The organism is Mesorhizobium sp. ISC11 (assembly GCF_037162595.1).
Classification (GTDB): domain Bacteria; phylum Pseudomonadota; class Alphaproteobacteria; order Rhizobiales; family Rhizobiaceae; genus Mesorhizobium; species Mesorhizobium ciceri.
Genome location: NZ_JAVSPW010000001.1, coordinates 3,546,879 through 4,008,251 on the forward strand (window position 1 = coordinate 3,546,879; position 461,373 = coordinate 4,008,251).

The window sequence follows — 461,373 nt, forward strand, 5'->3', positions numbered from 1 at the left end:
TGCCGGTGGCCTGACCGGCAATCTGGCCGATCAGGACGTTCTCGGCGCCGAGAGCCTCGACGGCCACGACCCGTACGGCAATCTTCTGCCAGTCCGGCTTGTCGGGGCTTTCGTGGAAATCCTCGGCCCGCACGCCCAGAATGACGCGGCGCCCGGCACGCTCGCCATAAGCGTTGCGGTGGCGGGCGGGGACGGCAAGCACGGCACCACTGTCGGTCAGGACGGAGAGCCCTTCGCCAGGTGCGGCCTGAAGCGTGGCCGGAATGAGGTTCATCGGCGGCGTCGCCAGGAAGCGTGCGACGAAGGTGTTGACCGGGTCGGCATAGACTTCAAGCGGCCGGCCGGCCTGGATCAGGCGACCATCGCGCATGATGCATATGCGATCGCCCATGGTCATCGCCTCGACCTGGTCGTGGGTGACATGGATGATGGTGCGGCCGAGGCGCCGGTGCAGCTTCACGAGTTCGAGCCGCATCTCGGCACGCAGTTGCGCATCGAGATTGGACAGCGGTTCGTCAAGCAGGAAGGCCGCCGGTTCGCGAACGATCGCCCGGCCGAGCGCGACACGCTGCCGCTGGCCACCCGAAAGCGCTGCCGGCTTGCGGCCGAGAAGATTCTGCAGACCGAGCAGGTTAGCGGCGTCTGCAATCTTGGCATCGATGACCGCCGCGTCGGTGCCGCGCATCTTCAGCCCGAAGGCCATATTCTGCCGCACCGACATATGCGGATAGAGCGCGTAGCTCTGGAACACCACGGCGACGTTTCGGTCGCGCGGGGCGACATTGGCGACGCTCTTGCCACCGATGCGGAGATCGCCGGAGGAGATACTCTCCAGACCGGCAATCATCCGCAGCGTCGTCGACTTGCCGCATCCCGACGGACCGAGAAAGATCACGAATTCACCATCGGGAATGGTGAGATCGACCTCATGCACCCCGTAATTGCCATTGCCGTAGAGCTTGGAAACGCGATCGAGCTCGATAGACGCCATAGACTTTCCTCATGAACCCGTCTGACCCGGCTGACGCCGAAGGCCGAAGTCGAGCGAACGGTCATCTTAGAGAACAAAATATAACATTAAAAGCCTAACTTCTGATCATATGTGTTCACTTTTTTGGATAGGCGCGTGCCCGCATCAGTATCCGGCTACAGCCGCCGAAAGGCCGTCAGGTCATGTAGACGCCGCCGGTCACGTTGACGCCCTGGCCGGTCATGAAGCGGGCTTGATCCGAGCAGAGGAACACGACGACGTCGGCGACATCCTCCGGCAGCTCGAGCCGGCCGAGCGGCGTCTGCGCGATATAGTCGGCGACCACCCGTTCGGGCGTGACTTGCCGCAGATGCGCCTCCCACTCGACTTCGCGCGATTGCATGCCGGTCTTGACGAACCCCGGACAGACGGCATTAACGCGTATCCCCTTGGGCGCGAGCTCGCGGGCAAAGGCCTGCGTCCAGCCGAGCACGGCGAACTTGGATGCCGAATAATGCGCCAGGAGCGGCGCACCGACCTTCGCGGCAAGCGAGGCGGTGTTGACGATGCAGCCCGTGCCCTGCTTGACAAAATGCCGTCCAGCGATCTGATTTGCCAGGAATACACCGCGGGCATTGACCGAAAAGTTGAAGTCCCACTCCTCGTCGGTCAGATCGAGCGCGTGCTGCATGGTGGACACGCCGGCATTGGCGATCAGGATGTCGCAGCCGCCAAGCGCTTCCAGTACGATGGAGAAGGCCGCCTCGACGGAATCGCGGCGGCGGACATCGACCGTGACGGCGGCGGCACCGCCACCAATTTCCTCAGCCGCCTGACGTGCCGCCTTGGGATCCAGATCGCCGATCGCCACGGCGACGCCCTGCCGCGTCAGGGCGGTCGCGATCGCCCGGCCGATCCCCGCGCCACCGCCCGTCACGAAGGCTCGCTTGCCCGCGAGTTCGGCAAGCACGGGAGGCGTGACGGAGACAGCCGGCATGGTCGTATTCTCTCTGCTTGATGGCGGAACGCATTTTGTTGATATCGAGATGCATACCAATAAAATCGAACACTGCAAACATATTTTTGTTTGAAAATGTTTGATCATGCGGTAGTGTGAAGATCAGCAGACCGCTTCGTCGGCGGCTTACCCACCGGATACATCGATGGCAGACGACACCACCCTTCCTGAGACATCGCCGCATGGCGCACCGCGCGACGCCGATCGTCAGCGCCTTCTCGCGCACGACCGGCAGGCACGCATCCTGGCTTTGCTGCGCCGGACGGGGTCGCTCACCGTCGCCGCGGCAGCGGCCGAACTTGCCGTTTCCGACATGACGATCCGCCGCGATCTCGTCGAACTGGAACGCGAGGGTAGGCTGGTCCGAATCCATGGCGGCGCGATCGAGGCCGACAACCCGCCGCTGGTCGCCATGGACAGCGAAGAGCCGAGTTTCGATTCGCGCTTGCGCCAGCGCCGCGACCCGAAGGCCGCGATTGCCGCGGCCGCGGCCGCGCTGGTTTCGGGATACCGCACGATCGCATTGGATGTCGGCACCACCACCTATCTGATGGCCGAGCACCTCAGGGACCTTCCGCACGCCAAGGTGTTCACCAACAGCCTCAGGATCGCGGCGGCGCTGAATGGCGGTGTGCCCGAAGTCTATGTTGCCGGCGGCCGCGTACGGGCCGACGAGATGTCGACCGGCGGGCCTGCGGCCATCGCCCAGTTCGAGGCGCTGTGGTTCGATGTCGCCGTGATCGGCGTCTCCGGTATCACAGCGGACGGCCTCTTCGATTATTCCTTCGATGATACCGATATGAAGCGCGCCTATCTGAGGCGGTCAGGCACCAAGATCGTGTTGTGCGATTCCGCCAAATTCCTGCGCATGTCGCTGGTGCGGATAGCGCCACTGTCGGACATCGACATCCTCATCACCGATGCCGAGCCGCCGGCCAAGATCGCCGCGGCGCTCGCCGCGGCCAAGGTCGACCTGCGCATCGCGCCGCCACTGACGCGCGACTGAGGCGCGCCATTTTCACTTTATCCCCAAGGAGAAGACTCGATGGTATTTGAATTTTTCGGCGACAAGAAGAAGGCTGTCATCTCGATGGCACATATCGGTGCCCTGCCGGGAACGCCCCTCTATGATGCCGATGGCGGCCTCGACAAGCTGATCGATGGCGTACTCTCCGACATCCGCAAGCTGCAGAACGGCGGCGTCGATGCCATCATGTTCGGCAACGAGAACGACCGCCCCTATGTCTTCAAGGCGCCGCCCGAGGGCATTGCCGCCATGACTGCCATCGTCCAGGCGGTGAAGCCCGAGCTGAAAGTGCCGTTTGGCGTCAACTATCTCTGGGATCCGACTGCCAGCGTCGCGATCGGAGCTGCCACCGGAGCCCGTTTCGTGCGCGAGATCTTCACCGGCCTGTTCGCTTCCGATATGGGCTTGTGGGAGCCCGATTGCGCCGCCGCCTCGCGCCTGCGGCACAACCTTGGTCGCGACGACATGAAGCTTCTCTTCAACATCAATGCCGAGTTCGCACACTCGCTCGACCAGCGCCCGATTGAATTGCGTGCCAAGAGCGCGGTGTTCTCGTCGATGGCAGACGCGATCCTCGTCTCCGGTCCGATCACCGGCCAGCCGGCCGACCAGTCCCACCTGCGCAGCGTCTGCGAGACGATCAAGGACGTGCCGGTCTTCGCCAACACCGGCGTGAACATCGACAATGTCCGCGACGTCCTTTCGCTGGCAAGCGGCGTCGTGATCGGGACCCATTTCAAGATCGGTGGCAATACCTGGAACGCCGTCGACGGCGATCGGGTCAAGCGCTTCATGGATGTTGTCGCCACTTTGCGCTGAGGACGGCTTCCACGGCGATGCCGGCCATCGCGCCGGCTCGCGGTGATCATATCGATCGTTGCAGGCCGGCGTCCGGAATGATCGACTGGTATCGAGCAGTGAGACACAACGAGGCAGACAGGTTTCGCCCGCCTGCCCTTCCCAGCATTTCAATGGATTCGACATGGCGTTCGTTCTCGGTCTCGATATCGGCACCACCTCGACGATCGGCATCCTGATCCGGCTTCCCGATCAGGTGCTGGGCCTCGCCTCGCGCCCCGTCACGCTGCATTCCGAGCATGCGGGCTGGGCCGAGGAAGATCCCGCGCAATGGTGGACCAATGTCCGCGACATCGTGCAGGAGTTGCTCAGGACCAGCGGCATCAAGGCCGAGGAAATCGTGGCGGTCGGCACCACCGGCATGCTGCCGGCGGTCGTTCTTCTGAACGAGAAGGGCGAAGTGCTGCGGCCGAGCATCCAGCAGAGCGACGGCCGCTGTGGCGCCGAAGTGGCCGAACTGCGGACCGAATGCGATGAGACGGCTTTCATCGCCAAGGCCGGCAACGGCATCAACCAACAGCTCGTCACCGCAAAGCTGCGCTGGATTGAGCGTCACGAGCCGGAGGTGTTCAGCCGCATCGCCACCGTTTTCGGCTCCTACGATTATATCAACTGGCGCCTCACCGGCGAACGTGCGGTCGAGCAGAACTGGGCGCTGGAGGCCGGCTTCGTCGACGTTTCGACGCACCGGATCGACGACGATCTGGTGGCGCTCGCGCACATACCGCGCTCGGCCGTGCCACGAAAGATCGCCTCGCATGAGATCCTCGGTTCCGTCTCGGCGAAGGCCGCCGATGAGACCGGCCTGATGGCGGGGACACCGGTCGTCGGCGGTGCAGCCGACATGATCGCCTCCGCGCTTGGCGCCGGCGTCGCCAAGCCGGGCGATGTCCTCCTGAAATTCGGCGGCTCGGTCGATATCCTGATCGCTACCGATCAGATCAAGCCCGATCCGCGCATGTATCTCGATTATCATCTGGTGCCGGGCCTGTTCATGCCCAATGGCTGCATGTCGACAGGCGGCTCCGCCCTCAACTGGTTCGTACGCAATTTCGCCGGCGGCGAGATGGCCGCGGCACAGGCCGAGGGTATTTCCGTACACCAGCGGCTCGATGCACTGGCGGCAGAGCGTCCCGCCGGTGCCGAGGGCCTCATCATCCTGCCCTATTTCCTTGGCGAGAAGACGCCGATCCATGATCCAGCGGCCCGCGGCGTGATCGACGGCCTGACGCTTTCGCACGATACCGGCCATGTCTGGCGCGCTTTGCTCGAGGCCTATGCCTTTGCCATCGCGCATCATGTCGAGGTGCTCAACGACATGGGCCATCGGACCGAGCGCTATCTCGCCTCCGACGGCGGCTCAAGCAGCAAGGTCTGGATGCAGATTGTCGCGGATGTCTTGCAAAAGCCGGTCCAACGCCTGACCGGGCACCCCGGCTCTTGCATCGGCGCTGCCTGGACGGCGGCGATCGGCACCGGCCTGACCGACGACTGGTCGGGCGTTTCCGGTTTCGTCAGCTTCGCCGACCGGCTCGATCCCGACCCGCGCAAGGCCGACATCTACCGCGACGGTTATCGCCGCTATCGCGATCTCTATACACGCCTATCGGCTCCTGGCGCGACCAAAGCGGGATCGCCATCGTGATGTATCGCGCCGTCGCCTGGGACATCGACGGAACGCTGATCGACAGCGAGCCGTTGCATCATCAATCTCTCCTCGCCGGCTGCCGCAACTGGAACGTCGATCTTGACGACCTGCCCGACCAAGCCTTTCGCGGCATCCATATGGGCGACGTCTGGACAATGCTGCGTCCGCGCCTCCCAGTCGGGCTTGACCAGGCGGAGTGGCTCGCCGCCATCAATGTCCACTACGTCGCCAACCGGGCGGACGCCATCCCGATCCCCGAGGCGGTCGAGACGATCCGGACCCTGGCTGACCGCGGCGTCCCGCAGGTCTGCGTGTCAAATTCCGGCCGGCAAGTCGTCAATGCCAATCTCGATGCGCTCGGCGTGCTCGACCATATGAGGCTCACAATCAGCCTCGACGACGTTTCGGTCGGCAAACCCGACCCAACGCCCTATCGCGAGGCCTGCCGGCAGCTCGCCATAGCTCCGGGATCCGTCGTCGCTGTGGAAGACAGCCGCACCGGCACCAAGGCCGCACGGGCCGCCGGTCTGTTCGTGGTTGGCTATCTCCCCAGCGGCGGCCCGCTCAGCGACATCGATCTCAGTGCCAACCGTCTGTCGTCGATCCTGGACCTGTTTCCCGGCTGAGGGTTTTCGCGTCGCCGCGTCCGGGTGCGCGCTTGGGCAAGCCGGAGGATCGGGCGTCCGCCGGCTGGTCCCAAGCGAATGCCTTGGCAGGAACTGACGAACGTTGGACCGGGTTCCGCTCGTTCCGCATTCGCCTTGCGTCTCGCCGAGCGAGCGGTCCATGCCGCTCGGTCTGCGCAAGTGACGGGATATTTGTTGTTAAAAGCTGCATATCCCGTTTCTCGCGTGGGTCCAGAGAAAATTTTCTCGCATCTCCATGATGCCTCTCAACTATTTGTTTTCCAGCATTTTTTCAATCCGGCATGATTGGCTCGCGCCGACCAATGCCAGAATTCCTCTTGCGCCGAAGCTGAATTTTAGGCATTCAGGATCAAGTTTGTATCTTTAGCATGCAAACCTAATTATCGGAGGATCTGAATGCGGCGTCTTGGTATCCATTCATTTGTCTGGACAAACGGCCTGACCCAGGAGGGCCTGGAAACGGCGCTCGCCAAGTCGGCGGAGCATGGTTACCGGCTGATCGAGTTCGCTTATCTGCGGCCCGAGAAATTCGACCTCGACCGCCTGGCGAAGCAAGCCAAGGAACTGGACATCGAGATCGTGGTCACGATGGGCCTGTCGGCGGATGCGGACGTCTCGAGCGAGGACAAGGCCGTGGTCACCAAGGGAAAGGCGCTCTTGTCCGACGCGGTCAAGGCGGTCCGCGACATCGGCGGCATCCGATTGGGCGGCATTCTCTATTCGATGCACGGCAAGTATGACGGGCTGCCCACGCGAACCGGCTGGATGAACAGCGCCGACGCTATCGCCGCGACCGCCGAGGTGGCCAGGGATAGCGGCGTGCAGATCGTTCTGGAAGTGGTGAACCGCTTCGAGTCCAACCTCTTGAACACGACCGCGCAAGGCCTGAAGTTCATCAAGGACACCGGCCGCGACGACGTCTTCCTGCATCTCGACACGTTCCACATGAACATAGAAGAGGCGAGCCAGGCCGAAGCGATCCGTCTGGCTGGGGACAAGCTCGGTTATTTCCACTTCAACGAGAACTACCGCGGCTATCTCGGCACCGGTACGATCGATTTCGCGAGCATCTTTTCCGCGCTGGTGGACATTGGCTTCCACAATCGCGACGTCACCTTCGAGAGCTTCTCCAGCGCCATCGTCGATGAAGCCCTGTCGCGTGTGTGCGGCATCTGGCGCGACACCTGGACCGACAACAATCCGCTCGCCGCGCATGCCAAGGCTTTCATCGAAAGCCGTTGGGAAGAAGCCGTGCGCCGGGCCGAGATCAACAAGGCTGCCTGAAGACGAAAGGGCTGCGGGCCGACAAGCGCCCGCGCCATCTCATCCCGAGGAGGACGGGAAGATGACGCAGAACGAAGCTATCACCAACGAGAACGGCGCCACCGCGCCGCTTCTCCTCGGCGCCGAAAATGTCGCGAAGAGCTTTGCAGGCGTTCCCGCCCTGGTCGACGGGCGGATTCGGTTGCGCGCCGGCACGGTCAATGCCTTGTGCGGTGGCAACGGTGCCGGCAAGTCCACCTTCCTCGGCGTGTTGATGGGGATGCTGCGGCGCGACGCCGGATCCGTCACGGTGAGAGGCCGGGAGGTGAATTTCTCCTCCCCCGCCGAGGCGCTCGATGCGGGTATCGCCATCATCACCCAGGAGCTTAGCCCCTTCCTGGACATGACCGTCGCCGAGAACCTCTATCTCGGCCGGGAACAGCGGCGCGGCCGCTTCTTCGTCGACGACAAGTGCATGCTAAGCGACGCGGAGGCGATCCTGGCGCGGTTGAAATTCAACATCCCCGCTGGTGCGCGGCTGCGCGATCTTTCGATCGCGCAGGCCCAACTCGTCGAGATCACCAAGGCAATCAGCCGCCGCAGCGACATCCTGATCATGGACGAGCCTACCTCGGCCATTGGCGAGCGCGAGGCGCAGATGCTGTTCGACGCGATCCGCACTCTGACCGCGGAGGGCGTAGGCATCATTTATGTCTCGCACCGCCTGACCGAGATCTTCGAGATCGCCGACGATTATACGGTCTTCCGCGACGGCCGTTTCGTAGGCGGCGGATCGATTTCCGAAATCGACCGCAAGGGCCTGATCCGGTCGATCGTCGGCCGCGACCTGTTGGACCATCATCGCGAACCGAAGGATACCGGCCCGCAGAAACCCCTGCTCGAAGCCCGCGGCTTTGCATCGAAGGGAAAGTTCGCCGACATCGACATGACCGTTCATGCGGGAGAGATCGTCGGCATATACGGGCTTCTCGGCTCCGGTCGCAGCGAGTTCGTGAATGCGCTCTACGGAAACGAGCCGCGGGATTCCGGCCAGGTGCTGATCGAGGGCAAGCCCATCGATCTCAAGACGCCCGCCGATTCCATCGGCGCCGGCATTTCGCTGGTCACGGAGGACCGCAAGCAGACGGGCCTGTCACTGACCGCGTCGGTCGCCCACAACATCACCGTGGCCAACCTGCCGCATTATGCGCGCAAGGGCTTCATGAACGGATCGGCGGAAGCCAGGAGCGTGGTCGAGCACATCAAGCGCTTCTCCATCAAGACGGCGTCGCCGGACCTGCCCGTCCAATCCCTGAGCGGCGGCAACCAGCAGAAGGTTGTCCTTGCGCGCTGTGTCGATACCAACCCCAGGATCCTGATCTGCGACGAGCCGACACGCGGCGTCGACGAAGGCGCCAAGCGCGAGATCTACGCCTTCCTCGGCAATTTCGTGAAGGCGGGAAACGCCGTGCTGATGATCTCGTCCGAGGTGCCCGAAATCCTCGCCAATGCGGATCGCATCGTTGTTTTTCGCCGGGGCCGCATCGCAGGCGAGGTCGCCGGACCCGAGGCCACCCAGGAAACCCTCGTTCATCTGGCTTCCTAGCCAGACGATCCATTTCGTGGAGAAGAATCCAATGGTATCCGCCAGTCAAAGCATGAGCGGCATGAGCCTGGGAAAGTTCATCGCCCGTTATGGCATCGTCATCTCGTTTATCCTGCTGTTCGTCATGTTGTCGCTGGCGTCGCCGAACTTCCTGTCCACCAACAATCTGCTGAACGTTCTGCGGCAGGTCTCCATGAACGGTGTGCTGGCTGTCGGCATGACCTTCGTGATCCTGACGGCCGGCATCGATCTCTCCATCGGTTCGCTCCTGGCGCTGGCCGGCGCCGTGGCGGCCAGCCTGGTCACCGGCGCGGATGCGTTCAATCCGCTCCTAGCAGTCGCGGCCGGCGTCGCCGTGGGCGCGCTTTGCGGCGCCGTCAATGGCGGGCTGATCGCCTACTTCAAGGTGCCGGCCTTCGTCGCCACGCTCGGAATGCTGAGCGTGGCGCGCGGCGCGACGCTGCTTTACAGCGGCGGCCGCCCGATTCCCAATCTCAGCCTCGAATTCCGCTGGCTCGGCCAGGGTCTCGTGCTCGGCATACCGGTACCGGTGATCATTTTCGCCGTCGTCTTCGCTGTCGCGGCGATCGTCCTGCGCTACTCCATTTACGGAAGACGGGTCTATGCGGTGGGCGGAAACCCGCGCAGTGCAAAGACGAGCGGCATCAACACCACCGGCATCATCTTTTCGGTTTACGTCATCATGGGCGCGCTGGCCGGTCTCGCGGGTGTCATGCTGACGGCCCGCACCACGTCCGCCCTGCCACAGGCGGGCATCGGCTACGAACTCGATGCCATCGCGGCGGTGGTCATCGGCGGAACAAGCCTCACCGGAGGTATCGGCCGCATCGGCTATACGCTGGTGGGCGTGCTGATCATCGGCATGATCAGCAACGGTCTCGATCTGATGGGGGTGTCCTCATACTACCAGCAGATCATCAAGGGTTCGATCATCGTCCTCGCGGTGCTGATCGACCGCTCCCGAGCCGGGAGAGAGTAACAGGCGCAAGCGGCGCGGCCGCACGCAACATGGAGGAAATGCACATGAAAACGACAAGACGCTTCCTGATGGGAGCAGCGGCCGGCCTTGCCCTTGCAGGCATGGTGTTCGGGGGGAGTTCGGCCGACGCCAAGACGTTGAAGATCGCGGCGATCGTCCAGAGCCTCAACACCGAGTACAATGTTCTGTGGGCCGATGCCGCCAAGGCGCACCCCGCGCTTGCGGACGGTACCGCCACGCTGACAGTTCTCGACGGTCGCCAGGACGTGCTGACGCAGTCGAACTTGTTCGACACAGCCATCACCGAAAAATATGACGCGATCATCTTCATCCCGGTCGACATCGACGCCGGCAATGAACCGATCGAGCGCGCGAAGGCAGCCGGCATCCCGGTGTTCGGCTCCAACACGATGGTTTCCAACACCGCACTCTACGACGCCTACATCAATTCCAACGATGTCGAGGCCGGCGAAATGCTGGCCAAGGCGGTGATCGACAAGGCCGGCCCACAGGCCAAGGTCGTGATCCTGGAAGGGATGCTGGGCCAGTCGGCCCAGGTACAGCGGCTTGAAGGGATCCAGAAGGTGCTGAAGGAAAATCCCGGAGTGACCATCCTGGAGCAGAACACCGCCAACTGGTCACGCGCCGAGGCCATCACGCTGATGGAGAATTTCCTGACCTCGCATGGCGATGCGATCCAGGGCGTCCTGGCCGAAAACGACGAGATGGCCGTCGGCGCCATCGAGGGCATCCGCAACCACGGCCTGGATCCCAAGACGGTTCCGGTCGCCGGCGTGGACGGCATCAAGGACGCGCTTGAAGCCGTCAAGCGTGGCGAACAGTCGATGTCCATCCTCCAGGATGCCAACGGACAGGCGCAAGGGGCGATCGACCTCGCGCTGCACAAGATCGTCGGCGACAGCTACAAGCCGCGCGCGGCTGTCTGGGACGTAAACGGCGGCAAGCTCGCCTGGAACGACGGCAAGGACCAGCATTACTACGTGCCGTGGCTGGCGGTGACCTCCGAGAATGTCGACAAGGTGCTTGTCGGCAATTGACGCTCCAACAGGAGGATGCCGCTCGCTCGCGGCATTCTCCTTCGCGTCCGGCGCAGCGGGAATTGCTTGCTTCCGACATCAGGCGGTTCATTCTTTTGAGGACTTTGCGTTGCCGGAGGAAAAACAAGCTCGGGTGAAGTATAGGCTGGGAACGAACATGCGGAGTCCGCCATGAACCATGTAACCTTCGCCAGCAGCTCGCCTCGCAGGATCCGCCAGAGCAATTCGGTAGCGACGCTGAACGCGCTCCACCGCTTCGGCCCTTTGAGCCGGGCCGATCTCGCCAGGCATATGGGGGTCAACCGCTCGTCCGCCGGCAATATCGTCCTGGAGTTGGTCGAGGCCGGACTCGTTCGCGAAGTAGCGGAGAACGATATCGCGAATCCGGCGGGCCAGCCCAGGGCCGGAAGACCGGGTATCCTCGTGGAAATCGTGCCTGAAGCCGTTTTCTTCGCCGGCATAGAGATCGGTGTCGAACATATGACATGCATCGAGATCGATCTCGCGGGCAAGATCGTTCGCAGCGCCATGACGCGCTTCGAAGGACACGACAGCGATCCGGAGGCCGCGGTCCACATGGCGATCGAACAGGTGTTTCTCGAGATGCGGAAGGATAGCCTGGCGCGATGTCAGGGCATCGGCATCGCGGTGCCCGGACAAATGAACCAGGACGGTTTCATCCACGTCGCACCGATCCTGGGGTGGCGCAATGTCGATCTCACAGGCCTTGCCCGCAGCCTTCTTCCGGCCGAGATTCCGGTATCCGCGGAAAATGACGGCAACGCATTCGGCATCGGCATCACATACAGCCAGCCGGAAGCGGCGAGCGGCGTCACCTTCTTCATGGTCATCGAGAACGGCGTCGGTGGCGGAATTGTGATCGACGGCAAGTTGTTCCGCGGCGGCAATGGCCTGGCCGGAGAAGTCGGCCACCTCAAGACACGGAACCCGACATACCGGAATCTGGAGCAGGCCTTCGGGCGCGACCGCATCCTGTCATCCTATCGCCAGTACAGGCCGGACGCCGACTTGGACTTGTTCCTGCGTGACGTCCGCGATCGTGTTCCTCAAGCGGTGCAGCTCGCCGAAGAATGGGCTGTCTTGTTCGCATTTGCAGTCGTGCAGATCTCGCGGCTGATCGACCCGAACCGCATCGTGCTGGGCGGGTCCGTCGCGGAATTGTATCCATTGGTCGCCGCACGGGTCGACGCGCATATCCGCGAGCTCCAGGCCGCGACCTTTCCTATCCCCGAGATCGTTTTCAACGAGAGCGCCATCTATGGAGCTGCCTTCGGAGCCGCTTGCATGATGCATCAACGCTTCATGTCGCTCGACAACCAGATGCTCAACAAGGACGCGGTTTCCGGTCCAGACGCCTCGGCGTCGTGAAACCGCAAACGACACCACACCCAGGATTGGACGCTTGATGAACGACCTCCCCCAAACGCTTGCACCGGACTCGCTCGGGCCAACCGTGACGATTGGAGAAATCCTGGTAGAGATCGTCGCGAGGCAGACAGGCACCGGCTTCCGGGAACCGATCGACCTCATTGGTCCCTTTCCGAGCGGCGCGCCCGCCATCTTCATCGATCAATGCGCGCGTATGGGCGGAGCGGCGGCAATGGTGGGCGTGGTGGGCGACGACGATTTCGGCGCGGTCAATATGGAGCGCCTGAAGCGAGACGGCGTAGACACTTCCGCCATCGCTGTTTCCGCGGATTATCCGACGGGCAGCGCCTTTGTCCGCTACCGCACGGACGGAAGCCGCGATTTCGTCTACAACATCGCCAAATCCGCCGCCGCTCGACTGGAATGGACCCCGCAGGTCGAGGCGCTGATCGCGCGTTGCGGGCATATCCACGTCATGGGAACGGTGTTCGCAAGCCCCGCGGCCTGGGCGATCACCGAACGCGCGATCCCGCTGATCAAGGCACGCGGCGGCACCCTGTCGCTCGATCCGAACCTGCGCAAAGAATTACTGGCGCACGGCCAGACCGAGGAGAAATTCGCGAGCCTGGTGGACAAAGCGGACCTGCTGCTGCCGTCGGGCAATGAATTGTTCCTGGCCGCCGGCATGGATGGCGAGGAACGCGCAATCGAGGCGCTGTTCAAACGAGGGGTCAAGGAGATCGCCGTGAAGCGTGGCGAACATGGCGCGTCAGCCCATCAAAGCACGGGCGCCAGTGCCGATTGTCCCGGCCTCATCGTCGAGGAAACGGACCCCACCGGCGCCGGCGACTGTTTCGGCGGAGCCTATGTCGCATGCCGGCGGTTGGGGATGCCGCTGCGGACTTCGCTCGAATTCGCCAATGCGGCAGGGGCGCGCAACGTCACACGCCTCGGTCCCATGGAGGGAGCCGGCACGCGGGCCGAACTGGAAGATTTCATGGCAAGAACGGCGAGAAGAAGCTGATGCGTGTGGCGATCGAAGATGTGCCGGCCCTGCACAGGGAAGGCAAGAAAATCGGGGTGACCTCGGTGTGTTCGGCACACCCGTTGGTGCTCAAAGCTGCACTGCGCCACGGCCGGGAAACCGGCACCACCGTCCTGATCGAAGCGACGTGCAACCAGGTCAATCATCTGGGCGGTTATACGGGCATGACGCCGTCCGATTTCGCGGCGATGGTGAAAGCGCTCGCGGCAGTCGAGCAGTGCCCGACAGAGCTGATCGTGCTTGGCGGGGATCATCTCGGTCCCAATCCCTGGAAAGACCGGCCCGCCGAGGAGGCGATGGCGCAGGCCGGGACAATGATCGATGCTTATGTCCGCGCCGGCTTCCGCAAGATCCACCTCGATGCGTCGATGGGCTGCGCGGGTGAACCGGCGGCGCTAGACGACCATACGGTGGCCGAGCGCGCAGCCAGAATGGCGGGCGTCGCGGAACAGGCGGCCGCGCAGAGCGGCGGGGCAAGCCCGGTCTACATCATCGGGACGGAGGTGCCGCCTCCCGGTGGCGCCGATCACGCTTTGGATGCGATCACCCCGACCAGTCCGGAGGCGGCTCGCCAGACACATGCCATTCACGCCAAAGCATTCCAGGCCGCCGGGCTTGAAAGCGCGTTTTCCCGCGTCATCGGGCTTGTCGTGCAGCCGGGCGTGGAGTTCGGCAACCAGAATGTGATTTTTTACGATCGGACCAAGGCCAGCGATCTGGCAGCAACTCTGAACACATTGCCGTCGCTCATTTTCGAAGCCCATTCGACGGACTATCAGGGCGAGAGGCCGCTGCGTGAACTCGTCGAGGATGGCTTCGCCATCCTCAAGGTCGGCCCCGAGCTGACCTTCAAACTGCGCGAGGCGCTGTACGCGCTCGACCTGATCGCTTCCGATCTGGTGCCTTTCTATGGCCAGCGGCCGCTTTATCAGGCCATGGAAGAGCTGATGCAAGCCGTGCCCAAGAACTGGGCAAGCCACTATCATGGCAGCGATGCCGACAGACGGACGCTGCGCCACTACTCCTATTCCGATCGCATCCGATATTATTGGGCGACCCCGCAAGCCCGTGCCGCCTGCGACCGGCTCTTCGACGCGTTGAAGGGCCGCAAGGTGCCGGTGATGCTGTTTCTCCAGCACCTGCCTTCGGCGCTCGCTTGGGCCGCCCGCGGCTGCGACGTCGAGGAGATCGCGATCGATCACGTCCAGCGAAGCATCGAGATCTACGCCCGGGCATGCGGCACCTGAGCCCTCGTCCGGTTCTTCAAGCCCAGAGCGGATGGGCTGGCGGGCCGCAGAAATACTTACAGCGATGGTCCCAATCGGATCGGGCTGCCGTCGCTGAAACGGGATTGACGGAACCTGTGGAGATTGTGCCTGGGCTCGTTGCCCTGGATCAAATCGGACAGAATGCGGCCCATTCCGGGTCCTATGCCGAAGCCGTGGCCACTCATCCCGGTCGCGACAACGAGGCCTGGTATCGCAGCGGCGCGATCGACGATGGGCACGACATCAGGCATCGCATCGATCATGCCCGCCCAGCTCGCCTTGAGCGGTACGGTCGTGAACTGAGGGAAAAGCTCCCTGAACCCGCCGTCGATGGCGCGGAGCGCCGACGTCTCGGGAGCTGGATTGAGGACGCGCATCCGTTCGAAAGGGCTTTCTTCATCCGCGTTCCATCTGCGCGGGGTCGACCAGCCGTCCGGGTAGCCTCGCGGCGCGGCCGGCAGGTAGCGTGTGCCGAACGGATTGGCCATCAGGGCGCTGACATATTTGCCTGCATGGCGAAATGCGTCCGGCCCTATGTAGAGTTGGCTGCTGCCTCCCGATGCGAGCGTGTACCCGCCATCCTGCCTGCGCCGGAAAGCGATGCGTTCGTCCGCGGCGGCACCGGCGTGGATTTCCGCCATCGGCGCTGTCGCAGCGACGGTCGCCCTGACGCTGAGCTGCGGAATCGAGATGCCGTGGGCGCGCAGGAACAGCGACGTCCACGCGCCGCTGGCGACGAGGACGCTCGAGGCCGCGATGAGCCCTTTCTCGGTCCAGACGCCACTGATGCGTCCCGCGGAGATGTCGAGCATACGTGCCGCGCAATTCTCGATGATCGTCGCGCCTTCGCGGGCCGCCAGGCGAGCAAGCGCGGGCACGGCGACCCAAGGTTCTGCCCGCATGTCCGATGGAGTGATCATTGCGCCTTTGAACAGTCGCGACATGGCCGGGATCAGGCTTGCCAGCTCACCCTGGTCGAGGAGACGCGTGTCGACGCCATGAGCCTGGGCGATCTTCAGGAATTTCGCGAAACCGGCCATCTCCTTGTCTGTTCGCGCAAGATAGGTAACGCCCGTCTGCTTCAGTCCTATGTCCTCGCCACATTCCTGTGCCAGTTGCCGCCAGAGGCGCTGCGCTTCGATGACGATCGGCAGTTCGTCGGCATCGCGGCCCTGCTGCCGGATCCAGCCCCAGTTGCGCGAGGATTGCTCGGCGGCGATGCGTCCCTTTTCCAGCAGCGTCACCGAGACGTTCCGGCGCGCCAGGAACAGTGCCGTGGTCACGCCAATGACCCCGCCGCCGATGATCACGACGTCCGAGGTCCTCGGCAGGGGCTGCTGGAACTGGATCGGGGTGGCTTCGGTGAAGGGGAAGATTGTCAAAGAGCACTAACCTTTGGTATTCCGCAGCGGCGTCCGGTCTACGCACTTGATATCAGGGCAGCGATATCTGGCCGCCGTGAGATGTCGATACCACGCGAGGAGATTGATCGTCAGCTGCTGCTTGCCGGGAACGACGAGGCCAGATCGCGGCGCCGGCAAATCCACGCTTCTGAAATCAATTTCCCGGGCTCATGGCGCCGACCGGGGGCACGCTTGTCTTCAACAGCGAGTCGATCGCCGGCCAGGCGCCGGAAAAGCTATGCCGGAAGGGCCTGGCACTGGTGCCGGAAGGCCGCAGTATCTTCCGGACACTGACGGTGCGGAAGAACCTGCTGCTCGGCGGCATGATCCGCAAGGACAAGGCCGAAGCGGCCGCCGATCTGGGAACGGGTTCTGGAAATCTTTCCGATCCTCAGGACCCGCTACCGCGGCGTTGCCGGCCACCTTTCCGGCGGCGAGCAGCAGCAGCTTGCTATCGCCCGCGCCATCCTGCAGCGCCCGTCGCTGATGATGATCGATGAACCGTCGCTTGGCCTTGCGCCGCTGGTGATCGACCAGGTCTACGAAAGCCTCCGCCAGCTTAACGCCAGCGGGCTGACCCTGCTCGTCGTCGAACGGTCCACCGCTCGCATTCTCGACCTCGCTTCCCGCGTCTACGTGCCGCGCAACGGCCATAACGCGCTGGAGGGTTCGGCAAGCGAGCTTGCCGACGGACATGCGCTGGAAAAGGCCTATTTCGGCTATGGCGATCGTCAGACGGCGCACGCATAATCGGGCAGGCAAGGGCTACAACAATGATTTTCGACTACTGCGTCATCGGCGGCGGCATCGTCGGCCTGGCGACGGCCATGCGGCTGCTGGAAACATATCCCGGCTGCAGCCTGATCCTGTTGGAAAAAGAGGAGGCTCTCGGCAAGCACCAGACCGGCCACAACAGTGGTGTCATCCATGCCGGCATCTACTATCCGCCAGGCAGCCTGAAGGCCGAGCTCTGCCGCAAGGGCGCGGATGCCACCAAGGCCTTCTGCCAGGAGAACGGCATCCGCTTCGATGTCTGCGGCAAACTGCTCGTCGCCACCTCCGCACTCGAAGTGCAGCGCATGGAGGCGCTCCACGAACGCTCGAAGCAGAACACGATCGAAGTCCGGCGCGTCAGCGAGGGTGAATTGAAGGAGCGGGAACCGAACATCCGCGGTCTCGGCGCGCTTTTCGTGGCCTCGACCGGCATCGTCAGCTATGCCGATGTCTGCCAAGCCATGGGGCGGCGCATCAGGGCGCTTGGCGGCGAGATCCGCCTGTCGACGCGCGTCACCGGCATTCGCGAAGTCATCGATTCCGTCGATATCGCGTCGGCCGGCGAAAACTGGCAGGCGAAAAAACTGGTGGTCTGCGGCGGTCTCCAATCGGACCGGCTGGCCGTGCTCGCCGGGCTTTCAATCGAGCATCGCATCGTTCCCTTCCGCGGCGAATACTATCGCCTTCCCGCATCGAAGAACGACATCGTCCGCCATCTGATCTATCCCGTCCCGGATCCAGCCCTGCCCTTCCTTGGCGTGCACCTGACGCGGATGATCGACGGCAGCGTCACGGTCGGGCCGAATGCCGTTATCGGTTTTGCCCGCGAAGGCTATCCACGGCTTTCGTTCAATGTTTCGGACATGGCCGACTACGCGCTGTTTCCCGGCTTCTGGAAAACCGTGTTCGCCAACCGCGGATCTGCGGTAACGGAACTCCGCAACTCGCTCTGGAAGCCAGGCTATCTGGAGGAGTGCCGGAAATACTGTCCGAGCCTCGAGCTCGCCGACCTGCTCCCGCACGAAGCAGGCATCCGCGCGCAAGCCGTGCGCAAGGACGGTGCCCTCATCCATGATTTCCTGTTCGCACAAACGGACCGCATGCTGCACGTCTGCAACGCGCCTTCCCCCGCCGCCACCTCGGCGATCCCGATTGCAGAGATGATTCGAGATCGCCTCATACAGGGCTGCTGAAAATGAGGCGGTACGCACTGGAGCCCAACTGAACGCTGGAGTATCTGTCTTGGCCAAGAAGGGAATTAGGGCACCGGCCGCGGCCAACGCAGCTTTTGCGTCGGAACCAGATCGGCGCACCACCAGGCCAGCAATGCCGCTCCCGGCGAGAGGGTAGCAACTTGGCCTGCGGTTTCCGCAAGCAAAGGTTCCGTGTGGACGACGGCTTTTTTGGCTGCGCAAAGATCTCAGGCGAAACGACGGCTGACGTCATTGGCAGGGTTCGCTCCGGGCTAACCGCCATTTTGTTGACCGTCATAGCTGGACGGCCTCCCTATGGCACCAGAATGGTACACGTCCATAGGACGCACCGACACCCAAGCCAGCCTAGCTAACCAGAAGCCTTTAAGTCTTTGATGTCGCTATTTATGGTACCGTTGGCTGGGATCGAACCAGCGACCTCCGGATCCACAATCCGGCGCTCTAACCATCTGAGCTACAACGGCACGTTGCCTGAGCGGATCGAAACAGAAACTCATCCGCCGCTCTGTCGTTCGGCGATGCGTCCTTACGGGCTTATGGATTCTAATTCAAGGCTTTTGGAAAGCAAAGGTCACTTCCCAACATCGGCGCGGCATTCGCCCAGCAAGAAGGCGCAGGCAAGGACCAGGCGACGGACAAAGAAAAAGGCCGGCGGGAGGAGGTGCCGGCCTTTCCCTGTTACGAGCCAGCGGGAGGAGGTGCTGGCTGGTCACCCCGGGGAGCAGAGGGAGGAGGTTCCACTCACCGGGTATTCCTTGATGGCTGCCATCATACACCTGATCGTTTTTAAGAAAATGCGACCTTTTGTTGCATCTTCAGATCATGCGCAAATGTTAGGCAACCTTGATTTCCTTCATCGCCTTCTCGAAGGCGGTCTTGATCGGCTTGGAGACGTCCTCGGCGGCCTTGGAGGCAACGGCCTGGAAGTCCTTGGCCTGCTCGACGGTCGATTCGACGCGCTTGCGCAGGAAGGCGGTCTGCAGCTCGACGACTTCCGACAGCGACTTGGCGCCGATCAGGGCTTCGAGGTGGGAAAAACCGGCCTCGGCATTGGCACGCAAAGCGGAGATGGTCTTGAGCGACAGGTCGTTGGAAACGGTCTTGGCGGTCTCGTAGGTCGACTCCAGAGCCTTCTGGGTCTCCTCGGCGCCGGTCTTCAGCTTGGCATAAGCCTCTTTCGACTGCTCAACGCCCTTTTCGGCGAAAGCGCGAATCTGGTCAGTCGCCTTGGAAGCGTCGAAGCTCGGGAATTCAACGTTTTCGATCGTCTCGGCGGTCTTGGTCCTGGACATTTTCCATCCTTTTCAGCGGCAGCGGCTTTGACAGAAAGCCGTCTCGTTCATGTATGATGGCAATATAAAGGCAAATTTTGTGCATTGCAATATCTTTGTTGCAGTGCACCATAAATTTCTTTTGGGCCGTTAACCAAGAGCCCAGATTCCAGCCTTTGCACGTTCTGGCTTGTGGACCTTCGCGCCTCCGGCTTTTATTAACAAAGCGTTAACTGCAAAATCGCCGCTCCGTGAGGTCCGCCAAGCGCATGCCGTCCGAATATTCCTTCCTCGATGTCGCCGTGCTCGACGCGGTCCGCCAGCGCTTTGCCGCAGGCGACGCGATCGCGATCCTGTCGGCGGATCTGGAGCAGGTGATCTGGGCCAATGGGCCAGGAGCCGCGATGTTCGGTTATCCCGACATCGAGGCGATCATAGGCGCCTCGGCGCAGTTGCCCGTGATCGCCAGGCGCCAGATCATGGCGACCAGTGGATTTCCCGAGATTGGCAGCGACCGCGCCATCATGGTGCGGCTGGCGACCGGCATGACCAGCCGCGCCGTCGGCTTCCTGGCCAGTGCGGTGACCATGCCGGACGCCGAGAAGGCGATCATGCTGGCAGTGCCGGCGGCTCAGACAGGGTCACGCAGTGCCGGCGAAATCGCCGCGCGCGCCATTAGCGGCTTCACCGAGGACGGTCATTTCATCGCCTTTGTCGATGCCAGGGGCAACGTCGAGGCGGCCTCGGAAGGATTTTCGGCACTGGGCATCCGGCCGGAGACGCTGGCAGCACTGGTTGCCGACGTCGCAGCCGAGAGCGACCGCATCGTCAAGCGCCTTGTCCCGGGCGGCACGGCCTCCTACCCGGCAGGTCTGGCAAGATTGACCGAGGAGCGGCATCTGCTGGTGGTGATCGACGAGGACCAGCTCGACGACACAGCCCCTGCGGGCGAACACCTCACGCAAACCATTGCCGAGGCGGCACCAGCTGGCGATGCGGCTTCGCAGCCGGAACAGGGTCGCGAGACACCGACCGAGGAACCAGGCGCCGCACTGCCGACCGAGGACGTCGCCGCATCGCAGCCGCATGCGATCACCGACGCGATCGGGCAGGCGCCGACGGCTGCCAATAGCGATCAGGCGGCAGCAGAGCCCACACCGGCGCAACACGACCATTGGTACTTCAACGCCGGCGAGGACGGAGGGGAACAGGCGCCGCGACCAGCTGCGTCCGGACCTGAAGCGCCTCAAGAACCGGCGGCCCTGGAAGTCCAGTCCACCTCCGCGGCCACGCCGACGACCGTCTCGGCGATAGACCGCGCAGCGGCGCCGGTGCGCTTCGTCTGGCGCACCGATGCCGAAGGCAAGTTCAGCGCGCTGTCGCCGGAATTCGCCGACATCGTCGGCAAGCCGGCGGCCGACGTGATTGGCCGACGCTTCAGGGATGTCGCCGCCACATTCGGCCTCGACCCCTCGGGCGAGATATCGGGGCTCCTCGAACGGCGCGATACCTGGTCCGGACGCTCGGTGCTGTGGCCGGTCGTCGGCACCGATCTGAAGATACCCGTCGACCTGGCGGCGCTGCCTGTCTATGGCCGCAGCCGCGCCTTCGAGGGTTTCCGCGGCTTCGGCGTCGCCCGCGCCAGCGACGCGGTCGTCGATCCGGAGGCCATCGGCATGGCGCTGGTGCCCAATGGCCGGGCGCCGGCAACGCCGGAACCGCAAGTCATCCAACCCGCGCTCGAACAGCCGAAGGCTGAGGAGCCCAGGGCCGAGGACGCTCAGGCATCGGATCCGTTCAAGGGCGAGGTGCCGGCGCTGACCATCGTGCCGAAACAGGAGCGGCGCTTTGCCGACAAGGTGATCCGGCTCGCCGAACATCGGCAGCCAGCCAACGACAAGGGCCTCTCGACCCTGGAACGCAGCGCCTTCCGCGAAATCGGCGAGCGGCTGAAGAAGGAGAGTGCTCCGGTCGAGCCACCAGAGACTGAGACTGCTGAGGCGTCGGCAGCGGAGACCGAGGCTCCGGTCAAGGCGTCCGACGACCCGATGCGCACCGGCGGCACCCCTGCGTCAGGGCCAGAGAACGAACCGGTCGAGCCATCCGAGACCGATGTCGATGCCGAAGACGAGCAGGATCTGGCACGGCTTGACGGTCACCCGGACGAAGCGGCTCGTGAAGCCCCCCCTGGGATGAATGTGACGGGCTCGTTGCTGGACTATGCCGGCCAAGATGACGAACGTGGCCCCGGGGCGGCGGAACCAGAGAACACCGCTGCGGTTTCGCCCGGCGAAGAGCCTGAAGCCACTGACGCGACACATGACGTCCTCGATGACGACAGCATGACGTCAGCAGATTTTCGCGATGCCGAAGACAGCGAGGATTGGGCGCAGCCCGACGAGGAAGCCGCATCGCCTGACGAGCAGGCGGTTGCCGAGCAAGCCGTCAATGCAGGCGACGCTGCGGAAATACGCGTCGAGCGCCCTCGCCTGCAGGTTCCGCCGCTCAAGGCCGAAGGGTTCGTGCCTTCGGCGTTTTCCGCGGGAGATGAACACAAGGCCCCGGACACGTCGCTGCTCGGTAAGCTGCCCGTGCCGCTGCTCATCCATTCCGGAGACCAGTTGCACTATGCGAACGAGGAATTCCTCAGCCTGACCGGCTACGAGGCGCTCGACGATCTGGCGGATGCCGGCGGCCTCGGCGCGTTGTTTGCCGACCCCTATGCCGACGACGGCGTTTCCGACGGCACCGATCGCGCGCTGCGGCTGAAGACGCGTGATGGACAGGAATTCCCGATCGAGGCCATTTTGCGCTCTGTCCCCTGGCGCGACGGCAAGGCGCTGATGCTGGTCGTGCGACGCTCCGGCGAGGATGATGCGCCGGCGAGCCTGCATGTGGTTGGCGACGAGCAGACGCAGCCGGATATTTCCGAGCTCAAGGCGCGCATCGCCGAGATGCGCACCATTATCGACACCGCCACCGACGGCGTCGTGCTGATCGGCCGTGACGGCACCATCCGATCGATCAGCCGGCCGGCCGAAGCACTGTTCGGCTTCGACAGCGACGATGTGACCGGCAAGCCGTTCGCCTCGCTGTTTGCCATCGAAAGCCAGCGCGCGGCACGCGACTATCTCAACGGACTGTCCGAGCCCGGCGTGGCGAGTGTCATGAACGACGGCCGCGAGGTTATCGGGCGCGAATCGCAAGGCCGCTTCATTCCGCTGTTCATGACCATCGGCCGGCTGCCCAACGACAGCGGCTTCTGCGCCGTCGTTCGCGATATCACGCAGTGGAAGCGGGCCGAAGAGGACTTGACGCAGGCACGTGCGGTGGCCGAGCGCGCGTCCTCGCAGAAGACCGATTTCCTCGCCCGCATCAGCCACGAGATCCGCACCCCGCTCAACGCCATCATCGGCTTTTCCGAACTGATGGTCGACGAGAAGTTCGGACCTGTCGCCAACGACCGCTACCGCGACTATCTGCGCGACATCAACCGCTCGGGCAATCATGTGCTCGACCTGGTCAACGACCTGCTCGATATCTCCAAGATCGAGGCCGGCCAGCAGGAGATGGCCTATGAGGCGGTGTCGCTCAACGACACGCTGGCCGAGACGGTGGCGATGATGCAGCCGCAGGCCAATCGCGAACGGGTCATCATCCGCTCCAGCTTCGCTTCGCGGCTGCCGGAAGTGGTGGCGGACCTGCGCAGCGTGCGCCAGATCGCGCTCAACATCCTGTCGAATGCCATCCGCTACACCCAGGCCGGCGGCCAGGTGATCGTCTCGACCGCCTATGAGACGTCGGGCGACGTCGTCATGCGGGTGCGCGACACCGGCATCGGCATGAGCCATGCCGAGATCGAGCAGGCGCTGAAGCCGTTCAAGCAGATCAACGCGCTGAAGCGCGGACGCGGCGACGGCACCGGGCTTGGACTGCCTTTGACCAAAGCGATGGTGGAAGCCAACCGTGCCCGGTTCACCATCAATTCGACACCGGGCGAAGGCACCTTGGTCGAGGTGGCTTTTCCATCGACCCGTGTCCTTGCGGAATAGATCAGCCCTCCACGCTTCGATCCCGATAAAAAGAAAAAGGCGCCCAAAGGCGCCTTAAGAGATGGGATTGCTGTCACAACGGGGGCTTGAGCGAATTCGGATCCTCGGGGCTGAGGAACGGGATTTCTCCCTCAAGTTACCTGCGACTATCGACGCCGGACCTTAACAACTCCTTACCGGGGCGCCGGAAAATTTACGAATGTGTACCACTCATGAAATCTAGGTAAATTCTAGCGAGATATTTCGTTAACCATGCCGGAACGTCTTTTTTCATGCATGTCGTTGTCTCAAAACCGGGCCACTTTTGAGCGACATGCATTAGCAGCTACTCGGCCAATTGCGGCAGGTTCTTGAACAGCTCAAGCGCCTCTGGATTGGCGAGCGCCTCCTTGTTCTTGATGGCGCGGCCATGCACCACGTCGCGCACCGCAAGCTCGGTGATCTTGCCCGATTTGGTGCGAGGGATGTCGGTGACGGCGACGATCCTTGCCGGCACGTGACGCGGGCTCGCGCCGCTACGGATTTTTGCCCGTATGCGTTTTTCCAGATCCTCGTCGAGCTGCACGCCGGCGGCCAGGCGCACGAACAGGATGACGCGCACGTCGTTGTCGAAGTCCTGTCCGATGCACAATGCTTCCAGGATCTCAGGCATCTGCTCGACCTGATTGTAGATCTCCGCCGTGCCGATCCTCACCCCGCCCGGGTTGAGCGTGGCGTCGGAGCGGCCATGGATGATGAGGCCGCCATGCTCGGTCCATTCGGCGAAATCGCCATGACACCAGACATTGTCGAAGCGCTCGAAATAGGCCGCCCGATACTTCTTGCCATCGGGGTCGTTCCAGAAGCCGATCGGCATCGCCGGAAAGGCTTTTGCGCAGACCAACTCGCCCTTCTCCTGTCGGACCGGCCTGCCGTCGTCGTCCCAGACATCGACGGCCAGGCCGAGGCCGGGTCCCTGGATCTCGCCGGTCCAGACCGGCTGCGTCGGCACGCCGAGCACGAAGCAGGAGACGATGTCGGTGCCGCCGGAGACCGAGGCCAGATGTACGTCCTTCTTGATGCCGTCATAAACAAAGCGGAAATCTTCCGGCGACAGCGGCGAGCCGGTGGAGGAGATTGCCCGCACAGTGGACAGATCATGCGTGCGGATCGGCTTGAGGCCGGCCTTGCGCACGGAATCGATGAACTTGGCCGAGGTGCCGAGGAAAGTCATCTTCTCGGCATCGGCGAAATCGAACAGCACATTGCCGTCGGGGTAGAAGGGCGAACCGTCATAGAGCAGCAGCGTCGCACCCGAAGCGAGCCCCGACACCAGCCAGTTCCACATCATCCAGCCGCAGGTGGTGAAGTAGAAAAAGCGGTCGCCGTCGGTGAGACCGGCATGCAGCCGGTGTTCCTTGACATGCTGGATCAGCGTGCCGCCGGCCGAATGGACGATGCATTTGGGAATGCCGGTCGTTCCCGACGAAAACAGGATGTAAAGCGGATGCGAAAACGGCAGCGGCTCGAAGGCGACGGGCTTGTCGGCGAAGGGCGACAGCGCCTCTTCCAGCGCCACCGCCTTGTCGATGGTCCCGGCAACATCGCTCGATGTGCCGAGATAGTCGACGACCAGGATCTTGTGGACAGTGCCGAGCTTGGCCGCGACCGCGGCGATCTTGTCGGCGACTTCGATCGCCTTGCCATTGTACCAATAGCCATCCGGCGCGATGAAGACGACGGGCTCGATCTGGCCGAACCTGTCGAGCACGCCCTGCTCGCCGAAATCGGGAGAGCAGGACGACCAGACGGCGCCGATCGAGGCGGCGGCCAGCATGGCGGCGACGGTCTCCGGCATGTTGGGCATCATGGCGGCAATGCGGTCGCCCTTCTTCACCTTGAGCGACAGGAAAAGCTGCTGCAGCCGCGAGGTCAGCGCGTGCAACTCGTTCCAGGACAGCCGGCGCTCGACCTTGTCTTCGCCGCGAAACACGATTGCGTCGCCTGAGCCGGTCTTCTTCAGCAGATTCCCGGCGAAATTCAGTGTCGCTTCGGGAAAGAAAGAAGCGCCGGGCATCTTGTCACCGTCGACGAGCAGCTTATCGCCCTTGTCGCCGACGATGCCGCAGAAATCCCAGACCAGGCTCCAGAACCCTTCACGGTCCTCGACCGACCAGGCGTGAAGCTGCGAATACGAGGAAAACGCTACGCCGGCTTTCACTCCGGCGGCCTTGGTGAAGGCGGTCAAGGGTGCTGCGTCAATCTGGTCTTGCGTCGGTGTCCAGAGCGGTTGTTCGGCAGCCATGATCGTTCCTCCACGGTCGCCATCGCTTATGCATATCGCGGCGCAGCAGAGCAAGATTTTGTTCGGCTGATGCGACCAGATGTGCGCAAATGCCATCGCCGGGCCATAAAGACTTGAAATGCCTCAGCCCTAAGTCGTAGTGACAACTTGAAGTCGTAGTGACGGCCGGAAGTCCTGGTGACGACCGGGGCCGTGGTGACGACCGGGGTTACACCCGTCGGGCGATTGTCGGAATGGAAGCATACGGGGCCATATGCCATCATCTATGATCCGGCGCGGAATATGGGCGATCGGCGCTGCCGTGATCGTCGTCGCGCTGGTCGTTGCCGCCCTGCCGCTGATTGCCTCCACCCGTATCGTGCGCGACCGCATCGCCTGGGAAATGAGTGCGTGGAGCGGCTTCCGTGTCGCCATCGACGGTTCGCCGCGTATCGAGGTCTGGCCGACATTCCGCGCCATCCTGACCGATGTGACGCTGTCACAATGGACCGACACCGAGGCGCCGCCGGTGGTCGAGGCAGAACGGGTCGAGGTCGACCTTTCCGCCATGGCGGCCTTGCGCGGCGACGTGGTGTTTTCGACGGCGCGGCTGGTGCGGCCGACGATCCGGGTCCAGCGCACGCCTGCCGGCCTTTTCCTGCCCGCTGTCCCGACCGGCGGGCGCATCACGCGCTCCATCGACACGGCGCGCGGCCTGGTCAACGCCGACCCCGCCAAACCGGACCTCGACAAGCTGCCTACCGACACCTTCGGCACGGTCGAGTTTCGCGACGGCCGCATGGTAGCCTCCATCGGCGGCAAGGACGTCGAGATCCTGAGCAGTTTGAACGGTCAGGCAAATTGGGCGGCGATGAACAGCAATGCGACGCTGTCGGCAACCGGCATCTGGCGGGGCGAAAGCGTCGCGCTGGACGTCGCCTCGGCCAAACCGCTTGTGCTGTTTGCCGGCGGCACGGCGCCGCTGACACTGTCCTTCAAGGCGGCGCCCGCCACCTTCTCGTTCGACGGCACGGCCAGCATGTCTGAAAATACCTATTTCGACGGTCAAGCGAAGTTCTCGGCACCCTCGCTGCGGCGTGTCCTGGAATGGTCGCAGGCCGGCATCGCTCCGGGTGCGGCGATCGGCTCGGTCAGCATTTCGAGCAAGATCACCGCGACCGGCGGGCGCGTCAAGTTCGACAACACGGCGATTGCACTCGACAACAATCCGGGGATGGGTGCGCTGGACCTCTCGCTTGGTGAAGCACAACCTGTGATCTCCGGCACGCTCGCCTTCGACACGCTCGACCTCAGATCGTTTCTGTCGGCCTTCACCCCGCTGGTGCCGACCGGAGGAGCGGGGCCTGGCGAAATCGACACAAGTTTCGCCGACAAGATCAATCTCGATCTCAGGCTGTCGGCGGCGCACGCCACGGCGGGGCCGATCCAGCTCGCCGACGTCGCCGCCACCGCACAGGTCAAGGATGGTCTGTCCGTCTTCGACATCTCCGATGCCTCGGCCTTCGGCGGCAACATCCAGACCAGCCTTCGCTTCGATCGCAAGCCGGAAGGCTCGCAGGTCGAAATCCGCCTTCTGGCGTCCGACATCGACGGCGGTGCTTTCGGCACGGCGGCGGGGATGACGCGGCTGGTGCCGGTCGGCACGGGCACCGTCTCGGTGATCCTCAAGGGGCCGGGCAGAACCTGGGATTCCATCTTCGACAATGCCGACGGCTCGGTCTCGGCGACCTTCGGGCCGGGTGCGTTGAGCAAGCTCAACCTGCCGGCCTTCCTCAAACATACCGAACAGGGCGGCTTCTTCGCGCTCGACGATGTCTCCGACGGAACATTGCCGATCGACGGTGCCGAGATCAAGGCCACCATTTCGAAGGGCGTGGCGCGAATCGACAAGGCCGAGGCCAATTCAGCGAAGTACAAGATCTGGCTGTCCGGCATCGCGTCCTACGCCGGGCGCGGACTGGCCTTGTCCGGCGGCGTCATTCAGCCTGACCAGGCGGCAACGCAGGCCAACGGCCAGCAAGGCCCCAACCAGTCGTCGTTCTTCGTCGGCGGAACCTGGAGCACGCCGTTCATTTCCCCGATCAGCCGCGGCGTTTCCGGGGAATAAGCGGTCGCCTTTTCGTCTTCAGCCGCGTTGCGCGGCCTGCTCGTCGAGCTGGCGCTGCACCTCACGCCGCTTGTTGGCAAGCGAGGCGATGATGACGCCGATCGCCACGACGGCGATCAGGATGGTGCAGGCGGCGTTGATTTCCGGCGTCACGCCGAGGCGAACCTGGCTGTAGATCTTCATCGGCAGCGTCGTCGCGCCCGGCCCGGAGGTGAAGCTGGCGATGACCAGATCGTCGAGCGAAAGGGTGAAAGCCAGCATCCAGCCGGAGACGATCGCCGGCATGATGACCGGCAATGTGATCTGGAAGAAGGTCTTCACCGGCGTTGCGCCAAGATCCATCGCGGCTTCTTCCAGCGAGCGGTCGAAAGTCATGAGCCGCGACTGCACGACCACGGCGACGAAGCACATGGTCAGCGTGATGTGGGCGAGCGTCACGGTGAGGAAGCCGCGGTCGAGCCCGACGGCGACGAAGAGCAGCAGCAGCGACAGGCCGGTGATGACTTCCGGCATGACCAGCGGCGCAAAGACCATGCCGGAAAACAGCACCCTGCCCTTGAAGCGCGTGTAGCGGGTCAAGGTGAGTGCCGCCAGGGTGCCCAGCACCGTCGCAACCGTGGCCGAGATCAGGCCAACACGCGCCGTCACCCAGGTCGCGTCCATGAGACCCTGGTTGTGGAATAGCGAGACGTACCATTTGGTCGAGAAACCGCCCCAGACCGTGACCAGTTTCGATTCGTTGAACGAGAAGACGATGAGCAGCACGATCGGCAGGTAGAGAAAGGCAAAGCCAAGCACGATCGAGGTGATGTTGAAGCGGCTCCAGGTGGCGTTCATGAGGTCACCTGTCCATTTCCTGAGCGCGCGCCTGAGCCCGCTGGAAGAGCATGATCGGCACGATCAGCAGCAACAGCAGGATGACGGCCACGGCCGACGATACCGGCCAGTCGCGATTGGCGAAGAACTCGTTCCACAACGTCTTGCCGATCATCAGCGTCTGCGATCCGCCGAGCAGATCGGGAATGACGAATTCGCCGACGGCCGGAATGAACACCAGCAGACAACCGGCGATGACGCCGGGCAGCGACAGCGGAAAGGTGATTTTCCAGAACGCACTGGTCGGCGGGCAACCGAGGTCCTTGGCCGCCTCGATCAGCGAATAGTCCATCTTCTCGAGCGCGGAATAGAGCGGCAGCACCATGAACGGCAGGTAGGAATAGACGATGCCGATGAAGATCGCCGTATAGGTGTTGAGGATGATCAGCGGCTGGTGGATGATGCCGGTGGCGAGCAGCAGCTGATTGAGCAGCCCTTCGGGCTTGAGAATGCCGATCCAGGCGTAGACGCGGATCAGGAACGAGGTCCAGAACGGCAGGATGACCAGCATCAGCAAGGTCGGGCGGATCGTCGCCGGCGCGCGCGCCATGCCGTAGGCGATGGGGTAGCCGACGAGCAATGTCAGGACCGTCGAGACCGCGGCGATGATGACGCTGGTCACATAGGCGTTGAAGTAGAGCGCGTCCTGCGTCAGCCAGGTGTAGTTGTCGAGGCTGAGCTGTTTCAGCTGAGCCAGGAACCCGGAAATGCCGCCGCTGAAATCGAGCGCCGGCGTATAGGGCGGGATGGCGATCGCCGTCTGCGACAGCGAAATCTTGAAGACGATGACGAACGGAATGAGGAAGAAGAACAGCAGCCAGACATACGGGATGATGATGACCAGTCGGCCAACGAAGGCAGCACCCAGCCTGGCAAGGATGGATTTGCCGGCATTGGATGCCGGCGAGGCTGATGAGGTGGTGACGGCGGCGCTCGACATGGTCGCCCCCTACCGCGTCAGCACGACGCCGGCGTCGGGCCGGAAGGAAACCCAGGCGCGGTCGTTCCAGCTCAACGGATCCTCGGTGATGCGGGCCGCGTTCATGGTGCTGGCGCGCACCACCTGGCCGTCGTCCAGCCTGACATGATAGACGGTCATGTCGCCGAGATAGGCGATATCGTAGACCTCGCCCTCGATGGCGTTGACGGCCTCGGCCGGCTTCTTCGACGACACCTTGATCTTTTCGGGCCTGATGGCGAAGGTGACGGCCGTCCCGGCCCCGGCGGTGCCGGCATTGTCGGTGCGGATGGTGATGCCGTTGCCGGCGTCTATGCTGGCGCTGCCCGCCTCGCCACGCGCGATCTTGCCCTCGAACATATTCACGTTGCCGACGAAGCCAGCGACGAAACGCGATCCCGGCGCCTCGTAAACTTCGGCCGGCGTTGCCACCTGCATCACCTCGCCCTTGTCGATGATGGCGATGCGATCGGCCATGGTCATCGCCTCTTCCTGGTCGTGGGTGACGACGACGAAGGTCAGGCCGAGATTCTGCTGCAGGTCCATCAGTTCGAACTGCGTCTCTTCGCGCAGCTTCTTGTCCAACGCGCCGAGCGGCTCGTCGAGCAGCAGCACCTTCGGCCGCTTGGCGACCGAGCGGGCGAGCGCGACGCGCTGGCGCTGGCCGCCGGACAGTTGATGCGGCTTGCGCTTGGCGAACTGCTCAAGCTTGACCAGCTTCAGCATCTCGGCAACGCGCGATGCGATTTCGGGCTTCGGCATGCCGTCCTGCTTGAGGCCGAAGGCGATGTTGTTCTCGACCGTCATATGCGGGAACAGCGCATAGGACTGGAACATCATGTTGACAGGCCGCCGGTAGGGCGGGATGCCGCGCAGATCCTGGCCATCGAGCAGAATGCGGCCGGCTGTCGGCTCCTCGAAGCCGGCGAGCATTCTGAGCAGCGTCGACTTTCCGCAACCGGAAGCACCGAGCAGCGCGAAGAACTCGCGCTCGAAGATGGTCAGAGACAGATTGTTGACGGCGGTGAAGTCACCGAACTTCTTGGTGACGTTGTCGAACTGGATGTACGGCTTGGCGTTCGGGTCGTTCCACGGTGCAAAATCCCTGCGGATGCTGCCAAGCGATTTCATGTCCCACTCCGTCCTGATTTTCTTGCTTCTTGCCCCAGGTAAAAACGGTCCCGGCAGGTGACTGCCGGGACCGTGTCGGATTGCTTACTGGCCGGTGACGATCTTGGTCCAGGTGCGCGTGATGACGCGCTGTGTCTTGGGATCGTATGGCGAGACGGTGTAGAGCTTCTTTATGGTCTCGGCATCAGGATAAACCGAGGGATCCTCCAACAGTGCCTTGTCGACGAATTGCTGCGAAGCCTTGTTGCCGTTTGCGTAGAGCACGTAGTTCGACGACTTGGCGATAACTTCCGGCTTCATCATGTAGTTGATGAACTCGAGCGCCTCCGCGACATGCGGCGCGTCGGCAGGGATCGCCATCTGGTCGAACCACATCTGCGCACCCTCCTTCGGCACGGAATAGCCGATCTCGACGCCCTGCTTGGCCTCGACCGCGCGATTGCGGGCCTGGAACACGTCACCCGACCAGCCGACGGCCAGGCAGATATCGCCGTTGGCGAGCGCGTTGATGTATTCGGAGGAATGGAACTTCCTGATATAAGGTCGGACCTTGAGCAAGGTCTCCTCGGCCTTGGCGATATCGTCGGGCGATGTGCTGTTCGGGTCGAGGCCGAGATATTTCAGTGCAGCCGGAATGATGTCGGCCGGCGAGTCCAGCACGTAGACGCCGCAGTCCTTCAGTTTGGCCAGGCTGTCGGGGTTGAAGAAGACATCCCAGCTGTCGATCTTGTCGGTGCCGAGTGCCGCCTGCACCTTCTTGATGTTGTAGCCGATGCCAACCGTGCCCCACATGTAGTTGACCGAGTATTCATTGCCGGGGTCGTACTTGGCCGTGCGTTCCGAAACCGTATCCCACATGTTGGAAATGTTGGGCAGCTTCGACTTGTCGAGCTTCTGGAACACGCCGGCCTGGATCTGGCGCGCAAGGAAATTGCCGCTGGGCACGACGACGTCATAGCCGCTGCCGCCGGCAAGCAGCTTGGTCTCAAGGATTTCGTTGGAATCGAAGGTATCATAGACGACCTTGATGCCGGTTTCCTTGGTGAAATCGTCGATGATCGAACTGTCGATGTAGTCCGACCAGTTGAAGACGTTGACGACACGATCTTCGGCGTGACCGCCGACGGTGAAAAATGTCAGGAATGCCGACGTTGCCGAAAGCCAGAGCGCTTTGCGGATCATGCTATTCTCCTTTGATGAGTGTTCCTTCACCGGCTCGTCGCGACATCAGCGCGACCGGCATTTTCTTCAGACTATTGAGCTTTCCAAGGGGCGACAAGCGCGAACTGCCGAGACCATGCAGGCGGTTCGATGAGATGGTTGGATGCCCCTGAGGCGGCCTGGGAGGCGTGCCAATACCGTCAGAGGCTTTCGCCATGGCGCGGGCAGAGATACGACGATATGGTCCGGTCCCGATCGGACCGGCTGGGAGACTTGGCAAGATACGCCTGTCTTGTTGTTGCCGTATTCCCAGCCTGCCCGTGCCGCAGCGACGTTGTCAATGGCAAAGCTGCAGGCCGCTTCAATTAGGTGACGGCACCCCGGTGACCCCTGCGCGTTCGGGCCTTGCCTGGCGCTTGAATTCGAGCCCGATATGGACGAGCAGCGCCGTGACCACAACCGCGCCGCCGATGATGGTGCGCCCCGACGGCACCTCGGAATGAATGAGCCAGACCCATATCGGGCCGAGGATCGGCTCGAACGTGCCGAGCAGCGCCGCGATGGCCGCCGGGATCAGTCGCGCGCCGGTGGCGAAGAAGGCCAGGCCGAGGCCGAGATTGACCACGCCGAAGGCAAACAGAAAGCCCATGTCACTGACAGATACGGTGAGGGTCGATGCCTGCGAGACGGCAAAGCCGGCCGCGAGCATGGTGCCGAGGCACGTCGCCGGCGTCATGCGCACGCCGGAGAACCGCCGGGTGATGACGGTGGCGACTGAAAACATGACCGCGATCAACAGCGCCAGCCCATCGCCTATGGGCGAGACGGCGCCATCGAGCGATTCCGACACCATGATGGCGACGCCGGTGATGACGGCGGCGATTGCCACCCAGGTCGCGACACCAACCCTTTCGCGAAACAATGCCCAGGCAAACAGCGCCGCCAGCAACGGCACGCCTGCCTGCATCAAAAGGATGTTAGCGACGGTGGTGTAGGCGAGCGCCACGACGAAGGCGGTCGATGCCGTGGCAAAGCAGATCCCGACGGCAAGGCCGGGCAACCCCATGTCACGGAACAGCTTCAGCATGCCACGCCAGCCGTCACGCCAAACCATGAAGCAGACCAGGAAGGCGGCTGCCCACACGGATCGCCAGAAAATGACCGTCCAGCTGTCACCGACAGTGATGAAGCGGGCGATGGCGCCGCCGAAACTCCACATCAGCGCCGACAGGAAGACCAAAAGCATGCCGACGCGCTCCTCGCGCGGCGAGACGGCTGGCGATGCGACGATCGGCGATGCGGTATCGATCATGGCTGCCACTGTCGGGCTCTTGTGGACGGGACGATGCGCAAGGGACGACAAAAAGATGCTCTGTTCGCGTAACGCAAAGGCGCAGGCCGGAACTGAGCCAGCGGCCGCCGACAATTGTGGCACCTTGCTCCATTTCAGAAGAACACGGCGTCACTGAAAATCGAAAGCACTCAGGCCCGTCACCATCTCGTCGAGGCCGAGCGGGCGCGTCACCGGCGGTTCTGCCCGTGCCAGGCAGCCGACGCGTTCGCAAAGCCGGCAAGCAGGCCCGACCGGCGTCGCCGCGACGGTGCCGGCCTTTGCGGTGATTGCCGCACCGGGCAATGCCGCGCCATAGACGATATCGTCACGAAAGCCGATGTCGCAACCGAGCAGCAGCGCGGTGCGGCGCGGGCGTTCCGAGAATGCGCCTTGCGGCCCTTCCAGCGTGCGGGCGATGCACAGGAACTCGGCGCCGTCGGGCATTTCCACTGCCTCGACGAAGACCTGGCCGGGCTGGGTGAAGGCGACATGCACGGGCAGCTTGGGACAGCCGCCGCCAAAGCGGCTTTGAGGAAAGCCCTGGCTGCCGGCCTTGCGGAAGCGGTTGCCGGCATTGTCGACCTCCAGCATGAAAAACGGCACGCCCGAGGCACCCTGCCGCTGCAGCATGGTCAGCCGGTTGGCCGCCTGTTCGAAGGAGACCCCGAAGCGCGAACGCAGAACATCGATGTCATAGCGGGCGCGCACGGCAGCCGCGTGAAAGGCCTGATAGGGCATCATCAGCGCATGCGCCGCATAACGGCCAAGTTCGAAGCGGGCCAGGCGGCGCGCCTCGTCGGTGCTCAGCTTGAGCGCCTGGATCTCGCCGGCGACCGCGACCGTCATGCGGATCAGGCAGGCCTCCATCGCGACTTCGCGCAACTGGTCGAACGGCGACAGGCGTTCGGACAGGAACAGGCGCTGCGAATGACGATCGTAACGGCGGCGCCAGTTCGGCATGGTCGCGACCGGCAGCACCTTGACCACGATGCCATATTCGCGCTTCAGCCAGGCCTTCAGCGCGCCGAACAGATCGTCGCCGGGATCGAGCACCGAGGTGAACGCCGCGGCCTCCTCCTCGAGGGCAACGAAATGGTTCGGCCGGCGCTCGAAAATCTCGTGCACCTCGTCGATCGGCAGGCGGGCGCCGGAAAGCGCCGTCGCCCGACCTTCGCGCGCCAAAAGCTCGTTGAGGTCGGACAGGCGCTCGGCCTGCTCGCGATAGGCGCGGAACAGCTTTATCACCGCCGCGGACGCATTGGGCGCCGCCTCGGCAAGCTCGATCAGTTCCTGATCACCCGGCAACTCGCCGACCAGCAGGGGATCGGTGAACACTTCCTTCAAGGCAGCGACAGATCCCCTCGCCTCGCCCTGCAGCTCGTGTGGATCGACCTTGTAGACGGAGGCCAGCCTGAGGATCAGCTGCACCGTCAGCGGCCGCTGGTTGCGCTCGATCAGATTGAGGTAGGACGGCGAAATGCCGAGACCCTCGGCCATCGCCGTCTGGGTCAGGCCCTTGGCGTTGCGAATGCGGCGGATGCGCGGCCCGGCGAAGATCTTCTGGTCAGCCACGGACTGTCCTTTACAGCAATTTACACGAATTCCTGGGCACGGGCCTTTTACAATAATGACAAATTACAACGCACTTCTGTCAAACGCAACACAGGTTTTCTCTTATATCCTCTCAGTTTACCTGATTTTTGTGGCTGATGTCGCGCAGAAATGTAAATCCAGTCATACCCAACTACCCCCAAATGATTGACGCCTTGACACAGATCAGCAATTCCTCGGAGTGACCAATGACTGATTTTTACAACCTCGTCCCATCGGCGCCGGAAGGTCGCTTCGACGGTATCGAACGACCCTACTCGGCGGCGGATGTGAAGCGTCTGCGCGGTTCGGTGCAGATCCGCCAGAGCCTTGCCGAAATGGGCGCCAATCGGCTGTGGAAGCTCATCCACGAGGAGGACTTCGTCAACGCGCTCGGCGCCATGTCCGGCAATCAGGCGATGCAGCAGGTGCGCGCCGGGCTGAAGGCGATCTACCTGTCGGGCTGGCAGGTTGCCGCCGACGCCAACACGGCTGGCGCGATGTATCCGGATCAGTCGCTCTACCCGGCCAATGCGGCGCCTGAACTGGTCAAGCGCATCAACCGGACGCTGCAGCGCGCCGACCAGATCGAGACCTCCGAAGGCAATGGGCTTTCGGTCGAAACCTGGTTCGCGCCGATCGTTGCCGACGCCGAAGCTGGCTTCGGCGGGCCGCTCAACGCCTTCGAAATCATGAAGGCCTTCATCGAGGCGGGCGCCGCCGGCGTCCACTATGAGGACCAGTTGGCGTCGGAAAAGAAATGCGGCCATCTCGGCGGCAAGGTGCTGATCCCGACTGCGGCGCACATCCGCAACCTCAACGCCGCGCGCCTGGCGGCGGACGTGATGGGCACGCCGACCCTGGTCGTCGCGCGCACCGATGCGGAAGCCGCCAAGCTGCTCACCTCCGACATCGACGAGCGCGACCAGCCTTTCGTCGACTACGACGCCGGGCGCACGGTTGAAGGTTTCTATCATGTCAGGAACGGCATCGAGCCCTGCATTGCCCGCGCCATCGCCTATGCGCCTTACGCGGATCTGATCTGGTGCGAGACCTCGAAACCCGACCTGGCGCAGGCCAGGAAATTCGCCGACGGCGTGCGCAAGCATCATCCCGACAAGCTGCTCGCCTACAATTGCTCGCCGTCGTTCAACTGGAAGAAGAACCTCGACGACGCGACGATTGCCAAGTTCCAGAAGGAGCTCGGCGCCATGGGCTACAAGTTCCAGTTCATCACGCTCGCCGGCTTCCACCAGCTCAACTACGGCATGTTCGAACTGGCGCGCGGCTACAAGGCGCGGCAGATGGCGGCCTATTCCGAGTTGCAGGAAGCGGAGTTCGCGGCCGAGGCCGATGGCTACACCGCGACCAAGCATCAGCGCGAGGTCGGCACCGGCTATTTCGACGCCGTGTCGATGGCGATCACCGGCGGCCAGTCGTCGACCACCGCCATGCATGAATCGACGGAGCACGCGCAGTTCAAACCGGCCGCCGAATAGCGAACAGAAAAACTCAGAGGAAACGCCCGACAGGGCTTGGGACACAAGGAGAAAACCAATGGCATCGATAAGCCGCGTCAAGGAACGCGCCGAGGAACAGTCGACAACGATGAGCGTCGACCAGCAGGCGACGATCCGCATGCTGGCCAACGACCTGCACCGCCTCAACCAGTCGGTTATGAAGGCGGTCGAGGCGGGCGTCTCGGTGGAACTCGTGCGCTCGGCACGACATCACGGCGGCCACGGCAACTGGGGCGATCTGCTGATCCCGGTGATCGTCACGCAGCAGAGCCACGGCTGACTGAAATCCATGCAACCGACCCTTCACCTGCGCAGCCCCTGCGCAGGTGAATTTTCTTTTTATGAAATGCGCGTGTGGACAGTCGAGTACAGTAGCGTTGCTTGAAATTCACTGTCCCGGCGATGATTTCGGGCACTTTTATTTCAACTTGACATAGGCTGCGATCTCACGCCAATTGCGCTCCGGATTCAACTCTGCATTGAAATAGGGGCGAGCTTCTTGGCTGACTTGTGTGCCCGGTGAATCGCGAAGGCGAGACTCCAAGACATCCGAATCTGGTGACCCGCGGCTCAACCACCGAGGCGATCCGTGATCCGTCGCAGGTGCTTGTCGTCGGCAGGTCGCCAATCAATCGCGTGGTGATTTCAAAGATCGTCGAGCGATCCGGGCTCAAGCCGATTTCGGAATCTCCCGACACGGCGGCAAGGATCTTGCGGTCGCTCATTCCCGGCGCGGTTGTCCTTGACGGCGGCGCCGACAACAAGGACTGCGACAATCTGATGTCCAGCATCGACGCGTTGCGCCGCGCCTCGGGCAAATCGCTGCCACCGGTAATCCTGCTGTCAACCAAGAATGGCACCACGGAAAGCCTGGGCCTGTCTGGTGTCATCGACGTGGTGATCGCCAAGCCGATCACGCCCGAACGGTTGCAACCGGTGATCGATCGCCTGATCGGCCGCTGAGGCAATTGCGGGAAAGTGTGTAGCGGTTTTTCCGTCCGGAATCGAAACCAGGTAAGGCCGGGCGACCACGGATCGCCCGGCGATCAGGGATCGATGATGCTTTCGATCAGTCCGGGCAGTTGTCCGAGATCGGATATCTGGCGGAACCTCGATTCGGTTACCGGCGCTTCGACATGCTCCAGCACCCAGGTCAGTTCATGCGGCACATGAACACCCCACCCGCCGGCCTCGATGGCCGGCACCACATCCGACTTCAGCGAGTTGCCGACCATCATGCTTTTCGCCGGACCATCGCCGTGGCGCTTGAAGAGCCTGCTATAGGTGGCAGCATTCTTGTCGCTGACGATCTCGACCGCGTCGAACAGATCGCCAAGGCCTGAGCCAGCCAGCTTGCGCTCCTGGTCGAAGAGGTCGCCCTTGGTGATCAGCACGAGGCGGAATGCGCCGGCAAGCTTTTCGACCGTCTCGCGGGCGTGCGGCAAGGCCTCGATCGGATGGCTCAGCATCTCGCGGCCGGCATCGAGAATCTCCGCTATGACCGAGCCCGGCACGCGGCCTTGCGTGACCTCGATCGCCGTCTCGATCATCGACAGGGTAAATCCCTTGATGCCGAAGCCATAGACAGCGAGGTTGCGCCTTTCTGCCTCCAGCAATCGTGCCGAGATGTGCTCCGCTTCGCCATGGTCGACGAGCATGGCGGCAAAGCGCTTTTCCGTCAGCCGGAAGAACTGCTCGTTCTGCCACAACGTGTCGTCGGCGTCGAAGCCGATCGTCGTCAGTTTGTCATTGCGCCGCATTGAACGCCTCGATTGGAATTGGGACGGCCGAAACTAAGCCGATTGGCGTGTTTTTCAACCGCACCGGGCAATGCCCGACGCGGCTCCCCTTCCCTTCCATAGGAGGGCACGGCTATACTCCACAATCCGCAACCCAATCTGGTGAATGATGCCGCCTGCAAAAAAGGAAGTCCGTCCGTCGAGCCGCGGAGGACGCGCCCGCACGCCTGCCTTCGTGAAAAACCAACGAGGCGTCAAGAACTGGAAGGAAGTCAGCGCCTGGCTGGAATGGCGCGGCATCGAGGACATCGAGTGCATCACGCCCGATCAGGCAGGCGTCGCGCGTGGCAAGATGATGCCATCGAAGAAATTCACCTCCAACACCTCGCTGGCGCTGCCGTCGGCAGTCTTCATGACGACGATATCCGGCGGCTACCCCGAGGATGGCAACGGCTTCCACTACCCCGAAGACGACGGCGACCTCAAACTGATGCCCGACCTGTCGACGCTGACGGTGGTGCCCTGGGAAGAAGACCCGACGGCAGCGGTCATCTGCGACCTCGTCCACCAGGACGGACGCTCGGTCGAGTTCACGCCGCGCAACGTGTTGAAGCGTGTGGTGGCCGCCTATGACAAGCTCGGCCTGAAGCCTGTGGTGGCGCCCGAGATCGAGTTCTACCTGGTGCGCAAGAATCCCGACCCGGACTATCCGCTGACCCCGCCGGTTGGCCGGTCGGGACGCGCGATCGGCGGCGGCGCCGGCTATTCGATCGCCGGCGTCAACGAATTCGACGAACTGATCGACGACATCTACCATTTCTCCGAAAGCCAGGGCCTGGAGATCGATACGCTGATCCACGAGGAAGGTGCCGGCCAGTTGGAGATCAATCTGCGCCATGGCGACCCGATCGAACTGGCCGACCAGGTGTTCATGTTCAAGCGCACCATTCGCGAGGCGGCGCTGAAGCACGAGATCTACGCCACCTTCATGGCCAAGCCGATCCAGGGGCAACCCGGCTCCGCCATGCACATCCATCAGTCGATCATCGACAAGAAGACCGGACAGAACATCTTTTCGGCCGCTGACGGCTCGGAAACCGACGATTTTTTCCACTTTATCGGCGGCATGCAGAAGCATGTGCCGAACGCGCTGGTGATGTTCGCGCCCTATGTCAATTCCTACCGCCGGCTGACACAGGCGGCGTCGGCGCCGGTCAACAACAAATGGGGCTATGACAACCGCACCACGGCGTTTCGCGTGCCACGCTCGGATCCGGCGGCACGGCGCGTCGAAAACCGCATCCCGTCCTCCGATGCCAATCCCTATCTGGCGCTGGCGGCATCGCTTGCCTGCGGGCTGATCGGCATCACCAACAAGATCAAGGCCGAGCCCCCGGTCCTGACAACGGCCAATGCCGACGAGATCGACCTGCCGCGCGGCCTGCTCGAAGCCGTCGACCTGTTCGAGGGCGACGAGGAACTCTGCGCGCATCTGGGCAAGTCGTTCGCCGCGACCTATGCGGCGATCAAGCGCGCGGAATTCGAGACCTTCATGGAAGTGATCAGTCCGTGGGAGCGGGAGTATTTGTTGCTGAATGTGTAGGGGAGTAGGGCAGTAGGGCAGTAGGGCAAGGATGACGGCCAAGATTGAATCGTACAGGGATTTAATTGTCTGGCAGCAAGCTATGGATCTGGCGGTATCGATCTACGAAACAACCAGAGCTTGGCCAAGGGATGAGCTCTACGGCCTGACGACTCAGGTACGCCGTGCAGCCACCTCGGTTCCGCCAACATTGCCGAAGGTTACGGGCGAGAAAGCCGAGCTTCCTATCACCAATTTCTCAGGATCGCCCAGGGATCACTCAAGGAACTGGAGACCCATCTGCTGATCGCGCAACGCGTCGGAATCGCCTCGCACGAGACGAGCGAATCATTGATGGCCCGCAGTGAGAGCGTCGGAACGCTCTTGCGGCTTCTGATCCGAAAACTGTCACCGGAATAGTCCCCACCTACTGCCCTACTGCCCTACTGCCCTACTGCCCTACTGCCCTACTGCCCTACTGCCCTACTGCCCTACTGCCCTACTGCCCTACTGCCCTACTGCCCTACTCCCCTACTCCCCTACTCCCCTACTCCCTGCGAGCATCATGCCCTACCAATCCCCGATCTCCCCCGGCCGTTCCTGGTATGAGGACACGGCCGGCCCGCGGCCTGAATACCCGGCGCTGGATGGCGACCGGACATGCGACGTCGTTGTCATCGGCGGCGGCTTTACCGGCCTGTCGGCGGCAGCGCATCTGGCCAAGGCGGGCGCCGATGTCGTTTTGATCGAGGCGTATCGCTTCGGTGATGGCGCCTCCGGGCGCAATGGCGGTCAACTTGGCACCGGCCAGCGCGCCTGGGCCGAAGACCTGGAGGCCGAGTACGGCTTGTCCCGCGCCAAGGCGCTGTTTGATCTTGCCGAAGAGGCGAAGGCGCATCTCCTCGAATTCACTGCCGCCAACCAGATCGATATCGACTATATGCCGGGCCAGCTCTCGGTGGCGCACAAGCCGCGCTATGTCGATGACTACAAGGCGCATGCCGAGATCATGGCGAGCCGTTTTTCCTACCCGCATATCTCGTTCATGGATGCCAGGGAGACGGCGGAGCGGCTGGGCTCGACCGCCTATTTCGGCGGCACGCGCGACACCGGCACAGGGCACATCCATCCGATGAAGCTGGTGATCGGCACGGCGCGGGTGGCAGCGCTTGCAGGCGCGCAGCTGTTCGAGGGGACTCAATCAACCGGCATCATGTCCAGTGGCGGCAAGGTCAAGGTTTCGACACCGAGAGGCACGGTGACGGCGCAGAAATGCCTGATCGCGGTCAACGCCTATGGCGGCACGCTCGAGCCGGTGAGTGCCGCGCACATCATGCCGATCGGTTCGTTCATCGGCGCGACGGTGCCTCTGGATACGCACTCGGACGTGCTGCCGGGCGGCGAGGCGGTCGACGATTCCCGCTTCGTCGTGCGCTATTTCCGCAGGTCGAAGGACGGACGGCTGCTGTTTGGCGGACGCGAGGTCTATGGCGTCAACGATCCCCGGGATATCCACATCCACATCCGCCGCCAGATCGCGGAACTCTATCCGGCGCTCGGGGATGTCGAGATCACGCATGGCTGGGGCGGCTATGTCGGCATTACCGTGCCGAGAAAGCCGTTCGTGCGCGAAGTGATGCCCAATGTGATCTCGGCCGGCGGCTATTCCGGCCACGGCGTCATGCTGTCGAACTACTTCGGTAAACTCTATGCCGAAACCGTTGCCCGCAACCGCGACCGGCTGAAGCTGATCGAAGATCTGAAAATCCCGCCTTTCCCTGGCGGCCGGCGTTTCCGCACGCCGCTGCTGTTCCTGGCGCTCAACTGGTTTGCGCTGCGCGACAGGATCTAGCCGGCCGGCCTGATGTAATATTGTAATATTTGTTGTAACATTTGTTGCCCGTGCGACGCATTGCGCAATTTCCCGCAAAGGCGCAGAATCCTCTATGTTGGCGTACTGATGCCACAATCGCAGGCGAAAGCTGCCGGTTCTGGGCGATTGTTCGGGGATTGTTGCGGGCCTGCCCGCGTTGTTTTTGGGACCGATGCGGATCAGACGCCGGACTTCCGGCACCGATCGAAAGAACGTCGGCCCGCTTATGGAGGTGGCAAGAGTGAGAGAGCCCTTCAGTTTCGGTACGCCGGAACGTCGGCGCTTTGCCATGCAGTTCGGATACGACATGCGGCCGTCCTTCTGGCAGGAAGTCCGTTCGAACTCGCATCTGGTGATCGCCGCGATCGGCACCGCCGCACTGCTTGGGGTCGCCGCCGTGGCGCTGTGGCTGGCGCTGCCGGCCAGCGACAGGCAAGCGGCAGCGAGCCCCGAACAGACCATTCCAACGGTTCCGGTGAAGACGACGAAAATAACCCCGGTTGGGGCCGCGGTCGCTGCGGCAGCCGTGCCGCAGGCGCGCAAGTCCGACGCAATTCCAACAACTGTGGCGGCCGCGCAAGACAACATTCCCGCACTCGCCGCCAATGACCCGCGCTGGACCGGTTCCCAGCTGAAGGCCGCATCCGCGTCCGATTCGACTGCTCCCAGCCAGGTGGCGGACAAGGCACCCGACAAGCAAACGGCGGCATTCGCGCAGCCGGCAGCCGATACCGATGCCGCCACCGAACTTGCCAAGGTAGCCGCGCCCGGCGCAACCGCGGGCAACCATCCCGACGGGCACAAACCGCCGCCATTCCCGAGGTGCAACCGCAAGTGCCGGCTCAAGAGCCAGCGGCAGAAGGTGATGACAGCCAGGCCAAGGCGAAGCCAAGGAAAGCCGCAGCCGCCGGAACAGGACGCATCCTGAGGGCCGTGACCATGCGAAGCGGCCCGAAGAAAAATGCCGCCGCCATCGGTACGGTGCCAGCCAAAACCTCGGTGCAGGTGATGAGCTGCAAGAAATGGTGCCAGATCACCTACAACGGCAAGACCGGCTGGATCTACAACAGCTACATCAAGACCGGCGCCTGACGCCCGCCGCTCAACGACAGGTCCGTCTCCCTTTCCGATGCATGCCGTCGCTCCAAGATCGCTGTGCGCTTTTGGACGACATGCACCAGGCGTTCAGATGCAGCGGCCGCCGTCGACCTCCAGCGCCGCGCCGGTGATGAAGGCGGCTTCGTCCGAGGCCAGCCAGAGTGCGGCGTTGGCGATGTCGAGCGGCGTCGAGAGCCGGCCGAGCGGGATCGATGCGCGGAACTTCTCGCGGATTTCGGGTGTGTCGGCGCCCATGAATTTCTCCAGCATGCCGGTCTCGCCGGCAACCGGGCAGAGGCAGTTGACGCGGATGTTCTTCGGCGCCAGTTCCACCGCCATCGATTTGGTGGCGGTGATCGCCCAGCCTTTCGACGCATTGTACCAGGTGAGGCCGGGGCGCGGCCGCAGACCCGCGGTGGAGGCCGTGGTCAGGATGACGCCGCCGCCCTGCCGCTCCATGATCGGCACCACGGCGAGTGCCGCGTGATAGATCGCCTTCATGTTGACGGCGGTTATCAGGTCGAAGGTCTCCTCGTCGACATTGAGCATGTCGCCGTTGCGATGGGTGTAGCCGGCATTGTTGACCATGATGTCGATGCGGCCGAACGCGCTTTTGGCGGCATAGATCATCTCGTCGAATTCGGAGCGCAGCGAGACATCGGTCTGGGTCCAGATCGCCGCTTCGCCGATCTCGCCGGCGACGCGCTCAGCGCCCCTGGCGTTGAGATCGGCGACAACGACCCTGGCACCCTCCTGCGCAAAGCGCCTGGCGATGCCCTCGCCAAAACCGGACGCAGCACCGGTGATGACGGCAACCTTGTTTTCCAGACGCATGTTTTTCCCGCTCATGATTGATGACGATCAACCGGCGCGCCGATAGCGCACATCCGCGCGAACCCGTGGCTTCTGGCCGGATTGCTCGAAAGATGTGCGGCCATCGCCGATTTCTCCTTTGGCTTTCGCGTCGATCCCGCTCTATGCTGCAACTGCGAAGGCTTCCGGTGCCGCGCCTGTCGACAAGCCTCCGGGTCATCGGACTGTCAAGGGGCAAGCGCATACACCCAGATGTGACACCATGGCACTGGAAAATTTAAATCGATTAGATTATATCAGCCGCGTCACAGCGACCGGCGTCAGAGCGGACAGACCATGACCAGCCAGATCATCCCCGTCGATCCTTTCGACTTCATCATTTTCGGCGGCACCGGCGATCTGTCGGAGCGCAAGCTTCTGCCGTCGCTCTATTATCGCCAGCGCGACCATCAGTTTTCGGAGCCGACACGCATCATCGGCACCTCGCGCTCGAAGATGAGCGACGAAGAATTCCAGGCCTTCGCCAAGCAGGCGATCTCGGACCACGTCAAACCGGCCGACATCGACGCCAAGGAACTGAAGACTTTCCTGGCGCGGCTGTCCTACGTCTCCGCCGATGCGACGAGCGGCGCCGGATTCGACAAGCTCAAGAAGGCGATCGGCGACAGCGACCGCATCCGCGCCTTCTACCTGGCGGTGGCGCCGGCGCTGTTCGGCGACATCTCGCACAAGCTGAAAGAGCACAATCTGATCACGCCGAACTCGCGCATCGTGCTGGAAAAGCCGATCGGCCGCGATCTTGATTCGGCACGCAAGCTCAACGACCTGGTCGGCGACGACTTCCACGAAAGCCAGATCTTCCGCATCGACCATTATCTCGGCAAGGAGACGGTGCAGAACCTGATGGCGCTGCGCTTTGCCAACGCGCTCTACGAACCGTTGTGGAATTCAGCCCATATCGACCATGTCCAGATCACCGTGGCCGAGACCGTCGGCCTGGAGGACCGCGTCACCTATTACGACAAGGCCGGCGCGCTGCGCGACATGGTGCAGAACCATATGCTGCAGCTCTTGTGCCTCGTCGCCATGGAAGCGCCGTCGTCGATGGATGCCGACGCCGTTCGCGACGAAAAGCTGAAGGTGCTGCGGGCACTGAAGCGCATCAACGGCAACGAAGCGCCGAAGCACACCGTGCGCGGGCAGTATCGCGCCGGGGCTTCGGCCGGCGGACCGGTGAAAGGCTATGTCGAGGAACTCGGCAAGGACAGCAACACCGAGACCTTCGTCGCCATCAAGGCCGAGATCGGCAATTGGCGCTGGTCGGGCGTTCCGTTCTATCTGCGTACCGGCAAACGGCTGGCGACGCGGGTTTCGGAAATCGTCATCGAATTCAAGCCGATCCCGCATTCGATCTTCGGCGACAGCGCCGGACCGATCTTCGCCAACCAGCTTGTCATCCGGCTGCAGCCGGACGAAGGCGTCAAGCAGTTCATCATGATCAAGGATCCGGGCCCGGGCGGCATGCGGCTGCGCCAGATTTCGCTCGACATGAGTTTCGCACAGTCCTTCGACGGCCGCGCACCGGACGCCTATGAGCGGCTGATCATGGACGTCATCCGTGGCAACCAGACCCTGTTCATGCGCCGTGACGAAGTCGAGGCGGCGTGGAAATGGATCGACCCGATCCAAAATGCCTGGGAAAGTGCCAGGCAGGAGGCGCAGGGCTACACGGCGGGTACTTGGGGCCCATCGGCCTCGATAGCGCTGATCGAACGTGACGGGCGGACATGGCACGAGAGCAATTGAACAGCGCCGCCTACAGCTGGAACGGCTTCAGCGGGCGCCAGGAACTGGCGGCAGCCCTGGCCGGCCATGTTGCAGGCAGACTGACCAAGGCGATCGCCGAGCGCGGCACGGGGTTACTCGCCGTCTCCGGCGGCACCACGCCGGCAAAATTCTTCGCCGCCCTTTCAGCGATACCCATCGCCTGGGACAAGGTGATCGTGACGCTGGTCGACGAGCGTTTCGTGCCGGCCTCCTCGCCACGCTCCAATGCCGGGCTGGTGGCCGCCAATCTGTTGCAGAACGCGGCCAAGGCGGCTCGTTTCGTGCCGCTCTATCACGAAGCCACCAGCATCGAGGATGCGGCCTCGTCCGACGATGCAGCGCTCCGATCCTTGCCCTGGCCGCTCGATGTCGTCGTGCTCGGCATGGGGCCGGACGGCCACACCGCCTCGTTCTTTCCCGATGCCGCCGACCTGGCAACGCTGCTCGACCCGTCTTCCGACAGGATCGTGCTGCCGGTTCATGCGGCAAGTGCGGGCGAGCCGCGGCTGACCCTGTCGCTGGCCCGCATCGTCGAAGCCGGCTTCATCGCGCTGCACATCGAGGGTGAGGACAAGCGTATCGCCTTCGACGGCGCGGTGGCGCCCGGGCCGCGAAAGCCAATCCGCGCCGTGCTCGACGCAGCGCAAAAGCCCGTAGAGGTTTTCTGGGCACCCTGATTCTCGATTTACACCGGGCCCGGCAAACGGCGGGAGGATGTTTCCGGGACCTCGCCTGAAAGGACCGATACCATGACCGCCAGACGCGACATCGAAGCCATCACCGAACGCATCCGTCAGCGCTCTAAGCCCGGCCGCGAGCGTTATCTCAGCCGCATCGCCGAGGCGTCGAACCGCGCCGCCAACCGGGCCGTTTTGTCGTGCGGCAATCTCGCTCACGGCTTTGCGGTGTGCAGCCCTTCGGAAAAGCTCGCGCTGGGCGCCGACAAGGTGCCGAACCTCGGCATCATCACCTCCTATAACGACATGCTGTCGGCGCATCAGCCGTTCGAGAGCTTCCCCGCGCTGATCAAGGATGCAGCCCGCGAAGCCGGCGGCATCGCCCAGGTGGCAGGCGGCGTGCCGGCGATGTGCGACGGCGTCACCCAGGGCCAGCCCGGCATGGAGCTGTCGCTGTTTTCGCGCGATGTCATCGCCATGGCCGCCGCGATCGGCCTGTCGCACAACATGTTCGACGCCGCCGTCTATCTCGGCGTCTGTGACAAGATCGTGCCGGGGCTGGTGATCGCCGCCCTCACCTTCGGCCATCTGCCGGCGGTGTTCATTCCGGCCGGACCGATGACATCAGGCCTGCCCAATGACGAAAAGGCCAAGGTCCGCCAGCTCTACGCCGAGGGCAAGGCCGGACGCGCCGAACTGCTGGAGGCCGAGTCCAAATCTTACCATGGACCGGGCACCTGCACCTTCTACGGCACGGCGAATTCCAACCAGATGCTGATGGAGATCATGGGCCTGCACACGCCGGGCGCGTCCTTCGTCAATCCAGGCACGCCCCTGCGCGAGGCTTTGACCCGCGAGGCGACCAAGCGGGCGCTGGCGATCACCGCGCTTGGCAACGCCTATACGCCCGTCGGGCGGATGATCGACGAGCGCTCGATCGTCAACGGCGTCGTCGGCCTGCATGCCACCGGCGGCTCGACCAATCACACCATCCACCTGATCGCCATGGCGGCGGCGGCCGGCATCGCCATAACATGGCAGGATATTTCCGACCTGTCGGAAGCGGTGCCGCTGCTGGCGCGGGTCTATCCGAACGGCCTCGCCGACGTGAACCATTTCCACGCCGCCGGCGGGCTCGGCTTCCTGATCCGCGAACTGCTCGACGAAGGCATCCTGCATGAGGATGTGCAGACGGTGTGGGGCGAAGGCCTGCGGCCCTATGCGGTCGAGGCAAAGCTCGGCTCCGACGGAGGCGTGGTGCGCGAGGCCTCGCCGCGGACAAGCGGCGACGAAAAGGTGCTGGCGCCTTTCAACAAGGCGTTCCAGGCGACCGGCGGCCTGAAGGTGCTGTCAGGCAATCTCGGCCACGCCGTCATCAAGACTTCCGCGGTGAAACCGGAGCGGCGTATCATCGAGGCGCCGGCCAGGGTCTTCGACAGCCAGCAAGGGCTGAACGATGCGTTCAAGGCAGGCACGCTGACCGGCGATTTCATCGCCGTCATCCGCTTCCAGGGGCCGAAGGCCAACGGCATGCCGGAACTGCACAAGCTGACCACCGTGCTCGGCATCCTGCAGGATCGCGGCCAGCGCGTGGCGCTGGTCACCGACGGGCGCATGTCGGGCGCCTCCGGCAAGGTGCCGGCGGCGATCCATGTCACACCGGAAGCGGTCGAGGAGGGTCCTATCGCCAGGATCCACGAAGGCGACATCATCCGGCTCGACGCCGATGCCGGCACGCTGGAAGTGCTGGTGCCGGCCGGCGATTTCGCGCTGCGCCGGACGGCGGATGCCGACCTCATCGGCAACGAGTTCGGTTTCGGCCGCGAGCTGTTTGCCGGCTTCCGGCAACTGGTCGGCCGCGCCGATCATGGCGCCAGCGCCTTCGGCACGGCCTGACGGCAGTTCTGCGCAATCCATGAAAAGGGGCGGCACTTGGCCGCCCTCTTGCGGTTGTGCATACGATTTTATTGCACGGTTAGCTCAGCTCGCTCGCCGGCCTTGACCGTCACGTTGCCTTCTTTCGAACTGTTGTCGGATTTCTCCGAGACGACGGCATAGTCGCCCGCCGGGATCGCTGCCTGGTACTTCTGGTCGAATGCATAGCCAAGCGACTTGCGGTTGCCGTTGATGTCCTTCTTGGCCTCGAAAATCTCGATCTTCGAGGCTCCCGGCGCGGTGATCGCCAGCACGCCGGCATTCATTGCGATTTTCAGATCCTGAAATTCGCCGACCTTGACGGTGAACGGCTGCTCGACAACGGCGAGATCAACCGTCGCAATCAAGACATAGTCATCGGCCGGCAGATCGAATTTGCTGTCGGGTCCGTAGGCATAGGTCACCTCGTCCCTGGTTCCATCGATCTTCTTCTTTGCCTTGAGCACCTTGAAGCCGATGCCTGAACCGTCCGCCTTGTCGCCGCCGGCAGCATAATAAGCATTGGCAACGACATGGCCGACACCGACAATCATGTCCTTTTCCACGGTCTTGCCGGCAGCCAGCGGAATCGTTTCGGTAGCCACCCCCTGGCCGATCGTGACCGTCACTTTCTCGTCGCCGGCCGGCAACACGGCTTTCGTGGTCCCATAGAAGGTGGCGGGCATGTCAGCACCCGGATAATCGATGACGATAGCCGCGCCATCGACGACATCTGCCCCCTCGCTCGGTCGCGGATGGATGATGAGCGTGCCGGCATTCAAGTTGAAGAGAGGCGCGTAGACTTGGCCCGCCTCGATCCTGACTTTCTGCTCGGTCTTGGCCTGTCCGTCGCTGGCCACGACGATATAGTCGCCCGGTTCCAGATTGGCCTTGTAGGCGCCGTATTCGGTACTGACGTAGTCGCCGCGCGTGCCGTCGGGTTTCGCCTTGTAGATCTCCCAGGCGTTGCCGTCAGTGACGGGATCGCCGCCCTCGGCAAGCACCGCTATCGGCAGGAAATTGAAGTCCGGTTTGGCCGGCTCGGGCGCGGGTGCCGGCGCAGGTGCCGGGGCCGGTTCAGGAGCAGGTGCCGGCGCCGCCACGGTCTCGGCAAGCGCCTCCTGCAGCGCCTTCTCGTCGGAGGCCTGGATGTATTTGCCGCCGGTGTTGTCGGCGAGGCAGGCGATCTGCTTGCCCTCGTCGGCGGTCAGGCCGAAGCCGACGACATCGGCGGTGAAGTCGACGCCGGATGCCTCGAGCTCCTTGCCAAGCGCGCAGGGGTCGCCGCCGCATGTTTCGAGCCCGTCGGTGATGAGCACGACGGTCGCCTTGTCCTCGGTGTATTTCAGCGCCTCGGCCGCCTGTTTGACCGCCGCCGTCAGCGGCGTCTTGCCGAGGAATTTCAGGCTGTCGGCGGCGGCCGAAATGGCGCTGCCCGAACCTGCCTGCGGCGGCACGATCAGCTGGATGTCGTCGCAGCTGCCCTTTTCACGGTGGCCATAGGCCATGAAGCCGATCTCGTCGTCGGCGGGGACCGATTGAAGCACGGTTCGAAGCGACTCGCGGGCGATTTCGAGCTTGGGCTTGCCGTCGATCTGCGCCCACATCGAGCCGGAGGCATCGAGAATGATGATGACCTTGTTTGCGGCGAAGCCGAACGTCGTCATCGACAAAAGGAGGATCGCCGCAGCGACGCCCCGTGCAAGTCCCGCCATCGAAATCTCCTAAATCCGCCCCTGATCCGGGCGGCAAGCTATTTGACGCGGCGCCGGGACACAAGTCCGGGCGCCCGGTGCGCAGGGCTGCGGACCCAGCTTAACAAAAGTCCTGACGGCGGCCAGTTCGGCGGGGTCGGCAGCCTTTTCCCCGGCAATAGGAATTTTTTCTTGACACCATGACCTCAGCTAAGGTACATATTTGGCTATGGTGCTGATTTGCGCCGGTGACCCGCCGCAATAGGCGGGTTTTTCGTTTGATGCACCCGTCAACCTACGCGGGGCGAAGGCTCCGAAAGAACCCATTAACCCGAATTCATAGCCCTGGCCCGATGCGCGGGGCCGAATGCCGAACTCTCAACGAAAACGAAAACCAGCTTAGTAAGTCGTGCGGCGTTCTTCCGAAGGCGGCCTGCCGAATTGCAGCCGATAGCTCTGGGCGAAGTAGGAATGCGAGGTGAAGCCCGTCGCGATCGCCACGTCGAGGATCGGCATGTTGGTCTGGCGCAGCAGTTCGCGCGCCCGCTCCAGCCGCAGCCGCATGTAATAGCGGCCGGGCGTGACGCTGAGATGGCGCAGGAACAGGCGCTCGACCTGGCGCACCGAAAGGCCGGCGGATTTGGCCAGCTGTACCGCCGAAAGCGGCTCGTCGAGGTGGTCGGCCATCAGTTCGACGATGCGCCTGAGCTTCTCCGACTTGCCGGTCAGGTCGCGTTCGGGTCCGACGCGCTGACGGTCGCCGGCCGAGCGGATGCGTTCGTGCTGGAACTGGTTGGCGACGCCATTGGCGAGGTTCGAGCCGAAATCGCCGCGCACGATCTCCAGCATCAGGTCGATCGAAGTGGTGCCGCCGGCACAGGTGTAGCGCTTGCGATCGATCTCGAAGACGTTGCCAGTGCAGTTGATGTCGGGGAATCGCTCGACGAAGCCGGCACGGTTTTCCCAATGGATGGTGCAGCGATAGCCTTCGAGCTGGCCGGCCTCGGCCAGCAGGTAGGACCCGACCGACAGGGCACCCAGCGCATTGCCGCGCCGGCCCCAGCTTCGCAAAGCCGCCAGCACCTTGCTCTTGCCGGGGAATTCGGTCGTCAGCCCGACCGAGACGAAAAGGATATCGACCGGCGGCAGGTCGGCAACGGCGTAGTCGATCTTGAGCGGCAGGCCATTGGAAGCCATCACCGGATCGCCATCGGCCGACACCGTGGTCCAACCGTAGAAGTCGCGGCCAAGCAACCGGTTCGCCGACCGGAACGTATCGATCGCGGCAGCCAGCGAGAACATGGAGAACTTGTCTACCAGCAGGAATGCGAACTGCCGGCCGCCTTGAACGGGGTCAGTCATGACCGGCCGTTCTGAGGGAACACTGGGGTTCGGCAAAGCTGCAGCTTTCTGGCGGGTCAGAAGGACGGCCGTTTCAATCCGGCCGCAAGGTAGGCGGAGGCTAACGTATTGGCCATCAGCATGGCAATGGTCATGGGGCCGACACCGCCGGGCACCGGTGTGATGGCGCTGGCGGCCCTGGCCGCTTCGGCATAGGCGACATCGCCGACGAGGCGGGACTTGCCCTCGCCCTTTTCCGGCGCCGGGATGCGGTTGATGCCGACATCGATGACGGTGGCGCCTGGCTTCACCCAATCACCCCTGATCATCTCCGGCCTGCCGACGGCCGCGACAAGGATATCGGCGGTGCGGGCCAAGGCCGGCAGATCCCTGGTGCGGCTGTGGGCGATGGTGACGGTGCAGTTGGCGGCAAGCAGCAGGTTGGCCATCGGCTTGCCGACGATGTTGGAGCGGCCGACGACGACGGCGTTGAGGCCGGACAGGTCCTTGCCGCGCACCCGCTCGATCAGAAGCATCGAGCCGGCCGGCGTGCAAGGCACGAACGCTGTTTCGAGTTCACCGGTGCCGAGCTTGCCGACATTGATGAAGTGGAAGCCGTCGACATCCTTTTCCGGCGCGATGGTCTGGATGATCTTGCCGGCGTCAATGTGGGCCGGCAGAGGAAGCTGCACGAGGATGCCATTGATGGCCGGATCGGCGTTGAGGTCGCCGATGATCTTCAGCAATGCCTCTTCGGAGGTTTCGGCCGGCAGCGTATGCTGGACGGAATGAAAGCCGCATTCCTTGGCGGTGCGCGACTTGGACGCGACATAGACCTGACTGGCCGGATCCTCGCCGACGATGACCACGGCAAGACCGGGCTTGGCCTTGCCCTTGGCGACAAGTTCAGCCGTCAGGGTCTTGACCGTCCCCACAACGTCCCCGGCAACGCTCTTGCCATCAATCACTTCAGCCATGGACCACCCTCAACACCAGAATGCCCAAGCGCGTCGCTTCCGGAAGCGACGCGCTTTTCGATCTTTCACAGCGTGGCATCTTCACGAAAAATCCAACATGCAATCCCGCCAAAGCGCCGTCCCATGCCGTTTACGCGAAACCGGCATGTTTTTGTACGGCACCGCGCAGATTTTTGTGGCTCAGAAGTAGCGGCGGCGCGTGCGGCTCTCGGTCAGTTCGCGAACCGCTTCGCGGAATTCGCGCAGGCTGGCGCGGATTTCCTCGATTGGCGCTTGCTGCTCGGCATCCTCCACGGCCTGCGACGGCTCCGCCGAGCGCTGATGAGGCTGAGGCGCCTGCTGCTGCGCGACGGGCGGCTGTGGATAGGACTCGGAAGCGGGCTGAGCCGGATCGGGCTGCTGCCCGGCATTGGCGGCCGGCATCGATTGCGGATAGGGATAGCCCGGCTGCTGCGCGTAGCCCAATGGCTGCGCGTAGGGATAGAGCTGCGGCCCGGAATATGGCCGCTGCGTCATCATGGGAGGCGGCAGTGGCGGCTGCGCCGTCTGCTGCGGATGGCCGCCGGGCTGGAAAGGTGGTGCCGGGTATGCTGTCGCGACCGCCTGCCGGGGCTCGAAGGCCGGCGCCGGCCGGGGATAGGCGCGGTATTGCGGATCCTGCGTTGGCTCCCCGTTTTCGGCAGAGGCCCATTCGACGGTATCGAACGGCTCCTCCCGGGATGGCCTGCGGGAGACGGACTTCTGCAGCCTCGACAGCAAGGCACCGATCCGGCCGGGACTTTCTGCCGGCGAGGCCTCGGCTTGCTGGACAGGCGGTGGCACGGCCGGCGGTGGTGATGCAGGCGGGGGTGTCGATGGCTGCGGCGCTGGTGGTAATGGCGGCGCCGGCGGCGGCGCTGCCCGATATGCCTTGTCTTCGTAAGGCGTCCGGCGTTCGTCCGTGCCATGGTCGCGACGCGAGCGCGAATTGGCGGTGTCACGCAGGCTCTCATAGGCGCCACGCATGGCTCCGAGGCCAATGCCGGAGGCGAAACCTAGCAACAGGCCGGCAAGCGCGACCACGACCCGCGACGGCCCGTTCGGCTCGAGCGGCGCGAAGGCCTTCGAGATCACATTGATGTTGGCTGTGTTGATGTCCTTCTGCTCGCCGGTCTCCTTGGCGCGCAGCAGGTACTGTTCGTAGACGGAACGCTTGGCGGTCGCCTCGCGCTCCAGTTCGCGCATCGACACGAGGTCGCTGTTGACGTCGCCGCTGCGGACCTTCAGCTGCGCCAGGCGAGAGGCAAGATCCTGTTCGAGTTGGACGGCGCGCTTGAGGTCGACCTGCAGCGACGAGCCGATGCGGCGCAGCTCCGAGGCGATGCGGTCGCGTGCGCCGGCAATCTGGGCATTGATCGCCTGGAGTTCGGGGTGACGCGGGCCGAGCCGGATGGCGGCGCGGTCAGCTTCCTGCTTGAGCGAAGCATATTGCGAACGCAGATCGCTCATCGTGTTGGAGTTGATCTCCTCCGGCAAGGTGCCGGTGAGAACCGAATTGACGTCGACCGAACGCGCCGAGGCCGCCCGGGCGTTGAGTTCTAGGGTCCGGGCGCGCGCGACCGACAGCTGCTCGTTGAGTTTCAGCATCTCATCGTCGCTGATGAGATGGCCCTGCGCGTCAACGAGATCGTGCGTGGCCCTGAAATCCTCGACCTTGCGCTCGGCTGCCTCGACGCCCTTGCGCAACTCGTCGAGCCTGGCCGTCAGTTCGTCGGTGGCGCGGCCTGCGGTGTCCGACTGTATCTGGCCGAAAGTCTGCAGGAAGACATCCGTCATCGTGTTGGCGATGAGGGCCGATTTCTCGCCATTCTGCGTGGTGGCGCTGACGGTGATGACGAAGGTCTTGCCGCCGCGCTCGACCGAAAGGCTCTCAGCCAGGTTGCCGACAGCAAGCGCGCGGCGACGGCTGTCGTCGACACCCCCCGGCCCATCATTGCGGGACAGGATGGAGCGAATGAGCGACATGACGCTGAGGCCGCCGCCGCCTTGCCCATTGAATTCCGGGTCGTTGACCAGATTGAGCTTGTCGACGACCTTGTTGAGAACAGTGCCTGATGTCAGCACCCGAACCTGGTTCTCGACGATGGCCAGCGTGGCGTCGGAAGCGACGACCGACTGGGTGAGATCGCGGTCGGTGAGCTTCAGGTCGCGCGGGTCGACGATCAGTTCGGTGGTGGCCTCATATTTCTTCGGCGTCGACAGCGCAATGGTGATGCCGAGCGCGGCGCCCAGCAGTGTCGTCGTCACGATCAGCAGCTTCGACTTGCCGACACCGCGCACCACCTGCATCGGATCGATCAGCGGCTTCCACTGCTGGCTGTCGGTGCCGTCGTTTCGGGATAACGACGCGTCGCCTGCAGCGTAAGGTTCCGATGTATGATCGGCGCGACGTGCGCCAGCGGTTTCGGCGGCACCGGGCTGTGTCCGTGGCGTGGTTTGCGCGCGGTACGATGTTGAAGCTTGCTCATGATCCCCGTCGGTTGCGACCGGATCCCCCGACAGTTTCGGGTTGCGCGCCTCGCGCTGCGAGCGGGCGAGGCGATGACGCGTGGCGGCATCCTCGCGCCATGACGGGTCTGCCCGGTCGCCGATCGAGACCAGCGACGCGTCGGGTTCGTCGCCACGCACAGCCTGGCCCAGCGCCAGCAATGAGCGCTCGCGCTTCCAGTCTTCGCGGTTTTCCCTGTCGACCATCGTCTGGAACTTTACCCTTGGCGACCTGCGAACGGAGATTGGCCATTCGTTAAGCCACGCTAAACAGGCATGGAAAACAAAAGGTTAATTTTCCCGCGCCGAAGCGTCGGTTTCTCGTTTCGGTTGCATCTATTTTCGACACAAGCCCAGCCGCCAGAACGGCACGTTAAGTTTTCCGGCCTAGGCTCTCCTTGAGACATGACGCAGGCCAGTGACATACCGCAAAGGCGGCCCCTCGCCCGGATCGGCAGCTTTTTGGCCGAACGACGGGGGCTGCTTCGCGACTATTTCTCAGCGATCAGCGGTGCCGGTGGGCGACTGGTGTTTTCGCTGGCCTATTTCATCGCGCTGGCCAACACGCTGTCGATATCCGAATTCGGCATGTTCGCCACGGCGTCGGCGGCCGGCGTCATGCTGTCGCGCATCCTCGCTTTCGGGTTCATCTCGGCGCTTTACCGCACCGCCACCATCCGTCCCAATCTGATCGGCACCTTTTCCGCCGGCTTCCTGCTGCTCGGCGTGCTGTCGCTGCCGCTGCTGGCCGCGGCCTCGTTCGGCGTCTATCTGCTTTTCTTTGCCGACACCGTGCCGCTGTCGGTGTTTGCGGCAATCGTCTTTGCCGAAGCGCTGTTGTGGCGGCCGGTCGAGGTGGCGCTGATCGTCAACAACGGCCTGGGCAAGTTCGGCCGCGCCGCGCTGCTGGCCATCCTGGCGACCGCGCTGCGGGCGCTCGGCGCGGTGCTGTTCATGTTCTCAGCGCAACACAGCGTCTGGATATGGTCCTGGTTCTATATCGGCGCCAATGCCGCCTCGCTGCTGATTGCCTTCGGCTTCTTCTACCCGCGCCAGAGGCTGCGGCTGCGCGTCGAGCTTTATCTCAGGCGATTGGCCGATTCCATCTATGTGGCCGGCGCCGAAGTGCTGTTCTACCTGCAGATGGAGTTCGACAAGCTGCTCGTGCTGGCGATCGGCGGCCCGCATCTGGCCGGCATCTACGCCATCATCATGCGGCTGGTCGACCTGACGGCGATTCCGATCCGCACCTTCTCGATGATGCTGGTGCAGCGTATGATGCGCGCGCCGGAACTGCTGTCACGGCTGGCGGTCAGGAGCGGCATCGAAGGCGGCGTTTTCGCGGTGTCGACGCTGGCGCTCTTGACGCTCGGCATCGTGCTGCATTTCTTCCCCAATGCGCTCGGCAAGAATGTCGCCGAGGCCGCCCCGCTGGTGGTGCTGGCAATCTGCGTGCCGGGATTGCGCAATCTGGTCGAATACCAGGCCGAGCTTTTGTTCGCACGCGGCCAAACGCTGGTGCGGGCGCTCAATCTCGGCCTGCTCGCCGGATTGAAGGCGCTGTTGCTGACTTATGTGCTGACGACCATCCTCGACACGCCGAAGCTGGTGCTGTCGCTCAATGTCGTGTTCCTGCTTTTGTATCTCGCCTCGACGCTGCTCACCTATTCGGCGATGCGCAAGCCGGCAAAGCCCGTCTAGGGCTTTCTCATTTGTGCATGACTTCTGGACAAACGGAAATCGTTTGTCCGAGAAAACCGGTTTCCGCTTTTCGGGATGATCTAATCCAACCCAATCAGACGGCGGATGCGGCCGATATCGGTGCCGATGAAGGATTGCATGCCGATCGCCACCTGCTCCGGCGCCATGGCGGCAACGAAGCGGCGGAACTCGTCATCCGAAAGCGCTTCGCCGGTCCAGTGCACGCGGCAGAACTCTTCGGAACCGTGGAAGTGGCCGGCTCCGTCCAGCAGATCGTCGACATAGCGGCCGTAGATCATGCATTCGGAGAATTTGCGCGCCGAGCCGACGACCTCGACCCAGTTGCGACCATGGACCCTTTCGATCGCACCGCACATCGCCAGCACGGTGTCGCGCCGCCAGGCGATCAGCGTCGAGATGTAGTCATGGTTCGACGTCCGGGACGGGTCGATGCCGAGTGCTGAGCCGGCGTTGCGCGACCAGATGCGATGCTCCTCATGACCTTCGTCCGCCAGCACACCGTCGCGGCGGAACAGGCGCACCTTGCCGTCGCGCCAGAAGGCGCTGCAGTCGAAAGGTTTCAGGAACGCAACATCGGAATCGCAGAAGATGAGCACGTCTTGAGATGCATGCGCCGAGATGGCGATGCGGCGCAACTGCTGCACATGCCAGCCGCGCAGCGGCTGGGTCTTCAGGCTGAGCCAGACGCGCCGGCGAAACAGGCTGAACGGGTCGTCGAAGGCGTGCAGCCAGCGCGGCAGCAATTCACGCTCGTCGACGACCGTGCGGCGGCCGGTTTCCAATTGGCGAAACAGACCGACATCGCGATGCTCGACCAGGATGTAATGGTGCGCCGCGCCGGAAACGTGGCGATCAAGTGTCTCGCACAGCAGGCGACAGCGCTCGAAATCGGGGGCATAGCTTGCCGTCACGATGGCCGCCGTCGGCTGCCGAAGCGGGCTTGGCTCGACAGCGGCACCTGGCACGAACCTGCTGTTCATTTGGTATCTCCCGCGGCTTCGGGCGCAAGCGAGAATTTCTGCCTGACGACGCGCAGCAGGAACAGCGGGTTGCCGACCACATAGCGGCGCCACAGGCGGCCCGGCTCGACAGCCAACCGGAACAGCCATTCGAGCCGCAGCCGGCGCATCCACAAGGGCGCGCGGGGCACCGCGCCGCTCAGGAAATCAAGCAACGCGCCGACGGCGATCGGCAGCGTGCAATGGCGCGCGTCGATATGGCGTTCGATCCACAATTCCTGGCGCGGCACGCCCATGGCCACGAGCAGCACGTCGGGCCGAAGCGCGGCAATCCGGTCGACGATTTCCCGCTCCTGCGAAGGGGGGAAATAGCCGTCATGGATCACCACGAACCGGTGCTGCACGGCCAGTGCCGCCAGCTTGACCGACGCCGCTTCTGCGTTGACGCGCGTCGCGCCGAGCAGCCCGACGGTCAGCGGCGTCGTCGAGGCCTGCAGGAAGGCCGGGACGAAATCGGTACCATTGAGATTGTCGGGAAACGGCGCCCCGTAGAGGAGCCTCGCCGCCAGATCGATGCCGATGCCGTCGGGCAGGATGAGGAAATCATCGAGTGCTTCGGCGAACACCGGGTCGGTATAGGCGATGTTGGCATTGTGGGCGTTGAGGAAACTGACCTTGGTGAAGCGCCGCTCGGCAATCAGCCGGTTCAGCAGGGCGATGGCATCGTTCCAGCGGACCGCAACCACCGGGATGCCAAGGATCGTCTTCAGCGTGTCGAGCCCGAACGCGGCGCGGGCGGAATGCATGTTCATGCAAACGCCTCCTGCCTGAGAGGGGCGAGCTTTTCGAGGCCGAGCCGGATGGCAGCGTCGAGCGCCTTGACCTGCGAGCCCCGGAACGCGCTGCCGTCAACGTCGCGGATGTCGGCCGCCGCAGCCTCGAGCGCCCTGGCGAAGGCAACGGGATCGTCGGTGACGACGCAATTGGAAGGACGGTGGTCGATGCCGCGCAGCGAACGGCTGGTGGCGACCGAAGGCAGGCCGAGTTCGAAGGTTTCGATTGTCTTCAACTGGACACCGCTGCCGGCGGTGCTGATCAGCGGGATGACGGCAGCACCGCGCACGAAAGCCTGCGCGTCGGGCACGCGGCCGACAAATTCGACACCCGGATGCTTCGACGCGACGCCCGAAGGCATGTGGCCCGCAATGCGGATGCGGAAATCGGGCCGCAGATGCGGCACGACCTTGCCCAGGAACCAGTCGAGGCCGATGCGGTTCGGCTGCCAGGTCCAGGTGCCGATCAGTGCGGCGTCGCAGTCGATGCGGCGCGGGCTTTTCAGGGTTGGCGCCTGGGCACCGGTCACCAGCGGCAGCACCGCCGAGCGGTTGTCGGAGGCGACACCGAGCGCGGCGCGGTCTTCCTCGGCCAGGGTGAAGACGAAGCGCGCCCGGCGGCAGAGACGCTCTTCCATGGTCTTGAGCAGCCTCGCCTCGCGGCGAAACAGCAGGCGCTGGAAGAGGCTGCCGGCGGCAGCGGCATTCTCCCGCGCCGAAAGATGCTCGACATTGTGGGCAACGAAGATCGAAGGCCGCTCAGCGAACAGCTTTTCGAAGGCGCCAGCGAACTGCACGGAATTCAAGACATAGCCGTCAAACGGTCCGGCACGCTCGATGGCAGCGAGAACATCGCTGTCGGACACGGCGCGCAGCTTGACCGACGCGAAGGTGAGGCCCGAAAGCAGCGCCTTGCCGACCCAGGCCAGCTTTTGCCGCGCGGAGGCATTTTCCGTGCGCACGTCGATCGCACCCAGCACCACGGTGTTTTCGGGGTCGGCCGCGGGCTTCCCCGGCCAGGTAAAGCCGATGACGGTGACGCGCGCGCCAGCGCGCCGCAAGGCAGCGATGATCGCAGCGTTGGCGATCTCGTAGCCCGAGGCGAGAGCGCCGTCGGGCACGATCGATGTGGCGAACAGCAGATGCATCTTACCTATCCAGTGGTGTAGCCGGTAGCAAAGTGCGGTGAACCCTTGATTAAGCCTGCACATTCGACGGCCGAAAGCCGCTGCCTGGCGGGCTTCTCCGTGCAAGGTGATTAACGAAACCTTATCAACCGTGGTGCTACCAGAGCCCAACTCACCATGTGGCTGGACACGGATGATCCCTTTGCCATCGGACGGTTCGGTATCGGTCGCGGGACGCACGCCGCGGCTTGACGTCGAGGCCGTCGAAGCCGTCGTCACCTTGCCGACCTTCAAGCGTCCCGAGCAGGTGCTGGAAACGCTGGCGTCGCTGCGCGCGCAGCAAACCGGCAGACGCTTTGCCGTGATCGTCATGGAGAACGAAGCCGAGGCGCGGGCCGGCGCCAAGGCGGCGCTGCCGCTGTTCGAGCGGGGCGAAATGCCGGGCCTGGTGATCATCGCGCATGAGCGCGGCAATTGCAGCGCCTACAATGCCGGCTGGCAGACAGCCATCCTGCAATTCCCGAACTTCAGGCATCTGCTGGTCATCGACGACGACGAGATCGCCGATCCGCAGTGGCTGGAACGGATGTGCCTGGCTGCCGAAACGCTCGGCGCCGACATTGTCGGCGGCCCGCAGGTGCCCGTGTTTGCCGACCCCGCCCATGCGCGATGGGCAGAGCATCCGGTGTTCGCGCCGCCTTACCGGGAAACCGGACGCGTGCCGGCGCTCTATTCGTCGGGCAATCTTCTGGTCGGGCGCAACGTGCTGATCGCCATGGGTCCGCCCTTTCTCGATCTCAGATTCAATTTCATGGGCGGCGGCGATTCCGACTTTCTCAGCCGGTCGGTGCAAAAGGGCTTTGTGCTGGGCTGGTGCGCCGAGGCCAAGGTGCTGGAAACCGTTCCGGCGCGGCGTATCGAAGCCGACTGGATCCGTGCCCGCAGCCTGCGCAACGGCGTCATCTCGACACTGGTCGAAAAGAAGAAGCGCGCCGGCACGCCAATGGCCGGCGCCAAAGTGTTGCTGAAGAGCCTGGCACTGCTTGCCGCCTCGCCGTTTCGCGGCATGATCCGGCTGGCGCGGACCCGATCGCCGGCGATCGCCATCTACCCCGTCCATGTGGCGCTGGGCCGCGTGCTGGCCGAATTCGGATATGCCAATGAGCAGTACCGCCAGCCTGAGAAAAACTGAGCGCGCGCCGCTCAGCGACGCGTTCACGCGCGAAGGCGTGGCCACCGCCATTGCCGCGCTGCTGTTCACCGTCATCATGGTGTCGTTCCGGCCGTTCCAGCCGGGCGGCGCCGAACTCACCGGTCAAGGCGGCGACATCGTCAACCAGCTTGGCTTCGGTTCGCTCGGCGCCATGTCGATCTTCTCGCTGATGGCCTTTGCCGATCCGCGCGTGGTGCGCTCGCTGCTGAGCCCATCCTGGGTGTTGATGCTGGGCTTCTTTTTCCTCTCGGTGATCCTGTCGACCGATCCGCCTTCGGCGATGCGCGCCGCCTCCTTCACCCTGATCGGCATTCTGACGATGGCAACGATCCTGGTGCTGCCGCGCGACGCCGAAGCCTTCTCGAAGGTGATCATCTTCACCGCCGTCGTGGTCATGGGCCTTTCCTATCTCGGCCTCATCGTCTTTCCGCACGAGGCGATGCACACAGCCGACTCGCAGGAGCCCGAACATGCCGGACTGTGGCGCGGCGTGTTCACCCACAAGAACATTGCCGGGCCGGTCATGGCCTGCCTCAGCTTCGCAGGCCTCTATCTCTACCGGCGCGGGCAGCGCTACTGGGGCGCCGGGATCTTCTTCGCGGCGATGATCTTCATGCTGCACACCGGCTCCAAGACGACAGCCGGCCTGGTGCCGTTCTCGATCCTGATCGTCATGTTCCCGAGCCTGATAGGCATGCGGCTCGGCACGCCGATCCTGTTTGCGCTGGCCATCATCGCCACGGCGGTCGGCACGCTGGGCATCGTCTTCCTGCCGCCTGTGAAACATCTGGCGGCGATCTATTTCCCCGGCATGACCTATACAGGCCGCACGACGCTGTGGGAATTCGCCGGCAGCATGCTGGCGAAGAAGCCATGGACCGGCTACGGCTATGAGAGCTTCTGGGGCACGCCGCTCTTGCTCAACCAGGACCAGCCATTCGACCGGCCCTGGGACATCAGGACCATCGTGCACGGCCATGACGGCTATCTCGACATCGCCGTGCTGATGGGCATTCCGGCACTGTGCGTGGCGGTCTACACCTTCCTCATCGCGCCGCTGCGCGACTACATGCGCATTCCGTTGCGCAGGGAAAACATCTTTCTCGGCGACTTCTTCATGATGGTGGTGCTGTTCACGGCGCTTAACGCTTTCCTCGAAAGCTTCTTCTTCCATCGCGGCGACCCGGTCTGGCTGTTCTTCGTGTTCGGCGTGCTCGGCCTCAGGCAAGTGTCGCTGCGGCCAATCGCGGTGCGCGATCCCGATCGTGGCTCGCGATCCTGATGGGGCTTCCCCAGGGAAGCGCCAGCGTCTATGTGAAGGCCTTCCTCTGGAGGGCTTTCGATGACGATCAGGCTTGTTCTCGCCGGCTGCGGCAATATGGGCTACGCCATGCTCTCGGGCTGGCTGAAATCCGGCAAGCTCGCGCCGTCGGCGGTTTTCGTGGTCGAGCCCAATGCCGATCTGCGCAATCGCGCGGCAGCGCTGGGCTGCGCTACATCAGCCGATGCGGGTAGCATTCCGGCCGATGCCGTGCCCGATCTCGTGGTCATCGCGGTGAAGCCGCAGGTGATCCGCGACGTCACGGCCGCCTACAAGCGCTTCGGCGACGGCCGCACCACCTTCGTCAGCATCGCCGCCGGCACGCCTGCCGCCACCTTCGAGGAAATTCTCGGCAACCGCGCGCCGATCGTGCGCTGCATGCCCAACACGCCCGCGGCGATCGGCAAGGGCATGATGGTGGTGTTCTCCAACAAGCTCGTGTCCGATGACACCAAGCGTTTCGTCGCCGACCTTTTGTCGGCGAGCGGCGAAGTGGCCACCATCGACGATGAGGGCCTGATGGATGCGGTGACCGCCGTGTCCGGATCGGGGCCGGCCTATATCTTCCATTTCATCGAAGCGCTGACGGTTGCCGCCGAGAAGGCCGGTCTGCCGACGGCGACCGCCAAGCTGCTCGCCATGCAGACCGTCTATGGCGCCGCCTCGCTCGCCGCCGAAAGCGGCGAGGAACCGGGCGTGCTGCGCCAGCAGGTCACCAGCCCCAACGGCACGACGGCCGCGGCGCTGGCCGTTCTGATGGGCGAGGACCGGCTGACCAATCTGCTGACGCAAGCGGTGGAGGCTGCGCGGCTGCGGTCGGTCGAACTGGGGAGATAAATCCTCAGCTTGTCCCGTACAGCATCTCATCCTGCAGCCGGCGCAAGGCGAACAGCCTCGTCGTCTGGTCGGGCGACGCATTATCGGCCGTCAGCAATTCGCCTTTCGTGACCGGTTTCAGCACCTTGCCGCCCTCGAGCAGGCCGACCGGCACGGCGCGCTGGGCGCGGGCTTCGCCGACGGTCATCGTCCAGGAGCGGTAACAAGTCTCGCCGATCGCATCGAAGGTCTCGCCGGGGGCAAGGTCGCGCTTGGCAACGGCGCAGACTTCGGCCACGGGCCGCGGCAACGGCACCATGTCGGGCTTGCCGAAAAGCACGATGCGGGCTGCGGTCAGCGGCACTTCCAGCGATGTCAGATGATAAGGCCGAAACAGGCTGTAATAGGGGCCGTGCCCGATATGTAGATCGTCCATGCGCTCGATGATGCGCGGATGCGTCGCCTCGACGATGACGAAGACGCCGGGCGCGACGCCCTTGCCGACCGTGTAGTCGACGACGCCTTTCTTCGTGAGCAGACCGCCATCCTCGCGCGGGATGAGCACCTTGGCGAGGTCGTCGCGATCGGCCTTGGGGCCGTGCATGCCGGGGACGTCCGGCACCAGCCCGGTGGCGTTGGCGATGGCGCACATCTCGACCATGGTCTTGGAGCCGTCGACGAACTCGACCAGCATGCGCGGGTTCATGTTGCGGCGGATCGCTTCGGCGCGATAGTCGTCCGGCACGGCATCGTGGTTGAGCGGGTTGTTCTTGCCCTTGCCGGCCGACACGATGGTCAGCCCGAGCGCCGACGCAAACTCGATCAGTTCCATGCAGCTCGACGGCTCGTCGCCCGCACCCACCGAATAGACGACGCCAAGCCGGTCGGCCTGCTGCTTGAGATAGCAGCCGATGGTGACGTCGGCCTCGACGTTCATCATCACCAGATGCTTGCCGTGCTCCATCGCCATGAGGTCGAAATCGGCGGCGACGCCCGGCTTGCCGGTGGCGTCGATGACGACGTCGATCAGCGGATTGGTGACCAGCATCTCGTTGGATGTGACGGCGATTTTTCCCGCCTCGATTGCCGCGGTGACTTTCGAGGCGGTGTCGGCTTCGACCGCCATGGCTTCGTCGCCATAGGCGATACGGATAGCGTCGCGCGCGGTGTGCGGGCGGCGCGTCGAGACGGCGCAGACCGAAATGCCCGGCATCAGCATGCCCTGCGTGACCAGATCGGTGCCCATTTCGCCCGAACCGATGACACCGATGCGCACCGGGCGGTTCTCGGCGGCACGCTTGGCGAGATCACGGGCAAGCCCGGTCAGGGCGACGTTGGTCATGCAGGAATGTCCACAGCTTCGTGATTTGGGGTCGGATAGCAGGGAATGGGTTCTATTTGCCAACGAAACCCGGTCGCGACCGGCAATTTCCCACGAAATCGTCTCGGAAGGCACGTCCGCCGGGGCTCGATTCGCCGAAGCCCAACCAATTGACATTGCAGCGGACAACCCCAATAAAACATTCGTTTGTCAACAAAGGCAAATGTTCACCGACGCGACAGTCGGGAAGCATTCGCCTCTGGGCAAATTGGGGAGTGTCTTTGCGCCACGGCGTCAAAGGCTGGATGGAGCATCATTGCGAGGCGTCGAGCGAAGGCTCGCGGCTCCAGGGGAGGAAAAATGGATACTGTTCTCGCGGGCCTAAAAGGGGCCATCGATACGCTTGGCCCGACGATCCTGCTGCCAATTGTCATTTTCGTCATCGCCGTGGTTCTGGGCGCCAAGGTCAGCAAGGCTTTTCGCGCCGCCGTCACCATCGGCGTCGCCTTCATCGGCATCAATCTGGTGCTTGGTCTCATGTTCACGTCGATTGGCGACGTCGCCAAGGCCATCGTCACAAACACCGGCATTCATCGCGACATCATCGATGTCGGCTGGCCCTCCGCGGCCGCGATCGCCTTCGGCTCATCGGTCGGCCTTTGGGTCATTCCGGTCGGCATCCTCGTCAACATCGTGCTGTTGCTGACACGCATGACGCGCACGCTCAATGTCGACGTCTGGAACTTCTGGCACTTCGCCTTTGTCGGCTCGCTGGTGGTCGCCGCAACCGACAATCTGGCCTATGGCATCGCGGTCGCAGCACTTGTCGCAGCACTCTCGCTGCTGTTCGCTGACTGGTCGGCGCGCGCGGTACAGCAGTTCTACGGGGTACCCGGCATTTCCGTGCCGCATCTCGCCTCGGCGCAGATCCTGCCGATCGCCATTGTGCTCAACTGGATCATGGACCGCATTCCCGGGATCAACCGCATCAACATCAACACCGATACGATCGAGCGCAGGTTCGGCGTGTTCGGCGAACCTGTCGTGATGGGCCTCATTATCGGCCTCGTGCTTGGTGCGATCGCCTTCTACAATGCGGGTGATCTCAGCGTGGTGCTGGCCAAGGTTCTGGGCACCGGCATGACGCTGGCCGCGGTCATGCTGCTGCTGCCGCGCATGGTCAAGATCCTGATGGAAGGCCTGCTGCCGGTTTCCGACGCAGCCCAGGCATTCGTGCGCAAGCGCACGGGCGATCGCGAGCTTCTTGTTGGCCTCGATTCCGCGATCCTGATCGGCCATCCGGCCGCGATCTCGTCGTCGCTGATCCTGGTGCCGATCGCGATCATCCTGTCCATCATCCTGCCGGGCAACCGCGTCATCCTGTTCGCCGACCTTGCAGTCATTCCCTTCATCGTCGCCATGACCGCGCCGCTGGTCAAAGGCAACGTGTTCCGCATGGTGGTGATCGGCACGGTGACGCTGGCCATCGGCTTCTACGTCGCCAACGCGCTGGCGCCGCTGTTCACAAGTGCTGCCGTCGCATCGGGCTTCAAGCTGCCGGCGGATGCGCTGCAGATCACCTCGGTGGTCGACGGCTTCCTGTGGGTGCCTTACGTGGTCATCGAGGCGATCCAGGGGCTTGGACTTGTCGGCATCATCGTGATCGCGGTGGTCATCGCGGCATTGTTTGTCCTCTACCGCCGCAATCCGCTCGGCTGGGAGCGGGCCGCGGGCGCCGAGGACGAGCCGGCCGAAGAGACGGCCTGAACCTGATAGGGTCCACCCTTCAAACCGATCGTGCGCCCTCCTCGGGCGCCCGATTTCATCGACGGAGCCCGATCGTGCGCCCTCCTCGGGGCGCACGATTTCATCGACGGAGCAAAGAATGTCCGACGGCCTCATGCAGCTTCTGGATCCCGACGCGATTGTGCTCGGATCCGATGCCTCGACCAATGAGGAGATCATCCGCATCCTGGCGGGCCGGCTGGAGAGACTTGGATATGTCAAAAGCTCCTATGCCGACGCGGTCGTGCGCCGCGAATTGACCATCCCGACCGGACTGCCGCTGGAACGCTCCGACAATGTCGCGGTGCCGCACACCGATCCGGAACATGTGCTGAAGCCTGGCATCGCGATGGGCACATTGAAGCAACCGGTGATCTTCGCCAACATGGAGGATCCCGACGAGATGCTGCCGGTCGGCTTCGTCTTCCTGCTTGCCATCAACGACAAGGACAAGCAGATTGAGGCGCTGCAGGCCGTCATGGCCACCATCCAGAACCCGCAAGCCTTGGATGATTTGAGGTCGGCCAGAACCCTCGAAGACGTGCGAGCCGTACTCGGCTGATAACCAAGGAGAAGCAGAGATGTCCAGACAGAAAACCATTCTCTTCGCCTGCGGCACGGGCATCGCCACCTCGACCGCGGTCAACGTCGCCGTCACCGAGGAAATGAAGAAACGCGGCCTCACCTTCAATGCCCAGCAGGCAAAGGCCACCGAAGTGCCCGGACTGGCCGACAATGTCGACTTCATCGTCGCAACCACCCCGATCTCCGCTTCGGTGACCAAGCCGGTCATCAAGGGCCTCGCCTTCCTCACCGGCATCGGCAAGGACAAAGTGCTCGACGAGATCGAGGCTCAATTGCGCAAGTGACGGTCCAGACGCCACGCGCAGGCTGACGCGGCTTCACACCACCCTGACGTAGCTCGTCATTCCCGATTTCTGGTGCTCGATGATGTGGCAGTGCAGCAGCCAGTCGCCGGGATTATCGGCGACGAAACCGAGCTGAACCTTCTCGTTGGGCTGGATGAGATAGGTGTCGGAAATCACGGGCTGAACCTGGCGCGTCGAGGACGACAGCACCTTGAAGCTCATGCCGTGCAGATGCATCGGATGGGATTGCGGCGTCAGGTTCTCCATGTCGATGACGTAGCTTTGGCCAAGCTTCAGTTCGGCCAGAGGCGCGGTCGGATCCTTGGTGTCGCCGGGCCACGGCACTTTGTTGATGGCCCAGAAACTGTAGCCCAGCGAGCCGCAGATGCCATCGCTCGGGACGTTTTCCGCCGTGGCGCTGAGCGCCAGGGAAATATGCCTGGCACTGGCGAGATCCACTTCCGCCACCGGATTGAGCTCCAGTGGAGCAACATCGCGAATGTCCCGTTTGAGGGAGTTTCCTGTCGCGCGCAGGGTTGCCAGGATTTTTGGCTTGGTGCCTCTGACGTCCCTCAAGCTGACGATCGCGCCTTCCTCGTCGGGCATGCGTATGGCCAGCTCCATGCGCTGGCCGGGTCCAAGCAGCAAGGCATCGGGGGAAAAACGCTCAGGCACCGGATTGCCGTCGAGCGCCATGACACTCGCCTCCGCACCGTCGACGCGAAAAGCGTAGATGCGCGTCACGTCGGTGATGGCGACCCTGAGCCGCACCAGCCCTCCGGCCGGCGTGTCATATTGCGGCTGGTCGAGCCAGTTTGCGGTGCGCACCGTGCCGTAAGTGCCGGTTCTCGCGGCATCGCGCGGCCGGAACTGGTCGATGAACTGACCGTCGTCCCCGAGGCGCCAGTCGCGCAAATTGAGGACGATTTCGGCATCGAATTTCGGGTCGTTGGGATTCTCGACCACGATCACGCCGGTCAGGCCATGGCCCATCTGCTCCAGCGTGTTGCAATGCGGGTGGTACCAGAAGGTGCCGGCATCGGGCGGCGTGAAGGCGTAGTCGAAATGATCGCCGGTGTAGACGTAGGGCTGGACCAGGAACGGCACGCCGTCCATCTTGTTTGGAACGCGAATACCGTGCCAGTGGATCGTCGTCGGATCGTCGATCGCGTTGACAAGGCGTGCAGCGAAGGGCTGGCCTTTTTTCATTCTGAGCACGGGCGGCATTCCGGCGTTGCCATAGGTCAGCACATCCCTGGTCTGGCCGATATCCATCAGCTTCGCCTGGATCTTTGCCGTCTGCAAAACCACCGGCTCAGGCGTGGCAGCGGCCCAGCCACCAAACCGGCCCATGGCCGAAAGCCCGACCCCGCCTGCGCCGGCAATCGCTGCCGTTTTCAAAAGCCGGCGTCGGGTGAGTACGGTCATTTGACGCTCCAGCTGCAAAGACGGCTGCCCTGGGTTTATCGCAGCCTTGGATCGTAAGCGAGCATCCTGTGCCTAAGCCGACTCCGCCACCGGCCTTAAGCAAAAGACGCTGGCGTGGACGGACAATCGACCACAATAAGCATCGCTGGCGGAGCGGCGCGCGACTATTTCGGCCGCGCCCCATAGGCGGCAAGGAATGCTTCGACCGAAGCATCGGCGTGCCGCTCGAGGTCCGCCTTCGAACGCGGGTTGCTTCCGGTGAACATGGCTTCGTTCATTGGGATCCAGAGAAGCATTCCGAAGAGATGGCTGGCCGCCAGACGGGGATCGCTGGTCTGCAACAGGCCTCGACTGGTAAGCTTTTGAAAGCATGATGCCACCGAGGCAAGCATGCGTTCAAAACCTTTTTCATACCAGCTCCGGCCAAGCTGCGGCATCCGATCCGCGTTGGCGATAATCAGACGCCGCAGCTTCAGCAGCTCTTCGTCCATCAGCGTCGTTGTCATGCGTCGGGCAAGCTGCTGTAGCCCACCCTCCATGAATTTCGCCTCGGAAAGCAGCATCGTCACGGACTCGACGACATCGTTGGTCTGGCTGGCGGTGGACTCGACGACTTCGCCGAAAAGCGTCTCCTTGTCCGTGAAATGCTTGTAGACAGTCTGCTTGGATGCGCCTGCTTTGGTGGCGATCTCTTCCATGCTGGTTCCATCATAGCCCTTGGCGATGAAGGCGGCCGTAGCCGCTTCAATGATTTCACGATCCTTGCGAGCCGACCTGGTCTCACCATCAATTTTCATAGCGCCTCTCAACCAGTACTAGACGGTACCGTTCCTGCATGGTAGCCATGGTCACAGTACTAGACTGGCTAGTACCCATCAACGGCAGCAAGGCTTAGACCGATGACCAAAATGATCTTCCTCAATCTACCGGTACGCGATCTGCAGGCGGCGACCAAGTTCTATCTCGCGATCGGGGGCACGCTGAACCCGCAGTTCTCGAGCGACCAGTCCAGCTCGATCATGTTCTCAGACTCGATCGGGGTCATGTTGCTGACGCACCAGCATTACAGCCAGTTCACAGCGCGGCAGATCGGCGACCCCAAGCGGGACAGCCAGATGTTGATCGCACTCACCGTCGACAGCAAGGACGAGGTCAATGTCGTAATCGAGAAGGGCGTGGCGGCAGGCGGTCGCGCCGATCCCAACCCGGCGCAGGATCTTGGTTTCATGTTCAACCGCCACATCGAAGATCCGGACGGCAACGTCTGGGAGCTGCTGTGGATGAACCCGTCGGCCATGCAATAGCCCACAGGAATCGAAGCGGGCCAGGATGACACTGGAGAAGCGATCGGCATTCGCCTGTCGCTTCCGTCAGGCGCGCCGGCATCGGCTATTCAGCCGCCTCGGCATAGTGTGCCGGCACGTAGTTGAGGATGGGGCCAAGCCAGCGCTCGACCTCGGTCAACGGCATCGCCTTGCGGCGCGCATAATCCTCGACCTGGTCGCGTTCGACCTTGGCGACGCCGAAATAATAGCTTTCGGGATGCGCCAGATAGATCCCCGAGACGGATGAACCCGGCCACATCGCATAGCTTTCGGTCAGTCTCACGCCGGCATTGCCTTCGCCGTCGAGCAGCCGGAACAAAGTCGCCTTCTCCGTATGGTCTGGCTGAGCCGGATAGCCGGGCGCCGGTCGGATGCCGCGATAGGGTTCGCCGATCAGCTCGTCCGGCGCCAACGATTCGTCTGGCACGTAGCCCCAGAATTCCTTGCGCACCTTCTCATGCATGCGCTCGGCAAAGGCTTCGGCGAAGCGGTCGGCCAGCGCCTTGACCATGATCGAGGAATAGTCGTCATTCGCCCGCTCGAACCGTTCGGCGATAGCCACCTCCTCGATGCCGGCGGTGACGATGAAGCCGCCGATGTAATCGGCTTTGCCGCACTCCGCCGGCGCGACGAAATCCGACAGGGCAACATTGGCCTTGCCGTCGCGCTTGGTCAGTTGCTGGCGCAAGGTGAAGAACGTCGCCAGTTCCTGCGACCGCTTCTCGTCCGTAAACAGCCTGATGTCGTCGCCGACGGCGTTGGCCGGCCAGAAGCCGATGACGCCGCGCGGCGCGAACCATTTTTCGGCGATGATCTTGTTCAGCATCGCCTGCGCATCCTCGAACAGCTGGCGCGCGGCGGCGCCTTGCGCCTCGTCTTCGAGTATTTTGGGATAGCGGCCCTTCAGCTCCCAGGTCTGGAAGAACGGCGTCCAATCGATGTAGCGGGCGAGCTCGGTCAGGTCCCAGTTCTCGAACACCTTGACGCCTGTGAAGGACGGCTTCGGCGGCTCATATTCGGACCAGTCTATCCGATGCGCATTGGCCCTCGCCTTGGCCAGCGGCAAACGCTGCTTGTCGGCTTCCGAGCGGGCATGCGCATCGGCGACCTTCTTGTATTCGGCGCGCACCGTATCGACAAAGCCGCCCTTGCTCTCGTTGGACAGCAAGGATGAGACCACGCCGACCGCGCGGCTGGCGTCGGTGACATAGACCGTCTGCCCCTTGCTGTAGCGCGGGTGGATCTTCACCGCCGTGTGCACGCGGCTGGTCGTCGCGCCGCCGATCAGCAGCGGAATGTCGAAGCCTTCATGCTCCATCTCGGCGGCCATGTGCGCCATCTCGTCCAGCGACGGCGTAATCAGGCCGGACAGGCCGATGATATCGACATTTTGCTCGCGCGCCGTCTGCAGGATCCTGGCCGCCGGCACCATGACGCCGAGATCGATGATCTCGTAATTGTTGCAGGCGAGAACCACGCCGACGATGTTCTTGCCGATGTCATGGACATCGCCCTTGACCGTCGCCATCAGGATTTTTCCGGCCGTTTTGCGTTCGCCATTGTCGATGCCGTTGGCGGCGTTTGCCAGCTTCTCGGCTTCCATGTGCGGCAGCAGTCCAGCCACCGCCTGTTTCATGACCCGCGCCGACTTCACCACTTGCGGCAGGAACATCTTTCCCGCGCCGAACAGATCGCCGACGACGTTCATGCCGGCCATCAGCGGGCCTTCGATGACATGCAGCGGCCGCTCGGCGGCAAGCCGCGCTTCCTCGGTGTCGGCGTCGATGAATTCGGTGATGCCGTTGACCAGCGCATGGCTGATCCGCTGTTCGACAGTCCATTCGCGCCAGGCGAGATCGCGCTCCTGCGCTTCCTTGCCGGCCGTGCCCTTGAAGCGTTCGGCGATCTCCAGCATGCGTTCGGTGGCGGTGCCGCCGGCCTTCGGCGCGCGGTTGAGCACGACATCCTCGCAGGCCTCGCGCAGATCAGGCTCGATCGTGTCGTAGACGGCGAGCTGGCCGGCATTGACGATGCCCATGTCCATGCCGCGCTGGATGGCATGGTAAAGGAATACGGCATGCATGGCCTCGCGCACCGGCTCGTTGCCACGGAACGAGAAAGACAGGTTCGACACGCCGCCGGAAATGTGGACATGCGGCAGCGTCGCGGTGATCTCGCCGGCCGCCTCGATGAAGTCGACGCCGTAATTGTCGTGCTCCTCGATGCCGGTGGCGATGGCGAACACGTTGGGATCGAAGACGATGTCCTCGGGCGGGAAGCCGGCCTGCTCGGTCAGGAGCTTGTAGGCGCGGGTGCAGATCTCGACCTTGCGCGCCTTGGTGTCGGCCTGGCCGTCCTCGTCGAAGGCCATAACGACGACGGCGGCGCCATAGGCGCGGACCAGCCTGGCATGATGCAGGAAGGCTTCTTCGCCCTCCTTCATCGAGATGGAGTTGACCAGCGGCTTGCCCTGCACGCATTTCAAGCCGGCTTCGATGATCTCCCATTTCGAACTGTCGACCATGACAGGAACGCGGGCGATGTCCGGCTCGGCGGCGATCAGGTTGAGGTATTCGACCATGGCCTTCTTCGAATCGATCAGACCCTCGTCCATGTTGATGTCGATGATCTGCGCGCCGTTGGCGACCTGGTCGCGGGCGACGTCGAGCGCGGCGACATAGTCGCCCGCCGTGATCAGTTTCCGGAACTTGGCCGAGCCGGTGACATTGGTTCGCTCGCCGACATTGACGAAGGGGATCTCGTCGGTGAGCGTGAATGGCTCCAGCCCGGACAGGCGCATCCTGGGCTCAATGTCCGGAATGGCGCGCGGCGGATACTTCCCCACCGCCTCGGCGATGGCGCGGATGTGCTCCGGCGTCGAGCCGCAGCAGCCGCCGACGACATTGACCAGTCCCTCACGCGCGAAATCCTCGATCTGGGCGGCCATGAAGTCCGGGCTTTCGTCATACCGGCCGAATTCGTTGGGCAGGCCGGCATTCGGATAAGCGCAGACAAAGGTGTCGGCGACACCGGATATTTCGGCCAGATGCGCTCGCATGGCGTTGGCGCCGAGCGCGCAGTTGAGGCCGATGGTGAAGGGGCTGGCGTGCCGCACCGAATGCCAGAAGGCCGTCGGCGTCTGGCCCGACAGCGTGCGGCCGGAGAGGTCCGTGATGGTGCCCGATATCATCACGGGCAGGCGCACGCCCTTCTCGATGAAGATCTCTTCCGCCGCGAAGATCGCCGCCTTGGCGTTCAGCGTGTCGAAGATGGTCTCGATCAGGATGATGTCGGCGCCGCCATCGATCAACCCGCGCAGCTGCTCGCCATAGGCGAGGCGCAAATCGTCGAAGGTCACGGCGCGATAGCCAGGATTGTTGACGTCGGGCGACATCGAGGCGGTGCGGTTGGTCGGCCCGAGCGCTCCGGCGACAAACCTTCGCTTGCCGTCCTGCTGCTCGGCCCGAACAGCGGCGCGCCTGACCAGCCGCGCGCCATCGCGGTTCAGCGCATAGACGGCATGTTCCATGCCGTAGTCGGCCTGGGCGATCGAGGTCGAGGAGAAAGTATTGGTCTCCAGGATGTCGGCGCCTGCGATGGCGTACTGGTAATGGATCTCCTCGATCGCCCCGGGCTGGGTCAGGATCAAAAGGTCGTTGTTGCCCTGCTGATGGCAGGCGCAGCCGGCGAAAGCCTCGCCGCGGAATTGGTCCTCGTTAAACCCGAGGCCCTGGATCTGCGTGCCCATGGCGCCGTCGAGGATGAGAATGCGCTCGCGTGCCGCCGCTGTCAGCGCGGCAAGCACTTCCGAGCCGTCCGGTTTTGCCGCGACGGGGCCGAACAATGCGTCCAGCGAGGCAGAATTCTGCGACATTTTTTATCCCTTTGGCGACAGGCCTTTTCATGTCACATAAGGATATCTTTATGTCAATATACGACAGATGCGCGTGATTGTCACCCACCCAACGCGAAGGCGGGTCCGTGGCGCCGGTTTTCCGACGGACCTACGCTCTGTCGACGCTCGCCAGGAAGCGGGCGAGGACCGGATTGAAGCGATCCGGCGAATCCCAGAACGGCGCGTGGCCGGATTTGTCGAGCAGATGGGCCTTGCCTTCCCATAGATTGGAGAATTTCACAGCCGAGATGAAATCGGTGTTGACGAAAGGCTCGTCGATGCCGTTCAGAACGGCGATCTGCGGCGTCTTGCCGGCGACGATCTCGCGCTGGTTCCGGCCGGTGCCGGCCGCGAACTTTTCGAACATCAGGCGCCGCGCCCGTCCATCGGTGCGCGCCACCGTGTCGATGAGAAACGGCTCGAACGGCTCGCCGCAAGTGCTGCGCGCATAGGCCTCCACGTCGGCGCCGGTGAAGGTCTCCTGCCCGGCGAGATGCATATGCGGGCTCGGCTTGAATCCGCTGCCGACCTCCTCGGGCGAGACAGGCGGCGTGCCGGTAATCATCAAGCCAAGCAGGCCGGGAAAGCGGTCGATCATCTCAAGCCCGATATGGCCGCCGAGCGACCAGCCGAAGACGATGGCCTTGTCGATGCCGAGCAGCCCGAGCACTTCGGTCATGGCATCGGCATAACCTTCCATGCTGTAGGAACGCTCTGGATCGATCGCATCGCCGGACGCTCCATGGCCGGGCAGGTCGGGAGCGATGAGGTGATATCGCTCGCCCAACGGGCCGTCCAACTGGTTGCGGAAAACGGCACTGGAAGATGAATTGCCGTGGATCAGCATGACAGCGGTTCCCTGGCCGCTGGTCTCACGCACCGCGATCTTGCCGTGGCTGGTTTCAAGGGTCTTCTGCGAGATCGTCATTGTTCGCTCCGTCGGGAATTGCCCTGTTTTAATGCAGTTGCGCAGCAAAGCGCCATGGCTTCCATACCTTTGCGGGAACCTTGTTCCCGGCCAGGTTGCGTTGAAAAATCCTTTTCAAATAAGAACAATTATGCGTAGATTGTCAATTATCCAACTCCCGATGAACGGGAGGAAAACAGGGAACAGCACGATGAAGCCCAAATCCGCCGCAAGTCGAATCCGCCATATGCTGATGAGCACGACGTTGATCGGCATGTTTGCCGCATCAGCCGCCCCCGCCTTTGCCGACGTCGTCAAGATCGGCCTGCTTGCGCCGCTCACCGGCCCTGCCGCGGCGGACGGCCAGGAATTCCAGCGCGGCGTGCAGATGGCCATCGACGAAGCGAACGCAGCCGGCGGCGTTGCCGGAGATACGTTCGAACTGGTGGTCGGCGACGTCAAGGATCAGTCCGCCGGCAACGTCACCAGCGCCGTCGAACGCCTGCTTGGCGATCCGGGCGTGCACTTCATGCTGACCGGCTATGCCAGCCTGACCAATTTCGAGATCGACAACATGGCCGAGGCGGAAATGCCCTACATGCTGGCGGCCACCTCGCAGCAGACCAGGGACATCATCGCGCCGAGCCCCGACAAATACATGTGCTGCTGGTCACTGACGCCTTCCTTCGACGCCTACAACACCGACGTCACCCTGTTCGTCGAGAAGCTCGCGGCCGACGGCAAGATCACCCTGCCGACCAAGAAGGTCGCCATCATCTCGTCCGACAATGCCTATTCGAAGACCATCTCCGAAGGCATGAAGAAGACGTTCAAGGAGAAGGGCTGGACCATCACCGTCGACGAGATCGTACCCTTCGGCGAAGTGACCGACTGGCGTTCGATCCTCGCCAAGGTGCGCGAGAACGTTCCCGATGTCGTCATCAACACCGACTATCTGCCGGGCAATTCGGCGTCGTTCCTCAACCAGTTCCTCGAGCAGCCGACCAAGAGCCTCGTCTTCCTGCAATACGCGCCGAGCGTTCCGGAATTCGTCGAGCTGACCGGCAAGAAATCGGATGGCGTCATCTACAACCTGCTCGGCGGCGCGCTGACGACGCCGAAGAACCCGCGCGCCGATGAGGTGGCAGCCAAGTTCAAGGCAAAATACGGCGTCGAGAGCGGCACCTACGGCGTCGGCCTCTACGAAATGACCAATGTCTATTTCGACGCGGTCAAGAAGGTCGGCGGCGCATCCGACCATGCGGCGATCATGAAGGCGCTGTCGGAGACCGACAAGCAGGTCGCGGAAGGGCGGCTGAAATTCGATCCCGCCACCCACCTTGCCACGCAGGGCGACGACTATATTCCGATCACCTTCTTCCAGATCTGGGATGGCCAGCGCACGCTGATCTCGCCTGAGAAATATGCCACCGGCGCCTTCAAGCTCCAGCCCTGGATGAAGTAGGGAATGGCCCTGCTTGAACTGGACGACGTGTCGAAGGCCTTCGGTTCGCTGAAGGCCGTCGATGGCGTGTCGTTCAAGGTCGAGGCCGGCGAGATCTTCGGTATCGCCGGCCCGAACGGCAGCGGCAAGAGCACGCTGTTCAACATCATCACCGGCATCCCGTTCGGGCCCGACCGGGGCCAGATCCGCTTTGACGGCATTGCCATAAACGGCAAATCGGGACACGCCATCGCGCGCCTCGGCCTTGCCCGGACCTTTCAGCGCGAGACCAGCTTCGACGGGCTGACCGTGTTCGAGAACGCGCTGATCGGCGCCAGCTACGGCAAGCAGGAAAAGACAGCGGCCACGGCCCGCAATGCCGCCGCCGAGGCGCTGGAGTTCGTCGGCCTGGGATCCCAGTCGTTCGGCCGGCTTGCCGGCGAATTGTCCGTGTTCGAGCGCAAATGCCTGATGCTTGCCACGGCGATCGCCATGCAGCCGCGCATGCTCTTGCTCGACGAGCCGGCATCGAGCCTGACCAAACCCGAGATCGAGACGTCGATCGGCCTGATCCGCCGCACCGCCGAACGCGGCATCACCATCCTGTTGATCGAGCACGTGCTGACTTTCCTGATGAGCCTTTCGCAGCATCTGCTGGTGCTCAACAATGGCCGCGTCCTGGCCGCCGGCGATCCGGCAGGCGTGATCGCCGATCCGCACGTCATCGAGGCCTATCTCGGCACGAGGAGGTCGGCGGCGTGAATCCCATTCTCAGCGTCGAAGGCGTCACCGCCGGCTATGGCCGCGTCACCGTGCTGCACGATATCTCGCTGGAGGCCGGCCGTTTCGGCAATGTCGGCCTGTTCGGCCCCAACGGCCATGGCAAGACGACGCTGCTGCGTGCGATCTCCGGGCTTCTGCAGCCGAAGAGCGGCCGCATCCTGTTCGACGGGCAAGACATTGTCGGCCACAGCGCACGCGCCATCGTCGGCGCCGGCCTGATCCATGTGCCGCAAGGCAACCGGCTGTTTCCCGATCTCTCGATCGCCGACTGCATGGCGCTCGGCGCCTATTCGCCGCGGGCCCGGCCGCATGAGGCGGAAAACCGCGAAAAGGTGGTCAAGCTGTTCCCGAAACTGGCGGAACGCTGGCGCCAGCGCGTGCGCACGCTGTCGGGCGGCGAGCGCCAGATGGTGTCGATCGGCACGGCGCTGATGAGCCATCCGCGCCTGCTGATCCTCGACGAGCCGACGCTGGGGCTGGCGCCCAAGATCAAGGACGAGCTCTGCGCCTCCGTCATGGACATTTCGCGCGGCGGCGTACCGCTCATCGTCGTCGAGCAGGACATCGAATTCCTGCTGGAACTGACGCAGCAACTCTACCTCGTCAACCATGGCGCCGTTGCGACCGAGATCAAGCCGGGCGAAAGCCTCGACCACGGCGAGATCATGTCGATGTATTTTGGCCATTAGGAAAATCCGAAGATGAGCGCATTGGCGGAAATCCTGTTCGGCGGCCTGTTCCAGGGCTCGCTCTACGCCATGATGGCGGTCGGGCTGGCTCTGGTCTGGACGACGATCGGCGTGTTCAATTTCAGCCATGGCGTGTTCATGATGCTGGGCGCCTACATCGCCTGGCAGCTGGTCGAACTCGGCCTGCCGGCGGCGGTCGCCTTTCCCATCGCCGTCGTCGTCATGGCCGGCGTCGGCTGGATCCTGCAGGCGAGTGTCGTGCGGCCGCTGATCGGCCGACCCAACATCGTGCTGGTCGTCGTCATCACCACGCTGGCAGCCGGGTCGCTGATCGAGAACGGCGCGCTGACCATCTGGGGACCGCGCTCGAAGCAGATCCCGGCGCTGATCACCGGCAACACCACCGTCGGCGGCGTCGGCGTCTCCCTGCACCAGATCGCCATCATCGTCATCACGCCGCTGATCCTGGCCGCACTTTGGATGTTCCTCAACCGCACGCGGCTCGGGCTGGCGCTGCGCGCCATGGCGCAGAACGAAGATGCCAGCCATCTGGTCGGGCTGAACGTCACCGCGCTCTATGGGCTGGCCTTCGCCATTGCCGCGTCGCTTGCAGGCCTCGCCGGCATCTTCATGGGCGGCTATCGTTTCATGTCGCCGGTGATGGGCAGCGACCCGCTGCTCAAGGCGCTGATCGTCGTCGTCTTCGGCGGCATATCGAGCATCTCGGGACCGATCTTCGCCGCCTATCTGATCGGCTTCTTCGAGGCCGCCTGCAGCTATTATTTCGGCCTGTACTGGACGCCGGCGCTGCTGTTCGGCGTGCTGATCCTGACCCTGATGATGCGCCCCGAGGGCATCTTTGCCAGCCGCTCCCGAGGCCTAGCATGACCGACACGACATCGCCGATCACCCTTAGCCACACAGCGGCGGCAACCCCGATCGCTCCCGGCCGTACGCCGTGGAAGCGGGAGGCCATCGGCTTCGTGCTCGGCTTCGCCTTTCTGGCACTGCTGCCGCTGATCTTCGGCGACACCTATGCCCGCCACATCCTGATCATGGCCTTCATCTATGCGATCGTCGCCTCGAACTGGGACCTCAGCCTCGGCTATGGCGGCGTCTTCAATTTCGGCCATCTGGCGCTGTTCGGCATCGGCGTCTATGCCTACAGCCTGCTCACCAAGCTGGCCGAATTCGACCCGTGGATCGCGCTGTTTGCCAGCGGTGTCATCGCCACCCTGGCGGCGATCCTGGTGACCATCCCGATCCTGCGGCTGAAGGGCATCTACATCATCCTGGTCACTTTCGGCTTCGCGCAGCTGGTGATGCAGGTAATCATCAGCCAGTCCGCCATCACCGGCGGCACGCAAGGGTTGGTGCGCATTCCCGGGCTATACGTGTTCGACCACAACATGGTCCGTGACGGCAAATCAGCCTATTTCTACATCGCGCTGGCGCTGCTGGTGGCGAGTACCCTGTTCCTGCGCGTGTTCGTGCGCTCGCGCACCGGGGCCAGCATCGTCGCCTTGCGCGACAATGAGGAATACGCCATCAGCCGCGGCGTCTCGATCGTGCGCCAGCGCATGCTGACGCTTGCCGCGAGCGCCTTCTTCACCGGCATCGCCGGCGCCTTCTACGCCGCCTACCAGCGCAATGCCTCGATCGACGTCTTCGGCATGAGCCTTGCGACCATCATCCTGTCGATGGTGCTGCTTGGCGGCACCAGCACTATTTACGGCGCCATCATCGCCTCTTTCGTGCTGACGATCTTCGCCGAATGGATGGCCGATTTCGGCGCGTGGCGGCCGATGATCACGGCGGTGCTGATCATCGGCGTGATGCTGGCCTACCCGAGCGGCCTGGTCGGCATGATCAAGGCTTCATGGGGCGCCGTCGCCGGACGCCTGAAGCGCCCGGCCTGACCGTTTCGGACTGGCGGCTCCGCCTCAGCGGATGCCGCACCAGTCGATGACCGAAGCGGCGATCACCTTGGCGGTCTCGACCACCGATTCGACTTCGACATACTCGTCGGAACCGTGAAAGCCGTCGCCTGACGGGCCGAAAATGACACCGTCGACGCCGGCGCCGGCATAGTGCGCGGCATCGCACACGGCGACGAAGCCACGCGCCTGCGGCGCCTTGCCGACCATGGCCTTGCGCTTCATCAGCGATCTCACCAGCGGATGGTCGACCGGCGTGTTCATCGGCGGAAAATGCAGCCCGCCGAGCTCCCATTGGATCGCAGGCGGGTTGTCGCGCAGCCACGCATCGGTCTGCGCGAAATGGTGGACGAACGCCTCGAAATCGCGGCGGTAGTCGGCCGAATTCTCGTCGGGCAGGAATTTCATGTCGAGATCGAGCACCGCGACATCGGGAATGATGGCCGGGTTGGTCATCACGGTCGGCAGGCCGTGCTCGCCAAGGCCGGTGCCGCCATGCATGACGCCGATGTTGATGGTGTTCATGCCGAGCGGCAGCAGCGGATGGGATTTTGCTCGCGTCCGGTCCAGCTCATACTGGCGCACGGCGGCAATGAAGCGGGCGGCGATCTCGATCGCATTGACGCCCGGCTCCAGCCGGTCCTTGTCGTGGCGCTGCGGATAGATCTCGTTGTAGCGCAGCGCCGAATGGGCGTTGCGGCCACGGATCGTCACCCGCGCCCATTCCAGCCCGCCTTCGACCGGCAGGACATCGCCCCAGGTCGGTTCGGCGACCAGCACCGCCTTGGCGAGCTTGCCCTTCTTCACCGCGTCCATGGCGCCGAAGCCGCCGGCTTCCTCATCGACGACCGAGTGGATGGCGAGCCGGCCCTGCAGCGTGATGCCCGCCTTGCGGATCGCGCGCGCGGCGGCGATGCAAGCGGCGACGCCGCCCTTCATGTCGACGGCACCGCGGCCATAGAGCCGGCCATTGGTGATTTCGCCGCCGAACGGATCGACCGACCAGTCCTTCATCGCGCCGACCGGCACGACGTCGATATGGCCGCACAGGATCAGGCTGCGGCTCTCGTCTCCCGCCCATTCGCCGACCAGATTGGGCCGCCCGGGCAAGGCATCCCATTGCTCTGTCCTGAACCCGTCCTGCTTGAGGATCGGTTCGAGCAGCGCCTGGACATCCGCCTCGCGGTTGATCGCCGGATTGGGCTCGAATTTGGGGTTGACCGAAGGGATGCGGACCATGTCGCGGGTCAGGCCGATCAACCAGTCGCGATCGGTCTCGATCTCAGCCTGCACGGCGTCGATGATGGTCTGGTTGTCGGGCATTGTCGCTTCCTTTTCTGCGTCGCGGCGCTTTGCATCGCTGCACTGGGCGCAACGACACTATTTCCTTGTGGCTTTGGATTTGGCGGCGTCGTCGGCCGATGACGATAGGACGGTATCGAGCGTGACCGCGTTGGCGCTGCGGATCTTCTCGATGTCCTCGATGCGCTTGCGCACCCCGGCGCCATGGCCCTCCAGCGCGTGGGCAAAGACGGTTTCCATCTGGGCAACGGCCGTCGCCAGCGTGTCGAACGGCGAGTTGGCGTCGATCGCCGCGACCATGGTCAGGTCCGCGATGTCAGATATCGGCGACAGCCAGACATCGGTGAACAGCAGGATGGAGACGCCGCGCTCCTTGGCCTGCTGGGCAAAGCTCACCACGTCCGACTGGTAGCGCCGGTAATCGAACACGACGAGGAGGTCGCGCTTGCCAAGGTCGATCAACAGGTCGAAATCGGCGGGACTCAACGAACCGATGTCGCGCACGCCGGAGCGGAACTGCAGGAGATAGCCGGCCAGCATGGAGGCGATATGCCGGCTGAACCGGCCGCCCAGCAGCACGACCTGGCCCTTGCTCTCGAGCAGCATGTTGACGGCGCGCGTGTAGGCCTGCACCGGCACAGCCGTGCGCGTACGCTCCAGGCTGTCGGAAACCGAATGGAAATAGGCAAGTGCGGTGCCTTCGCTGGAGCCGCCCGGACGCTTGGCCTCCATCATCAAAAGCGGCGAATGCAGCCTGGATTCGACTTCGGTGAGCAGGCGTGCCTGGAAATCGGCAAAGCCGACATAGCCAAGCTTGGTCATCAGCCGCGTCACGCTCGGGTCGCTGACGCCGGCGCGCCGTGCCAGCCGGGTTGCGGTGCCCAGCCCCGACATCGGGTAATCGGCGAGCAGGACCTGGACGATCTTCTCTTCCGCGGAGGTGAACGCCACGGTCATGTTGGCCAGTTCTTCGCGGATCGACATGGTCATCGCCTATCGCTGACGGAAGATGATTATCTTACAATTTTGTGAAATGGTGTCAAATCTGGAAAAAGTTTTACAGGATTGAATCTAGCCGCGTAGATCGCCCGCATCCGCCAGAATCCAATCCTTGCTCACTGCCATATGCACTTTCGATCTCGCTTGAGTATCTTGGCGGCGAGCCTGGTTCTCACGGACCCCGTTCCGGGGCCGGTTGTTACGGACGTGAAGTGAGGGTCATAACCTCAATCCAAAACCCCATCAAAGCGTCATTGGTGAACTGGTGCCCGCCGAACACGGATCGCGACGAAGCTGAACTGGCATTCGAACTTTTTCGCCAGTTGATGCATCTTAAGCCCATGGGCTACGAAACTCATATCGTGCCGAGTGATGCCGAACTGGCCCTTGCCGCTCGGGGCGGCGATTGTGGTTGCCTCGGCCTGCTGCTGGAACGTCATCGCGCACGGCTCTATGCGATAGCGCTGAACATGCTCGGCTATGGGTCGGACGCCGAAGATGCTGTGCATGAGACTTTCCTGATCGCGCTGAGGCGCATCGGCGAACTCAAGGATCCGCAAGCCGTCGGTGGCTGGCTTCGCACTGTGTTGCACCGCTGTTGCCTGCAACAATTGCGTCGAAGACGACGCGAGATCTTGACCGCCGACATTCCAGACCGCCCAGACGAACGCGCAAGCATTGAGGAGCGGCTGGAGAAAGTCGCGCTTCGCGAATGGGTTTGGGACGCCCTACGCAAGCTTCCCGAGCCGCTGCAGGCTACCGCCATGTTGCGCTATTTCGGAAGCTATCAGTCTTACGAGGAACTGGCCGCCATTCTGGGTGTCCCGATTGGGACGGTTCGCAGTCGTTTGTCGCAAGCCAAACGCAAGCTTGCCGAGATGCTGCTGGAAACGGCGGGTCTTGCCGACACAGAGGCTCGCTCGCAGTCTCGCGAGCGCCAGCGATTCTACTCCGAAATTTTCAATGGGCTCAACCAGCATGGCGAGCGTGACCGCTTCCTTGGGCACTTTGCAGAGGACCTGCATCTTGTCCGCGGGACGAGCAAACCAGTGCTGGGTCGCTCATTCCTTGCCTGGGAAGTCGACGCCGACACGGAAGCCGGCGTCCGCCTGGAACCGCAGCGCATTCTCAGCGCCAGCCAGGTCACTGTGATCGAGGGACTATTCGTCAATCCGCCGGAAGACCCTTTCCACTGCCCGCCGGGTGTCGTCCTGGTGATCTTTCAGCGAGACGGCAAGGCCCGACGCTTGCATCTTCATCTTTCGCCGCGTCCGCCTAGAATCGAGGACGACTGATCGAACTTTTTCTCCCGTCCGTGACTCCTTACAGCACGCGGGCATCATCTGGCCCGGACGCGAATGGTTCCAAAGAGGAGAGAGATCATGTTCGCCTTCGCAGTTTCCCATGTTGCTTCCATCGCACACCACGGCGAGCTCGGGCCCGGCCGCTCGCGCCGCCTCCTTCACACGGCGTTCGCATCGACTGTCGTCTGCGCCACATTGTTGTCATCAGGCTTAGGCTGGGCCGGTCAGGCTGAGGTCGACGCCACCTATAAGGACGTCGAGCGGACGCTCGGCTCGGTGCCGACCTTTCTCCATCAGGTTTCAAAAGCAGCGCTGCCGGGCGCCTGGGCAGAGGTGAAGGCTCTGCAGTTCTCCAGCGAAACCGCCCTGCCGCCGAAGGTCAAGGCTCTGATCTCGCTCGCCGTCTCCGCACAAATTCCCTGCCAGTATTGCATCTGGGAAGACACCGAGAGCGCAAAACAGGCGGGCGCAACGGAGGACGAGATCGAAGAGGCCGTCGCTATCGCCGCTCTGTCACGGCACTGGAGCACAATCTTCAACGGCATGCAGGTCGACTTTGAGACCTTCAAGAAGGATCTCGGCGGCGACGCTCAGGCTGCCGCGCCTGCCAAGTAGCGCGAGCCTTGTCGGCACATTGTCGGGATTGGGGCCAGGCCGCGGCAACCGTCGTCGGCATCCGCGGACCGGAATAGGGAGTGGAATTCTCATTTTACAGGGAGGTAAAGATGCCAGTAGTCTTCGGAGAAACCGTCAGCACAGTCAAAGATATCGTGTCCGTGCTAAAGAAACACGGTGACGCGGTGCGTGGCACCTATCGTGCCCGCTACCGCTTCGACCCGCAATCAGGCGATCCTTACACAACACCGCTACTGGAGCGACCGGCGAGCCTCAAGGACAATTCGCCGACCGCCGTCTTTCCCTGGGAGCAGATCTTTGCCGCGGCGGCTGTGTGCGCCGGCTCGGATTATCCGATGCTGGCAGCGCATGCGGGAGTCGATCTTCGTTCGGTCGATTTCATCGCGGAAGGCGTGTTCGACCCGCGTGGCGAGTTCGACGGACTTGATGGGCTCACGGCGCCCGTGGACGCCCGGCATTGCTACGTGTCCCTGCACCTCAGCGCAACCGTGTGTTCTTCGGCGCCCCGCGCCGATCTGGAGAAAATTCATGAGCGCGCGATCTCGCACAACATGGTGCTTGGCGCCCTTAGAGGAATTCCCATGACCAGCGAATTGGTGATTCACCAGGCGTGATCCTTGTCGCAGAACGCGCCCGCTGGGCGGTCTGTGGCTCAGTCCCGCCGGTTGCGGCCGGCGGGGCCCAATATGCCTCGTGCACGTTTGCGCCGCCACCACGATCCTGGCAATTTCGCGGGGCGATCTGCTCGAAAGGCAACGGATGGCGGCCGACAGCAACGAGCCGACTGCCCGCTGCAGTAGCGCGCTGCTCGCCAAGTGTTATAGCGCGGAAGGGTTCGGCATTGCGAATCCCGTGACCGCCCCGGCCATCGATATGGCGCAACACATTTCGACACTGGATCGAACGGTGCTTTCGCCCTCTATTTGAAACTGGCGATGGGCAGGAATTTCACCGCGGAGCCGGTGAAGCGGCGGTGATCGGACGTCCGTCCCCGCGGTTGGAATCCATCGAGATAGACATGCTCCGGCGCCGTGCGGATGAAATTGGCGGCAATCATGGGCGCCCCTGTTGATGCGGCCCCACCGGCAACAGCGCGATCTGCCTCGGAATCGGGGCGCCGCTGGACACGGTCGGCCTTGGGGTTCGCCCTGACGCGATCTTCTGGCTTTGACGCAGGCACCGCGATCCGCTCGCCGGCCAGCCCGTCGTCGGGGTGATGCATGGCCAGCAAGACACCGATGGCATCGCCAGATTTGGCTGCTTCCAACTGGCGCGTCGGGCTTGACTGGCTTTCCGGCCGCCATGTCGGCAATGGGACGTTGAGCGCCATCATGTCCGGCGCGACGCTCGTGGCAGCGGCATCGGCATTCGCGGCGTCCGGCTTGGCAACGGCCAGCTCGGCCTGCGCCGTGGACGCGCCGGCGATTGCCAACGGTGCGGTTTCCGGGGTGGGAACGGGTGCCGTGAACTCGGCGCGCGGTGCGAAGGCCGGCAGCGGCACTGAGCCCGGCGCCATCGCCATGACGATCGCTTCAGGCGTCTTCCCCTTCTGCCCGGCAAGCGGTTCTTCGCCTGGATCGCTGGCAGCAATCTGGATGTCCGCCCGCTGGGCATCCTGCGGCGGCACGATAGCGATACCCTGTCCGGCCGGTCTGGGTTCGACGGACCTCGCCGGTTTGCGTGGCGCCGGCACCGCTTCCGCGACATCGTCGGACTCGTCTGCGCCGCCCCCGCCCAAGAGCGTCGCCAGCAGGCCACGCGGCCTGCGTTGGCCGCCGTCGACGCTTGCCAGCTCGATGTTGGGGGTGCCGGCGCCCTTGCGCGATTTATAGGCGGCAAACGCCTGCTCATAGCCGGGCAGCGGTTTGCCGTCGCTCGGCACATGCAGTGTGTTGCCGTTCGGAAATACCCTGGCGAGTTCCTGGCGGCTGATGCCCGGCCAATGCCGCACATTGCCGACATCCATGTGTATGAAAGGCGAACCGGAGGTGGGATAATAACCCACGCCGCCGCCCTGCATTTTGAGGCCGATGTCGCGCAGCTTCTTCAGCGGCACATCCGGCAGGAAGAAATCCATCGCGCGGCCAACCATGTGTTGGCTCTCCCGGGCCACACCCTTCGAGCGGCTGCGCAGCATGGCGTTCGTCGCCGGCGAACGATAGGCGCTGACCACATGGATATAGGCTGTCGAGCCGCTGGCGCGATAGGCCTGCCAGACAAGATCGAGCAGGCGCGGATCCATCTTCGTCGGTTCGTTGCGACGCCAGTCGCGCAGCATGAGATTGATCTTCTTCAATCCCGCCGGATCATAGCGCCCATTGCGCTTGAAGACGATTTCAGCCTTCTCGCCCGTATGGAGATGTTGAATCCTCAAAGCACGCGTCTCCGCGAACGCGCCGGTAGCGCACAGGCAAAGGAACGCTGCGATGATGGCAGGCAGGGTCCAAAGACGGGAAGCACCGGGGGCGTTTTGCACGTTTTCGCTCACGTTCATGCCTTGCACGTTCTTTTGTTTCGGGCGATTTAGATTTCCGCCCAGATCAGGAGCCTTTCGGCCCTCTTCCTGACAAGCATGGATCTGACCGGCGAAGACGGGCATCCATGCCACAATACGTCATGTCGATGAATAGCATCTTGGTTAATGAATCGTGTCTTGCCGGAATGCGCTTCGGCTGGATTTGCCTGTGGCAGCCATTTTCTGAAGCAATGAACCGCTGATCGGGTCTGCCGGCACGAGGGCCGCGCCATCCCATGGACCCGCCTCGCCCTCGCAAATGCAGAGGACGATCGTGCGGCAACAGGGATGTTGGAAACTGGTGCTGCGAGAGAGGATTGAACTCTCGACCTCTCCCTTACCAAGGGAGTGCTCTACCACTGAGCTACCGCAGCCGCTGATGGCGGGGCTTCTGCCATATCGAACCGGCAAGCGCAAGGCCAAGTGCAACGCTTCTGTGAAAGGCTTTGCCGGATGGCTTTTAATGACATGGCAGTGCCACAATGTTGGCTATCCCTGAACAGCAAGCTGGTGGGTCGCCGGCGGGATGGGGCGATGGACGACAAGACAATTCCAGTGAAAAAGGATGGTCCACCGAAAAGCAGCGCAACAATCCGCAAGGATCGGCTCGCCGAGCAATTGCGCGCCAATCTGCAGAAGCGCAAGGCGCAGTCGCGCTCGCGGCGGACCGGCGAGGCCGACCTGCGCCCGGACGGGCTCGCTGCATCGAAGAAAATACAAAAAGATTAACTCAAATAGGTCACTCTTGGCCTGGGGTGGGCGAAATCCTATTTCTTGAACCAGATTGGCCAATGGTCTAGACGGGCCGCTACTCAAACGATTGAACCGGCCCTTTTTTGGCCGAGAGGGACGTTCTTCCATGGATCGCATCAGAATTGTCGGGGGCAACAAGCTCTCCGGAAGCATTCCGATCTCGGGCGCGAAAAACGCGGCGCTGCCTTTGATGATCGCCTCGCTTTTGACCGACGACACGCTGACGCTGGAAAACGTGCCGCATCTGGCCGATGTCGAGCAGCTGATCCGCATCCTGGGCAATCACGGCGTCGATTATTCGGTCAATGGCCGCCGCGAGAAGCAGAATGAGGGCTATTCGCGCACCATCAACTTCTCCGCCCGCAACATCGTCGACACCACAGCGCCCTACGAGCTGGTGTCGAAGATGCGCGCCTCGTTCTGGGTGATCGGCCCGCTGCTGGCCCGCATGGGCGAAGCAAAAGTGTCGCTGCCGGGCGGTTGCGCCATCGGCACGCGGCCGGTCGATCTGTTCCTCGAGGGCCTCCAGGCGCTGGGCGCTGATATCGACGTCGACACCGGCTATGTCATCGCCAAGACCCGGAATGGCCGCCTTATCGGCAACCGCTATATCTTCCCGAAGGTCTCGGTCGGCGCCACCCATGTGCTGATGATGGCCGCGGCACTCGCCAAGGGCGAGACGGTGCTGGAAAATGCCGCCTGCGAGCCCGAGATCGTCAACCTGGCCGAGTGCCTCAACGCCATGGGCGCGAAGATTTCCGGCGCCGGCACGCCAACCATTGCCATCGACGGCGTCGAATCGCTCTCCGGTGCGCGCGTGCGCGTCATTCCCGACCGCATCGAGACCGGCACCTATGCGATGGCCGTCGCCATGACCGGCGGCGACGTCGTGCTCGAAGGCGCGCGTGCGGACCTGCTGCAGACCGCACTGGACGTGATCGCCCAGACGGGTGCGGAGATCACGCCGACCAATTCCGGCATCCGGGTGAGGCGCAACGGCGCCGGCATTTCGCCGGTCGACGTGACGACAGCACCCTTCCCGGCCTTCCCGACCGATTTGCAGGCGCAGTTCATGGGCCTGATGACCATGGCCAAGGGTAAGTCGCGCATCACCGAGACGATCTTCGAGAACCGCTTCATGCATGTGCAGGAACTGGCGCGGCTCGGCGCTCACATCACGCTTTCGGGCCAGACGGCGATCGTCGACGGCGTGCCGAAGCTGAAGGGCGCGCCGGTCATGGCGACCGATCTTCGCGCCTCTGTCTCGCTGGTCATCGCCGGCCTGGCGGCGGAAGGCGAGACCACGGTCAACCGCGTCTACCACCTCGATCGCGGCTTCGAGCGGCTGGAAGAAAAGCTGTCCAACTGCGGTGCGGTGATCGAACGGATTTCGGCGTAGCCCGCGACCTCGGCTCCTCTCTAGCAACGCAGGAGATTGGCGAAATCCTTCGCGGCAGCGTCCTTCTCCCCGTCACTATCCGGGGAGAAGTGCCCGGCAGGGCGATGAGGGGCAGCGCAGAGCTGCAGCTGCTGGTGCGGTTGCACCGATCGCCAAGACCGCCTAACAGAAGGCTGAACAATCAACCTTCAGGTGCGAAATCCGTATGACCGCCCTTAAGCTTATCGCGCTCGACGACCAGGATCTGAGCATCGTTTCGGCTCATGTCCAGGATGCCGTGCTGAAAGTCAGCGACCTCGAATTCCTCCCCGCGGCCAAGCGTTTCCTGCTGACCATGAACCGTTTCGTCTGGGAGGCAAAATCCGGCCTGTTTCGCCAGCATAATGAGCGACGGCAGGCCGTGCTGCATTTCGACCGCGTGCTCGGGGCCAAGACCAGCGGTATTGACCGCGACAAGCCTGCCGAAGTCCTGTCGCTGCTGGCGATCAGCTTCATCGAGATCAGCAAGCCGGCCGGCATCGTCGAGCTGATCTTCTCGGGCGGCGGTGCGATCATGCTCGATGTCGAGTGCATCGAGGCCCGTCTTGCCGACATCGGCGGCGCGTGGGAAGCCACCTCGCGCCCCATCCACAAGGCCTGAGCGTCCGATGGCCATCACGCTTCGTCAGTCCGATGCCGATTTCGAGCAACGTTTCGCCGCCTTCCTCACGACCAAGCGGGAGGTCTCCGCCGATGTCGATGCCGCGGTGCGCGACATCATCGCGCGCGTGCGCGCCGAGGGCGACGCGGCACTGATCGACTATACGCGGAAATTCGATCGCGCCGATTTGACCGGCCTCGGCATTGCCGTGTCTAAGGAAGACATCGCAACCGCCTACGAAACGGCCGACCCAAAGACGATCGAGGCGCTGGAGTTCGCGCGCGACCGCATCCGCTCGCATCATGAACGGCAGCGGCCGAAGGACGATCGCTATACGGATGCCGCCGGCGTCGAGCTCGGCTGGCGTTGGACGGCGATCGAGGCCGTCGGGCTCTATGTGCCGGGCGGTACGGCGAGCTATCCGAGCTCGGTGCTGATGAACGCCGTGCCGGCCAGAGTGGCCGGCGTCGAGCGCATCGTCATGGTCGTGCCTGCGCCGGGCGGCATCATCAATCCGCTGGTGCTGGTGGCAGCGGACATATCAGGCGTGTCCGAAATCTACCGCGTCGGCGGCGCGCAGGCGATCGCCGCCCTCGCCTATGGCACCGAGACAATCCGGCCGGTCGCCAAGATCGTCGGCCCGGGCAATGCCTATGTCGCGGCAGCCAAGCGCCAGGTTTTCGGCACTGTCGGCATCGACATGATCGCCGGGCCGTCGGAAGTGCTTGTCGTGGCCGACGGCAGCAACGATCCGAACTGGATCGCTGCCGACCTGCTGGCCCAGGCAGAACACGACGCTTCGGCGCAGTCGATCCTGGTCACCGACGATCCGGCTTTCGGCATCGCGGTCGAACAGGCGGTCGAGCGCCAGTTGCAGAGCCTGCCACGCGCTGAAACGGCAGCGGCGAGCTGGCGCGATTTTGGTGCCGTGATCCAGGTGTCGGCCATCGACGCCGCGCTGCCGCTGGTCGATCGCATCGCCGCCGAACATGTCGAACTGGCCATCGACGACGCCGAGGGCTTCCTATCGCGGATGCGCAATGCCGGTGCGGTCTTTCTCGGCCGCCACACGCCGGAAGCCATCGGCGACTATGTCGGCGGCTCCAACCATGTGCTGCCGACGGCGCGCTCGGCGCGTTTCTCGTCCGGCCTGTCCGTACTCGATTTCGTCAAGCGCACGTCGATCCTCAAGCTTGGACCGGAGCAGTTGCGTATCTTGGCGCCGGCGGCGATTGCGCTGGCCAAGGCGGAGGGTCTTGACGCGCATGGACGCTCCGTCGCCATACGGTTGAACATGTAGGCGGCGATGTCTGGCCCCGATCAAACCCGCGCCAGGCTGATCGATGTCGAACTCGATGAATCGATCGGCCGGTCAACGCCGGATGTCGAGCATGAACGCGCGGTGGCGATCTTCGACCTGATCGAGGAGAACAGTTTCCAGCCCGTCAATGACAGCGGCGACGGCCCTTACCGGCTGAAACTGTCGCTGGCCGAGCAGCGCCTGGTGTTTGCCGTTGCGCGCGAGGATGGCACCGCCGTCGTCACCCATATCCTGTCGCTGACGCCGCTCCGGCGCATCGTCAAGGATTACTACATGATCTGCGAAAGCTACTACGACGCCATCCGTTCCTCGACGCCGAGCCATATCGAGGCGATCGACATGGGCCGCCGCGGCCTGCACAATGAAGGTTCGCAGACGTTGATGGACCGGCTGTCCGGCAAGATCGACATCGACTTCGACACGGCGCGCCGGCTGTTCACGCTGGTCTGCGTGCTGCACTGGCGGGGCTAGCCCTGTCGCCCGGCGCCCTGCCCCGTTCGATCCTGTTCCTGTGCGGCATGAATGCCGTGCGCTCGCCAATGGCGGAGCAGCTGGCGCGCCGGATGCTGCCCGCCACCGTCTTTGTCGCTTCGGCCGGCGTTCGCGCCGGCGAGCGCGATCCGTTCGTCGATGCGGTGCTGGCCGAAGAAGATCTCACGCTGGGCGAGCGCCACCCAAGGACGATGGACGATCTCGAGGACGACTATTTCGACCTCATCGTCACGCTGGCACCCGAAGCGCACCACGCCGCACTCGAACTCACCCGCTCGCTCGCCGTCGAGGTCGAATATTGGCCGACGCCGGACCCGACCGACGCCGGTGGCACGCGCGAACAGATCATGGCAGCGTACCGGGACGTCCGCGAGCGGCTGAAGGTGCGCATAGGCCGACGTTTCTTGCTTCCAGAGGCAAAAAACGCGACGGATTAAGCGTGTTCACAAGCGGACGATTATCATATAGGTTCCGCCGAAATTCCGGCCAGGGTGCTGGAACTACCATCCAAGCAAAGGTATCGAATGCCGAAGGAAGAAGTCCTCGAGTTTCCGGGTGTCGTGACGGAATTGTTGCCGAACGCGATGTTCCGGGTAAAGCTCGAAAACGAACACGAAATCATCGCCCATACGGCCGGCCGCATGCGCAAAAACCGCATCCGCGTGCTGACCGGCGACAAGGTTCTGGTCGAGATGACGCCATACGACCTGACCAAGGGCCGCATCACCTATCGTTTCAAGTAAGCAAAGCCCGACTGGTCCGCGATGAGCATTTTGCAGAAGCTGGTGCTTGCCTCGGGTTCGCCGCGCCGAATCGAGCTCTTGCAGCAGGCCGGGATCGAGCCGGACCGCGTGCTGCCGGCCGATATCGACGAAACGCCGCTGCGTGCCGAGCATCCGCGCTCGCTGGCCAAGCGGCTGTCGAAGGAAAAGGCCGAAAAGGCGTTTGCGTCACTGAAGACCGAAGCCGACTATGCGCCGGGTTTCGTGCTGGCCGCCGACACGGTGGTTGCCGTCGGGCGGCGCATCCTGCCCAAGGCAGAAACCCTCGACGACGCCGCCAACTGTCTCGGGCTGTTGTCGGGCCGTTCGCATCGGGTCTATTCCGGCATCTGCCTTATCACCCCGGGTGGCAAGCTGCGCCAGCGCCTGGTCGAGACGCGGGTGCGTTTCAAGCGGCTGCCGCGCGAAGAGATCGACGCCTATATCGCCTCGGGCGAATGGCGCGGCAAGGCGGGCGGCTACGCCGTCCAGGGCCTCGCCGGCGCCTTCGTCGTCAAGCTGGTCGGCTCCTACACCAACATCGTCGGGCTGCCGCTCTATGAGACCATCGCGCTGCTGAGCGGCGAAGGCTTCAAGGTGCATGGCGGCTGGCTGGCGGGAACCCGGCTGTGAATTCCGATCCCAAAGTAACGCCCTTGCGCCCAAAGCGCCCCTGCCCCGAATGCGGCAAGCCCTCGGCGCGCGACAGCTTTCCGTTCTGCTCGACGCGCTGCAAGGACATCGACCTCAATCGCTGGCTGAAGGGCGCCTATGTCATCAAGGCCCGCGATGACGAGGAAGAGACGGATCCCGACGCTCCGAAATGAGGTCGTCAGGCGTTCTCGGTCTTGCGCGCCACCCGCGCCCAGCCCGGCAGCCAGTCGCCGTGAGCGGCCAGGAGATCGTCGACCAGTGACCAGATCTGGTCGAGATCGAGCTCGGCTGATGTGTGCGGATCCATCATCGCCGCGTGGTAGATGTGCTCGCGGTTTTCCGTCATCAGCGCCCGCACCGTCAATTCCTGCACGTTGATGTTGGTGCGCATCAGCGCGGTCAATTGCGGCGGCAGCTCGCCGATATAGGTCGGCTGAATGCCGGAGGCATCGACCAGGCACGGCACCTCGGCGGCGCAATCGCGGGGCAGCGAGGTGATGCAGCCATTGTTGCGGACATTGCCGTAGATCACCGACGGCTCGCCGGTCCAGACCGAATTCATGATCGAGGAGGCATATTCCCGGGACTGCTCGACCTCGATGCGATCGGCCGAGCGATAGGCCTCAGCCTGCCCCTTCCAGCGCTCGATCTGTTCGATGCAGCGCTTGGGATATTCATCCAGCGGGATACCGTATTTCTCGATCAGGTCGGGGCGGCCCTCCTTGATGAAATAGGGCGTGTATTCGGCGAAATGTTCCGAGCTCTCGGTGACGAAATAGCCGAGCCTGGTCAGCATCTCGTAGCGCACCTTGTTGGGACAGCGCGGGTTCCAGCCGGGCTTGGGCGCGCGGCCTTCGCGATAGGCGCGCACGAGATCTGGGTAGAGGTCGCGGTAGGAACCGTCCGGCTGGCGATGCTCGAACTTCAGATAGAACGCCATGTGGTTGATGCCGGCCGAGCGATAGCGGATCTCTTCGTAGGGAAGGTCGAGGTCTTCAGCCAGTTCCATTGCCGTGCCCTGCACCGAATGGCAGAGGCCGACCTGCCTGATCGCAGGGTATTTCTCTGCTATCGCCCAGGTGTTGATCGCCATCGGGTTGACATATTGCAGCATGATCGCCTGCGGGCAGACGGCGAGCATGTCTTCGCACACCTTCCACAGATGCGGCACGGTCCTTAAGCCCCGCATGATGCCGCCGACGCCGAGCGTGTCGGCGATCGTCTGGCGCAGGCCGTATTTCTTCGGCACCTCGAAGTCAGTGACGGTGCAGGGCTCGTAGCCGCCGATCTGGAAGGCGACGACGACGAAATCCGCGCCGGCCAGCGCCTTGCGCTGATCCGAATGGGTCTCGGTCTTCGCCTTGACGCCAAGCGTCGCGATCAGCTTGTTGACGACGATGGCGCTCTCTTCCAGCCGCTGCGGATTGATGTCCATCAGCGCGATCGTTGCGCCGGACAGCGACGGGCGCTGCAGCACGTCGCCGACAATGTTCTTCATGAACACCGTCGAGCCGGCGCCGATGAACGTGATCTTGGGATTTCTTGCCATGCTAACCTCCGGCATATGTTCAGGCCACATCGAAAGCGGCCCTGACGAGCCGTTCGGTATAAGCGGTCTTGGGATTGGACAGGATGTCGTCGACGGGGCCCTGCTCGACGATCTTGCCGTTCTGCATGACAATCACGCGATGGCACAGCGCACGCACCACCTTGAGGTCGTGCGAGATGAAGAGGTAGCTGAGGCCGCGCTCGTCCTGCAGCTTGCGCAGGAGGTCGATGATCTGCGCCTGGACGGAGAGGTCCAGCGCCGATGTCGGCTCGTCGAGCAGGATGAATTCTGGTTCGAGCGCTATGGCGCGGGCGATCGCGATCCGTTGTCGCTGGCCGCCGGAGAATTCGTGCGGAAACCGCGACAGAATATCGCCCGGCATGCCGGCGCTGACCAGCGCGTCGCGCACCCGTTCGACCCGCTCGCGCCGCGTCGCCCCTATGCTGTTGACGATCAGCCCTTCCTCGATGATCTGGCCGATCGTCATGCGCGGGTTGAGCGAGGAGAACGGATCCTGGAAGACGATCTGCATGCGCGAGCGCAACGGCCGCATCTCGGCCCGCGACAGGCCGTGGATCGGCTTGCCGTCGAAACGGATCTCGCCGCGCTTGGCGTCGATCAACCGGAGCAGGGCCTGGCCGAAGGTGGTCTTGCCGGAGCCGGACTCGCCGACCAGCCCCAGCGTCTCATGACGACAGAGTTTCAGGCTGAGATCGTCGACGGCGACCAATTCGCGCCAGTCGGGTTTCAGAAAGGTGCCGTGGCGCAGCATGAATGAGACGCGCACGCCGCTGGCCTCGAGAATGGTGCCACAGCCCTCCGGCAGCGGCTTCGGCTGCCCGTGCGGCTCTGAAGCCAGCAGCCGCCTCGTATAGGGATGCCGCGGATCGGCGAACAGCCGTTCGGTGACGTTGTGCTCGCACATTTCGCCATGCTGCATGACATAGACGTAGTCGGAGAACTGGCGCACCACGGTGAGGTCGTGGGTGATCAGGATCACCGCCATGCGCAGCTCTTTCTGCAGGCTGCGGATCAGGTTCAGGATCTGCGCCTGGACGGTGACATCGAGCGCCGTGGTCGGCTCATCGGCGATCAGCACGTCGGGATTGTTGGCCAGCGCCATGGCGATCATCACCCGCTGGCGTTGCCCGCCCGAGAGCTGATGCGGGTATTGTCTGAGCCGCGCGGCAGGATCGGGAATCTGCACGTGCTGCAGAAGTTCGAGCGCTCGCGCCCAAGCCTGTTTGCGGCTGACCTTACGATGCACCCGGATCGCCTCGACGATCTGGCTGCCGACCGTATAGATCGGGTTGAGCGAACTCATCGGCTCCTGGAAGATCATCGAGATGCGGTTGCCGCGCAGCTTGCGCCGGGCGCTCTCGGGAAATTTCAGGATGTTTTGCCCGTCATAACAGACGCTCGAGCCGGGCGACACCGTGGCGCGCCGCGACAGCAGGCCCATGACGGTGCGCGCCGTCACCGACTTGCCCGAACCGGATTCGCCGACGATGGCGATCGTCTCGCCGCGATAGAGCTGGAACGAGATGTCCTTGACCGCTTCGACGACGCCATGCTCCACCTTGAAGGCCACGGCGACGTTGCGGGCATCGATGATCGGCTGGTCCTGGCGTCCGTCATGGTCGTGACGGACGATCGGTGCGAAGGATTCGGCGAGCGCGACGGTCATCTCAGCACCTCAATAAGGGTCGACGGCGTCGCGCAGGCCGTCGCCCAGCGCGTTGAAGGCAAAGACGGTGACCAGCACAAAACCGACCGGCGACAGGATCCAGGGATAGGTGCCGATGACGGAATAGGTCGCGGTGTCCTGCAGCATCAGGCCCCACGAGATCAGCGGCGGCTTGACGGCGAAGCCGAGGAAACCGAGGAAGGATTCGAGCAGCACCACGGTCGGGATCGCCAGCGTCACGGCGACGATCACATGGCTCATCACATTGGGGAAGATGTGCTGCATGATGATGCGCCGGTCGGTGGCGCCGACCGCCATGGCGGCGCGCACATACTCGATCCGCGCCAGCGCCAGCGTCTTGCCGCGCACTTCGCGCGACATCTGCGCCCAGCCCAAGGCCGACATGACGATGATGACGAAAGCGAGGAAGACGTTGGTGGGAGCGGTGACCGGGATCAGTGTCGTCAGCGCCAGATAGAGCGGCAGTTGCGGGAAGGCGAGCACCAGTTCGACGAAGCGCTGCATCCAGACATCGAACCTGCCGCCGAAATAGCCGGAAACCATGCCGACGGTGGTGCCGATGACGGTGATGATGAAGACGACCGTCAGGGCGATCATCAGCGAGACGCGCGAGCCGTGGATGGCGCGCGACAGCACGTCACGGCCGAACTTGTCGGTGCCTAGGAAATGCACCGGCTGGCCGTCCAGCGAGCCGAACAGATGCCGGTCCGCCGGCAGCAGCCCAAACAGCTTGTAGGGCGCGCCATGCACGAAGAAACCGAGCAGCCTAGGATGATCATAGTCGGGGCCGACGACGGGCTGGAAAGTGACCGGATCGAGGTCCGCCGAATCGGCCAGCGCATAAACCCTCGGCCGTGCGGTGAAACCGCCGTCTCTGTCATGGAAGCTTGGCACCTGCGGCGGAGCGAAGCCGACATCCGTGACCTTCGGGTCCATTGGCGCGATGAATTCGGCGAATACGGCCATCACCAGCAGCAGCACGACGAGCCAGAGCCCGGCCATGCCGGTCCAGGAGCGCTTCAGCCGGCGCCAGACAAGCGCCATGTAGCTTTCGTTGCCATGCGCCGGTTTGGCGACGATGGGCCCTTCGGCAGGCAGCGGTGGAGGGGATGGATCGCGCGCCAGCATCTCAACGCTCCCCGAACTGGCGCACGCGCGGATCGAGCAGCACGAGCAGCATGTCGGCGATGATGTTGCCGACGATGAGCGTCGCCGACAGGACCATCATGAAGGTGGCGGTGACATAGACGTCGCCGACAGCCATGGAGCCGACGATCGCCGGGCCGACGGTCGGCAGTGCGAAGATGATCGCCGTCTCGATCTCGCCGGTCAGCATATAGGGCAGCACCACGCCCTGATACATGATGAGCGGATGCAGCGCGTTGGGCACGGCGTGGCGCATGACGACGGCAGCACCCGTCAGCCCCTTGGCCCTTGCCGTCTCGACATATTGCGCGTTCAGCGTATCGAGCAGATTGCCGCGCATGACGCGCATATTGTAGGCGAGGCCGCCGAAAGTGGCGATCGCCACCACCGGCCAGACATGTTTGACGAGGTCGACGAATTTGGCCCACGACCACGGCGCACCACCATATTGCGGCGAGAAGAATGAGCCGATCTCAGACACGTTGAACTGGAAGACCAGGAGATAGACGATGATCAGCGCCATCAGGAAGCGCGGCACCGTCATGCCGAGGAAGGAGATGGCCGACAGTGTCGAGTCGATCCAGGTGTATTGCCTTGTCGCCGCCCATATGCCGAATGTGATGCCCAGCACCGAGGCCAGCAGATGGCAGACCAGCGCCAGAAGGAGCGTGCGCGGCAGGCGCTCTCCGACCACATCGGCGACCGGTTTGTTGTAGTACAGGCTGTAGCCGAAATCGCCTCGAGTGACGATGCCGACGATCCAGTTGAGATACTGCACGGGCAGCGGCTTATCGAGGCCATGCTCGATGCGATAGGCCTTTGCCTGCGCGTCGGCCTCGGCAAAGGAAGCTCCACCCTGGTTGATCGCCTGCGAGCGGATGTAGTCGGCATAGTCGCCCGGCGGCGCCTGGATGATGGCAAAGGTGGCCAGGCTCAAAATGGCGAGGACCGGGATTGCCGACGCTATGCGCGTGAGCAGGAATCGCAGCATGGACGGTTCATTTCCTTGTCTCGCCGATCGCGCCCTTGGTTGCGTCCGGAGGTTGGTTTGTCCGGCCGCGCCAGCGGCGCGGCCGGAGGTCTCTCAGTCAGGGAGGTAAACCTAATTCATCAGCCCCTTCTCTCCGGGTTTGCCGGGCAGCTCATCGGGGAACAATTCATATTTCGCCTGCTTGTCTGCGGCGACAAATACCCGTTCGCGGATGATCGAATCCTCGGCCCAGTTGAACATGAAGATCGGCGTGCCCTGCGGAATGTTCGAGAAGCGCTTGTTGACGATCAGCGCGCCGGGATATTCCGTCAGGCCGACATTGTAGACGTGCTCCGTCGAGATCTTCTGGAATTGTTTCATCAAGCTGGCGCGCTGGTCATTGTCCTGCGTGGAGACGAACTTGTTGACGATGTCGACGAGGTCCTTTTCGAACGGCATCACATCGACCTCGCCATTTTCCGGCGCACGATGGTCCCAGCTGGTGCGCGGGCCGACAGGGGCAAGCTGCACGGTGTTCTGCACCACCGAGGTCAGTTCCTGTTCGTTGCGCCGGACCAGCCAATCGAAGCGGCCGGAGTATTGCGAAGCGTCCCGCTGGGTGCCGTTGAGGCCGTTGAGCACGACCCGCAGCCCGAGCTTTTCCATCTGGGCGACGACGCCTTCGGCAAGGCTTTTGTCGGTCGTGTAGTCGTTGTTGACCAGCATCACGATCTCGACATTCTTGCCGCCGGCGGTGCCGGAAGGGAAATTCACGAAGCCGTCGCCGTCCGTATCCTTGAGGCCGGCCTTGGCGAGTTCAGCCTTGGCGCCATCGAGGTCGAAGGGGTAGTAGACCGTCGAATTGCGGTCGTAGAAGCTGGTTCCTGACGACAAGCCGCCGGGATAGATGGCGGTGAACGGCCCCTTGACCAGCGAGTCGCCGAGCGCCTTGCGGTCGAGCGCCATGGTGACGGCCTTGCGGAAATCCTCGTTGCGGTTCAGCTCGCGGATCGCCTGGCCGCGTTCGTCCGGATTGCCCCAGCCATTGGCGGAAAAATTAAAGCGCAGATTGTAGCCGATGAGCCGCGGGCCGAAAGCAAGACGGGCAGGCGCGTTCGCCTCCGCCGCACGCTTCAGCGAGGCGACGAAGTTTTCCGGCTGCTCCAGATTGGAAAAATCAGCCGCGCCGGCCACCGCCTGGACGTCGCGATCGGCCCAGGTCGACAGCTTGTAGTGCAGTTCGTTGAGATAGGGCAGTTGATTGCCCTTTTCGTCGACCTTCCAGTAATAGGGATTGCGGCGCATGACGATGATGTCGTCCGGCCGGTATTCGACCGGGACCCAGCCGCCCATCACCGGCATGTTCATGAATTCCGGCGGGAAGGCATTCTTGAACTGATCGTAGGTGTTCTTCGAATATTTCGGATGCTGCGGCTTCAGGATGTGCGCGGGACCAGGACAGAAGGTGCCGTAGGCCATGGCATACAGGTACTGCTTCGGGAAGGCGTCCTTGAAGGTCCATTCGACGGTGTAGTCGTCGATCTTCTTCAACGTCGTGCCGACGCCGAAGGCTTCCGGCGTGGCGCCGTTCAGCGGCGAGACGTTGGGATCGACGACCTCGTCGTCCCAGTAGAACATGACGTCGTCGGCATTGAACGGCACGCCGTCCGACCACTTCGCGCCTTCGATGAGGTGCATGGTCAGCTTGTGGCCATCGCTCGACCAATCCCAGCTCCTGGCCAGGTTCGGCAGCGGCTCGGTGTCCTTGGCCTCGACCTGGAACAGCGGGGCGGTGCGCGTCAGGCATTCGGAGAGGCCGATGTCGATGCCGCCCCAGCCTTGCGTCTGACCGGCGCCGTAGTTCCAGCCTTCCGGCCGCCCTCCGATGACGTGGCGCATCGTATCGCCATAGACGCCGATGCCGTCTTGCATATTGCCCGTCTTGAAGACCAGCGGCTCCTTTGGCAGCCTGTCTTTCACCGGCGGAAGCTTGCCGGTCTTGACGTATTTCTCGGTGACCCAGTCGGGCTCGTGATATTCGGGAAGCGCCTTGAACTCCAGAATGGAGTCGCGCGCGACATAATTGATCTTGCCTTCGGCGGGAAACGGTGTCGGCGCCGGCGGAACCGTCGGCTCGGAAGCGTAAGCACTGAGTGCCGAGACCGAGACGCTCAGCGCCAGTCCGGCAGCAAGGCCGATATTGCGTAAATTCCTCACTGTCTCTCTCCCTCTTGTTTGTCCGGAGCGTTTGCACCCGCTCCGCCTCTCCTCGAATTCAAACGGCTTCGTGGCAGTGGATCCGCCTCCCATGGATCCACCATCACCGCATGAATTTTCAGCCGGCCCGTTTCAGCCGGCCCGTTTCAGCCGGCTTGCTTCAGCGCGGCTTTTTCGGCGCGCAATTCCTCGATCGAGCGAACGCTGCGCCGTGCGGCGCCCGCCCACTCGCGGGTCTTCACCTTGGATGTCGACAGCCGCTCCCTGGCGGCCGGAACCGCATGGGCGTATTGCGGCAGCCAGGCTGCCTGGGCGACGACCATTTCGTCGACCATCTGCCAAACCTCCTCCGGCGTCGAAACCGCGCCGACCAACGGGTCATGCAGCACGGCGAGCTTCAGAAGATCGATGTCGCCCGATATCGCGGCATGCACCGACATGCGCTGGACGTTGATCGAAGCGATGCAGGTGGCGGCGCAAGCCTCCGGCAACGTGATGCCGGCGGCCATGTTGATGCCGAAACGGTCGACGAAGCCCGGCGACTCGATGATGGCATCCTGCGGCAGGTTGGTGATCACGCCATTGTTCTTGACGTTGAAGTGGCCGCGATAGACGCGGTTGGTCTCCAGCGCCTCCAATATGTGGCTGGCATGCTCGTTGGAGCGTTTCTCGCGGTCGATCGGCTTGGACGCCGCTTCGAGGAACTGCGGATATTCCGTCTCGAACCAGTTGCGGGTTTCGGTGGAGTAGCGGAGATAGCCGCCGGTCTCGCCGTGAATCCAGTCGGACATATCGATCCAGCGCGTGATCTCGTCGGGACGTTTGCGGTACCAGGGCAGATATTCGGAAAGATGACCGTTGCTTTCGGTCGAATAGACGCCGAAGCGCTTCAGGACGTCGATGCGCAGCTTCTCCTGCCTGGAATAGACCGGATGCGCCTCGAAAGCGGCCACCAGTTCATCCTTGTTAATGGGGCGGCCGTTGAGGCGCAGATCGATGAACCAGGTCTGGTGGTTGATGCCGGAACAGACATAGTCGAGCTCCTGCGTGGACTTCGCGCCAAGCACCTCGGCGATCTGCTCGGCGCCGTGCTGGACGCCGTGACAGAGCCCGACAGTGTCGACCTTGCCGTATTCGATCGCCGCCCAGGTGTTCATCGCCATCGGGTTGGCGTAGTTCAGGAATTTGACGTTCGTCTCGGCGACCTCGCGTATATCCTTGCAGAAATCCAGGATCACCGGAATGTTGCGCTGGCCATAGAGAATGCCGCCGGCACAGATCGTATCGCCGACGCACTGGTCGATGCCGTATTTCAAGGGAATGCGGATATCGTCGGCGTAGGCTTCGAGGCCGCCGACCCGCACGCAGCTGATGACGTAGCGAGCGCCTTCGAGCGCCTTGCGGCGGTCGGTGGTCGCCGTCACCCTGGTCGGCAACCTGTTCGCCTCGACGATCCTGTCGAGGATCGCCTTGATCATCTGAAGATTGTGCTCGCTGACGTCGGTCAGCGCGAATTCGATGTCCTTGAATTCGGGCACGCAGAGGATGTCGGTGAACAATTTCTTGGTGAAGCCGACGCTGCCGGCACCGATGATAGCGATTTTGAAACTCATCAGCCGCACCTCATTCCATTTCGAATTGCAGGCAAGGAATGACAATGGGAGGCTGTAGCCACATGCCGCGACATGTATGCAGGACAAGCCGGAATCCGGCTCGCCAACCTCCCTGTCCGCTCCTTGACTGCGGATCTCTCTCGCTTTTCGATGGGGATTATGCGCTTATTCGCGAGCGCGACCAGAGAAGGATTATGCTTTCAGGGGTAATTTTGTGCTGCATGATTTGATAGAACACGGACAGTCCATGCGCACGATCTCGCTGCCGCGCGGCCGCCAGCGCCTGCACGCCATGCCGACGAGCACGGGCTACGAAGTGCGCGAGGACGAAATCTACGACTGGGACGGCCGCAAGCGCGGTCAGACACCGTTCACCGTGCTCCAGCACACGATCAGCGGGACTGGCCGGCTGCGCTACGAAAACCGCAACTACCGCTTGCAGAAGAACGACACATTGCTGGTGCTGGTGCCGCACAACCACCGCTACTGGCTGGCTGGAGATGAGCGCTGGGAATATTTCTGGATTTCGATGAACGGCGAGGAAGCGCTGCGCATCCACAAGTCGATCCTCAGCGTCTCGGGTCCTGTATTTCGGCTGCAGCCGGCGACAATCGATCATCTTGCCGATTGCAGCCTGCGCCTGATCAAAGGCGCCGCTTCGCCGGGTGCTGCTTCCGCGATAGCCTACGAGGCTGCGATGGCGCTCTATGACGATGTCTTCGGTTCCCATGCCTTCGCCGAAAAACTAAGCGCCATGCAGCCGGTCATCGATCACATCAACGCCAATCTCGACAAGCCGCTGCCGGTGGCGGACCTGGTCCAGATCAGCGGCCTCAGCCGAGCCCATTTCTCACGCTGTTTCGCCGAGAGCGAAGGCCTGCCTCCGGCCGAGTTCGTGCTGCAGCAGCGCCTGCAACGCGCGGCGAAGCTGCTGACCAAAGCGGATTTTTTGCCGGTGAAGGAAGTCGCCATCCTGTGCGGCTTCGAGGAAGCGAACTATTTTTCAAAGGTCTTCCGCCGCTGCTACGGCATCACACCGAGCCAGTTCCGCACCACAGGCATGTACGCGAATTTGCGGACTCCGGCCAGGCGCGGCGTCAGGGCGTTCGATGACGAGACCTGACGCCGCCACGGTTAAACAGGCAGCCAACTAGGCAGCGCGCAGGCTGCCGCCGTCCAGCCATTCGAGATCGGCTTGCGAAAGCGTGATGTCGAGAGCGCGCAGGCTGTCGTCCAGTTCATCCAGCGTGCGTGGCCCGATCAGCGGGATGGAGGGGAAGGGCTGAGCGAGCACATAGGCCAGCGCAATATGGATCGGGCTCTTGCCCAGTCTCGCGGCAAGTTCGATCGCCCGGTCGCGGCGGCCGAAATTCCGCTCGGAGTACCAGACCCGCACCAGCTCCTCATTGTCTTGCTTGTCGCGACCCGCCCGATCGGTGAAGAAGCCGCGCCCCTGGCTCGACCAGGCGAAATTCGGCATCTGCCTGGATGTCAGCCAGGCCTTCCAGACATCCGTGGAGGACGTGACGCAGCCAGCCCAGATCGGCTCCAGCATTTCGGCCAGCGAGAAATTGTTGGACAGCGCACCGGGCTTTTGCTTGCCGGTGCGTTCGGCGTAGGCAATTGCCTCATCCATGCGTTCCATCGTCCAGTTCGAACCGCCGAACGGGCCGCGGATGCGGCCGGCCTTGACCTCGCGATCCATCGCATCGACGAATTCGCCGACCGGCACATCCGGATTGTCGCGGTGCATGAAGTAGACATCGACATGATCGGTCTGCAGGCGTTCGAGCGTCTGGTCGAGCTGCTTGCCGATCACATCAGGATAGCACAGCGGCGAGTGCGCGCCCTTGGCGATGACCACCGATTGCGCGCGCACGCCACGGTTTTTCAACCATTCGCCAAGCAGCTTCTCGGTATAGCCGCCGCCATAGACATAGCCGGTATCGAAGAGATTGCCGCCGGCCTCGAAAAAGGCATCGAGCAGGATCGAACCTGAGGAAAACGTACGGAAATCCTCGAAGCCGAGCGTCACCACCGATGCCGGTTTCGACAGGCCAGGAATGGTGCGCTTGGCGACCGCCGTGCCGCCGGACCGTAGCGGCCGGCCGGAGATGGTGTTGGTGCGCTGCTCGGCCTTCTCGATCCCGTATTCGAGGCCGGCTGCCGTCCGCCATTTGTCCAGCACACGCAAGGTGCCGAGGCTTTCCGCCCACGCCATGCCCGGCCAGGCGAATTCTTGGCCGCCGGCGCGGATCGCCTCGCCGGCTGCGTCGACCTCGAAGGAATAGACATGGCGCTTCTCGTCGACGCTGATGGTCTGGCGCGTACCATCGGAGGCGATGACGTCTATCCGGCCGAGACCGACATCGCGGTTGCCGCCGGCGAACCAGAAGTCCGGCACTTCGATGCGGCCCCTTGTGCCCAGGATGCGCAGCACATTGTCCTGGTTGAGCGAGATGCTGCAGGAGACTTCGGCGACAATGCCGCCGGGGAAATGCAGCAGCGCGGAGGCCCATTCGTCGACGCCGGACTGGCCCAGATGGGCGGTGCCGACCACCTTGTCTGGCTCGCTGAAGGGCTTTCCGACGGCCGCACCGGCAATCAGCCGGACCATCGAGACGGGATAGCCGCCGACATCGAGAATACCGCCGCCGGCGAGATCGTTGGCATAGAGCCGGTGCTGCGGCATGAAGCCCGGCATGGCGAAACCGAAGCTCGACTTGATCATCCTGATCTCGCCGATGACGCCGGACCTGATCAGCTCCACCAGCTTCTTGGTCTGCGGGTGCAACCGGTACATGAAGGCTTCGCCGAGGAATGTGCCGGCCTTGCGCGCGGCATGCATCATGGCGTCGGCCTCGAAGGCGGTCAGCGCCAGCGGCTTTTCGCACAGCACATGCTTTCCGGCCTCGGCCGCCTTGATCGCCCATTGCGCATGGCCTGGATGCGGTATCGAAATGTAGACGGCGTCGATGTCGGGGTCGGCGAGCAGCGCGTCGTAGCCGTCGAGGATACGGGCACCGGGAAAACTCTCGGCAAGCCCCGGCTTGGCGGGATTGCGTGCGCCGATGGCGACCAGCTTGCCGGTGTCCGAAGCGGCCACGCCACCGGCAAAGGACTGGGCGATGCTGCCCGGGCCGAGAATGCCCCAGCGAATGGGCGTGGTTGCGGTCATTGTCATTCTCCTTGAAGGCTGGGAAGGGCTGGCGGTCAGCGCAGCCGCAGTCCTTTTTCGTCGAACAGGTAGGATTTGCGGATGGAAACGGTGATCTCGGACGTATCGGGGACCTTTGCCGCGTCGCGCTGGATCACCACGTCGTCACCGTTGGCCGTTCTGGCATAGAGGAAACTTGTGCCGCCCAGGTGCTCGATCACGTCGATGGCAACCACAAGGTCGGCGTCGCCCTCTCCGGCATTGCCGAAATGTTCGGGCCGCACACCGACAATGACCTTGCTGCCGATTTTTGGGCTGCCTGTTTCGGGCGCAGTGCCAGTCAACGGTTGCGTGATGCGGGTCTTCTCCTGGCCCGCCAGTTCGACCACGACGCCACGTACATCGTGCCCGACAACCCGGCCTTTGATGAAATTCATCTTCGGCGAGCCGACAAAGCCGGCGACGAACTGATTGTCGGGGTTGTCGTAGAGATCGAGTGGCCGGCCGATCTGCTCGATATGGCCGGCGCGCATCACGACGATCCTGTCGGCGAGCGTCATCGCCTCGGTCTGGTCGTGGGTGACATAGATCATTGTCGTGCCCAGTTCCTTGTGAAGCCGGGAGGTCTCGACGCGCATCTGGACGCGCAATTCGGCGTCGAGATTGGAGAGCGGCTCATCGAACAGGAACACCTGCGGTTCGCGCACGATGGCGCGGCCGATGGCGACGCGCTGGCGCTGGCCGCCTGAGAGTTTTTTCGGGCGTCTGTCCATCAATTCGCTGATGCGCAGGATCTCGGCCGCCCGCTTCACCCGCCGTTCGGTGTCGGCTTTTGGATTGCCGGTCATGCGCAGGCCGAAAGAGAGGTTCTGTTCGACGCTCATATGCGGATACAGCGCGTAGGACTGGAACACCATGGCGATGCCGCGGTCGGCCGCCTCGACATCATTGACCACCTTGCCGCCGATGGCGATCTCGCCGCCGCTGATGTCCTCGAGCCCGGCGATCATCCTGAGCAGCGTCGATTTTCCGCAGCCGGAGGGGCCGACGAAGACGACGAACTCGCCGTCCTTGATGTCCATGCTGGCGCCATGGACGACCTCGAAGACGCCGAAGCGCTTGACGACATTGGTGAGCGTGACCGTTGCCATGCTGCCCCTTACTTGACCGCGCCGGCGGCAATGCCGGCGATGAAATGGCGCTGCAGCAGCACGAAGACGACCAGCATCGGCACCGTCAGCATTACAGCGCCCGCCATGATGCCGCCCCATGACACCTTGGTGAGGCCGATCAGCGTGCCGAGCGCCACCGGCGCCGTCATCGAACCAGGCTGGCTGTTGATCAAAAGCGGCCACAGATAATTGTTCCAGGAGGCGAGGAACAGGATGATGGCGAGTGCGGCCAGCATCGGCCGCGCCAAAGGCAGCGCGACAAAGAGGAAGATGCGCCACTCCTTCACGCCCTCGACGCGCGCCGCATCGAAGAGGTCGTCCGGCATCATCGAAAAACTCTGCCGCATGAACAGCACGCCGAGCGAATTGAACAGCGGCGGAACGATCAGCGCCACCCAGGTGTTGGCGAGCTTGAAGTCGCGCGCCACCATGATGAACTGCGGGATCAGCACGACCGCATAGGGCAGCGTTATGGTGCCCAGTATGATGGCGACAACCGCGCCCTTGCCGAAGAACTGGTATCGGGCCAGCGCCCAGCCGGCCATCGACGTCAGCAGCACCGACAGGATGGTGTAGGTCACCGCCACCGAGACCGAAATGCCGATGGCGCCGACGAAGTTCGTGTCACGCTGCAGATTGTTGAAATTGTCGATGAAATTGCCGTGCGGCAAAAGCTCGATGCCGGGGCTGAAGATGCCGTTGTCGGGCATGGTCGAGAACACCACCATCATCCACAGCGGAAACAGCCAGATCAGCGCCAGCGGCGTCAGGAACAGATGCAGAGCGATGCTGCGTCCCAGCCTGGCGGAGGAGCGCGAACTCATTTCGGTTCCCTCGTCAGCCACAGCTGCGCCAGCGTGATGGCGATCGCCAGCCCGGCCATGGTGTAGGCGACGGCCGAGGCGTAGCCGAAGTTGAGCGACCGAAAGCCCTGGCGGTAAAGCAGCAGGCCAAGCGTCTCCGTGCCGCCGCCCGGCCCACCGCGCTCGGTGATCAGGAACGGCTCGGTGAACAGCTGCATGGTGCCGATGATCGACAGCACGAGACAGAACACGATGACCGGCTTCAGCAGCGGCAGGGTGATGTAGAAGAACTGCTTGAGCTTGCTGACGCGGTCGAGCGTCGCCGCCTCGTAGACGTCTTCGGGAATGGACTGCATGCCGGCGAGCAGGATGATGGCGTTGTAACCGGCCCAGCGCCAGGTCACCGCGATCATGATCAGCGCCATCGCCGGCGTGACGTTGGAGAACCAGTCGATCTTGGGCAGGCCGACGCTGTTCAGGAGCTTGTTGATGATGCCGAAATCGAGGTTGAACATCAGCCGGAACACCGCCGAATAGGCAACCTCGCCGACCACGACCGGGGCGAAGAAGGCGAAGCGGTGGAGGCCACGCGCCTTCAAGAGCGGCGAGTTCAAAAGCACCGCCATGACGAGCGCCAGCGAGATCATCACTGGCACCTGGATGACCAGGATGAGCAGCGTGTTCTTCAGGGCGTTGAAGAAGGCCGGATCGCCGATCAACCGGCCCCAGTTGAAGCTCGGAGCGAACCGCCACGGCACGGTGCGCGTCGCCTGGAAGGAGATCATGAAGGAGCTGATGATCGGCCACACCCAGAAGATCGCGAAGATCAGCAGATAGGGCGTGAGGAAGCGATAGGCCGTGGCGTTACGATTGCGCATCTTGCTCCTCCTTCTACCGCTTGTTGTTTCACGCCGTCGCCTGGGTCTTCCCTTCTCCCCTTGTGGGAGAAGGTGTCGCCGAAGGCGACGGATGAGGGGGTGTTCCAGGGAACGCCAACGTCTCACTCCGCTGGAGCACCCGTCATCCGTCTCGGCGCTATCGCGCCGATCCACCTTCTCCCACAAGGGGAGAAGGAGAAGCGGCAATCAAGATTTGACGGGCAGTCCGGTCGCCGCCGCGATCTGGCTTGCGGCATCGTCGAGCGCCGCCTTGGCGTCAGGATAGCCGCCGGCCAGATACTTGGTCTGCACGGCGCGGACGATGATTTCGGCGTCGCTCTGGAACTGCGTGCCGCGGCTCGGAACAACCTTCGGCAAGGTGCCGAGAATGTCCTTCCATACCGCCTGGCCGCCCCAGTAAGACAGGCCTTGCGCGACATAGGGATCGTCGAGCGCCGAGACCAGGGACGGTACCAGGCCGAACTCCTTCAGCATCGTGATCTGGCCTTCATTGGTTCCGAGCGTGTATTTCAGATAGGCGTAGGCAGCCTCCTTGTTCTTGGAAGCCGAGGTGATGGCCAGCGAGGACCCGCCGAGATTGGCGGCGCGCGGCCCGTCGGCGGTGAGGCTCGGCATCAGATAGACGCCCCATTTGCCGTTTTCGCCGGCAGATTCGGTGCGAATGGTGCCCTCATACCAGCCGCCATAGATCTGGGTGGCGACGGTGCCGGCGGTGTTGTTGGTGATCTTGGTGCCCCAGTCGGCCGACGAGATGATGCCGGCGTCCTTCATCTCCTTGACCTTGGTCATGGCATCGACGCATTTGGGCTGGTTGACCGTGATCGATTGTCCGTCCTCGGAGAAATAGGCGCAGCCCTGTTCGTTGGAGATCATGCGGAAGAATTCCGAGTCGCCGTTGAAATCGGCATTGGTCATCGAGACGCCAGGATTGGCGGACTGGATTTTCTTGCCGGCGGCGATGAAATCGTCCCAGGTCTTGATCGAAGCCGGATCGACGCCGGCCTTTTCGTAGAAGTCGCGGCGATAAAAGGCGGCCACCGGGCCGGAATCCCACGGCATCGCGTAGGCCTTGTCGCCCACTTCCAGCTCGGTGCGCTTGAAATCAGGGAATTTTTTCTGGTCGTCGGCTGTGTAACCGAGCGTATGCAGGTCGACGAAGCAGTCGGGGAACTGGCTCCAGTAATTCTCGGCCTCGCCGTTCTCGATGGTGACGACATCAGGCAGCCCGACGCCGCCGGCGGCGCAGCCGGCGATCGACTTGTCGTAAGTCGGCTGGTTGCCGAGATCCTGGACCGTGACCTTGACGTCGGGAAATTGCTTGTTGAAGCCGGCAATGGTCGCTTTCAGCGATGAAGCCGCGACATTCCAGCTCCAGATGGTGATTTCGCCGGATTGCGCGAAGGCCGGGGCTGAGCCCAGGGCAAGCGCGAGCGCGGCGCAGGTCATTGTGATGCGCATTGAAATCCTCCCATTTCATTTGCTCTCTCACTGTGAGCGTGGCTAGACTATGCACCGGGCAAGGCCTGTCGCCGTCAAAGGGAATATGAAATTGGCGGAAAGTAAGATGCCTGAACGGCCGTTCTACCAGCCTGGGGCCAGCAGCGTGGAAGGCCTGCCGCTGCTCCTGCAGATGTTTCACACCAATCCGTTGGTGATGCTCAAGCCGCATTGGCACGCCCAAGTCGAGGTTAATTTCATCGTGCGCGGCAGCGTGCATTACCGCATGAACGACCACGAGATTTCGCTTTCGGCCGGCGAGATGTGCCTGTTCTGGGGTGGCCTGCCGCACCAGATGGACGATTTGTCCGACGACGCCATCTATGCCGGAGCGCATCTGCCGCTGGTGCATTTCTTCCGGCTGCACCTGCCCACGGATATAAGGCATCGGCTGATGACGGGCGCAACACTGGTGACATCAGCCACCGACCAGTCCGACAACCATAATTTCGAGCGCTGGAACCGCTACGCCCGGTCCGGCGACCAGGCCAAGGCCGAACATGCCGTCAACGAATTGCTGCTGCGGCTGGAGCGAGTGCGGTTCGAGCCCTATCGGCTGGTATCCGCAACTCCGACCGACCAGGAAACAGGCAGCCCCTTTGACCAGCAATCGTCGCGGAATGTCGGACGCATGTGCGATTTCATCGCCGAAAACTTCCTCTATGACATCGATTGCGTGAACATCGCCGCGGCCGCCGACATCCATCCCAAATACGCCATGAGCCTGTTCAAGAAATCCACCGGCATGACGCTCAATGAATATGTGAACCTGTTGCGGCTGAGCTATGCGCAGGCGCTTTTGATGCATCAGGACGCCAATGTGCTGCGCGTCGCCATGGATTCGGGTTTCGGCTCGCTCAGCGCCTTCAACAAGTCGTTCCGCAAGCTCGCCGGCATGTCGCCTTCCGATTTTCGCCGCGGCGTGACCGGCGCCAGATAGGCGATGGCGACTTGCGGGCGCCCAGTGCCGCGAGCATTGCTGCGCCTCGACCGCCGGCTAAAAGACATGTCACGGCGTTTCAGCCTGCAATAACGACGCCGACCAGGGTGAAGAAGGCCAGATAGTGCCATGCCGTGCGCGATTCCGGCCCGCAAGCGGCATGGAAACCCGGGGCGCCGCACGGCATCGCTTTTCCTGCCTGAAATCGCCACCTAGGCGCTGGACAGGCCGAATTCCCGTGCTATAACCCACGCGCTTTCAAGGGGCGCCCACGGCGCCTCGATGAATTCCGGCCTGCGAGTTTTCGTTTGCCGGAACAGGCCCAGATAGCTCAGTTGGTAGAGCAGCGGACTGAAAATCCGCGTGTCGGTGGTTCGAATCCGCCTCTGGGCACCATTTCACTTTCCCATCGCTTCTCACGACGTCTCACCAATCAATACAAATCAATGACTTAGCCTAGTTTGGCGGTTTATGATGACCCACCGCGTACCGTTGCAACGCATCGGTTTGTGGGTAACGATTTCGGCGTTACCCATTACCCGGGAGGTCCGTTACCCATGTCTCTCTCTGACTTCGCCTGCAAGAACGCTAGGCCCAAAGACAAGCCGTATCGTCTTGCGGATGGCGATGGGCTTTATCTCCTCGTCCGCACCAACGGCTCCAGACTCTGGCAACTGCGGTACCGCCACCTGGAGAAGGAAAATATACTCTCCTTTGGAAAATACCCGCTGGTGTCACTTCTCGACGCGAGAGGAAAGCGCGACGACGCCAAGAGGCTGTTGATCGCCGGCATCAACCCCTCCGCCAAACGCAAAGAGGAGAAGACTGCCGCCATCACGGAAGCGCGCTCCACCTTCGCCTTAATCGCCGAGGAGTATGTCACGCGGATGGAGGAACGGGACGCTGCGGCGGCTACCATCACCAAAACCAAATGGCTGCTGGAAGATCTGGCCGGCCCACTCGCCAAGCGCCCCATTAACGAGATCACTCCCGCCGAAATTTTCCAACTCCTCCAGAAGATCGAAAAGAGTGGTCGAAGAGAGACAGCGCGGCGTTTACGCGGCGTGATAGGCAGCGTCTTCCGCTTGGCCATTGTCACCTTACGGGCAGAAGCCGACCCAACCCTACACCTCCGGGGCGCTCTCCAGCCGCCGAAAGTCAACGGTCGTGCCGCTATCACCGATGAAAAGAAGTTCGGCAAGCTCCTGATGACGGTCGGCGAATACGACGGCTGGCCAACCATCAAAGCCGCCCTCCAGTTTCTTGCCCTCACCTGTGTCCGCCCCGGCGAAGTACGGGGCGCTACGCGCGACGAGTTCGACCGAAAGAAGGCCGTCTGGCATATTCCGGCCGAGCGCATGAAGATGCGTGCTCCGCACGACGTACCACTGTCCAAACAGGCGCTTTCGGTCTTGGAAGAGGTCTGGCAGCTCTCGGAGGACGGCGGCCTGGTCTTTCCTTCGATCCGCTCCACAAAACGGCCGCTTTCCGAGAACGCCATGAACGCCGCGCTACGACGTATGGGCTACGGAAAGGACGAAGTGACCGCCCATGGTTTCCGGGTGACCGCCAGCACCATCCTCAACGCCCGCGACTACGATCCAGACGTGATTGAAACTGTCCTGGCGCACCAGGACAAGAACGCCATCCGGCGGACCTACAACCGAGCGACCTATTGGGAGCAGCGGGTCACGCTAATGCAGGAATGGGGAGATCTGCTAGACGCGCTAAAGGCGAACCATTAGTCTTAAACGCGTTCCACGATCAGATCGCTGTTTTCCGTGTTGGCGTTGACCGCGCCGATATAGATACTTGAGCCGTTCACCCGTGCGCCTCCAAGGCCGCGACGAGCTTGGTTGCTTCTTTCCGATGTCGTGCCACATCCGCGCGGGTAGCGGCCCGGTTTAACCGGTAGGCCGGCAGATCGCCAGCAATCGCCTTCAGGTCGCTAAGAACGGATGCGATGTGCGGCCATGGAAAATCCGTCGGGTCGCCAATGTCCCGGTCGGCGCCAACAATCATTTCCAGTTTTGCCACGATACCCACGAGAGACTGAGCCGCGATGTTGGGAATCGCATCCTGAAATCGGAGCGCCTCGGTCATCGCAAACACCTCGGCCTCGCGAACCACCGCATATTCCGATCCCTCCTCCGACGCGGCCACCGAAGTTCGACGCGTTTTCGGTTCTCCATCGGTCAATACCGGAATTCCGGGATTTACCATCATTCGCGTCTCCAACCGCTGCTGCACCCGACACAGGACCAGCGACACGTGGCGAGCGCGGTGCCAGTCGGTCCACAGGCTCAAAGCAGGATCATTTGCATTCTGAATGGCAGTCGCCCGAGCGATGGGCTCAGAGAACGTGGGTGTGGTCTTTGGCAGCATCGAACACCTCCTAACCAATTCCGGCACGGTCATTCGACCGATCCGAAAATACATACTATAGTTGATAAACTTAAAGTATGTAAACGGCGAATGTGGCGCATGGATATGCGTCAACTGGTCGGAAGGAACTTTGCCCGACTTCGGAGGGAGAAAGGCCTGACGCAGGAGCAGGTGGAAGCCCGGTCGGGCTACAGCCAGCAATACCTAAGCAGTCTGGAACGTGGTCGACGCAATCCTACTGTTATTACCCTTCTCGAACTCTCCCAGGCGCTGGGTGTCAGCCATGTCGAATTAGTAAAGCCGGATGAAGACAGCTAGCGCAGTGTAGCGTGCCGACCATAAATCGCCTGCGCGCCTGGCCGCTCGCGAGCGCGCGCCTAAGATCTAATCCCAGTGCTACACAATGGGACTCACGTTTCATGTTCTTTTGGCATGACCCACGGCGCAGATGCGGGTTTCTGGAAGCACCCCGCTGAATTCCCAATTCGCATCTATTACAGTGGTTGGTTTGGAAAGAGCTACATCGAGGAGATGAAGCTACGAATCATCGACACCGACACTTTCCCCGGTTTCATGTGGGGATAAGTAAAAGCCGCCACCGTGAGGCAGGGCCAAACATTCCAGATCGGAAGAATTAGAGCCCTCGCTCGCCCGTGATGGTGTCGTCGCCGTTGTCGAACTCGCGCTCATAGTCGCCTTCGCGATCATCCGCTGGCTCATTAGGGCCGCAGCCTCGCCCATGACCGGTCCAGCCGAGATCAGGCTCGCCTTCCGGGCGGTTCCCTGTCTTCTGCTCGACCCTGCCGGCGAGGCGCTGGTCGAAATGCTCCGTCGAGCCAAGCTCCGGCTCGTCATCCTCGCGCCCGTCGTGCGGCTCGTTCAACACGTCGCCCCCCATGTTCGTTTTTCGGCCTCGCGCTCGTCGCGGCTTGGAGCAGTGGCGCATCAATCCCGAGGTATTTGCGGCTTGGCCGCTGGCTCCGATGGCTCCATCTATCAGATATCAGATATCAGATATATGCATTTTTCCATTGCCATTATGCATTATTCCATCTATGAATGCACTTGAAAGCAGAGGGCATGCAAAAACGTGGAACATCTCGCTGTCGTTCAATCATTATGTCGGGTGGGCCTCGAGGCTGGCGACGAAAAATTCCGCAAGCAGGTCGAGCGGCTGCGCGATCGCCTGCGCAAGGCGGGCGATATGGAGGCAACGGAGGCCATCGATGGCCTTCTCGCCTCCCAACAGCGTGCTGCGACGCTTCAGCCGAGTCGGGTTGAGCTCTCCCGAAGCCTGGCCGGCGAGCGCTTGATCGGTACGATTAACCCACCCTTTGATAAGGAGAGTGGCGCGCCGCTCGCGCAGATTGTCCTTGAGCCCGGCGGGGCGACGCTACCGCCAGTTCTTACTGATGAGCTTGAGGGCGCTCTCGACTCCATGTTGCGGGAATGGGCCGATGACGGGAAGCTCCGCTCGATCGGTATCGCGCCCACGCATAGCTGTTTGATCTTCGGTGCACCGGGTACCGGCAAGACCGTAACCGCGATGCATATCGCGGCCCGGCTGGGCCTTCCTGTCGTCCTTGCAAGACTCGATGGCATCATGAGCTCGTTCCTGGGCACCACTGCCCGCAACATCGGAACGCTCTTCGAGTTCGCAAATCGCTACCGTTGCGTTCTTCTCCTCGACGAATTCGATGCACTGGCGAAGCTTCGTGACGACCCGCAGGAGGTCGGCGAGATCAAGCGCGTCGTGAATACGTTGCTACAATCACTCGACGTACGTGCCCTCCTCGGGCTTACAGTTGCCATCACCAACCATCCCCGTTTGCTAGACCCCGCCATTTGGCGCCGCTTTGAGGTGAAGATTGAGATGCCGTTGCCGCCAGCGACCGCACGCGAGCGGCTATTTGCGGAGTTCCTCGCACCAGTCACCGTGCAAGACAGCGCGCTCCATCTGCTCGCATGGGCATCGGACGGTGCTAGCGGGTCGGAGGTGCGCTCGATGACCCATGCCCTGAAGCGATATCTGGTGTTAGAGAAGCCGGACATCGCGCATGTGCATGTCGAAGCCAGCGAGGTCCTGGCGGCGCTTCGGCGCTACCATGTCACAAGCGCAAACCTCGAGGACAGGACGCGGCTCGCTGCCCTACGCGAGGACCCGAGAACGATCGCTCGAACCTTACTCTACAGCGCGGAAAGTTCCTTCACCCAGGGATCGGTCGCACAGCTACTTGGCAAGGATCAGGCGACCATAAGCAGATGGATGAAGGAGGAGCCGGCGTAGCCGGCTGTGCAATATGGCAAACAACCCGGTCCAGATTGTCGTTAACGACAGCGATTATGTGGTCGCGCCGGAAGCGGGGAAGGGCGGCCCACCCCATGACTTCTTTGCCGGCAGGGACGAAGAGTTCGCCAAGCACAAGGCGAAATTGGCTGGCAACATCCAGCGGCTTGCTGCGCAGCTTGCTGCTAAGCCAACCGGGGGAGTGGGTTATGTGAGGGTCAAGCTTCGTGATGGGGCGGTGGCGAAGACCCACCGTCCAGTTCGTGCCCTACTGACCCCGGATCTTTTCCCCTGCGTGGGTGCATCAGGGGTTGGCGAGCTCTACTACTTCGCGGAAGCGAGCCAACTGGCCCAGCTCGCGAACAAGGTCTCCCAGGCTGAGCCTAATACCCGTTGGGTCCAGAATGCGCAGGGCAAGCCTGAGGCCCGACCATCCCCTGTCCGCTCCGATGTCGGCGCGATCGAAGATATCGCGGTCCCGGATCCAAGCGACAAGCGTCGGTTCGATGCCCAGACCGCTGTAGGCTGGCTAGCGGATCCGCGTACAGGTGGCTTCTACCTGATCGAGCTTTTCGAAAATCCCCACAATGCCCAGAAGCGCCTGCGCCGCCCCCCTTCCGAAGCGAGCCTGTCGAAGAGCTTAGAGGATCTGCTTCGCGACCTTGGCAAAGGCATTATCGCGTGGGAGCTTCCCGAGGCTGGTGGGGAGACGCCGATTGCCCTCAAGATTACGGACAGGCCCGAGCCGGCTCTGCTGATGAGTAGCAGTGGTAGTGGTGGTAGTAGCCTGCCTGACACCGCGACCACTCAGATCGACCAGAGCCCATCTCGCCACGAGGCGGCCCTGCAGCGGCTGGCCCAGCATCCTTCGGTCCGCCGCATCTCGCTTCCGCTTCGTATTGAACTTTCCAATGTGCCGTCAATCGCTTCGAGCGTGGTGGCGGCGCTGCCACTCCGCTCCGCGAGCTCCCGCTATCCTCGAGTCGGCGTTGTCGACTCCGGGCTAGGCCCAGCACTTGCACATTGGACCATTGGTCGACACGACTTTCTTGCAACCGATGAAGTCGATGGCGAGCATGGCTCGTTCGTCGGTGGACTCATTGTAGGCGCCTCCAGCTTCAACCCGAATCTTCCCAATCTCGAACCGGATGGTTGCGAACTAGTTGACTTAGCTCTGTTTCCAAAGGGCGACTTTCTGGCCACCTACGCCAATGGATTCGCCGACTTTCTCCATGAAATGGATCAAGCAATCGGCGAGGCGTCTCAGCTTGGCGTTCGAATATTTAATCTCAGCATCAATGCCGTGACGGCAGTCGAGCCCGATCACTACAGCTACTATGCAGCTCGGCTCGACCAAATCGCCGCAAAGCACGATGTAATCATTGTTAATTCGGCCGGCAACCTTGCTCTCGGGGCGCTTCGTGCCGCTTGGCCGAAGCGGGCCAGTGACGCTATTAAGTATTTCGCAGCCCGGGTCGATTCCGACACCATCTTTGTTCCCACCGAAAGTTGCCGTGCCATTTCGGTTGGCGCCATCAACCCGCCGGGCTGCGCAGTGCATCATGGCGGACTACCGACAACCTATACGAGGCGAGGCCCCGGGCTAAAGGTCGGCTGCAAGCCGGATGTCGCACATTTTGGAGGAAATGACGGTAGCGCCCCTGGCGCCAACCATCGCCTGACATCAATCACGCCGGATGGCGGGCTGATCACGAGTTGCGGTACAAGCTTCGCCGCACCGCTGATCGCTAAATCACTTGCCTCACTCGAAAATGCAATCGAGAGCCGCCTGCCGACGCATACGCTTCGCGCGCTTTTGATTCACAGCTGCGCGACGCCGGAGCCGCTCAGAGCGCGCGGTCTCTCTACGCTTGCGCGGCAATTTGTCGGCTTCGGCGTTCCTGCACCGACGATAGAGATGCTGGTAACTGACGAAAGCTCTATTACTCTCGTCTTTCACAGCCGAATCCCCAATGACGTGAAGCGGCCAAAGGTACTGCGCTTTGCGTTCGATTGGCCTCAGGCGCTGGTCGATCCGTCGACCAGTGCGTGCCGTGGCGAAGCGACGGCAACCTTAGTCTACGAGCCGCCGCTCGACACCGCGTACGGTGCGGAGTTTGTGCGCGTTAACCTCGACGCCAAGCTCCAGCAACGCCAGCTCAGTGATCGCAAGGATGGGCTCCCGAGTTATCGCGATCGGTTCGAGCAAGCCTTTCTTCCCAAGACTGCAAATCAGCCTGCTTCCGAGAGAGAGTTAATCAACCAGGGCCTCAAGTGGTGGCCGACCAAACGCTATCAATCTCGCATTCCTGAATTGGGGAATGAGAGCTCACAGTGGCGCATCGAAGTCTCGGCAGTGAAGCGGGCAGAGGCAGTGTTTCCAAAAGACGGCGTACCCTTCAGCCTGGTTGTCACCATTCGCGATCCCGACGGGCATCAACCGGTCTTCCAGCAACTACTGCGTGCTTTGCAGGCTGGAAGGGTACAACTTGAAGAATTGCGGACTCATCAGCGTGTTCGCGGACGCGCCTAAATCTCTACTCCGGTGATTGCCCCAGCGTAGGCGAGCCGCCTCTTGCGTGAATTCTCTCGCCCCTTGCGGGGCGAACTCCGCGCGCTTTTGCTCCGCGGCCTCTTCCACGGCCGACAGGTTCGGCATGATCCTGTCAGGGCTCGCCAGCAGCGGAGCACCAGGCGCAAGTGCTCGGCGCCAATGCGCGCGGCCGATGCGCTTCAGGGTCTTTGGCGCGAAGCAGACGCGCCCGCGGCCGGCCATGGCGCCGTGCAGCGCCGGCTTCAGGATCTTGATGCCACACTGCTCGGCCAGGGGAACGGAGCGGTTCGATCGAGCATACCGCCGGTGTATCGCAGCTTGGTTTCAAAATTCATTCTCAGCAACCTTGCGTGCGATTTTGGAGTTGCGCATAAAGCTTTCGCCGAATGCGAGGCTTCATATCATCTGATGGGAAATACTGACAATACAGCTCAGCGGGGCGTCAACGCCGTAGAAGAAATCTTTCTGTCAATGGGGTGGTACTTCCGACGGCAGCTGGAAAGCGACATCGGGGTCGACGCGCACGTCGAGCCGGCAGTCGATGGGGAAGCCACGGGCCAGCTCATCGGTCTGCAGATCAAGTCAGGCAAATCATACTTTGACCGGAAGAGAGGCAATAACTACGTGTACCACGGGAGCGCCCGGCACCTCGCCTACTGGGAACGACTATCGATTCCGCTTTTGCTGATCCTCCACAATCCGGAAACGGGCGACACCCTTTGGACAAAGGTCGAGAGACACGCGGCAACCATTGCTCCTAACGGGTCCTGGACGATCGAGATCTCCCATTACGCGGATCTGACGACTACTTCGGCGCAGAATATCCTAGAGAACCTACCGAAATCGGACCCAGAGAACACCAGGCGTCAGCGAATGGCCCTGGACCTCGACCTGATCCGCCGAGTGGTTGATGGTGACGAGGACGCCTATCTGACGATCGACGAATGGGTCAACAAGACCTTAAGCATCAGAGGCGCCGCCGTCTCGTTTGGCGACCCCGACGCCGCTCCGGAATTTGAAGTGCCCTTCTATGCGGCGGGCATGTCGATAGCCGAATTCATGGACTTGGCGTTTCCGTGGGCCAATGTTGACTATGCTCAGCCGATCGAAAACACCTCAGGCGAGGTCGACGAACACGTGTTCCAAATCACCGTAAATGACCTGGGCAAGGCTTTCCTGCTTTTGGAGGATTTCTATCGGGATGGGCCAGAGCCACGCGAGGAACTTGAACCGCCACCGGAAGAAAGAGAGCCTTGGTATCCTTACGACGGCGACTAGAGACGCCGCTTCTCCTTCGTCACGGCATGATTGGTGAACAGCAGGTTCCGATCGTTCGCGGCCGGCTCCGCGGCTCGTACAATAGATGACCTTCAGCAGATCGTGATGCACGCAAAACTGATCAGGTCCAAACCGTCGGACGAGTTCGCCTGCGGCCGGAGGTTCCGGGTGCTCAACATCGTCGACGACGTGACGCGCGAATGCCTGGCCGCCATCCCGGACACCTCAATCTCTGGCCGTCGGGTTGCCCGTGAACTGACGGAACTATCACCCACCGCGGCAAGCCGGGCATGATCGTCTCCGACCACGGCACCGAGTTTACCTCGAACGCCATCCTCGCCTGGTCGAAGAATTGCAGGATCGAATGGCACTACATCGCGCCGGGCAAGCCGATGCAAAACGGTTAAGTCGAGCGTTTCAACGGCCGGATGCGCGACGAGCTGTTGAACGAGAGCCTGTTCTTCGGTCTCGACCACGCCCGAAGCGCCATCGCCGAATGAAACACCGCCAGGCCACATTCCTCGCTCGGCTACCAGACCCCGGCAGCCTATGCCGAGGTCATCACCGCAACCGGCTCCGACGGTGTGCTGATGGAAGGCTCCGCGCCTCCGTCGGTTGCTCAACCCGCGCCACAAGGCGTAACAAAAACGGTCGAGGCTCTAATCGCAGCTGGATGACAGTTCAGTGGCAGATCAAGATCCCCCAGTTCTGCTGAGCGGCCGACTTGAGGCGCGTTTCAGATAGGCAGCTTTGCGGCCGGAGGGCGTTGGCTAATTCTCGACGCTCTTAGTTCCTGAGGCCACAGCCACGTTGTCGAATGATTGGGTGACGTTTTTGTATAGCGAGCACGACATTTCCTTGCTGCGGAAATTGAACCCCATACACGAATTTTCATTAGCGCATTGCAATATGCAGTCCGGATACCTGAGTTGTCCTGTCCAATACGGGGCGCCAGAAATCTCGGTGTTCTTTGCGAATACAAGGTTGGAGTAGTGGAGATTGTTCTCAACAACCTTCTTCGCAGCCATCAGCGAATCTTCGCTCTTTACAAGAATGGATGCGTCACCCTTCATGAAACACGCTTGGTATTTGGTATTATACGTCACTGCCAAACACGTAAAATCGCGATCGCAGGCGCTCTGGCATTGTTCGGCAGTGACGCCTCGGATAGGCATGTTGGGTAGGTCGTTTCCAATCGCGTCCCATCCCGATACGACGACAAAGCCGGTGTCAGGATCGGTCGCTGTCGTCATTACCGGGGGCTGCGGGGAAACGCCGCCCACTTGTCGACGAGGATCGGTGGCAAAATCCGCGGCCGCAAAAGTACGACCATCGAGCCACGCACAATTCGTTGCCAGCTGAATTGCCGTAGCATCTGTTAAGCCAACCTGCGCCAAGGTCTCGCCTGCAGATATGGGTGAGACAGGCTGTGTTTCTGGACCCAGTCTGTTTGCCAGTTGAACGTTTACGTCGACGCCATTGACCATCCGATGCGAGTAGCACCACGCAGTGTCCCAGGAGCTATCCTTCTCGTCCTTGAAGTGATGGCCTGATATCAACTCCCATCTGTCTCCCTGGAAGTCGATCGTCTTCGTGGCAAACTTTGTGAAGTCCACGGTGACGACGTCAGGGTCCTTTGGCGGCATTGGCGGTGTCGGCACTTGCGTGGGCCGTGGAGTAGGCACTGGGATGGAAGGCTTATCTGCTCTGGTGTCTGAGGGCTTAGCAGGCACTTCTACCCGCTGAATGTTCGGCTCTGGGATTGTGGGGCCCTTCTGCCAAAGTCCAAGCTTCAAGCCCAAGCCGATCCCAATGGCTGCTACGGCAATCGCACCTCCGGTCGCAATCCGACGCAATGCAGCCGCTTTGGAGATTTTCTCCTGAGCTGCGGCCTCGGCCTGCAGCGTCGGTATGGCAGACCGCTTTACGACGAGGCCAACCGCCTGCTCGAGAAGGGCGGTGTTATGCCGGACGAGCATTGCCCTGCCCCTTCATAGATAACCTCACCAGATCGGCAACATCTGGCGGCAGTTCCTTATTCAGAGCCGTTCGAAGCACCTCCGGATCATCGGTGAACAACGGAACATAGAGTATCTCCTTGACGACCTTTTCAATCTCCACGGGGACCTCGACGCGCTTCTCGACTTCCTTCTCGACGACCTTCTCGACCGGCACCTCGATCGTGCGAATACGGCGCCACCGCCAACTCAAGAGCATGCGGCGAATGAGCGACGACAGCCTGCTATGGGACTGAACTTCGCCGCGAGCGGCTATTCGTTGAAGAGCGAGCGCCACCATCGCTGTGATCGGCCCGGCCAGCGCCGCGATCAAGGCAAGCGAACTAAACCAAATGACTGAGATCACGCCTGCCTGTTCCGGGGTCACCTGCTCTGGCTTTGCACCGTACCATCTTGCCGCGATGCGCCTGACCTGGTCGGTGCGCGCCATTGGAATCCGCTCCTTCTCGAGGGCCGCGAGTTCCTTGGCTATTTGATCCTGCCTAACCTGATTCTGCGCGGCCACGGTCGCCTTGTTGGCTTCAGCGCCTTGGGCGTCGGCTAGCCTTTTGCCGGCCTCGTCAAGTCGTTTCTGCCAACTAGCGGCGTCTGCATCGCGTATCTGCTCGAGATTCGATCGCCGATCTGTAAGCTTTTGCCGCTGGGCGGCAGTCATCGGCGGACTGCTTGCGCGTTGTCGATCAAAATCCGATCGAAGTGACGCTATTTCCTGATCCAGCGGATCTATTTGAGCGTCGAACTTGGCGCCGATTTTGGACCTCGGATTTGCCAGCTTGGCGACCTCATCCTCCAACTTCCGAGCTGAGTCGCTGTCGCCTGAGTCTCGCGCCATCTTTATTCGCTGTACGAAGCTGTCGCGCTGTCGCTCAAATTGGGTGACGGCGTCTCTTATCTCGGCATCGCGCTGCTCAACCAGAGAAGATCGAACCGTGTTCTTTTCTTCGATCTGATCTCGAACACGAGATGCCTCTGGAGTAAGAGCTGTTGCTCCCTGCAGTTCAGCGTCAACCTCTGCAATTTGTGTCTGGAAGCCAGCCCGGGACTTTTCGGCAAGGGCGGTCATCTCCTCAAATTCGGCGCGAGCCTGGTCAACCTGATCGGCTTTCCTGCCGAGTTCATCTACCGATGCAAGTTTTGAAGCCTCCTGTTCTAGCGCGTCAATCTTGTTCACCAAATCTTCGTAGCGAAGCTGACGAAGGGCGCCTGCACGCTCCATTCCCATAAAAACGGTTTCGAACGTGATACCTGCGAGGATTAATAGGAAGATAAGCACTATGGGCTTCCAAAGCCAAGACACGCTGAACAGCAGAGTTGCAATTGGGATTTTGGTCAGTTCCGCAATCGCGACCATCAGAAATGGTGCACTTGCAAGTGTTAGATCCATCGCAGTGACGGACTCGCTCGCCGCGAAAGCTTGGTAGCCAAGAGCCACGCCAGTCATAAGACCGATAGTCGCCGCTGCGAGTTCAAGCGCCCAGGCCCCCCTATAAGTCCACTGCCCATAGGTCGCGAGCTTCTGGCTCATCGTTGTTTGCATATTACGCCCCCGATCCGGCAAACCCACACGCACGGATCTGATGGCATTACACCGAAAAGTAACTATGTCCGCAACTGTTCTGAGTCGGTAACCGGCAAATATCCCGGGTCGTAGTTAAGACCGAGGTGAGCACAAGCCGGTCTCTAAAATTCGGCATCCTCCTCAGCGCCGGCGTCGGGTTGCATCGTTGAAGCGCACAAAATACATAGGACGCAACAGCAATCAGGACGAAGCGAACCAATGCCGGGCACCGCAGACCAGAACGCCATTGAGCTTATCGAACTCACCGCCGATATTGTTTCGGCCTTCGTGAGCAACAATTCGGTGCCTGTCTCAAACTTGGCGGATCTGATCTCGTCGGTTCACGTGTCCCTTTCCTCAGTCGGCAAAGACACGCCACCGCCAGACGAGCCGCTTACGCCAGCGGTCAATCCGAAGCGGTCGGTGACAGCTGATTTCATCATCTGCCTGGATGATGGCAAGAAGTTCAAATCGCTGAAGCGCCACCTGGCCCAGCTCGGCATGACGCCTGATCAATATCGTGCAAAATGGAACTTGCCGGGCGACTACCCAATGGTAGCGCCGAACTATGCCGCACAACGTTCGGCGTTGGCGAAGTCGATTGGGCTCGGGCGGAAAGCAGCGCCGCCGAAAAAAGCTCCGGCTAAGCGGAAGGCCAAACAGTCGGCCAATCCATAGCGGGCCGAGGTATGTGTGTGTGTGCTTCCGCGATAAAACCATAACGACGCGTTGACGCATCGGTCATTTAGGATTGGCGGCGGATCTGATTGTCCGCTTGGCCGGCGCTGGGACCAATAGCTCCCACCCCTCGGCGCCGGCCTTCTCTAAGCATCCCGATCTCGATGTCTCGACGGGGTTTCCGATCAACGGCCGCTACACACCGGCCCAGCGACTGGGCACATTAGTTTCGCGTTCGGCGACAGGGAGCGTCGTAACGACGGTCTACACAGTGATTTGGCACGGCAAGCAAGGCGTGGTTGAAAAGGCGCCGTTCGATGCCGAGAAAGACGCCAGGGAGCATGCCCAAGCGACGTTCGCTGCTCGACAGCAGGATGATGAGGTCGTGACAGTAGAAATTCGCAAACACGATGGCACGGTCGTCTTTAGCCAAGCGGACGGCAGTCCTAGTGGTGTCGACGGCGGCCGCTGACAAGTGCTCACTTCTGTTACAGGAGCCAGGGCACCGGCAGGCCGGCTGAACAATTGGATCTCGACATGTGTGCGACAGCCGGTTGAATCTTCAAATGACCCTTTATCCGGGAAGGCGGCTTGCGCGCCTACTGCAGTTGCGCGATGCTTCAGTGCGGCCCAATGGGGGATAAGAAAGTGCTTCTGCGCCTGGTATTCTTCGTTGCGCCAATATTCATAGGCGGTCTAGGCTCAATAGTGACAGCCTATGCGGACGTTTGGGCTGTTGCCGAATTCCGAGATCCGGCCAATGCAGAACTCCTGTCGGCGGCGACCGTCACAAACGCCCAAGGCTATTCAATTTGGATATTCCGAAACAATGACAGCAAGGTTCGCTGGATATTGTCTCTGCCGCGCAACTCTCTTGACAGGATCCGGACTCTAGGTCGAGTTGCCGCCTATCGAATAGACGACAACGATGCCATTGACGTCGAAGTGGAAGCTGAGAAGCAAAGTGTGACAGGGCTTGAGCAACCCACGATTCTTGGTGGCAGATCGATTCGAGAAATTCTTTGGCACGGCCAAGACCCTTCGCCAACACGTGGAGTCCTTCGGAATATGCTCGATGGCCAAGTTTTAGCGATCCGGTTCTTCTTTGACACCGGAAATTTTGCGGACGTAACATTCGATCTTGGCGGTGCGGGGAGCGCGATTGGACCTGCGCTGAAAATTGAAACCATGGCCGATCCGAATGTACTTGCGAACGCCCGAGATCGGGATGACGCTGTGTTAATTTCAGCGAATATGTGTCAGTCGAGCCCTAACGTGTCCGCATGCTTAGGCGTGATGACCAATTGTATGGGGTCCAACCCCAATGAACTAAAGGGGGATCAGATGCGGAGCTGCATGGCCGCACATGGTTATCCACTTGAAGGGGCCGCCCCGGCTGCAAACGCAGACATTACGAAATCAAATTCGAAGACCCTGACTGCCAATTGTACCGCTATCGGCTCTCTTGCGCGTACAATAATGGATAAGCGCCAAAGTGGAACCGACATGTCGACATTGATGTCTGTCGTTGAGGACATCAAAGAAGGAGATCCTATAAAGGAACTTGGCAAACAGATCGTGATACAAGCCTATGCGATGCCGTTTTTCAACGGCGAGGAGTTGAAACAACGGACCATCTCTGAGTTCGCGAACGACTTTCAGGTCAAATGTTACCAGTCAGGTTCGCGGTAATCTAAGACCCGGTTGGCGCCGCTCTACATAGCCGCCCTCGGCTTGTTGAAAGCGCGCACCCCTCTGGCGGAGAAGGGCGCGGCCGATCGGAGACCGATCTTCGGCAGGACGATGGAGAACATCCCGCCACATGCTTCAACTTTAGAGACCCGAACTGCGGCCAGAGCGTTGACCAGCGCGACTTGCGTCAGGTGTTTTGGCATGAAGCATGAAGAGCCGGGGCACGAGCAGCTTGAGCCAGAGACACAAGCAACGATCATCGAGTTCCCAAGCCGGAAATGAAAAGCCCGCTGGCCGGTGCCAACGGGCTGATTGTTGCATAGTTTGGTCTTCAGGTGGCGACGGACGCCGACGGGCCAGCAACGACCTTGGAGAGCCGATCCTTCTTGGTCAGAACCGGCTTTTCGTATGTCTTCTTCATGAATGCTCCTCGCTTTTCCCTCGCCGGCAAACTGCGTTGCGTCAGCGTTGCGTGTCAACCTCCGACGCCGGCGAACACCAGTTCGGCCGACAGCCAAAAGCCGGCCGCCATGAACAGGCCAACCACAATCGCGAATATCACAAGCCGCATGCGACGGGGCTGCTTGCCTGCAGCTTCGTAGCACGTCTGAGACGAGGAAGTCCGTCACTGGGCGCGATCGAACAATTCGTGGTCTCGTCAGCGGATTCGACAAGAAAGCACAAACAGTGCATCATTATTCCAGGTGTCGGGGGGATACCTTCATGCATTGTCGATCGTATTTTTCCGCTTTGTCAGCAATTCTTATTTCCAGCTGTTCTGCCGACTATTTGAACCACTATGATAGCGTGACGCTTGCGGCTGGCGACGCGAACCGGTCAAACATGCTTTTGCAGACGGTCGACCCTTTCAACCCAAACAGCCAAAATACACACATTGAAGGTGACGGGGCGCGCGCCGTTGCAGCTTTCAATGCGTACCGCGGCGTGCCCGCCGGTGGCGGCAAAGACTTGGATTGCGCAGGCGGCAAGGGGAACAATCCGGTCGTTAAAGGGCCAGTCGCGGTCGGGGCGTCTGACCCGAATGGCCTAGATCGCAACCACAATGGCATCGGCTGCGAGTGAACAACATTGGACAAGTCACGGTACGACAAACAGTCTGATCAATGGCGCAAGCGGCGAGGCGCGCGGCGGCGACGTGCGCGTCTGCTGGCGAGCATTCCGAAGCGGCTTGTCTTCGTGACGGTGGCGGCGATGGCCGCGTACGTCGCGCAGTTCGTCATGCAGCACAGTGAAGGCGCCTCCGGCCCGAGCGTATCGCACTGGATTGGACGATCGCCGGAGCCAATCGCCGGCGTCGCCTCAATCATCGACGGCGACACGATCGAGATCCACGGACAGCGCATCCGCTTCAACGGCATCGACGCTCCCGAGTCCGCGCAGCAGTGCGACGATGCCAAGGGCTTTCGATATCAGTGCGGCGCAAAGGCCGCGGCGACACTCGACGGGTTCCTAGCCGCCTCGAGGCCGGTCACATGCACCTTCGTCGCCTGGGATCGCTACGGCCGCTTTGTCGGCGACTGCCGGCGCGCCGACGGCACCAGCGTTGCCGCGTGGATGGTCGAGTACGGGCAAGCGCTCGATTGGCCCCGCTACAGCCACGGCACTTACGCCGGGCAGCAGGCTAAGGCCGAGGCGGCGAAGGTCGGTCTGTGGGCTGGGACATTTCAGGCCCCCTGGGAATGGCGCGCGGGGCAAGCGGACGGCGCGAAGCCGACTGCCAGCAAACCGTCAGGGATTATCGGCCGTCGCCTGGTCGCGCAGAGCAGCTATTCGTGTGAGCCGCGGCGAACGTGCAAGCAGATCGGGTCATGCGAGGAAGCCAACTGGTATCTGCAGAACTGCCCGTGGGGCGGGAAGCTCGATCGCGACAAGGACGGCATTCCATGTGAATCGCAGTGTTAAAGGTGGGCCTCATGAGGATCGATGCGGTTAGTGTTCTGACAAGGACTACGTGCGGCCTATTGGGATTGTTCGCCGCGATGGTGGCTGGATGCAGTTCGGTCGATTACCAGAAACTTGTTACAGGCCAGCTATCGGGCAGTCTGTTCGTCATGTGGGTCGGAGAGGGCAACAATTCGGGCGACGGAAATTTTCTGTTCGTGCCCGACCCGCGGGATCCATTGATCTTTCACCGGTCAGATAAGGGCTCTCCGGGGAGCACTATTCAGCCGGGTCTCATGTACACTGACGGCGGATCGATCCCGAAAATCGCACAAGTCTTCAAGGGGCTATCGCCTTGGGGCTACGCGCCCGCCTATATGGTCCATGATTGGGTCTTTATCGCTCACCACTGCATAGTAGACGGCAGCACGGAGTACCGGTTTGACCAAGTTCGCGGAGTCGAATTCGACGATTCAGCCGCGATTCTTGGCGAAGCCATAAAAGCACTGATCAAGGCCCGACAAGTGGCTCCCGACGATGTGGCGCCAGGCGCCATAACAGCTGCCGTAGCAAGCGTGGTTGCTAAGAACCTCTGGGATGAGAAAGGAGCATGTCAGTCGCTCCAGGTCAGCGCGAAGGACGTCGCTGCTGCGGAGGCAGCCATACCGGGGTCAACCACCAAAGCCCGGAACTTGAGGGCCTTCCGGGTTCCAGAGACCACCGTGACTGCAGTTCCCCCTTCAAAGCCGGCGAAGATTGTAGCTCGCGTGACATTTTGAGACCTTCTCGACAAGTGTTGGCCCCTGCTTTTGATGACGGTCCTATCGACGTCGCTCCGCTTTGGCCAATTCGCGGGTCGAGTGGCTAGCAGCGCGCCGCATTGTCGTACGCCAGCACACTTTTCATTGAATTCCGCAAGCCGAAAACCCGTGTTGACGGGAGACGCCGGGCGCCCGCGGCGTATGCGTCAGCCGTAGCAGACGAAGGCGCCCCAGTAGCGCATGTCCGCAAATCCAATTTGGTTGACGCTGCGGGCGAGACCGTCACGCAGACGCTGTTCTGAATCGTCGATGTCGGGCTCTAGAGTTGTGAGCCACGCCAGAAGTTCACCGTTTCGTGCATCTCGAAGCCATAGTTGTGCCTGACGAAGGGCGTCGCGCGGCTCGTGGCCCTGCTTTACCAGCCAATAAAACCGTCGCGAGAACAGCGATGCCGCTATGTCGTTTACGTTCCATAGCGAGCCGATAGCGCACCGCGCGCCAGCGCTCACAAAAGCGGCGGCGACGTTGGTGAACTCATCTGCGAGGTCGTCGCCATGAACTGCTGTCTGGCAGGCCGACAACGTGACCAGCGAAAGCCTTGAGCAATCAGTTCCCAATATGTCGGAGACTTTGAGCGCCTCATCCTCCGTAAGGAGAAGCCGGGAGGCCATAGGTTCGTCCGCTTCCGAGATGCCATGGCTCGCGAAATGGGCTGTTGTGGATTCTGACAAAGCATCAACGACTGCAGCGAGAGACAAATTTTCGTGCTTAAGATCCCGACCTTGAGGCATCCAATAACGCAACTGGCGCGCTTCGGCGGAGGCGTGCCGCAGCGGGCGATCAGGTACTGCAGTCGACGCGTCAACTATTAGCACATTGGTCAAGTCTGGCGGCTGGCCCCCCCTCCACAGGTACCGAGTCGGCAACACGACGACACTCGCTTGATCCAACACTCTCTGTTCCTGATATCCGACCGCTGCCCAAGGAATTTGGCCGAGCGGACCGGCTGGAACCACTAGTAGACGCTTTGGCAATGCTACAGGGAACGCGCTGGACAGGAGGGCAGCGGCGGCCTCAAGTGTTTCTGTCTTGGACGGGGTAGCCAGAGCAGGGAGTGGAAAATCTATCTCTGGCAACAACAGCCCACTGACACCTAAAGGCGTAGCCACCAACGCATAGGCGCCATAGCGGGTATGTACAGGATATAACACGGCGTCAAATGTGTCCCACAGGACATCACTTTCACAGTCTCTCCGATCATCACCAAGTAGCAGCGCCGCCTGAGATTCATCTATAAGGCGAACAGCCGCATCAGCCTGACCCAAATGAACATAAGCCAAGCCTGCGAGAGCAGCGACACTCTGCTCACGCCGCAGGACCATCGATCTTTCTCGTGTCCCCTGGGCTGCTGCGAGTCGTCGCGACCGCTGTCCTGTTAGGATTGCGAAGGCGTCGATGACGGCACTCCAGTCGCGCCCAACATGAAGATGCATAAGGTTATTGGCGGCAATGCGGCCGGCCTCGTCGCCTGAATGCCTCGACGCGATCTCTTGGATAAGGGCGATCCACTCAACGCGAGCCTCCTCCGAAATGCCGCGCTCGATATGGAACGTGGCTAAGTTAAGGGCCACATTCGGGATAAGCCTCCGGACGCCATTAGCATTGTCCGGCAGCATTCGTGCCAGGCCAGCTGCCGCATCCATCAACCTAGGCTCAGGGTTGATGAGCCATCGTTCAACCAGAGAACCAATTGCGCCTCCCACCGTCGACTCTCGTTGGATGGAGTCGCGTGGCAGACGATCGATTGCACGTTGAAACAGCGCAGCAGCGCGCGCTGCGTCCTCGGAATCGAAGGCTGATCGGCCGTGGAGAGCACGTTCCTGATAGACGTTGGCCGCCGTGACCTCCTGACGCCATCGCTCTGGCTGCTGTTCGTTGCTTGACGTCAGCCCAAGCTCGGCGAATTCAATCGCGCGGTCGATATCGTCCGGCGATCGTGTCGCCGTGAAACGATCATGGTATGCATGTGCCGCGGCGAAGAGGATTTTGTTACCAACATTGGCGCGATCTTCTGCGGCGATTTCAATTGCTTCAATAGCGCGGTCGAGGTTCGCGATAGCTCCCCCGCGCTGATAAGCAAGCAGGTGCCAGTTCGCCATCGACCATTTGAGAAAGACCTTCTCATCGTCGTCCGAGCAGGCCAATCCTGCTTCCAACGTGGCATAGGCCTCGTCAAATTCGGCTTGCGTAGGTGCGCGCGACGTTGGGTCCATCAAAGCAAGTGCAAGCGAATTCAGCACTGTACCACGCTTTTGATCGGTCGTCGCCGCCTCGCGCAACAGCGCGACGGCTGCGTCAAAATCCGCCTCGGAGCCATCGTGCTCGTTGCGTTCGAGCAGAAGGAGAGCGTGTGCCAGCTGTAAACTTGCCCTCTGGAAACCACGCCCAGGCGCAATAACGTCCAGTTGGGCGAGAGCTTCTGCACCGAATTGGATGGCCTTCCCAAAAGAAGGTCGGTGCCCTTCCATCTTCCACCGATCGGAGAATAACCTGATCATTGCAACATAAGCTGGCCACATCTCCGTCCCGCGAAGGCGAGATTTGCGGAGGCGATCGAAGATGCGTTGTGCCTTCGGTAGCTTGCTGAAGTCAGCGCCGATCGGCGCTACAGTGGAATAGCCTTGCAGGATACCAATAAGGACATCCCTGCCCCCGGCAGTCTTTGGTACGGCAAGCGCGATGTGTAAGTATTCGAGCGCCTTTCGCATGGCGATCGGATCCCCGCTAAGGATAAGGCGCTGCGCGCCGCTGAGGTATATAGCGGCGGCCTGAGGATGCTTCGGTCCGAGAAGTGCAAGCGCTCTGTCCGTCATGGCGATGGCTTGAGCTCGGTCCTCAGTCGTTCCATGATCGAGCGCGCTAGCGATGTTTAGTATCGCCCCTGCCCGCCCGCCGGGGTCTGTCTGTTCATCCGCAATTTGGCGCCACATGGTCGCTACTCGTTGGACCTCCTCGGGCTGAGTTCGCAACATCATCAGCGCATATTCCGCTACGATCCGGAGATCTTTATTGCCTGCTTTCATAGTCCCACTAGGCGTCCCCGTTCGTTTCATTGGTATGCCGCTGGCTGTGCCGGCCAGAGTGGAATACCGGCAGAAAAATCTCTCGCAAAGCGGTCCGAGGTGTCGGCAGATGTGCGCGCAGATCGATAATTCGATGAACAGTCTTCGATCTCGCAATCGATGGCAAACTGCGAAGCTACGAGTTGGTGGCGAGATGGACCGGTGGACGGCCTTGCCTTCCTACATCGGCCGCGGTCCGGTCTGCTCTTGAAGAAGGGGGTGGCACTATTTCTCGGCCGCATCTTCGACAAGCAGTTGTTTTCGTGCCCGTGCCAGATTCTCGAACGCTCTCGTATACGCGAAAGCATTGCGGAGTCGGATTGGATCGAGATCCAGGTAATACAGAAGGTTGAATTCGAAAAGGAGTCGTAGAATTTCTGAGTAGTAAATTAACCTTTGCCCATACTTCTCTAAATTTATTTTCAAGTCCGTTGGCAACGCGTGGCTAAACTCGTTTCTCAGGTCTATAATACCACGTCGATCTTTGGAAAATCCCGGAAGGGCTTGGGGTATGACATTTGTGACCCTATCGCCATAATCCTTTAATCGGCCGCTTAGGCCCAGTTCGTTGTGATGAGGTGCTCGATCTTTGAGGAATCTGCGCGCCTCCAGGCTGAGGTCGGTGGGTAGTGCGGTAATCATGGCGGCAACACCGCGTTCGAACTCCCCTTGATCGATACCCGGCCGATTGTCCAAGGTTCTATGAAGTCCCTCGAGGGCCTGAACCAGGAAAAGGAATCTCGTTTCGACGTTCGGGGTTTCCGAGGCGGCATGGAACAGGGTCATAGGCCTCTCGACCTTTTTAGATAAGTCCAACCAGCGGGACACGACGGTCAGCGGGTTTAAAGCGAGTCCGTCAAGCAGGATCGTTCGTCGAAATGAATGTTTCGCCTCAGTTCTTTTGTACCAACTCTGGCTAAGTAGAAGTTCTCCCGCTTTGCGGGGCATATTAGGTGGCCGTCCTCGCTTCGGCTTCGGCGGTGCGGGATCGGACCATAGCGACACCTCAGGAGGACCGCTAAAAGCTCCATCGCCAACGCAGGCGAAAAATTCCAAAGCCGCGGTTATTCGTAAGATCTCGTCAAAAGAGACCGCATAGGCGAAATGAACTTCCAAGTACGGCCGCTCGGCAATCAGGAATGTTCCATCGAAAGCTTGCTTCCCCGGCACATTCATCAAACTGGAAATGGCAAGCTTATGCTGTCCCCAACTCGCCTCGATGGCTTTGCGAGGTTCGGCAACTATCTTTGCCCGTCTCCTGCTCCGCACGAAATCGACGTTGACTCCTCGCGGATTTGCGATCGCAGTAAACGCGGGCGAGCGAAACTGCATTTGGCGGAAGGCCGGCGCTACCGGATCATCGCAAAAGCCATCCAGCAATATTGCGTTACCTACGATGTGGCTCTGCTCGTATCTGCTTCCATCGAGGCTGGTCTCGAATGCGTGAAGAACCGTGCAGCGCCGTGTGCCTTCAATCACGCCCTTGAGTGCGGGGTACCTTCGTCTAACTTGGCGCGGTAAACGCTGCTCCGACCCGGTCCAAGTCAGGGTGCGGACGAAGATACCGTCTCGAGGATGATAGTTCAGCTCGGCAGCAGCCATATCTTGATCGCTATCGCCTTCCAAGGCGAAGGCGCCCATCCAGCGCTGTGCATCGTTTTGGTCAGTCATTGCATCCTGCCAATCGAGATTTGCTTGTACGCAATTGCTTGTCCCATGCCGATATGACCTGCGCCGAGCTGAGCACACCGCCGCAGCTGAGTCGATCTCTGGATCGGCTCTGCGCCTTGTCGGCTTTCGGCGTAAATCCGAAAACTAGACGCCACCATTGAACGCTGAGCGACCCAGCGATCCAGACAGAAGATATTATCGGATCCTCCCGACTCAATGCACCGTCCAAGGGAGGCGAGTGAGCCTAGGCTACTACCTTCCCCAAAGCCCTACCAGCGTTGTGCCATATGTCATATCGCTTGCTTCAGCATTCTAGCTTTCACCAGCGGAACGCAGTGTGTTCGGCCTACGATGGTCCAGACTCCGTTTCCCCTTTGTGTGTTGCCGCGTACGCCTCGAACGCGTGCCTCCCCTTTGCGGCCCATAGCTCGCGGGTGTGTTCACCCTGATCGCTTTTGAGCTTGGCGGCGATCCAAAGCAGAGCGCCGTATATCGTGGCGCGATCCTCTTTGGTGAGCTCAACAATGCCTGCCTTGACGATAAGGCCACCGAGTTCGATCAGATGTCGGGTGCGCTGGCGTCTCTCGACCTGCCATGTGCGCATGTCATGCCGAGCCTGTGCCGCTTGCCGGCGATTGTGGGCTGCCCGGTTGCGCTGGAGCGCTGCGAGGGTTGCGCTGAGATGCCGGAGCTGTTCGCCGGGACCGGCTCTCGAAAAACGTCACCCCACGCTTGGCCCATGCCTCACGCTTTGCCGGGTCTTTCGTCTCGGCGATTGCGACCAGTGCTCCGGCCAGTTCGTCGGTGCTGAGCTGATCGGCGCCGGTGGCAATCACCAGCTCGCCAAGTTGCTGCACCTTTCGCGTTTTGAGCTCTCGCGCTTTGTCTTCCAGCGCCTTCAGTTCGGCGTCGAAGTCTCGTGGTTTACGCATAACTGTCTCCATCAATTGTCGATGCGGCAATGATAGGGGAGCGTCCGCCGGAAGGCTTCAGGGTTGCCGAGACTGCCCGGGACGGGCTGGTCCATCCCGAGATTTTTTCGAGGGAGGTGGCGCTTATACGTCGTGCCGACGTGCGCTTTGCCGTGCAAATGATTTGGTCGCGATGGCGATCTATCATCTTCACGTCAAGGTCATTGGCCGCAAGGCAGGGAGCAGTGCTGTGGCGTCGGCCGCCTACCGCTCGGCTTCGCGGCTGCGCGACGAGCGCATCGAACGCAGCCACGATTTCTCCGCCAAGCGCGGTGTCGTCCATTCCGAGGTGATGCTGCCTGCGAATGCACTGGAGGCCTGGAGCGACCGCGAACGGCTGTGGAACGATGTCGAGGCGTTCGAGGTGCGCAAGGATGCCCAGCTTGCCCGTGAGGTCGAGTTCGCCCTGCCGCGTGAACTCAGCCAGGCGCAAGGCATCGAACTGGCGCGCGACTTTGTACAAGTCGAGTTTGTCAGCAAGGGCATGGTGGCCGATCTCAATGTGCATTGGGACAGGGCAGAGGATGGCAGTCCCAAACCGCATGCTCATGTCATGCTGACCATGCGGTCCGTGGACGAGAACGGTTTTGGTGCCAAGGTTCGCGACTGGAATGCTACCCAGCTGGTCGAGCGTTGGCGCGAGCGGTGGGCGGAGCTGGCCAATGAGCGTCTGGCCGAACTCGACATCGACGCGCGCATCGATCATCGCAGTCTGGAAGCGCAGGGCATTTCCCTGGAGCCGCAAACGCAGATTGGGGCGCCAGCCCAGCGCATCGAGGGCAGCGGCCTTGCTGCTGGCGGCATTGAAGCAGATCGCGCCGAATTGCATCGCGAGATCGCGCGCAACAATGGTGCGCGCATCATTGCCGACCCATCCGTGGCGCTCGATGCCATCACCCATCAGCAATCGACCTTCACCCGAAAGGACATCGCGAAGTTTGCGCATCGCCACAGCGACGGAATGGAGCAGTTCAACGGGGTCGTTGCAGCCATCAGCAACGCACCAGATCTGGTCGAACTCGGCAAGGACAGGCGCGGCGAAGACCGTTTCACCACCCGGCAGATGATCGAGACCGAACAGCGCCTCCACCGCGCGGCGGAGCGTATCGATTTGGACGAGGGCCACGCGGTGAGTGACGCACATCGCGAGGCAGCGCTGGTGCGGGCCGCGCAACGCGGGCTTATCCTGTCAGGCGAGCAGGCCGATGCGCTTGCGCATATCACCGATGGTCGCGGTCTTGGTGTCGTTGTCGGCTTTGCCGGAACCGGAAAAAGCGCCATGCTGGGCGTTGCGCGCCAAGCATGGGCAGCGGCGGGCTATGAGGTTCGAGGCGCCGCACTCTCCGGCATTGCGGCGGAAAATTTCGAGAGCGGATCAGGCATCTCGTCACGCACCATCGCCAGCATGGAGCATAGCTGGGGACAGGGCAGGGATCTGCTCACCACGCGCCATGTCCTGGTGATCGATGAGGCCGGCATGGTCGGCACGCGCCAGTTGGAGCGCGTGCTTTCCCATGCGGCGGACGTTGGCGCAAAGATCGTCCTCGTCGGCGATCCGCAGCAGTTGCAGGCGATCGAAGCCGGCGCTGCATTCCGCTCGATTCACGAGCGACACGGCGGCGTCGAAATTGGTCAGGTGCGCCGGCAGCGCGAGGACTGGCAGCGCGATGCTACGCGCGATCTGGCAGCCGGCAGAATAGGTGCTGCGATCGGCGCCTATGACGCGCAAGGCATGGTTCATCAGGCTGCAACGCGCGACGAAGCGCGAGATGCACTCGTCGAGCGCTGGGATCGCGACAGGCAGGCGCATCCAGAGGCAAGCCGGATCATCCTCACCCACACCAACGACGAGGTGCGCTCGCTGAACCAGGCAGCGCGCGAGCGCATGCGCGCTGCCGGCGAACTCGGCGACGAGGTTCAGGTGAATGTGGAACGCGATGCGAGGGCCTTCGCCAGCGGCGACCGAGTCATGTTTTTGCGCAACGAGCGCGGGCTCGGCGTCAAGAACGGCACGCTCGGCATCGTGGAGGAAGTCGGCACACAGAGCATGACCGTGCGCACCGATGACCACAGGTCGGTTCGCTTCGATCTGAAAGACTACGCGCACATCGACCACGGTTATGCCGCGACCATTCACAAGGCGCAGGGCATGACCGTCGACCGCACCCATGTGCTTGCTACGCCGGGCATGGATGCACATGGCAGCTACGTCGCCCTGTCGCGGCATCGAGACAGGATGGACCTGCATTACGGCAGCGACGACTTTGCCACACGCGACCGGCTGGACCGAACGCTGTCACGCGACCGGGCTAAAGACATGGCGTCGGATTACGAGCAGGTCGACCCGGCGCAACACTATGCCGAGCGGCGCGGCATCACGTTCCGCGAGCGCGTGGTCGAAATCGTGCGTCGGATTGTTCCGGAGAAGCTGCGCGACAGGATCGGCGGACTGCTGGACGGGTTGCGCTCGCCCGGAGACGGCGAGCTGAGCCAGGACAGTGGGCGAAGACCGGGAAGTGAAGATGTTGGGGTGCGGATCCGAGATCCAGGCCCGACGCCGGAAGGAGATCCTCCTGCCAGGGCAATGCCGCGCGACACAAATCTGCGGGGGAACCCCGAAACAGAAATGCGCCGAGCCCGCACCCAGGCGCTTGTGCGTCACGCGCGCGCACTCGACGCGATCCTCAGCACTGGAAACTCGGATGGCCAGGGCAGTCCGGAGCAGATGCAGGAACTGAAGGATGCCCGTAGCGCTTTCGAGAAGGTGCGGCCGCATGGCTGGCGCGATGCCGAAGCGGCCTATGTGAAAAATCCCGAGCTGGTTCGTGAAGCGGGCGCCGGCCGCGTCAGCCGCATCGTGCTTGCTCTCCAGCTTGAAACGGAAATCCGCACCGGGATGGACATCGATCCCGGCCGCCGCGCCGACCGTTTCGTGGAACGTTGGGAGAAGCTCCATCGGACAAGCCAGGACCAATACCAGGCCGGCGACTTGTCTGGCTACAAATCAACGCGTTCGGCGATGTCCGAGATGGCCAACAGCCTCGAACGCGATCCGCAGCTTGAATCCCTGCTGGCAAACCGCAAACGCGAGCTTGGCATCAACGTGGATTCGGGTCGTCGCTTGGGCGCGGAACTGGCCTTCAGTCATGGCATCGGGCTCGGCCGAGGCAAAGGCATCGGAATCTGACCATCCGATTTGCCGCCGTTTACGCGCCACGTCGCGGTGGGGCGGGAATACGTCTTGCCTGACCGATGCAGCCTGTTTCGTGTGACCCATCGGATATCAGAGGCACTCAGGAGGGGACAGGCGAGCCATGCCCGAACTCGATCGCATTATTCGCAGGAGAACTGTCCTTGCCCGGACCGGCCTGTCCCGCTCAACCATGTATCGCAAGATCGCCGAAGGCACGTTTCCGGCTCAGATCAAGATCAGTGTCAACGGTGCGGGCTGGCGCGAATCCGATATTAATCGGTGGGTGGAGGATCCGGTATCTTGGAGGCCGAGGCGAGAAGGTGATTAAACCCGATAAATCCGATCGCGAGAGCTGGTGAGATGATACCATATCGCATCATGCCATGCTTTTTCTGTGGATAATGGAACCGAACCATCGGTATGATTTTGGATTGGGTAATTTTGAGGGTATCAGTCAATACCCTCACTGAGGATTTCCGATTAAATTCAAATACATAGCTGGCACTTCGATTCCGCCTCTGGCACCATCCCCTCCTGGTCCGTTCTGGGCACCCCCGTCGCGTCGCCGCCTGCATCGCCAAGTGGAATCACTTTGCGCACATTAGCCCGCCGGCGGATTTAATTTGCTTGGCCACCCCTCAACCCTAGGGCAAACTGCCCGTTGGGGCTGCAGGAGGTGAAATGAGAGCACGCGCAGCAACGCTTGGGGATCTGGAGGATGTCTTTCGGGGGCTGTCCAAACGGATGTCGGACGAATACGTCGCGGCCGGCAAGGACAGCAAGATCGCCTACGACAACCTTATGATGAATTTGAAGGAGGGCCGCGCGCACGCGCTTGTCGAGGGTGACAAGGCCGTGGCGATCATCGCCTGGCATGAGAACAGCGACGCCGCCGACACGCTGTTCGCCGCACGGGAGGACTTCTTCCGGGCCACGACCGTCCGTTTCTGCAAGCGGCATATCAGGCATATCCAGGCGCTCGCCGGCAACCTCGCCATCCATTCGCGCAGTTGGCTCCAGGGGCCGGATGTCGCAAGATGGTTCGGCGTCATCGGCTATGTCGAGCGCGGCCGGGAGAACGGCGCCACTTTGTTCGAGCTGCCGCCGGCTCGCATCGGCTAGGAAACCCTGGACTGGTCAAGATCCCTTGCCGCAAACACCGCCACCCTCTCGCGATCGCCCGCACAGGTTCGTCGATGCGGGTCACCGTCTTCGGCTCCAGGAGCCCTTGCTCGGCGGCCTTCTGAACTGCCTTAGCAAGCGGCTTGCGCCGGGCGCCGATTGGCGGGATGTTATGGGAGGGCAACCGGGGGCAAACCGGCACGCCGAGACAGATATGGCTGCTGGAAATGTCACGAGCTTGCTTCGCCTTTCTTGCCTTTGTTGCCCTGGTGAGGCCGGTAGGGGCAGGCGAGTGGACGTCTCATCTGCTTGACCGCCCAAGCCTGGCAACCGCCTATTTTCGCCAAGCCGATCTTGTGACTGCATACGCGACCGCAATGGCGCGCTTCCGTCTGCAGCTCGCAGGGCGTGCCGGCGAAAACAACCTTGCGGTCCCTTTCGAACCACTGCTTTTGCGGGCGGAATTCCGTGCGCGGACATGGCGCTCGGCGGACGGCAGCCTGTTGCAAGGCTTCGCCGGCAAGGGCGGCTTCCGGCTGACTATCGGCAACTGCCTGGCGCGCATCTGCGCTGCCAGCGAATGCAGCGATGCCGGTTGGCCGGTTTACGCCTGCAGCGACGGAGGCAAGCGCAAGATGTCCGTCACGGATTTTGTGACGGCAAACTTCGGCGGCGTCTCCTACCGCCGATTGAGCGCCTCCCCTTCACAGGAATGACAGCGCCGACCGTCTTGCTGCAGCGTTCAGCAAAGGGCGGTGTCCCTCCTCACCGCAAACGCCGCCTGCACCGCGCGATTGACGGTGACCGGCAGGATCGACATGTGGTTCTCGCCGGCATGCAGTTCGAAACTGGCGCGCACGCCCGGGAGAGCGTCAAGACGCTGCGCCATTGCCCGCGCGAATGCGTCGGTGCGTGTCACCTTTTTCTGCTTCAGGCGCTTTTCCTCGTCCTCGGCGCCAATCTGGAACGGCGCCAGCTTCTCGGTCTCGTACTCGCCGGCCGACAGGATCATGGTCGCCGCCAAACCATCGGGAATGGCGGCCTCGAAGGCTTCGAGAAAGCGGTCGATGGCACGCTCTTCCCAATAGATGGCGGGGCTCGCCGCGATCCAGGTCTGAAAGGAAGAAGGCCGCGTGAACAGGGCGTAGAGCGCAAACAGGCCACCGAAAGAATGGCCGTAAAGCGCCTGGCGGCTGGCATCGACCGTGACCCGGCTGGCGACCCACGGCTTCAGCTCATCCTCCATGAAAGCAAGGAATTTCCCTGCCCCACCGGTCCGGACTTCGGGCGTGCCTTCGTGGAAGGGCGGGTAGGTCTTGCCTGGCGGCGGGCCGAGATCCCATGAGCGGCGCAGCGGATCATAGGCACCGTCGACGGGATAGCCGATGGCGACGATGACGCCCCAGCCGACATTGGTGCCCGTGGGATAGAAGGCCTGCGCGCGCATGGCGTCGACCGCCGTGCCGATGACGGCGTTGCCGTCGGTCATGTAGAGGACCGGCCAGCCGGCCTCGGGCACCGGCCCGGACGGCACATGCAGGAATATCCGCCAGGGGGCGCCGCCCTGCACCGGAACGAGATCGTGGACCGTCGTGTTGGCGATCAGGGCTGGCGTCGCGTTGGACATGGATATCTTGGACATGGATATCTCCAGGGGCAAAACGGTCAGCGGCGGCGCAGCAGCCACATCAGCACCGGGCCGCCGATCAACGTGGCGACGAGACCGGCCGGGATCTGGCGCGGGAAGATGGCGATCCGGCCCACCCAGTCGGCGGCGACCATGATCAGCGCGCCGGCGAGCACCGCGCCAATGGCCTGTGGCAGCGCACGGGAAAGGCCAAGGCGACGAGCAAGATGCGGCGCCATAAGGCCGATGAAGGTCAGCGGACCGACGATCAGCGTCGAAGCCGCGGTGAGTGCCGCGACGGCCAGCAGCACGAGAAACCGCGCCCTCTTCAGGTTGATGCCAAGGCCCTGAACGGCGGCGGAGCCGAGCGGCAGGATGTCGAGCCAGCGCATGAAGAAAGGCGCGAGCGCGAAGAGGCAGACCGCGATACCACCGGTCAGCAGGGCGTCACCGACATCGACGCCATAGGTCGAACCGGTCAGCCAGTTGAGCAGCAGCATGGCGCGAGGATCGCCGGTCGCGGTGAGCACCAGGATCAGCGCGTCGAACAAGGCCGTCAGGGCAACGCCGGCAAGCAGCAGCCGCTCCGGCGCATAGGCGGCACGACGGCCGATCGCCAGCGTCACCAGCAAAGCGGCGAAGGCGCCGATCGTTGCCGCCGCCGTCTGAACCGGGCGCCCGGCATTGACGAGCGCAAACAGCGCCACCATCATGCCAAGGGCGGCACCGGCACTGATGCCCAGCACTTCGGGGCTGGCCATCGGATTGCCGGTCAGCCGCTGCATCATCAGCCCGGCAAGCGCCAGCATCGCCCCGGCACTCAGCGCGGCAAGCACGCGGGGCCACCGCCACGACAGCAAAGGCTGCAGCTCGTCGCCGAAGGCGAAGGTCCAGCCATGCGGACCCGGTCCATAGAGCAGGGCCAGCCCGAGCAGCAGAAGCAGAGCCAGGCCGAGTGCCATCAGAACAAGGCCGGGCCGGCTTGCGCGCGGCAGGCGCACGGCCATCAAGGTCGGGGCTTCCGAGCCAAGCGCAAGGCGCGGCAGCAGCCAGAGCAGCAGCGGCGCACCGAGAAGTGCTGTGATCGCTCCGGTCGGCAGCAGGTCGCCTTGCGGCCCGGTGGCGATCTGCACGCCTTGATCGGCGGCCCACAGCAACGCGCCGCCGATCAGCGGCGCCATCACCAGCTGTTGGCCAAGCCGCCGGCCACCGCCGATGCGCGCGAGCGTCGCCGCGGCCAGGCCGACGAAGCCGATGACGCCGACAGCGGCAACGACAAAGGCGATCAGCGCGACGGCGGCCGCCAGTCCGGCGAAGCGATAGGCGCCGAGCGGCACGCCAAGGCTGCGCGCGCCTTCATCGTCGAGGCCAAGCAGGGTCAGGGGCCGCACCATAAATAAGATCGCCAGCGCCGCTGCGCCGATGCGTGGCAAAAGCCACAGCGTCGTCGACCAATCCTGCTGGCCGAGCGAACCGGCGCCCCAAATGAACAGGCTGGCCAGCCATTCATGCCGCAGCACGATGAGAGCGGCACCGATGGCGCCGGCATAGAGGCTGACCACAAGCCCCGCCAGCACCACCGAAAGCGGCGACAGGCCCTTGTGCCAGGACAGAGCGATGACGGCGGCAAGGGCCATAAATGCGCCGGCCAGCGCCACCCATTCGCGGCCGAAGGCAAGCAGGGACGGTGACAGAAGCGTCGCCAGTGCCAGCGCCAGATAGGCACCGGCCGAGACGCCGACGGTTTCAGGCGAGGCGAGCGGGTTGCGCAGAACCTGCTGCAGGACAGTTCCGGCAAGCCCGAGCGCCGCACCGCACAAAAGGCTGATCGCAAGCCGGGGCAGGAAGGCATAGTGGACGAGCACCTGCCGCATGTCAGCGATGTCGGGGGCGGCGAGCGATTGGAGCCAGAGCGCCGATGGCAGTTGCACGGTGAGGTTCGAGACGGTTGCCGCTGCCGCAGCCGCGAGCAGCACCGCGCAAAGCAGGATCGCGCCTACCGGCTGAGTACCAGGAGAACTCCTTGGCAAGGCGCGGCCTGACGCCGCAAGCTTTCCTTCTTGAGTAACGGCAGCGGCATCCTCAGCCATGGGCGGCCTCCGCGGTCATCGCCGATGCCAGGACCCGAGCAAAACGGCTCGCGGATGGAAGCGCGCCAAACATCAGGACGGCAGGAAGGCGCATGATCGAGCGGTTGCGCACGAAGGGCATGGCATTCCAGACTGGACTTTCGGTCAGCGTGCCGCCGGCGCCCTCAGGCAAGGGTTCGAGATAGGCGAGGCGCGCATCGCTGGATGTCGCCAGCCCATCGATGCCGACGGTCGAAAACCCCCAATAGTTGGTCTCGGCCGTCCAGGCGTTGCTGAGCCCGATGCGGTCGAACACCTCCTGAAACAGGCTCTTTGCGCCGTAGACGCGCACATTGCGGGGGTCCAGGAAGCTGACGACATAGATCGGCCGTGCCGAAAGCGGCGCCAGCTGCTGGCGAACCTCCAAAAGATACGCGTCTGTCGCCGCGATCAGCGCCTCGCCTTCGCTTTCCTTGCCGACAAGCCCGGCGAGCTGGCGCGTCGCCTCGAGCGCGCGCCGATAGGGCTGCCCGGCCTCGGTATAGAGCCCGATCGTCGTCACTGGAGCCACCCGTTCGAGCAGCGGCTTGATGCCGTCGAGATACGGCATGGACAGGATGATGTCGGGCCTGAGCTGCTGCAGGAATTCGAGATTGGGCTCGAGCAACGTGCCGAGATCGGCAATGTCGGGCGGCAGCCGCGGCTCGACCACCCATTTCTCCCAGACCTCCCGATCGGCAATGGCGACCGGGCTGACACCGAGCATGAGCAAGGTCTCGGTCAACCCGTCATCCAGGCAGACGATGCGCAACGGACGGGCTTCAGCCGTGGAGGACCCCATGCCAGCGAAAGGCAGCGTAAAAAGCCCGAGCGCCTGGCGCCGGGTCATTCGGCTGCGCAAATGATCGGGCGCGGCTCTCGACTGGGGCTCTTGGTCTCTCTGCAATGCGGCCGGCCCTGCTTTTCGGGGGTTGGTCTCCAGTGACCACTGCCCGGTGACTATGAAACATGATTATACTAGTCAACATTTAAGATGCCTGCCCAGTCAACTTTCACGCAACCGCATGCCAAGCGCAGACGCCCACTGGCCGCAAGGCGATTCGCCCGTACAACAACCCTGTGCGACGTCACCGTCCGAATCACGGTTTGCGAAGCCCAATCCGTGCCCCGCATCATTTTTCCTCCACGAATGCATTCCATGATAGAGGGAGCTACGGTCGCCTCTGGGCAGCCGTTTCCTGGATTGCCTGAGAGACCAAAGACGGCCAAGAACCAAAAGCCGGCAGCAAGCCGCCACCTGAAGACGTCAAGGACCGGTCGAACGCATCAAGGCAGCGTGATCGGGTTGCACTCGGCAAGGCTTGATGATTTGTTGCCGCTATACGGAGAACGAATGATGCGAGAGCCTGCCGGTCAAGACGAATACGGGTCGACGAACCCTTTCGATCCGGACGACCTGCCAACCTTGAACGCAATCGGCCCGAGCATGGGAAGCGGCAATGATTTCGAGAGATATGCCGTTGCCGTGATCATCGTGTTCGGTGCGCTGATCATCGGCGGGCTGATGGCCGCATCGATGGTCTTCGGGCACCGCAACGGCTTCCTCTTCGCGCTTGGCGGCGCCACATCCGCCTGGATCTCCGGAAATGCGCTGCTGCTCGACCGGCCGCGCATCTATGCGCTGTTCGTCGGCATTGCCGCCTTGATGCTGGTTGCGTCCACCCTCACGCTGGTCTTGTGACGGTCAAGTCGGTGTGAGCCGATCCACTTGAGCAGCGGGCGATCAACCCGAATCGCCACGCTGCTCCAAGCTTTTTCCTCCGAGCTGTCAGTATCCGAGCGCCTCGCCAGAGGCCGCGCGGCTGTCGATGGCGCCGTTGTAGCGCGCGCCGCCGCCTTTCTCGATTTCCGCCAGGCTCTTGCCGCCGACCAGGATGCCGGCGGCCTGACCCCAGGTCTGGTCGGCGAGATCGAGGTGATATCCCATGCCGGCCAGCAGCTTTTCTGTGTCCGGCGACAGGCCGAACGGCTCGACATACACCTTGTCGGGCAGCCATTGATGGTGGATGCGCGGCGCGTCGATCGCCTGCTGGATGTTCATGCCGTGGTCGATGACATTGACGATCGCTTCCAGCGTGATGGTGATGATGCGGGAGCCGCCGGGGCTGCCGATGACCATGAACGGCTTGCCGTCCTTGGCGACCACGGTCGGGCTCATCGACGACAGCGGCGTCTTCTTCGGCTGGATGGCGTTGGCCTCGCCCTGGACCAGGCCATAGAGGTTGGGCACGCCGGGTTTCTGGGTGAAATCGTCCATTTCGTTGTTGAGCAGGATGCCGGTGCCGTCGGCGACGACGCCGGCTCCAAAGGAACCGTTCAACGTGTAGGTGACCGCGACCGCATTGCCCGCATCGTCGATGATCGAATAATGCGTCGTCTCCTTGCTCTCGCCAAAGCCCTTCGGCATCAAATCCTGCGACACGCCGGCCCGGAACGGGTCGATCTTGTCGCGGATATCCTTGGCATAGGCCTTATCAAGCAATTTCGAGACCGGGTTATCGACGAAATCAGGATCGCCAAGCGCTGAATTGCGGTCGACATAGGCGTAGCGCATCGCCTCGACCATGACGTGGACCGTCTCGGCGGAACCTGCGCCGAGATAGGACAGCGGATAGCCCTCCAGCACGTTGAGGATTTCGCAGATGATGATGCCGCCGGAGCTGGGCGGCGGCGAGGAGGTGATCTCGTAGCCGCGATAGGTACAGGTCACGGGCTTGAGCTCACGCACCGCATATTGCTCGAAATCCGGCTTGGCGAGAATGCCGCCCTTGGCGCCGCTCGCCTTGATGATGGCGTCAGCGATGGCGCCTTTATAGAAGGCATCCGTACCCTTTTCGGAAATGGCGGCGAGCGAGGCGGCGAGGTCGGGCTGGACCAGCCGCTCGCCGATGCCATAGGGCTTGCCGTCGGGTTTCAGGAATATGGCGGCGGCCGCGGGGTCCTTCGCCAGCCTGTCGGCACTGCCGGCAAACGAGGCAGCGTCGCCCTGGTTGAGGATGAACCCGTCCTTGGCGTAGCCGATTGCCGGCGCCATCAGATCCTGGCGGGACAATTTGCCGTATTTTTCACGGGCCATCTCGAAGCCAGCCACAGAGCCCGGTACGCCGACGGCGAGATAGCCGTCGAGGCTGGCGCCCTTCACCGGGTTGCCGTCCTTGTCGAGATACATGGTTTTTGTCGCCGCCAGCGGCGCCCGCTCGCGGAAATCGAGAAAGGTCGATTTGCCGTCCTTGAAGCGGATGGTCATGAAGCCGCCGCCGCCGATATTGCCGGCATTGGGGTAGACGACGGCGAGCGCATAGCCGACGGCAACCGCCGCGTCGACAGCATTGCCGCCCTTCTTCAACACCTCGATGCCGACTTCGGACGCCAGATGCTGGGCCGTCACCACCATGCCGTGCTCGCCCTTGGCCGGCGCCGGCGAGGCGGCGAAGACACTCGTCAACGGCGCCAGGACAAAGGTGATGGAAAGACTGGCGGCGATCAGTGTCCGACGGTTGAGAGGCATGGCGGTTCTCCGGGCGGGGGGATGCCTAGAAGACCGTGTTGGACGGATCGAGTCCACTAACAATTAAGGGAGCACGAGAAAGAGCCCCCTCACCCGGATTGCCAACCGAATTGCGAAGGGCAATTCGGGGCAATCCGACCTCTCCCCGAGGGAGAGGAGGTGTCAGCGCTGACGCCAGTCTCTTCTCCCTGCGGGGGTGAGGCGTGGTCCGCGCAGCGGGCGAAAAGCCAACTACTTGGCTTTTCGAACAACGAACGCCCGGAGAGCGGTGGCCGCAAAGCGGCCGGATGAGGGGGCCGGCTCGGCCTCAGACAATGCCGCCCGAACCGCCAGCGACTGCAGGGCGTTCCGCTGCAACCTTGGCGCGGTAACCCGCCGCTCGATAGGCGGCGACCGGGTCGATGGCGCCGCCGGTCTTCAGCCGCGCCATGGCGAGGATCGGCTCGACATCGGTGCGGTAGGCCGCTTTCAGCGTCTGCGTCGCCATCAGCGCGTCATTGCTATCCTGAAAACCTTCCAACGCCTTGCGATCGACCAGCAGCGCCTGCGCATAGGCGCGCTGCACCTCGACTGCCGACAGCATCAGGCTTTCGATCGGATCGGTGACGTTGTGGCTCTGGTCGAGCATGTGGGCCGGGTCGAACCCCTCGGCGCCGGAAAGTTCGGCGTCGACCAGTTCGTTGAAGACGAGAAACAGCCGGTAAGGATCGATCGAACCGGCGTCGAGATCGTCGTCGCCATATTTCGAATCGTTGAAGTGGAAGCCGCCGAGTTTTTTGAACTGGATCAGCCGCGACACGATCATCTCGATGTTGACGTTTGGGGCATGGTGGCCGAGGTCGACGAGACAGAACGCCTTGTCGCCCAGCTCCTGCGCGATCATGTAGTTGGTGCCCCAGTCCTGCACGACGGTGGAATAGAAGGCCGGCTCGTACATCTTGTGCTCGCTGAACAGCTTCCAGTCGGCGGGCAGTCCGGCGTAGACCTCTTTCATGGCGTCGAGATAGCGCTCGAATGCCTTGGCGAAATTGACCTGGCCGGGAAAGTTCGAACCGTCGCCGATCCACACCGTCAGCGCCTTGGAGCCGAGCGTCTTGCCGATCTCGATGCATTCGAGATTGTGCTCGACCGCTTGCCGGCGCGTGCCGGCGTCGGCATGCGACAGCGAGCCGAATTTGTAGGAGAGCTTCTGGTCCTTGGCGTCGGAAAAGGTGTTGGAGTTCATGGCGTCGAAGCCGAGGCCAAAGCGCGAGGCCGCTTGCTTCAGCCGGTTCGGATCGGCCTTGTCCCACGGAATGTGCAGGGAAACGGTCGGCGTCGCCTGCGTCAATTGCTGGATGACGGCGCAATCCTCGATCTTGTCGAAGATGTCGCGTGGCTCGCCGGCACCGGGAAAGCGGGCAAAACGCGTGCCGCCGGTGCCGACGCCCCAGGACGGGATCGCCACCGCGAATTTCTCGACCTTGTCTCTGACAGCGTCGATGGCGATGCCGCGACGGTCGAGCCGCTCGCCGAGCGAGGCATAGTCGCGCTCGAGGTTGGCCTTGCGCGCGGCGTTGTCCTTGTCGACGAGGCCGGCGGAGATGATGTGTTCCATCGTCCCCTCCGCTCAGCGCGTGAACGACTGGGCGTTGCCCGCGTCGACATTGATGATGTTGCCGGTCGACTTGGCCGACATGTCGGACGCCAGGAAATAGATCGCCTCTGCGATGTCTTCCGGGAAGACCGAGCGCTTCAGCATCGAACGCGAGCGATAGTGCTCCTCCAGATCGTCGGTCGACATCTTGTAGGCGGCGGCGCGCTGTTCCTTCCACTCGCCGGTCCAGATCTTCGAGCCGCGCAGCACCGCGTCCGGGTTGACGACATTGACCCTGATCTGCGCCTCCGCGCCCTCCAGCGCCAGGCAGCGGGCGAGATGGATCTCGGCAGCCTTGGCGGTGCAATAGGCGGCGGCGTTCGGCGATGCGGCAAGGCCGTTCTTGGAGGCGACGAAGACGACGTTGCCGCCAATCTTCTGCGCGCGGAACAGCCGGAACGCTTCCCGCGAGACCAGGAAATAACCGGTCGACAGGATGTCCATGTTCTTGTTCCACAGCGCCAGCGTCGTCTCCTCGATCGGCGCCGAGGAGGCCAGCCCTGCATTCGATACCAGAATGTCGATGCCGCCGAACTCGACCGCTGTCTCGGCAAAGCCCGAAATGACCTGCTCCTCCGAGGTGACATTGATCAGCACCGGCCGCACGAAGTCCCTGCCGTAGACTTTCGCCAGTTCGTCATTGGCGCTGGCCAGTGCTGTCTCGTCGATGTCGGCCAGCACCACGCAGGCGCCTTCGCGCAGCAGGCGGTTGGCCGTGGCGCGGCCGATGCCGCCGGCGCCACCCGTGACCAGGGCGATCTGGCCGGCAAGCGACTTCGGCTTCGGCATACGCTGCAGCTTCAGGTCTTCGAGCAGCCAGTACTCGATGTCGAAGGCTTCCGGTGCAGGCAGGCCGACATAAGACGACACGGTGGAGGCGCCGCGCATGACGTTGATGGCGTTGACATAGAATTCGCCCGAGATGCGCGCCGTCGCCTTGTCGCCGGCGAAGGTGAACATGCCGACGCCGGGCATCAGGTAGACGACGGCATTGGGATCGCGGATGGCGGGCGAGTCCGGATGCTTGCAGCTGTCGTAATAGGCCTGGTAGCCAACGCGATATTCGGCGATGTCGTCGGCAAGACGCGCGATGACGGCATCGACATCGGGCTTTGCCGGATCGAATTCGATGACCAGCGGGCGGATCTTGGTGCGCAGGAAATGGTCGGGGCATGAGGTGCCGAGTGCCGCCAGCGGGCGCAGATCCCTGGAGTTGACGAATTCGAGCACAGCAGTGGAATCGTCGAAATGGCCTGTTTTGTGGCTCCTTTCCGAGATCAGGCCGCGAATCCTCGGCATCAGTTTGGCCGCGATGGCACGGCGCTCAGTGGCGTCGAGCGACTTGACCGCTTCACCGCCGAAGATAGCGACACCCTCGGAGCGGCGCTCGAACCATTCGATCGCCTGGTTGATCACCGAGATCGTCGTCTCGTAGCATTCCCTGGGGGTGTCGCCCCAGGTGAACAGGCCGTGGCTTTCCAGGATGACGCCCTTGGCGGCCGGGTGTTCGAGGCAGAATTTCTCCAGCCACAGGCCAAGTTCGAAGCCAGGGCGCTTCCACGGCAGCCAGCCGATGGCCTCGCCGAAGATTTCTTTGGTCAGCGCCTTCGAATCCTTCGCCGCGGCAATGGCGATGATGGCATCGGGATGCATGTGGTCGACAAAGGGCTTCGGCACGTAGGCATGCAGCGGCGTGTCGATAGAGGCCGCGCGCGGATTGAGGTTGAAGGTGCAGTGCGGCAGGAAGCCGACCATCTCGTCTTCGTGCTCGACGCCGCGATAGAGGCCTTTGAGCGCGCGCAGCTTGTCCATGTAGAGCGTGGCAAAGCCGTCCAGCTTGATCGAGGCGCTGTCGCCGCCCGATCCCTTGACCCACAGCACTTCGACATCCTCGCCGGTGAGCGGGTCTTTCTGCCAGATCTTCGACGACGTGTTGCCGCCGCCATAGTTGGTGACCCGCTTGTCGGAACCAAGTGTGTTCGAACGGTAGACCAGAAGTTCCGGCCCGCTCATGGCGTGAGCCTTGGCCTCGTCCCACAGATTGGCGAGGCGCGCGCCGGTGCGCTTGTCGAGCATAAGAAATCCTCCCGAAGGCACGCAGAAGGCGCGGCCATTTGGCCCCGAATTTCCACGGAAGCGGTCGGCTTGTCAATCACAAACGATCAATATCGATCATATTGCACTGCACAATGAAATTATATGATCGGAAATGATTGACACTGCGCGTTTTGGGTGCCTAGATGCCCGGGCAGGGAGGAACCATGCACGAAAAAGAGCGCCACAGGATCATTCTGTCCGCCGTCCAGGAAAAGCCTGTGGTGACGGTGCAGGAGATGGTCGACCTGACGGAGTCCTCCGAGGCGACGATCCGGCGCGATATCGCGGCTCTCCACGTCCAGAAGCGCCTGCGCCGCGTGCGCGGCGGCGCCGAGGCAATCTCGCCGCCGCAGTTCATCGGGCTGGCCGGCCGGCCCTTTTCCGTCAACGAAACCATCAACGCCTCGCAGAAGCGGGCGATTGCGCGTGAAGCGGTCGAGCTGTGCAACGACGGCGAACCGATCATCATCAATGGCGGCACCACCACCTTCCAGATGGTGCATTTCCTGACCGGCCGCCGCATGCCGATCTTCACCAATTCGTTCCCCATCGCCGAGCATTTGCTCAAGCATTCCAAGAATACGGTGATGCTGTCGGGCGGCACCATTTATCGCGAGCAGAACATCATCCTGTCGCCCTTCGACAACGACGTGACGCGCAATTTCTATGCGCGCCGCATGTTCATGGGTGCGCAGGGTCTGGGGCCGCTCGGCCTGATGGAGGGCGATCCGCTCTTGATCCAGGCGGAGCAGAAACTGATCGACCAGGCCGACGAGTTGGTGGTGCTGGTCGATTCCTCGAAATTCCGCAAACGCTCCAGCCTCATCCTGTGCGGCCTGTCGCGCATCGCCACCGTCATCACCGATGACGGCATCGACGATCGTGAAGCCAAGATGCTGGAGACCGCCGGCGTGACGCTGATCGTCGCCCGCACATCCGCAACCAACAAGGAAGAATCTTCACTGCAGGCCTGAGGCCAACTCGCGCTCGCAGCGGCGATGGAATGCAACGCTCAAGGGAGGAAATTCGATGAGCTTCTTGAAGAAATTGATGGTGACGGCTGCATTCTCAGCCGCCATGTTCGTGAATGCCGCCTATGCCGAAAACGTCAAGATCGCGCTGGTGGTGAAGTCGCTCGGCAACGGCTTCTTCGATGCCGCCAACAAGGGCGCCGAAGAGGCGGCCAAGGAACTCGGCGATGTCGACATCATCTACACCGGCCCGACCAAGGCGACCGCCGAAGCGCAGATCGAAGTGGTCAATTCGCTGATCGCGCAGAAGGTCAACGCCATCGCCATTTCGGCCAATGACGCCGACGCTCTGGTGCCGGTGCTGAAGAAGGCCATGGAACGCGGCATCACCGTCATCTCGTGGGATTCGGGCGTCGCCAAGGAAGGTCGCCAGCTTCACCTCAACCCGTCCGACACCGGCCTGATCGGCGAGACCATCATCAAGCTCGCCGCCGACCACCTGCCGGAAGGCGGCGAGGTCGCCATCCTGTCGGCCTCCTCGACCGCGACCAACCAGAACGCCTGGATCGACGCGGCCAAGAAGATCCTGCCGGAGAAGTTCCCCAAGATCAAACTCGTCGCCACCGTCTACGGCGATGACGATTCGGCCAAGAGCACCGACGAAGCCAAGGGCCTGTTGAAGTCCTATCCGAACCTGAAGGCGATCATCGCGCCGACCACCGTCGGCGTCGTTGCCGCCGCCCAGGTCGTCACCGACGAGAACCTGATCGGCAAGGTCAATGTCACCGGTCTCGCACTGCCGTCCGAGTTCAAGAAATTCATCGACAACGGTTCCAGCCAGGCGGTTGCGCTGTGGAACCCGATCGACCTCGGCTACTCGGCCGTCTACCTCGCCCATGATCTGGCGGTGAAGAAGGAAGAGGCAAAGCCCGGCGCCACGCTGTCGATCGGCCGCGTCGGCAAGGTCACGCTCGACGACACCAACTCGGCTGCAATGGCTCCGCCCTTCCAGTTCGACAAGTCGAACATCGAAAAGTTCTCCAAGATCTATTGATCTGGAGTTCTCTAGAGCTGACGCGGCGGGGCTCACGTCCCGCCGCGGCTTTAAACGAACCTTGTTTCAGGGCTTGATACGACTATGGACACGACAGCCCAACACGGCGCGGTGAAGGAGCGGCCTCCGGCCCCGGCTCCACGCCTGACGCTGTCCGGCATCTCCAAGAGCTTTCCCGGCGTGCGCGCGTTGCACAATGTCAGCCTGTCGCTCTATCCGGGCCAGGTGACAGCGCTGATCGGCGAGAACGGCGCCGGCAAGTCGACGCTGGTCAAGATCATGACCGGCATCTACCAGCCCGACGGGGGCACGATCAGCATAGACGGCCAGGCCGTCACCCTGCCCAGCGCGCATGCCGCCTTCGGCCATGGCGTCACCGCCATCCACCAGGAAACCGTGCTGTTCGACGATCTGAGCGTGGCCGAAAACATCTTTCTCGGCCACGCGCCACGCACGCGTTTCGGCACCATCGACTGGCGCACGATGCGCAAGAACGCGCGCGAAGTGCTGGACACCATGCATGCCGGCCATATCGACGCCGACGCGCGGCTGAAGGACCTCGGCATCGCCAACAAGCATCTGGTCGCGGTTGCGCGTGCCATGTCGATCGACGCGCAGATCGTCATCATGGACGAGCCGACCGCCGCGCTTTCCATGAAGGAGATCGAGGAGCTCTTTTTGCTGATCGAATTCCTCAAGAGCGATGGCAAGGCGATCCTGTTCATCAGCCACAAGTTCGACGAGATCTACCGTATCGCCGACCGCTACACGGTGTTCCGCGATGGCGAGATGGTCGGCGAAGGCCTGATCAAGGATGCCGGCCAGAGCCAAATCGTGCGCCTGATGGTCGGCCGCGCGGTCGATCACATCTTCCCGCAGCGCAAGGCCGAGATCGGCGCACCGGTGCTCTCCGTTTCCGGCCTGTCGCATCCGACCGAATTCAACGATATCGGCTTCGAACTGCACAAGGGCGAGATCCTCGGCTTTTACGGCCTTGTCGGCGCCGGCCGCAGCGAGGTGATGCAGGCGATATCGGGCATCACCCGCACCTCAGCCGGCACGATCACGCTGGAAGGCAAGACGATCGCGCCGAAATCGGCTGCGGATTCGATCGATGCCGGCATCGTCTACGTACCGGAAGAACGCGGCAAGCAAGGCGTGGTGATCGGCCTGCCGATCTTCCAGAACGTCTCGCTGCCTTCGCTCAAGCGCACGTCGAAATCCGGCCTGCTGCGGCTGTCGGAGGAGTTCGATCTGGCCCGCTCCTACACCGAGCGACTCGACCTCAGAGCCTCTTCGCTCAGCCAGGATGTCGGCACACTGTCGGGCGGCAACCAGCAGAAGATCGTCATCGCCAAATGGCTGGCGACGTCGCCCAAGGTGATCATCCTGGACGAGCCGACCAAGGGCATCGACATCGGCTCGAAGGCCGCCGTGCACGGCTTCATGGCCGAGTTGGTGGCGCAAGGCCTGTCGGTGATCATGGTGTCGTCCGAGCTGCCCGAAATCCTCGGCATGTCCGACCGTGTCGTGGTCATGCGCGAGGGGCTTGTCGCGGCGGTCTACGACAACAAGGGGCTGGACGCCGAGACGCTGGTTCGGACGGCAGCGGGGATCGCGGCATGAAGGCTTTCCTCAAATACCGCGAAATCTGGCTGGCTGCTGCCATCATCGTCTTGATCGGGCTGATCTCGACACGTTTTCCGGCCTTCGCCGATTCGGCCAATCTGCGCCAGGTGTTCAACGACACCTCGATCCTGATGATCCTGGCGCTTGGCCAGATGGTGGTCATCCTGACCCGGTCGATCGACCTGTCGATGGCGTCCAACCTCTGCTTCACCGGCATGGTGGTGGCGATGCTGAACGCCGCGCATCCGGCGATCCCGATCCCGCTGCTGATCGTCATTGCGCTGGTCGTCGGCCTGGTGCTCGGCGCCATCAACGGCCTTTTGGTCTGGCGGCTGAACATTCCCTCGATCGTGGTGACTTTGGGCACACTGACCATCTATCGCGGCGCCACCTTCGTCCTGTCCGGCGGTGCCTGGGTCAATGCCGACAAGATGAGCCCGGAGTTCATCGGCTTCCAGCGCGCGGCCTTCCTCGGCATTCCGGTGCTGTCGTGGATCGCCATCCTGGTCATTGCGCTGTTCTTCGTTGTGATGACACGCACCGCGCTCGGCCGCTCGATCTACGCGATCGGCGTCAACCCGACGGCGTCCGTCTATGCCGGCATCGATGTCGGCCGGACGAAATTCATCGTCTTCTGCATCTCCGGCATGATTGGCGGCCTGTCAGGCTATCTCTGGATCTCGCGCTACGTGATCGCCTCGGTCGAGGTCGCCAATGGCTATGAGCTCAACATCATCGCCGCCTGCGTCATCGGCGGCATCTCGATCGCCGGCGGCATCGGCTCGGTCGGCGGCGCGGTATTAGGCGCACTGTTCCTCGGCATCATCTCCAATGCGCTGCCGGTCATCAACATCTCGCCTTTCTGGCAGATGGCGATTTCGGGCAGCGCAATCATTCTGGCCGTCGTGCTCAATGCGCGCGGCGAGCGCCAGCAAGGCCGCATCATCCTCAGAAAGGTGGAGGCGTGACCGACATCCCTGCCCCGCGCCACCTTCCCGACCGGCTCGACAAGCCGCTGCGTTCGGCGATCTTTTCCTGGGAAGCGCTGCTGGTCGTGGTGGCCGTCGCCATCTTCGCCATCAACAGCTTCGCCTCGCCCTATTTCCTCGACCCGTACTCGCTGTCCGATCTGACCTTCAATTTCACCGAGAAGGGCCTGATCGCCTTCGCCATGGCGCTGCTGATCATCTCGGGCGAGATCGATCTGTCGGTGGCCGCCATCATTGCGCTGGCGTCGACCATGATGGGCATGGCGGTGCAGGCCGGCGCCGGCACGCCAGTGCTGGTGGCAATCGGCATCGTTGTCGGGCTCGGCTGCGGCGCCTTCAACGGTCTGCTGGTGACAAGGCTCGGCCTGCCCTCGATCGTCGTCACCATCGGCACGATGAGCCTGTTTCGCGGCATCGCCTTCATCATCCTCGGCGACCAGGCCTACAAAGGCTATCCCTCAAGCTTCGCCTTCTTCGGCCAGGGCTATGTCTGGTGGGTGGTGTCGTTCGAGCTGGTGCTGTTCCTGATCGCGGCTGTCGTCTACTGGTTCCTCTTGCACCGCACGAGTTTCGGCCGACGCGTCTTCGCCATCGGCAACAATCCGGTCGCTGCGCAATTTTCCGGCGTGCGCGTCGGCCGCACCAAGTTCATCCTGTTTTGCCTGACCGGGCTGATGTCGGGCATCGCCTCGGTGCTGATCACCTCGCGCCTCGGTTCGACGCGGCCCTCGATCGCGCAGGGTTATGAACTCGAAGTCATCACCATGGTGGTGCTCGGCGGCGTCAGTATCCTCGGTGGCGCCGGCAGCATTCTGGGCGTCGTGCTCGCCGCCTTCATCATGGGGCTGGTGACCTTCGGGCTCGGCCTGCTCAATGTGCCGGGCATCGTCATGTCGATCTTCATCGGCCTGCTGCTGATCATCGTCATCGCCTTGCCGATCGTCTGGCGGCGGCTGCGCGGAGGGCGTTGATGGCCGAGAAATACGCGTTCAAGATGAAGCTGAAGCCCGGCATGAAGGCAGAGTACAATAAGCGCCATGACGAGATCTGGCCGTCGCTGGTCGCGCTGCTGAAGCAGGCCGGCGTCTCCGATTATTCCATCCATCTCGACGAGGAGACCAATATCCTGTTCGGTGTGCTGTGGCGGCAAGACGACCACCGCATGGACGAATTGCCCGGGCATTCGGTGATGCAGCGCTGGTGGGCCCACATGGCCGACATCATGGAGACCAGGCCGGACAACGAGCCGGTGGCCGTGAAGCTGGAAACAATGTTCCACATGGCATGAGTGCGATGCGCCACATCGCCGTCATCGACATCGGCAAGACCAACGCCAAGGTGGCGCTGGTCGACCTCGCGACGTTGAGCGAGGTGGCGCTGCGCCGCACGTCCAATGCGCCGGTGCGACAGGCTCCCTACCCGCACCACGATGTCGAGGCCTTGTGGGCATTCATCCTCGAAAGCCTTGCCGGCCTCGACCGCGAACAGCGTATCGACGCCATTTCGATCACCACCCACGGCGCGACGGGCGTGCTGGTCGACGCGGCGGGTGAACTGGTGCTGCCGGTGCTCGACTATGAGTTCGACGGCCCCGACGGGATGGCCGAGGATTACGACGCGATCCGCCCGCCTTTTGCCGAGACCGGCACGCCGCGCCTGCCGCTCGGCCTCAATCTCGGAGCACAATTCTTCTGGCAGCAGAAGAGCTTCCCGGCGGAATTCGCCAGGGCCGCGGCGCTGCTGATGTACCCGCAATACTGGGCCTTGCGCCTGACCGGCATCGCCGCCAACGAGGTCACCTCGCTCGGCTGCCACACCGACCTGTGGAACCCGTGGACGGCGGATTTTTCATCCCTGGTCGACAGGCTGGAGTGGCGGAGCCTGATGGCGCCGGTGCGGCCGGCCAGCGATCGCCTCGGCCCGATCCTGCCCACCGTTGCTGTGCGAACCGGACTGGATCCGCACACGCCGGTGTTCTGCGGCCTGCATGATTCCAACGCCTCGCTGCTGCCGCATCTTCTCTCCGACAAGCCGCCTTTCTCCGTCGTCTCGACCGGCACCTGGGTGGTATCGATGGCGGTCGGCGGCAAACAGATTGCGCTGGATGCCGCGCGCGACACGCTGGTCAATGTCAACGCGCTCGGTGATCCCGTTCCCTCGGCGCGCTTCATGGGCGGCCGCGAGTTTTCGGTACTGACAAAGGACCAGCCGGAGCAGTGGACCGAGGATGATGTCGGCGCCGTTCTGGCGCGAAAGATGCTGCTGCTGCCGTCGACCCAGCAAGGCTCGGGGCCGTTCCCGCACCATGCCGCGGCATGGCTCGATGCCGACGGCATCAACAAAGGCCAGCGCTTTGCCGCCATCTCATTCTATCTGGCCCTGATGACGGCGACCTGCCTCGACTTGATCGGTGCCGACGGCCCGACCACGGTCGAAGGCCCCTTTGCCCGCAACCGGCTCTTTGTCGGCATGCTGGCGGCAGCCACGGCGCGCGCCGTGGTTGCGTCGGAGGCCGCCACCGGCACCAGCATCGGCGCGGCGCTGCTGGCATGCGATCGGCCGGCGACGCACGGCAAGGGCGAAAGAATAGAACGGCCTATAGACCCAGCATGGGTCGACTATGTCAGCGCATGGCGGGCGGCAGTGGAAGTGCAGGGCTGATCAGAGAATCCGTTTGCCGAAGGCAGACATGACGAAATTGACCGCATCGGTGCCGATCCGCGGCTCCAGATCCGCGGTCAGGCCCGACACATCCATCGACAGCAGCCCGCCGGAGAGCGCGATCGCCTCCATCGCCTGATGCGTCTCGCGCACGGTCAGCCCACCGGAGCCCGCCGCCCAGCCGGCGAATTCGGTCACTGTAGGCGAGTAGCTGACATGAAAGCCTTGCGTGCCTGATGTGGCGATACGGATCGCTTCATGCATCAGGTCGCGCATGCCCATGGCGTCGATATCGGTCATGGTGAAGGCCGACACGCGTGAGTCCTTCAGCACGCGCGCTTCGGCCGGATCGGCGTGGCGCAGGCCGATGATGACGACATTTTCGGGAGACAGTTGCGGCTGCAGGGCGCCCGCCTTGTGGTCGAGGCCAAGCGAGCGCGCCAGGACCGAGCCTTCCGGCAGGTCGATGCCGTCCTCGTCCTCAGGCATCAAGGCGGCGATGGAATCGATCCAGATCAGGCCGAAGGAATGCGTGGCGCGCGCCGTTGCGGTCAGAGCCTTATGCGCGACGCGACGGTCGGTGCCGGCGGCCAGCCGGATCAGCCCCGATGGCGGCCGCTCGACATCGGCGAGTTCCACCACGTCGAAATTCATCGCTTCCAGCCGCGCACCGGTGCCTTCCCGGGCCAGGATGCCGGCGGCTCCAGGTTCGGCCGTGATCTGCACCATCTTGCGGCCGGAAAAATCCTCGACGTCGTGCATCGGGGCCTTCTCGACATATTCCGAGGTCATTGCCAAAAGCATGGCGCCATAGCTCATGCGGAAGGCGACGCGGTCGCCGACGGCCAGCGGCGGGTCGGCATCGGCGACATCCAAAAGCAGATGGTCGCTGGAGGCGCCCAGCACCCGGATCCCCCTGGCGATCGGCGTCAGCCCCTCGACCAGCACGTCCTCGCGGCCGATATTGGCGATGGCGCGCAGCCTGTCGCCCTCGTCGGGGAAGACCGGCTGGTTGCCGAAGGCGTCGTAGCCCGATTGGCCGATCGGCCGTGACGGCTTGAGCTTGACCTCGATGATGTCGCTGGTCAGCCGGCAGGCATCGGGCTCGAGCTCGGCCCATGGCACATCGCGGAAGGTTTCGACGCCACCTTGCAGGATCGCCTCGCCGACGCGCAGATTGTTGATGCCGGCCGGAAGTCTGCCTTCGAGCAGCAGCGGCAGCGACGACGAGGCGCCGCCGGAAATCACGTCGAGGCTTTTGCCGGACAGGCGCTCGGTCTTGTAGGCATGGGCGACGAGCTGCCCAAGGTTTTCCGGCGTCGGCATGATGGCGCCGAAGCAGCCGAGATTGGTGCCGATGCCGGCGATGCGCACGCCCTTGAACTGCAGGATCTGCTCAACCGTGGGGATCAGATCGTTCGGCCAGATGCCTTCGCGGAGATCGCCGAGATCGATCATCAGCATGATGTCGTGGACGCGGCCCATGCGCTCGGCGATGCGCGAAATTTCGCGGATGGTGGCGAGTTCCGATTGCAGGCTGATGTCGACGGTGCGCACCACCTCCTCGACCCGCGCCATCGGCGGGCTGCGCAGCAGCATGATCGGTGCGTTGATGCCGCTGTCGCGCAGCCGGCGGATGTTCTCGAAACGCGATTCGGCGATGCCGGCGACGCCGCCGCGCAGCATGGCGCGTGCCACTTGCGGCATGCCGCAAGTGCCCTTGGTGACGCCGAACACTTTTATGCCCGAGAGCGCGCAGCGCTCGACGATGGTGCGCGCGTTGCGCTCGATGCGGCCAAGGTCGATGGCGACTTGCGGTCCCGACATCACTAGCCCCCGTAGACCAGCCCCTGCGGGTCGATCTCCGGCCTGCGGCCGGAAACGAGGTCGGCAAGGAATTTCCCCGAGCCGCAGGCCATGGTCCAGCCGACGTGGCCGTGGCCGGTGTCGAGATAGAGATTCTTGTAGCGCGCCTGGCCGATGACCGGCACCGAGTTCGGCATCATCGGGCGCAGGCCCGCCCAGAACACAGCCTTCTTCTCGTCGAAGGCACCCGGGAAAAGATCCTTGCCGGTGCTGATGATCGTCTTGAAATCGGCGGGCTTGAAAGTGCGGTCGAAGCCGGTGAATTCGGCCGTCGAGGACATCCGCAAGCGGTTGCCCAGCCTTGAATAGCCGATCAGCCGGTCCTCGTCGGCGCCGCCCATGGTCGGTCCCTTGCTTTCGTCCTCCAGGGGAATCGTCGCGGTATAGCCTTTTACCGGATAGACAGGCAGGTCTATGCCGTAACGGCGCCCGAGCAGGCCGCTTTCCGGCCCCATCGAGATGACAACCGCATCGCCGGCGACCGGGCCGGCCGAAGTCATCACCGCGCGCACCCGGTCGCCCTCGATGTCGAGGCCTTCGACTGTCGTGCCGAACAGGAATTTGACGCCGAGCTTCTCGGCCGCATAGGCGGCCAGCCTGTCGACAAACTGCTTGGAATCTCCGGTCTGGTCGGTTGGCGAATAGACGCCGCCGGCAATCTTGTCCTTGACGCCGGCAAGGCCCGGTTCCAGCTCGACCAGCCGGTCGCGGCCGACGATTTCGATCGGCAGGCCGTGCTTGGCAAGATAACGGTAATTGTCGGTGCCGGTGTCGAGGCTCTTTTGCGAGCGGAAGAAATAGAGAATGCCCTTTTTGCGCTCGTCGTAATGGATGCCGGTCGCTTCCGAAAGCGCATTGATGCAGTCGCGCGAATAGAGCGCGAGCCTGAGCTTGATGTCGGTGTTGGCGCGCAGGCGCGCCACCGTGCACTGGCGCAGGAAACGCAGGCTCCAGGCGAGGAAATAGGGATCAAGGCGCAGCCTGACCTTGATGCCGAGATCATGGTTGTAGAGCCCGCGCAGGAAGGTCTTCAAAGCCGCCGGCGAGGCCCAGGCGGTGGCGTCACCCGGTGACACCAGGCCGGCATTGGACTGGCTGGTGCCTTGTGCCGCCGCCGGATGGCGCTCGATCACCGTCACCTCATGGCCGTCGCTGGCCAGATAATAGGCGGCCGCCGTACCGACGACACCGGCCCCGAGCACCGTTATTTTCATGCCATTCCCCCAAGATCTCCTCGCGGCGCCGCGCCTCCGCGCCTTGCCGCGAACGCCTTCAATAGCGCTTCGCTGCCCGCCTTGCGAGCCCTTGGGAGAACCCGGCTCAGCCGCGCGCGGAGTTCTTGCCGGTCAGGATGCGCTCCCAGGCGAGCGCGTCGGCGACGATCTGGTCGAGATCGTCGCGTTGCGGGGTCCAGCCGAGCTCGGCGCGGGCGAGATCCGAATTGGCAACCACCGCCGCGGCGTCGCCAGGGCGGCGATCACCCATCTTCACCTCGAAATCATGGCCAAAGGCGCGGCGCACGCTTTCGATGACCTCCAGCACCGAATAGCCATGGCTGTAGCCGCAATTGGCGACGAGGCTCTGTCCCCCGGCGCGCAGCCGCTGCAAAGCCAGGCGATGCGCCGCCGCCAGGTCGCTGACATGGATGTAGTCGCGCATGCAGGTGCCGTCCGGCGTCGGATAATCGGTGCCGAACACCTGCATGAACGGCCGCTTGCCAAGTGCCGTCTCGCAGGCGACCTTGATCAGATGGGTTGCGCCCGGCGTCGACTGGCCGGTGCGGCCCTTCGGGTCGGCGCCGGCGACGTTGAAGTAGCGCAGCGCCGTATAGCGCAGGCCATGCGCGATCGATGCGTCGCGCAGCATCCACTCACTCATCAGCTTGGACAGGCCATAGGGCGATTCCGGCGCCAGGCGGGCGTCCTCGCGCACCGGCTCCAGCCCGGCGCCGCCATAGACGGCGGCGGTCGAGGAAAAGATGAAATTGGGCACGCCTTCGCGCACCGCGGTTTCGATCAGTGTGCGCGTCTTCGAGGTGTTGTTCTCATAATAGCTGAGCGGGTCGGCGACCGATTCCGGAACCACGATCGAGCCGGCGAAATGAATGATCGCGTCGACCTTGTTCTCCCTGATGACCGCGCCGACCAATTCCTTGTCGGCGACATCGCCGACGACCAGCTTGGCCTCCGGCGCCACCGCCCATTCGAAACCGGTGGAAAGACGGTCGAGAACGACCACGCTTTCGCCGGCATCCAGCAGCTCCCAGACCATATGGCTGCCGATGTAACCGGCGCCGCCTGTCACCAAAACTGTCATCCGCGTCCTCGCTTATCCAAGATTTATCGGAAACTGTCTCAACCCCGCTCTACTGGAAAGCCCGCCGCATGGCCATTGGAACCCCTGGTAACCGGCATTGCCGGCCAGTGGCATTGTCCTGAAACAAAGTTCATCCACATCAAGGGAATAGGCCACGATCCGCGGTCGTTAGGAACAGGTCCGGGGCGTGGCATTTTGACCAAAAAGGCCAGGTGGACGACCAACAGGCCAATGATTATGATCCCGCGCAAAAATTGGGAAGTCGACATGAACTATCAGCGGTTCTTCGAGGAAGCGATCGACCAGCTCCATGCCGAGCGTCGCTACCGCGTTTTCGCCGACCTCGAGCGGATCGCGGGCAAGTTCCCGCGCGCCATCTGGCGTTCCAATGGCCGCGCCGAGGAAATCACCGTCTGGTGCTCCAACGACTATCTCGGCATGGGCCAGCATCCCGACGTCATCGCCGCGTTCCAGAATACCGCTGGCAAGATGGGTTCGGGCGCCGGCGGCACCCGCAACATTTCCGGCACCTCGAACCCGCTGGTAGAGCTCGAGGTGGAGCTTGCCGACCTGCACGACAAGGAAGCGGCACTGGTCTTCACCTCCGGTTTCGTCTCCAACGAAGCCTCGATCTCGACCATCGCGAAGCTTTTGCCCAACTGCCTGATCATCTCGGACGAATTGAACCACGCCTCGATGATCGAAGGCGTGCGGCGTTCCGGCGCCGAAAAGAAGATCTTCCGCCACAATGACGTGGCGCATCTGGAAAGCCTTTTGCAGGCGGCGGGGCGCGAACGCGCCAAGCTGATCGTCTTCGAAAGCGTCTATTCGATGGATGGGGACATCGCGCCGATCAAAGAGATCGTCGAACTCGCCGAGCGCTACAACGCCATGACCTATATCGACGAGGTCCATGCCGTCGGTATGTACGGGCCGCGCGGCGGCGGCATCACCGAGCGCGAAGGCCTGGCCGACCGCATCGACATCATCGAAGGCACGCTGGCCAAGGCATTCGGCACGCTGGGCGGCTACATCACCGGCACCAGCGCTGTGATCGACGCCGTGCGCTCCTATGCGCCGGGCTTCATCTTCACCACGGCACTGCCGCCGGCGATCGCTGCCGCCGCGACCGCGTCGATCCGCCATCTCAAGCGCTCGCAGGCCGAGCGTGACGCCCAGCAGCAGCAGGCCGCGAGAACCAAACACATCCTGTCGGCCGCCGGCCTGCCGGTGATGGATTCGCCGACGCACATCGTGCCGCTGCTGGTCGGCGATCCCGAGGCCTGCAAGATGGCCAGCGACCGCCTGCTCGGCGTGCACGGCATCTACATCCAGCCGATCAACTACCCGACCGTGCCGCGCGGCACCGAGCGGCTGCGCATCACGCCAACGCCGTTCCATTCCGATGCGCTGATCGCCGAATTGCAGGATGCGCTGGTCGAGACCTGGGATGCGCTCGGCATCCCCTATGGTTCGGCAGGTCGGCCTTCGGTGGCCAAGAGCGACCGCATCATTCCCCTGCTGGTGCCCAAGTCAGGCGGCTGATGCCGTTTGGAACTCTACTCCGGCCGCCATCTGGCTCGCCGGAGCGATTTCAATTCGGGCTTCGTCAGCGGCTCAGGCGTTCTTCATCCACTTCGCCAGCCGGTGCGCCGCTTCCTCGATCTGGTCGAGACGGCGGTGGAAGCACAGCCGCAAAAACGCCTCGCCGCCGGGGCCGAAAGCGGTGCCTGGCGCCAGGCCGACATTGGCCTTGTCAACGATGTCGAAGGCAGCAGTGCGTGAATCGGTGATGCCATCGACTGTGAAAAACAGATAGAACGCGCCCTGCGGCACCGTAAACCCAGCGCGGCCGGTGGCGCCGAGGATGCCGCAGACAAGGTCGCGCGCCTTGCGCGCCCGCTCCACCTGTTCGGCGACGAAGGCGTCGCCCTCGTCAAGGGCGGCGACCGCACCGCGCTGCATGAACTGGGCGACGCCGGAGCTCGAATACTGGATCAGGTTCTCGAACACCTGCTGCAAGCTCGGATGCGTCTTGATCCAGCCGACGCGCCAGCCGGTCATCGCCCAATTCTTGGAAAAGGAGTTGACGTACAGGATACGGTCTTCCGCCGACGCTATGTCCAGGAAGGACGGCGCGCGGCCGTGGCCGTAGTGAAACAGTGAATAGATCTCGTCGGCGATGATCCAGAGGTTCTTCGCGCGCGCCAGAGCGAGGATCGCCTGCAAGGTCTCGTGATCGGCGGTCCAGCCGGTCGGATTCGACGGCGTGTTGATGAACAGCGCCTTTGTGCGCGGCGTGATCGAAGCGGCGATCTTCTCGACGTCGCAGGACCAGCCATTGCCGGAATGATCGAGCGTGACCGCGACTGGAACGGCTCCCGCTATCCCTGCTGCGGCATCGAAATTCGGCCAGGCCGGCGACAGGTAGACCACCTCGTCGCCGGCGCCGGCGAGCGCGTCGAGCGCCAGCTGGATGGCATGCATGCCGGAGCCGGTGACGATGAATTCTTCCTCCGGAAAATTCTTGCCGAAATGCCTGGCATAGTAGCGGGAGAGTGCCTGCCTGAGATCGGGGATGCCCCGTTGCCAGGTGTAGAATGTCTCGCCGCCGGCCAGCGCCTTCGACGCGGCATCGGTGATGAAGGCTGGCGTCGGCAGGTCGCCCTCGCCGGCCCAGAGCGGAATCATGCCTTCGCGCAGGCGGCCGTAGTTGACGACGGCGACAATGCCACTTTCGGGTGCCGCACGGGCCTCGGTGCGCAAGCTGTCGATCAGGGTCATGGGCGGATCCGTTTTTGGTCTGCGGTTTTCGTCAGCGGTCCTTACCAGATGCGAAAACAGAAAACCCCGGCCGCCAACGACCGGGGTTTTGGTCCAGCAAATGCTGCCCGTGGTCAGCGCCTGGCGAGCAGATCGCGAATTTCGGTGAGCAGCGCGACGTCGGCGGGCGGCGGAGCGGCCGGTGCAGCGGGCTTCTCGCGCTCAAGCCGCTTGCGCATGTTGTTCACCGCCTTGACCATCAGGAAAATGATGAAAGCGAGGATGAGGAAGTTCAACGCGACAGTGATGAAGCTGCCGTAGGCAAAGACCGCGCCTTGCTTCTTGGCGTCGGCCAGCGAGGTGGCGTTGACGGCCGAGGAGAGGCCAAGGAAATAATTGTTGAAGTCCAAGCCGCCGAAAATCGCGCCGACGATCGGCATGATGATATCGTTAACAAGGGAATCGACGATCTTGCCGAAGGCCGCGCCGATGATGACGCCGACCGCAAGGTCCATCACATTGCCCTTGGAAATAAATTCCTGGAATTCTTTCAGCATTCGACCCTCCTTGTCGTGACTGGCCGAGCTGCCGTTTCCGTCCTTGCGGCATCGACCTGAGGCAACATAACAAAAACCTCCTGACGCAACATGGGTAAAAGGGAGAAAACAACCGCTTCTCCTTACCTTACGGCACTTTGGGCGGCAGCTCTGCCGAATTTGACGCGTTGCGTACAAGGGCGTGAAATTTCATATCCCCGCGATGCAAATCGACACAGATGCCGCCGAATCACTGCAAAACGACCACGCTGGACCAGATTGCCGCCGAGCACGGCATGGGCCCCTGGTTGTTGACGCGAGCGATCAATCGCTCTTTGCAAGGTTTCCCGCATTGACGGCACGGCAAAGCCAGCATTGAATTTCTGGAAATTATAGGCGTTTTCGCCTATAATGTTCTCATGAACATGCTCGAAACCATCAGCATTGATGTTTATCCGTGGGCGGCTCCAACAAAGGAGCAGCGCGCTTGGTTTGACGCGCTTTCGCCCGACGAGAAGCGGAAAGCGATTCAGGCGGCGATCAACGAAGGTTTTGAGAGCCCGGTCAGCGAAAAGTCGATCGACGACATTATTCGGGAAGCGCGTGCCGAACTCCCGCATGCGCCATAGGATAACGCATCGCGCCGAACGCGATCTGAAAGACATTTACCGACACACCTTCGAAAACTTCGGCCACACTCAGGCCGAAAAGTAACTGCGCGAACTCGACGCGGTGTTTGAGTTGCTCGGCGACTATCCGAGTATGGGCCGGCTCTATGAAGGCAGGACCCATCAGTTCGTCCACGGCAAGCACATCATCCTCTATCGCATGGGTTTGGAGGAGGTCGTCATTGGCCGTATTTTCCACGGCGCTCAGCGGCGATCTTCACCATAACGACACCGACGCGCCGCCCTGATAGCCGTCCTGCACAGCTCTGCAATGGACTCGGACGCCAAGCTGTGGTTGCGTCCGGGCAAGCCGGATAGAAAGACGGCAGAGGAGGAAAGTCCAAGCGTGCAGGGCTTGTTCATCGTCATCATCGCGGTCGCCTATGTGACGCTGCTGTTTGCCATCGCCAGCCTCGGCGACCGCCGCTCGGCCATCTCCGAGCCGAGCCGGGGGCGGCCTTTCATCTATGCGCTCAGCCTCGCGATCTACTGCACATCCTGGACTTTCTTCGGCTCGGTCGGTCTCTCTTCCGAACGCGGCCTCGAATTCCTCGGCATCTATACGGGCCCGGTGCTCGTCTTCGTCTTCGGCTTCCCGCTGCTCAACCGTATCGTGCGGCTGGCCAAGACCGAGAAGATCACCTCGATCGCGGATTTCCTCGGCGCACGCTACGGCAAGAGTTTCACCGTCGCGGCGATCGCCACGCTGATCGCCACCATCGGCGCGGTGCCCTATATCGCGCTGCAGTTGAAGGCGATATCCGGTTCGGTCAGCCTGATGGTCGAGCACTATACGGGATCGCCGCCTTCGTTCGATCCCTTCGTCAGCGACATCTCGCTGGTCGTCGCCATGCTGTTGGCGCTGTTCGCGGTGCTGTTTGGAACCCGTCACGCCGACGCCACCGAACACCAGGACGGGCTGGTGCTGGCGGTGGCGGTCGAAACCGTCGTCAAGCTCGCCGCCTTCCTGGCGATCGGCCTGATGGTCACCTTCCTGATCTTCGGCGGCCCGGGCGACATGTTCGACAAGCTCGCCGAGAACGCGCAGGTCCGGCAGGCGATGAGCTACAACACCTCGCTCGCCACCTGGCTGGTGCTGACGTGCCTCAGCGGCTTTGCCATCATCATGCTGCCGCGGCAGTTCTACGTCACCATCGTCGAAAACCGCGGCGAGGCCGAACTGCGCACCGCGACATGGGTGTTCCCGCTCTACCTCGTGGCGATCAACCTGTTCGTGCTGCCGATCGCCTTCGCCGGCCTGTCGCTGGTCGGCACCGGAACCAGCAGCGATCTCTATGTGCTGTCGCTGCCCCTGTTCAGCGGCCATGATGTGCTGGCGATGGCGGCTTTCATCGGCGGCCTGTCGGCGGCGACGGCGATGGTGATCGTCGAAAGCGTGGCGCTGTCGATCATGATCTCCAACGATCTCGTCATTCCGCTGTTCGTGCGCCGCCTGCTCAAGACCTCGACCTCCGAGACCGAGGATTGGTCGACGCTGATCCTCAATGTGCGGCGCGGGGCGATCTTCATCCTGTTGTTCATCGCCTTCCTCTACTACCGCGAGAGCACCAACAGCGCGCGCCTGTCGTCGATCGGCCTGATGTCGTTCGCGGCCATCGCCCAGTTCGCCCCCGCCCTGATCGGCGGGCTGATCTGGCGCGGCGCCAACGGCCGGGGTGCGGCACTCGGCATGGTCGCCGGCATCCTCGTCTGGGGCTACACACTGCTCCTGCCGTCGCTTGCCGCGGCCGATACCGGCATCATCGTGCACGGGCTGTTCGGCTTCGAGGCGCTGCGGCCGCAGGCCCTGTTCGGCACCGTCGCCGAACCGCTGAACCACGGCGTGTTATGGAGCCTGTCGATCAATGCGGTGTTTTTCGTGCTTGGCTCGCTGTCGCGCGCGTCGGTGCCGCTGGAACGCATCCAGGCGTCGATCTTCGTGCCGCGCGATGCCGGCCCGATGCCCAGCCTGCGCCGTTTCCGCACCGCCATCACCGTCAACGACCTGAAGGACACGATCGGGCGCTATCTCGGCGTCGAGCGCACCGAGCGCTCTTTCCAGTCGTTCGAAAAGACCAACGGAACCTCGCTGCACGGCAACGAACAGGCGAGCATGGACGTCATCCGCTTTTCCGAGCAGCTGCTGGCCAGCGCCGTCGGCTCCTCCTCGGCACGGCTGATCCTGTCGCTGCTGTTTCGGCGCCACGACCGCGAATCCCGAGATGCCTTCCGCTTGCTCGACGACGCCACCGAGGCGCTGCAGCACAACCGCGACCTCTTGCAGATCGCGCTCGACCAGATGGAACAGGGCATCACCGTCTTCGATCGCGATTTCCGCCTGATCTGCTGGAACCGACAGTACCGGGCGCTGTTCGACCTGCCCGACGAGATGGGCCAGGTCGGCGTCTCGCTCGACCGCATCCTGCGCCATCTCGCCGAGCGCGGCGACATTCCCGCCGATCAGCGTGTGGCCATGCTCAACCGGCTGACCAGCTTCGTCAGCCCGTGGCAGATGGAGCTGAAAACCTCGGGCCGCATCCTGGAACTGCGTTCCAACCCGATGCCGGACGGCGGCATCGTCGCCACCTATGCCGACATTTCCGGGCGCGTCGAGCAGGATTTGGCACTGAAGCGCGCCAATGAATCGCTGGAGCAGCGCGTCAAGACGCGCACCATCGAGCTGACCCGGGTCAATGAGGAACTGGCGCAGGCACAGATGCTGGCCGAGGAGGCCAATCTCGGCAAGACGCGCTTCCTCGCCGCCGCCGGCCACGACATCCTGCAGCCGCTGAACGCCGCCCGGCTCTATTGCTCCTCGCTGATCGAGAAGGCCGGCAAGGGACCTGCCGGCAAGGCGGCCGTGAACATCGAATCCTCGCTGGAATCGGTCGAGACGATTCTCGGCGCCGTGCTCGACATCTCCCGCCTCGATGCCGGCGCGATGAAGCCGGACGACACCGCCTTCAACCTCGACGGATTGCTGCGCCAGATCGGCAACGACTTCCGCCCGCTCGCCGCCGAAAAGAAGCTCGAGCTGACCATCATGCCGTCATCGTTGACGGTGACGACGGACCGCAATTTGCTGCGCCGCCTGATCCAGAATCTCGTCTCCAACGCCATCAAATACACGCGCCGCGGCCGCGTGCTGGTTGGCGTCAGGCGGCGCGGCGATTTGGCCGAGATCCAGGTGATCGACACCGGCATCGGCATCGCCGGCGACAAGCTGAACACCGTCTTTCGCGAGTTCACCCGGCTCGACGAGGGCGCGCGCGAGGCCGAGGGCCTCGGTCTCGGCCTCTCCATCGTCGACCGCATCGCCCGGGTGTTGCGCCTGGAGATCCGCATCTTTTCCAGTCCGGGCAAGGGCACGCGATTTTCCGTTATCCTGCCCGTCGCGGCCGTGCAGGCACGACGCGAGATCGAAGCCAGGGCTCCCGCCCGCGCGACGGCCTCGCTGGCCGGTCTGCACGTGCTGTGCATCGACAACGACGCCCGCATCCTCGAAGGCATGCGGCTCCTGCTCGAAGGCTGGGGTTGCAACGTCGACACCGCGTCCGGTTCAAAGGATCTGGAGACCGCGAAGATACACCGCCCGGACATCGTCCTTGCCGACTACCATCTCGACGGCGAAACCGGTCTCGAACTCGTCGTCAGGCTGCGTGCGATCCATGGCGACACCCTGCCGGCCGTGCTGGTCACCGCCGACCGCTCCAACGAGGTGCGCACGGCCGCCGGCGGGCTCGAGATTGCGGTGATCAACAAACCGCTCAAACCAGCGGTACTGCGCTCGATGATGGCCAGGGTCAGGCCGCTGGCGCCGGCGGCGGAATAGGGGTCTAACCCGCCGGCTGCAGCGGGTCGCTGCCGATCTTGGACAGCAGGATCACCGCCTGGGTGCGGCTGTCGACGCCGAGCTTCTGCAGGATGGCGGAGACATGCGCCTTGATGGTGGCCTCGGAGACGCCGAGTTCATAGGCGATCTGCTTGTTGAGCAGGCCCTCGGCCAGCATGCCGAGCACCCGGGTCTGCTGCGGCGTCAACGCCTGCAGCCGCTTGATCAGGTCGGATATTTCAGGGTCGCGCTCGGTGCCGAGATCGACGCCGACGGGTGCTGCAATATCGCCGGCAAGCACCGATTGCACGGCGCTGCGGATCTCTTCCATGCTGGCCGATTTGGAGATGAAGCCGGAAGCGCCGAGGTCGAGCGCCCGCCTGATGGTCGCCGGATCGTCATGCGCCGACACCACGACCAGCGGCACCGCCGGATGAATGCCACGCAGCGAGATCAGGCCGGAGAGGCCGCTGGCGCCCGGCATCGACAGGTCGAGCAGCACCAGATCGACGTCCTCGTTGGCAACGACCAGCGCCTTGGCGCTCTCGAAATCGCCGGCTTCATGGATGGCGGCGACATTGCCGATGCCGGCGAGCGCTTCGCGCAGCGCACCGCGAAACAGCGGGTGATCGTCGGCGATGACGAAAGAATAGCCTGCCGGCAAATGTCCCTCCCCGAATCCCCGATGATTTTTGGCTTTTCGGGTTCAACTGGACGATTATGAGCGGCTGCGCGCTGTTTTCAAGCGGCAAAGCCAGTGCGCCGCCTCCCGTGGTTGAAACGCTCAGGTCTTCTGCGAATTGGGCTGGGCGCCGTTGTCCTTGTCCATATCCCTGACGATGCCCATGAAGCCGCGCAGGAAGCGCTCCATGTAGCCCATCGTCTTGTTGAAATCCTCTTCGCTCGGCAGTTTCGATTCGAGGCGGGCGGAGAGCGAATTCTCGAGCTTGGTGACGCGCTCGTCCATCGCCTTCATCGAGGTCTGCAAGCGGTCGACCTCGTCCTGGAAAGCGGCGCGTTCGTCGGCCGCCATCTTGCAGACGAGCTGGCCGGAGCGTTCGTCGCAGATCGACATGGCGCCGGTCTGGGTGTCCATGCGGATATAGCCGGTGGCCGACTTTTCCAGCCGGTAGCGGTCGGTTTCTTCCGAATAAGCTGAAGCCGCGACCAGCGAAACGAGCGCGGCGGGGATCAAGATGTGCTGCAGACGCATGTTGTCCTCCATGGCAAAGGCCTCAGATATCGCATGTTTGCGCCGGAAATGGGGAAGACCCTTGGCGTGGCCTTTCCCGAATGGCTGGTTCGGAATCTTTTGAAGCAATTCCCAAGGGAAAGCGCTATGCGCTTTTCCCGGGAAAACCGTTTCACACTTTTCCTGGAACTGCTCTATAGCGCAACCATGTCTCAGATTATCTACAAGATAACCCCGCAGGCGCTTTGGCGCGAGGCCGAAACGCATGGCCGCTTCACCGGCGCGCCGATTGATGTCGCAGACGGCTTCATCCACTTCTCCACGGCGGCGCAGGTCAAGGAAACGGCGGCAAAGCACTTTGCCGGCCAGACCGACCTTCTGCTGGTCGCCATCGACGGCGCCAGCCTGGGTGCTGCGCTGAGATACGAGGTCTCGCGCGGCGGTGCGCTGTTTCCGCATCTTTATGGTCCGCTCGGCCTCAAGGCTGTGCTGTGGGTCCGGCCACTGCCGCTTGGCTCCGATGGTGTGCACCAGTTCCCGGCACTGGAGGGGCAATGAGCGTGCTCGACCGGCTCGGCCAGAAGCTGCTGTTCGCCTTCGATCCGGAAACCGCGCATGGCCTGTCGATCGCGGCCTTGCGATGCGGCGTTCCGGTTGGTGCACCAGCGATCCGCGACCACAGGCTGACGGTCAGCATCTGCAGCCTCGATTTCCCCAATCCGCTCGGCATGGCGGCCGGCTATGACAAGAACGCCGAAGTGCCCGACGCGCTGCTTGGCCTGGGCTTCGGCTTTGCCGAGGTCGGCACGATCACGCCGCTGGCGCAGGCCGGCAATCCGAAGCCGCGCATTTTCCGGCTGACGGCCGACGATGCGGTGATCAACCGATTGGGCTTCAACAATGAAGGCCATGCGGCGGCCGAAAAGCGCCTTGCCGCGCGCAAGGGGCGTGGCGGCATCGTCGGCGTCAACATCGGCGCCAACAAGGACAGCAGCGACCGCATCGGCGACTATGAGCGCGGCGTCGCCCGGTTTGCGCAATACGCCAGCTATCTGACCGTCAACATCTCCTCGCCCAACACGCCGGGCCTGCGCAACATGCAGGCGCGTGAGCAGCTTGGCGAGCTCTTGTCGCGGGTCATGGCCGCGCGCGCCGCGGCAAGCGCCCAGCCGCCGGTGTTCCTGAAGATCGCGCCGGATCTGGTCGAGGCAGAGCTGGAGGACATCGCCGCCGAAGTCACGGAAAAGCGGGTGGACGGCGTCATCGTCTCCAACACCACCATCTCCCGGCCGCCACTGCGCAGCGGCGACACCGCACGCGAGAGCGGGGGGCTCTCCGGCAAGCCGCTGTTCGAGCGTTCGACCATCGTGCTGGCGAAGATGCGCAAACTGCTCGGGCCGGAGCTTGCCATCCTCGGCGTCGGCGGCGTCGATTCCGCCGATACGGCGCTGGACAAGATCCGTGCGGGTGCCGATCTGGTGCAGCTCTACACCGGCATGATCTATGCCGGGCCCTCGCTGCCAGGCCGTATTCTTTCCGGAATGGCCCGTTTCGTCGAAAAAGAACGGCTGAAGTCGATTTGCGAGTTGCGCGACAGCCGCCTCGACTTCTGGGCGTCCAGGCAACTCTGAACTGCTCTCAGGAGCGCAGGTCGCGGCTGACGGCCCGCTCGCAGATGGTGCAACGAACTCGGGTCGACGGGTTCCTTCGGAGCTTTCGCCGAGCGTTGGCTGACGGCGCATCAAACAAAAAACCCGCCAGTGCGGCGGGTCATTGGCGCAAATCAGCACCATGGGCAAAAATCTACCATAGCTGAGATCACCGAGTCAAGAAAAAATTCCTATCGCGAGAGCTGGCGTTCGGTGTCCTGAACGGCGCAGGGCCTTCCGGGGGCACGTCTAAAACGCCGTCCGTACCCTGAGCCGCAGGATCGTCAGCAGGCTGAAGCCTCGCACCAGCAGGAAGACGTGCAGCGCCGCCCACAGTCCATTGTTGCCGAAGGCCGGCGCAAGGGTCAGCAGCGCGGCCGCGAAAACCAGGAACGACAGCAGCATCATGTTGCGCATGTCGCGAGACCAGGTCGCGCCGATGAAGACGCCATCCATCTGGAACGCCAGCACACCGCTCAGCGCCGTGAATGCCGCCCATGGCAGGTAGATGTCGGCCACCGAACGGACGTCCTCCGATGTCGTCACGAGGGCGACCAGATTGGCGCCACCAGACAGCATGACCAGCGTCGCGGCTCCCGCCAGCCCGAAACCCCAGAACAGCGTCAGCCGCACGGCCTGGCGGAACGGTGCGGCGGCACGTGCGCCGACGGCACGGCCCGCCAGCTGTTCGGCGGCGGTGGCAAAGCCATCGAGGAAATAGCCGGCGACGAGGAAGAAATTCATCAGCACGGCGTTGGCGGCCAGCGTCACCGTGCCGAACTGCGCGCCCTGGCGGGTGAACAATGCAAAGGCGGCGAGCAGCGAGAACGAACGGATCATGATGTCGCGGTTGAGCGACAGCATGCGCAGGAAGGCGGTCATGTCGAGCAGGCGATGGCGCGGCAAGGGCGGGGCCGCGCGAAACCGGCGGATCACGACGGCCAGGCCGAGCAGCATGGCCAGGAACTCGCCGCTGACGGTCGCCCAGGCAACGCCGGCGACGCCCCAGCCAAGTTCCAGCCCAAGCAGGAAGCACAGCGCGATGTTGATGCCGTTCAGCACCAATTGCAGCACCAGTCCAAGCCCGCCCTCGCCGCGCCCCAGCACGTAGCCGAGGATGGCGTAGTTGATCAGCGAAAAGGGGGCTGCAAGCAGCCTGATCCTGATGTAGACGCCCATCGCCTCGCTGACGCGCGGTTCGGCGCCCATGAATTTTTGCCCGGCGATGGCGACCAGCGGCGCAAGGGCAGCGAGCACGATGCCGGCGATAACCGCGATCAGCACGGCTCGCCAGAACACCGCCTGTTCCTCCAGGGCATCGCCACGCCCAAATGCCTGTGCGACAAGGCCGGTGGTGCCCGAGCGCAGGAAATTGAAAGAGGTGAAGACGACGTCGAAGATCAGTGCGCCGGCAGCCAGGCCGCCGAGCAAGGCGGCATCGCCGAACTGGCCGACGACAGCCGTGTCGACCAGGCCGAGCATCGGCGTCGTCAGATAGGCTAGCGTCATCGGCACCGCGATGGCGAGCACGGAGCGGTTGGTGACGACAAATGATCCGGAGTGAATCGGCGATCCCGAGAGGATCGGGGATCCGGCGTCGGCTGGGGTTGCACCTTTGTCCAAGGATTGCTGCCTTGCTGATTGCGGCTTGATGGAACCGTCGATGTGCCCCATTTTCCGGCCACCGCGCAATCACCTATCCCTTGACGGCCAACCGAAATCCCGGTCTGGCGTGAGCCAGCCGGATACGAGTTCATGCCTCTGCAGATCGTCCATCATCCCGACTACGACGCCGGCTTCGCCGTCAACCATCGCTTTCCGATGAGCAAATATCCCCTGCTGATGGAGGCGCTGCGGACACGCGGCCTCGCCGGCCCCGAGGCGCTCAGCACCGCCGAACCGGCGCCGGCTTCATGGCTGGAGCTTGCCCATGCGGCGGACTATGTCGACCAGGTCGTCAACTGCTGCGTGCCCGAAAAGATCGAACGCGAGATCGGTTTTCCAATCGGCCCCCGCGTCTCGCTGCGCACGCAGCTTGCCACCGGCGGCACGGTGCTGGCGGCGCGGCTGGCCTTGCGCCACGGTATCGCCTGCAACACCGCCGGCGGCAGCCACCATGCGCGGCGCGCGCAAGGCGCGGGCTTCTGCACCTTCAACGATGTCGCCGTCGCCGCGTTGGTGCTGCTGGCCGAAGGCGCGGCACGAAACATCCTGGTCGTCGATCTCGACGTGCACCAGGGCGACGGCACGGCGGATATTCTCGCCGATGACCCGCGCGTGTTCACCTTTTCCATGCATGGCGACCGCAACTACCCAGTGCGCAAGATCGCCTCCGACCTCGATGTCGCGCTGCCCGACGGCACGGGTGACGCTGCCTATCTCGAGAGGCTCGCCGCCATCCTGCCGGAGCTGTCCGCACAGGCGCATTGGGACATCGTGTTCTACAATGCCGGCGTCGACGTCCATGCAGATGACCGGCTTGGCAGGCTGTCGCTGTCGGATGACGGCCTGCGCGCCCGTGACGACATGGTCATCAGCCATTTTCGCGCGCAGGGCGTTCCGGTCTGCGGCGTCATCGGCGGTGGCTATTCCACCGATGTGCCCGCTCTTGCCGCGCGCCACGCCATCCTGTTCGAGGTCGCCGCGGGCCACGCCCGATAGTACGATCTTGTCCAAAAACCGGTGCCAAGGTTCGCTGACGCGGACCTGCGGTTCGGGATCATGCTCTACTTCCGGTAATTGGCGAGCCTGAGCAGGATGAAGGCCGGCACGACGATAGCCGCGCCCAGCAGGATATAGCCGAGGAAACGGTCGATGGCATGAAAGCCGAGATTCCACAGGTCCATGAAGAACTTCCGGATGCCGTAGAGCACATCCATCGGCGACCAGCCGAAGGCATTCATGACCAGGCCGACGAGGAAAGACACCACCAGCAGTTTCAGGATCACCTTGAGCGGCGAGTCGCCAAGAAAGCGCGTCAGTGCGGACAAGGCTCGTCTCCCGATTGAGGCACCCAGGCTCGAGGGCGTCGGCCAGACATACGCACTTGGCTTGTCCGCTTCAAGCCGGGAGTTTTGCGGGATGCCAACGGCCTGCACCGCGCGATTGCATGGCAGGCTTGTGCTGCCAAACGGACTAAACCCGCGCCAGACTGTTAAATTTGCGTAAACAACATCGCTTTAATTTATTGAAAACAAAGCGAAAAACCTTCATTTTTCGATTTCCCGCAATGTGCGTGCAATTTTCGCCTGCGAGACGGTCGGCGTCTTTCAGGCGATTGGCCGCGCGGGCGATCTGACCCCCTACCACAACTGGCGAAAGCCAGTCCCAGGACCGCGCAACCATCCCTGAAAGATACCAAATCGGAGCCCGACCGCCTCAACGGTCGAGTTCTTCGGGAAACCTGCGCATCGATTGCCGGATGCGCGCGTGTGTTGGAGTAATGCAGTGTTCTCTCAAGCAAAGATCATCCTGACGGCAAGTGCCCTTGCCATGTACCTCCTGGGGCCGGCGATGGCCGCCGACCTTTCGTCCGCCTACACCCCCGCGTTCCAGTGGAGCGGCGCCTATGTCGGCGTGCATGGCGGCACGGCGTTCACCGGGATGCCGAACCCGTTTGCCGGCAGGAATGGTCTCAGCGGCGGCGTTCAGGCCGGCTACAACCAGCAGATGGGTCCAGCGGTTCTCGGTGCCGAGATCGAGGGCTCCTATCTGGGCGGCGCCGAGCACGACGTCCGGGGCGGCAAGATCAAGGAAAAATGGCGCGGTGCCGCCAAGGCCAAGGCCGGCTTGAGCTTCGACCAGACGCTGCTGTTTGGAACCGGCGGCGTCGCCATGACCAAATTCGACAAGGGCGACAAGGTGAACGATATCGACGGATGGAAACTCGGCTATCTGGTCGGCGGCGGCATCGAGCAGGGTTTTGCCGGCGGCCTCTCGGCCAAGGTCGAATATGACTATGTGCGCACCCCAGGCGTCGAAACGACGTCCGCCCTGGGCAAATCCAAGGCGACGATCGGCAGCCATGAACTGAAGGCCGGCATCAACTACCGGTTCTAAGCAGGCCATGGGTTCCGTCGAACCTGTTTTGTATTTTGCTTGAACGACCTTGCGCGGCGCCCGGATGCAACGGGGCCGCGCAATTGCTTTGCCTCCATCCGCACCGTCATCGACGCGTGTCGGCAGACCGCATTTGTGTGCCAGGTCATGCGTAATGCCGATGCAATCTTCACGTCCTAAAGCGCGTCGCATCGAAACGGATCATGCGGCCCGCTTCAGGTTTTGTTTTGTGCATGTCGTTGTCCCAAAACCGGGACCACTTTTGGGCGACATGCATTCGGTGCCGCGGATGACCTTGATGACGGGAATCGGATATGTCCAAACGCAGCGCAAACCATCTGGTGTGGATCTCCAAGGCGTTCTTCGTCGCCATCGTGCTGGCGCTGACGGGATGCGCCTCCGACATCATGAAGAACTACATCGGGCAACCGGTCGAATCGGTCATTCTGGACTACGGGCCGCCGACCGCCGTCGTTGATGTCGGCCGGGGCGAGCGGGCCTATCAATGGCGGAAAATATCCACCAATGCGGTTTCCGGAAGCTCCAGCGGCGAAGTTCGCCACACAAAACACGGAACCGTCTACGAAGAAACCGAAACGCCTGGCTATATCGAGCGCCAGGAATGCTTCTATACGTTCTATGCCCGCGCCTCGGGCGGCCGATGGTTCATCACCAATTTTCGTCAACCGAAGCTGGAATGCGAATGAATTGCCACAGCGTGCCGGCTGCCTGTGACGGAGAGTGCGCATGCGCATCCTGCTGATCGAGGACGAGCCGGAAATGGCCTCGGTGCTGAAGACCGCGCTCGAGCGCCAGGACATCATCGTCGACCATGCCGCGACACTGGCGGATGCCGAAGCGGTGGCGCGGCTCGGCCACCATGACGCGGTGGTGCTGGACCGCCGGCTGCCGGATGGCGATGGCCTCAGCCTGATCCCGCGCCTGCGGGCCTTGCATCTGGACGTGCCGGTGATCGCGTTGACGGCGCTCAGCGGGCTCGACGATCGCGTGGCGGGGCTCGACGCCGGCGCCGACGACTACATGGTCAAACCGTTCGCCACGGTGGAACTGGTCGCCAGGCTCAATGCCTTGCACCGGCGTTCGTTCACCACGCGTGCCAATCAGGTGATGGTCGGCCGCCTCACCTATGACTTCCGCCATCGCGAGGCGCTTGTCGAGGACCAGGCGCTGGAACTGCCGCGGCGCGAGCGGCTGGTGCTCGAAACGCTCATCCGCAGGCCGGGGCGGACGATCATGCGCGGGGCGCTGGAAGAAGCCGTCTATGCTCTCGACGACGAGATCGGCTCCAATGCATTGGATGCGCACATTTCGCGGCTGCGTCGCAAGCTCGACGACGTCGCTGCCGGCATCGAGATCAGGGCGATCCGCAACCTCGGTTATCTCTTGCGGGCCGCCTCGTGAAGAAGCCGCGCACGCGATCGCTGCAATGGGTGCTGGTGCGGCGGATGATCCTGTTGCAGGCTGCGACGCTTCTTGTCTTCATCGTGCTGTGCGCGGCCGCGCTGTGGATCGCCGATCCACGGCTTCTTGTCGACAACGAGGCTGCCGTCGCCGCCCTCAAGGATGCCGTCGATCGTGACGGCAACGGCAAATTGATCGTCCATGAGACCGATGGGTTGCGTTCGTTTCGTGAGGGTTTCCCAAATGTCTGGTACATCATCCGCGACAACAACGGCCAGAGCATCCGCTTCGGCAGCATACCCGACGTCTACACCAGGAATTTTGGCGATCTGCTGGGCCAGGCCGATCACGCCACCATCGGATTTTCCGAAGATGATTTGAGGCCGGAGGCCTACCTCGAAAAAGTTTCGACCAAGGCTGGCACGGTTCAGATCATTGCCGCGACGCGATCGTCGCGGGAAGAGACCGACGGCCTCGAAGTCACCATTTCGGCCACCATCGACGTCGCCAAGAACCCGGACGGCAGCAGGAACTGGGAGAAGGCGCTTCCCGCTCTCGCGGCCATCATCGTTATCCTGCTGCTGCCGATCGTCCTCGTCATGGGAGCCACGACCCTGGTGACGACGCCAGCCGTCGTGCGCCGGTCGTTTGCCGGCCTCGTCGACACCGTCCAGCAGGCCGCGCGCATCGACATCGGCACCCGTGCGATGCAACTGCCGGTCAAGAATGTGCCGCAGGAGATCGCGCCGCTGGTGCATGCCTTCAACCAGACGCTGGCGCGCCTCGCCCAGGGCTATGACCGGCACAACCGCTTCCTCACCGACGCGGCGCATGAACTGCGCACGCCGATCGCCATCCTGCGCACGCGCGCCGAATTGCTGAAGCAGGAACCGCAAAGCGCGCGCCTGCTGCATGACATCGAGCGCCTGTCGCATCTTGCGCAACAGCTGCTCGACCACCAGCTGCTCGACCGCCCGGCGGACCAGCGCCAGATCATAGACCTCTGCGATCTTGTCAGCCGGGTCGCCGCCGACTTCGCCCCGCTCGCCATCGAAGCAGGCTACGATCTTGCCTTCGAGCCGCCAGCCAACAAGGTCCATGTCGAGATCAACGTGCTGCAGATCGAGCGGGCGCTGGCAAATCTCGTGCGCAATGCCATCGATCATGGCGGCGGTTCCGGCACGATCACCATAGCGATCGATGAAAACGGCGGCGTCGAAATCCGTGACGAAGGCCCAGGCATTCCAGCCGATGAGCACGAGAACGTTTTCGAGCCCTTCTACCGACTGCGGCCGCAATCGCGCGGCGCGGGCCTGGGATTGAACCTTGCCCGGCAGATCGCACTGCTGCACGATGGCTCCATCCGGATATTGGCCGGCTCCTGGCAAGGCGCCCGCATCCGCATGGAGTTGCCGGTTCGGGCGGTGGCCGCGTGCGGCAGAAATGATGGCCGGCCCACGGTTGCGGCCGATCCCGCTGGCTTATCTGTTTTCTAACCAATTGCCGCTATTCCCAATCGGATAGCGGGAGCAAGGCTTTGGTGGAGACGGAGAGAAACACCGCGCGACGCGGCGTCATGCTGTCGGTGGTCATCCCATGCTACAATGAGCTGGATGGCGTGGCCGAACTGCATCGGCGGGTAACGGCCGCATGCCTTGGGCAAGGCCCTTCCTACGAGATCGTCCTTGTCGTCGATGGCGCGACCGACGGTACGCGCGAGGCCATTCTGCAGCTGGCTGAAAAGGACGACCATATCGTCGCCATCGACCTTGCCCGCAATTACGGCCACCAGATCGCGTTGAGCGCCGGGCTCGAATTCTGTCGCGGCCAGCGCATTCTCATTCTCGATGCCGACCTGCAGGATCCGCCTGAACTGCTCGGCGCGATGATGACGAAGATGAACGAAGGCTTCGATGTGGTCTACGGCCAGAGGCTGACGCGCGATGGCGAAAGCTGGTTCAAGCTCGCCTCCGCATCCATGTTCTATCGCTTGCTGCGCCGGATGGTCGACGTCGACATAGCCCCGAATACCGGTGATTTCCGACTGATGAACCGGCGCGCGCTCGACCATCTGAACGCGATGCCAGAACGTTACAGGTTCATTCGCGGCATGGTGAGCTGGATCGGGCTGAGACAGATGGCTTTCCCCTATGAGCGGCACCGCCGCTTTGCCGGCACCACCCACTATCCGCTGAAGAAAATGCTTCTTCTGGCGGTCGACGCCATGACCAGCTTCTCCATCGTGCCCTTGCGGTTCGCCTCGCTGCTCGGAATGATGTTCGGGCTTCTGGGGCTGGTCGTGCTCGGCTACACGCTGCTCGAATGGTCGGTCGGAAACGTGTTGCCCGGCTGGACCAGCCTCGCCGCGATCGTGCTGATCCTCGGCAGCGTCCAGCTTATGGTGCTTGGAATCTTCGGCGAGTATCTCGGGCGCATGTACATGGAGACAAAGCGGCGGCCGCTCTACTTCGTCAACGAGATCGTTTCGCGCAGCCAGGCGGTGGAGGACGGCGAATTGCCGGTCCATCGCCTGCAGGAGATGGCAAAGAGGGCCGCACGTGCTTGAGGCGGAATTCGACCAGTTTGCGCGGGAATATCAGGAGCAGCATGCCGCAAGCATAAGGCTGAGCGGCGAAAACCCGGATTTCTTCGCCAGGTACAAGATCGACGACGTCGCCGCGACGCTGCGGCGGGCCGGTGTCAAACCGCGACGAATACTGGATTTCGGCGCCGGCGTCGGCAATTCGCTCGGCCATATGCGCAACGCGTTTCCCGACGCGGAGATCACCTTGCTCGATCCTTCGCGGGAATCGCTCGACATCGCCAGCAAGCGCTTTCCCGGCCAGGCCGCCTTCACGCATTTCGACGGCAAGACAATTCCCTTTGCCGACGGCAGCTTCGACCTGGCCTTCGCGGCCTGCGTCTTCCACCATATCCCCGAGAACCTGCAGATCGGACTGTTCGCCGAGATCGGCAGGGTGCTGGCCTATGGCGGCAGCTTCTTCGTCTTCGAACACAATCCTTGGAACCCGCTGACCACGCACGCGGTGAGGAACTGTGCCTTCGACGAAAACGCGGTTTTGATAAATTCGCGCGAGATGCGCGGGCGCATGGCCGAGGCGGGCCTTGCCAATACGAGGATCGTCTACCGGATTTTCTTTCCTCGGATGCTTGCGAGACTGAGGCCGTTCGAGCGCTTCCTCACCAAGGTACCTGTCGGAGCCCAATATTTTGCGCATGTGGTCAAGCCTGCCGTTTGACTTCCCGAGGATGCTGCGATTTGGCGCCGTCGGTCTGTTGAACACGGCGCTGGGATACGCGGTCATTCTGGCCGGGCTTGCGCTGGGTCTGGGCGACATCCTTGCCAACGCCACGGGCTATGCCGCCGGCCTTGTCCTCGGCTTCTTCCTCAACCGCCAATGGACCTTCAGCAGAGCCGATGGCTTCAAGCCCGGGACCGCGCTGCGCTATGGGGGTGTCTTTCTGGTCGCCTACAGCATCAATCTGGCCGTCGTAATCGCCGCCCGTTCAGCAGGCATCGTCGAAAACCCGCTGGTCCACCTCGCGGGAATCTGCGTCTATTCGGTTGTTTTCTATCTTGGCTCGGCTCGCTTCGTGTTTGTGGGGCGTGGGGACGACAGCACCGACCGCACAGTTCGGGTGGCCGACAAGCCTCGGCGGCAGCCCGCCAATCCAACACCTTGAACACCCAACTGTCACCGGAACCGATTAGAGGCGGCGCAGCATGAACGACGCTCAGGCCAGTGCGGCGGCCGCGACATACAACGAGCGGAGCAGGCTGATCTTCTGCCTGCTCGCGGCCTTGGCGATGGCGGGTGCGTTGGGTGCCCAGGCAGGCGCCACCCTGCAGGATCCCGACAGCTGGTGGCAAGTGAAGGTCGGTCTGGATTTCCTGACTAACCGGACATTTCCGGCCGTCGATCCCTATTCCTACACGTTTGCAGGCCAGCCCTGGATTGCCAAGGAATGGCTGGGGCAGGTCCTGCTGGCTCTTGCCTACCGGGCGGGCGGCTGGAACGGGGTCGTCACCGCGATCATCGCCTCGATCTCCCTGACGGTTTTCCTGATGGGGTGGTTTCTCAGCGCATGGCTGAAACCGATCCTGGCGATTACACTGGCGTTCGCGGCGGTGTTCCTGATCAACCCGATCTTCACGGCGCGTCCGCATGTCTTCACCTTCCCGATCATCGTCATCTGGACAGCGGTCCTCTTCGGTGCGGCAAGGGAAGAACGGGCGCCGCCCTGGTGGCTGCTTGTGCTGGTCGTATTATGGGCGAACCTGCACGCCACCTTCACCTTGAGCTTCGTCATCGCGGCTTTCGCCGGTCTCGATCTGCTGGCGCGCACGGGCCTGTCGAAACCGTCCCTGCTGGCGAAGTGGATCGCGTTCGGCCTGCTTTGCCCGCTGGTGAGCCTGATCCACCCCTACGGCGTCCAGGCCATCCTCGCGACGCTCGCCGTGGCCTACGGCAATGAGGCGGTGTCGCTGATCATGGAATGGAAACCGTTCAGTCAGCCGGACAGTCCTGTCCAGGAAGCGGCGATGCTGCTCGGACTTTTCGGGCTTCTGGTGTCCCGGTTGCGAATTGGCTGGGCCAAGGCGTTGTTCGTCGTCTTCACCTTGCATGTCTATCTCGCCCATGTGCGCTTCATGTATCTGTTCTTCCTGCTGATTCCGCTGGTGATGGCGGCCGAGGTCGCACAGCAATATCCCTCGCTTTCAGCCACCGCATGGCTGGCCGAAAAGCGCGACGGGCTGGAGAGATTCTTCGCCAGGCGGTTCTACGCCATCTGCGGCACGGCAGCCGTTCTGCTGATCGGCGGGGTCGCCGTGCTCGGCAGCGCCTATCAGGTCGCGCCGAGCCCGAAGACATCGGCCAGCGGGGCGCTGGCCTTCGCCCAAAGCCATCATCTGTCCGGCAATGTGTTGAATTCCTACAATTTCGGCGGCACGCTGATTTTCCATGGGTTCAAGACCTATATCGACGGACGGACGGACCAGCTGTTCCTGGGCGGCTTCACAAAGAGCGACAACGACACCGGACGCGGAGACGGCAAGCCGCTCCTCGAAGCCCGCCTGAAGAAATACGCAATAGATTGGGCGCTGCTGTCGGCCGACGACAGCCGGATTCCCTTCTTCGACCAGTTGGGCTGGAAACGGGCCTACTCGGACGATTACGCGGTAATCTATCTGCCCAGCGCCTGATCCTGTGCGTTCCTGGCGGATTTCGCGACAGCCAATATATGCCTTGACACCCATGTTGCAGCGCAGCAAATTGCTGCCTGAGGGTAAGCCTGTGAGACCGACGAGCCGGGATTTTCAGCATGACCGAAGGCATCGCCGCATGAGCGTGTCGGGTGCGGCCGCACGGATCATGGTGGTCGCGCGCGAGCCGGCCGGATGAACTACCGGCGCGACATCGACGGCCTGCGGGCCGTTGCGGTGCTGCCCGTCGTGCTCTTCCATTTCGGCGTGTCCGCCATTCCTGGCGGCTTCACCGGTGTCGACATCTTCTTAGTCATATCGGGCTATCTGATCAGCGGCAGCCTGCTCGATGATCTTGAGCGGGGCCAGTTCTCGATCGGCCGCTTCTACTGGCGCCGCGCCCGGCGCATCCTGCCGGCGCTGACCTTCGTCATCCTGCTCGCGCAGCATTGCCGCCTGGTTCATCCTTCTGCCTTCGGATCTCCACGAATTCAGCCTTAGCGTGATCGCCGCCGCGACCTTCTGGTCGAATATCTATTTCTGGAGAACGACGAACTATTTCTCCATTGACGCAGAACTGCGGCCGCTCCTGCACACATGGTCGCTTTCGGTGGAAGAGCAGTATTATATCTTCGCGCCGATCCTGCTTTATCTGATCCACCGATACGTCTCGAAGCGCTGGCTGACGGTACTTCTGCCGATGGCCGTCGGCAGCTTTGCCCTGGCAGTCATAGCAACCTCGCTGGCACCGACGGCAGGCTTCTATCTCTTGCCGACGCGCATATGGGAGCTGGCGCTGGGCGCCATGCTGATGTTGCGGAAGCCTCCGGTCCCAGCCGGTCGGCTGGCGGTGGAACTGATCGGCCTCGCCGGCTTTGCCCTGATTGCGTTTGGCTTTGTGATGATTTCGGACAGCGATCCGTTTCCCGGCTACAATGCCCTATTCCCCTGCATCGGAACAGCACTGCTGATCTATGCTGGCCAGGATAACGCCGACAGGCCGGCACCTGTCGCCACTCGCGTGCTTCGGTTGGCGCCGCTGGTCTGGGTCGGCCTCATTTCCTATTCGCTTTACCTCGTCCACTGGCCAATCAACTCGTTCGTCCATTATCTCTCGCTGAAGACCGTCGGTGTGCCAACGATTGTCGCGATGACGGTGGCCAGTTTCGCCCTGGCGGCATTCTCCTGGAAATATATCGAGCAGCCCTTCCGCCAGAAACGAGCCTATACCGCACCGCTGCCTATCTTCGCTTTTTCGGCGACGGCCATCGCGCTGCTGTGCGCCGGTGGTTTGGCCGGTGCACTGGGCAACGGTTTCCCGCAACGGTTCCCGGACTTCTCGACCGAACGTATCCGGGTCGGCGACTGGCGCAACGGCATCTGCTTCAACGAAAACGGGACCCGCATCGAAGACTGGAATCTCGCCGACTGCACCCGTACAATGGGCTTTGCCACCGATGTGCTGCTGTGGGGCGATTCTTTCGCTGCCCATTATGTATCGGGACTTGAGCCCAACGCCCAGAAAATCCAGGCCAATGTCATCCAATACACCTATGCCGGCTGTCCGCCCGACCTGACCTATTTTTCCTATGCTCGGCCCGCCTGCACCCGCTTCAACGAACGGGCCTTGTCGATCATTCGCGACGCAAACATCCAGGCGGTGATCCTGAGCGGCCGATGGACCGACTACCAGGCCAGGGGCTTCGACGGCCTGCAGAAGACGATCGACCGGCTTCGCGAGATGGGGGTCAAGGTCTATACCGTCGGCCAGTCTCCGGAATTCATCGCCGACGTCCAGAAGATCGCTTTCTTGGTGAAGCGGGAGCATGCCGCAACCACATCCTGGCCTATGGCTATGGATCCGGGCATCAACGCACGGGTTCTGCCGTTCACCAAAGGGGCTGATTTCATAGATCCGCTGACGTATCTGTGCGACTCGGCCGGTTGTTCATACGCCGACGCCAAGACCAATGAATTTCTCTACTTCGACTATGGCCACTTCTCTTCCGCCGGCGCGACGCTGGCCATCTCGAAATACTGGCCAAGTTTCGCCACCAGCGATAAGATCGCGAAGGCAAACCGGCAATTCACGGCCGCAGGCGCGCCGTGATCCGCAGCACGACGGCGTCGTGCCGAAACGGACCGCTTTGCGATTGCCCGAAGGCCAACCCTCATGCTAACGAGGGCGCACGCGGGTATGATGTAATGGTAGCTTGTCAGCTTCCCAAGCTGAACGCGCGGGTTCGATTCCCGCTACCCGCTCCAGTCTAAGGCGTCAGAACCATTTCAGCGCCTGCCTGTTCGTCGAACACAACCGAGCAGCCTCTCGCCAGCGCCACCGTTGCGAGGGCGTTTGCCGCCGCGTCATCCGATGAAACGAAATCGCCGGTCAACACCCGCAATTCTTCCACGCCTTCAGCCATGGACACGAAATTGCCGACCGATCGATCGTGCTTGCAGGCCTCGATCACGCAAAGCAGGTCGATGATTTCGAAGCTGCGCATGTTCAGCCTCCAGAAGAAATCGTCCCTTGCAAGATCATGAACGCATCGGCGGGAAATAATGTTCCCAGTGCGCTTTCGCTGGCCTCGGCCTGGCGGCGCTTTCGCCGGAGAAGCTTACCTGATCCAGCCATCATCCCACTTCCCTCAGAATGAAGTCGTGCAGCATCTTGGCGGCCGGCGACAGCGCGCGATTCCTCACCGTGATCAGGCTGTAGGGCCTGACCTCGATGTCGAATTCGGTCTGGACGACGTCGATGGCGCCGGCCAGCCCGTCAGGGTTCTGGATGAATTTCGCCACCTGGACAGAGACCGGTGCGATGGCATCGGATTGCGCGACCATGACCAGGGTCAGGAGCAGCGAACTGGTGTTCAGGATACGGTCCGGCAAAGCGATGTTGCGGTTGAGGAAGTTGCTCTCCATCGCCTGGCGCAAGGGCGAGCCGCCAGACTGAAAGACCCAGTCATAGGCGGCGGTGTCTTCCAGCCGCACCACGCTGCCCCTGGTGAGCGGGTGGCCACGGCGCACGATCAGGCAGGCTTTCTCGACGCCGATGACGCGCGACTCGAACAGCCGCGGATTGAGGTCGTCCGGGATGCGCGCGATGATGAAGTCATGGCGCGTGGCGATCAGCTCGCGTGCCAGCACATTGGAGGTCTCGACCTGCATGGTGATCTCGATGCGCGGATAGATGCGGCGGATTTCACGAATTGCCGGCACCGCCAGCTCGATTGCCGGCGCGGTCACGGCACCCAGGAAAACCGAACCACCCTTGCCCGCCTTGAGCTCGGAAATCTCGCGGTCGACCTCGCGCATCTCCAGCAGGATCGAGCGCGCGCGCCTGGCCAAAGCCTTGCCGTATGGCGTCAAGGTGATGCCGCGCGGCAGCCTCTCGCACAGCTTGACCTCCAGCACCGCCTCCATCTCCGCGATCATGCGCGAGGCCGCCGGCTGCGAAATGTTCAGAACCTGGGCTGCCGCGCTGACCCGGCCATGGTCGTCGAGCGCGACGATCATGCGCATGTGACGCAGACTGAGACCGCTGCGCAGCAGGGTTTCGCCATCGCCCGGTGCTTCTCTGTAACCATCTGAAGCTGTTGTCGGATTCGCTGGCCGCGCCATCGCTTTCCCTGCCTTCTGCTCGTGTACGACCGACATCGGGGTCAGCCCGTCACGTCGCAATACATATACCAACCATGATATAGCAACCATCAAAGATCGCATTTGACAGTTATGGCAAAGACCCACACCCTCCGCGCGTTCCAAGACGTGACGGTCGCCGACGAGAAAAATCGTATCGATTGAATCAGCGTCTCGGGGCCATGGGAGGATACCGGAGATCGATATGACGGCAGCGGTGCCTTGGCGCTTCTGCACGATTGCGCGGCCCGCGACCCCCGGGGTGCCGCGTCCATCAAACAGGGAGAGTTAAAGTGAAAATCATCAAGACACTGGCCGCCGTCGCGGCCCTTGGCATCGCTGCCATGACCTACTCGGCGCACGCAGCCGACAAGGGTCTCGTCGGCGTGCTGATGCCGACCAAGACCTCGCAGCGCTGGATCAATGACGGCGATGCCGTCAAGTCCCAGCTCGAGGCTCTCGGCTACACCGTCGACCTGCAATACGCGCAGGACGACATCCCCAACCAGCTCAGCCAGCTGGAAAACGAAATCACCAAAGGCCCGAAGGCGCTGATCATCGCTTCGATCGACGGCACCACCCTGTCGGATGCTCTGCAGAAGGCCGCTGACGCGGGCGTCGTCGTCGTCGCCTATGACCGCCTGATCAAGAAGACCGCCAATGTCGACTACTACACCACCTTCGACAATTTCGGCGTCGGCGTGATCCAGGCGAATTCGCTGGTCAAGGGCCTCAAGGAACGCTTCCCGAACACCAAGCCGTGGAACGTCGAACTGTTCGGCGGCTCGCCCGACGACAACAACGCCTTCTTCTTCTACAATGGCGCCATCTCCGTCCTGCAGCCGCTGATCGACGACGGCTCGATCAAGATCAAGTCCGGCCAGACCGGCATGGACAAGGTCGGCACGCTGCGTTGGCTCGCCGCCACCGCCCAGGCACGCATGGACAATCTGCTGTCGGCCAACTATTCGGATGGCAGCCGCGTCGATGGCGTTCTTTCGCCCTATGACGGCCTGTCGCGCGGCATCACCGCCTCGCTGCGCGCCGTCGGCTACGGCACCGAGGCTCAGCCTTGGCCAATCGTGACCGGTCAGGACGCCGAGACCGCTTCGGTCAAGCTGATCATCTCGGGCGAGCAGTACTCGACCGTGTTCAAGGACACCCGCGAACTGGCCAAGGCCACCGTCGAGCTCGTCGACAAGGTGCTCTCGGGCGGCAAGCCGGACGGACTCGATGAAAAGACCTACAACAACGACGTCAAGGTCGTTCCCTCGATCCTGTTGACGCCGCATGAAGTCGACAAGTCGAACTACCAGGCGCTGGTCGTCGACTCCGGCTACATCAAGGCCGACGAACTGAAGTAATCCCGGTTACAAAGTCAGGGGGTCCTGCGCAACGCAGGGCCCCTTTTCGTTCACCAGCGAGCCCGGTATTGTCACCGACCTCGCCGGCAATGTTTGCCGAGCTCTCAAGGAGCGGTAGTCCCCATGGCCCCGACGATTTTGGAGATGCGCGACATCACCAAGACGTTTCCCGGCGTGAAGGCGCTGTCGAACGTCAATCTCAGCGTCGAGGAAGGCGAGATCCACGCCGTGGTCGGCGAAAACGGCGCCGGCAAGTCGACGCTGATGAAGGTGCTGTCGGGCGTCTATCCCTCCGGCACCTATGACGGCCAGATCATCTTCCAAGGCCAGGAATGCCAGTTCAAGGGCATCCAGGACAGCGAACACAAGGGTATCGTCATCATCCACCAGGAGCTAGCGCTGGTGCCGATGCTGTCGATCGCCGAAAACATCTTCCTCGGCAACGAGCACGCGAAATTCGGCGTCATCGACTGGGATGCCAACGAGGCGCGCACCGCCGCCCTGTTGAAGAAGGTGGGCCTCAAGGAGGACCCCAAGACACTGATCACCAATATCGGCGTCGGCAAGCAGCAATTGGTCGAAATCGCCAAGGCGCTGAGCAAGGACGTCAAGCTTTTGATCCTCGATGAGCCGACAGCGTCGCTCAGCGAGAAGGACAGCCAGGCGCTGCTCGACCTGCTGCTCGAATTCAAGCGGCAAGGCATGACCTCGATCCTGATCTCGCACAAGCTCAACGAGATCAACCGGGTCGCCGACAAGGTCACCGTCATCCGTGACGGACGCACCATCGAGACGCTGGCCAAGAAAGATATCTCGGAAGACCGCATCATCACCTCGATGGTCGGCCGTTCGCTCGACGACCGCTATCCGCCGCGTGAGCCCAAGATCGGCGAGATCGTGTTCGAGGTGAAGAACTGGTCGGTCTATCATCCGCTCCATGCCGAGCGGCAGGTGATCAAGGGCATCGACATCAATGTGCGCAAGGGCGAGGTGGTCGGCATTGCCGGGCTGATGGGCGCCGGGCGCACCGAATTCGCCATGAGCCTGTTCGGCCGCTCCTACGGCCGCCGCATCACAGGCGAGGTGCTGCTCAAGGGCAAGCCGATCGATGTGTCCTCGGTAAGCAAGGCGGTCCAACACGGCATCGCCTACGTCACCGAGGATCGCAAGACCTACGGGCTCAACCTCATCGACCATATCAAGCACAACATCACGCTGGCCAATCTCGGCGGCGTGGCCCGCCACAGCGTGATCGACGACATGCGCGAGCTCGCCGTCGCCAACGACTATCGCAAGAAGACCAATATCCGTGCGTCCAGCGTCTATCAGATGACCGGCAATCTTTCCGGCGGCAACCAGCAGAAGGTGGTGCTGTCGAAATGGCTGTTTGCCGACCCTGACGTGCTGATCCTGGACGAGCCGACACGCGGCATCGATGTCGGCGCCAAGTATGAAATCTACACGATCATCGCGCGCCTTGCCTCGGAGGGTAAGGCGATCGTGGTCATCTCGTCGGAAATGCCGGAATTGCTCGGCATTACCGACCGCATCTACGTCATGAACGAAGGGCGCATGGTGGGCGAAATGCCGGCGGCGGAAGCAAGCCAGGAAAAAATAATGCGCGCCATCGTCCGGGGAGAAGGAAAAGCAGCATGAGCACCGAAACCGCCCCCGCCCCGCAGGGCAATGTCGCCGAGGAACAGCGCCCGCGCATCGCCGTCTCGGCGCTGGCGACGAACCTGCGCGAATACGGTCTGATTATCGCGCTGATCGTCATCATGCTGTTCTTCCAGTTCACCACGTCGGGAACGCTGTTCAAACCGGTGAACCTGAGCAATCTGGTGCAGCAGAACTCCTTCATTATCGTGATGGCGCTGGGCATGCTGCTGGTGATCGTATCGGGCTATATCGACCTCAGCGTCGGGTCGGTCGCCGGCTTCATCGGCGCGCTGGCGGCAAACATGATGGTCATCTGGCAGCTGGGACCGCTCAGCAATCCGCTGGTGGTTTCGATCGTCTGCCTGGTTGCGGGTGGCTTGATCGGCGCCGCGCAAGGCTATTGGATCGCCTATCACCGGATACCGAGCTTCATTGTGACGCTGGCCGGCATGCTGATCTTCCGCGGCATCTGCCAGGCGCTGCTCGGCGGCGGCTCTTCGGTCGGCCCGCTTCCGGACGACTTCAAAATGCTCAGCTCCGGCTTCATCCCTGATGTGATCGGCCCGCTGACGCTCGTCCCGCCGGTGGTGAACGCGGCCGGCAAGACCATCCTGGGCAGCGGCGTGACCCTGCACATGACGACAGTCGTGCTCGGCCTGATCGCCGTGCTGGCCTATGCCTATTTCGGGGTGAGGACGCGTCGCAAGCGCGAACGCCATGGCTATGAGGCCGAGCCCTTTGCCCTGTTCGTCGTCAAGACGCTGGTCGCCAGCGCCCTGGCGCTGTTCCTGGTCTATGAGTTCGCCAGCTACAGAGGCCTGCCGGTCGTGCTGCTCGTCATGGGCGTGCTGATCTCGCTGTTCGTCTTCGTCACCAAGCGCATGACCATCGGCCGCCGTATCTACGCCATGGGCGGCAATGCCAAGGCCGCGCAGCTGTCAGGCATCAACACCGAGCGGCTGACGCTCATGGTGTTCATCAATATGGGCGTGCTGTCGGCGCTCGGCGGCCTGATCATCGCGGCGCGACTGGGACAGGCGGTGCCGGCCGCGGGCCTCGGCAGCGAGCTCGACGTCATCGCCGCCGTCTTCATCGGCGGCGCCTCGGCGATGGGCGGCGTCGGTCAGGTCATCGGCGCGGTGGTCGGCGGCTTCATCATGGGCGTGATGAACAACGGCATGTCGATCATGGGCGTCAATGTCGACTGGCAGCAGGTGGTCAAAGGCCTGGTGCTGCTCGGCGCCGTGATCTTCGACGTCTACAACAAGAACAAGGCTTGAACGGACTTAAGAGCAATTCCAGGAAAAGTGTGAAACGGTTTTCCGCCCGGAATTGCGCCAAGACAATGAGTTAGAGCGGTTCGCCGTTTCCGTGAAACGGTGAACTGCTCTGGTCGAGGAAAGCAGGAGGCATACGATCGCGACGCTGCCGGCAACCCGCCGGTAACAGAAGTCCCTGAGGGACCAGGCCCGCGAGCGCAATCCGAACTGAGAATTTAAACCGTGGCATGGACGAGGTCCCGGCCGCGCTGAGCAAGGTTTGCCGTTTTGGCAGCCCTGCCAAGGCAAATGAGAGAGGATTCATCATGCTGATCTCCCAGATCCTTGACGACGCCGAGACCATCCGCGTCGTCGCCCGCAATGGCGGCAAGACCCGGATCATCAATGGCGCCCGCAGCGTCTATTCGCTGGCGATGGAGGCCGCCCGCACCGGCGTCGGCCTCGTCGCGCTGATCGAACGCAAGGGGCTTGGCGAGACGGTCGATCTCGAGGCCGCTTACAAGAAGGGGCGGCTGCTGTCGCCGATCAATCACCCCGATCCGGCGCATCTGCACCTGACCGGCACCGGGCTGACGCATCTCGGCTCCGCCGCGACGCGCGATTCCATGCACAAGAAGCTGAGCGCCGACGGCGAGGAGCAGCTCACCGATTCCATGAAGATGTTTCGCATGGGGCTGGAGGGCGGCAAGCCGGCGAAAGGCCAGATCGGCGTGCAGCCGGAATGGTTCTACAAAGGCAACGGCACGATGGCGGTGGCGCCAGGCGCCGCACTCCTGTCACCGGCCTTTGCCAAGGACGCCGGCGAAGAGCCCGAAGTCGCCGGCATCTATGTCATCGGCGACGACGGCGCACCTTTCCGCGTCGGCTTCACGCTGTCGAACGAGTTTTCCGACCACGTCACCGAGCGCGTGAACTATCTGTTCCTCGCGCATTCCAAGCTGCGCAACGCCTCGTTCGGGCCGGAGATCCTGATCGGCGACCTGCCGTCCGACATCCGCGGCACCTCGCGCATCGTGCGCGACAGCGAGGTGCTGTGGGAGAAGCCGTTCCTGTCCGGCGAAGCGAACATGTCGCACACCATCGCCAACCTCGAACATCATCATTTCAAATACGCGGCCTTCCGCCAGCCGGGTGACGTGCATGTGCACATGTTCGGCACGGCGACACTGTCCTTCGCCGACGGCATCACGACCGAGGCCGGCGATGTCTTCGAGATCGAGGCCGGGGATTTCGGCCTGCCGCTGCGCAACCCGCTTGAGATCGAGCAGCCGGTGAAGGTGGCTGTGAAGGCGCTTTGAGAGCGCGCCTTTCCTTCTCCCCAAGTGGGAGGTGGATCGGCGCGTTAGCGCCGAGACGGATGAGGGGTGTTCCAGCGGAGTGAAACGTTGGCGTTCCCTGGAACACCCCTCATCCGTCGCCTCCGGCGACACCTTCTCCCACAAGGGGAGAAGGAAAAAGGCGCCTCTGCCTCAATAGATATCGAAGTCGAAATACTTGGCCTGGATCTTCTTGTAGGTGCCGTCGGCGACGATCGCGTCGATGGCCGCGTTGAGCTTGTCGCGCAGGGCCGTGTCGTCTAGGCGCACGGCGATGCCGGCCTGGGTCTCGGTACCCTTGACGTCGCCGACCAGCTTGCAGCAGCCGTCGCTTGCCTTCTTCAGCCAGTCCATCAGCACGAACTTGTCCGAGATCACGGCGTCAAGACGACCGTTGGTCAGGTCGGTGATCGCCTCTTCCTGGGTGGGATAGAGTTTGGCCTCCGCGCCCGCCTTGCCATATTCATTCTGGGCATAGTCGGCTTGCGTGGTCGAAGCCTGGGCACCGACCGTCTTGCCGGCAAGGGCCGCCGGTTCGGTCGAGGTGAGATCGGTGTCCTTCGGCGCCACCAGAGCCAGCGGTGTCGTATAATATTTGTTGGTGAAGGCGACCTGCTTCTTGCGCTCTTCGGTGATGCTCATCGAGGCGATGATGGCGTCGAACTTCTTGGCCTGCAAAGCGGGAATGATGCCGTCCCAGTCCTGGGTAACGATCTCGCATTCGACCTTCATCTGCGCGCACAGCGCATTGGCGATGTCGATGTCGAAGCCTTCCACCTTGCCGTCAGCGGTGATGGTGTTGAACGGCGGATAGGCGCCCTCGGTGCCGATCTTGATTTTCTCCGCCGCCTGCACCGACGGAGAGCCGGCCAGCATTGCCAGCATGGCAGCGCCCGCCGCCGATATGACCCATTTCGAAAATCGCATTTTCTTGGTTCCCCTTGAACGCCGCCAGCTTGACGGGCGGCAAGGCAGCCAAGCATGCCGAACCGGCACAGGCAAGTATTTTGCCTTGGGGCAATGAGTGTCAGCGCGCGGCGCGGAAATGCTTGGACAGCTTCAGGCCCTGCGCCTGGTAGTTGGAGCCGAGATCGGTGCCGTAGAGTGCCTGCGGCCGCTTCAGCATATGCTCGTAGACCAGCCGGCCGACGATCTGGCCGTGGTCGAGGATGAACGGCACTTCATGGCTGCGCACTTCCAGCACCGCCCGGCTGCCGGTGCCGCCGGACGCGGAATGGCCGAAGCCCGGATCGAAGAAGCCGGCATAATGGACGCGGAATTCGCCGACCAGCGGATCGAAGGGCGTCATCTCGGCGGCGTAGAGCGGCGGCACATGCACCGCCTCCTGGCTGACGAGGATGTAGAATTCATCGGGGTCGAGCACCAGTTCGCCGGCGCCGCTCTTGTGGATCGGTTCCCAGAAGTCGACGACTTCCTGGGCCGCGCGCTTGTCGACATCGACGAGGCCGGTGTGATGCTTGCCGCGATAGCCGACCAAGCCGCTTTGATCGCCGTTGAGGTCGATCGACAGCGCGATGCCGCCGCCGGAAATGTTCGGCGGCTCGGTGGCGACCAGCATCTGCGTGCGATGCAGGTCGTGCAACTCGGCTTCGGAGAGCAGCGCATTGCCGGTGCGGAAACGGATCTGCGACAGGCGCGACCCGGTGCGGACGACGATCGGGAAGGTGCGCGGGCTGACTTCCAGAAAGAGCGGGCCATGATAGCCGGCGGCGATCTTGTCGAACTCGTGGCCGCGATCGGTCATGACGCGGGTGAAGATGTCGAGCCGCCCGGTCGAACTCTTCGGATTGGCCGAGGCTGAAATGTCCGCCGGCAGCGCCAGGCTTTCAAGCAGGGGCACGATGTAGACGCAGCCGGTCTCCAGCACCGCGCCCTCGACCAGATTGATCTCGTGCAGTTGCAGCCGGTCGAGCTTTTCCGAGACCTTGTGATTGGGGCCGGGCAGGAAGGAGGCGCGCACCCGCCAGGCCTTGTCGCCGAGCCTGAGATCGAGGCTGGCCGGCTGGATCTGGTCGGTGTCGAGCGCACGCGCCGACTTCAGCGCGCCGGACTGGAACAGCGCCGATATGTCCTGGTCGGGAAGAATGCCTGTCTGCCGCAAGGCTCCACTCCTGCTTGGTACAAACCTCTTAATGAAGCCGGCAATTGACGCAAGCGCGGTGCGGGTCTAAAGGGTCGTTATCCCGTGGTGATTTGGCCGGTCGGCTTGCAGCCACGTTAAACAAGTCGCTAAAGGACCGTCGGGCCGCAAGGCCGTATGGACCGGTTGCGACTTTCGCGGCCGGTTTTTTTGTGTCTGGAAGAAAAGCGATGAGCACCAAGAAGCGCAACTGGAAGCCTCAGACGGCACTCGTGCACAGCGGAACGCTGCGTTCCGGTTTCGGCGAAACGTCAGAAGCGATCTATCTCACCCAAGGCTATGTCTACGAAACGGCGCAAGCCGCCGAAGCCCGTTTCAAGGGCGAAGAGCCGGGTTTCATCTATTCGCGCTACGCCAATCCGACCGTCGACATGTTCGAGAAGCGCATGTGCGCGCTGGAAGGTGCGGAAGACGCGCGCGCCACCGCGTCGGGCATGGCCGCGGTGACGGCCGCCCTTCTGTGCAGCGCCAAGGCCGGCGACCATATCGTGGCGGCGCGTGCGCTGTTCGGCTCCTGCCGCTGGGTGGTCGAGACGCTGGCGCCGAGATACGGCATCGAGGCGACGCTGGTCGACGGCACCGACATCGCCAACTGGGAAAAGGCGGTCAAGCCGAACACCAAGCTGTTCTTCCTGGAAAGCCCGACCAATCCGACGCTGGAAGTGGTCGATATCGCCGCTGTCGCTTCGCTTGCCAATTCGATCGGCGCCAGGCTGATCGTCGACAATGTCTTCGCCACGCCCCTGCAGCAGAAGCCCTTGCAGCTCGGCGCCCATATCGTCGTCTATTCGGCGACCAAGCACATAGACGGCCAGGGGCGCTGTCTCGGCGGCGTCATCCTGTCGGACAAGAAGTGGATCGACGAGAACCTGCACGACTATTTCCGCCATACCGGCCCAAGCCTTTCGCCTTTCAACGCCTGGACGCTGCTGAAGGGCCTGGAAACGCTGCCGCTGCGCGTACGCCAGCAGACGGAAAGTGCCGGCCGGATCGCCGATTTTCTGGCCGAACGGCCGGAAATCGCGCGCGTCATCTATCCCGGCCGCGCCGACCATCCGCAGGCCGACATCGTCAAGAAGCAGATGTCGGGCGGCTCGACGCTGATCTGCCTGGACGTCAAGGGCGGCAAGCAGGCGGCCTTCGCCTTGCAGAACGCGCTCGACATCGTCCTGATCTCCAACAATCTCGGTGACGCCAAGAGCCTGATCACCCACCCGGCGACGACGACGCACAAAAATCTCAGCGACGAGGCGCGCGCCGAGCTCGGCATCGGGCCGGGCACGCTCAGGCTGTCGGTTGGCCTGGAGGATACCGACGATCTGCTCGAGGACATCGCGCAGGCGCTGAAGGCCAGGTAGGAGGCCTTCAGGCGCTGGACGGCGTCTCTTCCAGCTCGGCCGTCTTGGTGCCGATGGTCATCGCATTGCCGCGCCAGTCGACGGCGCCGCCGAGCCAGCCGCGCCCCCACATCGCCGGCAGGATCAGGTCGCGCGCCATGATCGCGGCGACCATGCGTGGCGACAGGTACCAGCCCTTGGACCAGGCCAGGGCGCACTCCGGAAGATAGAAGGCCGCCAGCACGGCAAGGGCGATTGCCCAGAGGCTGAAGCCGGCGCTTGCCGCTGCAATCAGCGCAAGCACCAGCGGCACCACGGCGCCGGTCAGGATTTCGGGTGCGAAGAACAGCGGGAAAGTGACGCGGCGCAGGCGCGCCCAACGGGCCTGACGCGACCAGATGTCGTCAAACGAGCGCCGGCCAAGCGGCTGCTCGAAGGGGGCGGCGACGAGATTGACGCGCAGGCCGAGACTGTTCACCAGCTTGGTCGCAGCGGCATCCTCGGCGATCTCGGCGGCCAGCGCGCGGATGCCGCCATTGGCATCGAGCATCGGCTTGTTCCAGAGCATGCTCTTGCCCTGGGCAAAGCCGAGGCCGAGCGCCTCGCCGGCATATTGCCAGCGCGCCTGCAGCGTGTTGAGGAAAGCGCATTCGACCTCGGCCCAGAAGCCGGCCGGCCGCGAACCGATCGGCGTCGAGCAGACAAGGCCGGTGCCGGGCCGCCAGGCAGCCATCAGGTGCTGGATGTAGTCCCTCGGCATCAGCACGTTGGAATCGGCCAGGACGACCCAGTCGTGCCGCGCCGCTTCCCAGCCCTTGACGCAATTGTTGAGTTTCGGATTGGCGCTGATGCGGTCGTCGCCGACAAGCAGCCGGGCCGGCACTTTCGGAAACCGGACGATCGTCCTGTTTATCAATTTGACCACCGGATCGTCGGCATGGGCGACGCAGAAAATCAGCTCATAGCGCGGCCAGTCGAGCGAGAAGGCGCGCTCCAGCGTCTCCTGCGTGAACGGCTCGACGCCGCGCGACGGCACGACGATCGACACCGGCCGCGGCTTGCCGGCCGGCGGCGCAATGGTGCGACGCCGTCTCAGACGCGACGCGGCGAGCACGATGCTGGCGAGATTCGAGAGGATGAGGACGGTCGAAAGCGTGGCGGCTATGAGAGTGAGTTGCATCGAGATCCGGTCACTCCAGGAAAACCGGTCCGCAAGATGGCCGGTTTCAACAGTTCAGCAGAGCGCCCGAGTCGCGCGTCACCAGTCCGCGCACACCACCATTGTCATATGTCACTTAAATGACATTCTTTGTCGGCACCTGCCCGCGAGGCCGGCCAGAGGAGGCTTCGATCGGTTGACCTAACCGCACGGAGCGCCGAAAGTTCCGCTGGAACCGTTTTTTGGAGCCGCTTATGTATAGCGCCGTCACGCGCAACATCGAAGTGCAGGTCAGGCCGTTCTATCTGGAGGACCGTTCGGATCCCTCTGAGAACCGCTATGTCTGGGGCTATCAGATAACGATCGACAATCAGTCGGACGATTTCGTGCAGCTTCTGTCGCGCTATTGGCACATCACCGACGGCACCGGCCGGGTCGAGGAAGTGCGCGGCCCCGGCGTGGTCGGCGACCAGCCCGAACTCAATCCCGGCGACAGCTACCAGTACACATCCGGTTGCCCGCTCTCGACACCGTCCGGCATCATGGTCGGGCATTACACGATGCGCAACAAGCGGGGCGAGACGTTCGACATCGCCATTCCGGCGTTTTCGCTGGACTTGCCGGGGACGCGGCGGACGGTGAATTGATTTCGCCTCACCGGCCGCGGAGCGACCGGTGAGGCGTGGTTTCTACTCTACTGGGCCGCGAATTCCGCCGGGTCGAAATCATATTGCTTCGAACAGAATTCGCAGGCGACGTGGATGCCGCCGTCTTCGGTGCTGTCCTTGATCTCCTGGGCGGAAAAACCCTCGAGGATGCCGCGGATCTTGTCCCTGGAGCACGAGCACTGGTCGGCGACCGGAACGCCGCCGAAGACGCGCACGCCATGCTCGTGGAACAGCCTGTAGAGCAGCCGCTCGGCGCCGATCGTCGGGTCGATCAGTTCGGTCGGCTCGATGGTGCCGAGCAGAGCCAGCAACTCCTGCCAGGAATTGTCGACCGGATCGTGGATCTCCTCACGCGGATCGCCATCGCCGCCCGGCAGGTCCGGGACGCGCATGCGCTCGGGCGACTGCGGCAGGAACTGCGCCAGGATACCGCCGGCGCGCCATTGCTCGCGGGCGCCGCCGGGACCGGGCGTCAAAAGCTTGGCCACCGACAGCCTGATATCCGTCGGGATCTGCTCCGACTGACGGAAATAGGTGCGTGCCGCGTCTTCCAGGGTCTCGCCATCGAGCTGGACGATACCCTGATAGCGTTGCGTATGGGCGCCCTGGTCGATGGTCAGCGCCAGCACGCCACTGCCGAGCAGCGTCTGCTGGGAGGTTTCGCCCGCCGCGACCAGCGCTTCCAGCCGGTCGGCATCGAAACGCGCATAGGCGCGCAGCGCCGAGGGCGTGGAAAAATCCGCAACCAGCATGTCGACGGGTCCGTCGGTGCGGGTCTGCAGGATGAACTTGCCCTCGAACTTCAGCGAAGTGCCGAGCAGCACGGTCAGCACACAGGCCTCCGCCAGCAGGCGGGCGACCGGCTCGGGATAATCGTGGCGGCTGAGGATGGCGTCCAGCATCGGCCCGAGTTGGACCGTGCGGCCGCGCACGTCGAGAGGGCCGACCTCGAACGGCACGACGTGATCGTCGCCGGCATAGCCGAATTCGCCGAGTTTGGGGTAATGTTCAGTCACTTGATAGGTTTCCAACATGACAAAGCTCCAGGGCGCGGCGATGCCGCCCTCCGGGGCGCATGCGTCGAAACGCGCTTGATTTGCGTGATGCGGCGCAAATAGGCATCACACGCCCGCAGATCAAGCTCCCAGGGATCAAGCGCCCAGACACTTCAAGCGCCTAGACACCAGGCAAGCACGGCCTTCTGGGCATGGAGCCGGTTCTCGGCTTCGTCGAAGACCACCGAATGCGGTCCGTCGATAACCTCGTCTGTCACTTCCTCGCCGCGATGCGCCGGCAGGCAATGCATGAACAGCGCGTCCGGCTTGGCTCTCGCCATCAGCTTGGCATTGACCTGGTAGGGCGAGAACACATTGTGGCCGCGGGCGCGATGCTCCTGGCCCATCGACACCCAGCAATCGGTGACGATGCAGTCGGCCTGGTCGACGGCTTCCTCGGGCGAGCGGGTGAAGTGCAGCTTGCCGCCATGCGCCTGCGACCAATCGATATGCTTCTGCGCCGGCTCGCTGCCTTCGGGAACGGCGACGTTGAGGTTGAAGCGGAACCGGGCCGAGGCCTCGAGCAGGGAATGCAGCACATTGTTGCCGTCGCCGGTCCAGGCGATGGTCTTGCCGGCTACCGGACCGCGATGTTCCTCGAAGGTCATGATATCGGCCATCAGCTGGCAGGGATGGGTATCGTCGGTCAGTCCGTTGATCACCGGCACGGTGGCGTTCTCGGTCAATTCCAGCAGCCGCTCATGCGAGGTGGTGCGGATCATGATCGCATCGACATAGCGCGACAGCACCTTGGCGGTGTCGGCGATGGTCTCGGAACGGCCGAGCTGCATCTCGGTGCCGGTCAGCATGATGGTCTCGCCGCCGAGCTGCCGCATGCCGACGTCGAAGGAGACGCGCGTGCGCGTCGACGGCTTGTCGAAGATCATCGCCAGCACCTTGCCTTCGAGCGGTTTGGTGCGCTCGCCGGCCTTGAGCCGCGCCTTTCGCACCACCGCGTCGTCCAGCATCAAGCGCAGGTCGCCTTCGGAAACGGTGGAAAGATCGGTGAAATGGCGAACTGACATCAGCAATGATTCCGGGATTACTTCGCCGCGGCGGAAGCGATCGCCTCCGCCAGGCCCTTGGCGCCGGCGCGGATGCGGTTGAGCGCGTCATGGATCTCGGCGTCGGTGACGGTGAGCGGCGGCAACAGGCGAATGACGTTGTCGCCGGCCGGAACCGTCAACAGGTGCTGGTCGCGCAAGGCCATGTTCACCTTGGTGTTGGGCATGGCGCATTTGAGGCCGAGCATCAGCCCGGCACCCCTGATGTCCTCGATGATTTCGGGAAACTCGTCGGCGACCGACGCCAGACCCTGCTTCATCAGCAGCGCCTTGCGCTGGACATCTTCGAGGAAGCCGTCTTCCAGCACGACATCGAGCACGGCGTTGCCGACCGCCATGGCAAGCGGGTTGCCGCCGAACGTGGTGCCATGCACGCCGGCGGTCATGCCGACCGCCGCTTCATCCGTGGCAAGGCAGGCGCCCATCGGGAAGCCGCCGCCGATACCCTTGGCAATCGCCATGATGTCGGGCGTTACACCCGACCATTCATGTGCGAACAGCTTGCCGGTGCGGCCGATGCCGCACTGGACCTCGTCGTAGATCAACAGCAGGCCGTGCTGCTCGCACAATTGCCTGAGCCGCTTCAGCGACTGCGTCGGCACCGGGCGGATACCGCCCTCGCCCTGCACCGGCTCGATCAGGATCGCGGCCGTCTCCGGCGTGATCGCCTTTTCGGCGGCGTCAATGTCGTCGAAGCCGACCTGGTCGAAACCCTCGACCTTGGGGCCGAAGCCCTCGAGATACTTGTACTGGCCGCCAGCCGCGATGGTCGCCAGCGTGCGGCCGTGGAAGGCGCCTTCGAAGGTGATGATGCGGAAGCGCTCGGGATGGCCTTTGACGAAATGGTAGCGCCGCGCCGTCTTGATCGCGCATTCCAGCGCCTCGGCGCCGGAATTGGTGAAGAACACCTTGTCGGCGAAGGTGGCGTCGGCCAGCCGTTCGCCAAGCCGGCTCTGCCCGGGGATCTCGTAGAGGTTGGAGACATGCCACAGCTTGGCTGCCTGCTCGGTGAGTGCGGCGACCAGGTGCGGATGGCTGTGGCCCAGCGAATTGACGGCGATGCCGCCGGCGAAATCGAGATATCGCTCGCCCTTGTCGGTAATCAGCCATGTGCCTTCCCCGTGGTCGAAGGCCAGGGGTGCGCGAGCAAAGGTCTCGTAAAGCGCCGAACCGCTCATTATATGCGTCTCCGGTACCGGAAAATCAAAAAAGCCGCCAAAGCGGCGGCCTGTGCGGCTTATCCTGTTTTTCGGCCATGAAGTCAACGAAAACGTCGCGTAGTGGCGCGCGGCAAGCCCCCCAACGGGACGCCGGCTCATAAGCGACCGGGCAAGTTGGGGAAAACCGAAAAAACCGATTCGTGTTGCACTTGGGACTCTTGTCACCGAGTCAGCGCATAGAGTAGTTGTAGTCGAGAAATAGCTAGATTTCGTGCGGCGGACCTAATCACCAGATATATGTGGTGTCTGCCCTGGCAAATGTTGCCGGGTCGGGAGAAGGATTCCGATTGCCGCACGCTTAGAGGAGCGCGGTCTCATGAACTGGACTGACGAGCGGGTAGAACTCTTGAGAAAACTGTGGTCGGAGGGTCTGAGCGCAAGCCAGATTGCTGCGCAGCTTGGAGGGGTCAGCCGCAATGCGGTCATCGGGAAGGTGCATCGGCTGAAACTGTCGGGCCGCGGTCGCTCGACCGCCACGCCGGCACGCCAGAAGAAGGCAGCGCAAGGATCGACCGTCCAGAAATCGGTATCACGCGCCGCAACCACGGCACGCCATGTCACGACATCGGTCGGCGCGACCGCTTTGCAGACGCAGTTCGACGCCGAACCCGTGGCACGCCATTACATCCGCCCGGTCGAAAATGTCGTGCTGCCGATCTCGCGGCATCTGCAGCTGGTCGAACTGACCGAGCGGACCTGCAAATGGCCGAACGGCGATCCGCTTTCAGAGGACTTCCATTTCTGCGGCAACGATGCCGCCGAAACCGGTCCCTACTGCAAGTACCACGCCCGCGTGGCATTCCAGCCGGCATCGGAGCGGCGGCGGAGCAGGTAGATAAGGGAGTAGGGGAGTAAGGGAGTAAGGCAGTAGGGCAGTATGTGCGCGGAAAGTCGCGCTCACGAAATGCCACCCTACTGCCCTACTGCCCTACTGCCCTACTGCCCTACTGCCCTACTGCCCTACTGCCCTACTGCCCTACTGCCCTACTTCACAACCAGCCATTCTTCCTGAACCGCCAATACAGAAACGCGCAGATCAGCGCGATCGTGGCCAGAACCACCGGATAGCCGTATTCCATCTTCAGTTCCGGCATGTCGCTGAAGTTCATGCCGTAAATGCCGGCGAGCGCCGTCGGCACCGCCAGGATTGCGGCCCAGGAGGCGAGCTTCTTGGTGTTGGCCGTTTCCTGACTCTGGCCGACCAGCAAGCTCGCCTCGAAAGCGAATGCCAGCACCTCGCGCAGGCTGTCGATCTTCTCCTGAACGGTGCGGATGTGATCGGTGACGTCGCGGAACAGCGGATGCATGGCGGTGTGGATCTGCGGCAGCTCGGCGCTGGTCAGCCTTCGGCAGACTTCGACCAGCGGAAGCGCGGCATTGCGCAGGCGCAGGAGATCGCGGCGCAGCATATAGAGCCGCTCTATGTCGGGAGCGGTCATCGGCTTCAGCAGAACCTTGTCCTCGATCGCCTCGACCTCGTCCTCGATCTGCTCGAGCACCGGCATGTAATTGTCGACGATGAAATCGAGAATGGCATAGAGGACGAAATCCTCGCCCTTGGCCAGCGAGTGCGGGCAGCTTTCCCAGTGCTGACGAACGGCGGCATAGGACGTCGAGGGACCGTGCCTGACGCTGACGATGTAGCCTGAGCCGACGAACAAATGGGTCTCGCCGAAGGTGACCCGGCCCTCGATCAGCTGCGCGGTGCGGGCGACGATGAACAAGGCGTCGCCATATTGCTCGATCTTCGGCCGCTGGTGCGGGTGCTCGGCATCCTCGATCGCCAGCTCATGCAGGTGAAACTGCGCCTGGACGCGCAGCAACAGGTTACGGTCGGGCTCCAACAGGCCGATCCAGACGACATGACCGGATTTTTTTGCCCATTCGCCGGCTTCCTCGATGGGAATGTCGGCGATGCGGCGCCCCGCCGTGTAAACGCCGCAAGCGATAATGCCGGATATCGGCGCAGGCGCCGGGGTCAGGTTCCGAACATTTTCCATCACGACCTCCCGGAGCAAATCCACGGACGAGGATAGAGGCAAGGCCCGGAAAGCTTATCGTAAATCGGGTGAGGGTTCGAGAGGCGGCGTTCACTTCACCGGCTGCGTCTCGGAAAGGCTGATTTTGTCGGTCTTGTCGCCCTTGGGCCGCTCAGCCGGCAACTGATCGCCGGTGACGATGTAATAGATGGTCTCGGCTATGTTGGTGGCGTGATCACCGATACGCTCGATGTTCTTGGCGCAAAACAGCAGATGCGTGCAGGGGGTGATGTTACGCGGGTCTTCCATCATGTAGGTCAGCAATTCGCGAAACAGCGATGTGTACATGGCGTCGATCTGGTCGTCACGATCGCGCACGAAGCCGATCTTCTCCACCGAACGGGACGCGTAGACGTCGAGCACTTCCTTGAGCTGGGTCAACGCCAGGTTGGACAGAGCCTCGAGGCCGCGGAACAGGCTGGTCGGCTGGCGTCCGTCGGTGACGGCGACCACCCGCTTGGCAACGTTCTTGGCGAGATCGCCAACCCGTTCGAGGTCGGCGGAGATGCGGATGGTCCCGACGATCTCGCGCAAATCCGCCGCCATCGGCTGACGCTTGGCAATGATGATGATCGCCTTGTCGTCGATTTCGCGCTGGCCCTCGTCCAGTACGGTATCGTCGCGGATGACCTTCTGGGCAAGGCCCGGGTCGGCATTGACGAGAGCGGTGACCGCCTGTTCGACCATGCGCTCGGCATGGCCACCCATCGCGGCGATGCGCTTCGACAGATATTTCAACTCCTCGTCATAAGCGCTGACGATGTGCACGGACTGCATGGCAAATGCCTTCCCACGGGGTGTTTTGATTTTGAGTCGTTTCCTCGAATCCCCGCTGATACGCTAGCCGGATGACAGAAAAAAGAAACAGTGCCCTTGAATTAGGGCGATATCAGTGCGCCGGCAAATGAACCGAGAATGCCGCGCCGTTGCCGACTTCGGACTTGATCGAAAGCCGGGCGTTGTGGCGCGTCAGTATATGCTTGACGATCGACAGGCCGAGGCCGGTGCCTTTCTGGGTCCGGCTGGTCTCGACATCGACGCGATAGAAGCGCTCGGTAATGCGCGGAATGTGCTCCTCGGGAATGCCAGGGCCAAAGTCCCTGATCGTCACGTCGATGCCCGGCTCTGATCCGGCATCGCTATGCGCTATGGATACAACCACGCGCCCACCCGACTGCCCGTATTTGCAGGCGTTTTCCAGGAGGTTCTCGAAAACCTGGAAAAGCTCATCGCGATCGCCAGGCACATGAAGCGGTCCATCGGCGTAGCGCCGCTCGATGGCAACGGCGTTTTCGCTGGCCAGCGGTCCGAGCGAGTCGATGACGCTGTCGACGGTCTGGCGCAGGTCCACCTCGGTTCCCGGCTTCAGATAGGGTTTCATCTCGAGCCGCGACAGCGACAACAAATCGTCGATCAGACGCGCCATGCGGCCGGTCTGGCTCTGCATGATCTGCAGAAACTGGTCGCGCGCCGCCGCGTCGTTGCGGGCTGGCCCGCGCAGCGTTTCGATAAAGCCGGCGATGGAGGCAAGTGGGGTGCGCAGTTCGTGGCTGGCATTGGCGATGAAGTCGGCGCGCATGCGGTCGATCCTGCGTGCTTCGCTCTGGTCCTTGAACACCAGCACATAGAGATCGGTGGCATGACCGACCGAGGACACGCTCACCCGGTAAGCCCGTTCGACCGGCAGCTTCTCCGTATAGTCGACGATATCGGAGGCGACATCGCCCGATAGCACGCCATCCAGCAGAGCCTGCATTTCCGGCGCCCGGAATTTCAGCGACAGCGACATGCCTGGCGCGATGCCGCCGAAAGCGGCGAAGGCGGCGGCGTTGGCATGGACGATGGTGGCAGCCCGGTCGAAGATGATCAGCGGATCGGCGACGGCGGCGGCCAGATATTCACCCGAGAGCCTCTGCAGGCCGGTGGCCTCGATGGCGGCTCCGCTGCCAGTGGATTGGCGCGCGCCGGCGGCCGGCAGTATTGCCGCTGCAAACAGCAACAGCAGCGCCGCAAGGACGACATAGGCTGAAATCCCGGCCAAGGCATAAACGGCGACGACCGCGACGACGCCGGCCGCAAGCAGCCAGCGGCTGTTCCACAGCCGTGCGGCCATGGTTTGCGTGATGCCTCTCTGCTCTGTGTCCAGGTCAGCCATCTGCCCGCGGGCCCGCACCCCATGCCTTCGCACCCGGTCCACGGTGGCGGAAAAACTTCCACTAGACCGTTCCGGAGGCTCCCCATAGCATGAGTCCGGAAGCTGGAAAGGGTTCGTCTCGATGAAAAAAGCCAAGGAAAGTCCCGCCGCACCAACTTCGGGGCCGCTGAAGATCAGGATCGGCGGCAAGGAGCGGGAGTTCGACATCGAAAGCCCCGTGCTTCCCGACTGGGTCGAGGACAACAAGCTGACTGCCGGCGGCTATCCCTACGACAAGAAGATGAAAAGTGATGAGTATGACGAGACGCTCGAGAAGCTGCAGATCGAGCTGGTCAAGGCGCAGGCCTGGCTGCAGTCGACCGGCAAACGGGTGATGGCGCTGTTCGAGGGCCGCGACGCTGCCGGCAAGGGCGGCACGATCTTCGTGGTGCGCCAGTACCTCAATCCGCGCACGGCACGCAACGTGGCGCTGACCAAGCCGACCCCGACCGAACTGGGGCAATGGTACTACCAGCGCTATGTCGACCATTTCCCGACTTCAGGCGAATTCGTCACCTTCGACCGCTCCTGGTACAATCGCGCCGGCGTCGAGCCGGTGATGGGTTTCTGCACGCCGCAGCAGCACGAGCAGTTTCTCGACGAGACGCCGCATTTCGAGCGGATGATCTCCAACGAGGGGATCCACTTCTTCAAATTCTGGCTGAACATCGGCCGGGAAACGCAGCTTGAGCGCTTCCACGACCGCCGCTACAGCCCGCTGAAGAGCTGGAAGTTTTCGCCCATCGACGTTGCGGGCATCACCAAGTGGGACGACTACACCAAGGTGCGCGACACAATGTTCGAGCGCACCCACAAGGAATTCGCGCCGTGGATCATCGTACGGGCCAATGACAAACGGCGCGCGCGGCTGGCGGTCATGCGGCGCATCCTGTCGTCTCTGCCCTATGAGGGGCGCGATCTCGAAATCATCGGCAAGGAAGACAAGAAGATCATCGGCGAAGGGCCGTCATTCCTGGGAAAACAGGATTGACGCTTTTTTGCGTCGCGCGGCAAGGAACCGCGCGACGCAATCACGATGCTTAAGCCGCCAGCCTGGCGATACGCTGCAATCGCCGCAGCGTCGTATCATCCTGCAGCGCCTGCTGGAAAAGCGAGATCTCCTGATCGATGCGGTCGCAGAGGGCCTCGGTGTTCCCCTTCAGCAGGCCGCGCGTCTGCAGCAGGGCGGCGACCGGCTTCTTGACGAGCTGTCTTGCCCGACCAAGGGCCGCCTCCTCGACGGTGCCTCCCGGCACGATCTCCGCGACCAGGCCGAGCGCCCTGGCATCTTCGGCGCGAAGCGTGTCGCCGAGGCAGAAGAAGCGGAAGGCACCGGCGTAGCCGAGCTTCTGCGGCGCCAGGATGCTGGTCGCCGCATCCGGCACCAGGCCGAAATCGACGAACGGCACCCTGAACGTGCTCTCATCGGACGCGATCACCATGTCGCAATGGAACAGGATGGTGCAGCCGACACCGACGGCATCGCCATCGACGCAGGCAAGGATGGGCTTTGGAAACGTCGCCAGCGTGCGGAACAGGTCGGTGACGGCGGCGATCAGTTTCTGGTGCTTGGTGGCGTCGAGGAATTCGGAGAAGTCGCCGCCCAGACAGAAACAGCCTGCCAGGCCGCGCAAGACGACGACGCGAACCTCCTCATTGTCGGCTGCTTCATGGAAGGTCCTTGCCAGGCTTTCATAGGCCCTCCTGTCCAGCACCGGCCGGCCGTCACTCGACGACACGGTGACCACCAGCGTGTGGTTGCGAAGTTCAGGTTGCGGATGTGTGCTCATGACTGTCTCCGATCTCATGACGCACGCCTTTGCCCGAGCATGTCGGGATATCCCCTGGCCAGCACGGGAGCAAAATGATTGCGGCGCGACCGCACCACATCGAGTGTGTGCTCGTTGAAGGTCAGCAAGGTGGCGACCACCTGCTGGTTGCCATAGGTGCGCTGATAGCCAAGCGGGGTCGCCAGGAAATGCAGTTGCAAGGCGCGCAGCACCCACATCGGCTCGAACTCGATGATCACCTTGTCGACGCCGCGCTTCAGCCCCCACTCGACGAAACCGGCAATCAGTTCGGTGCCGACGGTCGAAACGCCGCGACGACCATCGCGAAAACCGGGAGCCACCGCATAGCGGGTCAATTCCCAGATGTTTGGACCCGACGGCGGCGTTCCTTCGGAAAGATCGGTCAAGACCTCGGTCAGCAGATGTGGCCGCGTCGTCGGCAACATCCTCTGATAACCCGCCACTTCACCGCCCCTGATGACGATCTGATGGACCGCCTCGTCGTGATCGAACTGGTCGAGTTCGAGCCCGTCGGGGCGCCTGAGGTCATCCCACCCCATCTCCTCGACGAATATCTTGTAGCGCAAACGATGGACGGCCTCCCAAAGGTCGGGACGTTCCATCAATTCCTGGGTTGTAAGGGAAAAAAGCATTCCGCCGTCTCCTGCGTTCAGAGGAAGATACGGCCGTGCTTTGATGAGAAAATTGCGTGATCGCGTAGGCAAGGATTTCAGGTCGGCACGGCCGACCTAACTAATGTAGCCGCGCCGTATCGCTTCCGCGACGGCCTGCACCCTGTTGACGGCACCTAGTTTGCTTTTGGCGTTAAGAAGATGTTTCTCCGAGGTGTGTTCGGAAATGCCGAGGATTTGCGAAATCTCCCATTCGGACTTGCCGACGGCGGCCCATTGCAGGCATTCGCGCTCGCGCGGCGTCAGCACGATATGATCGATGGTCTTGTTCGCCATGGTGTGGAGTTGCATGGCGCGGCCAACCGCGTAGGTCGAGACCAGCGACACCTGGCCGAATTCGGCGGCGGACAATTCCACGGCCTCGCCGCCCAGCGACACCATGACGATCTGGCCGTCGAGCGTGATCAGCGGAAAGGCCAACCCATCGCGCAGTTTGAAGGCGCCGGCATCGCCCATCACCTCGCCGCTGCTCTTGTCTATGCGGATGCCTTGGGACGCCTCGTGCCACTGGAAGGGCGCCTGCAACTGTTTCATATGGCTGACGACCGGGTCATGATCGACATAGTTGCGCGCGACATAGCGCTCCAGCCACTCGCCAGGCCAATCGCAGAGAAGCACATGCTGCTTTTGCTGGCCGGCCGGCGTGCCTGGCTGCGGGACGGTTCCCGCCATCAGTGCGGTGAGACCGAAATCCGATGTTATGCCCAGCAGCCTTTCGCAGACCGCCGCCGCCGTTGCGGCGTGCTGCAGTTGGTCTATGTATTCCAGCGTGCGATCGAACTGACCCATCGCAACATCAACCCCATGTTGCCTTGTGCATTGCGGCCAATGATGCGTGCATGATTTACACTTCGCCACCGACCACGGATTGCAAATCGCATACTTATTTTGTGGCTCCCTCTCACCGAGGCGACCGAAGCTGATTTGCAAACCGGCTAAATCATATCCTGAAATCGGCGGGTTGAAATCAAAAACCATTGTGCCTGTACCATTTTCGTACCAAAACCGGTGCGAGCACGACTGTGGCGGAGTTTTATCTTGGCGTTCCGATGGAGGTCCTTCGCCTTTGCGATGCTGATCGGGTTGCTGTCGTTCGCCGACGGTGCGCGCGCCGCGGCGCCTCAGGTTCCGGTGCTGTGGGATGCCAAGGAGCGGCTGCCCAAGCCAGACCTTTCGAAGCTGCCCCGGCTGAGGTTCCTCACCACCACGGACTTCCCGCCTTTCAACTTCCTCGACGGTGCGGGAAAGCTGTCCGGCTTCCACATCGATCTGGCACGCGCCATCTGCGCCGAGCTTGGCATTGTCGAAAAATGCCAGATCCAGGCCCTGCCCTGGGCCGAGCTGGAAGGCGCACTGCAGAAAGGCGAAGGCGAGGCGATCATCGCCGGCATCGCCGCAACACCGGAATCGCGCGCGACCTACGCCTTCTCACGCTCCTATCTGCAGTTTCCGGCGCGCTTCATCATGCCGAAGGGCAAGGCGCTGACCGAGCCCGTCTTTGACAAATTGCACGGCAAGCGTGTCGGCGTGATATCAGGCTCGGCGCATGAGCGCATGCTGCGCGACTATTTCAACACGGTCCAGGTCGTCCCTTTCGACAGGCCGGAAGAACTGTATGCCGATCTCAAGGCCGGCAAGGTCGACGCCGCCTTCGGCGACGGCATGCGCCTGGCTTTCTGGCTGGGTGGCTCGGACGCGGCGGGCTGCTGCCGCTTTGCCGGCGGGCCCTATCTGGCGCCCGAATATCTGGGCACGGGCATGGCCATCGCCACCAAAGCGGACAATCCGGCGCTGGCCGCAGCGATCGACTACGCGCTGCAGGAAATTTCAATGAAAGGCACGTTCGCCGAATTTTATCTGCGCTATTTCCCCGTCAGTTTTTTCTAAAGCCAAGGACTTTCAGGTCAGGGTACGCAGCCGCGCCTTGGCCGCGCGGCCGATGGCAGCAACCGTCAGCGTGTCGAGATCGAGCTGACGCCGGATCAGCTGCAGCACCCGCACCTCTTCCATGCGCATTTCGAGGTCGACGGCGGCAACCTCGAAGGCGGCGGCATAGGCGGTGTCGCGCAGCCGCTCGGGCAAGACCTCGGCGACTTCGGCCAGCACGCCCTCCAGCCCATCCTTTTCGTGCAGGCGCTTCTGGCAGTCCTGGGCGACGCCGACCAGCCTGTCGTGGTTGAAGTCCTCGAACACCGGCCAGGAGCGGACGACCTCGCCGATCCGTGCCAGTTCAACATCGGTCATGTCGCGGTCGGAGGCCGAGGTGATGACCATCAGATAGATCAGGGCTTCATGAGGTGTCGGCAATTTTTTCTCCTTGAACCGGGCCTCGAAGTTAGGAACGCCCGTTCTGCACCGCAAGGAAAAAGCGCCGCACGCGTTGACGCTCCGGCGCTGCACGCCTAGAGACCGGTTGAAAAACCCTTGCTGCGGCCCGCCTTCGGGCCGGCAGATGATTTGGAAAACTGTGACATGGCGGGATCAAACATCATCGATCTCAACCCCGAGCTGCTGGCGGCCGCGACCGAAAGCAAGGCGTGGCCGTTCGAGGAAGCCAAAAAGATCATCGAGCGCTACAAAGGCGCCGACTTTCCGCAAACGGTCCTGTTCGAGACCGGCTACGGGCCGTCCGGCCTGCCGCATATCGGCACATTCGGCGAGGTGGCGCGCACCTCGATGGTGCGCCATGCCTTCCGTGTCCTGACGCAGGACAAGGTCGCGACCAAGCTGCTGTGCTTTTCCGACGATATGGACGGCATGCGCAAGATACCCGACAGCGTGCCGGACCGCGCCGCACTCGAGCCGCATCTGCACAAGCCGCTGTCGTCGGTCCCCAACCCCTTCGGCGGCGACTATGCGAGCTTCGCCGACCACAACAATGCGATGCTCTGCCGCTTCCTCGACACGTTCGGCTTCGACTACGAGTTCGCCAGCGCGACCCAATACTACAAGGCCGGCCGTTTCGACGCGATGCTCAAGCGCGCCGCCGAGCGCTATGAGCAGATCATGGCGGTGATGCTACCGACGCTCGGGCCCGAGCGGCAGGCGACCTACAGCCCGTTCCTGCCGATCTCGCCGAAGAGCGGCCGCGTGCTTTACGTGCCCATGAAGCATGTCGACGCCAAAGCCGGCACCATCACCTTCGACGACGAGGGCACCGAGACCACGCTTTCGATCACCGGCGGCCGCGTGAAGCTGCAGTGGAAGCCGGATTTCGGCATGCGCTGGGCAGCGCTTGGCGTCGATTTCGAAATGTTCGGCAAGGACCACCAGACCAATGCGGTGGTCTACGACCGTATCTGCAACATTCTGGGCGGACGGGCGCCGGAGCATTTCGTCTACGAACTGTTCCTCGACGAGAACGGCCAGAAGATCTCGAAGTCGAAGGGCAACGGGCTGACCATCGACGAGTGGCTGACCTATGCGCCGACCGAAAGCCTCGGGCTCTACATGTACCAACGGCCGCGGCAGGCCAAGAAGCTGTATTTCGACGTTATCCCGCGGGCCGTGGATGAATACTACACGTTCCTCGCCGCCTATCCCCGCCAGGACTGGAAGGAGCGGCTGGGCAACCCGGTCTGGCATATGCATGACGGCAACCCGCCCGCGATCGACATGCCGGTGCCGTTTTCTCTGCTGCTCAATCTGGTCAGCGCTTCCAACGCGCAGAACAAGGATGTGCTGTGGGGGTTCATTTCACGTCATACGCAAGGCGTGACGCCGGCGACGCATCCAGAGCTCGACCGGCTGGTCGGCCATGCGATCCGCTATTTCGACGATTTCGTGAAGCCGACGAAAACCTTCCGGCCCGCCGACGAGGTCGAGCGCGAAGCGCTGGCAGCCCTCGACGAAGCACTTGGCGCGCTGCCCGCCGACGCCAGCGGCGAAGCGATCCAGAACGCCTCGCTCAACGTCGCACGCAGGATCGAGCGCTATCAGGATCATTCCAAGCAGAGCCCGGAAGGCGGCCCCGGCGTATCGGGCGCCTTCTTCCAGATGATCTACCAGGTGCTGATCGGCCAGGAGCGCGGCCCGCGCTTCGGCTCGTTCGCAGCACTCTATGGCGTTGCCGAGACGCGTGCGCTCATTGAGCGGGCGCTGGCTGGTCAGCTGGCTTGAGCACGCCGTCGACCTCTTCCAGGATCGAACCCGGCGCCTGAGGTGCCGGGCTTGGCGCGGCCGGCATCGCCGGCATGCCCGACAGATCGGGCGCCGATCCGAAAATGCCCTTCTTGCCCGTGCGCGCCTTGTCGCCGGCCTCGACATAGGGGCCGCCCTTGGCGGCGCGCGCCCAGCCATTTTCGACCAGCCACTGACCGACATCCTGCTTGCCGATCCGGCACTCGGCTGCGATCCGGTCGCGGCCGCCCTGCGGCGGCACCGTGCAGACCACCGCGCGGCCGCGCAGGAAGGCGCGGAACGCTGTCCTCGCCCGGACACCGCACGGCCAGGACTTGCCGTCCTCGCTGCAAATCTCGTCCTGCCTGACGATGTCGATGCCGGAAACCGCGACCGAGTAGCCCTTCGCCTCGATCAAGCCGGCGGCCGGCGCAACCGGCTGGAACAGCTTTGTGCCGTTCCAGTCGTCAGGCATTTTCGGCTTGGGCGGCACGGCCAGCGCGAGTTTGCTCAGCGGCTCGCGCGGCTCGATCCGTTCAAGCCCGTCGGCGGGCAGTTCCGGCGGCGCGACGATTTCGGGATCGATCGCCCTCGAATGCGTCGCCGGCTTCGGCGGCTGCGGAACTGCGATGGCCGATGTGGCTGGCTCCTCGGGCAGCGTCCCGGCAGCCTGCTGCGCCATCGCATCGGCGCCCGGATCAAGCTGGTCCACCGTAATGACGCTTTCGCTACCTTTCAGAGTGTGACCGCCAGTGACGATGATGGCTGCCATCACAGGGACCATCAGAACCGCCAGCGCATGATGGAGAAGCCGCACCAGCTTGACCTATTGGCTTGCCCAGACAATCCGCGCCACCCATTCGACATCGCGCATGGGAATATCGCGGTCGGGATGATCGGGATTGAGCGAGACCAGCGCAATCGACCTGACGGTCTGGCGCTCGAGCACCTTGGCCATCACTTCGCCTGATGTGGTCTTGACGACGACGCGATCGCCCTTGCGGGTAACGGCGCCCGGTTCGACGATGAGGACGTCGCCATTGCGGTAGAGCGGCAGCATGGAATCGCCCTGCACCTGCAAAGCATAGGAACTCTCGGTCGATTGCGTCGGCAGTTCGATCAGATCCCAGCCCTGCCCGGCTGGAAAGCCGGCATCGTCGAAGAAGCCGCCGGCGCCGGCCTGGGCAAAGCCGAGCAGCGGCACGGAGCTTCGGCGGGCGACCGAAGCCGCATGGCTGGCCCCGGCCCGACCTTCAATCAAACCGGTGAATTCGTCGAGGGAAGCGCCCGTTGCCTCCATGATCTTTGCCAGTGATTCGGTCGAGGGCCAGCGCGGCCGGCCATCCGACGACAGGCGCTTCGACTTGTTGAAGGCGGTGGAATCGAGCCCCGCACGCTTGGCCAGCCCCGAGGCCGAAAGCGAATAGCGCTCGGCAAGAGCATCAATGGCAGCCCAGACACGGTCATGCGAGAGCATGTGTCGCTCTCCTTTGAACAGGAAAAAATACCTTCCCTGTTCTAACCCCGGACCGCCATCTTGTCCACAGTGCAAGGCTTACTCACGCCGCTTTCCTGGTCTCGCCTTTCGCATAGGGATCGAAGCGCTGATAGAAGCTCTCACCCTTCTCGGCCATGTCGAGCAGCAGCTTGGGCGCCTTGAACTCGGCGCCGTATTTCTTCTGCAGGTTTCTGGCGATCTTGACGAACGCCTTGGCGCCGATGCCGTCGATGTAGGACAGCGCACCGCCGGTATAGGGAGCGAAGCCGAAAGCGAGGATCGAGCCGACATCGGCCTCGCGCGGGTCGGTGACGATGCCTTCTTCCATCACCCGTGCCGCTTCCAGCGCGATGGTGACCAGAAGCCGCTGCTGCAGCTCCTCATAATCGACCTTCTCGGGCGCAAGCTGCGGATAGAGCTCCTTGAGGCCCGGCCACAGCTTCTTCTTGGCGGGCTTGGCCGGATAATCGTAAAAACCCTTGCCGTTCTTGCGGCCGAAGCGGCCGTGATCGTCGACCATGGTGTTGATCAGCGCCATCTGCTTGGGATCGACCGCCTTGTCGCCCAAATCCCTGATGGTCTGCTTCATGATCTTCTGGGCAAGGTCGATGGCCGTTTCGTCGGTCAGCGCCAGGGGGCCGACCGGCATGCCGGCTGCCTTCGCCGCGTTCTCGATCATCGGCGCGGGCACACCTTCGATCAGCATCTTGTAGGCTTCCGACATGTAGCGCAGCACGCAGCGGTTGACGTAGAAGCCGCGGGTGTCGTTGACGACGATCGGCGTCTTCTTGATGGCGCGAACGAAGTCGATCGCGGTGGCCAGCGCCTTGTCGCCGGTCTTCTTGCCCAAAATGATCTCGACCAGCATCATCTTGTCGACCGGCGAGAAGAAATGGATGCCGATGAAATTCTTCGGCCGCGCCGAATTCTTGGCCAGCGACGAGATCGGGATGGTGGAGGTGTTCGACGCGAAGATCGCCGATGGCTTCAACACGGCTTCCGCCTGTTCGGTGGCGCTCTTCTTGACGCCCGAATCCTCGAACACCGCCTCGACCACCAGATCGCAGCCGGCAAGGTCGGCGTAGTCCGCCGTCGGCGTGATCAGCGACAGCAGTTTGTCCTTGTCCTCCGGCTTGGCGCGGCCCTTCTTGACCTGATCCGAGACCAGGCTGTCGGAATGCGCCTTGCCCTTGGCGGCCGACTCCAGATCACGGTCGAGCAGCACCACCGGGATGCCGGCCTTGGCGGTGACATAGGCGATGCCGGCGCCCATGAAGCCGGCGCCGAGAATGCCGATCTTCTTGAACTTGGTTTCGGGCACGCCGGCCGGGCGGCGGGCGCCCTTGTTCAGTTCCTGCAGCGACACAAACAACGAGCGGATCATCGCCGCCGCTTCCCTGGTCTGCATGATCTCGGTGAAATAGCGCTGCTCGATGCGCAAGGCGGTGTCGAATGGCACCAGCAGGCCTTCATAGACGCATTTGAGGATCGCGGCGGCGGCCGGATAGTTGCCATAGGTCTCGCGACGCAGGATGGCGATCGCCGGCGGCCACAGATTGAAACCGGCCGGCGAATAGATCTGGCCGCCTGGCAGCTTGAAACCTTTCTCGTCCCATGGCGCCACCGGCTTCAGGCCATTCCTGATCATCGCCTTGGCGGTCTCGACCAACCTGGCCGGCTCGGCGATCTCATGGATCAGGCCCATCGACTTGGCCTTCTGCGGCGACAGCGTCTGGCCGGAGGTCAGCATCTGCAACGCCTGCTGCTGATCGGTCAGCCGCGGCACGCGCTGGGTGCCGCCGGCGCCCGGGAAGATGCCGATCTTCACCTCGGGAAGCGCCATCTTCACCTTGTCGCTGTCGGCGGCGACACGGCCGTGGCAGGCGAGCGACAATTCGAAGGCGCCGCCCATGCAGGTGCCGTTGATCGCCGACACCCACGGCTTTCCGCAAGTTTCCAGCTTGCGGAACAGGCCGGTCATCATGCCGGCATTGTCGAACAGCGCCTTGGTCGCCTTTTCGGCGTCCTTGCCCTTTTCCGCGGCGAAGGTCGTCAGCATCTTCTGCAGCAAAGAGATATCGGCACCGCCGGAGAAGGTATCCTTGCCGGAGGTGATCACGGCGCCCTTGATGGCGGCGTCACCAGCCACCTTGTCGACAATGGCGTTCAATTCCCGCATCGCCTCTTCGGTGAAGACGTTCATCGAACGGCCGGGCATGTCCCAGGTGACCAGCGCAATGCCGTCGGCGTCGGTGTCGAGGGTGAAATTGGTGTAGCTCATCGTTTCTCTCCCCGTCAGACGCGTTCGATGATGGTTGCGGTGCCCATGCCGGCGCCGATGCACAGCGTCACCAGAGCGGTGTTGAGATCGCGCCGCTCGAGTTCGTCCAGCACCGTGCCGAAGATCATCGCGCCGGTGGCGCCGAGCGGATGACCCATGGCGATGGCACCGCCATTGACGTTGATCTTGTCATGCGGAATGTCGAAAGCCTGCATGTAGCGCAGCACCACCGAAGCGAAGGCTTCGTTGAGTTCGAACAGGTCGATGTCCGAGAGCTTCATCTTGGCGCGCTTCAACAGCTTCTCGGTGACGTCGACCGGACCGGTCAGCATCAGCACAGGCTCGGAGCCGATGTTGGCGAAGGTGCGGATACGCGCGCGGGGCTTCAGCCCCATCGCCTTGCCGGCCTTCTTCGAACCGAGCAGCACGGCCGCCGCACCATCGACGATGCCGGACGAATTGCCGGCATGATGGACATGGTTGACCTCTTCCACTTCGGGATGCTTCTGCACCGCGACCGCATCGAAGCCGCCCATTTCGCCGGGCATGACGAAGGACGGGTTGAGCGAGGCCAGCGACTGCATGTCGGTCGACGGGCGCATATGCTCGTCATGGTCGAGGATGGTCAGGCCGTTCTGGTCCTTGATCGGGATGACGGATTTCTTGAAGCGGCCATCCGCCCAGGATTTGGCGGCGCGCTTCTGGCTCTCGACCGCATAGGCGTCGACGTCGTCTCTGCTGAAGCCGTATTTGGTGGCGATCAGGTCGGCCGAGATGCCTTGCGGCACGAACCAGCCGGGCAGGCCGACCGAAGGATCCATGAACCAGGCACCGCCCGAGGCGCCCATGCCGACGCGCGACATCGATTCAACACCGCCGGCAATGACGATCTCGTCCGCTCCCTGCGCGATCTTGGCGGCACCGAAATTGATGGCGTCGAGCCCGGAAGCGCAGAAGCGTGAGATCTGCATGCCGGGCGCCTTGGTGTCGTAGCCGGCCTCGAAGGCGGCGGCGCGCGGAATGACCGAACCCGCCTCGCCGACCGGATCGACGCAGCCGAAGATGATGTCGTCGACGTTTGCAGTGTCCAGCCCATTGCGGTCGCGCAGCGCTTCGAGCGTCTTGGCGGCAAGCCGCACCGCCGGCACCTCGTGCAGCGATCCGTCTTTCTTGCCCTTGCCGCGCGGTGTGCGCACGGCGTCATAGACATAAGCTTCAGCCATTTGCTTGCTCCTTGGGTTTGCCTGATGTCGCCTTCAGAGAGAGCGTCCGATCAGCAATTTCATGATCTCGTTGGTGCCGCCGTAGATGCGCTGGACGCGGGCGTCGCGGAACATGCGGGCGATCGGGTATTCATTCATGTAGCCATAGCCGCCATGCAGTTGAAGGCATTCGTCGACGACTTTTCCCTGCAGGTCGCTGAGCCAGTACTTGGCCATCGACGCTGTCACGGGATCGAGGCCGCCCGCGATGTGGCGGGTGACGCAATCATTGTAGAAGACGCGGCCGATGGTGGCCTCGGTCTTGAGTTCGGCCAGCTTGAACTGGGTGTTCTGGAAATCGATGATCGCCTTGCCGAACGCCTTGCGCTCCTTGACGTAGTCGATGGTCAGCGCCAGCGCCCGCTCGATCATGGCGATGGCGCCCGTGCCGATCTGCAGCCGCTCCTGCGGCAGTTGCTGCATCAACTGGACGAAGCCCTGACCTTCCTCGTGGCCGAGCAGGTTGGAGGTCGGCACGCGCATGTCGTTGAAGAACAGCTCCGACGTGTCGTTGGCCTTGAGCCCGATCTTGTCGAGGTTACGGCCGCGCTGGAAACCTTCCACCTCGTCGGTCTCGACGACGATCAGCGAGGTTCCCTTGGCCCCCTTCTCCGGATCGGTCTTGGTAACGACGATGATGAAGTTCGCAAGCTGGCCGTTGGTGATGAAGGTCTTGGAACCATTGATCTTGTATTGGTTGCCATCCTTCTGCGCCCGCGTCTTGACGCCCTGCAGATCGGAGCCGGCGCCGGGCTCGGTCATGGCGATGGCCCCGATCAGCTCGCCGGTCGCCAGCTTCGGCAGCCATTTCTTTTTCTGCTCCTCGGAGCCGTAGTGGAGGATGTAAGGGGCGACGATCGAATTGTGCAGGCCGATGCCGAACCCGTCGACGCCGACATGGCCGATGGCCTCGATGATGGCGCTCTCATGCGCGAAGGTGCCGCCGGAGCCGCCATATTCCTCCGGCATAGAAGCGCAGAGCAGGCCGGCGGAACCTGCCTTCAGCCAGCTTTCGCGATCGACCATCTCGTTCTTCTCGAACTCGTCGTAGCGCGGCGCGATCTCCTCCGACATGAAACGATGCGCCATGTCGTAGAGCATGCCGACTTCGTCCGCCGCCCAGGCGGGCTTCGGCAAAGAGAGCACTTCGGCGGGATTTGTCGCCACGATTTCCTCCGCGTATCGACAGACAGAAAGGCCAGTGAGGTCGAGCTTAGAACGCTTCCGCCGGCAGTGCCATCAATGTGTCGGCGCCGCTCGAAATGCGGGCGAGATGAGCCGATGTCTCCGGCATGATCCGCTCCATGAAGAAGCGCCCCGTCACGACCTTGTTGTCGTAGAAAGATTGCGCGCCATTGGCGTCCGTCTTACCAAGTGCCACCTTGGCCATCTGCGCCCACATATAGCCCAGAGCGACCAGGCCGAAGAGATGCATGTAGTCGGTCGAGGCGGCACCCGCATTGTCGGGCTTGGCCATGCCGTTCTGCACCAGCCACATGGTCGCCGCCTGCAAATCGTTGAGACCTTTCTTCAACGCCTTGGTGAACGGCGCCATCTTCTCGTTAGCGCGGTTCTCCTCGCAGAATTCGCCAACCTCCTTGAAGAAGGCCTGCACGGCGCGGCCGCCATGCAAACCAAGCTTGCGGCCGACGAGGTCGAGCGCCTGGATGCCATTGGCGCCCTCATAGATCATGGCGATGCGGGCATCGCGCACGAACTGGCTCATGCCGTACTCTTCGATATAACCGTGACCGCCGAACACCTGCTGCGCCATGACGGCGTGGTCGAACCCTTTGTCGGTGAGCACGCCCTTGACCACCGGCGTCATCAGGCCGGTGTAGTCGTCGGCGGCCTGGCGATCCTTGTCATCGCCGGAGCGGTGGGCGATGTCGGACTTGATCGCCGTCCACAGCGCCAGCGCGCGGCCGGCCTCGTTGAAGGCTTTCATGGTCATCAGGCTGCGGCGGATGTCGGGATGGACGATGATTGGATCGGCCTTCTTGTCCGGCGCCTTCGGCCCAGACAATGAGCGGCCCTGCAAACGGTCCTTGGCGTAGCCGACAGCGTTCTGATAGGCGATCTCCGACAGCGACAACCCCTGCAGGCCGACACCGAGGCGCGCCTCGTTCATCATCGTGAACATCGCCTTCAGGCCGCCATTGGGCTCGCCGAGCAGCGTGCCCTCAGCCTCGTCATAGTTCATGACGCAGGTCGAATTGCCGTGGATGCCCATCTTCTCCTCGATCGAGCCGCAGGAGACGGTGTTCCTGTTGCCCGGATTGCCCGACGGGTCGAGCTTGAGCTTCGGCACGATGAACAACGAGATGCCCTTGACGCCTTCCGGCGCACCCTCGATGCGGGCCAGCACCAGATGGACGATGTTGTCCGACATGTCGTGTTCGCCGGCCGAGATGAAGATCTTCTGGCCTGAAATCTTATAGGTGCCATCGCCGTTCGGCACCGCTTTGGTCCGCAACAGGCCGAGATCCGTGCCGCAATGCGGCTCGGTCAGGTTCATGGTGCCGGTCCAGGCACCCTCGATCATCCTCGGCAACCATGTCGCCTTCTGCTCGTCGGTGCCGTGGGTGATGATTGCCGCGATCGCGCCTTGCGTCAGGCCCGGATACATCATCAAGGACATATTGGCCGAGACCATATATTCGGCGACGGCGGTGTGCACGGCATAGGGCAGGCCCTGGCCGCCGAACTCGACGGGTGCGGCCAATCCCATCCAGCCGCCCTCGCGGTACTGGTCGAAGGCCTCCCTGAAGCCTTTCGGCGTGGTCACCGAGCCATCGTCGTGACGCACACAGCCTTCCATGTCGCCGACACGGTTCAGCGGATGCATGACGTTTTCGGCGAGCTTGGCGCCTTCGGCGAGGATCGCCTCGAGCACATCGGGCGTGGCGTCGGCAAATCCGGGAAGGTTCGAATAACGCTGATAACCCAGAACCTCGTTGAGCACGAACAGCGTATCCTGGACCGGAGCCCTGTATGTCGGCATGCTTTTTCTCCACCCTGCAAACCCGGTCCGAATGCCCCGAAGACAAGCCAGGGCGGCATGCGGACCCATATTGGGAGCGGGATAGCAAAAATTGACGTTTGCGTAAACGTCAATTTTCTCGATGCGACAAGATTCCCCGCCCCCTGGAGCAATGAGCGTAGCGGCGCGACGTTGCGCAAGCCAGCGCCGAAAGGCCATAAGAGTGGGCCAGGACAACGAAAAGCCGCGTGGCAGGCCATGCGGCTAGACAGAACTCGGACAATCAGCAGACGACTTGGTGTCTGGCGCAATTCCTGACGGAATTGCTTCAGCTGGCGGCGCTCGCCTGCGGCGCCGAACGCTCGCTCAGCATCTGGCGCACCGCCGACATCGAGCCGCTGAGCTCGTTGATGGCGTCGTCGATCAGCGCCCGTTGCTTCTGCAGGCGGGCAAGCTGCTTTTCCGACTTGTCCAGCGCAAGCTTGAGCTGCTTGGTGTTTGAACCGGTGGGATCGTAGAGATCCATCATCTGCTTGACGTCGCGCAGCGAGAATCCGACCTTGCGGCCAAGCAGGATCAGCTTGAGGCGGGCCTTGTCGCGGCGCGTGTAGAGACGGGTCGAACCGTCGCGCTGCGGGTTGAGCAGGCCCTTGTCTTCGTAGAAACGCAGCGTGCGCAGCGTCACTCCATATTTCTTCGCCATCTCGCCGATGCGGACGAGGTCCTCGCCGGCTTCGGCAGACATATTGGTATTGGCCGCGGTCTCGCCGGCCGAGATAAGCTTCATGGTCACTGGCTTTCCCCGTCTGGTGGCGTCGCGGTCCTGGACCGTGCGTCGCCTGACTGGAAGCGGGGGCCTGCTTCCAGTCGTGGTTTCAACAAACAAATCGCAAACATGCGCTCAATGCGCCTTTTACGTTTACGTCAATTCTATACCGATTGCCGCAGGATGACGCAAGGGCGTTCTGCGCCCCGCCCTTTATGCCGCACCGTCAGGCCGGCAGCCAACATCCTTTCGATTTCTTAAGTTTGGTTAACGCGTTGTTTACCACGTTGGGGGAAATGTGGGCGCGTCGGCTACCCGTGTTTATCCTGTATCGAATTTTTCACGGTTTTTCGGAGCGCGGGCGAGAGCCCGGGAAGCTCGTCTTCCGCCGCGGCATCGCCGCCGGTCGCCTTCGTTCCGATAGGGACCTGGGGGAACTGGCCGCGAGCCAGCCATTCTGAAAGACGGACGCACCGATGAACAGCAAGCGGTCCTATCTCGATACACTCAATGCCGGCAGGCAGCGCAGGCCGCAGACCACGCTCGATCAGTTGAACCAGTCGCTGGAGACACTGGAGCAGCGGCTGGAGCGGACGCGCGAGGATCCGATGGCACGTCCCGAACTCCGCCAACCCGATCCCCGCCAATATGGTGCCGATGCGCGCTACCCCGCCGCCCGGCCCTCTGGCCAGCAGCGCTGGTATGAGGACCCGCAGCCCGCGTCGCGTCCGAAGAGCCCGATGCAGGGAGCCGCCGCTTTCGAGCAGAATTACCAGGCCATTGCCCGCGATATCGATCGCGTGCGCGGCCAGGAGGATGGCGTTGCCATGGTCGGCAAGATCGCCGGCGAATTGCGCGGCATGCGCGAGGAATTGCGCCACCAGATGACCGCAGGCCTGCAGCGGGAATTCGAAGCGCTGCGCAAGGACATCGAGCGGGCCTTCCAGTCAGGCGCAAGGCCCGGTGCTTCGGCCAAGGGCAGTGCTGAACTCGGCCTTGAGTTCGAGCGTCTTTCGGGCGCCATCCAGACCCTGGCCGAGAAGAGCGACGACAGAAGCGTCAACATGCTGCGGCTCGAGCTCGAACAGGTCAAAGCCGCACTCGAAACGCTGGCACGCGAAGAGAGCGTGCAGAAGGTCGACCGCCGCTGGGACGATTTCGATCGCCGCTGGACGGCGTTCGAAGACCGCGTCGACGCCGACCAGCGCAAGCGCTCGGACGACCCGGGCCTGTCTGCTCTCACCGCCCGGCTCGAGCAGATCAGCAATGCCGTCAACAATTTGCCGGAATCGTTGTCGCTGCGCTCGCTGGAGGAGAAGGTGCGCACGCTTGCCGGCGCTGTCGACCATTTCGCCAGCCAGCAAGACAATCGCGGCAGCGACACGCTTGGCATGATCGACGAGCGGCTGGACGAGATTTCCCGCGCCATCGTGGCATCGACGGTCGCCGCGCAAGCCAATTCATTCGACCACGAGGCTTTCGAGCGCATAGAGAGACGGATCGACTCGCTTGCCGGCCAGATCCAGGAAGTGGCGCAGGATCGTCCCGGCAACGCGGTCATGGAACGGTTGAGCACGCTGTCGGGCCGGGTCGACGAACTCGCCGGCCGCGCCAATCTGCCGGAGCAGGCGATGGAGCGCCTGGCCAAGCAGATCGCATTCATCGCCGACAAGATCGACCAGGCACCCGCCATGCCTGACGCCGACTACATCTTCCATGGGCTGGAGCAACGCTTCGACGTGCTGTCGAGCATGATGGAACGCCGCCAGGGTGACGCCATCGAACAGGGCAACATGCTGTTCCGCGATCTCGAGCGCAGGCTGGACGAGGTTCAGCGCATGCCGCAGGTCGACAGCGTCGGCATCATGGAAGCCATCGATGCCCGCTTTACGGCGCTCGCCAAGCGCCTTGAAACGCGTGTGCCCGATCCCGCGGGCGAAGCGGCGATCCGCGGACTGGAGAGCCGGCTCGAAGACATTTCAAGCCGGCTGGACGCGTCGGCCGCACAGGTCGCCGGCATCGATCCGGCGCTGATCCGCAGCCTGGAAGCACAGGTTGCCGGCCTGTCGGCTCATCTTTCCAAGCCCAGCACCCCGCTGCCGGAATTCGAGGACATCAGCCCGCGTCTCAACGAAATTGAAAAGTCGCTCGCAGGAACCCGCGATTCCATTCTCGGCGCGGCGCGCGAAGCGGCCGAGAACGCAGTGCAATCGCTGGCCGGTTCGAGCGCCAATGCGACCGCGGTTTCCGGCCTCGCCCAGGATTTGAAGACGCTTGAAACACTGACGCGGCGCTCCGACGAACGCAATTCGAGAACGTTCGAGGCCATCCACGATACGTTGCTCAAGATCGTCGACCGGCTGGGTTCGCTCGAACCCGGCGAGCCGGTCGAGGCGATGAGCGAATTGCTGGATGCGGCACCGGCCGAGCCGAGCAACTGGCGCGGCGTGCGCCGACCCAAAATGGCCGTCGACGCGCCGTCGATGGATATCGATCAGCCCCTGCCATTGACTGGGGACATGGCAGATCTCGATGGCCGTGCCGCCGCCATCCTGCGCAATGAGCCGGGTGCACGCGGCGACCTGGGTATGCGTAGCGACCTGGGTATTGGCATTGGCACGCGCACGCCGGCCGAGGCTGCCGCGGCGGCGGCCATGGCCGCGCTCGGTTCGGACACGATCGCCGAGAAAGGCGGACAGGCCGGCGGCCGCAAATCGTTGTTCGGCGGGCTGGCCCGCGCCTTCAAGGGCAAGAAGGAGGCGGATATCCCGCCACTGGCCGGCTCAGCGCCGAGTGCCCCAATACCGAGCGTCGATCTCGACGAGCCGCTCGATCCGAAAATGGCCAACCGGCCGCTGGAGCCCGGCTCCGGCGCACCTGACCTCAATGCCATCATGAAGCGCGTGCGTGACGAGCGCGGCCAGCCGGCCAAGCCCAGCGACACCGATGCCGCGAAATCGGATTTCATCGCCGCTGCCCGGCGCGCGGCGCAGGCCGCGGCCGCCGAGGCCGATGCGCTGAAGCGCCAGTCGACGGTGACCGGACCGGTGAAGGCACTGCGGATCGGCGACCTGCTCAAGGCACGGCGCAAGCCGATCCTGATGGGGACAACCGCGATCCTGCTGGCGCTGGGCGCCCTGCAACTGGGCAAGGCCTTCTTCGCCGATCCCGCCCAGGTGGCAAGCAACGACGTTGCGCCGATCGTCGCCTCGCAGCCGGTACAAACCGCCTCGCTCGATGCCGCGAGCCAGCCAAAGACGGACGCGCAGCCCGCGGCAGTGGAAAGCATGCCTGACCGCACCGTCAGACAGGCCGAGCCATCCGCACCGGCAACCAAGGACGACATGGCCGCGCAAAGCATGATTGCCGCGCCGCCAGGCGCCGAGCCGTCGACGGGTGCCGCGCCGATCGCAGAACCGGTTCCCGCCCCCGTCGCCTTGGCTACATCGGCCGATGCGAACCCAGCGGCGTCCGAAACGACGACAGCTTCGGTTGCGCCGGCCTCGACCGTTCCGGTCGCCGCCGAACCTGCCGATACCGATACCGCCACCGGCATCCAGCCTGTGGCGACAGAGCCGACCACCGCCAAGGACACCACGGGCGCGGTTCCGCCGGTGGACGCTTCGCCGGCGACGACGGCAAAATTCGACATTCCTGCTGACGCCGGCCCGGCCGCCTTGCGTGATGCCGCTGCCAGCGGCGACGCCAAGGCGCTGTTCGAAATCGGCTCGCGCTATGCCGAGTCGCGCGGCGTCAAGGAAGACATGGCGGCAGCGGCCAAATGGTACGAGAAATCGGCGGAACTCGGCTTCGCGCCGGCCGAATACCGTATCGGAAATTTCTACGAAAAGGGCATCGGCGTCGCGCGCGACATCAAGAAGGCGAAGACCTGGTACCAGCTTTCCGCGGCACAGGGCAACGCCAGCGGCATGCACAATCTGGCCGTGCTGTTTGCCATGGCGGCTGACGGCGTGACCGACAATGAATCGGCCGCGCACTGGTTCCAGGCGGCGGCCGACGTCGGCGTCAAGGACAGCCAGTTCAATCTCGGCATCCTCGCCGCCAAGGGCGTCGGCATGAAGCAGAACCTCGAGGAGTCCTACAAATGGTTCGCGCTCGTCGCCAAGACCGGCGACAAGGATGCGGCGGCCAAGCGTGACGAGATCGCCAATGCGCTGCGGCCCGAGCAGCTCGAGCGCGCCCGCGCCGCGACCGAGCTGTGGAAGGCGAAGCCGCTGGATGCGGCAGCCAACTCGGCCGACATTCCCGAGTCCTGGCAGGACGGCGCGCCGCAGACGACCGCCAGCATCGACATGAAGAAGGCCGTCCAGAACATCCAGCGCATTCTCAACAAGAACGGCTACGACGCCGGCGGCGCCGACGGCAAGATGGGCCAGAAAACGAAGACCGCGATCATGGCTTTCCAGACCGACAACAAGATGGCGGCGACCGGCGAAGTCGACGAAAACCTGGTGAAGGCACTGCTGGCGCGCAAATAACGGCAGAGGCGTCGCTTCCACGACGCCCTTGCCACACATTCGCCTGTTAACTGATTGAGATGTTTTTTGTTTCGGCGGCGTAGCGCGGTTTGACTTCGCAGCACCTCCGGCGCAAGAACGAATTGGCTTGTCGGTCCAAGATGCCCGCAACGGTTGCATTCGCCGACAGGCAGAACTGATCGAGACTGACGGGTGGGCATCTATCTCCCGATCGCGGAAATTTCCGTCAATATCTTCGTCCTGCTGGCCATGGGCGCGGCGGTGGGTTTCCTGTCGGGCATGTTCGGCGTCGGCGGCGGCTTCCTCATCACGCCGCTGTTGATCTTCTACAACATCCCCCCGGCGATCGCTGTCGCCACCGGCGCCAACCAGGTCATCGCCTCCTCCGTCTCGGGCGTCCTTTCGCACATGAAGCGAGGGACGCTCGACCTCAAGCTCGGCGGGGTGTTGCTGGCCGGCGGCATTGTCGGTTCCACCGGCGGCATCTACGTCTTCGCCTTCCTGCGCAGGCTCGGCCAGCTCGACCTGTTCATCTCGCTGCTCTACGTCGTGCTGCTCGGCACCGTCGGCGGGCTGATGCTGGTCGAAAGCGTCAATGCGCTGCGCGCGACGCGCAGCGGTGCGGCGCCGGTGCTGAAGAAATCCGGCCAGCACAACTGGATCCACCGCTTGCCGCTGAAGATGCGCTTCAGGGCGTCAAAACTGTTCGTCAGCGTCATCCCCGTCCTTGGGCTTGGCGCCGGCATCGGCTTCCTGTCGTCGATCATGGGTGTCGGCGGCGGCTTCATCATGGTGCCGGCACTGATCTATCTGCTGAAAGTGCCGACCAATGTCGTCATCGGCACCTCGCTGTTCCAGATCATCTTCACCTCCGCCTACACGACGCTGGTCCACGCCACCACCAACCAGACAGTCGATGTCGTGCTGGCCTTCCTGTTGATGGCGGGCGGCGTCGCCGGCGCGCAGTACGGTGCCAAGGCCGGCCAGAGGCTGCGCGGCGAGCAGCTCAGGGCCTTGCTGGCACTGCTGGTGCTGGCGGTGGCGATACGATTGGCGATCGATCTTTTCGTCACCCCGCCCAACCTCTATTCGCTGTCTGCCGCGGGCCTCAACTGATGAAGGCTCGCAGCACATTCGCAACCGCCATTGTCCTGTCGCTGCTTGCGGCCGCCGTGCCGGCGAAGGCACAGATCCCGCTGACCGAAGGCATCCAGATCGGTCTCTCCACCGACAACGTCTCGATCACCGCCGGTTTTTCCGGGGCCGATCTGACCATCTTCGGTTCGCTGGAAAACCCGGATCCACTCGTCGCGCGCCAGGGCCGCTACGACGTCATCGTCGTGCTCGAAGGTCCGCCCAAACCGGTGGTGGTGCGCCGCAAGGACAGGGTGCTCGGCGTCTGGGTCAATCTGGACTCTGAGACCTTCGAAAACGTGCCGGTCTCCTATTCGGTGGCGACGACGCGGCCGCTGCAGGACATCACCGAACCCAACAGCTACAAGCAGCTGTCGCTCGGCGCCTCCAACCTCTATATGCAGCCCGCCGATGCCGGCGACAGCCCGGCGACGATCGAGGAGTTCACGGCAGCACTGCGGGAGCGCAAGTCGGCGACCGGCCTCTACAGCGAGAATATCGGCGGCGTGCAATTCCTGTCGCAGAACCTTTTCCGCGCCACAGTGAGGCTGGCGCCAAATGTGCCGGTTGGAACCCACAAAGCCCGCGCGTTCCTGTTCAAGAGCGGTCTGTTCATCAAGGAAAGCTCGGCCCAGCTCGAAATCCGCAAATCCGGTTTCGAGCAGTCGATCTTCCGTGTCGCGCACAATTATTCCTTCCTCTACGGTGTCTTCGCGATATCGCTGGCCATGCTGACCGGCTGGCTCGGAAGGCTGATCTTCCGGCGAGATTAGGATTTTCCCCGAAAAGTGGTTTCCCTTTGCCGAGGCATGCGGTAGACCGCGCTCCCCAGCCAAATGGCAGACACAAACAATTCGGTTCGGCAGAGCAGCCCGTCCCCGGACAGCGCGCGATTTCTCATGGCGCCTGTCGGCTCGCCGACGACAAATGCAGGAACTTGTCATGCGACCAGCCTTCGGCGGCATCGACTTCGGCACTTCGAACTCCACCGTGGGCGTGGTCCGCAACGGGCAGCCGCGCCTCGTCGCGCTGGAGAACGGCCAGGTCACGCTGCCCAGTGCCGTGTTCTTCAACTTCGAGGACAACCGCACCTGCTTTGGCCGCCAGGCCATCGCCAATTACACCGACAGCATCGAAGGCCGGCTGATGCGTTCGCTGAAGAGCGTGCTCGGCAGTTCGCTGGCCCATGAAAAGACCCGCATCAAATCGCGGTCGATCGGCTTCATGGAGATCGTCGGCATGTTCCTTGGCCATCTCAAGAAGAGGCTGGAAGCCGATGCCGGCGATACGGTCGAGACCGTCGTTCTTGGCCGGCCGGTGCAATTCGTCGATGACGATGCCGAGGCCGACGCGAAGGCGCAAAGCGAACTCGAGAACGCCGCGCGTGCCCAGGGCTTCAAGCACATCGCTTTCCAGTTCGAGCCGATCGCGGCGGCGCTCGACTACGAGCAGAAGGTGACACGCGAGGAACTGGCGCTGATCATCGATATGGGCGGCGGCACGTCGGACTTCTCGATCGTGCGGGTCTCGCCGCAGCGCTCCCGTTCGCCGGACCGCAAGGACGACATCCTGGCCAGCCGGGGCGTCCATATCGGCGGTACGGATTTCGACCGGCTGCTGAGCATCGCCCATGTCATGCCGCAGCTCGGCTATTTGACGCCGACCAAGGACGGCAAGCGCAACCTGCCGGCAAGCTATTTCATCGACCTCGCCACATGGCAGCGCATCAACCTGGTCTACACCGCCAAGGCGATGACGCATCTGCGCCAGATCCGCTACGAGGCCGAGCGCGCCGACCTGGTCGACCGTTTCATCCACGTCGTCGAACACCGCTACGGACACGCGCTGGCCGCACGTGTCGAGAAGGCCAAGATAGAGCTGACCGACAGGTCATCCGCAGAGGTCGCTGTGAAGCTGCCGGGTGCGGAGTTCACCGCCGAAATCACGCGCAGCGGGCTCGACGCGACGATTGACAGGGACATCGAGCGGGTCACCGCAACGGTCGGGCAGACTATCAGGGACGCTGAGGTGAAGCCGTCCGACATCACCGCGGTGTTCCTGACCGGCGGATCGACCGCGATCCCGCTGGCCAAACGAGAGATCCTGTCGCTGGTGCCGCAGGCATCCGTCATCGAAGGCGACATGTTCGGCTCGGTCGGACTTGGCCTGGCGCTGGATGCGCAACGCAAGTTCGGCTGACCGGGTCCATTGATATTCAGGTGATGCCGGCCTGCAAATGGCCGTCTTCTGCGCTTCCGGTACTCGCGTACCCGAACGTACGCTCCGTTCCGGTTCTCGGAACCAACCATTTTCGACTCGGCCTGACCTGAATCTCAGCGAACCCTCACCGTCGGTCCGACGTACCCAGATGCGCCTTGAGCGCCATCTGGGCCAGGCTTGCCTGGCGATCGCGATGGGTGATCATGGCGAAGTCGCGTTTCGGCAGTTCGAGCGGCACCGATCTCAGACCGCCTTCGGCCACGGCGCGAGCCGCGACAAGCTCGGAGATGATGGTGGCGCCGGCCCCCGCCTCGACCGCCTGGCGAATAGCTTCATTGCTCGGCAGCACCAGGAATATCTGGAGGTCGGCGAGCGAAATCCCTTCGTGGCGTGCCAGATCCTCCAGCACCTCGCGCGTACCCGAACCACCCTCGCGGATGATCCAGCGCAGGCCCTTGATGTCAGGGCGGCCGGGCGCGACTTCGGGGATCTCCGGATGCGCGCTGGCAACCACCAGCATCAGCCTGTCGACGTCGACCTTGGTGCGGCGCAGGATATCGGACTCGGTGCGGCCTTCGACCAGGCCCAGATCCGCCGCGCCATCGAGGACATTGGCCTCGACCTGCCTGGTGTTGCCGATGGAGACGCTCAGCCTGACGGCCGGATAGGCTTCGTGGAAGGAAGCCAGCCGGCGCGGCAGCCAGTAGCTGGCGATGGTCTGGCTGGCGGCGATCGAGAGGCTGCCGGTGACGGTCTGCGAGACATGCTCCAGCACATTGCGGGCAGCGGCGGCCCGTTCGAGCACGGCCTTGGCCTCGGGCAGGAACCGATGGCCGGTCTGGGCAAGCTCGATGTTGCGGCCGACGCGGTTGAACAGGTGGACGCCGTGCTGTTCTTCAAGCGCCCGGATGGCCGCCGATGCCGCCGACTGCGAAATGCCCAGCAGTTCCGCCGCCTTGGTCATATGGCCGCGCTCGGCGACGGCGACGAAAATCCGCAACTGGTCCAGGGTCATGTCCGTATTAAGAACCAATATCGATCGAATTTACAAGAACAACTGATTAGACAGATCGATAGCTTTATTCTAAGTTTTCCGGCGAAGTTAGAAAAAATTCGCCGAAAGATCGCAGAGAGCAGAATGATCGGGCGTTTCAGATCCCTGCTTGCGCATTGGATCCGCGGCATAAGGCGGCGGCTTGCCGGTCATCGCTACCACCCGGAAGAGCATTACATGCGCGGCCCCGGACCGAAGACGCGGGCCAAATCCATGCGCCGTACAGGCGCCACCGGATCATGATGCAGGGACCGCCGCGCGGCGCGAATTCGGCACCATCGCAACGCCCGCTTGCCGACACGCGAGCGCCCGACGAAGGCGACGGCGTCGACACCTCGCCTGCCGTTTCCGACAGCATCGCCAAGACGACCTGCTACATGTGCGCCTGCCGCTGCGGAATCGATGTACACATCAAGGATGGCAAGGTCCGCTACATCAACGGCAACAAGGACCACCCGGTCAATCGCGGCGTGATCTGCGGCAAGGGCAGCTCCGGCATCATGCAGCATTACAGCCCGGCAAGGCTGAAGAAGCCATTGCTGCGCGCCGGCCCGCGCGGCTCCGGCGAGTTCCGCGAGATCGAGTGGGAGGAGGCGTTTTCTATCGCTACGGAACGGCTGTCGAACATCCGCCGGACCGACCCCAGGAAACTCGCCTTCTTCACCGGCCGCGACCAGTCGCAGTCGCTGACCGGCTGGTGGGCGAGCCAGTTCGGTACGCCGAACTTCGCCGCCCATGGCGGCTTCTGTTCGGTCAACATGGCGGCCGGCGGCCTCTATACGATCGGCGGTTCGTTCTGGGAGTTCGGCGAGCCCGACTGGGACAACACCCGGTATTTCATGCTGTTCGGTGTCGCCGAGGATCACGATTCCAACCCGATCAAGATCGGTCTCGGCAAGCTCAAGGCGCGCGGCGCCAAGGTCGTCTCGATCAATCCGTGCCGCACCGGCTACAATGCCATTGCCGATGACTGGATCGGCATCCGACCCGGAACAGACGGCCTGTTCGTGTTCGCCCTCATCCACGAATTGCTCAAGGCGGGTCGCGTCGATCTCGAGTATCTGCTGCGCTACACCAATGCCCATGTTCTCGTCGTGCAGGAGCCAGGTGCTGCCGATGACGGGCTGTTCGTGCGCGACGCCGACGGAAATCCGCTGGCTTGGAACAGAGTGGCCAAAACACCGGTCAGTGCCGCCGATGCCGGTGCGAAACCGGCGCTGACCGGCAGCTTCACGATCGGCGGGCGCCGCTGCGTCCCGGTGTTCCAGTTGATCGCCGACAGCTACCTCGATGAGAGTTACGCACCGGACTCGGTCGCCGAGCGCTGCGGCATTGCCGCCGACACGATCCGCAGGATCGCCGCCGAACTCGCCCATGTCGCCTTCGAACAGACGATCGAATTGCCGATCGCCTGGACCGACTGGGCCGGGCGCCGCCACGAGACGATCAAGGGGCGGCCTGTCTCGATGCACGCCATGCGCGGCATCTCTGCCCATTCGAACGGTTTTCACACCTGCCGCGCCATCCATCTCCTTCAGGTGCTGTTGGGCACGGTGGATGTCCCCGGCGGCTTCCGCTTCAAGCCGCCCTACCCTCGATCCGCGCCGCCCGGACCGAAGCCGGCGGGCAAGACCGTCAAGCCGATGACGCCGCTCGACGGCATGCCGCTCGGCTTCGTCTGCGGGCCGGACGATTTGCTGGTCGACGAGGCCGGCACGCCGCTTCGCATCGACAAGGCCTATTCGTGGGACGCGCCGCTGGCCGCGCACGGCCTGATGCACACCGTCATCCGCAACGCCTGGGCAGGCGATCCCTACAAGATCGACACGCTGATGATGTACATGTCGAACATGGCGTGGAATTCCTCGATGAACACCGTCGAGACCATGGCGATGCTGACCGACAGCGACGAAGCGGGCAACTACAAGATCCCTTTCATCATCTATTCCGACGCCTATTATTCCGAGACCGTGCCGTTCGCCGATCTGGTGCTGCCGGACACGACCTATCTTGAGCGCCACGACTGCATCAGCCTGCTCGACCGGCCGATCAGTCATGCCGACGGACCGGGCGACGCCATCCGCCATCCCGTCATCGAGCCCGACCGCGACGTCCGGCCGTTCCAGTCGGTGCTGATCGAACTCGGCGCCCGGCTCGGCCTGCCTGGTTTCGTCGATGAGGACGGCTCGCCCAGATACCGCGACTATGCCGACTACATCGTCAACCATGAGCGCACGCCCGGCATCGGCCCGCTCGCCGGCTGGCGCGGCAAGGATGGGACCTCGACCGGCAGGGGTGAGGCCAACCCGGACCAGTTGCAGCGCTACATCGACAATGGCGGCTTCTGGCATCATGATTTCGCGGACGACCAGCGCTATTACAAGATGGCCAACCGCTCCTATCTCGACTTCGCGGTGCAGATGGGTTTTATCCCGAAAGCCGAACCGATCGTTTTCCAGCTCTACTCGGAGCCTATGCAGCGCTTCAGGCTCGCCGCGCGTGGCCATGGCCGTGTGGTGCCGCCGAAAGGCGATCGCCAGCGCACCGAGACCTACATGGACCCGCTGCCGTTCTGGCACATGCCCTTCGAGGAAGCGGTCGTCGACCTCGAAAAATATCCGCTGCATGCGCTGACGCAGCGGCCGATGCACATGTACCACTCCTGGGGTTCGCAGAATGCGTGGCTGCGGCAGATCACCAGCCAGAACCGGCTGTTCGTGCATCACCGGACGGCAGCCGGTCTCGGCCTTGTCGATGACGACTGGGTGTGGATCGAAAGCATCAACGGCAGAGTGAAGGGGCAGATCAAGCTGATCGACGGGGTGAACGAAAGCACGGTCTGGACCTGGAACGCCATCGGCAAAAGGCGCGGCAGCTGGGGGCTGAAGGACGACGCGGCCGAGAGCAATCGCGGCTTCCTGCTCAACCATATCATCGGCGACCAGACCTCGGCTGACGCGCAGGGCAAACGCTATTCGAATTCCGATCCGGTGACGGGCCAGGCTGCGTGGTTCGACCTGCGCGTGCGCATCGTCAAATGCGCAGCCGAAGAAGCCGGGTTCACCGAGCCGCAGTTCCAGCGTTTCCTGCAGCCGCCGCATTTCGAACCCTCGCCCGACAGACTGACTTTCGGCGCCGAATTCCGCAGGGCGAGAGAGGCGACCAAATGACCTGTCTGCCAAGTCAAAGCGACAAGAAACTCGGCCTTGTGATCGACCTCGATACCTGCGTCGGCTGCCAGGCCTGTGTCACCGCCTGCAAGGAATGGAACACCGGCGGCCACATGGCGCCGCTGACCGACATCGATCCCTATGGCGGCCATGTCGACGGCGTCTGGTTCAACCGCGTGCACAGCTATGAGCACACCACCGAGATGGGCGGACGGACGGTGAACTTCCCGCGCTCCTGCCTGCATTGCGAGACGCCGGCCTGCGTCACCGTCTGCCCGACTGGCGCCTCCTACAAGCGGGCTTCGGACGGCATCGTGCTGATCGACGAGGACAAGTGCATCGGCTGCAAATTGTGCAGTTGGGCCTGTCCTTATGGAGCACGCGAATTCGACACCGATGTCGGGGTGATGAAGAAATGCACGCTGTGTGTCGACCGCATCTACAATGACAATCTGGCCGAAGAAGACCGCGTGCCGGCCTGCGTCGCCGCCTGCCCGACCAGCGCCCGGCATTTCGGTGATCTCGGCGATCCCCTGTCGGCGGTCTCGCAACTGGTGGCCGAGCGTGGCGGCGTCGACCTGATGCCGGAGCTCGGCTATCGCCCGACCAACAAATATTTGCCGCCACGCGCCCACACCGCGCGCGCCGCATCGGTGGCCGCGCCGGCATTGGAACCGGTGCGGGCCGACGGCGGTTTCCTCGGCTGGGTCGACCGCATGCTTTCGAACTGACCCATGCATCCAGCCTTCTCCGTCGTCTTCTTCACCACTGCCACCGGCGCGGGCTACGGCCTGCTCGCGCTGCTGGGCACGCTCGGAGGCTTCCAGATCATCCCACCCGATTTCTGGCTGGGCTTCATCGGCATGGGGCTGGCGCTCGGCCTGATCGTAGCCGGCCTGTTGTCCTCGACGGGTCATCTCGGCCGCCCCGAACGCGCCTGGCGGGCGTTCTCACAATGGCGCAGTTCATGGCTGTCGCGCGAAGGTGTTGCCTCGGTCATCACCTTCATTCCGGCGGGACTGTTCGGCATCGGTTGGATATTCTTCGGCAAGACCGATGGCTGGGTCGGCATCGCCGGATCTCTGGCCACCATCGGCGCAATCATCACCGTCTGCACCACCGGCATGATTTATGCGTCGCTGAAGCCGATCGCCCAATGGCATAGCCGCTTCACCCTGCCCGGCTATCTCATCTTCTCGGCAATGACCGGCAGCGTGCTGCTGAACGCGCTGCTGCAGGGCTTTGCGCTTGGTTCGAAGGTGCAGCTGGCGGCTTGCCTGCTGCTGACCTTGACCGGCTGGGGCTGGAAGCTGGCGACCTGGCGCTACAATGACCGGCTGGAGATCCCGACCACCGCCAACACCGCGACCGGGCTGGCGGGAGGTACGGTGCGGTCGCTGGAATGGCCGCATACCGAAGAGAATTACCTGCTCAAGGAAATGGGTTTCCGCATCGCGCGCAAGCATGGCGCGCGGCTGCGCCAGATCACGCAGCTTCTGGCCTTCGCGTTGCCCTTGGGGCTGCTCGCCATTGTGTTCGCCCTGCCCTGGCCGCTGGCAGCGTTGCTGTCGGTACTCGCTGCTGCAATCCAGTTCGCCGGCATGCTGGTCGAGCGCTGGCTGTTTTTTGCAGAGGCGAAGCACACGGTTACGCTTTATTACGGCAGGTAGGGCTGTTTAGCCCGGCCGCAGCATCGAGCCGGAAATGGCAAAGATGCGTTGGGCGCCCAGCATATAGGCCATCAGGGTGTCCAGCCGGAACAGCCCGGCATAGGCGCGGTCGAGAACGTTGAGCGAACCGGTATAGGCGCCGAAGGCCGGCATGATCATGCGGCCGCCGTCGCCGGCAAAGCAGCGGCGCCGCACCGAGCGGCCCTGCTGGACGATGCGGGCGCAGGGATGCAGATGGCCCGCTATTTCGCCTTCGACACGCTGCTTCGACGGCTCATGCCGGAACAGCAGCGAGCCGATGGCAAGTTCACGCACCGTCTCGCCAGGCAGGTCGGCTGGCGCTTCCGGGTCATGATTGCCGGCGACCCAGAACCATTGCCGGCCTGATATCAACGCCTCCAGCCGCTCGCGGAAGCTTGCATGCATGCGCTGGGCGCCACCGCCATCGTGAAAGCTGTCGCCCAGGCTGATGACGATCGACGGCTGGTAGTCAGCGATGACGGCCTGAAGCCGCAGCAAGGTCGCGCCGGTGTCGTAGGGCGGAATCAGCGTGCCGCGGCGTGCCAGCGACGAGCCCTTTTCCAGATGCAGGTCGGACACGGCCAGAAGCCGCAGATCCGGAAAATAAAGCACGCCGCGCGGGTCGCAGACGGCGCATTCGCCTGATATGCCGACAAGGTCGGCCTCGGCGATCAGCGATGTGCGCGCCAGCGAAAAATTCATTCCTCGACCATCTCCGGCCCCATGGCCTCTGCGACCAGCGTCGCCGCATCCATCAGCAATGTCTCATCGGCTTCGCCGTTCACCGGCATCTTGCCGATCTCGAGCATGATCGGCACGGCGAGCGGCGATATCTGTTCGAGAGCCTTATGCACGATTCGACCCTGGATGCGCGAGAGCATGTCGGCAAGTCTGCTGACATCGAGCAGGCCGGTCGCCGCATCGGCGCGTGTGGCCTGCAGCAGGATGTGGTCCGGTTCATGGCTGCGCAGCACATCATAGATCAGGTCGGTCGAGACCGTGACCTGGCGGCCGCTCTTCTCCTGGCCAGGGTGGCGTTTCTCGATCAATCCGGAAATCAGCGCGCAGTTGCGGAAGGTGCGCTTGAGAAGCCAGCTGTCGGCCAGCCAGGCTTCGAGGTCGTCGCCCAGCATGTCCTGGTCGAAAAGTGCGCTCAGCGAAGGCTTCCTGGCTTTGAACATCGCGCCCATGTCGCCCAGTGACCATATAGCCAGCGCATAATCGGTGGCGACGAAGCCGAGCGGCCTGGCTCCTGCCCTGTCGAGGCGGCGGGTGAGCAGCATGCCGAGCGTCTGGTGCGCCAGCCTGCCCTCGAACGGGTAAGCCACCAGATAGTGGCGATTGCCGCGTGGAAAGGTCTCGATCAGCAGGTCGTCGCGCTTGGGCAGCACCGATTTGTCGGCCTGGAAGCGCAGCCAGTCGGCGACCTGCTCGGGCAGCTTTTTCCATCGCTGCGGGTCATCGAGCATGATGCGGACCTGTTCGGCGAGATAGGTCGAAAGCGGAAACTTGCCGCCTCCATAATAGGGCACCTTGGCATCGCTGCCCGGCGCGTTCGACACGAAGCATTCATTCTCGCGGATGCCCTCGAAGCGCAGCACCTTGCCGGCGAACATGAACGTGTCGCCATGCGTCAACGTTTCGAGGAAGGCCTCTTCGATCTTGCCGAGGACCCGGCCGCCACGCGAAGCCGTGCCTTTGCTGCCGGCCTGCACATATCGAACATTCAGCGCCGGCACCTCGATGATGGTGCCGACATTCAGCCTGTATTGCTGGGCGACGCGCGGATTGGACACCCGCCACAACCCATCCTTGTTCAAACGGATGCGGGCGTAGCGTTCGTAATTCTTGAGCGCATAGCCGCCGGTGGCAACGAAATCGATGACGCGGTCGAATGTCGGCCGGTCGAGGCTGACATAGGGTGCTGCCGTTCGCACCTCCTCGTACAGGTCATCGGCACGGAACGGCGCGCCGCAGGCGCAGCCGAGCACATGCTGGGCCAGCACATCGAGCCCGCCATTGATCAACGGAGGCGTGTCCTGCGCGCCTAGATAGTTGGCGTCGAGGGCGGCCCGGCATTCCAGCACCTCAAAGCGGTTGGCGGGGATGAGGATCGCCTTGGACGGCTCGTCCATGCGGTGGTTGGCACGGCCGATGCGCTGTGCCAGCCGGCTCGCCCCCTTTGGCGCGCCGACATGCACGACCAGATCGACATCGCCCCAGTCGATGCCGAGATCGAGCGTCGAGGTGGCGACGATGGCGCGCAGCGCGTTTTCGCCCATCGCCTTCTCGACGCGCCGGCGCTGGGCGACGTCGAGCGAGCCGTGATGCAGCGCGATCGGCAGGGTGTCCTCGTTGACCCGCCACAATTCCTGGAAAAGCAGCTCCGCCTGGCTGCGCGTGTTGACGAACAGCAGGGTCGTCTTGTGGTGCTTGATTTCGCGATAGATTTCCGGCGTGGCGTAGCGCGCAGAATGTCCTGCCCATGGCACGCGCTCTTCGGAGTCGAGGATGGAAATCTCCGGTTTCGCACCCCCGGTGACGACGATCAGTTCGGCCATGTCATGGCCTGTCGAACCATTGGGTGGATTCTGGCTGACCAGCCAGCGCCGCAACTCGTCCGGTTCGGCCACCGTCGCCGATAGCCCGATGGTTTGCAGACCAGGGACAAAGCTGCGCAACCGTGCCAGGCCGAGCGCCAGCAGATGCCCGCGTTTCGATGTCACCAGCGAATGCAGCTCGTCGAGCACGACGTAGCGCAGATCTTCGAAGAAGCGTCTGGCATCGCCGGCCGCGATCAGCAGCGCCAGTTGTTCGGGTGTGGTCAGCAGGATATCGGGCGGCACCAGTTTCTGGCGCTGGCGCTTGTGCGCCGGCGTGTCGCCGGTGCGCGTCTCGATGGTGACGGGCAGCCCGATCTCTTCCACCGGCTTGCCGAGATTGCGCTCGATATCGACGGCAAGCGCCTTCAACGGCGAGATGTAGAGCGTGTGGATACCGCGCTGCGCCTGGCCCGGCTTTCTCTTTGGCCGATTGGCCAGTTCGGTCAGCGAAGGCAGGAAGCCGGCCAGCGTCTTGCCGGCGCCGGTCGGCGCGATCAGCAGGACCGACTGACCGGCCTGGGCCTTCGCCAGAAGTTCGATCTGATGGGCGCGCGGCGACCAGCCTTTCTCGCCAAACCATCTGAGGAATGGTTCGGGCAGGGCCACGGCGGCATTCTGTTCGGCAAGGCGCGGCTCAACTGTCACCCGCCAGAGGTAGCGCGACGGCGCGCGAACGCCAAGGAAAATCGGAACAAAAGGTGATCGTGACCCCCTTCCCTTCTCCCCTTGTGGGAGAAGGTGGATCGGCGCGGAGCGCCGAGACGGATGAGGGGTGTTCCAGCGGAGTGAGACGTTGGCGTTCCCTGGAACACCCCTCATCCGTCGCCTTCGGCGACACCTTCTCCCACAAGGGGAGAAGGAAGAAACAGCACTACGGCCTCCTGAACCCTGTCGGGCCACCATAGAGATAACCGATGCGGTCAACCGCATCCTTCAGGCCTTCGCGCGACACCAGCATGGTGTGGCCGTTGGCGTGGATCATCGTGTCGGCATCGGTCATGACGGCGACATGGCCCTTCCAGAACACCAGATCGCCGCGTCGCAAGCCGGAGAAATCAGGTCCCGGTTCCAGCGTCTCGCCAAGTGTCACCGCCTGCATGTCGGAATCGCGCAGCACGTCTCTGCCGGCCATACGCATCGCCAGTTGCACCAGCCCCGAACAGTCGATGCCGAAACCGGAAGTACCGCCCCAGAGATAGGGTGTTCCTAGAAACGCCTCGGCAACCGCGACATAGTCGGACACAGCTTCACTGAGCGGCCGCAGGTGACCTGCGATCAGCGCCTCGCCGGACGGCAGGACCGCATAGTGCGTACCGCGCGCCTCGGCCGCCTCCGTCACTGTCACCGTCGATCCCATCGACAATTGTCCGGCGATCGGAAAGCGCAGATCCGGCCCGGGGTAGAGGAAGGTGCGCGGCACGCAGACGATGTGCGTCGGCGTATGGTCCCGTTTGCCCAGCATCGTGTCAGCGACGTAGCCGACATAGCCGTCGCGTTCGGCCTGGACCCAGGCCCAGCCTTCAGCGACATCGAAGACCAGGACATCGTCGCCGAACAGCGCTTGCGTGTTGACGCCGGCATCCGGCCGCGGCGCCTTGCGCATATCGGCCACTGACGCGATGACCCGCGCCGGCCGGCCGGCGACGAAGCGGTCAGCGGCGACCTCACCCTTCAGCCGTGCATCGGCAAGGTCGGAGCGAAAAGCGTGAAGGCGGGCATCCCTGGCAGTCAAATCGAGCACTCTGTTGAAAAGGTCGCTCACATAGGCAGTTCGAGCGCCTTGGCGATGATACCATCGCCGAAGCGCTCGACAAAGAGCGCGCCCTCGACCGTGCGCCTGATCAGAACATTGCGCTTGTCGAGCTCGTCGCGATGGCGCGAGACGAGTTTCAAAGCGCCCATCGTGTCAAGGGCGCGGGTGATCACCGGCTTGGTCACATTGAGCCGGGCGGCGAGCCCGCGCACGGTGTGCGGCGGCGGATCGAGATAGATGGTGAACAGGATCGCCGTCTGGCGCATGGTCAGATCGGGCGCGTCGTCGCGCACCTGCGACAGCATCACCTGCTGCCACAGTCGCAAGGCCTGGCTCGGGCGCATCGCAATCGACATCGCGCCAGCATGACGGCAAATTGTTTCGGTTCCGTTTCAGTCAAAGCGATTGCCGTCTTTCGCCTGCGACTGTCAGCCATAGCGTTTCGCGATGATCCGCTCCAGCGCGCGGATGCCCTGTGCCTCGCCGCCGGCGGGGCCATGCGGACGGTCAGCCGGGTTCCAGGCGAAGATGTCGAAATGCGCCCAGCCCGCGGTTTTTTCGACAAAGCGCTTCAGGAACAACGCCGCTGTGATCGAGCCGGCGAAACCGTCCGTGGTGACATTGTTGATGTCGGCGATCTTCGACGACAGTTTTGCATCGTAGGGCCGCCACAGCGGCATGCGCCACAGCGGATCCTCCGTCGCGACGGAAGCCTCCGCCAGATCGGATGCCAGCGTTTCGTCGCCGGTGTAGAACGGTGGCAGATCGGGGCCGAGCGCGACACGGGCAGCCCCGGTCAGCGTCGCCATGTCGACCAGAAGCTGCGGCTCCTCCTCGTCGGCCAGCGCCAGCGCGTCGGCCAGCACCAGCCGTCCCTCGGCATCCGTGTTGCCGATCTCGACAGTGATGCCCTTGCGGCTCACCAGCACGTCGCCAGGCCGGAAGGCGTTGCCGGCAATCGAATTTTCCACCGCGGGAATGAGCACGCGCAGCCGCACATTCAGCCCGGCAGCCATGATCATCGAGGCGAGGCCAAGGACATTGGCGGCACCGCCCATGTCCTTCTTCATCAGCAACATGCCGGACGATGGCTTGATGTCGAGGCCGCCCGTGTCGAAGCAGACGCCCTTGCCGACCAGCGTCACCTTCGGTGCGTCTTGCTGCCCCCATCGCATGTCGAGCAAGCGCGGTGCGCTGGTCGACGCACGGCCGACCGCATGGATCATCGGGAAGTTCCGGTCGAGGAGATCGTCACCCTTGATCACCGAGACTTCGGCCTTGTGCCTGGCGGCCAGGGTCCGCACCGCCTGCTCCAAATCTTCCGGACCCATATCGCTGGTCGGCGTGTTGACCAGATCGCGTGTCAGGAAGACGCCATCGACAATGCGGCGAACGCGCCCGGCATCGACGTCGGCCGGCAGGCCGAAGCGCAGCGCCCTGCCTGGCTTCTTGCCGTAGCGGGTGAAGACATAACCGCCGAGCAGCAGCGCGATCGCCGCGAGTTCGGCCTCGGCTGGCGCCAAGGCGAAATGCCAGTCGCCTTCCGGCAAGGCTTTCGACAATGCGCCGAGGGCAAGCGCGCCTTCGCCATCGCCGATACCGAACAAGGCGCCGCCGAGCGCCCCGTTTTCGCCGGGCACGACCAGTGTCCTGCCTGCCTCGCCGGAAAAGCCGTTGACCCTGGCCCAGGCGATGGCGGCCGGCGCAAGACCGGCCGCGTCCAGACCGTCCCTGGCGACCAGATGGACCGGCAACGCGCCCGGCAATGTCTTCCCGACGAGTTCGACAGGCATGCGATGTTCTCCGTGTGAGTCGCCGTTCTTAACCGTCCGTTAGGGTTAACAGAATATTTCTGCGAGAGGGAAGACGGCCACGCAATGGCCGCGCATGAATGGAGGCTTAGGGTGCCATGCCGACCAACCGCAGGATCAATATCAGGGGAAAACGGCTCATCACCATGGCTCTTGTGCTGGCGCTGACGGCGGGCGTCGCCGGTTGCGGAACCGACAAGCTCTCCACCGGCTCTATCGCACGCACCAGCGGCAAACCGCTTGAAAGCATGTCGGCCGGCGAACTGCACAATGCCACCGGCGCACTTGGCCAATCCTACGCGAAGAACCCCAACGACAAGCGGATAGCGACGAACTATGCGGCGGCGTTGCAGATGGATGGCGACGCCGACCAGTCGCTGGCCGTGATGCGCAAACTCGCCATCGCTTTGCCCAAGGATCGTGACGTGCTTGCCTCCTATGGCAAGGCGCTGGCCGCCAATGGCCAGTTCGAGGCGGCGCTCGACGCCGTGCGCCGCGCTCAGACACCGGAATATCCCGACTGGAGGCTGGTGTCGGCGGAAGCGGCCATTCTCGACCAGACCGGCCAGAAGGACGATGCGCGCCAGCTTTACCGCAAGGCGCTCGACCTCAAGCCGAACGAGCCTTCCGTGCTCTCCAATCTTGGCATGTCGTATGTGCTGGAAGGTGATCTGCGCACCGCCGAAACCTATATGCGCTCGGCCGCGCAACAGCCGAATGCGGACAGCCGGGTCCGCCAGAACCTGGCGCTGGTCGTCGGCCTGCAAGGCCGGTTCGACGAGGCCGAGAAGATCGCCTCACAGGAACTGTCGCCCGAACAGGCGCAGGCAAATGTCGCCTATCTCAGGCAGATGCTGGCCCAACAGAACGCCTGGAGCCAGCTCAAGGACCAGGACAAGCCGAAATCCGCAACCAACTGAGACCACAATCCGATGCCCCAACGAAGAGGCCGCGCTGCATGCAGCGCGGCCTCTTCGTTTGAAGTGTACTGCAGGAATTTGCCTTGCCGCTACTGGGCGTTTGTTGCCGGCGCCGCATGATCGCCGAAGATACCGCGTTGGCTGACCTGAATGCCGGCGGGACCCAGGATGATGGCGAAAAGCACCGGCAGGAAAAACAGGATCATCGGCACGGTAAGTTTTGGCGGCAGGGCGGCCGCCTTCTTCTCGGCCGCATTCATGCGCATGTCGCGGCTTTCGGCGGCAAGCACGCGCAGTGCATGCGCCACCGGCGTGCCGTAACGCTCGGCCTGGACGAGCGCCTGCGACACCGACTTGACCGAATCCAGGCCGGTGCGGCTTGCCAGGTTCTCGTAGGCCTGCTTGCGCTCCGGCAGATAGGAAAGTTCGGCATTGGTGAGGATGAACTCTTCCGCCAGCGCCACCGATTGCGCGCCGATCTCGTCGGCGACCTTGCGCAATGCTGCTTCCACCGACATGCCCGATTCGACGCAGATCAGCATCAGATCGAGCCCATCCGGCCATGCCATCTGGATCGACTGCTTGCGCTTGGTGGCGCGGTTGTTGACGTAGATGACCGGCGCGTAGAAGCCGCCGTAAGCAACGAGGATGCAGACGAACAGCCTGATGACCAATGGCTTGTCGGGCAGTCCTCCGAGCACGAAAATGTAGATTGCGGCCAGCGCGAAACCGACAAAAGGAAGCACGAGACGAAAGAAAAGAAACCGCGTCAGCGGATTCTGTCCACGAAAACCGGCCACCTTGAGTTTCTGCAAGGTGCCTTCATCGGCGAGCGCGCGTCTCAGATCCAGCCGGTCGACGATGTTGCGCATGCCGATCGACTGTTCCTCACGCAAGCCCTTGCGACGGCGGTCGGCCTCGACCGCAAGCCGGGCGCGCTGTTGCGCACGCAGTTCGTCGCGCTCCAGCGCAACGGATTTCATGCGTGACTTGAGCTGGTTTCCGCCAAACGCCGGCAGCAAGGTGAAGACGGTCGCAAACACCGCTATCGCGACCAGCATCGCGATCAGGAAGCTCGGATCCGTCAGGGTCTTGATGACTTGCTCGGTCATGCCAGCATCCTAGACTTCGAAGTTCATCATCTTGCGCATCACCAGGATGCCGATCGACATCCAGACCGCAGAGCAACCAAGGATCAGGTTTCCGACGCTGGTGTTGAACAGCGGCATCAGGTAGGCCGGGCTCGACAGGTAGACGAGAAAGGCGACGATGAAGGGCAGCGCACCGATGATCGCGGCGGATGCCTTCGCTTCCATCGACAGCGCCGCGACCTTGGCTTTCATCTTCTTGCGATCGCGAAGCACGCGCGAAAGATTGCCCAGCGCCTCGGAGAGATTGCCGCCGGCTTGCGATTGAATCTGGATAACGATGCCGAAGAAGCTTGCCTCGGTGCAAGGCATGGTTTCGGGCATGCGCAAGGTCGCGTCGGGGATAGAGAGGCCCATCTGCTGTGAATCGACGATGCGGCGAAACTCGGTCTTTACGGGTTCGGGCGATTCGTTGGCGATCAGGCGCACGGCATCGTTCAGCGGCAGGCCCGATTTGACCGCGCGCACGATGATGTCGAGCGCGTTTGGAAATTCGTTGAGGAATGCCTTGACCCGGCGGGCGCGGCGAAACGTGACGAACCAGCGCGGCAGGCCCAGCCCCCCGGCCAGCAGCACGCCCGGCAAGGCGATCAGCGGGGCTCCGGCCACGAAAGCGGCCATCGTCAAAACGATGCCGCATATTGCGGAATATATATAGAAACGCTCGATGGTGGTCTTGAGGCCGGCCTGACGAAGCTGGGCTTTCAGCGGCGGCTTCTTGACGCGGCTGTCCTTGGTTTTCTGCTTGGCGTCGAGTTCGTTGAGAGAATCCTGAACCGATTTGCGCCGCTTGGCGGCTTCCGCCACGCGGTCGCGCGAGGCCTTGACGACGGAGCGATCCGTCTCGGCGGTCCTGATTGTTTCGAGCCGCTTGCCGACCTGTTTCTCGTTGCTGATCCGGGTGAACAGAAATGCATAAGCGACGGCGCCGGCGCTGAAGCCGGCGAGCACGACAAACGCCAGTACTGTGCCGTCAATTCCAAACATTGGCCCGAACCCTTACACCCCAGCAGACGTCAGTCAGCGCGTTTCTCCATCGCCTCGAGCGCAATGGCGAGACGCTGCTCCTCGCCGTAATAGCGTGCACGCTCCCAGAAATGCGGACGGCCGATGCCGGTCGATACGTGCTCACCCAACAGCCGGCCGTTGGCGTCCTCGCCCTTGATGTTGTAGAGGACGATGTCCTGCGTGATGATAACGTCGCCTTCCATCCCGATCACCTCGGTGATGTGGGTGATGCGGCGCGATCCGTCGCGCAGGCGCGCTGCCTGGATGATCACGTCGATGGAACCGACGACGATTTCGCGCACTGTCTTTTGCGGCAGCGAATAACCGCCCATGGCAATCATGGATTCGATGCGGTTCAGGCATTCGCGCGGGCTGTTCGAGTGGATCGTGCCCATCGAGCCGTCATGGCCGGTGTTCATCGCCTGCAGAAGATCGAACACTTCGGGTCCGCGCACTTCGCCGACGATGATGCGCTCGGGCCGCATGCGCAGGCAGTTCTTGACCAGGTCGCGCATCGTCACCTCACCCTCGCCCTCCAGATTGGGCGGGCGGGTTTCGAGGCGCACCACATGCGGCTGTTGCAATTGCAGCTCGGCCGAGTCTTCGCAGGTGATGACGCGCTCCTCGCGGTCGATATAGTTGGTCAGGCAATTGAGCAGCGTGGTCTTGCCCGAACCGGTACCGCCCGAGATCACGATGTTGCAGCGAACACGGCTGATGATCTTGAGAACTTCGGCGCCCTGCGGCGAGATGGCGCCGAACTTGACCAGTTGGTCGAGCGTCAGCTTGTCCTTCTTGAATTTGCGGATGGTGAGCGTGGCGCCGTCGATGGAGAGCGGCGGCGCGATGACGTTGACGCGCGAGCCATCGGGGAGGCGCGCGTCGCAGATCGGGCTGGATTCGTCGACGCGGCGGCCAACCTGGCTGACGATGCGCTGGCAGATGTTGAGGAGCTGCTGGTTGTCACGAAAGCGGATGCCGGTCTGTTCGACCTTGCCGTTGACCTCGATGTAGACGTTCCTGGAGCCGTTGACCATGATGTCGGCGATGTCGTCGCGGGCGAGCAGCGGCTCGAGCGGCCCATAGCCGAGCACGTCGTTGCAGATGTCCTCGAGCAGCTCTTCCTGCTCGGCGATCGTCATTGCGAAGTTCTTGATCGCGATGATGTCGTTGACGATATCGCGGATTTCCTCGCGCGCACTTTCAGGATCAAGCTTGGAAAGCTGCGACAGATCTATGGTGTCGATGAGTGCGGAGAAGACCTGGCTCTTGGTATCGTAATAGGTTTCGCTTTTTTCGCGCTGTGCCCGCTTCGGCTCAGGCGCCAATGGCGGTGCCTCGACCGCACGGCGCGCCGGCGGCGCGACAGGCGCGCTTGGCGCCGAGGGCCGTGTCAGAACCGCCGTGTCCACGGAACCTGCAGCCGGCGGCGCAACAGGCGCCGGTGCTGGCTGGCGAAATTCCGGCGTGAACCGGTTGCCGTCGTCGCTGCCTCTTTTACCAAACATGATCGACTACCGATTCCACTGCTGAAGCGTCACTTCTTGTTGCGCGAGAGCTTGCCGAGCAGGCTGCCGAGCCCGGCCTTCTTCCTGATCTTGATTTCGCTGCGCCCGGTCAGCACATGCGCCATTTCGTTGATCATTGCGACGATCGGATTCTTGGCATCCATTTCGCCAAGCATGCGTCCGTTGTTGGCAGCATTGCCGAACAGCAAGGGATCAAAAGCAATGACCGACATTGGCGACAGACCGAGCGGCTCGGCGAAATCGGCCGGCGAAATCTCCGGGCGTTTCGGGACGCCGGCCTGGTTGATGATCAGCTTGGGCGGCGGATCATTGGGACGAAGCCGCTTGAGCATGTCGATGAGGTTCTTGGTGTTGCGCAGATTGGCAAGTTCCGGTGTCGCGGTGATGACGATCTCGTCGGCCTTGACCAAGGTGTTCTTGGTCCAGCCCGTCCAGGCATGGGGGACGTCGAGCACCAGAAGCGGCACGCTGCGCTGGGCGGTGTCGATGAGCTGAACGAAGGCCTCTGGATCGAAATCATAGACCCGTTCGAGCGTCGAAGGCGCCGCCAGCAGCGACAGATGCTCGGCGCACTGGGTCAGCAGCCGGTCGAGATAGACTTCATCGATGCGTTCCGGTGAAAACACCGCCTCGGCAATGCCTTGCGCCGGATCCTGGTCGAAATTGATGTTGGCGGTGCCGAAAGCCAGATCGAGATCAGCGACGACCACTTCGGATTTGAACAGGGAGGACATCGCCCAAGCCACATTGTGGGCGATCGTCGAGGAGCCGACACCGCCCTTGGCGCCGACGAAGGCGATCGAGCGGCCGAGCGGCTCGGCTTCCGGATCGATGAAAATCGACGACACCACGCTGACGATGTCGGCCATCGAGACCGGAGCGATCACATATTCGGAAATGCCGTTGCGGATGAGTTCCCGGTAGAGGCCGACATCATTGTAGTGGCCGATCACCACCACCTTCGACGTCGGATCGCAATATTCCGAAAGCTGGGCGAGTTGTTCCAGCAATTGCTTGGGCTCGCTGCGCGATTCCAGCAGGATCAGATTGGGCGTCGGCGCCGATTGGTAGAATTCGATGGCAGTGGGAACACCGCCCATATGGACCTTGAGATGCGCCTTCGTCATGCGACGGTCCTCGCCGGCGCGCTCGACCGGGTTGGCAACACCCTCGGTCTCGCAGAATGCCTGGATCGAGATGCGCGGGATCGGCCGCAACGCCTGCATCGCGGCGATGTCCTGCTGCGAGGTATCGCTGCCGTCCACAGGAGTGTCATAGGCCAGATTGTTCATGTCCATGTGCTCCGGAACTGCGCTTTAGTAGCTAACTTCGCCTTCTGCTTGCCAATCAAAGAACGGTTGATTTCGGTACCCGTCGATGACTTTTCCACGCTGCTCGGCGTCGATAGGCGCCTGCTTGCGTGGTCCAAGCAGATCGGCCGGATTGGCCATCTGGGCAGCAAGATTGTTCTGATAGGAGCAGCCGAAATCGGCATAGTGCTTGTTTTCCGATGTCTCCACGAGATCTTCGGGCCAGCGCCCGCATTTATCGGTCTGGGCTTTCACCGAGATATAGGCAACGCGAATGGGGGCCGAGGCTTCGGCGGAAGCGGACTGATAGGAGGTCATGACGATCCGGTTGCGCTTGATGCCGCTGGCAACCGCCAGCCGGGCGAAATCACGCCCGGCAGCGGCCGCCGCGACCTCGTTGGCCGAGCCTGCCGGGATTGCAATCGTCAGCGTCGGGGCGGCGCTCCTGTCGTAGCCGTCGAGGAAGCCCGAAAGCGTGTCACGCTGGGAGCCCGTCATGCCACGGTCACCGGCGCCCACCGGCAGATCTATCTTCTGGTTCTTCTCGGCGATCACGATCGGATGGTTGGTGCGATAATCGTCCGGGATGGAGCCGACCGTGATGCTGTCGCGCTGGGCGCAGCCGGCCAGCAGTGCCGCCATCGCAATCGCCAGAACCGGAACGGACCGCCGGCAGACCCGCGAGCGGCCAAAGCGCATCGTTGCGGCGATGGTGCTTGCCTTCAATGCTGACTGAGACATGTCCGCTTCTCCGCTCACTTGTAGATGAAGCCGACGACGCCGTGGTAGCGGCCGTTGGGCTTGTCGGTCTGCATGGTGCCGTAGACACGATTGACGCGGCCAAGGAACATGGCGGCGCCATCGCTGGCGGCGTTGAAATTGTCGTCCGGCTTGGCAAGGTCGTTGCGTGCCACCGGCTTCACCAGATAGGGGGTTATGATGACGACGAGCTCGGTCTCGTTGCGGACGAAATCCCTGCTGCGGAAGAGCGCGCCAAGCACTGGAATCTTTGTCAGTCCGGGCAGTCCGTTGACGGCTTGCCTGACATCGTCGCGAACCAGGCCGGCGATCATCATGGAGCCGCCCGAGGGCAGTTCAACGGTCGTATCGGCAAGACGCTTACGCAGCGAAAGGGCGTTCATGCCGGAACTCGTCACGCCTTCGGACAACGACACGGATCCCTCGGTTGTCGGCTCGGAAACCGAGGTTCGGACTTTCAGGCTTATGCGGCCGGGAGACAACACCACCGGCTGGAATTCCAGGCCGATGCCGTACTCGATCTTTTCGACACTGTAGGTCTTCAACCCAGTCCGGTTGTCGTCGGATACCTTCTGGTCGACATTTGTGACCATGTTGTATTCACCACCGACCTTGAAGGTCGCCTTCTCGCCGGATACGGCGGTCAAGGTCGGCTCCGCCAAAGTCTTCATGACTCCGGACTGCTCCATGGCGTTGACATAGGCCTGCAGCCCCGACGCGCCGACCTGGAGGCCCGAGTTCGATAGCTGCTTGCCGAGACCCATGAAATTGTCGCTGACCGCGCCGTAGCTAATGCCGTTGCTGCCCCCGCTGCCGACCATGTTGACGCCGAGCTGCTTCATCACCGAGCGGCTGACTTCGGCGACCGTGACCTTCAGCGTGACCTGGTCGTCGCCAATGATCTGCAAAAGGTTGACGATCTTGCTGGTGCGGCGCTCCTGGTCCGGATTGTTGATGTCGACACCGCTCTGGGCCGAACCGCCGGCAGCGGTCTGCGAATATTGTCCGGTCGTCGCTTCACCACCGGAAACGAAGATCGTCGCCAGGTCGACCGCGCGTTTTGCGTCCAGCGGCGTGTCGACCGTTCCGGTCAGGACGACGTTGTCGTTCAGCAGTTCCACCTTGATGGCCGACGTCGGCAGGAAGCGCCTGATATAATCCTCAAGGCCGGCAACGTCGCGCTCGACGGCCAGGTCCAGACTGACGATCTGCTCGCCATTGGGGCCGAAGACAAAGATGTTCGTCTCGCCGACCGCCTTGCCGAACAGATAGATGCGCCTTGCGGTGCGGGTCACCGCATCGGCAACCGCCGGGTTGGCGACGAGAATGTCATAGGCATCGCTCGGCAGGTCGATGACCACCGACTTGTTGAGGCCGAGCTTGACGCGCTGGGTGGCCGTCGATGCCGTGACCTGCGCGTTCTTTGCCTCGACGACGCTGCCTTGCACATTCGTTCCGACGAGCAGCAGGCCGAATGCCGCGGCTACGATTGCCGGCAGTTTGCCACCTAGCTTCATTTCCTTGCTCCCACTTCGGAAACTTCGCCCGACTTGATCAGCCTCACCGTTCCCCTGCGGCCATTGCCGGAAACGAGATAGTCGGCCTCACCCACATTCTTTTCCTGCGTGTCCGCGACCGCCCGCAGCGCCAAGGTCAGGCGATCCGCCATCTGCTGGGCGACGGTGATAATCTCCGCCTGCTTGGGCGTCAGTTCCAGCGTGGCGGTCTGGCCCACCCTGGTCTTCTTGCCTTCCTCGTCCTCCTGAATGGTCTGGTCGATGGCCAGGACGCGGATGTTCTTGAGGATGGTTTCGGTGTTGAAGCCGGCGGCACCGCTGGCGGCATCGGCCCTGCGGGTCATGATGACGTCGACGAAATCGTTGGGAAGAATGAAGCCGCCGGCCGACGTGTCGGCCGAGATGGCCGTGGCGACCGCCCGCATGCCGGAAGGCAGGATCGACGACATGAAGCTCTGCCCCTCCCCGATCAGCTTGGAACGCCGCAGCGGCTCTCCGGCATACATCGCCACACGGGCAATGGAACCCTTCAGCTTGTCCAGCGCCTCGGGCTCGGCGGTGCGGGTGATGAAATTCGCGTTGACGCCGTCGGCGGGCCAGGATTGCCAGGCGATGTTGTTTTGGATCGGGCTGCCCATCGGAACGTCGCCTGAAAGCACAAGCACATCCTGGAGTGCCACTGCCGGGGCCTGGGGAGCGGAATCGACGACGACCTGGGGCGGCGGTGCCACCATGTTCTTCGCGACATAGCCAGCGCCACCCGCCGCGGCCACCGCCACGCTCAGAATTATCAATCGCGATGCTGGCATCTGTCCGAACCCTTGCCCTGGCAAACCACGTAGCCAAGCCGGACTTTGCAGCGGCAATCGTCAAAACAAGGTTAATGTAATGCTTACGATCGTGATTAATTTAACGTTTACATAAATTAGCCGGACTATAGCCGGACCGGCCAAAACAGCCGGGCCGACCCCGTTGAGAACGGGGTCTCGGCAATGCTGACAGACAATAAAATAATATCGTGGTCAGGCCGCCAGCCTGGCCAGCGCCCATATCATCAAAGGCGAGTCCGGATAGGTCAGCAACCCGCCAAGGCCGAGCGCGACGCCATAGGGAACGCCTTTTGCCTCGTCGGCGAAATGGCGCAGAAACGGATTTTGGCCGGTAACGGCCGCAAGCATCGACTTCCGGTAGAGGATGATCGCGAGCGTCAGCAGGCCGCCGATGATTGTCGAGGCGACAAGATACTCCACGAGATTGACATTGAGGCCCATCCACATCGCGGTTGCGGCCAGAAGCTTGGCGTCGCCGCCGCCCATGCCGCCTATTGCAAACAGGCCGAACGTCACGGCCAGGACCAGGGCGCCGGCGGCGAAATGTCCGCCATAGGCCGCCCAGTCCATGCCTGTAAGGGGCGCGACCAGCGCGAAAACGACGACGAGCAGCACCGGCACGCGGTTGGCGATCGTCATCGACAGCATGTCGGAGATCGCGGCAAACAGCATGCAGAACGGAAAGACGACGAAGATCAGGGCTTCAAGCATCGGCGCCATGCCTATTGTCCGATTTCACGGGCTCAATCTAAGTATGTTCGATTAACGATTGATGAGGCCAAGAACGAAAAGACGACCTATATTGGCAGCGGCATAGAAAAAGGGCCGCCACGCGGCGGCCCTTTTCCAGAAATGTAATGCAAGTGCTCGGCGATAAGCCGATCAGCTGCCGCTCGGCGTGCCGTTCAGGGTGCTGCCAATGTTGGTGAACTTGGCATTCAGCGCATTGCCGAGCGTGCCGGCGCCAGTGATGATGGCGAGCGCGATGAGAGCGGCGATCAGACCATATTCGATAGCGGTCGCGCCGGATTCGTCCTTCACAAAACGTGCGATGAGATTAGACATTCGAGAGCTCCTACTCCACGTGTTACAGCACTTCCGTCAACTTCTGTGATGGTTGATCGGATGCTGCCAATCTAGGGAGAAGCTCTTTCGATCGGCTTAAGAAACAGCCTTACCGATTCCTTTCCCGGTTCGAACATATTGCGTGGTTAACTTCGGGCTAAAGTACCGCCGCGCCTTCCAGTCCCAGGTTTGGCAGGCTTGCGCCCCGACTGGACCGCGCCTCGCGGGGCGCCCTTATCGGCCATTGCAGGATTGGCAACATCGCAGGCTTAACCGTTGGTTCACCAATCTCGTTCATGTTCCGTTGATCAGTCCGCCTGCGTGGAGCGCCTCAATGGCCCAGCCGAGATCGTCAATCCTGATTGCCGCGCTTCTTGCCGTCTCGAGCTTCGTCGCGCCCGCCATGGCCGGCGCCGGCATCGAGGTCACGATGAACCAGGCCAAGATCGTCAAACTGTCGCGTCCCGCAGACACCATCGTGGTCGGCAACCCGGCAATCGCCGACGCTTCCGTGCAGGACGCTTCGACGATCGTGCTCACCGGCAAAGGTTTCGGCGTCACCAATCTGGTCGTGCTCGATACCGACGGCAGTCCCATCGTCGATGAGCAGGTAACCGTCGTGCGGCAGGCCGCTTCGTCGGTGCGCATCTATCGGCGTGCCGAAATCCAGACGATGTCCTGCACGCCCTATTGCGAAAGCTCCTACAAGAGCGAAGCGGAGAAGTCTTCCGAGGCGGAGATGAGCGTCAGCCGATAGGTGGCGTGACCGGCTGCCGGTGCGGTTATTGGCCGGTTAAGAGGCCTGCGCCGACTTTAACGATCATCCAAACCGGACCTCAATCGGTTTGCGTTAATGGTCCTTCCGAGACCGCATAGAGATCGGCAGGATCGGACATGAGCAAGGGATACGGCCGCGCAGGCGACCACAAAGTGAGATGCCCAAGGTTTTTCGCCCGCTTTCTTCGTGACCGGCGCGGCGCCACGGCAATCGAATTCGCGATCCTTTCAGTCCCCTTCGCGCTGCTTGTCTTCGCCATTCTGGAAAGCTGCATCTCGTTTGCCGCGCAGGAAGTGATGGCCAACATCACCGACGATGTCGCGCGCAAGCTTCGCACCGGCCAGTTGAGGGCGGTTGACGTCGCCGGAACCAACTTGCGGGACATGATCTGCACAAAACTGCAGATCATCGTTTCCCAGGATTGTCCCAATCAACTGCTGGTGGATCTTCGCCAATATACATCGTTCGCCGATGCGGCCACGGCCGGCTTCAAGATCCAGAACGGCGATGTCGTATTGACGAAAGGCACCGCAACCCAGTCGTTTTCAGTGACAGCGGGTGCGGCGGAGTCGAGGAACATGCTGCGGGTCTTTTACAAATGGCCGATCATGACCGACCTGCTGGCCAAATCGATGGGCGGCAACAAGACGCTGCACTTCGCATCGGTGACCTGGCAGAACGAACCGTTCGACAACTGAGCGGAATGCACGAGCAGTATAAGAAAAGGGCAATGGGCATGATGCGTGCGGGGGCACATCTTATGATTACGGGAGTTTGGCGGAAAACAAGTCTGTTCTGGTCCGATCGTCGTGGCATCGCGGCGGTCGAATTCGCGTTGATCATGCCAATTCTGCTGATCATGTATTTCCTCACAATGGAAGCGTCGCAAGCCATCGAGACCAGCAAGAAGGTCAGCCGTATCGGCAGCATGGTGGCCGATCTCGTCACCCAGCAGACAAGCGTCCTCAAGGCAGATGTCGACGCCATCATGCAGATCGGCAGCGTCACCCTTCAGCCCTACAACCGCTCAAATCCGACCATCACCGTCACGGCAATCCAGGTCTCGGCCGATGCGACGAGGGGACTGGTGGTGTGGTCACGCAAATTGGTAGCCGGCGTCGCCAGCCCTGGCGCCGCCGCCACCACCGAGACAACGATCCCGGCGTCGCTCAGAGTCGCCAACACTTTTCTCATCCGCGTCGAAAGCAACCTCGGCTATACGCCGGTCATCGCGTGGAGCGCGAGCAGTCAACAGAAGCTTGGGCTGACCTCGGCTTTCAGCAACATAACCATGGGCGAAACCTATTTTCTGCGCCCCCGCAGAAGCGTGACGATCCCTTGCAGCGACTGTTGAACAGAGGCAGCCAGGCGTGCGCAGGCCGCTCCAGCTACTGCTGCGGCCCACGGTCCGAAACGAAGCGCACGATAGCAGCGGCCATCTCGTAGTCCTTTGGCGCCACACGAGCGAAGCCGCCGGAATGTTTCGATTCCAGGAGATCGTAGATATCGGGCGTCGTCGACTTGAGGTTGGTGAGGAACACGGCAAGCCGGCGCTTGGCTTCGGGGTCGAGATCGCTGCGGACCGCATGCGGGCCGTATCTCAACAGGCCCGACGTCCATACGATCCGAAGCGCCGTCACCGAGAGCCCTGCCGCCTCCAACCTGGCCTGCGTGCCCGACGGTTCTCGCGGGCCGTCGGCAGCGGCCGTCACCCAGCCGAACAGGCCATCGGCCTTGCCGTCGACCAGCATCGTCTCGGCCGCCGCGGCCGAATCGGCATGGACCAGAAACGGTGCATCTTCCGCGATCTTGCGGCCTTCCGCCGGCAACGCCGCCAATGGCAAGAGAGAACCGCCGACGCTGTCAGGAGGCGCCATGGCGATACGATGGCTGTCCATCGCCGCAAGGTCGGGCAGCTTGCCGTCCCGCGTCAGCAGAACCGAGCGGATGCCGATCGCGCCGTCTGAATCGACCGGAGCCACAAGCGGTTCGATACATAAGCAGCGCTGCGAGGCCGTCGCATATGCGGTGGCCGAATAGATCGCATATTCGATGCGGGCATTGGCCTGCGCCTCGATCAGCGCGGCATAGTTGCGGGCAACGACAAACTCGACCTTCATGCCCAAGGCCTTGGTGTAGGCGTCGGTCAACAGTGCCAGCCCCGGAACGGAGTTGCCGGCGCCTGGCTCGGCAACGATGCCGATGCGAAACGTGCCGATATCGTCGCGCCAGTCGGCATGCGCCGGATTTGACCAGAGCGCGACCTGCGCCAGCATGAGAGCGGCATAAGTCTTCAGCGCAACCCTCATGACAGGAACCACGGTCTGTTGTCCTCGATTCATGCCCATGCCCGGAGCATTTGTGCATGTCGCAGCCCAAAACCGCTGCGCACCGTTGGGCGACATGCATCTCTGTTTGTGCATGTCGTTATCCCAAAACCGCTGCGCACTTTTGGGCGACATGCACCAGACTATCACGCCAAGCCGTTGCCGTTTGGTTTCCGAATTGCCAATGAAGTCGCGGAACCCTATGTCTGGTCGGTCAAACTGGCAACAACTCGATGGCACGCGCTTTCCTCTTCGTTCTGGACTCCTTCGGCATCGGTGGAGCGGCCGACGCCGACCGCTACGGCGACGCCGGCGCCAACACATTCGCGCACATCGCAGAAGCCTGTGCAGAGGGCCGCGCGGATCGCGAAGGGCTTCGCAGTGGACCGCTGTTTGTCCCCCAGATGGCCTCGCTCGGGCTTGGCAAGGCTGCCGAAACCGCAACGGGGCTGGGCTTTGCCAGCAGCGGGACGGATCTGCTCCCAACTGCCTTTCACGGCGCCGCACAGGAGGTTTCGAGCGGCAAGGACACGCCGTCGGGCCATTGGGAGATCGCCGGCCTGCCGGTGCGCCTCGACTGGGGCTATTTCTCGGATACGGTTCCCGCCTTTCCGGCCGAACTGACCGAGGCGATGATCCGCGAAGGCAAGGTGCCGGGCATTCTCGGCAATTGCCATGCGCCGGGCACCGAAATCATCGAGCGCTTCGGCGAGGAACACATCCGGACCGGCAAGCCGATCTGCTACACGTCGGTCGACTCGGTCCTGCAAATCGCAGCGCATGAAGTCCATTTCGGCCTCGATCGGCTTTATGAATTCTGCCAGGTGGTGCGCAGGCTGGTTGACCCGCTCAGGATCGGACGGGTGATCGCGCGGCCGTTCGTCGGCGAAACCACCGCCACTTTCGAGCGGACATACAACCGTCATGACTACGCCGTGCCCCCGCCGGAACCGACCCTGCTCGACCGGCTGACGGCGCGTGGCAGCCGTGTCATCGCCGTCGGCAAGATCGGCGACATCTTCGCCCATCGCGGAATTTCGCAAGTGCGCAAGGCGGCAGGCAACATGGCGATGTTCGACGAAGCGCTGGGTGCGATGGATGATGCCGGCGACGGTGACCTCGTCTTCGCCAATTTCGTCGACTTCGACACCGAATTCGGTCACCGCCGCGATGTCGCGGGCTATGCTGCAGCGCTCGAGGCCTTCGACCTGCGGCTGCCGGAGGCATTTGCGAGGCTGCGGCAGGGCGATCTTCTCATCCTGACGGCCGACCACGGCAACGACCCTACCTGGGCCGGGACCGATCACACGCGCGAGCGGGTTCCGGTGATCGGCACTGGACCGGGTCTCAAGGGCGGCGACATCGGACTGAGAACGACATTCGCCGACATCGGCGAAACCGTGGCCGAGCATCTCGGGCTGGCGCCCGGACGCTACGGCACTTCTTTCTATGCGGCGATCGGCGGTCATGCCTGAGTTACCGGAGGTCGAAACCGTCCGGCGCGGACTTCAGCCGGTTCTGGAAGGCGCCACCATCGCCCGCGTCGAGGCACGCCGACCGGATCTGCGCTTTCCATTTCCCGAGAAATTCGCGCAGCGACTGGCCGGCAAGACGATCACGGCACTCGGCCGCCGGGCCAAGTATCTGACGATGGACCTGGAAGGCGGCCCCGCGCTGATCTGCCATCTCGGCATGTCGGGCTCATTCCGCATCGAGACGGCCGATGGCAGCGACATGCCCGGCATCTTCCGGCACGACCGCTCGAAGAGCTCCAATCACGACCACGTCGTCTTCCATGTCGTGTCTCCGGCCGGTACCCGATCGCGCGTGATCTTCAATGATCCGCGCCGCTTCGGCTTCATGTTGTTTGCGGAAGGACTGCCGGACGTTCATCCGATGCTGGCTGGACTTGGCGTCGAGCCTACGGGCAACACATTGGACGGTGCGCTGCTTTCCTCATTGATGAAGGGGCGGAGATCACCGCTGAAGGCAGCGCTTCTCGACCAGAGGCTGATCGCCGGGCTCGGCAATATCTATGTGTCGGAGGCGTTGTGGCGTGCGGGCCTGTCGCCGCTGCGCGAGGCGGGCACGATCGCCAGGCCCGGAAAGAAAGCCCAGGCCCAAAGCGAACACCTCGCGCAAGCCATTCGTTCGGTGATATCGGATGCGATCGCAGCCGGCGGTTCCTCACTGCGGGACTATATGCAGACCGATGGGTCGCTGGGCTATTTCCAACACGCCTTCGCCGTCTACGACCGCGAAGGCGAGGCCTGCTCCAAGCCCAGTTGCGGCGGCCACATCGAGCGTATCGTGCAGAGCGGCCGATCGACCTTTTATTGCCGGACATGTCAGCGATGAGTCAGAGCAATTCCAGCAAAAGCGAGGGCGGTTTTCCGTCCGAAATTGCGTCAAGACAAGGAGATGGAGCGGTTCTGCGTTTCCGTGAAACGATGAACCGCTCTAGACGAGCGTAAGCAAGGAGAAGCAGCCATGACCTATGAGACGATCATCACCGAGACGCACGGCAAGGTCGGGCTGATCACGCTGAACAGGCCGCAGGCGCTCAACGCGCTGAACTCCCAGATCCTGACCGAGGTGGTGGCAGCCGTGAACGGGTTCAGCGCCGATCCCGGTATCGGCGCCATGGTCATCACCGGTTCCGAAAAGGCTTTCGCGGCGGGCGCCGATATCAAGGAGATGCAGTCCATCTCCTATGCGGACGCCTACGCCCAAGACTTCTTCGTCGGCTGGGAGGAACTGACGCGGGCGCGAAAGCCTATTATCGCGGCGGTGGCGGGCTATGCACTCGGCGGCGGTTGCGAGCTGGCGATGATGTGCGATTTCATCATCGCCGCCGACACGGCCAAGTTCGGCCAGCCCGAGATCACGCTCGGCGTCATTCCAGGCATGGGCGGGTCACAAAGGCTGACCCGCTTTGTCGGCAAGTCGAAGGCGATGGACATGTGCCTGACCGGGCGGATGATGGATGCCGCCGAGGCCGAGCGTTCTGGCCTGGTGTCGCGGGTCGTGCCTGCCGGCGAACTTGTCGAGGAGGCGCTGAAGGCCGCGGCCAAGATCGCCGCTTTCTCGCTGCCATCGGTGATGATGGCAAAGGAAGCTGTCAACCGCGCCTTCGAGACGACGCTTGCCGAGGGATTGCGGTTCGAGCGCCGGCTGTTTCACTCGCTGTTTGCACTGGACGATCAGAAGGAAGGCATGGCGGCCTTTGCCGAGAAGCGGAAGCCGAATTTCACCAACCGCTGACGCCAATCCCTTGGCTTCGAAGAAGATGGCTGTTGGCCGCCAAAAAGAAGGTCAGGCAGCGTTGACGCGCCGGAAAAGCTGAACTATAAGCCGCACCAACCGAGGCGGCCCCGTGGCAGCCCGTTTGTTTTTTGCGCCCTGCGGCATCCCGCATGCGCCGACCAGATCAGAAGAGAGGCATCATGGCCAATACATCCTCGGCCAAAAAGGCAACGCGCAAGATCGTCCGCCGCGCAGCGATCAACAAGAACCGTCGCTCGCGCGTCCGCACCTATATCCGCCAGGTCGAAGAGGCGCTTGCCTCCGGTGACAAGGCTGCCGCACAGGCTGCCTTCAAGATCGCGGAACCGGAATTGATGCGCGCCGCAACCAAGGGCGTGATTCACAAGAACACGGCGTCCCGCAAGGTGTCGCGACTGGCTCAGCGGGTCAAGGTACTGTCGGCCTGACATTACTTGCCTAGACTGACGTTCTTCGAACCCGGCCGTTTGTGCCGGGTTTTTTCGTTTGCCGGCAAGCACTTAAAAAGAATGTCCGGAAACGGCGTCTTATGCGGATTTCACAATAGGGAATAGTTTGCCGGCATATGCATGCCTGCTGTTGATCGGCGCGCTTGAAAAGCGCCGGCCTAATGATTCTTGGCTGTCAAAAATAGCTTATATTTTTCAAACGCTTACAGATGGTGATCCACAGCTTGTCCACACCGGACTGGCCCGATCGGGGAGAAGTCGCTGTCAAGCGAATTATTTCAGAATATTTCTGTCAGCGCCCGGTTTTTCATATTCGCCGGAAAAGGGTTTGAATCACAATGGCTTTGTTAAAATGTGCCGTCGCGGCATGCCACTCGAACCCGCCTCCACTAACCAGATTCCTTAAAAATCCGTTAGACGTGGCCTTGCCCTATCCACAGCGATTTCGGTAGTGTCGATCTATCGAAAGGGACGGGCTCTGGCTCTTAACCCAAGCCTGAATCGGCCAGCTTAAATTGGCGGGATTTGCAACGCGGATCAAGTCCGCGGACGGCTTTGGTTTGTCTTTTTCGATACGGTAGGGGACTGGCGTAACTAGACATGGCAGGTAGACGGCGCGCCGGCGCTCTTTTCGCCGGACGGTGTTGTATTGCCCTGACATACCCAACGCGGACTGGCTTCCATGGGCCGGCACCGGTTCCCACGGATAATGGGCGACGTTCACCTGCCGGCGGCGGCAGCGGACATCGCAGCAAAGACTTAGGTCGCCGGAACCGGATGCAGGAGGCGCATCCCCGGCGGAAAACAGGTACGGAAGGACAAGGAAAAGATCATGCAGAGCGGCATCGAAAGGGAACTTACGGGCGACCTCCCATTTCCTGGAACTTTGATCGGAGCAAACGACATGGCGGTGTCCAGCGACGCGGAACAGAAATTCGACCGGGTCAAGACCCAGTTGAAGGCGCGCCTGGGAACCGAAGTCTATTCGAGCTGGTTTGGCCGCATGAAAGTCGCCGAGGCTTCCAAGGGCATTGTCCGCATCTCGGTGCCTACCGCCTTCCTGCGCTCATGGATCAACGGCCACTATCTCGACCTCATCTCCGAACTGTGGAAGCAGGAGGATCCCGATCTTCTCAAGATCGACATCGTCGTGCGCACGGCAACCCGTCAGGGACGCGCCCAGGCCGAGCCAGAGGTAACGCCGGCACGCAGCAAGGTGACACGGCAGACGCAGACGGCGCTTGCCGCAGGCACAGTCAGCCCCAGCCGGGTGGAGCGCGCATCGACTCCGCGTCCGGGCACACCCGTCGAGAGCGAATTCCGCCACAACGTTCTGGGGTCACCGCTCGATCCACGCTACACGTTCGGCTCTTTCATCGAGGGGCCGTCGAACCGGGTGGCCTTCGCCGCAGCCAAGGCAGTGGCGGAATCGCAATCGAGCGCGGTGCGCTTCAATCCGCTCTTCCTTCACGCAACCGTCGGGCTCGGCAAGACCCATTTGCTACAGGCCATCGCCGCGGAATCGCTGAAGCAGAACCCCAAGTCGCGCGTCGTCTATCTCACGGCCGAGTATTTCATGTGGCGCTTTGCCACCGCGATCCGCGACAACAACGCTCTGACGCTCAAGGAGCAGCTGCGCGACATCGACCTGCTCATCATCGACGACATGCAGTTCCTGCAGGGCAAGTCGATCCAGCATGAATTCTGCCACCTGATCAACATGCTGCTCGACAGCGCCAAGCAGGTCGTCGTCGCTGCCGACCGGCCACCATCGGAACTGGAATCGCTCGAACCGCGGGTCCGTTCGCGCCTCAATGGCGGTGTCGCGCTTGAAATGTCGGCGCCCGATTTCGCCATGCGCCTCGGCATGCTCAAATTGCGCCTTGCCACGGCCAGGAGCGACGACGCATCCCTCGACATTTCGGAGGAGATCCTCAATCACGTCGCCCGCACCGTGACCGGCAGCGGACGCGAGCTGGAAGGCGCCTTCAATCAGCTTTTGTTCCGTCAATCCTTCGAGCCGCAGATCACCATCGACCGGATCGACGAAATCCTCGGCCACATCTATCGCACAGGTGAGCCGAAGCGTGTCCGTATCGAGGACATCCAGCGCATCGTGGCGCGTCACTACAATGTGTCGAAGACCGAATTGCTGTCCAACCGGCGCACGCGCACCATCGTCAAGCCGCGGCAGGTCGCCATGTACCTGTCGAAGGTGATGACGCCGCGCTCGCTACCCGAGATCGGACGGCGTTTCGGTGGCCGCGATCACACCACGGTGCTGCATGCCGTGCGCAAGATCGAGGACCTTTCCGGCAACGACAACACGCTGGCGCAGGAACTTGAGCTTCTGAGGCGGCTGATCAACGATCAGGCCTGACCCTCCGGGAGGGCTGAACCGAAACAACGCCGGAATTCAATGGCTTGCCAGTGCGGCGCCGGGCCTGCATCGGGCTCGTGGCATCGCCTGGAAGCGATCTGGATTTCGGTTTTTCGACACTGGCTCGCGGACTTCGGGCGCGTTATCCCCAGAAAGCCCGCGTAGCCGGCCTGAACCGGCGGCGCGGGCTTGCGTTTGCTGGTTTTTTCCTGTCAGTTTACGCAGATTCTGAGCCTATTCAGACCTTTCGCGGGACGCCGCTCACTGGTGACCCGTCATTCATTCAAGCGAGCCTGTTTCGTCATGCGTGTTATCCTGGAACGGTCAAATCTCCTGAAGTCGCTCAACCACGTCCACCGTGTGGTCGAGCGGCGAAACACCATACCGATCCTGTCCAACGTGCTGCTCGGCGCCGAAGGCGCCAGCCTCGAAATGAAGGCGACCGATCTCGACCTCGAGGTGACCGAAGCGACGCCCGCCAAGGTGGAGCGCGGCGGGGCGACGACGGTCCCGGCACATCTGCTCTACGACATCGTGCGCAAGCTCGCCGACGGCGCCGAGGTGATGCTGAAGACGGACGAGGACGGCAACGCCATGACGGTGACGTCCGGCCGCTCGAGCTTCCGCCTTCAGTGCCTGCCGCAATCCGACTTCCCGGAGCTTTCGGCCGGATCCTTCTCGCATATCTTCCGTCTCGACTCGGTTGCCCTGAAAGGCCTGATCGAGAAGACCCAGTTCGCCATCTCCACCGAGGAGACACGCTATTACCTGAACGGCATCTACCTGCACACGCATGAGGTCGGCGGCAAGCTGAAGCTGCGCTCGGTGGCGACCGACGGCCACCGCCTGGCGCGCGCCGAGATCGACGCGCCGGCGGGTTCCGAGGGCATGCCGGGCATCATCATTCCGCGCAAGACGGTGAGCGAGCTGCAGAAGCTTGTCGACGATCCGGATGTTGCGGTGACCACCGAACTGTCGGACACCAAGATCCGCTTCACCATCGGCAGCGTGGTTTTGACCTCGAAGCTGATCGACGGCACCTTCCCCGATTATCAGCGGGTCATTCCGACAGGCAACGACAAGAAGCTGATCATCGACCGCCAGAGCTTTGCCGCCGCCGTCGATCGTGTTTCGACCATCTCTTCCGAACGCGGTCGCGCGGTGAAGCTGTCGATCAGCGAGGGTCAGGTGACGCTTGCGGTCAACAATCCGGATTCAGGCAGCGCCACCGAAGAACTGTCCGCTGACTATTCATCCGATCCGATCGAGATCGGCTTCAACGCCAAGTACCTGCTCGACGTTGCCGCGCAGCTGACCGGCACGGAGGCCAAGTTCATGCTGGCGGATGCCGGTTCGCCGACGCTGATCCACGACATGGCCGACGAGACCGCACTCTATGTGCTGATGCCGATGCGCGTGTAGCGGCGCGGTGTCAGCACTTCGGTCCTGTTGTGGACCGGCGGCAAGCGCGATATTTACGGCGACTTCTATAGGCGGATAGCGGTTGCCGGCACAGAACCATATAAGTAAGCTAACACTTACTAATTTCCGCAACTATGCGGCGCTGACGATCGATCTGGCGCCAGGTGCTGTGGTTTTTTCCGGCGACAACGGCGCCGGCAAGACCAATCTCCTCGAAGCGATCTCCTTTTTGACACCGGGACGTGGCTTGCGCCGCGCGCCCTACGCCGATGTCGCGCGCGAGGGCGGCGACGGCGGCTTTGCGCTGCATGCCCGGCTCGACGGACCTGATGGCCAGGTCGAGATCGGAACAGGCATTTCCGGCGGTGACACCGCCGGCGAAGGCGGCAGGCGGGTACGCATCAACGGAGCTTCGGCGCGTTCGGCCGAGGACATGCTGGAATGGCTGCGCGTGGTTTGGCTGACGCCAGCCATGGACGCGTTATTCACCGGACCGGCCGCGGATCGCCGGCGCTTCCTCGACCGGCTGGTGCTGGCGATCGACCCCGGCCACGGGCAACGTGCGATCGACTACGAGAAGGCGATGCGCGGTCGTAACCGACTGCTTACCGAAAGCTCTCGGGACGACCGCTGGTTCGACGCTATCGAGACGCAGATGGCCGAAACCGGTGTGGCGATTGCCGCGGCGCGCGCCGAGATGGTGCGCCTGCTGGCCGCCATGATCGACAGGCTGCCCGACACGGGACCGTTTCCGCAAGCCGATATCGGCCTTTCAGGCGAGCTGGAAGCCGAGATTGCCGTGGCGCCGGCGGTCGATGTGGAGGAACGCTTCCGTCGGACGCTTGCCGAGGGCCGCGAGCGCGATCGCGCCGCCGGACGTACGCTCGACGGCCCGCACCGTTCGGACTTGGTGGTTCGGCACCGCCCCAAGGCGATGCCGGCCGAGCTCTGCTCGACCGGCGAGCAGAAGGCGCTGCTGGTCGGCATCGTGCTGTCGCACGCGAGGCTGACCGGCGAAATGTCGGGCATGACGCCGATCCTGCTGCTCGACGAGATCGCTGCGCATCTCGACAGCGGGCGGCGCGCGGCGCTGTTTTCCATCCTGGAGGAACTGAACTGCCAGGCATTCATGACAGGAACCGATGCTGCGCTGTTTTCCAGTCTCCAGGGCCGTGCGCAATTCCTGACCGTCGACCACGGGACGGTTGGGCCAACCGAAGACCCCTGACAAGGTTTTTCCGTGCCTGTATGATCAGGCAATGACCACTGCCGCCCTGACCGCAGACGAGATCGAACGCTATGCCCGCCACATCGTGCTGCCGGAAATCGGCGGCGCCGGACAGCAGAGGCTGAAGCAGGCCCGGGTGCTGGTCATCGGCGCCGGCGGGCTGGGCGCCCCGGTGCTTGAATATCTTGCCGCCGCCGGCGTCGGCACGCTCGGCGTGGTCGATGACGACACCGTTTCGCTCTCCAACCTGCAGCGTCAGGTCATTCACGGCACCGACACTGTCGGCCTGCTGAAAACCGACAGCGCCAAGGCGGCAATCGCCCGCATCAATCCCAATACCACAGTCGAACCGCATACATTCCGGCTGACCACGGACAATGCGCCTGCCCTCGTCGCCCGCTATGACATCGTCGTCGACGGTTCCGATAATTTCGAAACGCGCTACGCCGTGGCCGATGCCTGCGCGAGCGCTGGGAAACCGCTGGTGCATGCCGCCGTCGGACGCTTCGACGGCTCGGTCACGGTGCTGAAGCCATTCGAAGACGGCAAGGACGGCAAGCCCAACCCAGGCTATCGTGACCTGTTTCCCGAAGCGCCACCGCCGGGCCTGGTGCCGTCCTGCGCCGAAGTCGGCGTGCTTGGCGCGCTGACCGGCGTCATCGGCACGCTGCAGGCCATGGAGGCGGTCAAGCTGATCACCGGCGTGGGCGAACCGCTGGTCGGCCGGCTGCTGCTTTATGATGGGCTGGCGGCGCGCTTCGACACCATCCGTTACAAGAGAAGCTGAATTCTTGGGCCGGATCGAAGCAGTCTCCATCAGGCGGATCCCGACCGATTTCGACCGTTGGGACGATGTGCTCGCATTGATCATGCCTGCCTTCGCCTCGATGGACGACGTCATCGACCCGCCCTCCTCGGCCCACCTTTTGACCGCAGACACTCTGCGGGACAAGGCAGGGCGGGAGACCGGCTTCGTGGCGCTCAAGGGCGATCGGATCGTCGGCTGCGTCTTTGCCCTTGAAAAGGTGGCAGAGTTCTATGTCGGCAAGCTCGCCGTGGCGCCGGACTGCCAGGGACAAGGCATTGGACGGCAGCTGATGCAGGCGGTCGAAGACCTTGCCCGCAGCCGCGGCAAGGCCGCCATCGAGCTTCAGACGCGGATCGAGTTGACCGCAAACCATGCGGCCTTTGCTCGCCTCGGCTTTCGCGAAACTGAACGGACGGCGCATGACGGCTATGCCAGGCCGACTTCGGTCACCATGCGCAAAGCCCTCCCGTAAGTCTTATCTTACGGTTTGTGGGCCACGGATATTGCACCGCGACAGCATCAGGTCCTGAGCGGCAGCACGCGGTCTGGTGGGCGGTGGCCGTCAACGAAGGCGCGGATGTTGATGATGACCTTTTCACCCATGTCGATACGGCCCTCGAGCGTCGCCGAGCCCATATGCGGCAAAAGCACGACCTTGTTCTTGGCCGCGAGCTTCAGCAGCTTGCCGTTCAAGGCTGGCTCGTGCTCGTAGACATCGAGGCCGGCGCCGGCGATCTTGCCGTCCTGGATCAGCTTGACCAGTGCTTCCTCGTCGATGATGTCGCCGCGCGCGGTGTTGACGACATAGGCGGTGGGCTGCAGTAGCGCCAGCCGCCGCGCCGAAAGCAGATGGAAGGTTGCCGGCGTCGAGGGACAGTTGACCGAGATGATATCCATGCGGGCCAGCATCTGGTCGAGACTTTCCCAATAGGTCGCCTCCAGCCCGTCTTCCACGGCCGGCAGCACGCGGTGGCGGTTGTGATAGTGGATCGACAGACCGAAGGCCTTGGCCCGCCTGGCTACGGCCGTGCCGATCCGCCCCATGCCGACAATGCCAAGCCGCTTGCCCCAGATGCGCCGGCCCAGCATCCAGGTCGGCGACCAGCCGGCCCATTTCTTGTCGCCGGTGAGCACATTGGCGCCTTCCGCGAGCCGCCGCGGCACCGCCAGCATCAGCGCCATCGTCATGTCGGCGGTGTCTTCGGTCAGGACATTCGGCGTGTTGGTGACGGTGATGCCCCTCTTGGCCGCAGCCGCGACATCGATCTTATCGACGCCGTTGCCAAAATTGGCGATCAGCTTGAGGTTGTCGCCTGCCTGAGCGATCAGCGCCGCGTCGATATTGTCGGTAATGGTCGGCACCAGAACGTCGGCTTCCTTGACCGCCGCGACCAGTTCCGGCTGCGTCATCGGCCGGTCCTCGACATTCAGCCTTGCGTCGAACAGTTCGCGCATGCGGGTCTCGACCGGGTCGGGCAGCTTGCGCGTGATGACGACGAGAGGCCTTTTTTTGCCTGCCATTGTTTCCCTCTCGAGTATTTGCCGCAATTCCGAACGCAAAACCGCTTCACAGGTTTGCTGGAATTGCTCTAACCCGATCTCGTTGAGACCTCTTTAACCAAGACCGGCGAAACTGAAAGCCGGTCGCGGTGCCGATTACCCATGTAACAAGCGGTGCCGCCGAAGACAAAGAAAAAGGGGCGCCGAGGCAAGCGCCGAAAGGAATGAAAGTGTCTGGTTTCGCGTCGCTTCGCCTGGCCCTCAGTGCAGCATTTCTCGGCGCTCTGCTTTATTCTCCGCTTACGGCGGCACAGAGTGCGGCTGCACCTGCCCAGAGCGTCGTCACGCTCGGGCCGAGCGGCCTGCCGCTGCCGCGATTCGTCAGCCTGAAATCCGGCCGCGTCAACTCGCGCGTCGGCCCCGGCGCCAACTACTCGGTCGATTGGATGTACATGAAGGCCGGCCTGCCGATGGAGATCATCCAGGAATTCGACACATGGCGCCGCGTGCGCGATGCCGATGGTTCGGAAGGCTGGATCAACCAGTCGCTGCTTTCCGGCCGACGCACGGCAATCGTCGCACCATGGCAGCGTGGCAAGGGCACCCGGATCAATCTTCTCAACAGCCCCGACAAGGACGCAAGGGTGGTCGCGATGATCGAACCTGGCGTCATGGGTTCGATCAAATCCTGCGACGGCCAGTGGTGCGAAATGACGTTCGACGGCCACACCGGCTGGCTTGCCCAGTCGGTCGTCTGGGGCGCCTATCCCGGCGAACGGGTCAAGGACTGATTCTCTTTCGCGGTCCTGGCTTTATGCCCGATACGGCCGAGATGGGTGTCCTGGAAGCCGGTCGGCAGCTTCAGACCGTAGCCCAGCGCACGGTCGATGGCGATGTGGGCGATCCATATCAGCGCAACCGCCATCGCGGCCGTATTGCCCCACATGTGCCCGCCGAGCAGCAGCAGCACGGGCACGATCAGGATGTGCAAGGCGTTGTAGGCAAGGGCACCGACGCGCGGACCGGCCAGATAGCCCGACATCGATAGGTCAGGCGCCAAGATAAGCAATCCGAAGAGCCACCAGGAGATGCCGGTCGAACCGTAGAAAATGACGGCAGCCAGTGCCACGATCGTCCATTCGAGCCGGATTACGAGATCGAGGGGTTTCATCCCTGGCCGATAATTCTGGCTTGGCAGATGATTCCGGCCTCGCCAGTCATTCGCGGCGTTTGGGGCGCAGCCTCACGACGATGTCGACATTGGCGATCTCCATCCCTTCCGGAGGCTCCGGCAGGTTCGCAACCGTCACCGGACCGCTGTCGATGTCGAATATACGGTTTTCGCCTTCGATGTAGAAATGGTGGTGGTCGGAGGTGTTGGTGTCGAAATAGGTTTTCGCGCCTTCGACGGCGAGGATGCGCAAAAGTCCCGCCTGGGTAAACTGGTGAAGGGCATTGTAGACGGTGGCCAGCGACACCGGCACGCCGGCGGCAACCGCCTCCTCGTGCAGTTCCTCGGCCGACAGATGCCGGTCGCCCTTGGCGAAAAGCAGATCGGCCAGCGCAATGCGCTGACGCGTCGGCCTCAGCCCGGCTTCACGGACCCGCTTGTCCACAGCGACATTTTCCTTCCGGCCGTCCAGGTCCATCTTCTCGTCGAACCCCACAGTTCCGCCCCAAGACACGCCCAGAATGGCAAAAATGAACGTCTGCCGAAACCGGACCTCTCAGGACATATATTCTGTCGTCCGAATGCGATCAATAGCGCGCATTGACCCAGGCAGACGAGCAGGCTAAGCGCAAACGCCGGTTTCCGGCCTGAAACAGATTGTGTTAGGAAACCAACGACAAGGGCACCCGATGGCCCGGAACGATATGGGATGAGATTGATGGCGGGTAAATCCAGCTACGAGTACGACGAATTGCTGGCCTGCGCCCGCGGCGAACTGTTCGGACCGGGCAACGCCCAGCTTCCCTATCCGCCAATGCTGATGTTCGACCGCATCACCGAGATCAGCGAGACCGGCGGCGCCTTCGAGAAGGGTTTTATCCGCGCGGAGTTCGACATCAAGCCGGACCTGTGGTTCTTTGCCTGCCATTTCATCGGCAATCCGATCATGCCGGGGTGCCTCGGCCTCGACGCCATGTGGCAATTGACGGGCTTCTATCTTGGCTGGCTTGGCGAACCCGGGAAGGGAATGGCGCTGTCGACCGGCGAAGTGAAATTCAAGGGCATGGTCACGCCTTCGGTGAAGAAGGTCGAATATGGCATCGACTTCAAGCGCGTGATGCGGGGCCGGCTGGTGCTCGGCATCGCCGATGGCTGGCTGAAGGCGGATGGCGAACCCATATACGCGGCAACGGATTTGAAAGTCGGTCTGTCCAAGCAGTCGGCGGTCGGCTGACCGGCACCCCTGGCCGGCCCCCTTTGGCCAGCATCCCTGGAAGGAGTTGCGAATGAGACGTGTCGTAGTCACAGGCCTCGGCATCGTGTCGTCGATCGGCAACAATGCCAACGAGGTGCAAGCCTCGCTGCATGACGCCAGATCAGGCATCAGCTTCTCGGATTCCTTCGCCGAACACGGCTTCCGCTGCCAGGTCTGGGGAGCGCCGACGCTCGATCCATCGGCGATGATCGATCGCCGTGCGATGCGCTTCCTGAGCCAGGGTGCTGCATGGAACCACGTCGCCATGGACCAGGCGATCGCGGATGCGGGCCTCGGCGAGAGCGACATCACCAATGAGCGCACCGGCATCGTCATGGGATCGGGCGGACCATCCACCCGCACCATCGTCGAAGCTGCCGAAACGACGCTGAAGAACGGCAGTCCCAAGCGCATCGGTCCGTTCGCGGTGCCGAAGGCAATGTCGTCGACCGCATCGGCGACGCTTGCCACATGGTTCAAGATCCACGGCGTCAACTACTCGATCTCGTCGGCCTGTTCGACCTCGGCGCATTGCATCGGCAATGGCTATGAATTGATCCAATGGGGCAAGCAGGACATCGTCTTCGCCGGCGGCCACGAGGATCTCGACTGGACGATGTCGGACCTGTTCGACGCCATGGGCGCCATGTCGTCGAAATTCAACGACAAGGCATCGACCGCCTCCCGTGCGTATGACGTCAATCGCGACGGCTTCGTCATTGCCGGCGGCGCCGGTGTGCTGGTGCTGGAAGAGCTTGAGCATGCCAAGGCGCGCGGCGCCAAGATCTATGCCGAGATCGTCGGCTATGGCGCGACGTCGGATGGCTACGACATGGTTGCTCCTTCAGGCGAAGGCGCGGTCCGCTGCATGCGCCAGGCGCTGGCCACGGTTTCCACGCCGGTCGACTACATCAACACCCATGGCACCTCGACGCCGGTGGGAGATTCCAAGGAAATGGGCGCCATCCGCGAGGTGTTCGGCCCAGAGATGCCGTATATCACCTCGACGAAGTCGCTGACCGGCCATTCGCTGGGCGCGGCCGGCGTGCAGGAATCCATCTACTCGATCCTGATGATGCAGGGCGGTTTCATCGGCGAAAGCGCCCATATCGAGACCCTCGACCCCGAATTCGAGGGCATGCCCATCGTGCGAAAGCGCATCGACGACGCCAGGATCGACACTGTTTTGTCCAATTCGTTCGGCTTCGGTGGCACCAACGCCACGCTCGTTTTCCAGCGCTATTCCGCATAAGGATTTGCCGGCCATGGACGGATTGATGAAGGGCAAGCGCGGGCTTGTCATGGGTGTCGCCAACGATCATTCGATCGCCTGGGGCATCGCCCGGAAATTGTCCGAACACGGGGCGGAACTCGCCTTCACCTATCAGGGCGATGCCTTCGGACGCCGGGTCAAGCCGCTGGCCGGCAAGCTCGGCGCCTCGCTGGTCGTGCCGTGCGACGTCGAGGACAGCGCTTCGGTCGCCGCCACGTTCGAGACCCTGGGCAACGAATGGGGCGGGCTGGATTTCATCGTCCACGCCATCGGCTTTTCCGACAAGAACGAGTTGAAAGGCCTCTACGCCGACACCAGCCGGGACAATTTCGTCCGCACCATGGTGATCTCCTGCTACTCCTTCACCGAGGTCGCCCGCCATGCGGCCACCTTGATGAAGGACGGCGGATCGATGATCACGCTGACCTATGCGGGCTCCGTCCGCGTCATGCCGAACTACAATGTCATGGGCGTCGCCAAGGCCGGACTGGAGGCCAGCGTGCGCTACCTCGCCAACGATTACGGTCCGCGCGGCATCAGGGTAAACGGCATATCGGCTGGGCCCGTGCGCACGCTCGCCGGCGCCGGCATTTCGGACGCCCGCCACATGTTCTCCTACCAGCAGCGAAACTCGCCACTGCGCCGCACGGTGACCATCGACGAGGTCGGTGGTTCGGCGCTTTATCTGTTGTCGGATCTGTCTTCCGGGGTTACCGGCGAAATCCACTATGTCGATTCCGGCTATCACATCGTTTCCATGCCGACGCTCGACGAATTGAAGCAGACCGACGGCGGGCGAGACTAACGCCTGTCGGCCAAAGGTGCGCGACGGTTTTGAAATGGCGGACATCTGAAAACACGAAGCTTAAAGCGTGCGGCTAAACCCCGTTTCAGCGCCAGTCGCATTGATCCGCTCAAGAAATACTTTCGGTCCAATAAAATTGGATTCATTCGCGGAAACTCATTTTAAGGAGATATCCGCTAGAAAGCCCCGTACTCAGGGGAACTTTCAATGCTCGCCGTCAGCAACCCGAAGCGAACACCGGTGTTCCGACTGCTCACCATAGCGAGTTCGGGTCTCGGCAGTTTCGTCCTCGGGCTCTGGGGTCTGAAGCTCGGTCTCGGCGATGGCTTTGCCGGCATCTCCGCCGACATGATGGTCTCGGTGATGGCCGCTCTTTGCGCACTGGCGGCGTCGGTCGCCGCGATGTCCTTCTTCGCCGGCGTCGATGAATCGGCGGATTTCGTCTTCACGGAAACCCATTTCGACAAGCTGACCGGCCTGGTGGCACGTCCGGCGATGGTCGGCAAGATTGCCGAGGCGGCATGCGCGACCAGCCGGACCGGCGAGCCGATGTTCCTCATCGATATCGACATCGACCGGTTCAAGCAGATCAATGACGCCATCGGCTACAGCCAGGGCGACGAGCTGATCCGCGCCTTCACCAAGCGCTTGAAGATGTGCGTGCCGCCGCGCGCGCTGATCGGACGCATCGGCGCCGGTGAATTCGCGATCCTGCTCCCCGACAACCAAGTCGCAGGGTCCTTGGAAAGCACCATAGAGAGGCTCATCGACGAGATGATGGAGCCCTATGATCTCGGTACGCACCTGCAATCGGTCAGCCTGTCGGTCGGCATCGTGGCGATGCCAAAGGACGGTGTCGATCCCGTCCTCATCCTGCGCCGCTCCAATCTGGCGCTGCAGAACGCGCGCGCCAGCGGCGTCGGCAACTGGTCCGTCTTCCATGCCGAAATGGGCAGGGTCGCCGACCATCGCCAGTGGATCGAATCCGAACTGCATACAGCCTTCGAGCGCGGTGACTTCGACCTTCATTACCAGCCGCAGCTCGATCTCCCGACCGGCCGCATCGTCGGCTACGAAGCGCTGATCCGCTGGCGGCATCCGGAACGCGGCATGATCCCGCCGATGGAGTTCATTCCGATCGCCGAGGAAACCGGCATGATCGGCCCGATCGGCGAATGGGTGCTGCGCAAAGCCTGCAGCGACGCCCGGCATCTGCCCGACGACTGCTTCGTCGCCGTCAACATCTCGCCCGTCCAGTTCATGACCAAGGACTTCGTCGGCATCGTGCGCGACACCATGACGAGCACCGGCATCAAGCCGTCACGGCTGGAACTGGAAGTGACCGAGACGGCGATGATGCAGGATCGCGACCGCGCCGCCGCCATCCTGAAGGAGCTTGCGGATATCGGCATTTCGGTCGCCGTCGATGATTTCGGCACCGGCTATTCCAATTTGAGCTACCTGATCGATTTCTCATTCGGCAAGCTGAAGATCGACCGGTCCTTCGTCAGCCGCCTCGACACAGATTCCAGCTCCGGCGCGGTCGTCTCGACCATCGTCGGGCTTTCGCGCGCGCTCGGCGTCAGCATCATTGCCGAAGGCGTCGAGACCGAAAGCCAGGCGACACTGCTCAGGGCAGCCGGCTGCGAGGTGGTGCAAGGCTACCTGTATGGCAGGCCCGCCCCCCTCAAGATCAGGGTCGGCGACGTGCATATCACCGATGAGGTCCGGCGCGTTGCCAATCTGCATTGAGTGCGACGCGATATCTGTTTTTGAGCATGATCTTTTCCGAAACCGGTATCCACTTTCGGGATCATGCTTCAACGACGAGCGGAAAGCACCTTGAACATGCCGTCACGAGCGAGTTCGGCCTGGCTCGAAAAGACAGCCGCCAAGATCGGTTCGTAGGGAAGCTGACGGTTGGCGACCATGAACAGCCGCCCACCCGGCTTCAAGGCCTTGGCCGCCGCTCGGATCATGCCGGCGCCGATCTCCGGCTCGGCCGCCCGGCTGCGGTGAAAGGGCGGGTTCATGGCAATCGCGTCGTAGCGCTTCTCGACTGGTTCCTTCAGCAGATCGATCCAGAAGAAATTCCTGGCGGTCGGCTGGCTGACCGCTGCCAGATTGAGCTTCGCGGCTTCAAGCGCGGCGAAATCGGCCTCATAGAGGTCGAGCGCCTGAACGCCGGGGGAGCGGGCGGCGATCTCGGCCGCCACATAGCCCCAGCCGGCGCAGAGATCGGCAATGCTGCCACGCAGGTCATTGGGCAGGTTCTCGACCAGCAATTTCGATCCGGTATCGATCCGGTCGAACGAGAACATGCCGGGCGCGGTGTGGAACCGGCCTTCAACCAGCAGAGCGGGGTTGGCAGCGCGCAATTCTTCCGCGGCGGCCAGATCGGCGGGACGTCGCAGCCAGAAGGCAATGCCGTGATATTTGGGCAAATGGCCTTCAAGCGGCACAAGCTCGTCAACGCGCTTGCGCAGGCTGGCAATGCCATCGTCCTTGCCGCCGGCAATGACGACCAGGCCGCCCGGCGCCACGCACTCAAGCGCCTGCGCGATGCGCACTTCGTTCAAGCCGCGATGCCGGCCGGCAAGCACAAGTGCCATATCGAAGCCATCGCCTTCCACTTGCGCGGTGACGACGAAGCCAGACGCCTGCAGCACGCTAAAATGCGGCCGGAAGCCCTGTACGAGGTGAAGCGTCGCCTCAAAGCCTTCAGGCAGGCGAAAACCCGGCTCAGCGCCGAAAAACAGGGCGCGCGTGCCCTTTCCCGGCAAAGCAACAGCCTCCGCCTCGAAGGGATGGAAAAGCGTCTTCAACGGCTCGGCGGACATTGTTCGATCTCGACTTGTCTAAGCGCTTTGAAACCCAGGCTGAAAATGAAAACGGGCGCGACATAAGCCGCGCCCGTTTCGATTCATGATCTCAGACCAATCAGGCGGCGTTTTCTTCGCCTTCGGTCTTCTTGTCGCGGGCGAGTTCCTTGCCGGTGGCCTGGTCGACGACCTTCATCGACAGGCGGACCTTGCCGCGCTCGTCGAAGCCCATCAGCTTGACCCAGACCTTGTCGCCTTCCTTGACCACGTCCGAGGTCTTGGCGACCCGGTCGTTGGCAAGCTGCGAGATGTGGACGAGGCCGTCACGCGGGCCGAAGAAGTTGACGAAAGCGCCGAAGTCCGCGGTCTTGACGACCGTACCTTCGTAGATCTCGCCGACTTCCGGCTCGGCGACGATGGTGTGGATCCACTTCTTCGCCGCCTCGATCTCCTTGGCATTGGACGAAGCGATCTTGACCGTGCCGTCGTCCTCGATGTTGATCTTGGCGCCGGTCTTTTCGACGATCTCGCGGATCACCTTGCCGCCCGAGCCGATCACGTCACGGATCTTGTCGGTCGGGATGTGCATCACTTCGATGCGCGGTGCGAACTCACCCAGTTCCGAACGCGCGCCGGTCAGAGCATGCGCCATCTCGCCGAGGATGTGCTGGCGGCCATCCTTGGCCTGGTCCAGCGCGATCTTCATGATCTCCTCGGTGATGCCTTCGATCTTGATATCCATCTGCAGCGAGGTGATGCCGTTGGCGGTGCCGGCGACCTTGAAGTCCATGTCGCCGAGGTGATCCTCGTCACCGAGGATGTCGGATAGAACGGCGAAACGCTCGCCTTCCTTGATCAGGCCCATGGCGATACCGGCGACGGGCTTGGCCAGCGGCACGCCGGCATCCATCAGCGCCAGCGAGGTGCCGCAGACGGTGGCCATCGACGACGAACCGTTGGACTCGGTGATCTCCGAGACGACACGCAGCGTGTAGGGGAACTGGTCGGCGCTCGGCAGCATCGGGCGAATGGCGCGCCAGGCGAGCTTGCCATGGCCGATTTCGCGGCGACCCGGCGAACCCATGCGGCCGGTCTCGCCGACGGAATAGGGAGGGAAGTTGTAGTGAAGGAGGAACTTCTCCTTGTACATGCCGGTCAGCGAATCGACATACTGCTCATCCTCGCCGGTGCCGAGCGTGGCAACGACCAGCGCCTGGGTCTCGCCGCGGGTGAACAGCGCCGAACCGTGGGTGCGCGGCAGGACGCCGACTTCGGAGACGATCTTGCGGACCGTCTTGAGGTCACGGCCATCGATGCGCGAACCGGTGTCGAGGATGTTCCAGCGCACGACCTTGGCCTGGAGTTCCTTGAATACCGAACCGATCTGCTCGGAAGTGTACTTGGCATCTTCGCCTTCGGCCGGGGCAAACGCTGCCTTGACCTTCGCCTTGACGGCGTCGACGGCGGCGTAACGCTTCTGCTTGTCGACGTTCTTGTAGGCGTTGCTGAGTTCGTCGCCGACGATCTTCAGCATCTCGGCTTCAAGCGCGGAATAGTCCGGCGCGGTGAAGTCGCGCGGCTCCTTGGCGGCGACTTCGGCCAGCTTGATGATGGCGTCGATGACCGGCTGGAAGCCCTTGTGGCCGAACATGACGGCGCCGAGCATCAGCTCTTCGCCCAATTCCTTGGCTTCGGACTCAACCATCAGCACAGCGTCGGCGGTGCCGGCGACAACGAGGTCGAGCTTGGATTCCTGCATCTCGTCGACATGCGGGTTCAGAACGTATTCGCCGTTGATGTAGCCGACGCGGGCGCCGCCGACCGGGCCCATGAAGGGGACGCCGGAGAGCGTCAGGGCGGCCGAAGTGGCAACGATCGACAGGATGTCGGGATCGTTCTCGAGATCATGCTGGACGACGGTGACGACGATCTGGGTGTCGTTCTTGTAGCCGGAGGCGAAGAGCGGGCGGATCGGGCGGTCGATGAGGCGGGAAACCAGCGTTTCCTTCTCGCTCGGACGGCCTTCACGCTTGAAATAGCCACCCGGGATCTTGCCGGCGGCGTAGGTCTTTTCCTGGTAGTTGACGGTCAGCGGGAAGAAATCGAGGCCGGGCTTCGGCTCCTTCATCGAAACGACGGTGGCGAGGACCTTGGTCTCGCCGTAGGTGGCGAGCACCGCGCCATCAGCCTGGCGCGCGATCTTGCCGGTTTCGAGGATGAGCGGACGACCGCCCCATTCGATTTCCACTTTGTGGTGATTGAACATCTCTTGTCCTTAATATGAGGAAAGGGCCGCGCCGTTTCACGGTGCGCGGAGATGCCCTTTCCCTGGCTTCCTTTCTCGGGCAGCCACGGGCAAGACAACGGGAGGCTCGGGTGATTTCGGCGCGGTGCGCGCGCGAGCGTCCTGCAATCCTGCCCCATGACCGTCCATGGGCGGTTTCGAGTGCCCTCTGCACGATCGAAACCGGGTCTGGCCAGTCGATACGACTGGCAGAATGCGCGACCGGCGGGCTCTCCTTCGAAAGCCCGCCGGTCAATTCGTCAACGACGCAGACCGAGCTTCTCGATCAGCGTCTGGTAGCGCGCGTCGTCCTTGCGCTTGAGATAATCAAGCAGGCTGCGGCGCTGGGAGACGAGAGCAAGCAGACCACGGCGGGAATGGTTATCCTTCTTGTGGTCCTTGAAATGGTCGGTCAGGTTCTTGATGCGCTCGGAAAGGATGGCCACCTGGACTTCCGGAGACCCGGTATCGCCCTTGGCGGTTGCGAATTCACCCATCAATTCCTGTTTGCGCTCGGCAGTAATCGACATCGTGTTTTTCCTTATCTGTTTGAGGAAACGGGTCGCCCTCAGCCGGGATGTCGTCCAGCAGGGGCCGGTGCAAGCAAAGCGTCATAGCGCTAAGCTGCGGCGCATATAGTGCAATTCCCCGGAAAACACCAGCCCAATTCACAAGCCGGCTTTTCAGGCCAAAATGGCAGGTTTATCCCTGTCAAAGCCATTTCTTCCATTTGAAGAAGGCGATCAGCCCGAACGCGACAAGCGCCATGAACAGCAGCGACAAGGGATAGCCGTAGTAGGCCTTCAGTTCCGGCATGTTCCAGGGCGAAGACTCCGGATCGAAATTCATGCCCCAGATGCCGACCAGGAAGGTGAGCGGCATGAAGATGACCGAGACGATGGTGAGATAGCTGATAACGTCGTTGGTGCGCGCCTGGCTCAGCGACAGGTGCATCTCGATCAGGCCGGTCAGCATATCGCGCTGGGTCTCGACCAGCTCGATCAGCCTGAGCGCATGGTCGAGCGTGTCGTTGAGGAAGATCTTGGTCTCGGCCTTCACATAGGGCACATCGTTGCGGATCAGCGTCGCCAGCGCATCGCGCATCGGCCACAGCACGCCTTTCAGCACGTTGGCGTCACGCCGCAATTCATGCAGCTGCCGCATCTGGTGCTTGTGCGGCGAATGCAGCATCTGGTCCTCGATGCTGTCGACCATGTCGCCGGCGGCCTCGATCGGCGGAAAATAGCTGTCGACGATGGCATCGATCAGCGCATAGGCAAGGTAGTCGGCGCCGCGGGCGCGCAGCCGGTTGGGCGCCGAACTTTCGATGCGCTTGCGCACCGGATCGAATGGATCGCCTTCCCGCTCCTGGAAGGTAACGACGAAGTTGCTGCCGAAGAAGACGGCGATCTGCTCATAGCGGTGCGAGGTGACATCGTCGATCATCCTGACGACGACAAAGGCATGGTCCTCGAAGAAGTCGACCTTGGGCCGCTGGCCGGTGTTGACGACGTCCTCCAGCGCCAGCGGATGCAGGCTGAAAATGCGGCCGATCTCCTCGATCAGCGGGATGTTGGCGAGGCCGGTGCAGTCGAGCCAGAGGACCGGCCATTTGTCGCAATGGGTATTGAGGTCGTCGATGCTGGCATTTTCGATAGTCTTGAATTTTTCGGGCGAGATCAGCGTCAGACGCAGTTCCGAGCGACGCGCCGACGGGTCGGCGATCAGCGTGCCGGGCGACGCACCGACCGGCGGCCGCCGCGTTTTCACCGGTGCCCGCGTCTTCACGGTCTCAGTCTTTGCCATATTCCCCTCGTGCGAGTCCTCGCCTCGACATTAGACGACAGGAAATCAACCGGCAAAGACCCGCTTGGGCTTGAACATGCCTTGCTCAATGGCACCGATGGCGACCAGCTTGCCGCGCGCCGTGGCGCAGGCTTCTTCGGCTTCCACCGGTGCGTCGCGGCCGCGGATGATGACCGGGTTGCCGAGGCGGATCTTGGTTGCCGCGTCATCGCTGATGGCGATCTGCGGCAGGCAATCGAGGGCAGCCGATGTGTCGACCAGAAGCGCATCGATGGCGTCGAAGTCGATTGGCGCTTCCACCTTGTCGGCAGCCTCTGCCGTGTCAGCGGCTTCTGTCGTGTCCGAGCTGTCGACCTCCTCCACACCGAAACGGGCGGCTTCCAGTTCGGCGATGGTGACGAAGTCTTCCGAGGTGAACGGCTCGACCTCGACCCGGCGCAATTCGGAGATGTGACCGAAGCAGCCGATGTCGCGGCCCATGTCGCGGGCCAGCGAGCGCACATAGGTGCCCTTGCCGCACTCGACCTCGAAAACAGTATGGTCGGCGCCATGCTCGACAACGTCCAGACGTCCGATCTCGATCTCGCGCGCGGGTATGTCGACCGTCGCGCCGTCGCGGGCCAGATCATAGGCGCGCTCGCCTGCGATCTTGATGGCCGAGAATTGCGGCGGCGTCTGCATGATGACGCCGGTGTATTTCGGCAGCAGGGCGAGCAGTTGGGCTTCCGACGGACGCAGGTCGGATTCTTTCGTCACCGGACCTTCGAGGTCATCGGTCGAACGCTCCTGTCCCCAGGCAACGGTGAAGCGATAGATTTTGGCGCCGTCCTGCACGTAAGGCACGGTCTTGGTAGCCTCGCCAAGCGCGATCGGCAGCATGCCGGATGCCAGCGGGTCGAGCGTGCCTGCATGGCCGGCCTTTTCCGCCTGGAACAGCCATTTGATCTTGGAGACGGCTTCGGTCGAGCCCATGCCGACCGGCTTGTCCAGGATCAGCCAGCCCGAGATCGGCCGGCCCTTCTTCTTGCCGCGACGCGCCACTATTCGGTGTCCTTGTTGTCGTCTTTGTCCTGGTCTGCGTTTTCCTGGTCCTCAGGACCCAGATCGCGCGCCACTTCCGGCGATTTCAAGAGGTCGTTGATCCTGGCAAAATTGTCGAAGGAGGTGTCGAGCTTGAAGCGGAACTCCGGCATGAACTTCATCTGCCGCAGCGCGCCGGAGACACGGCCACGGACGAATTTCGCATGCTTGTTCAGCGCCTCGACCACCGCATCGGTATCCTTGGCGCCGAGCGGCGAGACGAAAGCGGTAGCGACCTTCAAATCGGGCGACATGCGCACTTCCGAGACCGACACCACGGTGTTCTCGATCAGCGGATCGATGATCTCGCCGCGCTGCAGGGTTTCGGATAGCGCATGGCGCACCTGTTCGGCGACGCGCAGCATGCGCTGGGATGGGCTGGATGCGGTTGGACGGGGCATTTTTCTCAATCCTGAAAGCGTGAGGCGCGGGATGGAACCGTGCCGCATGTCTCATATGGGCATTCTCAATAGACTTGGGGCGGCGGCCTTTCGACCACCGCCCGGTATGGAAAAGTCACTCGAACTCAGAGTGTCCGGGTCACCATCTCGACGCGGAAGCACTCGATGACGTCGCCGACGCGCATGTCCTCGTAGTTCTGGAAGGCCATGCCGCACTCCTGGCCGCCGGGGACTTCCGAAACTTCGTCCTTAAAGCGCTTCAGCGTCTTCAGCGTGCCTTCGTGGATGACGACGTTGTCGCGGATCAGGCGCACGCCCGCACCACGCTCGACCTTGCCTTCGGTGACACGGCAGCCGGCGATCTTGCCGACCTTGGTGATGTCGAAGATTTCGAGGATCTGCGCATTGCCGATGAAAGTCTCGCGACGCTCCGGCGACAACAGGCCCGACAGAGCCGCCTTCACGTCATCCACAAGGTTGTAGATGATCGAGTAGTAGCGGATCTCGATGCCAGCCGCCGCAGCAGCGGCACGTGCCTGGACGTTGGCGCGGACGTTGAAGCCGATGATCGCGGCACCCGAAGTCTCGGCCAGCGACACGTCGCTTTCGGTGATGGCGCCGGCACCGGCATGGACGATGCGTGCACGAACCTCGTCGGTGCCGAGCTTATCGAGTGCGGCATTGATCGCCTCGATCGAGCCCTGCACGTCGCCCTTGATGACCAACGGGAATTCCTTCAGCCCGCTTGTCTGCAATTGCGACATCATCTGCTCGAGCGAACCGCGCTGGCCGGCATGCTTGGCAACCGCCTTCTCGCGCGCCAGACGCTGGCGGTATTCGGTGATCTCGCGGGCACGGGCCTCGTTGTTGACCACGGCGAAGCGATCGCCGGCCTGCGGGGTGCCCTGCAAGCCAAGCACTTCCACCGGCATCGCCGGCGGCGCTTCCTTGATCTGCACGCCACGATCGTTGACCAGCGCACGCACCCGGCCCCATTCATTGCCGGCAACGAGGATGTCGCCCGGCATCAGCGTGCCGGTCTGCACCAGCACGGTGGCAACGGGACCACGGCCCTTGTCGAGCTGGGCCTCGATGACGACGCCTTCGGCGGTACGGTCCGGATTGGCTTTCAGGTCCAGAATTTCGGCCTGCAGCAGGATCGCCTCAAGCAGTTTGTCGAGATTGGTGCCCTTGGTCGCCGATACTTCGACGTCCAGAACTTCACCGCCCATGGATTCGACGAAAACCTCGTGGCGCAGCAGTTCGGAGCGCACCTTCTGCGGATCGGCATCATGCTTGTCGATCTTGTTGATCGCCACGATGATCGGAACGCCGGCCGCCTTGGCATGGCTGATCGATTCGATCGTCTGCGGCATGACGCTGTCATCGGCCGCAACCACCAGGATGGCAATATCGGTCGCCTGGGCGCCACGAGCACGCATCGCCGTGAAGGCGGCGTGGCCGGGCGTGTCGATGAAGGTGATCTTGTGACCATTCTTCTCGACCTGGTAGGCGCCGATATGCTGGGTGATGCCGCCGGCTTCGCCGGAGACGACATTGGCGTTGCGGATCGCGTCGAGCAGCGAGGTCTTGCCATGATCGACGTGACCCATGATCGTCACGACCGGCGGACGCGAAACCAGGTCCTCGGCATTGTCGGCGATGTTGAACAGGCCTTCCTCGATGTCGGATTCGGCGACGCGGCGGACCGTGTGGCCGAATTCGGTGGCGACCAGCTCGGCCGTGTCGGCGTCGATGACGTCGCCCGGCTTCAGGATCTGGCCCTGCTTCATGAAGAACTTGACCAGGTCGACCGCGCGCTCGGACATGCGTTGCGCCAGTTCCTGGATGGTGATGGTCTCTGGCAGGATCACTTCGCGCATGACTTTCTCGCGCGGCTCATTGTGCATCGCGCGCTTGAATTTTTCCTGGCGACGACGCATCGACGACAGCGAACGGGCTCGCGCATCTTCGTCGGACAATGCCGAATTCAGCGTCAGCTTGCCACGGCGGCGATCTTCCTCGCTCTTGGTCGGCTTGGCTGGACGCGCCACTTCAGGCGTGACCGGACGGCGCACCGGTGCGCCGGCACCAACCCGCTTCGGCTTGGCCACTTCCTCGTCATCGACTGTTGCCAGTTCGGCAGCCAATGGCGCGCGGCGACGCGCCTCTTCCTCGGCCCGACGGCGGGATTCGGCCTCGGTCTGCAACCGTGCTTCTTCCTCGGCCTGGCGGCGCGCGGATTCATCGCGTTCGCGCTTGCGGCGCTCTTCGTCCTCGGCGCGACGCTTGGCATCCTCGGCGGCGCGCTGGCGGTCCTCGACCTCGCGAACCTTCGAGCCCTCGAGCGCCCTGCGGCGTGCTTCCATTTCACTGCGCGACAGTTCGTTCAGCACCATGCCGCTGCGCTCGACCGGGGCCGGTGGCGGCGGGGGTGGCGGCGCCTTCGGTGCTTCCGGCACGACGACGGGTGCGGCCACGACCGCCGGCTTCGGTGTGAAGACGGGGGCGGCAACAGGCTCCGGCTTGTCGCCGGGCATCGAGAACTTGCGCTTCTTGGTTTCGACGACGACCTGCTTGGTGCGGCCGTGCGAGAAGTTCTGGCGCACAGTGCCCTGTTCCATACCGGGGCGCTTCAGCGTCAAGGTCTTCTTCGGCGTCACACTCAGCGTATTGTCGTCACCCGATTTCGTATCGCTCATTCCATATCCTCTGCGGCATCATCTTCGTCAGCAACAGCCGCAAGCATTGCCAGATCGTCCGGGGAACCGCCCCGATACCGGTCGAGCGCAACCATGCGCTTCTGGACCGCCCTGCCCGCGTCTCCCGCGAGAACGGCAGCATGTATCACATTTGTACCCCCCAATGCCAAGCTCAACTCGGCCTCGGAGAAAAGTTTGTAGGCAAGGATAGCGGGCCCACCAAGATGGACCGTCGCCCGTCGCGCCTGGCTGATCTTGCGCACGCCGTCATCGGACGCCTCGGAAGCATGCAGCACGAAAAGCGCCAATCCGCCGCGCACCGCGCTCTCGACCTTGGTAGCACCAAGCGAAATTGCGCCTGCCTTGCGGGCAAGACCAAGCATGCCCAGAGCGTGCCTGGAAAGCAGCCCGTCGACCATGCCGCCAAGATCGGGCGGCACGACCACCTGTGCCTTGAAGGCGCGGGCAAAGAGGTTCTTCGCCGCAGCCTTGTCGATATGTAGGCGGTCGGCGCTCACCCAGCAACCGCGGCCGGGCAGATTTCTCTTGATGTCGGGAACGACGGCCGAATCCGGGCCGACGACGAACCGGATCAGATCATCCGGTTCGGCTTGTTTGCGCGTAACGATGCAGGTGCGATCGTTCATCTCGTCCAAGGGCGGGTTCGGTGCGATGCGGTTTCACCTCACGCACCAACGGCTTCGTCAGCCGAGACTTCTTCGGCTGCAAGCTCGTCTTCGGTGATCCAGCCGGCCTTGAGGCGGGCGGCCAGAACCATCTGTTCGGCGTCTGCGCGGGTCACGCCATGATTGGCCAGCACGCCCGGATAGACTTTTGTCTCGCCGTCCTTGCGTTCCTTCCAGCCGGTCAGGTCGTCGGCGGCATAGCCGGCGAAATCCTCGATCGTCTTCACGCCGTCCTCGCCAAGCGTCACCATCATGGCGGTGGTGACGCCGGGGATTTCGCGCAATTCGTCCGAAACGCCGAGCGCCTTGCGCTTGTCGTCGTGCTCGGCCTCGATCTTCTCCAGATATTCGCGGGCGCGGGTCTGGATCTCCGAAGCGGTGTCCTCGTCGAAACCATCGATAGAGGCGATCTCGCCGGAATCGACATAAGCGACTTCCTCAACGCTGGTGAAGCCTTCGGAGGCCAGCACCTGGCCGACCATCTCGTCGACGTCGAGGGCTTCCATGAACAGCGACGAACGCTCGACGAATTCCTTCTGGCGGCGCTCGGATTCTTCGGCTTCGGTCAGGATATCGATATCCCAGCCGGTCAGCTGCGAAGCCAGACGCACGTTCTGGCCGCGGCGACCGATGGCCAGCGACAGCTGGTCGTCGGGAACCACGACTTCGATGCGTTCGGCATCCTCGTCGAGCACGACCTTGGCGACTTCCGCCGGCTGCAGCGCATTGACGATGAAGGACGCCGCAGAAGGCGACCACGGAATGATGTCGATCTTCTCACCCTGCAATTCGCCGACGACGGCCTGGACGCGGCTGCCGCGCATGCCGACGCAGGCGCCGACCGGATCGATCGAAGAGTCCCGCGAGATGACGGCGATCTTGGCGCGCGAACCTGGGTCGCGGGCGACCGACTTGATCTCGATGATGCCGTCATAGATTTCCGGCACTTCCATGGTGAACAGCTTGGCCATGAACTGCGGATGGGTGCGCGACAGGAAGATCTGCGGGCCGCGCTGCTCGCGGCGCACATCGTAGACATAGGCGCGGACGCGGTCGCCATATTTGTAGTTCTCGCGCGGGATCAGCTCATCGCGACGGATGATCGCTTCGCCGCGGCCGAGATCGACGATGACATTGCCGTATTCGACGCGCTTGACGGTACCGTTGACGATCTCGCCGATGCGGTCCTTGTACTCGTCATACTGGCGGTCGCGTTCGGCCTCGCGGACCTTCTGGACGATGACCTGCTTGGCCGACTGGGCGGCGATGCGGCCGAAATCCATGGGCGGCAGCTGTTCGGCGATGAAGTCGCCGAGCTGGGCGTCGGGATTGCGCTCGCGAGCCGAGGAAATGGCGATCTGCGTGGCATAGTCATCGACCTTCTCGACCACTTCCATCAGCCGCTGCAGCTTCATCTCACCGGTGTTCGGGTTGATGTCGGCGCGGATGTTGGTCTCCTGACCGTAACGCGAGCGCGCCGCCTTCTGGATCGCATCGGCCATGGCGGCGATGACGATCGACTTGTCGATCGACTTTTCACGCGCGACCGCGTCGGCGATCTGCAGCAATTCAAGTCTGTTGGCGCTTACAACCATCGTTTTTCTCCCGAGCTTGTTTGCCGGACCTTTGCGCCCGGCAGCTCAATCATAGTTCCTGTTCGTGTTCTTCCGTGGCGTCCGCTTCCGCACCCGACTCGTCGTCGTCCGGTTCGCCACGGCGCTTCTTGGCTTCCTTGCGCGCCCTGTTGTCCTTCGACAGGGCATCGCGGATGAGATCGTCGGTCAGGATCAGGCGCACATCGGCAATCGCGTCATAGGGGACGCGCACCGTCGGCTCCTCGCCATAGGCTGCCTTGTCGCGCTCGATCAGCACATCGTCTTCGCCAGCTTCGGCGATCTTGCCCTTGAAGCGCTTGCGGTCGGCGACGACGATCGATGTTTCCATTTTCACCAGATGACCCGTCCAGGTCGTGAAATCCGATTTGCGGACCAGCGGCCGGTCGATGCCGGGCGACGAGACTTCAAGATGGTAGGCCTTTTCGATCGGATCATCGACATCGAGCGCCGGCGACACCGCGCGGCTGACCTCTTCGCAATCCTCGACGGTCATGGTGCCGTCCTCGCGTTCGGCCATGATCTGCAGCGTCAGCCCGTTCTGGCCCGACAGATGCACCCGCACGAGACGGAAGCCGATGCCGCGCAGAACCGGCTGGACGATCAGCGCGATGCGCGCATCGATGCCGCTTTCGCGGATGATGCGATCGTCGGCCTCGCTTGCCGTTGCAGTCATTGAAGCCCTGTCGTTCTCTACCAAGTTATCGGCAGGTAATAAAAAAGAGCGGGACCGGGTGGACCCACTCTTCGTCATACCGACCAAGAATTTGAGGCTGATATAGACGATCGCGGCCTGTGTTTCAAGCCCGCTATGCTGGTCGGGCAACGCTGCCATCGAGGTGGCCCCCGCCAGCGTTGCATGGAGCGCATGGCGCCCATGCGGCGGCCCCCATGGGATTGGCGCTGAAACGCACCTACTTACGCTGCGCTGCACAAAGGTGGCCGTGCGCCACACGTGCGCGAAAGGACATGATCATGAGCAATCGCAAGATATTTTCTGCAATAGGCGACTTCTTCACCGTATTCGGCAGCGCCGTGGCCGCTTCACGGGCCGTGGAAGCCGGTCGCAGGCCGCGCGCCGACGACCTGCGCAACCTCGGCGTCGAGCCGGCCGCCTTCGATCGCATCGGCCGCCGCTTTTAGCTTTGACGCAATTCCGGACGGAAAACCGTTTCACACTTTTCCTGGAATTGCTCTAAGACCGCGAGCTTATTTCCGAATGAAGGTAAGATAGGCCGGCCGCCGGCCCTCACGAATGGCCTTGGCCTCGTAACGGGTGCCCGGCCAACCATCATAGGGCCGGTGCCAGTCCGCCGCCTCGCAAGCCTGCCATGCGAACGCGCCATGCGCGCGGCAATGCAGCAAGGTCCAGTTGACATAAGTGTCGATGTCGGAGGCGAAGCGGAATTTTGAACCAGGCTTCAGCACGCGCGCGAGCCGCTCGAGATTGACCGGGCTTACGAAACGTCGCTTCCAGTGTTTCTTCTTCGGCCAGGGGTCGGGATAGAGCAGATCGATGCCGCCGAGCGAGGCCTGCGGCAGCCAGTCGAGCAGCCTTGTGGCGTCGTCGTCATAAACCCGCAGATTGGCGAGCGGTTTCTCGCGCACCGCCATCATCATCTTGGCCATGCCGTTGACGAAGGGCTCGACGCCGATAAAGCCGATCGAAGGCGCCTCGGTCGCGCGGTGCAGGAGATGTTCGCCACCGCCGAAGCCAATCTCGAGGCGAACCGCGCTGACATCGGTTTGAAACAGAGTTTGCAGATCGGCCGGCGGCCCGACCGCCAGATCGAGCCGATATGCACCGAAGCCGCTTTCCAGCGCGGCCGCCTGTTGCGGACGCATGGTCTTGCCGCGCCGGCGACCGAAAAAGGCTTCGGTCGCGCGGCTTGGTCTGTCCTTCGGATCCATGGCGGGACTTCCGGCGCCGCTGTCAGGCGGCGACCGCGTCCTTGAGCGCCTTGGCGAGATCGGTCTTTTCCCAGGAGAAAGACCCATCACGGCCGGCCTTGCGGCCGAAATGGCCGTAGGACGACGTCTTGGCGTAGATCGGTTTGTTGAGATCGAGGTGACGGCGGATGCCCGACGGCGACAGATCCATCACCGTGCGCAGCGCGTCCTCGAGCTTTGCCTCGTCGACCTTGCCGGTACCGTGCAAGTCGACATAGACCGACAGCGGCTGGGCGACGCCGATGGCGTAGGAAAGCTGGATGGTGCAGCGGTCGGCGAGTTTCGCCGCCACCACGTTCTTGGCCAGGTAGCGCGCCGCATAGGCTGCCGAACGATCCACCTTGGTGGTGTCCTTGCCGGAGAAGGCGCCGCCGCCATGGGGTGCGGCACCACCGTAGGTGTCGACGATGATCTTGCGGCCGGTCAGGCCGGCGTCGCCGTCCGGCCCGCCGATGACGAACTTGCCGGTCGGATTGATGTACCACATGCAATCGTCGGCGATCTTGAGGTCGCCCAGCGCCTCGCGGATATAGGGTTCGACGACCTTGCGGACCTTCTTTGAATCCCAGCTCGCATCGAGATGCTGCGTGGACAGCACGATCTGCGTCGCCTCGGCGGCCTGGCCATCGACATAGCGAACGGTGACCTGGCTCTTGGCATCCGGCCCGAGCCTGCCGGCTTCACCGCTGCCTTCGTGACGGGCAGCAGCCAGCAGTTCGAGGATCTTGTGGCTGTAGTAGATCGGCGCCGGCATCAAATCCGGCGTCTCGCGGCAGGCATAACCGAACATGATGCCCTGGTCGCCGGCACCCTCTTCGCCCTGACGGTCGGCAGCGTTGTCGACGCCCTGGCCTATGTCAGGCGACTGGCCGTGCAGCAGAACCTCGATCTTCGCCGTTTTCCAGTGGAAGCCGGCCTGCTCGTAGCCGATTTCGCGGATCGCCTTGCGGGCGACCGATTTGAACTTGGCCGGATTGACGACCGGATGGCCAGCGGCATCCTTGAGGATGTTGCCTGCCTTGTCCTTCTTCAGCAGCGTTTCCGGGACGCGCACTTCGCCGGCGATGACGACACGGTTGGTGGTGGCCAGCGTCTCGCAGGCGACACGGACTTTCCACGGGTCCATGCCGGTCTTCTTGGCTTCGCGATAGACCAGATCGACGATCTCGTCGGAAATCCGGTCACAGACTTTGTCAGGATGGCCCTCGGCAACGGATTCCGAGGTAAAGAAGTAGTTCTGCCGCGTCACGGGTGTCCCCTCTTGAAAAACGATCGGCAGGCTGCCGATTTTGGCGCGCCACGTGTTAGCGGGGCGAAGCGCCGCTCGTCAAGCGGTGCTTCGGCTCTGGCATGAATGTCGATGCCGTTATCTTGTGCCACCGGCGGCGGGGCGCCGCCGGTCCTGGCGTGATTGAGGATCAGTCGGGATCGTCGGCGGAGAGGGACTTGACCAGGTCTATGATCCTGCGGCGCACCTTGGCGTCGGCGATCTTGACAAAGGCCCGGTTGAGCTGAAGGCCTTCAGGGCTGCCGCAGAATTCGACAGCGAAAGCCATCGAGGCGTCCTCGGCAAATCCACGGCCCGCCACAGGCTCCTGGCCGGGCGCATCCTCAAAAAAGAAAGCGACAGGCACGCCGAGTATGGACGCGATCGCCTGCAGACGGCTGGCGCCGACGCGGTTGGTGCCCTTTTCATATTTCTGAATCTGTTGAAATGTGATGCCGAGGTTTTCTCCCAGCTTTTCCTGGCTCATTCCAAGCATGTTGCGGCGAAGCCGAATGCGACTGCCAACATGGATGTCGATCGGATTCGGTTTCTTCTTGTTATCTTCTGTCATTTTTTCCTCGCCGAATTTTTTCGGCTTTCTCTATTTTTTCCTGCCCAAACAAAGCCGGAGGCAACTGCCCCAACAGAACGATCCACCGGCTTCGAGAAATTTTCAGGCACTTACAGTATGAGTTTCTAATGTGTTGGCTGTCAATTCACCCGTAGCCTTTGCCTTACGTTCAACAGCGCTGCCCCAACGGCAAACAGCAACATGATCAGCATTCCGTTAATGCGCCGTTGGCCGGGAGATATGAGCGCCTGTCCGGAAATCGGTATGTGGGCATCAATGGCGCCGCGCGCGTCGATAGCAAGCGCATCGACGATGCGCCCGCGCGGATCGACGACGGCCGAGATGCCGTTGTTGGCGGCACGCACCAATGGCAATCCATTTTCCACCGCACGGATCTGGGCCTGCCTGAAATGCTGATACGGACCCGGCGTGTCGCCGAACCACGCATCATTGGTAACGTTCACAATAAGCTGCGCTGACGCAGCGTCAACTGCCACAAGATCGGGAAAGATCACCTCATAACAGATAAATGGCAGCGCACGGATGCCGTCGGGCAGCGTAATGGCGTGCCGCTCATTGCCGGCCGCGAAACTCATCGGCCCGGCAACCAGTTGCTCGATGCCGAAACGCTGGAGCAGATCGGCGAAAGGCAGGTATTCGCCGAACGGCACCAGGTGAACCTTGTCGACGGCGTCGGTGATTTCACCCTTGTCGTCGATCGCCACCACGGAGTTGTAGTAGCGGCTGTCGGCATTTGCGGCCGAGCCGCCTTCCTCGCGGACGACGCCGGCAATCAGCATCTGGCCGGGTCCGAGCATATCCCCCAGCGCCGTCAATGCGTCCGGACGCTCGGTGAAGAGGAACGGCACCGAGGTTTCGGGCCACAGGATCAGTTGCGGCTTTTGATGGCCTGGATCCGGCGCCTTGCCCGAGAGCCCCATCAGGACCGCGAAGATGCGGTCGCGCACCGAGGCATCCCATTTTTCCGACAGGTCCACGGCCGGCTGGACAATGCGGACATCCAGGCTGCGTGAAGCTGGCGATTCGGGAGCGGCAAGCCTGATATAGCCGAAGCCGACATGGGCAGCGACGAGCACGACAAACAGTGCCGCGCCGAGGCGCAGGTGCCGACGTGCCGCCAGCAGTGCCGGCAGTGCGAAGACGAACACCGCGAGCGCGTTCATGCCGATCATGCCCGTCACCGAGACGCTCTGCATCAGCAGCGGCACGGGCATGGCCGCGTAGCCGACGGCATTCCAGGGAAAACCGGTGAACAGGAAATCGCGCAGCCATTCCGCCAGGCCGAAGCCGAAGGCAAGGGCGGCGATGCGGCCAATGTCGTTGCTCCACAGCAGCCGGGCAACGATTGCCGCAAAGCCGTAGAAAAAGGCGAGCATGAAAGGAATGCCGACCACCGCGAAGGGAAGCGCCCAGGCAAAGCTGTCGGCCTCGACCAGCAGCGCCGAGCCGATCCACCAGAGGCCGGCGAGGAAATAGCCGAAACCGAACCACCAACCGACGGCGAAAGCCGGCCGCAGACGCCGGAACAGACTGCCTGAAGCTTCGCCGGTGGCGCCGTCGAGCAGCCAGACCAGCAGCGGGAACGAGACGAAACAGGCGGCGAAGAAGTCGTAAGGCGCCTGCCCAAGCACCGCGAGGGCGCCGGCGAGAAACGCCACGAGCGCACGCCGCCAACCCCAAAGCAGAATTATCCGGCCGGTGAGGCGCTCCATGCATACTTCCGAGTCGCGAATCAGGACACAAGATTTAACAGGCTGCGCTCCGCGCTCCAAACGGCGGATGGGCTGGCTGAGATGCACAGCTCCGGCCCTGCCTACCGGTGCCAACCCTCGATTTGAACGCCCCCCAGCCGCTCGGCCTCCTCGCGCGGAACCGAACGGATGGTCTGCGTGAAGGTCCAGACATGGCCCTCGGGGTCGCGTGCACGATACTGGCGCTCACCGTAGAACTGATCCGCCGGCTCCTGGATTATATCAGCGTCGAGGGCCCGCGCTTGCTCGCAATGCGCATCCAGGCCACCCTTCAGCCTGACATAGATCGACTGCGTGTTCTTGCCCGAGATCGAAGCCGGGCTGGCGACGTAATCGCTCCATTCGGAATCGACGATGATGTAGCTGTCGCCGAACCGCATCTCTGCATGGATGAGCTTTCCCTCGGCATCGCTGACCACCATGCTGCGCTCGAAGCCGAAAGCCGCCTCGAGCCAGTCCAGCGCGGCATGCGGATCCTTGTAGAAAACACCAGAGCCCAGACTTGGATGCTTGAACGGGTCGTCGATAGTCATCGTGCGAGCGAAACGCTCACGCCTGTTCGGTGCGCGCCGTGGCACGCCGGCGACGCTCACCCTTCTGGCTCTGCACGATGCGCACGCGCTTGACGCGGCGCGGATCAGCGTCGAGGACGTGAAATTCAAAACCGGGTATGGCCTGCACCACCTCGCCGCGGGCCGGAACACGGCCAAGCGTGTTGAAAATCATGCCGCCGATGGTGTCGACATATTCGCCATGTTCACCGGCGGCGAAATCCCCGCCGATCATCTTGGCGACGTCGTCGATCTCGGCCTTGCCATCGACGATGAACACGCCGTCGCCGCTCTGGGTGATCATCGGCTCGTCGTCGTCGTGCTCGTCCTCGATGTCGCCGACCACCATCTCGACGATGTCTTCCAGCGAGGCAAGGCCGTCGGTGCCGCCATATTCATCGATGACCAGCGCCATTTGCGTGCGCGTCGTCTGCATGCGAGCCATCAGGTCGGAGGCGAGCATCGACGGCGGCACGAACAGCACCGGGCGGATCAGATTGAGGTCGCCAATGGTGCGTGCGAGATCGACCTGGGCGAGATCGAGAACCGTGGCGACGGGTGCTTTCCTGGTCGAGCGGCCCTTCTTGACGCGCGCGATCTTGGTGATGTGGGCCAGCACATCACGGATATGGACCATGCCGCGCGGATCATCGAGGGTCTCTGAATAGACCGGCATGCGGGAATGGCCGGATTGCTCGAAGGTGCCCAGCAGATCGCCGAGCGTCGTCGTGATTTCGACCCCTTGAATGTCGGCGCGCGGTACCATGACGTCCTCGACGCGCACTTCGCGCAGCCGCAGGATGTTGTTGAGCATGGCGCGTTCGCCGGGCGAGAAGGCGCCGGCATCGCTCGTTGTCTCGGCAAGCGCGCCGGCGATTTCCTCCCGCAGGCTGGTTCCGTTGCGTTGCCTGAACAGGCCGAGAACGCGGTCGAACAGGGAGGGACCGGCAGGCGATGTCTCGCTGGCAGCGCTGCCGATGCTGCCAGCACCAGAGGTGCCGGCAGCAGCAGAGGTACTGCTAGCACCAGAGGCAACGGTACTCGGACTTGATCCCTCTTCCGACGTATCGGAGGCCTTGGTTGCACTGCCGGCGTCGGGGCGGGCGGCAGTCTCTGGTTTGTCGTTCATCGTCGTCCGGTCAATTGGTCAGATGTAGTTACGCGTAGGGGTCGGGAATGGCAAGCCTTGCAAGCGCCGCGCGTTCGACGGCTTCCATCGCCTCGGCCTCGGCCTCGGTCTCGTGATCGTAGCCCAGCAGATGCAGCAGGCCGTGGATGACGAGATGGGTGATATGGTTCTCGACAGGCTTGTCTTCCAGTACCGCTTCATGGGCGACCGTTTCGGCGGCCAGCACGATGTCGCCCAGCATCGGCGGCAACGGACCGCCCTGCGCAAACGGAAAAGCCGGGAAAGACAAGACGTTGGTCGGTTTGTCCTTGCCGCGCCAGCCGGCGTTGAGAACCTGGATATGGGCGTCGTCGGAAAAAACGAGACTGAGTTCGGAACGGCCCGCCACGCCGGTTTCGGCAAAAGCCGCCTTAACGGCCCGATCGACCAGCCGCGTCAGGCTTGCCTCGTCGGGCCAGTTGCCCGCCTCAACCGCTATGTCGATGTCGACGGGAATATTCCCGTCGCCGGATATTATGTCCTCAGGCATGAAGCCGCATCGCCAACATCAATTCTCGGCGCCGAGGCCACGCGCCAGCTTGGCGTCCCGGTCGTAGGCCCTGACGATTTCCGCCACCAGCGGATGGCGAACCACGTCGCCGTCGTTGAAGCGCACGGTGACCGCGCCCGCCACGCCGTCCAGCACCCGCAAGGCTTCGACCAGGCCCGATTTGGTGTTCGAGGGAAGGTCGATCTGGGTCGGATCGCCGGTGACGATCATGCGCGAGTTTTCGCCCAGACGCGTCAGGAACATCTTCATCTGCATCGGCGTGGTGTTCTGCGCCTCGTCGAGGATGACGGCGGCATGCGCCAGCGTGCGGCCGCGCATGAAGGCAAGCGGCGCGATTTCGATCACTTCGGCGGCAATGGCGCGCTCGACCTTGTCGGCCGGCATCATGTCGTAGAGCGCGTCATAGAGCGGCCGCAGATAGGGATCGACCTTCTCCTTCATGTCGCCGGGCAGGAAGCCCAGCCGCTCGCCGGCCTCGACCGCCGGCCGCGAGAGAATGATGCGCTCGACCATGCCGCGCTCGAGCAGCATCGCCGCGTGCGCCACCGCCAGGTAGGTCTTGCCGGTGCCGGCCGGGCCGATGCCGAACACCAGTTCCGACCGTTCCAGCGCCCGCATATAGGCGTCCTGGTTGAGCGAACGGGCATAGATCGTCTTCTTGCGGGTGGCGATCTGGGCGGCGGAGACTTTGCCCTTGCGTTCCAGCGTTGGCAGGGTCAACTGATCGTCGGCGGCAATCGCCATGCGCACGGCGCCGTCGACGTCGGACTGGCCGATATCGACGCCTTTCTGGAGAATGCCGTAAAGATTGTCCAGGGCCCGGCGCGCCTGCTCGGCGGCAGAAGCGGACCCTTTGATGGTCAGCTGGTTGCCGCGTGAGCGGATGTCGACGCCAAGCTTCTGCTCGAGCCGGGCGAGGTTTTCGTCGAACTGACCATAAAGGGCGCTGGCAAGCTTGTTGTTGTCGAAAGTCAGAACGATGTGCGCCATGTCAGAAGCCCCAGATGCCGGTACCGGGGGCAGGTTCTTCAGCTCTGCTGCGCTCAACCGTCTCTCCTCATCTGCCGAGACCCTCAGGCCAATTCGGCGAACAGGCTATTGTAGCCCGTCTTCGTGATTCGCACCTGGATAATGTCACCGATTTCGCCGGCCTTTTCATCAACAATAACCGGCTGCAGCCAAGGTGAGCGGCCTACCTTCTGGCCGGCCTGGCGGCCGGGCTTCTCGATCAGCGTGTCGATGGTGCTGCCGACGAGGCTCAAGCCGAAGTCCTGCTGCTGCTTCACAAGCAGAGCCTGCAGTCTCTGCAGGCGCTCGTCCTTGACCGCTTCCGGCACATGATCGGCCATTTCGGCGCCTGGCGTGCCGGGGCGCGGCGAATATTTGAAGGAGAAGGCCGAGGCGTAATTCACCTGACGCACCAGCTCCATGGTCGCCTCGAAATCCGCCTCGGTCTCGCCGGGAAAGCCGACGATGAAGTCGCCGGAAAGCGCGATGTCAGGCCGGGCAGTGCGGATACGGTCGAGCAGCGCCAGATAATCCCTCGCCGTGTGCCGGCGATTCATCGCCTTGAGGATGCGGTCGGAGCCTGATTGCACCGGCAGATGCAGATAGGGCATCAACGACGGCAGATCGCGATGGGCCGCTATCAACTCGTCATCCATGTCGCGCGGGTGGCTGGTGGTGTAGCGCAGACGCGCCAGCCCGGGGATTTCGGCCAGCCTGAACAGCAGGCGGCCAAGGCCCCACTCGTGGCCGTTCTCGCCCTGGCCATGCCAGGCATTGACGTTCTGGCCAAGCAGCGTCACTTCGCGCACCCCGGCTTCAGCCAGGCGCTCAGCCTCCGCGACAATCTGCGCCACCGGCCGGGAAACTTCGGAGCCTCTGGTATAGGGCACGACGCAGAAGGTGCAGAACTTGTCGCAGCCTTCCTGCACGGTGAGGAAGGCGGTGACGCCGCGCTTGATGACCTCGGCGCGCTTGGGCTGCGGCAGATGCTCGAACTTGTCCTCGATGGCGTAGTCGGTCTCGACGATCTTTTCGCCGCCGCGCACCCGCGCCAGCACGTCGGGGAGCCGGTGATAAGTCTGCGGGCCGATGACCAGGTCGACGGCCGGCGAACGGCGGATGATCTCGGCGCCTTCGGCCTGCGCCACGCAGCCGGCGACGCCGACCAGCATCTCGCGGCCGGCCAGGGCACGCTCGGCTTTCATGTCGCGGATACGGCCGAGCTCGGAATAGACCTTTTCGGCCGCCTTCTCCCTGATATGACAGGTGTTCAGCAGCACCAGGTCCGCCTCGCCAATGGCATCGGTCGCGGAATAGCCGTCGGCAGCCAGCGCATCGGCCATACGCTGCGAATCATAGACGTTCATCTGGCAGCCATAGGTCTTGATGAAGACTTTTCTCGCTGCCGTGGAAAGCACTGCCGGCTGTCCAGCCAAAGTGCCGATGTCGTCGCTTTCTATCGTGTTCAAGTCCATAAGGCGGCTTCTAACGCCTTTCCGTGACAAAAAACAGACGATTCTCAGCCCGCGCCAGCAAGGGCATGCCGGGGCTAGCGGCTCGGCCGCGGGTCGGCAAGCGCCGCCTGCATCATCTCACGCACCTGGCTTTCCATCAGTTTCGACGTCTCCTTGCGGTTCGAACCCTTGGAAAAGGCGATTGCCTCGCCGAAATGCACCTCGACGTCGAGCGCGCCCTCCGCGAGCAATACCTTGAGATGCGGCATCAAATCCTCATCGCCGATCCATGCGGCAAGCGGGCGATGCCGGCGGCCGAGCGGCACGCCGTGCAGACGCGTATAGGCGATCGCCACCGGCTGGATGAACACCTGTTCCGCCGCGCCTTCCGAAATCGCCATCGAGGCGGCGCCGAACAGCGTGCTCTTGAACGGCAGGACCATATTGCCGTCGCCGGTCGAGCCCTCGGCAAACAGCACCATCGCATCGCCCTTGGCCATGCGGCTGGCAATCTCGCTTGCCTGGTCGCCCGACGAACGCTTGCGCTCGCGCTCGATGAAAACGGTACGCTGCAGCTTCGACAGCATGCCGATCAGCGGCCAGCCTTCCATATCAGCCCTGGCGATGAATTTTACGTCGGCAAAAGAGCCGAGCACCATGATGTCGGTCCAGGAGATGTGATTGGACGCAACCAGCAGCGGGCGCTTGTCGGACAGCGTCCCCTTGACATGGATGCGCATGCCGAGCGCCCTGATGATCAGCCTGTGCCAGATCTTGAGGATGAAGGTTTCCGGCCACCAGCCGGTCTTCATCGACAGTATCTGTAACGGCACGAGGACCAGCGAACCGGCGACAACGAGGCCCAGTGCCAGGAAAATCCTGATTTTCTTGATCATCGCCCCATCCCGGCCGTCTCGCTAGCGAAGATCGCGGCGCATGACAAGCGCGCCGGTCGGTCCGTGTTCGGCCGACCTGTAGTAATTCGGCCGCTTGCCGACCTCGCGGAAGCCCAGCCGGCGATAAAGCGCGATCGCCGCGACATTGGTCTCGTCGACCTCGAGGAACAGCGCTTCGGCGCGCTGCGCGTGCAGTTCGCGCAACACCGCGTCCATCAATTGCCAGCCCAGCCCCTGCCGGCGATGCGATCGCGCCACCGCGACGGTCAGGATCTCGCCCTCGCCTGCCGCAAGCCGCGCCAGCACGAAGCCGACGGGCGGCTTGGAGCCCTGTCCGGTTTCGCGCGCGGCATAGCCGAACACAGTGTCCTGTTCGAGCAGGGCCGCGAATTCGCCATCGGTCCAGGGGCGGACAAAGTCCTCGCGGTGCAGCAGCGAGACCGCCGGACTGTCGGCGATCCTCAGCGGCTCGAGCGCATAGTCCCGGCGGCGTGGTTGGAGAAAAGGTATGCGCATCTAATTTTTGTTTTCTTGTTTGACCATGATCTCTGGACAAACGGGAACCGTTGTCCGTGAAAACCGGCTTCCACTTTTCGGGATCATGGTCTGATCCTTGAAAGAATGAACCCGGCCTGCGGCTTGGCGTCGGCGCCGCGCAGATAGAGTGGTTTCGGCCGTTCGCCCGCGCCGTTGGCGGCAGCCAGGCGAGCGTAGGTGACAATGTCGGCGGTGGCCGTCCGAGGGCCGACATCGAATTCGCGCCCGGCCGATGCACTGATGAGCGCTGCAGCGGTGCCGGCAAGCACCGGAGACGTTGCCATCGCCATTGCCACCACGTCGGCCAGCGTGGCCACGGCCGGACCGTAAGTCAAGACTAACCTTTTGTCGTAAAAGGCCGCGTGGATCTCCTCACGGCCGGCATCCAGCGCCGCCAGCACGGTGCGACCGGGAAATGCCGTCGCTGCTTCGGCAGCCAGCGCCTCCAGTGTCGTCACTCCGATTGCCGGTATCTTCAGCGCCAGCGCCAGGCCACGCGCGGTCGAGACGCCGACCCGCAGACCGGTGAAGGAACCGGGGCCGACAGACACGGCAATGGCGCCAAGACCTGCATAGTCGGTTGCGCCTGCCTCCAGCGCTTCGGCGATGACCGCCATCAGCTGCTCGGCATGGCCCTTGCCGAGATCGAGCACCGAGCGGCCGAGCTCCCGCTTCGCCGTCGCGTCATAGACGCTAGCAGCGCAGAGGTTGGCGGCACAGTCGATGGCAAGCAATTTCATGAAGCAACCGGTTCGAAAACAATTCCCTGTGCCCGCCACGGCCCGCCACCGCAAGGGGATAGTGCATAATTCGTTAAGCGGCTTCGCTTGTGGCCTATGCGGCCTGCTCGATGCGCAGCATGTGGTTGTCCCAGACATAGTCCGGTTCGGAGCGTGTCGCACCACTGCCCTCGACGATCTCGCCAGCGCCGGTGGTGGCCATGAAGCCGGTTCCGTCAGGTGCCACGCCGCAGACCTCGACCAGCGCGCTGTTCGCGACGACCCGGCCGCTGGCCGAATCGAGCACGACAAGCGAGTTGCCTTCCGGCGAGGAGACCGCGACCGTGCCGGCAGCCGGATTGGCGGCGACCGAGCCTATGTAGTTGCGGAAGCCGGACAAAACGTCCTGCGGCATGTCGAGCAGTTGCAGATCCTTGCCGCGCGTGGCGCGACCGACCAGCAACGGACGATCGGTGCCCGGCCCCCGGTACTGGCAGCCGAACCAGACGGTTCCGGATGGATCTGTGTCCATGTGGCGGATAGACAGCTGATGCAGTGCGGCCGGCAATTCGTGCTTCTCGATAAGGTCGCCGGTGGCGCGGTCTATCAGCACGTAGGACGGCTTCATGGTCGCAATGTTGAGCTCGGCGCGGCCGTAATCCGGATGGGTCTCGATGCCGCCATTTGCTACCGCAATCGTCCTGCCATCGCCCAGGAGCAGAAGCTCGTGCGGACCCATTCCATAGGTCGGGAACTCGCCGACACGGCTGAATTTCGCCCGCGCATCGTAGACGCCGACGACGCCAGCGGCGTTGTCGAAGTCGTTTTCGGTGGCATAGAGCAGCGCACCGTCGGCCGAAAACACGCCATGGCCGAAGAAATGCCGGCCGGCGATGCTGGCGATGGTCAGCGGCGCATCACGGCCCGAATGGTCGAAAACCACGGCAAAGGTGCCGGGTTGCCGCGCGAAGACCACCGAGCGTTTCGATATGGGATCGAAGGTGACATCGTGGCCGCGATCGGGCAGATCGATCGCATGCAGGACTTTGCCGGCCTCGGACAGGACGGCAGCGCCAAAGCTGCCGTCGCGTTTGACGAAAGCGGTGGCGAAGACGGCGTCGGCCGAAAGCGTCGTTGCCCAGGCCGATGGCGCCATCGCGGCCATGAAGCCAACGCCTGCAGCTCTCAGGAAATCGCGGCGATCTATCAGCGGGGTTTTCAATTCAGTCCCCATCCAGCGAGGAGAAGCCTGCGGTCAGGCCGAATTCAGCGGTCAACCTGGTCCCGATCAGGGTCGACAGGCTGGAGGTGATCAGCGCGAAATGATCGAGCTTGTCGCGCAATGCCGGATCGGCAAGCGCCTTGTCGATTGGACCGCTGACGGCCTTGGCGGTGGCGACACCGTTGACCAGCTGGATGTGTATCGATTCGGCCATCCAGCGCGCATCGGCCGGCAGGGCGTCGCCAAGTTTCGAGGCCTGGAACAGCGTATCGATGCCGGAGAGATTGCCGGCCAGTGACGCGGTGGTGTTTTGCGAGCGCCAATAGATCGCTTGTTTCGGCTTGTCCGCGTCCGGCTTGCCGCCGAAAAATCCTTTCAGGCGCACGTCACGCACCATTTCCAGCTCGTTGACGAAGACGCCGACCAGTTCGGTCACCGCTTCATTGCCGTCGCGGTAGAGCGGGTTCTGCGGCCCCGGATTGGCCCAAATCGCTGCAAAGCCGTCCGGTTTGTTCCAGGCGGCGCTGACCTCGCCGGCCATGGTTTCGATGTTGCCGGCAACAGCAGTGCCATAGGCGCAGCGGTAGGGATCATCCTTGCCGGCCAGTGCATCGGCGCCGTCGCCGTAAAGTACGAACTCCAGCGCGCCCAGCCCCTGCATGGCGACGCTCTTGCCGGCCAGCTGTGCCGGATCTGTGGCGGTTGGATCCTTCGCCGACAGCGCCGCCTGCACCTGCTTCAGGCCAATGCTCTTGCGATCCGGCCAGAACAGCATGCGTTCCAGCCGGTTGTTCTCCTTGATCGGCCCGAAGCCGATGATTTCGGCTGACGACCAGGCATAGACGGTGGCGGAGAATTCGGCGCGTGCGGCATCGAGCTCTCCTTGCGAGGGCGTGACGCACAGCTTGCGCATGGATCCGGTCAAGGCTTCCGCATGCTCGTGCAGGCCGGCATAGGCCGGGCGGACGAAGCCATCGATCGCCCGCTGGATGATGTCGGAGGCTTTGACCGCCGCCGACGCAGGGACAACGCCCAGCAGGGCCAGCGGAAGAGCGAAAAACAATGCAGAACGCTTGAACATCACAGTGACTCCAGGAATTTGAGCAATGCGTCACGCTCGGTCGCGTTAGCGGCGGCAAAACGGTCGCGCGCTTTCTGCGCCTCGCCGCCATGCCACAGGATCGCCTCAGCCAGGCTGCGCGCGCGCCCGTCATGCAGAAAGAAGGAATTGCCGTTGACTGTCTCGGTCAGGCCGATGCCCCACAGCGGCGGCGTGCGCCACTCATTGCCCGTCGCATCGCCCACGGCCTGGCCATCGGCCAGATCAGGCCCCATGTCGTGCAGCAGGAAGTCGGAATAGGGCCAGATCAACTGGAAGGCCTGCGCCTTATTGGGCGTATCGCGGCGCGTGACGAAATTCGGCGTATGGCAGGCAATGCAGCCGATCTCGTAGAATGTCTTTTTGCCCGCGAGCACGTCCGGCCGGTCGAGGTCCCGGCGCGACGGCACGGCCAGGTTCTGCGAATAGAAGGTGACGAGATCCATCACCGGCGGCGGCGCCTCGACCGGGCCAAGACGCTGCTGCACGCCGTTCGGCATGGCGAGGCATTTTGCCTCCGCAGCAGTGCAATCGCCCCAATGCCTCGGCTCTTCGAGCGTCGAGATGCCGATGTCGCCGGCAAAGGCGTCCGCCGCCTGCTGGCGGATCGACGCGGTCTGCGCCTTCCAGCCGAAGCGGCCGAGCGTCAGTTCCCCGTTCAGGCTATCGCGCACGATGTTCGGCCTGCCGGAAATGCCGTCGCCGTCCCTGTCGTCCGGATCGGCTTGGGCGAGAATATCAGACGGCGCGATCTGTTCGATCAGGCCCAGGCCGATCATCGGCGGTGTGAGCCGCGGCGACAGCGTGGTGCGCGGGTCAAGCGGCCCGTAGCCAAGGCCGTCAACCGAATAGCTCGGTTTGCGCAAGGAGATCACAGAGCCGTCCGTCAGCTCCACCTTACGTTCCTGGTAATCGATATGGATCCTGCCTTCACCAGGCAGGCCGGGTACGGCGAGCTCCTGCAATTGCCTGCCGTAGACCGGGTCGGGGAAGTTGAGCACCTGATGGTCGGCAAGCGCCGCCTTCTCTTCCACGCTGCTGGCGTCGCGGGCCAGCCGCAGGAACATCGACGTGGTGCCGGGGTCGCCTTGCGGCGGGCGGCCGCGGCCATCCTTCAGATGACAGTTCTGGCAGGCACGTTCGTTGAACAGCGGGCCGAGCCCGTCCGACGCTTGCGTCGAGGATGGCGACGAGACCCAGTTCTTGCGGAAAAGGGCATTGCCGAGCTTGAAGTCGCCCTCTTCCTCGAAGGTGATGTTGGCCGAGGATTGCGAGAAGGAATCGCGGCTGACGTCCTTTCGGGACGTGCCGGCGCCACCTTGCATCAATTCGAACGGCTCTGGCCTGGAAAAATCCGTGGTCGGCCTGGTGACGGCAATGACGCGCGCCTGATCCTTCGCATTGAGGTCGGTGCGCGTGGTGGCGAAGCCGGCCGGCTGAAGATCACCCGCCATCGCCGAAGAGGTAAGCGCCAACACGAGCATGACACAGCGCCGACGCGCCAATCCGGCTGGCGTCTTCTCAGGGAGCGGCGAGCCATTGGCCCGCCGCGAGCGGCGCACGAATTCTAGCAGGCGCCGCATTCCCGCATGCCCTTACTCCGCCTCGTCTGCCGATGCGGCGTTGAGCTGGCCGTATTTCTCCTCGCCAATCGAGGCAAGCAGGTCGAGCTGCGTCTCAAGAAAGTCGATGTGACCCTCCTCGTCGGCCAGCAATTCCTCGAACAGCTTCATCGTCACGTAGTCGCCGGCGTCGTTGCAAATTTCGCGCGAACGCTTGTAGGCGGTACGTGCGTCATATTCTCCGGCAAGGTCGGATTCGAGCACTTCCTTGACGTTCTGCCCGATGCGCAGCGGCGCCACGGACTGCAGGTTCGGATGGCCTTCGAGGAAGATGATGCGGGCGACGAGCTTGTCGGCATGGTGCATCTCCTCGATCGATTCCGCCCGCTCCTTCTTTGCCAGCTTCGCGTATCCCCAGTCCTCAAGCAGACGGAAATGCACCCAGTACTGATTGACGGCCCCAAGCTCCAGAAAAAGGGCCTCGTTAAGCCGCTCGATGATCTGCGGATCGCCTTTCATGAATTCTGCTCCCGTATTGGATGCGCAGGCCTCTGACGCGATCCAGGTGTGAAACGACATCCACGCCGCTCGCCTCCGAGCGGGCGTGGTAGTTTTCGGTGACCCGAATGATCGTTTCCACCACATTTGGGAAGCAGCCGCAACAGCGACCGCGCTTTTGAATTGCATGATAGATCTTCGCCGGCACGATCAACTGCCAGGGATCCTGGTCCAGCAGCTCGACGATCGTCTGCTCGATCTCCTTCTCGGTGATGATGTTGCAATGACAAATCAGCATTGGCTTGCTCGGCTGGCTGACGACGTCTCCCGCGCCGTGTGGCTTGATCTTCTGGCGGAGGCCGTTGCAAAGCCGGTTGTCCGGCTCCGGGTCAGTCTCCGTCGTTTACCCCTTACTTGAACACCTTGTCCGGCGCGTCGAGGCTGTCGGACCCTTCGAAGGCGATGGTGCTGAGCTTCAGGGAGCCGACGGCGCGCTCAATCGACTTGGTCTGATCGATCAGCGCATCGATCGCCGCCTGGACGGTGGCATTGCCCTCGATGTTGCCCTCGGCGATCTGCTGGTCATAGGCCTCGCCGGCCATTGCACGCGCCTTGATCGCCTCCATCTTGGCGACCGAAACATCGAGCTTGTCAGACAGTTCCTTGTCGATCGCCGGGTCGGCCGCCTTCACCATATCGGCCACCGAAGGACCCGAAACGACGGTGCCGTCGAGACGCGTGTAGCTCGCATGATAGACCGCGCGAATGCCGATGGCGTCGTAGAGATGCGAATTGTAGGTGTTGTCGGAGAAGCAATCGTGCTCCTCTTCCGGATCATGCAGCAGTAGGCCGAGCTTCATGCGCTCGCCGGCCAGTTCGCCGTAGGACAGCGAGCCCATGCCGGTGAAGATCGTCGAGATCGCCGTGTTCGGCTCGCCATCGACAAGAGCCTTGCGGGCGGCGCCGTCTTCCTTCCAGTTGCCGACCATCTCCTGAAGATCCGAAACCAGAAGGTCGCTGGCCGATTTCAGATACTCGGCGCGGCGGTCGCAATTACCGCCGGTGCAGTTCTTGAGGTCGTAGTCGGTGTAGGGGCGCTCGCCGGCACCCGGGCCGGTGCCATGCAGGTCCTGGCCCCAGAGCAGGAATTCGATGGCGTGATAGCCGGTGGCGACATTGGCCTCGATGCCGCCGGCTCCCTGCAGCGTCCCGGAGAGGAATTCCGGCGAAAGCTTCGATGCATCGACCTTCTTGCCGTTGATCTCGATCTCCTTGTTGGCGATCACATTGGCCGTGTAAAGCGCGTTCGCGTCCGATTCGGTGCCGTAGCTCTTGGCGACATAGTCGATCAAGCCTTCATCCAGCGGCCAGGAATTCACCTTGCCTTCCCAGTCGTCGACGATCTTGTTGCCGAAGCGGTAGACTTCGGTCTGCTGGTAGGGAACGCGCGATGCCTTCCAGGCGTCACGGGCAGCGTTGAGGGTTTCCACCGATGGCGTGGCGAGCAGCGCGTCGACCGCCTTGTCGAGCGCTTGCGCGGTGGTCAGCGAATCCTCGTATTTCGCGAGCGCGATGTCGGAATAGGTCTTGATGACCGCCTTTACATCTGTTTCCGCCTTTGCCGGCAACACGAATACCGCCGCCGTCAGCAGGGCAGTGGCGCCGATCGCCGCAAGCCTGCTGCCATATCGTGCTGTCATGATCACTCTCCAGTTTCTCGGAAATTCTGTAAACGGCGCGCGCAGCAACCGGCGCCAGGCCATCTGCGGGCCATTGGGCGCAAGAGATGTCGCGCCATCGCGCGGTTCGCGGAAGAAAGACACCAAAATGCCTCCAATCGAAAGGGTTCAAGGCCCAAACATTAAAGGGATGCGCTGACGCGCGAGCTTCCATAAAGCTGCGACACCGTCGGATGTCAATGACAATCCGCAAGAAAAGTCAATCGAAACAACAGTTTAGAATTATTCTAAACTGGGACTGTCAACTTTATGCATTTTCCTGCACCGGTCTTGCCGCTGAACTGTGCGATTGACAGCCGCCATCCCGGATGCGACCCGCAAAAGCTCGCTTGCAGCGGTGCCAGACAATTGCCATCTGGCGGAACATCCTAGGGTAGAATCGGGATTGAGTGCGATGAAGAACGGTGTGGTCATTGTCGGCGCGGGTCATGCGGGCGTGCAAGCGGCCGCAAGTCTGCGCGAGGACGGTTACGACGGACCGGTAATCCTCGTCGGAGATGAGGACGAACTGCCCTACCACAAGCCGCCGCTGTCGAAGACCTTCATCAAGGATGCCGAGGCCAAGCCACAACCCTTGCGCGGCGAGGCCTTTTACACCGGCAGCGCCATCGACTACCGGCCTGGCGTCAGGATCGATCGCATCGATACCGGACGCCGCAGTTTGGATATTGCCGGCGGTGGTGCGCTTGCCTTCGACCACCTGATCCTGGCGACAGGCTCGCGCCCGCGCACGCTGCCGCTGCCCGGTGCCGATCTGTCCGGGGTGCTGTCGCTGCGCTCGCTGGCCGATGCGCGGCTGATCCGCGACCTCAGCGCGCAAACCGACGAAGTCGTCATCCTCGGCGGCGGTTTCATCGGGCTGGAGATCGCAGCCACGTTGAAGGCCGCCGGCCGCACGGTGACAGTGGTCGAGGCGGTGGACCGGCTGCTTGGCCGCGCCGTAGCGCCGGTGGTGGCGAGCCACGTCCGGCAACGGCTGGAAGCGACGGGCGTGCGCATCCTCACCGGCACCTCGATCGCCAGGCTCGAAGGCGAAAACGGTCATGTCGTGGCCGCGATCACCTCGTCAGGCGAAAGGCTGCCGGCGCGCATGGTCATTGTCGGCATTGGTGCCGTGCCGAATGTCGAACTGGCGCAGGAAGCTGGCCTCGGCATCGCCAACGGCATCCGCGTCGATCACCAGATGCGGACTTCGGTGCCGGAGATTCTCGCTATTGGCGATGCTGCCTCTTACCGTCACTGGTTCACCGGCGGCGACGTGCGCCTGGAATCGGTGCAGAATGCCACCGACCAGGCGCGGCTTGCCGCGCGCACGATATCAGGCCATGCCGACGCCTATTCTGCGGTGCCATGGTTCTGGTCCGACATCGGCGACATGAAGCTGCAGATGGTCGGCCTGACCGCCGGCGGCGACAGCCATGTCGTGCTGGGCGACCTGCCCGACAACAAATTCTCGATCTACCACTACGCCGGCGAGCGGCTGCTCGGCATCGAATCGGTCAACCGTCCGGGCGACCATATGCTTGGCCGCAAGATGTTGGGCGCCGGCTTCTCGCCGACGCCGCAGACGGTGGCCGCTGGCCCCGAGGGGCTGAAAGCGGCACTGGCTGCTTTCCTCGAGAATGAGCCCGCCAGAGCGGCGGGATAATTCCGTCCCTCAGGCGCGGCACCTTACTGATCAGGCGGCGCAGACTTCGCGGATCGAGCTTTCCAGAATGTCGAGTGCTTCGTTCATGACTTCGTCCTGGATGGTGATCGGCGCCAGGAAGCGGATGACGTTGCCGTAGACGCCGCAGGTCAACAGGATCAGGCCCTTGTCGAGCGCCTTCAACCGGATCGCATTGGCGATCTCGGCTGAGGGCAGGCCCTTCTTGACGTCGTTGAACTCGACCGCGTTCATGAAGCCGAGACCTCTGATGTCGACGATCTCGGGCACGTCGTCGCGGATCGACTGCAGCCGCTGTTTCAGCCTTGCGCCCAGCGTATTGGCGCGGTCGCACAGCTTTTCATCCTCGATCACGTCGAGCACGGCGTGCGCCGCGGCAACGCCGATCGGACTGCCGCCATAGGTGCCGCCGAGCCCGCCGGGGCCGGGCGCATCCATGATTTCGGCGCGGCCGGTGACCGCCGCCAGAGGAAAGCCGCCGGCCAGGCTCTTGGCCATGGTGGTGATGTCGGCGGCCACCTCATGGTGATCCATAGCAAACATCTTGCCGGTGCGGGCAAAGCCGGTCTGCACTTCATCGGCGATCAGCAGCATGCCGTGCTGGTCGCAAAGCTTGCGCAGCGCAACCAGGAAATCCCGCGGCGCGTCGTAGAAGCCGCCCTCGCCCTGAACCGGCTCGATGATGATGGCGGCGACGCGCGCCGGATCCACATCGGCCTTGAACAACCGGTCGAGCGCCGCCAGCGAGTCGGCGACCGAGACACCGTGCAGCGGCACAGGAAACGGCGCATGGTAGACATCGCCCGGCATGGCGCCGAAGCCGACCTTGTAAGGCACGACCTTGCCGGTCAGCGCCATGCCCATGAAGGTGCGGCCATGGAAGCCGCCGGCGAAGGCAATGACCGCCTGACGGCCGGTGGCATTGCGGGCGATCTTGATGGCGTTCTCGACAGCCTCGGCCCCGGTGGTGACGAAGATCGTCTTCTTCTCGAACTTGCCGGGCAGCATGCCGTTCAGCCGTTCGGCCAGGCGCACATAGCTCTCATAGGGCACCACCTGGTGGCAGGTGTGGGTGAAGCGGTCGAGCTGTGCCTTGACCGCCTCGATCACCCTGGGATGGCGATGCCCGGTGTTGACGACGGCGATGCCCGACGAGAAATCGATATAGCGACGCCCCTCGACATCCCAGATTTCCGAATTTTCAGCCCGGTCGGCATAAATCTGCGTGGTCATGCCGACGCCGCGGGAAATCGATTGGTTCTTGCGTTCGGAAATGGCTGAATTCTTCATCGTATCCCTCACCGGGCCGGCGCCCGTCCTGTTTGATGCCGTTGAGATGTCTTCTGACCTTATTTCACGTTTTCCTCAAGTCGGCACCACCGGCATGCGATTGGGCCTGCGGTGGGCAGATCCCGGCGCTTAGCCAGTCGGGCGATACACGTACGAGACCGGTTTCCTTTTCCCGGGGATCGACTATCCTCTGGATGGCCGCGAGGCACCGCGATCAGCGAGCGGCCGCGGTCGGGAGAGCCCATGAGCAGGAACGTGACTTCGCCCGTCTCGCAGCCATCGGTCAAAGCTCCCGGTCTTTTGTCTTTTCCAGCCGCCCCGGCGCTTTTCGCCTGCACGGCGGCGCTGCTTCTGACCGGCTGTCAGAAGCAGGAAGCGGCGGACAAGAAACTGCAGATCATGGTGCGCACCGAAACGGTGGCGATGGCCGACTATGCGCCAAGGACTTCGCTGACCGGGGTGATCGCGGCGCGTACGCTGAACAATCTGTCGTTCCGGGTCGGCGGTCGCGTCGCCGAACGGTTTGTCGATGTCGGCCAGCATGTCGATCAAGGCACGGTGCTCGCCCGCATCGACCCGCAGGAGCAGGAATCCGACCTGCGCTCGGCGCAGGCCGATCTTGATGCAGCCAAGGCGCAACTGACCCAGTCCGTTGCCGCCTTCGAGCGGCAGAAGACGCTGCTGGCGCAGGGCTTCACCACCAGGCGCGACTATGACGCCGCGGACCAGGCCCTGAAGGTGGCACAAGGCAGCGTCGAAGCCGCGCAGAGCGCTTTCTCCAACGCCCAGCAAAACCTGTCCTTCACCGAGCTCAAGGCCGGTGCCGCCGGCGTGATCACCGCCCGCCAAGTCGAAACCGGCCAAGTGGTGCAAGCCGCGCAAACCGTCTTCACCGTCGCCGAGGACGGCGACCGCGACGCGGTGTTCAACGTGCAGGAGACGCTGATCGCCAAGACACCGGCATCGCCTGCGGTGACGATCACGCTGTTGTCCGATCCGCAGGTCAGGGCAACGGGCAAGGTCCGCGAAATCTCGCCTGCGGTCGACCCGGCTTCGGGCTCGATCCGGGTCAAGGTCGCCATTCCCGACACGCCCGCCGGCATGCCGCTAGGAGCAGCCGTCATCGGCTCGGTAAGCGCCAAGCCGGCGAAGGCGATCCTGCTGCCCTGGCAGGCGCTGACGTCCAGCGGCGGCAAGCCGGCGGTCTGGATCGTCGATCCCTCGACCAAGGCGGTGACGATGGCGCCGGTCGAAGTGCTGGCGTTCAATTCGGGCACGGTCGTGATCGCCAGGGGGCTGGACGAAGGCCAGAGCGTCGTCACCGCTGGAGGACAGCTGCTCAGCCCTGGACAGACGATCGAGATATCGGGAGCGGGCCAATGAGCCGGACGCCGCGCATCCTGCTCGGCGTGCTCATGCTCGGCGCGCTGGCATCCTGCTCCAGGTCGGAGGAAAAGCCGCCCGAGATCATCCGGCCGGTGCTGTCGATGGTGATCGAGCCGCGCACCACGCAAGTCTTCGGTTTTGCCGGATCCGTCGAACCGCAGGTCAGCGCCGACCTGGCCTTCCGCCTGCTTGGCCGGGTCGTCTCGCGCGACGTCCAGGTCGGCGACATCGTCAGCAAGGGCACGACGATAGCGGCACTCGATCCGACCGCGCTGGAGTTGTCGCTCCAGGCGGCCAAGGCGGAACTGTCCAATGCCGAGGCGCAGTTCGCCAACGCCGCCGCCAGCGAGGAACGGCAGCGCCAGTTACTCGCCTCAGCCAACGCCACGCAAGCTGTCTTCGACGCCGCGCAGCAGGCGCGCAAAGCTGCGGAGGCAGGTGTCGAGCGGGCTAAGGCCTCGCTTGCCAAATCGCAGGAACAGCTCGGCTATGCCAGGCTGTTCTCTGATTTCGACGGTGTCGTCACCGCTGTCGGCGCCGAAGTTGGCCAGACGGTCTCGCCCGGCCAGACCGTCGTCACCGTGGCGCGCTCGGACCTGCGCGAGGCGGTGGTCGACATTCCCGACCAATTGACCGGTGATCTCGCGGCCGGCACGCCCTTCCAGGTCATCCTGCAGTCGCTGCCGACGATCCAGACCGGGGCTAAGCTGCGCGAGATCGCACCGCAATCCGAGGGCTCGACCCGCACCCGGCGCGTCAGGCTGACGCTCACGGATCCGCCACAGGCCTTCCGGCTCGGCTCCACGGTGACGGCGACCCGCGTGACCAAGGTGGCACCGACGATCGAACTGCCCATGTCGGCGCTGTTCGAAAAGAACGGTTCCGCGAAAGTGTGGATCGTCGACCCGCAGACATCCAGCGTGAACGCACGCGACATAAAGGTCGCGTCGAAGAATGGCGGCACCTTCACGGTGACCGAGGGGCTGGAGGCCGGCATGCGTGTTGTCACGGCGGGCGTCCACAGCCTGAGCGAAGGCCAGAAGGTGACAGTGCCCGAGGGAGGGGCCTCATGAAAGGCTTCAATCTCTCCGACTGGGCGCTCAACCACCGCTCCATGGTCTGGTATTTCATGCTGGTCTTCGTCGTGGCTGGCGTGTTCTCCTACCTCAATCTCGGCCGTGAAGAAGATCCCAACTTCACCATCAAGACGATGATCATCCAGGCCAACTGGCCGGGCGCCTCGGTCAAGGAAACCGTGCAGCAGGTGACCGACCGCATCGAGAAGAAACTCGAGGAACTCGATAGCCTCGACTACACCAAGTCCGTCACCACGGCCGGCCAGACCGTCATCTTCGTCAACCTGAAGGACACCACCAAGGCACGCGATGTCGTGCCGAACTGGATTCAGGTGCGCAACATGGTCAATGACATCGGGGCACAGTTTCCGCAGGGTGTGCAGGGCCCGTTCTTCAACGACCGCTTCGGCGACGTCTATGGCAACATCTACGCCTTCACATCGGACGGGCTGACGCCGCGCCAGTTGCGCGACTATGTCGAGGATGCCAGAACAAAGATCCTGACCGTGCCCAACGCCGGCAAGGTCGACCTGGTCGGCGCCCAGGACGAAGCGATCTATCTCGAATTCTCAACCCGCCAGATCGCCGCCCTCGGCCTCAACCAGCAAGCGATCGTCGCCAGCCTGCAGGCGCAGAACGCGATCACGCCGTCCGGCGTCATCCAGTCCGGGCCGGAGCGCATCAGCGTGCGTGTCGGCGGGCAGTTCACCTCCGAGGAAAGCCTGCGCGCCATCAATCTGCGCGTGAACGACCGCTTCTTCCGCCTGAGCGACGTAGCGACGATCACACGCGGCTACGTCGATCCGCCGACGGCACTGTTCCGTTTCAACGGCCAGGACGCGATCGGGCTCGCCATCGGCATGAAACCCAACGCCAACCTGCTCGAATTCGGCGAGGCGCTGCACAAGGAGATGGACAAGGTGCTGGCCGACCTGCCGGTCGGTGTCGGCGTGCATCTGGTCGCCGACCAGCCGGTCATCGTCGAGGAGGCCGTCTCGGGCTTTACGCGTGCGCTGTTCGAGGCGGTCGCCATCGTCCTCGCCGTGTCGTTCATCAGTCTCGGCATGCGCGCCGGCTTCGTCGTGGCGCTGTCGATCCCGCTGGTGCTGGCCATCACCTTCACCGTCATGGCCTATCTCGGCATTTCGCTGCAGCGTATTTCCCTGGGTGCGCTGATCATCGCGCTCGGCCTTCTGGTCGACGACGCGATGATCGCGGTCGAGATGATGGTGGCGCGGCTTGAGGTCGGCGACAATCTGCGCAAGGCGGCGACCTATGTCTACACATCGACCGCCTTTCCGATGCTGACCGGTACGCTGGTGACGGTCGCCGGCTTCATCCCGATCGGCCTCAACAACAGCGCCGCCGGCGAATATACCTTCACCCTGTTCGTGGTCATCGCCGTTTCGCTGCTGGTGTCATGGATCGTGGCGGTGCTGTTTGCGCCCCTGCTCGGCGTCACCATCCTGCCGGCGACGATGAAAACCAAGCATCACGACCAGCCGGGCCGCTTCACCTCACTGTTCCGGCGCGTGCTTGTCGGCTCGGTGCGCCATCACTGGCTGACCATCATCGCCACCGTGTTGTTGTTTGCCGGCTCGATCGCCGGCTTCGGCCTGGTGCAGCAGCAGTTCTTCCCGCCATCGGACCGGCCGGAGTTGATCGTCGACTGGAACCTGCCGCAGAATTCTTCGATCGCCGACACGCGCGACCAGATGGAGCGGTTCGAGCAGCGGGCACTGGTCGGCAATCCCGACATCGACCATTTCTCGTCCTATATCGGCCAAGGCGCGGTGCGTTTCGTGCTCGCCTATGACGTGCAGCCGGCCAACCCCTATTTCGGCCAGACCGTCATCGTCACCAAGAGCATCGAGGCCCGCAACCGGGTCAAGCCGGCGCTGGAAAAGCTGCTGCGCGAGGAGTTCGTCGGCACCGACGCCTTCGTCAAGCCGCTCGAACTCGGACCGCCGGTCGGCCGCCCCGTGCAATACCGCGTCGGCGGTCCCGACATCCAGACGGTGCGCGAACTGGCGCAGCAATTCGCCGGTGTCATCTCCGCCAATCCAAAGCTCGCCGCGCCGACCTTCGACTGGAACGAGCCGCAGCGCGTGCTGAGGGTCGACGTGCTGCAGGACAAGGCACGCCAGCTCGGCATCACCTCCTCCGACATCGCCAGCGCGCTGAACAGTACGGTCGGCGGCGCCACCATCACGCAGGTGCGCGACGCCACTTACCTGATCAATGTCGTGGCCCGCTCCCGCGGGGCCGAACGCGGCTCGATCGAGACGTTGCAGAACATGCAGTTGCCGACCAGCACCGGCGAGGCGATCCCGCTCGCGGCGGTCGCCAACTTCCGCTACGATCTGGAGCAACCGACGGTGTGGCGACGCGATCGCATCCCGACCATCACCGTGCGCGCCGGGCTGGTCGGCGACGTGCTGCCGGCCACGGTCGTCAACGAACTGAAGCCATCGGTCGATGCCTTCACCGCCAAGCTGCCGCCGGGCTATTCGATCGCCACCGCCGGCTCGGTCGAGGAGAGTGCCAAAAGTCAGGGACCGATCGCCGCCGTCGTGCCGTTGATGCTGTTCGTCATGGCAACGATCCTGATGGTGCAGTTGCAGAGCTTCCAGCGCCTGTTCCTGGTCGTGGCGGTGGCGCCGCTCGGCCTGATCGGCGTGGTGGCGGCCCTGGTGCCGAGCGGAGCGCCGCTGGGCTTCGTCGCCATCCTCGGCGTGCTGGCGCTGATCGGCATCCTGATCCGCAATTCGGTCATCCTGATCGTGCAGATCGAGGATCTGGTGCGCGAGGGCAAGGACCGCTGGGCGGCGGTCATCGAAGCGACCGAACACCGGATGCGGCCGATCGCACTGACGGCGGCGGCCGCCAGCCTGGCGCTGATCCCGATCGCGCGCGAAGTGTTCTGGGGACCGATGGCCTATGCCATGATGGGGGGCATCATCGCGGGTACCGCAATCACGCTGCTGTTCCTGCCGGCGCTTTATGTGACGTGGTTCAGGGTCAAGGAGCCGAAGGGCCGGGAAGAGCCACCCGTTCTGGAGAACGGCGAACTGGCGCAAGGCTCAGCCTAAGGCTTTGCCTGATCATTCGTTGTCGTTGGAGGGCACAGGGCGCGACCTGGCGCGTTGCCATGGCGACGATTTCGAGGTGCGCCAAGCGTGCCAGCCTTCTGGCAAGTCCGCCAACGCCTGGATGCTTTCGTCCCGCTGCACAACGTTTTGCAAGCTGACGATCATGATATCGCCTTCGTCAACAGGTCCGGTTTCGCTGTTGTGGAATTGCCAACTGCCGTCGTCATCGTCATGTGAGACGTATGCAATCCAATCGCCGCGGGTAACGACTGCCCTATCCACAAACACCGCGACATTGGGCGGATCCGCAAACTTCCATTCCTCCATGGGAATTCCCCAAGATGGTTGTTCGGCGCAAAAGAGAAAACGAATTCAAGCGGTTCTCACAAACCCGTCGCTGGCCCGCAACAGATTGCGCGTATAGTCCTTGGTCACACGGCGTTCGACAAGGTCTGCCGCCGCCAGATTCTCCACCGCCTCGCCGCTTTGCATCACCATCAGCCGCTCGCACATATGGGTGATGATGGCGAGGTCGTGGCTGACCATCAGGAAGGTCAGCTTGCGCCGCTTGCGTACCTCTTCCAGCAGGTTGAGCACTTCCGCCTGCACCGAGGCATCGAGCGCCGAGGTCGGCTCGTCGAGCAGCAGGATCGACGGTTCGAGAATGAGTGCACGCGCGATCGCCACGCGCTGGCGCTGGCCGCCGGAGAGCTGGTGCGAATAGCGAAACCGAAAACCGTTGCCGAGGCCGACTTCGTCGAGCGCCCGCTGGATACGCTTTTCGCCGTCGGCAAAGCCATGGATGGCAAGCGGCTCCTGCAGCAGACGGTCGACGGTCTGGCGCGGGTGCAGCGACCCGTACGGATCCTGGAAGACCATCTGCACTTCACGGTAGAAGGCCTTGTCGCGGCGCGCGCCGAGCGTCTTGCCGTTGACGACGATGCCGCCCGATGCAACCGGCGCAAGGCCGGCGATGGCCCGCAGCAGCGTCGATTTGCCGGAGCCGGATTCGCCGACCAGGCCGAAGGATTCGCCCGGCTGCACGTCGAGGCTGACGCCTTTCAGTGCGCGAAAACGGTCGAAGATCACTTCCAGCCTGTCGACGGCAATCGCAGAAGTCATGCCGCCCACTCCGGCTTGCGGTCGAGCACCGGCAGCGGGTGGCGGTCGGCACCGATCTTGGGCATGCAATTGAGCAGGCCGCGCGTGTAGGGATGCTGGGCCTGGCCGAGTTCGGACGCCTTGAGCTGCTCGACCACCTTGCCGGCATACATGACGATGACGCGGTCGCAGAAGGACGAGACCAGGCGCAGATCGTGCGAGATGAAGATCAGCCCCATGCCACGCTCACTGACCAGCCGGTCGAGGATGCCGAGCACATCGAGCTGCACGGTGACGTCGAGCGCCGAGGTCGGCTCGTCGGCGATCATCATTTCCGGACCGGCGATCAGCATCATGGCGATCATGGCGCGCTGGCCCATGCCGCCCGAAACTTCATGCGGATGCAAATTGAAGACGCGAGAGGGATCACGGATCTGCACCGCCTCCAGCATGGCCAGCGCACGGTCGCGTGCCTCCGCCTTGCCGACCTTTTCATGGGTGCGCAGCGTCTCGACGATCTGGCGACCGATGCTCATCACCGGGTCGAGCGAATATTTCGGATCCTGCAGGATCATGGCGATGCGCTTGCCGCGCAGCGCCCGGCGTTCGCGCGGCGAGACGCTGAGCAGGTCGATGCCGTCGAAGGCGAGCTTGTTGGCCGATATCCGCGCCTGCGGTGGCGTCAGGCCCATGATGGCGCGGCCGGTCTGCGATTTTCCCGAGCCGGATTCACCGACGATGCCGAGCCGTTCGCGGCCGAGCGAAAAGGAAACGCCGCGCACCGCCTCGATCAGCCCGGTGCGGGTCGGGAAGGTGACGCGCAGGTCGTCTACGTCGAGAAGCGTTTTCGGTTCTCCGCTCATTGGTCGCCGCTCATTGGTCGCCACTCCGCGGATCGAGCGCGTCGCGCAGGCCGTCGCCAAGCAGGTTGAAGCCGAGGCTGACGATGAGGATGGCGAAGCCCGGCGCACCGGCCACCCACCATTGATCGAGCACGAAGCGGCGGCCGGACGCGATCATCGTGCCCCATTCGGGCAGCGGCGGCTGCGCGCCGAGGCCGAGGAAACCGAGCCCGGCGGCGGTCAGGATGATGCCGGCCATGTCGAGCGTCACCCTGACGATCAGGGACGAAATGCAAAGCGGCATGATATGGCGCAGCACGATGCGGAAGGGCGAAGCGCCCATCAGTTGCACCGCCTTGATGTAGTCGGAATTGCGCACCGTCAGCGTCTCTGCCCGCGCGATGCGGGCGTAGGGCGGCCATGAGGTGATGGCGATGGCCAGCACCGCATTCTCGATGCCAGGGCCAAGTGCTGCGACGAAGGCCAGCGCCAGGATCAGCTTGGGAAAGGCGAGGAAGATGTCGGTGATGCGCATCAGGATGGCATCGGTCCAGCCGCCGGCATAGCCGGCCACCGTGCCGACCAGAAGGCCGATGGGTGCGGCGATGATGGCGACCAGGATGACCACGTAAAGCGTCCAGCGCGAGCCGTAGAGGATGCGCGACAGGATATCGCGGCCGAGATCGTCGGTGCCGAACCAGTGCTCGGCGCTCGGCGCCAGCAGGCGCGCGTTCTTCAGGTCGCCAAACGTTGGCGAATAAGGTGCCAGCACGCCTGCAAGGGCGGCAACGACCAGCAGGGCAATGATGATAAGCAGGCCCAGAAACGCCAACCGGTTGGCGGAAAAGCGCCGCCACGCCACATAGGCGCGGCCGAGCCTTGCCTGCATGCGCGAGGCCGGCCGCTCGCTGAGCAGCCAGTCGCGACGGCTCTGGATGGTGTCGACGCTCATGCGGACTTCGTCCTCGGATCGAGCACACGATACAGCAGGTCGGACAGAAGGTTGATGGCGATGAACACCGAGCCGATGACGATGGTGCCGCCGAGCACCGCATTCATGTCGGCGTTCTGCAGCGAATTGGTGATGTAAAGACCGATGCCCGGCCATGAGAAGACGGTCTCGGTCAGCACCGAACCTTCCAGCAGTCCGGCATAGGACAGCGCGATCACCGTCACCATCGGCACCGCCGCGTTGCGCAGCGCGTGGCCCCAGATGATGCGGGTTTCCGACAGGCCCTTGGCGCGCGCCGCGACGATATATTCCTGCGACAATTCGTTGAGCATGAACGAGCGCGTCATGCGGCTGATATAGGCGAGCGAGAAATAGCCGAGCAGCGAGGCCGGCAGGATGATGTGGCGGAAGGCGTCGTAAAAAACGTCCCACTGCCCCTGCATTGCGGAGTCGAGGAGATAGAAGCCAGTGATCGGCGTAAAGGTATATTCGTAGACGACGTCGAGCCTCGCCGGGAAGGCAACCCATTGCAGCTTGGCGTAAAACAGCACCAGCCCAAGCAGCCCCAGCCAGAAGATCGGCACGGAATAACCGATCAGGCCGATGACGCGCACGATCTGGTCGATGAGGCTGCCGCGCCTGACCGCGGCCAGCACACCGAGCGGCACGCCGAAAAACGCGCCGATCAGCGTTCCGAGGGTCGCCAGTTCCGTCGTGGCCGGAAGCGCCCGGCGAATGTCGGTCATGACCGGATTGGTGGTCAGCACGGAGACGCCGAAATTGCCGTTCAGCGCATTCTTCACATAGATGTAGAACTGCTCGATCAACGGCAAATCGAGGCCCATCTCGCGGCGCGTGCGCTCAACCACATTGGCCGGCGCCCGGTCGCCGAGCACCGCCAGCACCGGGTCGATCGGAATGACGCGGCCGATGAAGAAGGTGACCGCGAGCAGACCAAGATAGGTCGTGATCGCAATGACCAGGAAACGGCCAAGCGATGATGCAACAGCGACGGCGCGGGCGCTGCCGCGCCCCGCCGCCACTTCTTTTTCAACCGCGCTCATGCGGCGTGTCCGCGAGCACTATTCCTTGGACACCGGTCCGACGAAGTTGGTGTCGAAGCTCGGGCCGAGCGCAAAGCCCTTGAGATTCTTGCGCAGGCCGGCCACTTCCAGCTGCTGGTGGATGACGACGAAGGGGCTGGTGTCGAGGATTTTCTTCTCGAGATCCTTGTACATGTCGGCGCGCTTGCCGGCATCCTTCTCGAGCAGTGCCGCTTCCGTCTGCTTGGTCAGGTCCGGAATGTCCCAGGCGTTGCGCCAGGCCAGCGTCTTGGTCTTGGCCCCATCCGAATTGTCCGGGTTCGAGGCAAAGGTCTGGGCGTTGGAGTTCGGGTCGAAATAATCCTGGCCCCATTGGCCGATATAGATGTCGTGGTTGCGGGCGCGGTATTTGGTGAGCGTCTGCTTGCCGTCGCCCGGGATGATCTCGAGCTTGATGCCGGCCTGTCCGAGCGTCTGCTGGATCGATTCCGCCATCCCGGTCGTCGGCTGGCCGGTGCGTACGTCCATGGTTACGCTGAAGCCGTCGGGCAGACCGGCCTTGGCCAGCAATTCCTTGGCCTTGGCGACATCGAGCTTGAACGGATTCTCATCCAATTCGCCGAGCACGCCCTTGGGCAGGAAGGTCTGATGGATTTCGCCGATGCCCTTGAGGATGGTGGAGCTCAAGGCATCATAGTCGACCAGATACTTGAACGCCTGGCGCACCTCCGGCTTGGCGAGGTTCGCGTTCTTCTGGTTGAGGCTGATGTAATAGACCGTGCCCTTGGGCGCGCTGGTGGTGGTGAGGTCGGCGTTCTTGGCGATGGCGTCGAGGTCGTTCGGTTCGAGATTGCGGGCAACGTCGATGTCGCCAGCCTCGAGCGCCAGGCGCTGGCCCGAGCTTTCCTTCATGTTGCGATAGATGACGCGGGCAAGCTTGGCTTTTTCGCCGTAGTAATTGTCGTTGCGCTCGAGAACGACGGCTTCGTTGGCCCGCCATTCGCGAAGCTTGAAGACGCCGGAGCCGGCATAGCCGGTCTTCAGCCAGGCATTGCCGAAGTCATTGTCCCATTTGTAGTCGGCGCTCGGCGTGACCGAAGCGACATGCTCCTTGACCAGCTTGGCGTCGACCACCGAAGCCACCGTTGCCGACAGGCAGTTCAGCACGAAGCTCGGCGCATAGGCCTTGTCGACGGTGAACTGGAAGGTGCCGTCGTCGACAGCCTTGGCCTTTTCGGTGACGTTGTCACCGCTGATGCCAAACTGGCCGATGATGAAGGCCGGGCTCTTGTCGAGCTTGATGACGCGCTCGAACGACCAGGCGACATCGGACGCCGTGATCGGATTGCCGGAAGCGAATTTCAGGCCGGGCTTGAGCTTGAACGTGTAGGTCAGGCCGTCATCGGAGACGGTCCAGCTTTCGGCAAGGTCGCCCTTGACCTTGGAGGTGTCGCTGAGGTCGAGACGGACAAGCAGATCATAGGTGTTGCCGGTGACCTCGGCGGTCGACAGCTCGAACGCCTCGCCCGGATCCATGGAGATGATGTCGTCGATCGCGAAACCTTCGACCAGCGTGTCGGCGGGCGTGACCGCACCGGCGGGCGCGCCGGCCAGAAGCAGCGCCGACATGGCGGCACCCGCGAGCAGGAAGCGAGAGCGTAGAGCAAACTTTTCCATCATCATTGTGATTGTTCCCTGTTTTGTTGTTTGTTGACCTGAGTTCCCGGCTCAGGGTTGCGGAATTTTTTCGGGGCCTGGAGACGGCCCCTCTGCCCACTTACCGTCGTGGTTTTTGTCCAGTTGGTCAACACCATATCCGGCGGCCCCGTGGCGGGCAACGAGCATTTATACGACGGCTCATTGGGCCAGAAAGGCCGGTGGGGTGTCGACGCATAGGCCAGCCAATCGAGGCTGCCGATCGAGAAAAATCTGCTAATTTCGGAGCTATTTCAGCACTGCGACCAGGTCGGCGTCAGGAAAGCAGGTGGCGGCGCGGCCGTTCTTGGCTTGCCATATGCCGATCGAGCGGCGGGTCTTGAAGCCGGGCAGGCCATCGGCGCTGCCGACATCATAGCCCTTGGCCTCCAGCGCCCGCTGCAGGGCGGCGATGTCCGAACGGTGCAGCCCGCCGACCGCGCCCCAGCTGCCGGCGAAGTTCTGATCGCCATGGGCGATGCGATCGGCGCCATGGCCGATGAACAGCGCGTACAGGTCGCTGGTGTTGTATTGCTTCAGCACGTAGAAATTGGGCGTGGCGACAAAGGCCGGGCCGCTGCGCCCTGCCGGCATCAGCAGAAAGCCTTCGGCCTTCAGCTCACTCACTGGAAACGGTTTGCCGCCGACGCGCTTGATGCCCATATCAGCCCATTGCGAGATTTTCTTGCCCTGGTCCGGGCCTTCCAGCGAACAGGAAACGCTTTCCGGCACCGTCACCTCGAATCCCCAGCCACGACCCTTTACCCAGCCATAGTGGACGAGATAATTGGCGATCGAGGCCAACACGTCGGGCGTCGAGTTCCAGATGTCGACGCGGCCGTCGCCGTCGAAATCGACGGCATGTTTCAGGAACGAGGTCGGCATGAATTGCGGCTGGCCGAGCGCGCCGGCCCAGGACGATTTCATCGCGCCGACCGGAGCCAGCCCGCGCTCGACGATCTCGAGTGCGGCAAGCAGTTCGGTGCGGAAGAAGTCCTTCCTGGTCGACATGAATGCCTTGGTGCCCAGCACTTCGAAGGCGTCATAAGGCATCTTCGCCGCGCCGAATCCGGTCTCGCGGCCCCAGATCGCCAGCAGCACTTCGCCCGGCACGCCATAGCGCTTTTCGATGGCCGCAAGTGTCCTGGCATTGGCGGCTTCGCGCGCGCGCGCGCCCGCCGTCACCGCGCGAACCGTCTTCTCGGCGAAATAGGCGCCGGGTGAGCCGAATTCGGCCTGGTGCTGCTTCTGGGGCGTGGCCGCCTTCTCGCCCGGCTTGACCAGGTCCGGCAGCTTCAGATTGGGCTTGATGCCGTCGAAGGCGGCATCAAAGGTGGTTTTGGAAATGCCTTTCGCCTTGGCCTGCGGCCAGAGGTCGTTCTGCAGCCAGGCGCGGAACTGGTCGTCGATCTTTGCGGCGGAGGCGGGGGTGGAAAAGACCGAGAGAAGAACTGCAAAAAAGGAAAACAGAGCCAATCTGAGAGGTTTGCGTTCCTTCGCACCCCCCTCTGTCCTGCCGAGGGGGGTGCTTGGCACCAGCCTTGGTGGACACGCAAAAATCATGCTCCGCATCCTCTGCCGCAACTTTGTCAAAACGCCGTCCGCGAACGCAGCGCCGCGGCCAGCGTGCCCTCGTCGAGATAGTCGAGTTCGCCGCCGACCGGCACGCCATGCGCAAGGCGCGTCACCTTGATGTCGAAGCCGGACAACTGGTCGGTGAGGTAATGCGCGGTCGTCTGGCCCTCGACCGTCGCATTGACGGCGAGGATGATCTCCTTGACCTCGCCGCCGGCGACGCGATCAACCAGCGAGCGCATGTTGAGCTGCTCGGGGCCGATGCCGTCGAGCGGCGACAGCGTGCCGCCGAGCACGTGGTAGCGCACATTCATCGCCGCCGCGCGCTCCAGCGCCCACAGGTCGGAGACGTCCTCGACGACGATGATGGTGCCGGCATCACGGCGCGGATCGGTGCAGATCATGCAAGGGTCCGATGTATCGACATTGCCGCAGGTCGAGCAGATGCGCACCTTGTCGGCCGCCTCGGCCATGGCGGCGGCAAGGGGCGACAAAAGCTGCTCTTTCTTCTTGATCAGATGAAGGGCGGCACGCCTGGCCGAACGGGGTCCCAGCCCCGGCACCTTGGCCAGGAGCTGGATCAGACGTTCGATCTCGGGACCGGCGATTCGCTTCGACATCGCTCTGATCTAGAGCAATTCCAGGAAAAGTGCGAAGCGGTTTTCCGTCCGGAATTGCGTCAAAACGAAAAGCTGGAGCGGTTCACCGTTTCCGCGAAACGGTGAACCGCTCCAGGATTTTTCAGAGCGCTTTGGAACATCTGCATCCGCATGACCGACATATTGGGCCTTGGCGGACCCGCGGGGCGCAGATCAGTTGGTCTCGAGCGGCCGGCCCTGGCTGACAATCATCGCGCCAATGGCGTCTGTGTTCTCAGGCGTCGACTGGAACCCCATCGACGCCTCTTGCGGCGCGTCTTGAACCGACGAGATGACCCTTGTGTTCAAGCTTCCGCCAAAACGCGCGGCATCCGGCTCTTCCATCGGCTCCTGCATCGCCACCACCGTCGGCTCTTGCGAGACACGCGCGGATTTCGCGGCCGGCGCGGCGGCGGCGGTCACATAGGTCTGCTGGGCGGGAGCGGATCGAACGGTTGCCGTCCTGGCTGGACGCACCGGCTCGGCGGACGCGACCATCGTCACCGGCGCGGCTGACTTGTCGGGCGCCGCCGAGGCAATAGCGACCTGCGGCTCATCCGGCAGCGGCTGCCAGTTGCGGCCGCGCTTCTCGTAGAAGGCATTGCCGCCGGCAACCATCGTGTAGTGCATGTTCTTGTAGGGGAAGCGGAGGCCGGCTGTGTGGAAGAACATGGTGTTCTTGAGCTTGGACTTGCGCTCGCCCTTCAGCACCGCGTCGGCGGCTTCCTCGACATCGGGCATTGCGCGTGAATTCATCGGCCTTGTCATGACACCAGGCGCGAACTGCCCGGGCTCGCCCACCACTTGGCAGATGGTGCTGCCATGGTTGCCGGAGCGCAGCCGGTTCATCACCACCGTGCCGACCGCGATCATGCCGTCGCGGCTCGAGCGGTTCGACTCGAAGAACATCGCCCGTTCCAGGCATTCCTTGTCCTTCGGCGTGTGGCTGTAGGCCCCTGAACTCAGGAAACCCGGCGTGATGGCGTCGGTCAGGCTGGCGACGGACATGCCGTGTGAAGTGGTCTGGCTGCAGGCAGCCAAAAACAGGGGTGAAATGACGGCGCCGAGCAACAGCGGCGTCTTCCATCGCGTGGAAATCAACAGGTAACCCTCTCACTTCGTGCCCGCCCCCAGGCTGCGGCAAGAATGAGACACTTTCGGGCAAAATGATGGCCAAAACGTTATTAACAACGTACTGTTGCCAAATTGGCACAATTTCGTGGCTTTCCAGATAGATCGAGCCGTCATTTCACAAAAGCGATGACCGCTCTCTCTTTGTTTCGCCGCAATTGCCCCAAGGGAAAGCACCACGCGATTTTTCCTGAAGCGATCTACCGCCCGGCCGCTATCGCGGCCGGCTGGCCAGGCTCAAGCTCCTCGACCTTCTCCGAAAACAGGCCGCGCCGGAGGAACAGCGTCCGCGCCTCCCTGGCCGTCGGCGCGATCTTTCCCGGCCAGTCGCTGTCTATGAACTCAGCCTTGGTGAAGTCCGGATTTGTCTCGCTTGCCGCCTCGAGGAATTCGGCGATCTCCAGCACGATCGCGCGCTCGTCCTTCGAAAGCGCGGATGTGCCGGCTTCGATCGATGGGCGATGGAGGAAATCCTCGAACAGATAGAAATAACCCTTGATGCCGACGAGATCGACGCCGTCGTCACAATCGGCCAGGATTTCCAGGATCTCGTAGATCCTGTTGCGGATACGCTGCTCGATCAGTCTTTCGGACGGCTCTTCGGCCATGGCCGCACCGAAGGCTAGAAGGGCAGTTTCATTCCCGGCGGGATCGGCAGGCCCGCGGTCAGCGCCTTGGTCTTTTCCTGCATGATCTGCTCGACCTTGGTCTTGGCGTCGTTGTGAGCGGCCAGCACCAGGTCTTCCAGGATCTCGACATCGTCTTCCTTGAACAGAGACGGATCGATCTTCAACGACTTCATCTCGAATTTTCCGGTCAGCGTCACATTGACCAGGCCGCCGCCGGCCTGGCCGGACGCTTCCAGCGTGGCGATCTCGTCCTGCATGGCCTGGAACTTGGCCTGCATTTCCTTCGCCTTGCCCATCAGGCCGAGAAGATCTTTCATGGTCGGGTCCTTTGCGGATTCGTGGCTGGATCAGGGTTCATCGTCGTCAGCCGGCGGCTCGACCGGCACTTCGGCCTCTGCCGTTTCGGCTTCCGGCGCGTCCGGAATGCGCACGTCGATGATCTTGGCACCGGGAAAGCGCGCCAGGATGGCGGCCACTGTCGGGTCGCTCTTGGCATCGAGAAAAGCCGTCTCGCGTTTGGCCGATTCCATTTCGGCGAGCGTCTGGCCGCCCTCTTCCTTCGACAGCGAGACAAGCCAGCTGCGACCGGTCCAGGCGCGCAATTTCGTCGTCAGGTCGTTGAGCAGCATCTTGGGCGCATCGCTGGTCAGGCCAACGTCGATGCGGCCGGGCTCGATGCGTACAAACCGGATGCAGCTTTTGACCAGCACCTTGAAGGCGATGTCGCGCTGCGCGTCTGCCAGGGCAATGATGTCGGCCAGCGATTTCAGCGGCGCCGATTGCGCCTCCGTGACCGGCTCCGGCGGAGCGACGTAGGCAACGGGCGCAGGCGAGGCTTCGACCAGCCGCATGGTCTGCGCGCCGCCCGGGCCAGACGGCATGCGCGTCTGCGCCACCGCGCTGGCGCCGTTGCCGTTGCCTCCCCCTGCAGGCGCCCCATTTGGGCGCAGCGCGCCATTCTGCGCCGGCGCGGCGCCTTCAAGCGATCTCAACGCCTCGTCCAGCGTCGGCAGGTCGGCGGCATGCGCCAGCCGGATCAGCACCATTTCGGCGGCACTGACCGGCCGGTTGGAGGACTGCACCTCTGGAATGCCCTTGAGCAGCATCTGCCATGTCCGCGACAGCACCCTGACCGACAGCGTCCTGGCGAAATCGGCGCCGCGCTGCCGCTCGTCCTCGGACAGCGAGGCATCCTCGATGGCCGTCGGCACGAAACGCAGCCGGGTGACGAGGTGGTTGAATTCGGCAAGGTCGGTCAGCACGGCGGCCGGATCGGCGCCGGTATCGTACTGCGCACGGAATTCGCCAAGGGCTGCCGCGACATCGCCTTTCATCACATGTTCGAACAGGTCGACGATGCGGGCGCGGTCGGCAAGCCCCAACATCGCCCGAACCGCATCGGCGCCGACAGAGCCGGCGCCATGGGCGATCGCCTGGTCGAGGATGGAGAGCGAATCACGAGCCGAGCCTTCGGCGGCGCGCGCGATCATCGCCAGCGCGTCGTCGTCGACCGAAATGCCCTCCTTGGCCGAGATCGAGGCGAGATGCCCGACCAGCGCGCCGGCGTCGATGCGCCTCAAGTCGAAGCGCTGGCAGCGCGACAGGACGGTGATCGGGACCTTGCGGATCTCGGTGGTGGCGAAGATGAATTTGACGTGCGGCGGCGGCTCTTCCAGCGTCTTCAGAAGGCCGTTGAAGGCCTGCGTCGACAGCATGTGCACTTCGTCGATGATATAGACCTTGTAGCGGGCCGAGACCGGCGCGTAGCGCACGCGCTCGATGATGTCCCTGATGTCGTCGATGCCGGTGTGCGAGGCGGCGTCCATCTCGATGACGTCGACATGGCGGCCTTCCATGATCGCCTGGCAATGTTCGCCGAGGACGGCAAGGTCGACCGACGGCTGGTCGATATCAGCGGTTTTATAGTTCAGGGCGCGCGCGAGGATGCGCGCCGTCGTCGTCTTGCCGACGCCGCGCACGCCGGTCAGCATCCAGGCCTGGGCGATACGGCCGGTGGCAAAGGCGTTGGTGAGGGTGCGCACCATCGGCTCCTGGCCGACCAGCTCGGAGAAGTTCGAAGGACGGTACTTGCGTGCCAGCACGCGATAGGCGGCGGCCTTGCCTATCTCCAGGCTTTTTGGTCCCGAATTTCCGGCTTCGCTCATACGCCCGTAAAGCTCCAAATGGCCGCGCCCGAAGGCGGCCGATTCCTGCGCATAGTCTCGCCCGCGCTGCAATGCGTCGTCAATGTCGCGAGAGGGGCCGATGAGGTGGGAGGCTGGAACAATGACCCGTTCCGGGCTCGTTAGGGCTGCTTCCTTCCGGACCTGACCCGGTTGGCGAGTGGATCGTCCACCACCAACCTCCCGCTTTCCATATCGGCAATTGCGCGACGAAATGCAAGTGCGCCGCAGAAATCGCAAAAATATGGAATTGGCGCACCAAAGCGTGAGGGGCGCAATGATTCGCTTGCAGCCCCCCTGCCGCCGCTCTAGCGTTCCTGCGTTTGAGGAAAACAAGAAAAGCAAGGGAAACGCCGATGCTGCCGGGCCTGAAGGCCGGATTCACGCTGGACGCACGGCTGGAGGCGGACAGCGAGCAGTTGATGTGGCTTGGGCTGTGCGAGCTGCGGGTGATGAACGACCGCCGCTGGCCATGGCTGCTGCTGGTGCCGCAGCGGCCGGGCGCGGAGGAAATCCACGACATGACGCCGCTTGACCAGGCGATGCTGACCTTCGAGACCAATATGGTGGCGCAGGCGCTGAAGAAAGCGACCGGCTGCACCAAGATCAACACCGGCGCGCTCGGCAACATCGTGCGCCAGTTGCACATCCATGTCATCGCGCGTTCTGAAGGCGATCCCGGCTGGCCAGGTCCTGTGTGGGGACATGGCCTGCGAGAGCCCTATCAGCGTTCCGACTTGCGACGGTTTGCCGAAACGATCAAGGCGGCGCTATAAGCGTTCCCTGTGTCCATCCCTCAACATATTCCAGAGTCCCCATGAGCTTCCGCCTGTTTGACGCGCCTTTGCGCGAGCCGAGCCAGTTCGTCGGCTTCGCCGGCAACACGATCGACCGGCAGTCCGAGAACCGCGCCGACGATTCGGTCGACAAGGCGCTGGCCGATCCGGCGACGCGGCTGCTTCTGATGCATGGCGGCCGGCTCTATCTGAAGCTCGGCGATGGCGGCGCTCTCGATCCCTGGTTCGGTGCGACCGAGAGCGAGCCCTTCAAGGTTTCCCTGGCGCAAGGCATCCTGCTCGGTTTTTCCGAACGAGGACCGGTGCTGGCCGTGCCCGCGGGCGTCGAACCCGAACAGCTTCCGGAAACAGTCAAGGCCATCGACTACCGCTCGGTCTACATGCAAGGGCTGATCGACGAGGCGGCGGCCGGCGCGATGGCGCAAGGGGCGGCTTTGCTCGCCTGGCATGCCAGCCATCGCTTCTGCAGCAAATGCGGCACGGAATCGCAGATGCGGGCCGGCGGCTACAAGCGGCATTGCCCGAATTGCGGCACCGAACATTTTCCGCGCACCGACCCGGTGGCGATCATGCTGACGGCGACGCGGGAGAAGTGCCTGCTCGGGCGCGGCCGTCATTTCGCGCCGGGCATGTATTCGGCCCTCGCCGGCTTCATCGAGCCGGGCGAGACGATCGAGGCGGCGGTGCGCCGCGAGACGCTGGAGGAGGCCGGCATCCGGCTTGGCCGCGTCGTCTACCACGCCAGCCAGCCCTGGCCGTTTCCCTATTCGCTGATGATCGGCTGCTTCGGCGAGCCGCTCAATGACGATATCCAGGCCGACCTCAACGAGCTTGAGGACTGCCGCTGGTTTTTTCGCGACGAGGTGCGCCGGATGCTGGAAAGGACGCACCAGGACAATCTGATCACGCCGCCGAAAGGCGCCATTGCGCATCACCTCATCCGCGCCTGGGTCGATTCAGAATGATGGCAGCGAACACCTAAAGACATTGCAGGAGCAGGACATGATCCGTCACACCGTCGTTTTCACGCTGAAGCATCCGCCGCATTCGCTGGAGGAAAAGCGGTTCCTGGTCGACGCCAAGAGGATCCTCACCGCGATCAGGGGCGTCACGCATTTCGAGCAATTGCGGCAGATCAGCCCCAAGAACGACTATCGTTTCGGCTTCTCGATGGAGTTCGCCGACCAGGCCGCCTACACCAGGTACAACGACCATCCAGACCATGTCGCCTTCGTGCGCGACCGCTGGGTGCCGGAGGTCGAGACCTTCATGGAGATTGACTATGTGCCGCTGGGCGCGGTGATCTAGTCCGCAACCTTCCACTGTTCACGCGACTCGCTGGCCGGATAGACGCCGAGAATGCGCACTTCGCGCGAGAAGAAACGAAGCTCGTCCAGCGCCAGCTTGACCAGCGGATCGTCGGGATGGCCCTCGATGTCGGCGTAAAACAGCGTCGCCGTGAAAGCGCCCAGCTGGTAGCTCTCCAGCTTGGTCATGTTGATGCCGTTGGTGGCAAACCCGCCCATGGCCTTGTAGAGCGCGGCCGGCACGTTGCGGACGCGGAAGATGAAGGTCGTCATCATCTTGACGTCGGGCGACGGGCGCTCGGCCCATTGCTTGTTCTTGGTCAGGACGACAAAGCGGGTGACGTTCGAGTCGGTGTCCTCGACGTTTTGCTCGATGATATCGAGCCCGTAGAGGGTCGCGGCCAGGGCCGGCGACAGCGCCGCCATGCTGCGGTCCTTGACCTCGGAGACCATTTTGGCGGCGCCGGCCGTGTCGCCGGCGACGATCGCCTTCCAACCGTTCTTGCGAACGTATTTGCGGCACTGGCCAAGCGCATGGATGTGGCTGTGCACCGTCTTGATCTCGTCGCGCTTGACGCCTGGCAGCACCATCAGCTGGAAATGGATCGGCAGGAAATATTCGCCGACGATGTGCAGCTTCGATTCCGGCAGGAGATGATGGATATCGGCGACGCGCCCGGCAATGGTGTTCTCGATCGGGATCATGGCGAGGTCGGCCTTGTTGGTCTCGACCGCGTTGAAGGCATCCTCGAAGGTCGGGCAGGGCAACGGCTCCATCGAAGGAAACATGTTGCGGCTGGCGGTGTCGGAATTGGCGCCCGGCTCGCCCTGGAAGGATATTCTGTTGGTCTTTTCAGGCATGCCGATATCTCAGGTTGAAAGGATTGTTCTGGCGCGTTCGAGGTCTTCAGGCGTGTCGACGCCGAGCGGCAGCGACTGGACGATCTCGGCGTCGATGCGCATGCCGGCTTCCAGCGCCCGCAACTGTTCCAGCCGCTCGCGCCGTTCGAGCGGCGACGGCTTCAGCGCGACGAAACGCTCGAGTGCTTCGCGGCGATAGGCGTAGAGGCCGACATGATGGTAGAGCGGCCCCTCGCCCCAAGGCGCCGTGGCACGGGTGAAATAGAGCGCCCTCAGCCTGCTGCCGGAAAGCGGCGAGCCGACGATCTTGACGACATTGGGATTGGTCTTTTCCTCATCGCGGACGATCTCGACGCCGAGCGTGGCGATATCCACCGCACTGTCCTCGAAAGGCCTGAGCGACGCGGCGATGATCCGGGGATCGATGGTCGGCAGGTCGCCCTGCACATTGACGATGGTTTCGACCTTGCGCCCGGGGTCGAGCGCGACCAGCGCCTCGTGGATGCGGTCGGAGCCGGATTCATGATCCATGCGCGTCATCACGGCCTCGAAACCGTGCGCGCGCACGGCTTGCGCCACGCTTTGCGTGTCGGTCGCCACCACCACCCGGCCAAGGCCGGCTTCGGCGGCGCGGCGGGCGACATGGACGATCATCGGGGCGCCGGCGATGTCGGCCAGCGGCTTGCCCGGCAGGCGGGTCGAAGCCATGCGGGCCGGGATCAGGATCAGCGTGGACATTTCGGGTGCAAGGCGTCTCGAAAGAGGACAGGGAAAGTGGCAAAAGGTCTCACTGGAAGCGCCCTTATAGGTGTTGCAACGCCGCAGCAAAAGACCTAGTTTCCGCCCGATTTGACCGCCCTGGCAGGACGGTCACGATACCGACGGACGGAGTGGACGGTTCTGTCCGCCGGAAAAGGGAGCAAGGGGCGTATGGATTCCAACGAAGTCAACAAACTGCTCGCCGGATTGCTCGGAACCGTTTTCGTCGTCTTCTCGGTCGGCATTGTGTCCGATGCGCTGTTTGCGTCGCCGGCGCCGGAAAAGCCTGGTTTCGCCATCGAGGCCGCCGAGCCCGCCGAAGGCGGTCCGGCCGCGCCTGCCGCCGCGGCCAAGCCGATCGCCGATCTGCTGGCGACCGCCAATGTCGAGCAGGGTGCTGCCGTCTTCAAGAAGTGCCAGGCCTGCCATTCCGGCGAAAAGGGCGGCCCCAACAAGGTCGGCCCGGACCTGTGGGACCTCGTTGACCGCCCGGTCGCCGAGCATGAAGGCTTTGCCTATTCGGCCGGCATGAAGGAATTCTCCAAGGGCGGCACCGAGAAGTGGACCTACGACAACATCAACCACTTCATCACCTCGCCGAAGAAGTTCGTGAAGGGCACCGCCATGGGCTTCGCCGGCCTGCCCAAGGACGAGGACCGCGCCAACGTCATCGCCTATCTGCGCACGCTGTCCGACAATCCCAAGCCGCTGCCGGCACCGGGGGCTGCCGCCGATGCAGGCGCCAAGCCTGCCGATGCAGCCGCTCCGGCAAAGCCGGCTGAGGGTGCCGCGCCGGCCGCTCCCGCCGCCCCGGCTCCGGCCGCACCGGCACCGGCGCCTGCCCAATAATTTCTATATCATCTCAACGACCTTGAAAAAGCCGGGTTCAGCCCGGCTTTTTTATTGGGAAAACCGCATAGGCGGCGACAAAGCCGCGCATGACGGTTTTCACGAGCGCCAAATCATCTAGATTGCCCATGAACGGGCATCGCGAAGAGGATAGTGCATGACGGTTGGCCGAACGCTTCTCAAGTCGTTGCTGGCGGCAGCCCTTCTGGCGGCGGGATTGCAGGCTGCCCGCGCCGACGAATGGCGCACCACCTCATCGCTGATCGGCGAGTCCAAATACGGCGCCAATTTCCAGCACTACGATTACGTCAATCCGAACGCGCCCAAGGGCGGCACGCTGAACTCGGTGGTGCCAGGCACATTCGACAGTTTCAATCCCTATGTCGTCCAGGGATCACCGGCCGCCGGCCTGGTCGGGTTCGGCGGCGGCCTGCTCTACGACACGCTGATGGAGCAGGCGACCGATGAAGGCAGCACCAGCCATCCGCTGATCGCCGATGCCTACAAATATCCTGATGACTATTCCTCCGCGACTTACCGGCTCGATCCGCGCGCCAAATGGCATGACGGCCAGCCGATCACCGTCGATGACGTGATCTGGTCGTTCCAGGTGCTCAAGGCCAACAGCCCGCAATACAGCCGCTATTTCGAGAATGTCACCGATGCGGTGGCGATTTCGGAGCGCGAGGTGGAGTTCCATTTCAACCAGAAGGGCAATCGCGAACTGCCCAAGATCATCGGCGACCTCGCAGTGCTGCCGAAACATTGGTGGGAAGGCACCGATGCCAACGGCAAGAAACGCGACGTGACCAAGCCGACCCTGGAAATCCCGCTCGGTTCGGCGGCCTACAAGATCGCCAGCTTCAAGCCGGGCTCGGAGATCATCTGGCAGCGTGTGCCGGACTACTGGGCGGCCAAGCTGCCGGTGAAGATCGGCCGCGAGAACTTCGACACCCGACGCTACACCTATATCCTCGACGACAATGCTGCCTGGCTCGCCTTCACCAAAGGCGGACTGGAAGACATCAACCGCGAATACAGTTCGCGTAAGTGGGCGACGGCTTACAATTTCCCGGCATTCCAGGCCGGCGATGTCATCAAGAAGGATTTCCAGACCCAGGCGCCGCAACCGATGCAGGGTTTCGTCCTCAACCAGCGGCGGCCGCTGTTCCAGGACCGGCTGGTGCGTGAGGCGCTGACCATCCCATTCGATTTCGAGAGCATGAACCGCACCCTGTTCTTCGGCTTCAACACCCGTACATCGAGCTATTTCCAGGGCACAGAACTGGCGTCGAGCGGCCTGCCGCAAGGCAAGGAACTGGAGATCCTGGAAAAATACCGCGACAAGCTGCCGCCCGAACTTTTCACCCAGGAATTCAAGCTGCCGGTCTATGATTCGCCGCAGGCGGAACGGAAGTACCTGAAACAGGCAGTCGATCTCTTCGCCAAGGCGGGCTGGGTGATCAAGGGCGGCAAGATGGTCAATGCCAAGACCGGCGCGCCGTTCAAGTTCGAGATCCTCGGCTGGAACGACACTGACCAGGTGATCGCCAGTCCCTACATCGCCAATCTGCGCAAGATCGGTGTCGATGCCACTTTGCGCATCATCGACCAGACGCAGTACATCAACCGCGTCAACAATTTTGATTTCGATGTCGTCACAGGCATCCTCCAGCAGTCGGAATCGCCGGGCAACGAGCAACGCGACTTCTGGAGCTCGAAAGCTGCCGATTCGCCCGGTTCGCGCAATCTGATGGGCATCAAGGATCCGACCATCGACGCGCTGGTCGATCGCATCATCTTCGCCACCGATCGCGACGATCTCGTCGCCGCCACCCATGCGCTCGACCGCATCCTGCTGTGGAACTTCTATGTCTTGCCGCAATATCACCGGTCGGCGGTGTGGCTGGCCTATTGGGACAAGTTCAAATTCCCCGACAAGCAGCCCGCCTATGTCGGTGCCGACATCGATTCCTGGTGGATCGACCCGGACAAGGAGAAGGCGCTGGCGGCCAAATACAAGGGCGGCAATTGATGGCGGCCCTGCCCCGCCGCGACTTTCTCGCCCTGGGCAGTGCCGCGGCAGCCGCTGCCCTGTTGCCCGGCCGGGCCTTCGCCGACATTGCGACCGGCATCAAGCTGCATGGCCTGTCGGCCTTCGGCGACCTCAAATACAAGCCCGATTTCGCGCATTTCGACTACGTAAATCCGGACGCGCCCAAGGGCGGCCAGATGAATTTCGCGCCGCCGAACGCAACCCTCAATCAGAGCTTCCTGACCTTCAACACGTTGAATTTCCTGGTGTTGAAGGGGGAGGCGCCGCCGCGCGCCGAACTCTGTTTCGATTCGCTGATGACAAGCGCGCTCGATGAGCCGGATGCAGTCTATGGCCTGCTTGCCGAAACCGTTACCCTGTCGCCAGACCGCAACGGTTTCCGCTTCGTGCTGCGACCGCAAGCGCGTTTCCACGACGGCTCGCCGCTGACCGCGCAAGACGTTGTCTTTGCGCTGAAGCTCTATAAGGACAAGGGCCATCCGAACCTTTCCCAGGCGTTGCGGTACATGACCGACGTGGTTGCGGTCGATCCCACCACCGTCGATCTCACCCTCAACGGCAAGCAGTCGGCGCAAAACGTCCTTGCGATCGTGGGGATGCCTATCGTCTCCAAGGCCTTTTACACGGCCAATGATTTCGATGCTTCGACCATGACGCCGCCGCTTGGCTCGGGACCCTACAAGATTGGACGCGTGGCGGCCGGACAGACGGTCGAATATGACCGCGTCGCCGATTATTGGGGCCGCGATCTCCCGGTGAACCGCGGCCTCTACAATTTCGACCGCATCCGCATCGACTTCTATCTTGACCGGCAGGCGGCTTTCGAGGCCTTCAAGAAAGGCGACACGCATTTTCGCGAGGAATTCACCTCACGGGTATGGGCGACCGGATACGACTTTCCGGCGCTGAAGGACGGCAAGGTCCTCAAACGGGAATTTCCCGGCGAGAAGACGCCTGACATGCAGAGCGTCGCGCTGAACCAGCGTCGTCCGCAATTCCGCGATGAGAGGGTGCGGCGGGCGATCGCCAGATGTTTCGATTTCGAATGGATGAAGCGGGCCTTGTTTTACGGCTCCTACGAGCGTTCTCAATCGAACTTCGAACGATCGGATTACAAGGCCGAAGGCCTGCCCTCGCCTGACGAATTGGCCCTGCTGGAGCCATTCCGGGCCGAGTTGCCGGCAGAGGTTTTCGGTGAAGCGGTAACACAGCCCCTGTCCGACGGTTCGGGCCATGACCGCAAGCTGCTGGGCGAGGCTTCGAGACTGCTTGCGCAAGCCGGCTGGAAGCGCGACGGAAGTTTCGTCGTCAATGACAAGGGTGAGCGGCTGCGGGTCGAAATGCTGGCGGAGGACGATGGCATCGTTCGTATCTACACCCCGTGGTCGGAGAATATGAAGGCGATCGGGATCGACGCATCGATCCGGCAAATCGATTCGGCGCAGTATGAGCAGCGGCACAGCAATTACGACTTCGATCTTGCCTTGCTGCATTGGTCGATCGGGGCGACGCCGACTGACGACAGCCTGCAGATGCTCTATGATTCCCGCATGGCGAAAATCCCGGGGCAACGCAACTATCCGGGCACCGAAAGCAAGGCCATCGACGCCCTGATCGCGGCAGCAGCCAAGGCGAAAGACCGTATAGAACTCGTCACGGCGCTCAGAGCGCTCGACCGGGTCTTGCGCGCGCGGCTGGACTGGATTCCAACATACTATCTGGCGAATCACCGCGTCACCTATTGGGACATGTTCGGCTTTGTCGAACAGAAGCCTGATTTCGGCTTTCCGGTCGAGACGCTGTGGTGGTTCGATAAGGGCAAGGCGGCAAGAATTGGCAAAGGCTGAGATGTTCGCTCAACGAGGGCAGAAGGCCTGATGGGCGCCTATATCCTGCGCCGCATCCTGTTGATGATCCCGACGCTGTTCGGCATCATGGCGATATCCTTCGCCGTCATCCAGTTCGCCCCCGGCGGTCCGGTCGAACAGGTCATCGCCCGGCTGACCAATCAGGGCGGCAGCGACCGCCTCGGCGGTGGTGGCGGCGACGCGGGTGCCGGCGGCAATTTCGATGCCGCCGGTGACGTCAGCTCGAAATATCGCGGTGCGCAGGGGCTCGATCCGGAATTCATCAAGAAGCTGGAAAAGCAGTTCGGCTTCGACAAGCCGCCGCTCGAGCGCTTCGGCATGATGCTGTGGAACTATGCCCGCTTCGATTTCGGCGACAGCTATTTCCGCGACATTTCGGTGCTCGACCTGATCCTGGAAAAAATGCCGGTGTCGATCTCGATCGGGCTGTGGATCACGCTGTTGTCCTATTTGATCTCGATCCCGCTCGGCATCCGCAAGGCGGTCAAGGACGGCACTCCCTTCGACGTCTGGACCAGCGGCGTCGTCATTGTCGGCTATGCCATTCCGGGCTTCCTGTTCGGCATCATGCTGATGGTGCTGTTTGCCGGCGGGTCTTTCTGGGACTGGTTTCCGTTGCGCGGCCTCACCTCGGACAATTGGGATCAATTGTCGTGGTGGGGAAAGATCGTCGACTATTTCTGGCACATGACATTGCCGCTGACCGCGCTGGTGCTGTCGGCCTTCGCCACCACGACGCTGCTGACCAAGAACTCGTTCCTCGAAGAAATCCGCAAACAGTATGTGGTGACGGCGCGGGCCAAGGGCCTGTCGGAACGGCAGGTGCTCTACGGCCACGTCTTCCGCAACGCCATGCTGATCGTCATCGCCGGTTTTCCCGGCGCCTTCATCTCGGCCTTCTTCACCGGCTCGCTGCTGATCGAGAACATCTTCTCCCTCGATGGCCTCGGCCTGCTCGGCTTCCGGTCGGTGGTCGAGCGCGACTATCCGGTGGTGTTCGCCAATCTCTACATCTTCTCGCTGCTCGGGCTGTTCGTCGGGCTCTTGTCCGACCTGCTCTACACCTGGGTCGATCCGCGCATCGATTTCGAGCGGAGAGACGTCTGATGTCGGAGGCTACAGTCCCCGTCGACGCGGCACCCGCGCGGATCAAGCGGCCGTTTCTGTCGCCGCTCAACAAGCGCCGCCTGCAGAACTTCAAAGCCAACCGCCGCGGCTACTGGTCGCTGTGGATTTTCCTCGTCCTGTTCGTGCTGTCGCTGTTTTCCGAGTTCATCGCCAACGACAAGCCGATCATCGCTTCCTACAAGGGCGAAATCCTGTTTCCGGTGCTGGTCGCCTACCCCGAGGAAAAATTCGGCGGCTTCTATGCCGTCACCGATTATCGCGACCCGGTCATCCAGGACGAGATCAACGCCAATGGCTGGATGATCTGGCCGCCGGTGCGCTACTCCTATCAGACCGTCAACAACGCTATTCCCGAAGCAGCACCGGCCAGGCCGTCGTGGCAGTATGACGCCAAGACACGCTGCAACCAGTATCCGCAGGGTGCTGCCGACCCCGCCTGCATCGTCGGCAACTGGAATTGGCTCGGCACCGACGACCAGGCGCGCGACGTGCTGGCGCGCGTCATCTACGGCTTCCGCATTTCGGTGCTGTTCGGCCTGATCCTGACCGCCGGCTCCGCCTTGATCGGCGTCGCGGCCGGCGCCGTGCAAGGCTATTTCGGCGGCTGGACGGATCTCTTGTTCCAGCGTTTCATCGAGATCTGGTCCGCCATCCCGGTGCTCTATCTCCTGCTCATCGTCGCCGCCATCCTGCCGCCGGGCTTCTTCATCCTGCTCGGCCTGATGCTGCTGTTTTCCTGGGTGGCGCTGGTCGGCGTGGTGCGGGCCGAGTTCCTGCGCGCCCGCAATTTCGAATATGTCAACGCGGCCCGGGCGCTCGGCGTGCCCAACCGCACCATCATGTTCCGGCACCTGCTGCCCAATGCCATGGTGGCGACATTGACCTTCATGCCCTTCCTGCTCTCGGGCTCGATCTCGACGCTGACCTCGCTCGACTACCTCGGCTTTGGCCTGCCGCCCGGCTCCGCCTCGCTCGGCGAATTGCTCAAGCAGGCGCAGCGCAACCTCAATGCGCCGTGGCTCGGCATTTCCGGCTTCGTCGTCATCTCGCTGATGCTGTCGCTGCTGGTCTTCGTCGGCGAGGCGACGCGCGACGCCTTCGATCCGCGCAAGACGTTCCGATGAGCGAAGCCCCCTTGCTCAGCGTACAGGACCTCAGCGTCGCCTTCAGCCAGGGCGGCGGCCAGTCGACGGCTGTCGACCACATCTCGTTCGACATCGCCAAGGGCGAGACGGTGGCGCTGGTCGGCGAATCCGGCTCCGGCAAATCGGTCTCGGCGCTTTCGGTGCTGAAGCTTTTGCCCTATCCAAGCGCCAGCCACCCCTCGGGAAAGATCGTGTTCCAGGGCAACGACCTGCTGGCGATGGGCGAGAAGCAGTTGCGGCAGGTGCGCGGCAACAAAATCACCATGATCTTCCAGGAGCCGATGACCTCGCTCAATCCGCTGCACACGATCGAGCATCAAATCGTCGAGATCCTGAAGCTGCACCAAGGCATGGCCGACCGCCCCGCCAAGGAGCGCACGCTGGCCCTGCTCAACGAGGTTGGCATCCGCGATCCGCACAAGCGCCTCGATGCCTATCCACACCAGTTGTCCGGGGGCCAGCGCCAGCGCGTGATGATCGCCATGGCGCTGGCCAACGAGCCCGAACTTCTGATCGCCGACGAGCCGACGACGGCGCTCGACGTCACCGTTCAGGCGCAGATCCTCGAACTGCTGGCCGGCTTGAAGAGCCGCAAGGGCATGTCGATGCTGTTCATCACCCATGATCTCGGCATCGTGCGCAAGATTGCCGACCGCGTCTGCGTGATGACCAAGGGCAAGATCGTCGAGACCGGCCCGACCAAGGAGATCTTCGCCAATCCGCAGCATGCCTACACAAGGCATCTGCTGGCGGCCGAGCCGAAGGGCAAGCCGCCGGCCGCCAATGCCGACGCCAAGCCGGTCATGACCGGCAAGGACATAAAGGTCTGGTTCCCGATCAAGCAGGGCTTCTTCCGCCGCACCGTCGACAATGTGAAGGCAGTGGACGGCATCGATGTCACCGTGCGCGCCGGCCAGACGCTCGGCGTGGTCGGCGAATCCGGCTCCGGCAAGACGACGCTCGGCTTGGCGCTGGCGCGCATGATCTCGTCGACCGGCACGATCCAGTTCAACGGTCGCGACATCAACCAGCTGTCCTTCAATGCCATGCGGCCGCTCAGGCGCGAATTGCAGATCGTCTTCCAGGATCCGTTCGGCTCGCTCAGCCCGCGCATGTCGATCGCCGAGATCATCGAGGAAGGCCTCAAGATCCACGAGCCGAAGCTGTCGCCCGACGAGCGCGACGACAAGGTGGCCGCCGTGCTGAAGGAGGTCGGGCTCGATCCGGCGACACGCAACCGCTACCCGCACGAGTTTTCCGGCGGCCAGCGCCAGCGCGTCGCCATCGCACGCGCCATGGTGCTCAACCCGCGCTTCGTCATGCTGGACGAGCCGACATCGGCACTCGACATGAGCGTGCAGGCGCAGGTCGTCGACCTGCTGCGCAGCCTGCAGGCCAAGCACGACCTCGCCTATCTCTTCATCAGCCATGATTTGAAAGTCATCCGCGCGCTCGCCAACGACGTCATCGTCATGCGCAATGGCAGGATCGTCGAAGCCGGCCCTTCCCAGCAGATTTTTGAAAATCCGCAAACCGACTATACTCGGGCGCTGATCTCGGCCGCCTTCAAGATCGAGACGGCACCGGTCGGCATCGTCAGCGAGTGACTTGCGTAAAGAGGGACTAAAGGACCGCAATGGAAAAAGGCCGCATCCTGCTTGCCGTCACCGGCTTTCATCCGCAGCGCTGGCGCGACCTGCTGTCGGCCGAACGCGAGGTGGTGCTGGAGCCGGACGGCGCCAGCGACCCGTCGATCACCTATGCCGTGGTGTGGAAGCAGAAGCCGAACATCCTGGCGTCGCTGCCCAATCTGCGCGCCATCTTCTCGATCGGCGCCGGCGTCGACCATATCTTCGCCGATCCCGGCTTGCCCGACGTGCCGATCGTCAAAATCGTTGCCGACAACCTCACCCAGTACATGACCGAATATGTCGTCTGGCGGGTGCTCGACCATCACCGCCAGGGCCTGCTCTACCGGTCGCAGCAGTCGAAGAAGATCTGGCATGAGCCGCAGCAGAGGCCTGCCGGTGACATTTCGGTCGGCATCATGGGCCTCGGCAGTCTCGGCCGCGCCGCGGCCTCGGTGCTGCTCTCGCTCGGCTTTGCCGTCAATGGCTGGTCGCGCAGCGACAAGGCCATGCAAGGCGTCGCGACCTATTCCGGCGAAGCTGGATTGATCCCCTTCCTCAAGGCAACCGACATCCTGGTGGTGCTTCTGCCGCTGACGCCGGAGACCAAGGGCATCATCAACTACGGCGTGCTGAAGGAGCTGCGGAAACGCAACGGCCTCGGCGGCTCGGTGCTGATCAATGCCGGGCGTGGCCGCCTGCAGAAGGATGCCGACATTTTGCGGGCGCTGGATGACGGCACGTTGAAGGAGGCAAGCCTCGACGTGTTCGAGGTCGAACCGCTGCCGAAGACCAGTCCGCTGTGGGGGCATCCGAAAGTGTTCGTGACGCCACATGCGGCGGCGACCTCCGATCCGGTGCATCTGGCGCCGATCATGCTGCGCCAGATGGACGCCTTCGAACGCGGCGAAAAGCTCGACAATCTGGTGGACCGCAAGGCGGGGTACTAGCTAGCCGGGCAGAGCAAGCTTCTTCTGCTTGTTTGGCTGGCCGCAGTCGCGTCGATCGATCGACCGGTTCATGGCATCGATCTCACCGCTCGCCTTGTCGGTATCGCGCTTGGCCTTCGAGCGCATGTCCGGCGTGAACGGGCCGAAGCCCATCGCCGGATTGGAGAAGGTCGGCTTGGCCTTGATCGGCAGGTTGTATTGCTGCGCCAAGCCATTGCGCTGCGCCAGCAACTGGTCGCACGGCACGTTGTCATATTGCAGGGACGACTGGATGTTCGCATCCTGCTGTTCCGACATCGAAGTGCCACCGACACAGCCGGCGGTCAGCAGGCAAGAGGCCAAGATCATCATGTTCCAGCGCATCGGCTATGCTCCTCCTGATATCCCGCCCTGACGCGAGCAGATGCCAAATATCAGTCGCGCATGCAAATCGGACTTTTTCACAGCAGGAATATTTGCGAGGCGGCGAGGCTGCCCCTCCGCAGGCGCGCGGCTGACGGAGCATCAAACGAAAAACCCGCCTGTCCGGCGGGTCACTGGCGCAAATCACCACCATGGGCGAAAATGTACCATAGCTGAGGGCAGGGTGTCAAGAAAAAATTCCTATCGCACCCGACGAAAAGCTGCCGACACCGCCGACCGGCTGCCGTCAGGTCCTTTGTTCAGCTGAGTTCGGAGCCCTGGCCACAACGACCAACCCGTTGACGTGTTCCCCGCGATCCTGCCGGATCGCGGTTGGTTCCAGTGACAGGACCGAAAGCCCGTTGGCGGCCAGCACGTCGAGCACATAGCGTTGCGCATGCGCATAGCGGCGAGACGGCAGCAGCGCAAAATCGCCATCGCCAGCCAGCGTCTCGACGGAAAACGCGAACAGGCCATCCGTGGCCAGCAGGCCGGCAATCGTCTTCACCACGCCGCCCAGCGCACCGACATAGATGAAAACATCGGCCACCGTCACCAGATCGGCTTTCGGACCGGCATAGGAAAAATCCCGCAGATCGGCCTTGTCGAGGAAATCGTAGACGCCCTTGGCCCGCGCCTTTCTCAGCATTTTGGCCGAAATGTCATACCCCTCCAGCCGGTCGACGATCGGCCGCAGCCTCTGCCCCATCAGGCCTGTGCCGCAGCCGAGATCGAGCGCCAGCGCGAAGCGGCCCGGCCTTGCCGCTCGAATGGCCTGGTCGAGCATCCCAGGCAGGCGGTAACCCAGCCTGCCGACCAGGGACTCGTCGAAGCTCTCGGCATAATGGTCGAACAAGGTCTCGACGAAGGCGCTGGGGAGCGCATCGACCGCCGGCGCCTTGCCGATCAATTGCAGGTTCAGTGCAGCGCCTTGACGATCCGATGGATCGAGTTGCAACGACATCGTCCACGCCTGTGCGGCCAGATCCGCCGCGCCCGCCGCCTGCTGCATCTCGCCAAGGCGAAACCAGCCCATCGCCCATTGCGGCGTTATTTCCAGCGCACCGAGCAGCAATTCCGCCGCCGCCGCATGATCGCCATCAGCGTGCAGCATCTCGGCATAGTCGGCGCGGCGATCGGCGTTCAAGTCGCCTGACGAGGCCTGAAGCGGTTTCATGGCGGCGGGTCCTGCCGGCGGATCGAGCCGGCGGTGCTCTATGCGGGAGTCAGCAGTGACTTACAACAGGCTTCCCGCCGCGGAATTATATCCTATCTTGGAGACCATGCGCACCAGTGTTCTGCTTCACCCCCGGCCCGAGGGCCTCTATTGCCCGCCGGGCGATTTCTTCATCGACCCGGTGCGGCCGGTCAACCGGGCACTGATCACGCATGGCCATTCCGACCACGCGCGTTCCGGCCACCGCTCGGTGCTGGCGACGCAGCAGACGCTCGACATTATGGGGCTGCGCTACGGTGAGGATTTCGCTGGAACAACACAAGCGGCAAGGCTCGGCGAGACGATTGCCCTCGATGGCGTCAGCGTCAGCTTCCATCCGGCCGGCCATGTGCTGGGCTCGGCGCAGATAGCGGTCGAGCATCAGGGCACGCGCATCGTCGCTTCCGGCGACTACAAGCGGCAGAGGGACGCGACCTGCGCGCCATTCGAGCCGATCCCGTGCGATGTGTTCATCACCGAAGCGACGTTCGGCCTGCCGGTGTTTCGCCATCCCCCGGACACCGAAGAAATCGCCCGCCTGCTGAAATCGGCCGCGCAGTTCCCTGAACGCTCGCATCTGGTCGGCGCCTATGCGCTGGGCAAGGCGCAACGGGTGATGCGGCTGTTGCGCGACGCCGGCTACGACAGGCCGCTCTACATCCATGGCGCGCTGGCCAAACTCAGTGAGTACTACCAGAGCCAAGGCATCGATCTCGGCACCCTCGAACCGGCGACCGTCGAAAGCGGCGGCAAGGATGATTTTGCCGGCGCCATCGTCGTCGGCCCGCCTTCGGCCTTCGCGGATCGCTGGGCGCGGCGGTTTCCCGATCCGATCTCGTGCTTTGCGTCAGGCTGGATGCGCATCCGCCAGCGCGCCAAGCAGGGCGGCGTCGAACTGCCGCTGATCATCTCGGACCATGCCGACTGGGATGAGCTGACCGCCACCATCAAGGAGACCGGAGCCGAAGAGGTCTGGGTGACGCATGGCCGCGAGGAGGCGCTGGTGCGCTGGTGCGAACTCGAAGGCATCGCGGCAAAGCCACTGCACCTGGTGGGCTACGAGGACGAGGGCGATTGAAGCCATGAACCGCTTCGCCGAACTTCTCGACCGCCTGGTGCTAACGCCGTCGCGCAATGGCAAGCTGACCTTGCTGACCGACTATTTCCGCAGCGTCGAGGATCCCGATCGCGGCCTGGCGCTGGCTGCCATCACTGGCGATCTCCACATCGCCGCGGTCAAGCCGGCGATGCTGCGCATGCTCGTCACCGAGCGCATGGATCCGGTGCTGTTCGGCTATTCCTACGACTATGTCGGCGATCTCGCCGAAACGGTGTCGCTGGTCTGGCCGCAAACGCCCGGAAACACCCCGAACCGCGAGCCGACGCTTGGCGAGGTCGTGGCCAAACTGCAGGCGGCAAGCCGCTCCGACGGACCGAAGGTGCTGGCAGGGCTGCTCGACAGCGCCGGCATCTCGGCACGCTTTGCCATCATCAAGCTGGTCACCGGCGGCCTGCGCATCGGCGTGTCGGCGCGTCTGGCCAAACAGGCGCTGGCGGATTTCGGCAAGGTCGAGGTCGCCGAGATCGAGGAGCTCTGGCACGGGCTGTCACCGCCTTACACAGCGCTGTTCGCCTGGCTGGAAGGCAAGGCCGAAAAGCCCAGGAACACGGCGTTGGCATTGTTTCGCCCGGTGATGCTGTCGAACCCGGTCGGCGACGGCGATCTCGAAAAGCTCGATCCGGCCGATTATGCCGCCGAATGGAAATGGGACGGCATCCGTGTCCAGGCGGTGGCGGAGGGCGGCATCCGCCGGCTCTATTCGCGCACCGGCGATGACGTTTCGGGCGCCTTTCCGGACCTCGCCGAGGCCATGCATTTTTCCGCAACGCTGGACGGCGAACTGCTTGTCGGCGATCCCCGGGAGGCGACGGGAACCTTCTCCGATCTGCAGCAACGGCTGAATCGCAAGACGGTGGCACCGAAGATGCAGCAGCAATACCCGGCCTTCATGCGCTGCTACGATCTGCTCCAGGTCGGCGGCGAGGATTTGCGCGCGCTGTCGTTTCGCGAACGGCGCGGCCGGCTGGAAAGCTTTGTCGCGACACTCGACCCGAGCCGTTTCGATCTGTCGCCATTCGTCGACTTCACGGACTGGCAAACGCTGGAGGAACTGCGCCGGGCGCCGCCGCATCCGATCATCGAAGGCGTCATGCTGAAGCGCTGGGACTCAGCCTATGTCGCCGGCCGGCCGAAAGGTCCGTGGTTCAAGTGGAAACGCGATCCGCACACAGTGGACGCGGTGCTGATGTATGCGCAGCGCGGCCACGGCAAGCGGTCGAGCTTCTATTCCGACTATACGTTCGGTGTCTGGACAGGTGCCGAAGGCGAAGAGGAACTGGTACCGGTCGGCAAGGCCTATTTCGGCTTCACCGACGAGGAACTGAAGCAGATCGACAAATATGTCCGCGACAACACGATCGAGCGTTTCGGGCCGGTGCGCTCGGTGCGGGCCGACCGCGACAACGGCCTGGTGCTGGAAGTCGCCTTCGAAGGACTGAACCGCTCGACCCGGCACAAATCCGGCGTCGCCATGCGCTTTCCCCGCATTTCGCGATTGCGCTGGGACAAGCCGGCCAACGAGGCCGACCGCATCGAAACGCTGCAGGCGCTGCTCGACCGCTAATTTCGCGCGTGCAGGGTTCGCTATGGCTCGATCGAAACGCGGATTTCGTAGATGTCGGCGGCCTTGCCCTGCTTGTCGAAGTCGGAATTGATGGCAATGGTGCCGGCCGAGCCCGGATGCTTGTCGGGAAACTGCACGTCGAACAGATATTCGTTCTGCTGCTGGCCGACCGCATAGCGCTTGCGGCCGCAGTCGCCGAGTTCGCCGAAATTGCAGTCGACCGAAATCTGCGTCTCCTTGCCTTCTTCGGAGCGGGCAATGATGTCGAACACGGCATGTTTGCCGGCCAGTTTCTCCAGCACGCCTTGTCCGACGTCGAAGCTGATTGCCGAACCGGACGCGCCGGAACGGATGCGCAGGAACGAACCGGTATCGTCCTTCATCACCTCGGCCCTGGCGTCCGATGGCGCACTGACATGCGATGCATCGGCCGGCGAAAACACATTGATCCAGTCGCGCGACTGGTCGGCGGCGCCGGGTTTTGCCGGACCGCCGTCGGCCGGTGTGAAATCGTCGTCCTCGACGGTCGGCGGCGCTTCAGGTGGTGCGGTGTCGAGTTGGGCCGACGTCTTGAACACGCCGGTCTGCACGGCGAAGAACAGGCCGATGCCAACCGCTGCCAGCAGTGTCACGGTCAGGAAGATGGCGGTCAGCGGCAGGCGACGCCCTCTTATGCGTCGTTCATCGCGGTCGGGCGCCACTTCCGTGGTCGCACCGGCCGAGGCCGGAACCGACATGTCGATGGCCGGAGCATCGGGAAGCGTGGCGTCCGGCATGATGTCGGGAACGACGGGCAGGACGCGCGAGCGCGGCGCATCGGCAGCGGATTGCACGGGGCCGTCGACGACGACATCGGGGGACGATGCCTGTCGGCCGGTTTCGACCGCGGGCGCCGAGTCCGCTCCGAGTTCGACCGCCGGTGCATCGCCCTGCGGGCCGACATCCGGCACCGCCGGCAGGAACTCGGATTCGATTTCGGTGATTTTCGCCTGGATTGCCTTGCGGCGCTTGATGGCGACCTCAACGGTCACACCGGGATTGGCCTGGAGCGCGCGATCAAGCGCGGCAAAAGCCGAGCGATAGACCCTCTCGCGGAACGCGCGGTCCTCGGCATTGCCTTTCTCCAAGGCGTTCCGGATCGCTTTTTCGATCGCGTCCAAGCGGGTCCCTCTGTCTTTGCCTACCTTGCCGTGATCGTTAGCCGCAGGCGACCAATCAATCAACGGGCGAGCGGCGCATTCTGCCTCGCAGAGGTATGCAAAGTCCATTCCGGCGCTGTTCCGGCAACAAAATCAGCATGTTTCACCGATTTTCACGCGCGGGGAGCGCACGCACCGTGCGCCGCATCCCCTTGGCGATTGATTGGCGGACAAGGCGGCGGCCGGCTTTCGAGAGTGCCATGACGCCGTCGCATGAATTGCCAAGTCGCATCTTGAATTCGCGCCCGGTTGCGTCTATCACCGCCGCATCTTGGAGGCGTTGGCTTCCCGGGCCGCTTTAGCTCAGTTGGTAGAGCACCGCATTCGTAATGCGGGGGTCGCGTGTTCGAGTCACGCAAGCGGCACCATTTCTCCTCCTTTTTGTCGTCTACCCCTTCGCATCTGGTGCAAAGGATTGCGGCGCCGGCCTGGCAGATCTGCCATTGTCGAGACCCCGGTTTGGTGTGAAACTCATGGCCTCAGCATGGGAGGTCAAAAAATGCCCAACAATTTCAAGACCGGAGACGTGGTCAAGCTGAAATCCGGAGGCCCCAGGATGACGGTCAGCGATGGCGCAGCCTCGGGCATGTATCTGTGCCACTGGTTCAATCGCGAGGGCGAGGTGTGGACCCCGCAGCATGCCGGGTTCAAGCCCGAACAACTGATTGCGGCCGACCAGTCGGACTAGAGCTCCTTCCATCCCGATCGACGGGATGCGCACCCGCGCACGAACGGATCAGCACGCGCGACCGACGGATTTTCCGGGTCGCGGCGTTTAACGGTTGAAGCGCGATGGCGGCACAAGCCGTCTGCGTCGCGCCAAGCTGGAGACGCACAACATGATCAGCCGTTCGATATTAGTCGTTGCCTTGAGTTTGCAGACGGTTGCGGCTCTTGCCCAGGCAACGACCCCGCCTGCACCGCAGACCGGCGCGCCACTTGCCGCGCCAGGCGCGTCGGGGAGCAGGTCCGACATCACGCTGGCCAAATTCCAGAAGCGGCGCGAAAGGGCGATCATGGCGGCCGACACGGATGGCGACGGCAAGATCAGCCTGCTGGAATGGGAGGCCTTTCAGGCGAAGCGCAACGTCAAGGGCGACGCCTCCAGATCCTTCGCGCGGATCGATTCCAACCATGACGGCTTCATCGATCGCGCCGAACTCGATGCCTTCTTCGCCAAGCGCTTCGCCCGGCTGGACAAGAATGCCGATGGCATTCTGACAGCCGACGAATTGCCGGGCCACAAAACCGCTCCCAAGCAAGAGCAATGACCAAGAGGCAATGACGCGCGATGAAGATCGGGAGTGCGCCGACTGATGGCTGCGGATCCGGACGAGGAGCTGGTTCGCCGTGTCGGCGCCGGCGAGCCGGCAGCCGTGCAAACGCTCGTCGCGCGCAAGCTGCCGCGTATCCTGGCGCTTGCCGTGCGCATGCTCGGCGATGCGGCGGAGGCCGAGGATGTCGCGCAGGAAACCTTCGTGCGGATCTGGCGCCATGCCGCGAACTGGCGGCGCGGCAATGCGCGCTTCGACAGCTGGATCCACCGGGTGACGCTCAACCTTTGCTACGACCGGCTGCGTCGCAGGCGCGAGTGGGTGACCGGCGACCTGCCGGACGTCGCCGATCCTGCGCCGCTTCCCGATGCTCATTCCGAGGAAGAAGCCCATCGGGTCGAACGGGCGCTGCAAGCCATAGCGCCGCGCCAGCGCGAAGCGATTGTTCTGGTCTACTATCAGGAGATGTCCAATATCGAGGCGGCAGCGACACTGCAGATCAGCGTCGATGCCCTGGAAAGCCTGCTCGCGCGCGGCCGGCGGTCGCTGCAAGCGATCCTGGCGGAGGATGGCGCCGATGAGTAAACGCCGGGCAAGCAGCAACGCAGCACGGCCATTGCGCCTTGCTGGTGCCGCCTGGCGCTCGGCGCCGACGGGCAAGGGGGAGACACATGGCTGAAGGGTCCAGGAACGAACCCGCAATGGATGCCAGGCGCTTTGCCGCCTTGGCGCAGGCCTATGGCGGCGACTTGCGGCGATGGCCCGAGGCCGAGCGAATGGCCGGCACGGTCTTTGCCGCAAGCGACGCGGGCGAGGCCATCTTGAGGCAGGCCGGGACACTTGACGCGCTGCTCGACAGCTACCGCGTCGACGCCCCGGACAAGGCACTGCACAGCAGCATTCTGCAGGCTGCCGGCCGGCACATCGTCCAGCGCCGGCGTCAGTGGTTCTGGTGGCTGGGACTTGGACTTGCCGGCATTGGTCTGGCCGGTGCCGTGGCAGGACTGGCCCTGGTGACCATCGTCACGCCGGAGGTCCAGCCGGACCATTATGTGCTGGATACCGATGTAACGGCGTTTGGCGATGCCGGCCCGGATGCCGAGAACGGTGAGGAAAACCTATGAGCCCGCGCTGGATCCGTGGTCTGGTCATTACTTCCGTGGTGCTGAACGTCTTTCTTGCGGGCGCATTCGTCGGCGGCGCAGTCTGGCTGAGAAATGCCAAAGCGGGCGCGGCTGTCTCGCTGGAATCGGCTGGCCGACAGCTTGCCAACCAGGACCGCAAGGCGTTCCGCGAGGCGCTGCGCCAGGTTCGCGTGCAGTCCCGTCAGATCATTCTCGATGGCCAGCAGGCGAGGCAGGAGGCAGCGGACCTGTTGCAGCAGCCTGTCATGGACAAGGCCGCCTTGTCCGCCGCCCTGGAACGGGCACGCAATGCCGATGTGGCGGTGCGCAGCCGGCTTGAACAGGCCATTGTCGACTTCGCGGCGAGCACATCGCCTGAAAACCGGAGCGTGCTGGCACAGGCGTTGCTGCGCCATATGGAACGCCGCGCCACCGTTACGCCAAAAAAATCGCCATGACGACCGACGGAAAAGGCCGGAGACGCCGTTTAACGATGCGAAGGGACAAGCCTGCCCTGTGCACCATACAGGACGGCCATCTTCATCGTCGAAAGCACTCGGAGTCCAATTATGAGTCGCCTGAAAAACTATGCAGCAACCGCTATCCTGGCCATCGGTGGAACTGTCGTGACAGCCTCCGCGTCCAGCGCAATGCCCATCGTGTCCGTTGCCAAGCCAGCCACCCCGGCACTGGTCGAGCATGTCCGCTGGGGCTGCGGCATCGGCTGGCACCCTAACAGATGGGGCCGCTGCGTGCCGAACGGCGTCGTCGTCGTGCGCCCGCGCTACCACTACTGGCACGGTCCGGCCTACGTCTGGCATCCGCATCATCACTGGCGCCACTGGCACCATTACTGATCAAAGCACCGCGGGGCCAGGCACCTTTCGGGCGGCCCCGCGCGAGCGCTGGCGCGCACCGGACAATCCCGACCAGCCGAGTTAAGGTTAAATCCACTATACATTTGTTCTTAGCCCGCAAACAATCGAAGAATTTCCCGAAACTATGCTCAGGCATCTTCGTGGGAAAATCTGTGGTTCAGCTTCAAGGTCTTGGACGGGTGCTCTGCCATCCGCTGACGCTGGCCGTGGTCAGCCTTGCAGGCGTCTTCGCCGCCGGACGGGCCGAGCACGAATGGCTGTCGGTGCCGTTCTCGCTGGCGCTGGTGGCTGCCCTTGCCGGACTTCTGTTCCTGGCTTCGGGGCGCCTTGCCTTTTCCGTCTACCTCGCCTGGATGGGCATTGCCTTCGTCACCGTGGTTTCGGCGATCAAGTTCCGGCTGAAAGGATTTTCGCTGCACTTCTACGACACGGTCTTCGTGTCGAGGGACCCGGAAGTGTATCGTTTCCTGCTCGGCTCCTACCTCCATCTGATCGCGCCGGTCGTCATTGCCCTAGGGCTCGGCATCGGGGCGGCGGTGCTTCTGTTCCGGATCGATCGGAAAATTGGCTGGCCGGTGTCGGCACGCGTCCTGGTCATGGCGGCGCTCGTCGTTCTGGTGCCGCTGACCTTTCCGACCGAGGCCTCGAAGGACCGCTATTTTTACTACATGCAGGGCCGGCACATGTCGGCCTTCTTCGTCTCGCTGCTGGATTTGCACAACCTCGTTGTAGAATCGGGCTTCGAAAAGCGGCTGCAAGCCGTGGCGCCGCAGCCGCCTTTTGCCGACACGGTCGATTGCGGCGACCGGGCTGATCTTCCCGACGTCTTTTTCGTGCTCAGCGAAAGCCAGTCCGATCCCAGCTATTTTCCGCAGGTCGGCAACGGCGCGGGATTCCTGCAGAGATTCACACCGGGGGCCGGCACGCCGCACCAGATGCAGGTCGAGACGTTTGGCGGCGGCACTTGGATCACCAATCTGTCGCTGATGACCGGCCTGTCGGCCACCGATTTCGGCTGGCGAAGCCCCTATCTAACCATCACCCTCCAGGACAAGGTCGCCGGAGCCTTGCCGGAGGTGCTGGCGCGCTGCGGATATCGGACTGTCGTGATGACGCCGATGGACTTTTCGTTCGTCAATGAAGGGCCGTTCCTGAAATCGATCGGTTTCGAGACCGTGCTCGACATCAAGGACATCGCCGCGCCCTTCTATCACCTGCGCGACAACTTTTATTACCAGGCGGCCGAGGCATTCATCGCCAGGCACCATAGGGAAGACGGCCGGCCGCTGTTCCTCGAAATCCAGACCATGTTTCCGCACTCACCCTATGAGGGGCGGATGGAGCCCGGGCTGAAGGTCGAGGGCGAGCCTTTCTCGGGCAATTTCCAGGCCAATGAGTATCTGCGCCGGATGGCGGTAGCGCGCGGCGATTTCCAGGATTTCCTCGACAACAGGCAAGCGGATGCCGGTGAACGCGGCGCCGTGGTGCTCGAATTCGGCGATCACCAGTCGTCGGCGACCAAGCCGTTCGTCGAGGCGATCGCCGGGGACGACGCCTTGGCGACCCCTGGCTCGCTTGCCTATCGCACTTTCTACACGCTCACCACCTTCAACCATCCTTTGCGCCATCCGATGCCTGACCTGGCCCCGCTCGACGTCGGCTTCCTCAGCGCGAGCCTGCTCGACGCTGCCGGCCTGCCGATGTCGCCTGTCATGGCCGACCTCGTGCGCCTGCGCGACCATTGCGGCGGCAGGTTTCATGGTTGTCAGGATCGGGCGGAGGTCGATGCGCATCTGCGCCGGCGCGTCGATTCAGGCCTGCTGCATCTGTTCCCGGAAGCGGTGCCGCTGCGTGGGCTGGCGCCGCTCCAATCGGTAGATGCTCGCTAGTTATCTCAGCCGATTTTATCTGGCCCCAGCGTCGCCACGGTCTTCAGCGCACCGTCCAGCATGTCGCCCTTCTCGTCCTTCAGCGCCATTTCGCGCAGGCGGCGGATCCAGTCGGCGGCGTCGGTGCGGCCCTTGACCATGTCGAGCGCGGACAGCACCCGGTCGAATTTCGACTGCGCCCGGACATGGGTGTCGCTATAGCCCTTGATCAGCCGGCGGCAGTTGAGGATTTCAACGGCCAGTGCGTAATCCTGGGGCACATGGTCGAGCGCCAGCGCGTACCAGCCATCGAGATGCGCGACCTCGACCTTGTGGCGCAGCAGGCTGCGGCGCCAGCGGCGCAGGCCGCCGATGAACCACAGAGCGGCAAAGCCGGCAAAACTGTCGGTGCGGATGCGGCGGCCATGGTTGATGCGGCGGTCGAGAAAGGCGGCGAGCTTCGGCCGGTCCTCGATGTAGCTGCCCAGACCCGCCGGCAGCGTGCCGCAGAACTCCTCGATGCGCGGATGGAAATATTCGGTCACCTGCAGGATCGAGCCATCCTTGACGCCGACCTCGCGGCGCACGCGTTTGTCGCGCGTCGAACGTGTCTTGAGATCGGCGACGCGGATCATGTCGTCGTAGCACAGCGCGTTGGCCAGATGCTTGGCGGCAGCGATGGACAAGCCATAGCCCTGAATCGGCCCGTCCAGCGCGACGGCCTTGTCCAACCGGTCGAGATAGTCGCGCCCATAGGCGATGTCCTGATAGTCGACGACCTTTCTCAAGCCTCGAAGCGCCATATCGCGCACGGCCACCGGCAACAGATCGATGCGGGCAGCCAAGGCCTGCCAGCCTTGCAGCAGGTTTCGCGGGCCACTCACCTGTCCGGCGCCCAGGGCAGATTCGACGATCGCTGGCTCGGCCGGCCTAGGCGCCGGTGCTGCCGTGCCGCGCGCACGATCAAACGCGGCACCGAAGGCGGCGAGGCTGGCCTTGACGCCCCGGCCGCCGGCACCGATCGCCTGTTCGTAGCTCTCGCGCGTGAACGGCAGGGCGCCGGACCCTGCCAGCGCGCCAAGCAGGCTGGCCGAGATCATCGAGCCATTGTCGGCGGCGATCTTCTCCATATCGAAAGCGATGAAGCATTTCGATGCGGCTTCCGCCGTCGCGTGCACCTTGGACGACGAGGCGCGGCCGTCGCCCGGTTCGATCTTTTCCGACACGGCGGCGATGCGGTGCGACGAGGCGATCAGCGTGGTCCGCTCGGGCGTGACGAAGCCGCGAATGATGGCACGGCCGGCTTCCATCAATTCGGCGGCGATCAGGATGTCGACGTCGCCCTGCGAGGGCGACAGGGCGAAGACCGGCAGCCGGCCGGTGTCGCGGGCCATCTCGACATAATAGATGGTGGCGCCGGTACGCTGGGCGACGCCGGCGACCGAGGTCGACTGCGCGACATAGCCGTTGCGCTCGGCGACATCGGTAATCCAGTCGGCGAGCACGCCGCCGCCCTGGCCGCCGACCGCCAGCACGGCGAGCTTGATGACACGCTCACCATCCTGAGCGCCGGCGTGGGCGCGAAGTGGGGGGACGGCGTCAAGCATCGGCGAAAGTCAGGCGCCGGCTTTCGCGGCGACGCTGCAACAGGCTGATGGTGGCGCGGCGCGCGGCTTCCAGGAAGCGATCCCAGCGGCTTGGATTGTGGACGACGTCGGCGCGATAGAAGGACGGGCAGAGCACCGCCGCATCGGCGACCTCGCCGCAATTGCCGCAGCCGACGCAACTCTGGTCGATATGCGCGACCGGATCGTCGCGCAAAGGATCGTCGAGCGACTTGACCGACAGCGATGGGCAGCCGGACAGCCGCATGCAGGCGTGGTCGCCGGTGCAGATGTCCTCATCGACGCCGAACTTCGGTTTCACGACACGGGTCCCGCCCTTGATCGCCTTGTCGACCAGCGGCTTTTCGCGGCGCTGGCGGTTGAGCATGCATTCGGACGAGGCGACGATGACTTTCGGCCCCTTCTCCTCCGTCGTCAGCGCCTCGCGCAGCGTGTCCTGCATCTTGGTCACGTCATAGGTGCGGTCGACATGGCGCAGCCATTTGACGCCCATGCCTTTGACCGCCTCGGTGATCGGATGCTTCGTCGACTTGGTCTTGTTGCCGGCGCGGGACGAGAGGATGTCCTGGCCGCCGGTGGCGGCCGAGTAAAAATTATCGACGATGACGATGACGCCGTCGTTCTTGTTGAACACCGCGTTTCCAATTGAGGAGGTCAGGCCGTTGTGCCAGAAGCCGCCGTCGCCGACGAAGGAGATGGAACGCCGCTTGGCATCAGGCGAATTGAAGGCTGAGGCGGAGGCCGGGCCCAGCCCGTAGCCCATGGTGGTGGCGCCGAGCTCGAAAGGCGGCATGATCGAGAATAGATGGCAGCCGATGTCGGAGGCGATGTGATGCTTGCCTAGCTCCTGCTCGACCAGTTTTGTCGCGGCAAAGATCGGCCGTTCCGGGCAGCCGATGCAGAAGCCCGGCGGACGGCCCGGCACGACATTGATGAGGTCAGCGGCATCAACGCCGTCGCCGACCTTGTTGGGCGCGCGCACCTCGCCCGGCAGCAGATGCGGCGCCTCGGCGCGCAGGAAGGCGCCGATGCCGTCGAGCATGACCTGGCCGGTGTATTCGCCGGCCATCGGCAGATGCTCCTTGCCGACCAGCCTGGTGCCTCGACCGGCCTTGTGCAGCATCGAAGCAAAGGCCTGTTCGATGTAGTTGGGCTGGCCTTCCTCGACGACCAGCACCGACTGCTTGCCCTCGCAGAACGACAGGAACTCGTCATCGATCAAGGGATAGACGGCATTGAGCACATAGAGCGGCACGTCGGTGTCGCCATAGGTGTCGGCAAGGCCGAGCCGCTGCAGCGCGCGGATGACCGAATTGTACATGCCGCCCTGCATGACGATGCCGACCGAGCCATGGTCCGAGCCGAAGAACTCGTTGATCTTGTTCTTGGCGATGAAGTCGACCGCCGCCGGCCAGCGTTTCTGCACCTTCTCCTTCTCATGCAGGAAGGAGGCGGGCGGCAGCACGATGCGGCCGGTGTCGCGGCGCGGCGCGTCGAGGGCATCGGCGACCGTCATCGGCGGCCGCTTGTTGTCCTTGGCGATGAAATGGCCATGCACGTGGCAGCAGCGGATGCGCACCTGCAGCATGACCGGCGTGTTGGAAATCTCCGACAGCTCGAAACCATCCTCCACCGCCTTGACGATCGATGGCAGATTGGGTCGCGGGTCGAGCAGCCACACCTGGCTTTTCATGGCGAAGGCATGGCTGCGCTCCTGCATGATCGAGGAGCCCTCGCCATAGTCTTCGCCGACGATGATCAGCGCGCCGCCGGTGACGCCGCCGGAGGCGAGATTGGCCAGCGCGTCGGAGGCAACATTGGTGCCGACGGTCGACTTGAAGGTCGCCGCACCGCGAATGGGATAATGCACTGACGCCGCCAGCATGGCGGTGGCAGTGGCTTCCGAGGCGCTGGCTTCGAAATGCACGCCGAGCTCGCCCAGAATGTCCTGCGCGTCGGCCAGCACGTCCATCAGGTGACTGATCGGCGCGCCCTGATAGCCGCCGACATAGCCGACGCCGCATTGCAGCAGCGCCTTGGTGATGGCGAGAATGCCTTCGCCGGCAAACTCCTCGCCGGCACCGAGCCTGAGTTTTTCGACTTCCCTGGCAAAAGACCGTTCGGCCATTCTTTTTCTCCCTTCCGTTACCGCCAGCGCTGGCGGCGCGTAGGTCTAGATGTCGTGCTTGCGAATGTTCTTCAGCATCTTCAAAAGCGTGGCGATGAGCGCGGAATATTCGGCATCGTCGATGTCGTCGAACATCGCCTCGAACGCGTCGTGCATGGCCGGCCAGGCGCGGGTGAACTCGGCGCGGCCCTCGTCGGTCAGGAACACATGGCGGATTCGGCTGTCGGTGACACCCTGCTCGCGTCGCACCAGACCCTGGCCCTCCAGCGTATCGAGGGTCCGGCTCAAGGTCGATTGCTCGATGACCGTATAGACCGAGAGGTCGTTGACGGTGATGCCGTCGGTGACCGACAGCACGGCGAGCGTGCGCACCTGCGGAATGGTCAGGCCCTGCTTGCGGAAATCGTCGCGCAAGGTGGCGTTGTAGCGGCCCATGATGCGGTTCATCAGATAGGGCGCGAATTGCTGCAGCCCGATCTGCCCCAGGGTCGAAATGCGCTGGCGCTTTTCCGCGACCTTCTCTTCCATCACAGCCTCCCCGCCAGGAGAAATCCGGAACCGCCGCCGAGACCCGCGCCCGGGTGGGTCGAGGCGCCGATATGGTAGAGACCCTTGATGCCGGTCTGATGGTTGCGGCTGGTCTTGAACGGCCGCCACAGGAAAGACTGGTCGATGGTCGAGGAACCGCCATAGGGATCACCGCCGACCAGGTTGGTGTTCATCGCCTCCAGATCGGCCGGCGAATAGGCGCGGCGCGCGATGACGCTGTCCTTGAAGCCTTCGATATGGCTGGCGAGGATCGCCTCAATGCGATCGGCATAGGCTTCGCGCAGCACATCGGTCCATTGCCCGTCTGCCGGCGCCTGCAGCTTGCCGGCCGCGTCGCCCTTGATGTGGCGAGGCGCCTCGGGCAGTTGCAGCCACAGGATCGCCTTGCCTTCGGGGCAGCGCGACGGATCGAGTGCATGCGGCTGGCCGACACAGATGGTCGGCACCTCCGGCAGCATGCCGCGCGCCGCCTCGTTGCAAGCTTTCGAGACGCCATCCAGGCCGGGCGTGAGGTGCAGCAACGCCACTTTATCCAAGCCTTCGCCCGGCCATGCGGGCGGTTTGTCCAAGGCGTAGTGGATCTGGAAATTGCCTTTGCCGTAGCGGTACTTTTGCGTCGCCTCGACATCGGCTTTGGGTGCATCCGCGCCAAGCAGCCTGCCATAGAGCTGCGTTGGCGTAACCGAGCAGATGACGCTCTTGTCGGCATTGATTGTCTCGCCCGAGGCCAGCCGCACGCCGGTTGCCCGGCCATTGTTTTGAACGATCGAAGCGACATCGGCGCCGGTGCGGATATCGCCGCCGCGTTCCCGAATCAATGCCTCGAAGGCCGCCAGCAGGTTTTTTGCCCCACCCTTGACGATCGGTGCTCCGGCCGCCTCAAGTGCGAAGGCGATCACCTTGGCGATTTGGCCGGAGAAGGCGTCCTCGGGTCCAAGCCCGGCATGCAGTACCCAGGGTGCCCACAGCGCGCGGATGGTTTCGGACCGGTAGGTGTTTTCGAGCCAGCCGCGCGCCGGCACCAGAGCTTCGCCGAGGAAGGCGGCAAGGCCGTGCAGGCCACGCCGCCAGCCATCACCGGCCAAAAGCTTCGCCGTCGGATAGGACCACAGGCTACCGCCGAGCAGGCCGAACAGCAGGCCGGCATTGCGCTCGATGCCGCCGACATCTTCCGCGTGCCGGTCACCGTCGCCGGCCGCGATCGCATTGAGCGCGGCGATGTTAGCGGTGCGGTCGGTGGTGAGCACGGCGTGGCTGCCGTCCGGCCGCAGCACGCCTGTCGGCGTGCCGGTGTGGCAGAACTCCAGCCCGTGCCGCGCAAGGTCGGCGCCCAGCGCCGCAAAGGCCGGCGAGGTGATGAACAGCACGAAGGTCGTCGCCATCACATCATGGATGAAGCCGGGTGCGGTGATCTCCTCGGTGCGCAAGCAACCGCCAATGCGGTCGTTGCGCTCCAGGACGAGCACACGCGCCCCTTTGCCGCCAAGCATCGCCGCGCAGACCAGCGCGTTGATGCCGCTGCCGACGATGATGTGATCGGGGGCGGTCATTGGCGGTTGCTCTTTGCTTGCGGGCAGTGGAGTTCAATCGCGTGGAATTGCGCTCTGCGGCGCCCCCCTCTGGCCTGCCGGCAATCTCCCCCTCTTGGGGGGAGATTGGCAGCTTCGGCGCCCCACTCAATCCTGCAACGTCGCAGATCGGCGAAAACCATTGTGAAGGCCAATCTCCCCCCTTGAGGGGGAGATGTCCGGCAGGACAGAGGGGGGCGCCGTAGGGCGCTAGCGCTACAAGCCTGCCACCCTCTACCTGCCATCAACCCGGTTTCGCCTTCTCGCATGATCTTCTCCCGAAGACCCACCTCGCTTTATTGCTTCGACACCAGCGCCAGCGCGCGGATCGGGCTGCCGGTGCCGTGCTCGATCTTGAGCGGCGCCGCGATCAGGATGGCGCCCTTCGGCGGCAGCTGGTCGAGGTTGCAGAGGCTGGCGAGACCGTAGCGGTTGGCCTTGTGCATCAGCGTGTGCGCCGGGAATGGCGGCTCCATGCCACCGGCCTTGCCGGCATCGGTGCCGATCGTCTCCGAGCCCCAGCCCTTGATGTCCTTACTGATCAGGAACTGGATGGCTTCGGCCGTCGGGCCGGGCGTGTGCGGGCCGGTCTCGTTGGCGTTGAGGAACTCGGCTTCCGAGCCGTTGCGCTTGTACCAGTCGGTGCGCATCACCACCCATTCGCCGGCATTGATCGCACCGTGCTTGGCTTCCCAGGCCTTGATGTGGTCGACGGTGAGCAGGAAATCGGGGTCGGCGGCGGCTTCCTTCGAACAGTCGATGACATTGACCGGGCCGACGAAATTCTGCGCCGGAATGGTGTCGGTGGCGCCGTCCGGATAATCCTTGCCGCTGATCCAGTGCTGCGGCGCGTCGAAATGCGTGCCCGAATGTTCGCCGAGCTTCAGCCAGTTCCAGGCCCACCACGGACCGTTCTTGTCGTAACGGGAGATGTTGTGGATCTCGACCTTCGGCGTGTCGACGGCGAGTTCCGGCGGTAGCTTGATCAACGGCGTGTCCGGCCCGAGCGGCGCCGACAGGTCGACCACCTTGATGGCGCCTGAAAGAAGCTGGCCGGCGACTTCGCCGAGGAGTTTTTGCGTGTCCATGGTTTGAAGTTCCCTCTTTCGTGTGATGATCAAGGCTCGTCTCGGCCCTTAATATCCTACTAGACGAAAACATATGCATCTGCAATTATCTTTAAGCATAAAGGAAATGGGGACAGGGCGTGAGCGAGTTCGACGCCATCTTTGTCGGGGCGGGCCACAACAGTCTGGCATGCGCCGCGCATTTGGCGCTCAAAGGCTGGAAAACAGGGGTTTTCGAGCGCGGCGCGACAATCGGCGGCGCCGTCCAGACGCGCGAATTCACCCTTCCCGGCTTCCGCCACGATTTCGGCGCGATGAATCTCAGCCTCTTCGCCAGCTCGGCCTTCCACCGGAAATATGCAAATGAATTGAAAGCGCAGGGGCTGGAGTTCGCCCCGGTCGCCGACTGTTTCGCCAGCGCATTCCCTGACGGGCGCTGGTTCGGCGTCAGCAACGATCTGGAAAAGACGGCCCCGCGCATCGCCGCCTTCTCCGCCACTGACGCCGCCACATGGCGCAGGCTGGTTGCCGCCTTCCCGGCGGAGGCCGAACACCTGTTCCGGCTGCTGGGTTCGCCGATGAGTGCCCGCGCGCTTGCCGGCACGGCGTGGAACCTGTGGCGCAAGAAGGGCATGTCCGGAGCGCTCGATACGGGCCGCCTGCTGCTGTCCTCACCCCGCGCCTGGCTGGAGGAAACTTTCGAGTCGCCGCATATCAGGGCAACGCTCGCCACTTGGGGCATGCATCTCGACTTCGCCCCGGATATCGCCGGCGGTGCCGTGTTCCCCTATCTGGAATCGATGGCCAACCAGAGTTTCGGCATGGTGCTGGGCAAGGGCGGCGCCGATAGCATCATCCGTGCCCTCTCTGGCATGGTGACCTCCGCCGGCGGCAAGATCGTCACCGGCGCCGAAGTCGCCGAGATCACCGTTTCGGCCGGCAAGGCGACCGGCGTACGGCTCGCTTCGGGCGAGTCGCATACCGCCACCAGGGCAGTCATTGCCGGCGTCGCGCCCAAGGCGCTGACGGGCAGATTGCTGCCCAATGGTTCGGGCGACGCCGGCTTCGACACGGCGATGCAGAAATTCCGCCATGCGCCAGGCACGATGATGATCCACCTGGCGCTGGACGATTTGCCGGATTGGCGTGCCGGAGCGGAGCTTCGGCAGTTCGCCTATGTGCATCTGTCGCCGTCGCTCGACGCCATGTCGCGCACCTATCAGCAGGCGATGGCGGGCATGCTGCCGGACGAGCCTGTGCTGGTGGTCGGCCAGCCGACGGCGATCGACCCGTCGCGGGCGCCTCAGGGAAAGCATGTGCTGTGGGTGCAAGTGCGCATGCTGCCGGCCGAAATCCTGGGCGATGCCGCCGGCAAGATCGCACCGAACCATTGGGACAAGGTGAAGGAGGCCTACGCCGAGCGTGTCCTCGACATCATCGAGACCTATGCGCCCGGCCTGCGCAACAAGATCCTCGGCCGCGCCGTCTTCTCGCCCATCGACCTCGAGCGTGAGAACCCGAATCTCGTCGGTGGCGACCAGGTCTGCGGCAGCCATCATCTGGCGCAGAACTTTTTATTCCGCCCGGCGCGCAACTATGCCGGCTGGAACACGCCGGTGGCGCATCTGCACCTCACTGGAGCCGCGACATGGCCGGGCGCCGGCACCGGTGCGGCGTCGGGCTTCATGCTCGCACAACAACTTGGCGGGAGGTAGGAGCCGGAGATTTCCTTGAGGCTACGAGGGGCAAGGCGCTGCTGCCCAAGAAGCCTGAACCAATGACCTGAAGACGCCGCGCAGAAACAAAACCAACAAGGGGAACGACCATGACAATCAACAGACGGGAATTGCTGGGATACAGCGCCGCGGCACTCGGAGTGGCCGCCGTCGGCCTGCCGCAGATCGCTAGGGCGGCTGCCGGCGAACTGACCATCGCCTACAATGTCAACCTGCCATCCTGGGATCCGACCACCGGACCCTCGGCCGTCAACCCGACGATCCAGGGGCTTTACCAGTCGGTATTCGACCAGTTCATCCCGCAGAAGCCCGATTTGTCCTTCGCGCCGGGCCTGCTCACCGAATGGGGCTGGAACGACGACCGCACGAAGATCATGATGACGGTGCGCGAAGGCGTGACCTGGCATGACGGCTCGCCGTTCACGGCCGAGGACGTGGTCTGGTCGCTACAGCGGGCAGGCGACGAAAAGACCGGCAACCCGATCCAGTTCGTCTGGAAGAACGTCAACAACTTCAAGATCGACGGCAACAAGATCACCGGCGACGTCGTGCAGTTCGACCCGGTCTATTTCAAATGGATGTCGTTCCTGACCGGCTACATCATGCCGAAGGCCTATTACGAGAAGGTCGGCGCCGAAGGTTTCGAGAAGGCGCCGATCGGCACCGGCCCCTACATGGTGGAAAAGTTCGAGCGCAACGCTTTCCTGCGGCTCAAGGCAAACCCGAACTACTGGGGCGGCAAGCCGGCCTTCGAGAATGTGACGATCAAGTTCGTCGCCGACGCGGCAAGCCGCGTCGCCGAGATCGAATCCGGCTCCTCGCAAGTGACGCTCGAAATCCCCTACGAGGAGTATGACCGGCTGATCGCCAAGGACGGGCTGGCCGGCTCGTGCAAGAACGTTTCCGACATCGGCATGATCTTCTTCAACGACATCGAGGCGATGCTGGACAAGAACGTCCGTCAGGCCGCCGTGATGGCCGTCGACAAGAAGCTGCTGGTCGATCGCCTGCTGCGCGGCTACGGACAGCCGATCGATACGCTGGAAACGCCGGAATACGCATCCTACGACGCGTCGATCAAGGTCGAGCACAATCCGGAAAAGGCCAAGGAATTGCTGGCTGCCTCCGGCTATTCGCCGGAAAAGCCGGTCAAGTTCACCATCCAGACGACCAAGGGCTTCAAGCCCAAGGACTATGAGATGATCCAGGCGATCGTCGGCATGTGGCGCAAGGTCGGCATCGAGGCGACGATCGAGGTCTACGAGATCGCAAAGCACTACGAACTGCGCGCCGCCGATAAGCTGGCGCCGGCCGCCTTCTACAACTGGGGCAACGCCATCGGCGATCCGACCACCTCGACCGGCTTTGCCATGTACGGCCCGAGCCCGCATTCGGTGTGGGACAGCCAGGATTTGATCGACATGATCAACCCGCTGTGGGGCGAGAAGGACGAGGCCAAGCGCATCGCCGGCTGGAAGGCTGTCGACAAATACATCGCCGAGCAGGCCTATGTGCTGCCGCTGATGCAGTATGCGCAGCCCATCGTCCATGCCAAGGGCGTCAATGTGGTTCAGCATGTGTCGGGCGCGCTGCTGCCGGCCCTGATGACCCCGGCCTGACCGATATTGGAGGGCACGCCGTTCGCGAGACGGCGTGTCTTCTTGAACGACGCAGGCCCCCTCATCCGGCCCTTCGGGCCACCTTCTCCCCGCTGGAGAGAAGAGACCGGCTCAGCCGTCGGCGACCTCTTCTCCCCTCGGGGAGAAGGTGGCCGCGAAGCGGCCGGATGAGGGGTCTTCGTTCCATCAGTCACTGAAACGCATTAGGCCTACGCCAGAATGCTCCTGCAAAGATTCCTGATCCGTCTGCTGACGATGCTGATCACGCTGTTCGGCGTGGCCGTCGTCGTCTTTGTCGTGATCCGCGTCGCGCCCGGCGATCCGATCGCCATGATGCTGTCGCCTGGTGCTACGGATGCCGACATTGCCCGGCTGCGAGCGCTCTACGGCCTCGACAAGACCATCGTGCAGCAATTCTTCATCTGGCTGTCAGGCGTCGCCAGGGGCGATTTCGGCACCTCGATTTCGCTCAGGCAGGATGTGCTGGGTCTCGTCTTCAACCGGCTGCCAGCGACGCTGGAGCTTGCCATCGTCGCGCTTGTGATGGCGGTGGCGCTCGGCGGCACGACGGCAATCATCGGCGCGCGCGAACGCGGCACGGCGGTCGAGGCCGGCATCGACATCGCCAGCGGCGCGGCGCTTTCCATTCCCGACTTCCTGTGGGGCCTGGTGCTGATCCTGCTGTTCGGCGTGCTGGTGCCGATCTTCGACATTTCCGGCCGGGTGTCGCCGCAGCTCGACCTGCCCTTCGTCACCCAGTTTTATCTGTTCGAGAGCTTGCTTCGTCTGCGCCTCGACCTGACCTGGGATCTGCTGAAACACATGCTGATGCCGGCCGTGGCGCTGGCGCTGCCGCTGGCGGCGATCATCTCGCAGCTGCTGAAACAGTCGCTGAAGGAAGTGCTCGACCTCGACTACGTCGTGCTGGCGCGGGTCAAGGGATTCTCGGAAACACAGGTCATCCTGCGCGAAGCGCTGAAGAATGCCGCGCTGCCGACGCTGACGCTGGTCGGCGTGCAGTTCACCTTCCTCATCGGCGGCACCGTCATCGTCGAACGGCTGTTTTCCTATGAAGGCCTCGGCAACATGGCGATCGACGCCGTTATCAACCGCGACCTGCCGCTGATCCAGGGCATCGTTCTGGTCTTCGCGCTGCTGTTCGTGCTGATCAACCTCAGCGTCGACATGATGTACGCGCTGCTCAATCCAAGGCTGCGCCATGGATGAGGGCCGCGCTCAAAGACGAGCTGTGTCGCCGCGTCTGTGGCTTGCCGGCGGCTGGCTGCTGCTGGCGCTTCTGGCGGCAATCTTCGCGCCGCTGGTCGCGCCGCAGGATCCGCTGGCGCAGGATTTGATGCTGGAACGGTTGCCGCCGTTCTGGATGGCCGGCGCCGAACCTGGCTATTGGCTCGGCACCGACAGCCTCGGCCGCGATCTGTTGTCCCGGCTGATCTTCGGCGGCCGCATCGCCTTCATCGTCGCTTTTGCCGCGGCCATCGCCGCCTGCCTGGTCGGCTCGATGCTGGGGCTCATAGCCGGCTATTTCGGCGGCTGGGCCGACCGCATCATCTCGCGCATCGTCGATGTCTGGATGGCGTTTCCGCCGGTGCTGTTCGCCATCCTTTTGGTTGCGGTGCTCGGCACGGGCTTGAGCTCCGTCATCCTCGCCATCGCCATCATCGACTGGACGCGCTTTTGCCGGGTGATCCGTGCCGAGACGATGGGCCAGTCGCGCATGGACTATGTCGAGAATGCCCGCATTGCCGGCTATGGCCGCATCGGAATCATGCTGCGCGAAGTGCTGCCCAATGTGGTGCCGTCAATCGTGGCGCTGCTGTCGCTGGAAATGGGCATCGCCGTCATCGTCGAGGCGATCCTGTCCTTCGTCAATCTGTCGATCTCGACCGACGACCCGACCTGGGGCGGCATCATCGCCGAGGGCCGGCTGTCGATCCATCAGGCGTGGTGGGTGCTCGTATTTCCGCTGATCACGCTGATCCTGACCGTGCTGTCGTTCAGCCAGTTCGGCGAGGCGCTGAAGACGCGTTTCGATCCGGTGCTGCGATGAGCGCCTGTCTCGACGTCAGGGATCTGAGCGCCGTGCTGCCCAACGGCCAGCGCGTATTGCGCTCGGTGTCGCTTGCCGTTCAGCCCGGCGAGGTCCGCGCGCTGGTCGGCGAAAGCGGCGCCGGCAAGACGATGATCGGCAAGGCGGTGCTCGGTGTGCTGCCGTCGAGCGTGCGCATCGTCGAAGGCGACATGCGGCTCGAGGGCGAAGACCTCGGCAAATTGCAGCCCAAGGCGCGGCGCACGCTGATCGGGGCATGCACGGCGCTAATCCCGCAGGACCCGCTGACCGCGCTCAACCCGTCGCGCCGCATCGGCTCGCAGATGACCGACCGGCTGGTGCGCATCCTCGGCTGGAGTGGCGAGAAGGCCGATACCCGCATTCGCCAGTTGCTCGACGAGGTGCAGATCCGCGACCCCGATCGCGTGCTCAAAAGCTATCCGCACGAACTGTCCGGCGGCATGCGCCAGCGCGTGCTGATCGCTGCCGCCTTCGCCGCCGAGCCACGGCTGATCGTCGCCGACGAGCCGACCACGGCGCTCGACGTCACCGTGCAGAAGCAGATCCTGCGGCTGATCGCACAATTGCAGCGCGAGCACGGCACCGCGATCCTGTTCGTCACCCATGATCTCGGCGTCGTCGCCAAGATCAGCCAGAGGGTCTCAGTGCTCTATGCCGGCAAGGTGGTGGAGGAGGCCGAGACCGCAGCGCTCTTCGCCGCGCCGCAGCACCCCTACACACGGGCACTGATCGCGGCGACGCCACGCTACACCGATCCTTTCGCCTCGCTAAGACCGGTGGACGAGGCGGTGCTGGCCGGACTTGCTTCGGAGATCGCTGCCGCCGACCAAGCCTGGAGGCGGCCGCATGGTTGAACCGTTGTTCTCCGTGCGCGGGCTGAAGGTCGCGCTGCCCGACATGACGCGCAAGCCACCGATCGGCCGCGCGCCATTGGCCGAAATCCTGAAGGGCCTGGACTTCGACCTGCCGCGGGGCTCGGTGACCGGCATTGTCGGCGAATCCGGTTCGGGCAAGTCGACGCTCGGCCGCGCGCTGGTGCGCCTGCTGGAGCCAAGCGCCGGCAGCATCAACTTCGACGGCCGCGACATCACCAATCTGCCGGAAGCGGAGCTGCGGCCGCTGCGGCGCAATCTGCAGATGATTTTTCAAGATCCGATGTCGTCGCTCAACCCGCGCCGCACCATTGCCAGCATTATCGCCGCGCCTTTGAAGCAGAATGGTCTTGGCGACAATCTCAAGAATCGCGTCGCCGAGGCGCTGCAGCGTGTCGGCCTGCCGCAAAGTTTCGCCAGCCGCTATCGGCACGAACTGTCGGGCGGCCAGCGCCAGCGCGTCGGCATTGCGCGCGCTCTGGCACTGTCGCCAAGATTCGTGCTCGCCGACGAGATCGTCTCTGGACTCGACGTGTCGACGCAGGCGCAGATCCTGACCCTGCTGGAGGAGCTTGCCGCGGAGATGGGGCTGACCGTCGCTTTCATCAGCCACGATCTGTCTGTCATCCGGCGGCTGTGCCGGCAAGTGATCGTCATGCGCGAAGGCGCGATCGTCGAAGCGAGCGCCACCGACGCCTTGTTCGAGAAGCCGCAGCGGGCCTACACGCGCGATCTCATCGCAGCCATTCCGCTGCCCGAAATCGATGCGAGCTGGCTGGACATTCCTTCCGCCGCCAAGGCGCCGACATGAATGCATACGCACGCCGACTAGCGGGCCTCGGACGTGCGACCACAAAGACCAAGTCCCGCCAAATGGAGAGGACTGACATGAAGAGCACAATCGCAATTGCAACGCTCGCCGCCGCTATGCTCGGCAGCGCCGGCATGGCCTCGGCGGATTCGATCCCGGGCATGCGCGGCCACGACCACACCGGCATCACGGTTCCCGACATGAAGCAGGCGGTCAACTTCTTCACAGAAGTGGTCGGCTGCAAGAAGGCGATGTCGTTCGGCCCGTTCGCCGACGACAAGGGCACCTTCATGCAGGATCTTCTGGGCGTCGATCCGAAGGCGGTGATCGAAGAGGTCACCATGGTGCGTTGTGGCTACGGCTCGAACATCGAGCTGTTCAAATACACAGCACCGGACCAGAAGGACCTGACTCCGAAGAACAGCGACATTGGAGGCTTCCACATCGCCTTCTATGTCGACGATGTCGCCGCTGCCAAAGCCTATCTCGAAGGCAAGGGCGTCAAGACGCGGATGGGGCCGCTGCCGGTCAAGGAAGGGCCGGCCGCCGGCCAGACCATCCTCTATTTCCAGGCGCCGTGGGGGCTGCAACTGGAAGCGATCAGCTATCCCGATGGCATGGCCTATGAGAAGGGCGCCGAGACGGTGCTGTGGAGCCCGAAGAACCCGGAAAAGTGATCGGCAGCGCGCTTGCGTGATCACACGCAGGCGCGCTTTCGCCATGTCAGGACGATCATTCTGATATAAAACTTTAAGCTTGAAATATCTTGTCGCCGGCGCGATACTGAACTCCAGCAAGCGAAGAGGAGATCGCACAGATGAAGGTTGCGGTTCTCGGCGGCGGACCAGCCGGCCTCTACTTTGCCATTTCGATGAAACTGAGGGACGCCGCCCACGATGTGACGGTGTTCGAGCGCAACCGCGCCGACGACACGTTCGGCTGGGGCGTCGTGCTGTCGGCCGAAACGCTCGACAATCTGTCGAAAAACGATCCGGTCAGCGCCGTCTGGATCAAGAAGCACTTTGCCTACTGGGACGACATCGCAGTCATCCATGACGGCGTGCGCACGGTCTCGTCAGGACACGGCTTCTGCGGCATCGGCCGCAAGCGGCTGCTGGTCCTGCTGCAGCGCCGGGCGCGTGAACTCGGCGTCAAGCTGATGTTCGAGACCGACATTGCCGATCCCAAGCCCTACATGGCGACGCATGATCTGGTCGTCGCTGCCGACGGCCTGAACTCCAGGGCGCGCAACAGCTTCGTCGACATCTTCAAGCCCGACATCGACACCCGCAAATGCAAGTTCGTCTGGCTCGGCACCAACCAGAAATTCGACGACGCCTTCACCTTCATCTTCGAGAAAACCGAGCATGGCTGGGTGTGGGCCCACGCCTACCAGTTCGACAGCGACACCGCGACCTTCATCGTCGAGTGCAGCGAGCAGACCTGGGCTGCCTTCGGCTTCGGTGCGATGTCGCAGCAGGAATCGATCGCCGTTTGTGAGCGGATCTTCGAAAAACATCTCGGCGGCCACGCCTTGATGACGAATGCCAACCATATCCGCGGTTCGGCCTGGATCAATTTCCCGCGCGTGCTGTGCGAGCGCTGGTCGTACAAAAACCTGGCGCTGATGGGCGATGCGGCGGCGTCGGCGCATTTCTCGATCGGCTCCGGCACCAAGCTGGCACTGGAAAGTGCTGTGGCGCTGGCCGAATATGTCGAAACCGAGCCGGACCTGGATGCCGCCTTCCGCAGATATGAGGATGCCCGCCGCACCGAGGTGCTCAAGCTGCAATCGGCGGCGCGCAATTCGCTGGAATGGTTCGAGGAGGTCGAGCGCTATCTCGGCCTCGATCCGGTGCAGTTCAACTATTCGCTTTTGACCCGCTCGCAGCGTATCAGCCACGAGAATCTGCGACTGCGCGATGCCGAATGGCTTGAAAGCGCGGAAGAATGGTTCCAGCGCCAGGCGGGCGCCGGCGGCAACAGCCTGCGCCGCGCGCCGATGTTCGCGCCGTTCAAGCTGCGCGACATGAGGCTGCAGAACCGCGTCGTCGTTTCGCCGATGGCGCAGTACAAGGCTGTCGACGGCTGTCCGACCGACTGGCATTTCACACACTACGCCGAGCGCGCCAAGGGCGGCGCCGGCCTCATCTATATCGAGATGACCTGCGTCAGCCCGGAAGGGCGCATCACGCCCGGCTGTCCCGGCTTCTACGCGCCCAAGCATGAGGTGGCGTGGAAGCGGCTGGTCGACTTTGTACATACCGAAACCGAAGCCAAGATCTGCGCCCAGATCGGCCATTCCGGCGCCAAGGGCTCGACCCGGCTTGGCTGGGAGGGCACTGACGTGCCGTTGGTCTCAGGCAATTGGCCTGTGATGGCGGCCTCGGCGGTCGCGTGGTCGCCGCAGAATCAGGTGCCGAAGGCGATGGACCGCGCCGACATGGACCGCGTGCGCGACGAATTCGTCGCTTCGGCCGAGATGGCCGATCGCTGCGGCTTCGACATGCTCGAAATCCACGCCGCGCATGGCTATCTCTTGTCGTCCTTCATCACGCCGGTCACCAACCGGCGCACGGATGAATATGGCGGTTCGCTGGACAATCGCATGCGCTATCCCCTCGAAATCTTCCGCGCGGTGCGCGCCGCCTGGCCGGCGGAGAAGCCGATCTCGATGCGCATTTCGGCCAATGACTGGGTCGGCATCGAGGGCGTGACGCCGGCCGACGCGGTCGAGATCGCGCGGCTGCTGCATGAGGCCGGCGTCGACATCTGCGATGTCTCGGCAGGCCAGACCTCGGCACTGGCCAAGCCTGTCTATGGCCGCATGTTCCAGACGCCGTTTTCCGACCGCATCCGCAACGAGGTCGGCATGGCGACGATGGCGGTCGGCAACATCTACGAGCCGGACCATGTCAATTCGATCCTGATGGCCGGCCGCGCCGACCTGGTGGCGCTGGCGCGGCCGCATCTTGCCGATCCCTACTGGACACTGCATGCCGCCGTCATGCTCGGCGACCGCGGTGTCAAATGGCCTGATCCCTATCTGCCCGGACGCGACCAGCTCTACCGTCTGGCCGAGCGCGACGCCGCAGCGGGGCTGAAAGTATGACGGCCGCCGCGACGATACCCGGCAAGCATGCGCTGGTCACTGGCGGCGGCTCCGGCGTCGGGCGGGCCATCGCGCTGGCGCTGGCTGCTGCCGGCATCGGCGTCACCATCTGCGGCCGCCGGGAAGCAGAGCTCGCCAAGGTGGCCGGCGGAAACGACCGCATCTCTGGCATCGCCGCCGATGTCACCGACGAGGCGGCAATGGCAGCGCTCTACGAGAGGGCGCAAGCCGCGCGCGGCCCGTTCGACATCGTCGTCGCCAATGCCGGCATGGCCGGCAGCGCGCCAGCGCACAAAACCGCGCTCAGCGACTGGCAGCGGACGCTCGACGTCAATCTGACCGGCGCCTTCCTGACGGTGAAGCCCGCGCTGGCCGGCATGGCCGCGCGGAAAACGGGACGAATTGTTTTCATCGCCTCGACCGCCGGCCTGAAAGGCTACGCCTACGTCGCGTCTTACGTCGCCGCCAAGCATGGCGTCATCGGCCTGATGCGGGCGCTTGCCGCCGAAACAGTGAAATCCGGCGTCACCGTCAACGCGGTGTGCCCAGGCTTTGTGGAAACCGAAATGCTGGAAGAGTCCATCCGGCGCATCATCGAGAAGACCGGCCGCTCGGTCGAGCAAGCGCGGTCAAGCCTCGCCTCGACCAACCCGCAAGGCCGCTTCATCCAGCCGGATGAGGTCGCCGCCGCCGTGCTGTGGCTGTGCGGCGACGCCGCCCAATCGATCACCGGACAGGCGATTTCCATCTCAGGAGGCGAAACATGGTAGCCGGCCCCCTGCCCGCGCCGTCGGGACCCGGCAAGGACCGCTTGCGTCTGTGGATCAGGCTGCTGCGCGCCTCGCGCACGATCGAGGCCGAGCTGCGCGAGCGGCTGAAGAAGGACTTCAACACCACGCTGCCGCGCTTCGACGTGATGGCAGCGCTTTATCGCGCGCCGGAAGGCATGCTGATGAGCGACCTGTCGCGTTTCCTGCTGGTCTCTAACGGCAATGTCACGGGCATCGTCGACCGGCTGGTTTCGGAAGGACTTGTCGCCCGCGCGCGGCGCAATGGCGACCGCCGCACCTCGATGGTGCGGCTGACCGAGGAAGGCACGCAGGCCTTTGCCGCGATCGCCGCGGCGCATGAAGGCTGGATCGGCGAATTGCTGGGCAAGGTCAGTGAGGACGACGCGCGCCGGCTGACCGGCATGCTGACCTCGTTCCGCAGCAACTGGGAGGGACGCGAATGACCGCAATGGCCGGGCGCAAGCCGAAGCATTTCCTCTGGGAGGTCGAGGGCAGGATCGCCAAGGTCCGGCTCGATCGGCCGGAGCGCAAGAACCCGCTGACCTTCGACAGCTATGCGGAACTCCGCGACACGTTCCGCGACCTCGTCTATGCCGACGATGTCGACGCCGTGGTGTTCCTTTCCAATGGCGGCAATTTCTGCTCCGGCGGCGATGTCCACGACATTATCGGCCCGCTGGTCAAAATGGACATGAAGGAGCTCCTGGTCTTCACCCGCATGACCGGCGATTTCGTCAAGGCGATGCTGAATTGCGGCAAGCCGATCATTGCGGCGGTCGACGGCGTCGCGGTCGGCGCCGGCGCCATCATTGCGATGAGCTCCGACATCCGCATCGCCACGCCGGAAGCCAAGACCGCGTTCCTGTTCACCCGCGTCGGCCTCGCCGGCTGCGACATGGGCGCCTGCGCGATCCTGCCGCGCATCATCGGCCAGGGCCGCGCCGCCGAACTGCTCTACACCGGCCGCACCATGACGGCTGATGAAGGCGAACGCTGGGGTTTCTACAACCGGCTGGTCGATGCCGCCGCGCTTGAAGCCGACGCGCTCGACATGGCGGCGCGCATCGTCTCCGGCCCGACCTTCGCGCACGGCATCACCAAGACCCAGCTCAACCAGGAATGGTCGATGGGCCTCGACCAGGCGATCGAGGCGGAAGCGCAGGCGCAAGCGATCTGCATGCAGACCCGCGACTTCGAACGCGCCTACAAGGCGTTCGTGGCCAAGGAAAAGCCGGTGTTCGAGGGGGATTGAGGATGATGCTTTGCGTGGAGACGTTGGCGGGAGGGGGGCGCCGTAGTGCGCAAGGCCTCAATAGCGGGGCCACCAATGCCTGATCGTTCCTTCCTCTCCTGGCCGTTCTTCGAAGACCGCCATCGCGAACTAGCCGAGCACCTCGAGGCATGGTGCACGACCAACCTCCCAGTCGATCATCATGATGTCGACGCGGCCTGCCGCGAGCTGGTGACCAAGCTTGGCCAAGACGGCTGGCTGAAGCCGACGGCGCTCGACACCGACAATCCGGGGCCACTCGACGTGCGCACTTTGTGCATCACGCGCGAGACGCTCGCTCGCCATGACGGGTTGGCCGACTTCGCCTTCGCCATGCAGGGGCTGGGCACCGGCGCGCTCAGCCTGTTCGGCACGCCGGAGCAGCAGGAATGGCTTTCGAGGACACGCGCCGGCAAAGCGATTTCGGCCTTCGCCCTGTCGGAGCCGCGCTCTGGCTCGGACGTCGCCAACACCGAGATGACGGCGACCCGCGACGGCGACAGCTTCGTTCTTACAGGCGAAAAAACCTGGATTTCCAATGGCGGCATCGCCGACCTCTATGTCGTCTTTGCCCGCACCGGCGAGGCGCCGGGCGCCAAGGGGCTCTCGGCCTTCCTCGTGCCTGGCGACGCCAAGGGCCTTGGCATCGCCGAACGGCTCGAAGTGATCGCGCCGCATCCGCTGGCGCGGCTGTCTTTCGAGCGGGTCCGCCTGCCGGCCACCGCACTGATCGGCAGGCCAGGCGACGGCTTCCGCATCGCCATGTCGGTGCTCGATGTGTTCCGCTCGACCGTCGGTGCGGCGGCACTCGGCTTTGCCCGCCGCGCACTGGATGAAAGCATCAAACGCGTGGCCGAGCGCAAACTGTTCGGCGCGCCGATGGCCGAATTGCAAATGGTGCAGGGGCACATCGCCGACATGGCGCTCGATGTCGATGCGGCGGCGCTGCTGGTCTACCGTGCCGCCTGGACCAAGGACATGGGCGCTGCCCGCGTCACCCGCGAGGCGGCGATGGCCAAGCTGTTTGCCACCGACAAGGCGCAAGAGGTGATCGACAAGGCCGTGCAACTGCACGGCGGCGACGGCGTCCGCAAAGGCCACATCGTCGAAAGCCTGTATCGCGAGATCCGCGCGCTGCGCATCTATGAGGGTGCCTCCGACGTGCAGAAAGTGGTGATTGCGCGGCAAGTGATGGGCGCGGCCTGACGGCGGCAAATTGACGAGCGTTCGATTTTGAAAATTGGGTTTTGGAATACCGGGAGGTTTTGAATGCACACGATTCTGCAGCCGGAAGGCTGGGCAAAACCTGTCGGCTACGCCAATGGCGTCGCGGCGCGCGGGCAGCTCGTCTTCGTCGGCGGACAGGTCGGCTGGAACGGGCAATGCCAGTTCGAGACCGACGATTTTGTTGGCCAGGTGCGGCAAACGCTTCAGAACATCGTCGCGGTGCTGGCGGAAGCCGGCGCGGGGCCGCAGCACATCACCTCGATGACCTGGTACTTCACCGACAAGGCCGAATACCTTGCCAATCTCAGGGGTATCGGCGAGGCCTATCGCGAGGTCATCGGCCGGCATTTTCCGGCGATGGCCGCCATGCAGGTGGTGGCGCTGGTAGAGGACCGGGCCAAGGTGGAGATCCAGGCTACGGCAGTTATTCCGGAATAAATTATTGGCTGCCTCAGGAATAAATTATTCGCGAAGCCCCGCCTGCCTCAAGATCGGCAGCACGTGATCGCAGAAATAGGGCAGTTCTTGCGTGTAGTTGACGAAGGACAGCGCGATGCCCTGATAGCCGTGCCCGGCAATGGCGACCATGTCGGCGACGATCGTTTCCGGCGTTCCGATCAGCGGGTAGGTGCCGGCGCCGCCGGCGAAACGCTGCCGGTAGCGGTCATAGGCGTGCGGGTCGTGCGATTGCGAGAATTCCTTCTTGCCGGCCATGTGGGCATCGACGGCGTCATGGTCGGCCATATCGACGGCGTAGCGCGTGTAGTAGGCCTGCGCCTCTTCCATCGTCGGGCGGCAGACGACATGCGCCACGGTGTAGACGCCGACATCGCGGCCTGCCTTATCGGCCCGCTCGCTGATGTCGGCGACATGCTTGCCGGCATCGCTCATTTCCGAAAATGTCGTGAACAGATAATCGCACCGGGCGGCAGCGAAATCGCGGCCCGGCCCGCCGAAGGCGGCGTTCATGGTCACGGGGCGCGGAACCTGCAGACTGGCCGGCCGGCTGACAGCCTCCTTGAGGCGGTAATAAGTGCCTTCGTAATCGAGCGGCTCGGCCGACGCATAAAGCTTTTCCAGGATTTCGATCCATTCGGCCGCCTGATCGTAGCCCTTCTCGACCAAAGGCGTGCCGAACATGCCGAATTCCTTCGGGTTCCAGCCGCAGACGATGTTCAAGCCCGCGCGGCCCTGGCTAATATGGTCGACCGTCGCCAGCGCCTTGGCGGCATAGAGCGGATGCACCAGCGGCACATGCACGGTCATGAACAGGCCGATCTGCTCGGTGGCCATGGCGAGTGCCGCCGCCCAGGTGAAGGTCTCGAACGACCATTCGCGCACCTTGTTGCGGCCGCCGAAGCCGCGCCAACGCGCGATCGGCAGCATGAACTCCAGCCCGGCGCGGTCGGCGATCTGGGCTGCGGTCACATTGTCCTGCCAGCTCGCCGCCCAGCGCTCCGGCACATCGGTGATGGCAAGCCCGCCATCGGCATTGGTCGAAAAGACGCCAAGCTTCAGTCTGTTCGGGCCGTGCAAAGGGTGTGGTTTGTTCACGTCGCTGCCTCCCGGCGAAGATCGCACGCTAGGCCCGCGCAGAAATATTTCAAGCCTGAAATAGCTTGGCGTCACCATCGCTCGCGGGTATCGGTTCCAGCGGGCCGCACCGTGTCCACCACGCAACGGACATCGCAGCTTTTTAAGCTTAAAACTTTCGCCTTGAAAAGCGCCGCACTTTGGATAAGCATTCCGGAGTCGATGGCGATTGCCGTGCCGGACGGGCTTGCCGGCCAGTCCATCGAGCAGACCAGTCCATCGTGCCGGCCAGCCATCGTGGGTGCTCCGGGTGGGAGTCTCAGTTCTTGTCGTTCATACTGCCCCAGTCATCATCCAACACGCGCCCTGCCTTCGATGACGTGCGCGCGGATTCGCGGTCTGCAACACACAACATCGCCAACCGTGACCGCATGGTCGCTGCCATGAATTGACGCCCTGCGTGAAGCGGGGCGGCAAAAAACCGTGCGGGAGCAACCCGCCCGATCAACAACAGAGGGAACAAAAATGAGCTTCACGCGTCGCAAATTGCTTCTTCTCGCCGCCGCCATCGGCATCGCCGCCGGCCCCGCCACCGCTTATGCCGCGGATGTGCTCAATGTCGGCGCCTACCCGACCAACCCGCCCTTCGAATTCAAGAACGAGAGCGGCACTTTCGAAGGCTTCGAGGTCGACATCGTCAACGAAGCCGCCAAGCGCATCGGCATGACCACCGACATCGCCGATCTCGGCTTCCAGGCGCTGTTTGCCGCCACCACCTCGAAGCGCATCGACGTCGCCATCTCGTCGATCACCATCACGGCGGAGCGGCTGAAGTCACAGTCGTTCACGCAGCCCTATTATGATTCCGATATGGGCATCGCTACCAAGGCCGACAGCCCGATCAAGGCCGAGGCCGACCTCAAGGGCAAGATCATCGGCGTGCTGTCAGGCTCGACCGGCGAAACCTGGGTCAAGGCGCATCAGGAAGCCGACGGCTTCAGCGACGTGAAGGGCTACGACACGCAGCAGAACCTGCTGCTCGACCTCAGCGCCGGCCGCGTCGATGCGGCAGTCAGCGACATTCCGGGCATGGAATATTCCTTCACCAAGATGAAGGACCTGGTGGTCAAGGAGCGCATCAAGACCGGTGAGCAATACGGCCTGATGATGACCAAGGACCACCCGCTGCTCGGCAAGCTGAACGATGCGCTGAGCGCGATGAAGAAGGACGGCACGCTGGCCGCGATCCACAAGAAGTGGTTCGGCAGCGACGCGCCCGCCGACTCTTCGACCATGAAGGAAATGCCGCTGCCGAAGGCCTGAGCTGAAAGCTGCGGTAACATCGTGCCGGCTTTCCAGGCCGGCACGATTCTTTCACGCCTGGCCGCCGGCTTCTGCCGCAGATCTCCTCGCCCTCGGCGGGGCCAATCGATTTTAACGTGAGCATTCTTTGCTCTGGGGTTCGGGAACGCTCCCATGTCGCTGATCGACACCTTCTTCAACCCCGACGTCATCATGTCCAGCCTGCCGGCGCTGCTGCGCGGCTTCCTGAACACGCTGCTGCTCGGCATTTTGAGCATCGGCATCGGCATCCCCATCGGCCTGGGGATCAGTCTGGTGCGGCTCTATGCGCCGAAGCCGCTGCGCTGGCTCGCGGTCGGCTACACCGACATCTTCCGCGCCCTGCCGGTGCTGGTCGTGCTGATCCTGATCTACTATGCGCTGCCCTTCCTCGGCATACGCCTGTCGTCCTGGGCATCGGCGGTGACAGCCTTCGCCTTCATCATGTCGGCCTACTCGGCCGAGGTGTTCCGCTCCGGCATCGAAAGCATTCCGCGCGGGCAGTTCGAGGCGTCGCAGGCGCTTGGCCTGCCGTTCCTCCTGACCTTGCGCAAGGTGGTGCTGCCACAAGCGATCCGCGTCGTCATCCCGCCGATGACCAGCAACTGCGTCTCGATGTTCAAGGACACCTCGCTCGCCTCCACCGTGGCGCTGCCGGAACTCTTGAAGGAGGCGACCAACGCGCAGTCGCTCTACGCCAACCCCTCGCCGCTGATCGGCGCCGCCCTCGTCTATCTCATCTTCCTCTGGCCGATGGTCCGCCTCGTCAGCCTGCTTGAAGAGCGCTTCAAGACCGAAAAGAAGCGCTGACCTCCGCCACCTGATCCCCGTCCAAGCCCTCCGCAGGAGCCTACCCGTGAATAAGCATCAAACCGACAATGCGAATGCCACCGCGTTCCCCGTCGACACCATCCGCGCCATGTTTCCAGCCTTGCAGCGGGCCGGCGATTTCATCTTTTTGGACAACGCCGCCGGCGCGCAGATCCCGCAGAGCGTGCTCGACGCGGTGACCAATCATCTGGTTTCGCACAATGTGCAGCGTGGCGGCCGCTATGGCCGCAGCGTCACCGTCGACCAATCGGTCGCCGATGCGCGGACAAGCGTCGCTCTGCTCATCAACGCCTACAGCCCGGCGGAAATCTGCTTCGGCATGAATGCCACCTCGTTCATCCGCCTGGTCAGCCTCGGCATCGGCCAGATGCTGCAAGAGCGCGACGAGATCGTCGTCACCGACATGGATCATGACGCCAACATCGCGACTTGGCTGGCGCTGGAGTCGGCCGGTGCGAAATTCAAATGGTGGCGGATGCGTGAGGACGGCAATCTGCATGTCGACGATCTGCGTCCGCTGGTTTCGGACCGCACCCGCCTGGTCGCCTGCACGGTGACAGCGCACTCGATCGGCTCGATCGTCGATGTCGCTGCGGTGGCTGAGATCGCGCATGCGGCCGGCGCCGAAGTGTTCCTCGACTGCGTGCATTACGGGCCGCATGGACTGATCGACGTGCAGGCCTGGGACTGCGACTATCTCGTCTGCTCCGGCTACAAGAATTTCTCGCCGCATATGGGCTTCCTGTGGGGCCGCTTCGAAACGCTGAAGCGGCTGCCGACCTTCCGCGAGGACTTCATCCCCGACGAGCCGCCCTACAAGGTCGAGGCCGGCACCTTCATCTACGAGAACGTCTCCGGCATGGATGCGGCGGTGCAGTATCTGGAACTGATCGGCCGCAATCTGGCGCCGTCCAACAACCGCTCCCGACGCGAAAACATCGTTGCCGGCATGGGCGCCATCCGCGACTACGAGCTGGTGCTGGCGCGCGAGATGCTGGCCGTGCTGAAGGATTGCGGGGCAACCATCTACGGCGTTGCCGACGAGGCGCGGATCACCGAGCGCGTGCCGACCTTCTGCTTCAACATCGGCAAACTATCGCCGCAGCGCGTCGTCGAGGAAATGGCCGAGATGCAGATCGGCATCCGCGACGGCCACATGTACGCGCCACGGCTGATGAAGCGACTCAATCTCTCGATGGACAGCGGCGCCATCCGCGCCTCGCTGGTGCATTACAATACAGTCGAGGAGATCCATAAATTCGGCGAGGCGCTGCGCGCCATCATCGCCAAGCTGTCGTGAGAGGCGGCCTCTCCAGCGTCGTCATCCATGGGCGGAACAAGGGAGCGTAGCGACGCAGTGCAGACCCGAGGATGACGAAGAGACGTCAGGCCGCTTTCTTCTTCGCCAGCCTCGCCTTGATCGACGCGACGTCGGCGCGCGGTGTCGCCGCGAACAGCGTCCGGGTGTAGCTGTGCTTGGGATCGGCGAAGACCTCGTCGCGCGAGCCGTATTCGACCGCTTCGCCGAAATACATCACCATCACATCGTCGGCGATGTAACGCACCACGGACAGATCGTGGCTGATGAAGACATAGGTCAGCTGGAACTCATCCTGCAGGTCGGCAAGCAGGTTGAGCACCTGCGCCTGCACCGACAGATCGAGCGCCGAGACCGGCTCGTCGAGCACCAGCAGGCTCGGGTTCAGCATCAGCGCGCGGGCAATGGCGATGCGCTGACGCTGGCCGCCGGAAAACATATGCGGATAGCGATTGTAGTGCTCGTGGCCGAGGCCAACCTTCTTCAGCATCTTCATCGCCAGGTCGCGCCGCTCGGACGCCGGCTTGTCGGTGTTGATCAAAAGCGGCTCGCCCAGCACGTCGCCGATCTTCTGTCGCGGATTGAGCGATCCGTAGGGGTTCTGGAAGACGATCTGCACCTTGCGGCGCATCTCCTTGGTCAATCCGCCCTTGGCGATGTCGACCTTGTTGCCGTCGATGAACAATTCGCCCGATGTCGCCGGATCGATCAGCGTGATGATGCGGGCAAGCGTTGACTTGCCGCAGCCGCTTTCGCCGACAATGGCCAGCGTCTTGCCCTTGTCGACCTTGAACGAGACCCCCTTGACCGCGTGCACGGTACGCGGCCCGGTGAACAGGCCGCCGCCGATGTGGTAGTCGCGGACGATGTTCTTGCCTTCGAGAACCGTCGTGCTCATCAGGCGGCTCCCGCAGCAGAGGGGGCCGGCTCGAACATCATGTCGGAAACGGTCGGCAGCCGGTCGCCGACGGCGTTCTCCGGCAAGGCCGACAACAGCGCCCGCGTGTAATTGCTCTTTGGCGATTCAAACAGCGACAGCACGTCGGCCTCTTCCATCTTGCGGCCCTTGTACTGGACGATGACGCGGTCGGCGGTCTCGGCCACCACGCCCATATTGTGGGTGATCATGATCAGGCCCATGCCGTATTTGGCCTGCAGCGAAACCAGCAGATCGAGGATCTGCTTCTGGATGGTGACGTCGAGCGCCGTGGTCGGCTCGTCGGCGATCAGCAGTTTCGGATTGCAGGCAATGGCGATGGCGATCATGACGCGCTGGCACTGGCCGCCCGACATCTGGTGCGGGAAGGAACTCAGCCGCTCTTCAGGGTCGGCGATGCCGACCAGCTTCATCAGTTCGATGGCACGCGCCCGGCGCTGGGCGCGGTCCATGCCCATGTGGAAGCGCAACACCTCCTCGATCTGGAACCCGACGGTGAAGCACGGATTGAGGCTGGCGATCGGCTCCTGGAAGATCATCGAGATGTCCTTGCCGACGATCTTGCGGCGTTCGGACGGGCTGAGCTTCAGCAGATCGACGCCGTCGAAGGCCATGCGGTCGGCCTTGACGGTTGCCGTGTTGGGCAACAGCCCCATCACCGCCAGCATCGCCACCGACTTGCCGGAGCCGGACTCGCCGACGATCGCCAGCACTTCGCGCGGCTCGATCGACAGGTCGATACCTTGCACGGCCATGAACGGTCCGGCCGCGGTGTCGAAGGAAACGGTGAGGTTCGTGATCTCGAGCAGAGACATGCTCACGACCTCTTCAGCTTGGGGTCGAGCGCGTCGCGCAGGCCGTCGCCGATCAGGTTGATAGCGAAGACGGTGATCAGGATGGCGAGACCCGGGAAGGTCACCACCCACCAGGCGCGCAGGATGAATTCGCGCGCCTCGGCCAGCATGGTGCCCCATTCCGGCGTCGGCGGCTGCGCGCCCATGCCGAGGAAGCCAAGGGCCGCCGCCTCGAGGATGGCGTTGGAGAAGGACAGCGTCGCCTGCACGATCAACGGCGCGATGCAGTTTGGCAGGATGGTGACCAGCATCAGCCTGAGATGGCTGGCGCCGGCGACCTTGGCCGAGACGACATATTCGCGGGTCTTTTCGGCCATCACGGCGGCGCGGGTGAGCCGGGCGAAATGCGGCTGCAGCACGAAGGCGATGGCGATCATGGCGTTGACGAGGCCGGGGCCAAGCACCGCGACCAGCACCAGGGCCAAGAGCAGCGACGGGAAGGCCAGGATGATGTCCATGATGCGCATGATCAGCGTGTCGACCCAGCCGCGGCAGTAGCCGGCGAGCAGGCCGAGGATGACGCCTGAAATCAGCGCTGACGTGACAACGACGAAGCCGATGGCGAGCGAGAAGCGCGAGCCGTAGATCAGGCGCGACAGCATATCGCGGCCGACGGCGTCGGTGCCGAGCAGGAACTGCGCATTGCCGCCCTCCTGCCAGGCCGGCGGCGTCAGGAAGAAGTCGCGGAACTGATCGTCCGGCGAATGCGGCGCCAGCAGCGGCGCGAAAATGGCGATCAGGATCAGCAGCGCGAAGACGAAGAGCCCGATCACCGCGCCCTTGTTGACGGAGAAGTAATGCCAGAACTCGCCGAACATCTGCAACCTGGCGTCCTGCGGCTTGACGACGGTCGCGGCTTCGATGGTGGCGGGGCCTTCATTGCTCATGTCAGTTGGCCCGGATGCGTGGGTTGATGACGGCGTAGAGCACGTCGACGATGAGGTTCACCGACATGACGATCAGCGCGATCAAAAGCAACCCGCCCTGCACGGTGAAATAGTCGCGCTTGGAAATGGCGTCGATCATCCATTTGCCGATGCCGGGCCAGGAGAAGATGCTCTCGGTCAGGATGGCGCCGGTGAGCAGCGTGCCGACCTGCAGGCCGATGGTGGTGACGACCGGGATCAGCGCGTTGCGGAAGGCGTGCAGGCCGATGACCCTACGCGGCGCCAGGCCCTTGGCGCGCGCGGTGCGGACATAGTCCTCACCCAGCACCTCGAGCATCGCCGAGCGCGTCTGCCTCGCGATGACGGCAAGCGGAATGGTGCCGAGCACGATGGTCGGCAAGATCAGGTGCGACAGCGCCGAACGGAAGGCGCCCTTCTGGCCCGAGATCAGGGAATCGATGGTCATGAAGCCGGTCACCGGCTTGAAGAAGTAGAGGAGGTCGATGCGGCCTGAAACCGGCGTCCAGTGCAGCATGCCGGAGAACACGATGATCAGCAGGAGACCCCACCAGAAGATCGGCATGGAATAGCCGGCCAGCGCCGTGCCCATGGTCAATTGGTCGAACCAGGAGCCGCGGCGGATGGCGGCGAAGATGCCGGCGGCGACACCTAGGACAATGGCAAAGATCATGGCGAAGATGGCGAGCTCGACCGTTGCCGGGAAGCGCACCAGGAAATCCTTGAGCACCGGCGTCTTGGTGGAAAACGAGGTGCCGAAATCACCGCTGAGGATGTTGGTCAGATAGGTCAGATATTGTTGCCAGATCGGCAGGTCGAAACCGAACTGGTGCATGAGCGCCGTGTGGCGTTCGGGCGACAGGCCGCGTTCGCCCGCAAGCACCAGCACCGGATCACCGGGCAGGATGCGCACGAAGCCAAAGGCGAGGATGGTTATCCCGATGAAGGTCGGGATGATGAGGGCGAGCTTGCCGAGGATATAACGCAGCATGGCGGGCGAGTGGGGGCGTCACCACATGGAGGCGCCCCCGTTTCGCAACCTTATTCGGCGATATCGACGCCGTCGAAGCGGTGGATACCGAGCGGATCCATCGCAAAGCCGGTGACGGTCTTCTGCATCGGCATGAACACCTTGGAGTGAGCGAGCGTCGCCCAGGGTGCCTGTTCCTTGAAGATGACCTGTGCCTGTTCATAGAGCTTGGTGCGCTCGGCCTGGTCCGAAACGGTCTTGGCCTTGTTGATGAGCGCATCGAAGTCCTTGTTGCACCATTCCGCGCGGTTGTTCGAACCGACGGAAGCGCAGCTCAGGAGCACGCCGAGGAAGTTGTCCGGATCGCCATTGTCGCCGGTCCAGCCGACGATGACGGCGCCGTCGTGATCGACCGCGGAAGCGCGCTTGAGGTATTCACCCCAATCGTAGCTGACGATCTCGACGGTGACGCCGACCTTGGCGAAGTCCGCCTGGATCAATTCGGCGGTGCGGCGCGCGTTCGGCATGTAGGGGCGCGACACTGGCATGGCCCAGACGTTCATCTTGAGGTCCTTGACGCCGGCCTCTTCAAGCAGCTTCTTGGCTGCATCCGGATCGTACGGATCGTCCTTCACTTCCTTGTTGTAGGACCACATGGTCGGCGGGATCGGGTTGACCGCCACCTGGCCGGCACCCTGGAAGACCGCGTCGATGATGGCCTTCTTGTTGATGGCCATGTTGAGCGCCTTGCGCACGCGCACGTCGTCGAACGGCTTCTGCTGGGTGTTGTACATTAGCGCGCCGACATTGAGGCCTTCCTGCTCCTCGACCTTCAGGTTCGCATCGGCCTGCAGGCCGGCGATGTCGGCCGGTGCCGGGTACGACATGATGTTGCATTCGCCGGCCTTGAGCTTCTGTGCGCGCACGGCCGGATCGGTGGTGATGGCGAAGACCAGATCGTCGATCTTCTGCTTGCCGCCCCAATAGTCCGGGTTGGCCTTGTAGCGGATGGCGGCGTCGGTCTGGTAGTCGACGAAGATGAACGGGCCGGTGCCGATCGGCTTCTGGTTGAACAGCTCAGGCGTCTTGTCGGCCTGCAGCTTGTCGGCATATTCCTTGGAGACGACGGACGCAAAATCCATGCCCAGCGTCGGAATGAAGGTGATCGCCGGCTCCTTGAGGGTGAACTTCACCGTCAGGTCATCGACCTTCTCGACCTTGGTGATGTTGTCGCCGAACTGGTCATTGTAATACTGGTAGGCAATGCCCGGAATGTACTGGAACCAGGGACCGTTCTTGTCGACCTGACGTTCGAACGAGAACACCACATCGTCGGCGTTGAAGTCGCGCGTCGGGGTGAAATAGTCGGTGGCGGCGAATTTGACGCCCTTGCGCAGCTTGAAGACATATTCCTTGCCATCGTCGGAGATCGTCCAGCTTTCGGCCAGGCCCGGCGAGGTCGTCGTCTTGCCGTGATCGAATTCGACGAGGCGGTTGAAGACGGTGCGCGAGGACGCGTCGAACGTCTGGCCTGCGGTATACGGCGCCGGATCGAAACCTTCCGGCGAAGCTTCCGCGCAGTAGACCAGAGTTTTCGCATTGGCCATGCCGCCCAGGACGCTTGCAGCCAGCAACGCGGCTGCAAAAGTCAGCTTCTTATTCATTGAGCACTCCCTGATGTTCTTCCAAGCCCCTCTATCAGGCTCGCGAAGCGCGCATATAAGCACCGTTTTTCCGGCTTTGGAACACCCCGTTTGCTTACCCCGCGGGAAGCAGGAAAAAAATCCGCAACTTTGCCAAATTGCAGAAAAAATTAGCCGTTTCTTCCGTTCACGAGATTATTAACAGCCGAATTTTTTTATTGATCGCCAGGCTGACGATATAAATGTTCCCGGCGCTTCCGAGCGGCCGTGGGATGCGTCAGGACACCGCCTGGAGCGCTGGCGGCGGCAAAGACTTTCGACGGCAAATCTTTCGCCGCGTTGCCGCAAGGGCAAGACTTGCACGCTCACCAAGGGAGGCAATACATAGGGTGTAGCGGCCGCAGCGGAGGGCGCCCTTGCCAATTCAGGGGCGAGTGCGGCACGGATGAACAAGACTTGTCCAGGGAGGAACGGTTGGCAAAAGCATCAAGGACGACGGCGCCGGTGAAAGCGGGAGCCAAGGCGCCGTCGAAAGCAGCCGGTACTGCCAAGCCGAAAGCACCCGTTGCCAAAGCCGCCAAGCCGAAGGCGGCCGCGGCACCTGTAAGGGCAAGCACAAAGCCGGCGGTGAAAGCCCCGGCCAAGGCTGCGGCCGGAAAGACGGCGCCGGGGCGTAAAGCGGGTGCGGCAAAGCCCGCTGCCAGGCCGGCGTCGAAGGCCGCGGCAGCGGTGAAGGCCCCACCGGCGGCAAAGCCGGCCGACGCCACCGCCAACCGATTGCCGAAAGCGCTGACGGCGTTGGCCGCCGGCTTGCCGGAAAAGCCGTGGCTCAAGAGCTATCCGAAAAACGTGCAGGCCGAGATCGGCGCCCTGCCCTACAGCTCGATCGGCGATTTCCTCGTCGCCGCCTGCAAGCAGTTTTCCGCGCAGCCGGCCTTCACCTGCATGGACAAGTCCATCAGCTACACCGATGTCGAGCGGCTGTCGGCGGCCTTCGGCGCCTACCTGCAATCGAAGGGCCTGCAGAAAGGCGCGCGCGTCGCGCTGATGATGCCCAACGTGCTGCAATATCCGGTGGCGATGATGGCGATCTTGCGAGCGGGTTATGTGGTGGTGAACATCAATCCGCTCTACACGCCGCGCGAGCTCGAACACCAGCTGAAGGATTCCGGGGCGCAAGCCATCGTCATCCTGGAGAACTTCGCCAACACCTTGCAGGCGGTGATCGCCAGGACCGCGGTCAAGCATGTGGTGGTCGCCGCGATGGGCGACATGCTTGGCGGGCTGAAGGGCACAATCGTCAATTTCGTCGTGCGCCGCGTGAAGAAGATGGTGCCGGCATGGTCGCTGCCCGGCCATGTCAAGTTCAATGCCGCCATGAAGGCCGGCGCCGGTATGGGCTTCAGGCCGGCCAAGGTGGCAGCCGACGATGTCGCCTTCCTGCAATATACGGGCGGCACCACGGGCGTCTCGAAGGGCGCCACGCTGCTGCACAGCAACGTGCTCGCCAACGTCGCGCAGAACGCGCAGTGGATGGAGGACGCCTACACGATCAAGCCGAAACCCGCGCACCCCAACTTCATCTGCGCGCTGCCGCTCTATCATATCTTCGCGCTGACGGTGAACGCGCTGATGGGCATGCAGCAGGGCGCCCGCAATGTGCTCATTCCCAATCCGCGCGACATCCCAGGCTTCGTCAAGGAATTGCAGAAATATCCGGTGCACATCTTTCCCGGCCTCAACACGCTGTTCAACGCGCTGCTCAACAATGAGGATTTCCGCAAGCTCGACTTCAAGCCGCTGGTGCTGACGCTGGGCGGCGGCATGGCGGTGCAGAAGGGCGTCGCCGAACGCTGGAAGGCGCTGACCGGATGTTCGGTCACCGAAGGCTACGGCCTCTCGGAAACCTCGCCGGTGGCCACCGCCAACAAGTTCACCGCCGGCGACTTCACCGGCACCATCGGCTTGCCGCTGCCCTCGACGGAGATCGCCATCCGCGACGAAGACGGCAACAATTTGCCGCTCGGCGAGGTCGGCGAAGTCTGCATCCGGGGGCCGCAAGTGATGGCGGGCTACTGGAACCGGCCGGATGAGACCGCCAAGGTGATGACCAAGGACGGCTACTTCAAATCCGGCGACATGGGCTTCATGGACGAACGCGGCTACACCAAGATCGTCGACCGCAAGAAGGACATGATCCTGGTCTCGGGCTTCAACGTCTATCCCAACGAGCTCGAGGAAGTCGTGGCGATGCATCCGGGTGTGCTCGAAGTGGCGGCGATCGGCGTGCCGGACGAGCATTCGGGCGAGGTGCCGAAACTGTTCGTGGTCAGGAAGGATCCGGCGCTGACCGCCGAGGCACTGACCGCCTTTTGCCGCGAGAACCTGACCGGCTACAAGCGGCCCAGATACATCGAATTCCGCACCGAACTGCCGAAGACGCCGGTCGGCAAGATCCTGCGGCGAGCGCTGCGCGAATGATTGCAGCCGTCGGCGCGGATGCCGTAGATGCACCTTGCCGTCCTGACCCGGCAGAGTTCATCAGGACGAACATGCGCCTCGCCCCGGTGCCGTCGGTGCCTGAGATCCAGCTTTTTACACCGCACCCGGCCAGTGGCCTGAGACGGCTTACCTATACGCACCAAAGCGCTGACGACGATGACGACACGATCGAGGCGGACAACAATGGACCTGAGCCGCAGCCGCCTTACTGGGCTTACGTGTGGGCCGGCGGCGCGGTGCTTGCGCGCCATATACTGGATCATCCGCAAACGGTAGCCGGTCGCCGCGTGCTCGACCTTGGTGCCGGCTCCGGCCTTGTCGGCATCGCCGCAGCCAAGGCCGGTTCGCGCGAAGTGATCGCCGCCGAGATCGACCGTAACGGCGTTGCCGCGATCGGCCTCAATGCCGCGGCCAACGGCGTCGAGATCATCATTGTCTACAAGGACATTACCACGGGTCCCCCGCCGGCGGTCGAGCTCGTGCTTGCCGGCGACGTGTTCTACGGCCCTGAGGTTGCTCTGCGGGTTATCCCGTTCCTCGACCGCTGCCTGGCGGCCGGCATCGAGGTGCTGGTCGGAGATCCCCGCCGCAACGACCTGCCGCTGTCCCGGCTGCGATTGCTCGCCGAATACCGGGTGCCGGATTTCGGCGACGCGAAGGGGGCTGCGACTAAGCCGAGCGGTGTCTTTTCGTTTGAGGCGGAAGAGCGCTAACGCCACGGGGCAAGCCTAAATTCTACTCATTGTGGACAAACATTGAGGGCAGAAGATAGATTCGACTGGCCGTTGATCGGAGAAGTCGAGTGGCGTGGATTAAAGTTGTTCAACGTATCGGTTTCACAGTTTGCCCAAAATGCGAAAATCGGGGCTTCGATCTTCAGCCAGGCGAAGACATCGACAGCGCAAAGCGCCAAGATCAGGTGCGGCAAATGCGGGTACGTTTGTTCTGCTGATGAGTGGCCCATTGTGTCTGAAAACAAACCAGAAGCTCGATAGTTTCCATGGACTGCTCCCCCATCTCGGCCATTGGCAGAAAATCCCGAGGTGAATCGAGTTTGACCTAGCCTTTCCCGTCAGATCGTCTCCCTGACCCGCGCCGAGAGAAAATCCGGCAGGTCGGCGACCGAATCCAGAACCACATCGGCAATGCCGGCCAGCGATTCGCGGGTGCCGGTGCCGGAGAGCACGCCGACCGCCAGCCCGCAGCCGCCGGCACGTGCCATTTCGAGGTCGTGCCGGTTGTCGCCGACCATGGCGATTTCCGCCGGCTTGAGGCCGGTGAGATCGCTAAAGGCCTGGATGGTGTCGGGCGCCGGCTTCGGATTGGCCACCGCGTCGTAGCCATAGGCCGCGTCGAACAATTGAGCGACGCCGAGCGTGACCAGCGTCTTTTCCGCGCCGCTGGTCGAATCGTTGGTGGCGACGCCAAGCCGGTAGGATTTCCTGTGCAGTGCCGTCAGCGTATCGACGATGCCCGGCAGCGCCACGGCCATCGCCGAGCCTTGTACGGAGGTGATCTCGTTGAAGCGGGCAACCGCAAGCATCTGATCCTCGTTGGACAGGCGTGGGAACCACAATTCGACGACGTCGAGATTGGTGCCGGAGGCAAAGATGGAGTCCGGCTTGAAACGCTTGTTGGCGAAATCGAAGCCGGCAGCGGCCAGCAGCCTGTCGGCTTTCCAGCGATCGCCTTCCGACGCATCCATGGCCATGAAGTCGGCAACGCCGAGCCAGGTGGCGTTGAAGTCGACAAGCGTGCCGTCCTTGTCGAACAATATTCCCTTGATGTCTGCCAAGCTTTTCACTCCGAGCCACGCAAATGCTGGATGAATCCCACAAGGCCAGCGGTCGATGCATCCCGATTGGCGGCACTTTCCTTGCCCTCCACGACAGGCAACAGGCCGGTGGCCAGTTCCTTGCCGAGTTCGACGCCCCATTGGTCGAAGGAGTTGATGTTGAACAGCGTGCCCTCGACGAAGACGCGGTGCTCGTAGAGCGCGATCAGCCGGCCGAAGGTGCGCGGGTCGAGCTTTCTGTAGAGGATGGTGATCGAGGGACGGTTACCCGAGAAGACGCGGTGCGGCGCGATCTTGTCGACCTCGGCCGGCTTCATGCCCTTGGCCAGCATCTGGGCGCGCGCCTCCTCCAGCGTGCGGCCCTTCATCAGCGCTTCCGACTGCGCCAGGCAGTTGGCGAGCAGCAGATCGTGCTGGTGCTTGAGATCGGGCTCGTGACCGATGGCCGCGGCAAGGAACTCGACCGGAATGAAATCGGTGCCCTGGTGCAGCAGCTGGAAGAAGGCATGCTGGCCGTTGGTGCCGGGCTCACCCCAGACCAGCGGTCCGGTCGGCGTCGTCACCGCCGTGCCTTCGAGGGTGACGCTCTTGCCGTTCGATTCCATGTCAAGCTGCTGCAAATAGGCCGGCAGCCTGGACAGGCGCTGGTCGTAAGGGATGACGGCGCGCGCCGGGTAACCGCAGATCACGCGATGCCACCAGCCGACCAGTCCCAGCAGCGCCGGCAGGTTCTCCTGCACCGGCGCGGTGCGGAAATGCTCGTCCATCTCATGCGCGCCATCAAGGAAGGCGCGAAAATTCCGCGGGCCGACAGCGATCATCACCGGCAGGCCGATGGCGCCCCAGAGCGAATAGCGGCCACCGACCCAGTCCCAGAAGCCGAAGACGCGATCGGGCGCGATGCCGAACTTGGCCACCAGGTCGAGCGCGGTCGAGACGGCGGCGAAATGCTTGCCGACCGCTTCCTTGCCGAGCGCCTTCTGCACCCAGTCGCGCGCCGTCTGCGCATTGGTCATCGTCTCGACGGTGGTGAAGGTCTTGGAAGCGATGATGAAAAGCGTGGTCTCGGCGGAGAGGCCCTTCAGCGTGTCGTGGATATGGGCGCCGTCTATGTTGGAGACGTAATGCGCGCGCGGCCCGTCATGATAGGGCGCCAGTGCCAGCGTCGCCATGGCCGGGCCGAGATCGGAACCGCCGATGCCGATGTTGACGATGTCGGTGATCTTCTTGCCGGTGGCGCCGGCCGCCTTGCCCGAGCGCACGGCATCGGCAAAGGCGCCCATGGCGTCGAGCACGGCGATGACGTCCGCCTTGACGTCCTGGCCATCGACGGTGACGCCCTTGCCGGTCAGGTTGCGCAGCGCCGTGTGCAGCACGGCACGGTCCTCGGTGACGTTGATCTTCTTGCCCGCGAACATGGCGGCGCGGCGGCCTTCGAGATCGGCGGCCTGCGCGAGCTTTTCCAGCAGCTCCATGGTGGTCGCGTCGACCGCGCATTTCGACCAGTCGAGCAGCAGATCGCCGTCGGTGGCGGAGAATTCCACGAACCGCTTGGGATCGGCGGCGAAGGCCTGGCGCATGCTGGCGGGCGCCGCCGCGCGGTGGTCGCGCAAGGCGGCGAGCTGTTTTTGAAAGGACGATTGATCCACTGCCAAACTCCGAGACCTCGAGCCATCATTACGGACCGGATGTTTCCGGCGCGTGTCGTCGCGACAATCTATCGGGCCGAACTCCACCCGTATCAATGCGCAGCGATGACGCACACCCACACGCCGCCATGACGCACGATGTCATCGCCGGGATGAAGCGCCGCGTCACCCCACGATGCCGCAACGCGGCATCAAAAGGACGTGAAGGATCACTGGCATAAATCCCAACGATCAGAAAAATTGATTGGCGCAACCCCTTGTGCCACGGTTACGTTCGGCTGGTCCAGCCAAACGAAAAAGGCTGGCCATCGAGGAAATCTCCCATGCCACAGCGAAACGACACGGCGATATGGTCCGGCCTGTTCCGGATTTCGGCCGAATCCGGCCAAACCCTGCAGGCGCAGATCCGCCAGGCCATCGTAGCCGCCATTCTCGACCGCCAGATCGCCGCTTCGATGCCGCTCCCTTCCTGCCGCATCCTGGCCGAAAAACTCGGCGTGGCGCGCGGAACCGTGGTGCTGGCGTTCCAGCAGCTCGTCGACCAGGGTTTCCTGGTGGCGCGCGAACGGCGCGGCCATTTCGTCAATCCCGATGTGCTGGCGACACCGGCCAAGCCGCACCAGAAGGCGCCCGACCAGGCCAATGAGATCGACTGGAAGGCACGCCGCAAGATCGCCGCAAGCGACATGCCGCCGCCGGCCAAGCACGAGAACTGGATCAAGTCGTCCTATCCTTTCGTCTACGGGCAGTTCGACCCGGCGCTGTTCCCGACCGCTGAATGGCGCGAGTGCAACCGCATGGCGCTTGCCGTGCTGGAAATCCGCAACTGGGCGTCCGATATGGTCGACCGTGACGATCCGCTGCTGATCGAGCAGATCCAGGCGCGGCTCCTGCCCCGGCGTGGCATCTTCGCCAATCCCGACGAGATCATCGTCACGCTGGGCGCCCAGAACGCGCTCTACATGCTGGCGACGCTGCTAATGTCCAAAGGCTCCAAGGTGGCGATGGAGGACCCCGGTTACCCCGACGCGCGCTCGATCTTCCGCCTTGCGGGCGCAGAGATACAGCCGGTGCCGGTCGACCAGTCCGGCATCGTAACTGCTTCTATTCCCAATGATTCCGGCTTCGTCTTCGTCACGCCCAGCCATCATTGCCCGACCATGGTACCGTTGTCGGCGGAACGGCGGCAGGATCTTCTGGCGCGCGCCAACCGCTACAACCAGATCATCATCGAGGACGGCTATGACAGCCAGCTTCTCGACGAGGCACCGCAGCAAGCGCTGAAGAGCCTCGATCGTTCCGGCCGCGTGGTCTATGTCGGCTCGATGTCCAAGACGCTGGCTCCCGGCCTGCGGCTCGGCTACATCGTGGCGTCCGCCGGACTGATCGCGGAGCTCCGGGCGCTGCGCCGCTTCATGCTGCGTCATCCGCCGGCCAACAATCAGCGCGCCGTCGCACTGTTCCTGTCGCTCGGCCACCACGAGGCGCTGGTGCGGCGGCTGTCGTCAGCCTTCGACGAGCGGCGCAAGCGGCTGGTCCATGCGATTTCCGCCTTCCTGCCGGAATGGCGCTCGACCGATTCGGCCGGCGGTACGTCGCTGTGGCTCGAAGGGCCGCGCGGCACCGATTCGCGCGGCCTTGCCGAGGCAGCGGCCTCGCGCAGCGTCATCATCGAGCCAGGCGACCGCTTCTTCGATCGCACTGAAAAGCCTTCGCGTTTCATGCGGCTGGGCATCTCGTCGATCGCGCTACAGCACATCGAGCCAGGCATCCGCGAACTGGCCACGGCCGCCGGACGCAGACCCGCGGCCGCCTGATCCATCATCGACCTCTCGTGACCGGAGCCGCTCGCAGCGGCTCCGGTATTTTAGTTCTGGCACATGGAACTGAGCCAGCTGGCCCATAGGATGGGCCAGTGCCGGCGGCATAGTCGGCGTCATCAGGGGAAGAAGCAGGCCGATGGTGGACCAACCGCCACGAGTTCCTGCCGACGAAGTTGGAGTGCTCCATGCCAGTGGCTGTCGAACAGCAGGACACGCCGGCGAACCGTCGTCCACAACGCTCCGGTCTTCGCGAAACAGGACATGCCATGCGATCATCTCCCCTGGTGGAGGATACCAGACCACAGCACAAGGCCATCGAGGGCGGCGGCTACGGGCCGCTTCGCGGGGATGACCGCGAGCGTATCCACGAAGGCGTGCTGACGCTTCTGGAGACAGTGGGTTTCGCCAACGCCATTCCTTCCTGCATAAAGGTGCTGACCAAGGTGGGGGCGATCCATGGCGACGATGGCCGGGTCCGCTTTCCGCGCGCGCTCGTGCTCGACACCATCAAGCGGGCGGCACGACATTTCACGCTTCATGGCCAGGACCCCAGGCACGACATGGTGGTCCAGGGCAAGCGCGTGCACTACGGCACGGCAGGCATCGCCGTGCACCTGGTGGATCTGGAGAAGCGTGAGTACCGCGAATCCAAGCTGCAGGATATTTATGATGCCGCCCGCATCGTCGACGGGCTGGACAACATTCATTTCTTCCAGCGGCCGATGGTGGCGCGCGACATCGCCGATCCGCTCGAGATGGATTTCAACACGCTTTATGCCTGTGTGATGGGAACATCGAAGCACGTCGGAACATCCTTCACGGTGCGTGAGAACGTGAAGCCTGCACTTGAAATGCTGTACGCCATCGCCGGAGGCGAGGAGAATTTCCGCGCCCGGCCATTCGTTTCCAACTCCAATTCATTCGTCGTGCCGCCGATGAAGTTCGCCGAGGATGCCTGCGGCGTGCTTGAGGCCTGCGTCGAAGGCGGCATCCCGATCCTGCTGCTGTCGACCGGCCAGTCCGGCACGACGGCACCCGCGGCGATGGCCGGCGCCGTCGTGCAGGCAGTGGCCGAAGTGCTGGCCGGCCTGGTCTATGTCAACGCGCTCAAGCCCGGCCATCCGGCGATCTTCGGCGCATGGCCGTTCATGTCCGACCTGCGCACCGGCGCCATGGCCGGCGGGTCGGCCGAGCAGTCGGTGGCAACGGCGGCCTGTGCCCAGATGGCGCAATTCTACGACCTGCCCGGTGGCTCCGCCGCCGGCATGACGGATTCGAAATTGCCCGACATTCAGTCCGGCTACGAAAAGGGCATCACCAATGTGATGGCCGGCCTCTCCGGCCTCAACCTCGTCTATGAGGCGGCCGGCATGCATGCCTCGCTGCTCGGCTTCTGCCTGGAGAGCCTGGTCATCGACAACGACATGCTCGGTCATTGCCTGGGCTGCGCGCGTGGCATCGACGTGACTGACGAAGCCCTGTCGATCGACAGCATCGCGGAGGTCTGCCTCAAGGGTCCGGGCCACTATCTCGACAACGAACAAACGCTCAAGCTGATGCAGACCGAGCACTTCTATCCTGCCCTCGGCGATCGTTCCTCGCCGAAGGAATGGAACGAAAAAGGCCGGCCTGATATATTGCTGCGTGCGATCACCGAGAAGAAGCGCATTCTTGCCGAACGATTTCCGCGCCATGTGCCAAAACAGGTCGACGACAGATTGCGTGCCCGTTTCGGCAACCTGATCCACCTGCCGCGCACGCATATGGGCGGCTGACCGGAGACAAGTCTCGTGCAGCCATACAGCCATACACGACCAACCATCGGGCAGAACGACAAATGAGTGTGCATCCTATCCAGCAAGCCCCCACCGACGGCGACGCGATCGATCGGCTGGTGGCATCTCATCGGCCAGGCCACGGCCTGGTGCGTGCCTTCTATCATGACCCGGCGATCTTCGAGCGCGACATGGAACGGGTCTTTCGCCGCCACTGGCATTGCCTGGCCCACGCCAGCGTTATCCCGAACCCCGGCGATTTCGAGCTGTTCAAACTGGGCGACGAGGCGGTCATCCTGACACGCGGCATGGATGGCACCGTGCATGCCATGCTCAACGTCTGTCGCCACCGCGGCGCCGAGGTCTGCACCAAGCAGAAGGGCAACGCGAAGATGTTCGTGTGCCCCTACCACGCCTGGGCCTATTCCAATGACGGATCGTTGCGCGCTGCCCGCCTGATGCCGAAGGATTTCGACCGCACGGCGCACGGGCTGAAGAAGCTTCATGTCCGCGTCGCATCCGGTCTGGTCTTCATTTCCTTCGCCGAGACGCCGCTCGATTTCGATCCGATCGAACAGTCGCTGCGAACGAGCTGCGGCCAGTATGGCTGGGGCGACGCCAAGGTTGCGTATCGTCAGTCCTATCCGCTCGACGCCAACTGGAAGCTCGCCGTCGAGAACTATGTCGAATGTTACCATTGCGGGCCGGCGCATCCGGAATATTCGCAGACGCATGCGCTGGAAAAGCCGGCAGAAATGATCGAGCAGCTCAATGCGGCGATGGAGCAACGCACCTGCGCGCTCGGCATCGAGATCGGCAGCGCCAACCGCTGGCAGAACTCGGCGGCCGGTCAGGAAGCAATCCACACCTTCCGCTATGCGCTCTATGACGGCGTTTCGAGCGGCAGCCAGGATGGATCGCCGGTGGCCCCGCTGATGGGACGCTTCTCCGACTATGACGGTGGCGTCACTTCCATCCATCTCGGCGGCACGACCTTCCTCGTCTGCTATCCCGATCACGGCATGATCTACCGCTTCATCCCGAAAACGGCTGGCACCTGCGAGATGGAACTGATCTGGCTGGTGCGCGGCGACGCGGTCGAGGGCCAGGATTACGATCTGGAGAAGCTGACCTGGCTGTGGAAGATCACCACCGAAGAGGACAAGAAGATCATCGAGCACACTGCGCGCGGCGTGCGCTCGCACTATTTCGTGCCCGGACCTATCGCGCCGATGGAATACAACGAACTGCGCTACATCGGCTGGTATCTTGAGGAGATCAGCCGGGCCTGAACGGCTCGGCTCCTTAGAGCATTCACCGTTTCACGGAAACGGCGATCTGCTCTAACTCTTTGTTTTGACGCAATTCTAGACGGAAAACCGCTCACACTTTTCCTAGAATTGCTCTAGGAGAATCAGGTAGATCTTGCCTTTCGCGTCATTCCGCGCTGAGCCCGTATCGGTCGACGACTTCGGGGTTGATGAGCTTGGCATGCAGCGTCATCAGCACGATCTGCGCGTCGAGGCTGTCACCGGCTTCAAGCGCCGCCTCGATGCGGCGCTCGGCTCCCAGCGTCCGCTCATGGCCATTGGCTTGCTCGAAGGTTTCGGGACCCACGATGCAATAGCTGCATAATTGTGCCACCGACGCATAGGTGCCCGGTGGCGGCTCGTCGGGCCAGCGATCCTTCATGAGATTGACGAGGGTAAGCTTCACGCCCTCCGGCACAAGGGCTGGATGCAGATCGGCGCCGCGCAATGCATCGTCGAGCTGCCTCAAGTCGCCCGAACGGCCGAACATTCCGAGGAAGCCGAGGGAAGATCGCCGTCCGGCCATGATGTTTCCTTCCATTTCCAGCCCACTTAGGTGGTGGGCAAGCGGATTGCAAAGGCGGTGCTGTCTAACCAGCCGCCGCCAGCAAGATCCCTGCAAGGGCGGATAGCCCGAGTGTCGGCAGCATGCCGACTTTCAGCTTCAGGATGGCGACCATGGCGGCCACGGAAAGCAAGGCCGCGCGCCAGTCGATCGACGAAAGCACAGGCACGTTCATGCCAAGGCCCGTCGCGCGCACCTCACGGAAGATGACGTGCAAGGCAAACCATAGGGCCAGATTCATAATTACCCCGACAACGGCGGCGGTGATCGCGCCCAGTGCGGCCGACAGTGCCTTGTTGCCGCGCAAGGCCTCGATGTAGGGCGCACCGAGGAATATCCAGAAGAAGCAAGGCGTGAACGTCACCCACAGAGTGAGCAAAGCCCCCAGCGATCCGGCAACCAACGGGTCCAGCGAGCCGGAATGGCGGAACGCGGCGATGAAGCCGACGAACTGCAGCACCAGGATGAGCGGCCCTGGCGTCGTTTCGGCGAGCCCAAGGCCATCGACCATTTCACCCGGCGCCAACCAGCCGAAGGACTGGACGGCTGCCTGTGCGACATAAGCGAGGACCGCATAGGCGCCACCGAAGGTGACGACAGCCATGAGACTGAAGAACCGGCCTATCTCGGTCCAGACGCTTGCAGAGCCGGTGAACCACCAGATCAAAAGAACAGGCCCGAGCCAGAGCGGCAGCCAGATCGCGACGGTGCGCGGTGCATGCCATCTGGTCGGTTTGACATGGGCCAGTTCGCCACGCTCGAACATCAGGTCGACCGCTCCCTTGAAGTCGGCAACATCGTCCTTGCCATGGGCCGAGCCGGAAAACAGGGCGGGAGCAATGCGATCCCCCAGCCATCCCGTCAGGCCGGCTAGCAGGACGATGAGCGGAAAGGGCACATTCAACGCATAGATGGCGATGAACGCCGCGACCGCGATCGACACCATGACCCGGTTCTTGAGGGCACGCCGGCTGATCCGGACCACCGCCCCGACGACAATGGCAAGCACAGCCGCCTTGACCCCGAAAAACAGCGCCGCGACAAGCGGCACGTCGCCATAGAGGACGTAGAGGCTGCTCAAGGCGAGCATGACGAGCGCGCCCGGCAAGACGAACAGGATGCCGGCGACAAGGCCGCCGGCCGTCCTGTGCAGCAGCCAACCGATGTAGATGGCGAGTTGCTGGGCTTCCGGGCCAGGCAGCAACATGCAGTAGTTCAGCGCGTGCAGGAAACGCCGCTCACCGATCCAGCGCCGCTCCTCGACCAGTTCCTTGTGCATCAGCGCGATCTGCCCGGCCGGACCGCCAAAGCTGAGCAATCCGATTTTCGCCCAGACCTTCACGGCCTCGGTGAAGGTCGGTGCAGCCGGCACCGGGACGGTTCCCGCCTTATTGTCCGGGACAAGAGCGGTCACGACGGCTTACCCGCAGCCGGCCAGTTGTGCGTTTCTTCGGTGGCGTCGCGACACCAGCGGAAGAACGCGTCGTAGAGCAGCATGCCTGCTTCCAGTTGTTCCAGATCGTCGCGGTACATACGCGACAAACCAAGCGAGGCAGCCAGAAAGCCGGCCGCCTGAGGCACCAGGTCGAGGCTTGCAGTGTCGGCCGCGCGCACGATTGCAGCGAGGCGATCGAGCGCCGCGGATTCCAGCCCGAACTCCTCGATCATCGTGTCGAAGGTGCAGCGCTCGCCGCGATGGCTCCAAAACACATTGTCGATGTCGAACGGCACGGCCTGAAAGCGGTCGGCAACAGCCAACACTTCAGCGGGTTCGACGAACAGGAACACCGCGTCGGGGTCGACGAAACGCCGGATCAGCCACGGGCAAGCGATGCGGTCGACCTTCGGGCGCGATCGCGTCACCCAGACGGTGGCGCCCTTTTCATTGCGTGGCGGCATCTTGGCGGTGCGGGCCAGAAGCCCGCCGGCATCGCGCCAGGCTTCAAAGCCGCCTTCGAGAGATTCAGCTGATATCCCCTCATGGCGCAGCCATGCGGCCACGCCTTGCGAGAGCTTTTCCCCCCTCTGGCAAACGACGGCCACTGGCTTGCCGGCGAACGTGGCCGCCCAGCTTGAAACGGTTTTGAAATCGCGACGGCACGACGCCGGCAACAGCCGCGGATCGGCGTCGAAATCTTCATCTATGCGAACATCGACAATGACTGGGGCGCCCGGCAGACCTATGAGCCGGGACAATTGCGGTACGGTGATAGCGGTTGTTGACGGCATGGCGTCCACCTCCTGAAAAGAGAAGCTTGGACGCGAACGTTGGGCTGACGCCTCACGGGGTCGTCGCGATGCACCCCTTGTCATGATGGTGGATTTGTTGGGCGCGCTTGTCAAGGACGGTGGCCGTTCTCGACCTACCCGGCCGCGATGCAACACGCTGACCGGAAAACCGACGGCGGCCTGATTTGATCAAGCCGCCATCCGTCGATCCAGAATCAATGATTGTCCCTGGGGACACCGCTGGTGTGCGCGACATCCTGGTATTTCACCGCCGGCTTCAGCACCATTCCCTCCGAAAACTGCGCGACCATACCGCGCTGGATCTCCTGCCAGGGCGTCTGGTGCTCGGGATAGTGGAAGCCGCCATTGTTCTGCAGTTCGGCGCGGCGCCGGGTGATCTCGTCGTCGGTGACGAGGATGTCGGCCGTGCCCTTGCGCAAGTCGATGCGGACCCGGTCGCCCGTCTTGAGCAGCGCCAGTCCGCCGCCGATCGCCGCTTCCGGCGAGGCGTTGAGGATCGACGGCGAACCCGACGTGCCCGACTGGCGGCCGTCCCCGATGCAGGCGAGCGCGTGGATGCCCTTCTTGATGAGATAGGCCGGCGGCTGCATGTTGACGACCTCGGCACCGCCGGGATAGCCGACCGGGCCGGCGCCGCGCATGAACAGGATGGTGTGTTCGTCGATGCCTTGCGCCGGGTCGTCGATGCGGGCGTGGTAATCCTCCGGCCCGTCGAAAACCATGGCGTTGCCTTCGAAAGCCTCGGGATCCCTAGGATTGGACAGATAGCGCTCGCGAAACTCGGGCGAGATGCCGCTGGTCTTCATGATCGCCGAATCGAACAGATTGCCCCGAAGATTGATGAAACCGGCATTGGCCTTCAGCGGCTTGGCGACAGAGCGGATGACGTCGGGGTTTTCGTTCGCGACGCCCTCGCTATTCTCGCCGATCGACTTGCCGTTGACGGTGCGTGCGCCGGGATGCGGCAACAGGTCGCCCTTCATCAGTTCGGCAATGACCGCCGGCACGCCGCCGGCATGATGGTAGTCCTCGCCAAGATATTCGCCCGTCGGCTGCAAATTGACCAGCAGCGGCACATTGAGGCCGACCGTCTGCCAGTCGTCATTGTCGAGCTTGACACCAAGGTGGCGGGCGATGGCATTGAGGTGGATCGGCGCGTTGGTCGAGCCGCCAATGGCCGAATTGACGACGATGGCGTTCTCGAAAGCCTCTCTCGTCATGATGTCGGACGGCTTCAGATCCTCATGCACCATCTCGACGATGCGTTTTCCGGTCTCATAGGAAATCTGGCCACGCTCGCGGTAGGGCGCGGGAATGGCGGCCGAGCCCGGCAACTGCATGCCAAGCGCCTCGGCCAGCGAGTTCATCGTGGTGGCGGTGCCCATGGTGTTGCAATAGCCGGTGGACGGCGCCGACGAGGCGACGATGTCCATGAACTCGTCATAATCGATCTCGCCGGCCGACAGGCGCTGGCGTGATTCCCAGACGATGGTACCGGAGCCGGTGCGCTTGCCCTTGTGCCAGCCATTGAGCATCGGCCCGACCGACAGCGCGATCGCCGGAATGTTGACGGTGGCCGCTGCCATCAGCAGTGCCGGCGTCGTCTTGTCGCAACCGATGGTCAGCACGACGCCATCGAGCGGGTAGCCGTAAAGCACCTCGACCAGGCTGAGATAGGCAAGGTTGCGGTCGAGCGCTGCGGTCGGGCGCTTGCCGGTCTCCTGGATCGGATGGCAGGGGAACTCGAACGGAATACCGCCCATCGAGACGATGCCTTCGCGCACACGCTTGGCCAGTTCGATATGATGACGGTTGCAGGGCGACAGATCCGAGCCGGTCTGGGCGATGCCGATCAGCGGCTTGCCGGACATCAGTTCGGCGCGCGTCAGGCCGTAATTGAGATAGCGCTCGAGATAGAGAGCCGTCATGCCCGGATTGTCGGGATTGTCGAACCACTCCTGCGAGCGAAATTTTTTCTTATGGGTGGGGGCGCCTGCCATCATGGTCTCCGTATTTGTAAGACAAATCGATATGGCAACGCGCGGGAGCAGGCAAGAGGGCGTGCGGTCGCAACCGGACTTTGGTGCGATAGACACGCACCAAGCCGTGCGTTACGGGTTCGGACAGTCTTGTCCGGGAGGTTTTCATGGCTTTGGTGATCGAAGGCGAGGAGCGCATTGCCGCACCGCTGCAAAAAGTGTGGGAAGCGCTGAACGATCCCGAGGTCTTGAAGGCGACCATTCCCGGTTGCCAGAGCCTGGAGATGAAGTCGCCGACCGAGATGGCGGCAACCGTGGTGGTGAAGATCGGACCGATCAAGGCGACGTTCAACGGCGAAGTGACGCTGAAGAACCTGAAGCCGCCGCACTCCTACACCATCCAGGGCGAAGGCAAGGGCGGCATTGCAGGCTTCGCCAAGGGTGGCGCCGACGTGACGCTGACGGCAGATGGACCCGACGCCACGATATTGAACTACGCGGCCAAGGCCGATGTCGGCGGCAAGATCGCCCAACTCGGCAGCCGGCTGATCGAATCGACCTCGAAGAAACTGGCCGGACAGTTTTTTTCCAGCTTCGGCGAGAAGGTCGGCGCGGCCTAGGCTGCAGAGCGGCGGCGGCTACCGAACAAGCTACTCGAAAACAATACTCGGCACCGCCGCTGCCGCAGCACCACGCTCTTCGTTAACCCGGTCCCAGACCTTCGAGGCGATGTCGCGGTAGATTTTCGCCTCGGCGCCGTCGGGCTTGGAGACGACAACCGGCGTGCCGGCATCCGAGCTTTCGCGAATGCCCATCTCGAGCGGCACCTCGCCGAGGAAGGTGACGCCAAGGCGCTCGGCCTCGCGCCGCGCCCCGCCATGACCGAAGATGTCGTAGCGCTTGCCGGTGTCCGGGGCGATGAAATAGCTCATGTTCTCGACGATGCCGAGCAGCGGCACGTCGACCTTCTTGAACATGTTGAGGCCTTTTCGCGCGTCGATCAGGGCCAGGTCCTGCGGCGTCGAGACGATGACGGCGCCAGCCAGCGGCACCTGCTGGGCCATGGTCAGCTGCGCGTCGCCGGTGCCGGGCGGCATGTCGACGACGAGCACGTCGAGCCGACCCCATTCGACTTCACGCAGCATCTGCGTCAGTGCCGACATCACCATCGGGCCACGCCAGATCATCGGCGTTTCCTCGTCGACGAGGAAACCCATCGACATCACCTTCAGGCCGTAATTCTCCATCGGTTTCAGGATCTTGCCGTCGACGGTCTGCGGCCGGCCGTGGAGGTTGAGCAGCCTTGGCATGGACGGGCCGTAGATGTCGGCATCGAGCACGCCGACGCGCAGGCCGTTGGCGGCGAGGCCGAGCGCGATGTTGACGGCGGTGGTCGACTTGCCGACGCCGCCTTTGCCGGAAGCAACGGCAATGATCGCTTCGATACCGGGCACGCCACGCTTGCCCGAGCTGTGCGAGGCCGGCGCGTGCGGAGCCGCACGCGGCGCGGCGGCGGCGGGCGCAGCCGGCGGAACGGGCCTGGGTGCGGGGCGCGATGGAACCGGCGCCTCCATGCCGCCGCCCTTCTTCTCCGCCGTCAGCGCGACGACGGCGCCGGCGACACCGGGGATCGCCTTGACGACACGCTCGGCAGCGGCGCGCAGCGGCTCCATTTCCTGGGCGCGGGCGGCGGGAACGGTAATCGAGAAGAAGACCTTCCCGTCGGCGATGAAAATTTCCGAAACCATGCCGAGGTCGACGATGTTGCCGGTGAAATCCGGCCCGTTGACCGTCTTCAGACGCTCGGTGACGATTTCCTTGGTGACGGACATGGCAGTTTTTCCTTACGCAGCTTGCGCCTGAGATGCAGCTTGCCCCTGAGATAATGCAGTTTCCGGACAGAACCAAGCCGTGGAGCAATGGCTGTCTTGGCGTGCCTGAAAAACCGGCGGGTCCTGCCGGATTTCATCCGCGCCAAACGTCCTCCAGATAAGCGAGCGCCGATGCGGCCAGCAATCAATCCAGCCGACAGTCGCCAAACGATCGCAGCGACCTATTTCAACGACCAGCACGGGACCGACATGCCGAGAAGGAGGCGATTATGCTCGCAAACAGCAACGCAACGGCAAATCTGGCGGTAAGCGATCTGGCAAAGGCCAAGGCTTTCTACGAAGGAACGCTTGGCCTGAAACAGGTGCAGGATGAGGGGGGCGAACTGATCGTGTACAAAAGCGGCGATACCACCCTCAACGTCTATCATTCCCAATTTGCCGGAACCAACAAGGCGACAGCGGTGACCTGGATGGTTGGCGACGAGATCGGCAACATCGTCAAGGAGCTGAAGTCGAAGGGCGTCGCCTTCGAGCACTATCAGATGCCGGGCTTGACGCTGGAGGGCGATCTCCACGTCGGTTACGGAATGAAAGTTGCCTGGTTCAAGGATCCAGACGGCAACATCCTGAACCTTGTGGACAGGTAGATTTCTTCAGCTCACCTCGCCAGGCCAACCGCGAGGTAGGTGAGCGCCGAAATCAAAGCGGTGGCCGGCAAGGTAACGATCCAGGCGATGACGATGTTGCCGGCAATGCCCCAGCGCACGGCCGAGACGCGGCGGGCGGCGCCGACGCCGATGATGGCGCCGGTGATGGTGTGGGTGGTCGATACGGGAACGCCGAGCCAGGTCGCCGCAAACAGCGTGATCGCCCCACCGGTTTCGGCGCAAAAACCCTGCATCGGGTTCAGCCGGGTGATCTTCGAGCCCATGGTGTGGACGATGCGCCAGCCGCCGAACAGGGTGCCGAGCGCCAGTGCCGACTGGCAAGTGAGGACCACCCACAGCGGCACGTAGAAAGTCGCGCCGAGCATGCCTTGCGAATAGAGCAGCACGGCGATGATGCCCATGGTCTTCTGGGCGTCATTGCCGCCGTGCCCGAGGGAATAGAGCGAGGCGGAAAAGAACTGCATGACGCGGAAGGTGCTGTCGACCGCAAACGGCGTCTGGCGCACGAAGAGCCACGAGACGACGAGAACCAGGACGAGCGCCAGGATAAAGCCCGTCGCTGGCGACAAGACGATTGCCGCGACCGTCTTGCCAAGCCCGGTCCAGACGATGGCGCCCACGCCTGCTTTCGCAACACCGGCGCCGACCAGGCCGCCGATCAGCGCATGCGAGCTGCTCGAAGGGATGCCGGCGATCCAGGTGACGATGTTCCAGACGATGGCGCCGACCAGGGCTGCAAAGATCACCGCCGGGGTGACGATGCTGACGTCGACGATGCCTTTGCCTACGGTCTCGGCAACGTGGAGGCCGAAGAACATGAAGGCGATGAAATTGAAGAATGCCGCCCACAGCACCGCATATTGCGGCCGCAGCACGCGGGTGGAAACGATGGTGGCGATGGAATTGGCGGCGTCGTGCAGGCCGTTGAGAAAGTCGAAGAACAGTGCGACGGCGACGAGGCCGGCCAGCACGGGAAAGGCAATGGTTGCTTCCATCACCTAGACATTCTCAATGACGATGCCGCTGATCTCGTTGGCGACGTCCTCGAAGCGGTCGACCACCTTTTCCAGTTGGCCATAAATCTCGCTGCCGATCATATAGGCCATCGGATCGCTGCTGCCGTGCTTCCTGAAGAGATCCTTCAGCCCTTGCTCGTGCAGGTCGTCGGCCCGGCTTTCGACGCGCATCACCTCTTCGGCGATGGCGTTGAGGCGCACAGTATGCGTTGCGACCTTGTTGAGCAGCGGGATCGCCTCGGCCACCAGCTTGGCGGCGGCGACGATGACACCACCCATTTCCTGCATCAGCGGATCGAACTCCTTGCGCTCGAACAGCTTCACCGTCTTGACCGTCTTGTGCATCATATCGATGGCGTCATCCATCGACTGGATCAAGTCCTTGATGTCGCCGCGATCGAAAGGCGTGATGAAGGAGCGCCGTACCGCCAGCAGGACTTCCGCGGTGATGTGGTCGGCCTCATCTTCAAGATCGATGATTTTCTGGCACCAGAGATCGATATCCCTGCCCTGGAGAAGCTGCTCCAGCGCCTCGGCGCCGCCGACTACGGTGCGGGAATGTCGTTCGAACAGGTCGAAGAAGCGATCTTCGCGCGGCAAAAGCTTGCGGAACCAGCCCAGCATGGTCGATCTCCCAGTTTCATCCACATAGCGCCGCATTCAGCCGCGGGAAACAGGTAGCCGGCTTAAAGGTGTGGATGCAGGGCAATTGTGCGTGGCGCTTGCGGTAGAGCACAATTTCCCCGACCTTGCAGCGAACGACCGGAAAGATCACATGATCGACAAGCTGGAATTCTTCATCGCGCTCGCCAGGGAGGAGCATTTCGGCCGGGCGGCGGAGGTGTGCGGCGTCACGCAGCCGACGCTGTCGGCCGGCATCAAGCAGTTGGAAGGCCAGCTTGGCGTCATGCTGGTTCTGCGCGGCTCACGCTTCCAGGGGCTGACGCCGGAGGGAAAACAGGTGCTGGTGTGGGCACGCCGCATCGTCGGCGACACCAGGACCATGCGCGAGGAAATGCGGGCGGCGCGCCACGGACTTTCGGGCCGTATCCGCATCGCCGCCATCCCGACGGCGCTCGCCATGCTGCCGCGGCTGACGACGCCATTTCGCGAAAAGCATCCCGGCGTCACCTTTTCGGTGCTGTCGCGGACTTCGATCGAGGTGCTGTCGCTGCTCGGCAATTTCGACATCGATGCCGGCATCACCTATCTCGACAACGAGCCGCTGGGGCGGGTGACCAGCGTGCCGCTCTATGACGAGCGCTACCAACTGATCACCGCGATGGGAAATCCCTATTCCGACCGCGACAAAGTGACATGGGCGGAGCTCTCAAGCCTGCCGCTGTGCCTGTTGACGCCGGACATGCAGAACCGCCGCATCATCGACCAGCATCTGGCCGAAGCCGGCGTGCAGGTGCGACCGACGCTGGAATCCAATTCGATGATCGTGCTGTTTTCGCACATCCGCACCGGCAAATGGTCGTCGATCATGCCGCTCAACCTTGCGGAAACATTCGGCTTTTCCGAACCTATCCGGGCCATTCCAATCATCGAACCAGACGCCAGCCACACGGTCGGCCTGGTGGCGACACCGCGCGAACCGCACACACCTTTGGTCTCGGCGCTGCTGGACGAGGCAATGGCGCTGGCGGACGATTTCCATGCCAACCGTTCCGCTAGACAGGGTTAGTCAAACGGAACGATAGAAGATTTCTATCGTACAACGAAACCGCTTTATTGATTTCAGAGGTTTTCTCTGGTTTCTTAAGCACTTAGCGATAAAGCGGCACGCGCATGTCGTTGTTCCAAAACAGCTTGATGCTTTTGGCCGATATGCGTGGGTCGCTACGATAGGGAGGGCGCTGCATGACAATGCAGCCTGCAAGTACCGAGATTACGTCGCGCACGGCCGCGATCATCCAGGAGATGAAGGGGCTCGAAGGCCCTTTGCTGCCGATCCTCCACGGCATCCAGGAAGAGTTCGGCCATGTGCCCAAGGATGCGCTGCCGGTCATCGCCGAGGCGCTGAACATTTCCAGGGCCGAGGTGCACGGCGTCGTCAGCTTCTATCACGATTACCGAAGCCATCCGGCAGGCCGGCATGTGTTGAAGCTCTGCCAGGCGGAATCCTGCCAGTCCATGGGGTCGGATGCCATCGCCGCCAAGCTGAAGCAACTGCTGGGCATCGGCTTTCATGAAACGACCCGCGACGGTTCGGTGACGCTGGAGCCGGTCTACTGTCTTGGCCTGTGCGCCTGTTCGCCCGCCGCCATGCTCGATGGCGAGGTGATCGGACGGCTCGATGACGAGAAGCTCGACGAGATCGTTGCAGAGGTGCGCTCATGATCCCGCGTATCTACATTCCCGGCGATTCCGGTGCGCTGGCGCTTGGCGCCGAAAAGGTCGCCAAGGCGATCGCCGGCGAACTCGCCGAGCGCGGCATCGAAGCCAAGATCGTGCGCAATGGTTCGCGCGGCGCCTATTTCCTCGAACCGATGGTCGAAGTCGCTACAGCCAACGGCCGCATCGCCTACGGGCCGGTCAAACCGTCCGACGTCAAAAGCCTGTTCGACAGCGGCTTCCTTACCGGCGGCCATCATAAACGCTGGCTGGGCGCGCCGGACAAGATCCCCTTCCTGGCCAAGCAGACGCGGCTGACTTTCGCGCGCTGCGGCGTCACGGATCCGCTGTCGCTCGAATCCTACAAAAAACATGGCGGGTTGAATGGACTGATGAACGCGCTGGCGCTGACGCCTGCCGCCATCGTCGCAGAGGTGACCGAATCCGGCCTGCGCGGGCGCGGCGGCGCCGGCTTCCCGACCGGCATTAAGTGGAAAACGGTGCTCGATACAGCAGGCGACCGCAAATACATCGTCTGCAACGCCGATGAAGGCGACTCCGGCACTTTCGCCGACCGCATGATCATGGAGGGCGATCCCTTCGTGCTGATCGAAGGCATGACGATCGCCGGTATAGCCACGGGCGCGACCAAGGGCTTCGTCTATGTCCGCTCGGAATATCCGCATGCGGTGGCGGCGATGAATAAGGCCGTCGAGATCGCCCGCAAGGCCGGCGTTCTTGGCGCCAGCGTGCTGGGTTCCCCTTACGCGTTCGACATGGAGATCCGGGTCGGCGCCGGCGCCTATGTCTGCGGCGAGGAGACGGCGCTGCTCGATTCGCTCGAGGGCAAGCGCGGCATGGTACGCGCAAAGCCGCCTCTGCCGGCGCATAAGGGGCTGTTCGGCAAGCCGACCGTGATCAACAACGTCATCAGCCTAGCCTCTGTGCCTGTCATCATGGACAAGGGTGCGGCCTTCTACAAGGATTTCGGCATGGGCCGCTCGCGCGGCACGATCCCGGTCCAGATCGCCGGCAATGTCAAATTTGCAGGGCTGTTCGAAGCCGCTTTCGGCATGACGCTTGGCGAGATCGTCGACGAGATCGGCGGCGGCACGGCCACCGGCCGGCCGGTCAAGGCAGTGCAGGTCGGCGGACCGCTCGGCGCCTATTTCCCGCGCGCGCTGTTCGACACGCCATTCGACTATGAAGCCTTCGCGGCCAAGGACGGGCTGATCGGCCATGCCGGTATCGTGGTGTTCGACGACACAGCCGACATGCTGAAACAGGCGCGCTTCGCCATGGAGTTCTGCGCCATCGAAAGCTGCGGCAAGTGCACGCCCTGCCGCATCGGCTCGACGCGCGGTGTCGAGACCATCGACAAACTCGCCGCGGGCATCGAGCCGGAGAAGAACCTCGCTCTGGTCACCGACCTCTGCAACACGATGAAATTCGGCTCGCTCTGCGCGCTGGGCGGCTTCACGCCCTACCCTGTCATGAGCTCGATCACCCATTTCCCCGACGACTTCAAGCCCGCGCCCGTGCGCGTGGCTGCCGAATAGGAGCTGGCAGATGAACATCAAGGCCGACTTCCCCTCCCTCGTCGAAGAGATCGACTACGGAACCCCGCAATCGAAGGCGCAGAAGCAGGTCACGCTGAACGTCGACGGGCGCAGCATCACCGTGCCGGAAGGCACCTCGATCATGCGTGCCGCGATGGAGGGCGGGGTCGAGATCCCGAAGCTTTGCGCCACCGACATGCTGGACTCCTTCGGTTCGTGCCGTGTCTGCCTTGTGGAGATCGAAGGACGCGGCGGCACGCCGGCATCCTGCACGACGCCTGTCGGCGAAGGCATGATCGTGCGTACGCAGACGGAGCGGCTCGATGCCATTCGCCGTGGCGTCATGGAGCTCTACGTCTCCGACCATCCGACCGGCTGGAACGAACAGGCCGGAACCGGCGCCAGCGAGTTCGATGCGGTGGCGAAGTCGATCGGCCTGACCGAGAACCGCTACGGCATCGAGGGCCGCAACCACGTCAAGCCGGAAGGTGGCGTGGCGCCCGGCCATGGCTCGCTGGCAGTCGATTACATCGCCCGCGACGAATCCAACCCCTATTTCACCTATGATGCCTCGCAATGCATCGTCTGCTCGCGATGCGTGCGGGCGTGCGAAGAAGTGCAGGGCACGTTTGCGCTGACCATCGAGGGACGCGGCTTCGAATCCCGGGTTTCGGCGGGAATGCACGAGGCGTTCATCGATTCGGAATGCGTGTCCTGCGGCGCCTGCGTCCAGGCCTGCCCGACCGATGCGCTGCGTGAGAAGACGGTGCTTGCCAAGGGCCTGCCGGAGCGCTCGGCCGTCACCACCTGCGCCTATTGCGGCGTCGGCTGCTCGTTCAAGGCCGAGGTGAAGGGTGACGAAGTCGTTCGCATGATGCCCTACAAGGAGGGCAAGGCGAACCACGGCCATTCCTGCGTGAAGGGCCGTTTCGCCTATGGCTACGCCACCCACAAGGACCGCATCCTGTCGCCGATGATCCGCGAAAAGGTCACCGATCCGTGGCGCGAAGTAAGCTGGGAAGAGGCGATCGCCCATACCGCCAAGGAATTCCGCCGCATCCAATACCAGTACGGACGCACCGCGATCGGCGGCATCACCTCGTCGCGCTGCACCAATGAGGAAACCTACCTCGTCCAGAAGATGGTGCGGCAGGGTTTCCGTAACAACAATGTCGACACCTGCGCACGCGTCTGCCATTCGCCGACGGGCTACGGGCTCGGCCAGACATATGGCACGTCTGCCGGCACGCAGGATTTCGATTCCGTCGACTTCACCGACGTCGCCGTCATCATCGGCGCCAATCCGGCTTCCGCTCACCCGGTGTTCGCCTCGCGGCTCAAGAAGCGGCTGCGCCAGGGCGCCAAGCTGATCGTGCTCGATCCGCGCCGCACCGAGATGGTCAAGTCGGCCCATATCGAAGCGGATTACCACCTGCCGCTGAAGCCCGGCACCAATGTGGCCGTGCTGACGGCGCTGGCGCATGTGATCGTCACCGAGGGCTTGTTCGACGAAGCCTTCATCCGCGAACGTTGCGACTGGACGGAGTTCCAGGATTGGGCATCGTTCGTCGCCTTGCCGGAAAACAGCCCCGAAACCGTCGGCAAATTGTCCGGCGTCGATCCCGAGCTGATCCGCGGGGCGGCCCGCCTCTACGCCACCGGCGGCAACGGCGCGATCTATTACGGCCTGGGCGTGACGGAACACAGCCAGGGTTCGACCACTGTGATGGCAATCGCCAATCTCGCCATGGCCACCGGCAACATCGGCCGGCCCGGCGTCGGCGTGAACCCGCTGCGCGGCCAGAACAACGTGCAGGGCTCCTGCGATATGGGTTCCTTCCCGCACGAACTGCCGGGCTATCGCCACATCTCCGGCGAAGCCGTGCGCGATATCTATGAGACCTTGTGGGGCGTGAAGCTGGACGACGAACCCGGCCTGCGCATCCCCAACATGCTGGACGCCGCCGTCGACGGCAGCTTCAAGGGCATCTACATCCAGGGCGAAGACATTCTGCAGTCCGATCCCGACACCAAGCATGTCGCAGCCGGCCTTGCCGCGATGGAATGCGTCGTCGTGCACGACCTCTTCCTCAACGAGACGGCGAACTACGCCCATGTCTTCCTGCCGGGCTCGACCTTCCTGGAGAAGGACGGCACCTTCACCAACGCAGAGCGCCGCATCAACATGGTGCGCAAGGTTCTTGAGCCGAAGGCGCGCTACGCCGATTGGGAGGCGACGCAGGAGCTTGCCCGCGCGATCGGGCTGGACTGGAACTATCAGCATCCCTCCGAGATCATGGACGAGATCGCGATGACCACGCCGAGCTTCGCCGGTGTCTCCTTCGAGCTGCTCGACCGTGTCGGGTCCGTGCAATGGCCCTGCAACGAGAAGGCGCCGCTCGGCACCCCGATCATGCATATCGACGGGTTCGTGCGCGGCAAGGGCAAGTTCATCCGTACCGAATATGTGGCGACGGACGAAAGGACGGGGCCGCGCTTCCCGCTGCTGCTCACCACCGGCCGCATCCTGTCGCAGTACAATGTCGGCGCGCAGACCAGGCGCACCGACAACAGCATGTGGCACTCGGAGGACCGGCTGGAGATTCATCCGCACGACGCCGAGAACCGCGGCTTGCGCGACGGCGACTGGGTCCGGCTGACCAGCCGCTCGGGCGAGACGACGCTGCGCGCGCTGATCACCGACCGGGTGTCGCCCGGCGTGGTCTACACGACGTTCCACCATCCGGACACGCAGGCCAACGTGATCACCACCGACTTCTCCGACTGGGCGACCAACTGCCCGGAATACAAGGTGACGGCGGTGCAGATCGGCGCCTCCAATGGGCCGTCGGAATGGCAGCGCGACTATGACGAGCAAGCCAAGCAGAGCCGGCGCATCGCGTCTTTGCAGGCGGCGGAGTAGTCTTGAGCGCGCGGCGCAAAGCCACGACGCAGGTATCGCGGCTGGCGCACCGCGCCAGCGGCACTGCTACGGCGAACCGCATGGTGCCGGAAGAGACGCCGGTGGCGTTCTCCTTTGCCGGCACCACGCATGCGGTGATGATGGCAAGCCCGGCCGATTTCGAGGATTTCGCGCTTGGCTTCTCGCTGACCGAGGGCATTGTAGCTGCGCCGGAGGAGATCGAAACCATCGAGGTCGAGGACCATGGCGCCGGCATCGACATCCAGATCCGGCTGAAGGACCGAGCCAACACGCGCTTCGAAGCGCGGCGGCGAAGGCTCGCGGGTCCGGTCGGCTGCGGGCTCTGCGGCATCGAATCGATCGAGGAAGCGATGCGTTCGGTCGATGCGGTTGGTGTGTCAAAGCTTACGCTTGATGCCAACGATATTGTCCGTTCGGTCAAGCTTTTGTCGAAAGTGCAGCCGCTGCACACCGAGACCGGAGCCGTGCACGCCGCCGGCTTCTATGTGCCCGGCAAGGGCATCGTCATGGCGCGCGAAGATGTCGGCCGTCACAATGCGCTCGACAAGCTGGCGGGTGCGCTGGCCAAAGCCGGCATCGAGGGCGCATCCGGTGCTGTCGTGGTGACATCCAGGGTTTCGGTCGAAATGGTGCAGAAGACGGCTTCTATCGGTTCGGCCTTCATCATCGCCGTCTCGGCGCCGACCGCCCTTGCCATCCGCACGGCGCAAGAGTCCGGCATGACGCTGGTGGCGCTGGTTCGCGGCGACGATTTTGATATTTTCACCCACCCCGACCGGGTGATTTGCGGAGTTGCCAAGCATGTCGCATGACGAAGAACACATTATGAGCACTGCCGAGAAGCTGGTGCGCATGGCAAACCAGATCGCCGACTTCTTCCATTCCAAGCCGCGCGAGGAAGGCATTGCCGGCGTCGCCGAGCACATCAACAAGTTCTGGGAGCCGAGGATGCGGCGGCAGTTCTTCGAAATGCTGGACGACGGCACCGGGAACTTCAACGAGTTGGTGGTGGCCGCCTCCGCCAGGATCAAGCGACCGATCACGCCGGCTGCGGCCGACCTCAAACTCGGGCTCAAGCCCTCCCCTGCCGACGTCGCCGCCTCGCAGGAATAGCCGCCAAGCCGCGCCAACTTACATTCACAATCGCTAAAGTTTAAGCTGCCGCAATCTGCGCTGTTCTGCTATGGTTTGACGACCAGAAATCGTCAGGCCGGGGTGGAAATCTCGTGAGGCCGATCGAGACGCGATACGCCTGTAGCGGCGATGTGCGGATCGCCTATCAGGTGGTCGGGCAGGGATCGTTCGATCTCGTCTTCGTGCCGGGCTTCATTTCCAACCTCGACCTGCACTGGGAAGACGAGGGCTACACCAGGCTCTTGAAGCGGCTTTCGGCGTTCTCTCGGCTGATCCTGTTCGACAAGCGCGGCACCGGCCTGTCCGACCGTGTCGACGCGCATAACCTGCCCAGTCTCGAGACGCGGATAGACGATGTGCGCGCGGTAATGGACGCCGCTGGCAGCGGCCGTGCGGCGCTGCTCGGCTCCTCCGAAGGCGCGCCGATGGCAATGCTGTTCGCCGCCACCTATCCGGAGCGGACACGGGCGCTGGCGCTCTATGGCGGCTATGCGCATTTCCACAAATGGGTGATGTCGCCCGAACGCCTCGACGCTTTCATCGAGATGGCGGAGACAGCCTGGGGCACTGGCGCCACGCTGCCCCATTTCGCGCCGAGCCGGGTCGACGACGCGCATTTCGCCCAGTGGTGGGCACGTTTCGAACGATTGTCGGCGAGCCCGACGGCGGCGGCGGCGCTGGCGCGCATGAACGCCGACGTCGACATCCGCCATATCCTGAGCGTGATCAGCGCGCCGACGCTTGTAATCCATCGCCGCAACGATGCGCGGGTCGACCCCGACGCCAGCCGCTTCCTTGCACAGAAGATCCCCGGCGCCCGACTGGTCGAGATTCCCGGACGCGACCATCCGATCTGGACCGGCGATGTCGATGGGGTGGCCGACCTGATCGAGGAATTCCTGACCGGCGAACGCGCCGTGGGCGAAGTAGACCGCGTGCTGGCCGCACTGCTGGTGACACGCATCTACGACACGGCACGGCTCGGCGACCGGATGTGGAGCGAACGCAGCCAACGCTTCCAGGAAACCTGGCGGCTGCTGGTCGGGCGCCATGGCGGGCGCTCTGTGGGCCTGCATGGCGAGTTGATGATTTCGCGCTTCGACGGCCCGGCACGCGCCATACGCTGCGCGGCAGCGCTGCGCGAGGCGGCGCAGGAAATCGGCGTGGCAAGCGCACAAGGGGCGCATGTCGGCGAGATCGAAGTGCGCGGTCCACCCGTTGGGACGACGGCGCGGGTGGCAATGCAACTGGCCGCCCATGCCGGCCGCGGCGACATTATCGCGTCGCGTCTGATCGCCGATCTGGCGGCTGGGTCGGGCCTGCATTTCACCGACGCCGGGCGCATCAGTGTCGACGAGCTGGAGCAGCCGCTGGCGCTGGTCCATGCGACGTCCGAACAGCATCTGGAACCCGCCTGCCGGCCCAAACCCAAGACCGCCGAGCCGGCCGCATTGACGGCGCGCGAAAGCGAGGTGGTGAGCCTCGTCGCCGACGGCAAGAGCAATGCCGCGATCGCCGCCGAATTGCGGCTGAGCGAACACACGGTCAAGCGCCATGTCGCCAACATACTGCTCAAGCTGGATCTGCCGTCGCGGGCGGCGGCGGCGGCGTTTTCGGCCAGGCACCCTGGCCCGCACGGGCCATGAGAGCCATGGCGCTTTCGGGCGAAGCGGCCATGGGCGGGTAAGCGCTATCAATTCTCTCCACGCAGGCTAGGCGGATGTCGCTGGAAAAGGCGCTGCGAACGGAGGAGGAAATGCTGAAGTCGAACCGGACACTCAAATTGCTTGTGATCGCTGCAAGCGTTGGCGCGTTGTTCGCCATCTCTCCCGCAAAGGCCGAGGACGCGTCCGCGGCGGCCGCCTACAAGGACATCGAGGCAACGCTCGGCTCGGTGCCGGACATGTTCAAGACCCTGCCGGATGTGGCCGTCGCCGGCGCCTGGGCCGAGATTAAGGGCGTGCAGCTCAACCCGAAGACGGCGCTTGACGGCAAGACCAAGGAACTTTTGGGCCTCGCCGTCGCGGCGCAGATCCCATGCCAGTACTGCATCTATTTCCACACCGAGGCGGCCAAGCTCAACGGCGCCAGCGACGAGGAGATCAAGGAGGCGGTGGCGATGTCCGCCATCGTGCGCCATTGGTCGACGATGCTCAACGGCAGCCAGGTCGATCTGACGACCTTCAAGAAGCAGACCGACGACGTATTCGCGGCCGTCAAGGCGAAGTCGCAGTAAGAACCACTGCCCGGCGATGAGCGCCGGACGGCACATCGACCATCAACCGCCCGGTCGGAAGACGGGCCAATGGAGGATGAAATGCTGACCAAGACCCAAACAGTGGACGGCGCCGCGATCAAGAAGGCGATCGAAACCCGTGACGGCAAGATGCTGTCGAGCTTCTATGCCGAAGACGCGCTGGTGCGGGTGATCGACCGCAACAACCCGCCGAGCAAGCCGCGTGAAATCCGCGGGCGCGCCGCGATCACCACATTCTGGGACGACATCTGCAGCCGGGCGATGACCCACAAGGTCGACACCACCATCGCCGACGGCGACAGCCTCGCCTTCACCCAAGCCTGCGCCTATCCGGACGGGACCAAGGTGTTCTGCGCAGCGATGCTGGAGCTGAAGAACGGTCGGATCGCAAGACAGACCGTCGTGCAGGCCTGGGACGAGTAGATCAACAACCGTGGATCAACCGCGGCCTGGGCCGCAAACCTGGAGGAGAAGACGATGTTCAGCGCCAGATGGCAGATCGACGCCAAGTTCGGACACAAGCAGACCGTGCTCGACCTGTTGAAGAAATGGGAACGCGAGATCGGGTCACAGGTCGGCCTCGACGAGCTGGAATTCCAGATCATGACCGGTTCGATCGGCGCGCGGGAGGCGACGGTCGAGTCCCATCACCAGGTCGAAAGCCTGGCCCAGTTGGAGGCGTTCTTCGCCAAGATCGGCAAGATCGACGCGCACGCGAAATGGGGCAAGGAGATCGAGCCCTATGTCGTGTCTGGCACCAGCCTGTGGAATATCTATCGCATCGTGGAGTAGTGGTCTGCGGTCTTACCTCTCCTCTTGTGGGAGAGGTCGGATTGCCCCGATTTGTCCTTCACAAATCGGTTGGCAACCCGGGTGAGGGGTAAGCTGGCGTCAAGCTGGAACACCCCTCATCCGTCTCGGCGCTACGCGCCGATCCACCTTCTCCCACAAGGGGACAAGGCAAAACTAGCCATGCGCAACCATCACATGCCGCACGGCGGTGTAATCCTCCAGTGCGTAGAGCGACATGTCCTTGCCGTAGCCGGACTGCTTCAACCCGCCATGCGGCATCTCGTTGGTCAGCATGAAGTGGGTGTTGATCCAGGTGCAGCCATATTGCAGGCGGGCGGCCGTCGCCATGGCGCGCGAGACATCCTTGGTCCATACGGATGACGCCAGGCCGTAGTCGCTGTCATTGGCCCAGTTCACCGCCTCGTCGACTTCCGAAAAACGAGTAACCGAGACGACCGGGCCGAACACTTCGCGGCGCACGATCTCATCTTCCTGCAGCGCGCCGGCGACGACGGTCGGCTGGTAGTAGAAGCCGGAGCCCTCGCCCGGCTTGCCGCCGGTGGTGATCTCGATGTGTTTCAGTTCCGAGGCGCGCTCGACGAAGCTCGAGACGCGGTCGCGCTGGCGGCGCGAGATCAGCGGGCCGATTTCGTTTTCGGTATCGTCGGGGCGGTCGTACTTGATGGTCGAGACGGCCGAGGAGAGATCGGCGACGAGCTTGTCGTAGATCTTCTTGCCGGCGTAGATGCGGCAGGCGGCGGTGCAGTCCTGGCCGGCATTGTAATAGCCGAAGGCACGCAGGCCGTTGACCACGGCGCCGAGGTCGGCGTCGTCGAAGACGATGACCGGCGCCTTGCCGCCGAGCTCGAGATGCGTGCGCTTGACCGACTTGGCGGCCGCCTGCAGCACCTTCTTGCCGGTGGCGACATCGCCGGTGATCGAGATCATGTTGACCTTGGGATGATTGATCAGCGTGTTGCCGACGCTGTCGCCGCGGCCGAGCACGACATTGACGACGCCTTCGGGCAGGATGTCCGCAAGGATTTTTGCCAGCTTCAACGCCGTCAGCGGTGTCTGCTCGGACGGTTTGAAGACGACGGTGTTGCCGCCGGCGATCGCCGGCGCCAGCTTCCAGGCCATCATCATCAGCGGATAGTTCCACGGCGCGATGGAAGCGACGATGCCAATGGCATCGCGACGGACCATCGAGGTGTGGCCGGGAATGTATTCGCCAGCGACGACGCCCGGCATCGAACGGACGGCGCCGGCGAAGAAGCGGTAGCAATCGACGATCGCCGGGATTTCGTCATTGAGCACGGCGTTGATCGGCTTGCCGCAGTTGAGCGCCTCGAGCGTGGCGAACTCCTTCGCGTCGGCTTCGATGCGGTCGGCGATCTTCAGCAAATAGCCGGAGCGCTGCGCCGGCGTGGTGCGCGACCACAAGACGAACGCCTGTTCGGCAGCAGTGACCGCCGCCTCGATCTGCGCCTGGCTGGCCTCGGGCAGGTTGAGGATGGTCGCCCCGGTCTTTGGATTGAGGATCGGCTCCTCGGTCTCGGTGCCCTTCTCGAATTTCGAGCCGATCAGCATCTGGGTGTCCATAAGGTTTCTCCCTTTACAGAAGCGAGTAGCGAGTAGCTGAAAGCGAGTAGGGTTTGACCGTCGATGATCCCTATTCGCTACTCCCTATTCGCTGTTTTTCATTTCCCGCTTCCAGCGATCTGGTCGCCGTCACGGCTGAGGTAATAAGCGGCAAGGATCGGCAGCAACGTCACCAGCATGACGACCATGGCAACGACATTGGTGACCGGGCGCTGGCGCGGACGGATCAGTTCTTCCAGCATCCAGATCGGCAGCGTCTGCTGCTGGCCGGCGGTGAAGGTGGTGACGATGACCTCGTCGAAGGACAGCGCGAAGGCCAGCATGCCGCCGGCAAGCAGCGCCGTGGCGATGTTGGGCAGCACGACATGGCGGAAGGTCTGAAAACCGTCGGCGCCGAGATCCATCGAGGCCTCGATCATCGAACCGGAAGTGCGGCGGAAACGGGCGACGGCGTTGTTGTAGACGACGACCACGCAGAAGGTGGCGTGGCCAAGCACGATCGTCCAGAACGAGAACGGGATGTCGGCCAGCGAAAAGGCCGAGCGCAGCGCAATGCCGGTGATGATGCCGGGCAGCGCGATCGGCAGGATGACCAGCAGCGAGATGGTTTCGCGGCCGAAGAATCTTGTCCGCGACACCGCCGCCGAACAGAGCGTGCCGAGGATGAGCGCGATCGCCGTCGAAATCGCGGCCACCCTGACCGACAGCGACAGCGCCTGCCAGACATCTGGCCGGTTCCAGGTCACGGCGAACCACTGCGTCGTCAGCCCTGGCGGCGGCCAGACGAAACTCTTCTCTTCGGTGGTGAAGGCATAGACGAAGATCAGCAGGATCGGCAGGTGCAGGAACAGCAGCCCGCAGGCGGCGGCAATCTTCAGGCCGAGCGGAGCCGACTGGGAACCATCAGAGCGCATCGAAGGCCCCCATGCGCTTGGCGCCCCAGAGATAGAAGCCCATGATGACGATCGGCACCACGGTGAAGGCGGCGGCGAGCGGGATGTTGCCGGCGGTGCCTTGCTGCGAATAGACCGCCTGGCCGATGAACAGACGCGAGGTGCCGATGATCTGCGGGATGATGTAATCGCCGAGCGTCAGCGAGAAGGTGAAGATCGAACCGGCGACGATGCCCGGCAGCGCCAGCGGAAACAGCACGTTGCGGAAGGTCTGTCCCGGTGAAGCGCCGAGGTCGGACGAGGCCTCGACCAGATTGCCGGGCACGCGCTCGAGCGCCGCCTGAACGGGGAGGATCATGAACGGCAGCCAGACATAGACGAAGACGATGAAGGTGCCGGTGAACGATACCGACAGGGAATTGCCGCCGACGATCGGCAGCGACAGCCAAGCGTCGAGAACCCACAACAAATGCAGCTTGGCGAGCAGCCAGGTGAGGATGCCTTCCTTGGCCAGGATCAGCTTCCAGGCGTAGATCTTGACCAGATAGCTGGACCACAGTGGCAGCATGATGCCGAGATAGAACAAGGCCTTCCAGCGGCCGCGCGCATAGCGCGCCGCGTAGTAGGCGATGGGGAAGGCGATGACGGCCGAGGCCAGCGTGACCAGAGCCGCCATCGTCACCGTGCGCAGGATGATGTCGAGATTGGCAGCCTGGAACAGATCGCCATAGGTCTTGAGCGTGAACTCGCGGTTGATGAGGCCGGAAAACTCGTCAATGGAGAAAAAGCTCTGCGCCAGCAGCGCAAACAGCGAGCCGATATAGACGATGCCCAGCCACAAAACCGGAGGCAGCAGCATGAGCAGCAACAGGACCTTCGGCTTGCGCCAGAAAAGGTCCGACAGAGCGCCGCGCAGACCGCCGCTACCCGGCAGGATGGCGGGAGCGGTTGCACGCACCATGGCGGCGTCGAGGCTCATGCCGGCTCGTCCATCAGATGCAGGTGCTCGCGGTTGAAGGTCAGCACAACCGCCTCGCCTTCTGCCGGCAAGGCGATGCCGGCCGGCACGATGGCGTGCAGCCGCAGCCCGTCGGCGTCGAGCGCCAGCTTTGTCGTGGCGCCGAGATAATTGGTCGAGACGAGGCGGGCCGACACGCCTTCACCACTTGTGACCCCCTTGGCCGCGCGGCCGACGCGAATGGATTCGGGGCGGAGACTCCCCCAGCGATGCTGGCCGGAATAGCGCTGCACGAAATCCGGCGGCAGCACGTTGGAGGAGCCGACGAAATCGGCGACGAAGCGGGTCCTCGGCCGCTGGTAGATATCTTCCGGAGTGCCGATCTGCATGATCTTGCCATCGTTGAAGACGGCGACGCGGTCGGCCATCGACAGCGCTTCGCCCTGGTCGTGAGTGACGAAGACGAAGGTGATGCCGAGCGCCTTCTGCAGCGACTTCAACTCCTCCTGCATGTTCTCGCGCAATTTGAGGTCGAGCGCGCCGAGCGGCTCGTCGAGCAGCAGCACCTTTGGCTGGTTGACCAGCGCGCGAGCGAGTGCCACGCGCTGGCGCTGGCCACCGGAAAGCTGGCCGGGCCGGCGGGCGCCATAGCCGGGCAGCCGCACCAGTGACAGCGCCTCTTCCGCCGCCTTGTGCCGCTCAGCCTTGCCGACGCCCTTGACCATCAGCCCGTAGGCAACGTTGTCGAGCACGTTCAGATGCGGGAACAGCGCATAGTCCTGGAACACGGTGTTGACGTTGCGGCGATAGGGCGGAACGCCCTCGGCGCGGTCGCCGAAGATCGAGATCGAGCCCGATGTCGGCTGCTCGAAGCCGGCGATGAGGCGCAGGCAAGTGGTCTTGCCGGAACCGGACGGCCCGAGCATGGCGAAGAATTCCCCCGGCGCGATGTCGAGATCGACCGCGTCGACCGCGCGCACGCTGCCGAAATGGCGCGAGGCTTTCTGGAAGGAGACGGCGGAGGTCATGAGATGTCAGTCCGTTGCCGGTTTGATGTGTTGATGTCGCGCGACGTCCCACCTCCCCCTTGGGGAGGTCGCGACGAAGCCGCGGGTGGGGGTGTCTCGAAAAACCCCGAGCAGACCCCGCCCCGACGCTATGCGTCGACCCTCCCCACAAGGGGGAGGGTAAGGATGCTCATCGTCCGCCGATGACGCCGATATAGTCCGACACCCAGCGGTAGTAGGGCACGCACTGATCGTTCTGGGTGGCGCATTTCGACACCGGCGTCTTCCAGAACTTGATCTTGTCGAAGTTCTCGTAGCCGTTGGTCTTGCAACCCTCGTCGGTCAAAAGCTCATTGCCCTTGCAGGCGGCGGGCACGACGGGCAGTGAGCCGAACCAGGCCGAGACATCGCCCTGCACCTTCGGCGACAGCGAATGTTCCATCCACATATAGGCACAGTTGGGGTTGGCGGCGTCGGCCTCCATCATGGTGGTGTCGGCCCAACCGGTGGCGCCCTCCTCCGGGATGGTGGAAGCGACCGGCTTCTTGGCGGCGACCAGCGTGTTGACCTGATACGGCCACGAGCCGGAAGCGACGACGCCTTCGTTCTGGAAATCGTCGACCTGGATGGCGGCGTCGTGCCAATAGCGGCCAACCAGTGTGCGTTGGACGCGCAGCAATTCGAGCGCCGCCTTGTACTGGTCCTCGTTCAGTTCATAGGGATTCTTGATGCCGAGTTCCGGTTTGTGGAACATCAGATAGTTGGCCGCGTCCGCAATGTGGATCGGCCCGTCATAGGCCTGGACGCGGCCCTTGTTGGACTTGCCGTCCGGCAGCTTCATTTCCTCAAAGACGATGTTCCAGCTCTTGGGAGCCTCCTTGAACACGTCGGTGTTGTACATCAGGACGTTGGGACCCCACTGGTAGGGAACGCCGTAGTGGGCGCCGCCGACGGTGAACCACGGCGCGTCCTTGAGGCGCTCGTCGACCGTCTTCCAGCTCGGGATGAGATCGGTGTTGATCGGCTGCACGCGCTTGCCGGCAACGAGGCGCAACGAGGCATCGCCCGAAGCGGTGACGAGGTCGAAGCCGCCCTCATTCATCAGCGAGACCATCTCGTCGGAGGTGTTGGCGGTCTTGACGTTGACCTTGCAGCCGGTTTCCTTCTCGAAGGAGGTCACCCAGTCATAGCCCTTGTCGGTTTCGCCGCGCTCGATGTAGCCCGGCCAGGCAACGATGTTGACCTGGCCTTCGCCCTTGCCAAGTTCCTTGACCTGGGCGACGGCCTGACCGGAAAAGGTCAGCGCGACCGTCAGAGCAGTGCATGACTTCAGGAATGAATTCATTGTCGATCTCCCATTTAGGCGCCTGACCCTGAAAGCCGGTTTCGGTCTTCGTTAGGGGTCACGCGCGGACTGAAAACTGTCAGTTCGTCCGTTGGGCTTGATGCCGCTCTGATGGCGGCTTTGGTCCCTGAACCGAAAGTGCTTTGAAAATTCCGGTTTCGCAAATTCATTTATCAGAAGGGTGATATCGGTTTTTCCGATAGATGTGCAGCCGGCCTCTCAGGGACGCTGGCGGACCGTCCGTTGCGACTGGGCAAGACCGATGAAATCGCGCGCGGCCTGCGGCAGACCGGAGCCGCGCCGCCAGACCATGCCGACCTGGACCACCGGCAAGGAGCCGGAAATATCGCGCGATTCGATGCGGTCGCCTTCCAGCGACCAGGGCCGGTAGACGAGATCGGGCAGCAGCGCCACGCCGGCACCGGTGGCGACCAGACTGCGCACGGCCTCCACGGAACGGGTGCGGAAGGCGACATGCGGCTTGGCGCCGATCGCCGTCAGCAGCTTGCCGGTATTCTCCTCGATCTCGTCGACGGTCAGCATGATCAGCGTTTCGGAGGCAATGTCGCCAATGCTGATGATGTCGGCGCCGACGAGCGGATGACCGAGCGGCAGCCACAGCCGATAGGCCGAGACTTCGAGGATTTCCGACTGCAACGCGGTGCGGTCGCGCAAATTGGAGGTGACCATGACGGCAATGTCGAGCTTGCCGCCGATCAGGAGGTGTTCGAGATAATCGCCATTGTCCTCGATGGCAGAGACCTCGACGCCCGGATAGGCACGGCGGTAGCGGGCGAGCAGATCCGACAGCACATAGCCGGCGACCAGCGAGGTGACGCCGAGCTGCAGCCGGCCGGCCGCCACCGCCTGCTCGCCGGAGAAAGAGCGGCGCGCGTCGGAAACATCGGCGAGGATTTTCGTCGCATGGCGCAGGAACTGGTGACCCTTGTGGGTGATGTTGAGGCCGCGCGGGTGGCGTTCGAACAGTTCGACGCCGAGATCGCTTTCGAGTTCCTTGATCGCTTCGGTGACCGACGATTGCGAGATGGAGAGGTTCTGGGCGGCGCCCGAGACCGTGCCTTGCTCGGCAACGGCGATGAAGAACTGCAGCTGGCGGATGGTGAAAGCCATGCCCGGACTAAACACCGGCGGCCGAACGAAGGAAAGCCGACTGCAGAGCTTATCCCATGACCTGAGAGCTGGCGCTCAACCGAGCGCCAACTTGATGCGCCGCCGGCATGCGGGGCCATAGCGCAGCGCAAGCATGAATGCCGTCTCCAGAGCCACGACGATGACAATGATGCGCAGGCCCACCGTGAAGGAGTCCCGGCCGCTGCCGCGCAGCAGATAGCCGGTGGTGAGAAAGCCCGCGTTCCAGAACGTGGCGCCGAGCAGCGTCGCGGCCGCGAAGGGCAAAGCGGGCAGGCAGAGCGCGCCGGCGGCGATCGGCAGGTAATTGCGCACAGTCGGCATGAACTGCGCCAGCAAGGACACCCGGACGTGATTGCGCCGATAGGCCTGGCCGAGCCTGCGGTAGGTCGCGTGGCGCAGGAACACGTACTTGCCGAAACGCTCGACCAGCCTGTCGGCACGGTCAGGTCCAACCCGGCGGCCGACCGCATACCAGACAAGGCAGCCGCTGGCGGACGCAAGCGTCGTCACCATCAGCAGGATCGCCAGCGTCGAAGCATCCGGCGCCGCCGTCATGCCGAGGAACAGCAGCAGCACATGCGAGGGCGGAATTGGCAGGATCTTTTCGGTGAAGGCCAGGCAGAAGACGCCCAACAGACCGAAGCCGAGGATGGCTGCCAGCGGCCCCGTCATGCGAAGCGACATGGTGACGCCAACACCAAACGGTGCCACGGTCCATCTCTGGAGAAAAGACAAAGCATCAGGCAACCTCCATCCTGGATCCAACGCTTCGATCGGTCGGCGTGGCGTTTGCTGCAGTCAGCGTCGGACCCGAAATCCGTTGCATATGTCGGGTCCGACGCCTTGGCGCCGGCATACGAGGCGAATCGCGCACCGACTGGTTCTGTTTGCCGCGAATGGATTGCGTGGACATTGCGCCTCGGCGCGGACGAGACGTGTTTGACATCGACACCAATCGTAACTAACTAAGTTACATGAAGCGCAACAGCCGGCTGTCCTCTACCCTGCACATTCTCGTCCACATGGCCGAGAAGCCCGAACAGGCGCTGACCTCCGAGCAGCTTGCCACCTTCATCCACACCAATCCGGTGGTGGTCCGCCGCACCATCGCAGGCTTGCGCGACGCCGGCATCGTCACCTCGTCGCGCGGGCACGGTGGCGGCTGGCTGCTCGGGCGGGCGCCCGAGAAAATATCCCTGGCCGAGATCAGCGTCGCCCTTGGCGAGACACTGCTGCCGTTCAGCACCGATCCGGAAAGCCCCGGCTGCCTCGTCGAGCAGGCGGTGATCGCCGCGCTCGACGATTTTCGCATCGCCGCCGAAAGGCTGCTGGCGGAGAAGCTGAGCCGCATCACGCTGGCTGACCTGACCGCCGATTTCCGCCGCCGTTTTGACCTCATTGGAGTCTCCAGCCATGCAGTATGATCTTGCCGTCGTCGGCGGCAGCTTTGCCGGCCTGTCCGCCGCCATCCAGGTGGCGCGGGCAGGACGCAAGGTGCTGGTGATCGACGCCGGCCGGCCGCGCAACCGTTTTGCCGAGCATTCGCACGGCTTCCTCGGACATGACGGGCGCGCGCCCGGCGCAATCCTGGATGACGCAAGGCGCCAACTACTGGCCTATCCGGCAGCCAGGGTTGTCGACGGGCGCGCCGACAAGGCCCTTGCCGCTGGCAGCAGCGATTTCGAAATCACCACCGAAGGTGGCGAGACATTCGGCGCGGCACGGCTGGTACTGGCCACTGGGGTGCGCGATATCCTGCCGGAGGTTGCCGGGCTTGCCGAGCTCTGGGGAAAGAGCGTGCTGCACTGCCCCTATTGCCACGGCTACGAAGTTTCCGGCGGGCCGCTCGGCGTGCTCGCAACCGGTCCGATGTCCATGCATCAGGCACAGCTGATCACCGATTGGGGCGATGTCACGCTGTTCGGCAATGGCCTGTTCGAACCTGACACAGAGCAGATGCGCGCGCTGGAGAGCCGAAAGGTGCGGTTTGAGCCCACCAGCGTTGCCGAGCTAGAGGAAGACGGCTCCGGCGGATTGATCGTCCACCTCGACGACGGCAGAAAGGCCGGCGTCAGGGCGATGTTCACCGCTCCGCGCAATATCATGGCCAGCCCGCTGGCCGAACAGCTCGGCTGCGGCTTCACCGAAGGCCTCCTCGGCACGGTGATATCAGTCGACGACAGGCAGCAGACGACCCTGCCCGGCGTCTACGCCGCCGGCGACGCGGCACGTTCGATGCACAACATCGCCTTTGCAGTATCGAGTGGCACCTTTGCGGGCGTCTGCGCCCACCAATCGCTGGTCTTCGGCTAGAACCCGGCTTCCGCGCCGGCGATGCTGAGCCGGGCGCCGGCCTGCGCAAGGGCGGCGGCCAGGTCGTGCGGCGGCGAGCGGTCGGTGGCGAGTTCGGAAAAGCTGTCGAAGCCGCAGACCTGGACCAGACCAAGACGGCCGAATTTCGAGTGATCGGTGATGACGAGGGACCGCTGGCCGCGTGACAGCACCATGCGGGCGAACTCGGCCTCATCCAGATCAAAATCCATGACGCCCATCACCGCGTCGACGCCCCCGGTGGAAATGATGGCGTGACTGACCGAGAAGCGACTGACAAAATCGATCGCCGAGGCGCCGAAAGCAGCGCCGGAATCGCTGCGCAGCTCGCCGCCGGCCATATAGACCTTGTTGCCGTTGATGGTGGCCAGCGTGCGGGCGATGTCCGAGGAATTGGTGACGACCGTCAGGCGCCGGTGGCCGAGCAGTTCACGCGCAAGGAACGAGGTCGTCGTTCCGGTGTCGAGCATGATGGATTCCCCGTCGCGGATGGTGGCGGCGACCATGCGGGCAATGACGCGCTTGGCGTCGGCGTTCTCACGCATGCGCCGCTCGAACGGCGCTTCGCCGATCATTGACGGCAGGCCGATGGCGCCATGCATCTTGAGGACAGAGCCATCACCGGTCAGCGGCTTGACGTCGCGGCGCACCGTCTCGAGCGACACGCCCAGCCGGTCGGCCAGACTGGCGATGGTGACGGTGCCCTCTTCCTGCAGGAGCCGCAGGATCTCGCCGTGTCGTTTGGACTGGGCCATCTGGTTTCCCGAACTGATGCTCTTGACCGATTCTAAGGTAATTCAATTGCTTTTAAAGGAACTACCTTATGCTTTCAGGCAAAATACCCAAAAAAAGTCACAGCTTTTCATTGACAAGCGGGAAACCCTGGCGTGAAATCAAAGACATCAACAGGCTTCAGATCTGCGACTGGGGGCAGAGCCGCAACTCAGCGATCAGGCCGTTGGGAACGTGCCTGTACAAGGAATTTTCAGATCCGCGGGGGCGGATGCCGGGCTCAAAAACCTGGCCAAGGGGCTCGTCGGTGCGGTGCGGGATACCGATCCTGGCGTCCCGCACCGACGAGATTATTTACGTTTCTCCCCGCCGTCGTTGCGCTGTTCACGGCGCCTTGTCGAAGCCCAGCAAACCAGGGATGATTCCGTGACCGCCGAAGATCGCATCCGCGCCCTGCCCTGCTGGACCGGTGGCATCGAGATCGCACCGCTGCCCGGCGGTCTGAGCAACGCGAATTATGTGGTCACGGACGCGGCGGGACGACATGTCGTGCGCTTCGGCAAGGACTATCCGTTCCACCATGTCTTTCGCGAGCGCGAGGTGATGACGGCGCGGGCGGCGCATGCCGCCGGTTTCGCGCCGGCCGTCCGCCATGCCGAACCGGGCATCATGGTGACGGAGTTTCTCGGCGCCAAGACCTATCTCGCCGAGGACGTACGCGCCAATCTTGGCCGCGTCGCAGCCCTGATGCGCGCCTTTCACCGGGAGATGCCCACTCACGTCTCCGGCGCCGGCTTCATGTTCTGGGTGTTCCATGTCATTCGCGACTATGCGCGCACGCTTGAAGAAGGCGGCAGCCGCAAGCGCAGCGACCTGCCGCGCCTGCTGACGCTGGCCGACGAACTGGAGCGCGCGCAGAAACTGCTGCCGATCGTCTTTGGCCACAATGATCTGTTGCCGGCCAACATTCTCGACGACGGCAACAGGCTGTGGCTGATCGACTTCGAATATGCCGGCTTCAACACGGCGATGTTCGACCTCGCAGGCGCCGCCTCCAACGCCGGCATGAGCGACGAGGAATCCTTCGCCTTCCTGACCGCCTATTTCATGAAGGAACCGGACGAAGCGATCCGCCGTTCGCACGCGGCCATGCAATGCGCCTCGCTGCTGCGCGAGGCGATGTGGAGCATGGTGTCCGAGCTCTATCTCGACGCGCCCGGTATCGACTACGTCGCCTACACCGAGGAAAACCTCGCCCGGCTCGACACGGCGCTGGAAAACTACAGAACGAAGTACGGGATGCAGAAATCATGACATTGCCGACCCAGGCCGCCATCGTCGTCATCGGCGGTGGAATCATCGGCTGTTCGACGGCTTATCATCTGGCGCGCGACCACAAGGCCGATGTCGTTCTGCTCGAACAAGGCAAGCTGACCTCGGGCTCGACCTGGCATGCCGCCGGCCTTGTCGGCCAGTTGCGCTCGTCGGCTTCGATCACCCGCGTGCTGAAATACTCCGTCGACCTCTACAAGGGCCTCGAGGCCGAGACCGGCCTTGCCACCGGCTGGAAGATGACCGGCTGCCTCAGGCTCGCCACCAATGCCGACCGCTGGACCGAGTACAAAAGGCTGGCGACGACGGCGAAAAGCTTCGGCATGGACATGCAATTGCTATCACCGGCGGAAGTCAAGGCAATGTGGCCGCTCATGGAAACCGGCGATCTTGTCGGCGCCTCCTGGCTGCCGACCGATGGCCAGGGGAGCCCCTCCGACATCACGCAGTCGCTGGCCAAGGGCGCGCGCATGCATGGCGCCAAACTGTTCGAGGATGTCCGCGTCATCGGCTTCGAAATGAAGGACGGCCGCATCACGGCGGTGACGACCAACAAGGGCGACATTGCTTGTGACAAGGTGGTCAACTGCGCCGGCCAGTGGGCGCGGCAGGTCGGCGCCATGGCCGGCATCAACGTCCCGCTGCAGCCGGTGAAGCACCAGTACATCATCACCGAGAAGATCGACGGACTGGCGACCGACGCGCCGACCATCCGCGATCCGGACCGGCGCACCTATTTCAAGGAAGAGGTCGGCGGGCTGGTGATGGGCGGCTATGAGCCGAACCCGCAGGCCTGGGCTACTGGTCTCCCCGGCGGCGACGTCCCCAATGATTGGGAATTCAGGCTGTTCGACGATGATTACGACCATTTCGAGCAGCACATGAGCCAAGCGATCGCGCGCGTGCCGGCACTGGAAACCGTCGGCGTCAAGCAGATGATCAACGGGCCGGAGAGTTTTACGCCGGACGGCAATTTCATTCTCGGCACAGCGCCCGAATGCGCCAACATGTTTGTCGGCGCCGGCTTCAACGCCTTCGGCATCGCCTCGGGCGGCGGCGCCGGCTGGGTGCTGGCGCAGTGGGTGGTCGATGGCGAAGCACCGCTCGACCTGTGGGTGGTCGACATCAGGCGCTTTGCTAATTTGCACCGTGACCGTCAGTGGGTCTGCGACCGCACGCTGGAGGCCTATGGCAAACACTATACGATCGGCTTTCCGCATGAGGAGTATGCCAGCGGGAGGCCGCGCATCGTCTCGCCGCTCTACGACAGGCTGAAACAGCAAAATGCCGTGTTCGGCTCGAAGCTCGGCTGGGAACGGCCTAACTGGTTCGCGCCCGAAGGCGTCGAGCCGCAGGACATCTATTCGATGGGCCGGCAGAACTGGTTTGTGGCGGTCGGCGACGAACACCGGCATGTGCGCGAAAAAGTCGGCATCTTCGATCAATCCTCCTTCGCCAAATACGAGCTGAGCGGGCCCGATGCGCTGAAGGCGCTGGACTGGGTCTGCGCCAACGACGTCAGCAAGCCGGTCGGCCGGCTGACCTACACGCAGCTTCTCAACACACGCGGCGGCATCGAGGCCGATCTGACGGTGGCGCGGCTGGCCGAAGAGAAGTTCTACATCGTCACCGGCACAGGCTTCCGCACGCATGATTCCTCGTGGATCGGCGATCATATCGGCGAAGGGCTCGATGCCAGGCTTGTCGATGTCACCGAGGATTTCGGCACGCTGTCGCTGATGGGTCCTCGGGCGCGCGACGTGCTTTCGGCCGTGACCGAAGCCGACGTCTCAAACGTGAGCTTCCCGTTCGGCCATGTGCGTGAGATTGCCATCGCCGGCCACACAATTCGGGCGCTGCGCGTCACCTATGTCGGCGAGTTGGGCTGGGAACTGCACGTGCCCCTCGCGGCCACCGGCGAAGTCTTCGACGCGCTGATGGCGGCAGGCAAAAAGCACGACATCCGCCCGATCGGCTATCGGGCACTGGAATCGCTGCGGCTGGAAAAGGGCTATCGTGCCTGGGGCTCCGACATCACGCCCAACGACACGCCGCAGGAAGCCGGGCTCGGCTGGGCGGTCAAGCTGCGCAAGAACACGGATTTCATCGGACGGCGCGCGCTGGAGAAGACCAGCGGCACGGCAATGAAGAAACGCTTTGCCGGCTTCACGGTCGACGACCCCGAGATCGTGCTGCTCGGCCGCGAAACCATCCTGCGCAATGGCGAGCCTGTCGGTTATCTCACCAGCGGCGGTTATGGCTATACGCTGGGCAAGACCATCGGCTACGGCTACGTGCGCAACGCCGACGGGGTCAGCGACGATTTTCTCGCCTCGGGCGACTACGAACTGGTGGTTGCGATGGAGAGGACGCCGGCCAAGATCCACCTCGAGCCGATGTACGACCCGGCAGGCGCGAGGGTCAAAGCGTAGGTCAGGTCACGCGCAGTGCGAGGCCGCGGCTGGGCACGGTGTCGGCTTCGCCGGGCATCGAGACATAAGGGCGCGTTTCCTCGACGCGGGTGACGAGGCCCTGCGCCTCGAGCTCAGCGACGCGCGTGGCGAAGCCTTGATCCCACAGCGAGTTCTTGACCGTCAGCACGATGATGCCGCCCGGCCGGCATATGCGGATCAGTTCGTCCAGCCCCTCGACGCCGACATGACCTGATGTGAAGACGCCGGCCGAGATCACTCCGGCATAGGCATCATCGGCAAAGGGCAGATGACCGCCCAGCGCCAGGCAATGGAGCGCGGAATAGACACCCTTGCGGGCTGCCTGATCCAGCATGCCTTGTGAAATATCGAGTGCCTCGACTTGCGGGTAACCAGCAATATCAAGCCATTCGCCGATGAGACCGGTGCCGGCCCCGGCATCGAGCAGCGGTGCTGAACCGCGCGGCAGATGGCGGGTCAGCAGCGCAAGGCAGATCGTCGGATGGCGATAGCCGGCGGCCGACATGTCGGCGTCGTAGGTCTGCGACCAACGATCATAAAGTGCGGCGACCTCTTCGGGCCGCTTTGCCGCGTAGGCCGCGCCAAGCGCACCCTGATGTTTGTTGTCCGCCACTTTGATCCAGTCCGCCAATTTTTGATCTCGCAGTGATGATAGCCAAAGCGCGAAAATTGTGGAACCGTTGCCGCGACAAATAACAGTGTGTGGGGGCGCAGGCATGATTACAGACGAGGCGCGCGCGGCACTGGACGCCATTCCCATGCTGGCCGGCTACAGCGGGCCGCTGGAACGGCTGGGCGGCCTCACCAATCTCGTCTTCAAGGCCGGCGACTTCTGCCTGCGCATTCCCGGCAAGGGCACCGAGGAATACATCAACCGGGCCAACGAAGCGGTGGCTGCACGCGAAGCTGCAAAAGCAGGGGTCAGTCCCGAGGTGCTGCATGTCGATGCCGGCACCGGGTTGATGGTGACACGCTACATCGCCGGCGCCGAAACCATGTCGGAGGAGAAATTCAAGGTTCGGCCGGGCAGTCCAGCCCGCGCCGGCGAGGCCTTTCGCAAGCTGCACAATTCAGGCGCGGTGTTTCCCTTCCGCTTCGAGCTGTTTGCGATGATCGACGACTATCTCAAGGTGCTGTCCACCAAGGAGATCGCCCTGCCCGCCGGCTATCATGACGTGGTGCGCGACGCCGAGAGCGTGCGGTCGGCGCTGGCCGCCCATCCGCTGCCTCTCGTCGCCTGTCATTGCGATCCGCTGTGCGAAAACTTCCTCGACACCGGCGAGCGGATGTGGATCGTCGACTGGGAATATTCGGGCATGAACGACCCGCTCTGGGACCTTGGCGACCTCTCCGTGGAAGGTAAATTCGATCTGGCGCAAGACGAAGAGATGATGCGCGCCTATTTCGGCGGCGAGGCGAGGCCGGCGCAGCGCGGCCGCATCGTCATCTACAAGGCGATGTGCGACCTGTTGTGGACGCTGTGGGGGCTGATCCAGCTCGCCAACAACAACCCGGTCGATGATTTTCGCGCCTATGCCGACGGGCGGTTCGCGCGCTGCAAGGCGCTGATGGAGACGTCCGAGTTTTCACGGCATCTGGCGGCGATCCGCCGGGGGTGAGCCTGGACTAATTCACGCCCTTCGGAACGTTTTCGGGCGGCACCGTGGTCTCGACCACTTTCTGGCGATGGAAGATGAACAGACCGGCGAGAACGACGATGCCCGAGCCGATCAGGATGCGCGGGCCTGGAACGTCGCCGAAGAACACCAGTCCGAACACCACCGCCCACAGCAGCAGCGTGTAATGCAGCGGCGCCAGCGTCGAGGCCGGCGCCAGCTTGAGCGCCCTGGTGATCATCAGATGGGCGCCGCAGGAGACGATGCCGAGCAGCAGCATGGCGCCGAGATCGAGCGCCGACGGCGTCTGCCAGGCGCCGATGCTCAGCACGCCGCCGACCAGCAGTGTGCCGATGGTCTGCCATGTCACCAGATTGGTGTCGCTGGTGCCACGCAGCCGGCGGTTGAGGATGATGGCGAAGGCGAAGGAGATACTGCCCACCAGCGCAAAGCCTGATGACAGCGAGAACGCCGCCGACGAGGGTTTCAGCATGATCAGCACACCGCAGAAGCCGAGCAGGATCGCCATCCAGCGGCGCCAGCCGACCTTTTCGCCAAGCAAGAGGTGCGAGAGTGCCGCGACGTAGATCGGCCCCGCCATGTAGAAACTCATCACATCGGCCAGCGGCAGATAGACCACGGCGGCATAGAAGAGCGCGGTGTCGAGCGTGGTCATCACCACCCGCAGCAGCTGCAGCTCCAGGCGTTCCATGCGAAACAGCTTGGCCGGGCCCTGGTTGGCGATCATCGGGCCGAGCACGAAGAAGGCGCCGATGGAGCGGATCAGCACCACCTGGCCGACGGAGAAGCTGGCGACCAGCCATTTGCCCATGGCGTCGTTCAGCGCAAACAGGAAATCGCCGGCCAGCATCAGCAGAATGCCGGCCAAAAGCACATTCCTGATCGTCGAATTCTGCGCCACGGGCTGCGTCATGCCGATCCCGATTCCTCCCCCTTGTAAGCCCGCGTCGTAGACGGAAGCAGCGGCTTTGACGAGGAGAATTCGGGCGATGGGTAAGACCAGCGCCGGGAATCGGCTGTATCTAGAGCATGATGCCGAAAAGTGTGAAGCGGTTTTCGGACGACATCATGCTCTATCTCTTTGATTGGAGCTGGATATGTGCCGCCGGTTCACCATTCCCGGCCTTCCGCCGATGGACAGCCTGGTTTCCTGCTTCGTCCGCTCCGCCACCACCTTGCCCCTGGCAATGACGCACAGGCGCTCGGCGCGCAGCCGCAGGGCCTCGACCGGATTGCCGGCATCGAGGACGACAAGGCTGGCGCGCTTGCCGACCGCCAGGCCGAGATGATCGAGGCCCATGATCGCGGCATTGACGTTGGTGACCATGTCGAAGCAGCGCGCCATCTCGGCCGGGCTCGACATCTGAGCGACGTGCAGACCCATGAAGGCGACGTCGAGCATGTCGGCTGTGCCCAGCGAATACCAGGGATCGAGCACGCAATCCTGGCCCCAGCCGACGCGAATGCCGAGCGCCAGCATTTCCTTGACCCGGGTCAGGCCGCGGCGCTTCGGGAAGGTGTCGTGGCGGCCCTGCAGCATGATGTTGATCAGCGGATTGGGAATGACCGAGACGCCGGCCTCGGCGATCAGCGGCAGCAGCTTCGAGACGTAGTAATTGTCCATCGAATGCATCGAGGTGAGGTGCGAACCGGCGACCTTGCCCTGCAGACCAAGACGCTGCGTTTCATAGGCCAACTGCTCGATATGGCGCGACAGCGGATCATCGGTCTCGTCGCAATGCAGGTCGACCATCAGGCCGCGGCTGGCCGCGATCTCGCACAGCTCCGTTACCGAGCGCGTGCCGTCGGCCATGGTGCGCTCGAAATGCGGGATGCCGCCGACGATGTCGACGCCCATGTCGAGCGCGCGGATGGTGTTTTCACGCGCCGATGGAGAGCGATAAAACCCGTCCTGCGGGAAGGCGACCAATTGCAGATCGATGTAGGGAGCGACCGTCTTCTTGACCTCGAGCAGCGCCTCGACCGCCAGCAGGCGGTCATCGCAGACATCGACATGGGTGCGGATGGCGAGCAGGCCCATCGACACCGCCCAGTCGCAATAGGCCAGCGCGCGATCACGCACCGCCTCATGCGTCAAAAGCGGCTTCAACTCGCCCCACAGCGAAATGCCTTCGAGCAGCGTACCCGACGCGTTGATGCGCGGAATGCCGTAGGAGAGCGTCGCGTCCATGTGGAAATGCGGATCGACGAAGGGCGGCGAGACCAGATTGCCATGGGCGTCGACCTTCGTCCGCGCGGAACCCTGGAGAACGGGCTCGATCGCCGCGATCGTCTCACCGTTGATGCCGATGTCGGCAACCCTGCCATCAGGCAGTGTGCCGCCGCGAACGATAAGGTCGAAATCCATCCGTCGTCATCCCGTTAAAAGAATCATCTGATATAGCCGAGGCTGAAAATCGCATCCCGTCGATGCCGCTTGCAACAGCGATTTGTCCGCGGCGGCCGCGGATGGTTTCATCCGGCCGCAACTCCCTCTATAAGCCGCCTTCGTTGTCCCGGTTTCAAGGATCCGCCGTTTGTTTCGTTTCTTCCGCTCGACGGAAAACCAGCGCCTCGTCGCGAGGTTGATCCGGGAATCCTTTTATCAGCACAGGTTTGGCTACGGCGCCGCGATCTTGTCGATGCTTGTGGTGGCCGCCACGACCGGCGCCAGCGCCTGGATTCTCAAAGAGATCACCGACGAATTCGTAGTTTTCAAGCGGATTGACCGGGTCAACCTGATTGCGGGCGGGGTCGCCACGATCTTCATCCTCAAGGGCCTCGCCAACTTCATTCAGGCCTATTTCATGAGCCGTGTCGGCAACGCCATCATCGCCGACCGCCAGCGCAAGATCTACGACCGCATCCTGGCGCAAGGCATCGAATTCTACCATTCGACCTCGTCGTCCGACCTGATCACACGCATGACCAACAATGCGCAGGCGGCACGCAACGTGCTCGACCTCGTTGTCACGTCCTATGTGCGCGATCTGTTGTCGCTGGTCGTCCTGGTAGGAGTCATGGTCTGGCAGCAGCCAGCCTTGTCTATAATCTGCTTCGTCGTCGGCCCCTTGGCTATCTACGGGGTCAACCGCATCCTGAAACGTGTTCGCAAGTTCGCCGCGATGGAGTTTCGCTCGGTCGGCCAGATCGTGCAGGTGATGCAGGAAACGGCAATCGGCGTGCGCGTCGTCAAATCCTTCAACCTCGAAGGCGCGATGCGCAACCGCATGTACAAGGCCGTGTCGGACGTCGAGAACCGGGCCAATAACATCGCGACGCTGGAGGCTGCGACAAGCCCGGTGATGGAGACGCTGGCCGGGCTGGCTATTGCCGGGGCCATCTTCGTCAGCGGCTTCCTGGTCTTGCAGGGCGGCCAGATGCCGGGAAACATCATGGCCTTCATCGGGGCACTCCTGTTTGCCTATGAGCCGGCAAAGCGCCTTGCGCGCGTGCGCATATCGCTGGAAAGCGGCATTGTCGGCGTGCGCATGATGTTCGATCTCGCCGACCAGCCACTCACTCTGGTCGAGAAGCCGGACGCGAAGCCGCTTCTGGCCGGACCGGGCGAGATCCGGTTCGACACCGTCGACTTCGCTTATCAGAAAGGGCCGCCGGTGCTGGACAGGTTCGATCTGACGCTTGCGCCCGGCAAGATGACGGCGCTGGTCGGGCCTTCCGGCGGCGGCAAGTCGACGATTCTAAACCTGATCATGCGCATGTATGATCCGCAGAGCGGCAGGGTGCTGTTCGACGGTCAGGATATTTCCCATGCGACGCTCGCATCGCTGCGGGAAAAGATCGCCTATGTCAGCCAGGATACGTTCCTGTTTGCCGGCACCATCATGCACAACATCCGGCTTGGGCGCGAGGGTGCGACCGACGATGAGGTGATCGCCGCCGCCAAGGCGGCCAACGCGCATGACTTCATCAGCGCGCAGGCGAAAGGCTACGAGACGGATGTCGGCGAGAATGGCGGCTTACTGTCGGGCGGCCAGCGCCAACGGATCTCGATCGCACGCGCCATGTTACGCAATGCGGAGATCCTGCTGCTGGACGAAGCGACCAGCGCGCTCGACGCCGAATCGGAAGCGCTGTTCCGCGACGCGCTGCAGCAATTGACGGAAGGCCGCACGACGATCGTCATCGCGCACCGTCTGTCGACCGTGCACCAGGCCGACACAATCGTGGTGCTCGAAGCCGGCAAGGTGGTGGAAAGCGGCCCGCACAAGGCCTTGCTCAAGCAGGGCGGGCTTTACCAGAAGCTCTATGAGTATCAGTTGATGCCGTAGCACTTCTCTTCCCTTCCCCCACTTGTGGGGGAAGGTGGATCGGCGCGCGGCGCCGAGACGGATGAGGGGTGTTCCAGCGGAGTGAGACATCGGTGTTCTCTGGAACACCCCTCATCCGTCGCCTGCGGCGACACCTTCTCCCACAGGGGGAGAAGGAAGAAACCTCACTCCGGCACAAACCTCACCGCGCCCTTGGCCGCGCTGGTGGCCATGGCGGCATAGGCGCGCAAGGCGGTCGTCACCTTGCGCTTGCGCTTTTCCTCCGGCTTCCAGGCCATGGCGCCCTTGGCTTCCATCGCCGCCCGTCGCGCAGCGAGTTCCGCCTCATCGACAGCCAGGCGGATGCTGCGGTTCGGGATGTCGATCTCGATCGTATCGCCCTCCTGCACCAGTCCGATCAAACCGCCTTCGGCAGCTTCCGGCGACGCATGGCCGATCGACAGACCCGAGGTGCCGCCGGAGAAGCGGCCGTCAGTAACCAGAGCGCAGGCCTTGCCGAGGCCCTTCGACTTCAGATAGCTGGTCGGATAGAGCATCTCCTGCATGCCGGGGCCGCCGCGCGGTCCTTCATAGCGGATGACGACGACATCGCCGGCCTTGATCTCATTGGACAGGATCGCCTTGACGCTCGAATCCTGGCTTTCGAACACGCGGGCCGGGCCGGTGAATTTCAGGATCGATTCATCGACGCCCGCCGTCTTCACGATGCAGCCGTCGAGCGCCAGATTGCCCTTCAGCACGGCAAGGCCGCCATCCTTGGAAAAGGGATGTTCGGTCGAGCGGATAACGCCTTTCTCGCGGTCGAGATCGAGCTCGTCCCAGCGGCGCTCCTGGCTGAAGGCGACCTGCGTCGGCACGCCGCCAGGGGCGGCGAGGAAGAAATCGCGCACGCTCTGGCTGGTCGTGCGGGAAATGTCCCAATGGTCGAGCGCCTCGCCCAGGGTTGACGTATGCACCGTCGGCAGGTCGCGGTTGAGCAGGCCGGCATTGTCGAGCTGGCCGAGGATCGCCATGATGCCGCCGGCGCGGTGGACGTCTTCCATGTGGACGTCGGACTTGGCGGGCGCAACCTTGCACAGCACCGGCACCTTGCGCGACAGCGCGTCGATGTCGTCCTGATCGAAATCGATCTCGCCCTCATGCGCGGCAGCCAGGATATGCAACACGGTGTTGGTCGAACCGCCCATGGCGATGTCGAGCGTCATGGCGTTCTCGAAAGCGCCCTTCGAGGCGATGTTGCGCGGCAGTGCGGTTTCGTCGTCCTGTTCGTAATAGCGCTGGGCGAGATCGACGATCAGGTGGCCGGCCTCGACGAACAGACGCTTGCGGTCGGCATGCGTCGCCAATGTCGAGCCGTTGCCGGGCAGCGACAGGCCAAGCGCCTCGGTCAAACAATTCATCGAATTGGCGGTGAACATGCCCGAGCAGGAGCCGCAGGTCGGGCAGGCCGAGCGCTCGATGACCTTGACGTCCTCATCGGAGATCTTGTCGTCGGCGGCCGCGACCATGGCATCGACCAGGTCGAGCGCCTGCGTCTTGCCGGCGAGCACCACCTTGCCGGCTTCCATTGGACCGCCGGAGACGAAGACGGTCGGGATGTTGAGGCGCAACGAGGCCATCAGCATGCCGGGCGTGATCTTGTCGCAATTGGAGATGCAGACCATGGCGTCGGCGCAATGTGCGTTGACCATGTATTCGACGGAATCGGCGATCAGCTCGCGCGACGGGAGCGAATAGAGCATGCCGTCATGGCCCATGGCGATGCCGTCATCGACGGCGATGGTGTTGAATTCCTTGGCAACGCCGCCGGCCTTTTCGATCTCGCGCGCGACCAATTGGCCGAGATCCTTCAGATGGACATGGCCCGGCACGAACTGGGTGAAGGAGTTGACCACCGCAATGATCGGCTTGCCGAAATCCGAGTCCTTCATGCCGGTGGCGCGCCAGAGGCCGCGAGCGCCGGCCATGTTGCGGCCATGGGTGGTGGTGCGGGAACGATAGGCAGGCATGTTTTTTCCTTGGTGGCTGGCCGCAGCCCAGGGGTTGGCGCGGCGGAGCTGAATTCGGACCGCAGGCGTTATAGACGCGCAAGTATGGTCTGGCCACAATTTTGCAATGCGCCAGATTCTCTCAAAAAAATGCGTGGCACTGTCGGATGGCGCGCTGCATGTCCGTCCTTGGGCAGACGGCAAGGAGATGGCACCATGTTCGGAGTCAGCCGTTTCACAGGAACAGCGACCGAAACAGCACGAGGAGCACGACATGCAAAAGATCACCACCTGCCTGTGGTTCGACGGCCAGGCCGAAGAGGCCATGAACTTCTACGTCTCCATCTTTAAGAATTCCAAGGTGCTGAGCGTGATGCGTTGGCCCGAAGGCCACGCCGATGCAGGCAAGGTGTTGGTGACCACGTTCGAACTCGACGGCGTGCAGTTCCAGGCGCTCAATGGTGGACCGCAGTTCAAGCACAGCGAAGCGATGTCGCAGTCGATCGACTGCAAGACGCAGGAAGAGGTGGATTACTTCTGGGACAAATTCATCGAAGGTGGCGGCCAACCATCGCAATGCAGCTGGCTGAAGGATAAATTCGGCGTCTCCTGGCAGGTTGTGCCGGAGCAGCTGCCGCGCCTGCTCCTGGATCCGGACCGGGCCAAGGCCGGCCGCGTGATGTCGGCGATGATGCAGATGAGCAAGATCGACATCGCCAAGATCGAGGAAGCTGCCAGAGGATAGTCGAGGGTCGCGCCGCCCCTCATCCGCCCTTCGGGCACCTTCTCCCCGTGAACGGGAGAAGGAAAAAGCGCGACTTACGCCGCTCTGTCGCGGACCTGATAGTCCTTGATCGTGGCAAACTTGATCGCCTTCCAGCGCTCCGCTTCGTAGTTCAGCGAGAAGGCGTGCTGGGCGAGGAACACCGGATCATTGTCGAGGTCGCGGGCGATGTCGCCGCGATGCGCCTCGATGAAACGCAGGACCTCGGCCTTGTCGTCGGCCGAGATCCAGCGGCACACGGAAAAGCGCGACATCTCGAATTCGACCGGCAGGGTGTATTCGAAGTTCAGCCGTTCCTTCAGGACGTCGAGTTGCAGCGCGCCGACGACACCGACGATGGCCGGTGAGCCGTCCTCGGGCGAAAACAGCTGCACGACGCCCTCCTCTGCCATCTGGTGCAGCGCTTCCTTCAGCTTTTTGGCCTTCATCGCGTCGCCGAGGCGGACACGGCGCAGGATTTCCGGGGCGAAATTCGGAACGCCGCGGAACAGGATTTCCTCGCCCTCGGTCAGCGTATCGCCAATACGCAGCGTGCCGTGGTTGGGAATGCCGACGACGTCGCCGGCAAAGGCCTCGTCGGCGGTGACGCGTGTGCGGGCAAAGAAGAACTGCGGCGCCGACAGCGACATCGGTTTTCCCGTGCGTACCAGCTTGGCCTTCATGCCGCGCTCGAGCTTGCCCGAACAGACGCGGACGAAGGCTATGCGGTCGCGGTGGTTGGGATCCATGTTGGCCTGGATCTTGAAGACGAAGGACGTCATCTTCTCTTCGGTCGCCTCGACCTTGCGGGTGTCGGCCTCTTGAGCACGCGGCGGCGGTCCAAAAGCGCCGAGCGCCTCGATCAGGTCGCGCACGCCATAATTGCGCAGCGCCGAGCCGAAATAGACCGGCGTCAGGTGACCCTCGCGGAAGGCTTCTATATCAAGGGGTCTGCACGCTTCCCGCGCCAGCTCCAGCTCCTCGATGAAGGCCTCGCGCTCGTTCTCCGGCAAAAGGCCGGCGACGCGGTTGGAATCGGGACCGTTGACCGGCGTGCGCTCCTTCTCGTCGTCGCCCCTGCGCACGGCGTTCAGCGCCAGATGGTAGGTGCCGGAAAAATTCTTGCCCCGGCCGATCGGCCAGGTGATCGGCGCCGTATCCAGCGCCAGCTTCTGCTCGATCTCATCCAGAATCTCGAACGGATCGCGGCTTTCGCGATCCATCTTGTTGACGAAGGTGATGATCGGGATGTCGCGTAGCCGGCAGACTTCGAAAAGCTTCAGCGTGCGCGGCTCGATACCCTTGGCGGCATCGATGACCATGACGGCCGAGTCGACCGCCGATAGCGTGCGATAGGTGTCGTCTGCGAAATCCTCGTGGCCGGGCGTGTCGAGCAGGTTGAAGACATTGTCCTCATACTCGAAGGTCATCACCGAAGTGACGACTGAAATGCCGCGCTCACGCTCGATCTTCATCCAGTCCGACCGCGTCTGGATCTTGTCCTTCTTGGCCTTGACCTCGCCGGCAAGCTGGATGGCGCCGCCGAACAGCAGCAGCTTTTCGGTGAGCGTGGTCTTGCCGGCGTCCGGGTGCGCGATGATCGCGAAGGTGCGGCGGCGCGCCACTTCTTCTTCTATTGCTTCGGGCATTCTCTGGGATTTCCGTGTGACAGGCCGGGCTTCTAGCAGCGCAGTGCGGGCCTGTCGACCGGTCCGGCGGCTCGGACTCTGCTGATCGCCGCCTCACCATCCGAGCATACAGCTCAGCCGTGCTGTGGCTCCGGCCAGTGCATTGCCGCATATTTTGCGCTGCGCGATGTTGGCAAGCGGCTGCCGAGGTGGCACTGGATGAACATCCCTCGGGATGACGAGGCAGAGGAGCAAGCATGACTGCGGCGAAACAAGTGATCGTCATCGGCGCCGGCATCATCGGCGCCTCCATCGCGTGGCATCTGAGCAGAGCGGGTGCGCAAGTGACGGTGATTGCCGACAGTGCTGCCGGAGGGGTGGCGACGCCGAACTCGTTCGCCTGGATCAATGCCAGCTGGGGCAATCCGGAGCCGTATTTCCGGCTGCGCACCCGCGCGATGGCAGAGTGGACGCGGCTGGCGCGGGACCTTCCCGGCCTACCGCTGAGCTGGTGCGGCGGCCTGTGCTGGGATTTGCCGGTGGCCGACATGGAAGCCTACGCCACGGAACATTCCGCCTGGGGCTATGGTATCAGCCAAGTCGACCGCGCCGGTGCTGCGCGCATCGAGCCCAATCTCACCGAGCTTCCGGATTTTGCCCTGTATGTGGCTGAGGAAGGCGTCGCCGAACCGGTGACTGCCACGCGCGCGCTGTTGGCGGACGCGGAGCGACATGGCGCGAAGATCATCTCCAGCACGGTGACGGCCCTGGTCCAGACCGGCGGCAGGATCACCGGTGTCGACACATCGCATGGATTGATTGCATCAGACGAGGTGGTGATCGCGGCTGGCGTCGGCTCGCCGGAGATCGCCGCGACCGCCGGGATCAACCTGCCGATCGAAACGCCGCCCGGCCTGATCGTCCATTCGCGGCCCACCGAAAAGCGGCTCAACGGGCTGGTGCTGGCCGAGCGGCTGCACATGCGCCAGACAGCGGAAGGTCGCATCATCGCCGGCTCGGATTTTGGCGGCGCCGACCCGGGCATGGATGCCGAAGCCACCGCCCACGCGCTGTTTGCGGCCATGAAAGCCATGCTGCGCGACAGCGACGGGTTGGAACTCGATTTCCACACGGTCGGCTACCGGCCGACGCCGATCGATGGCTTTCCAATCGTCGGCCGCGCTGAGGGCATGGACGGTGTCTATGTCGCCGTCATGCATTCCGGCATCACGCTGGCGCCGGCCGTCGGCCTGTTCGCCACAAGGGAAATTCTCGACGGCGAGCGCGACCCCTTACTTGCCCCTTATGGATTGTCGCGCTTCGCTCAATAGGCAGGCGGACGGCGAAAGCCGCCGGTGAGTGGTTCGATTACCCTGGCGCTGCCGAGCAGTCGTGACTCCGACCAGCGTTTGCCGACCAGTTGCGGGCCGATCGGCAGGCCGGTGCTGTCCTGTCCTCAGGGGATGGAAATGGCTGGATGGCCGCTGTGGTTGAAGACAGCGCCATAGGCCGGCAGCATCCACGGCATACTTCAAGTGGAGTGGAGCATTCGAGGGTTGGCCGCGTTTGATTGAAATTGTGCCGATAGTCTTTGATGTCGGCACTCTACGGCGCCCCCCTCTGGCCTGCCGGCCATCTCTCCCACGAGTGGGGAGATCGGCAGGTTTGGCTCGTTCCAGCAACCTTGGCGATTGGCGAAGGCCACGCAAATAGCCAATCTCCCCACTTTGTGGGGGGAGATGTCCGGCAGGCCAGAGGGGCGCTGTCCCGCGACGTTGCCGCAGTTTGCAGCTACCCCACCAGCGCGAACTTCGCCGCCGCCGGAGCAAACGGGCGAATTCTGATGTCATCGCCGCTGATCGTGACAAAACTCGCCGGCGGGATCGCCTGCCAGTCGCCGCCCTCGCGGTCGAACGGTTCGGACACGATGCAGCGGCCGCCGCCCTTGCGCAGGACAGACGTGTAGAGCGTCGGCGCGTGAGCGTCGGTGGCGTAGCGCACCGCGTGCAGCGCCTGGCCATCCGAGAAGGCGGCGGTGAGCTTCAGCGCCGGTTCGAGGCCGGCGCGGCGCGAGGCTTCGAGCACGCGGCTGGTGGCGCGGGAGACGGCGCCTTGCGGATCGCCGGTCAATCCCTCATCGATCATCAGCAGGAAGAACAGTTCGGAATCGGTGGTGCCTTCGCGCTGGTCGAAGACGGCGTCGGACAGCGAGTTCTCCAGCGCGCGGCGGATTTTCTCGAAGCCGCCGATCTGGCCGTTGTGCATGAACGACCAGCTGCCGGAGATGAATGGATGGCAGTTCATGCGGCTGGTGGCGCCGCCGGTCGACGCCCGCACATGGGCGAGGAACAGGCCGGATTTGATCTGTCGGCACAGGCTTTTCAGATTGGGATCGGACCAGGCCGGCAGGATATCGCGATAGAGACCCGGCTCCGGGCGGTCGCCATACCAGGCTAGGCCGAAGCCGTCGCCATTGGTCGGCGATTTCGCTTCCTGAGCACAATGGCTCTGGGCGATCAGCGAGTGACAGGGCGCCGTGAGGATGTCTTCGAGAAAGACCGCTTCACCCAGATAGGCCGCCCACCGGCACATCGTTTCTGTCGCCCTCTAGGCGCGATCCATAAGAGCCGCAGGCTCCTTGGTCGCGTGCGTGCCTCTGTTGTGCGTCCGCTCGTAAAGCTCGCGAACGATTCGGCTGGCGGTAGTTTCAAACAGAAATGGCAAGAAAGCATGAACGAGCGCGGCGCCCGCCGCCATCAACAGGCGCGACGAAAACCAGGCGGCAAAGCCCATGTGGCTGAAATAGGTTTCGCCGACCTTGGCCGGATGAGAGGTGAAAATCCTTGCGACCGACATGCTGGTTCCCCTTCAGCGCTTGAAGTTCCTGATATGAGTATCCTGACATGCTTCGCCGGTTCATCGGTCTCAAAATGTCCTTGTATTTCGGTGATCCATGGGACAAATATCCCACATGGCGCTGGAAATTGACGAAATCGACCGGAAATTGCTCGCCGAGTTGCAACGCGACGGCACGCTGTCGGTCGACCAGTTGTCGGAACGGGTGGCGCTGTCGCGCAATGCCTGCTGGCGCCGGGTGAAGCGGCTGGAGGAGGCCGGTGTCATCACCGGCAGGGTGGCGCTGGTCGATGCCGAAAAGCTCGGGCTTGGCCTTTCCGTCTTCATCCTGATCCGCACGTCCAACCACGATCCGGAGTGGCTGCAGAGATTCCGGGCGGCAGTGACCGGCTTTCCCGAGATCATCGGCGTCTACCGCATGTCCGGCGACCTCGACTACGTTCTGCGCGCCCGCGTCGCCGACGTGAAGGCCTATGACCGGCTCTACCAGCGGCTGATCGCCAAGGTGGCGCTGTCTGATGTTTCCGCCTCTTTCGTGATGGAGGAGATCAAGGAGACGACGGTGGTTCCGATGGAATTGCGCTAAGGTATGTCGATATTCAGGTGATGCCGGCCTGCAAACGACGGGTTTCGACTCGGCCTGACCTGAATCTCAACACACCTCAGGCCATACTGATGCCTGAAAGAAAGCCGTTGATAGGCTTGCGGGCGAGTTGACCGAATCGCCGTTCGCGCCGATAGGATCGATTTTATGCGCGCAGCCCTTCAAACTCCCTCCGTCATCGGTCCGACCGTCGGCTTCGTCAGGTTGCCGCATGCTGAAGGACTTCCCCTTCCTGCTTATGAAAGCACCGGTGCTGCCGGCATGGATCTGCGCGCCGCGGTGCCCGACGACAGGCCGCTGCTGATCCTGCCCGGAAAACGCGCTCTGGTGCCGACCGGGATGATCCTGGAAATTCCCGAAGGCATGGAAGGCCAGGTGCGGCCGCGCTCAGGCCTTGCCTTCAAACATGGGCTGACCGTCCTCAACACGCCCGGCACCATCGACAGCGACTATCGCGGCGAGGTCAAGGTGCTGCTGGTCAATCTCGGCGACGAGGACTTTGCCGTGACGCGCGGCATGCGCATCGCCCAGATCGTTTTTGCCGCGGTGACGCAAGCCGCCGTGGAAGAGCGCAACCTGGCCGGCGGCACGGCGCGCGGCGCGGGCGGGTTCGGATCGACCGGCACCGCCTGATGCCTGAACTGCCTAAACTTGTCATCTTCGACTGCGACGGGATCCTGGTCGATACGGAGAACCTGGCCAATCGGCGCCTTGCCGAATGGCTGACCGCTGCCGGCTATCCGACAAGCTTCGAATATTGCCGCAAGAATTTCTCCGGCCGCAGCATGGCGTCGGTGCAGAAAGAGATCGAAGAAGAGACCAGCGTCAGGCTTGGCGCCGATTTTGTCGATCGCTGGAACGCCGGCCTGCCAGACCTGTTCGCCCACGGCGTCGAAGCAATCCCTTATGTCCGCGAATTCGTCGAGGCCGTGCGGTCAGCCGGGATCGCCTATTGCGTCGCCACCTCGGCCCGGGTGTCGAAGATGCACATCACACTTGGCCAGACCGGGCTGTTGCCGCTGTTCGAACACGCGATGTTTTCCTCGACGATGGTCGCGCGCGGCAAGCCGTTTCCGGACCTGTTCCTGCATGCTGCGAAAACCGTGGGCTTTGCACCTGCCGACTGCATCGTCATCGAGGACAGCGTCGCTGGCACGCAGGCCGGCATCGCGGCCGGCATGCGGGTGTTTTCCTATCACGCCGATCCCTATTCCGACCGCGACGGCCTTATCCAGGCCGGCGGCATCCTGTTCGACGACATGCGCGAACTGGCCGGGCTGGTGCCGATCCACTGAGCTGGCTGACGGACTGGACGGGTTGGGAGGCTGTGCTACGTTCCGCGCGCCCGACAGCCTGAGGCGACCATGCCGACGAACCTGCTTCGCTTCATCCTCGCCGTGATGCTGCTGCCATTGCTGTGGACCGCAGCCGGCGCGCAAGACGCCAGCCTTCCGGAGCTCGGCAGCCCACTGCCCGGCCAAAAAGACATCACCTATCTCGACCTCGCCAGGATGATCATTCCAGACCTCGCCGCCGACAAGAATGGCTTTTACAGGGGCGGGCTGCCGATCGCGATGCGCCATATCGAGGGACCCGACAGCGGCGGCTCGCCGCCCGAAACCTCAGGCTTTTCCAATGCCTCCGTGCTTGCCATCAAGGCGGGAGGCAAGGACCGCCTGACCATGCTGTTCGATCTCGGCGATTCCTCAGACAGCGCAGAAGGCTATGCGGTGCTAGCGCTCTACGACATTACGGGCAAACCAAGGCTGCTCGACGCCGCCAATGTCGCCCTCGACCGCAGCACCTATTTCCGCGAACCCGGCAAGCTCGGCATCGGCGCCAATGATGATATCCTCATGATCGAGAGTTCGCATTCCAATTCAAACCAGAACTATATGATCGTCCCGCTGATTATGGTCGCCAGGGACAAGTTGAAGCTGATCGACATCATCTATTTGTTCGACGAGCACGTGTGTGCCTATAGCCGGACGCAGGACGTTGCCTTTAAAGCCATCGCAGAGGGCCGACGCCATGCGGCGATCAAGGTAACGGTGACCGATGCCACCGTCGTGAACGACGAAAGCTGCGATGACCAGCCGCCCAAACCTGAATCTCACGACATCTCCGTCACCTATCATTGGGACAAGACAACGTCGCACTATGCCAAGGATTCCGACGCGCTGGACAAATTGGCAGGAGAGAACGCCAAACGCTTCTGAACCAACCGCATTCGTTTGCCCGGCCAGATGGAGCAGGATAAAATCCGTTCGGCCACACCGCATATGATGGGGGAACTACCATGGACAAGGGCAAGATCTTTCGCGACCTGCATGCCTCGACCTTCGTCGTGCCCAATCCCTGGGATATCGGCACGACCAAGCTGCTCGGCTCGTTCGGCTTCACGGCGCTGGCGACGACCAGCGCCGGCTTTGCCTTTTCGCGCGGCCTGCCGGACGGCGCGGTGACCTTCGACCAGATGATCCACCATTGCCGCGAAGTGACCGCGGCGACCAGCCTGCCGGTCTCGGCCGACCTCGAGAAAGGCAAGGGCGACAGCGCCGAGCAGGCCGCCGAAACCATCTTCGCGGCGGAAGCTGCCGGCCTTGCCGGCTGCTCGATCGAAGACCACACCGGCGATCCGGACAAGCCGATCTATGATTTTGCGCACGCCGTCGAACGCGTTGCGGCGGCCGTGGAAGCGGCGCGGGCCCTGAAACGCGATTTCGTCTTCACTGCGCGGGCCGAGAATTTCCTCTGGGGCAAGTCCGACCTCGACGACACGATCAAGCGGCTGCAGGCGTTCGAGAAGGCCGGCGCCGACGTACTCTATGCGCCAGGCATCGGCAACGTCGAGATGATCCGCACGCTCTGCTCTGCCGTCAGCAAGCCGGTCAATGTCATGGCGGTACCGGGTTTTACCATCGCCGATCTCGCCATGGCCGGCGTCAAGCGTATCTCGCTCGGGCCGTGGCTGACCAATTTCGCCTACGGCATGCTGGAAACGGCGGCACGCGAAATCCAGCAAGACGGCACCTTCGGCTTCACCCGCGCCGCCATGCCGTTCAGCAAATTGCAGGCCCTCTTCGGCAAATCTTCGGATTAATGGGGCCCGTCGCATGACGCTGACCGTGATCGACATGCATACTGGCGGCGAGCCGCTAAGGATCGTCACCGGCGGCTATCCCGGTATCCCCAAGGGCACGATCCTGGAAAAGCGCGCCTATGTGCGCGACCATCTCGATCATCTCAGGAAAATCCTGATGTTCGAGCCACGCGGCCATTACGACATGTATGGCGCCTTGCTGGTCGAGCCGGACCTGCCCGGCGCCGACCTCGCCGTGCTGTTCATGCACAATGAGGGCTATTCGACGATGTGCGGCCACGCCATCGTCGCGCTCGGCCGCTACGCCATCGATGAAGGGCTGGTGGCGAAACAGGAACCAGTCACGACAGTCAATATCGAGGCGCCGTGCGGGCTGGTCGTCGCCTCGGTCGAGGTCAGGGACGGCAAGGCCGGTGCGGTTTCGTTCGAAAGCGTGCCGGCCTTCCTGTTCGCCGGTGGACAGGCGATCGAATTGGCGGGCCACGGCACGATTGGCTTCGACGTCGCCTATGGCGGCGCCTTCTACGCGCTGGCCGATTGTCACCAATTCGGGCTCGAATTCGGCAGAAGCCGGATGCGCGATTTCGTCGATGCGGCAACGGGGCTGACGGACAGGCTCAAGGCTGAATTTCCGCTGTCGCATCCCGACCACGGCGACCTTGCCTTCCTATACGGTACCATCCTGACCGATGGCCGCGACACATTTTCCGGCGAGGTGACCAAAAACATCTGCGTCTTCGCCGAAGCCGAGGTCGACCGCTCGCCAACCGGTTCCGGCGTCACCGCAAGGCTGGCGGCCATGCATGCCAAGGGCGAGATCGCGATCGGACAGACGCGCACATTCGAGAGCATCGCAGGCTCGCGTTTTTCCGGAGCCGTGGCGCGGACGGCGAAGGCTGGACGGCATGAGGCGATCATCGCCCGCGTCGGCGGCCGCGCCTATTATTCCGGGCGGGCCGAATTCATCGTCGAGGCCGATGACGAGCTCGGACGCGGATTTCTGTTGCGCTGAAGAAAATGCCTAGCCGCGTGAGGGGCGAGCCACTTCCCGCACCGAGATCGCCTTGTGCAGATGCACCATCATGGCGGCGGCGAACAGCGGCGTCAGCAGGTTGAGCAACGGCACGGCGAGGAAAGCGGCGATGAGCAGCCCGGCGAGAAACACTGTGCCGGCATAGTGCCTGCGCAAGGCCCTGGCCTCGTCTTCGCCGCGAAAGCGCATGGCGGCGAATTCGAAGAACTCGCGCCCGAGCAGATAGCCGTTGACGATGAAGAAGGCGGCTATGTTGACGCCCGGCACCAAGAGAAGCAGCAGCGCGACGATGTTGCCAAGAATGACGACACCGAGGAATCGCGCCGACAGCACCAGCGAGCGCAGCGCCGGCATGGCGCGGCCGGTCGGATCGCCGGGGTAGTCGGTGCGCTCGACCACTTCGGCGATATCGTCGAGGAACAGGCCGGCGACAACAGCCGTCACCGGCGCGATGAGCAACGCCATGCCGAAGGCAAGCGCTATTGCCGCGATGATGCCGCCGAGCCACCCGGCCCAGGACGGCATGCCGGGCAACAGCGTCTCCAGCCACGGCAGCGCCAGCCACTCGACGAGGCTCGTCAGGCCGAACCACAGAGCCACCAGTGCCAGCACGGTCAAGCCCAGCGTCTTGACGAACACGGCCCGGAAGGGAGGCGAAATCAGCTCGAGGGCCGCAGCGCGGGCAGCGTCGAAAATCACCTTGTCACACCCCCGGTTAGCGGACGCCGCCTAAAAGGCGGATGCTTCCGAGATAGGCAGCGCAGGCCATGAGCACAAGCGGGCTGGCGTTTACCGCGCAAATGCCGGCTTTCGAACCGGGATGGTCATGGCAGCGACCCCGGCCACGACAAAACCCATGCCCAGCCATGCCGTCGAACCAAGACTTTCGCCGAGGAAGAGAGCGCCGATGCCGACGCCGATCGGCACGCGCAGATAGGCCTGCGAGGTGGTGCCGACCGAACCCAGCGTGTGGATGAGGCGGAAATAGATAACGAAGGCCAGCGCGGTGGAAAAGACCGACAGGCCGAGCAGGGCCAGGATCGACGCGGTCGATGGCGCCAGCGTCCACGGCTGGTCGAACACCAGACTGAGCGGCACGAGGATGACGGCGCCGCACAGCATGGAACCGGCGGCCGGTAGCATTGGGTCGAGGCCCTTGAAACCGCGGCCGAAAATGGCGGCCCCGGCATAGCAGACCGTCGCAGCGACGATTGCCAATTGCGCCCACAATTCATGACCGAGGCCACCCAGCGCCTGCGTGCCGATAATAAGGCAGATGCCGGCAATGCCGGCGCCCACACCGATCAGTTTGCGCAAGGTGACCGGCTCGTGGCGGGTGATGAGCGCGGTCAAGAGGAAGGTGAAGATCGGTGAGGTCGCGTTGAGGATGGTGGCGAGGCCGGCATCGACCGAGCGTTCGGCCGCGGCGATCAGGGTGAACGGAATAACGCTGTTGAGGCAGGCCTGGAAGGCGAAGCGGCGCCAGCTTGCAGCGTCGCCCGGCAAGGCGAGCCCGCGCCAGCGGATGATGGCCAACAGGATGCCGCCAGCGATCAGGGTGCGGGCGGCAATGAAGGTGACCGGCGGGATGGTTTCGACGCCGATCTTGATGAAGGTGTAGGAGGCGCCCCAGAGCACTGCCAGCACGACGAGCAGTACCAGGTCGGTGGTCAGATCGTTTTTTGCAGGCTCGTTCTTCGTCGACATGCTTTTTGTAGACATTGGGGGCTGGCTCGCCTTCGAAGCGGGATCGTCTGATCCAGGCTTATAGGCGGTGCGGCGATGAAATGCTTCGGCCACGGTCGAATTGTCATAGCGCCTCGTGGCTGATGCGCCTTTGCCTGTTCCGCCAAAGTTGCGTGTCACGCCCTAGGCAAACCGGTTTCAAATCGCTAGACCCGCGCCGGGCCGGCGTGGCAAGAAGCCGGCTCGGGTTTTTGGCGGAGATTTTGATGCCGGATTATGACGTGCTTTGCATCGGCAATGCCATTGTCGACATCATCGCCCAGTGCGACGAGGAATTCCTCGAGACCAACGGCATCATCAAGGGCGCGATGAACCTCATCGACACACAACGCGCCGAACTGCTCTACAGCCGCATGGGCCCGGCGATCGAGGCGTCCGGCGGCAGCGCCGGCAACACGGCGGCCGGCGTCGCCAGCTTCGGCGGCCGCGCCGCCTTCTTCGGCAAGGTCTCCAACGATGCGCTGGGCGAAATCTACGCGCACGACATCCATGCACAGGGCGTCGCCTTCGACACCACGCCGCTCAAGGGCGAGCCGCCGACGGCGCGGTCGATGATCTTCGTCACCCCTGACGGCGAGCGTTCGATGAACACCTATCTCGGCGCCTGCGTCGAGCTTGGGCCGGAGGATGTCGAGGCCGACAAGGCTTCTGGCGCCAAGGTCACCTATTTCGAAGGCTATCTGTGGGACCCGCCGCGCGCCAAGGAGGCAATCCGCCAGACGGCGAAGCTGGCGCACGCGGCAGGCCGCGAAGTGTCGATGACGCTGTCGGATTCGTTCTGCGTCGACCGCTACCGCGACGAATTCCTCGAGCTGATGCGTTCGGGCACGGTCGACATCGTCTTTGCCAACAGCCACGAGATCAAATCGCTCTACCAGACATCCTCGTTCGACGAGGCGCTGGCGCAGATCCGCAAGGATTGCCGGATCGCCGCCGTGACCCGCTCGGAAAAAGGCTCCGTGATCGTGCGCGGCGACGAGACGGTGGTGATCAAGGCGACCGCCATCAAGGAACTGGTCGACACGACGGGCGCCGGCGATCTCTATGCCGCCGGCTTCCTGCATGGCTACACGCAAGGCCGCGACCTGCAAACCTGCGGCGACCTTGGCTCACTGGCGGCCGGATTGGTGATCCAGCAGATCGGCCCCAGGCCCCGGCAGAATCTGCGCCGCGAGGCTGAGCAGGCGGGATTGCTTTAACAACCGTCAAGCTGCCGCCCCTCACCGTCGCGCAGTTGTCATACATCGCACCTACACGCAATCTGGGCGTCCCGCGACTGACATTTCGGTGCGCCCTCAGTCAGTTGGGGTGTCAAGAAATGCTGGACAGCATGCTGTCGGGCGGCCGGACCGGTTGCCGCCGCGATTTCCGTTTTCCGCACTAGAAGTTCAACAATCGGCCGCAGCTGAGGGGGAGCGCGCGGCCAGAAGACAGATGCATGAACAGATTTCAAATCCAGGGCCTCAAGCAGGACGACTTCGCGGAGATGGTCGCGGAAGACGTCGAACGTGCACTTGCCCACTATGACGAGGCCATCAACAAGCCCACCATGGTCTCGGTCGGCAAGATCGCCGGCAGCATAGCGTCCGCCGTCACCTTGCTGTCACCGAAGCACCGGCGCGCCATCGACGCCATCCATGCCGACCTGCCCGGCCTGGCGTCGAAATTCGTGCGCGCGCTGGCGGCGGAAGCCGCGCGCCGCAGCGAAGCCGGTATTGCCGGCGTGACAAATCCGCCGACGACCCCGTTGGCCGATGTCGAGCCTCCTTCGCTGCCAAAGTCCGACGATCTCGAATCGATGCTGATCGAGGACTGGGCCGGCCGCGTCGCCGGCTCGACCTATCTGGAAGAGCATCTGCGCATCGCCCGCTCGACCCTGCACCGCTGGCAGCGGCGGGGTGAGGTCATCGCCTTGCGCAAGGGCGGCCGCAAACATGTCTTCCCGCTGGCGCAGTTCGTCGACGGCCGGCCGGTTGCAGGCATTCGCGACGTGCTATCCCTGATCACCAATCCGAGGCTCGCATGGCTGTGGCTGACGCGGCCCTCGGCGCAGCTCGACGGCCGCGTCCCGATCGACTTGCTGCGGCAGGATCAGGTGGACGAGGTCGTCGAGGCCGCGCGCGTATTCGCGCCGGGCTGAAGGCGGCGCGGACTCACCGCTGAGGCCAGCCCCTCAAGTCCCCGCCGTGTACGCCGCGATCGCCGCCATGTTGACGATATCGCTGTCCTTGGCATTCAGCGACACGATCTGAACCGGCTTGTTCAGGCCGACCAGCAGCGGCCCGATCACCGTCGAGCCGCCGAGTTCCTGCAGCATCTTGGTCGAAATCGAGGCCGAGTGGAACGCCGGCATGATCAGCACATTGGCCGGGCCGGTCAGGCGGATGAACGGGTATTGCGCCATGGCGCGGGCGTTGAGGGCGACGTCGGCGGCCATTTCGCCGTCATATTCGAAATCGACGCGGCGCTTGTCGAGGATGCGCACGGCTTCCTGGACGCGCTCGGAGCGTTCGCCCTGCGGATGGCCAAAGGTGGAATAGGCGAGCATGGCGAGCCTCGGCTCATAACCCATGCGGCGGGCAAAGCCTGCCGCCTCCTCGGCGATGTCGGCGATCTGCTCGGCGTTCGGCATATCGTGCACGGCGGTGTCGGCGACCAGCACGGTCTTGCCCCGCGCCAGCACGATCGAGACGCCGATGACGCGGTGGCCGGGCTTGGCGTCGATGACGCGGCGGATGTCGTCGAGCGCGGTCGAATAGTTGCGGGTGACGCCGGTGACGATGCCGTCGGCGTCACCCAGCGCCACCATGCAGGCGGCAAAGTGGTTGCGATCGTTGTTGATCAGCCGCTGGCAGTCGCGAAACAGGAAGCCTTTGCGCTGCATGCGCTCGTAGAGGTAGTCGGTGTAGATGCCGTTGCGGCGCGACAGCCTTGCATTGATGATCTCGATGCCTTGCTTGTTCAAGTCGATGCCGGCGTGCTTGGCGTTTTCCTTGATGACGTCGTCGCGGCCGAGCAGGATGGCGGTGCCGAGCTTCTGGTTCACATAGGAGACGGCGGCGCGCATGACCTGTTCCTCCTCGCCCTCGGCGAAGACGATGCGCTTGGGCTGGCGGCGCACGCGGTCGTAGATGCGCTGCAGGGTCGAGGCGATCGGGTCGCGGCGGGCCGACAGTTCCTGCGCGTAACGGTCGAGGTCAAGGATCGGCTTGCGGGCGACGCCTGAATCCATCGCCGCCTTGGCGACCGCAATCGGAATGGCCGAGATCAGGCGCGGGTCGAACGGCACCGGGATGATGTAGTTGGGGCCGAATTTCGGTCGATTGCCCTGATAGGCGGCGGCGACGTCGTCGGGCACGTCCTGGCGCGCCAGTGCCGCCAGCGCCTGGGCGGCGGCGATCTTCATGTCGTCATTGATGGTGGTTGCCCTGACATCCAGCGCGCCGCGGAAGATATAGGGGAAGCCGAGCACGTTGTTGACCTGATTGGGATAATCGGAACGCCCTGTGGCCATGATGGCGTCTGTGCGGATTTCGGCGACCTCCTCCGGCGTGATTTCCGGGTCGGGATTGGCCATGGCGAAGATGATCGGGTTCTTGGCCATCGACTGCACCATGGCGGTGGTCAGCGCGCCCTTGGCGGAGAGGCCGAGGAAGACGTCGGCGCCGTCGAGCGCCTCGGCGAGGCTGCGCGCCTCGGTCTTGACCGCATGCGCCGATTTCCACTGGTTCATGCCTTCGGTGCGGCCCTGGAAAACCACGCCCTTGGTGTCGCACAAGGTGATGTTTTCGGGCGAAAAGCCCATCGCCTTCATCAGCTCGATGCAGGCGATGCCGGCCGCGCCGGCGCCGTTGCAGACCATTTTCGTGGTCTTCATGTCACGGCCGGTGATCTCCAGCGCGTTGATCAGGCCGGCGGCGGAGATGATCGCGGTACCGTGCTGGTCGTCATGGAAGACCGGAATGTCCATCAATTCGCGCAGCCGCTGCTCGATGATGAAGCATTCCGGCGCCTTGATGTCCTCGAGATTGATGCCGCCGAAGGAGGGCCCGAGGAAACGCACGCAGTTGATGAACTCGTCGGCGTCCTCGGTGTCGACCTCGAGGTCGATGGAATCGACATCGGCGAAGCGCTTGAACAGCACCGCCTTGCCCTCCATCACCGGCTTGGAGGCCAGCGCGCCGAGATTGCCGAGACCGAGGATAGCCGTGCCATTGGAGATGACGGCGACCATATTGCCGCGCGTCGTGTAATCGAAGGCGCGCGAGGGGTCTTCGGCGATGGCCAGAACCGGAACCGCGACACCAGGCGAATAGGCGAGGCTGAGGTCGCGCTGCGTTGCCATGGGCTTGGTGGCGACGACCTCCAGCTTGCCCGGCCGACCCATGGCGTGGAATTCGAGCGCTTCCTGCGCACTGACGGACGGACCGCTGTTCTCGGTTTTCCTGGCCATGATGTACTTGATTTCCTCACCGGTGCAGCACCTCGTTGAAGCGGGTGCTTTGTGTCGGACCGAATTAAGACCACGCGCCGCCGCGTGTAAACCGCCAGCGTGCGGAATCGCGGTTGGTACGCGCGATTGCGGGCATCCTGCCGTCCCGGTCGTCCCCTGTTTTTCGAAGCCCCGGCATTAAACCGCGCGATCACATCTGCTAGCGTGCGGCGCATGAACATGCACAGCCCGAACGAGCCAGACGCCCCCGAGGCGATGACGCCGGTGCCGACCGCCCACGCCGGCGCCACGCCGATGATCGAGCAATTCATTGAGATCAAGGCGGCAAACCCGGATTCGCTGCTGTTCTACCGCATGGGCGATTTCTACGAGCTGTTCTTCGACGATGCCGAGAAGGCGAGCCGGGCGCTGGGCATCGTCTTGACCAAGCGCGGCAAGTATCAAGGGCTCGACATTCCGATGTGCGGCGTGCCGGTGCATGCTGCTGACGACTATCTGCAGAAGCTGATCGGCCAGGGTTTCCGCGTTGCCGTCTGCGAACAGATCGAGGATCCGGCCGAGGCGAAGAAACGCGGCGGCAAATCGGTGGTGCGCCGCGATGTGGTGCGGCTGGTGACACCAGGCACCATCACCGAGGACAAATTGCTGGCGCCGTCGGAATCGAGCTTCCTGATGGCGCTGGGGCGGGTGAAAGGCGGAGCGGACCACTCCTTTGCGCTGGCCTGGATCGACATCTCGACCGGCGCCTTCCGCGTCACCGACACCACCGCCGACCGGCTTTTGGCTGACATCTTCCGTGTTGATCCGCGTGAGTTGATCGTTGCCGAGCCAGTGTTCCACGATCCGGAGCTGAAGCCGGTGTTCGACGTGCTCGGCCGCGTCGCCAGCCCGCAACCACCGTCACTGTTCGATTCGGCGTCCGCGACAGGGCGCATCGCCCGCTTCTTCGATGTGGCGACGCCGGACAGTTTTGGCGCCTTTTCGCGCGCCGAACTGTCGGCGATCTCGGGCGCCATTGCCTATGTCGAGAAGACGCAGAAAGCGGAGCGCCCGCCGCTGTCGCGGCCCGAACGCGAGGAGCAGGGTTCGACCCTGTTCATCGATCCGGCGACACGCGGCAATCTGGAACTGCTGCGCACGTTGTCGGGCAGCCGTGAAGGCTCGCTGTTCAAGGCGATCGACCGCACGGTGACCGGCGGCGGCGCAAGGCTGCTCGCCGACCGGCTGATGGCGCCGCTGACCGACCCGGCGGCGATCGGCGCCAGGCTGGACTCAGTGTCGTTCTTCCGTTCCGAAACGCGACTTTGCCAGGCGGTGCGGTCGAGCCTGAAGAGCGTTGCCGACATGCCCCGCGCGCTGTCCAGGCTGGCGCTCAACCGGGGTGGGCCGCGCGACCTCGGCGCGCTGCGCGCCGGCTTCGAGGCTGCAGGCGCGATCGCCGAAATCTTTGCCGCCACCGCCCTGCCCCCGGAACTTGCGGCGGCATTGGCCGCCATCCATGCACTGCCCCAAGCGCTTTCGCAGCATCTGATGCAGGCACTTGGCGACGAACTGCCGCTGCTCAAGCGCGACGGCGGCTTCGTTCGTGGCGGCTACCATGCCGATCTCGACGAGATGCGGGCGCTGCGCGACGAATCGCGAAAGGTGATCGCCGGGCTGGAACGCTCGCTGATCGACGAGACCGGCATCCGCTCGCTGAAAATCCGGCACAACAATGTGCTTGGCTACTATATCGAGGTGACCGCCAACCATCATGCGGTGATGACCAGCAGCGATGGCGCCAAGGCGCGCTTCATCCACCGCCAGACCATGGCCAACGCCATGCGCTTTACCACGACCGAGCTTGCCGAGCTCGAGACCAAGATCGCCAATGCCGCCGACCGGGCGCTCAACATCGAACTGGCCGCCTTCGAGGCGCTGACGACGGAAGCGGTCGGCGAAGCGGAGAAGATCCGTGCCGGCGCCGATGCGCTGGCCGTGCTCGATGTCTCCGCGGCGCTCGCGCTTCTGTCGGAAAGCGAAGCCTGGTGCCGGCCGGTGGTGGATTCGAGCCTTGCCTTCGAGATTACGGGCGGGCGGCATCCGGTGGTCGAACAGGCCTTGCGCCGCTCCGGCGAAGGCCCGTTCGTCGCCAATGATTGCGACCTGTCGCCGGAGGGAGCTGCCCGGAACGGCGCGATCTGGCTTTTGACCGGCCCGAACATGGGCGGCAAGTCGACATTCCTGCGGCAAAACGCGCTGATCGCCATCCTGGCCCAGACCGGCTCGTTCGTGCCGGCGACATCGGCCCATATCGGCGTCGTCGACCGGCTGTTCTCGCGTGTCGGCGCCTCGGACGATCTGGCGCGCGGCCGCTCGACCTTCATGGTCGAGATGGTCGAGACGGCAGCGATCCTCAACCAGGCCGGCGAGCGCGCACTGGTGATCCTCGACGAGATCGGCCGCGGCACCGCCACTTTCGATGGCCTGTCGATCGCCTGGGCCGCGGTCGAATATCTGCATGAGAAGAACCGCTGCCGGGCAATCTTCGCCACCCATTTCCACGAAATGACCTCGCTGGCCGGCAAGCTGGCGCGTCTCTCCAACGTCACCATGCGGGTCAAGGAATGGGAAAACGACGTCGTCTTCCTGCACGAGGTCGGCAAGGGTGCCGCCGACCGCTCCTACGGCGTGCAGGTGGCGCGGCTGGCCGGCCTGCCGGAAGCGGTGGTCGACCGGGCCAAGGAAGTGCTGCACCAACTGGAAGAGGGCGAAGTTTCGGGCAAGACCAACCGGCTGGTCGACGATCTTCCATTGTTTTCGGTGGCGGTGAAGCGAGAAGCGCCGAAGCCGATCAAGAGCGACGCGCTGGGTATGGCGCTCGGCGAGATCAATCCAGACGAGATGACGCCACGGGAGGCGCTTGAGGCGCTGTATAGGCTGAAGGGGATGGCGGGGAAGCCTTAGCTTCATTTTCAGGCCTCTCGTACCCAATAGAGACAACGATGGAAGCACAAATTCCGGAGCTAAATTTAGAAGAAATATTTGCGAGAATGATGCCGCCCGACATACCCGATAGTGTGTTCGTTGCGGAGAATGTTGAGCTGTGGAAAATCGCAAAATGGGATAAGCAGCATGCCGCCGCCGTTCTGTCTGCCCTATGCACTGTTCCAGACTTTCACGCGAACGGGATAAGGCTCGACTGGCTCCAAAGACTTGTTCTGAGCAAGTCAAATGGCGATCACAAGCCCACTTCCAGCGATTTCGAACTGGCCCTAAATGAAGGTTTGTCGCAAGCGGGCGTAAACCGATTGGAGGACCCAAACGAGGATTTGCTTTGCGATCTGATTGCTACAAAGCAAGGCACCTTTCGAATTTTTCCTGGGCAATGGGAACAGGCGACAGCATACACCCAGACGCTGATTGAAGCATTTGAAACGCTCCCCGACGCGTCGCCGAAACGCGATGCATTACAGGCCGTGCATGCACTTTTGACCCTAAGCGATGCCATGGCCGAGAGAGCCCAAGTCAATCGGGATACAATTTCTGGAGGTAGCACCTTTGCAAATATTCAGCTGCCAGAAGATGCTGTGATAGCTGAATTCGCCCAGCGTGTGCGATTTACCTACGAAGACTTAAGGCACCTTGGAATTGACGCCGACTCCCTCATACCCTTTGTGTTGGATCCGGACCTATTTCGCTTTGTCAGCGACGGCGAGGTCGGGAACACGCCTTTGGAGCTTCATCCGATCCTATCGCTTCGTGGCGAAGTGTTGGTTGTCAGTCCGAACAATATCTCGATCGCCGTAAGAAGCGTCCTCGTCAACACCGCGCTCAATGGTGGCATGGCGCAACAATTACAGTTTGCTCTCATGCGTCGGCAAGAGATTCATGCGGAAGCGACAGCATTCTGGCCCACAACGCGCCTAAATTTGTCTGCGCCCATTAAACATTCTCTGCGCGGTATGGTCACTCAGTATGATGAAGGCCGCTATTTGCACGTCTTGCAGATACCGACCACGTTCGAAGGATTCCCGAGGGCCGGATTTGCGACAGTTCGGCCGCTTTCGGAGGAAACCAACCAATTCATCGCGGATGATATCTCCCGTTTCTGGCGCTTTCTCGAGAAGCAAGGGGATTGCCGAAAAAGCGCAACGGTATTGCTTCTGACCGGATGGGGCGCGCCTCACAGCTTTGCGCCGCCTATCAAACGGGATGAGGCTCCAAAAAACTGGCAACTCATACCGCTCAGCTTCGCCGACGCGGCGGTGCTTGGTGCATGTGACGGCGGCAACCTTACTGATATTCTCAGGTTGCTTGAACAGCAGGATCGCCTAGAGGCCGACGGATACTCGTTCATGAATCCAAACGGTCTTCTCAATCTGTTCGGCTTTTTCCGGACGACAGATGGCAATTTGATCCCCGAGCAGTTCACCGACATTACACCCCCGACAATGATTGGTATGGGTACGGACGAGCTTCTCAAGCCACGGATAGAGGGAATTACCCGCCGCGATTATCGAGCCCTGGAAGCTCTTAACAATGAACACCGAGTGGTTCAGAGAACGGAACCTGGGAAAGACGGAACGCCTCCTATCTATGCGAGTGTTGACGATGTGAATGAAGGCCGCTTGTCGGGTGCCGTGACTATCGCTGGGCGCACTTGGTGGATCGAGTCTAATACTGACGAGGGCGAAAGCCGAGAATGGCGCTATCAAATCTGGAACGCCGTTCTGCAATGGGTAGGCACAATCGGAGCGCTTCTAATTGAGCGATTCCCCAACAGCTTTCCAAAACGACCGATGCGCGTGGTCTTGGAGATACCGAAATCCGATGCGTTCGAGCGGATAGCACCAGGGCTACCTGATGGCGGACCAGGGAACACCATTGCAATTCGTCGCGCTGCTGACGGTAGCGGCGGCGCAGTCGAAATCCTGGACAACTGGCTACCCTTCTTACAGTTTCCTGAGAATGTTGCAGAAGTTGCGCTGACCGCTTCGGTTGTCGAATTGCTGAGTGAAACGACTGGAGAGCCCATAGCCAAAGCCGATTTTGCTCGGATCATAACGGAAATCGTGGGTACCAAGGACTGGCGATGGCTCCATGCATTCGAGGCAAAGACTCCTCTTGATCGGCTTGCGGGGCATCAGCTTATCCGGCCATTCAAACGAATTCCGTTCTCTGCATCTTCGCTCGTAAAATGTCAGTCGGTCTGGGAATTTCGAGACCGCTCAGAGGGATCGCAGATCGATGGTGAAGACCAGTGCAGGGAATTTCTCGCCGAGTACAAGCAAGAAATTCTGAGCTCCATTATCAAAGACATTCGCAGCTTCAATCGACTAGGCTTAGTCACCAGGGCAGCGCACGACTACCAAGCCGCCAGACGAGAGCAGGCAAGATGGCGGGGAACCATACGGGCATTGAGAGCCATTCGCGGCGATCAGGCCAATCAAACGGCCTTTAAGCGACAGAATGAGATAAATTCTGTTCTGCGCGCGGCGAAAGCCATACTCGAAATTGGTGCTTGCGAAGCACCAGAGGATGGCGGCGTCGAACCTAGTAGGGCTGACATGGAGGAACTGTACGCAAAAGTCCTTCTGCTTATAGGTAACAGTCAGCTCTTTTCAGCCATACGTGCTGGACTGATCCCTCCAAAAATCACGCTGAGTCCAGCCGGCGATATCCTGACCGAGAGAGCTATTTTCAGCAAGCTATTGGAACCAGGGGCTGTCTGGGCAACCAACAAAAACCTGAACTTTGCTTCTGATGAATATCTCAAGAAAAAGGAGCAGGACAATTGGAGACCCATTGATGAGCGAGTGGGATGGAACGCTGCTCTTAGGTCCGCGGTCGAAGCGGAGTATGGGGTTCCCACCGAAGCGTTTATCGATTTGCAGTTTGCGCTTACCCAGCTTGCAGAATTGAGTGAACTTAGCATCATCCCTGCAAAACATTCGGAACTTGCCGAGATTCTTGCCAATAGTGAAGCCTTTCCAAGGGCTGATCCTCTGCCTTTGCTAAAGCGTCTTACCCTACAAAGGCGAACCTCTTGGACTGCCGGATTGCCAGATGCCGATATTGACCTTGGACGTTTCGATCGACCGTTCTCACTAATCAATCGTCCGCTCCTAATGTTGGACGATAATCAGACGGACCCTCTGGTACTCATGTCGCCAGTACTAGTTTCGGATTCCGCTATGTTCTCAATTTCTGGATTGATGGAGGGAAACCTCAACAATGCGTTCTGGGAATCAGATCGAGCTCGAAGCTACGCAGGTGAGCAAGGGCGCGTTGCCGGAGAAATTTTTGAGGAGTCTGTGGCGCAACGGCTGCGCGAACTTGGGCTAGACGCACAGTCTCGAAGTAAATTGTCCGCGATCCTCAATCAGAAGGTTGCACCAGAATTTGGTGATGTCGACGTTTTTGCGATCTCTGCCGATCGCGAGCGGGTTTTTGTAATCGAGGCAAAAAACTTGCGGCTTTGCCGGACTGAAACCGAGGTGGCGGCAAGAATGTCGGAATATCGTGGTCGCACCGTTCCCACCTCCAAAGGGGGTACCAAGCCGGACAAAATGCTGCGTCACATCCGCAGGGTAAAATATCTGCGGGACCGCGCAGACGCTATAGCGAAGAATTTAAAACTGCCGAAGCCCCCTGAAGTCAAAGGTCTATTGATTGTGGACGCACCGCAGCCGATGAATTTTCATATGCTTGATGAATTGCCGGATGCAGAAAGCGCATTCCTAGATTCCATCGAAAATTACAAATTTTGATTACTTTTATGTAATATTTAAAGATCTCCGCCGCTCGTAAAATAATCAATACGCCTCCAGGTTATATTTGCAATTTTGCATTGGATGCCGCGAAAAATGGATCAGTAACAGCATGGTCTAAACGCTCCCTCGGAAACCCGCGCCATGAGCGAGACCTTTACGTCTCATTGAGCGGATATCTCTTCCGAGAACCGGCCCCGCCTCTTGGGATCATCTCTAAATCATCTCCAACCCGCGCTTGCGCGCTGGTGGCGGGAAGGCGCGGTCGAGATCGGCGATGTCCTGCGGCGCAAGCTTGATGTCGAGCGCAGCGACATTCTGGCGGACATGCTCCTCGCTGCTGGCCTTCGGGATGGCGATGACGCCCTCCTGATGCATCACCCAGGCCAGGGCGATTTGCGCTGGGGTCGCATTGTGGCGCCCGGCAATGGCTTCGAGCCTGGCATTGCGCGCCAACGCACCCTGCTCGACCGGCGAATAGGCCATCAAGGGGATGCCGCGCTGCCGGCTCCAGGGCGCCAGATCGAATTCGAGGCCACGCCGGACCAAATTGTAGAGCACCTGGTTGGTCTGGACATTGCCGCCATCGGGCAGGCCGATCAGCTCTTCCATCTCGTCGGTGTCGAAATTGCTGACGCCCCAGTGGCGGATCTTGCCGGCCTTTTTCAGGGCCTCGAAGGCCGCGACGGTTTCCGTCAATGGCACGCTGCCGGGCCAATGCAAGAGATAGAGATCGATGCGGTCGGTGCGCAGGCGTTTCAGGCTGTTTTCGCAGGCCCGCTGCACGCCCGCGCGCGAGGCGTTCGACGGTAGCACTTTCGAGACCAGGAAGGTCTCGTCGCGGCGCCCGGCAATGGCTTCGGCCACCACCTCCTCGGCACCGCCGCTGGCATACATTTCGGCGGTGTCGATCAACGTGATGCCGAGGTCGAGGCCGAGCTTGAGGGCATTCACCTCATCGGCGCGGCGACGGGAATCTTCGCCCATCTTCCATGTGCCCTGGCCAAGCACCTGAACGGCTTCGCCGGAGGACAGTTTGGTGGTTCTGATGGTCGGCATGGCGGGCTCCAGTTGGGGCCGGATCGCATCACAGGCTGGGCGATAAATCCAGAGGCGTTCTCGCCGCGCTGGCGATGGCTGAAGACTTACTTCACCGGATGGGCGGCGAGCCAGGCCTGCATCTGCTTGATCTCTGCTTCCTGCGCGGCGATGACGCCTTCGGCCAGCTTGCGGATTTCCGGGTCCTTGCCATTGGCAAGTTCAACCTTGGCCATGTCGATCGCACCCTGATGGTGCGGGATCATGCCTCTGACGAAATCGACGTCGGCATTGCCGGTGTAGTCGGACGCCATCATGTCGGCATGCATCTTGTCCATCGCCGCCTTGTAGCCTTCCGTCGAAGGACTGGTCGCGTCCGTCGCCATGGCGCCCATGTCGTGTTTCATCTCTTCGCTCTGCGCCGGAACGCTTTCGAGGAAGACGGCAACCAGCATTCCGGCCGCCATCAGCAGCAGCACGAGTTTTTTGGCGAAGGTCATACATGGTCTCCTGTGGATGGGTTTCGTATTTGGGGGCTTGGATCAGAGTTTCAATGTTCTCAGCCGCAATGCGTTTGCGATCACCGACACCGAGGACAGGCTCATCGCCGCCGCTGCCAGCATCGGCGACAGAAGCGTGCCGGTGAGCGGATAGAGCACGCCGGCGGCGACCGGCACGCCAAGCACGTTGTAGAGGAAGGCAAAGAACAGGTTCTGGCGGATGTTGCGGATCGTCGCCTGAGCCAGCGTGCGCGCCCGCACGATGCCGTTGAGGTCGCCTTTGACCAAGGTGATGCCGGCGCTTTCGACGGCGACATCGGCGCCGGTGCCCATGGCGATGCCGACATCGGCGGCGGCAAGGGCCGGTGCATCGTTGACGCCGTCGCCGGCCATGGCAACGCCGGTGCCTTTTGCGCGCAGTTCCTCGACAAGGGCTGCCTTCTGTTCCGGCAGCAGGCCGGCGCGGACCTCGTCGATGCCGAGGCTTCTGGCGATCGCGTTGGCCGTGCGTTCATTGTCGCCGGTCGCCATGACGATCCGCAAGCCGCTTTCATGCAGCGCCTTGATCGCCTCGGCCGTCGTTGTCTTGATAGGGTCGGCGACGGCGACGATGCCGGCCAGTTTTTTGTCGACAGCGACGAACATCGCCGTCTTGCCTTCGAGTTGCAACGCCTCGGCCTTGGCCGAGATGGATGCGATGTCGACGCCAAGGTCGGCCATCATCGCGGCGTTCCCGAGCGCGACCGTCTTTCCCGAGACCGAACCGGACACACCCTTCCCGGTGACCGCCTCGAAGCCGCTGGCCTCTGCAACGGTCACGCCGCGCGTAGCGGCGCCGTCGACGATGGCTTCAGCCAGCGGATGCTCCGAGCCTTTCTCCAGGCCCGCGGCAAGCGCCAGCAATTCGTCTTCGGAGAAGCCGTTTGCCGTGACGACATCGGTCAGCTTCGGCCGGCCTTCGGTCAGCGTCCCCGTTTTGTCGACGATCAGCGTGTCGACGGAAGCGAAGCGTTCGAGTGCTGCGGCTTCCTTGATCAGCACGCCGGCATGCGCCCCGCGCCCGGTGGCGGTCATGATCGACATCGGCGTCGCCAGGCCGAGCGCACAGGGACAAGCGATGATCAGCACCGACACCGCCGAGACGATGGCAAAGATCAGGCTGGGCTCGGGTCCAAACACGGCCCAGGCGATGAAGGCGACAATCGCGACAAGGACGACGGCCGGGACAAAGTAGAAAGAAACGCGATCAGCCAACCCTTGGATCGGGGCGCGCGAGCGCTGCGCCTTGGCGACGAGCTCGACGATGCGCGCCAGCGTCGTCTCGGCGCCGACCTTCTCAGCGCGCATGATCAGCGCACCATTCTTGTTGAGCGTGCCGCCGGTCAGCGCATCGCCCTCGACCTTCTCGACCGGCAACGGCTCGCCCGTGATCATCGATTCGTCGAGCGAGGACCGTCCTTCCAGCACCGTGCCATCGACCGGCACGGCGTCACCGGGGCGTATGCGCAGGCGATCGCCGGCCTTGACGGCGGCGAGGGGCACGTCGTTTTCGGAACCATCGGCGGCGATCAGCCGCGCTGTCTTCGGTGCGAGATCGAGCAAGGCGCGGATCGCCGAGCCGGTCTTTTCACGGGCGCGCAGCTCCAGCACCTGGCCAAGGAAGACCAGCGCGACGATGACGGCGGCAGCCTCGAAATAAACCGGCACCGCACCGCCATGGCCGCGGAACTGATGCGGAAAGATATCCGGAAACAGCGTGGCGACGACGCTGTAGAGATAGGCGGCGCCGACGCCGAGCGAGATCAGCGTCCACATGTTGGGGCTGCGGTTGACGAGCGAATTCCAGCCGCGGTGGAAGAAAGGCAGTGCCGCCCACAACACGACGGGGCTGGCCAATGCCAGCTCAAGCCAGACCTTCGTCCGCTCGTCGACAAAAGCCTGGAAAGTCAGGCCAAGCATCGGCGCCATGGCGATGACCAGCAAAGGAACGGATAGAGCGGCACTGACCCAGAATCGCCTGGTGAAATCGACCAGTTCCGGATTGGGACCCTCGTCACCCGTTGGTATGCCCATCGGCTCCAGCGCCATGCCGCATTTCGGGCAGGATCCGGGCTTGTCGCGGACGATCTCCGGGTGCATCGGGCAGGTGTATTGCGTGCCCTTGGGCATCGGCTGCGGTGCTGGCCTGCCGCCGAGATATTTTTGCGGCTCCGCCTCGAATTTCGCCTGGCAAGCGGCCGAGCAGAAATAGAAGCCCCGGCCTTCATGGCGGGCAAAGTACCTGGCTGTCGCGCGGTTGACGCTCATGCCGCAGACCGGATCGGTGGCGGTCAGGAATTTTTCCGGTTCGGCGACGAATTTCGTGCGGCAGCCCTGGCTGCAGAAATGATAGAGATGGCCATCATGCTCGGCCGTCGGCTTGCCAGCCGCCGGATCGACAGTCATGCCGCAGACCGGGTCGCGGACGACGCTCTTCGTGGTGGGCACGGAGCCTTTTGTCGAGCAGCAGCTACCGTGCGCGTGATGATCGTGATCTGAATGCGTCATTCGAAAATGCCTTGATGGATCGGTGTGTGACGTGGAGATAGGGCTTCCAGTAACTGGAAGGTCAAGGGCTGTTTCGACTTTTCTTCTCCGGTCCACGGCGCGTCCATCCACCCCAGAAAAAGTCTCACGCGGCAACACCAGGCCTGCTAGAAAGCGCGAGCGTCGCGGGGGTGGGGATTTTCTTCGGTAATGAAGCGTCTGGTCATCAATCTCGATCGGTCTCCCGATCGCCTTGCCCGTGTGACGGCGGAGTTTGCCCGCATCGGCGTTGCATTCGAACGCGTTCAGGCCATAGACGCACGCGACCGGCCGGAGCTGGACCAGCTGCCGCAAAATGTCGGATATCGGAACAGGCTGCCATTGACTGACGGCGAGATCGCCTGCCTGCTCAGTCACCGGGCCTGCTGGGCTGTCATCGCGCAAGGCGACGCCCGCTACGGGGCGATTTTCGAGGACGACATCGTCTTTGCCGCAAAAGCCGGCGCATTGCTTCGCGACAGCGACTGGATCCCAGCCGATGCCGAAGTCGTCAAGCTCGAAAGCTACTTCTGTAAGACCGTGATCCGACGCAAGCGCATTGCCATCGGTCACGGCTTTTCCACATCCAAACTCGACGCCGGACATATAGGAACCGCCGGCTACATCATCTCCAGGCAAACCGCGCTCGACCTGATCAAGGCCACCGAGGAGATCGGCATCGCTGTCGACGACCTTGTCTTCAACCCCGAGTTTTCGGTTTTGCGAGGCGAGACGATCTATCAGCTTGTTCCTGCGCTCTGCGCGCAAGATCAGTTCCTTGGCGACAGGGCGCTCCAATTGCCAAGCCTGCTCAGAGAAAAGCGGGATATCCAGTGCGCCGCACCCGCCGGGACCGGGAAACGCAGAAAGACAGCCATAGCGAGGGTCAAAGCCGAGGCTCGGCGAATAGGCAAGCGCATTGTCGATTTCGGTCGACTGAAGCGGAGAATGGTCATTCCATTTACTTATCCGAGCCAAAACTCAGCCGGGTCTTGAACCGGCTTCAACGCCCCATACCCAGCGCCGCCAAAACGCGCTATAGACGCCGCCGAAACGGCAAGGCCGACTGGATATATGGCAAGAATCTCCCTGAAGCTCGACGAATTGATCGACGGCGAAGCCTTGCGCCGCGAGATGACCGCGCTGACCGCGGGCACGGCGGGCGACGGCTCAGGGCAGGCTGCGCGCAATGGTGTGCTCCAGCTGCTCAAGGGACGACTGGCGGACGGGCGCGCCATTGCCGAACGCATGCTGAGGGACGATGGCGGCGGCAGCGCCTGCGCGGCGCGGCTGTCGCATCTCATGGACGAGATCATCCGGGCGCTTTACGATTTCGCCGTCACCCATGTCTACCGGGTCAAGAACCCGTCCTCCGCGGAGCGCATGGCCGTCGTCGCTGTCGGCGGCTACGGCCGTGGAACGCTGGCGCCGGGGTCCGACATCGACCTGTTGTTCCTGCTGCCTTACAAGCAGACGCCGTGGGGCGAACAGACAGTCGAATACATGCTCTATATGCTGTGGGACCTGGGGCTGAAGGTCGGCCACGCCACACGCAATATCGACGAATGCCTGCGCCTGTCGCGCACCGACGTCACCATCCGCACCTCGATCCTCGAAGCACGTTTCCTGTGGGGCGAGGAAAAGCTCTATGATGAACTGATGCTGCGCTTCGACCATGAGGTGGTGCGCACGACCGGCCCCGAATATGTCCAGGCCAAGCTTGCCGAACGCGATGACCGCCATGCCAAGGCCGGCGAAAGCCGCTATCTGGTCGAGCCCAACGTCAAGGACGGCAAGGGTGGCCTGCGCGATCTGCAGACGCTGTTCTGGATCGGCAAATATTTCTACCGGGTGCGCACCGGCGAGGAATTGGTCGATAAAGGCGTCTTCACCGAGGGTGAGTACCGCGAGTTCCAGAAAGCCGAGGATTTCCTGTGGGCGGTACGCTGTCACATGCATTTCCTCACCGGCAAGGCCGAGGAGCGGCTGCATTTCGACATCCAGCGCGAGATCGCCGAACGGCTCGGCTACACCACGCACCCCGGCCTGTCGGCGGTCGAGCGCTTCATGAAGCACTACTTCCTCGTTGCCAAGGACGTCGGCGACCTGACCCGCATCTTCTGTGCCGCGCTCGAGGAGGAGCAGGCCAAGCACGTGCCGGGCTTCAACCGCATCTTCCTGACTTTCTCGCGGCGCAAGCGCAAGCTGGCCGGCACGTCGGACTTCATTGTCGACAACCACCGCATCAACATCGCCGACGACCAGGTGTTCGAGCGCGATCCGGTCAATCTGCTCAGGCTGTTCTGGTTCGCCGACAAGCACGGTCTGGAATTCCACCCCGATGCGCTGAAGCTGCTGACCCGTTCGCTCGGCCTGGTCAACAAGTCGCTGCGGCGCGACGAGGAGGCCAACCGGCTGTTCCTCGACATATTGACCTCGGATCGCAATGCCGAACTCAATCTGCGCCGCATGAACGAGGCCGGGCTGCTCGGCAGGCTGATCCCGGATTTCGGCAAGATCGTCGCCATGATGCAGTTCTCGATGTACCACCACTACACGGTGGACGAGCACCTCATCCGCTGCATCGGCGTGCTGGCCGAGATCGAACGCGGCGACGGCGAAAAGGTCCATCCCCTGTCGCACACGCTGATGCCGGGGCTGAAGAAGAGCCGCGAGGCGCTCTATGTCGCCGTACTGCTGCACGACATCGCCAAGGGCAGGCCGGAGGACCATTCCGAGGCGGGGGCCAGGATCGCACGCCGCATCTGTCCGCATATGGGGCTGTCGCCTGCCGATACTGAAACCGTTGCCTGGCTGGTCGAGAACCATCTCGTGATGTCGATGACAGCCCAGACCCGCGACCTCAACGACCGCAAGACCATCGAGGATTTCGCCGCGATCGTGCAGTCGGTCGAGCGGCTGAAGCTGCTTTTGATCCTCACCGTCTGCGACATCAGGGGCGTCGGACCGGGTGTCTGGAACGGCTGGAAGGGCCAGTTGCTGCGCACGCTCTACTACGAGACCGAATTGCTGTTGACCGGCGGGTTTTCGGAAGTGTCGCGCGCGCAACGCACGGCGGCGGCGCGCGAGCGTCTGGCCGAGGCGCTTGCCGACTGGCCGGACAAGGCCCGCAAGCGCTATGTCGGCCAGCACTACGAGAATTACCTTTTGACCGTCGATCTCGCAGACCAGCTGCGCCATGCCGAATTCATTCGTGAAGCTGACGCGTCAGGCAACAAGCTTGCCACCATGGTCAAGACCCACCAGTTCGAGGCGGTGACCGAAATCACCGTGCTGGCGCAGGACCACCCCCGCCTGCTCTCGGTCATCGCCGGGGCGTGCGCCGGGGCCGGCGGCAACATTGTCGACGCGCAGATCTTCACGACGTCGGACGGCCGTGCGCTCGACACGATCCTGATCAGCAGAGAATTCGACCGCGACGAGGACGAGCGCCGGCGTGCCGAGCGTGTCGGCCGGCTGATCGAGGACGTGCTGTCGGGCAAGAGCTGGCTGCCGGAAATGATCGAGAAGCGCACCAAGCCGCGGCGCGGCTCCAAGGTGTTCAAGATCCCGCCGCGTGCCGAAATCCGCAACACGCTGTCGAATCGTTTTTCGGTCATCGAGGTCGAGGGCCTCGACCGGCCTGGGCTGCTGTCGGAGATCACCGGAACGCTTTCCGACCTGTCGCTTGACATCGCATCGGCCCATATCACCACCTTCGGCGAAAAGGTCATCGACACTTTCTATGTCACCGATCTCACTGGCCAGAAGATAGATAGCCCGGCCCGCATCGCCACCATCCGCAATCGGCTGATGGCAACGCTCGAAGGCATCGTGCCCGAACGCGGCGGCAAGTCCAGGGCGGCGGCCGAGTGACAACGACCATCACTTTGTCCCAATTCCGCAGGCAGTTCCCAAAAGCATGAGCCTCGTCAAGAAATTCGCAACGGTCGCTTCCGGCACGCTGATGAGCCGCGCGCTCGGTTTCGGCCGCGAGATGCTGATGGCCGCCGCACTCGGCACCGGGCCGGTCGCCGATGCCTTCAACGCCGCCTTCCAGTTTCCCAACACCTTTCGCCGGCTGTTTGCCGAGGGCGCCTTCAACGCCGCCTTCGTGCCGCTGTTCGCCAAGGAGATCGAGACCCACGGCACCGAAGGCGCCAAGCGCTTTTCCGAGGAAGTGTTCGGCGTGCTGTTCACGGCGCTGCTGGCGCTGACCATCATCATGGAACTGTCGATGCCGCTGATCGTGCGCTATCTGGTGGCGCCGGGTTTTGCCGGCACGCCGGGGAAGTTCGACACCACGGTGACGCTGGCGACGATCATGTTCCCCTATCTAATCTGTATGTCGCTGGGCGCGATGATGGCGGGGATGCTGAATTCGCTGCGCCGCTATTTCGCCGCCGCCGTGGCGCCGGTGTTTCTCAACATCATCCTGATCGGCGTGCTCGCCTATGCCTGGTACAAGGGCTCGGATGCCCTCACAGTCGGCTACGGGCTGTCCTGGGGCGTGCTTGCCGCCGGACTGGTGCAGCTGGCGATCGTCTGGGTGGCAGTGCGCCATGCCGGCATCTCGATCGGCTTTCGCCGTCCCAAAATGACGCCCGCGGTCAAGCGGCTGCTGATCCTGGCGCTGCCGGCGGCCATCACCGGCGGCATCACACAGATCAACCAGCTGATCGGCACGGCGATCGCCTCGGCGCAGAACAGCGCGGTGTCCTCGCTCGCCTATGCCGACCGCATCTACCAGTTGCCGCTCGGCGTGGTCGGTGTCGCGGTCGCCATCGTGCTGTTGCCCGAACTGTCGCGCGCGCTGAAGTCGGGCAATCTGATCGAGGCGGCCAATCTGCAAAACCGCTCGGTCGAGTTCACGCTGTTCCTGACGCTGCCGGCAGCCGCCGCACTCTGGGTGATGTCGGAGCCGATCGTACGGCTGGTCTATGAGCGCGGCGCGTTCGCCGCCAACGGCTCGACGCCGACGGTGGCGGCGATCCTGGCGATCTTCGGCCTCGGCCTGCCGGCCTTCGTGCTGATCAAGGCATTCACGCCGGGCTATTTCGCCCGAGAGGACACGCGCACTCCGATGATCTTTGCCGCCATCTCGGTGGCGGTGAACGTCACCACGGCGCTGACGCTGTTTCCACGGATGGGCGCGCCCGGCATCGCGATGGCCTCGGCCGTCGCCGGCTGGGTCAACGCGGTGATGCTGCTCGGCGTCCTGATCCGTCGCGGCCACTGGGGCCGCGACGTGCCGCTGATGAAGCGCATTCCACGTCTGGTGCTGTCGGCTATCGTGATGGGGGCAGCGCTCTATTTTGCCGAGCATTGGTTCGGCGTCAGGCTCGGGCCCGGCTCGCCGCTGGTGGTCAAGGCGACGACGCTGCTGTCGCTGGTCGCGGGTGGGGCGCTGCTGTACTTCATCACGGCGTTTGCCACCGGCGGCGCCGATTTCGGCATGATCCGTCGCAACGTCAAGCGGGGATCTGGCAAGTCGGCGCCACCGATCGCAAAGACCGAACTGGACGAGTAGGCCGGGCAAGCTCGCAGCGCCGTCTTGATCGCAGCGCCGTCTTCGTCCATAAGCGCGCCGTCGCAAGACTTTCGCCGCGCGCGGTTTCCAGCCGCGTGATTGGCTCCGAAAAGTCTGCAACTTTTCGGAATCACGCTTATACGGCCCTCCACAAGCCATGAGGACAATCATGACCGCCTTCAAGCCACTCGTCTTTTCCGGTGTCCAGCCGACCGGCAATCTGCATCTCGGCAATTATCTCGGCGCCATCAAGAAATTCGTTGCCCTGCAGGACACCTCCGATTGCATCTATTGCGTCGTCGACCTGCATTCGCTGACAGCCCAACTCGTTTATGAAGACCTGGCCGACCAGACGCGGTCGATCACCGCTGCGTTCCTGGCCTCGGGCATCGATCCGAAGAAGCACATCGTCTTCAACCAGTCGCGGGTCATGCAGCACGCCGAGCTTGCCTGGATCTTCAATTGCGTGGCGCGCATCGGCTGGATGAACCGCATGACGCAGTTCAAGGACAAGGCCGGCAAGGACCGCGAGAATGCCTCGCTCGGCCTGCTCGCCTATCCCTCGCTGATGGCTGCCGACATCCTGCTCTACCGTGCCACCCACGTCCCTGTCGGTGAGGACCAGAAACAACATCTGGAGCTCACCCGCGACATCGCGCAGAAATTCAACAACGACTTCTCCGACCGTATCGCAGCGCTCGGCGTCGGCGTCGAGATGCAGATCGGCGAAGAGACCGTGAACGGCTATTTCCCGCTGACCGAGCCGGTCATCGGCGGGCCGGCGGCGCGCATCATGTCGCTGCGCGACGGCTCCAAGAAGATGTCCAAATCGGACCCGTCTGATCTGTCGCGCATCAACCTGACCGACGACGCCGATGACATCTCGAAGAAGATCCGCAAGGCCAAGACCGATCCGGAAGCGTTGCCGAGCGAGCTGGATGGCCTGGCCGGCCGGCCCGAGGCAGAAAACCTGGTCGGCATCTATGCGGGTCTCGCCGAGATGTCGAAGGCGGATGTGCTCAAGCAATTCGCCGGCCAGCAGTTTTCCGTGTTCAAGCCGGCCTTGGCCGATCTTGCTGTGGAAAAACTGGCGCCGATCGCCAGCGAGATGCGCCGCATTTCGGATGACCGCGCCTATGTCGACGCGGTGCTCAAGGACGGCGGCGAGCGCGCCGGCGTGCTGGCCGAAGCGACGATGAAGACGGTGCGCGACATTATCGGCCTGCTGCAGGGCTGATCGCGACATCGGGTGCACTGGCACAAGGCCGGCGGCTTGCCGCCGGTCCGCCGCAGTGGCAGATTGCGCCGCAAGACACCGAGTAGATAGACATGGTTTCCAAACGCCTCAGCCGCGAAGCCGGCCATCGCAGGAAATTCCTGACGATCATCGACGACACGCCGGAATGCGAGCGTGCCGTCGCCTATGCCTCGAAACGGGCGCAGAGCACCAGCGGCACGCTGGTGCTGCTCTATGTCATCGTGCCGGACGACTTCCAGCATTGGCTGGGTGTCGAGAAGATCATGCGCGAGGAAGCCAACGCCACGGCGCGCGCCGCACTCGACAGCTATGCCAACAAGGTGCGCCAGAAGCTCGGCATCGAGCCCGAGATGGTGGTCCGCGAAGGCAAGCCGACGGAAGAGATTCACAAATTGATCGAGGAAGACCAGGACATCGCCATCCTGGTGCTGGCCGCCGGTGCGGGCAAGGAGGGCCCGGGACCGCTGGTCGGCGCCGTGGCCGGCAAGGGTGCCGCCTTCCCGATCCCGGTGACTGTCGTGCCGCAGAACCTTTCGGACGAGGAAATAGACAGCCTGGCCTGAGGTGTGCTGATTTTCAGGTGATGCCGGCCTGACCTGAAAATCTCAACACACCGTCGGGCGCGTCCCCGGGGCGCGCAAAAAACATTCCGCCAGCCAGCCATTCCGGCGATGCGTTTCGCTTGAATGTCCGGCCAATTGAGCCTATTTAGAATTGTTCCAAACTAGATGCCCAAACGGGCACGGAGACGGCCATGTTCATCCAGACCGAATCGACGCCAAACCCGGCGACGCTGAAGTTCCTGCCCGGCAAGGAAGTGCTTGTGGAAGGCACCGCCGATTTCCGCGATGCCGACAGCGCCGCCGTCGCCTCGCCGCTGGCCGGCCGGCTGTTCGAAATTCCTGGCGTCACCGGCGTTTTCTTCGGCTATGACTTCATCACCGTGACCAAGGATGGCCCCGACTGGCAGCATTTGAAGCCGGCGATCCTCGGCGCCATCATGGAGCATTTCATGTCCGGCGCGCCCGTCATGGCCAAGGCTGGCCCGGCCGCCGAGACCAGCCAGACCGGTGAGTTCTACGACAAGGCCGACGAGGAGCTGGTCATCACCATCAAGGAGCTGCTCGACACGCGGGTGCGCCCGGCGGTCGCCCAGGATGGCGGCGACATCACCTTCCGCGGCTTCGAGAATGGCACGGTGTTCCTGCACATGAAGGGTGCCTGCGCCGGCTGCCCGTCATCGACGGCGACGCTGAAGCACGGCATCCAGAACCTTCTGCGCCATTTCGTGCCGGAAGTGCAGCAGGTCGAGCAGGTCTCCTGACGCCCGTTTTTACAATTCTACCCTGCTGACCGTCTGGTCCGATTTCTTCGCTTCCGGCGCATCGGTCAGAAGGAACTCCAAAAAATGATCTACGAACTTCGGGTTTACCGGGCTTTGCCGGGACGCTTGCCGGCGCTTCTTGATCGCTTCGACAAGATCACGCTCAAATTATGGGAAAAGCACGGTATCCGCCAAGCGGGTTTCTTTACCACGCTGATCGGAGCTTCGAACAACGAACTGACCTACATGCTGGCATGGGAATCGCTGGCCGAACGCGAAGAGCGTTGGACGGCGTTCGTGAAGGACCCTGCCTGGACGCAGGCGCGGGAAGATTCCGAGCGTGATGGCCAGATCACCGAGACAATCATCAACCAAATTTTGGTTCCCACCGCGTTCTCGGCGGTGTCCTGACCGCCGAGCAGGCGTCGCATCGCGCAAACAACAAAAAACCGGGCCGAATTGCCCGGTTTTCTGCTTGGGACGTCCGTTGTTGCCTAGACGGTCCGCGTACGAAAACTGCCTCTAGAGAACGATGACCTTGGCGCCGACCGAGGCGCGGTCATAGAGGTCGATGATATCCTGATTCATCAGCCGGATGCAGCCAGACGACATCGCCTTGCCGATCGAATTCCATTCGGGGCTGCCATGCAGGCGATAGCCTGAATCACCGCCCTT

401 protein-coding genes, 5 tRNA genes, 1 other RNA gene, 6 pseudogenes and 1 riboswitch (2 of these 414 running past the window's edge) are annotated in these 461,373 nt (G+C 62.9%); of the genes and pseudogenes, 216 read left to right on the top strand and 197 right to left on the bottom strand.

Annotated features, from left to right (window positions below; translation table 11 throughout):
- Together RPF88_RS17455 and RPF88_RS17460 are read right to left on the bottom strand one after the other, a co-directional pair.
- Positions 1-991: the 5' portion of an ABC transporter ATP-binding protein gene (locus RPF88_RS17455; RefSeq protein ID WP_337122726.1), read on the bottom strand. Its footprint begins 185 nt before the window's first position; the window shows 991 of its 1,176 coding nt (coding positions 1-991); it begins with the start codon at positions 989-991; its stop codon lies beyond the left edge, outside the window.
- A gap of 175 nt (positions 992-1,166) precedes the next feature.
- A complete protein-coding gene (locus RPF88_RS17460) occupies positions 1,167-1,967 on the bottom strand; it encodes an SDR family NAD(P)-dependent oxidoreductase (RefSeq protein ID WP_337122728.1) in 801 nt (266 codons plus the stop codon).
- A 166-nt stretch (positions 1,968-2,133) separates the two neighbouring features.
- On the opposite strand from RPF88_RS17460, the gene RPF88_RS17465 reads away from it, so the two are divergent.
- The 11 genes from RPF88_RS17465 (at position 2,134) to RPF88_RS17515 (ending at position 14,776) form a co-directional block, all read left to right on the top strand.
- Positions 2,134-2,994, top strand: coding sequence for a DeoR/GlpR family DNA-binding transcription regulator (locus RPF88_RS17465; RefSeq protein WP_024502262.1), 861 nt, complete (start codon positions 2,134-2,136; stop codon positions 2,992-2,994).
- A gap of 39 nt (positions 2,995-3,033) precedes the next feature.
- Complete coding sequence (locus RPF88_RS17470; protein WP_013530267.1) at positions 3,034-3,834, top strand: BtpA/SgcQ family protein; 801 nt, start codon at positions 3,034-3,036, stop codon at positions 3,832-3,834.
- 163 nt (positions 3,835-3,997) lie between these two features.
- On the top strand, positions 3,998-5,518 hold the full coding sequence (locus RPF88_RS17475) for an FGGY-family carbohydrate kinase (protein ID WP_337122730.1): 1,521 nt from the start codon (positions 3,998-4,000) through the stop codon (positions 5,516-5,518).
- Positions 5,518-6,147: an HAD family hydrolase gene (locus RPF88_RS17480; RefSeq protein ID WP_337123881.1), complete on the top strand. Its 630-nt coding sequence runs from the start codon at positions 5,518-5,520 to the stop codon at positions 6,145-6,147. Before RPF88_RS17475 ends, RPF88_RS17480 begins: the two co-directional genes overlap by 1 nt.
- A 417-nt stretch (positions 6,148-6,564) precedes the next feature.
- A complete protein-coding gene (locus RPF88_RS17485; protein WP_064994609.1) occupies positions 6,565-7,452 on the top strand; it encodes a sugar phosphate isomerase/epimerase family protein in 888 nt (295 codons plus the stop codon).
- A gap of 61 nt (positions 7,453-7,513) precedes the next feature.
- Complete coding sequence (locus RPF88_RS17490; protein ID WP_337122732.1) at positions 7,514-9,037, top strand: sugar ABC transporter ATP-binding protein; 1,524 nt, start codon at positions 7,514-7,516, stop codon at positions 9,035-9,037.
- Between the two features lie 31 nt (positions 9,038-9,068).
- Positions 9,069-10,037, top strand: a complete 969-nt coding sequence (locus RPF88_RS17495) for an ABC transporter permease (RefSeq protein ID WP_063172820.1) — start codon at positions 9,069-9,071, stop codon at positions 10,035-10,037.
- 44 nt (positions 10,038-10,081) lie between these two features.
- Positions 10,082-11,095, top strand: coding sequence for a substrate-binding domain-containing protein (locus RPF88_RS17500; RefSeq protein WP_013530261.1), 1,014 nt, complete (start codon positions 10,082-10,084; stop codon positions 11,093-11,095).
- 171 nt (positions 11,096-11,266) lie between these two features.
- Positions 11,267-12,484, top strand: a complete 1,218-nt coding sequence (locus tag RPF88_RS17505; RefSeq protein ID WP_337122733.1) for an ROK family transcriptional regulator — start codon at positions 11,267-11,269, stop codon at positions 12,482-12,484.
- Positions 12,485-12,521: 37 nt separating this feature from the next.
- Positions 12,522-13,508, top strand: a complete 987-nt coding sequence (locus tag RPF88_RS17510) for a tagatose kinase (RefSeq protein ID WP_337122735.1) — start codon at positions 12,522-12,524, stop codon at positions 13,506-13,508.
- Positions 13,508-14,776: a D-tagatose-bisphosphate aldolase, class II, non-catalytic subunit gene (locus tag RPF88_RS17515; RefSeq protein ID WP_337122736.1), complete on the top strand. Its 1,269-nt coding sequence runs from the start codon at positions 13,508-13,510 to the stop codon at positions 14,774-14,776. Before RPF88_RS17510 ends, RPF88_RS17515 begins: the two co-directional genes overlap by 1 nt.
- Before the next feature lie 56 nt (positions 14,777-14,832).
- On the opposite strand, the gene RPF88_RS17520 is transcribed toward RPF88_RS17515, so the two are convergent.
- Positions 14,833-16,179, bottom strand: a complete 1,347-nt coding sequence (locus tag RPF88_RS17520; RefSeq protein WP_337122737.1) for an NAD(P)/FAD-dependent oxidoreductase — start codon at positions 16,177-16,179, stop codon at positions 14,833-14,835.
- Between the two features lie 191 nt (positions 16,180-16,370).
- Here RPF88_RS17520 and RPF88_RS17525 point away from each other — a divergent pair, with 191 nt between their 5' ends.
- Genes RPF88_RS17525 through lhgO form a run of 3 tightly spaced genes read left to right on the top strand, consistent with a single transcriptional unit; the run spans position 16,371 to position 18,167 of the window.
- Complete coding sequence (locus RPF88_RS17525; protein WP_337122738.1) at positions 16,371-16,700, top strand: hypothetical protein; 330 nt, start codon at positions 16,371-16,373, stop codon at positions 16,698-16,700.
- A complete protein-coding gene (locus tag RPF88_RS17530; RefSeq protein ID WP_276325704.1) occupies positions 16,588-16,950 on the top strand; it encodes an ATP-binding cassette domain-containing protein in 363 nt (120 codons plus the stop codon). The genes RPF88_RS17525 and RPF88_RS17530 overlap by 113 nt, the downstream gene beginning before the upstream one ends.
- Positions 16,951-16,976: 26 nt before the next feature.
- Positions 16,977-18,167 carry an L-2-hydroxyglutarate oxidase gene (gene lhgO / locus RPF88_RS17535; RefSeq protein ID WP_198032110.1) on the top strand — a complete coding sequence of 397 codons (1,191 nt, stop codon included), beginning with the start codon at positions 16,977-16,979 and terminating at the stop codon, positions 18,165-18,167.
- 408 nt (positions 18,168-18,575) lie between these two features.
- On the opposite strand, the gene RPF88_RS17540 is transcribed toward lhgO, so the two are convergent.
- Together RPF88_RS17540 and RPF88_RS17545 are read right to left on the bottom strand one after the other, a co-directional pair.
- Positions 18,576-18,652, bottom strand: a tRNA-His gene (locus RPF88_RS17540).
- Positions 18,653-19,021: 369 nt separating this feature from the next.
- Positions 19,022-19,480, bottom strand: coding sequence for a phasin (locus RPF88_RS17545; RefSeq protein WP_013530255.1), 459 nt, complete (start codon positions 19,478-19,480; stop codon positions 19,022-19,024).
- A gap of 248 nt (positions 19,481-19,728) precedes the next feature.
- Here RPF88_RS17545 and RPF88_RS17550 point away from each other — a divergent pair, with 248 nt between their 5' ends.
- Entirely contained in the window at positions 19,729-23,511 is a 3,783-nt protein-coding gene (locus RPF88_RS17550; protein WP_224621457.1) for a PAS domain S-box protein, read from the top strand.
- 325 nt (positions 23,512-23,836) lie between these two features.
- Here RPF88_RS17550 and RPF88_RS17555 read toward each other — a convergent pair whose 3' ends face one another.
- Positions 23,837-25,795, bottom strand: a complete 1,959-nt coding sequence (locus RPF88_RS17555) for an acetoacetate--CoA ligase (protein WP_337122739.1) — start codon at positions 25,793-25,795, stop codon at positions 23,837-23,839.
- Between the two features lie 253 nt (positions 25,796-26,048).
- Here RPF88_RS17555 and RPF88_RS17560 point away from each other — a divergent pair, with 253 nt between their 5' ends.
- Complete coding sequence (locus RPF88_RS17560; protein ID WP_027035711.1) at positions 26,049-27,902, top strand: AsmA family protein; 1,854 nt, start codon at positions 26,049-26,051, stop codon at positions 27,900-27,902.
- 18 nt (positions 27,903-27,920) lie between these two features.
- On the opposite strand, the gene RPF88_RS17565 is transcribed toward RPF88_RS17560, so the two are convergent.
- From RPF88_RS17565 to RPF88_RS17590, 6 genes are all read right to left on the bottom strand, one after another.
- Positions 27,921-28,739, bottom strand: coding sequence for an ABC transporter permease (locus tag RPF88_RS17565; protein WP_013530251.1), 819 nt, complete (start codon positions 28,737-28,739; stop codon positions 27,921-27,923).
- A gap of 4 nt (positions 28,740-28,743) precedes the next feature.
- A complete protein-coding gene (locus tag RPF88_RS17570; protein WP_224621460.1) occupies positions 28,744-29,718 on the bottom strand; it encodes an ABC transporter permease subunit in 975 nt (324 codons plus the stop codon).
- Positions 29,719-29,727: 9 nt separating this feature from the next.
- Positions 29,728-30,867, bottom strand: a complete 1,140-nt coding sequence (locus RPF88_RS17575) for an ABC transporter ATP-binding protein (RefSeq protein ID WP_013530249.1) — start codon at positions 30,865-30,867, stop codon at positions 29,728-29,730.
- A gap of 84 nt (positions 30,868-30,951) precedes the next feature.
- Entirely contained in the window at positions 30,952-32,049 is a 1,098-nt protein-coding gene (locus tag RPF88_RS17580; protein WP_013530248.1) for a polyamine ABC transporter substrate-binding protein, read from the bottom strand.
- Positions 32,050-32,389: 340 nt separating this feature from the next.
- Positions 32,390-33,340: a DMT family transporter gene (locus tag RPF88_RS17585; protein ID WP_063170073.1), complete on the bottom strand. Its 951-nt coding sequence runs from the start codon at positions 33,338-33,340 to the stop codon at positions 32,390-32,392.
- A gap of 150 nt (positions 33,341-33,490) precedes the next feature.
- Positions 33,491-34,933 carry a helix-turn-helix domain-containing protein gene (locus tag RPF88_RS17590; protein ID WP_337122740.1) on the bottom strand — a complete coding sequence of 481 codons (1,443 nt, stop codon included), beginning with the start codon at positions 34,931-34,933 and terminating at the stop codon, positions 33,491-33,493.
- 227 nt (positions 34,934-35,160) lie between these two features.
- Here RPF88_RS17590 and aceA point away from each other — a divergent pair, with 227 nt between their 5' ends.
- From aceA to RPF88_RS17605, 3 genes are all read left to right on the top strand, one after another.
- Positions 35,161-36,450, top strand: coding sequence for an isocitrate lyase (gene aceA, locus RPF88_RS17595; RefSeq protein WP_024505756.1), 1,290 nt, complete (start codon positions 35,161-35,163; stop codon positions 36,448-36,450).
- A gap of 58 nt (positions 36,451-36,508) precedes the next feature.
- Positions 36,509-36,751: an SMc00767 family acetate metabolism repressor gene (locus tag RPF88_RS17600; protein WP_337122741.1), complete on the top strand. Its 243-nt coding sequence runs from the start codon at positions 36,509-36,511 to the stop codon at positions 36,749-36,751.
- 278 nt (positions 36,752-37,029) lie between these two features.
- Positions 37,030-37,434, top strand: a complete 405-nt coding sequence (locus RPF88_RS17605) for a response regulator (RefSeq protein WP_224621462.1) — start codon at positions 37,030-37,032, stop codon at positions 37,432-37,434.
- Between the two features lie 83 nt (positions 37,435-37,517).
- Here the strand turns inward: RPF88_RS17605 and RPF88_RS17610 are convergent, their stop codons facing one another.
- On the bottom strand, positions 37,518-38,231 hold the full coding sequence (locus RPF88_RS17610; RefSeq protein WP_013530243.1) for an HAD family hydrolase: 714 nt from the start codon (positions 38,229-38,231) through the stop codon (positions 37,518-37,520).
- Between the two features lie 145 nt (positions 38,232-38,376).
- Here RPF88_RS17610 and RPF88_RS17615 point away from each other — a divergent pair, with 145 nt between their 5' ends.
- From RPF88_RS17615 to RPF88_RS17635, 5 genes and pseudogenes are all read left to right on the top strand, one after another.
- On the top strand, positions 38,377-39,813 hold the full coding sequence (locus tag RPF88_RS17615) for a glutamine synthetase family protein (protein WP_027035719.1): 1,437 nt from the start codon (positions 38,377-38,379) through the stop codon (positions 39,811-39,813).
- Positions 39,814-39,844: 31 nt separating this feature from the next.
- Positions 39,845-40,212 (top strand): annotated as a pseudogene (locus RPF88_RS17620) (four helix bundle protein).
- A gap of 145 nt (positions 40,213-40,357) precedes the next feature.
- Complete coding sequence (locus RPF88_RS17625; RefSeq protein ID WP_337122744.1) at positions 40,358-41,644, top strand: NAD(P)/FAD-dependent oxidoreductase; 1,287 nt, start codon at positions 40,358-40,360, stop codon at positions 41,642-41,644.
- Between the two features lie 262 nt (positions 41,645-41,906).
- A complete protein-coding gene (locus RPF88_RS17630; RefSeq protein ID WP_337122745.1) occupies positions 41,907-42,593 on the top strand; it encodes an SH3 domain-containing protein in 687 nt (228 codons plus the stop codon).
- Positions 42,594-42,604: 11 nt separating this feature from the next.
- Entirely contained in the window at positions 42,605-42,757 is a 153-nt protein-coding gene (locus RPF88_RS17635; protein ID WP_337123882.1) for an SH3 domain-containing protein, read from the top strand.
- A 93-nt stretch (positions 42,758-42,850) separates the two neighbouring features.
- On the opposite strand, the gene RPF88_RS17640 is transcribed toward RPF88_RS17635, so the two are convergent.
- Positions 42,851-43,597: an SDR family oxidoreductase gene (locus RPF88_RS17640; protein WP_337123883.1), complete on the bottom strand. Its 747-nt coding sequence runs from the start codon at positions 43,595-43,597 to the stop codon at positions 42,851-42,853.
- A gap of 315 nt (positions 43,598-43,912) precedes the next feature.
- Here RPF88_RS17640 and zwf point away from each other — a divergent pair, with 315 nt between their 5' ends.
- The 3 genes from zwf (at position 43,913) to edd (ending at position 47,976) form a co-directional block, all read left to right on the top strand.
- On the top strand, positions 43,913-45,382 hold the full coding sequence (zwf, locus tag RPF88_RS17645; RefSeq protein WP_013530236.1) for a glucose-6-phosphate dehydrogenase: 1,470 nt from the start codon (positions 43,913-43,915) through the stop codon (positions 45,380-45,382).
- A complete protein-coding gene (gene pgl / locus RPF88_RS17650; RefSeq protein ID WP_063170066.1) occupies positions 45,364-46,080 on the top strand; it encodes a 6-phosphogluconolactonase in 717 nt (238 codons plus the stop codon). Before zwf ends, pgl begins: the two co-directional genes overlap by 19 nt.
- Positions 46,081-46,152: 72 nt before the next feature.
- Entirely contained in the window at positions 46,153-47,976 is a 1,824-nt protein-coding gene (gene edd, locus RPF88_RS17655; protein ID WP_337122747.1) for a phosphogluconate dehydratase, read from the top strand.
- A gap of 68 nt (positions 47,977-48,044) precedes the next feature.
- On the opposite strand, the gene RPF88_RS17660 is transcribed toward edd, so the two are convergent.
- The 4 genes from RPF88_RS17660 to RPF88_RS17675 form a co-directional block, all read right to left on the bottom strand.
- Positions 48,045-49,709 carry a vWA domain-containing protein gene (locus RPF88_RS17660; protein WP_337122748.1) on the bottom strand — a complete coding sequence of 555 codons (1,665 nt, stop codon included), beginning with the start codon at positions 49,707-49,709 and terminating at the stop codon, positions 48,045-48,047.
- A 378-nt stretch (positions 49,710-50,087) separates the two neighbouring features.
- Entirely contained in the window at positions 50,088-51,050 is a 963-nt protein-coding gene (locus tag RPF88_RS17665; protein ID WP_013530232.1) for a GlxA family transcriptional regulator, read from the bottom strand.
- Between the two features lie 56 nt (positions 51,051-51,106).
- Complete coding sequence (gene folD, locus RPF88_RS17670; protein ID WP_013530231.1) at positions 51,107-52,006, bottom strand: bifunctional methylenetetrahydrofolate dehydrogenase/methenyltetrahydrofolate cyclohydrolase FolD; 900 nt, start codon at positions 52,004-52,006, stop codon at positions 51,107-51,109.
- 180 nt (positions 52,007-52,186) lie between these two features.
- A complete protein-coding gene (locus RPF88_RS17675; RefSeq protein ID WP_064994592.1) occupies positions 52,187-54,739 on the bottom strand; it encodes a GumC family protein in 2,553 nt (850 codons plus the stop codon).
- Positions 54,740-54,937: 198 nt separating this feature from the next.
- On the opposite strand from RPF88_RS17675, the gene RPF88_RS17680 reads away from it, so the two are divergent.
- Positions 54,938-56,233 (top strand): lipopolysaccharide biosynthesis protein, encoded by a 1,296-nt coding sequence (locus tag RPF88_RS17680; protein WP_337122749.1) that lies wholly within the window; start codon positions 54,938-54,940, stop codon positions 56,231-56,233.
- A gap of 80 nt (positions 56,234-56,313) precedes the next feature.
- On the opposite strand, the gene RPF88_RS17685 is transcribed toward RPF88_RS17680, so the two are convergent.
- The 3 genes from RPF88_RS17685 to RPF88_RS17695 are packed head-to-tail and all read right to left on the bottom strand — an operon-like array spanning position 56,314 to position 59,194.
- A complete protein-coding gene (locus RPF88_RS17685) occupies positions 56,314-57,234 on the bottom strand; it encodes a DUF6492 family protein (RefSeq protein ID WP_337122751.1) in 921 nt (306 codons plus the stop codon).
- The gene (locus tag RPF88_RS17690; protein ID WP_337122752.1) at positions 57,231-58,025 is read right to left on the bottom strand and encodes a WecB/TagA/CpsF family glycosyltransferase; all 795 of its coding nucleotides are present in this window, start codon (positions 58,023-58,025) and stop codon (positions 57,231-57,233) included. The genes RPF88_RS17685 and RPF88_RS17690 overlap by 4 nt, the downstream gene beginning before the upstream one ends.
- Positions 58,022-59,194, bottom strand: coding sequence for a glycosyltransferase (locus tag RPF88_RS17695; RefSeq protein ID WP_337122753.1), 1,173 nt, complete (start codon positions 59,192-59,194; stop codon positions 58,022-58,024). The genes RPF88_RS17690 and RPF88_RS17695 overlap by 4 nt, the downstream gene beginning before the upstream one ends.
- Positions 59,195-59,366: 172 nt before the next feature.
- Here RPF88_RS17695 and RPF88_RS17700 point away from each other — a divergent pair, with 172 nt between their 5' ends.
- Genes RPF88_RS17700 through proC form a run of 3 tightly spaced genes read left to right on the top strand, consistent with a single transcriptional unit; the run spans position 59,367 to position 62,544 of the window.
- Positions 59,367-60,365, top strand: coding sequence for a glycosyltransferase family 2 protein (locus tag RPF88_RS17700; protein WP_337122754.1), 999 nt, complete (start codon positions 59,367-59,369; stop codon positions 60,363-60,365).
- A complete protein-coding gene (locus tag RPF88_RS17705) occupies positions 60,334-61,668 on the top strand; it encodes an O-antigen ligase family protein (RefSeq protein WP_337122755.1) in 1,335 nt (444 codons plus the stop codon). Before RPF88_RS17700 ends, RPF88_RS17705 begins: the two co-directional genes overlap by 32 nt.
- A 60-nt stretch (positions 61,669-61,728) precedes the next feature.
- Positions 61,729-62,544: a pyrroline-5-carboxylate reductase gene (gene proC / locus RPF88_RS17710; RefSeq protein ID WP_337122756.1), complete on the top strand. Its 816-nt coding sequence runs from the start codon at positions 61,729-61,731 to the stop codon at positions 62,542-62,544.
- 4 nt (positions 62,545-62,548) lie between these two features.
- Here proC and RPF88_RS17715 read toward each other — a convergent pair whose 3' ends face one another.
- Positions 62,549-63,865: an NAD(P)H-dependent oxidoreductase gene (locus RPF88_RS17715; RefSeq protein ID WP_027162298.1), complete on the bottom strand. Its 1,317-nt coding sequence runs from the start codon at positions 63,863-63,865 to the stop codon at positions 62,549-62,551.
- Positions 63,866-64,204: 339 nt separating this feature from the next.
- On the opposite strand from RPF88_RS17715, the gene RPF88_RS17720 reads away from it, so the two are divergent.
- The 3 genes from RPF88_RS17720 to RPF88_RS17730 all read left to right on the top strand — a co-directional run bounded on the left by RPF88_RS17720 (position 64,205) and on the right by RPF88_RS17730 (position 66,498).
- Positions 64,205-65,611, top strand: coding sequence for a PTS galactitol transporter subunit IIC (locus tag RPF88_RS17720; protein WP_013530221.1), 1,407 nt, complete (start codon positions 64,205-64,207; stop codon positions 65,609-65,611).
- Positions 65,612-65,729: 118 nt separating this feature from the next.
- On the top strand, positions 65,730-66,191 hold the full coding sequence (locus RPF88_RS17725; RefSeq protein ID WP_027162299.1) for a PTS sugar transporter subunit IIA: 462 nt from the start codon (positions 65,730-65,732) through the stop codon (positions 66,189-66,191).
- Positions 66,192-66,210: 19 nt separating this feature from the next.
- A complete protein-coding gene (locus RPF88_RS17730; protein WP_023809203.1) occupies positions 66,211-66,498 on the top strand; it encodes a PTS sugar transporter subunit IIB in 288 nt (95 codons plus the stop codon).
- A gap of 33 nt (positions 66,499-66,531) precedes the next feature.
- On the opposite strand, the gene RPF88_RS17735 is transcribed toward RPF88_RS17730, so the two are convergent.
- Complete coding sequence (locus RPF88_RS17735; RefSeq protein WP_337122758.1) at positions 66,532-67,926, bottom strand: multicopper oxidase family protein; 1,395 nt, start codon at positions 67,924-67,926, stop codon at positions 66,532-66,534.
- 164 nt (positions 67,927-68,090) lie between these two features.
- The gene (locus RPF88_RS17740; protein ID WP_024504795.1) at positions 68,091-68,723 is read right to left on the bottom strand and encodes a TetR/AcrR family transcriptional regulator; all 633 of its coding nucleotides are present in this window, start codon (positions 68,721-68,723) and stop codon (positions 68,091-68,093) included.
- Between the two features lie 102 nt (positions 68,724-68,825).
- On the opposite strand from RPF88_RS17740, the gene RPF88_RS17745 reads away from it, so the two are divergent.
- The gene (locus tag RPF88_RS17745) at positions 68,826-69,230 is read left to right on the top strand and encodes a VOC family protein (RefSeq protein WP_027162301.1); all 405 of its coding nucleotides are present in this window, start codon (positions 68,826-68,828) and stop codon (positions 69,228-69,230) included.
- A gap of 85 nt (positions 69,231-69,315) precedes the next feature.
- On the opposite strand, the gene metH is transcribed toward RPF88_RS17745, so the two are convergent.
- Together metH and RPF88_RS17755 are read right to left on the bottom strand one after the other, a co-directional pair.
- Positions 69,316-73,125 carry a methionine synthase gene (gene metH, locus RPF88_RS17750; RefSeq protein ID WP_337122760.1) on the bottom strand — a complete coding sequence of 1,270 codons (3,810 nt, stop codon included), beginning with the start codon at positions 73,123-73,125 and terminating at the stop codon, positions 69,316-69,318.
- Between the two features lie 130 nt (positions 73,126-73,255).
- Positions 73,256-74,074, bottom strand: coding sequence for an alpha/beta fold hydrolase (locus tag RPF88_RS17755; RefSeq protein WP_337122761.1), 819 nt, complete (start codon positions 74,072-74,074; stop codon positions 73,256-73,258).
- A gap of 190 nt (positions 74,075-74,264) precedes the next feature.
- Between RPF88_RS17755 and RPF88_RS17760 the strand changes: the two genes are divergently transcribed.
- From RPF88_RS17760 to RPF88_RS17780, 5 genes are read left to right on the top strand one after another with little or no spacing between them, the layout of a single operon-like run.
- Positions 74,265-75,518 (top strand): ABC transporter substrate-binding protein, encoded by a 1,254-nt coding sequence (locus RPF88_RS17760; RefSeq protein ID WP_027035742.1) that lies wholly within the window; start codon positions 74,265-74,267, stop codon positions 75,516-75,518.
- A gap of 3 nt (positions 75,519-75,521) precedes the next feature.
- On the top strand, positions 75,522-76,259 hold the full coding sequence (locus tag RPF88_RS17765) for an ABC transporter ATP-binding protein (protein ID WP_127366362.1): 738 nt from the start codon (positions 75,522-75,524) through the stop codon (positions 76,257-76,259).
- Complete coding sequence (locus RPF88_RS17770; protein ID WP_013530211.1) at positions 76,256-76,969, top strand: ABC transporter ATP-binding protein; 714 nt, start codon at positions 76,256-76,258, stop codon at positions 76,967-76,969. Before RPF88_RS17765 ends, RPF88_RS17770 begins: the two co-directional genes overlap by 4 nt.
- 12 nt (positions 76,970-76,981) lie before the next feature.
- Entirely contained in the window at positions 76,982-77,857 is an 876-nt protein-coding gene (locus tag RPF88_RS17775; RefSeq protein ID WP_337122764.1) for a branched-chain amino acid ABC transporter permease, read from the top strand.
- On the top strand, positions 77,854-78,888 hold the full coding sequence (locus RPF88_RS17780; RefSeq protein ID WP_337122765.1) for a branched-chain amino acid ABC transporter permease: 1,035 nt from the start codon (positions 77,854-77,856) through the stop codon (positions 78,886-78,888). The genes RPF88_RS17775 and RPF88_RS17780 overlap by 4 nt, the downstream gene beginning before the upstream one ends.
- A gap of 24 nt (positions 78,889-78,912) precedes the next feature.
- Here RPF88_RS17780 and RPF88_RS17785 read toward each other — a convergent pair whose 3' ends face one another.
- Positions 78,913-80,229 (bottom strand): M20 family metallopeptidase, encoded by a 1,317-nt coding sequence (locus RPF88_RS17785; protein ID WP_063170048.1) that lies wholly within the window; start codon positions 80,227-80,229, stop codon positions 78,913-78,915.
- Positions 80,230-80,286: 57 nt separating this feature from the next.
- A complete protein-coding gene (locus RPF88_RS17790; RefSeq protein WP_063173773.1) occupies positions 80,287-81,192 on the bottom strand; it encodes a MurR/RpiR family transcriptional regulator in 906 nt (301 codons plus the stop codon).
- A 227-nt stretch (positions 81,193-81,419) separates the two neighbouring features.
- On the opposite strand from RPF88_RS17790, the gene RPF88_RS17795 reads away from it, so the two are divergent.
- The 3 genes from RPF88_RS17795 (at position 81,420) to RPF88_RS17805 (ending at position 83,761) form a co-directional block, all read left to right on the top strand.
- Positions 81,420-82,502, top strand: a complete 1,083-nt coding sequence (locus RPF88_RS17795; protein WP_275953984.1) for an RNA polymerase sigma factor — start codon at positions 81,420-81,422, stop codon at positions 82,500-82,502.
- A gap of 87 nt (positions 82,503-82,589) precedes the next feature.
- Positions 82,590-83,126 (top strand): carboxymuconolactone decarboxylase family protein, encoded by a 537-nt coding sequence (locus tag RPF88_RS17800; protein WP_337122768.1) that lies wholly within the window; start codon positions 82,590-82,592, stop codon positions 83,124-83,126.
- 110 nt (positions 83,127-83,236) lie between these two features.
- Positions 83,237-83,761, top strand: coding sequence for an OsmC family protein (locus tag RPF88_RS17805; RefSeq protein ID WP_013530204.1), 525 nt, complete (start codon positions 83,237-83,239; stop codon positions 83,759-83,761).
- A gap of 305 nt (positions 83,762-84,066) precedes the next feature.
- Here the strand turns inward: RPF88_RS17805 and RPF88_RS17810 are convergent, their stop codons facing one another.
- Positions 84,067-85,641, bottom strand: coding sequence for a DUF882 domain-containing protein (locus RPF88_RS17810; protein WP_337122769.1), 1,575 nt, complete (start codon positions 85,639-85,641; stop codon positions 84,067-84,069).
- Positions 85,642-85,961: 320 nt separating this feature from the next.
- Positions 85,962-86,036: transfer RNA gene (locus tag RPF88_RS17815), tRNA-Thr, on the bottom strand.
- A 94-nt stretch (positions 86,037-86,130) separates the two neighbouring features.
- On the opposite strand from RPF88_RS17815, the gene RPF88_RS17820 reads away from it, so the two are divergent.
- The 9 genes from RPF88_RS17820 (at position 86,131) to yacG (ending at position 91,855) form a co-directional block, all read left to right on the top strand.
- Positions 86,131-86,391, top strand: coding sequence for a hypothetical protein (locus tag RPF88_RS17820; RefSeq protein ID WP_024504781.1), 261 nt, complete (start codon positions 86,131-86,133; stop codon positions 86,389-86,391).
- 130 nt (positions 86,392-86,521) lie between these two features.
- On the top strand, positions 86,522-87,814 hold the full coding sequence (gene murA / locus RPF88_RS17825; RefSeq protein WP_337122770.1) for a UDP-N-acetylglucosamine 1-carboxyvinyltransferase: 1,293 nt from the start codon (positions 86,522-86,524) through the stop codon (positions 87,812-87,814).
- A 205-nt stretch (positions 87,815-88,019) separates the two neighbouring features.
- Positions 88,020-88,454, top strand: coding sequence for a DUF2948 family protein (locus tag RPF88_RS17830; RefSeq protein ID WP_013530200.1), 435 nt, complete (start codon positions 88,020-88,022; stop codon positions 88,452-88,454).
- A 7-nt stretch (positions 88,455-88,461) separates the two neighbouring features.
- On the top strand, positions 88,462-89,754 hold the full coding sequence (hisD, locus tag RPF88_RS17835; protein WP_224673939.1) for a histidinol dehydrogenase: 1,293 nt from the start codon (positions 88,462-88,464) through the stop codon (positions 89,752-89,754).
- A gap of 6 nt (positions 89,755-89,760) precedes the next feature.
- A complete protein-coding gene (locus RPF88_RS17840; RefSeq protein WP_013530198.1) occupies positions 89,761-90,246 on the top strand; it encodes a UPF0262 family protein in 486 nt (161 codons plus the stop codon).
- On the top strand, positions 90,234-90,704 hold the full coding sequence (locus tag RPF88_RS17845; RefSeq protein ID WP_013530197.1) for an arsenate-mycothiol transferase ArsC: 471 nt from the start codon (positions 90,234-90,236) through the stop codon (positions 90,702-90,704). The genes RPF88_RS17840 and RPF88_RS17845 overlap by 13 nt, the downstream gene beginning before the upstream one ends.
- 87 nt (positions 90,705-90,791) lie before the next feature.
- Positions 90,792-91,010, top strand: coding sequence for a translation initiation factor IF-1 (gene infA, locus RPF88_RS17850; RefSeq protein ID WP_006200926.1), 219 nt, complete (start codon positions 90,792-90,794; stop codon positions 91,008-91,010).
- 21 nt (positions 91,011-91,031) lie between these two features.
- Positions 91,032-91,661 carry a Maf-like protein gene (locus tag RPF88_RS17855; RefSeq protein ID WP_013530196.1) on the top strand — a complete coding sequence of 210 codons (630 nt, stop codon included), beginning with the start codon at positions 91,032-91,034 and terminating at the stop codon, positions 91,659-91,661.
- Positions 91,658-91,855: a DNA gyrase inhibitor YacG gene (gene yacG, locus RPF88_RS17860; protein WP_013530195.1), complete on the top strand. Its 198-nt coding sequence runs from the start codon at positions 91,658-91,660 to the stop codon at positions 91,853-91,855. Before RPF88_RS17855 ends, yacG begins: the two co-directional genes overlap by 4 nt.
- A 5-nt stretch (positions 91,856-91,860) precedes the next feature.
- Here the strand turns inward: yacG and RPF88_RS17865 are convergent, their stop codons facing one another.
- The 6 genes from RPF88_RS17865 to RPF88_RS17890 all read right to left on the bottom strand — a co-directional run bounded on the left by RPF88_RS17865 (position 91,861) and on the right by RPF88_RS17890 (position 100,885).
- A complete protein-coding gene (locus tag RPF88_RS17865; protein WP_337122772.1) occupies positions 91,861-93,231 on the bottom strand; it encodes an alpha-glucosidase/alpha-galactosidase in 1,371 nt (456 codons plus the stop codon).
- 19 nt (positions 93,232-93,250) lie between these two features.
- Positions 93,251-94,918 carry an ABC transporter ATP-binding protein gene (locus RPF88_RS17870; protein ID WP_127368850.1) on the bottom strand — a complete coding sequence of 556 codons (1,668 nt, stop codon included), beginning with the start codon at positions 94,916-94,918 and terminating at the stop codon, positions 93,251-93,253.
- Between the two features lie 9 nt (positions 94,919-94,927).
- On the bottom strand, positions 94,928-96,067 hold the full coding sequence (locus RPF88_RS17875) for an ABC transporter permease (RefSeq protein WP_024504776.1): 1,140 nt from the start codon (positions 96,065-96,067) through the stop codon (positions 94,928-94,930).
- Position 96,068: 1 nt separating this feature from the next.
- A complete protein-coding gene (locus RPF88_RS17880) occupies positions 96,069-97,076 on the bottom strand; it encodes an ABC transporter permease (RefSeq protein ID WP_013530191.1) in 1,008 nt (335 codons plus the stop codon).
- A 111-nt stretch (positions 97,077-97,187) separates the two neighbouring features.
- A complete protein-coding gene (locus RPF88_RS17885) occupies positions 97,188-99,272 on the bottom strand; it encodes an ABC transporter substrate-binding protein (protein ID WP_337122774.1) in 2,085 nt (694 codons plus the stop codon).
- A gap of 146 nt (positions 99,273-99,418) precedes the next feature.
- Positions 99,419-100,885, bottom strand: a complete 1,467-nt coding sequence (locus RPF88_RS17890; protein WP_337122775.1) for an alpha-glucosidase/alpha-galactosidase — start codon at positions 100,883-100,885, stop codon at positions 99,419-99,421.
- 247 nt (positions 100,886-101,132) lie between these two features.
- Here RPF88_RS17890 and RPF88_RS17895 point away from each other — a divergent pair, with 247 nt between their 5' ends.
- Positions 101,133-102,008, top strand: a complete 876-nt coding sequence (locus RPF88_RS17895; RefSeq protein ID WP_082826649.1) for an AraC family transcriptional regulator — start codon at positions 101,133-101,135, stop codon at positions 102,006-102,008.
- Between the two features lie 27 nt (positions 102,009-102,035).
- Here the strand turns inward: RPF88_RS17895 and RPF88_RS17900 are convergent, their stop codons facing one another.
- The 5 genes from RPF88_RS17900 to RPF88_RS17920 all read right to left on the bottom strand — a co-directional run bounded on the left by RPF88_RS17900 (position 102,036) and on the right by RPF88_RS17920 (position 108,374).
- On the bottom strand, positions 102,036-104,063 hold the full coding sequence (locus RPF88_RS17900) for an aldo/keto reductase (RefSeq protein WP_337122777.1): 2,028 nt from the start codon (positions 104,061-104,063) through the stop codon (positions 102,036-102,038).
- 35 nt (positions 104,064-104,098) lie between these two features.
- On the bottom strand, positions 104,099-105,193 hold the full coding sequence (locus RPF88_RS17905; RefSeq protein WP_337122778.1) for an ABC transporter ATP-binding protein: 1,095 nt from the start codon (positions 105,191-105,193) through the stop codon (positions 104,099-104,101).
- 8 nt (positions 105,194-105,201) lie between these two features.
- A complete protein-coding gene (locus tag RPF88_RS17910) occupies positions 105,202-106,038 on the bottom strand; it encodes a carbohydrate ABC transporter permease (protein ID WP_013530185.1) in 837 nt (278 codons plus the stop codon).
- Positions 106,035-106,895: a carbohydrate ABC transporter permease gene (locus tag RPF88_RS17915; protein ID WP_337122779.1), complete on the bottom strand. Its 861-nt coding sequence runs from the start codon at positions 106,893-106,895 to the stop codon at positions 106,035-106,037. The genes RPF88_RS17910 and RPF88_RS17915 overlap by 4 nt, the downstream gene beginning before the upstream one ends.
- A 207-nt stretch (positions 106,896-107,102) precedes the next feature.
- Complete coding sequence (locus RPF88_RS17920; RefSeq protein ID WP_224618668.1) at positions 107,103-108,374, bottom strand: extracellular solute-binding protein; 1,272 nt, start codon at positions 108,372-108,374, stop codon at positions 107,103-107,105.
- Positions 108,375-108,459: 85 nt separating this feature from the next.
- Here RPF88_RS17920 and RPF88_RS17925 point away from each other — a divergent pair, with 85 nt between their 5' ends.
- From RPF88_RS17925 to RPF88_RS17935, 3 genes are all read left to right on the top strand, one after another.
- Positions 108,460-109,353, top strand: coding sequence for a helix-turn-helix domain-containing protein (locus RPF88_RS17925; RefSeq protein WP_024504770.1), 894 nt, complete (start codon positions 108,460-108,462; stop codon positions 109,351-109,353).
- A 320-nt stretch (positions 109,354-109,673) separates the two neighbouring features.
- Positions 109,674-109,749 (top strand) — tRNA-Phe (locus RPF88_RS17930).
- 161 nt (positions 109,750-109,910) lie between these two features.
- A complete protein-coding gene (locus tag RPF88_RS17935; RefSeq protein WP_337122781.1) occupies positions 109,911-111,098 on the top strand; it encodes a tyrosine-type recombinase/integrase in 1,188 nt (395 codons plus the stop codon).
- Between the two features lie 76 nt (positions 111,099-111,174).
- Here the strand turns inward: RPF88_RS17935 and RPF88_RS17940 are convergent, their stop codons facing one another.
- Positions 111,175-111,738, bottom strand: coding sequence for a hypothetical protein (locus tag RPF88_RS17940; RefSeq protein WP_337122782.1), 564 nt, complete (start codon positions 111,736-111,738; stop codon positions 111,175-111,177).
- Between the two features lie 99 nt (positions 111,739-111,837).
- Here RPF88_RS17940 and RPF88_RS17945 point away from each other — a divergent pair, with 99 nt between their 5' ends.
- A complete protein-coding gene (locus RPF88_RS17945; protein WP_140812938.1) occupies positions 111,838-112,056 on the top strand; it encodes a helix-turn-helix domain-containing protein in 219 nt (72 codons plus the stop codon).
- A gap of 316 nt (positions 112,057-112,372) precedes the next feature.
- Here RPF88_RS17945 and RPF88_RS17950 read toward each other — a convergent pair whose 3' ends face one another.
- Positions 112,373-112,636, bottom strand: coding sequence for a hypothetical protein (locus RPF88_RS17950; RefSeq protein WP_337122784.1), 264 nt, complete (start codon positions 112,634-112,636; stop codon positions 112,373-112,375).
- Positions 112,637-112,828: 192 nt separating this feature from the next.
- On the opposite strand from RPF88_RS17950, the gene RPF88_RS17955 reads away from it, so the two are divergent.
- From RPF88_RS17955 to RPF88_RS17970, 4 genes and pseudogenes are all read left to right on the top strand, one after another.
- Positions 112,829-114,025, top strand: a complete 1,197-nt coding sequence (locus tag RPF88_RS17955) for an AAA family ATPase (protein ID WP_337122785.1) — start codon at positions 112,829-112,831, stop codon at positions 114,023-114,025.
- Between the two features lie 13 nt (positions 114,026-114,038).
- Positions 114,039-116,558, top strand: coding sequence for a S8 family peptidase (locus RPF88_RS17960; protein WP_337122786.1), 2,520 nt, complete (start codon positions 114,039-114,041; stop codon positions 116,556-116,558).
- Between the two features lie 180 nt (positions 116,559-116,738).
- On the top strand, positions 116,739-117,857 hold the full coding sequence (locus RPF88_RS17965) for a DUF4365 domain-containing protein (RefSeq protein WP_337122787.1): 1,119 nt from the start codon (positions 116,739-116,741) through the stop codon (positions 117,855-117,857).
- A 138-nt stretch (positions 117,858-117,995) separates the two neighbouring features.
- Positions 117,996-118,534, top strand: a pseudogene (locus RPF88_RS17970) (integrase core domain-containing protein); the annotation flags it as partial.
- A 93-nt stretch (positions 118,535-118,627) separates the two neighbouring features.
- Here RPF88_RS17970 and RPF88_RS17975 read toward each other — a convergent pair.
- Entirely contained in the window at positions 118,628-119,836 is a 1,209-nt protein-coding gene (locus tag RPF88_RS17975) for a PAN domain-containing protein (protein ID WP_337122788.1), read from the bottom strand.
- On the bottom strand, positions 119,820-121,400 hold the full coding sequence (locus tag RPF88_RS17980) for a hypothetical protein (RefSeq protein ID WP_337122789.1): 1,581 nt from the start codon (positions 121,398-121,400) through the stop codon (positions 119,820-119,822). The genes RPF88_RS17975 and RPF88_RS17980 overlap by 17 nt, the downstream gene beginning before the upstream one ends.
- A gap of 252 nt (positions 121,401-121,652) precedes the next feature.
- Between RPF88_RS17980 and RPF88_RS17985 the strand changes: the two genes are divergently transcribed.
- The 3 genes from RPF88_RS17985 to RPF88_RS17995 all read left to right on the top strand — a co-directional run bounded on the left by RPF88_RS17985 (position 121,653) and on the right by RPF88_RS17995 (position 123,803).
- On the top strand, positions 121,653-122,111 hold the full coding sequence (locus RPF88_RS17985; RefSeq protein ID WP_337122790.1) for a MucR family transcriptional regulator: 459 nt from the start codon (positions 121,653-121,655) through the stop codon (positions 122,109-122,111).
- A 73-nt stretch (positions 122,112-122,184) separates the two neighbouring features.
- On the top strand, positions 122,185-122,583 hold the full coding sequence (locus RPF88_RS17990; RefSeq protein WP_337122791.1) for a hypothetical protein: 399 nt from the start codon (positions 122,185-122,187) through the stop codon (positions 122,581-122,583).
- A 176-nt stretch (positions 122,584-122,759) separates the two neighbouring features.
- On the top strand, positions 122,760-123,803 hold the full coding sequence (locus RPF88_RS17995; protein ID WP_337122792.1) for a hypothetical protein: 1,044 nt from the start codon (positions 122,760-122,762) through the stop codon (positions 123,801-123,803).
- A gap of 331 nt (positions 123,804-124,134) precedes the next feature.
- On the opposite strand, the gene RPF88_RS18000 is transcribed toward RPF88_RS17995, so the two are convergent.
- A complete protein-coding gene (locus RPF88_RS18000) occupies positions 124,135-124,224 on the bottom strand; it encodes a putative RiPP precursor (RefSeq protein WP_337122793.1) in 90 nt (29 codons plus the stop codon).
- 302 nt (positions 124,225-124,526) lie between these two features.
- Here RPF88_RS18000 and RPF88_RS18005 point away from each other — a divergent pair, with 302 nt between their 5' ends.
- Genes RPF88_RS18005 through RPF88_RS18015 form a run of 3 tightly spaced genes read left to right on the top strand, consistent with a single transcriptional unit; the run spans position 124,527 to position 126,484 of the window.
- Positions 124,527-124,886, top strand: a complete 360-nt coding sequence (locus RPF88_RS18005; RefSeq protein WP_337122795.1) for a calcium-binding protein — start codon at positions 124,527-124,529, stop codon at positions 124,884-124,886.
- A gap of 6 nt (positions 124,887-124,892) precedes the next feature.
- The gene (locus RPF88_RS18010) at positions 124,893-125,726 is read left to right on the top strand and encodes a thermonuclease family protein (RefSeq protein ID WP_337122797.1); all 834 of its coding nucleotides are present in this window, start codon (positions 124,893-124,895) and stop codon (positions 125,724-125,726) included.
- Between the two features lie 11 nt (positions 125,727-125,737).
- Positions 125,738-126,484 (top strand): hypothetical protein, encoded by a 747-nt coding sequence (locus RPF88_RS18015; RefSeq protein WP_337122798.1) that lies wholly within the window; start codon positions 125,738-125,740, stop codon positions 126,482-126,484.
- 188 nt (positions 126,485-126,672) lie between these two features.
- Here RPF88_RS18015 and RPF88_RS18020 read toward each other — a convergent pair whose 3' ends face one another.
- The 4 genes from RPF88_RS18020 to RPF88_RS18035 all read right to left on the bottom strand — a co-directional run bounded on the left by RPF88_RS18020 (position 126,673) and on the right by RPF88_RS18035 (position 132,191).
- Complete coding sequence (locus tag RPF88_RS18020; RefSeq protein ID WP_337122799.1) at positions 126,673-129,549, bottom strand: CHAT domain-containing protein; 2,877 nt, start codon at positions 129,547-129,549, stop codon at positions 126,673-126,675.
- A 264-nt stretch (positions 129,550-129,813) separates the two neighbouring features.
- Positions 129,814-131,259 carry a HEPN domain-containing protein gene (locus tag RPF88_RS18025; RefSeq protein ID WP_337122800.1) on the bottom strand — a complete coding sequence of 482 codons (1,446 nt, stop codon included), beginning with the start codon at positions 131,257-131,259 and terminating at the stop codon, positions 129,814-129,816.
- Between the two features lie 346 nt (positions 131,260-131,605).
- Complete coding sequence (locus RPF88_RS18030; RefSeq protein WP_337122801.1) at positions 131,606-131,863, bottom strand: conjugal transfer protein TraD; 258 nt, start codon at positions 131,861-131,863, stop codon at positions 131,606-131,608.
- A 1-nt stretch (position 131,864) separates the two neighbouring features.
- On the bottom strand, positions 131,865-132,191 hold the full coding sequence (locus RPF88_RS18035; protein WP_337123884.1) for a conjugal transfer protein TraD: 327 nt from the start codon (positions 132,189-132,191) through the stop codon (positions 131,865-131,867).
- Positions 132,192-132,363: 172 nt separating this feature from the next.
- On the opposite strand from RPF88_RS18035, the gene traA reads away from it, so the two are divergent.
- The 4 genes from traA to RPF88_RS18055 all read left to right on the top strand — a co-directional run bounded on the left by traA (position 132,364) and on the right by RPF88_RS18055 (position 137,261).
- On the top strand, positions 132,364-135,417 hold the full coding sequence (gene traA, locus RPF88_RS18040) for a Ti-type conjugative transfer relaxase TraA (RefSeq protein WP_337122802.1): 3,054 nt from the start codon (positions 132,364-132,366) through the stop codon (positions 135,415-135,417).
- A gap of 127 nt (positions 135,418-135,544) precedes the next feature.
- A complete protein-coding gene (locus RPF88_RS18045) occupies positions 135,545-135,751 on the top strand; it encodes a helix-turn-helix transcriptional regulator (protein ID WP_337122803.1) in 207 nt (68 codons plus the stop codon).
- Positions 135,752-136,104: 353 nt separating this feature from the next.
- Positions 136,105-136,545 (top strand): hypothetical protein, encoded by a 441-nt coding sequence (locus RPF88_RS18050; RefSeq protein WP_013533589.1) that lies wholly within the window; start codon positions 136,105-136,107, stop codon positions 136,543-136,545.
- Between the two features lie 377 nt (positions 136,546-136,922).
- Complete coding sequence (locus RPF88_RS18055) at positions 136,923-137,261, top strand: hypothetical protein (protein WP_337122805.1); 339 nt, start codon at positions 136,923-136,925, stop codon at positions 137,259-137,261.
- A 26-nt stretch (positions 137,262-137,287) separates the two neighbouring features.
- Here the strand turns inward: RPF88_RS18055 and RPF88_RS18060 are convergent, their stop codons facing one another.
- From RPF88_RS18060 to RPF88_RS18070, 3 genes are read right to left on the bottom strand one after another with little or no spacing between them, the layout of a single operon-like run.
- A complete protein-coding gene (locus RPF88_RS18060; RefSeq protein WP_337122807.1) occupies positions 137,288-138,187 on the bottom strand; it encodes an alpha/beta hydrolase in 900 nt (299 codons plus the stop codon).
- A 23-nt stretch (positions 138,188-138,210) separates the two neighbouring features.
- Entirely contained in the window at positions 138,211-140,262 is a 2,052-nt protein-coding gene (gene fhuB / locus RPF88_RS18065) for a Fe(3+)-hydroxamate ABC transporter permease FhuB (RefSeq protein WP_337122809.1), read from the bottom strand.
- Entirely contained in the window at positions 140,255-141,130 is an 876-nt protein-coding gene (locus RPF88_RS18070) for an ABC transporter substrate-binding protein (protein ID WP_013533593.1), read from the bottom strand. The genes fhuB and RPF88_RS18070 overlap by 8 nt, the downstream gene beginning before the upstream one ends.
- A gap of 504 nt (positions 141,131-141,634) precedes the next feature.
- On the opposite strand from RPF88_RS18070, the gene RPF88_RS18075 reads away from it, so the two are divergent.
- A complete protein-coding gene (locus RPF88_RS18075) occupies positions 141,635-141,982 on the top strand; it encodes a hypothetical protein (protein WP_032808338.1) in 348 nt (115 codons plus the stop codon).
- Between the two features lie 87 nt (positions 141,983-142,069).
- On the opposite strand, the gene ggt is transcribed toward RPF88_RS18075, so the two are convergent.
- The 3 genes from ggt to RPF88_RS18090 form a co-directional block, all read right to left on the bottom strand.
- Positions 142,070-143,809: a gamma-glutamyltransferase gene (ggt, locus tag RPF88_RS18080; RefSeq protein WP_337122810.1), complete on the bottom strand. Its 1,740-nt coding sequence runs from the start codon at positions 143,807-143,809 to the stop codon at positions 142,070-142,072.
- A gap of 307 nt (positions 143,810-144,116) precedes the next feature.
- Entirely contained in the window at positions 144,117-145,406 is a 1,290-nt protein-coding gene (rhaI, locus tag RPF88_RS18085; protein ID WP_337122811.1) for an L-rhamnose catabolism isomerase, read from the bottom strand.
- Positions 145,407-145,418: 12 nt separating this feature from the next.
- Positions 145,419-147,521 (bottom strand): bifunctional rhamnulose-1-phosphate aldolase/short-chain dehydrogenase, encoded by a 2,103-nt coding sequence (locus RPF88_RS18090; protein ID WP_337122813.1) that lies wholly within the window; start codon positions 147,519-147,521, stop codon positions 145,419-145,421.
- A gap of 185 nt (positions 147,522-147,706) precedes the next feature.
- On the opposite strand from RPF88_RS18090, the gene RPF88_RS18095 reads away from it, so the two are divergent.
- The 7 genes from RPF88_RS18095 to RPF88_RS18125 all read left to right on the top strand — a co-directional run bounded on the left by RPF88_RS18095 (position 147,707) and on the right by RPF88_RS18125 (position 154,846).
- Positions 147,707-148,516 carry a DeoR/GlpR family DNA-binding transcription regulator gene (locus RPF88_RS18095; protein ID WP_063170034.1) on the top strand — a complete coding sequence of 270 codons (810 nt, stop codon included), beginning with the start codon at positions 147,707-147,709 and terminating at the stop codon, positions 148,514-148,516.
- Between the two features lie 55 nt (positions 148,517-148,571).
- Entirely contained in the window at positions 148,572-149,567 is a 996-nt protein-coding gene (rhaS, locus tag RPF88_RS18100) for a rhamnose ABC transporter substrate-binding protein (RefSeq protein ID WP_013533599.1), read from the top strand.
- Between the two features lie 84 nt (positions 149,568-149,651).
- On the top strand, positions 149,652-151,193 hold the full coding sequence (locus RPF88_RS18105; protein ID WP_337122816.1) for a sugar ABC transporter ATP-binding protein: 1,542 nt from the start codon (positions 149,652-149,654) through the stop codon (positions 151,191-151,193).
- Positions 151,190-152,164, top strand: coding sequence for an ABC transporter permease (locus RPF88_RS18110; RefSeq protein WP_337122817.1), 975 nt, complete (start codon positions 151,190-151,192; stop codon positions 152,162-152,164). Before RPF88_RS18105 ends, RPF88_RS18110 begins: the two co-directional genes overlap by 4 nt.
- Positions 152,161-153,156, top strand: coding sequence for an ABC transporter permease (locus RPF88_RS18115; protein ID WP_337122819.1), 996 nt, complete (start codon positions 152,161-152,163; stop codon positions 153,154-153,156). Before RPF88_RS18110 ends, RPF88_RS18115 begins: the two co-directional genes overlap by 4 nt.
- Positions 153,156-153,473 carry an L-rhamnose mutarotase gene (gene rhaM / locus RPF88_RS18120; RefSeq protein ID WP_127365810.1) on the top strand — a complete coding sequence of 106 codons (318 nt, stop codon included), beginning with the start codon at positions 153,156-153,158 and terminating at the stop codon, positions 153,471-153,473. The genes RPF88_RS18115 and rhaM overlap by 1 nt, the downstream gene beginning before the upstream one ends.
- The gene (locus tag RPF88_RS18125) at positions 153,470-154,846 is read left to right on the top strand and encodes an FGGY-family carbohydrate kinase (protein ID WP_337122821.1); all 1,377 of its coding nucleotides are present in this window, start codon (positions 153,470-153,472) and stop codon (positions 154,844-154,846) included. Before rhaM ends, RPF88_RS18125 begins: the two co-directional genes overlap by 4 nt.
- Here the strand turns inward: RPF88_RS18125 and RPF88_RS18130 are convergent, their stop codons facing one another.
- The 3 genes from RPF88_RS18130 to galE form a co-directional block, all read right to left on the bottom strand.
- Positions 154,847-156,673, bottom strand: coding sequence for an alanine racemase (locus RPF88_RS18130; RefSeq protein ID WP_337122822.1), 1,827 nt, complete (start codon positions 156,671-156,673; stop codon positions 154,847-154,849). It abuts the gene before it with no gap.
- A gap of 2 nt (positions 156,674-156,675) precedes the next feature.
- A complete protein-coding gene (locus tag RPF88_RS18135) occupies positions 156,676-157,926 on the bottom strand; it encodes a D-amino acid dehydrogenase (protein WP_224618616.1) in 1,251 nt (416 codons plus the stop codon).
- Positions 157,927-158,032: 106 nt separating this feature from the next.
- Entirely contained in the window at positions 158,033-159,028 is a 996-nt protein-coding gene (gene galE, locus RPF88_RS18140) for a UDP-glucose 4-epimerase GalE (RefSeq protein ID WP_337122823.1), read from the bottom strand.
- 267 nt (positions 159,029-159,295) lie between these two features.
- Between galE and hemA the strand changes: the two genes are divergently transcribed.
- Complete coding sequence (hemA, locus tag RPF88_RS18145) at positions 159,296-160,573, top strand: 5-aminolevulinate synthase (RefSeq protein ID WP_024503135.1); 1,278 nt, start codon at positions 159,296-159,298, stop codon at positions 160,571-160,573.
- 72 nt (positions 160,574-160,645) lie between these two features.
- Here hemA and RPF88_RS18150 read toward each other — a convergent pair whose 3' ends face one another.
- On the bottom strand, positions 160,646-161,812 hold the full coding sequence (locus tag RPF88_RS18150; protein ID WP_024503136.1) for a pyridoxal phosphate-dependent aminotransferase: 1,167 nt from the start codon (positions 161,810-161,812) through the stop codon (positions 160,646-160,648).
- Positions 161,813-161,925: 113 nt separating this feature from the next.
- Positions 161,926-162,348 carry a large conductance mechanosensitive channel protein MscL gene (mscL, locus tag RPF88_RS18155; protein WP_013533610.1) on the bottom strand — a complete coding sequence of 141 codons (423 nt, stop codon included), beginning with the start codon at positions 162,346-162,348 and terminating at the stop codon, positions 161,926-161,928.
- A gap of 398 nt (positions 162,349-162,746) precedes the next feature.
- Between mscL and RPF88_RS18160 the strand changes: the two genes are divergently transcribed.
- From RPF88_RS18160 to RPF88_RS18170, 3 genes are all read left to right on the top strand, one after another.
- The gene (locus RPF88_RS18160) at positions 162,747-162,956 is read left to right on the top strand and encodes a hypothetical protein (protein WP_024503137.1); all 210 of its coding nucleotides are present in this window, start codon (positions 162,747-162,749) and stop codon (positions 162,954-162,956) included.
- A gap of 133 nt (positions 162,957-163,089) precedes the next feature.
- Complete coding sequence (locus RPF88_RS33405) at positions 163,090-163,221, top strand: hypothetical protein (RefSeq protein ID WP_411970034.1); 132 nt, start codon at positions 163,090-163,092, stop codon at positions 163,219-163,221.
- Between the two features lie 120 nt (positions 163,222-163,341).
- Positions 163,342-166,827 (top strand): PAS domain-containing hybrid sensor histidine kinase/response regulator, encoded by a 3,486-nt coding sequence (locus RPF88_RS18170; protein WP_337122825.1) that lies wholly within the window; start codon positions 163,342-163,344, stop codon positions 166,825-166,827.
- Between the two features lie 4 nt (positions 166,828-166,831).
- Here RPF88_RS18170 and RPF88_RS18175 read toward each other — a convergent pair whose 3' ends face one another.
- Both RPF88_RS18175 and RPF88_RS18180 read right to left on the bottom strand, forming a co-directional pair.
- Positions 166,832-167,491, bottom strand: coding sequence for a response regulator transcription factor (locus RPF88_RS18175; RefSeq protein WP_064995689.1), 660 nt, complete (start codon positions 167,489-167,491; stop codon positions 166,832-166,834).
- 120 nt (positions 167,492-167,611) lie between these two features.
- Positions 167,612-168,040, bottom strand: a complete 429-nt coding sequence (locus RPF88_RS18180) for a hypothetical protein (RefSeq protein WP_013533615.1) — start codon at positions 168,038-168,040, stop codon at positions 167,612-167,614.
- Positions 168,041-168,226: 186 nt separating this feature from the next.
- On the opposite strand from RPF88_RS18180, the gene RPF88_RS18185 reads away from it, so the two are divergent.
- Positions 168,227-168,577 (top strand): DUF952 domain-containing protein, encoded by a 351-nt coding sequence (locus RPF88_RS18185; protein ID WP_024503140.1) that lies wholly within the window; start codon positions 168,227-168,229, stop codon positions 168,575-168,577.
- Positions 168,574-169,650 carry a quinone-dependent dihydroorotate dehydrogenase gene (locus RPF88_RS18190; RefSeq protein ID WP_337122827.1) on the top strand — a complete coding sequence of 359 codons (1,077 nt, stop codon included), beginning with the start codon at positions 168,574-168,576 and terminating at the stop codon, positions 169,648-169,650. Before RPF88_RS18185 ends, RPF88_RS18190 begins: the two co-directional genes overlap by 4 nt.
- Positions 169,651-169,917: 267 nt before the next feature.
- Here the strand turns inward: RPF88_RS18190 and RPF88_RS18195 are convergent, their stop codons facing one another.
- Complete coding sequence (locus tag RPF88_RS18195; protein WP_442921279.1) at positions 169,918-171,291, bottom strand: MATE family efflux transporter; 1,374 nt, start codon at positions 171,289-171,291, stop codon at positions 169,918-169,920.
- Positions 171,292-171,423: 132 nt separating this feature from the next.
- Here RPF88_RS18195 and RPF88_RS18200 point away from each other — a divergent pair, with 132 nt between their 5' ends.
- Positions 171,424-172,329 carry a histone deacetylase family protein gene (locus tag RPF88_RS18200; protein ID WP_337122828.1) on the top strand — a complete coding sequence of 302 codons (906 nt, stop codon included), beginning with the start codon at positions 171,424-171,426 and terminating at the stop codon, positions 172,327-172,329.
- 65 nt (positions 172,330-172,394) lie between these two features.
- Here RPF88_RS18200 and RPF88_RS18205 read toward each other — a convergent pair whose 3' ends face one another.
- Positions 172,395-172,658, bottom strand: a complete 264-nt coding sequence (locus tag RPF88_RS18205) for a DUF6460 domain-containing protein (RefSeq protein WP_013533620.1) — start codon at positions 172,656-172,658, stop codon at positions 172,395-172,397.
- A gap of 457 nt (positions 172,659-173,115) precedes the next feature.
- Between RPF88_RS18205 and RPF88_RS18210 the strand changes: the two genes are divergently transcribed.
- The 11 genes from RPF88_RS18210 (at position 173,116) to RPF88_RS18260 (ending at position 182,641) form a co-directional block, all read left to right on the top strand.
- On the top strand, positions 173,116-173,727 hold the full coding sequence (locus tag RPF88_RS18210; protein ID WP_084016308.1) for an outer membrane protein: 612 nt from the start codon (positions 173,116-173,118) through the stop codon (positions 173,725-173,727).
- Positions 173,728-174,041: 314 nt separating this feature from the next.
- Positions 174,042-174,434 carry a hypothetical protein gene (locus RPF88_RS18215; protein WP_063171210.1) on the top strand — a complete coding sequence of 131 codons (393 nt, stop codon included), beginning with the start codon at positions 174,042-174,044 and terminating at the stop codon, positions 174,432-174,434.
- Between the two features lie 40 nt (positions 174,435-174,474).
- A complete protein-coding gene (locus RPF88_RS18220) occupies positions 174,475-175,149 on the top strand; it encodes a response regulator (RefSeq protein ID WP_013533623.1) in 675 nt (224 codons plus the stop codon).
- A complete protein-coding gene (locus RPF88_RS18225; RefSeq protein ID WP_337122829.1) occupies positions 175,146-176,645 on the top strand; it encodes a sensor histidine kinase in 1,500 nt (499 codons plus the stop codon). Before RPF88_RS18220 ends, RPF88_RS18225 begins: the two co-directional genes overlap by 4 nt.
- Positions 176,646-176,725: 80 nt before the next feature.
- Complete coding sequence (locus RPF88_RS18230) at positions 176,726-177,715, top strand: glycosyltransferase family 2 protein (protein WP_337123886.1); 990 nt, start codon at positions 176,726-176,728, stop codon at positions 177,713-177,715.
- Positions 177,708-178,409 carry a class I SAM-dependent methyltransferase gene (locus RPF88_RS18235; protein WP_063170022.1) on the top strand — a complete coding sequence of 234 codons (702 nt, stop codon included), beginning with the start codon at positions 177,708-177,710 and terminating at the stop codon, positions 178,407-178,409. Before RPF88_RS18230 ends, RPF88_RS18235 begins: the two co-directional genes overlap by 8 nt.
- The gene (locus RPF88_RS18240; protein ID WP_063170021.1) at positions 178,387-178,854 is read left to right on the top strand and encodes a GtrA family protein; all 468 of its coding nucleotides are present in this window, start codon (positions 178,387-178,389) and stop codon (positions 178,852-178,854) included. The genes RPF88_RS18235 and RPF88_RS18240 overlap by 23 nt, the downstream gene beginning before the upstream one ends.
- Before the next feature lie 40 nt (positions 178,855-178,894).
- Positions 178,895-180,376 carry a hypothetical protein gene (locus RPF88_RS18245; protein ID WP_064995694.1) on the top strand — a complete coding sequence of 494 codons (1,482 nt, stop codon included), beginning with the start codon at positions 178,895-178,897 and terminating at the stop codon, positions 180,374-180,376.
- 195 nt (positions 180,377-180,571) lie between these two features.
- Positions 180,572-180,877: an acyltransferase family protein gene (locus RPF88_RS18250; protein ID WP_337122830.1), complete on the top strand. Its 306-nt coding sequence runs from the start codon at positions 180,572-180,574 to the stop codon at positions 180,875-180,877.
- Position 180,878: 1 nt separating this feature from the next.
- Positions 180,879-182,486, top strand: a complete 1,608-nt coding sequence (locus RPF88_RS18255) for an acyltransferase family protein (RefSeq protein ID WP_337122831.1) — start codon at positions 180,879-180,881, stop codon at positions 182,484-182,486.
- A gap of 81 nt (positions 182,487-182,567) precedes the next feature.
- Positions 182,568-182,641: transfer RNA gene (locus tag RPF88_RS18260), tRNA-Gly, on the top strand.
- Positions 182,642-182,643: 2 nt separating this feature from the next.
- Here RPF88_RS18260 and RPF88_RS18265 read toward each other — a convergent pair.
- Complete coding sequence (locus tag RPF88_RS18265; RefSeq protein WP_024503153.1) at positions 182,644-182,880, bottom strand: hypothetical protein; 237 nt, start codon at positions 182,878-182,880, stop codon at positions 182,644-182,646.
- 130 nt (positions 182,881-183,010) lie between these two features.
- Positions 183,011-184,000 (bottom strand): LysR family transcriptional regulator, encoded by a 990-nt coding sequence (locus RPF88_RS18270; RefSeq protein ID WP_027161714.1) that lies wholly within the window; start codon positions 183,998-184,000, stop codon positions 183,011-183,013.
- A 311-nt stretch (positions 184,001-184,311) separates the two neighbouring features.
- Between RPF88_RS18270 and chvE the strand changes: the two genes are divergently transcribed.
- The 4 genes from chvE to araD1 all read left to right on the top strand — a co-directional run bounded on the left by chvE (position 184,312) and on the right by araD1 (position 189,619).
- Positions 184,312-185,382: a multiple monosaccharide ABC transporter substrate-binding protein gene (chvE, locus tag RPF88_RS18275; protein ID WP_027161715.1), complete on the top strand. Its 1,071-nt coding sequence runs from the start codon at positions 184,312-184,314 to the stop codon at positions 185,380-185,382.
- Positions 185,383-185,505: 123 nt separating this feature from the next.
- Positions 185,506-187,038, top strand: a complete 1,533-nt coding sequence (gene mmsA, locus RPF88_RS18280; protein ID WP_027161716.1) for a multiple monosaccharide ABC transporter ATP-binding protein — start codon at positions 185,506-185,508, stop codon at positions 187,036-187,038.
- Complete coding sequence (mmsB, locus tag RPF88_RS18285; protein ID WP_027161717.1) at positions 187,035-188,321, top strand: multiple monosaccharide ABC transporter permease; 1,287 nt, start codon at positions 187,035-187,037, stop codon at positions 188,319-188,321. Before mmsA ends, mmsB begins: the two co-directional genes overlap by 4 nt.
- Positions 188,322-188,626: 305 nt before the next feature.
- Positions 188,627-189,619, top strand: coding sequence for an AraD1 family protein (gene araD1 / locus RPF88_RS18290; protein ID WP_013533635.1), 993 nt, complete (start codon positions 188,627-188,629; stop codon positions 189,617-189,619).
- Between the two features lie 171 nt (positions 189,620-189,790).
- On the opposite strand, the gene RPF88_RS18295 is transcribed toward araD1, so the two are convergent.
- Complete coding sequence (locus RPF88_RS18295; protein WP_050596217.1) at positions 189,791-190,564, bottom strand: ABC transporter substrate-binding protein; 774 nt, start codon at positions 190,562-190,564, stop codon at positions 189,791-189,793.
- Positions 190,565-190,664: 100 nt separating this feature from the next.
- Positions 190,665-191,759 carry a 2'-deoxycytidine 5'-triphosphate deaminase gene (locus RPF88_RS18300; RefSeq protein ID WP_337122833.1) on the bottom strand — a complete coding sequence of 365 codons (1,095 nt, stop codon included), beginning with the start codon at positions 191,757-191,759 and terminating at the stop codon, positions 190,665-190,667.
- Between the two features lie 74 nt (positions 191,760-191,833).
- Positions 191,834-191,911: riboswitch (SAM riboswitch) on the top strand.
- A gap of 57 nt (positions 191,912-191,968) precedes the next feature.
- Here RPF88_RS18300 and RPF88_RS18305 point away from each other — a divergent pair.
- On the top strand, positions 191,969-193,156 hold the full coding sequence (locus RPF88_RS18305) for an O-succinylhomoserine sulfhydrylase (protein WP_292659075.1): 1,188 nt from the start codon (positions 191,969-191,971) through the stop codon (positions 193,154-193,156).
- A 7-nt stretch (positions 193,157-193,163) separates the two neighbouring features.
- Here RPF88_RS18305 and RPF88_RS18310 read toward each other — a convergent pair whose 3' ends face one another.
- A complete protein-coding gene (locus tag RPF88_RS18310; protein WP_337122834.1) occupies positions 193,164-194,315 on the bottom strand; it encodes a ceramide glucosyltransferase in 1,152 nt (383 codons plus the stop codon).
- 233 nt (positions 194,316-194,548) lie between these two features.
- On the opposite strand from RPF88_RS18310, the gene apaG reads away from it, so the two are divergent.
- Entirely contained in the window at positions 194,549-194,941 is a 393-nt protein-coding gene (apaG, locus tag RPF88_RS18315; protein ID WP_013533640.1) for a Co2+/Mg2+ efflux protein ApaG, read from the top strand.
- A 47-nt stretch (positions 194,942-194,988) separates the two neighbouring features.
- Here the strand turns inward: apaG and RPF88_RS18320 are convergent, their stop codons facing one another.
- The 3 genes from RPF88_RS18320 to RPF88_RS18330 form a co-directional block, all read right to left on the bottom strand.
- Positions 194,989-195,996, bottom strand: a complete 1,008-nt coding sequence (locus RPF88_RS18320; RefSeq protein ID WP_337122836.1) for an Hsp33 family molecular chaperone — start codon at positions 195,994-195,996, stop codon at positions 194,989-194,991.
- Between the two features lie 134 nt (positions 195,997-196,130).
- Positions 196,131-197,042 carry an ornithine carbamoyltransferase gene (argF, locus tag RPF88_RS18325; protein ID WP_013533642.1) on the bottom strand — a complete coding sequence of 304 codons (912 nt, stop codon included), beginning with the start codon at positions 197,040-197,042 and terminating at the stop codon, positions 196,131-196,133.
- Positions 197,043-197,059: 17 nt separating this feature from the next.
- Entirely contained in the window at positions 197,060-198,259 is a 1,200-nt protein-coding gene (locus RPF88_RS18330) for an aspartate aminotransferase family protein (RefSeq protein ID WP_063170013.1), read from the bottom strand.
- Positions 198,260-198,617: 358 nt separating this feature from the next.
- On the opposite strand from RPF88_RS18330, the gene RPF88_RS18335 reads away from it, so the two are divergent.
- Positions 198,618-199,136 (top strand): GcrA family cell cycle regulator, encoded by a 519-nt coding sequence (locus RPF88_RS18335; protein WP_013533644.1) that lies wholly within the window; start codon positions 198,618-198,620, stop codon positions 199,134-199,136.
- Between the two features lie 154 nt (positions 199,137-199,290).
- On the opposite strand, the gene RPF88_RS18340 is transcribed toward RPF88_RS18335, so the two are convergent.
- From RPF88_RS18340 to RPF88_RS18350, 3 genes are all read right to left on the bottom strand, one after another.
- On the bottom strand, positions 199,291-200,301 hold the full coding sequence (locus tag RPF88_RS18340) for a magnesium and cobalt transport protein CorA (RefSeq protein WP_013533645.1): 1,011 nt from the start codon (positions 200,299-200,301) through the stop codon (positions 199,291-199,293).
- A gap of 90 nt (positions 200,302-200,391) precedes the next feature.
- Positions 200,392-201,117, bottom strand: a complete 726-nt coding sequence (phoU, locus tag RPF88_RS18345) for a phosphate signaling complex protein PhoU (protein ID WP_013533646.1) — start codon at positions 201,115-201,117, stop codon at positions 200,392-200,394.
- Positions 201,118-201,229: 112 nt separating this feature from the next.
- Complete coding sequence (locus RPF88_RS18350; RefSeq protein ID WP_337122839.1) at positions 201,230-202,495, bottom strand: sensor histidine kinase; 1,266 nt, start codon at positions 202,493-202,495, stop codon at positions 201,230-201,232.
- A 121-nt stretch (positions 202,496-202,616) separates the two neighbouring features.
- Here RPF88_RS18350 and ppk2 point away from each other — a divergent pair, with 121 nt between their 5' ends.
- Positions 202,617-203,525, top strand: coding sequence for a polyphosphate kinase 2 (ppk2, locus tag RPF88_RS18355; protein WP_337122840.1), 909 nt, complete (start codon positions 202,617-202,619; stop codon positions 203,523-203,525).
- A 49-nt stretch (positions 203,526-203,574) separates the two neighbouring features.
- Here the strand turns inward: ppk2 and RPF88_RS18360 are convergent, their stop codons facing one another.
- From RPF88_RS18360 to RPF88_RS18370, 3 genes are all read right to left on the bottom strand, one after another.
- Entirely contained in the window at positions 203,575-204,324 is a 750-nt protein-coding gene (locus RPF88_RS18360; protein ID WP_013533649.1) for an enoyl-CoA hydratase-related protein, read from the bottom strand.
- 14 nt (positions 204,325-204,338) lie between these two features.
- Positions 204,339-204,977 (bottom strand): acyl-homoserine-lactone synthase, encoded by a 639-nt coding sequence (locus tag RPF88_RS18365; RefSeq protein WP_013533650.1) that lies wholly within the window; start codon positions 204,975-204,977, stop codon positions 204,339-204,341.
- A 96-nt stretch (positions 204,978-205,073) separates the two neighbouring features.
- Positions 205,074-205,805: a helix-turn-helix transcriptional regulator gene (locus RPF88_RS18370; protein WP_024503165.1), complete on the bottom strand. Its 732-nt coding sequence runs from the start codon at positions 205,803-205,805 to the stop codon at positions 205,074-205,076.
- Between the two features lie 249 nt (positions 205,806-206,054).
- Here RPF88_RS18370 and RPF88_RS18375 point away from each other — a divergent pair, with 249 nt between their 5' ends.
- Positions 206,055-206,903, top strand: a complete 849-nt coding sequence (locus tag RPF88_RS18375; RefSeq protein ID WP_337122843.1) for a transporter substrate-binding domain-containing protein — start codon at positions 206,055-206,057, stop codon at positions 206,901-206,903.
- 12 nt (positions 206,904-206,915) lie between these two features.
- Here the strand turns inward: RPF88_RS18375 and RPF88_RS18380 are convergent, their stop codons facing one another.
- Positions 206,916-207,323 carry a tellurite resistance TerB family protein gene (locus RPF88_RS18380; protein WP_013533653.1) on the bottom strand — a complete coding sequence of 136 codons (408 nt, stop codon included), beginning with the start codon at positions 207,321-207,323 and terminating at the stop codon, positions 206,916-206,918.
- A 165-nt stretch (positions 207,324-207,488) separates the two neighbouring features.
- Between RPF88_RS18380 and RPF88_RS18385 the strand changes: the two genes are divergently transcribed.
- Positions 207,489-209,135, top strand: a complete 1,647-nt coding sequence (locus RPF88_RS18385; RefSeq protein WP_063170009.1) for a lysine--tRNA ligase — start codon at positions 207,489-207,491, stop codon at positions 209,133-209,135.
- Here the strand turns inward: RPF88_RS18385 and RPF88_RS18390 are convergent.
- The 7 genes from RPF88_RS18390 to RPF88_RS18420 all read right to left on the bottom strand — a co-directional run bounded on the left by RPF88_RS18390 (position 209,101) and on the right by RPF88_RS18420 (position 217,946).
- On the bottom strand, positions 209,101-209,952 hold the full coding sequence (locus RPF88_RS18390; protein WP_442921280.1) for a thermonuclease family protein: 852 nt from the start codon (positions 209,950-209,952) through the stop codon (positions 209,101-209,103). The two genes, RPF88_RS18385 and RPF88_RS18390, sit on opposite strands and share 35 nt — an antisense overlap.
- 9 nt (positions 209,953-209,961) lie before the next feature.
- The gene (locus tag RPF88_RS18395; protein ID WP_013533656.1) at positions 209,962-210,612 is read right to left on the bottom strand and encodes a S24 family peptidase; all 651 of its coding nucleotides are present in this window, start codon (positions 210,610-210,612) and stop codon (positions 209,962-209,964) included.
- Between the two features lie 82 nt (positions 210,613-210,694).
- Positions 210,695-212,914 (bottom strand): 3-hydroxyacyl-CoA dehydrogenase NAD-binding domain-containing protein, encoded by a 2,220-nt coding sequence (locus RPF88_RS18400; protein WP_337122845.1) that lies wholly within the window; start codon positions 212,912-212,914, stop codon positions 210,695-210,697.
- A 14-nt stretch (positions 212,915-212,928) separates the two neighbouring features.
- Entirely contained in the window at positions 212,929-214,137 is a 1,209-nt protein-coding gene (locus RPF88_RS18405) for an acetyl-CoA C-acetyltransferase (protein ID WP_027161729.1), read from the bottom strand.
- 33 nt (positions 214,138-214,170) lie between these two features.
- On the bottom strand, positions 214,171-215,343 hold the full coding sequence (locus RPF88_RS18410; RefSeq protein ID WP_337122846.1) for an acyl-CoA dehydrogenase family protein: 1,173 nt from the start codon (positions 215,341-215,343) through the stop codon (positions 214,171-214,173).
- A 46-nt stretch (positions 215,344-215,389) separates the two neighbouring features.
- Entirely contained in the window at positions 215,390-217,180 is a 1,791-nt protein-coding gene (locus RPF88_RS18415; RefSeq protein WP_337122847.1) for an acyl-CoA dehydrogenase, read from the bottom strand.
- 307 nt (positions 217,181-217,487) lie between these two features.
- Entirely contained in the window at positions 217,488-217,946 is a 459-nt protein-coding gene (locus RPF88_RS18420; RefSeq protein ID WP_013533661.1) for a MerR family transcriptional regulator, read from the bottom strand.
- Positions 217,947-218,401: 455 nt separating this feature from the next.
- Between RPF88_RS18420 and RPF88_RS18425 the strand changes: the two genes are divergently transcribed.
- The 4 genes from RPF88_RS18425 to RPF88_RS18440 all read left to right on the top strand — a co-directional run bounded on the left by RPF88_RS18425 (position 218,402) and on the right by RPF88_RS18440 (position 225,757).
- The gene (locus RPF88_RS18425; RefSeq protein WP_337122848.1) at positions 218,402-222,424 is read left to right on the top strand and encodes a peptidoglycan-binding protein; all 4,023 of its coding nucleotides are present in this window, start codon (positions 218,402-218,404) and stop codon (positions 222,422-222,424) included.
- Between the two features lie 192 nt (positions 222,425-222,616).
- Entirely contained in the window at positions 222,617-223,540 is a 924-nt protein-coding gene (locus tag RPF88_RS18430; protein WP_013533663.1) for a sulfite exporter TauE/SafE family protein, read from the top strand.
- Positions 223,540-224,331, top strand: coding sequence for a TIGR02186 family protein (locus RPF88_RS18435; protein WP_337122849.1), 792 nt, complete (start codon positions 223,540-223,542; stop codon positions 224,329-224,331). The genes RPF88_RS18430 and RPF88_RS18435 overlap by 1 nt, the downstream gene beginning before the upstream one ends.
- Before the next feature lie 169 nt (positions 224,332-224,500).
- On the top strand, positions 224,501-225,757 hold the full coding sequence (locus RPF88_RS18440; protein ID WP_337122850.1) for an Hsp70 family protein: 1,257 nt from the start codon (positions 224,501-224,503) through the stop codon (positions 225,755-225,757).
- Between the two features lie 145 nt (positions 225,758-225,902).
- Here the strand turns inward: RPF88_RS18440 and RPF88_RS18445 are convergent, their stop codons facing one another.
- Complete coding sequence (locus RPF88_RS18445; protein WP_337122851.1) at positions 225,903-226,793, bottom strand: LysR substrate-binding domain-containing protein; 891 nt, start codon at positions 226,791-226,793, stop codon at positions 225,903-225,905.
- Positions 226,794-227,071: 278 nt separating this feature from the next.
- Between RPF88_RS18445 and RPF88_RS18450 the strand changes: the two genes are divergently transcribed.
- From RPF88_RS18450 to RPF88_RS18460, 3 genes are read left to right on the top strand one after another with little or no spacing between them, the layout of a single operon-like run.
- Positions 227,072-230,002, top strand: a complete 2,931-nt coding sequence (locus tag RPF88_RS18450) for a molybdopterin oxidoreductase family protein (protein ID WP_337122852.1) — start codon at positions 227,072-227,074, stop codon at positions 230,000-230,002.
- Positions 229,999-230,733 (top strand): 4Fe-4S dicluster domain-containing protein, encoded by a 735-nt coding sequence (locus tag RPF88_RS18455; protein ID WP_024503180.1) that lies wholly within the window; start codon positions 229,999-230,001, stop codon positions 230,731-230,733. The genes RPF88_RS18450 and RPF88_RS18455 overlap by 4 nt, the downstream gene beginning before the upstream one ends.
- 3 nt (positions 230,734-230,736) lie before the next feature.
- On the top strand, positions 230,737-231,672 hold the full coding sequence (locus RPF88_RS18460; protein WP_337122853.1) for a dimethyl sulfoxide reductase anchor subunit family protein: 936 nt from the start codon (positions 230,737-230,739) through the stop codon (positions 231,670-231,672).
- A gap of 6 nt (positions 231,673-231,678) precedes the next feature.
- Here RPF88_RS18460 and pdeM read toward each other — a convergent pair whose 3' ends face one another.
- The 5 genes from pdeM to RPF88_RS18485 all read right to left on the bottom strand — a co-directional run bounded on the left by pdeM (position 231,679) and on the right by RPF88_RS18485 (position 237,842).
- Positions 231,679-232,395, bottom strand: a complete 717-nt coding sequence (pdeM, locus tag RPF88_RS18465) for a ligase-associated DNA damage response endonuclease PdeM (RefSeq protein ID WP_337122854.1) — start codon at positions 232,393-232,395, stop codon at positions 231,679-231,681.
- Entirely contained in the window at positions 232,392-234,941 is a 2,550-nt protein-coding gene (locus RPF88_RS18470) for a ligase-associated DNA damage response DEXH box helicase (RefSeq protein ID WP_337122855.1), read from the bottom strand. Before RPF88_RS18470 ends, pdeM begins: the two co-directional genes overlap by 4 nt.
- 226 nt (positions 234,942-235,167) lie before the next feature.
- The gene (locus RPF88_RS18475; protein WP_337123888.1) at positions 235,168-236,028 is read right to left on the bottom strand and encodes a C40 family peptidase; all 861 of its coding nucleotides are present in this window, start codon (positions 236,026-236,028) and stop codon (positions 235,168-235,170) included.
- A 26-nt stretch (positions 236,029-236,054) separates the two neighbouring features.
- The gene (locus RPF88_RS18480; RefSeq protein WP_013533675.1) at positions 236,055-236,405 is read right to left on the bottom strand and encodes a MarR family winged helix-turn-helix transcriptional regulator; all 351 of its coding nucleotides are present in this window, start codon (positions 236,403-236,405) and stop codon (positions 236,055-236,057) included.
- Positions 236,406-236,477: 72 nt separating this feature from the next.
- Positions 236,478-237,842: a leucyl aminopeptidase family protein gene (locus RPF88_RS18485; protein ID WP_337122856.1), complete on the bottom strand. Its 1,365-nt coding sequence runs from the start codon at positions 237,840-237,842 to the stop codon at positions 236,478-236,480.
- A gap of 116 nt (positions 237,843-237,958) precedes the next feature.
- Between RPF88_RS18485 and RPF88_RS18490 the strand changes: the two genes are divergently transcribed.
- Positions 237,959-238,780, top strand: a complete 822-nt coding sequence (locus tag RPF88_RS18490) for a tetratricopeptide repeat protein (RefSeq protein WP_013533677.1) — start codon at positions 237,959-237,961, stop codon at positions 238,778-238,780.
- Positions 238,781-238,869: 89 nt separating this feature from the next.
- Here RPF88_RS18490 and RPF88_RS18495 read toward each other — a convergent pair whose 3' ends face one another.
- The 9 genes from RPF88_RS18495 to RPF88_RS18535 form a co-directional block, all read right to left on the bottom strand.
- Positions 238,870-239,892, bottom strand: a complete 1,023-nt coding sequence (locus tag RPF88_RS18495) for a type II secretion system F family protein (RefSeq protein WP_013533678.1) — start codon at positions 239,890-239,892, stop codon at positions 238,870-238,872.
- 9 nt (positions 239,893-239,901) lie between these two features.
- Positions 239,902-240,915 (bottom strand): type II secretion system F family protein, encoded by a 1,014-nt coding sequence (locus RPF88_RS18500; protein ID WP_013533679.1) that lies wholly within the window; start codon positions 240,913-240,915, stop codon positions 239,902-239,904.
- 29 nt (positions 240,916-240,944) lie between these two features.
- Entirely contained in the window at positions 240,945-242,444 is a 1,500-nt protein-coding gene (locus tag RPF88_RS18505) for a CpaF family protein (protein WP_063171185.1), read from the bottom strand.
- 29 nt (positions 242,445-242,473) lie between these two features.
- On the bottom strand, positions 242,474-243,763 hold the full coding sequence (locus tag RPF88_RS18510) for an AAA family ATPase (protein WP_063171184.1): 1,290 nt from the start codon (positions 243,761-243,763) through the stop codon (positions 242,474-242,476).
- Positions 243,764-243,781: 18 nt separating this feature from the next.
- Positions 243,782-244,516, bottom strand: coding sequence for a CpaD family pilus assembly protein (locus tag RPF88_RS18515; RefSeq protein WP_063171183.1), 735 nt, complete (start codon positions 244,514-244,516; stop codon positions 243,782-243,784).
- A 14-nt stretch (positions 244,517-244,530) separates the two neighbouring features.
- Positions 244,531-246,051, bottom strand: a complete 1,521-nt coding sequence (locus RPF88_RS18520; protein ID WP_063171182.1) for a type II and III secretion system protein family protein — start codon at positions 246,049-246,051, stop codon at positions 244,531-244,533.
- Positions 246,048-246,860, bottom strand: coding sequence for a Flp pilus assembly protein CpaB (cpaB, locus tag RPF88_RS18525; protein ID WP_013533684.1), 813 nt, complete (start codon positions 246,858-246,860; stop codon positions 246,048-246,050). Before cpaB ends, RPF88_RS18520 begins: the two co-directional genes overlap by 4 nt.
- Positions 246,861-247,073: 213 nt before the next feature.
- Positions 247,074-247,592 carry an A24 family peptidase gene (locus RPF88_RS18530; protein WP_013533685.1) on the bottom strand — a complete coding sequence of 173 codons (519 nt, stop codon included), beginning with the start codon at positions 247,590-247,592 and terminating at the stop codon, positions 247,074-247,076.
- Between the two features lie 171 nt (positions 247,593-247,763).
- The gene (locus tag RPF88_RS18535; RefSeq protein WP_063171181.1) at positions 247,764-247,946 is read right to left on the bottom strand and encodes a Flp family type IVb pilin; all 183 of its coding nucleotides are present in this window, start codon (positions 247,944-247,946) and stop codon (positions 247,764-247,766) included.
- A 334-nt stretch (positions 247,947-248,280) separates the two neighbouring features.
- Here RPF88_RS18535 and RPF88_RS18540 point away from each other — a divergent pair, with 334 nt between their 5' ends.
- The 3 genes from RPF88_RS18540 to RPF88_RS18550 all read left to right on the top strand — a co-directional run bounded on the left by RPF88_RS18540 (position 248,281) and on the right by RPF88_RS18550 (position 250,078).
- Positions 248,281-248,703 (top strand): pilus assembly protein N-terminal domain-containing protein, encoded by a 423-nt coding sequence (locus RPF88_RS18540; RefSeq protein ID WP_013533687.1) that lies wholly within the window; start codon positions 248,281-248,283, stop codon positions 248,701-248,703.
- Between the two features lie 137 nt (positions 248,704-248,840).
- Positions 248,841-249,422: a TadE/TadG family type IV pilus assembly protein gene (locus RPF88_RS18545; protein WP_063169998.1), complete on the top strand. Its 582-nt coding sequence runs from the start codon at positions 248,841-248,843 to the stop codon at positions 249,420-249,422.
- A gap of 38 nt (positions 249,423-249,460) precedes the next feature.
- Positions 249,461-250,078 carry a TadE/TadG family type IV pilus assembly protein gene (locus RPF88_RS18550; RefSeq protein ID WP_337123889.1) on the top strand — a complete coding sequence of 206 codons (618 nt, stop codon included), beginning with the start codon at positions 249,461-249,463 and terminating at the stop codon, positions 250,076-250,078.
- Positions 250,079-250,112: 34 nt separating this feature from the next.
- Here the strand turns inward: RPF88_RS18550 and RPF88_RS18555 are convergent, their stop codons facing one another.
- On the bottom strand, positions 250,113-251,033 hold the full coding sequence (locus tag RPF88_RS18555; protein WP_337123890.1) for a phosphate/phosphite/phosphonate ABC transporter substrate-binding protein: 921 nt from the start codon (positions 251,031-251,033) through the stop codon (positions 250,113-250,115).
- A gap of 251 nt (positions 251,034-251,284) precedes the next feature.
- Here RPF88_RS18555 and RPF88_RS18560 point away from each other — a divergent pair, with 251 nt between their 5' ends.
- The 9 genes from RPF88_RS18560 to RPF88_RS18600 all read left to right on the top strand — a co-directional run bounded on the left by RPF88_RS18560 (position 251,285) and on the right by RPF88_RS18600 (position 261,095).
- Positions 251,285-252,526, top strand: coding sequence for a phosphopentomutase (locus RPF88_RS18560; protein ID WP_337122857.1), 1,242 nt, complete (start codon positions 251,285-251,287; stop codon positions 252,524-252,526).
- Complete coding sequence (gene mutM / locus RPF88_RS18565; RefSeq protein ID WP_127370237.1) at positions 252,519-253,409, top strand: bifunctional DNA-formamidopyrimidine glycosylase/DNA-(apurinic or apyrimidinic site) lyase; 891 nt, start codon at positions 252,519-252,521, stop codon at positions 253,407-253,409. The genes RPF88_RS18560 and mutM overlap by 8 nt, the downstream gene beginning before the upstream one ends.
- A gap of 132 nt (positions 253,410-253,541) precedes the next feature.
- Complete coding sequence (locus RPF88_RS18570) at positions 253,542-254,315, top strand: enoyl-CoA hydratase (protein WP_027161752.1); 774 nt, start codon at positions 253,542-253,544, stop codon at positions 254,313-254,315.
- 182 nt (positions 254,316-254,497) lie between these two features.
- Positions 254,498-254,764, top strand: a complete 267-nt coding sequence (gene rpsT / locus RPF88_RS18575) for a 30S ribosomal protein S20 (RefSeq protein WP_013533694.1) — start codon at positions 254,498-254,500, stop codon at positions 254,762-254,764.
- A 925-nt stretch (positions 254,765-255,689) separates the two neighbouring features.
- Positions 255,690-257,165: a chromosomal replication initiator protein DnaA gene (gene dnaA, locus RPF88_RS18580; protein ID WP_224618575.1), complete on the top strand. Its 1,476-nt coding sequence runs from the start codon at positions 255,690-255,692 to the stop codon at positions 257,163-257,165.
- A 303-nt stretch (positions 257,166-257,468) separates the two neighbouring features.
- Positions 257,469-258,587, top strand: a complete 1,119-nt coding sequence (dnaN, locus tag RPF88_RS18585) for a DNA polymerase III subunit beta (RefSeq protein ID WP_013527877.1) — start codon at positions 257,469-257,471, stop codon at positions 258,585-258,587.
- Positions 258,588-258,669: 82 nt separating this feature from the next.
- The gene (recF, locus tag RPF88_RS18590; RefSeq protein WP_013527878.1) at positions 258,670-259,815 is read left to right on the top strand and encodes a DNA replication/repair protein RecF; all 1,146 of its coding nucleotides are present in this window, start codon (positions 258,670-258,672) and stop codon (positions 259,813-259,815) included.
- Between the two features lie 31 nt (positions 259,816-259,846).
- Entirely contained in the window at positions 259,847-260,602 is a 756-nt protein-coding gene (locus RPF88_RS18595) for a molybdopterin-synthase adenylyltransferase MoeB (RefSeq protein ID WP_013527879.1), read from the top strand.
- A gap of 4 nt (positions 260,603-260,606) precedes the next feature.
- Positions 260,607-261,095 (top strand): GNAT family N-acetyltransferase, encoded by a 489-nt coding sequence (locus RPF88_RS18600; protein WP_337122861.1) that lies wholly within the window; start codon positions 260,607-260,609, stop codon positions 261,093-261,095.
- Between the two features lie 47 nt (positions 261,096-261,142).
- Here the strand turns inward: RPF88_RS18600 and RPF88_RS18605 are convergent, their stop codons facing one another.
- On the bottom strand, positions 261,143-262,144 hold the full coding sequence (locus tag RPF88_RS18605) for a 2-hydroxyacid dehydrogenase (protein WP_013527881.1): 1,002 nt from the start codon (positions 262,142-262,144) through the stop codon (positions 261,143-261,145).
- A gap of 209 nt (positions 262,145-262,353) precedes the next feature.
- Here RPF88_RS18605 and RPF88_RS18610 point away from each other — a divergent pair, with 209 nt between their 5' ends.
- Positions 262,354-262,914, top strand: a complete 561-nt coding sequence (locus RPF88_RS18610) for an SH3 domain-containing protein (RefSeq protein WP_337122863.1) — start codon at positions 262,354-262,356, stop codon at positions 262,912-262,914.
- Here RPF88_RS18610 and RPF88_RS18615 read toward each other — a convergent pair.
- Both RPF88_RS18615 and irrA read right to left on the bottom strand, forming a co-directional pair.
- Entirely contained in the window at positions 262,887-263,294 is a 408-nt protein-coding gene (locus RPF88_RS18615) for a DUF4260 domain-containing protein (protein ID WP_337122864.1), read from the bottom strand. The two genes, RPF88_RS18610 and RPF88_RS18615, sit on opposite strands and share 28 nt — an antisense overlap.
- A 46-nt stretch (positions 263,295-263,340) precedes the next feature.
- Positions 263,341-263,772, bottom strand: coding sequence for an iron response transcriptional regulator IrrA (gene irrA / locus RPF88_RS18620; RefSeq protein ID WP_024503471.1), 432 nt, complete (start codon positions 263,770-263,772; stop codon positions 263,341-263,343).
- A gap of 240 nt (positions 263,773-264,012) precedes the next feature.
- Between irrA and fabA the strand changes: the two genes are divergently transcribed.
- The 4 genes from fabA (at position 264,013) to RPF88_RS18640 (ending at position 268,379) form a co-directional block, all read left to right on the top strand.
- Positions 264,013-264,528: a 3-hydroxyacyl-[acyl-carrier-protein] dehydratase FabA gene (gene fabA, locus RPF88_RS18625; RefSeq protein WP_013527885.1), complete on the top strand. Its 516-nt coding sequence runs from the start codon at positions 264,013-264,015 to the stop codon at positions 264,526-264,528.
- A 52-nt stretch (positions 264,529-264,580) separates the two neighbouring features.
- The gene (fabB, locus tag RPF88_RS18630) at positions 264,581-265,801 is read left to right on the top strand and encodes a beta-ketoacyl-ACP synthase I (RefSeq protein WP_024503470.1); all 1,221 of its coding nucleotides are present in this window, start codon (positions 264,581-264,583) and stop codon (positions 265,799-265,801) included.
- Between the two features lie 13 nt (positions 265,802-265,814).
- Positions 265,815-266,627 carry an enoyl-ACP reductase FabI gene (gene fabI, locus RPF88_RS18635; RefSeq protein WP_337122865.1) on the top strand — a complete coding sequence of 271 codons (813 nt, stop codon included), beginning with the start codon at positions 265,815-265,817 and terminating at the stop codon, positions 266,625-266,627.
- A gap of 207 nt (positions 266,628-266,834) precedes the next feature.
- On the top strand, positions 266,835-268,379 hold the full coding sequence (locus tag RPF88_RS18640; protein WP_024503468.1) for a putative bifunctional diguanylate cyclase/phosphodiesterase: 1,545 nt from the start codon (positions 266,835-266,837) through the stop codon (positions 268,377-268,379).
- Positions 268,380-268,447: 68 nt separating this feature from the next.
- On the opposite strand, the gene RPF88_RS18645 is transcribed toward RPF88_RS18640, so the two are convergent.
- The 11 genes and pseudogenes from RPF88_RS18645 to rimP all read right to left on the bottom strand — a co-directional run bounded on the left by RPF88_RS18645 (position 268,448) and on the right by rimP (position 280,697).
- Positions 268,448-269,467 carry a class I SAM-dependent methyltransferase gene (locus tag RPF88_RS18645; protein ID WP_337122867.1) on the bottom strand — a complete coding sequence of 340 codons (1,020 nt, stop codon included), beginning with the start codon at positions 269,465-269,467 and terminating at the stop codon, positions 268,448-268,450.
- A gap of 100 nt (positions 269,468-269,567) precedes the next feature.
- On the bottom strand, positions 269,568-271,715 hold the full coding sequence (gene pnp, locus RPF88_RS18650) for a polyribonucleotide nucleotidyltransferase (RefSeq protein WP_013527890.1): 2,148 nt from the start codon (positions 271,713-271,715) through the stop codon (positions 269,568-269,570).
- Between the two features lie 278 nt (positions 271,716-271,993).
- The gene (gene rpsO, locus RPF88_RS18655; RefSeq protein ID WP_269470859.1) at positions 271,994-272,305 is read right to left on the bottom strand and encodes a 30S ribosomal protein S15; all 312 of its coding nucleotides are present in this window, start codon (positions 272,303-272,305) and stop codon (positions 271,994-271,996) included.
- A 139-nt stretch (positions 272,306-272,444) separates the two neighbouring features.
- Entirely contained in the window at positions 272,445-273,539 is a 1,095-nt protein-coding gene (corA, locus tag RPF88_RS18660; protein WP_337122869.1) for a magnesium/cobalt transporter CorA, read from the bottom strand.
- Between the two features lie 45 nt (positions 273,540-273,584).
- Positions 273,585-273,824 (bottom strand): annotated as a pseudogene (truB, locus tag RPF88_RS33410) (tRNA pseudouridine(55) synthase TruB); the annotation flags it as partial.
- An 86-nt stretch (positions 273,825-273,910) separates the two neighbouring features.
- Positions 273,911-274,580: pseudogene (truB, locus tag RPF88_RS18665) on the bottom strand (tRNA pseudouridine(55) synthase TruB); the annotation flags it as partial.
- Positions 274,580-275,020: a 30S ribosome-binding factor RbfA gene (gene rbfA / locus RPF88_RS18670; protein WP_013527893.1), complete on the bottom strand. Its 441-nt coding sequence runs from the start codon at positions 275,018-275,020 to the stop codon at positions 274,580-274,582. The gene rbfA and the pseudogene truB (RPF88_RS18665), both read right to left, overlap by 1 nt.
- 125 nt (positions 275,021-275,145) lie before the next feature.
- Positions 275,146-277,722 (bottom strand): translation initiation factor IF-2, encoded by a 2,577-nt coding sequence (infB, locus tag RPF88_RS18675; RefSeq protein ID WP_013527894.1) that lies wholly within the window; start codon positions 277,720-277,722, stop codon positions 275,146-275,148.
- Positions 277,719-278,369, bottom strand: coding sequence for an RNA-binding protein (locus tag RPF88_RS18680; protein ID WP_024503463.1), 651 nt, complete (start codon positions 278,367-278,369; stop codon positions 277,719-277,721). The genes infB and RPF88_RS18680 overlap by 4 nt, the downstream gene beginning before the upstream one ends.
- A 38-nt stretch (positions 278,370-278,407) precedes the next feature.
- Positions 278,408-280,003, bottom strand: coding sequence for a transcription termination factor NusA (gene nusA, locus RPF88_RS18685; protein WP_013527896.1), 1,596 nt, complete (start codon positions 280,001-280,003; stop codon positions 278,408-278,410).
- 49 nt (positions 280,004-280,052) lie between these two features.
- Complete coding sequence (rimP, locus tag RPF88_RS18690) at positions 280,053-280,697, bottom strand: ribosome maturation factor RimP (RefSeq protein ID WP_337122873.1); 645 nt, start codon at positions 280,695-280,697, stop codon at positions 280,053-280,055.
- Positions 280,698-280,996: 299 nt separating this feature from the next.
- Here rimP and RPF88_RS18695 point away from each other — a divergent pair, with 299 nt between their 5' ends.
- Positions 280,997-281,164, top strand: coding sequence for a hypothetical protein (locus tag RPF88_RS18695; RefSeq protein ID WP_013527898.1), 168 nt, complete (start codon positions 280,997-280,999; stop codon positions 281,162-281,164).
- A 66-nt stretch (positions 281,165-281,230) separates the two neighbouring features.
- On the opposite strand, the gene trmB is transcribed toward RPF88_RS18695, so the two are convergent.
- From trmB to RPF88_RS18785, 18 genes are all read right to left on the bottom strand, one after another.
- Positions 281,231-281,932, bottom strand: a complete 702-nt coding sequence (gene trmB / locus RPF88_RS18700; RefSeq protein ID WP_337122874.1) for a tRNA (guanine(46)-N(7))-methyltransferase TrmB — start codon at positions 281,930-281,932, stop codon at positions 281,231-281,233.
- Between the two features lie 22 nt (positions 281,933-281,954).
- Positions 281,955-283,220 (bottom strand): methionine adenosyltransferase, encoded by a 1,266-nt coding sequence (gene metK / locus RPF88_RS18705; RefSeq protein ID WP_337122875.1) that lies wholly within the window; start codon positions 283,218-283,220, stop codon positions 281,955-281,957.
- 169 nt (positions 283,221-283,389) lie between these two features.
- Positions 283,390-283,809: a helix-turn-helix domain-containing protein gene (locus RPF88_RS18710; protein ID WP_013527901.1), complete on the bottom strand. Its 420-nt coding sequence runs from the start codon at positions 283,807-283,809 to the stop codon at positions 283,390-283,392.
- Between the two features lie 140 nt (positions 283,810-283,949).
- A complete protein-coding gene (gene lnt, locus RPF88_RS18715) occupies positions 283,950-285,542 on the bottom strand; it encodes an apolipoprotein N-acyltransferase (RefSeq protein WP_063169993.1) in 1,593 nt (530 codons plus the stop codon).
- 101 nt (positions 285,543-285,643) lie between these two features.
- On the bottom strand, positions 285,644-286,114 hold the full coding sequence (locus tag RPF88_RS18720) for a VOC family protein (RefSeq protein WP_127369986.1): 471 nt from the start codon (positions 286,112-286,114) through the stop codon (positions 285,644-285,646).
- Positions 286,115-286,130: 16 nt separating this feature from the next.
- Entirely contained in the window at positions 286,131-287,261 is a 1,131-nt protein-coding gene (locus RPF88_RS18725) for a hemolysin family protein (RefSeq protein ID WP_337122879.1), read from the bottom strand.
- 28 nt (positions 287,262-287,289) lie between these two features.
- Positions 287,290-287,790, bottom strand: coding sequence for an rRNA maturation RNase YbeY (ybeY, locus tag RPF88_RS18730; RefSeq protein WP_013527905.1), 501 nt, complete (start codon positions 287,788-287,790; stop codon positions 287,290-287,292).
- 18 nt (positions 287,791-287,808) lie between these two features.
- Positions 287,809-288,801 carry a PhoH family protein gene (locus tag RPF88_RS18735; protein WP_023758127.1) on the bottom strand — a complete coding sequence of 331 codons (993 nt, stop codon included), beginning with the start codon at positions 288,799-288,801 and terminating at the stop codon, positions 287,809-287,811.
- 83 nt (positions 288,802-288,884) lie between these two features.
- Positions 288,885-290,294 (bottom strand): tRNA (N6-isopentenyl adenosine(37)-C2)-methylthiotransferase MiaB, encoded by a 1,410-nt coding sequence (gene miaB, locus RPF88_RS18740; protein WP_337122881.1) that lies wholly within the window; start codon positions 290,292-290,294, stop codon positions 288,885-288,887.
- Between the two features lie 74 nt (positions 290,295-290,368).
- A complete protein-coding gene (locus RPF88_RS18745) occupies positions 290,369-291,169 on the bottom strand; it encodes a lysophospholipid acyltransferase family protein (protein ID WP_063169990.1) in 801 nt (266 codons plus the stop codon).
- Between the two features lie 21 nt (positions 291,170-291,190).
- Positions 291,191-291,685, bottom strand: coding sequence for a ribosomal protein S18-alanine N-acetyltransferase (gene rimI / locus RPF88_RS18750; protein WP_024503455.1), 495 nt, complete (start codon positions 291,683-291,685; stop codon positions 291,191-291,193).
- An 83-nt stretch (positions 291,686-291,768) separates the two neighbouring features.
- On the bottom strand, positions 291,769-292,446 hold the full coding sequence (gene tsaB, locus RPF88_RS18755; RefSeq protein WP_337122884.1) for a tRNA (adenosine(37)-N6)-threonylcarbamoyltransferase complex dimerization subunit type 1 TsaB: 678 nt from the start codon (positions 292,444-292,446) through the stop codon (positions 291,769-291,771).
- A gap of 94 nt (positions 292,447-292,540) precedes the next feature.
- The gene (locus RPF88_RS18760) at positions 292,541-293,647 is read right to left on the bottom strand and encodes a DUF1513 domain-containing protein (RefSeq protein ID WP_337122885.1); all 1,107 of its coding nucleotides are present in this window, start codon (positions 293,645-293,647) and stop codon (positions 292,541-292,543) included.
- A gap of 1 nt (position 293,648) precedes the next feature.
- Positions 293,649-294,728, bottom strand: coding sequence for an imelysin family protein (locus tag RPF88_RS18765; protein ID WP_224618558.1), 1,080 nt, complete (start codon positions 294,726-294,728; stop codon positions 293,649-293,651).
- Positions 294,728-296,329: a di-heme oxidoreductase family protein gene (locus RPF88_RS18770; RefSeq protein ID WP_337122887.1), complete on the bottom strand. Its 1,602-nt coding sequence runs from the start codon at positions 296,327-296,329 to the stop codon at positions 294,728-294,730. Before RPF88_RS18770 ends, RPF88_RS18765 begins: the two co-directional genes overlap by 1 nt.
- Positions 296,330-296,341: 12 nt before the next feature.
- Positions 296,342-296,827: a bacterioferritin gene (gene bfr / locus RPF88_RS18775; protein ID WP_013527914.1), complete on the bottom strand. Its 486-nt coding sequence runs from the start codon at positions 296,825-296,827 to the stop codon at positions 296,342-296,344.
- The gene (locus RPF88_RS18780; protein ID WP_337122888.1) at positions 296,793-297,104 is read right to left on the bottom strand and encodes a (2Fe-2S)-binding protein; all 312 of its coding nucleotides are present in this window, start codon (positions 297,102-297,104) and stop codon (positions 296,793-296,795) included. The genes bfr and RPF88_RS18780 overlap by 35 nt, the downstream gene beginning before the upstream one ends.
- Positions 297,105-297,216: 112 nt before the next feature.
- Positions 297,217-298,506: an imelysin family protein gene (locus tag RPF88_RS18785; protein ID WP_337122889.1), complete on the bottom strand. Its 1,290-nt coding sequence runs from the start codon at positions 298,504-298,506 to the stop codon at positions 297,217-297,219.
- Between the two features lie 433 nt (positions 298,507-298,939).
- Here RPF88_RS18785 and RPF88_RS18790 point away from each other — a divergent pair, with 433 nt between their 5' ends.
- Positions 298,940-300,193, top strand: a complete 1,254-nt coding sequence (locus RPF88_RS18790) for an NAD(P)/FAD-dependent oxidoreductase (protein ID WP_337122890.1) — start codon at positions 298,940-298,942, stop codon at positions 300,191-300,193.
- A gap of 30 nt (positions 300,194-300,223) precedes the next feature.
- Here the strand turns inward: RPF88_RS18790 and RPF88_RS18795 are convergent, their stop codons facing one another.
- A complete protein-coding gene (locus tag RPF88_RS18795) occupies positions 300,224-301,501 on the bottom strand; it encodes a 4-aminobutyrate--2-oxoglutarate transaminase (protein ID WP_013527918.1) in 1,278 nt (425 codons plus the stop codon).
- Between the two features lie 243 nt (positions 301,502-301,744).
- Between RPF88_RS18795 and RPF88_RS18800 the strand changes: the two genes are divergently transcribed.
- The 3 genes from RPF88_RS18800 to RPF88_RS18810 are packed head-to-tail and all read left to right on the top strand — an operon-like array spanning position 301,745 to position 307,055.
- Positions 301,745-302,884: an efflux RND transporter periplasmic adaptor subunit gene (locus RPF88_RS18800; protein ID WP_337122893.1), complete on the top strand. Its 1,140-nt coding sequence runs from the start codon at positions 301,745-301,747 to the stop codon at positions 302,882-302,884.
- Entirely contained in the window at positions 302,881-303,960 is a 1,080-nt protein-coding gene (locus tag RPF88_RS18805) for an efflux RND transporter periplasmic adaptor subunit (protein ID WP_024503446.1), read from the top strand. Before RPF88_RS18800 ends, RPF88_RS18805 begins: the two co-directional genes overlap by 4 nt.
- Positions 303,957-307,055, top strand: coding sequence for an efflux RND transporter permease subunit (locus RPF88_RS18810; protein WP_337122896.1), 3,099 nt, complete (start codon positions 303,957-303,959; stop codon positions 307,053-307,055). Before RPF88_RS18805 ends, RPF88_RS18810 begins: the two co-directional genes overlap by 4 nt.
- Positions 307,056-307,067: 12 nt before the next feature.
- On the opposite strand, the gene RPF88_RS18815 is transcribed toward RPF88_RS18810, so the two are convergent.
- The 13 genes from RPF88_RS18815 to ffs form a co-directional block, all read right to left on the bottom strand.
- Positions 307,068-307,382: a hypothetical protein gene (locus tag RPF88_RS18815; RefSeq protein ID WP_206519134.1), complete on the bottom strand. Its 315-nt coding sequence runs from the start codon at positions 307,380-307,382 to the stop codon at positions 307,068-307,070.
- Positions 307,383-307,427: 45 nt separating this feature from the next.
- Positions 307,428-308,177, bottom strand: coding sequence for an ABC transporter ATP-binding protein (locus RPF88_RS18820; RefSeq protein ID WP_013527922.1), 750 nt, complete (start codon positions 308,175-308,177; stop codon positions 307,428-307,430).
- Positions 308,174-309,019: an ABC transporter ATP-binding protein gene (locus tag RPF88_RS18825; protein WP_127368032.1), complete on the bottom strand. Its 846-nt coding sequence runs from the start codon at positions 309,017-309,019 to the stop codon at positions 308,174-308,176. Before RPF88_RS18825 ends, RPF88_RS18820 begins: the two co-directional genes overlap by 4 nt.
- A 10-nt stretch (positions 309,020-309,029) precedes the next feature.
- Complete coding sequence (nikC, locus tag RPF88_RS18830; protein ID WP_013527924.1) at positions 309,030-309,950, bottom strand: nickel transporter permease; 921 nt, start codon at positions 309,948-309,950, stop codon at positions 309,030-309,032.
- A complete protein-coding gene (locus RPF88_RS18835) occupies positions 309,947-311,014 on the bottom strand; it encodes an ABC transporter permease (RefSeq protein ID WP_337122900.1) in 1,068 nt (355 codons plus the stop codon). Before RPF88_RS18835 ends, nikC begins: the two co-directional genes overlap by 4 nt.
- An 18-nt stretch (positions 311,015-311,032) precedes the next feature.
- Positions 311,033-312,676, bottom strand: coding sequence for an ABC transporter substrate-binding protein (locus tag RPF88_RS18840; protein WP_027161780.1), 1,644 nt, complete (start codon positions 312,674-312,676; stop codon positions 311,033-311,035).
- 261 nt (positions 312,677-312,937) lie between these two features.
- Positions 312,938-314,251, bottom strand: coding sequence for a lytic murein transglycosylase (locus RPF88_RS18845; protein WP_337122901.1), 1,314 nt, complete (start codon positions 314,249-314,251; stop codon positions 312,938-312,940).
- Positions 314,252-314,277: 26 nt separating this feature from the next.
- Positions 314,278-314,883: a recombination mediator RecR gene (gene recR, locus RPF88_RS18850; RefSeq protein ID WP_013527928.1), complete on the bottom strand. Its 606-nt coding sequence runs from the start codon at positions 314,881-314,883 to the stop codon at positions 314,278-314,280.
- Between the two features lie 192 nt (positions 314,884-315,075).
- Positions 315,076-316,002: a cell wall hydrolase gene (locus RPF88_RS18855; RefSeq protein WP_013527929.1), complete on the bottom strand. Its 927-nt coding sequence runs from the start codon at positions 316,000-316,002 to the stop codon at positions 315,076-315,078.
- 230 nt (positions 316,003-316,232) lie between these two features.
- Positions 316,233-316,640, bottom strand: coding sequence for a hypothetical protein (locus RPF88_RS18860; protein WP_013527930.1), 408 nt, complete (start codon positions 316,638-316,640; stop codon positions 316,233-316,235).
- Positions 316,641-316,654: 14 nt separating this feature from the next.
- Positions 316,655-316,978 (bottom strand): YbaB/EbfC family nucleoid-associated protein, encoded by a 324-nt coding sequence (locus RPF88_RS18865; RefSeq protein ID WP_013527931.1) that lies wholly within the window; start codon positions 316,976-316,978, stop codon positions 316,655-316,657.
- Positions 316,979-317,008: 30 nt separating this feature from the next.
- Positions 317,009-318,826, bottom strand: coding sequence for a DNA polymerase III subunit gamma/tau (locus tag RPF88_RS18870; RefSeq protein ID WP_337122906.1), 1,818 nt, complete (start codon positions 318,824-318,826; stop codon positions 317,009-317,011).
- Between the two features lie 105 nt (positions 318,827-318,931).
- An RNA gene (gene ffs / locus RPF88_RS18875) (signal recognition particle sRNA small type) lies at positions 318,932-319,028 on the bottom strand.
- 172 nt (positions 319,029-319,200) lie between these two features.
- On the opposite strand from ffs, the gene RPF88_RS18880 reads away from it, so the two are divergent.
- Genes RPF88_RS18880 through RPF88_RS18890 form a run of 3 tightly spaced genes read left to right on the top strand, consistent with a single transcriptional unit; the run spans position 319,201 to position 320,949 of the window.
- The gene (locus RPF88_RS18880; protein WP_013527933.1) at positions 319,201-319,620 is read left to right on the top strand and encodes an HIT domain-containing protein; all 420 of its coding nucleotides are present in this window, start codon (positions 319,201-319,203) and stop codon (positions 319,618-319,620) included.
- Between the two features lie 41 nt (positions 319,621-319,661).
- On the top strand, positions 319,662-320,606 hold the full coding sequence (nudC, locus tag RPF88_RS18885) for an NAD(+) diphosphatase (protein WP_013527934.1): 945 nt from the start codon (positions 319,662-319,664) through the stop codon (positions 320,604-320,606).
- A gap of 37 nt (positions 320,607-320,643) precedes the next feature.
- The gene (locus RPF88_RS18890) at positions 320,644-320,949 is read left to right on the top strand and encodes a Dabb family protein (protein WP_027161785.1); all 306 of its coding nucleotides are present in this window, start codon (positions 320,644-320,646) and stop codon (positions 320,947-320,949) included.
- Here the strand turns inward: RPF88_RS18890 and RPF88_RS18895 are convergent.
- Positions 320,946-321,809, bottom strand: coding sequence for a prephenate dehydratase (locus RPF88_RS18895; RefSeq protein ID WP_013527936.1), 864 nt, complete (start codon positions 321,807-321,809; stop codon positions 320,946-320,948). The two genes, RPF88_RS18890 and RPF88_RS18895, sit on opposite strands and share 4 nt — an antisense overlap.
- Before the next feature lie 9 nt (positions 321,810-321,818).
- Positions 321,819-322,547: a 3-deoxy-manno-octulosonate cytidylyltransferase gene (locus RPF88_RS18900; RefSeq protein ID WP_027161787.1), complete on the bottom strand. Its 729-nt coding sequence runs from the start codon at positions 322,545-322,547 to the stop codon at positions 321,819-321,821.
- Between the two features lie 192 nt (positions 322,548-322,739).
- Between RPF88_RS18900 and RPF88_RS18905 the strand changes: the two genes are divergently transcribed.
- The 7 genes from RPF88_RS18905 (at position 322,740) to RPF88_RS18935 (ending at position 332,192) form a co-directional block, all read left to right on the top strand.
- Positions 322,740-323,417, top strand: a complete 678-nt coding sequence (locus tag RPF88_RS18905) for a c-type cytochrome (RefSeq protein WP_013527938.1) — start codon at positions 322,740-322,742, stop codon at positions 323,415-323,417.
- Between the two features lie 157 nt (positions 323,418-323,574).
- Positions 323,575-325,452: an extracellular solute-binding protein gene (locus RPF88_RS18910; RefSeq protein WP_337122908.1), complete on the top strand. Its 1,878-nt coding sequence runs from the start codon at positions 323,575-323,577 to the stop codon at positions 325,450-325,452.
- The gene (locus tag RPF88_RS18915) at positions 325,452-327,320 is read left to right on the top strand and encodes an extracellular solute-binding protein (RefSeq protein WP_337122909.1); all 1,869 of its coding nucleotides are present in this window, start codon (positions 325,452-325,454) and stop codon (positions 327,318-327,320) included. The genes RPF88_RS18910 and RPF88_RS18915 overlap by 1 nt, the downstream gene beginning before the upstream one ends.
- Positions 327,321-327,350: 30 nt before the next feature.
- A complete protein-coding gene (locus RPF88_RS18920; RefSeq protein WP_013527941.1) occupies positions 327,351-328,448 on the top strand; it encodes a microcin C ABC transporter permease YejB in 1,098 nt (365 codons plus the stop codon).
- Positions 328,448-329,593, top strand: a complete 1,146-nt coding sequence (locus tag RPF88_RS18925) for an ABC transporter permease (protein WP_013527942.1) — start codon at positions 328,448-328,450, stop codon at positions 329,591-329,593. Before RPF88_RS18920 ends, RPF88_RS18925 begins: the two co-directional genes overlap by 1 nt.
- Positions 329,590-331,221 carry an ABC transporter ATP-binding protein gene (locus RPF88_RS18930; RefSeq protein WP_127366680.1) on the top strand — a complete coding sequence of 544 codons (1,632 nt, stop codon included), beginning with the start codon at positions 329,590-329,592 and terminating at the stop codon, positions 331,219-331,221. The genes RPF88_RS18925 and RPF88_RS18930 overlap by 4 nt, the downstream gene beginning before the upstream one ends.
- 29 nt (positions 331,222-331,250) lie before the next feature.
- Positions 331,251-332,192, top strand: a complete 942-nt coding sequence (locus tag RPF88_RS18935) for a 2-hydroxyacid dehydrogenase (RefSeq protein WP_127366681.1) — start codon at positions 331,251-331,253, stop codon at positions 332,190-332,192.
- On the opposite strand, the gene RPF88_RS18940 is transcribed toward RPF88_RS18935, so the two are convergent.
- Positions 332,193-332,555, bottom strand: coding sequence for a hypothetical protein (locus RPF88_RS18940; RefSeq protein WP_337122910.1), 363 nt, complete (start codon positions 332,553-332,555; stop codon positions 332,193-332,195).
- Positions 332,556-332,841: 286 nt separating this feature from the next.
- Positions 332,842-333,771, bottom strand: a complete 930-nt coding sequence (locus tag RPF88_RS18945) for a class I SAM-dependent DNA methyltransferase (RefSeq protein WP_337122911.1) — start codon at positions 333,769-333,771, stop codon at positions 332,842-332,844.
- A gap of 106 nt (positions 333,772-333,877) precedes the next feature.
- Here RPF88_RS18945 and RPF88_RS18950 point away from each other — a divergent pair, with 106 nt between their 5' ends.
- Positions 333,878-334,888 carry a ligase-associated DNA damage response exonuclease gene (locus RPF88_RS18950; RefSeq protein WP_337122912.1) on the top strand — a complete coding sequence of 337 codons (1,011 nt, stop codon included), beginning with the start codon at positions 333,878-333,880 and terminating at the stop codon, positions 334,886-334,888.
- 4 nt (positions 334,889-334,892) lie between these two features.
- Positions 334,893-336,494, top strand: a complete 1,602-nt coding sequence (locus tag RPF88_RS18955) for a cisplatin damage response ATP-dependent DNA ligase (RefSeq protein ID WP_337122913.1) — start codon at positions 334,893-334,895, stop codon at positions 336,492-336,494.
- 20 nt (positions 336,495-336,514) lie between these two features.
- Here the strand turns inward: RPF88_RS18955 and RPF88_RS18960 are convergent, their stop codons facing one another.
- On the bottom strand, positions 336,515-337,654 hold the full coding sequence (locus RPF88_RS18960) for a hypothetical protein (protein ID WP_063169966.1): 1,140 nt from the start codon (positions 337,652-337,654) through the stop codon (positions 336,515-336,517).
- A 331-nt stretch (positions 337,655-337,985) separates the two neighbouring features.
- On the opposite strand from RPF88_RS18960, the gene RPF88_RS18965 reads away from it, so the two are divergent.
- The 8 genes from RPF88_RS18965 to RPF88_RS19000 all read left to right on the top strand — a co-directional run bounded on the left by RPF88_RS18965 (position 337,986) and on the right by RPF88_RS19000 (position 342,858).
- Positions 337,986-338,061: transfer RNA gene (locus RPF88_RS18965), tRNA-Thr, on the top strand.
- A gap of 131 nt (positions 338,062-338,192) precedes the next feature.
- Positions 338,193-338,381 (top strand): YodC family protein, encoded by a 189-nt coding sequence (locus RPF88_RS18970; RefSeq protein WP_013527958.1) that lies wholly within the window; start codon positions 338,193-338,195, stop codon positions 338,379-338,381.
- A 151-nt stretch (positions 338,382-338,532) separates the two neighbouring features.
- Positions 338,533-338,964 (top strand): EF-hand domain-containing protein, encoded by a 432-nt coding sequence (locus RPF88_RS18975; protein WP_027161794.1) that lies wholly within the window; start codon positions 338,533-338,535, stop codon positions 338,962-338,964.
- A 45-nt stretch (positions 338,965-339,009) separates the two neighbouring features.
- The gene (locus RPF88_RS18980; RefSeq protein WP_337122914.1) at positions 339,010-339,552 is read left to right on the top strand and encodes an RNA polymerase sigma factor; all 543 of its coding nucleotides are present in this window, start codon (positions 339,010-339,012) and stop codon (positions 339,550-339,552) included.
- Positions 339,553-339,638: 86 nt separating this feature from the next.
- Positions 339,639-340,091, top strand: coding sequence for a hypothetical protein (locus RPF88_RS18985; RefSeq protein WP_024503411.1), 453 nt, complete (start codon positions 339,639-339,641; stop codon positions 340,089-340,091).
- Positions 340,088-340,549, top strand: coding sequence for a periplasmic heavy metal sensor (locus RPF88_RS18990; protein ID WP_337122915.1), 462 nt, complete (start codon positions 340,088-340,090; stop codon positions 340,547-340,549). Before RPF88_RS18985 ends, RPF88_RS18990 begins: the two co-directional genes overlap by 4 nt.
- 111 nt (positions 340,550-340,660) lie before the next feature.
- Entirely contained in the window at positions 340,661-340,948 is a 288-nt protein-coding gene (locus RPF88_RS18995) for a GCG_CRPN prefix-to-repeats domain-containing protein (RefSeq protein WP_024503409.1), read from the top strand.
- 173 nt (positions 340,949-341,121) lie between these two features.
- Complete coding sequence (locus RPF88_RS19000) at positions 341,122-342,858, top strand: sulfatase-like hydrolase/transferase (protein WP_337122916.1); 1,737 nt, start codon at positions 341,122-341,124, stop codon at positions 342,856-342,858.
- A 5-nt stretch (positions 342,859-342,863) separates the two neighbouring features.
- On the opposite strand, the gene RPF88_RS19005 is transcribed toward RPF88_RS19000, so the two are convergent.
- From RPF88_RS19005 to RPF88_RS19025, 5 genes are all read right to left on the bottom strand, one after another.
- Positions 342,864-344,444, bottom strand: coding sequence for an indolepyruvate oxidoreductase subunit beta family protein (locus RPF88_RS19005; RefSeq protein WP_337122917.1), 1,581 nt, complete (start codon positions 344,442-344,444; stop codon positions 342,864-342,866).
- Positions 344,437-346,590: a thiamine pyrophosphate-dependent enzyme gene (locus RPF88_RS19010; RefSeq protein ID WP_127385028.1), complete on the bottom strand. Its 2,154-nt coding sequence runs from the start codon at positions 346,588-346,590 to the stop codon at positions 344,437-344,439. The genes RPF88_RS19005 and RPF88_RS19010 overlap by 8 nt, the downstream gene beginning before the upstream one ends.
- 45 nt (positions 346,591-346,635) lie before the next feature.
- Entirely contained in the window at positions 346,636-347,118 is a 483-nt protein-coding gene (locus RPF88_RS19015) for a MarR family winged helix-turn-helix transcriptional regulator (RefSeq protein WP_013527967.1), read from the bottom strand.
- On the bottom strand, positions 347,118-348,689 hold the full coding sequence (locus RPF88_RS19020; protein WP_337122919.1) for a phytoene desaturase family protein: 1,572 nt from the start codon (positions 348,687-348,689) through the stop codon (positions 347,118-347,120). Before RPF88_RS19020 ends, RPF88_RS19015 begins: the two co-directional genes overlap by 1 nt.
- A 314-nt stretch (positions 348,690-349,003) precedes the next feature.
- A complete protein-coding gene (locus RPF88_RS19025) occupies positions 349,004-349,795 on the bottom strand; it encodes a cyclase family protein (RefSeq protein ID WP_063169953.1) in 792 nt (263 codons plus the stop codon).
- Positions 349,796-349,914: 119 nt separating this feature from the next.
- On the opposite strand from RPF88_RS19025, the gene RPF88_RS19030 reads away from it, so the two are divergent.
- From RPF88_RS19030 to RPF88_RS19090, 13 genes are all read left to right on the top strand, one after another.
- Entirely contained in the window at positions 349,915-351,489 is a 1,575-nt protein-coding gene (locus RPF88_RS19030; protein WP_337122921.1) for a phytoene desaturase family protein, read from the top strand.
- A 110-nt stretch (positions 351,490-351,599) separates the two neighbouring features.
- The gene (locus RPF88_RS19035) at positions 351,600-353,129 is read left to right on the top strand and encodes an ABC transporter substrate-binding protein (RefSeq protein ID WP_027161803.1); all 1,530 of its coding nucleotides are present in this window, start codon (positions 351,600-351,602) and stop codon (positions 353,127-353,129) included.
- Positions 353,130-353,348: 219 nt separating this feature from the next.
- Positions 353,349-354,356 carry an ABC transporter permease gene (locus RPF88_RS19040; protein WP_337122922.1) on the top strand — a complete coding sequence of 336 codons (1,008 nt, stop codon included), beginning with the start codon at positions 353,349-353,351 and terminating at the stop codon, positions 354,354-354,356.
- Positions 354,349-355,197, top strand: a complete 849-nt coding sequence (locus RPF88_RS19045; RefSeq protein ID WP_013527973.1) for an ABC transporter permease — start codon at positions 354,349-354,351, stop codon at positions 355,195-355,197. The genes RPF88_RS19040 and RPF88_RS19045 overlap by 8 nt, the downstream gene beginning before the upstream one ends.
- Positions 355,194-356,072: an ABC transporter ATP-binding protein gene (locus RPF88_RS19050; RefSeq protein ID WP_337122923.1), complete on the top strand. Its 879-nt coding sequence runs from the start codon at positions 355,194-355,196 to the stop codon at positions 356,070-356,072. The genes RPF88_RS19045 and RPF88_RS19050 overlap by 4 nt, the downstream gene beginning before the upstream one ends.
- A complete protein-coding gene (locus RPF88_RS19055) occupies positions 356,065-356,901 on the top strand; it encodes an ATP-binding cassette domain-containing protein (RefSeq protein WP_337122925.1) in 837 nt (278 codons plus the stop codon). Before RPF88_RS19050 ends, RPF88_RS19055 begins: the two co-directional genes overlap by 8 nt.
- A 77-nt stretch (positions 356,902-356,978) precedes the next feature.
- Positions 356,979-357,578, top strand: coding sequence for a VOC family protein (locus tag RPF88_RS19060; protein WP_337122926.1), 600 nt, complete (start codon positions 356,979-356,981; stop codon positions 357,576-357,578).
- Between the two features lie 140 nt (positions 357,579-357,718).
- The gene (locus RPF88_RS19065) at positions 357,719-360,013 is read left to right on the top strand and encodes a bifunctional salicylyl-CoA 5-hydroxylase/oxidoreductase (protein WP_337122927.1); all 2,295 of its coding nucleotides are present in this window, start codon (positions 357,719-357,721) and stop codon (positions 360,011-360,013) included.
- Positions 360,010-360,783 (top strand): SDR family NAD(P)-dependent oxidoreductase, encoded by a 774-nt coding sequence (locus tag RPF88_RS19070; protein WP_337122928.1) that lies wholly within the window; start codon positions 360,010-360,012, stop codon positions 360,781-360,783. The genes RPF88_RS19065 and RPF88_RS19070 overlap by 4 nt, the downstream gene beginning before the upstream one ends.
- Positions 360,777-361,247 (top strand): MarR family winged helix-turn-helix transcriptional regulator, encoded by a 471-nt coding sequence (locus RPF88_RS19075; protein ID WP_013527979.1) that lies wholly within the window; start codon positions 360,777-360,779, stop codon positions 361,245-361,247. Before RPF88_RS19070 ends, RPF88_RS19075 begins: the two co-directional genes overlap by 7 nt.
- Entirely contained in the window at positions 361,244-362,056 is an 813-nt protein-coding gene (locus tag RPF88_RS19080) for an enoyl-CoA hydratase family protein (protein WP_024503396.1), read from the top strand. Before RPF88_RS19075 ends, RPF88_RS19080 begins: the two co-directional genes overlap by 4 nt.
- Positions 362,057-362,131: 75 nt before the next feature.
- The gene (locus tag RPF88_RS19085; RefSeq protein ID WP_024503395.1) at positions 362,132-363,280 is read left to right on the top strand and encodes an acyl-CoA dehydrogenase family protein; all 1,149 of its coding nucleotides are present in this window, start codon (positions 362,132-362,134) and stop codon (positions 363,278-363,280) included.
- Positions 363,281-363,343: 63 nt separating this feature from the next.
- Entirely contained in the window at positions 363,344-363,739 is a 396-nt protein-coding gene (locus RPF88_RS19090) for a RidA family protein (RefSeq protein ID WP_024503394.1), read from the top strand.
- A gap of 24 nt (positions 363,740-363,763) precedes the next feature.
- On the opposite strand, the gene RPF88_RS19095 is transcribed toward RPF88_RS19090, so the two are convergent.
- On the bottom strand, positions 363,764-364,855 hold the full coding sequence (locus tag RPF88_RS19095) for an LLM class flavin-dependent oxidoreductase (RefSeq protein WP_337122930.1): 1,092 nt from the start codon (positions 364,853-364,855) through the stop codon (positions 363,764-363,766).
- A 71-nt stretch (positions 364,856-364,926) separates the two neighbouring features.
- Positions 364,927-365,130 carry a hypothetical protein gene (locus tag RPF88_RS19100; RefSeq protein WP_337122932.1) on the bottom strand — a complete coding sequence of 68 codons (204 nt, stop codon included), beginning with the start codon at positions 365,128-365,130 and terminating at the stop codon, positions 364,927-364,929.
- 229 nt (positions 365,131-365,359) lie between these two features.
- Here RPF88_RS19100 and RPF88_RS19105 point away from each other — a divergent pair, with 229 nt between their 5' ends.
- The 3 genes from RPF88_RS19105 to RPF88_RS19115 all read left to right on the top strand — a co-directional run bounded on the left by RPF88_RS19105 (position 365,360) and on the right by RPF88_RS19115 (position 368,306).
- Positions 365,360-366,157, top strand: a complete 798-nt coding sequence (locus RPF88_RS19105; protein ID WP_024503391.1) for an ABC transporter substrate-binding protein — start codon at positions 365,360-365,362, stop codon at positions 366,155-366,157.
- A gap of 153 nt (positions 366,158-366,310) precedes the next feature.
- Positions 366,311-366,985, top strand: coding sequence for an amino acid ABC transporter permease (locus RPF88_RS19110; protein ID WP_013527987.1), 675 nt, complete (start codon positions 366,311-366,313; stop codon positions 366,983-366,985).
- A 46-nt stretch (positions 366,986-367,031) separates the two neighbouring features.
- Positions 367,032-368,306 carry a cysteine desulfurase-like protein gene (locus tag RPF88_RS19115; RefSeq protein WP_337122934.1) on the top strand — a complete coding sequence of 425 codons (1,275 nt, stop codon included), beginning with the start codon at positions 367,032-367,034 and terminating at the stop codon, positions 368,304-368,306.
- An 85-nt stretch (positions 368,307-368,391) separates the two neighbouring features.
- On the opposite strand, the gene RPF88_RS19120 is transcribed toward RPF88_RS19115, so the two are convergent.
- The 5 genes from RPF88_RS19120 to RPF88_RS19140 form a co-directional block, all read right to left on the bottom strand.
- On the bottom strand, positions 368,392-369,222 hold the full coding sequence (locus RPF88_RS19120) for a dipeptide ABC transporter ATP-binding protein (protein ID WP_013527989.1): 831 nt from the start codon (positions 369,220-369,222) through the stop codon (positions 368,392-368,394).
- Positions 369,222-370,076, bottom strand: a complete 855-nt coding sequence (locus RPF88_RS19125) for an ABC transporter ATP-binding protein (protein WP_337123891.1) — start codon at positions 370,074-370,076, stop codon at positions 369,222-369,224. Before RPF88_RS19125 ends, RPF88_RS19120 begins: the two co-directional genes overlap by 1 nt.
- A gap of 2 nt (positions 370,077-370,078) precedes the next feature.
- The gene (locus RPF88_RS19130; protein ID WP_224618710.1) at positions 370,079-370,933 is read right to left on the bottom strand and encodes an ABC transporter permease subunit; all 855 of its coding nucleotides are present in this window, start codon (positions 370,931-370,933) and stop codon (positions 370,079-370,081) included.
- A gap of 70 nt (positions 370,934-371,003) precedes the next feature.
- Positions 371,004-372,011: an ABC transporter permease subunit gene (locus RPF88_RS19135; protein WP_027161814.1), complete on the bottom strand. Its 1,008-nt coding sequence runs from the start codon at positions 372,009-372,011 to the stop codon at positions 371,004-371,006.
- Between the two features lie 50 nt (positions 372,012-372,061).
- Positions 372,062-373,654, bottom strand: a complete 1,593-nt coding sequence (locus RPF88_RS19140; protein ID WP_013527993.1) for an ABC transporter substrate-binding protein — start codon at positions 373,652-373,654, stop codon at positions 372,062-372,064.
- A gap of 453 nt (positions 373,655-374,107) precedes the next feature.
- Between RPF88_RS19140 and RPF88_RS19145 the strand changes: the two genes are divergently transcribed.
- Both RPF88_RS19145 and RPF88_RS19150 read left to right on the top strand, forming a co-directional pair.
- The gene (locus tag RPF88_RS19145) at positions 374,108-376,114 is read left to right on the top strand and encodes a long-chain fatty acid--CoA ligase (protein ID WP_063169935.1); all 2,007 of its coding nucleotides are present in this window, start codon (positions 374,108-374,110) and stop codon (positions 376,112-376,114) included.
- Entirely contained in the window at positions 376,111-376,848 is a 738-nt protein-coding gene (locus RPF88_RS19150; RefSeq protein WP_337122935.1) for a class I SAM-dependent methyltransferase, read from the top strand. The genes RPF88_RS19145 and RPF88_RS19150 overlap by 4 nt, the downstream gene beginning before the upstream one ends.
- A 359-nt stretch (positions 376,849-377,207) precedes the next feature.
- Here RPF88_RS19150 and RPF88_RS19155 read toward each other — a convergent pair whose 3' ends face one another.
- Together RPF88_RS19155 and pgi are read right to left on the bottom strand one after the other, a co-directional pair.
- Positions 377,208-377,930, bottom strand: coding sequence for an HAD family hydrolase (locus RPF88_RS19155; protein WP_063169934.1), 723 nt, complete (start codon positions 377,928-377,930; stop codon positions 377,208-377,210).
- A 5-nt stretch (positions 377,931-377,935) separates the two neighbouring features.
- Positions 377,936-379,579, bottom strand: a complete 1,644-nt coding sequence (gene pgi / locus RPF88_RS19160; protein ID WP_337122936.1) for a glucose-6-phosphate isomerase — start codon at positions 379,577-379,579, stop codon at positions 377,936-377,938.
- Between the two features lie 323 nt (positions 379,580-379,902).
- On the opposite strand from pgi, the gene pdxR reads away from it, so the two are divergent.
- The 3 genes from pdxR (at position 379,903) to RPF88_RS19175 (ending at position 384,469) form a co-directional block, all read left to right on the top strand.
- Positions 379,903-381,396, top strand: a complete 1,494-nt coding sequence (pdxR, locus tag RPF88_RS19165; RefSeq protein WP_024503382.1) for a MocR-like pyridoxine biosynthesis transcription factor PdxR — start codon at positions 379,903-379,905, stop codon at positions 381,394-381,396.
- A gap of 191 nt (positions 381,397-381,587) precedes the next feature.
- Positions 381,588-383,177, top strand: a complete 1,590-nt coding sequence (locus RPF88_RS19170) for a trimethylamine methyltransferase family protein (protein WP_337122938.1) — start codon at positions 381,588-381,590, stop codon at positions 383,175-383,177.
- A 62-nt stretch (positions 383,178-383,239) separates the two neighbouring features.
- Positions 383,240-384,469, top strand: a complete 1,230-nt coding sequence (locus RPF88_RS19175) for an aromatic ring-hydroxylating oxygenase subunit alpha (protein ID WP_063169932.1) — start codon at positions 383,240-383,242, stop codon at positions 384,467-384,469.
- Positions 384,470-384,614: 145 nt separating this feature from the next.
- On the opposite strand, the gene RPF88_RS19180 is transcribed toward RPF88_RS19175, so the two are convergent.
- The 4 genes from RPF88_RS19180 to RPF88_RS19195 form a co-directional block, all read right to left on the bottom strand.
- Positions 384,615-385,013, bottom strand: a complete 399-nt coding sequence (locus tag RPF88_RS19180) for a hypothetical protein (RefSeq protein ID WP_337122941.1) — start codon at positions 385,011-385,013, stop codon at positions 384,615-384,617.
- A 64-nt stretch (positions 385,014-385,077) separates the two neighbouring features.
- Positions 385,078-386,466 (bottom strand): chromate efflux transporter, encoded by a 1,389-nt coding sequence (gene chrA, locus RPF88_RS19185; protein ID WP_337122942.1) that lies wholly within the window; start codon positions 386,464-386,466, stop codon positions 385,078-385,080.
- Positions 386,463-387,281 (bottom strand): chromate resistance protein ChrB domain-containing protein, encoded by an 819-nt coding sequence (locus RPF88_RS19190; protein ID WP_337123892.1) that lies wholly within the window; start codon positions 387,279-387,281, stop codon positions 386,463-386,465. The genes chrA and RPF88_RS19190 overlap by 4 nt, the downstream gene beginning before the upstream one ends.
- A gap of 215 nt (positions 387,282-387,496) precedes the next feature.
- Positions 387,497-389,302, bottom strand: a complete 1,806-nt coding sequence (locus tag RPF88_RS19195) for an IlvD/Edd family dehydratase (RefSeq protein ID WP_013528004.1) — start codon at positions 389,300-389,302, stop codon at positions 387,497-387,499.
- A 146-nt stretch (positions 389,303-389,448) separates the two neighbouring features.
- Between RPF88_RS19195 and RPF88_RS19200 the strand changes: the two genes are divergently transcribed.
- Positions 389,449-389,901, top strand: coding sequence for an SRPBCC family protein (locus tag RPF88_RS19200; protein ID WP_013528005.1), 453 nt, complete (start codon positions 389,449-389,451; stop codon positions 389,899-389,901).
- A gap of 30 nt (positions 389,902-389,931) precedes the next feature.
- Here the strand turns inward: RPF88_RS19200 and RPF88_RS19205 are convergent, their stop codons facing one another.
- Positions 389,932-391,113, bottom strand: a complete 1,182-nt coding sequence (locus RPF88_RS19205) for an Mrp/NBP35 family ATP-binding protein (RefSeq protein ID WP_337122944.1) — start codon at positions 391,111-391,113, stop codon at positions 389,932-389,934.
- A gap of 269 nt (positions 391,114-391,382) precedes the next feature.
- On the opposite strand from RPF88_RS19205, the gene RPF88_RS19210 reads away from it, so the two are divergent.
- The gene (locus RPF88_RS19210) at positions 391,383-391,760 is read left to right on the top strand and encodes a VOC family protein (protein WP_063169927.1); all 378 of its coding nucleotides are present in this window, start codon (positions 391,383-391,385) and stop codon (positions 391,758-391,760) included.
- Between the two features lie 11 nt (positions 391,761-391,771).
- Here RPF88_RS19210 and RPF88_RS19215 read toward each other — a convergent pair whose 3' ends face one another.
- The gene (locus tag RPF88_RS19215) at positions 391,772-392,776 is read right to left on the bottom strand and encodes an inorganic phosphate transporter (RefSeq protein WP_013528008.1); all 1,005 of its coding nucleotides are present in this window, start codon (positions 392,774-392,776) and stop codon (positions 391,772-391,774) included.
- Positions 392,777-392,779: 3 nt separating this feature from the next.
- Entirely contained in the window at positions 392,780-393,421 is a 642-nt protein-coding gene (locus RPF88_RS19220; protein ID WP_013528009.1) for a DUF47 domain-containing protein, read from the bottom strand.
- Positions 393,422-393,572: 151 nt separating this feature from the next.
- Between RPF88_RS19220 and RPF88_RS19225 the strand changes: the two genes are divergently transcribed.
- The 11 genes and pseudogenes from RPF88_RS19225 (at position 393,573) to RPF88_RS19270 (ending at position 403,823) form a co-directional block, all read left to right on the top strand.
- Complete coding sequence (locus tag RPF88_RS19225; RefSeq protein WP_013528010.1) at positions 393,573-394,487, top strand: LysR family transcriptional regulator; 915 nt, start codon at positions 393,573-393,575, stop codon at positions 394,485-394,487.
- Positions 394,488-394,663: 176 nt separating this feature from the next.
- Complete coding sequence (locus RPF88_RS19230) at positions 394,664-395,143, top strand: formate dehydrogenase subunit gamma (protein WP_023811689.1); 480 nt, start codon at positions 394,664-394,666, stop codon at positions 395,141-395,143.
- On the top strand, positions 395,140-396,696 hold the full coding sequence (locus RPF88_RS19235) for a formate dehydrogenase beta subunit (protein ID WP_337122946.1): 1,557 nt from the start codon (positions 395,140-395,142) through the stop codon (positions 396,694-396,696). The genes RPF88_RS19230 and RPF88_RS19235 overlap by 4 nt, the downstream gene beginning before the upstream one ends.
- Positions 396,697-396,706: 10 nt before the next feature.
- A pseudogene (locus RPF88_RS33415) lies at positions 396,707-397,070 on the top strand (2Fe-2S iron-sulfur cluster-binding protein); the annotation flags it as partial.
- Positions 397,071-397,129: 59 nt separating this feature from the next.
- A pseudogene (gene fdhF / locus RPF88_RS19240) lies at positions 397,130-399,619 on the top strand (formate dehydrogenase subunit alpha); the annotation flags it as partial.
- Positions 399,620-399,621: 2 nt separating this feature from the next.
- Positions 399,622-400,452: a formate dehydrogenase accessory sulfurtransferase FdhD gene (gene fdhD / locus RPF88_RS19245; RefSeq protein ID WP_024503374.1), complete on the top strand. Its 831-nt coding sequence runs from the start codon at positions 399,622-399,624 to the stop codon at positions 400,450-400,452.
- The gene (locus RPF88_RS19250) at positions 400,442-400,753 is read left to right on the top strand and encodes a formate dehydrogenase subunit delta (RefSeq protein ID WP_013528015.1); all 312 of its coding nucleotides are present in this window, start codon (positions 400,442-400,444) and stop codon (positions 400,751-400,753) included. Before fdhD ends, RPF88_RS19250 begins: the two co-directional genes overlap by 11 nt.
- Before the next feature lie 113 nt (positions 400,754-400,866).
- Positions 400,867-402,420, top strand: a complete 1,554-nt coding sequence (locus RPF88_RS19255; protein WP_024503373.1) for an alpha/beta fold hydrolase — start codon at positions 400,867-400,869, stop codon at positions 402,418-402,420.
- A gap of 110 nt (positions 402,421-402,530) precedes the next feature.
- Positions 402,531-403,010, top strand: a complete 480-nt coding sequence (locus RPF88_RS19260; RefSeq protein ID WP_013528017.1) for a carboxymuconolactone decarboxylase family protein — start codon at positions 402,531-402,533, stop codon at positions 403,008-403,010.
- An 81-nt stretch (positions 403,011-403,091) separates the two neighbouring features.
- On the top strand, positions 403,092-403,454 hold the full coding sequence (locus RPF88_RS19265; RefSeq protein WP_024503372.1) for a nuclear transport factor 2 family protein: 363 nt from the start codon (positions 403,092-403,094) through the stop codon (positions 403,452-403,454).
- Positions 403,455-403,508: 54 nt separating this feature from the next.
- Positions 403,509-403,823 carry a hypothetical protein gene (locus RPF88_RS19270; protein WP_013528019.1) on the top strand — a complete coding sequence of 105 codons (315 nt, stop codon included), beginning with the start codon at positions 403,509-403,511 and terminating at the stop codon, positions 403,821-403,823.
- Between the two features lie 174 nt (positions 403,824-403,997).
- Here the strand turns inward: RPF88_RS19270 and RPF88_RS19275 are convergent, their stop codons facing one another.
- From RPF88_RS19275 to RPF88_RS19305, 7 genes are all read right to left on the bottom strand, one after another.
- A complete protein-coding gene (locus RPF88_RS19275; RefSeq protein WP_013528020.1) occupies positions 403,998-405,425 on the bottom strand; it encodes a gamma-aminobutyraldehyde dehydrogenase in 1,428 nt (475 codons plus the stop codon).
- Positions 405,426-405,523: 98 nt separating this feature from the next.
- Complete coding sequence (locus RPF88_RS19280; RefSeq protein WP_013528021.1) at positions 405,524-406,339, bottom strand: ABC transporter permease; 816 nt, start codon at positions 406,337-406,339, stop codon at positions 405,524-405,526.
- Positions 406,329-407,279 carry an ABC transporter permease gene (locus tag RPF88_RS19285; protein ID WP_196815398.1) on the bottom strand — a complete coding sequence of 317 codons (951 nt, stop codon included), beginning with the start codon at positions 407,277-407,279 and terminating at the stop codon, positions 406,329-406,331. Before RPF88_RS19285 ends, RPF88_RS19280 begins: the two co-directional genes overlap by 11 nt.
- Positions 407,280-407,293: 14 nt before the next feature.
- Positions 407,294-408,304 (bottom strand): ABC transporter ATP-binding protein, encoded by a 1,011-nt coding sequence (locus RPF88_RS19290; RefSeq protein WP_013528023.1) that lies wholly within the window; start codon positions 408,302-408,304, stop codon positions 407,294-407,296.
- A 169-nt stretch (positions 408,305-408,473) separates the two neighbouring features.
- Positions 408,474-409,628 carry an ABC transporter substrate-binding protein gene (locus tag RPF88_RS19295; protein ID WP_337122949.1) on the bottom strand — a complete coding sequence of 385 codons (1,155 nt, stop codon included), beginning with the start codon at positions 409,626-409,628 and terminating at the stop codon, positions 408,474-408,476.
- Between the two features lie 219 nt (positions 409,629-409,847).
- Entirely contained in the window at positions 409,848-410,759 is a 912-nt protein-coding gene (locus RPF88_RS19300; RefSeq protein ID WP_013528025.1) for a LysR substrate-binding domain-containing protein, read from the bottom strand.
- 75 nt (positions 410,760-410,834) lie between these two features.
- Positions 410,835-411,491, bottom strand: a complete 657-nt coding sequence (locus RPF88_RS19305; protein ID WP_337122950.1) for a DedA family protein — start codon at positions 411,489-411,491, stop codon at positions 410,835-410,837.
- 263 nt (positions 411,492-411,754) lie between these two features.
- Here RPF88_RS19305 and RPF88_RS19310 point away from each other — a divergent pair, with 263 nt between their 5' ends.
- The gene (locus RPF88_RS19310) at positions 411,755-412,204 is read left to right on the top strand and encodes an RrF2 family transcriptional regulator (RefSeq protein ID WP_337122952.1); all 450 of its coding nucleotides are present in this window, start codon (positions 411,755-411,757) and stop codon (positions 412,202-412,204) included.
- A complete protein-coding gene (locus RPF88_RS19315; RefSeq protein ID WP_337122953.1) occupies positions 412,194-413,093 on the top strand; it encodes an NAD(P)/FAD-dependent oxidoreductase in 900 nt (299 codons plus the stop codon). Before RPF88_RS19310 ends, RPF88_RS19315 begins: the two co-directional genes overlap by 11 nt.
- On the opposite strand, the gene RPF88_RS19320 is transcribed toward RPF88_RS19315, so the two are convergent.
- Positions 413,090-413,866, bottom strand: coding sequence for a DeoR/GlpR family DNA-binding transcription regulator (locus tag RPF88_RS19320; protein WP_013528029.1), 777 nt, complete (start codon positions 413,864-413,866; stop codon positions 413,090-413,092). The two genes, RPF88_RS19315 and RPF88_RS19320, sit on opposite strands and share 4 nt — an antisense overlap.
- Before the next feature lie 403 nt (positions 413,867-414,269).
- Between RPF88_RS19320 and RPF88_RS19325 the strand changes: the two genes are divergently transcribed.
- Positions 414,270-415,157, top strand: coding sequence for a phosphotransferase family protein (locus RPF88_RS19325; RefSeq protein WP_063169919.1), 888 nt, complete (start codon positions 414,270-414,272; stop codon positions 415,155-415,157).
- Positions 415,154-417,607: a GcvT family protein gene (locus RPF88_RS19330; protein WP_337122955.1), complete on the top strand. Its 2,454-nt coding sequence runs from the start codon at positions 415,154-415,156 to the stop codon at positions 417,605-417,607. The genes RPF88_RS19325 and RPF88_RS19330 overlap by 4 nt, the downstream gene beginning before the upstream one ends.
- 1 nt (position 417,608) lies before the next feature.
- Here the strand turns inward: RPF88_RS19330 and RPF88_RS19335 are convergent, their stop codons facing one another.
- The gene (locus tag RPF88_RS19335; RefSeq protein ID WP_063170453.1) at positions 417,609-418,241 is read right to left on the bottom strand and encodes a class I SAM-dependent DNA methyltransferase; all 633 of its coding nucleotides are present in this window, start codon (positions 418,239-418,241) and stop codon (positions 417,609-417,611) included.
- 103 nt (positions 418,242-418,344) lie between these two features.
- Between RPF88_RS19335 and RPF88_RS19340 the strand changes: the two genes are divergently transcribed.
- Positions 418,345-419,247 carry a phosphotransferase family protein gene (locus RPF88_RS19340; RefSeq protein ID WP_064995773.1) on the top strand — a complete coding sequence of 301 codons (903 nt, stop codon included), beginning with the start codon at positions 418,345-418,347 and terminating at the stop codon, positions 419,245-419,247.
- A gap of 7 nt (positions 419,248-419,254) precedes the next feature.
- Here RPF88_RS19340 and RPF88_RS19345 read toward each other — a convergent pair whose 3' ends face one another.
- The gene (locus RPF88_RS19345; RefSeq protein WP_013528034.1) at positions 419,255-420,178 is read right to left on the bottom strand and encodes a DMT family transporter; all 924 of its coding nucleotides are present in this window, start codon (positions 420,176-420,178) and stop codon (positions 419,255-419,257) included.
- Positions 420,179-420,331: 153 nt separating this feature from the next.
- The gene (locus tag RPF88_RS19350) at positions 420,332-421,633 is read right to left on the bottom strand and encodes an amidohydrolase family protein (protein WP_337122958.1); all 1,302 of its coding nucleotides are present in this window, start codon (positions 421,631-421,633) and stop codon (positions 420,332-420,334) included.
- Between the two features lie 169 nt (positions 421,634-421,802).
- Here RPF88_RS19350 and RPF88_RS19355 point away from each other — a divergent pair, with 169 nt between their 5' ends.
- Positions 421,803-423,557 (top strand): ABC transporter ATP-binding protein, encoded by a 1,755-nt coding sequence (locus tag RPF88_RS19355; RefSeq protein WP_063171118.1) that lies wholly within the window; start codon positions 421,803-421,805, stop codon positions 423,555-423,557.
- Between the two features lie 164 nt (positions 423,558-423,721).
- On the opposite strand, the gene ilvD is transcribed toward RPF88_RS19355, so the two are convergent.
- Positions 423,722-425,566: a dihydroxy-acid dehydratase gene (gene ilvD / locus RPF88_RS19360; protein WP_275954130.1), complete on the bottom strand. Its 1,845-nt coding sequence runs from the start codon at positions 425,564-425,566 to the stop codon at positions 423,722-423,724.
- A gap of 253 nt (positions 425,567-425,819) precedes the next feature.
- Between ilvD and RPF88_RS19365 the strand changes: the two genes are divergently transcribed.
- Positions 425,820-426,290, top strand: coding sequence for a VOC family protein (locus RPF88_RS19365; RefSeq protein ID WP_337123893.1), 471 nt, complete (start codon positions 425,820-425,822; stop codon positions 426,288-426,290).
- Positions 426,291-426,364: 74 nt separating this feature from the next.
- On the opposite strand, the gene RPF88_RS19370 is transcribed toward RPF88_RS19365, so the two are convergent.
- Positions 426,365-427,957, bottom strand: coding sequence for a peptide chain release factor 3 (locus tag RPF88_RS19370; RefSeq protein ID WP_013528039.1), 1,593 nt, complete (start codon positions 427,955-427,957; stop codon positions 426,365-426,367).
- Positions 427,958-428,193: 236 nt separating this feature from the next.
- On the opposite strand from RPF88_RS19370, the gene RPF88_RS19375 reads away from it, so the two are divergent.
- On the top strand, positions 428,194-429,267 hold the full coding sequence (locus RPF88_RS19375) for an NAD(P)/FAD-dependent oxidoreductase (protein ID WP_024505785.1): 1,074 nt from the start codon (positions 428,194-428,196) through the stop codon (positions 429,265-429,267).
- Positions 429,268-429,727: 460 nt separating this feature from the next.
- Here the strand turns inward: RPF88_RS19375 and RPF88_RS19380 are convergent, their stop codons facing one another.
- Both RPF88_RS19380 and RPF88_RS19385 read right to left on the bottom strand, forming a co-directional pair.
- Complete coding sequence (locus tag RPF88_RS19380) at positions 429,728-430,528, bottom strand: class II glutamine amidotransferase (protein WP_027163760.1); 801 nt, start codon at positions 430,526-430,528, stop codon at positions 429,728-429,730.
- Positions 430,529-430,543: 15 nt separating this feature from the next.
- Positions 430,544-430,792: a DUF6356 family protein gene (locus RPF88_RS19385; RefSeq protein WP_013528043.1), complete on the bottom strand. Its 249-nt coding sequence runs from the start codon at positions 430,790-430,792 to the stop codon at positions 430,544-430,546.
- A 115-nt stretch (positions 430,793-430,907) separates the two neighbouring features.
- Between RPF88_RS19385 and RPF88_RS19390 the strand changes: the two genes are divergently transcribed.
- The 6 genes from RPF88_RS19390 (at position 430,908) to RPF88_RS19415 (ending at position 435,511) form a co-directional block, all read left to right on the top strand.
- On the top strand, positions 430,908-431,378 hold the full coding sequence (locus RPF88_RS19390; RefSeq protein ID WP_027163759.1) for an Lrp/AsnC family transcriptional regulator: 471 nt from the start codon (positions 430,908-430,910) through the stop codon (positions 431,376-431,378).
- A gap of 165 nt (positions 431,379-431,543) precedes the next feature.
- Positions 431,544-432,029 carry a dUTP diphosphatase gene (gene dut, locus RPF88_RS19395; RefSeq protein WP_337122961.1) on the top strand — a complete coding sequence of 162 codons (486 nt, stop codon included), beginning with the start codon at positions 431,544-431,546 and terminating at the stop codon, positions 432,027-432,029.
- Entirely contained in the window at positions 432,029-432,691 is a 663-nt protein-coding gene (locus RPF88_RS19400; RefSeq protein ID WP_013528046.1) for an HAD family hydrolase, read from the top strand. The genes dut and RPF88_RS19400 overlap by 1 nt, the downstream gene beginning before the upstream one ends.
- A gap of 69 nt (positions 432,692-432,760) precedes the next feature.
- Positions 432,761-433,615: a hypothetical protein gene (locus RPF88_RS19405; protein WP_024505789.1), complete on the top strand. Its 855-nt coding sequence runs from the start codon at positions 432,761-432,763 to the stop codon at positions 433,613-433,615.
- Between the two features lie 80 nt (positions 433,616-433,695).
- Positions 433,696-434,499, top strand: a complete 804-nt coding sequence (locus tag RPF88_RS19410) for an isocitrate lyase/PEP mutase family protein (protein WP_024505790.1) — start codon at positions 433,696-433,698, stop codon at positions 434,497-434,499.
- A gap of 13 nt (positions 434,500-434,512) precedes the next feature.
- The gene (locus RPF88_RS19415; RefSeq protein ID WP_013528049.1) at positions 434,513-435,511 is read left to right on the top strand and encodes a proline racemase family protein; all 999 of its coding nucleotides are present in this window, start codon (positions 434,513-434,515) and stop codon (positions 435,509-435,511) included.
- A gap of 9 nt (positions 435,512-435,520) precedes the next feature.
- Here RPF88_RS19415 and RPF88_RS19420 read toward each other — a convergent pair whose 3' ends face one another.
- Both RPF88_RS19420 and RPF88_RS19425 read right to left on the bottom strand, forming a co-directional pair.
- Entirely contained in the window at positions 435,521-436,231 is a 711-nt protein-coding gene (locus RPF88_RS19420; RefSeq protein WP_337122965.1) for a sulfate transporter family protein, read from the bottom strand.
- A gap of 90 nt (positions 436,232-436,321) precedes the next feature.
- Entirely contained in the window at positions 436,322-437,254 is a 933-nt protein-coding gene (locus tag RPF88_RS19425; protein ID WP_050580561.1) for a DMT family transporter, read from the bottom strand.
- A 230-nt stretch (positions 437,255-437,484) separates the two neighbouring features.
- On the opposite strand from RPF88_RS19425, the gene RPF88_RS19430 reads away from it, so the two are divergent.
- Entirely contained in the window at positions 437,485-438,477 is a 993-nt protein-coding gene (locus RPF88_RS19430) for an adenosine kinase (protein WP_013528052.1), read from the top strand.
- A gap of 239 nt (positions 438,478-438,716) precedes the next feature.
- Positions 438,717-439,418 (top strand): antitoxin Xre/MbcA/ParS-like domain-containing protein, encoded by a 702-nt coding sequence (locus tag RPF88_RS19435; RefSeq protein ID WP_063169907.1) that lies wholly within the window; start codon positions 438,717-438,719, stop codon positions 439,416-439,418.
- 33 nt (positions 439,419-439,451) lie between these two features.
- Here RPF88_RS19435 and RPF88_RS19440 read toward each other — a convergent pair whose 3' ends face one another.
- Entirely contained in the window at positions 439,452-441,731 is a 2,280-nt protein-coding gene (locus tag RPF88_RS19440) for an NADP-dependent malic enzyme (RefSeq protein ID WP_337122968.1), read from the bottom strand.
- A 213-nt stretch (positions 441,732-441,944) separates the two neighbouring features.
- Between RPF88_RS19440 and mutS the strand changes: the two genes are divergently transcribed.
- Positions 441,945-444,677: a DNA mismatch repair protein MutS gene (gene mutS, locus RPF88_RS19445; RefSeq protein WP_337122969.1), complete on the top strand. Its 2,733-nt coding sequence runs from the start codon at positions 441,945-441,947 to the stop codon at positions 444,675-444,677.
- Positions 444,678-444,715: 38 nt separating this feature from the next.
- Positions 444,716-448,483: a hypothetical protein gene (locus RPF88_RS19450; RefSeq protein WP_337122970.1), complete on the top strand. Its 3,768-nt coding sequence runs from the start codon at positions 444,716-444,718 to the stop codon at positions 448,481-448,483.
- 216 nt (positions 448,484-448,699) lie between these two features.
- Here the strand turns inward: RPF88_RS19450 and RPF88_RS19455 are convergent, their stop codons facing one another.
- The 3 genes from RPF88_RS19455 to RPF88_RS19465 all read right to left on the bottom strand — a co-directional run bounded on the left by RPF88_RS19455 (position 448,700) and on the right by RPF88_RS19465 (position 452,568).
- Positions 448,700-449,542 (bottom strand): aldo/keto reductase, encoded by an 843-nt coding sequence (locus tag RPF88_RS19455; protein WP_063171107.1) that lies wholly within the window; start codon positions 449,540-449,542, stop codon positions 448,700-448,702.
- 86 nt (positions 449,543-449,628) lie between these two features.
- A complete protein-coding gene (gene copM / locus RPF88_RS19460; protein WP_013528057.1) occupies positions 449,629-450,021 on the bottom strand; it encodes a CopM family metallochaperone in 393 nt (130 codons plus the stop codon).
- 42 nt (positions 450,022-450,063) lie between these two features.
- Positions 450,064-452,568 (bottom strand): heavy metal translocating P-type ATPase, encoded by a 2,505-nt coding sequence (locus tag RPF88_RS19465; protein ID WP_337122972.1) that lies wholly within the window; start codon positions 452,566-452,568, stop codon positions 450,064-450,066.
- 189 nt (positions 452,569-452,757) lie between these two features.
- On the opposite strand from RPF88_RS19465, the gene RPF88_RS19470 reads away from it, so the two are divergent.
- From RPF88_RS19470 to RPF88_RS19500, 7 genes are all read left to right on the top strand, one after another.
- Positions 452,758-453,582, top strand: a complete 825-nt coding sequence (locus tag RPF88_RS19470; protein WP_064992975.1) for a glycosyltransferase family 25 protein — start codon at positions 452,758-452,760, stop codon at positions 453,580-453,582.
- Positions 453,583-453,660: 78 nt separating this feature from the next.
- Positions 453,661-456,462: a [protein-PII] uridylyltransferase gene (locus RPF88_RS19475; RefSeq protein WP_337122975.1), complete on the top strand. Its 2,802-nt coding sequence runs from the start codon at positions 453,661-453,663 to the stop codon at positions 456,460-456,462.
- 46 nt (positions 456,463-456,508) lie between these two features.
- Positions 456,509-458,116 carry a murein biosynthesis integral membrane protein MurJ gene (gene murJ / locus RPF88_RS19480; RefSeq protein ID WP_337122976.1) on the top strand — a complete coding sequence of 536 codons (1,608 nt, stop codon included), beginning with the start codon at positions 456,509-456,511 and terminating at the stop codon, positions 458,114-458,116.
- A gap of 169 nt (positions 458,117-458,285) precedes the next feature.
- Positions 458,286-459,353: a tryptophan--tRNA ligase gene (trpS, locus tag RPF88_RS19485; protein WP_063173534.1), complete on the top strand. Its 1,068-nt coding sequence runs from the start codon at positions 458,286-458,288 to the stop codon at positions 459,351-459,353.
- Positions 459,354-459,445: 92 nt separating this feature from the next.
- The gene (locus RPF88_RS19490; RefSeq protein ID WP_013528063.1) at positions 459,446-459,937 is read left to right on the top strand and encodes a universal stress protein; all 492 of its coding nucleotides are present in this window, start codon (positions 459,446-459,448) and stop codon (positions 459,935-459,937) included.
- 191 nt (positions 459,938-460,128) lie between these two features.
- Positions 460,129-460,698, top strand: a complete 570-nt coding sequence (locus RPF88_RS19495; protein ID WP_013528064.1) for a NifU family protein — start codon at positions 460,129-460,131, stop codon at positions 460,696-460,698.
- 84 nt (positions 460,699-460,782) lie between these two features.
- Positions 460,783-461,109 carry an NIPSNAP family protein gene (locus RPF88_RS19500; protein WP_013528065.1) on the top strand — a complete coding sequence of 109 codons (327 nt, stop codon included), beginning with the start codon at positions 460,783-460,785 and terminating at the stop codon, positions 461,107-461,109.
- 111 nt (positions 461,110-461,220) lie between these two features.
- Here the strand turns inward: RPF88_RS19500 and RPF88_RS19505 are convergent, their stop codons facing one another.
- A protein-coding gene (locus RPF88_RS19505; protein ID WP_013528066.1) for a L,D-transpeptidase crosses the window boundary here: on the bottom strand, positions 461,221-461,373 show its 3' end. Its footprint extends 465 nt past the window's final position; the window shows 153 of its 618 coding nt (coding positions 466-618); the start codon falls outside the window, past its right edge; it ends in the stop codon at positions 461,221-461,223.

Coding starts and splice junctions, on each gene's coding strand:
- RPF88_RS17460 (WP_337122728.1), bottom strand. CDS start 1,967: ATGCCGGCTGTCTCCGTCACGCCTCCCGTGCTTGCCGAACTCGCGGGC.
- RPF88_RS17465 (WP_024502262.1), top strand. CDS start 2,134: ATGGCAGACGACACCACCCTTCCTGAGACATCGCCGCATGGCGCACCG.
- RPF88_RS17470 (WP_013530267.1), top strand. CDS start 3,034: ATGGTATTTGAATTTTTCGGCGACAAGAAGAAGGCTGTCATCTCGATG.
- RPF88_RS17475 (WP_337122730.1), top strand. CDS start 3,998: ATGGCGTTCGTTCTCGGTCTCGATATCGGCACCACCTCGACGATCGGC.
- RPF88_RS17480 (WP_337123881.1), top strand. CDS start 5,518: ATGTATCGCGCCGTCGCCTGGGACATCGACGGAACGCTGATCGACAGC.
- RPF88_RS17485 (WP_064994609.1), top strand. CDS start 6,565: ATGCGGCGTCTTGGTATCCATTCATTTGTCTGGACAAACGGCCTGACC.
- RPF88_RS17490 (WP_337122732.1), top strand. CDS start 7,514: ATGACGCAGAACGAAGCTATCACCAACGAGAACGGCGCCACCGCGCCG.
- RPF88_RS17495 (WP_063172820.1), top strand. CDS start 9,069: ATGGTATCCGCCAGTCAAAGCATGAGCGGCATGAGCCTGGGAAAGTTC.
- RPF88_RS17500 (WP_013530261.1), top strand. CDS start 10,082: ATGAAAACGACAAGACGCTTCCTGATGGGAGCAGCGGCCGGCCTTGCC.
- RPF88_RS17505 (WP_337122733.1), top strand. CDS start 11,267: ATGAACCATGTAACCTTCGCCAGCAGCTCGCCTCGCAGGATCCGCCAG.
- RPF88_RS17510 (WP_337122735.1), top strand. CDS start 12,522: ATGAACGACCTCCCCCAAACGCTTGCACCGGACTCGCTCGGGCCAACC.
- RPF88_RS17515 (WP_337122736.1), top strand. CDS start 13,508: ATGCGTGTGGCGATCGAAGATGTGCCGGCCCTGCACAGGGAAGGCAAG.
- RPF88_RS17525 (WP_337122738.1), top strand. CDS start 16,371: ATGGCGCCGACCGGGGGCACGCTTGTCTTCAACAGCGAGTCGATCGCC.
- RPF88_RS17545 (WP_013530255.1), bottom strand. CDS start 19,480: ATGTCCAGGACCAAGACCGCCGAGACGATCGAAAACGTTGAATTCCCG.
- RPF88_RS17550 (WP_224621457.1), top strand. CDS start 19,729: ATGCCGTCCGAATATTCCTTCCTCGATGTCGCCGTGCTCGACGCGGTC.
- RPF88_RS17555 (WP_337122739.1), bottom strand. CDS start 25,795: ATGGCTGCCGAACAACCGCTCTGGACACCGACGCAAGACCAGATTGAC.
- RPF88_RS17560 (WP_027035711.1), top strand. CDS start 26,049: ATGCCATCATCTATGATCCGGCGCGGAATATGGGCGATCGGCGCTGCC.
- RPF88_RS17565 (WP_013530251.1), bottom strand. CDS start 28,739: ATGAACGCCACCTGGAGCCGCTTCAACATCACCTCGATCGTGCTTGGC.
- RPF88_RS17570 (WP_224621460.1), bottom strand. CDS start 29,718: ATGTCGAGCGCCGCCGTCACCACCTCATCAGCCTCGCCGGCATCCAAT.
- RPF88_RS17575 (WP_013530249.1), bottom strand. CDS start 30,867: ATGAAATCGCTTGGCAGCATCCGCAGGGATTTTGCACCGTGGAACGAC.
- RPF88_RS17580 (WP_013530248.1), bottom strand. CDS start 32,049: ATGATCCGCAAAGCGCTCTGGCTTTCGGCAACGTCGGCATTCCTGACA.
- RPF88_RS17585 (WP_063170073.1), bottom strand. CDS start 33,340: ATGATCGATACCGCATCGCCGATCGTCGCATCGCCAGCCGTCTCGCCG.
- aceA (WP_024505756.1), top strand. CDS start 35,161: ATGACTGATTTTTACAACCTCGTCCCATCGGCGCCGGAAGGTCGCTTC.
- RPF88_RS17600 (WP_337122741.1), top strand. CDS start 36,509: ATGGCATCGATAAGCCGCGTCAAGGAACGCGCCGAGGAACAGTCGACA.
- RPF88_RS17610 (WP_013530243.1), bottom strand. CDS start 38,231: ATGCGGCGCAATGACAAACTGACGACGATCGGCTTCGACGCCGACGAC.
- RPF88_RS17615 (WP_027035719.1), top strand. CDS start 38,377: ATGATGCCGCCTGCAAAAAAGGAAGTCCGTCCGTCGAGCCGCGGAGGA.
- RPF88_RS17625 (WP_337122744.1), top strand. CDS start 40,358: ATGCCCTACCAATCCCCGATCTCCCCCGGCCGTTCCTGGTATGAGGAC.
- RPF88_RS17635 (WP_337123882.1), top strand. CDS start 42,605: ATGCGAAGCGGCCCGAAGAAAAATGCCGCCGCCATCGGTACGGTGCCA.
- RPF88_RS17640 (WP_337123883.1), bottom strand. CDS start 43,597: ATGCGTCTGGAAAACAAGGTTGCCGTCATCACCGGTGCTGCGTCCGGT.
- zwf (WP_013530236.1), top strand. CDS start 43,913: ATGACCAGCCAGATCATCCCCGTCGATCCTTTCGACTTCATCATTTTC.
- pgl (WP_063170066.1), top strand. CDS start 45,364: ATGGCACGAGAGCAATTGAACAGCGCCGCCTACAGCTGGAACGGCTTC.
- edd (WP_337122747.1), top strand. CDS start 46,153: ATGACCGCCAGACGCGACATCGAAGCCATCACCGAACGCATCCGTCAG.
- RPF88_RS17660 (WP_337122748.1), bottom strand. CDS start 49,709: ATGGCGGGACTTGCACGGGGCGTCGCTGCGGCGATCCTCCTTTTGTCG.
- RPF88_RS17665 (WP_013530232.1), bottom strand. CDS start 51,050: ATGACTGACCCCGTTCAAGGCGGCCGGCAGTTCGCATTCCTGCTGGTA.
- folD (WP_013530231.1), bottom strand. CDS start 52,006: ATGGCTGAAGTGATTGATGGCAAGAGCGTTGCCGGGGACGTTGTGGGG.
- RPF88_RS17675 (WP_064994592.1), bottom strand. CDS start 54,739: ATGGTCGACAGGGAAAACCGCGAAGACTGGAAGCGCGAGCGCTCATTG.
- RPF88_RS17680 (WP_337122749.1), top strand. CDS start 54,938: ATGACGCAGGCCAGTGACATACCGCAAAGGCGGCCCCTCGCCCGGATC.
- RPF88_RS17685 (WP_337122751.1), bottom strand. CDS start 57,234: ATGAACAGCAGGTTCGTGCCAGGTGCCGCTGTCGAGCCAAGCCCGCTT.
- RPF88_RS17690 (WP_337122752.1), bottom strand. CDS start 58,025: ATGAACATGCATTCCGCCCGCGCCGCGTTCGGGCTCGACACGCTGAAG.
- RPF88_RS17695 (WP_337122753.1), bottom strand. CDS start 59,194: ATGCATCTGCTGTTCGCCACATCGATCGTGCCCGACGGCGCTCTCGCC.
- RPF88_RS17700 (WP_337122754.1), top strand. CDS start 59,367: ATGATCCCTTTGCCATCGGACGGTTCGGTATCGGTCGCGGGACGCACG.
- RPF88_RS17705 (WP_337122755.1), top strand. CDS start 60,334: ATGAGCAGTACCGCCAGCCTGAGAAAAACTGAGCGCGCGCCGCTCAGC.
- proC (WP_337122756.1), top strand. CDS start 61,729: ATGACGATCAGGCTTGTTCTCGCCGGCTGCGGCAATATGGGCTACGCC.
- RPF88_RS17715 (WP_027162298.1), bottom strand. CDS start 63,865: ATGACCAACGTCGCCCTGACCGGGCTTGCCCGTGATCTCGCCAAGCGT.
- RPF88_RS17720 (WP_013530221.1), top strand. CDS start 64,205: ATGGATACTGTTCTCGCGGGCCTAAAAGGGGCCATCGATACGCTTGGC.
- RPF88_RS17725 (WP_027162299.1), top strand. CDS start 65,730: ATGTCCGACGGCCTCATGCAGCTTCTGGATCCCGACGCGATTGTGCTC.
- RPF88_RS17730 (WP_023809203.1), top strand. CDS start 66,211: ATGTCCAGACAGAAAACCATTCTCTTCGCCTGCGGCACGGGCATCGCC.
- RPF88_RS17735 (WP_337122758.1), bottom strand. CDS start 67,926: ATGACCGTACTCACCCGACGCCGGCTTTTGAAAACGGCAGCGATTGCC.
- RPF88_RS17740 (WP_024504795.1), bottom strand. CDS start 68,723: ATGAAAATTGATGGTGAGACCAGGTCGGCTCGCAAGGATCGTGAAATC.
- RPF88_RS17745 (WP_027162301.1), top strand. CDS start 68,826: ATGACCAAAATGATCTTCCTCAATCTACCGGTACGCGATCTGCAGGCG.
- metH (WP_337122760.1), bottom strand. CDS start 73,125: ATGTCGCAGAATTCTGCCTCGCTGGACGCATTGTTCGGCCCCGTCGCG.
- RPF88_RS17755 (WP_337122761.1), bottom strand. CDS start 74,074: ATGACGATCTCGCAGAAGACCCTTGAAACCAGCCACGGCAAGATCGCG.
- RPF88_RS17760 (WP_027035742.1), top strand. CDS start 74,265: ATGAAGCCCAAATCCGCCGCAAGTCGAATCCGCCATATGCTGATGAGC.
- RPF88_RS17765 (WP_127366362.1), top strand. CDS start 75,522: ATGGCCCTGCTTGAACTGGACGACGTGTCGAAGGCCTTCGGTTCGCTG.
- RPF88_RS17775 (WP_337122764.1), top strand. CDS start 76,982: ATGAGCGCATTGGCGGAAATCCTGTTCGGCGGCCTGTTCCAGGGCTCG.
- RPF88_RS17780 (WP_337122765.1), top strand. CDS start 77,854: ATGACCGACACGACATCGCCGATCACCCTTAGCCACACAGCGGCGGCA.
- RPF88_RS17785 (WP_063170048.1), bottom strand. CDS start 80,229: ATGCCCGACAACCAGACCATCATCGACGCCGTGCAGGCTGAGATCGAG.
- RPF88_RS17790 (WP_063173773.1), bottom strand. CDS start 81,192: ATGTCGATCCGCGAAGAACTGGCCAACATGACCGTGGCGTTCACCTCC.
- RPF88_RS17800 (WP_337122768.1), top strand. CDS start 82,590: ATGTTCGCCTTCGCAGTTTCCCATGTTGCTTCCATCGCACACCACGGC.
- RPF88_RS17805 (WP_013530204.1), top strand. CDS start 83,237: ATGCCAGTAGTCTTCGGAGAAACCGTCAGCACAGTCAAAGATATCGTG.
- RPF88_RS17810 (WP_337122769.1), bottom strand. CDS start 85,641: ATGAACGTGAGCGAAAACGTGCAAAACGCCCCCGGTGCTTCCCGTCTT.
- RPF88_RS17820 (WP_024504781.1), top strand. CDS start 86,131: ATGGCAGTGCCACAATGTTGGCTATCCCTGAACAGCAAGCTGGTGGGT.
- murA (WP_337122770.1), top strand. CDS start 86,522: ATGGATCGCATCAGAATTGTCGGGGGCAACAAGCTCTCCGGAAGCATT.
- RPF88_RS17830 (WP_013530200.1), top strand. CDS start 88,020: ATGACCGCCCTTAAGCTTATCGCGCTCGACGACCAGGATCTGAGCATC.
- hisD (WP_224673939.1), top strand. CDS start 88,462: ATGGCCATCACGCTTCGTCAGTCCGATGCCGATTTCGAGCAACGTTTC.
- RPF88_RS17840 (WP_013530198.1), top strand. CDS start 89,761: ATGTCTGGCCCCGATCAAACCCGCGCCAGGCTGATCGATGTCGAACTC.
- infA (WP_006200926.1), top strand. CDS start 90,792: ATGCCGAAGGAAGAAGTCCTCGAGTTTCCGGGTGTCGTGACGGAATTG.
- RPF88_RS17855 (WP_013530196.1), top strand. CDS start 91,032: ATGAGCATTTTGCAGAAGCTGGTGCTTGCCTCGGGTTCGCCGCGCCGA.
- RPF88_RS17865 (WP_337122772.1), bottom strand. CDS start 93,231: ATGGCAAGAAATCCCAAGATCACGTTCATCGGCGCCGGCTCGACGGTG.
- RPF88_RS17870 (WP_127368850.1), bottom strand. CDS start 94,918: ATGACCGTCGCGCTCGCCGAATCCTTCGCACCGATCGTCCGTCACGAC.
- RPF88_RS17875 (WP_024504776.1), bottom strand. CDS start 96,067: ATGCTGGCGCGCGATCCATCCCCTCCACCGCTGCCTGCCGAAGGGCCC.
- RPF88_RS17880 (WP_013530191.1), bottom strand. CDS start 97,076: ATGCTGCGATTCCTGCTCACGCGCATAGCGTCGGCAATCCCGGTCCTC.
- RPF88_RS17890 (WP_337122775.1), bottom strand. CDS start 100,885: ATGAGTTTCAAAATCGCTATCATCGGTGCCGGCAGCGTCGGCTTCACC.
- RPF88_RS17895 (WP_082826649.1), top strand. CDS start 101,133: ATGCGCACGATCTCGCTGCCGCGCGGCCGCCAGCGCCTGCACGCCATG.
- RPF88_RS17900 (WP_337122777.1), bottom strand. CDS start 104,063: ATGACCGCAACCACGCCCATTCGCTGGGGCATTCTCGGCCCGGGCAGC.
- RPF88_RS17905 (WP_337122778.1), bottom strand. CDS start 105,193: ATGGCAACGGTCACGCTCACCAATGTCGTCAAGCGCTTCGGCGTCTTC.
- RPF88_RS17910 (WP_013530185.1), bottom strand. CDS start 106,038: ATGAGTTCGCGCTCCTCCGCCAGGCTGGGACGCAGCATCGCTCTGCAT.
- RPF88_RS17915 (WP_337122779.1), bottom strand. CDS start 106,895: ATGCGCAATCGTAACGCCACGGCCTATCGCTTCCTCACGCCCTATCTG.
- RPF88_RS17920 (WP_224618668.1), bottom strand. CDS start 108,374: ATGCGCATCACAATGACCTGCGCCGCGCTCGCGCTTGCCCTGGGCTCA.
- RPF88_RS17925 (WP_024504770.1), top strand. CDS start 108,460: ATGAAATTGGCGGAAAGTAAGATGCCTGAACGGCCGTTCTACCAGCCT.
- RPF88_RS17935 (WP_337122781.1), top strand. CDS start 109,911: ATGTCTCTCTCTGACTTCGCCTGCAAGAACGCTAGGCCCAAAGACAAG.
- RPF88_RS17940 (WP_337122782.1), bottom strand. CDS start 111,738: ATGCTGCCAAAGACCACACCCACGTTCTCTGAGCCCATCGCTCGGGCG.
- RPF88_RS17945 (WP_140812938.1), top strand. CDS start 111,838: ATGGATATGCGTCAACTGGTCGGAAGGAACTTTGCCCGACTTCGGAGG.
- RPF88_RS17950 (WP_337122784.1), bottom strand. CDS start 112,636: ATGGGGGGCGACGTGTTGAACGAGCCGCACGACGGGCGCGAGGATGAC.
- RPF88_RS17960 (WP_337122786.1), top strand. CDS start 114,039: ATGGCAAACAACCCGGTCCAGATTGTCGTTAACGACAGCGATTATGTG.
- RPF88_RS17965 (WP_337122787.1), top strand. CDS start 116,739: ATGCGCGCGGCCGATGCGCTTCAGGGTCTTTGGCGCGAAGCAGACGCG.
- RPF88_RS17975 (WP_337122788.1), bottom strand. CDS start 119,836: ATGCTCGTCCGGCATAACACCGCCCTTCTCGAGCAGGCGGTTGGCCTC.
- RPF88_RS17980 (WP_337122789.1), bottom strand. CDS start 121,400: ATGAGCCAGAAGCTCGCGACCTATGGGCAGTGGACTTATAGGGGGGCC.
- RPF88_RS17985 (WP_337122790.1), top strand. CDS start 121,653: ATGCCGGGCACCGCAGACCAGAACGCCATTGAGCTTATCGAACTCACC.
- RPF88_RS18000 (WP_337122793.1), bottom strand. CDS start 124,224: ATGAAGAAGACATACGAAAAGCCGGTTCTGACCAAGAAGGATCGGCTC.
- RPF88_RS18005 (WP_337122795.1), top strand. CDS start 124,527: ATGCATTGTCGATCGTATTTTTCCGCTTTGTCAGCAATTCTTATTTCC.
- RPF88_RS18015 (WP_337122798.1), top strand. CDS start 125,738: ATGAGGATCGATGCGGTTAGTGTTCTGACAAGGACTACGTGCGGCCTA.
- RPF88_RS18020 (WP_337122799.1), bottom strand. CDS start 129,549: ATGAAAGCAGGCAATAAAGATCTCCGGATCGTAGCGGAATATGCGCTG.
- RPF88_RS18025 (WP_337122800.1), bottom strand. CDS start 131,259: ATGACTGACCAAAACGATGCACAGCGCTGGATGGGCGCCTTCGCCTTG.
- RPF88_RS18030 (WP_337122801.1), bottom strand. CDS start 131,863: ATGCGCACATGGCAGGTCGAGAGACGCCAGCGCACCCGACATCTGATC.
- RPF88_RS18035 (WP_337123884.1), bottom strand. CDS start 132,191: ATGCGTAAACCACGAGACTTCGACGCCGAACTGAAGGCGCTGGAAGAC.
- traA (WP_337122802.1), top strand. CDS start 132,364: ATGGCGATCTATCATCTTCACGTCAAGGTCATTGGCCGCAAGGCAGGG.
- RPF88_RS18045 (WP_337122803.1), top strand. CDS start 135,545: ATGCCCGAACTCGATCGCATTATTCGCAGGAGAACTGTCCTTGCCCGG.
- RPF88_RS18050 (WP_013533589.1), top strand. CDS start 136,105: ATGAGAGCACGCGCAGCAACGCTTGGGGATCTGGAGGATGTCTTTCGG.
- RPF88_RS18055 (WP_337122805.1), top strand. CDS start 136,923: ATGGCGCGCTTCCGTCTGCAGCTCGCAGGGCGTGCCGGCGAAAACAAC.
- RPF88_RS18060 (WP_337122807.1), bottom strand. CDS start 138,187: ATGTCCAAGATATCCATGTCCAACGCGACGCCAGCCCTGATCGCCAAC.
- fhuB (WP_337122809.1), bottom strand. CDS start 140,262: ATGGCTGAGGATGCCGCTGCCGTTACTCAAGAAGGAAAGCTTGCGGCG.
- RPF88_RS18070 (WP_013533593.1), bottom strand. CDS start 141,130: ATGACCCGGCGCCAGGCGCTCGGGCTTTTTACGCTGCCTTTCGCTGGC.
- RPF88_RS18075 (WP_032808338.1), top strand. CDS start 141,635: ATGATGCGAGAGCCTGCCGGTCAAGACGAATACGGGTCGACGAACCCT.
- ggt (WP_337122810.1), bottom strand. CDS start 143,809: ATGCCTCTCAACCGTCGGACACTGATCGCCGCCAGTCTTTCCATCACC.
- rhaI (WP_337122811.1), bottom strand. CDS start 145,406: ATGGAACACATCATCTCCGCCGGCCTCGTCGACAAGGACAACGCCGCG.
- RPF88_RS18090 (WP_337122813.1), bottom strand. CDS start 147,521: ATGCTCGACAAGCGCACCGGCGCGCGCCTCGCCAATCTGTGGGACGAG.
- RPF88_RS18095 (WP_063170034.1), top strand. CDS start 147,707: ATGCACGAAAAAGAGCGCCACAGGATCATTCTGTCCGCCGTCCAGGAA.
- rhaS (WP_013533599.1), top strand. CDS start 148,572: ATGAGCTTCTTGAAGAAATTGATGGTGACGGCTGCATTCTCAGCCGCC.
- RPF88_RS18105 (WP_337122816.1), top strand. CDS start 149,652: ATGGACACGACAGCCCAACACGGCGCGGTGAAGGAGCGGCCTCCGGCC.
- RPF88_RS18110 (WP_337122817.1), top strand. CDS start 151,190: ATGAAGGCTTTCCTCAAATACCGCGAAATCTGGCTGGCTGCTGCCATC.
- rhaM (WP_127365810.1), top strand. CDS start 153,156: ATGGCCGAGAAATACGCGTTCAAGATGAAGCTGAAGCCCGGCATGAAG.
- RPF88_RS18125 (WP_337122821.1), top strand. CDS start 153,470: ATGAGTGCGATGCGCCACATCGCCGTCATCGACATCGGCAAGACCAAC.
- RPF88_RS18130 (WP_337122822.1), bottom strand. CDS start 156,673: ATGTCGGGACCGCAAGTCGCCATCGACCTTGGCCGCATCGAGCGCAAC.
- RPF88_RS18135 (WP_224618616.1), bottom strand. CDS start 157,926: ATGAAAATAACGGTGCTCGGGGCCGGTGTCGTCGGTACGGCGGCCGCC.
- galE (WP_337122823.1), bottom strand. CDS start 159,028: ATGACAGTTTTGGTGACAGGCGGCGCCGGTTACATCGGCAGCCATATG.
- hemA (WP_024503135.1), top strand. CDS start 159,296: ATGAACTATCAGCGGTTCTTCGAGGAAGCGATCGACCAGCTCCATGCC.
- RPF88_RS18150 (WP_024503136.1), bottom strand. CDS start 161,812: ATGACCCTGATCGACAGCTTGCGCACCGAGGCCCGTGCGGCACCCGAA.
- mscL (WP_013533610.1), bottom strand. CDS start 162,348: ATGCTGAAAGAATTCCAGGAATTTATTTCCAAGGGCAATGTGATGGAC.
- RPF88_RS18160 (WP_024503137.1), top strand. CDS start 162,747: ATGAACATGCTCGAAACCATCAGCATTGATGTTTATCCGTGGGCGGCT.
- RPF88_RS33405 (WP_411970034.1), top strand. CDS start 163,090: ATGGGCCGGCTCTATGAAGGCAGGACCCATCAGTTCGTCCACGGCAAG.
- RPF88_RS18180 (WP_013533615.1), bottom strand. CDS start 168,040: ATGCGTCTGCAGCACATCTTGATCCCCGCCGCGCTCGTTTCGCTGGTC.
- RPF88_RS18185 (WP_024503140.1), top strand. CDS start 168,227: ATGTCTCAGATTATCTACAAGATAACCCCGCAGGCGCTTTGGCGCGAG.
- RPF88_RS18190 (WP_337122827.1), top strand. CDS start 168,574: ATGAGCGTGCTCGACCGGCTCGGCCAGAAGCTGCTGTTCGCCTTCGAT.
- RPF88_RS18200 (WP_337122828.1), top strand. CDS start 171,424: ATGCCTCTGCAGATCGTCCATCATCCCGACTACGACGCCGGCTTCGCC.
- RPF88_RS18215 (WP_063171210.1), top strand. CDS start 174,042: ATGTCCAAACGCAGCGCAAACCATCTGGTGTGGATCTCCAAGGCGTTC.
- RPF88_RS18220 (WP_013533623.1), top strand. CDS start 174,475: ATGCGCATCCTGCTGATCGAGGACGAGCCGGAAATGGCCTCGGTGCTG.
- RPF88_RS18230 (WP_337123886.1), top strand. CDS start 176,726: ATGCTGTCGGTGGTCATCCCATGCTACAATGAGCTGGATGGCGTGGCC.
- RPF88_RS18240 (WP_063170021.1), top strand. CDS start 178,387: ATGTGGTCAAGCCTGCCGTTTGACTTCCCGAGGATGCTGCGATTTGGC.
- RPF88_RS18245 (WP_064995694.1), top strand. CDS start 178,895: ATGAACGACGCTCAGGCCAGTGCGGCGGCCGCGACATACAACGAGCGG.
- RPF88_RS18250 (WP_337122830.1), top strand. CDS start 180,572: ATGAACTACCGGCGCGACATCGACGGCCTGCGGGCCGTTGCGGTGCTG.
- RPF88_RS18265 (WP_024503153.1), bottom strand. CDS start 182,880: ATGCGCAGCTTCGAAATCATCGACCTGCTTTGCGTGATCGAGGCCTGC.
- RPF88_RS18270 (WP_027161714.1), bottom strand. CDS start 184,000: ATGGCGCGGCCAGCGAATCCGACAACAGCTTCAGATGGTTACAGAGAA.
- mmsA (WP_027161716.1), top strand. CDS start 185,506: ATGGCCCCGACGATTTTGGAGATGCGCGACATCACCAAGACGTTTCCC.
- mmsB (WP_027161717.1), top strand. CDS start 187,035: ATGAGCACCGAAACCGCCCCCGCCCCGCAGGGCAATGTCGCCGAGGAA.
- araD1 (WP_013533635.1), top strand. CDS start 188,627: ATGCTGATCTCCCAGATCCTTGACGACGCCGAGACCATCCGCGTCGTC.
- RPF88_RS18295 (WP_050596217.1), bottom strand. CDS start 190,564: ATGCGATTTTCGAAATGGGTCATATCGGCGGCGGGCGCTGCCATGCTG.
- RPF88_RS18305 (WP_292659075.1), top strand. CDS start 191,969: ATGAGCACCAAGAAGCGCAACTGGAAGCCTCAGACGGCACTCGTGCAC.
- RPF88_RS18310 (WP_337122834.1), bottom strand. CDS start 194,315: ATGCAACTCACTCTCATAGCCGCCACGCTTTCGACCGTCCTCATCCTC.
- apaG (WP_013533640.1), top strand. CDS start 194,549: ATGTATAGCGCCGTCACGCGCAACATCGAAGTGCAGGTCAGGCCGTTC.
- RPF88_RS18320 (WP_337122836.1), bottom strand. CDS start 195,996: ATGTTGGAAACCTATCAAGTGACTGAACATTACCCCAAACTCGGCGAA.
- argF (WP_013533642.1), bottom strand. CDS start 197,042: ATGTCAGTTCGCCATTTCACCGATCTTTCCACCGTTTCCGAAGGCGAC.
- RPF88_RS18330 (WP_063170013.1), bottom strand. CDS start 198,259: ATGAGCGGTTCGGCGCTTTACGAGACCTTTGCTCGCGCACCCCTGGCC.
- RPF88_RS18335 (WP_013533644.1), top strand. CDS start 198,618: ATGAACTGGACTGACGAGCGGGTAGAACTCTTGAGAAAACTGTGGTCG.
- RPF88_RS18340 (WP_013533645.1), bottom strand. CDS start 200,301: ATGGAAAATGTTCGGAACCTGACCCCGGCGCCTGCGCCGATATCCGGC.
- phoU (WP_013533646.1), bottom strand. CDS start 201,117: ATGCAGTCCGTGCACATCGTCAGCGCTTATGACGAGGAGTTGAAATAT.
- RPF88_RS18350 (WP_337122839.1), bottom strand. CDS start 202,495: ATGGCTGACCTGGACACAGAGCAGAGAGGCATCACGCAAACCATGGCC.
- ppk2 (WP_337122840.1), top strand. CDS start 202,617: ATGAAAAAAGCCAAGGAAAGTCCCGCCGCACCAACTTCGGGGCCGCTG.
- RPF88_RS18360 (WP_013533649.1), bottom strand. CDS start 204,324: ATGAGCACACATCCGCAACCTGAACTTCGCAACCACACGCTGGTGGTC.
- RPF88_RS18365 (WP_013533650.1), bottom strand. CDS start 204,977: ATGCTTTTTTCCCTTACAACCCAGGAATTGATGGAACGTCCCGACCTT.
- RPF88_RS18370 (WP_024503165.1), bottom strand. CDS start 205,805: ATGGGTCAGTTCGATCGCACGCTGGAATACATAGACCAACTGCAGCAC.
- RPF88_RS18385 (WP_063170009.1), top strand. CDS start 207,489: ATGGCGGGATCAAACATCATCGATCTCAACCCCGAGCTGCTGGCGGCC.
- RPF88_RS18395 (WP_013533656.1), bottom strand. CDS start 210,612: ATGCTCTCGCATGACCGTGTCTGGGCTGCCATTGATGCTCTTGCCGAG.
- RPF88_RS18400 (WP_337122845.1), bottom strand. CDS start 212,914: ATGAGCTACACCAATTTCACCCTCGACACCGACGCCGACGGCATTGCG.
- RPF88_RS18405 (WP_027161729.1), bottom strand. CDS start 214,137: ATGGCTGAAGCTTATGTCTATGACGCCGTGCGCACACCGCGCGGCAAG.
- RPF88_RS18415 (WP_337122847.1), bottom strand. CDS start 217,180: ATGCCGACATACAGGGCTCCGGTCCAGGATACGCTGTTCGTGCTCAAC.
- RPF88_RS18420 (WP_013533661.1), bottom strand. CDS start 217,946: ATGAAGCTTATCTCGGCCGGCGAGACCGCGGCCAATACCAATATGTCT.
- RPF88_RS18425 (WP_337122848.1), top strand. CDS start 218,402: ATGAACAGCAAGCGGTCCTATCTCGATACACTCAATGCCGGCAGGCAG.
- RPF88_RS18435 (WP_337122849.1), top strand. CDS start 223,540: ATGAAGGCTCGCAGCACATTCGCAACCGCCATTGTCCTGTCGCTGCTT.
- RPF88_RS18440 (WP_337122850.1), top strand. CDS start 224,501: ATGCGACCAGCCTTCGGCGGCATCGACTTCGGCACTTCGAACTCCACC.
- RPF88_RS18445 (WP_337122851.1), bottom strand. CDS start 226,793: ATGACCCTGGACCAGTTGCGGATTTTCGTCGCCGTCGCCGAGCGCGGC.
- RPF88_RS18450 (WP_337122852.1), top strand. CDS start 227,072: ATGATGCAGGGACCGCCGCGCGGCGCGAATTCGGCACCATCGCAACGC.
- RPF88_RS18455 (WP_024503180.1), top strand. CDS start 229,999: ATGACCTGTCTGCCAAGTCAAAGCGACAAGAAACTCGGCCTTGTGATC.
- RPF88_RS18460 (WP_337122853.1), top strand. CDS start 230,737: ATGCATCCAGCCTTCTCCGTCGTCTTCTTCACCACTGCCACCGGCGCG.
- pdeM (WP_337122854.1), bottom strand. CDS start 232,395: ATGAATTTTTCGCTGGCGCGCACATCGCTGATCGCCGAGGCCGACCTT.
- RPF88_RS18480 (WP_013533675.1), bottom strand. CDS start 236,405: ATGTCGATTGCGATGCGCCCGAGCCAGGCCTTGCGACTGTGGCAGCAG.
- RPF88_RS18485 (WP_337122856.1), bottom strand. CDS start 237,842: ATGCCTGTCGAACTCGTCGGGAAGACATTGCCGGGCGCGTTGCCGGTC.
- RPF88_RS18490 (WP_013533677.1), top strand. CDS start 237,959: ATGCCGACCAACCGCAGGATCAATATCAGGGGAAAACGGCTCATCACC.
- RPF88_RS18495 (WP_013533678.1), bottom strand. CDS start 239,892: ATGACCGAGCAAGTCATCAAGACCCTGACGGATCCGAGCTTCCTGATC.
- RPF88_RS18500 (WP_013533679.1), bottom strand. CDS start 240,915: ATGTTTGGAATTGACGGCACAGTACTGGCGTTTGTCGTGCTCGCCGGC.
- RPF88_RS18505 (WP_063171185.1), bottom strand. CDS start 242,444: ATGTTTGGTAAAAGAGGCAGCGACGACGGCAACCGGTTCACGCCGGAA.
- RPF88_RS18510 (WP_063171184.1), bottom strand. CDS start 243,763: ATGGACATGAACAATCTGGCCTATGACACTCCTGTGGACGGCAGCGAT.
- RPF88_RS18515 (WP_063171183.1), bottom strand. CDS start 244,516: ATGTCTCAGTCAGCATTGAAGGCAAGCACCATCGCCGCAACGATGCGC.
- RPF88_RS18520 (WP_063171182.1), bottom strand. CDS start 246,051: ATGAAGCTAGGTGGCAAACTGCCGGCAATCGTAGCCGCGGCATTCGGC.
- cpaB (WP_013533684.1), bottom strand. CDS start 246,860: ATGCCAGCATCGCGATTGATAATTCTGAGCGTGGCGGTGGCCGCGGCG.
- RPF88_RS18530 (WP_013533685.1), bottom strand. CDS start 247,592: ATGCTTGAAGCCCTGATCTTCGTCGTCTTTCCGTTCTGCATGCTGTTT.
- RPF88_RS18535 (WP_063171181.1), bottom strand. CDS start 247,946: ATGTCTAATCTCATCGCACGTTTTGTGAAGGACGAATCCGGCGCGACC.
- RPF88_RS18540 (WP_013533687.1), top strand. CDS start 248,281: ATGGCCCAGCCGAGATCGTCAATCCTGATTGCCGCGCTTCTTGCCGTC.
- RPF88_RS18545 (WP_063169998.1), top strand. CDS start 248,841: ATGAGCAAGGGATACGGCCGCGCAGGCGACCACAAAGTGAGATGCCCA.
- RPF88_RS18550 (WP_337123889.1), top strand. CDS start 249,461: ATGATGCGTGCGGGGGCACATCTTATGATTACGGGAGTTTGGCGGAAA.
- RPF88_RS18555 (WP_337123890.1), bottom strand. CDS start 251,033: ATGAGGGTTGCGCTGAAGACTTATGCCGCTCTCATGCTGGCGCAGGTC.
- RPF88_RS18560 (WP_337122857.1), top strand. CDS start 251,285: ATGGCACGCGCTTTCCTCTTCGTTCTGGACTCCTTCGGCATCGGTGGA.
- mutM (WP_127370237.1), top strand. CDS start 252,519: ATGCCTGAGTTACCGGAGGTCGAAACCGTCCGGCGCGGACTTCAGCCG.
- RPF88_RS18570 (WP_027161752.1), top strand. CDS start 253,542: ATGACCTATGAGACGATCATCACCGAGACGCACGGCAAGGTCGGGCTG.
- rpsT (WP_013533694.1), top strand. CDS start 254,498: ATGGCCAATACATCCTCGGCCAAAAAGGCAACGCGCAAGATCGTCCGC.
- dnaA (WP_224618575.1), top strand. CDS start 255,690: ATGGCGGTGTCCAGCGACGCGGAACAGAAATTCGACCGGGTCAAGACC.
- dnaN (WP_013527877.1), top strand. CDS start 257,469: ATGCGTGTTATCCTGGAACGGTCAAATCTCCTGAAGTCGCTCAACCAC.
- RPF88_RS18595 (WP_013527879.1), top strand. CDS start 259,847: ATGACCACTGCCGCCCTGACCGCAGACGAGATCGAACGCTATGCCCGC.
- RPF88_RS18605 (WP_013527881.1), bottom strand. CDS start 262,144: ATGGCAGGCAAAAAAAGGCCTCTCGTCGTCATCACGCGCAAGCTGCCC.
- RPF88_RS18615 (WP_337122864.1), bottom strand. CDS start 263,294: ATGAAACCCCTCGATCTCGTAATCCGGCTCGAATGGACGATCGTGGCA.
- irrA (WP_024503471.1), bottom strand. CDS start 263,772: ATGGACCTGGACGGCCGGAAGGAAAATGTCGCTGTGGACAAGCGGGTC.
- fabA (WP_013527885.1), top strand. CDS start 264,013: ATGGCGGGTAAATCCAGCTACGAGTACGACGAATTGCTGGCCTGCGCC.
- fabB (WP_024503470.1), top strand. CDS start 264,581: ATGAGACGTGTCGTAGTCACAGGCCTCGGCATCGTGTCGTCGATCGGC.
- fabI (WP_337122865.1), top strand. CDS start 265,815: ATGGACGGATTGATGAAGGGCAAGCGCGGGCTTGTCATGGGTGTCGCC.
- RPF88_RS18640 (WP_024503468.1), top strand. CDS start 266,835: ATGCTCGCCGTCAGCAACCCGAAGCGAACACCGGTGTTCCGACTGCTC.
- RPF88_RS18645 (WP_337122867.1), bottom strand. CDS start 269,467: ATGTCCGCCGAGCCGTTGAAGACGCTTTTCCATCCCTTCGAGGCGGAG.
- pnp (WP_013527890.1), bottom strand. CDS start 271,715: ATGTTCAATCACCACAAAGTGGAAATCGAATGGGGCGGTCGTCCGCTC.
- corA (WP_337122869.1), bottom strand. CDS start 273,539: ATGGCAAAGACTGAGACCGTGAAGACGCGGGCACCGGTGAAAACGCGG.
- rbfA (WP_013527893.1), bottom strand. CDS start 275,020: ATGCCCCGTCCAACCGCATCCAGCCCATCCCAGCGCATGCTGCGCGTC.
- infB (WP_013527894.1), bottom strand. CDS start 277,722: ATGAGCGATACGAAATCGGGTGACGACAATACGCTGAGTGTGACGCCG.
- RPF88_RS18680 (WP_024503463.1), bottom strand. CDS start 278,369: ATGAACGATCGCACCTGCATCGTTACGCGCAAACAAGCCGAACCGGAT.
- nusA (WP_013527896.1), bottom strand. CDS start 280,003: ATGGTTGTAAGCGCCAACAGACTTGAATTGCTGCAGATCGCCGACGCG.
- rimP (WP_337122873.1), bottom strand. CDS start 280,697: ATGACTGCAACGGCAAGCGAGGCCGACGATCGCATCATCCGCGAAAGC.
- RPF88_RS18695 (WP_013527898.1), top strand. CDS start 280,997: ATGAGCAATCGCAAGATATTTTCTGCAATAGGCGACTTCTTCACCGTA.
- trmB (WP_337122874.1), bottom strand. CDS start 281,932: ATGGATCCGAAGGACAGACCAAGCCGCGCGACCGAAGCCTTTTTCGGT.
- RPF88_RS18710 (WP_013527901.1), bottom strand. CDS start 283,809: ATGACAGAAGATAACAAGAAGAAACCGAATCCGATCGACATCCATGTT.
- lnt (WP_063169993.1), bottom strand. CDS start 285,542: ATGGAGCGCCTCACCGGCCGGATAATTCTGCTTTGGGGTTGGCGGCGT.
- RPF88_RS18720 (WP_127369986.1), bottom strand. CDS start 286,114: ATGACTATCGACGACCCGTTCAAGCATCCAAGTCTGGGCTCTGGTGTT.
- RPF88_RS18725 (WP_337122879.1), bottom strand. CDS start 287,261: ATGAACGACAAACCAGAGACTGCCGCCCGCCCCGACGCCGGCAGTGCA.
- ybeY (WP_013527905.1), bottom strand. CDS start 287,790: ATGCCTGAGGACATAATATCCGGCGACGGGAATATTCCCGTCGACATC.
- RPF88_RS18735 (WP_023758127.1), bottom strand. CDS start 288,801: ATGGCGCACATCGTTCTGACTTTCGACAACAACAAGCTTGCCAGCGCC.
- miaB (WP_337122881.1), bottom strand. CDS start 290,294: ATGGACTTGAACACGATAGAAAGCGACGACATCGGCACTTTGGCTGGA.
- RPF88_RS18745 (WP_063169990.1), bottom strand. CDS start 291,169: ATGATCAAGAAAATCAGGATTTTCCTGGCACTGGGCCTCGTTGTCGCC.
- rimI (WP_024503455.1), bottom strand. CDS start 291,685: ATGCGCATACCTTTTCTCCAACCACGCCGCCGGGACTATGCGCTCGAG.
- tsaB (WP_337122884.1), bottom strand. CDS start 292,446: ATGAAATTGCTTGCCATCGACTGTGCCGCCAACCTCTGCGCTGCTAGC.
- RPF88_RS18765 (WP_224618558.1), bottom strand. CDS start 294,728: ATGTTCAAGCGTTCTGCATTGTTTTTCGCTCTTCCGCTGGCCCTGCTG.
- RPF88_RS18770 (WP_337122887.1), bottom strand. CDS start 296,329: ATGCGGCGCCTGCTAGAATTCGTGCGCCGCTCGCGGCGGGCCAATGGC.
- bfr (WP_013527914.1), bottom strand. CDS start 296,827: ATGAAAGGCGATCCGCAGATCATCGAGCGGCTTAACGAGGCCCTTTTT.
- RPF88_RS18780 (WP_337122888.1), bottom strand. CDS start 297,104: ATGCTGATTTGTCATTGCAACATCATCACCGAGAAGGAGATCGAGCAG.
- RPF88_RS18785 (WP_337122889.1), bottom strand. CDS start 298,506: ATGACAGCACGATATGGCAGCAGGCTTGCGGCGATCGGCGCCACTGCC.
- RPF88_RS18790 (WP_337122890.1), top strand. CDS start 298,940: ATGAAGAACGGTGTGGTCATTGTCGGCGCGGGTCATGCGGGCGTGCAA.
- RPF88_RS18795 (WP_013527918.1), bottom strand. CDS start 301,501: ATGAAGAATTCAGCCATTTCCGAACGCAAGAACCAATCGATTTCCCGC.
- RPF88_RS18800 (WP_337122893.1), top strand. CDS start 301,745: ATGAGCAGGAACGTGACTTCGCCCGTCTCGCAGCCATCGGTCAAAGCT.
- RPF88_RS18805 (WP_024503446.1), top strand. CDS start 302,881: ATGAGCCGGACGCCGCGCATCCTGCTCGGCGTGCTCATGCTCGGCGCG.
- RPF88_RS18810 (WP_337122896.1), top strand. CDS start 303,957: ATGAAAGGCTTCAATCTCTCCGACTGGGCGCTCAACCACCGCTCCATG.
- RPF88_RS18815 (WP_206519134.1), bottom strand. CDS start 307,382: ATGGAGGAATGGAAGTTTGCGGATCCGCCCAATGTCGCGGTGTTTGTG.
- RPF88_RS18820 (WP_013527922.1), bottom strand. CDS start 308,177: ATGACTTCTGCGATTGCCGTCGACAGGCTGGAAGTGATCTTCGACCGT.
- RPF88_RS18825 (WP_127368032.1), bottom strand. CDS start 309,019: ATGAGCGGAGAACCGAAAACGCTTCTCGACGTAGACGACCTGCGCGTC.
- nikC (WP_013527924.1), bottom strand. CDS start 309,950: ATGAGCGTCGACACCATCCAGAGCCGTCGCGACTGGCTGCTCAGCGAG.
- RPF88_RS18835 (WP_337122900.1), bottom strand. CDS start 311,014: ATGAGCGCGGTTGAAAAAGAAGTGGCGGCGGGGCGCGGCAGCGCCCGC.
- RPF88_RS18840 (WP_027161780.1), bottom strand. CDS start 312,676: ATGATGATGGAAAAGTTTGCTCTACGCTCTCGCTTCCTGCTCGCGGGT.
- RPF88_RS18845 (WP_337122901.1), bottom strand. CDS start 314,251: ATGATTTTTGCGTGTCCACCAAGGCTGGTGCCAAGCACCCCCCTCGGC.
- recR (WP_013527928.1), bottom strand. CDS start 314,883: ATGTCGAAGCGAATCGCCGGTCCCGAGATCGAACGTCTGATCCAGCTC.
- RPF88_RS18860 (WP_013527930.1), bottom strand. CDS start 316,640: ATGGCCGAAGAGCCGTCCGAAAGACTGATCGAGCAGCGTATCCGCAAC.
- RPF88_RS18865 (WP_013527931.1), bottom strand. CDS start 316,978: ATGAAAGATCTTCTCGGCCTGATGGGCAAGGCGAAGGAAATGCAGGCC.
- RPF88_RS18870 (WP_337122906.1), bottom strand. CDS start 318,826: ATGAGCGAAGCCGGAAATTCGGGACCAAAAAGCCTGGAGATAGGCAAG.
- RPF88_RS18880 (WP_013527933.1), top strand. CDS start 319,201: ATGCTGCCGGGCCTGAAGGCCGGATTCACGCTGGACGCACGGCTGGAG.
- nudC (WP_013527934.1), top strand. CDS start 319,662: ATGAGCTTCCGCCTGTTTGACGCGCCTTTGCGCGAGCCGAGCCAGTTC.
- RPF88_RS18890 (WP_027161785.1), top strand. CDS start 320,644: ATGATCCGTCACACCGTCGTTTTCACGCTGAAGCATCCGCCGCATTCG.
- RPF88_RS18895 (WP_013527936.1), bottom strand. CDS start 321,809: ATGCCTGAAAAGACCAACAGAATATCCTTCCAGGGCGAGCCGGGCGCC.
- RPF88_RS18900 (WP_027161787.1), bottom strand. CDS start 322,547: ATGTCCACGCTGATCCTGATCCCGGCCCGCATGGCTTCGACCCGCCTG.
- RPF88_RS18905 (WP_013527938.1), top strand. CDS start 322,740: ATGGATTCCAACGAAGTCAACAAACTGCTCGCCGGATTGCTCGGAACC.
- RPF88_RS18910 (WP_337122908.1), top strand. CDS start 323,575: ATGACGGTTGGCCGAACGCTTCTCAAGTCGTTGCTGGCGGCAGCCCTT.
- RPF88_RS18915 (WP_337122909.1), top strand. CDS start 325,452: ATGGCGGCCCTGCCCCGCCGCGACTTTCTCGCCCTGGGCAGTGCCGCG.
- RPF88_RS18920 (WP_013527941.1), top strand. CDS start 327,351: ATGGGCGCCTATATCCTGCGCCGCATCCTGTTGATGATCCCGACGCTG.
- RPF88_RS18925 (WP_013527942.1), top strand. CDS start 328,448: ATGTCGGAGGCTACAGTCCCCGTCGACGCGGCACCCGCGCGGATCAAG.
- RPF88_RS18930 (WP_127366680.1), top strand. CDS start 329,590: ATGAGCGAAGCCCCCTTGCTCAGCGTACAGGACCTCAGCGTCGCCTTC.
- RPF88_RS18935 (WP_127366681.1), top strand. CDS start 331,251: ATGGAAAAAGGCCGCATCCTGCTTGCCGTCACCGGCTTTCATCCGCAG.
- RPF88_RS18940 (WP_337122910.1), bottom strand. CDS start 332,555: ATGCGCTGGAACATGATGATCTTGGCCTCTTGCCTGCTGACCGCCGGC.
- RPF88_RS18945 (WP_337122911.1), bottom strand. CDS start 333,771: ATGAAACCGCTTCAGGCCTCGTCAGGCGACTTGAACGCCGATCGCCGC.
- RPF88_RS18950 (WP_337122912.1), top strand. CDS start 333,878: ATGCGCACCAGTGTTCTGCTTCACCCCCGGCCCGAGGGCCTCTATTGC.
- RPF88_RS18955 (WP_337122913.1), top strand. CDS start 334,893: ATGAACCGCTTCGCCGAACTTCTCGACCGCCTGGTGCTAACGCCGTCG.
- RPF88_RS18970 (WP_013527958.1), top strand. CDS start 338,193: ATGCCCAACAATTTCAAGACCGGAGACGTGGTCAAGCTGAAATCCGGA.
- RPF88_RS18975 (WP_027161794.1), top strand. CDS start 338,533: ATGATCAGCCGTTCGATATTAGTCGTTGCCTTGAGTTTGCAGACGGTT.
- RPF88_RS18980 (WP_337122914.1), top strand. CDS start 339,010: ATGGCTGCGGATCCGGACGAGGAGCTGGTTCGCCGTGTCGGCGCCGGC.
- RPF88_RS18985 (WP_024503411.1), top strand. CDS start 339,639: ATGGCTGAAGGGTCCAGGAACGAACCCGCAATGGATGCCAGGCGCTTT.
- RPF88_RS18990 (WP_337122915.1), top strand. CDS start 340,088: ATGAGCCCGCGCTGGATCCGTGGTCTGGTCATTACTTCCGTGGTGCTG.
- RPF88_RS18995 (WP_024503409.1), top strand. CDS start 340,661: ATGAGTCGCCTGAAAAACTATGCAGCAACCGCTATCCTGGCCATCGGT.
- RPF88_RS19005 (WP_337122917.1), bottom strand. CDS start 344,444: ATGCTTGACGCCGTCCCCCCACTTCGCGCCCACGCCGGCGCTCAGGAT.
- RPF88_RS19010 (WP_127385028.1), bottom strand. CDS start 346,590: ATGGCCGAACGGTCTTTTGCCAGGGAAGTCGAAAAACTCAGGCTCGGT.
- RPF88_RS19015 (WP_013527967.1), bottom strand. CDS start 347,118: ATGGAAGAGAAGGTCGCGGAAAAGCGCCAGCGCATTTCGACCCTGGGG.
- RPF88_RS19020 (WP_337122919.1), bottom strand. CDS start 348,689: ATGACCGCCCCCGATCACATCATCGTCGGCAGCGGCATCAACGCGCTG.
- RPF88_RS19025 (WP_063169953.1), bottom strand. CDS start 349,795: ATGGACACGCAAAAACTCCTCGGCGAAGTCGCCGGCCAGCTTCTTTCA.
- RPF88_RS19035 (WP_027161803.1), top strand. CDS start 351,600: ATGACAATCAACAGACGGGAATTGCTGGGATACAGCGCCGCGGCACTC.
- RPF88_RS19040 (WP_337122922.1), top strand. CDS start 353,349: ATGCTCCTGCAAAGATTCCTGATCCGTCTGCTGACGATGCTGATCACG.
- RPF88_RS19045 (WP_013527973.1), top strand. CDS start 354,349: ATGGATGAGGGCCGCGCTCAAAGACGAGCTGTGTCGCCGCGTCTGTGG.
- RPF88_RS19050 (WP_337122923.1), top strand. CDS start 355,194: ATGAGCGCCTGTCTCGACGTCAGGGATCTGAGCGCCGTGCTGCCCAAC.
- RPF88_RS19055 (WP_337122925.1), top strand. CDS start 356,065: ATGGTTGAACCGTTGTTCTCCGTGCGCGGGCTGAAGGTCGCGCTGCCC.
- RPF88_RS19060 (WP_337122926.1), top strand. CDS start 356,979: ATGAAGAGCACAATCGCAATTGCAACGCTCGCCGCCGCTATGCTCGGC.
- RPF88_RS19065 (WP_337122927.1), top strand. CDS start 357,719: ATGAAGGTTGCGGTTCTCGGCGGCGGACCAGCCGGCCTCTACTTTGCC.
- RPF88_RS19070 (WP_337122928.1), top strand. CDS start 360,010: ATGACGGCCGCCGCGACGATACCCGGCAAGCATGCGCTGGTCACTGGC.
- RPF88_RS19075 (WP_013527979.1), top strand. CDS start 360,777: ATGGTAGCCGGCCCCCTGCCCGCGCCGTCGGGACCCGGCAAGGACCGC.
- RPF88_RS19080 (WP_024503396.1), top strand. CDS start 361,244: ATGACCGCAATGGCCGGGCGCAAGCCGAAGCATTTCCTCTGGGAGGTC.
- RPF88_RS19085 (WP_024503395.1), top strand. CDS start 362,132: ATGCCTGATCGTTCCTTCCTCTCCTGGCCGTTCTTCGAAGACCGCCAT.
- RPF88_RS19090 (WP_024503394.1), top strand. CDS start 363,344: ATGCACACGATTCTGCAGCCGGAAGGCTGGGCAAAACCTGTCGGCTAC.
- RPF88_RS19100 (WP_337122932.1), bottom strand. CDS start 365,130: ATGGCTGGCCGGCACGATGGACTGGTCTGCTCGATGGACTGGCCGGCA.
- RPF88_RS19105 (WP_024503391.1), top strand. CDS start 365,360: ATGAGCTTCACGCGTCGCAAATTGCTTCTTCTCGCCGCCGCCATCGGC.
- RPF88_RS19110 (WP_013527987.1), top strand. CDS start 366,311: ATGTCGCTGATCGACACCTTCTTCAACCCCGACGTCATCATGTCCAGC.
- RPF88_RS19120 (WP_013527989.1), bottom strand. CDS start 369,222: ATGAGCACGACGGTTCTCGAAGGCAAGAACATCGTCCGCGACTACCAC.
- RPF88_RS19125 (WP_337123891.1), bottom strand. CDS start 370,076: ATGTCTCTGCTCGAGATCACGAACCTCACCGTTTCCTTCGACACCGCG.
- RPF88_RS19130 (WP_224618710.1), bottom strand. CDS start 370,933: ATGTTCGGCGAGTTCTGGCATTACTTCTCCGTCAACAAGGGCGCGGTG.
- RPF88_RS19135 (WP_027161814.1), bottom strand. CDS start 372,011: ATGCTGCGTTATATCCTCGGCAAGCTCGCCCTCATCATCCCGACCTTC.
- RPF88_RS19140 (WP_013527993.1), bottom strand. CDS start 373,654: ATGAATAAGAAGCTGACTTTTGCAGCCGCGTTGCTGGCTGCAAGCGTC.
- RPF88_RS19150 (WP_337122935.1), top strand. CDS start 376,111: ATGATTGCAGCCGTCGGCGCGGATGCCGTAGATGCACCTTGCCGTCCT.
- pdxR (WP_024503382.1), top strand. CDS start 379,903: ATGCCACAGCGAAACGACACGGCGATATGGTCCGGCCTGTTCCGGATT.
- RPF88_RS19170 (WP_337122938.1), top strand. CDS start 381,588: ATGCCAGTGGCTGTCGAACAGCAGGACACGCCGGCGAACCGTCGTCCA.
- RPF88_RS19175 (WP_063169932.1), top strand. CDS start 383,240: ATGAGTGTGCATCCTATCCAGCAAGCCCCCACCGACGGCGACGCGATC.
- RPF88_RS19180 (WP_337122941.1), bottom strand. CDS start 385,013: ATGGCCGGACGGCGATCTTCCCTCGGCTTCCTCGGAATGTTCGGCCGT.
- RPF88_RS19190 (WP_337123892.1), bottom strand. CDS start 387,281: ATGCCGTCAACAACCGCTATCACCGTACCGCAATTGTCCCGGCTCATA.
- RPF88_RS19195 (WP_013528004.1), bottom strand. CDS start 389,302: ATGGCAGGCGCCCCCACCCATAAGAAAAAATTTCGCTCGCAGGAGTGG.
- RPF88_RS19200 (WP_013528005.1), top strand. CDS start 389,449: ATGGCTTTGGTGATCGAAGGCGAGGAGCGCATTGCCGCACCGCTGCAA.
- RPF88_RS19205 (WP_337122944.1), bottom strand. CDS start 391,113: ATGTCCGTCACCAAGGAAATCGTCACCGAGCGTCTGAAGACGGTCAAC.
- RPF88_RS19210 (WP_063169927.1), top strand. CDS start 391,383: ATGCTCGCAAACAGCAACGCAACGGCAAATCTGGCGGTAAGCGATCTG.
- RPF88_RS19215 (WP_013528008.1), bottom strand. CDS start 392,776: ATGGAAGCAACCATTGCCTTTCCCGTGCTGGCCGGCCTCGTCGCCGTC.
- RPF88_RS19220 (WP_013528009.1), bottom strand. CDS start 393,421: ATGCTGGGCTGGTTCCGCAAGCTTTTGCCGCGCGAAGATCGCTTCTTC.
- RPF88_RS19225 (WP_013528010.1), top strand. CDS start 393,573: ATGATCGACAAGCTGGAATTCTTCATCGCGCTCGCCAGGGAGGAGCAT.
- RPF88_RS19230 (WP_023811689.1), top strand. CDS start 394,664: ATGACAATGCAGCCTGCAAGTACCGAGATTACGTCGCGCACGGCCGCG.
- RPF88_RS19235 (WP_337122946.1), top strand. CDS start 395,140: ATGATCCCGCGTATCTACATTCCCGGCGATTCCGGTGCGCTGGCGCTT.
- RPF88_RS19250 (WP_013528015.1), top strand. CDS start 400,442: ATGTCGCATGACGAAGAACACATTATGAGCACTGCCGAGAAGCTGGTG.
- RPF88_RS19260 (WP_013528017.1), top strand. CDS start 402,531: ATGCTGAAGTCGAACCGGACACTCAAATTGCTTGTGATCGCTGCAAGC.
- RPF88_RS19265 (WP_024503372.1), top strand. CDS start 403,092: ATGCTGACCAAGACCCAAACAGTGGACGGCGCCGCGATCAAGAAGGCG.
- RPF88_RS19270 (WP_013528019.1), top strand. CDS start 403,509: ATGTTCAGCGCCAGATGGCAGATCGACGCCAAGTTCGGACACAAGCAG.
- RPF88_RS19275 (WP_013528020.1), bottom strand. CDS start 405,425: ATGGACACCCAGATGCTGATCGGCTCGAAATTCGAGAAGGGCACCGAG.
- RPF88_RS19280 (WP_013528021.1), bottom strand. CDS start 406,339: ATGCGCTCTGATGGTTCCCAGTCGGCTCCGCTCGGCCTGAAGATTGCC.
- RPF88_RS19285 (WP_196815398.1), bottom strand. CDS start 407,279: ATGGTGCGTGCAACCGCTCCCGCCATCCTGCCGGGTAGCGGCGGTCTG.
- RPF88_RS19290 (WP_013528023.1), bottom strand. CDS start 408,304: ATGACCTCCGCCGTCTCCTTCCAGAAAGCCTCGCGCCATTTCGGCAGC.
- RPF88_RS19295 (WP_337122949.1), bottom strand. CDS start 409,628: ATGAATTCATTCCTGAAGTCATGCACTGCTCTGACGGTCGCGCTGACC.
- RPF88_RS19300 (WP_013528025.1), bottom strand. CDS start 410,759: ATGGCTTTCACCATCCGCCAGCTGCAGTTCTTCATCGCCGTTGCCGAG.
- RPF88_RS19310 (WP_337122952.1), top strand. CDS start 411,755: ATGAAGCGCAACAGCCGGCTGTCCTCTACCCTGCACATTCTCGTCCAC.
- RPF88_RS19315 (WP_337122953.1), top strand. CDS start 412,194: ATGCAGTATGATCTTGCCGTCGTCGGCGGCAGCTTTGCCGGCCTGTCC.
- RPF88_RS19320 (WP_013528029.1), bottom strand. CDS start 413,866: ATGGCCCAGTCCAAACGACACGGCGAGATCCTGCGGCTCCTGCAGGAA.
- RPF88_RS19330 (WP_337122955.1), top strand. CDS start 415,154: ATGACATTGCCGACCCAGGCCGCCATCGTCGTCATCGGCGGTGGAATC.
- RPF88_RS19340 (WP_064995773.1), top strand. CDS start 418,345: ATGATTACAGACGAGGCGCGCGCGGCACTGGACGCCATTCCCATGCTG.
- RPF88_RS19345 (WP_013528034.1), bottom strand. CDS start 420,178: ATGACGCAGCCCGTGGCGCAGAATTCGACGATCAGGAATGTGCTTTTG.
- RPF88_RS19350 (WP_337122958.1), bottom strand. CDS start 421,633: ATGGATTTCGACCTTATCGTTCGCGGCGGCACACTGCCTGATGGCAGG.
- ilvD (WP_275954130.1), bottom strand. CDS start 425,566: ATGCCTGCCTATCGTTCCCGCACCACCACCCATGGCCGCAACATGGCC.
- RPF88_RS19365 (WP_337123893.1), top strand. CDS start 425,820: ATGCAAAAGATCACCACCTGCCTGTGGTTCGACGGCCAGGCCGAAGAG.
- RPF88_RS19370 (WP_013528039.1), bottom strand. CDS start 427,957: ATGCCCGAAGCAATAGAAGAAGAAGTGGCGCGCCGCCGCACCTTCGCG.
- RPF88_RS19375 (WP_024505785.1), top strand. CDS start 428,194: ATGACTGCGGCGAAACAAGTGATCGTCATCGGCGCCGGCATCATCGGC.
- RPF88_RS19380 (WP_027163760.1), bottom strand. CDS start 430,528: ATGTGCCGGTGGGCGGCCTATCTGGGTGAAGCGGTCTTTCTCGAAGAC.
- RPF88_RS19385 (WP_013528043.1), bottom strand. CDS start 430,792: ATGTCGGTCGCAAGGATTTTCACCTCTCATCCGGCCAAGGTCGGCGAA.
- RPF88_RS19390 (WP_027163759.1), top strand. CDS start 430,908: ATGGCGCTGGAAATTGACGAAATCGACCGGAAATTGCTCGCCGAGTTG.
- dut (WP_337122961.1), top strand. CDS start 431,544: ATGCGCGCAGCCCTTCAAACTCCCTCCGTCATCGGTCCGACCGTCGGC.
- RPF88_RS19400 (WP_013528046.1), top strand. CDS start 432,029: ATGCCTGAACTGCCTAAACTTGTCATCTTCGACTGCGACGGGATCCTG.
- RPF88_RS19405 (WP_024505789.1), top strand. CDS start 432,761: ATGCCGACGAACCTGCTTCGCTTCATCCTCGCCGTGATGCTGCTGCCA.
- RPF88_RS19410 (WP_024505790.1), top strand. CDS start 433,696: ATGGACAAGGGCAAGATCTTTCGCGACCTGCATGCCTCGACCTTCGTC.
- RPF88_RS19415 (WP_013528049.1), top strand. CDS start 434,513: ATGACGCTGACCGTGATCGACATGCATACTGGCGGCGAGCCGCTAAGG.
- RPF88_RS19425 (WP_050580561.1), bottom strand. CDS start 437,254: ATGTCTACAAAAAGCATGTCGACGAAGAACGAGCCTGCAAAAAACGAT.
- RPF88_RS19430 (WP_013528052.1), top strand. CDS start 437,485: ATGCCGGATTATGACGTGCTTTGCATCGGCAATGCCATTGTCGACATC.
- RPF88_RS19435 (WP_063169907.1), top strand. CDS start 438,717: ATGAACAGATTTCAAATCCAGGGCCTCAAGCAGGACGACTTCGCGGAG.
- RPF88_RS19440 (WP_337122968.1), bottom strand. CDS start 441,731: ATGGCCAGGAAAACCGAGAACAGCGGTCCGTCCGTCAGTGCGCAGGAA.
- mutS (WP_337122969.1), top strand. CDS start 441,945: ATGAACATGCACAGCCCGAACGAGCCAGACGCCCCCGAGGCGATGACG.
- RPF88_RS19450 (WP_337122970.1), top strand. CDS start 444,716: ATGGAAGCACAAATTCCGGAGCTAAATTTAGAAGAAATATTTGCGAGA.
- RPF88_RS19455 (WP_063171107.1), bottom strand. CDS start 449,542: ATGCCGACCATCAGAACCACCAAACTGTCCTCCGGCGAAGCCGTTCAG.
- copM (WP_013528057.1), bottom strand. CDS start 450,021: ATGACCTTCGCCAAAAAACTCGTGCTGCTGCTGATGGCGGCCGGAATG.
- RPF88_RS19465 (WP_337122972.1), bottom strand. CDS start 452,568: ATGACGCATTCAGATCACGATCATCACGCGCACGGTAGCTGCTGCTCG.
- RPF88_RS19470 (WP_064992975.1), top strand. CDS start 452,758: ATGAAGCGTCTGGTCATCAATCTCGATCGGTCTCCCGATCGCCTTGCC.
- RPF88_RS19475 (WP_337122975.1), top strand. CDS start 453,661: ATGGCAAGAATCTCCCTGAAGCTCGACGAATTGATCGACGGCGAAGCC.
- murJ (WP_337122976.1), top strand. CDS start 456,509: ATGAGCCTCGTCAAGAAATTCGCAACGGTCGCTTCCGGCACGCTGATG.
- trpS (WP_063173534.1), top strand. CDS start 458,286: ATGACCGCCTTCAAGCCACTCGTCTTTTCCGGTGTCCAGCCGACCGGC.
- RPF88_RS19490 (WP_013528063.1), top strand. CDS start 459,446: ATGGTTTCCAAACGCCTCAGCCGCGAAGCCGGCCATCGCAGGAAATTC.
- RPF88_RS19495 (WP_013528064.1), top strand. CDS start 460,129: ATGTTCATCCAGACCGAATCGACGCCAAACCCGGCGACGCTGAAGTTC.
- RPF88_RS19500 (WP_013528065.1), top strand. CDS start 460,783: ATGATCTACGAACTTCGGGTTTACCGGGCTTTGCCGGGACGCTTGCCG.